Genomic DNA, 461,373 nt, shown 5'->3' on the forward strand with positions numbered 1-461,373 from the left:
TATTTAATCGTAAATCTACTCGTATTGGCTGGTTTCTACTATCATGTTAATAGCTTTCCTCAAGCCATTTATGAATGTTTGAAAAAACAATTTTTCATCGTACTTGTTAGTATGGTTTTAAAAAGTCTTGGAAAATTTGTTGTACTAGCTATAAGAAAAAACTTTCATAACAGTCATGTCTATGCATCAACCAACGCTTTTATCGGGACAGCTTTTTTAACGAGTTATGTTTTTATGTTTTGCATGATGATGAGTGGCCTTCCAGCTCAACCTGTTCCAGTAACCATTCAAGATACCACTATCATTATCGGGGAGACCAAGGCTTCCGAGCTTTTAGACCAAGGCTATACCTTTGGAGATAAAGGCGCAGAGAGCTCCATCACCAATCCCAAAAACGACCACTTCTACTACGGTCAGCTTCTCGAAGTCAAGCGGGATAATCAGTCCTTTGGCTTTATGAGCCTCACTCCCACAGGTAAAGATACTGATCAGCTCAAAAATTGTGTCATCACCTATTACAGAACACCTAAGGATAGTAATCAACTAGAAGAAATTTCCATCAATCATATCAAGCTAGCAAATCTCAAGCTCCAAGACTTTCAAACACGAAAATTTATCGATATCTTTGAAGTCAATCCTGCTGATTATAATGTCTCTGATAAGGATACCAACTTTATCCTAACCATCCAAACAGCAGATTACGACCTCTGGAAAAGGTACCGTATTGAATCCAAGTTCAATTCAGATGGTTCCCTAGATAGCTATGGTGTTAGAGCCCAGCACAGCATGTGGGAATGATTGACCATCTCCCCCTTTATCACATAAGCATTAAACTGGAAAAATATCGTCGACAAGTTTATAGGTTTCGATGAATCGAATGCCAGAGGAACCTTTATCTCTAGTGATTTCTTGATAAATATCTTCTAAATTTTGGGCAGGTGCCAGCATCCAAAGACTAAAAGGTCTGAGTTCCACCTGTCCAATTTTTTCAATATTTTCTAATAATTGCCCTAAATCTTTGTGATTGAACCAGCAGTCTGTAACGAGAGCAAACTTTGTATTTTCCATCTTACAGGAGATTTGACTGGTCAAAAAATCATCGATGGTGGGCTTTTTTGTCTGTAAGAGGCGCGTGCAAGCCAGATGATACTCAAGCTTTCTAGGACTCTGATCAACCATAGATACAAAGATAAGACCATACTGGTCTTTGAACTTAACAGCAAGGAGATCCCCTTCTACAAAGTAGGGTTTGCGTTTAGCTTTGGTCTTGAGGACCTTTAGAGGTCTAGGATTTTCAGTTTTCAACTGGATAGCAAGTTTATACAAGACCTTTTGCCTTTGCTTCAAAGCCTTTGAATCTATTTCCAACCAAAATGGATCAGCCCCTTTTTTGATAAGCTCCAAGGTTTTATCTCTGATATCGTCTGTCAGGTGACCAATCTTCCACAGTGAGTAGGCAAGAGCAGTCCAATAAATTTCTGTAAAAAAGTCTGTTTGACAGTAATCTTTTTCTGCATCGAGGATATCCTTGATAATATCGGACACATGATCACCGTCTCTATAGCGACCGACTACTTCATTATAAATATCATAACCTTGATCACTGTCAATGATTTTAACGCCATCAATAGCCATACTAAACTCCTAATGCTCAATCGACACCTTATTGATAAATCTCAAAACTTATTTAATCTTATGCTTGTTCATTTTTTCTTGGAAAATATCTGTAAGAATTTGGCGCAATTCTTGGGCTTCTTTTTCAGGAAGTTGGCCTTCTTGTTCAGCTACAGCATACAACTCTGGATACTCTAGCGAGATTCTCTTAACAGTACGAGTAATGGCATGTTTTCTAACAAAAAATGGAATCAGTTTAATCATATCCTGAGGGATTAAGGCGATAATCTTATCGGCTGTTTCCTTATCGTTCAGCTTAGAGAAAGTTAGTCCCTTTTTAATCATTTCTTGTTCTTTTTCTGTAAAATCTTGTAATTCCATATGTCTACTCCTCATCTTCTGTCACTTCCCAAACTTCAGCTTGGTAAGGTTCTCCATCTTCATCGTATCGATTGATATAACCAATAAACCTCTCATTTTTTCTTGGTCTCTGCTGATTTCCTTTGATAACCCAAACAGCCCATACTCCGACTAGGACAAAAATTATGAATGTCAGTACTTCTTCCAATTCAGTGCCTTCCTTTAAAATTGAACCCACTTATCATTATCCATAATAAATGGTTTAGCTAGACCTTCACCTGTATAGTTTTCATATTTTGTATCTAAATATTTGTAGCAATCTTCCTTGGTCGCAAATTTGATGGCTTGATAAGGTTCCTCAAAGGTCAACTTTTCGATAAAGAGGTAGCCATCCTCGCTTGGTACAAGAATCCCAACATGGCCTATAAAGAGAGATTGACCATCTAAGTCATCATGGACAACTACGGAGAGCATTCTTGCATTCTCATTAAACTTAAATTGAGAGAGGAATTGTTCCATCTTTGCTGCATGAACCTTAACATCTGTCGTTGCTTCGGTCTTGACTCTTGAGAATAAAATATCGAAGGCGTCCTTATCTTCTGTACCAAAGACCTTTCCTTTATCAATGGCGTCATTATCGACAAACAAGAGGGAATCATCTTTCTCTAACTTAGGAATTTCGATGGAATTTTTTAATAAGCAATAACTGTTAATACGACAGTTAGTACCGACAAAATCACCTTTTTTGGGAGTCCATAGGTGACTAATTTTTTCCACATCATAGTCTGTTTTTGTAAAGGTAGAAAAATCTCCAGTTAATCCAACTGAACCGACAGTATTGTTATAATCATTTACAAGGTTGAAAAATGCATCCACACTGTCCTTATCCAAATGTGCAGCCAAGGCTTTTCGAACTTCTTCTTCGCTTGCCTTGCTATTGAGATTGCTATAGGTTCCTTTATAGCTTTCTTTATCTGAGCTAACCAACTTAGTAGTTGAACCATTCTGTTGTTCCATAGATTGGTTTTGGTTTGTACTACAGGCAGCTAAAGTAAAGATAGCTAAACCACAGCAGCTCATTAATCTAATTTTTTTAGATACTTTCATAAAATGTTTCCTTTTTAACTAAGATTTTTCAAGTCGATTAGCTTCTCCTATATTATAGTTCAAATTTATTTTAAGTCCAAGCATTTTGCTAAGAAAGTAATTTTAAATCATTAAAAAGGAAGCTGGCACACAGCACGCTCCCTAATAATTGAAATAACTATGAAATATTTAATTTTAATCACCTTTTAGCTGTACCTGTGTATGAGCTATAAGGTCACCTAGATGTCGCTTATCTTTCCTGAAAACCTTCATTGCTAGTAAGGCAACTGCGAGGAGAGTAGCTAAAAACGAGAGGATAACAGATAAGAAATCAAAATCACTATAGAAACCATGTATCGTGCCCATATGACCTATTTGCCAAGGTAAAAATTTAATGGTGTTTCTAATCAAGCTAGCTTGCACTGTTTTTTTCTTGTAAACCAATTGAAGTCCTGCTTTCGCCTTCCCAAAACTCCCATTCTTTGTATAATCTAAGAATGTAAAAAGTAGAGTGATTGGCAAAACAGAGGTAAAAAAAACAAGACACTGCGACTGAATTTCTGTGAACTCTGGGACGCCATTAAAAAGAATAATGTAAATAAGCATCGAACCTAAAAACAGAAGTACTAAATAAGCTAGAATGAAAAGATAATCAAATAGTAATTCAATCATTCTTTTTTTAAACGAAATAGAATTAATTACTAAAATCTTCATCATCATCAGCTCCTTTATTATCTACTATTCTTTTCAAAAGTTTTATTCTTTCGGTTGAGAATAAACTTCGATATGCTGCCCTAGTACCTTAATTTCTACTGGTAAGTCATCAGATTTGTCACCATCAACATCCGTTTCTAATTCACTATCTGAAGAGATTTTGATGTGACGAGCTTTCATATATTCGATATTCTCATTCACGACAACATCCCCTTTTAATAAATCAGGGATAACTGACAATTTGGTAAGAATAGATGCATCTTTTAAAATCAAAATATTAGCATAACCATCTTTGTCCTCATCAAAGATTTTTTTGTCAGCGAAATAATTGGTGAGGAGAACTAAAACATGACTGGCTGGTCCAATGTAATTTCCATTCTCAGTCTCAACTGTAATGTTAAATGCTTGATCTGTAAGCACAGACTTCATGGTATTAATCGCATAGGCGAGCATGCCAAACTTTGTTTTATCCTCTATCCCAACGTTATGGATGGCTTCTGGTAGTGAACCAATACTAAAAATATAGCCAAAATAGTTTCCATTTGATTTTCCGATATCAATCTTATTGGTAGAACTAAAATCAAGCTCGTCAATCGCACCGTCAATATCTTGATCGATTTCTAATAGTTTCGTAATGAGATTTCCAGTTCCTCCTGGAATAATCGCAAGTTTTGGAATGTAGTCTTTTTCCGCGATACCAGAAATTACTTCATTAACAGTACCATCTCCACCGAATACAAGAACTGCATCATAGTGCTCCCGAGACGCTTCTTCTGCAAAGTTTGTGGCGTCTTGCGCTTTTTCCGTAATATTAATCTCCACATCTTCAAAATAGTCTCTAGCTTTATTCTCCAGCTTCACCTTATAATCCAAAGCTTTTTCGCCACCAGAGGTTGGATTGATGATTACCATGATTTTATTCATTTATAATTCTCCTGTCATTAGATTTCCTTACTTTAACTAGCTTTCTTAAGTTTCTTCAAGATACATTTTGACTGCTAGGTATTCCTGTTCTTTAGCATAGGCAAATACTTCTGAATTTCTAATGTAGTCAAAAATATTTTCCTCTAAATCCTCATCCCAGGTTGATTCATGAAATATTTCATTCTCTTGACATGCTTCATAGAAAACATCGAGGTGAACCTGATAAAACTCTTCATCCTCATCAGGGACTTGCCTTACTAATGATAGTTGAAACAAGGGTTTATCAGATATACTTGTAAATGTCCCTACTTCAAACAAAATCATTTCATCATCAATTGGCTCACGACACAAATCTTCAAAGATTGCGACCATATCCTCCAAGGGCATTTTATCGGTGATTCTTTCTCTTAAAAATTCAAGTGATTGCTTCATATTTTTTCTCTTTCTAAATGTTTTCGTTCTTAGAATAATCCTATTAAAAAATTGAATCTCTACACCTTTTATTATACTACATTAACAGAAAAAAAGACTGAACCAGACGGTTTTCACCTTGGTTTCAGTCTAGTTTTTTTATAATCGGTCTTGCCTCTGTAAGGACGTCTATCCCAAAATTAATTCCCTGTAAAAAGGTTAATAAATACATATGCTAGGAAGCTATGGAAATCATAAAATCTCCTAAGAACTAACCTGGCTCATCTTTTAATCTAACTTGATAGTTTCAGATAGGATAATTGCCCCAGTACCACTGACATCGAAAAATCCCACATCATGTTTTAAGGCTAATATGAGCATTGTATTATAGGCTGTTTCTGCTTGTGACCATGCAAATCCTGCATAGATAAGATTCTTACCAATACTGTAGTCAGTAAAACGACTTTCCAGCTCTTGGTCATTCTCTAAAGCATCATCCATATCAAAGTCACCATTCATAGGAGGAAATAGTTTTATCATGTCCAGAAACCAACTTTTTAGTTTGCTTGAACTAACTTCAATTGAATCATAATCGTGGTCTTCCTTCCACTCCACTTGCTCCTCATACCATTCTAAAAATTCAGCTTTACTAGCTGGTGCGATTGATTTCTCAAATACTACTAAATCATAAGACATAGCTATACCTTTCTCTTTTATTATCATTACGCATATTTTCTCAATATCCTATACACCTTCTCTCAGCAATGCAAACTTTCAATCATGATTAAAACTAGAGATTGGGGATTGATTTCAAAGTCATCAGCAGTAATTCTGTCATTAAAATACTTGACCGCTTGATCATGATCAAGAAAGCGATTGCTACTAAGATACTGTTCAATCTCATCCAAGAGAAAAGCACTTTCTTTTAAAGATTTATCTTCAAAACCATTCGCATAATGGATGCTCTTCATCATTCGTTTGAGCTTCGTTTTAGGATAGCATTCTTTAAGTTTATCCCTTAAAGAAAGAACAAGTTCCTCAAAAGATTGACTATCTATACCATCCTCTAACAAACCTGATATTATATTCTTTTCGTACATATCTTCGATTAGTTCTTTCAAAGCCTGTTTCAGGACAAGATTGCTTTCTTCAGAATCTGGTGTCATATAAAATTCTTTATCCATTATCTTTCTCACTAAATATATTAAAAATTATGATTTCCCACAAAAATATTTCAGTAAACTTTTTAAAAGCGAGAATTTTCAATTTGCATCTCACATTCTTTAGAAATTTTCGTGAGCGACTTCTTCAAGATAGTCATCCAGATGATGGTAAATTTGCATATCTTCTTCTGAACTATCTTGTAAAACTGCAAATACCTTCACTTTCTCATCATTGACAAATACGAAATTATGTTCACCAAAATAAGCCTGATAACCCTTGTCAACTAAGGTCCAAAGTTCATCTTTTTTTAAACCAAAAATATCTTTTTTTACAAGATAGGTTTTAGCGATTTCCATTTTCATGATAGATATTTCTCCTTAAGAAACTAGCAATGCTAAAGGTTTACTATTTGATGGTCAATCAGCTCACACAAAACGTGATAGCAACTCAAAACGAACTTTGGTTGGCTATTGAATAGCATTCATCTCTTCTTTCACGTATCGCTCTACATCTTCAATCTCTACAAACAGCGGGTCTAAGTGACACAAGAAGTGCCAATCTTCGGTTTCTCGTCTTCTGTAGAGAATCGCTTCGCCGTCTTCACTTCCAAAAAAGCTTCTATCGACTTCGTACCCTTTGCTTTCTAAGAAAGATTTTGCCTGACGATACTTGGATTCTCTTGCTTCGACATAAGCTTTGACTTCATTGTTGTTAATGACATAGGCATCTATTTTTGAATACCCTTCGATTACTTGATCGTTTTTTACGGATAGATTCGAAATTTCTTTCCAAATAATGTCCACATTTTCCTCAGAGTTGAACATAAACTTAGAAAAGGGCACAATATTTCCCTTATAGATAATTTCCATATAATCCGGCAAGTGTTTAGGGTTAAAATACTCCACTTCAAACCCATCTTCTGTTTCTAAAGTATAACCAGGAATTTGAGCTACAAAAGCTTTACCCTCATCTAAAGAATCAAAAGCAACCAAATCTTTTGAATAATGATTTTGATACAATTCCAATATAAGCATCGATCCCCCTCCTAGCTTGTTTTTTCAATTACGCTCTCCAAATCACGCTTTTCCACACTCATGTATTCAACTTCTTTTGTTCCGTTATTGTAATGATAGCATCTAAAAATCAATTGATTCCCTGTTTGAAAGAGCGTGTCTATCCCAGAGGATTCTCCTGGGTATTTATCTAGTACCATTTCATCAATGAGCTCTAATGTCTTTAAACGAAACACGAACCATCTTTCTTCCGTTGTAGAGAATACACCATAAGAATTGTTAATCTTCCAAACGTTTGATAACCCGTCATTTTCAAATACTGAAAATCGTTGGCTAGACTTTATTTGAAAATCATGATTCGTTATTTTATAAATTTCAGTTGTGTAAAAATTTACCAACAACGAACTTTCCTCGTCAATCGTAAAAACATACGCTAAATCTCGTGGAAATTTATGTCTCATACTCAGCCCACGATTCAATAATTCAAGGCAAAAATCCTGTGAGCCGTCCTGTCCCGCTGTTAATGAAACGATGATTTTACTATCAGAGAAGCTCTTAAAAGTCACCTCAGAATCAAGAAAGCTATCTTCCAAATCTAAATAGGAACTTTGAAGATTCTTTTCGTCTCTCACTTCAATCCGGATCTCATGGCTACTTTTTCGATAAGCAAACCAAGTTAAGTTATTTTTCTGAGATTGATGGCAGCCAATGATTGTACCTTCTTTTGTACTTATATTTTCAAACCTCTTATCAGATGAGTGGTGATAGTCTATTAACCCATTTTCCTTCTCTTTTTTTAAACCGCTAAGTTGAATCACTCGTTTCACCTCCATCTGGTCTTAGAAATTTAACTATTATCGAGCGCTAGCCTTATTTCTATAAATTCAGCCAACTTCCCTTTCCCATCGTCTGAGGACATCCTTTAAAGGCTCATCTAGATAGGTATAGGCTTTTTTCTTAATCCAATCAGGAATACCATAAGCTGCTTCGGCTATACTTCCTGTGATAGCAGCAAGAGTATCACTGTCCCCACCAAGAGAAATCGCATTTCGAATCGCATCTTCAAAATCTGTACTTTCTAGAAAGGCAACGATGGCCTGAGGAACGGTATCCTGACACGTTTCATTGAAACGATAAGTAGGACGAATTTCATCTAGTGTTTGAGAAAGATTATATCCATACTCTTGTTCTATGTGTTCCTTGATGAGTCTCTTACACTCTGTAGGATTATCGTTGATCGGTTTTCCATAGTCGCCACTGTAACCTCCAAAGTAATAACGACACATAAAGATAGCATCAGACGTCGCCATAGCTCCCTTGACCCCCTCTGGATGGTTATGAGTCACCTCTGCAGAAAGTCGTGCAAGAGCTCTTCTGGACGGCCAGGCTCCCGTTCGTGCACAAAAACTACAATCCATGGCCCAGGCACATGGAGAAACACGCATTGCTGAGCCATTGCCGAAGCTATTATAAGGTTCTCGATCGTCGCCATCAATCCAATTGCCAAATCTTGCACCGTAACCTGCATCGGGATACATCCTACCATATTTTTTCATGGCATCAATAAAGTCATCCTTCTGACCGCCATTCATAATGGCTTCAGCAACGGCACAGGTCATAACCGTATCATCTGTGAAAAAGCAGTCCTCACGAAATAAAGGAAAGTTCTTCGTTTTTATATTGTCCCATTCATAAACAGAACCTACAATATCTCCAACTATTGCTCCTAGCATAAGATTCCTCCTTGTTATATATCAGATTCAATACACATTTCCAATGATTCGCGCTTTAAAAATGGCTCAACCAAATCAATCCACTCTTGAGGCAGATAAGCTGACAAATAGCCATGATTATAACCCTTTGCTTCATATAAAATCGTATTTGGATGCAGTTGCTGAAATAATTTAGACGATGCTTTCACACAGTTCAATTCTTTTTCACCATAAATATACAGAACCTGCGCCTTGCTATCAGAAATCGTATCCTTCAGTTTGTAACGCCCCATATAGGTATTGTAAATAGTCACTAATGTTTTGATAGGCGTCCTTGGCAGATCCTCTAAATAATAAGCTTTTAGTTCATCTGGATAAGCGAGTTTAGGATAGATTTTGTCCATCATGCCTAATTGGAGTTTACATGAGAATTTACTAAACATCAGTTTACCAAATAAACGTACTAGAAAGATGCTGATTTTAGCCAACTTTGGTTGAGGAATACAGAGGCTACCGTCTATGATGACTTTCTCTGCTATATCGCCGTCTAAAGACAAAAGCTCCATAGCAATTTGGCCACCAAGTGAAACACCACCAATCGCAAACACCTTCCCCCCATAATTCTCTTTGATAAAGTCCAAGATTTCCAAGGCAGAATCTTCAGTAGAAACATAATCGAGTTGATATTCTTCGCCGTGACCATTCAAAGTAGGTAAAATAACACGGTATTTCTCCGACAAGATTCGAGCTTGACGAAGATAGTTCCACCAAGAGCTACCGCCACCGTGTATGAGAAGGATAGGAGGCAAATCCTTATCCCCAAATTCATGGAATTTCATATTTGAACTCCTTACTGTAGGATTTTCACTAGGTTCATCATTGTTCAATCAGTTTGAAGAAGCAGTAATATCGGTTCAACATCCTCAGTCATAGAGAACATATCCACATCCCTTTTAACAATAGCAAAGGTTATCGTAAAAAGGTATTACCTAGATAAACTGAGATTTTATTATTTCTTCTTCTTTGGTTTTGGTGCAGGTAACTCATCATACATTGAATTAAATAAGCCAGTTAAATATTCTTTGTTGTCAACATCATCTACCAATAGCATTTCCTTTGCACCTTCATACGGCAATTCGTATTCTACATTCGGCATATACGATATTGCAGATTTGACAGGCTTCACTAAAAATCTATCATCATAAATTCCACCCATGATTTTCCCTCGATAATAAATTATATATTCACCCATCATTGCTCTATATGATATTTCTTCCAACTCGGACAATTGTTCTAAAATGAAATCTAAATATTCTTTACTTGAAGCCATAATCTACACCTCGTCAAATTCTAAGTTGTATAGAACAACTAATACTATAGCATTTTAATTCAATTTTAACTTATCAAACAATCTCATTGTGAACCTCTTTATTAAATCCAAATCTATATAATGACCATTGTACATATTTTACGCTAAACTAGAATCTATCAAACTAAGTCTGTCCTGCCACCATACTGTTTTTCACTCTATCATTTGCTTCTTCAGTCCAAATATTGGTTTTATCACACTTATGATAAATGTCACTAATTCCTACATTCATATTTCTCTTTTCGATCAATTACCTTCTTAATACATTCCATATCTTAATCATATTGTAGATGCAACATTTAATACATACTCCCTATAGAATATATTGTATCAAGAAAAGCTTTCTACCTGTTCTACTAAATCTAAAACAAGTTCCGAAAAGTTCTCCGCAATTTCCTCAAGGTCAACATAGTCATTGTTATATCCACGAACCTTACCGCTTTTCAGGTCTATAAATACGATGCTTCCATCACCTAAACCTCCGATAGGAAACACTGGGCCGTTTTCACATTCACTCATATACTCCTCGTATGCCTTTTCAAAGTATGTATAATTTTCCTCCAACTCCTTCAAGTTAAAAATCCATGGTTCTACCAAATAGCAACCACCTAGGTTAAGTAGCAGCCAGCGGTACTCTGCTGGTATGGAGGCATAATTTGCTTCAAACTTTTTTATATCCTCCTCTGACTCAGGTCGAATACCGTCTGTAAAGGCACTCGTTTCATAAGCTATCCCAATTCTATCAAGGTGTTTTTCCAAATCAACATTACACATTTTGCCCTCCTAGTAACTTCAATTTACTTGCTAGAAATCCTTTCATTTCAATACATTAATTAAGCAATAGGTACAAGCCTTGACATCAACACAATTGTCTCACAATGTGGTAATATTCTGCTTTTATACTAATAAACAAAAGGCAAATAAAAACATTTTAAAATGATACTGTGGAACGGAAAGTTGATCACTTCTTCCAAAAGAAACATCATCCATTCTATAATTTAAAATCCTTTTCTTTACTAATTCTATTACTAGCCAATATCGTATAAATTAAATAAGCAATAAAAATGATAATAAAAATAACATGACAACCAGTCTTACAACTTACTACTTTTCATATGATAATTTACAAATGTCTTTCCAGCCACTCGATCTTTTTAAAATCCTTATTGTTATTTTGTTCATTTCGATAAGAATCTTGGGAAGAAGCCTTGTAAATACTTAAAAACTGTTCCAAGCTTGGAAGACGAAAAGTGATGTCATCGAGATGAATCAGCTCTATATCCAATTCCGAAACTCTTGCAAAATCAGGTAAAGAATCAATACTTCCGAATTCAACGCTCAGACCATCCTTTTGGAATTCATGCTCATGAATATCTATTAAGACGTAGCCTAAGTCTTTCATCACTTTCATTATCTTGTCCCAGTCATAAATTCTGAGATGATCAGGTGCTTCCCAACCTCTAGGGTCACCAGGTACATGAATGTCAATGTCAGACGGCCCCCAATTTTCTTTCGTTCTAAACTCAAATCCCAAAGAGCCCATCAGTGTCGGTGTAATTCCGACTCGATTTAAATGGAAACAAATGGTTTTAAATTCTTCAAATAAGAGACTCATATTTACTCTAAACCTTTCATATAGATTTTCGTTATTTCTACTATATAACCTTGAACAAAATCATCTTCATTTTCTAGAGTATAGCCAGTTATTTTGGATACAAATTCTTTTCCTTACTAATTCTATTACTCGCCAATATTGTATAAATTAAATAAGCAATAAAAATGATAATAAAAGAAAGATTAATCTTCAACACAAAATAGAGATTTAACAAATTTGCGAACGCATGAAATAATAGACAGTACCCTACAGATTTCGTTTGACGATAAAGAAGCCCTAAAACGAAACTTAAAAATAATGTATATATAAAAAATAAAATAAAAGGAAATCCTTTATGGCTTTCTCCAACTATAAGCCATAAAGGCAGATGCCAAATCCCCCAAATTGATCCTACAATCAAATTAGATTGCCAATAAGTATATTTTTTATCAAGTAACGGTTGTAATATACCTCTCCATCCTAATTCTTCATGTCCACCACCAAAAAAAATTAATTGTATAAAGAATAGCGGCATTAGATAAATTGATACTCCGTTTAATTCTAAGGAAGATACTGAGAATAGTATCAAAATTGCTAACAAATGAATAATGAAATAAATACTACTATTTTTTCTTTTATTAAATACAAAATGTTTAAATTTTATATTATTACTTTTCAAATAAAAACCACTTGCAATAGCTGGACCAAGTGCGCCTACTATATGTAGTGTTCTCCCTATAATCGTTTCTAATCCCAAAATATGAGATTGCGTAATTATGGCGAGAAGCCCCCATGTTATATAAGTAATTCCAAATGTACAATAAAGATAATTTTTTAAATTCTTTTTATCAATTTCTGTCATTTCATTTCCATATCTTGATTATTTTAAATGTAATATTTGTTACTGCTTATTAGTTGGTCTTGATTATAACCACCTATATTTTATCACAAAAATACAAAAAAAGCCTTACATTCAAGGCTTTACATTATTGATTCATATCAAGATTTCTAGGCTTTTACGAGCAACACTACACACTAGGAGCTTCGCTGTTACCGTATCGTTTCGTCGTAAACTCCTCACTCTACGACAGCTATACCATGGGCGGAAATCTGCTTCTACTTTGCTGATGTCTCAGCTTGTACAAGCAGTGATACTGCCTCAACATGATGCGTTTGTGGGACTCAAAAGGTTTGGGTGAACCTTTTGAGGATTAAGCACGTTTCACTAACAAACTCACGCACTCAACATGTCTTGACGGTTACTACCTATACTGTGAAACGAAATCAAAGCTGCTGAATATCCGTATTAAACTATTAAACGTAACTAATGCGAGTATTTACGGCTTCGTTAATATACAGTATTGTTACATCTATGCCAAGTTTCCGATAGTTAGTTCTTCTTTCTTTATTTAAATCTTTACAAATCCAACTAGCGAGAAGGGTTGTTTATCTCAAAACTCATTGAACCTTTGGTTCCTCGATTAGTATAATAATTTCCTTCTAGTTGATTTGGATTATCAATATCAAGAATTACCGTCCCATAATGTATAGGACTTTGCAATTCAGCCCTTGGGCTATTTAAATATGTATAAATTAATTTTTGTGTTCCATTATCATTGATAATTGATGCTGTAATGCTATGGCTCGAACTTTCACCCGTTTTAAACTTAACTTTAATAGTCGTAAATGACTGTTCAATAGTAAGTTCACAATTTCTTTCATTCTGATCATAGTCCGTCTTGAAACTACCTACATAATTCGCAAATAAAATTGGAACATTATGAATCTTAGATAGTAATGGCCACCGCCATGCTGTTTTTTCAAAAATAGCCATAATAATTGCTGTAACTGATATAGCTTCACCAATATACCCAATGGCTGAATATACCAATGCCAAAATATCAGATTTAAGATTCACTGCAATCTCTTGGCCACTTATTAACAATCTTAATAACAAGCAAATTGCAAAAACCCATATTGTAATATTCAAAAATTTTTTCTGCTGTTCATTCATAAGTTTTATTTATAATCCAAAAATTCAATCATTCTAACTAAAAAAGTTTTTGTATCCTGTAAATTCCATTTCTGCTCTGAACGAAAAAGGTAATACATTCCACTTACTTCAACCCAATTTAAATTCACTTGAGACACTATGTAATATAACGCTTGCTGTAACAACCCTGTGTAGCTATTACTATTGAAAAACATCTGTTCAGGTATATTCCAGACCAAACATTCTATCAAATATGAAGAAATGCGTTCGTTTGTCAATCCTAGCTCCTGCATCTCGTTCTTAATATGCTTCATAATCCTAACTAAATATTTATATTTATAGTGAGTAGATTTATTCTTAGAGATACCATTTTGTATATGAACTTTAGGATAATTAATTACTTCATAATTTCCGTTTGAGGTAAAAAATTTGATGCCTTCAACAAATTTTTCAGATGACCTGCTACCAATATATCTATAATTTCGATATTGAAAACATGGGACTACATCTGCATTTACGTGATATGAGTTAGAATTAATATTGATACACTTATTGCCAATAGAAACTGATTCTGCACCAAATTTTGAAATTAACGCTTTAATCACTTCGTTTTTAAATACATTAGCATTGGTGCTGCTACTAGAGTAATTATAGTCTAGGTCCGATAACCCATCTACATACTCACAATAAAATAAAGATTTCACCATGATACAGATATCAATGTCGCTATTTTTCTTTACATTCGTATTATTTGCATAAGAACCTTGGGCAAAAATTTCATATTCATACTTTGAAGAGAGCCCACTCCTTTCTATTGCATCTTTAATCATTCCAATAGTATTTTCAACCCGTGTTTCTTCAGTGGCAGATAACGGCTTAATCCATGATTGTAATGCTTCTTCAGAATATCTCATTATAAAACAACTCCATTTTAGTTTTTTGGTTAATTCATAAAAAGTAACCGATATTAAAAAAATCCTACATATAATTATACCACTAAACAAGAAAAAAGGCTGCAAACATAGTGAACTATACTATGCCTACAGCCTTATAAATCAACTTCTGTTCCTTCCAAAAATCTAACGGTTATCTGTCCATCCTCCGAAATCAAAATACTATCTAGTACCTGACACATCTCAAAGGAATCATATTCCCAACACTCCTTATTTATCAATTCAGCCAGTAACACACTGTAATGCTTTTCTAATAACTGGTTTTCTTCCAAGATCTTATTCCACTTTCCATGCAACAAATCCATATTCTCACTCAGTAGTTTAACTGCCATCATTACAGCTTTCTCTAGTGTTCCCTCATCGATATGGTTATTCTGACAACCAATCTGTCCCTTTACCTTATAACGGTTGTTACACTGCCAAACTTTACGTTTGCCACGACTGGTCGTCCAGTTCTTACGTCCAAAAGCTGAACCGCATTCTGCACAGAACACCTTGGTAGTAAAAGGGTTGTCCTCATTTTGCATGATGTAGAAGAAATTGAAAAAGAAAATAGACTTCAGACAGCTATTGATGTTGTCAGAGAACAGTTTGGCTTTTTAGCCATACAAAAAGGAACCGTCCTAACTGAAGGTTCCTAAAATATTGAACGCAGTAAACTTATTGGCGGTCATTCCGCTGGTGGATTGGAGGGATTAAAATGATTGACCGTTCATCCTTACCATTTCAGTCAGCAAGAGAGTACCAGGATACAAAGATGCAAAAATGGATGGGCTTTTTCCTATCTGAGCATACATCAGCACTCTCTGATGATACAAACAAAGTAACGTACATGTCAGATTTGTCAATGGAGAAGAAATTATTACTCCTCAGTCAAGTATACGCTGGGCAGCTACACACACGCATTCAAGTGATTGAAAAAAACAAGCGTGTTTCCCACACTGGAACAATACCAAGTCTGAATAAGGATTTCATTTTGATAAAAACTACAACAGGTCACATCAATTTGAAATTGAAAGACATTATTAGTATTGAACTTGTTGAGGAGGTGCTTTATGAATCAGCTTAAGTTTCAGCGTAACCAACTGCAAATGGACTACTACAGCGAGAGCTACCAAGATTTTGAATGTGACTTCTACCGCTATTCCAACATGAATATTCCATTGACCTTCCTAACTGATGATATCCTAAAAACAATGGCGACTTCACGTAAGAATTACTTTGTCCTCAATAAGGAAAAGTCCAGAGATAACCGCGATCACTTCTTCATATTTGAAGTAAGTACCGTAGATGAGAATCCGCTAATCTATCATTATACATATAAGAAAACTACAATATATTTAGCAGAAAAATAGGAGCAGTTCAATTGACTGTTCCTATTTTTAATATTCATAAAATCTAAAGTCTTTATACTCTTTAACAATGGAGTCGCCAACCAGAACAGACTATACTGACCAGCGACTACCTTAAATTTAATGTTTCAGATTTATTTTCTTATCTCTAATTTCATAAACTACATCTGCTACATTTTCGAGTAATCGTTTATCGTGGGTGATAAACACGATAGTTCCGGTGTACTCCTTCATTAGTATTTCCAAAGCCTCTAAACTTGGTATGTCAAGGAAGTTACTGGGTTCATCCATTATTAGGATGTTATATCTACCCATGAGCATTTTAGCAAGCAACAATTTTATAATTTCTCCACCGCTTAAAACAGATAAACTTTTTCCAATATCGTTCTGTTTGAACCCCATAGATGCTAGCACTGAACGAATTTCTGATATATTGTAGTCACAATCCTTCTGCATAAACTCCATAACATTCTGATTACTGTTGTACTTGTAACCATTCTGTGCAAAGTAACCTATTTTTGCCTTAGGCGAAATAGAAATTCCTTCTTCATGGTTTAAGATCATTTGGATTAAAGTTGTTTTTCCGATTCCATTACCACCAGTTAACGCCACTTTTGCTCCTAACGGAATTTGAAAAGATGCATTTTCAAACAGAGCCTTATCCCCAAATACTTTATTAATTTCTGCACCGACTATAGGGTATGGATTATGGAGCTCCAATGCTTTACTTTGCCTGAAACGAATTCTGCGAATGCCTTCCGGAGCTTCTACTTTTCCTAAGGCCGCAATCCTGTGCTCTAGGGTTTTAGCAGCATTATACATCTTTTTTTCCTTACTTCCTATTGATTTTTGATGAGCTAAACGCCCTCCGTCTTCAGTACTTTTTTTCTTTGAAGAACCTTTTGCCTTCTGTTCTATTTTACGAGCCTGTTTTCGCTTTTCCTCCGCAGCCCTTTCCAATCGGGCACGTTCCGCAATAAATTGTTCGTATTCTGCAGCTTGGCTCTTACGTTCTTCCTCTTTCTGACGAAGATAATCAGAATAGTTTCCCCAATACTCAGTGATTTTGCCATCTTTCAGTTCCCATATTTTATCTACTATTTCATCAAGAAAATAGCGGTCATGGCTAATAACTAACAGTGCACCTGTAAAATATTTTAGCTGTCCTATTAGAAAATCAATTCCTTCACGGTCTAAATGGCTCGTAGGTTCATCCGCTAAAATACCATGAACCTGTGCCGATAAGGCCTGTGCTATTTTAAGCCTTGTTTCTTCACCACCGCTCATAGTCTGTATATTTAATTGCTCAACACCTAGCTTGCCTACAAGTGCAAAATCTTTTTCCTCCTGCAGAGTTACTTCGTCCAACTGGGGAATATAGGCAAGTTCACCCAGACGATTCATTTTACATCCTGGGGGAGTTAATTCTCCTAAAAGTACCCTGAGTAAAGTGCTTTTTCCAGCACCATTTGCTCCTACTAAACCAATACGGTCATAATCATATACTTCTAATTCATTTATATCTAAAACATCGCGTCCTTTGAATTCCACACGAATGTCTTTTGCTTTTAATATTAATTCCATAACATTTCCTCCTGTCTATAATCGCATGCTTTCATTTGCTTGTATGCAGGGAAAACCCTGCGATTTTAGCAGGAAGAGTTACATGAAAATAAGATACATAAATATTCCTCCAATATTGTTTATTTTAAATCTAATTTTCTAACCTCAGTTATCATTTGGCAAACTATAGCAATGCCAATAATTAAAATACCTGATAGTAAAAACCAATGATTTACACCGATTTTATCAGCAAAGAATCCAGAAAGAATTAACCCAATTGGCATAGCAAGTGACATGATACTTCCGATCAAAGAAAATACACGTCCTAAATATTCAGGCTTAATTTTCTCCTGAAAAAGAGCTGTTTGCACACCGCTATAAAATGGCACCGAAAGCCCCATTATTGCACAGCAAACTACGAATATTACAAATCCATTTGGAGGAAGTATTCCCGAAACGGCTAAACTGGTCCCCATTATAAAAAATGAACTTGTTATTAGTAATACATGCTTTTCGAAGCCCCCTAATCTTCCTAATAATAAGCCTCCTGCTAGCATCCCAAATGCAAAGGAAATTTCCGTAATAGAAATATGCACAGGCGTTCCATTAAAGTGTTCCATGCTTATTAAAGGAAATAGTGCATTGATTGGCATATAAACAAAAGTATATAGTGTTCCTAAGAGTAATAAGGCAAACAATCCTTTGTTTTGTCTCAGAACCACAACTCCTTCTTTCATCTCCCTTATGAAATTTGGTTCTAAACTTTGCACTTGATTACCCAGCTTAGGTATACGTACAATTGCTACCGTAATAGATGCAATCACAGCACCCAATACGTCGATGGCAATAATAGCATTTAAATCCCAAACGGAGTATAAGAGTGCTGCAACTGCCGGACTAACAATATAGCTTATAGACTGCAAAGACTGACTATAGCCTGCGCATTTCGTTAGCTGTTCTTCTGGTACTAAAAGTGGTGTAACCGCATTGAGTGCTGGGGTATGAAAAGCTGTTCCAATGCTACGGATAAACAATACTATCATAATCATCCAGACAGGTAGCTCCATACAGAATGCAACAATAGCAAGCACTGCACCAGCTGCTGCGATAATTAAATCGGCACCAATCATTATCTTCTTCCTATCATGACGATCCACTAGCACACCAATGGCAGGTCCCAAAATCGCATAGGGTAAAAAACCTACTAATGAAGCCATAGACAAGACCATCGCAGATCCTGTTTTTTCTGTAAGGTAAAAAATAATCGCCATTTGCAGGATGGCACTAGTGATTAATGATACTGCTTGCCCTGCCCATATTGCATAAAATTTTCGTTTCCAATTGTTGTATTTTTCCATTTATATTATCTCCTGCATATTATTTTGCTTGAATTTCTATTTTGAATAGCATTCTAGGCAATAAAAAATGCAGGCCAAACCCCACAATGTGGCTTTTGGTCTGCATACATACAATTTGGAAACATTCATATTAAAGACATAGTTAAATAAAGGTATAGTTAAATAACCAATATCCTCACCGTAACTAATGAATGCTCAATATCGTATAAATAAGCACAACAAAAAAGCCTATCATCGGGTATAGATTCTGCTTTTTTTATTGCCAGCTTATCTTAAACGCATTGAGGCTGTCATAGTTTCGGTTCCTCCTACATCTTTGTTTATATCAATTTATAGTATAACACAACAAGATGATATGTTCAATATAAAAGTTATGGAATGAGACTCATACTTCCAATTCGATGCCAGATTTAAAGGATATGACGAAGTTTTCTTCATAGACTGTAACGCTCTGGATTATCTTCCTTAGTAGCAAGCGATTAGCTTTCACAAAATCTTCTGTTTGTAGTTTTAAAAATTCATCAGGATTTTCTAACTCAACCTCAAAATATTTCATTTTACATTCCCTCATTTCATTTATTGATAAATTGAGTTTGCAAAAAAGAGTGGACAATTTTTGTCTACTCTTAACCTTTAAAATAGTTTTTTTTAATCGATTTGAAGTTGCCTAAATTATTACTTATTCGGTAAAATGAAGTATTGCTTTCAACAGATTTCCTTCAACTACACTTCACTTGATTCAAACAAGGTGGGTACATTTCTATTCCCACAAACTCCTTGTCAATGGAAACAAACACGTACCCACAGGGTAAATGGAAATAGAAACTGATAATTTCTAGCTATCACTTCTATTCATTCCAAAAATTTTCTCACTCTGATACTTCCCCACGCCAATACAAAAAGCCTTGCAATCAAGGCTTTTCGTTATCCCTTTCATTCAAAGGTTTCTAGGTTTTTACGAGCAGAGCAACACACTCCACGTGGTGCGTCTGCGGAAATAAATCCACAGGCTGGACTTTCTTCAATTCATAACCCAACTCTTGATAGAGTTTGATATCACGCGCCATGGTGGCGACATTACAGGAGATATAGGCGATGCGGTCAGCGCCTGTTTGGGCGCTTGCTTTGATGAAGCTTTCGGTCAATCCCTTGCGTGGTGGATCGACTAGGATAGCAGTTGGTTGAACGCCTTCCTTGAGCCAATTCTTCATGGCATTTTCAGCAGCTTCACAGACATAGTGGGCATTGGTGATGCCGTTCAATTCTGCATTCTTCTGGCTATTTTCTACTGCTTCTGGGATAACCTCTACGCCATAGACTTCCTTGACATGCTTAGCGACAGATAAGCCGATAGTCCCTATTCCTGAATAGGCATCGATCACCACATCATCTTCTTTTAACTCCGCAAAGTCAATGGCTGTTTGATAGAGTTTCTCCGCCATTTCTGTATTGACCTGGTAAAAGGCTGGTCCAGAGATTTGGAAATCATTGCCCAACATTTGGTCGGTAATGTAATCTTGACCATAAAGTGTACGCCATTCTTTCCCGAAAATCGCATTGGTGTTTTGGTCATTGATGTTCTGCATGACAGACACAATCTCTGGGAACTGCTTGATGACTTGTTCAATCAACTGTTCAACTCGGAAAATTTTAGGACGAGTTGTCACCAAGATAACCATAATTTGACCTGAATGATGGCCACGACGTACAACAAGGTTACGAATCAAGCCAGAATGTTCCTTTTCATCATAGGGTTTTAAGTCATAGCGACGAAGCAAATCACGTAGTGCAAGAATAACCTGGTCAATGACTGGATCCTGGATATAAAAATCTTCCAAGGGCATAAGGTCGTGAGAATTCTTACGGAAGAAACCAGTTTCTAGAACACCATTTACTCGGCGAACAGGTACCTGAGCCTTGTTACGGTACTTAATCGGATGTTCCATACCAAGAGTATCAGCAACCTCTACATCCGTGATACTAGCAATCTTGTATAGGCTGTCTTTTACTTGCTTCGTTTTGAACTTGAGTTGCTCTGGATAAGCTAGATGACCTAGGTCTGCAATCCCTGAACGCAGGTAAGCCAAATCTAAGTCTTGATTACGATGTGGAGATTGAAGAAGGTATTCCTCGACCTTACCAAAACCAACCTTTTTATTAACTTTAAGGACACGCATGAGGATTTTCTCAGTCGGTAGAGCATTCTCAACAAAAAAGACCAAGCCATCTACCTTGGCAACTCCTGCTCCTTCATGTGTCAAATCGACAATCTCTACTTCTACAATATCATTTTTCTTTAACATATGTTTCACTTTCTATGAGCCGACAAAAAAAGACGGCAACAATCCTGTTACCATCTATTATACCATGAATTGACCTAAGCACCAAAACTCTTGAAGAAATCAAGGATGGCTTGCCAAATAGAGCTAAGGATATTCCCACCGTCTTGAATAGCTTTATTGGCATCAAAGTTAAGGTCGATATTACTGAAGCTGTCACCAGCTTGCGCAACGATACTTTGTTTCAAATCTTTTAGAGTCTTTGTAAAGTCTTCATTGTTGAGAATATCGCTCTTTGATAGATTGAAGGCAAAGTTGATAATGACATTGACCTGGTTGCCTGTAACAACTTGATCCAGTTTGTAGTTCTTCAAAGTATCTTCGACAATCTTACGAACATCGTCTTCTGTAAGTTCACCTTTGGACTCTTTTGCCTTAGCGACTGCAGCCTTGATATCAGCAAGTGCAACGTTCAGTTTATTGGCATCGAATCCTGATTTGTCCTTGTTTTCATCGTTAATATCAGACAAGGCCTTGAGCTCTTCCTGAGCCAAGTCTTTATTTTCTTGTGGTAATTTTACACCATTTGACTCAAGGGAATAGTAAATACCTGCTAGGGCACTTTCCCCAGTAACTGGAATTGGAGCTGCAACGGTGATACGCGCGTGTTCGACACCCAAGGTAACAGCTGCATTACGGTACATGTCTTGGGTTACTTTTGTGATATTTTCAGGTGTTTCAATCTTGACTTCAAGTGGAGATTTATCTCCTAATTTTTGAATTTTTGCTGATGAATAAAGCTGAAGACTAGAATCGTTTGCGACATTCATAATCTTTGAATAGACATCGGGTGTCATTGTCTTCAAGTCTTTAGTATCTTTAGAGGCATCATAGCCTAGTTTTTTTAGTGTTTGATTTTTTTGATCTTCTGTTAGTGAAGAACCCAAGACGTACTCAGGTTGAACATAGGTTTCATCAATTACTTTTTGAACATCAGTTGCTGCATAAACGTTTTGCAATGTTGCAACCGCCAAAAGAACTGCAGCACTCGTCAGAAAGAATTTCTTTCGCATGATACGTTCCTCCTTTTCCACTCTAGCATATTAAAGTATCCTTAAAGAAAACTTATAAAAGCACCTAGAATTTCTAGAAGCTTAAAATAGATTAAAAATTTTCATGATATAGAGATTTACTTGAACCTGTCTAGAGTAATAATAGTTTCCCCCATCGACATAGAGTTCTCCACCCTGAAAAATGGAAATAGGATTGATGTAGCGATAGGTTTTTCCTGTTGTATTCCCTAATGTCGGCGCAACTGTATCTCTAGAATATTGTTTAGCTAGAGCAATCGTGTTTTTCTTGCCATTTTGGGCGATAAAATCAATATAAGCAGGTCCAAAGTTATAAGCTTGAATGGCTGTCCAGACATCCACTCCTTTTTCTTGAGCCAGATAGAGATTTTCTGTCAAAGTTTGAACACCTTGACGAATACTACTTGCATTATCGTTAATGGTATCAGTGGAGCCGCTAGCAGATTCACTTGACTGCATCACGTCTCCTTCTTTACCTTTGGTTTCTGTATAGATCATGGCGAGCACAAGCTCTTCGTTTGCTGGAGTATCTCTTTCATTCAAGATTTCACGAACCATCGGTTGATACGTCATGACTTGTTTGACATCCTGACGAATGAGATAGGCTTTGTATCCAGCGAAAAGGAAGACTGCTAGCACCAGCACTCTTCGTATGAATTTAAACATTATTTATTTTGAATATCCTCGATGTTTTTGATTAAGATAGAATAGGTTCCATTATCGTTTTGGATGAACTCAACAGATTCCGCATCTTGATAGACATTGTTTGGTACGATTAGTTCAATCCCGTTTGACAAGGAAAGTTTCTGATTTTCAAATCTCTTCAACTGACGACTAGCATCAATCTCATCAAACTGTACAGGCTCTGGCACTGCTTCTTTGACCTGGTCAATAAAACTGAGACGAGCTGTTAGATTATTATCAAAGAGATCATTAGCTAATTTTTCTGGAGAGAGCTCATTGTTTTCCTCAAGATTGTTGAAAATCGCAGATTTTACTTTTGATTGAAATTGAAAATCATCCGTGTTAAAGGTTTCGGCAATTTTCTGAGCAGTTTTTTCAAGTTCCTTGATTGATTTCTTAGGTGAAATCTTTGGTTGAGCTTGAATAAGATTCTCAGAAAAATAGTTTAAAAAGGCTCCATTGTACTTGATCCGTTTTTCAATCAGGTGATACTTGCGGTTTTGAAGATTAACCACAAGGGCTTCATCAGCTCCAGTACCAAAACCTGGTAGATTATTCTGAGTCAGTTTGATTGGATTATCAACTTCACCACCTAGGTGTGTTAAGGTTTCTCGCAATGCAATTCGAAGGAAGGCAAAGTGTCCCACTCCTTCTTTTGAAAACTGTACAAAGACTAAATCGTTTGTCTTTTGATTTTCAGATACAGAGAATTCCTCTTTCCAAAGATTGGCAATCGTCACAGATGTTTTCATTAAATCTTCTGTAATGTTGTTGAAAAATGGGTTATCCTCTTCAAAAATACCAGTTTTAGCATCATCAGAATACACACGCTCCACTTTTTTACGCAAGTATTCCTCTATTTTTGGAGTGATATTGAGAAACTTATCCGCTAGGAACAACTCTGTGTCATCAGGACTGAACTGATGGATAATGGCTTTCTTAATATAAATATCCATAAAATATTAGTCCTCGTATAATGGGAAGGCATCCGTCAAGGTTCTGACTGCACTTCTCACTTCTTCTAAGACAGCTTCGTTTTCTGCATTCTTAAGGGCTTTAATAATAAGTTCAGTAACTTGACGACTTTCTTTTTCACCAAAGCCACGAGCAGTAATTGCTGCCGCTCCAATACGAATACCACTAGTCTTAAATGGTGACAAGGTTTCATAAGGGATAGAGTTCTTATTTAGGGTAATATTAACTTCATCCAGCAAGTTTTGAGCTACTTTTCCACTTTCTACAACCTTAGTAACATCCACTAGGAAGAGGTGGTTTTCAGTGCCACCAGAGATAATACGGAAATCAGGATCTTTCAGGAATACTTCAGCCATAGCCTTACTGTTCTTGATGACCTTAGCAGCATATTCTTTGAAGGCTGGATCCAAGACTTCTTTGAAGGCAACAGCCTTAGCAGCAACAACATGCTCTAAAGGACCACCTTGGATACCCGGGAAAATAGCAGAATTAATCTTCTTAGCTAAGTCTTCATCATTGGTCAAAATCAAACCACCGCGTGGCCCACGAAGGGTTTTGTGGGTCGTTGTAGTTGTGATATGTGCGTATGGCACCGGGCTTGGGTGAAGACCAGCAGCAACCAAGCCGGCAATATGAGCCATATCTACCATGAGTTTAGCACCAACAGCATCAGCAATTTCACGGAATTTTGAAAAATCAATAATTTGAGAATAGGCTGAAGCCCCTGCTACGATTAGTTTGGGTTTCACTTCTTGAGCTTGTTTCAAGATGGCGTCAAAGTCTAAAAGTTCGGTCTCAGGATCAACACTATAAGAAACAAAGTTGTAGGTTTGACCAGAGAAGCTTACAGGAGCTCCGTGAGTCAAGTGCCCGCCTGCTGCCAAATCCATCCCCATGACCGTATCACCTGGCTCAATCAAAGCCATGTAAGCTGCACAGTTGGCTTGACTTCCTGAGTGAGGTTGGACATTGGCAAATTTAGCATCAAAGATTTCTTTCGCACGTTCAATAGCTAGAGTTTCGATAACATCTACTACATCTGTACCACCGTAATAACGACGTCCTGGATAACCTTCGGCGTATTTATTAGTCAAGATAGACCCTTGAGCAGCCATAACAGCCTTAGAAACTACGTTCTCTGAAGCGATTAATTCAATATTATTTTGTTGGCGTTCCTCTTCTTTGGCAATGGCATTCCAAAGATCCGCGTCATAGGCTTTAAAATCATCTTTGTCAAAAATCATAGGTCTTCTCCTTTTATTAATTTAATGAATCGTTTCTGCATTTTATCGCAGGTATAACCAACTCTTTCATAAAATGCATGCGCACCTGTACGATGGTCTGCAGAATTTAAGCGAATAAAGTTATAGCCACGTTTTTCTGCTTCCTGTTCTAATCCTTCAAGCAAAGTTTTACCGATTCCTTTACCTTGTGTTTGAGGTAAAACAGCTAAAGCTAGGATATTAAAACCTGGTTTTGAATAAAGGGATTCATAAACCTCAGCATGAACATAACCAAGTAAGTCATGGCTAATTGAATCCTCAAAACCAAGTAGGAAGTGATGGGAGTCTTGTGTCAACTTAGCTAGTTGACCAGCCGTTTCCTCTGGACTAAAAGCATAACCTAGCGCTTCTTTGTTAATGACACAAATTGTTTCGACATCTGTCGCTTTCAAATAACGTAGCATATCATACCTCTTCAAAAGAAATTTCACGTATCTTGGCAAGAATATCTTCTTGTTTAATTGATCCTTGGCGTAGAATCTTCACCTTGCTGCCAGATAAGTCTATAATAGTCGAATCTTGACCTGTTAAAAAAGCATCATCTTCTATTCCCAGAACCTCTTGTCCTAAGTCTTTTAAAATTTCTTTAAAGCTAACTCCACTTGTATGTCCTGAAATATTTGCAGACGGGCCGATTAAGGGACCAAACTCACGAATCAATTCTAGAGTGACGGGATGACTCGGCATGCGAAATCCAACAGTCGTCAAGTCTGAATTAACCCAGTAAGGGACCTTGTCATTAGCTTCTAGGATAATGGTCAATGGACCAGGAAGAAAACTATCAACAAGTTTTTGTAAATAAGGTGGCTGATTCTTAGAAAAGTTCAAAATATCGTCTAGATGAGCGACATTAAGATTAAGTGCCTTGTCTCTTGGACGACGTTTAAGCTGGTAGACAAGATTAACAGCTTTTTTATCTAGCGCTTTTGCAAAGAGACCATAAACTGTTTCTGTCGGCAAAACTACAGCTCCACCTTTTTCCAACTCTTGCTTAATTTTCTCCATCATCAATGACAACCATCCTATCTTGACCAAATTGGTCTTTCAGAGTACGAACTCGTTTCTCTGGAAGATTTTCCATAAAGAGAGCGGGTACACTTTGACCTTGTTTGTAGCCAATTTCAAGATAAATCTTACCACCATCAGTTAGATAGTCTTTGGAACCTTCCGCGATTTTGCGATAGATTGCGAGACCATCCTCGTCAGCAAAAAGTGCCAAATGTGGTTCTGAATGCAAAACATTCAAACCAACCTCTGTTTCATCTGCTCGAGAAATGTATGGTGGATTGGATACAATTATATCATATTTTGAAGAAATTTCGGAGAAACAGTCAGATTTGATAAAAGAGAGATTTAGATTTTGAGCGTAAGCATTCTCCAATGATAAGTCTAAAGCATCCTGTGAAATATCTGCAGCCGTAACTGACCAATCTGGTCTATTTTTCGCTAAAGCAAGGGCTATCGCTCCGCTTCCTGTTCCGATATCAAGTACCTTGAGATTTTTCTCAGGATTTTCAGTCAAAATGAGTTTCACTAACTCTTCTGTCTCTGGTCGAGGAATCAAGACTCGCTCATCTACTTTTAACTGCATCCCATAGAATTCAGCATGACCGATGATGTACTGGGCAGGTATGTGGCTAGCTAGCTTGATGTAAATATCCTCTACAAATTTGTAATCTTCATCAGTGACTTCTTGCTGAAGGGCAAAGACAAAGTCTGTAAAAGATAGATTTTTTAGACTACGATAGACAAAAGAGAGGCTTTCTGCTTCCTCTCCTTGTGCTATCAACTTTTCCTCAAAATCTTTAAATATTTGAGCTAATTTCATTATTTGTTTAATTCTTCCAATTTTTGTGTTTGGTCAAAAAGAACCAAAGCATCTACAACTTCATCTAGTTTACCAGCTAGAATTGTATCAAGTTTTTGTAAAGTCAAGCCGATACGGTGGTCCGTCACACGGTTTTGTGGGAAGTTATAAGTACGGATACGTTCAGAACGGTCACCAGTACCGATAGTAGACTTACGCTCAGCGTCCTGCTCGTCTTGGGCAATCTGTGCAAAGTGGTCAGCAACACGCGCACGGATGATCTTCATAGCCTTCTCACGGTTTTTCTGCTGGGTACGTTCTTCCTGCATTTCAACCTTGATATTGGTTGGTAAGTGAACAATACGGACAGCTGTCGCAACTTTGTTGACGTTCTGTCCACCAGCACCAGATGCGTGGTAGATATCCACACGAAGGTCTTTTGGATCAATATCGTATTCTACTTCTTCGACTTCAGGCATGACAAGGACAGTCGCTGTTGAGGTATGCACACGACCTTGACTTTCTGTCACAGGGACACGCTGTACACGGTGAGCACCAGACTCATACTTGAGTTTAGAGTACACTGACTGACCAGAAACCATGGCAACTACTTCTTTAAAACCACCAACACCGTTCATTGAGGCTTCCATAACTTCAAAGCGCCAGCCTTGCGCTTCAGCATACTTTTGGTACATTGTTAGAAGGTCACCAGCAAAAAGTGCTGCCTCATCTCCACCAGCAGCTCCACGGATTTCAAGGATGATGTTCTTATCATCGTTTGGATCCTTTGGAAGGAGCAAGATTTTCAATTTTTCTTCATACTCTTCTTTTTCAGCCTTGGCATCTTTGAGCTCTTGCTTGGCCATTTCTTCCAAGTCCGCATCTCCGCCTGATTCTTTAATCATTTCTTCAGCATCGACGATGTTTTGAAGGACTTGTTTGTACTCACGGTAGGCTGTTACTGTGTCACGAGTTGAAGCCTCTTCTTTTGAAAGCTCCATGAAACGCTTGGTATCTGAAACGACATCAGGGTCACTCAGCAATTCTCCTAATTCTTCATAACGGTCTTCTACAGCTTGTAGTTGATCATAGATATTCATTCTGTGTTATTCTCCTTATTGATTTCAGGGGCAAAATAATGCTTACGGCAAACTGAGATATAGGTTTCATTTCCACCAATCTGGATTTGTTCACCATCATAAACAGGCAGTCCGTCCTGCGTACGCAAAACCATAGTCGCTTTTTTCTTGCAATACTGACAAATGGTCTTAATCTCATCAATCTTATCTGCTAAAAGCAAGAGGTGTTTGGAACCTTCAAACAGCTCATTGCGAAAGTCATTCTTCAAACCAAATGCCATAACAGGTATATCTAACTCATCGACAACACGAGCTAAATCGTAAACATGATGACGTTTTAGAAATTGAGCTTCATCAACAAGCACACAGTAAGGCTTTTCAGGCAAATCCCGGATAAACCCAAAGATATCTGTTGTTTCGTCAATGGCAATTGCTGGTCTTTTCATTCCAATGCGACTAGAGACATAACCGACACCGTCACGTGTATCCAGAGCTGAAGTCATAATCACAACTCCTTTTCCTTGCTCCTCATAGTTATAGGCTACCTTGAGAATCTCAATCGTCTTACCTGAATTCATGGTCCCATAACGATAATACAACTGTGCCATGCTTCTATTTCACGTCCATTTCTAATTTTTTGCTACATTCTAGTATACCATAATTTCTCAAAGCTTTAAATGGCAAAATGTGGTAAAATAGAAGAAATCAAATAACTAGTGGAGGACGCAATTATGCCATTTGTACGCATCGATTTATTTGAAGGACGCACGCTAGAGCAAAAGAAAGCCCTAGCTAAGGAAGTTACAGAAGCTGTTGTTCGTAACACAGGAGCACCTCAGTCAGCTGTTCACGTTATTATTAACGATATGCCTGAAGGAACTTATTTCCCACAAGGTGAAATGCGCACTAAATAAAGCTTAAGCAATCTGCTTAGGCTTTTCTTTATAAGTGGCATTCGTTGAATAAAACGCTATATTTTGTTACAATTTTAAATGATATTTGTATATAAATTGTAAAAAGGAAATGAAATGATTACACGTGAATTTGATACCATCGCAGCAATCTCGACACCGCTTGGTGAAGGGGCTATTGGGATTGTTCGTTTAAGCGGAACGGATAGTTTTGCCATTGCGCAGAAAATTTTTAAAGGCAAGGACTTGAGTAAGGTTGACAGCCATACACTTAACTACGGCCACATCGTTGACCCACAGACAGGTAAGGTCATGGATGAGGTTATGGTGGGAGCTATGAAGTCTCCAAAGACCTTCACTCGTGAGGACATTATTGAAATTAATACCCACGGTGGAATCGCCGTAACTAATGAAATTCTCCAGCTAGCTATCCGTGAAGGTGCTCGAATGGCAGAGCCTGGTGAATTTACCAAGCGTGCCTTCTTGAACGGTCGTGTCGACTTGACTCAAGCTGAAGCTGTTATGGATATCATCCGTGCCAAGACAGACAAGGCCATGAATATTGCGGTCAAACAACTAGATGGTTCACTATCTGATCTTATTAACAATACGCGCCAAGAGATTCTCAATACTCTGGCACAAGTCGAAGTCAATATCGACTACCCTGAGTATGACGATGTGGAAGAAGCTACTACTGCTGTTGTCCGTGAAAAGACTTTAGAATTTGAACGATTATTGACCAATCTTCTAAAAACAGCACGCCGAGGTAAAATCCTCCGTGAAGGGATTTCAACTGCCATCATTGGTCGCCCCAACGTTGGGAAGTCTAGCCTACTCAATAACCTCTTGCGCGAAGATAAGGCCATTGTAACTGATATTGCAGGGACAACTCGAGACGTCATTGAAGAATACGTCAATATCAACGGTGTTCCACTGAAATTGATTGATACTGCAGGTATTCGTGAAACGGATGATATTGTCGAGCAAATCGGTGTTGAACGCTCCAAGAAAGCCCTCAAGGAAGCTGACTTGGTACTACTAGTACTGAACGCTAGTGAACCTCTTACTGCTCAGGACCGACAACTTCTTGAAATCAGCCAAGATACCAACCGTATCATCCTACTGAACAAAACTGACCTACCTGAGGCTATTGAAACTCAGGAACTTCCTGAAGATGTCATCCGTATTTCAGTCCTTAAAAATCAAAACATCGATAAGATTGAAGAGCGCATCAATAACCTCTTCTTTGAAAATGCTGGCTTGGTCGAACAGGATGCAACCTACCTATCCAATGCCCGTCATATTTCATTAATTGAAAAGGCAGTTGAAAGTCTGCAAGCAGTTAACAAAGGTCTTGAACTGGGCATGCCAGTTGATTTACTTCAAGTTGATTTGACACGTACTTGGGAAATTCTTGGGGAAATCACCGGTGATGCAGCGCCAGATGAACTCATTACTCAATTGTTCAGCCAATTCTGTTTAGGAAAATAAGAAAAAACTAGTTTAGAAAATGTTAGTCACCTAAAAAGAGGTTGGGACAAAAAGTTCCCGACCTCACTTTTTATTATCAATCATAATTTGACGCGGTAGCTTATTGAACTTTTTGTTCGTCTTTTAGACTCCAAAAAGTTCCTAATCATCCTCGCGGGGCTGGGACTACGAAATCAAGACTTTGTCTATCGATTTCTGTCCCACCGCCTTTTCTTTCACGTTCTAAGTTATATCATGCCTTAGCAGATATTTGAAACAAAATTTACCAGTTCTTTTCTATTTTCACTTAGTCTTTAGGTAATTTGCCAGCTTTTTCAAGCATTTTTTTGATTAAATAAGGCATCTTGACATTTTCACGACCTTTTTTCTCAATTAATTTTTTAACAAATTCTGGCATTTGTAAGTCTTGTGATTCATCTAAAATATCCTTAGTTTCCTCCGAAGGGACTAATTCATCAAAAGTTTCTTCTTCTGGGAGGAATTCTCTAAATTCTTTATGTTCATTAGCTCGAATAATATTGCCCAAGGCATCAATCAAACGAGAATCTGTATTTGGCATTGGTGGACGATGGTAGTTCACACCCAATTCCTGACATAAATCATAACATTCCACATCATTATCAAACAAAACTTCAATGTGCTCACTAATAAAACTAATAGGTACAAAAATATAATGCTCTGGATGTTCTTCCTGTTCTCTAAGATATTCCAGAACATCTGGTTTAATCCAAGGAATACCAATATCACTTTCACTCTGCCAAGTGTTGGTATATTGGTCTGGATTTAAGTCTAATTTCTCAGCAATTAACTTGCTATTTTCGAAAATCTGGTCGATATAGGGATCACCAAAATCCAAGGCAAAAATGGGCACACTGTGGGCAGAGAAGATGACTTTAAAGCTATCCTTTTTCACCTTTTCTTTTAAAATCTTAGCAATTTCATCTGTCCAATAGTTTAATAGGGCTTCTTCTTGATACCAGTCCTTAATAACTAAAAACTGAATTTGTTTGCTTTCCAAAAACTTTTCATAACCCATGACAGAGTAAAAGGAATAGTGTGGCTCCAAAATCAAGCAAATACACTTTTCAATTCCATCTGCTTCCATTTGCCGAATCACGTCTGGAATAAAGGGAGTTGAAAATTTATTGGCAAAATAGACACTATATTCATTTCCCAATCTAGCTTCTACTAAGGCAACTTCTTCACGGGTAATTTTTTGTAGTGGAGTTCCTCCAATTCGAACATAATTATCATAAAGTGTTTGAATCTCGTGATCTTGAGGTCGAACTCCACGACGAATGTTAGTAAAAAAGTCGGCTACTCCTTCAAAGGTAATCTCTTCTGGGGAACCAAATGTCATCATTAAAATCGCTTTTTTCATCTCTGCATCCTTGTGATATTTTTATCTTTTTTATTGTATCACTAAAACAGCCATAAGTAAACGCTAACATAAGAATGTTACCTCCCTTCTGACTTTTGTTTTTCTCTTCTTTCTATGATACAATGGTTTTAAAAGAAGGAAAAAAGGAGTTACGATGAAATATCCAACATTGTTGGAGCGTTTTTTGACTTATGTCAAAGTCAATACTCGTTCTGACGAACATTCAACCACTACACCAAGTACCCAAAGTCAAGTAGACTTCGCAACTAATGTCCTCATCCCTGAGATGAAACGTGTTGGTTTGCAAAATGTTTACTACCTACCAAACGGTTTTGCTATCGGAACCTTACCAGCCAACGACCCAAGTTTGACTCGTAAGATCGGTTTTATCTCTCACATGGATACAGCTGATTTTAATGCTGAAGGTGTCAATCCACAAGTTATTGAAAACTACGACGGTGGTGTTATCGAGCTTGGCAATTCTGGTTTCAAGCTTGATCCAGCAGATTTTAAGAGCTTAGAGAAATATCCAGGACAAACCTTGATTACTACTGATGGAACTACTTTGCTCGGGGCTGATGACAAATCTGGTATCGCTGAAATCATGACCGCTATCGAATACTTGACTGCTCATCCTGAGATTAAACACTGTGAAATCCGTGTTGGCTTTGGTCCTGATGAAGAAATCGGTGTTGGTGCTAATAAATTTGATGCAGAAGACTTCAATGTTGACTTTGCTTATACAGTTGACGGTGGACCTCTAGGTGAATTGCAGTATGAAACCTTCTCTGCTGCAGGAGCTGAACTTCACTTCCAAGGCCGTAATGTTCACCCAGGAACAGCTAAAGGACAAATGGTCAACGCTCTCCAGTTAGCCATCGACTTCCACAATCAACTCCCAGCTGGTGACCGACCTGAGTTGACTGAGGGTTACCAAGGTTTCTACCATCTCATGGATGTAACCGGAACTGTCGAGGAAGCGCGTGCTAGCTACATCATTCGCGATTTTGAAAAAGAAACCTTTGAAGCGCGTAAGGTTGCCATGCAAGCTATTGCTGATAAGATGAACCAAGAACTTGGTAGTGATCGTGTAACCTTGACTTTGACAGACCAATACTACAACATGAAAGAAGTTATCGAAAAGGATATGACTCCAATCACTATTGCTAAAGCAGTGATGGAAAATCTTGATATTACTCCTATTATCGAGCCTATCCGTGGAGGAACAGACGGTTCTAAAATTTCTTTTATGGGAATTCCAACTCCAAATATCTTCGCTGGTGGTGAAAATATGCATGGACGTTTTGAATATGTCAGCCTTCAAACTATGGAGCGTGCAGTTGATACAATCATTGGCATTGTAGCTTATAAAGACTAAAGAGATCGGGAAAAAATTCCCGACCTCTTTTTTTATCAGCATCTACTTTTGACACGGTAGTTGACTGAACTTTTTGTTATTCTGCTACTTTTTCTCTTGTTTCTGAAGATGTAGTTGCAGGAGTTAAGGTTGACTCAGCTTGTTTATCGTTTGTTTCTTTATTGGCTGTTTCGGTGTTAACTTCAACTGGCTTGACTTTAGATTGAAATTCCTGATTTAATGAGACAATTTCTTGCGCAAGAGCTAGAAGAGCTTGCTTGTCTTTACTTGCAGCTGATAATTTATCAAACAAAGCATCCACTTTTTCAAAGTCCGCATCAGAACCATTATTCATTTCCAAATAAGTATGTAGGGCAAGGACTCCATTATATAATTTTTGATAGAGAAGCAAAACCTCTGGGTCTTGATTAGCATTCTCACGTTCAGTCTGAATGGTTTGTGAAATACGTTTTATAAGATCTTGGACTTGTGTGTTTAGTTCATCAAGGTCTGCATCGTCTTTATCTAGAGCAGCTTTCAGGTTTTTCACCTCGTCAGCGAGTGAAGCTTTTACGCCTTCTTCTTTGACTTGAGCAACTAATTCTTCAGCTTTCGTTAAGAGTCCTTCTACTTGAGCTTTTCGAACATGATTGCTTTGTTCCTCAGGCTTAATATCATCATACAAACCTTTCAAGAACTCATAGACTGCTGTTTTAGCACTATGGCCATCCACTTTTTCTGTATCTAAAATCGTTTCAGAAGGCTTACTTGTAACAGGTTCATTCTTCAGAGCTTCTTCAACTTCCAGTTTTGTTTGATAGATTTCTGGGAATAGTTTGTTCAAGTCAGTCGCCTTAAGGAAGGATTGTGATTGATAAAGTGTCCAAGTTAAGTTAGCAATTTTATTTCTAAGAGTGTCATTTAAGTGATTATCAGATAAATGTTGATAGAAATACTTAATGTACTCGACTGTTGTAACTCCAGTACGGTCATTAAAATCTTGCAAAGCTTGTAGCTTAGCTTCAACTGAATCTAAACCTGCTTCATCTTGGGCTAGTTTATTTTCTTGAAGCTGAGTCAATAAATCCTTCTTAGGAAGTCCGTAAGCATCTGTGTCTAAGGTATTAATCTTATCTACTAAAGCTTGATATTTCTTGTCTAAAGGACTGATTTCTGTTGGTTTGACACTTGAGTCAATGTGAATATACTGTTTGTCAAAGAGATCTAAAGCAGCCAGATAGCCAGCTGTAGAATTGGTTGAAAGCTTCTTCATATTTTCAGAGAATTGACCTAAGGCAAGCTCAATTTGTCTTTGTAAAATAGGTTTATCCTTGTAAACTTCACGACTTTCTGCTAGAAGTTGTTCAACCTTGTTTTGAACAGTCGTTTCATCAAATGCACCTGGTTGGTAGTTAGATTGCAAGGCAGGTATTTTGTTTTTTAGAGCCACTTCATAGCCCTTGGTTTGAACTTTAATATAGTGGTTGTGGTCGCCATGAGGGATAACAAAGCTACCATTTTCAACCTGCAAGCTATAAGGAGAGACTCCATCACGTAGAGCAGTTGTATAGAGTTCGTTTAGGAAATCAAGCTCTGCATCACCTGTTTGAAGCGGAATACGAACGTGTTCCTTACGAACGGCGTAAGGGTGAATGTGAGTTGGGTCATAAGCCTGGTCTGGATTTCCGAATACAAAGAATCCATTTGAAATTCGGATCGCTTCAAGCGGAACACCATAGGTTTTAGAGATATAAGCCATCTTTTCTTCATCGCTGGCATCTCGAGAGAAACTTTCAACAGTCTTGGCAAGAGGTTTTACAGGCTCTGCCTGATGGTGTCCATGTAAATGTTCCTGCGCCGCCTTAATCTGCTCTTTCGACAAATCTTTCTTAAAGAAATAGTGGGCATGGTCTCCATGTGAAACCACAAAACCTTGCTCATCCTCACTAATCACTCGCTCAGCTGCAAAGCCATGATCATGTTCATCTTCATGATGCTCGTGTTTCACTTCATTCTCTTTAGGAGTGTTATGATTATCTTTTGGAACTTCTGTTTGGCTATGCCCATGTAAATGTTCTTGAGCTGCCTTTATCTGCTCTGCTGACAAATCTTTTTTAAAGAAATAATGTGCATGATCTCCATGTGAAACTACAAATCCTTTATCATCTTCACTGATCACTCGATCAACTGCAAAGCCGTGATCATGGTCTTCACCATGATGGTGGTCATGCTCATCTTCATCATGGTCCTCATGACTTGGACTTGGTGTCACTGGTGACTTAGCTTTCAAATGATCTTGTGCTGCCTTGATTTGCTCAGGTGTCAAATCTTTCTTAAAGAAGTAATGATTGTGATCACCATGACTCATGACAAAACCTTCTGAATCTTCACTTATAATTCTATTTGCATCAAAACCATGATCGTGTTCCTCTTCTTCATGGTGAACATGTGGTAACGGATTATTTGGTGTAGAATTAGAAGGACTTTCTAAGTTTGGAGTGTTAGATTGTGCTTGATGATTGTTAAGAGATGATTTAGGGATATAGTGATAGTGGTCCCCATGTCGTACGATATAAGCATCGCCAGTATCTCTGACAATATCATTAGGGTTAAAGACATAACCATCATCTGCTGCAGAAACACCATTATTCGGTGTCAGTGACAAGGGTTGACTGAGAGCTGAACTATTGCCAGATAAATAAGCCTTTGCGGCAGCTAATTCACCCGCTGACAGATCACTCTTAGGAATGTAATGATAATGACCTCCGTGAGGAACGATAAATGCATCACCTGTATCCTCTATGATATCCGCAGGATTAAAGACATACCCATCGTCGGTTGTGTATCGACCTTGTGCTCTAGCAGCAAGAACTTCTGTGCTTACACTACTTTGATCTGAAGTATGTTCTTGTTTTTGGCGCTCAATTTGCTCTTTGCTACGAATATTATCTGCATGACTAGCATCTTTCAAGTAGACATAGTACTTCCCATCCACCTTGATAATGTAGCCACCCTTAATCTCATTGATAATATCTTCATCTTTCAACTGATAGTTTGGATCTTTCATGACTAACTCTTCGCTAAAGATGGCATCATATGGTACCTTACCATTGTAAAAATGAAAATGGTCGCCGTGTGAAGTCACATATCCTTGGTCTGTAATCTTAGTAACAATCTGCTCAGCTTCTATTCCTTCCTTCTTGCTAACTTGGTCCGGTGTCAGAGATTCATTTTTCTTAGCTTCAGATTCTTTTCCATCAACATATGATACACGATTGCTTTCTTTTTTCTCAGGTGCTTGATGTTGATTTAAAGCGTAAGCGCAGACACTTAAGGCAAAGACAACTGCAGAACCTGCTAAATATTTTTTATTAACTTTCATAAACTCCTCATTTCAATTCTTGTGCTAAAACTGACAAATTTTCTTCTAGATTTTCCAAATAAGACTTGTCATTTTGTGGATCTGCCTCTAAAGGATTTAGAGTTTTAAGAGTCACACCTGTTGATTTGACAAGTGTATTAGCCACCTTTGATGAAGCGTTACTCTCTGTAAAGATGGTTTTGACCTTATAAGTTTTTACAAATTCTTGGATTTCAGTCAATTGTCTTGGGCTTGGTTCTTGATCAGGAGATATTCCTGCAATACCAAGTTGATTTAGACCAAATCGTTTTGCTAAATAAGAAAAAGCTGTGTGTTGCGTCACAAAAGTCTTTTGATCAGCATTTTCAAAGATTGGCTGGTATTTCTTGGTTAAGTCATGAGCTTTTGCACTGAAGTTTTGCGCATTTTTCTGATAAGTTTCCTTGTTAGCACTGTCCTGTTCGGATAACTTGTCAGCAATAATTTGTGCTTCTTCTGCAACTTTTTCGGGATCAAGCCAAGTGTGAGGGTCGTACAAGGTCTTCTCATCAACACCATTTCCGGCTTCCATATCTTCCAAGCCAGGCACGCGCTCCAAGGTCATACCATCAGACGCTTCTATGACTTTTACCTTAGATTTTTGCAGACTTGGGTCTAAACTTCCTGCCCATGATTCTAAGGTGTGTGAATGATAGATGAAAATATCCGCATCATAAATAGCTGCAATATCATTTGCGGATGGTTCATAGGAATGAATACCAGAACTAGATTGAATCATCCGAACATCATTTAGGTCACCCGAAACCTCTTTGACCATGGCATAGACAGGATAAAAACTTGTCACAATCTTCATCCCCTTTGTTTCATTACTATTGTCTTGACCAGCATTTTGTCCACAAGCTCCTAAAACGAGAGCAAAGAAGGCAAGCATAAGCCATAGGACACTTCTTTTTTTCATCACAACTCCTTAACTAGTGTTTAACCATTTAATTAACTAGTAAACATTCTACTCCTTAAAATTTAAGATGTCAAGTTATAAATTCACTTTTTTTCCAAAATTTTACCAAAAGAAAAAGCATCTATAAAAGATGCTTTCTTATAAATTACCAATATTTATTTCTGGAAACTTTTTCGGAAGGAGTTGCCAGAATTCTTCTAATTGCTCTTCTACTCTATTAGTATTTCGAATAGTTAGGCTATACTTCTTAGAACTATCCTTTCGAGTATATACAAACTGATAAACTGTTGTAAAACGGCTATAACTTGTACGTACTAAATAGATCCTCCAAACATCTCTGAGATCGACGGCTTGTGTCCCCTTATAATAAGTAATAAGATGATTTTGATATAGAATAACTTTCAAGTCCTGTTCATAAAAATCAGCTTGTGTTTCAAGTAGTTCAAGATTTCCTTCTAATTCAGGATACAAACGATAAATCTCTTTGAACGAATCAATTGTTTTCTTTCGTATGATAAAGGCTGCGACTAAGGTCATTAATCCCATACCAGAGAAAATCACAATACCAAAAATATAGCTCAGGCTGTCTCGAGAATATTCACTGAGACTGAGATAGATTCTTGTATTCATATTTCGTGCAACAACTGATTTAGCAGGAAGTAGCGAACTAATAAACTCGTCAAGATTTATAATCTTGGTATTTTTCGAAGTATTGATAAAATTGGTATTAGTGAGGGGTTCTAACTGAATACCTGTGAGTGTTCCAGGATTATCAGCAAGACTATCTGCATTCTCAAGAAGTTTATTGATTGACTCATCTTTCACTTTAGATTCAACTACAGCAAATTTTCCTTCACCTTCGTTACTATATTGCACAATATAAACAACTGTTCCACCGTCAACTTCACCAACAGGTTCAGGATAGATACCGTAGACTGACATAGTAACTTCTTTTCCAGTATCAGTCGTATCTGCAAACCTCTCTGTAGGTTTCTTATGAATCTGACCTAGGAATCCAGATATAGTAGCGAGTGAGAAAAATACGATTGAAATCAAAAGAACTGCAGTAAAGCCTTTATTTCTTTTTTCTTTAAACATTATAATCTCCTTTAGTCCCTTAATAAAATTATATCAGACTTAAATCCATATCTCATCTTTGATCCTAGTTTTTATAAGATTTTTACAAAAATAAAAAGCTCGAACTTTCATTCGAGCTTCATTTTTATTTTCTTGCAGCTTTTTCATCTTCTTCAAGTTGTTTGACCAGTTGTTCAACACTGTCAAATTTTACCATATCTCGGATACGATCTAACCAATAGACGGTCACAGTCTCTCCATAAATATCTTCATCAAAATCAAAGATATTCACTTCAAAACGCTCTTCCTCTCCATCGAAGGTTACGTTCTTTCCGACACTGGCCATTCCTCTATAGAGTTTTCGTTTGATTTCAATATCAACAGTATAGACACCATCTGCTGGCATATAAGTGCGGTCCAAAAGCACGAGATTTGCAGTAGGATATCCAATTGTACGGCCACGAGCATTGCCATGTACAACAATTCCTCTTGTTGGAAGTGGGCCACCAAGCAATTGACCAGCTTCTTTCACATTCCCTTCTAGAATAGCTTGTCGAATGCGAGTAGAGCTAATCTTTCCTTTTTCATCTTCTACAGGTGGTACTACGACTACTTCTCCATCAAAGATTTCTTTTAAATCTTCAGCTGATTTTCTATCAGAACCAAGACTATAATCAAATCCTACTACAATGGTATCTGCTTTGACTTCTTTGACAAAGGTATCTACAAACTCTCGAGCGGTCATATTGGCAATACGACTTGAAAAATCCATTAAATAAAGATTTTCGACCCCAGCTCGTTTAAACTTTCGTTCACGTTCTTCTGCATTCAGGATATGAAGTAAATTTTCTGGTGAATAGGGTTTTAATGTTAACTTCGGTGATTCATGAAAGGTAATTAAAGCAACGCTTAATCTTTTCTTTGCAGCAATTTCACCAGCAATGCTAAATAATTTTTGATGTCCTAGGTGGATACCATCAAAATATCCTAATACTAGGACAGTCGGTCCTGGTGTTGCAATGTCTTTTTCAGTTTTTATAGGTATTGTTACAATCATAGTCATATTATACCAAAAAGAAGAAGGCATTCAAAACATTACGAATTTAAAAAGACTATAAGCTACTCTTCACTTCTTTCCTAAGTTGTTCCAGACTTTCGATTTGATACTTTTCCATAACTTTTGGCAGATTTTCGATAATATCTGGACAGGCATATGGATTGGTAAAGTTTGCTGTTCCAACACCAATAGCTGACGCTCCAGCTAAGTACATTTCTATAGCAGCTTCAGCTGAATCAACTCCTCCCATACCAATGATTGGTAGATTGGTAGATTGGGCTACTTGACGGATCAATTTGAGAGCTACTGGAAAGACTGCTGGTCCAGACATACCCCCTGTCCCATTTGCAATGATTGGCTTTCTAGTTTTGAGGTCAAAACGCATACCAACAAGGGTATTAATCATGGTGAGTCCACTAGCTCCAGCATCCTCTGCTGCCTTAGCAATAGTTACAATGTCAGTCACACTTGGTGTTAATTTAACGTAAACGGGTACATCAGAAGCCTCAACAGCTGCCTTTACCACATCATAAGCCAACTCAGGGTCCTGTCCAATTAAAAGTCCATGATTTCCATGATCAACGTTTGGACATGAGATATTGAGCTCGATGGCTTTTACATTAGTTGCCTTTGAAATTCCATGAGAAACGGCTGCGTATTCTTGTTTTGAAAATCCAGCAACATTGGCGATAATAGGGAGATTTGGGTATTCTCTTTCAAGCCAAGGTAATTTCTCAGAGAGAACGACATCTAAACCAGGATTCTGCAAACCAATGGCATTGAGCATACCAGCAGGTGTTTCTGCCACTCGAGGTGTTGGATTACCAAATCGTGGTTCAAGGGTTGTAGCTTTAATCATGATAGAACCTAATAGGTCTAAATCATAGTATTTAGCATACTCTTGACCAAAACCAAAACAACCTGATGCGGGAATGACAGGATTCTTTAACTCTAAGCCAGGCAGAGAAACTTGTAATCGATTTGTAGTCATGATATTCTCCTTATAAAACAACTGTTCCTGTTTTAAATACAGGCCCATCTTCACAGACACGTTGACTAACTGTTTCACTATCTGGAACTTTTAGGACACAAGCATAGCAAGCCCCCATGCCGCAGGCCATACGCGATTCTAAAGATAGATAAGCTCTTGGGTGGTCGTAAAAGGTTTGATTGATATATTTCATCATACCAGGTGCACCGCAAGAGTAGATGGCGTCAAATTCAGTGTCTAATTCCTTAATGATAACTGAGACATTTCCCTTGATACCATAGGAACCATCATCAGTTGTCACAAAGACTTTGCTGTATTGGGATAATTCACTTTCTAAAATGACAGCATCTTTAGTAGCAAATCCTAGAACAGTTGTAATTTCCACACCACTCTTATGTAGTTGTTTAGCTACTTCGAGTAAGGGTGGTACTCCGATTCCTCCACCAACTAGAAGAACACGATTCTGCTTGTCTAAATCAGACAAATCAAAGCCATTTCCTTGAGGTCCCATAACATCTAAGCTATCACCAGATTTTAAGGTTGAAAAGATAGCTGTACCAGAGCCTTCGATGCGATAAATCAGATGACATTGTTTCTTAGATTTATCTATGGATGAGATTGAAATTGGACGACGCAAGAGGTGGGCATCATCAGGTACACGTAAATGAAGAAATTGTCCAGCTTTCATAGCTTCAACCATGTCTCCTTCAAGTACTAGCTCAAAGATTGCTGGTGCGATTTCCTCTTGATCAATCACTTTCATATTTTCCAAGCGAATAGCACCCATGCGTTTTCTACAATTTGGATTCATAACTTTTCCTTCTTAAATTTTAAGGGGATCAGATAAAGAAAAACCTTGCTATTGCAAGGTTTCAGTTAAGATATTTACACAAAAGTGGCAAATAAACACCTGCTTACTTGTTTCCATTGTAGCTTCTTTTCTCTGACACCTTGTGAGTCTCTCTGGACTTCCCTTAAAGGTTAAATTTTCACTAGTATACTGTATCAAACATGAAAAGTCAAGTAAAAATAGGTAAGGTATCAGTTCATAAAAGTTGCTTATTTTTGCGAAGAAAGAATTTTTTCTAGTTTTTGATAATCTTTGACACTGTCAATTTCGTAGATAGAATTTTCTTCTAACTCCTCTACATAAACATCTAGTTCTTTGATGTTATCTTTAACCATGTTATCCCAGTAAAGGTCAACAAACTCGCCACTCTCATAGGCTTGGTTAATAAATCCTACAATCTTCTCAGCTGTTGGAGCATCCCAGAACGATACCCCACTCAAGATGCGTCCGTTTTTACTATCGACAATGATATCTTGAACTTTGAAGTCATCCCCATAAACTAGGAACCACTCATTATCACAGTCTTCACGATAGACACTAAAATAAGTTGAACGTTCGATGTCATTACGGAACATATTCTTGAAAAGATAGTTATCCGCATCGATAACGTAGCTATTAGCCAACTCTTCTTTTACCAAGTAAAGAGAGTAAAAGTTGTTGTAATCAGCATACTTATCATTGAAGACCAAACGAACACCGTATTTCTCTTTGAGGTAGTCGAACTGTTCTTTCAAATAACCTACAACGATGATAATATCATCAATACCACGTTCTTTTAAAAATTCAATTTGATATTCAACCAAAGGTTTTTGATTGACTTGTACCAAGGCTTTGGGAGTATTTTCTGTCATAGGACGTAAACGAGTTCCCAATCCCGCTGCTAAGATGATCGCTTTCACGCGTTTTCTCCTTTATTCTTTAATGATAATATAAACACCAGCCATTACAACAAATGAAGTTATAATGGTCAAGACAGTCAGAGGTGTCCCCAAGAACATCGCTGCAAACAGGACAGTCCAAACTACATAACTGACATTTAAACCAGTTGCTTTTGCTGGTTGCAATCGATTGATAGCCATATAGTAAGCAAGATAAGAAATCATATTAAATGCTGCAAAGACAATTAATAGACCAAACAATTGGCCGTTTGCCACTTCTGCAAATGAGTGATGCGAGAAAAGCACAATAACAAGATAAGACAAGAAGGATGTAACTTGACGAATCAAGAGAGCTTCAATTTCGCTGAGGTCACTTTCCATAGCAAAGGAGCTCAGAACACTTTCACTTCCCCAAGCAAAAGCACAAATCAAAGCACATAGAATACCTATGTAGAAAGAATTAACCTGCTCTGCTTTATAGGTCTGAGCAATAATCCCAGCAATGATTAGAAAGATACCAAAAATTGTATTTTTGGAAATCTTGTGCTTCAAAAAGAAGAAGGCAAGCAAGACTGAGACTGCCGGATAAATAGCTGAGACTGACGAAGCTAATGAACTTCCAATATACTTAACCGCATAGAGATTGGCCTGCATACCAATCGGACCGGCTAGTAAAGCTCCGATGATAACACTGACATTTCGAATGTTCAAGAAGATTGAAAAACGAACTCTGCCTTCCTTAACTAGAAGATATCCTAACAAGATAAAAATACTTAGGAAATCGTGTGCTGCTGCTACTACAAAGGGCGATAAATCCGTGAATATTGAAAAGATATAAGCACTAATAGTTAATCCTAATCCCCAGAACACACCTGATAGTAGCCCAAAAGAAACTCCATTTTTAGTTTTCATTTAAATCTCCTTCAGACTCTAATTCTTTTACTGCTCTATTGTAACGAGAGATTCCGTAATCTCCGAAATCTGCACCATTTTCTTCTTTGTAAATAGTCCAAAGACTCCAAATGATATCTTGCAAGATTTTGTAAATACGAATTTTCTCCCTTGAAACTGGAGTCTTGTCACTCTCGTAATGACTTAAAAAGTCTTCTTCTTCTGCACTTGTAAATTCAGATTCTAGGAAGAGGGCTGCCAAATCCCACATAGGATCATTCATAGAAGAATATTCCCAATCAATTAGATAAAGATGTCCGTCTGGACCTTCAATAAAGTTTTCTGGAACCAAATCAATATGACATGATTTCTTATCAATTCCAATTTGTTCAAGCTCTTCCTTCAGAGAAAATACAGCCTTTCTGACAGCTTCATAATTAGGATAAGAAATCTCCCCTTGAATCAATGATTCATATTTTTTAATTTCCTCAAAAGGAGCAAACTCTCCTTTCAATTCTTTACCAGAAGCATGAATCGTTTGTAAAATTGGAGCTATCTTTTCAAATTTAGTTTTAATGGTATTAAAATTAAGTGTCTCAGCATTTTCGATGTACTGATTAACCTTGATACCTGCTTCGATATCAAAAAGATAATTTTCTACATCTAATTTTAAATCTTTCAACAACTCAAGATTGTACTTTTCATTCTGGCGATCGATTAATTTATCAGTACCTTTACCGAAAAACTTAACGATGTACTGGTTTGAGGTTGTCTTAACCAAATAGTTTTGATTGGTCATCCCCCCCAATTGTTCAACGCTCTGAATTTCTTCGTCAGCTGACAATAAGGAAGCAATCTTTGCTTTAACGATTTTCTTCACAATAATCCTCCATTATACTTCCCACTTAAAGACTGTCTTAAATGCTGTATTTAAGTCAGTTGCAAAAACTCGGTGAATATCTTTAATTTCTCTGACTGGTTCTTCTAGATAAATAATATTCTTCAAACGATTGGCAAATTTTTTAATTTCCATCATTTGGATAGCATTTTCAAAGTCAATTCTTCCTGAACGTGAAGATCCGACTAGTAACAAGCCTTTTTCCAATGAATCCCGAGTGTTGATGTTGACCTTATACTCACTAACACCCATCATCAAAATGGTCCCTTGTGGTTTGATGTAACGGATCAAGTCATTAATAGCAGGTCCGCATCCATCACCACCACAGCATTCGAAACCATGGTCAAAACTTAAATCTTCTGGAATACTATCAGTAATGTAAAGCTCTTTTGCAAATGAGAAGAGTTCTAACTTTTCCCAGTGACGACCGATAACAATAATCTCAGCTTCAGGCAGAGTATAGTTAATAATATTAGCCATGACAAAAGCTAAACTTCCATCACCAATGACAGCAATTCGTTGGCGTCTGCTGTGAGATATCGTCATGAAACGATTCATAGCATGCATGCCAACACTGACAAACTCTGTAATGGCGGCAACTGTGTCTTCGATTTCTTCGTAAGATACAACACGATCCTTAGGCAGAGATACAAATTCTCGCATAAACCCATCATAACCACTTGAAAGGAAATATGTTCCAGTCATGTAATTTTCGTAGAATTCCTCATCACTTTGCATAGGTGGTTGATTTGGAATCATAACAACCTTCTGACCAACTTTGTAGGTACCGGTTGGGTCAGAAATGACTGTACCACAAGATTCATGAATCATAGCCATAGGTAGTTTTTGGGCTAAAATTTTTGGATCTCGTTTACCTTGATAATAGCGCTGATCCGCATGACAAACAGCCATATAGTTTGGTCGGATGAGGATATGATTCTCTTGATCAATTTCTTCTTCCTGGTATTTAATATTAATAAACTTTGGTTTTGTCAGTTGATAAATTTGATTAATCATGTCTCTAGTCTTTCTCAATCATGCTTTTAGCAATCTTCAAGTCTGTCACTGTTGTGATTTTAAGATTTGAGTATTCACCCTTAGCCAAGGCTACATCTTTACCCTTAATGACAAAGATCTTACATGCATCTGTTAAAATTTCTTTTTCTTCTGCTGATAAAGAACCATACAAGTCAATAAAGTCTTTACAACGGAAGGTTTGTGGAGTTTGTCCTTGGTATAGATGAGCACGATTTGGAATATCTGTAATGAACTGACCATTTGTACTTTCAACAATGGTATCCACCGCTTCAACCACAGTGTCAACAGCATCATGTTTTTGAGCAAGAGCGATATTGTCTTGAATCATGCGAAGTGTGATAAAGGGACGAACCGAATCATGCGTCACTACGATATCATCTTCTGTTAGTGGACGGTAAGCATCAATTGCTTCAATAATCTTTTCAATACTAGAATTACGATCAGCCCCACCTTTTGTAATGATGATGCGGTCCTTGTGAAGTGGAAGGAATTTTTCAACTAGATCTTCAGCATGTGTAACCCAGTCACCATGAACTCCAACAACAATTTTTTCAATACTTGGTTCTAGGACAAATTTTTCAATTGTATGGATTAGAATTGGGCGGTCTCCCAACTCAAGAAATTGTTTAGGTAAATTACTGATACCCATACGCGTGCCGGTTCCACCTGCTAAAATTCCAGCGTAAATCATATTGATTCTCCTTTGGTTTGTTTTAAAAACTCATTCTTTAGTATTATATCATAATCTAGCACTATCTTGAAATAAATACTAGTTCTCTCTAGTTAGAAACTGATGATGAGAGCATTTCATGCATTGAACATTTAAAACTAATCCTTGCATTATTAACTCTCGGTTAATATAGAGTTCTTCAGAATAATATAGAAAGCTTAAAGAAACCTTAAACCATTGGTTGATATATATATATAGCAATCCTGAAATTTTAATTAGACTTTTCCAATTAAAATTGTTAAAATAAAATGGAAAATAAAAGAAAAGGAAGCTAACTACCGCCATGATGAATATGCAAAACATGATGCGTCAAGCTCAAAAACTTCAAAAACAAATGGAGCAAAGCCAAGCTGAATTGGCTGCCACAGAATTTGTTGGGACTTCTGCTCAAAACCTCGTAACTGCTACCTTAACAGGTGATAAAAAAGTTGTAAAAATTGATTTTGATCCCGCAGTTGTGGATGCTGAAGACATTGAAACTCTTTCAGATATGACTGTTCAAGCTCTCAATGCTGCGCTCGAACAAATTGATGAAACTACTAAGAAGAAACTTGGAGCATTTGCTGGTAAGTTACCATTTTAATTAGATTATCAAAAATAGGCTGGTACACAGCCTATTTTAATTTATGTTAAAAAGCAAATAATTCAGTTGCTTTATTTAGCAATAAGTCACTATATTCAGGATCTTCCTGAGCAGTTTCTAGTTCTTCTTTTATTTTTTCCAAGTCATCCGTAATTATTCCGTCAACACCTAGGTGAAAAGACTTATTAAAAGATTCGGAACTATTGATTGTCCATACATAGAGTTTTTGATCAGTATTCCATAGTTTCGTGACAAAATATTCATCCAAAGTAGAGTACTCCATTGTGTAGCCTGTCGCAACCGTTCTAGGAAAAACAGAATTGTAGGGAAGGATAAGATAGATTGGAATATTCTTATCATACTGAGTTACTTTCTCAACAACATGGTAATCCAAGGATTGCATTTGATGACCATAAACCTTAATTTTTGCAGCATACTTTTCGAGAAAATGTTCCATCATCTGCGGGCTATCTTTGTGGCTGGTCTTAATTTCAATGAGTAGTTTCTGATGCAGTTCATTTGCGCGAGTTAGATAATCATCGAAACTTGAAATCTTTGTATCATAACCATTCTCATGAATGTCAATCTGCTTTAACTCTTCTAAGGTCAAATCTTGTGGTGTTTTATTGATACCAGCTAATCCTCTAAGATTAGCATCATGCATCATGACAAATTGTCCATCCTTTGTTTCCTGGATATCCATCTCGATTAAATCTGGTTTTAATTGAGATGTTTTTTCTAGGGATTGAATGGTATTTTGTACACCATTGCCATTTGATACACCACGGTGTGAAATCACAAGTGGTGGATTGACTACAGGAGCTTCTAGATAATTATAGCCTTCAATCGCAAAGAAGATACATGCACACACCATGACACCCCACCTCATGATATGGTCCTTCTCGCGTCTTGGCATAATATCAAGTTCTTCTCCTGTTAAAAAGGACGTAAATTTTACAAGGAAATAGGTTAATGCCATATAGTGGAAATTCTTGATAAGAACAAAATTCAAAATAGCTAGAACCAGAGACTCTCTCTGAGTAAGGCTATCCACTATATACTGAGTAGATAATATCGGGATGAGAGGAAGATAGAAGAATAGATTGGTTTTTACAATAATTAAGAATAAATGCCAGGCGTAAAACCAAAAGTGATCTTTAGTTTTATCCAAACTATAAATGATTGCTTCCTTAACCGTCATCTTTTCATAAAAGACCTTGGGCAGAGTGAATATCAAGCGAACTGAAACATAAAAGAATAAGAGTGATAAGATAATAATGGCTACCCACCACATCCAGTACTTATCTTCCATGTAGGTTTGAATAAACTCTGGAATTACGATTTTATTGAAATAATAAATCTTAAATATCTTTCTGATAAACGGAAATAGCATTGCTACAAATATAAAGATGAACAAAGCTTTTGAAATAGTCAATTCCTTCATAAAAGCAAGGCTTTCACGAAATACTTTTCGACTGTATTCTATAAGAGTTCTTTTTTCGTGATATAGGAGGTGGCGAGCTCCAATAAAGAGAATACTAAGTTGAAAATAGGCTACCAGCAGATTGATGGCTATTAAGATTACGAAGCCAAGACTGACTATAGGTGCGTTTTTTATAATCTCAAAAATATTGTTGTAGGAAATAAACAAATATCCAGTCTGACTTAGTAAAAATCCAGCTATCACTGAGTTTAATGGCAACCAGATATAGTCAACCAACATAAAGATTAGAAAGAATAGAAAGAGGATTTTATCTAGATTTAGGTAAATCTTTTTAAAACCCAATTTTTTCGGTTTTTCAGGTTTCATAAAACCTCCTAATCAAAAAACTGTGATAGATCTAAGGCATCAAATGGATTCGAATTGAGACTACTCTGAGAATTGAGTAACAGCCTACTCTCATCTGACTCAAGAAAAGCTTCATACACTCGAGCAGTCATACGAGCATCCTCTAAACTATTATGAGATCGCCCTTTAAAACCTAGAAAATTAGCCACAGTTTGTAATTTTAGATTAGCAATTCCATGCAAATCAGAACTACGTCGCTCAAGTGCCTCATTATAGAGATCGACTAAATATTGTTCTCGATAGTCCAAACCATGTTCTAGTAAAATCGGTAAATCACTCTTTGCTGCATTATAACCAACAAGGGGTAAATCACCAACAAAATCTTGAAATTTTTGGAGGACTTCTTCTACCTTTGGAGCATTCTTGAGAGTCTCTGAAGTAATACCAGTCAAACCATTAATAAAACTCTTTAAAGGTACATCTGAGTGAACATAAGAGTCAAACGCTTCTACCTCTTCACCATCTTTAAAGTGCACTGCCGATACCTGAATCAAATGAGTCTTATCTTGGTGTTTGTTGAATTCTAAGTCAAATGAGATATAATCTCTTACTGTTTCCATCTTATCATTCCTTATTGATTTGTAAAAAGAAACCACCTGGTCTAATCATAGAAACCAAGCAGTTTTTTCTTATTTGCCAAATAAGCGAGCAAAGAAGCCTTTCTTCGATGCTTGAACTTCTTGCTTAGCTTGATCCAACTCCAACTGAAGAGTTTCTTGGTCCTTCATAGCTTGAAGGGTTAACTGTTGTTGTTGGTCCAATTGCTTATCTTTTTCAGCAATTTGGCGGTCTTTAACACGCATCTGTTCATCTTTTTCAGCCAGTTGCTTGTCTTTTGCTTTCAGTTGTTCATAAAGACGGATGATTTCAGCGTTCTTTTCATCAACAAGAATCTCCATAAGTTCTCGTTGCTTAACTTCATCACTAACTGGTTCATCTTCAAAGATAGTCTTTTTGTAGATTTCTTCAAGTTTGATCAATCCACTACGAGTAACAACAGTAACACCTTTGTCGTTTTTTGTAATATCTTCTTCAGGTAATTCTTTGACACGATTATTGATTGCTTGTCGGGATAGCCCCAAGACTTCAGCAATCTCACTGACAGTCATTTCAATACTCATAATATCCTCTATTTTTCTCTAGCTTTTCTTAAATTAAATCTTATCATAAGTAATTCAAACTGTCAAATAACACTGTATTTTCAATGGTTTTTTAAGATATAAAATTTTAAAACTACTTATTTGCGATATTTTAAAAAGATGAGAAAATCCCATCTTTCGACTAGTAGATAAAAATCATCGGTTGGCCAAATGCTTAATAGAAAACCTTTCTCGGTTTGTAAAGATGTTCTCGTTTCTCTAAAATTGCTAGTAATTTATCATCTTCAAAGCCAGCCAATTCCTTCTCAGTTTGTTCCAATTCAATAAAGCGACCAAAACGAACTTCTTCTGCCTGCTCTGGAGTCAAATTTACCTTTACTAAATCCCCTGTCCCAATCTCTAGAGGATGGAGAAAAACAAAATCTCCAGCTTGAACTTTTTCAGCGACTTCTTCCAAGGTCAAAGCATCTTCCAAGTTTAAACCTGCTGCACTAGTTCGAGTTAAGTGTGACATATGGGCCGCATAACCAAGTTTTTCTCCAAGATCAACAGACAAGGTACGGATATAAGTTCCCTTACTGCATTTGACACGAAAAGAAAATCGTGCAAGATGCCCATCATAAGAAATCGGACTCGTTCTTTCAAACCTATAAATCGTAACCTGACGCTCTGGACGCTCTACTTCTTGACCAGCACGCGCATACTCATAGAGCTTGCGACCATTGACCTTGACAGCAGAGTACATCGGTGGGATTTGAGTGATAGGACCAGTCAAACTCGCAATCGCCTCATCGACAAGTTTTTCATCCAGTGGATTTAAAACAGGAGTCTCTGCAACTACTTCCCCACTAGCATCCTCGGTCGTCGTTGAATAGCCTAGAGTGATTTCTCCCTCATAGACCTTACCCTCGTCCTGCATGAACTCAACCATGCGAGTCGCCTTTCCCACAGCAATGGGTAAAACGCCCACTACATCCGGATCCAAAGTGCCACCATGGCCAATCTTCTTAGTCCCTAAAATCTTACGCAGTTTAAAAACCGCATCATGCGAGGTCATCCCTGCTTCTTTCTTTAAGTTGATAATACCGTTCATTTATTAACTTTCTAAAAATACTAAAACTCTCTTTTGGAAATCCTTATTCTGTTCATAGAGTGCATGCCCGCACTCTGGCAAAATGGTGAGCTGGCTATCTTTGATATGCTGATGCAATACAAGTGAACCATCTACGCCAAGAACATCATCTTTTTCTGCTCCAATGATTAACGTAGGGCAGCTAATTTTTTCGAAAAAAGCTAGACTATCATGCTTCAAACAAGATACAGCCTGAATATCAATACGTTTTTTATCTTTAATGCGACCAAAGATTCCCATTATTCGATAAAGGTATTTAAATCTTCCAAAGGATTTAGTCGTGTAAGAGTGACGAGCAATATCTATCATCAGATCTTTATAAGTTCCTGTTTGACTCAGGTTCAGCCAGCAACTAATTCTCTCCCTGCCTAGATTACTTAGTTTTGCAGTGGTCACGGCTAAAATGAGCTTTTGAACCTTTTCAGGGAAATCCGCCACCAACCATTGGGCAATCATTCCACCTTGTGAAATCCCCATAACATAAGCGGTATCTAGGTTTAGTATCTCCATTGCTTCAGCAACATCTGCTGCCATATCCCGTGTAGTATAACCCTGCCTCAACTCATTGATTCGAGAAAAAACATAAATTTTGTAACGTTCGGCAAGTATACGGTATGTGATTGAAAAAGGCATAGCCATACCTTTAACCGTTTGTAGTCCATCGCCCAATCCTGGTATAATTACTAAAGGGTCCTTTCCTTTTCCAAATGTCACATAGTCCATAGTCTTTCCATTTATAGACAATGTGGCGTTCTTAGCTGAATACAAAGATTATTCTCCTTTCAACGCATCAAACTTCGCTTTCATAGTTGGATTTTTTCTTGTCAATTTTTTGACGGAAACATCATCTAATTTGTTGTTGGCGAGACGGAGTTGCTTTTCTGATGTGGTCAAGAATTTCTTAACTTCTTCCATCCGTTTAATAGCCTTGTCAATTTCATCGATGGCCTTACCGAAGTTGACAGAAGCTGAATTGTAGTTCTTAGCAAAGGCTACCTTGAAAGCTTCCAAATCTTCCTCAAAATGAGTGATATCGATATTTTGCTCACGTATAAGTGCTAGTTCCTGCTTGTATTTTAGAGAATTAAGGGCAGCATTGCGCAAGAGCCCAATCAGTTGGATAAAGAACTGAGGACGCACGACGTACATTTTCTCATACTCATGACTGACATCGACAATTCCAGTATTGAAGTAATCATTGTCAGCCTCAAGCATACTTACCAAAACTGCATACTCACAGTTCTTCTCACGGCGGTCCTTGTCCAACTCTTTGTAGAAATCTGCATTCTTGTGCTTTTTCTCAGTTCCATCCGCTTCATTTTTCATCTCAAACATGATGGAAATGAATTCCAGCCCATTTTCATCAAAATCACGGAAGATGAAGTCTCCTTTAGAACCACGCGCTGAAATCTTGTTGTCCTTTTCAAAATAAGCATTTGGAAAGGCAAAACTACGAACCTTGTTAAACTCGCTCTCCGCATACTGTTCTAGACTTTCACCAATAGCTTTTGTAGATTGTTGTGCCTTAAAATTCTTGTAAAACTCAACCTGCTCATTTGCTGCCTTAAGTTGGGCTTCATAGTTTTGTTTAACAGAAGCAAGAGAAAGCTCGTTTTCTTTTTCTTGTAAAAGGAGCTGATTTTTGACCTGGTCGCGTTCTTTTTCAAGATCAGAAAGAGTTTTTTGTAGTTGGTTCTCATGCTCCAAGCGCAAGGTAGCCAATTGATTCTCAAGAGCTTGGACCTCTTTTTCTTTTTCTAACAGACTTTTGCTAGCACTTTGCTCTACTTCCTTCCTAGCCAATTCTTTTTCAGTTTCGAAATTTTGGATTTGACTTTGTAGCTGGGCAATTTCTTGGTCTTTTTGAGCGAGTTTTGCCTGTTGTTCATTCAAGGCCTTTTGCTCTACCAATGTCAATTCTTGCTTGATTCGTTCATGCAATTCCTTATCAAACTCTACAGTGCGAACTTGAGAAATCAGTTCTGCATATTGACTTTCATTAACTGTAAAAACTTCGCCACAATTTGGACATTTAATTTCGTTCATGATTTTCCTCTAAATTTAACATTACTACTTTCATTATAGCATGGAAAAACAAAAAGAAAAAGTTGGAATCAATCCAACTTTTAATCTACGTATGTATCTTCGTTTTTGTTTAAGAAGGCGTAAGGCAATCCCATCAGTAGACCACCGCCGATAAAGTTACCGATGAAGGTTACACCCCAGTGACGAAGAATATTTCCGATACCAAAGTTTGCGATCGAATCAGCAGCAACACTGAATTTCACAATAGCAAATGAAGCAAAGTTTGCGGCGATGTGTTCGTTTGTTAAGAATACAAACATGTAAATGGCTGAAAGAACCAACCAAAGTTTAGCTCCACCATCTTTAACCAAAACAAATGATAGAATTGCGATATTTACAAAGATATTCGCTAAAATACCTTCTAGCAATACTAATTCATTTGAACGTGCTAGTTTCATTTCTACAACACCAGAAATGAAACTGTCGTGAGTGAGATTTGCATAGGCTGCTGAATGAGCGAATCCCCAACCGGCAATAAGGGCACCGATTAAGTTAAAGAAAGTACAATATAGAAGAATTTCTACTGTTTTTCTCCAGCTAATTTTTTTCAAAAAGCTACCAGCTGTAAGGAACATCATGTTTGATGTTACCAACTCAGCATTCAAGAAGACAGTGTAAGCCAATCCCCAAGCGAAAACAAATGGGAAAAGGAATCGTCCGCTACCTGGTGCAATCTTATTAATCAAATCTGCACCAACTGCTCCTGCTGCTGTACTGAAGGTAAGGAATGCACCTGCAAACATTGAACGGATAGCATACTTGAATTTGCTATTTGAATAAAGACTTTCTTTCTTTTTACAAGCAAATTCAATTTTTGAGATAAATTCTGATGAAACCATATAAACTCCTAAAACTTTATTTGTGAATATTATAACATAAAACCGATACAATGGGAAGACTTTCCTAAATCAATTCCTAATATTTTTTAAAAACATCGGAATCGTTTACATCCTTGTAGTATTAAGTTTTTAACCTTTAAATTTTTGTAAAATAATTCCTGAACTTCTAGCTTTATTTCTAATATTTAATATATTTTTTAAAAAAAGAAAAATAAAAAGAGAGAAACCAAGTGAATCTCTCTACTTCTATTAAAATTTTAATCTACATAAGTATCTTCGTTTTTATTTAAAAAAGCATATGGTAAACCGATTAAAAGTCCACCACCTATTAAGTTAGCAACAAAGGTGACCCCCCAATGACGGAGAATATTTGCGATTTCAAAGTGCTGAACTTCATTAGCAACAATGCTGAATTTAACAATACTAAATGAAGCAAAATTTGCAGCAATATGTTCGTTTGATAAAAATACAAACATCGAAATTGCTGACAAAATAATCCAAAGTTTTGCAGACGCATCCTTGACTAAGATTGAAGACAGAATGGCGATATTAACAAACACATTGGCAAGGATACCTTCAAGTAAAACTAATTCACTTGGACGCGCTAATTTCTTAGCTACTAGTTTTGGTAAATAACTATCGTGAGTCAGATGTGAAAATGCTGACGAATTCGCAAAGAACCATCCAGAAATCAAAGCACCTAGAAGGTTAAATAGAGTGCAGTTAAGTAAAAATAAATTTTTGTTCTTTACATTTGATTGTTTTTAGTACTAACAAAATCTTCAATTTCTTCTGCAGTCAACCCTACCAGCTCTGAAACCCACAAGCCGACAATATCTGATAAAACAGAATCGCAGACATATTCATTCTCACCATGACCATATTTACAAGTAAATAGTGGAGTTCTTATCGCTGATTGATAAAAATTGAACGCTAACTCTTGCAGTTTCTCTGGCTGAAATTCAAGTCCCAACTCTTGTGCGAGTCCGGCTCTCACTTTATCCCACAATTCACCTTTTGACTGGTAGTTTTCTCGTGCTTTGTAAATAAATCCCTGACAGAATTTTAACAACAAATCCTTGTTTTGATAGAGCAACCGACAGGAAAAGTCTGAGATAGAACCAGCATGAAGTAAGAAAGTAAGCAATTCATCAAGGCTTTCGGCTACCCGACCAACTTGGCCTTCACTCCCTATAAAACCTATACTCTGATCCTCAAGAATTACATATTCTCCCCCACTACCGTCTTTAGCAAAGGCTATGGGCGAAAGAGAATAAACTTCATTGTTCTTAGAAAATTCAACCTCTTTCAACTGGTCATAAAAGAGAATATCGCATTCTTGCATCAATAAAATTCTTAGTTGTTTATCTTCTCTTATTACTTGTAGTTGATTCATATTAGCTACTCTCCTGGCTTTGACAATTGTCACAAGTGACAACAATTCAATTTTAGCAATCGACTCTTAATAATAATAATAGATTTTAATATGGCACTTCTTGGCCACATTGGCAAGATTTTTCAATAACTCCTCGTTTCTTTTGCTTTTTCCAAAATGAAAAGTAAAAGATTTTCCATCTTTCCTTGTAAAGTACAGATGATACCTGTCCCCATTCATTCTTCTCCCTCGAACGTAATCAATATCAATCTGTCTAATTTCAGCTAGAGGAACAATCCTTTTTCTAAAAAGAATAATCGTGTGAATGTATAATCTTCCCTTTGCAATATGAAAAGGATCCAACATACTCCCACCACTTTTTAAAGATGTCTTAACTCTTTGGAAAAAAAGATAGAAATAAAATAGTGCTAAAAAAATTAACAAAAATCTAATGACCTGATTTTTCCAAAGGACTTCAAAAACTGAAATACGATAACCATACATATTAAAATAATCCCTTTTTTCTTTATTATACCACTTTTGTTGAGCTTCTAGGTTCATGGACAAAGAAAAAAACTGAACAAAGTTCAGCCCTTTTCAATAATATTTCATGTGATATCTTTATCTAGTCAAATCAATACGTTGACCAATTTTACCAATGATAATGGCACCGACAATTAGTGAAGCGAATTCTCCGATACCAGTAGTGAACCAGGTAAAGAAGAAAGGTGCTTCTGCTACGATGTTTAATTCAGCAGCAATGGTGATCATTGAAATTGAAAATAGAATTGAAAAGAAGAAATGATCTTTACGAATCAATCCATTAAAAAGATAGTCTTTACTATATTTACTGAACAACCAAACTCCTAAGCTAAGGAAGACAAGAGTTGAGCCTCCACCTACAGCGACATCAATGAGTCCAAAACTGAAGAAATTAGCAATCATACATCCAAGAGTAACCCCGATAATGTACTTAGGATTGTAAAAAGCTAAGAAGTTCATCATTTCAGATATACGGAACTGATAGGCGCCATAACTGATGGCATTCAGTGGTGGTGTGATTGTCAACACCACATAAATAGCTGCGACAATGGCAATATCTGCCAAATCACGGACAGTAAGTTTTTTCATATTTTCTCCTTTAGCGGCTCTCCCGCGTCTAATATGCTTGGTGAAAGAAGCTAAGCACCAAGGGTTGAGCAAGTCAACTTTATTAGTATAGCACATTTAAATGCTTTATGCTATACTAATCTTATGAAAAGATACATTAAAAAATTCTTCGATAATGAAATTTTGTCTTATTTGTTTTTCGGCGTTGCTACTACTATTGTTTCTGTAGGAACTCGCATGATTATTTTTTACTTGACACAGCAAGAATTAACCGCTACTGCTTTAGGAAATATAACAGGTATTCTATTCGCTTTCTTCACGAATGACACCATTGTTTTTAAACAAAAACGAGCAAATTGGTTTAGACGACTTATCAAATTCTCAGGAGCTAGACTTTTTACCTTCTTACTTGATATGGCATTAACCTTTATTTTTGTTACCAAGTTTCCTCATATAATTGGTCAATTTGTAGGTGATGATATTAATATAATTAATACGATTGAAATAGGGTTTGCTCAAGTTACAATTGTTGTTTTAAATTACCTATTTAGCAAGCTTTTTGTTTTTAAAAATAAATGAGCACTTTTCTTGCATTCAATATAGATTTACGATATAATTTTGTCTGTAAAAATTTGATAAAATTTTGAAAGGAAAAAGATTATGTTAAAGGATCTTAAGGATTTCTTGCTCCGCGGTAACGTCGTAGACCTTGCTGTCGGTGTGATCATCGCTACTGCTTTTGGTGCTATCGTAACTTCATTCGTTAACGATATCATCACTCCACTACTATTGAACCCAGCTTTGAAAGCTGCGAAAGTTGACCGCATTGCTGAACTTTCATGGAACGGTGTTGCTTACGGTAACTTCTTGAGCGCTATCATCAACTTCGTAGTAGTTGGTACTGTTCTTTTCTTTGTAGTTAAAGGAATTGAGAAAGCTCAAAACCTTCGTAAGAAAGAAGAAGTTGAAGCAGCTCCAGCTGGTCCAACTGAATTGGAAGTTCTTCAAGAAATCAAAGCACTTCTTGAAAAAAACTAAAAATGTAAAAGGGTTTAGATATTGCTAAAGCCTTTTTCTTATTCTTTTTATATTTATATTAGTCTTGAGTAAAAGTCCTATTTTTGATATAATGATGAGAGTTTCCACCCTTAGTGTAATGGATATCACGTAAGATTCCGGTTCTTGAGATGGGGGTTCGATTCCCTCAGGGTGGATATATGTAAACAAAAAAAGCAACAAACTTGTTGCTTTTTTCTATTTTAAAACTTTCTCCGACAACTCTTCCCACTCCAGCATAGATTCCTCCTGTCGCTGGCTAATCTTATCCAGTTCTGCTTGTAATTGCATGAGTTCATCCGCATCATTGGTGGTATGCATTTGTTCAGAGATTGATTGAGCTTGAGTTTCCAGTTCTTCGATTTCTGTCTCAAGACTTTCAATTTGTCTCATTAACTTACGAAGTTCTTTTTGACTTTCTTTTTGTGCTTGGTAATCATTAACTGGAGTTTCTTCATTTTTATTGCTATCAACTAACATTGCCACTACTTTGCTAGCTTCTATCTCTGCTTTCTTTTCGACATAATAGTCATAATCACCAAGATAGAGGGTTGAGCCATTTTCAGATAATTCTAGAACATGAGTGGCTACTCGGTTGATAAAATAACGGTCATGGCTGACAAAAAGTAAAGTACCATCAAAGTCAATCAAAGCATTTTCCAAGACTTCCTTACTATCGATGTCCAAGTGGTTTGTCGGCTCGTCGAGAATCAAGAAGTTATTGTTTTCCATAGAAAGTTTAGCTAAGAGCAAGCGAGCTTTTTCTCCACCTGAAAGCATACCAACTGATTTCTTAACATCATCCCCCGAGAAAAGAAATGCACCTAAGCGATTACGGATTTCTACTTCTGGCGTCAATCTAAAGTCATTCCAAAGTTCGTCTAAAACAGTATTGCTTGGTGTTAACTTACTTTGAGTTTGGTCATAGTAACCAACTTCAACATTGGCACCGAAACGCTTCTCACCCTTAATGAAGGGAATCTGATCAACAATAGACTTGATAAAGGTAGTCTTACCAATACCATTAGGACCGACAATCGCTACTGCATTCATCTTACGAAGGTCTAGATTGATGGGCTCTGACAATACTTCACCATCATAGCCAATAGAAGCATTCTCGACTGTCAAAACAACATTCCCGGATGTTTTATCAGAATGAAATGTCATATTGGCTGATTTAGTACCAACTTCAGGCTTATCCAAACGCTCCATCTTTTCTAGTTGTTTCTGTCGGGATTGGGCACGCTTTGTTGTTGAGGCTCGAACGAGATTCCGATTGACGAAGTCTTCTAAAGCAGCAATTTCCTTCTGTTGCTTTTCGTAGTTTTTTGCCTCCGTTGCAAGTTTCTGCTCCTTCTGTTCCACAAAGCTTGAGTAGTTTCCTACGTATCTATCTAAAGAATGTTTGGTTAAGTCGAGCGTTATGGTTGCTATCTTATCGAGGAAATAACGGTCGTGACTAACAATTAACAAGGCACCACTGTAATTAACCAGATAGTTTTCTAACCAGGCGATGGTTTCAATATCCAAGTGGTTAGTCGGCTCGTCCAAAACCAAGAGATTTGGTTTTTCAAGGAGCATTTTTGCAAGTGCTAATCTAGTATTTTGACCTCCAGAGAGCTCTGCAATCTTCATCTGCAACATAGACTCATCGAACTTGAAGCCGTTGAGGATAGCCCTAATATCCGCTTCGTAAGTAAAGCCTCCTGCCTGACGGAATTCTTCTGATAGACGGTCATAATCCTGCATGAGTTTTTCTAAGTCAGCCCCAGTTTTTTCCCCCATCGCAAGCTCCATCTGCCGCAAAGTTTTCTCGGTCTTTCTGAGATCGTCAAAGACATGGAGCATCTCATCGTAGATAGTATTGGACGACTCAAATCGACTATCCTGTGCTAAGTAAGAAAGGGAAATATCTTTTTTCTTATTAATCTCTCCAGAGGTTGGTTCTTCTTCTCCGACTAATATCTTTAATAGTGTAGACTTACCCGCTCCATTTTTCCCAACAAGACCGATACGATCTCTTTCATCTACTTGGAGGTTAATATTCTCAAAAAGAACCTCTCCAGCAAAAGAGCGTTCGATTTTATTTGCTTGTAAAATAATCATACAGTTAGTATAGCATGTTTCTTTAAGCCGTTCAAGGGTTGTTCTTAAGCTACATTTTACAACTTATCAGAAACTCATGCTAACGTTTTACTAAAACTTCATTTCATGGTATAATGAAGCCGATTAGAATATATAATAAAGGAGATTTCCTATGACTTATCAAGAAAATTACCAAAAATGGGTAAATTTTGCAGAACTTCCTGACTACCTTCGTCAAGATTTAGAAAATATGGATGAAAAAACAAAGGAAGACGCCTTCTATACTAATCTTGAATTTGGTACAGCTGGTATGCGCGGATTGATTGGTGCAGGTACAAACCGTATTAACATCTATGTTGTCCGTCAAGCAACTGAAGGTTTGGCTCGTTTGATTGAGTCAAAAGGGGGAAATGAAAAAGAACGTGGTGTAGCCATTGCTTACGATAGCCGTCACTTCTCTCCAGAATTTGCCTTTGAGTCTGCAGCAGTTCTTGCTAAACACAGTATTAAATCCTATGTCTTTGAAAGTCTTCGTCCAACTCCAGAACTTTCATTTGCTGTTCGTCACCTCAACTGTTTTGCAGGAATCATGATTACAGCTAGTCACAACCCAGCTCCATTTAATGGATACAAGGTTTATGGTGAAGATGGTGGTCAAATGCCTCCGCATGATGCAGATGCTTTGACAACTTATATTCGTGCTATCGAAAACCCATTTGCTGTTGAAGTTGCTGATGTAGAAGCTGAAAAAGCTTCTGGTTTGATTGAAGTTATTGGCGAAGCAGTCGATACCGAATACCTCAAAGAAGTTAAAGATGTAAACATCAACCCAGCCTTGATTGAAGAATTTGGTAAAGACATGAAGATTGTCTACACACCACTTCACGGTACTGGTGAAATGTTGGCTCGCCGTGCACTTGCACAAGCAGGATTTGACTCTGTACAAGTCGTGGAAGCTCAAGCAACACCAGATCCAGACTTCTCTACTGTGAAATCTCCAAACCCAGAAAATCAAGCAGCCTTTGCTCTTGCTGAAGAACTTGGTCGCCAAGTAGGTGCTGATGTTCTTGTCGCAACTGACCCTGACGCTGACCGCGTTGGTGTCGAAGTTCTTCAAAAAGATGGTAGCTACCTCAACCTATCAGGGAACCAAATCGGTGCTATCATGGCTAAATACATCTTGGAAGCCCACAAAAATGCTGGAACCCTTCCAGAAAATGCTGCCCTCTGCAAATCAATCGTATCAACTGACTTGGTTACTAAGATTGCTGAAAGCTACGGCGCAACTATGTTCAACGTCTTAACTGGTTTCAAATTTATTGCTGAAAAGATTCAAGAATTCGAAGACAAACACAATCACACCTACATGATGGGATTTGAAGAAAGCTTCGGTTACTTGATTAAACCATTCGTACGTGATAAAGATGCTATCCAAGCTGTCCTTGTTGTTGCAGAACTTGCTGCTTACTACCGTTCACGTGGGTTGACTCTTGCTGACGGTATCGAAGAAATCTACAAAGAATACGGCTACTATGCTGAAAAGACTATTTCTGTTACCCTTTCAGGTGTTGATGGAGCTGAGCAAATCAAAGCAATTATGGCGAAATTCCGTGAAAATGGTCCAAAAGAATGGAACGCAACAGAAATCACAGTCGTAGAAGACTTCAAAGCACAAACATCCACTGCCGCTGATGGTACTGTAACAGCCTTGACTACTCCTCCAAGTGATGTCTTGAAATACACTCTTGCAGATGGTTCATGGATCGCAGTTCGCCCTTCTGGTACTGAACCAAAAATCAAGTTCTACATTGCAGTTGTTGGTGAAAGCAACGAAGATTCACAAGCTAAGATTGCTAACATCGAAGCGGAAATCAATGCTTTTGTTAAATAAGAAATTATAAAAGATGAGATCAACCAATCTCATCTTTTTTTCGTATCAAATCTAAGCATTTTTAGAAACTTTATGGCATACTAAACTTATCAATGAAAGCGAGGTAATCTCATGGAACAATTTTTAGAAAATATCAAAGACCTTGAAGTCACTACAGTTGCGCGTGCGCAAGACGCTCTTGATAAAAAAGAAACTGCAACCTTCTTTATTGGCCGTAAAACTTGCCCTTACTGCCGTAAATTTGCTGGCACATTAGCAAGTGTGGTGGCTGAAACCAAAGCTCACATCTACTTCATTAACAGCGAAGAACCAAGTCAACTAGATGCATTGCAAAACTTCCGCTCACGTTACGAAATCCCAACTGTACCAGGTTTTGTTCATGTTGAAAATGGAGAGATTAAGGTTCGTTGCGACTCTTCAATGTCAGCTCAAGAAATCAAAGAATTCGCTGGATTGTAAAAATATATAAAAAAGAAGGCGTCTGCCTTCTTTTTTTATATGTCTGTTAGTGGTGTTGCAGTGTCTGGAGATGTATCGTAAATTTGAAAATCTACTCCTACTCCTAGATCTGCTTGAGCTAACTGATTGACCATGGTCATGTGGGCTAGCTCCTTGATATTATTCTCTTTAGATAGATGTCCTAGGTAAATCTTCTTGGTACGATTACCTAGTGTACGAATCATGGCATCTGCACCATCTTCATTCGAGAGGTGACCAAGGTCAGACAGGATGCGTTGTTTGAGTCGCCAAGCATAAGATCCAGCTCTCAGGATTTCCACATCATGATTAGACTCAATCAAGTAACCATCTGCATTCTCGACAATGCCAGCCATACGATCACTAACATAGCCTGTATCCGTCAGCATAACAAAGCTCTTGTCATCCTTCATAAAGCGGTAGAATTGGGGAGCAACTGCATCATGGCTAACTCCAAAACTCTCAATGTCGATATCTCCAAATGTTTTAGTTTTTCCCATTTCAAAGATATGTTTTTGAGAAGAATCAACATTGCCTAGATACTTACTATTTTCCATGGCTTGCCAGGTCTTTTCATTTGCGTAAAGATCCATGCCATACTTACGTGCCAAAACACCAACACCGTGGATATGGTCAGCATGTTCATGCGTTATCAAGATAGCATCCAAATCCTCTGGTTTACGATTGATTTCACCCAACAAACTTGTGATCTTTTTACCGGATAAGCCTGCATCTACTAAAATCTTTTTCTTAGGGGTTTCTAGATAGAAGGAATTTCCACTAGAACCCGATGCTAAAATACTATATTTAAAGCCTTTTTCACTCATTCTTGTCTTCTACTTCATCCTCCCATACTTCTTCTTTCACAGCATCATTATCATAAGGAAGAACAATGGTAAAGGTTGAACCCTTGTCATATTCACTCTTGGCCCAGATAAATCCATTGTGTTGCTTGATGATTTCTTTTGCTATAGCAAGACCTAAACCAGTCCCACCTTGGGCACGACTTCTAGCCTTATCAACCCTGTAGAAACGGTCAAAAATCTTCGGTAAATCTTCTTTAGGAATTCCAAGTCCTTGATCAGAAATGGATAAAATCATCTGGTCATCAGTGGTTTTCATGCTAACCGTAATTTTCCCACCATCAGGGGAATACTTGATGGCATTGTTAAGAATATTATCGATTACCTGAGTCATCTTGTCTGTATCAATTTCAATCCAGACCGATGTAATGGGATAATCACGAACCAACTCGTATTTCTTTTCTTGATCCTGGGCTCGTATCTTATCGAAACGGTTTAGGATAAACGTAATGAAAGCTGTAAAGTTAATCAATTCAACATCTAAATGGCTAGTTGCATTATCAATACGCGAAAGATGCAAGAGGTCCGTCACCATTCGCATCATACGGTTGGTCTCATCTAAAGATACTTTGATAAAATCAGGAGCAACAGGTTCATATAATGCACCCTCATCCAAGGCCTCAAGATAAGATTTTACACTGGTCAAAGGAGTTCGCAATTCATGACTAACGTTTGAAACGAAAAGCCTTCTCTCGCGCTCTTCCTTCTCTTGTTCAGTCGTATCATGTAGGACTGCTACCAAACCGGAGATAAAACCAGATTCTCTACGAATCAAGGCAAAACGCACACGCAAACTGATATACTCTCCATTAACATTTTGGGAATAAATCATCAATTCAGGACTTTGAGTTATTAAGTCTCTAAGCTCGTACTCATCTTCAATCTTGAGCAACTCTAAAATGTTCTGATTTAATGCTTCATCACTTACGACGCCAAGTTGCCTCTTAGCCATATCGTTAATCATCGTGATTTGACCACGACGATTTGTTGCAAGAACCCCATCTGTCATATATGACAAAATACTATGCAATCTTTTACTTTCCTGCTCAAGGTTTTCCTGAGTTAGACGAATAACTTCAGACAAATCATTTAAGTTATTCGTAATGTTAGTGATTTCAGTATTCCCCTGCATATCCAGTACTTGAGAATAATCACCAGCAATTAAATCTTTAATCTTTTGATTTAACTGTTTGAGTCGGATATTATCTCTACGGCCTTCAAGCAAGAGAAAACTAACAAGCATGATAAAACCAATTAAAATGAGTACAAAGACGAAATCTCTGGTTAAAATTGTTTGTCTAATTACTTCAATCATTATTTCTCATGTAATAACCAACACCACGACGAGTTAAGATATATTCAGGTCTACTTGGTGTGTCTTCAATCTTCTCACGTAGACGTCTAATAGTGACATCGACAGTACGAACATCACCAAAATAATCATAACCCCAAACAGTCTCAAGGAGATGTTCACGAGTAATAACTTGACCTAGATGCGAAGCTAAGTGATGCAACAACTCAAACTCTCTATGAGTTAAGTCCAATTCTTCTCCATATTTTTTGGCTACATAAGCATCTGGAAGAATCTCTAAATCCCCAATTTGAAGACTTTGCAATTTAGTATCTTCCTCTTGGTTATCCACTGCTACTAACTCCGTACGACGAAGAAGTGCCTTAACACGCGCTTGTAGCTCACGGTTTGAAAATGGCTTGGTCACATAATCATCCGCGCCAAGTTCAAGACCAATAACCTTATCAAACTCACTGTCTTTTGCTGAAAGCATGATAATCGGAACACTGCTTGTCTTGCGAATTGTTTTAGCCACTTCAAGACCATCAATTTCTGGAAGCATCAAGTCCAAAATAATAATATCAGGTTTTTCAGCTTCAAACAGTTCAATCGCTTCACGTCCATTAAAGGCTGTAATAACTTCATAGCCTTCCTTGGTCATATTAAACTTAATAATATCTGAGATTGGTTTTTCATCATCTACAATCAATATTTTTTTCATATAGTCACCTTTTTCCTTATATCAATTATACCAAAAAAATGCAAAGAAGACACGAAAGACTGGTGTGTCAGCATCTTTTTGAATACTCTTGCCAAATTTTTTGTTGAGGTTTTGCTAGTGGATAGAGGTCAAACTCATCTGGAGTTAACCAAACAACTTCTTTGTCGCTATACTCTTTACTATCAACTACTTGTCCCGCTAGGATTCGTACATGCCACTTTCGATGGCTAAAGATATGCTTCACTTCTTTGAAATCACAATCCTGCCAGTCAACTTCTAAATCATAATCCTGCTCAAAACTTTCTTGAGGTGATGGACCAAGTTGCATGGATGGTTCAGCAACCTGATTAAAGAGATTTAGTTCTTCATCTTTTGAAAATTCATCTACCTCAATCAAGGGGAAATGCCAAAATCCAGCAAGTAACTTTTCACTTTCATTCTTTTCTAGTAAAAACTGTCCTCTGCCATTTTGCACAACTAAAGCATTTAAAAATATAGGAACTGGTTTTTTCTTTGGCGCTTTAATAGGATAGCGATCCATTGTTCCATTTTGATAGGCAGCACTAAAATCTTTAACTGGACTATCTTCTGGCCTCGGGTTAACGGGTGCCTCAATATCTGAACCCAAATCCATCAAAGCCTGATTGAAATCCCCTGGACGATTTGGGTCAATCAAGATTTCCATCATAGCTTGAAATATCTTGCGATTGCTTGGATTTCCAATATCATAATTGACTTCAAATAGACGAGCCAAAACACGCATGACATTCCCATCAACTGCTGGTTGTGGTAGGTTAAAGGCAATACTTGCAATAGCCCCAGCTGTATAGGGCCCTATCCCCTTCAAGCTTGAAATACCTTCGTTAGTTGAAGGAAATTCCCCATTAAACTCATTCATAATCTGCTGGGCTGCAGTTTGCATATTGCGAACACGAGAATAATAACCAAGACCTTCCCAAGCTTTTAATAAACGTTCTTCAGGTGCATTTGCTAAACTCTCTACAGTCGGAAACCATTCTAGAAACCGTTCATAATAAGGAATAACTGTATCAACTCTGGTTTGCTGCAACATGATTTCAGACACCCAGATATGATAAGGATTTTTAGTCCTTCTCCAAGGTAGGTCCCGCTTATTTTCATCATACCAAGCTAATAACTTTTTACGAAAAGAGAGAATCCTCTCCTCTTCCCACATGGACACGCCATATTTCTCCAAATCTAACATATTTCTAGTATAGCATATCCTTATAGGATACTCAAAAAATGAAAATTGTCCTTGTTTTTGTATCGACTCTCTTATCATGCCTGACTATCAGACATATCTCTACTCTTTCTGTTATTTTCTATCTTTTTTTGATATAATGAATTTTAAATGAATCTTTAAAGGAGATATCAATGCGTTTTAATCAATTTAGTTATTATCCCGTTACAAATCAACAAGCTTTACAAGAATTATCTGAGCTTGGATTCAAGCTTGATCTTTCAGCTTCACATAAAGAACAGTTTGAAGCCTTTGTTAGAACTTGTTTCTTCAATTACAAAAATACCGACTATCCACTTTCCGCTTTAGCAGTTGATAAAGAAACTGATTTACTTACTTTCTTCAATTCAGACCGTGAATTGACACCAGAAATTTTCTATACTGTAGCATTCCAGTTACTTGGATTCAGTTACTTACTAGACTTTGAAGATGGTCTTGTTTTTCACAAAGAAACGGCATTCCCAATTGTATACGGAGATCTGATTGACAACCTCTACCAACTTCTTAATACGCGCACTAAAAAGGGAAATATCTTGATTGATCAGCTAGTTAGTGATGGTTTTATTCCTGAGGACAATGACTATCATTACTTCAATGGTAAAAGTTTGGCAACTTTCTCAACTGCCAATGTCATTCGTGAGGTTGTTTATGTAGAGGCTCGTGTTGATTCTGATAGAGATGGACTTCCTGATCTCATTAAGGTGAGCATAATCCGACCAACATACAATGGGAAGATTCCAGCTGTTATGACTGCAAGTCCATACCATCAAGGAACTAATGATAAAGCAAGCGACAAAGCTCTTTACAAAATGGAAGCTGAACTAGAAGTCAAGGAACCACATGAAATTACGTTAGAAAATCCAACCCTGGACTTGGTTGAACCTATTGGGGGAGCTGAACTTGTTGCAGAAGCTGAAGAAAAACTCACTCATATCAATAGTAGCTACACACTTAACGACTACTTCCTCCCAAGAGGATTTGCCAATATCTATGTATCAGGTCTTGGTACCAAGGATTCACAAGGTCAAATGACCAACGGAGATTACCGACAAGTTGAAGCCTATAAAAATGTTATCGATTGGCTAAATGGTCGTTGTCGTGCCTTTACAGACCATAGTCGTAAACGTCAAGTCAAAGCTGACTGGTCAAATGGCAAAGTAGCAACTACAGGTCTTTCTTACTTAGGAACAATGTCTAACGGCCTTGCCACTACAGGAGTTGATGGCTTAGAAGTCATTATTGCCGAAGCAGGTATCTCATCATGGTACAACTATTATCGTGAAAATGGTCTTGTGACAAGCCCAGGCGGCTATCCTGGAGAGGACTTCGATTCATTAGATGAATTAACTTATTCTCGTAATCTCTTAGCTGGTGACTTTATTCGTGGAAACGAGGCTCATAAAGCTTCCATAGAAGAACTAAAGAAAAATCTAGACCGTAAAACTGGTGATTATAACCAATTTTGGCATGACAGAAACTACCTACTCAATGCTGAAAAAATTAAGGCTGAAGTTGTCTTTACCCACGGTTCACAAGACTGGAATGTAAAACCACTTCATGTCTATCAAATGTTCAATGCTCTTCCAAGCAATATTAAGAAACATCTCTTTTATCATAACGGTGCCCATGTTTATATGAACAACTGGCAGTCAATTGATTTCCGTGAATCCATGAATGCCCTTTTGACACAGAAATTATTGGGTCAAAACACTGACTACCAACTACCAAGAGTCGTTTGGCAAGACAATACTGCTCCTCAAACATGGCATAAACTTGATGACTTTGGAAATCAAACCAACCACAAAACTTTCACATTAGGTACTGAAGAAGCTGTCATTCAAAACCACTACCAAGATTCTGACTTCGAACGTTTTGGAAAAACCTACCAAACCTTTAATAATGAACTCTATCAAGGAAAAGTCAATCAGGTTACCATAGACCTGCAAGTGACAGAAGACCTTCATCTTAATGGGCGTGTTAAACTGAACCTTCGTCTCAAGTCAAGTACAAACAAAGGCTTACTTTCTGCTCAACTTCTCGAACTTGGTCAAAAGAAATACTTACAACCATATCCAGGAGTTTTGGCTGCTCGTACTATTGATAATGGTCGTTACCATATGCTGGAAAACCTTTGTGAACTACCATATTGTCCAAATGCCCAGCGTGTTATTACCAAAGGCTACCTCAATCTCCAAAATCGTCATGATTTATTGAAAATTGAAGAAGTTAAGCCAGATGAATGGATGGAATTCCAATTTGAACTCCAACCAACGATTTACAAACTAAAAAAAGACGATACAATCCGACTAGTTCTTTATACTACTGACTTTGAGATTACTATCCGTGACAATACAGACTATCAATTAACTGTGGACCTTTCACAATCTAGTCTAGAAATTCCTTATCAAAAATAGTCAGTAAACTATAAAACCCGTGATACGAATATCACGGGTTCTTTTATTCTTATTTTTTTTCTTCGGCTTGTTTCTTCATTCTCGCAAGTCTCAATGAACGATTTGGATTGAGGCGATTAAAAAGTTCTTCTAATTTCTTTTCATTCCAGACGTCTGCTGCAGAAACAAAATTTCCGTCAGCATCTCGGAAAGATATTGGTTTATCACCCATAGCTATCTCCTAGTCTACAAATTCAAACTCAAATTTTCCAATACGGACAAGGTCGCCGTCCTTAGCACCACGAGCACGAAGAGCTTCATCAACACCCATACCACGCAACTGACGAGCAAACTTCATGACAGACTCATCACGGTCAAAGTTAGTCATATTAAAGAGTTTCATGAGTTTTTCACCTGAAAGAACCCATGTTGCATCATCGTCACGACCAATCTCAAATGGTTTTTCTTCTTCATCGAAGCCATAGTAAGCCTCTTCTTCCATTTCTGATTCGTCGTAAATTGGAAATTCTGGCGTCTTATCAAGAAGTTCTGCCGTTGCATCTAATAGAGGTGCAAGACCTTGCTTGGTCAAACCTGAAATTGGGAAGATTGGCGGTAATTCTTCAAATTCATCATAATTAGCAGCCAATTTTTTCTTGAATTCTTCAAGGTTTTCTTGACTCTCAGGCATATCCATTTTATTGGCAACAATAATCTGTGGACGCTCCATCAGACGAAGATTGTAAGATTCAAGTTCCTTATTGATTGCTAGATAGTCCTCATAAGGATCACGTCCTTCGCTAGCTGACATATCAATGATATGCAGGATAACACGAGTACGCTCGATATGGCGCAAGAACTGAGTTCCTAGTCCAACACCTTGGCTAGCACCTTCAATCAATCCAGGAAGGTCTGCAACGGCAAAGGATTCACCGGACTGGGTACGAACCATACCAAGATTTGGAACAATTGTCGTAAAGTGGTAGGCACCAATTTTTGGCTTAGCAGAGGTAATCACGCTAAGGAGTGTTGATTTACCGACAGATGGGAAGCCAACTAGGCCAACATCCGCAAGAATTTTAAGTTCTAACTGTAATTCACGTTCCTGACCTGGTTCTCCATTTTCTGAGATTTCTGGTGCAGGATTTTTTGGTGTTGCAAAACGGATATTTCCACGTCCACCACGTCCACCATGAGCTACAATAAACTCTTGACCATTCTCAATCAAATCGGTGATGACTTTTCCAGTCTCGGCATCACGCACAGTTGTCCCTTGAGGTACACGGACAATTAAGTCTTCTGCCCCTCTACCGTGCATCCCTTTGGTCATTCCCTTCTCGCCAGATTGGGCTTTGAAATGACGATTGTAACGGAAGTCCATAAGGGTACGTAAACCTTCGTCTACAACGAAAACAACGTTACCACCACGTCCTCCATCACCGCCCCATGGTCCACCATTAGGGACGTATTTTTCACGACGAAAAGCAACCATGCCATCGCCACCATTACCAGCCTTTACTTTAATCTTGGCTGTATCTAAAAACATACTCATATTCTCTTCTCACTTCAAAAAGGGCTGGGAAATCCCAGTCACCCAACTTATTGCCAAACAATAAAATGATTAACTTTTTAGAATCTGCTAAATACACCAATAGCAGTAGCAAAGATACCTGCCAATGTTACAAATAACATTACTAATACTACAAACATTGTAAGTTTTTCAAAGAATGTTTTTTTACGTTTACCATTATCACCGAATGCCATGTTTTCTCCTTTACTATAATACTCTGTTCTTAATATTCATCTGATACAGGAGCGATTGCCCACAAGATTAAGTAAGCAATAAGTCCAGCACCATAACAGAAAGCTAAAACTCCCCAAATAACACGTACGATTGTAGGGTCGATATCAAAATAATTAGCTAAACCAGCGCATACACCACCGATTTTTTGATCTCTACCACTTCTCATAAATTTCTTTTTCATATTTTTATTTCCTTTCTTTGATTCGATTAATCATTTATATATTTTCTTAAATTTCTTAATTGTTTTCTAGATGCCTTAAGCATACGCTTCGAACCTTTAACTGGCATAGTAACAGCCTGTTGCGGGATATAGAAAACTGTCTTTAAAATACGTTTTGTAACAGGTTCGTCAGCCCCTATTTCTTTAGCAAAATTATTTGAAATAATAACGTCTAGATAAAATTCATGGACTCTTCTAGCAAAATTCTCAGCAGAAATTTCATATAATTTTTCAGCCAAGTGTTTTTCATCCATTGACGGTGTAACAAGTAAGGCTTCAAGAATCGCTCCTGCCAAGTCCCTTTCCTCATAATAAAGGGTTCCGAACATTTTATCACTGATGAGATTATCCAAATAAGGATTACCATGGGCAATAACAGGTGTCTTACTAGCTAAACTTTCTAGATAAGTTAATCCCTGAGTCTCACTTGTAGAAGCCGATATGAAGAAATCAGCTGCCTTATAAAAGAGTGCCGTCTCATTTGGCGGAATCATACCTGTAAAGATAACAGAATCTTGAATTTTTAAATCTTCTGCTTGCTCCTTAAGGTTGTCTAAATAAGGTCCATCTCCAGCTACAACCAGTTTAACATTTGGTTCTTCTTTTAGGACATCTGGTAAAGCTGCTAGAACTGCTTGAATGTTCTTCTCGTACGAAACACGAGAAAGACTTAGAAGCATCTTTTCATCTTGTTGAATCCCTAGTTTATCCCGTAAGTCACTAATGTGTTCGGGACCAATCTCAGGGCGTTCAAATTTGGCAAGTTCAATTCCAGTAGGAATGACACGCTTTTCAACTTTTACCTTATAGTCAGATAAAAGGTCGCGCACAATTTCACTTGGACAAATGACCCCATCAACGTCATGAAGAAATCCTCTCACAAGATACTTGACCATACCTGGACGAATCAACATCCCCTTAGCAATATAGTGAACATAATCCTCGTACTGGGTATGATACGTATGAATGACTGGGATTTTCAATTCTCGTGCAATCCAAATTCCCAATAAACCAAGAGAAAACTCAGTCTGGGTATGAATAATATCGAGTTTGTATTGTTTCGCAATCTCAAGAGCTTTGGTAAATCCACGGTAAGCGAAACGACGGTCTTTAAAAGCAAAGAAAGGAACACTTGGAATACGGATAATTTGCCAGTCTTCATAGCGATTAACATCCTTATCAGTTGTCGTAAAGATAAAGACTGCATGCCCTTGCTTTTCAAGCTCAGTTTTTAAGGTTCGAATACTGGTCGCAACACCCGAGACCTGTGGGAAATAAGTATCTGTAAATAATCCAATTCGCATATACTACCTCATTTTTTTCCTAAAGCTGCTTGCTCCCGATAGAATTTTAGCCAGATTTCTAAAAGATGCTCTTCTGAGTATTCTTTTGAAATAGCCTTAGCCCTCTCTTTTAATTCTTTTAGTGCTTCTGGATGCGCTCTGTATTCCAAAATGGCTTCTTTCATCTCTTCCACATCGGTGGTTGGTCTGTAATTTCCTTCTAGAATCACCTTATAAAGATCTAAGTCCCGAAGCATAATGGGAGCTTCACAACTCGCAGCTTCTAGAATAGTCATCGGAAAGAGCTCATTATAGCTAGGAAGTAAGAACAAATCTGCCAAAGCATACAGCTCTCTCATCCGTTCTGGCTCAACAATTCCAGGGAAAATCAGATTCTCTGGAGGATTATCCATGATTTTTTTATAGCGTTCATAACCATCTGTAATCCCACCAAAAGAGAAGCCTCCAGCCCAAATAAAGGTGATATCCGGTAGTTCCTCAGCAAGTGTAATGAAATCATCAATCCCTTTACGCTTTTGAACCTGCCCAGCCCCTACTACTACAAATTGATTTTCGTTCAATCCCATGTCACTTCGAAGTTTCCTTACTTCTTCTTCAGGAAGTGAATGCCATTTTTCTTTGTTAACAAAGTTAGGGATGTAGGTCACCTTTTCACGAGGAATACCAGCTGCAACCAAATCTTCGATAAAAGTAGGATTAACCACAACTAAATGTTCCATACGGTCATAAAAAGAAAATACGTAGCGCTTCACAATTCCTTTTAGAAAGAATGGAATCTTCAAACTGCCCTCCAAGGTATCAGGTAAGAAGTGGACATAACCAATTCTACGACCAGAACGCTTCTTTTGGAATGTTGACAAATAATAAGGAAGGTCGATTGTATGAAAATGAGTAACATCAGCTTCTACAGGAAGATTCTCCGTTACTATTAGTTGGTCTTTCGCATCACGTTTCAAAAGTTGCACAAGTTCACGGTAAGCTCCAGATACACCTTGTCCTGCTACCTTTTCACTTGAACTTAGCATATTGATGCGCAATTTCTCTTTTTCCATACTATCCATTATATCATTTTCTTGAAAGAAAATCAGCAAATTAAAAGAGAGATAGCATAAAAGGTAGGGAATGTCCTAACAAATATGCTATTTCTCTTTTCTTGTTTTATTCTACTTAATTCCTAAAGCGATACGTGCATAGCGACTCATTTTTTCAACCGTCCAAGCTGGATACCAAACTAATTTTACTTCAACGTTAGTAACCTCTGGCACATCTGTCATAGCATCATAGATTTGATCAGTCAAGAGGTCGGCCAAAGGACAACCCATAGTCGTCAAGGTCATATCAATCTCAGTATCACCGGTATCACCATCAAATCGAATCTCATAAATTAAACCTAAGTTGACGATATCAATTCCTAATTCTGGGTCGATAACCTCTTCTAGAGCCGTCAAAATACGAGTTTTGATGTTTTCAATTTGCTCTTCTGTGTAAGCCATATTCAGTCTCCTCTATCTTAATCCTCGATAAAGTCACGAAGCGGTTTGCTTCTACTTGGTTGACGAAGTTTTCTCAAAGCTTTTGCCTCAATCTGACGAATACGTTCACGAGTGACATTAAAGACTTTACCCACATCTTCTAGAGTACGCATTTTACCATCATCAAGACCGAAACGTAGACGAAGAACATTTTCTTCTCTATCAGTCAAGGTATCTAGAACTTCATCCAACTGCTCACGCAAGACGATACGAGTTGTATAGTCAACTGGATTTTCAATCACTTCATCTTCGATAAAGTCACCAAGGTGGCTGTCATCTTCTTCACCAATTGGTGTTTCAAGAGAAACTGGTTCTTGAGCAATTTTAAGGATTTCACGAACCTTATCAGGTGTCATATCCATACGTTCTGCAATTTGCTCAGGAGTAGGATCTTGTCCTAACTCTTGAAGAAGATTACGTTGTTCACGAACAAGCTTGTTAATTGTTTCCACCATGTGAACTGGGATACGGATGGTACGAGCTTGGTCAGCAATGGCACGGGTAATAGCCTGACGGATCCACCAAGTTGCATAAGTTGAGAATTTGAACCCTTTAGAGTAGTCAAATTTATCAACGGCTTTCATAAGCCCCATGTTACCTTCTTGGATTAAGTCAAGGAATTGCATTCCACGTCCAACATAGCGTTTCGCGATAGACACAACCAAACGAAGGTTAGCTTCTGCTAGACGTTGCTTAGCTTCAACATCACCTGCTTCAACAGCAAGAGCCAACTCTTTTTCTTCTTCGTTTGTAAGAAGAGGTACAACCCCAATTTCTTTCAAATACATGCGAACAGGATCGTTAACCTTGGCAGATGTAGAACCAATTAAATCCTCATCGCTAAGTTCGGGTTCTTCCTCAGTACTTAGAACACGTTCACTTGGGTTTCCTTCGTTATCCGTGATTGCAATACCTGCATCTTGAATACGTTGCAACAGATTTTCAATTCCTTCAACATCAAGTGCAAAAGGAATTACAAGGTCATTGTTAATTTCGTCATCTGTCGCAGTACCAGTTTTCTTATGGTTACGAATAAACTCAGCGACTTGGACATCAAAAGTTGTTACTTCTTTTTGTTTTTTTGCCATTCTTACTCCATTCTTCTTTTTTGGGCAATTAAGCGTTCAAGCTCTTCTAAAGCGGTATCAGTATCACCTACATGACTAGCTTTCTGAACCTTCTTTTTGATCTGCAAATTTTGTTGATTCAACAGAGCACGATTTCTCGACTCTTCCACTTCTTTTAACTCTTCTGGAGACATTTCAGAAGGTAAATCCAAGGCTAACACTTGGTACCAAGCATTTTCAACTTCTCTAGTCTGGTTAGCCAAATCTTCCGAAGTGATTGAGCCATTATTAATCAGCAGACCATACAAGGTCTGAAACTCTGGAGTTTCAAATACAAAATCATCTCTCAGACGATAATCATTCAACACAAGGGGATGCTCCATCATACGATAAAGAATATGTGCTTCAGCTCTCATGACTGCCGTTAATTGTTTAGAAACCGACATAGTAATTGGTGTCGGATTAACAACTTGCTTAACCTTCTCTTGTCTCTGTCTAACACGACTTTCATTAATAACGTGCTCTACTTGTTGATAATCAAAAGATGGTAAATAATCCGTCAACAAATGAATATAGGTGTTCTGGGCTGTGATAGATGGTTCTTTGACGATAAGAGGTGCAATTTTCTCGATAAAATCAATCTGTGCTTGAAGATTTTCACTATTACTAGGTTTGTAATGGTGAATGTAAAACTCAATCGGACTGATTCGAGTATTGGATAAAAGATAAGCCAAATCCTCTGGAGAATTCTTTTGTAAATACTCATCAGGGTCCATTGCATCTGGAATCTGAACAATTTGAACTGGTAAATCACCAAGTTCCTTTAGAGCTTTAGCGGTTGCTGCTTGTCCTGCCTTATCACCATCATAAGTGATAATCACTTTTTTAGTAAAGCGTTTGAGATGTTCAACGTGTTCAGCAGTCAAGGCTGTTCCCATGGAAGCTACAGCATTTTCAATACCAGCACGGTAGGCTGCAATGACATCCATAAAACCTTCCATCAGATAAATTTCAGGAGCCTTACCAGACCCTTTTTTTACCCTATCCAAATGATATAATTCGTAACTCTTATTAAAAATTGCCGTCGCTCGACTATTTTTATACTTGGCAGTTTGAGAATCCGTCTCTTGCCAAACACGACCAGAAAAAGCAATTACCTTACCTTGATCGTTAAAGAGTGGAAATATAATCCGGTTATGGAAGGTATCAAAGAATTGATTACTCTCGGAAAGATAAAACAGACCTGAATCCAGCAAGTCCTTTTCGCTATAATCATCAGCTAAACGTTGGTAGAGATAAGAACGTTCAGCAGGGGCTAAACCAATCATAAAATGCTTAATGACATCATCGGTCAAACCACGTTTATAGAGATAGTTTCTTGCTTCCTCACCCATTTTTGTTGTCATGAGAATAGCATGATAAAAGCGTGCAGCCTTATCATGCATCTCATAAAGATTTTGATGAGGGGACGTATGTTGAGCAGTATTGTGTACAGGAGTTTCAAGATGCATCCCAAGACGCTCACCTAAAATCCTTACTGCATCGGCAAAGGTTACTTGTTGATATTCTTCAATAAATTTAAAGACATCTCCAGAACGGCCACAACCAAAACAGTGGTAAAACTGCTTATCTTCAACTACGTTAAAGGAAGGGGTCTTTTCACCATGAAAAGGACAGAGCCCTAAAAAGTTCCGTCCAGATTTTTGTAAGGAAATTACTTCTCCTATGATTTCGACAATATTGGTATTGTTTTTGATTTCTTCGATGACTCTCTTGTCAACCATAGACAATACCTCCATTTTATCACAGTTTACTTTATATAGTATAGCTTATTTCTGAAAAAAAGTAAACCATTTCATACACTTTACATGAGACTATTTCATAAGTTTCCAGCTATCATGAAAAACTGAATCTTCTGAGCAAATCATTCTAATATTTGAAAGAAAAACAAAAGAAATAAAATCCTATTTCACTTGATTTTCGAGATTATTTTTCAATATCCTGCTAATATACTGACCATCTTTTCTACTGATACAAGCTGTTGCATAAGTCAATGGTGCCTTGTATACCACTCCTCTATAGGATGGATCAGTCAATACAGGCATGGAATAATAGGCGTTCTTTTTATTTTTAAGGTCAATAAACCATTTACCTCCAAGGTGCTTACGGAAGGTTTCACCGATATAAACGGTCAAATAATCCAACATCTTGCGGTCTGCTATCAAAGCATGGTGGTCATCGTAGTGAGCCAAGATCCAAGCCTCCAAATCATCCAAAGACTGTATGCTATAGTCTAAATGAAGGCCTTGTTCCTCAGCAAACTCCCTAGTAAAATAGTCCATCTTAAATCCAATTTGAAAAATCCATTCTTGAAAATCTTCTTGTGTGTAAGTCATCTTTTTATCTCCTACTCCTATAAAAGTTTAAGATTCTTATACTGATTATACTCTATAGTAAAACTGATGAAAAGGAAAAAAAGTAATATTTAAAATTCACCAAAAAACTTAGAAGCAAAAGTCTACTTCTAAGTTTTTAAGGATGCTTGATTTAAAAATTATCTACTCAAAAAGTTGATAATAATCGGAAATTTTCATCTTGGCTTTTTCATCCTTATTCAAATCTTGGATGATTTGTCCATCTTTCATAACAATCAAGCGATTTCCATACTTGAGAGCATCTTCCATATGGTGAGTAATCATCAAAGCTGTTAGATGGTCCTTGTTGATAAAGTCATTTGTCAATTCCATCAAGGCAACACTTGTTTTAGGGTCAAGTGCAGCTGTATGTTCATCCAGTAAAAGGAGCTCTGGACGTTTCAAGGTTGCCATCAAGAGGCTCAAGGCCTGTCTTTGTCCACCTGACAAGAATTCAATCGGTGTATCCAAATGCTTCTCTAGACCATTGCCAACCTTCTCAATGGTTGCTTGAAATTCTTCTTTATAAGCTGAGAGCTTTCTTGGAAATAAGCCACGTTTTTCTCCACGAAACTTAGCAATCAAAAGGTTTTCTGCGACTGTCATACGTGGAGCTGTCCCCATCTTTGGATCTTGAAAAACACGAGAAAGATACTTGGCACGCTTTTCAGGGCTAAAATGAGTTACATCTTCGCCCATGATGCGAATAGTCCCACTAGTCAAGGGAAGAGTTCCTGCAATGCTATTAAAGAGCGTTGACTTTCCTGCTCCATTTCCACCCAAGATTGTGATGAAGTCATGTTCAAAAATTTCAAGTGAAACATCGTTTAGGATAATTTTTTCCTCGTCGAAGCCGTTTTTCACAATTTTTGTGGCATTTTTTAATTCAACAATTGCTGTCATTTGCTTAATTTGACTCCTTTCAAGTATTTATCCTTAAGGGTTGGAATTACTAGACAAGTTGCTAGTATAAGGGCACTGTATAAACGTAGGTAGCTGGTATTAAAGCCAAGAGCAATGACTCCCCATACCAAGAATTGGTAACTAATAGAACCAACAACTATAGTAACCAAGCGTTCTGCTAGAGTTAGACTCTTGAAGAGAACTTCACCGATAATCAAGCTTGCAAGACCAACTACGATAACCCCGATACCACGAGAGACATCGGCATAGCCTTCTTGTTGAGCGATAAGAGCGCCAGCAAGTGCGATCACACCATTTGACAAGACCAAGCCCATAAGCTCCATACGTCCAGTATTGATACCAAAACTACGAGCCATATCTGGATTATCTCCTGTAGCGATATAGGCCTGTCCAAGTTTGGTATCTAGGAAGAAAAGCATGAGTAAAATGACCAAAGTCACAAAAATCAAACCTGTCAGTAACTGATTAACCTCAGATGAGAAAGGAAGAACGTCCTGGATTTGCTTGGTATTTAAGAGTCCAAGGTTTGCGCGCCCCATAATCATAAGCATGATAGAATGGCACGAAGTCATCACCAAAATACCAGACAAGAGTGTTGGAATCTTCCCTTTCGTGTAAAGAAGACCAGTCGCTAAACCTGCAAGACAGCCTGCTCCAACAGCTACTAAGGTAGCAAGAAAAGGATTGACTCCTTGTGTAATTAGAGTTACTGCTACCGCTCCTCCAAGCGGGAAGGAGCCCTCGGTTGTCATATCTGGAAAGTTGAGGATTCGAAAGGTCATAAAGATTCCCAAACCTAGAATAGCCCAGACAAATCCTTGTGAAATTATCGATACTATCATGTTGCATTCATTTCCTTCTTTTAAAAATTGGAGGAGATGTCTCCAACTCCTCCTTCATTCTTATTCGATTACTTGACCAGCTTCTTTGAGAACTGATTCAGGAACAGTAATTCCAAGTTCTTGAGCTAGTTTTTTGTTGATCACTGATTTACCAGTTGAGAAGACATTGACTGGAGTATCAGCAGGTTTTTCACCCTTCAAGACTTTAGCGATCATCTTACCAGTAGCCACACCAAGATCGTGTTGATCAACAACCACTGATGCCAAACCACCCGCTTCTACCATTGCAGTTGCACTTGGATAGATTGGTTTTTTAGCTGTTTGGTTACTTGATACTACAGTTGAGAACGCAGATGCGATTGTGTTGTCAATTGGAACCCAGATTGCATCTACTTTTCCTGTCATGACGTTTACTGTAGAAGCGATTTCGTTAGTTGATGGAACTGCAAAAGTTTCTACTTTCAAACCAGCTTTTTCAGCGTAAGCTTTGAATTCTTCGACTTGTGATTTTGAGTTATCTTCGCTACTTGAGTAAAGAGCTCCGATTGTTTTAACATCAGGTGTCAAAGCTTTAATTAATTCAACTTGTTGCTCAGCAGGGTTGTGGTCAGATACACCTGTGATGTTCCCACCTGGTTTTTCCAAATCTGTTACAAGGTTAGCACCGATTGGGTCAGTTACAGCTGCCATAATAACTGGAAGATCTTTTGTTGCACTTGCAAGCCCTTGAGCTGCTGGAGTTGCGATACCGACAACAACATCGTTTCCGTTTGCTACCAATTGTTTACTCATTGTCGCAACCTTACTTTGGTCACCTTCTGAGTTCATAAAGTCGATTTTAACTTGGTCGCCTTTATAGCCTTCTTCAGCAAGTCCATCTTGGATACCTTGGTAGATCAAGTCAAGTGATGGGTGACTGACAAACTGTAGAACACCAACCTTAGCTATTTTGTTAGCTGTCTCAGTTTTAGTTTCTTGTTTCGTTAAGTTAGAGTAAACCAAGCTTCCTCCAACTACAAGTGCTAGTGTTGCAATAATACCAATTAAACGTTTATTCATATCTATTTCTCCTTATTTCACTTAAACTTAGTAATGTTCATTTCACTTTCATTATAATTTTACCAAGCGTCGCCATCGTTTGATTTCCATAAAATTGCCTCCCCATAGAAAAAGTCCTCACACAAAAAACTTGTGTGAGGACGTCGATGCGCGGTGCCACCTCAATTATAGGAACTATTCCTATCGCTCTTACTCGCTTCACGAGTTGCACTATAAGGTGTGCTCACCGAATTCTTATGATTTCAAATTCTTAATAGCATTCAGCCCAATTTCATCATCTTCATCTATCTGTTTTCACCAACCACAGACTCGCTAAAAAAATTCGATGATTACTTTCTGAATGCTTAAATTATATCATTTTACTAAAACTTGTCAAGGCTTTTTATGAATTATTTTTTAAAATTATGAAAATTCCTACGGTTTTTAAAAAATATAGCTTGTATTAACCTGAATTACGTAATCCTGTAGCAATTCCGTTAATAGTTGTATGAATCAATCTTTCTTCATCTGAAGAAAGCTCGCCACGACGTTGACGCTTAATCAATTCCAACTGGATATAGTTAAGGATATTGAAATAAGGCATACGGTAGTTCAAACTGTCTTTCAAGTAAGTATTTTCTGCCAAAAGTTCATCATAGCCTTCAATAGCCAGGATAACATTCTTAGTCAATTGCCATTCATCCAAAATAGTATAGTAGATTGCTTGTACTTCTTCACTTTCACAAAGTTTAGCATATTCAAAAGCAATATTCATATTTGATTTTGACAAGACCATATCAACGTTAGATAGGAGTGACTGGAAGAAAGGCCAGTTTTTATACATGTCGCGAAGGTATTCAATATTTTTTGGATCTTGATCAATAAATTCTTTGAAGCTTGAACCAACACCATACCAACCCGGGAACATGACACGACTTTGTGACCATGAGAATACCCAAGGAATGGCACGTAGACCACCAATTTCAGTGATTGTTTTACGAGCTGCTGGACGAGAACCAATATTAAAGCTTGAGATATTCTTTATTGGACTAGATTCAAAGAAATAATCGTAGAAATGGTCATTTCCAAATACTAGTTCACGGTAGATATCATAGCTACGACTGACTACTTGGTCCATGATAGCTTCATAGCGATTTGATGTATTAGTATCGCTCTTCTTCTGCGTAATCATACGATTGATAGCTGCTGATACCAACATTTCCAAGTTATAGTAGGCCGCATCCTTGTTTCCGTATTTATTTCCGATAACTTCACCTTGTTCAGTTAATCGAATACGATCTTTGATTGATTTGAGTGGTTGAGAAGCAATGGCATCATAAGTAGGGCCACCACCACGACCAACGGTACCACCACGACCGTGGAAGAAGGTTACTTTGACACCAAACTCATCACCAATAGCAGTCAATTGTTTTTGTGCCTTATAGAGTGTCCAACAAGATGAGAGGTATCCACCATCTTTGTTACTATCAGAGTAGCCAAGCATGATTTCTTGATAATTATCTTTTGAAGCAATCCACTTCTTAGCAAGCGGTAAAGAGAAATACTTTCTCATTGTTTCTTCGGAATGATCCAAGTCCTCAATTGTTTCAAAGAGAGGCACGATTTGAACACGTGCTTTTTCAGCATCCACAAGACCGACTTCTTTGAGCATGATTGCCAATTCTAACATATCAGACACGCTTGTTGCATGAGAAATAATCGTTTGACGAATGACGTCTTCTCCCAAACGATCTTTTAATTCACGAGCAGTTTGGAAAATGGCTAATTCTTTTTCAAGAAGTTCAGACTTTTCAGCATGAGTAGCTGACAAGATTCGAGGATCTTCTAACAATTCATGTAAAAGCAACTCGCACTTCTCATCTTCTGACAAATCGCTATAGTGGTCATTAATACCAGCAGATGCTAACAATTCAGCAACACAGGCTTCATGAACACTTGAGTCTTGGCGCATATCGATAGATGCTAAGAAGAAACCAAAGACTTCAACAGCCTCCAAAAGCTCAGCAAACTCTCCAGTTAGCAAGGCTTCTGCCTTATTTTCAAGCAATGAATCCTTAATGACATATAAGTCATGCTTAAACTCTTCAATTGTTTCGTAGTAAGGAGGACGCTCATCTGCCAAATCTTGGATAGCTCCTGAGATTCGATTGCTGATATAGTCAGTGATTTCTCCTTGTTGATGCCCTTGAGCGCCAAGAAGACGTTCGACATGATGACGTTCATCTGCTGATGAACCAACAACCGCCCACTCTTTTAGATTTAAAAGTGTTTGAATTAATTTAGATTGGATAAAGTGAAAAGCACGACGATAAGGTTCTTTCTCACGGAAGACAGATGTGTCACGAGATTGTGATGCCATTGCTTCGACAGCTTTGCTTGTCTTAGATAAATTTGTCGAAAGCGAGAATGTACGATAGAGACTAGAAATCTTACTGATATAATAATTTAATATTACTTCACTCTGAATAGTTGCTGAACGCATGAGAGTTTCAGCAGTTACAAATGGGTTCCCATCTCGGTCTCCACCGATCCACATTCCCATAGTAATAGGTTTTGCTTGTTTTAGGTCAATACCTTGCTCTTTTGCTAGACGTTTATACTCTAGCATTAGATTTGGTACTGCTTGAAGGAAGGAACTATTGTAGTATTCCATCACATTTGTGATTTCATTAGTTACTTTTAGTTTCTTTTCACGAATCATATCCGTCTGCATGATAATCTCTATATAGCGACGCAGATCATTGTGCCATTTTTCCTTATTAATAAGGCCCATTCTTACGTCACGGTATTTACGCAAGAGCGTATGAATATGAGTTGTCAAATCCAACATACTCTTCCGTTGAACCTGAGTTGGGTGGGCTGTCAATACTGGCACGACATTCAGACGTTCAAGAATCTCGGCCGCATTTTCTTTTTCTGCTACCATTTCAATGGTTGTTGACAATTTTCCAAGGTAATCTTGATCGATATTGTTTAAATGGTTAATCTCGTAAGCCAAGTCAACGTCTTCAGAAATATTGATTAATAGTGGCAAAATAGAGAAATATCTAGAGATGTAGACCATTTCATCATTTGAAAGTCCCGTCACAACTTTATCCAGTCCTTGATAGTCAAGCTTTGATGAAAGTTCCTTTAATTGTATAATTTTGTCAAAGGTCTCAGCGGGAAGCATATTTTTCGTGATATCTTCAAGTAAATCTGTCAAGATTTGAACTTCTTCTTGCACGACAGTTTTGTTACCAAAATTTTCTAACTTTTGAAGAGACATTTTTTTCTCCTTGTTACTTTTTCTTAGAGCTGTGCTTCATATTCGCTATAGAGTTTTGCACGTTTTTCACTAGCATCGATATTTAACACAAAGGCGATAGCTACTGATAGAACCAGGAGACTATTCCCCCCTTGAGAAAGGAATGGGAAGGTTACACCTGTTGAAGGGATCAATCCTGAAATCCCTCCGATATTAACGAATACCTGAATTAGAATCATCCCACCAATACCGATTGCTACCATAGAGTTGAACGGATCTTTTGCTCGTACCCCCACTAAAATAATACGAAGAATTAGGAAGAATAATAGTGCTAAAATAAGACTGGCACCAACAAATCCAAATTCCTCAATCACAATAGAGAAAACGAAGTCCGTGTGTGCCTCAGGTAGATAACCTCGTTTTTCGATAGAGTTTCCTAATCCTAGCCCAAACCATCCTCCATTTACCATAGCATAGTATGAATTTGCCAACTGGTGTCCTGCACCAGCGACATCATCAAATGGATTAAAGAAAGCACTGAATCGTTTAGCAACGTATCCAAATACTGGAATCTTAGAAACCTTTTCAACACCAATCAATTTAATGGCTGTGAGGGAAACAAAGGATAAACTGGTCAATATTCCAAGAATAGTTGCAAACCATCGATGAGCTATCCCACTAATTGAGTACATCAACAATGCTACTAAAAAGAGAATTGTAGCATTTCCAAGGTCAGGGAAAATAGCCAAACTTCCAATCATGACCAAAAGGACAAATCGCCAATCGTTAAAGGATCTAGGCAACCATTGGTTTTGAGTTAAAACTTGAAAATCATAAATACCAATCTCTTCTTGTTGTTTTGAAAAACGTTGAGCCAAGTACCAAATGATTATAATTTTCAAGTATTCCGCAGGCTGAACAGTTATAGGTCCTACTTTAATCCAACCGTAAGCACCATTGATGGGAATCCCAATCAAACGGGCTAAAGCTAGTAACACTAACTCAGCAAACATAACAATAAATAACAAACGTTCGTTTCGAAGAAAACCAAGTTTCAACTTATAGATTACTGCAATAAGCAACAAACTAACGATCCAAAACAAGCCCTGATTTCGAACTAATTGAAAAGCGCTCTTTCCTTCTTGAATCAAAGATGCACTCGTTGTCGAATATACCACTATTAAACCCAGAACGGATAAGAGAATATAGGGCACTAAAATAGAGTAATTCAACAGGTGCCTTTTACTAATTTTCATACTTCACCATCTACTAAATTTTTAATTTTCTATTCATTCTAGTTTTACAAGCTATTATACCATTTTTTAGACTAGAAAAAAACTCTTACCCTATAAAGGTTAGAATTTAAGCTTGTAGAATTCAAACAACAATTATTCTCATTTATAACTTTTATCTACGGAAGATTAAAAAAACTCTATCTTTCAAGAGTAGAAAGATAGAGTTGTCACCCTTAGTTTGAAGATGTTGTTGTAGTTTCACTTGCTGTTGTTGTAGTATCGCTTGCTGCTGATGTAGTTGTAGTTTCACTTGTTGTATCACTTTGGATATACTGAGTAAAGATATTTTGGAAGGCTTGGTCCTTAACCTTAATATTTGCGGCTTGCAATTCTTTACTAATAATACCTTGAACGAAAGTAGCATCATTTTGTTTTTGAGTCAGGATAACTGTCTTCAATTTTTCTTTATAATCTTCCCAGTTAGAAGATTTTTCTGTTTTCTTGGTCAATTTCACAATATAGAAACTGTTTGAATAAGCTTGTGTACCTGGAGCTGTGATCACATCTGAAATACCATTTACATCAAGAGCAAATGCAGCTTTTTTAACAACGTCTGGCAATTCTGTTGATGCAGAGTCAAAAGTGATTTCTCCCCCATTTGCTTTTGTCTTTTCGTCAGTTGAATTATCTTTAGCCAATTGTGCGAAGTCAGCTCCAGATTCTTTTGCTTTAGCAAGAACTTCTTTAGCCTTATCTTCACTATCAAGTTTAATAATTTGCGCAGTTACTTCTGGTGTGTACTCATCGTAAGCTTTTTTGTAGTTCTCATCTGTCAATTCAGCTTCTGCAGCTTTCTTAACAGCATACTCAACCAATTTACTTGTACGAATTTGAGCCTTACGACTTTCAGCTGTCATACCAGCACGAGAAAGAACGATTTGATAGCTATCACCATATTTCTTCTGCTCTTCTGCTACAGCTTCTTCAACTTCTTTATCACTTACTTCAGATCCATATTGTTTTTCAAAAACTTTTTGAATAGTCATGTTAAGTAATACTTGTTGAGCAGTTGGGTTGTTTTTCACTTCTTCATAAAATTGGTGCTCAGTGATGACATCACCCTTCATACTGATGAGGTCAGCTCCTTGAGAACTATTTGAACAAGCAGCCAAAGTAGCTACTGATAACAAAGTGATGGCACCAGCCAATAATTTTTTCTTCATGTTTACTCCTTTTTATCACTAGATAAATGTTTACCTTATCTATTTTACTAAATTGTCTTAAAAATATCTGAAACTAATCAACATCAGGCAGTTCTACTTCTGCTTGATTCTTTCTTAGCATCAATATTCCATCTCCAAGAGGAACTAGACTAGCTGTTAATCCTGGATTGTCTAAAGTTGCGTCAAATAGTCTTTGCAAACCACGATAAATGGTTCGTTGCCCGCGTCGGACTTCCATAATATCCTTAGCAATGTCTCCACCTTGGAAAATATCATCCAAGACAACTACTCCACCAACCTCAAGGTGTTTTAGGATTTCTGGCAAAAATACGATGTATTTGGATTTTGCAGAATCCATAAAAACAAAATCATAGGTCTCTGTCAATGTTGACAAAACGTCTACCGCATCGCCTTCCAAAAGAGTGATTTGTTGGCGAGTATCAAACTTGGCGAAATTTTCCTTGGCAAAACCAATCATTTCAGGATTTCTGTCAATGGTTGTAATTTTAGCCTCTGGGGCATGTTGAGCCATTAAAAGTGCCGAAAATCCAATTGCCGCTCCAATTTCTAAAATATTTTTTGGTTGAATTGTTTCCATTAGGAAACGGAAATAAGCGACTGTTTCATGAGGAATGATAGGAATATTCTCCTTGCGAGCAAAGTTTTCTAGTTCTTTTAAAGAACCAGTCACCTGCTCTTGTCTGTGGCGCATAAATTCCACAATCTCATCCTTAACAACAGGCCGTCGCATGTTATGGTTAGCATTTTTACTGTATGACTCAACCATTTTATGCTAATCCTAATTTTTCAACAAGGGCTTCGAACTCGTCCAAACGGCGTTCAAAGACTTCAAAAGCATCATTAAGATAGTCTTCTTTTTCCATATCGACACCAGCTTTTCGCATGATATTTAGAGGATAGTCTGACTTCCCAGCCTTGAGGTAATCAATATAACGGTCACGATCATCTTGACTACCGTGAACAATCTTTTCAGCCAAGGCCGAAGCTGCTGCAAAACCTGTTGAATATTGATATACATAGTAATTATAGTAGAAATGAGGGATACGAGCCCACTCATACTGAATTTGAGGGTTGTCTTCCTTGCTCAAGCCATAATATTCTTGGTTCAAGTCAGCATAGAGATTGTTTAAGAACTCGCTTGTCAAGACTTCACCATTTTGATCGGCTTGGTGAATAGCATGTTCAAATTCAGCAAATTGAGTTTGGCGGAACACTGTTCCACGGAAACCATCCAAGAAGTTATTGAGAATAGCAAAGCGTGTTGCGTCATCTTGAACTTCTTGCAATAATTTTTCAGTTAAGATATTTTCATTGGTTGTTGAAGCAATTTCTGCCAAGAAGATTGAGTAATCTCCGTATACATAAGGTTGGGTTTCACGCGTGTAGCTTGAATGCATACTATGACCTGTCTCATGTACAAGAGTAAAGAGATTGTCTAGGTTATCTTGCCAGTTAAGAAGCATAAAAGCGTTAGTATCGTAGGAACCACCAGAGTATGCACCTGAACGCTTGCCTTGGTTTTCATACACATCAATCCAACGTTCGCTAAAGGCGCGTTTGACACGACTCAAGTAATCTTCGCCAAGAACTGCTAAAGCTTCTTCTGCCTTCTTCAAGGCTTCCTCATAAGTAAAGCTGTATTCTACTGAAGACAAAGGTGTATAGACATCGTACATTTTAAGGTCTGGAATACCCAATATTTTTGAGCGAAGTGAGAGATAACGATGCAATAATGGCAAATGCTTACGAACAGCAGATACTAAGTTGTCATAGACACTTTCTGGAACAAAGTTCGCTGCAAGAGCTGCTTCACGCGCACTCGTGTAGTTTCGAACTTTTGCACGGTAGTTTTGTACTTTTACATTGGTCTGCAAGGTTTTAGCGTAAGTGTGCTGGTATTGCTCATAGGTAGAGTATAGTGCTTCATATGCACCACGACGAACTTCACGGTTCTTAGATTCTACTAAGCGCATATAGACACCGTGTGACAACTGCACTTCATTTCCATCTTCATCTTTAACAAATGGAAAGGCGATATCTGCATTATCTAAGATAGCGAAAGTTTCACTAGCAGCACCAAAGATTTCACCAGCACCTGCTAACAACTCTTCTTCACGTTGTGAAAGGACATGTTCCTTATTTTGCAAGAGTTTATCAAAGAAGTGTTTATAAGGCTGGAGTCTTGGTTCTTCTGCTAAAAAGTTTTGATACTGCTCTTCTGTTATTGCCATAAATTCTGGCTCATAGAAAGAGAACACCTGGTCGAGTTGACTATAAAGAGTCATTGCTTTTGCATAGTATTCTTGATATTTAGCAACTCGTGTATCCTGGTCGTTTTTCATATGAGCGTAGACATAGAGTTTTTCAAGACGACGGCTCAAATCCAAATAACGCTCTGTAATATTTAATAGGCTCTCTGCGCTATCCAAAAGATGCCCTTCAAGGCTAGCTGCTTCTTTTGTGTCCTCGGTTAATAGGGCTAATTCTTCTTCCCATTTTTGGTCTGTTTCAAAGATTGTTGATAGATCCCATGTATCTTTTTCATTGATTTCATTTCGTTGTAATACCATAAATTTCCTCCATCCTTTCTATTTTACCATATTTTTCGAGAAATAATGCTGATAAAAGGCAGGTGGATAGAGCTTTTGTTGCTGATTTTGTGGATTCAGTTCATAATAAGCCTGAAAGTTGCGGTAATAATCATATAGATTTTGACTTATCTGACAAAAATGAACATGTTCTATCGGCCTTACTTGGGGATACCAGTCCTGAGTCTTCAAATTTAATAGGTTTTCTCCTCTCAAGTAAGCTTGGGCTTGTTGCTTCATCCAATATGGATTTTGATAATAGAGTTGTTTTTGAATGTAACGACAAATATTTGCGTCTTGCTCAATGGAAAAAGTGGTTAGTTTTTGTTGCTGATAAGGGGTTCGTAATATTTCTAAAAGATTCCCTTTGCCATATGGAAATTCCTTGACCTGGTAATGTAGTTTTCCTTTCAAATCTTGATGGAGTAGATACTTGAGTCTCAAAACTCGTTTTTTATAATCTAACTCCCAAAGATAAAATCCCATATTATTACTAAAATAAAGAAAATCTCTTTGAAGTTTAGTTAGTCGCTCTTTTAGCCAGAGCTTTTCTCCCAATAGCCAAAGAACTTGAATTCCCAAACTTCGATAACCATTGCTTCTCTCCCGTAAAAGTTCACAAGAAATAGGACTACACTGAACTTCCAGTGCTAATCGCTTATTGATGAGGATATCTGCGATTTGCTTAAGTTCAGGAATCAGATGTTCCATTTCTACTTCAGCATCTTTCTTAGCCCAATTAAAAAGTGCCACCTTATTCTCTAAATGTTCTGGTCCTTCGTTCTCATGATAAAAATCACAACTTTTTAAACTTTCATGTGCAAAATGAGTTCTTACATTTTTTCCTTTTTTCAAGCGAACACTCGTTCCGCAAGCTGGACAATAATAAGCTTGTTTCTTTACTTCATTCTCTAACGCGTTGATTAAATGACCTTTTTTATCTCTAGCTAAAAACATATATCCCCCTTTTCTACTTTATTCGAAAAGGATAAGAAAAGAGAGTGGGACAGAAATCGGTAATTTGCTAGAATTCGATTTCGTCGTCCCACCTCCGCACAGTTGAGTAGGGCTGTAAAAGCTGATGAAAGCAGCGTAGTAGAGCCCACTCAACCACTGCGTCTTGCTCGACAATCCAAAGACAATTGAGAGTCTAGAACTATTATCCCAGACTCTTCTTCACTATAACATCTAGTATCATTGACGTTTGTTCTTCATATATTTTCGTAACATGGGAATAAGATTCTGTATTTGATCCTGCTTTATCACCATTACACCATATTCCTGACAACGATGACTATAAACAGGATTGATTTTTCCAGAGCAAACAATCATTTTCAAACAATTATCACCTGCAAAATGATTGGCATAAACTTCAAGTTCGTTAATAGCTTCAACTGCTAGATCCGTCATTTTACAAGAAATGAAAACTACAGAGTGACCTTTACGAAGAATAACATCAATCTCATTTTGAACATTGTCAGCCTCAGGGAAAATCCCATTCCAGTCAATTTCAGTACCAATCATACATTCATCAAAATACTCCGACTCGAGCGCTAGTAAATAGATATACAATTCTAAAATATGCCCTTTAGTTCGACATAACAGATGTGCTTCTGGTGTTGGGAATGTATAAGTAACAGTATCTGTTGTTTCCTCTTCTACTTTTAATAAATTAGCTTTTGTGAACAAAGGAATCAAGCTACTGGGGTAAGAATAAGTTTTTGCATTACTCTCCAAAACTTTTGCTGTTTCAGCGTGAAAATCATTTGTTTTTGCCAGTGCAAAGAATTGGGTAATCTGATACCATTTTTCAGGATTTTCGATAGCATATTTGGCCAATTTTTTTATAGCTAGCACTTGCTTATTAGAATGCTGAGGCCTTCTTGATTTAAGGACTTTTCCACCACGTAAAGCTATCAATTGTTCAATGGATAAACTAGGAAGCTCTAACTTTTTATCATAAATCTTACCCCTTTCCCAGGCATACTGCTTTCCTTGTTCAACATCCATAGCAATAATGGGAATACCTTTCTCCAAACCATACTGATATAGAACTATTGCTAATAGATTATCTCCACCAAAAACATCGATGGTCACTGTCTCAAAATCATTGATAAATACGTCTAATTCCTGGCAGATTTTTTCTAGGTGAAATTGTCGAAAATATACTTGTTTTAAGTGTGGAACTTGTTCCATTAGAAAATGCTTCAAGGATAGCTTATCTTCCTCAGCAATTTTTCTTGTAGAAAGGTATAAAATCTCATCACAATCATTGACAAAAGCCTGGTAGACATTTTTCTCAATAGCATGACGATCGTATAGTTCAATTAAAAGACTAGTCATCTTAAGACCTCCTAGACAAAAAAGTCTGAAAGAATAGTGGTCGATCAGAATCGTTGAAAAACTATCACAATTCTGTTAAATTTCATCGACTTCTCCTACTTCTAGTATAGCATAAATTGAGATTTCCCTTTCTTATTAGGGTAACAAATAAGGAATAGAAAACGACCGCTCTCTATTCCTTTTATACATTTATTTTACTTTTTTAGCCAACATGGTTGCAAAACGTAGTTGGATACGATTTCCGTTTTCATCACGACGGTGGAGATGGCCAGGATTTTCATTGTACTTCACTAATTCCCAGTCCTTGTAGTAATTTGATAACTCACCCTCTTTGAAGGTAAATGGGAAATCAACTGAACATGGATAATCTTCTGTATCCATAGCACACACAATCAAATTGTAACCTCCAATTGAGGTTTGTTCCTGCATGTTTTGAATAATAGCTGGAATGCGATCTGCTTGTAAAAACATCAGAACAACCGTTGATACGATAAAATCGTAAGTTTGTCCAATGCTAGCTGAATTGATATCGTAGATACCGACAGGCATTTCTAAATCTTCTTGCTCCACAATGCTCTGCAAGATTTCAAGAGATAGCTCATTTTGATCTACAGCTGTGACATCAAAGCCATGTTGAGCTAGAAAGAGTGCATTTCTTCCTTGACCACATCCTAGGTCTAGTGTCTTACATGGTTTTACTGTATCCATAGCTTCTAAAACTTCCGAATGAACTGGATTGCTATTGTATTTCTTAGGGAAGTAATCCTCCAGTTTACAGTAGAATTCCAAGTACCATTCCACATCTTCTGTGGCTGCTTCTACTCTGTGCCAGGCTTGAGGTTGTGCCATAGGATTATCAGCACCTGCTTCAAAAAAGTGCTCGGCTAAAACTTCCCCGTCTTCAGTCAACTCAATAAACTTAAGAGTCCCTTTTAATACGGTAATCTTGCCCCAGGTTCCGACCTTAGTATTGTGTTTTCTTTGAACAGCTTCTGGCATGGTGTCTTTATTCCAGACAGGCATGCGTTTGTAAGCAACTAGTTTATCCATATTCTTCACTCTTTCTATCGATGGTTAACAGCTTTCATCACACGCGCAATATCACGATCTTGCTCACGTCGTTTGATAGACTCACGTTTATCGTAATCGTGTTTCCCTTTTGCTAATCCTAAAAGAAGCTTGGCGTAACCATCTTTGATATAAACTTTAAGAGGAACCAGCGTCATCCCTGTTCCTTTGGTTTCTTGCTCTAATTTCTGGATTTGTTTTTTATGAAGGAGGAGTTTTCGACGACGTTCTGGCTCCTGGTTCCAGATGTTGCCCTCTTCATACGGAGCGATATGGACATTACTCAGCCAAACTTCCCCATTCTTAACCTGGGCAAACCCATCTTTCAGATTGATGCGAGCTGCTCGAACACTTTTGATCTCAGTTCCTGTCAAAACCATTCCTGCTTCAAGCGTATCTACAATTATATAGTCGTGGTGCGCCTTTTTATTTTGCGCGACGACCTTTCCCTCGCCCTTTGCCATGCTTGGCTCCTTTCTTTGCTACTTCTTTATAAAAAGGTTTCTTGCTTTTTTTCTTCTTGTCTTTTGGAGAATGCTTGCGCTTATCAACTAAGCGACCAGATTTTCTCTTGTCTTCTTTCTTATCTGAACGACGCCCTCTATCCTTACGACCAGAGTCTTTCAAACCTTTCTCAATGACATCAAATTCACTTGGAATAAAGGAGAAATCAATCTCACCAGTCATCTTATCAGCTCTTTCAACACGAATACGTATCTGCTGACCCACTCGGAAAGTAATTCCTGATTTCCCCCCAAGAAGGGTTAAATCGCGTTCGTTAAAATGATAGAACTCAGGCAGATTTGTAATATGAATCAAGCCTTCGACTGTATTTGGCAATTCAACAAAAAGACCAAATTTGACGATACTTGATACTACTGCATCATACTCTTCACCCACAAACTCTTCCATGTACTCAGCTTTTTTCATGGCTTCGACTTCACGTTCAGCTTCGATAGCCCGACGCTCACGATTGGATGATTGAGTTGCAATCTCTGGAATGACCTGTTCAAAATGTTCCGCCACTTCTTTAGAACGTCCATAGTCACGAATCATTCGGTGAACAAGGAGGTCCGGATAACGGCGAATCGGACTGGTAAAGTGAGTGTAATAGTCTGCGGCTAAACCATAATGCCCATGATTATGCTCAGAATAACGAGCCTGCTGCATAGAACGCAAAAGCATCATGGATAATACATCCGCGTAAGGTTCTCCCTCAACAGCACGCATGATGTCTTGGAGGGCTTCTTGACTAATTTCACTGGCAGTCCCATAAATTCTCAAGCCAAAACTTGAAGCATAATCAATAAACTTCTGAACTTTTTCAGCTTTAGGTTCCTCATGGATACGATAGATAAAAGGTAGGTCCAGCTTGCTGAAGTGCTCAGCAACCGTTTCGTTAGCAATCAACATAAAGGACTCAATCATACGTTCAGCAACACCACGATGTCGAAGAACAATGTCAACTGGCTTGCCTTTTTTATCTACCAAAATCTTAGCTTCATTGGTATCAAAACTGAGGGCTCCACGCTTAATTCGCATACTTTCCAAAGTTTCATGGAGCTTGGCCATAAGTTCGATACTAGGAACAATTTTCTTATACTCTCGTCTCTTCTCCTCGTCACCTGCTAGGATGTCATTGACATCACTATAAGTCATACGGAAACTTGTCTTGATAACAGTCTGTGTAATCGTATAATTACGAACACGACCATTTTTATCAATCTCCATAATAGCAGATTGAGTCAAGCGGTCCACTTGAGGGTTAAGAGAACAGATACCGTTTGAAAGACGCTCTGGCAACATTGGAACTACACGGTCTGTCACGTAGACGGAGGTCGCCCGATTAAGGGCTTCCTTATCTAGAGCAGATCCCTCTGTCACATAGTAAGAAACGTCGGCAATATGAACACCTAGTTCGATATTTCCATTTTTCAATGGTTTGATATGAACAGCATCATCCAAGTCTTTTGCATCCGCACCATCTATAGTAAATGTAATTTCATTCCTAAGATCCAATCGTCCTTCAAAATCCTTCTCAGATGGTACATCCGGTACATTTTCCGCTTCTTTAAGAACAGCTTCTGGAAACTCAGATACAATGTCCATTGACTCCAAGACTTCGAGGACATCAATCCCTGCATCTGTAGAATGTCCAACAACATCTAGCACACTAGCGACAAAGAAATCGTGTTTCTTACTTGGGTACTTATCAATAAAGACCTTGAGAACTTCTGTACCGTCTAATTGAATAGCTGGCTTCTTAACGTAGATAGGTTGACTAATCTTTTGATTTTTAGAACGGATATAACCCGCATACTTGGGTTTTTCCTCATCAAGAACGATTTGCCCGACAACCGTCGTCAAACTGTGTTCTAAAATATCAATAATCTTAGCTTCAGCTGCTGTACCTTTCTGTCGGTCTGCAATCTTCTTAATTACAATTTCAACAGTATCGCCATCAATGGCATAGTTAACATCATTTTTTCCTACAAAAAGGTCATCTTCTTCCCCTTCTAGGCTTACAAAACCAAAGCCATTTTTGTGGGCATGAAAAGTTCCTTTAAGAGTAATCTCGTGTTTCTTCTTTTGGTCCAAGGTGAGACTACCATCTTCTTCAAAGCGAATTTGGTGCTTCCTTTCCATCAGGGACAAGGTTTTAATGAGCTCTCGAAAGTCCTTGGAACCATCCTTTCCAAGAGCTTGAGCCAAGTCATTTACAGTGACTCGTCCCTTTTCTTTTAAATATTCTTTTATTCTATCTTTCATGTTTTCTTTCTAGATTGTTAAAATTTTTCTTTTTGGCGTAAAACCTTATTTCTTTCAAAAATAAAAATAGGCAAAGACCTAGTCTCGCCCATTATTTTCTTATCTACTTGATAATACCGTCAATGCTAAGGCAATGGCTAGCCAGAAAAAGACTAAGATTCCTGTCAAACGTTGCATTACGGCTTCAAAACCACGCGCTTTGCTACGTTCAAACAAATCACCTGAGCTGGCATCAAATACATTGCTAGATTGATTTTTAGTTGGTTGCATAAAAATTGCAATCACAATCACAACAGATAATACTAATAAAATGGTTAATAATAGGTTATACATATCAAACTCCTTAAAATCCCTATTATTCTACCATAATTTCTACTTAGATTCAAGATGTAGAGTCACTTTTCTTTCTTTGGGACAATACTTTAAGACTTCAATCTTATCTGGATGTGTTTTAGAGTTCTTACTGGTTAGATAATTCATGCTGCCACAAGAGGAGCATTTTAGATTAATTTTTACACGCACTAGATTTTTGTATTTGATACTATTTTAATCTAAGATGACTTGAACAAACAATACCAAAATTCTCCTTCCTAACAAAGTTGATTTATAGACACATTTCATCAAGCAACTGAACTACCTGAGCTATCAGCTGTTCTTGATTTCCATTATTATCTAGACTGTGGCTAGCCAGACTAATTTTTCTTTCTAAAGGCCATTGAGAGTTTAAACGGGATTCAGCTGCTTCTTTTGAAATTTGATCCCGTCTCATTAATCGCTCCAATTGAACATCACGATTTACATAGACTAACCAAGTTTCGTCAAACCATGAAGCATAGTCCTGCTCAAAAAGCAGGGGAATATCCATGAAAAAGAGTGCTTCAGTCCGAGCCAACTGATTTCGTAAAATGGCTAACTCCTCACGAATAATTTCTCCTTGGGTTCTCTTAGACCATTCCTGCTCTTCGGGCTTTGAAAAAATAAGACTAGCCAGAATGGGGCGATTCAGTTCACCATTCTCAAGAAGGATCTTCTCCCCAAAGTGCTCCACTAAAATCTGATAGAGACGTCCACCTGGTTTTTGTAGTTGGTGCACAAGGGCATCCGCATCAACGACTTCAAACCCTTTGTGTCTAAGAAAATTTATAACAGTTGACTTCCCAGATGCAATGCCTCCAGTAATTCCAATGATTTTAGCCATTACTTCCTCCTTTGACACTTAGGACAAAAGTGAGTTCCACGACCACCAAGTTGAATCTTTTCGATGATAGCTCCGCAACGCGAACAAGCTTGACCTGCCTTGTCGTATACTTGATGAAATTCCTGCATAGTGCCATCTTCTCCAAAAGCATTGGTATAGGTTCGGATAGTGGACCCTCCCTTTTCAACAGCCTGTCCTAGAACCTTAATGGTTTCATCATGGACTTTTCTAGCCTCTTGGGAGCTTAAACTATTAGAACTTCTAAACGGATGAATCTTCGCTCTCCAAAGAACTTCATCAACATAGATATTTCCTAATCCTGCTACAAGAGTCTGGTCCAGCAAATGAGATTTAATTGGTTTTTTAGACTTTTTCAAGGCTAGTTTTAATCTTGCTAAATCAAAATCTTGCTCAGTCGGTTCCGGACCTAATTTTTTAGTAACAAAGTAAGCTTCTAAAAGCTTCGGAGCAAGCAATTCCATAGTCCCAAACTTACGAACATCCTCATACACCAAAGTACCACCATCTTCAAAATGTATCAAAATATGAGCGTGTTTACGTTCTGGAACTTGGTCTGGGTAATAAAAATACTTGCCTTCCATTCTCAAATGTGAGATAAGGACTTTATCAGATAAATAGAAAAGTAGATACTTGCCACGGCGTCCCATTGATAAGATAACTTGACCAGGCAGTTCCTTTCGAAATTGGTCCAAATCTGTCTTAATCATCTTGGGGTAACGAATGTCAAGACTAGCAACCTTCTTCCCCAGAATCAATTTTTCTAGTCCACGCCGAACCGTTTCGACCTCAGGTAATTCAGGCATAGCTCCTCCTTTTCTAAAAACAAGAAGCAGGCTACTGCCCACCTCTTCTTAATATTCTTTTTCGTTGTAACCAAAATCAGCAAGATCTAATTTCTTATCGCGCCAATTTTTCTTAACCTTGACCCATGTTTCTAGGAAGACCTTGTCACCTAGCATGAGTTCGATATCTTTACGAGCCATGGTTCCAATTTTCTTGAGCATGGCACCGCCTTTACCAATGATAATTCCTTTTTGGCTGTCACGCTCGACCATAATGGTTGCTCGAATATGAACTTTATCGGTTTCCTCATCTCGTTTCATAGAATCAACCACTACTGCAACTGAGTGTGGAATTTCCTCACGCGTTAAGTGTAAAACTTTTTCACGAATCATCTCTGATACTAGGAAACGCTCTGGGTGATCTGTGATTTGATCTGACGGGAAATATTGGAAACCTTCTTCTAAGTTTTCGCTCAAAATATCGATCAAACGCGAAACATTATTTCCTTGTAGAGCTGAAATCGGTACAATTTCCTTAAAGTCCATCTGATTACGGAAGTCATCGATCTGAGCCAAAAGTTGGTCTGGGTGCACCTTGTCAATCTTGTTTACCACGAGAATCACAGGAACCTTAGCAGCCTTGAGTCGTTCGATAATCATATCGTCACCCTTCCCACGTGGTTCATCAGCAGGAACCATAAAGAGAACGGTATCGACTTCACGAAGAGTGCTATAGGCTGACTCTACCATGAAATCTCCAAGAGCTGTCTTAGGTTTGTGAATTCCCGGCGTATCGATAAAGACAATCTGTTCCTTATCGGTCGTGTAGATTCCCATAATCTTGTTGCGCGTTGTCTGCGCCTTGTCACTCATGATGGCAATTTTTTGCCCCATGACATGATTCAAAAAAGTTGACTTCCCAACATTGGGACGTCCTAAAATGGCTACAAAGCCTGATTTAAATGTCATAGTTACCTCTATAATGTTTAAAATAGCAAATCCCAAATCCTAGGGATGAAAATGATAAGTCCAGTCACTGCAGCAAATAAAGACACAACAAGAACTGCACCTGCAGCCATGTCTTTAGCCTTCTTTGCAAGCATATCGAAGTGATAATGGCTAGCCAAATCCACTACATTTTCAATAGCAGAATTTAAAATCTCAAAAGCAATTACTAAAAAAATGCTTAATAGGAGAAATAGCCATTCAATTCTGGAAACTTGAAAAACAATGCCTGCAAGTAGAACTAAGAGAGAAGTCACCGTATGCTTTCTCATATTACGCTCTTCTTTTATGGCAGTAAAAATACCTGTCAGGGCAAAATCTAAACTTGAAAGCAAGTCGCGATTCTTCCATTTTCGTTTATTGTCTTGTGAGTCCATAGGCTGTTAAAATTTCTTCTTGTAAACCGAACATCTCCGCTTCTTCTTCCGGAGTGTAGTGATCATAACCGTTTATGTGTAAAAAACCGTGCACAGCTAAAAAGCCCATTTCACGTTCAAAACTATGACCGTACTCTTCAGCTTGCTCATGCGCTTTATCAATTGAAATGAATAACTCGCCGATATAAGAATCAAATTCTGACATCATTTCTGCTAAGTCAGGATCTTCTGCCAAATCCTCTTCGTCAAAGGTAATCTCTAATTCAGGTTTGTATTCAAGACTAATAACGTCTGTTGGACGGTCAGTATCACGAAACTCTAAATTGAGTTCATGACTGCGTTCATTGGTCACAAAAGTGACTGCCATCTCCTTGTCTTCTTTTCCAATTTTTTTAGCAGCAAATTCCAAAATTTCTTGTGTTTGCTTTAAAATTTCTTCAGAAACCTGACCAGTTTCATCTACCATTTCAATATACATGTGCTTCTCGATTCTCTTTACTTGGCTTTATTATACCATATTTCTATGATTTTATTCTACCTTTTTGATATAATACTATGGAATACATTCATAAGGAGAGAACCATGTCATTTGATGGATTTTTTTTACACCACATGGTTGAGGAATTGCGAGCTGAATTACTAAACGGTCGCATTCAAAAAATTAATCAACCCTTTGACCAAGAATTGGTCTTACAAATCCGTAGCAATCGCCAAAGTCATCGTCTGCTCCTTTCTGCTCACCCTGTTTTCGGACGCATCCAGTTAACAGAAACGACCTTTGAAAACCCTGCTCAACCTTCTACCTTTATCATGGTTTTGAGGAAATATTTACAGGGTGCTGTTATCGAGTCTATCGAGCAGATTGAAAACGATCGAATCGTTGAAATCACTGTTTCTAACAAGAATGAGATTGGAGACAATATCCAAGCCACCCTCATCATTGAGATTATGGGTAAACATAGTAATATTCTCCTTGTAGATAAGTCTAGCAATAAAGTTCTTGAGGTTATCAAACACATTGGTTTCTCTCAAAATAGTTACCGTACACTCCTACCTGGTGCAACGTACTTAGCACCACCAAGTACGGAGGCTCTCAATCCTTTTACCATCAAGGATGAAAAACTTTTTGAAATCCTACAAACACAGGAATTGACAGCTAAAAATCTTCAAGTTCTCTTTCAAGGTTTAGGCCGTGATACGGCATTTGAATTAGAAAATTTATTAACTATTGAAAGACTTTCCAATTTCCGTAACTTTTTTAATCAAGAAACAAATCCATGCTTAACTGATAAGTCTTTTTCTTGTGTCCCTTTTTCAACTAAAATTGAAGGACATTTTTCAAGCTTATCTCAACTTCTTGATGTTTTTTACAAAGATAAGGCAGAACGTGATCGTGTCAAACAACAGGCTAGTGAACTCATTCGTCGTGTTGAAAATGAACTACAAAAAAATCGTCAAAAACTGAAGAAACAAGAAAAAGAACTTCAAGCTACCGAAAACGCTGAAGAATTTCGTCAAAAAGGCGAATTACTAACGACTTTTCTTCATCAAGTTCCAAACGACCAAGACCAAGTCATATTAGATAACTACTACACCAATCAGCCTATCACAATTGCACTTGATAAGGCTTTAACACCAAACCAAAACGCTCAAAAATACTTCAAACGTTATCAGAAGTTAAAAGAGGCTGTCAAATATCTGACTGAACTAATTGAAGAAACCAAGGCAACAATTCTTTATTTGGAAAGTGTAGAGACAGTTCTCAGCCAAGCTGGGTTAGATGAAATTGCTGAAATTCGTGAAGAATTAATTCAAACAGGCTTTATTAGAAGACGCCAACGCGAGAAAATTCAAAAGCGTAAAAAGCCAGAGAAATATCTAGCTAGCGATGGTAAAACCATTATTCTCGTTGGACGAAACAATCTTCAAAACGAAGAGTTGACCTTTAAAATAGCACGCAAAGAGGAACTTTGGTTCCATGCTAAGGATATACCAGGAAGCCACGTTGTCATCTCAGGAAATCTGAATCCTTCTGACGAAGTCAAGACGGATGCTGCAGAACTAGCTGCCTACTATTCGAAAGGACGCCTTTCCAATCTTGTTCAAGTTGATATGATTGAGGTTAAAAAGCTTAATAAACCAACTGGTGGAAAACCTGGATTTGTGACTTATACAGGTCAAAAAACGCTTCGTGTCACACCTGATTCTGAGAAAATTGAATCCATGAAATTGTAATAAAACTTTTGTAGTCAAACTCTCACTACTTTACTTTTGCACAAATAAATATAGGAGGGAGCTCTATGCTTCGGCATATTAAATCAACTGTAACTATTATTTTCGGAGCTGCTATTTTCGCCTTCGGACTTACCTATTTTGTTGTTCCACATCACTTGTTCGAAGGTGGAGCAACAGGGATAACCTTGATTACCTACTATCTCTTTAACATCCCTATTTCGCTGATGAATATCTTGATTAATATCCCTCTCTTCTTACTAGCTTGGAAAATATTTGGACTAAGATCACTATATTCCAGTCTACTTGGAACCATCGCTGTCTCCGTCTGGTTAGCTATCTTTGAGAAGATTCCTCTTCAGTTTAACCTTGAAGGAGATCTCGTTGTGGTTGCTTTAGTAGCTGGTGTCCTCCTAGGTGTTGGACTTGGTGTTATTTTCAATGCGGGTGGAACAACTGGTGGTACTGATATCGTCGCTCGTATCCTTAATAAATACACCAATATCTCTGTTGGAAAATTGCTTTTTGGACTTGATTTTCTGATTCTAATGTTGATTTTAATCATCTTCCAAGACCTACGTCTTGTAACCTATACTCTCTTATTTGACTTCATCGTTTCAAGAGTTATTGACTTAATCGGTGAGGGTGGATATGCTGGAAAAGGATTTATGATTATCACTCAAAAACCGATGGAATTAGCCGATAAAATTAACGAAGAACTCGGTCGTGGTGTTACCTTTATCTCAGGACAAGGCTACTATAGCAAAAAGGACTTAAAGATTATTTACTGTATTGTCGCAAGAAATGAAATTGTCAAGATGAAAGAAATGATTCATACAGTTGATCCGATGGCCTTTATCACTATCACGGAAGCTCACGAAATCCTTGGAGAAGGGTTTACTTTCCCAGCAAGAGACGAGGTTTCTTAACCTAAAAATAAAAAAAGTAACTTCAACTATTGTACTGCCCCCAAAAAGTTAGACAATTAATTTACCCAAAGGATTTAGTTCTGTATTGTACAGGACTAAGTCCTTTTAGTTTTACCTTAATTCGTTTGTTGTTGTAGTAATCAATATAGTCTACAATAGCTTGTTCCAAGTGCTCAAGTGACTGAAACGTATTCTCATAACCATAAAACATTTCAGACTTAAGAATGCCAAAGAAAGATTCCATCATACCGTTATCTGGGCTATTTCCCTTACGTGACATAGATGGTTGGATTCCCTTATTCTTTAAAAAATGATGATAGAAATCGTGTTGGTATTGCCATCCTTGGTCACTATGGAGAATTGTATTTTCGTAATGGTTCTCTGTAAAGGCTTGTTCTAGCATAGCTTTCATTTGTACTAAGTTCGGTGAAGTAGAAAGATTGTAGGAGATAATTTCGCTGTTAAAGCCATCTAAAACTGGTGATAAATAAAGCTTTTGACTGCTTGCTGGAATGGTAAATTCTGTCACATCTGTGTAGCACTTTTGCATTGGTTTGGTTGCTTCAAATTGACGTTGAATAAGATTGTCTGCTTTCTTGCCAATCTCTCCTTGGTATGAAGAATACTTCCGTTTACGACGAATTCGAGCACTTAAACCAAGGACCTTCATTAGACGTTGCACCTTCTTATGATTCACTACAAAACCACGATTCCTCAATTCAAGAGTCATTCGACGATAGCCGTAATTCCCTTTATGCTCAGTAAAAATAGCTTGAATTTCAACTTTAACATCATAATCTTTATCGTTTTGATCGAGCTGTTTTAAATGATAATAATAAGTTGAACGGGCAAGCTTAATAATCTTTAGAAGAATCTCTAAAGAAAACTCTGTTACCAATCCTCGGACAATTTCCGTTTTTCTTCTTGCTCTTTTTCGTCCCTCAATCGGAGTTCTCTCAACTTTTTTAGAACAGCATTCTCCGCTCTCAGGTATTCATTTTCTGCTTGAAGACGTTCTAACTCTGTCATCTCTTCAGGTTTCTTCTTTGACTTACGTCCCATTTTAGGTGGTCTCCCTCTTATTTTCTCAACAATAGTATACCCGTTTTTCTTGTATTGTGCCAGCCAATTCGAAAGTAATCCACTACTTGGAAGAGCATAATCCAGAGACACCCTAATTTGTGAACGACCTTCAAGAAGAACTTTATCAATGATCTCTTGTTTTAGTTCAGGAGAATAGTAACAATTCTTTCCTTTTTTGACGATTTTTATCCCATAACGATCAATCAATTTAATCATGTACTGAAGATTAGAAATATTTATCCCAAATTGATTTGAAAGCTTTCTAAAGCTCTCTCCTTGCTTTTTGAGTTCATAGATCCGAACTTTATCTTCATAAGTTAATTTCATAATAAAACACCCCAAAAGTTAGATTTTTTCCTGTCTAACTTTTGGGGTGCAGTTCACTATTGAAGTTACTTTTTTTATTGTCATATCATCAATTATTTTTCAGCTGTAAGAGCAGCCATTGTGATGTAGTTGTATGGTTTGTTGAAGTGTGGCAAGAAGAATAGGTCAGTCAATGCCAACTTGTCGATTGTTACATGTTCTTGGATAGCAAGTGAGAACATGTGGATAGCCATAGAGATTGCAGAATCACGAGATACCATTTGAGCACCAAGGATTTCACGACTATCTTTATCAAAGACAATCTTAATTGCAACTTCATAGTTGTCATGTTTCATAAATTCTGGTTTTTGAAGATCGTTAAAGCCAGTTTCAGTTGCATTGTAACCTGCAGCTTTTGCTTTTTCAAGTGTCAAACCAGTTGAAACCATGTGAAGACCATAGATTGAGATACCATTTGATCCTTGAACACCGATTCCTTCAAGCTCATGTCCACAAGCATTGTAAGCACCTACAATACCAGTACGAACAGCGTTTGATGCAAGGGCAATGTAGCTAGTGTCTTTACGAGCGTTGTCATAAACAGTCGCACAGTCACCAACAGCGTATACACCTGGGATTGAAGTTTCTTGTTTCTTGTCTACAAGGAAAGCACCGTTACGGAAGAGTTCGATCTTACCATCAGCAAGAGCTGTGTTTGGACGGAAACCAACTGCAAGAACAACCATATCCACATCAAATGTTTCTTTATCAGTGATCAAGCGTTCAACTTTTCCTTCACCTTCGATAGCTTTAACTGTTTGACCAAGTGCCAAACGGATGTTGTGGTCTTCCAAGTTTTTAGCCATCATTTGTGTGAAGTCTTTGTCATAGTATCCGTTCAATACTGTGTCAACGATATCAACAAGGACAACTTCTTTCCCAAGACGTTCGAAAGCTTCGGCAAGCTCAACACCGATGTAACCACCACCGACAACAGCGATGCGCTCAAGGTGTTTGCTCTTATCCGCAAGTTTGTTGATAACTTCTTCAGCATTTTGGTACAATTTAACGAATTGTACGTTTTCAAGAGTTGCTTTGAACTCACGGTTACCTTTAACGATTTCAACACCTTCGATTGGTGGCAAGATTGGAGTTGAACCAGTAGCGAAGATCAATTTATCATAAGATTCTTTGTGTTCTTTACCTTCTACTTCTGCAGTAACAACTTTGTTGTCGTAGTCGATTGAAAGAACTGGTGAGTTCATGTAAACTTTAGCACCTTTTGCTTCCAATTTTTCTTTGTCAGAGTAGAACAAACCTTCAGGTCCGTCAATTTGTTCACCAATCCAAAGTGCCATTCCGCATCCAAGGAATGAAATGTTTGAGTTTTGGTCAAATACAACGATTTCGTTTTCGTTTCCAAAATTATCCAACATAGTGTTGATACATGCAGTTCCAGCGTGGTTAGCACCCACAACTACGATTTTACTCATAAGATAAATCCTACCTTTATTTTTTTATTTACTAATCAAGTATATCATTATCTGGGAACGTTTACAAGATTTTTGACCGAATTGATATTTTTTTGCAATTTTTCTAATCTCATATTATCTTATATAAAATTGTTTTCATCATTTCTCAATTCCTGAATAACTTTCTAAAATCTTATAAGCATATTTCTTGACTTTTTGTAAAAAATAATTTGTGAAAACGTTGACTTTATGATATTCTATTTATATGGAAATGAAATATAAATCTTTAGAATACTATCAATTCAAGATTTAAACTCTTTCCAATCGATTTGAAGGGAGTTGATTTTTTGCCTCTCAGTTCATCATCTGAGCGATTAATGGGAACTACGATTACTATTTCCTTAGTTCATGAACAAGCCGATAATCTTCTCCGTCAAGCTTTTGATTTGCTCAAGGAACTTGAATTCCGTTTCAATGCGAATAGTACTGAATCAGAATTGATGGAAATTAACTATCAAGCAGGAATTGCCCCAGTTAAGGTTCACCCTGATTTATTTGAATTGATTTCTTTAGGTTTAGAACATAGTCTAGCGCCTGGTAGTCATCTCAATATCAGTATCGGTCCTTTGGTTCAAACCTGGCGTATTGGTTTTTCCGACGCAAAGGTTGCTAGTCCTGAAGAGATTGCTTCTGTTTTACCATTGATAGACCCTCATTTTATTAGACTCGATTCAATCAATTCTACGGTTTTCCTAGAAAAAAAGGGAATGAAAATTGACTTAGGGTGTTTAGCAAAGGGGTACAGTGCAGATAAGGTTGCAGCTTTCTTAAAAGAAAATGGCGTCACCTCTGCTCTTATCAATCTTGGAGGAAACATCCTCACAATTGGGAACAACCAATCAAAAGATGGACGTCCGTGGCAAATCGGCATTCAAGATCCAAATAATCCACGCGGTAATCACCTGATGACCTTGTCTATTACTGGAAAATCAGTGGTTACATCTGGGATTTATGAACGGCATCTTGAAATCAACGGCAAGGATTATCATCACATTTTTGATAGTGAGACAGGTTATCCCATTGAAACGGATTTAGCCAGTTTAACCATTGTATCTGACCGTTCAGTCGACGGTGAGATATGGACCACTCGTTTGTTTGGCGAACGTAGCGCCTCTATTATGTGGCAAGTCGAAAATATTGATGGTATCGAAGCCATTCTCATTTATAAAGATGGACATGTCGCTTGTTCATCTGGTATCCAACGGTAATTAATTAATAATGCAAAAGAGAAAGGAAAGCCCATGCTTAAACTTATTGCTATTGTAGGAACAAACTCAAAACGTTCCACAAACCGCCAACTGCTTCAATATATGCAGAAACACTTTGCTGACAAAGCAGAAATCGAATTGGTAGAAATTAAAGATCTGCCTGTATTTAACAAACCAGCTGACAAACAAATCCCAGCTGAAGCTACGGAAATCGCTGCTAAAATCGAAGCTGCTGATGGAGTTATTATCGGTACACCTGAATACGATCACTCAATCCCAGCTGTTCTTATGAGCGCTCTTGCTTGGATTTCATATGGTGTATTCCCACTTTTGAACAAACCTGTTATGATTACAGGTGCTTCATATGGTACACTCGGTTCTTCACGCGCTCAATTGCAACTTCGTCAAATCCTTAATGCTCCTGAAATCAAAGCAAATGTTCTTCCAGATGAATTCTTGCTTTCTCATTCTCTTCAAGCATTTGATCAAAATGGTGACTTGGTAGATCTTGATGTCATCAAGAAATTGGATGCCATCTTTGATGACTTCCGTATCTTTGTTAAAGTTACCGAGAAATTGCGTAACGCACAAGAACTTCTTCGCAAAGATGCTGAAGATTTTGATTGGGAAAATTTGTAAGATAGGAGATCGAAAGAATGAAATTTGTTGGACTTGTTGGATCAAACTACGATCAATCATATAACCGCAAACTATTGGAGTTCATCCGCCGTCAGTTTAAATTTAAATTTGAACTAGAAGTTTTGGAAATCGATGAAGTTCCAATGTTTAACCAAGACGAAAAATGGGACGAAAGTTTCCAGTTGCGCCTTCTTTACAACAAAATTACTCGAGCTGATGGTGTGATTATTGCTACTCCAGAGCACAACCACACGATTTCTGCTTCACTTAAGTCAGTCCTTGAATGGCTTTCATACGAAGTTCATCCATTTGAAAACAAACCAGTTATGATCGTGGGTGCTTCATATTATGACCAAGGTACTTCACGTGCTCAAGTTCACCTTCGTAAAATTCTTGATGCACCAGGAGTAAATGCCTACACATTACCAGGTAATGAATTCCTTCTTGGAAAAGCCAAAGAAGCTTTTGATGCAAACGGAAATATTATTAACGAAGGAACTGTTAAATTCCTTGAAACTTGCTTAGATAACTTTGTCAAATACGTAGGAGTCGTATCTAATTTGAAAAAACCAAAACCAATTGAACCAGAAGATTTGGATTGTGGAAAACCAATTGCCACAACTATTACAGAAGTTGACCCTGATGATCCAGAATGGGTAGAAAAAGTTGCAGAAATCACAGGAGCTGTATCTGGTGATACATACGTTAAACTTGACCATGGTATCCTTACAGTTAATCAAATCGATATGTTCTTGAAAGCTATGCCTTTTGAATTGACATATGCTGACGATAACAACCAATTCCTATACTACAACAACGCTCATCAAGATCCAGAAACAATGTTTGCGAAACGTGTACCACCTCAATCAGGTAGCCGTATGTCAACAGTTCACGGATCACTTCCACCTGCACGTATGAAGAACGTTGAGTGGGTTATCGGTACACTTCGCAATGGCAACCAAGAATACGTACGTACAATTGTTCCTGGTTCTCCAGCAGGTGTTATCAATACTCACAACTACCAAGCTATGTACTATCCTGATGGATCATATGCTGGTATCAATGAAATTGTCTTTAACTTCCAACCATGGCTTGACTGGTACTTGAAAGAAACTGGTCAACGTTTGGTAGGCGGTAGCGGACCTTTCGCTCCTGCTGCAGGTCATGGTGATGCAGATGCTACTTCTGGCGCTTCTGACTCAGCTGATGGCGGCCACGGCCACGGTGGTGGCGCAGATGCTACTTCTGGTGCTAGTAACTAATAACTAACAAAAAGGAACCATTTTGGGTTCCTTTTTTAAGAGACAACAAAACTCGGATAGCATACACTAACCGAGTTTTGTTTTGTTTTATTTAACTTAGGAATTTGGATCGTCAAGACTTCGACCATGCAAGCCTTTTTCACGTTGTACCTGACGAAGCTTTTCCGGTGTCACGTCGTTTCCTTCCTCATCCACGATTTTAATTCCTTCAACATGGTGACGAACTGCTCGACGATATCCCTCAATGTATTCTTCACGAAGTTGGGCTTGTTCTATTTTTTCTTCCGCAGTCAAACCTTCTGTTTTTTTCTTTTTAGCAAGCTCATTAATACGAGCGATTTTTTCTGGTGTCATATTTGGACCTCCAATTTATTTTGTATTGAGAAGATTGAAAGCAGCCACTGTTTTTGCTTTATTAACAAGTTCAGCAAGGATAGCTAAACGGTTGTTCTTCACATCAACATCTTCTGCCATAACCATGGTATTGTCAAAGAATGCATCAATTACTGGACTAAGAGCAAATAGTTGCGTTAATTTATCACTAGCTGAACCTTGCAATTCTAATCTTTCTACAGCTTGAGCTAGTTCTCTTTCTTGTTCATTTTCAAAGAGACTTGAATCAACTTTGACTGAACCATCTGCCTTTTCGGCTAAGTTAAAGGCACGAGAGAGAGATTCAACTGATGATTTGTAATCTTCAGTATTTGCAGCTTCGGTTAAAGCTTCTGCAGCTTCAATCATATCAGAAACAACAAAATTCGAACTTGCGAGAACAGCTTCTTTGATATCTTTTGCAGTAGAACCCATCATCTTATCAACACGAGCTTTAATGAAGTTAAGCACTTCTTCTTGATTATCATAAGTTAGACTTTCAAATGATAAGGCATAAAGGCTCGCAATCAATTCGTCCATTGGAATCTTCCAACCAAAGTCTTCCAAGATTCGAACAATTCCTTGTGTTGCACGTCGAAGAGCATACGGGTCGTTTGAACCTGATGGAATCAAGCCAACCGAGAAGAAAGATAAGAGAGTATCTAATTTATCAGCTAGTGCAAGGATAGCACCAACTTTAGACTCAGGAAGGGCTCCGTCAGCTGAATCTGGAAGATAGTGCTCACGAATAGCTTGTGCTACTGCCGCATTTTCACCAGCGAGAAGCGCATATTTCTCACCCATGATCCCTTGAAGCTCATCAAATTCACCAACCATACCGGTTAAGAGGTCAAATTTATAAATGGCTGCAGCACGAGCAAGATCAATAGATTCATCAACTGATAGACCAGCTTTTTCAGCTAGCTGGATAGCAATTTGCCCTGTACGAATCATGTGTTCACGAAGAGAACCAATCTTTTCATGGAAGGTAACGTGTGAAAGTTTAGCAACTAAATCTTCAATCTTGAGTTTTTGGTCTTCACGCCAGAAGAATTCTCCATCTTCCAAACGAGCAACCAAAACTTTCTCATTTCCTCGAATGACATTTCCCAAGTGTTCAGCATTTCCGTTACGAACTGAAATGAAGTTTGGTTTTAGATTTCCTTCAAGATCACGGACTACAAAGTAGCGTTGATGAGTTTCCATTGAAGTAACCAAAACTTCTTCTGGAACTTCTAGGTATTTAGGATCAAAATTACCCATAAAAGCGGTTGGATATTCGACCAAGTTTAAGACTTCGTTTAAAAGTCCTTCATCAATCTGTACTTGAACGCCTTGTTCTGCTTCAATTTCCTTGATTTGTTCACGAATCATATTTTCACGTTCAATGCTATCAGCAATGACATAGACTTTGCGTAAGTCTTCTTCGTAACTATCAGCATGACGAATTTCCACTTCATGTCCAAGGAAACGATGTCCACGGCTCACTCTGCCTGAATGGATGTCTAGGAAGTCCATTTCAAGAGCTTCATCATCCAAAAGGACTATCAAAGTATGGACAGGACGAATGTATTCAAAGGTATTATTTGCCCAGTGCATACTTACTGGGAAGCTAAGGCTAGCCAATACTTCTGGAATCCCTGTCAACACTTCCTCAGCAGGTTTTCCAGCTTCATGCTTGGTTACATAGACATATTCTTCACCTTTAATTTCACGGAATTCAATATCATCAACTGTCAAGCCTTTTCCACGGACGAATCCTTGAGCTGCTTTAGAAAAGTTCCCTTCTTCATCCAAGGCGATTTTCTTAGAAGGTCCTTTAAAATCTTCAGTCAAATCTGTTTGTTGGTCTGCTAAACCAAGTACACGAACAGCCAAACGACGTGGAGTTGAGAAAGTTTGAATCCCTTCGTATGAAAGGCGATTTTCATCCAAGAAGGCTGCCATTTTTTCACCTAGTTGTTTTTCACTTGGTGTGACAACGTAGGCTGGTAACTCTTCGAGTCCTAATTCTACTAATAAGTTTTTTGTCATGTTTTTTCTCCGAAAAATATCTTTTTTTCCAGTTTGCCTTATGTGATTGGCACGCAAGCAACCGACTTCGTCGTTTCATTGCTAAAATTGGAGCCTAAGGTCTCCAATTTTGCCTGGTATCGTTAGTTTCTCTAACGATACCTTTATCACTGCGGCAACTGGTTCTGTAGGATTGCTCTATCAACCAATCCTATCTAATACACTCTTTATTCTTCCTCTTCTGCTAGGAGTTGAGCACGTGTGACTTCATCTAGAAGTGGGTAACCGAGTTTCTTGCGTTCTGCGACGAAGGTTTTGGCTACGACACGAGCCAAGTTACGGATGCGGGCAATATAACCAGCACGTTCTGTAACAGAAACAGCACCACGAGCGTCGAGTAGGTTGAAGGTATGTGAACATTTCAAAACGTAATCATAGGCTGGATGGACAAGGCCCAATTCCAAAGCACGTCCTGCTTCTTTTTCAAATTTTTCGAAGTTTTCAAGAAGCATATCTTGGTCAGAAACTTCAAAGCTGTATTTTGAGTGTTCATATTCTGGCTGAAGGAAGATTTCTCCATATTTAACTCCTGGAGCCCACTCAATATCATAAACAGAATCTACTTCTTGAATGTAAGAAGCTAAACGCTCTAAACCATAAGTAACTTCAGCTGTAACAGGACCAGTAGCTAAGCCACCGACTTGTTGGAAATAAGTGAACTGAGTAATCTCCATACCATCAAGCCAAACTTCCCAACCAAGACCAGCTGAACCAGTTGATGGGTTTTCCCAGTTATCTTCAACGAAGCGGATATCGTGTTCCAAAGGATTAATACCCAATTTCTCCAACGACTCAAGGTAGAGCTCTTGGATGTTTGAAGGTGATGGTTTCATAACCACTTGGAATTGATGGTGTTGGTAGAGACGGTTTGGGTTTTCCCCGTAACGACCATCTGCTGGACGACGAGATGGCTCTACATAAGCTGCGTTCCATGGTTCAGGACCAATAGCACGGAGGAAGGTATAAGGACTCATTGTTCCCGCACCTTTTTCGTTATCATAAGCCTGCATCAGCATACAACCCTGGTCATTCCAGTATTGCTGCAAGGTCAAAATAATTTCTTGGAAGGTTAATTTTTTGGACATGTTTTACTCCTTTTTTTTATTCTTGTGACTTTGGATACAAAAAAACCGTGTCTTTGCTCCTAAGTCAAGTGACCTAGGGGCGTCAAAAACGCGGTTCCACCCTAATTTATTACTTCATTATCTTTATTAAAATACCAAAAGCGCCACACTTATCTCTCAATCACCTGACTCTCACTATCTCAGACTCGCTTAGGATTTACCAATAAGATATTCTTTCTTGGGTCTATTATAACAAAATGAAATTCAAAAGTAAATTATTTTCATAAGGAATCTTTTCTAAATCATCTAAACTAGACACACCAATTTAACATCGTTGTCCCTTTTTTGCCCCTTTTTGAACAAAAAGAAAAACCGCTACTCCTAAGAATAGCGGTTTAATCATGTTTTTAAGCTACAAATGTAGTCGCTCTATTATTTAAGAGTAACTGAAGCTCCAGCTTCTTCCAATTTAGCTTTGATTTCTTCAGCTTCTGCAGTTGGAACGCCTTCTTTGATAACACCTGGTGCACCATCAACAAGTTCTTTAGCTTCTTTAAGTCCAAGACCAGTGATTTCACGTACAACTTTGATAACGCCAACTTTTTTGTCACCAGCAGCTGTCAATTCAACGTCAAATGAGTCTTTAGCAGCACCAGCGTCAGCAGCACCAGCTGCAGCAACAGCTACAGGAGCAGCTGCAGTTACACCAAATTCTTCTTCGATAGCTTTTACAAGGTCGTTCAATTCAAGGATTGAAGCTTCTTTAATTTCAGCAATAATGTTTTCAATGTTCAATGCCATTGTTATTTCCTCCAAATAAGTTTAAATTTAATTTTGTTATTTTTTTGTAGCTAGGCTACGCTGCGTAGCTTATGATTAAGCTGCGTCTTCTTTGTTGTCTGCAACCGCTTTGACTGCAAGAGCAACGTTGCGCACTGGCGCTTGAAGTACAGAAAGGAGCATAGAAAGAAGTCCTTCGCGACTTGGAAGAGTTGCAAGAGCAAGAATCTCTTCTTTTGATGCGACAGCGCCTTCGATTGCACCACCTTTGATTTCAAGTGCTTCAGCGTTTTTAGAAAAGTCGTTCAAGATTTTCGCTGGTGCGATAACATCTTCGTTAGAAAATGCTACTGCAGATGGTCCAACAAAAACAGATGCAAGATCTTCAAGTCCAGCTTGTTCAGCTGCACGACGTAAGATTGAGTTTTTAATAACTTTATACTCAACTTCGCTTCCACGAAGCTCACGACGAAGAACTGTATCTTGTTCAACTGTCAAACCACGAGCGTCTACAACGACGATTGATGCAGCAGCTTTCATTTTCTCAGCTACTACGTCAACTAGTTCCGCTTTCTTAGCAATAATTGCTTCACTCATTAGTGTGTTCACCTCCGTAATTATTTTGCTTGGGGAATTTTTCCAAAAGAAAAACGCGCCCAAACCTAGACACGAAAGTACAATACGCTTCTTTTTACATGATACGTTTTGTCCTCGGTAGGATATTTATGAGTCTTGCTCCCCTACTGTCTTAGGCAGTTTTTTCAAACCGTTTATAAGTATATCACAATAATTCTATCAAAGCAAGTATTTTTTAAAAAAATTTAAGTTTTTTCTCAATTCTACTGCCACTTAGAGAAGAATATTTTTTATATTTTCTCAGTAAATTGAAAAGATTGGTACCAAGGTATTATAGATTAAGAGCGCATGAAAGAGCAACATTAACACATGAAATATGAATGGAGTATTTTCCGTGTTTTGAATGTCCTGATTAGATTTTTGACTGTCTAAGAATAGTGTTAATGACAAGAAAAGCAAAATCATTCCATAAATAATACTAATGTGAAAAAGAATCACTCCTATCGCACGAAAATATAGAAAACCGAAAATGGGTATACTAAAAACAATTAGTGCTAGTGATCCAAAAGCAATTTGAATTAAAGAAATCATTAAGAAACTATAGGCGGTAAATGTAGTAAATTTTGATACTCGTAATCCAGTTTTCTTCAGCTTAGATGTATAATAAATGACAAAAATCGGGTAAAGAATATCTACCATCTCAACTCTCCACTTTTAATAAGATTATTTACTATATTTTAACGATTTTTCTCCAGAAATGCAATTTGCTCCTTGACTAGTTTAAAATTTTAGTGTACTATACAACTGTATATACAGAAAAAGGAGTTATTATGAATACAAAAAAGAAAACCCAATTCATGACTGTAACCGCATTGCTAACCGCTATCGCTATTTTGATTCCTATAGTGATGCCATTTAAAATCGTTATTCCTCCCGCTTCCTACACTCTTGGAAGCCACGTGGCCATCTTCATTGCTATGTTTCTCTCTCCATGGATGGCTATTTTTGTCATTATTGCTTCTAGTATTGGATTCTTACTAGCCGGTTATCCGATTGTTATCGTACTTCGAGCTTTTTCTCATATCTTCTTTGGAACCCTGGGAGCTTTCTACCTTCAAAAACATCCTCAAACCTTGGACAACAAGAAATCTTCCTTGATTTTTAACTTTGTACTTGGTTTAGTACATGCTATCGCCGAAGTCTTTGCTTGTATCATCTTCTATGCTAGTACAGGAACAGACCTAAAAAATATGTTCTATGTTCTCTTTGTATTAGTTGGTTTTGGAACTATTGTTCATAGTATGATAGACTATTACTTAGCATTAGCTGTTTATAAAGCACTAAAAAAACGCCATTAAGAAAGAGACTATGACAAAAAATAGAAAAGAAACCCTTTTACAACTCTTAAAAGAAGCTCCAAAACCTCTAAACGGACAAAGCTTAGCAGAACATTTTCATGTAACTCGTCAGATTATTGTTCAGGATATAGCTGTGCTTCGTGCAGATGGTGCTCCTATCCTATCAACCAATCGTGGGTATATCTATAAAGAAAACAAAGCCAATTCTTTTGTTCATAAACTCTTTAAGGTCAAACATAAAGAGGAAGATATGGGGCAAGAATTACTTGCTATCGTTGATAACGGAGGACGGGTTCAAAATATCCTTATTGACCATCCTGTCTACGGGGAAATCGAAACCCTCCTCAAACTAAGTTGTAGACGCGATGTGGAGCACTTTTTAAACCAAGTTAAGACGTCTGATTTTCGCCCCCTATCTGAATTAACAGATGGCGTCCATTATCACCTAGTCGAAGCTGAAAACGAACAAGACCTCCTCTATATCGAGAAGGCCTTGGACCAGCTTGGTTATTTAGTAAAAGATTAGAAGGTTCTCTTTTCCCACCCATCCTCTGTACGGTGACGGTAGAAAAATTCAGACTTGTCTGGAGCTTCCATCATCTCCATCAAAGGTAACATATCATAGGCCAGATCCAAATTTGGAATCTGGTCTTTTTCTATCCAGGACACTTCTCCTTCTTCAGATGATTGTAGAGTACCAGTAAACTCAGTCGCCTTATAACAAAAGACAATATAACGCTCACCTGTATCTAACGGCCAATTTTTAATGCCGACAAGTTGAGGATTTTGAATCGTCAGACCTGTTTCCTCGTATATTTCACGAATAACTGACTCTGTAAAAGCCTCTCCGTCTTCGACATGGCCTCCTGGAAAGGCATAGCCAGACCAATGGTTGCTTTCGGGTGATCGATACTGCATAACAACGCGCTTCTTTTCAAGATCTTCAATCAGACAAATATTTGTTAAAATCGTTAATTGTGCTCGTGACATAGGATTCACTTTCTAATCTTTAATTTTCTATCATGTACTTAACTTTAGATTTCATAATCAAAGGATTAATCCAGTCATGATATTCATGAATTTCATGGAGTAAGAATCCTCTGTTGATTCTGATTTCATTTTTTTCCCTAATCACATAGTAGTCTAAATTGATAGGCATAGATGAATCTGGAACCGTGGATAAAATGAAAAAGATCATAAACCAGATTAAAAGAGCGAAAAAGCCACTGAGAGCCTGAAAAATCAGATGATGCCATTGAAAGATTCTAGTTTTATAGAAGATAGTCCATGGATGAATAAATAAAGTAAGGCAAAGACTAAATAACCAGATGTTCCACACAATAGGTGTAAAAGCAAAACCGAACAAGCCTAAGATAAAATGAATCAGGACAAATACAAGAAACATAAGGTAAAGAATCCTAAATATAGTTAGATGTTTTAGCATGATTAACTCCTTTTCTTTTTAATATATTTGGAAATTAAAATGATCAAAGTAGCCACTAAGAAGAAGGTTATATAAGTAAGAATTGGAAACCAGATGTAGCGGTGATCTAGAGATAAGAGAGAAGGTAAAATCCCTTTACTATTTTTCCCACCAATCCCAATAAAGAGATGAACTATTAAACCGATACTATTAAGATAGATAAATAAATCTGCATATCTTTTTATCGTCATTCTTGTCCTAGTCAAGTCTAGGAACCAATAGTCAAATAATCGATAGACCAGACAAAAAAGATTTATATATATTGGAAAACTATAGTTGATATCTCTGTATGGCGAAGGAATAGGAAGACTTTCAAAAATTAGATTCAAACTTAGTCCTATTGCTAGGATAAGACCGAGGATCAAGAAGAATCCTAAAAATTTATGAGAATCTAGCCAGAGCTGAAAACTTTCTCTCCTTGATAAATTCTTTTTTGTATTTGAATATCTTTTATTCTTTTTCATTTGAGTGGATTTTCCTTATTTTCTTATTTTCTTTTTTTCTTTTCAATATGCTTGGAAATTAAAATAATCAAAGCAGGCACTAAGAAGAAGGTTATATAAGTAACGATTGGAAACCAGATGTAACGGTGATCTAAGGTTAGCAAGGGAGGAATAGACTTTCTATTTCGACCCATTATTCCGAAAAATGAGTGAAACAACAAACCTACTCCATTTAGGTACAAGAATGGATTTGTAAAATCTTGGAGTCTAGTCATTCCATCGAAATTATCTCTAAAAATACCCTGATAAAGTATATTCACTAAGAATACTAGATTCATAAAAAGTGGAAAGACATAATTAAAGTTTTGATAGGGTTTTGGAAGAAGAGTTGTCCCAAGCAACAAATAGATTATCCCAAAAGCTGATAAGAAAAATATACTACTATCTAATAGAAAAGCTATTTTTGAATGCTGTAGCAACCACAATTTTACTTTATCCAGCCAGCTTATTTTTTGATTTGGCTTATAGTGTTTTTTGATGTTTTCTCTATTTTATTATCTTGTTTTATGATAGTTTCTTCACTTCTGCTGCGACCTTTTTGAGATGCTTTTCCCGCATACTAGCGGTATTCACATCCCGTCCAACTTCACCTAGTACGCACACGCGCTTAGTTTTAATTCCACAGTGATTCAAGACCGCATTTTTCAAAACAGAGATGCCATAGCTATCTGGAATGTTGATAGGACCCGAAAAGATTTTGTACCACCAAGTGGGTGCCATGGAGGTTGCGTAAATACTGGCTGTTTTCCCTTTTAATAACTTTTTAAACTGCTTGCCTCTAAGGTAATTCCAGATAAAACTCCCCTGATCATTAGCAGAGTAAGCAATCCCTGGAGTAAAGACCCGGTCAATCCAGCCCTTCATAAGGCTCGGCATACTACTCCACCAGATGGGATAAACAAATATGAAATGATCTGCCCACTGTATTAATTCTTGGGAACGAAGGATAAAAGAATCTTCTTCCATACGTTTTCGATAGCCATAACGTAAAACAGGATCAAAGTTCTCTTCATTAAGGTTGATGACTTCAACTTCATGGTGCTTTGAATCAATATTTTCTACAATGGTTTGAAAAATAGCCTGACAGTAACTTTCCTTATCAGGGTGTCCATTGATGACTAGAATTTTCATTCGTCTTCTCCTATCTAATCCAAAGCCTTGACTTCCAACATCATATCACGTATTTGAGCTGCCAACTCGAAATCAAGCACTTCGACGGCTTCTTGCATTTGTTTTTCTAGTTTCTTAACCAATTCTTTGCGTTCTTGTTTGTTAAGGCTATTGATGTCGACTTCTTTATCTTCTTCCTTAGCCACAGCTTTTGTAACAGAAATCAGGTCACGGATTTCCTTCTTTATGGTTTGGGGAACAATACCGTGTTCTTTATTATAAGCCATCTGAATTTTACGACGACGAGCTGTTTCATCAATGGCTTTTTGCATAGACTGAGTCACTGTGTCAGCATACATGATGACATGACCTTCACTATTACGGGCGGCACGACCAATGGTTTGGATCAGACCACGTTCATTACGGAGGAAGCCTTCCTTGTCGGCATCGAGAATGGCAACTAAACTGACTTCAGGTACGTCAATCCCTTCACGAAGGAGGTTAATTCCAACCAAGACATCAAAGACACCCAGACGCAAGTCACGGATAATCTCTGTCCGCTCTAAAGTCTTGATATCCGAGTGCATGTACTTGACTTTGATCCCCATTTCCTTGAAGTAATCCGTCAAATCTTCTGCCATTTTCTTGGTCAAGGTAGTGATAAAGGTACGTTCGTTCTTTTCAACACGGGCATTGATTTCACCAAGCAAATCGTCAATCTGTCCCATCGTTGGGCGCACTTCCACCTCTGGATCCAAAAGACCAGTCGGACGGATAATCTGCTCAATCACGGTGTCCGTTTGTTCCATCTCGTAATCACCCGGTGTCGCAGAAACGTAGACAATCTGATGAATATGACTTTCAAATTCTTCACGACGAAGGGGACGGTTGTCCAAGGCAGACGGTAAACGAAAACCGTAGTTAACCAACATTTCCTTACGCGAACGGTCTCCATTATACATGCCCTTGATTTGTCCCATGGTCATGTGACTTTCATCAATCATAATCAGAAAATCATCAGGGAAGAAGTCAAGAAGGGTGTACGGAGGCTCTCCTTCGCTTCGTCCATCCATGTGACGTGAGTAGTTCTCGACACCATTGGTATAACCCATTTCACGGAGCATCTCAATGTCGTACTCTGTCCGTTGTTTCAAACGTTGCGCTTCGAGGAGCTTACCTTCCTTTTCAAAAACAGCTAATTGCCCCTCCAACTCGGCCTGAATCTTGGCAATAGCTACTTCCATGTGGTCATCATTGGTCACAAAGTGAGTGGCTGGGAAAATCGCCAAGTGATCCACTTCACCAAGAACTTGCCCTGTCAAAGCTTCGACTTCACGAATACGGTCAATCTCATCCCCGAAAAACTCTACACGAAAGGCATGCTCGTCACGAGAGGCTGGGAAAATCTCCACCACATCCCCACGGACTCGGAATCTCCCCCGTTGAAAGTCGATGTCATTGCGCTCAAACTGGATATCTACTAAGTCGTTCAGCAGTTTATCTCGAGAAATCTCAAGACCCGGACGCAAACTTACCACACTATCAGCATATTCCTTTGGAGAACCCAAACCATAGATACAAGAAACTGATGCCACAATGATAACATCATTACGCTCCAACAAAGCTGATGTTGCTGAGTGGCGTAATTTATCAATCTCGTCATTGACCGAGCTATCTTTTTCGATGTAGGTATCGCTAGAGGGCACATAAGCTTCTGGCTGGTAGTAATCATAGTAAGAAACGAAGTACTCAACAGCATTCTCTGGGAAAAATTCCTTGAACTCCCCATAGAGCTGGCCTGCTAGTGTCTTATTGTGGGCAATGACCAAGGTTGGCTTATTAACTTGCGCAATCACTTGACTCATGGTATAGGTTTTCCCTGTTCCAGTCGCCCCCATCAGGATTTGAGCCTTTTCTCCTCCCTCGATGTTATCCACCAACTGCTCGATAGCCTGCGGTTGGTCACCAGAGGGTTGGTATTTAGATACGAGTTTAAATTTATTGTCTGTAATTCTATTTATCATAATAGCCTCATATACATTTTCTATCCTTCTATTTTACCATAAAAAGGGAAGACTTTCCGATTACCAATTTTATACCTTTGTCATTCATATGTTATATCTTCTAACATCGAAATATAAAATATTTGCCGGATTCAATTTTTTCTGCTATAATTTGAAAATACCCTGAAAGGAGACATCACATGAAGAAAAAAATTCTAGCTTGTTTGCTTATTTTATTTCCTATTTTCTCATTAGGACTAGTAAAAGCTGATACTGAGAAAACCAAGTATGTCATTGCCAGTGACTCGTCATTTGCACCATTTGTTTTCCAAGACTCAAGCAATCAATACACTGGTATCGATATGGATCTAATCAAGGCTATCGCTGAAGACCAAGGCTTTGAGGTCGAGATTACCAATCCTGGTTTTGATGCTGCTATTAACGCAGTCCAGTCTGGACAAGCAGACGGTATCATTGCAGGTATGTCAGTGACTGATGCTCGTAAAGAAACTTTTGATTTCTCTGACTCTTACTATACAGCAAACACCATTCTCGGTGTGAAAGAATCAAGTACCATTTCTTCTTATGAAGATTTGAACGGTAAAACTGTAGGTGTGAAAAACGGTACTGCTTCACAAACCTTCCTAACAGAGAATCAAAGCAAATATGGTTATAAGATCAAAACTTTTTCCGATGCTGCCTCTATGTATGATAGTTTAAATGCCGGTTCAATAGATGCCGTTATGGACGACGAACCTGTTATTAAATACTCTATCAGTAAAGGACAAAAACTAAAAACACCAATCGCAGGTACACCAATTGGCGAAACTGCCTTTGCTGTTAAAAAAGGAAGTAATCCAGAATTGCTAGAGAAGTTCAATAAAGGACTTGCAAATCTTAAGGCAAATGGAGAATTCCAAAAGATTCTTAATAAATATTTAGCTAGCGATTCTACTACCACAACTTCAACTGCTGATGAGACAACTATTTGGGGCTTGTTGAAAAATAACTACAAACAACTCCTTAGCGGCCTTGGAATTACTCTTGCCTTAGCCCTTGTTTCATTTGCAATTGCTATTTTCATCGGAATTATCTTTGGTATGTTTAGCGTCAGCCCATATAAATCACTTCGTTTGATTTCGGAGATTTTTGTTGACGTCATCCGTGGTATTCCATTGATGATTCTTGCAGCATTTATTTTCTGGGGCATTCCTAACTTTATCGAGTCCCTTACAGGTCAACAAAGTCCAATCAACGACTTTGTCGCTGGTACAATTGCCCTCTCCCTAAACTCATCAGCTTACATCGCTGAAATTGTTCGTGGTGGTATTAAGGCCGTTCCTGTTGGACAAATGGAAGCTAGCCGAAGTCTTGGTATTTCATACGGAAAAACCATGCGTAAGATTGTCTTGCCTCAAGCAACCAAACTCATGCTTCCAAACTTCGTTAACCAATTTGTTATCGCATTGAAAGATACGACAATCGTATCTGCGATCGGTCTTGTAGAACTCTTCCAAACTGGTAAAATTATCATTGCTCGTAACTACCAAAGTTTCAAAATGTATGCAATTCTCGCAGTCTTTTACCTTTTGATTATCACTCTTCTAACTAGACTAGCAAAACGCTTAGAAAAGAGGATTCAATAATGGCAAAATTAAAAATTGATGTCGATAATTTACATAAACAATATGGAAAAAACAAGGTTCTTAAAGGAATCTCTGTAAAATTCTACGAAGGTGATGTTGTTTGTATCATCGGTCCTTCTGGGTCAGGTAAGTCAACTTTCTTGCGTAGCTTGAATCTCCTCGAAGAGGGGACAAAAGGTCATATCACAGTTAATGGTTATGATTTGACTGACAAAGCAACCAACGTGGACCATGTTCGTGAAAATGTCGGTATGGTTTTCCAGCACTTCAATCTATTTCCACATATGACTGTATTGGAAAATATTACTTTTGCTCCTATCGAGCATAAGTTGTTAACCAAGGCTGAAGCTGAAAAATTAGGGATGGAACTCCTTGAAAAAGTTGGACTTGCTGATAAGGCCAATGCTAATCCTGATAGTCTATCAGGGGGACAAAAACAACGTGTGGCTATCGCTCGAGGTTTAGCAATGAATCCTGATATCATGCTCTTTGACGAGCCAACCTCTGCCCTTGACCCTGAAATGGTTGGCGACGTTCTTAACGTTATGAAGGAATTAGCTGAACAAGGTATGACCATGATCATCGTAACCCATGAAATGGGATTTGCTCGTAAGGTTGCCAATCGTGTTATCTTTACAGCAGACGGTGAATTCTTAGAAGATGGAACCCCTGACCAAATCTTTGATAACCCACAACACCCTCGTCTAAAAGAATTTTTGGACAAGGTTCTCAACGCTTAAAAAAACTGCAAGGAAAACCTTGCAGTTTTTTTCTTACTTGTATTGGAATTTTGGATTTTTTAGAAAATTATGATAAAATAAAGGGTATGAAAATGGGGATTCCTCATGACTAGCTTGACTAGGAAACAAAATAGAAATTAGGTAGCTCGATGTCATCTAAAGTTATTGTTACAATTTTCGGTGCAAGTGGAGATTTGGCTAAACGCAAGCTTTACCCTTCACTCTTTAGACTTTATAAATCAGGTAATCTTTCTGATCATTTTGCTGTTATTGGAACTGCTCGTAGACCTTGGAGTAAAGAGTATTTCGAATCTGTTGTTGTCGAATCTATTCTGGACTTGGCAGATAGCGCAGAAGAGGCTCAAGCATTTGCTAGTCATTTTTACTACCAAAGTCACGATGTTAATGACACTGAGCACTATATCGAATTACGTAAGCTTCAGGCTGAGTTAAATGAAAAGTATCAAACTGAACACAACAAGCTTTTCTTCCTCTCAATGGCACCTCAGTTCTTTGGTACCATCGCCAAACACCTCAAGTCAGAGCAAATCGTTGACGGTAAAGGTTTTGAACGTTTGATTGTTGAAAAACCTTTCGGTACAGACTATGAAACTGCGAGCAAACTAAACGAAGAACTTCTAGCAACTTTTAACGAAGAGCAAATCTATCGTATCGACCATTATCTTGGTAAGGAAATGATTCAAAGCATTTTTGCTATCCGATTTGCCAACATGATTTTTGAAAATGTTTGGAATCGTGAGCACATCGATAATGTTCAAATCACATTTGCAGAGCGTCTAGGTGTTGAAGAACGGGGTGGCTACTATGATGAGTCTGGTGCCCTTCGAGACATGGTTCAAAACCACACACTTCAGCTTCTGTCACTCCTTGCTATGGACAAGCCTGCAAGCTTTACAAAGGATGACATTCGCGCAGAGAAAATCAAAGTCTTCAAGAACCTTTACCACCCTACAGACGAGGAACTTAAAGAGCACTTCATCCGTGGTCAATATCGTTCTGGTAAAGTAGATGGCATGAAATACATTTCTTACCGCAGCGAACCAAATGTTAACCCAGAATCAATGACAGAAACCTTCGCGTCAGGTGCCTTCTTTGTCGATACTGATCGCTTCCGTGATGTACCTTTCTTCTTCCGTACAGGTAAACGCCTCACTGAAAAAGGAACACACGTGAACATTATCTTCAAACAAATGGATTCTATTTTCGGTGAACCACTAGCACCAAATGTGCTTACCATCTATATCCAACCTACTGAAGGATTCTCTCTTAGCCTTAACGGTAAAAAGGTGGGTGAAGAGTTTAGCCTTGCGCCAAATTCTCTTGACTATCGAACGGACGCGACTGCTACAGGTGCTTCACCAGACCCATATGAAAAACTGATCTACGATGTTTTGAACAATAACTCAACAAACTTTAGCCACTGGAATGAAGTAAGCGCATCATGGAAATTGATTGACCGTATTGAGAAACTTTGGGCTGAAAATGGAGCTCCACTTCATGACTACAAGGCTGGTACAATGGGACCTCAGGCTAGCTTTGATCTCCTTGAAAAATACGGAGCTCAATGGACATGGCAACCTGACATCGCCTATCGTAAAGATGGTCGTTTAGAATAATGAAAAACAATCCTGCAAGAATTCTTGCAGGATTTTCTTTTATAGCAAACCTTCTAGAAGGCCCTTCATAAAGTTTTCAGAATTGAACTCACCGATATCATCGATTTTTTCACCAAATCCAATCAATTTAACAGGGATATTGAGCTCTTCACGGATAGCAAGAACGACACCACCTCGGGCAGTTCCATCAATCTTGGTTAAGACAATACCTGTCAAAGGAGTGATTTTTGAAAATTCTTTAGCTTGTACAAGAGCATTTTGACCAGTTGAGGCATCTAGAGCTAGGAAGGTTTCATGAGGTGCTTCAGGCACAACACGCTTGATGATACGACCAATTTTTTCCAACTCTGCCATCAAGTTTTCTTTGTTTTGCAAACGTCCAGCTGTATCAATCATGAGAATATCAATACCTTCTGCTACTGCACGTTCCATTCCATCAAAGACCACACTGGCTGGATCAGCTTTTTCTGGACCCGTTACAACAGGCACACCGACACGACGACCCCATTCTGCTAGCTGAGCTACCGCACCAGCACGGAAGGTATCCGCAGCAACCAGCATAACTTTCTTACCAGCTTGTTTGTAGCGATGTGCCAATTTACCGATTGATGTTGTCTTTCCGACACCATTAACACCTACAAAGAGCATGACAGTCAAACCATCTTGGAAGTTAATACTTTCATTGTATTGCCCATCTTTTTCGTAAAGCTCCACCAATTTTTCGATGATAACACGACGAAGAGCTTCTGGTTTCTTGGCATTTTCAAGTTTAGCCTCATAACGCAATTCTTCCGTTAGATTTGAAGCTACCTGAACACCAACGTCACTCATGATTAAGAGTTCTTCTAGTTCTTCAAAGAATTCTTCATCAACTGAGCGGAAATTAGCAAAGAAGGCATTCAAACGAGCCCCAAATCCCGTACGAGTTTTCTTGAGACTGCGATCATACTTTTCCTGTACAGTCTCTTCAACCAGAGGAGTTTCTTCGATTACTAGATCTTCTTCCACTTCCTCAGTGATTTCCGGCTCTGTTTCGTCTGATTGAAGTTGATTAAAATCCTCTTCTTCTTCATCGCTTGAAGTCATATCTTCAACGTAAGATGATTCCACTTGAGGACTTTCTACCTCTTCAACTTGAATTGCTTCTTCTTGAGAAACTTCAACTTCATCAAGAGGTTCAATGATAGCTTCTTCTACAACCTCTACTGCAGGTGAGTCTTCACTTGTTTCTTCCTGAGGTTCAGCAGGTAAGATAACTTCTTCTGGTTCTGTCACTTCAGCATTTTCAGATTCCGATGCCTCGTTTTGCTCGTTATCATCTGATAAGTCAATGTTTTCTAACGCTTCTTTGACGACATCTTCAATTTTTGGTTCTTCTATTTTCCCAAATAAACGGTCAAATAATCCCATACTTTAATTCTCCTTCAGTACATATTTTTCAATAGCCCAGGCGACGGCTTCCTCATCGTTGGTCATAGGCGTTACCACATTAGCCACAGCCTTAACTTCTGGCACAGCATTTTGCATGGCTACACCAAGACCTGCCCATTCAATCATCGAAAGGTCATTAGCCTCATCTCCACAGGCCATAACCTGACTTTGGTCAATTCCCAGGTGTTCAATTAGTTTAGATAATCCTGTCGCCTTATGAACATTCTTTGGTGACCATTCTAGCAAGAGTTCACGTGATTTAAAAATTTCATATTGGTCGTATAATTCTGGTGAAATCTTTTGAATAGCCGCATCCAAAGGTTCCTGAGGAAAGGCAGTCACACATTTATTGTATGTTACCTGACTAGACAAATCTTCAAAAGTAGTTGGAACAAAAGTTAGAGCTGGGTTAAACTGAGCATATAAACTTTCTTGGTCAGACTGAATCTGGTAAACTGTTCCTTCTGAAATTGCATCTAAGGGGATTCCTAATTTTTCAGTTTCTTCATAAATACGGCTCACATCATCAATTGAAAAGACTGTCTTATCAAGAATCTCACCTGTATTTTTCTGAACCAATCCACCGTTGAAAGTGATAGTATATTCGTCATCATGACCGTCTGTTCCAAGCTCTTTAAGGAAGAAATCCATAGCCTTGAGAGGACGTCCAGTTGTTAGGACTACCTTGACCCCTTGTTCACGCGCAGCCTTTAAAGTTGCCTTGGTACGATCAGTCAATTTCTTGTCTGTCGTCAGCAAGGTTCCATCTAAATCTAGGGCAATTAATTTAATATCTGCCATTATAACCCCTCCATATAAGCGATAACAGATTGGTCCTTATGGTGACCGATAACTGTTTCAGCTAGTTCCAAAATCTCTGGACGGGCATTTTCAGGTGCGACTGGGTGCCCTACAACTTGCATCATGTGAAGATCATTAAGATTATCACCAAAAGCCATCACTTGGTCCATATCTAGATTTAACTTCTTAGCCAATTCGACAATCGCAACTCCCTTATCCACATAATCAAGAACAATATCAATGGATTCAAAACCTGTCGTCATTGCCTTAACACCAGGCACATGTTCATTAACCCAAGCTTCGCCAGCTTCTACTGTCTCTTCTGTAAAGTTAGTTGTGAATTTGAAAATTTCATCGGTGATATCTTCAAGTTTGGCTACTTTTTGAATATTCTCATTGTAATGATGACTAAACATGAGATAGGTTTCATCAACCGTATCTAGAACATAGCATGCTTTTTTACCTGTTAGGAGCATCTTCTTTTCATCAAAATAAGGTGATGTCTTTAGCTTTTCAAAAGTTGATAGGTAAAAATCTCTAGGCATGGTCGCTTCATAGAGGTCTTGTCCATGAAAACGAACCAGACTCCCATTTTCAGCAATGAAAATAATCTCATCTTTGACATCCGAAAAATGCTTTTCAAGCGACAAAAGACCGCGGCCAGAAGCTACAGCAAAGTAAATCCCTTTTTCTTTATAAGAATGGAGAAGCTTTTTTAAACGTTCCATATCAAATTGGCCAGCTTCATCCAGAAAAGTCCCGTCCATATCAGTTGCGACTAGTTTAATCATAAATCCATCTATTCTCCAGTTATAAATCTATCTTCTATTATACCATAGAAAAAGTAAAAAAAGACGTGCTGAATTGACACGTCCTTGTATTCTATAAATCTATCCGTAGGGCCAATTGTTATTATAAATATAAGCCCCTTTCCACACTTTCCTGAATCAAATCTTCCGTCAGTTTCCATAATTCTTCTGATTCACTTTTTATGAACTTTTTCTTTTCTAATACCATGTCTGCAGTGATATTATCAGGGTTATAATTTAATTCTGACACTTCTAAGTGATTTATCAGTGGTACCAATGCATCGATTACTCTTGCATATCTTGCTTCAGCACTCTGTCCTTTTTCAAATTCCAACCACAAATTTTTCATATTCAAATATTTCTCTTCTGGAAGGAGGCTCATTGTTTTTTCTATAGATTCTAACTCTCTATCATGAGAATGAACCTTTTTTTTATCATCAAAAACCCAAGTATCTCCGGCATAAATCTCACCTAAATCATGAATCAATAACATAGAAATAACTTTTTCCATTTTTAACTTTTCAGGATAATAATCTTGAAGAACTATAGCAGCTATAGCACCTTGCCAAGAATGCTCGGCACTATTTTCAAATCTTCCATCAAGGGTTCTATTAAATCTTGTTACTGACTTTAACTTCTCTATTTCTTTAATAAAATCGACTGAATTCTTTAAATTACTCATTGTAGCTCCTATCTTATTTAAAATTTTAGATATAATACCAAAAAATATTAATTTCATCAAATATTTCCCGTATTTGCAAAAAATAAAATAGCGCCTAATCCATATGAGATTAGACGCTTGATTAAACTTGTAATTTATAAAATATTTATCAATCGAGTGATTGAACTTTCCTACCATCAATCAATTCCAAGTCTTTTTATCCATATTTGGCAAAGAGAGCTTAAACTTAATAATACAGAGTCGAATCACAAAACCGACAATTGAGAGAATGATAAAAGCAGTGATTCTTGGAAAGTGAAGGACAAAGGCTAACCAGTAATAAATAATGCCAATTACAAAAGATAGAAGGGCATAGATGTCCTCTTTTAGAACACTTGGGACTTCATTAATCAAGAGATCTCGGATGATACCTCCGCCAGCTCCTGTTAAACAGGCTAAAATCCCTGCAGACATCAAGTTCAATTTACTATCAGCTAAGGCGGTAGCTCCAATCAAGGAAAAGATGATTAAGCCAATCGAATCAAAGATAAGATAAGCTTCTCTCAGCCACTTATAGAATTTTTTTTCTTGACTAGCATTGGCTTGTTTTGATGTCACAAAGGCATACATAATAACAGCTACTAGAATAGAGACATAAATCGGTCCAGGATCTGCGAGAGCGGATGGAAAACGACTGATAATAGAATCTCTTAAAATACCCCCACCTACTGCTGTTACAATTGCCAATAAACTAATTCCAAAAATATCTAAACGTTTACCAAATCCTTTAATGGCACCTGACGCCGCAAAGGCAATAGTCCCAATATAATTACAAATCATTAGGAATAGGTCAAAATCCATGTAAGCTCCTCAATTTATTTTTGTAACCTTTCTGACTTCTTGAAGGTCATTCTACATGCTCTAGCTTGAAATGTTATATTAAAAACAAACTAAGCATCCATATTTTCTAAATCTTTTAGTTTAACAGATACAATCTTAGAAACACCAGATTCTTGCATGGTTACCCCATAAATAGAGTCTGCGGCTGCCATGGTTCCCTTACGGTGGGTAACAACGATAAACTGGCTATCCTTGTCAAATCGGTTAAGATAATCCCCAAAGCGTTTAACGTTAGCTTCATCGAGTGCAGCCTCTACTTCATCCAAAATAACAAATGGAATGGTCTTGACACGAATAATTGAGAAAAGCAAAGCAAGAGCTGACAAGGCCTTCTCTCCACCACTCATGAGGTTGAGGGATTGGATTTTCTTTCCTGGCGGTTGAACAGAGATTTCAACACCTGCTGTCAATAAATCTCCCTCGGTCAAGATTAGGTCCGCTTGACCACCACCAAACATCTGCTTGAAGGTCACTTTGAAGGATTCACGAATAGCTTCAAAGGTTGATTTGAATCGTTCCTTCACTTCATCGTTCATCTCTGTAATGGTTTCAAGAAGAAGATTTTTGGCAGAAAGAATGTCATCACGCTGACTATTTAAGAATTCCAAGCGTTCGTGAACTTCGTCAAACTGTTCAATGGCATCCAAATTGACTGGACCAAGTGAACGAATGGCTTTTTCTAGATCCTTGACCTTTTGTTCAGCGATTGCTAAATCTTCCAACTGATTAGCTTGCTCCAAAGCTTCTGTATAACTAATCTGGTATTCTTCAGTCAGTTGACCCTGAAGATAGCGAAGGCGGTCCGTAATCTTCTCTTTGGTTGCTTCTGCACGTGTTTGCTTACGAATCCATTCTTCATTTTGCTGACGAGCTTGTTCTAAATGACTAGCAATATCATCCAATTGACCTTCAATATCATCCAGCTCAAACTGCTTGCGAATAAGCCCTTGTTGAATTTCTTCCTTCTGACTCTTAGCTTCTGTTTCCTGCTTGGTCAAAAGTTCCGTATCAACCTTTTCAAGATTGTCTACCTTTTCTTGGAGAAGGCGTTCGATTTCATCTTGCTCCATATCAAGGTATTCAAGCTCTTTGTTAATCCGTTCAATATCTGCAACTTCGTAACGTTTTCGCCCTATCATTTCTGTTTTGAGCAGACGTTCTTGAGAAAGTTTATCCTGCAAGCTTTGATAACGTTCTTGAATCGCATTTTTATTGGACTTAATTTCTTCAATCTCAGACTCCAGCTTTTGCTTTTCAGTTGAAATAACTGCAAGACGTTCTTGGCATTTTTCTTTTTCAGCTTGCCAATCTCCACCTCTGAGATTGTTTAATTCTTTTTCCTGAAGTTCTAAAAGTGTTTCGAGTTCTTCGACTTGTTGGCAAGTTTGTTGATAAGCCAGATATAAGCCTTGCTCCTCTATTCGAGCTTGCTCTCCTTGGGACTTAATGATTTCCAAAGTTTGAGCGAGAGCAGTCAAGTTTTCTTGAAGTGATTTCAGATTTTCTTCTTCCTGACCAAGAATCTTCTCTTCCTTAGCAATTTCTTTTTGCAATTGCTCCAATTCAGGCTTGATGAAAATACTGTTATTTTGACGATTGGCACCACCAGCATAAGAACCACCTGTTCGCAATTCTGTACCATCGAGGGTTACCATCCGAACCTGATAGCGTACCTTACGAGCTGCATCACGCGCATGCTCTACCGTATCAAAGATTGCAGTTGTAGCAAGCAAGTTTTTAAATATAGCTTCATGCTTAGCATCAAAAGTAACCAATTCATCTGCCATTCCAAGAAAACCTGGACTTGAGGCAATCACATCTTGGTTCTGACCAGAAATGCTACGAGCCTTGATGGTTGTCAAAGGTAGGAAGGTCGCACGACCAGCTCGGTTTCGTTTAAGGAAGTCGATAGCCTTAGTCGCAGCCTGTTCGTCTTCAACGATGATATGTTGGCTACTTGCTCCGAGGGCAATTTCAAGGGCTGTTTGATAACGAACATCAAAAGTTAAATGTTCACTGACCGCTCCGACAATACCGCCCAGGCGATTTTTTTCTTGTAGAACACTTTTAACACCCGCATAGAAATTACTATGGTTTTTAAGAATGTTTTCCAGACTTTGCGCCTTGGCCTGCTTGTTTTTCAAACTATCTAGGCGGTCAAAAAGTTGATTTTGCTGACTTTGATAAGCCTGCTTTTGTTCTTCTTCCTGTTTAGCATTCGTCTGATAGTCAGCAAGCAAGGTCTGTACTTTTTCTTTTGCTGATTTAAGAGCAGTTTCTTGTTCACTTGCCTTAGATTTGGCAGAAGCTAATTGTTCCTTCAAGGACTCCAATTGTTCTTCTTGCTTTTGAGTCTGTTGGCGACTATTTTCAAGATCATTTTCAATCCGTGTCAATTGGTTAGAGACATCCGCTTCTTCCTGCAAGAAAGCAACAAAGCGCTCACGCAATTGCTCAATCATCTGATCTGGATCATCAGAAAATGCTACTAACTCAGCTTCTAAACGATTGATCTCCTTGGTATTGACTGCAAGATTTTCTTCTAACTGACTGAGATTTGCTTCTTTTTCTTCCTTCTCTTGAATAAGAACATTTCTCTTTTCATCCAAACTAGCTAAACGAGCTTGAGCCTCTTGTTGATTGAGAGCAACCTGCTCTGTCTCCAGTTTAGACAAGGCCAATTTCCGTTCTAAATCACTGATTAGAGCAGTCAAATCCATCAAACTAGTTTGATCTTTAGCCATCTCTGCTTGTAAATCTTGTCTCTGCTTCTTGAGAGATTGATTTTCAAGTTCTAGTGACTCGCGTTTTTGATAATAACTAGTCAACAGTTCTTGAACTTGGTTTAATTCTTCTTCTGTTAAATTCAATTCAGCCTTATTGGCTTGAATTTGTGCAACTAAAACATCTAAGTAGATGCCTTTACGCTGACTGTCCAAGTCTATAAATTTACGAGCTGTTGCTGCTTGCTTTTCTAAGGGCTTGATTTGATTGTCTAACTCATAGATGATATCTTCCAAGCGGTCTAAATTGTCTTGAGTTTGTTGAAGTTTGCTTTCCGTCTCTTTGCGACGAGTTTTATATTTTAAAACTCCGGCAGCTTCTTCAAAGATTGCGCGACGTTCCTCAGGTTTAGAGTTGAAGATTTCTTCAACCTTCCCTTGGGAAATAATAGAGAAGGAGTCGCGACCAAGTCCGGTATCTAAGAAAAGATCATGAATATCACGAAGACGGACTTTTTTCCCATCAATCTTGTATTCACTATCTCCCGTACGATAGATGTGACGCTCCACCTTGATTTCCTGTCCTGAATCCTTGATGAAACCATCCTGGTTATCTAGAGTAACAACTACAGAAGCATAGTTTAATGGTTTTCTACTTTCTGTTCCTGCAAAGATAACATCTGGCATCTTCCCGCCACGAAGACTTTTGACACTGGATTCCCCAAGAGCCCAGCGTAAACTTTCTGTGATGTTAGATTTTCCAGAACCATTGGGTCCTACAACTGCTGTTACTCCTTGGTCAAAGACAACCTTGGTTTTGTCAGCGAAGGACTTAAACCCCTGAATCTCAATTTCTTTTAAATACATGAATCCAGTCCTTCCTCAACTGCATTTTTAGCGGCTTCTTGTTCGGCCAATTTTTTAGATCGTCCTTGACCCCTACCTAAACTTTGACCCTCGACGAGGACTTCAACCTCAAACATCTTATCATGGGCAGGTCCAATCTCTGAAATCACCTGATAACGAATATCGACATCACCATTGACTTGGAGTAATTCTTGGAGGTGAGTCTTGTAGTCTTTAATCATCTCAAAATCACCAGCCTCAACCTTCGGTATCATGACCTGATAGATAAACTCTTTTACCGTAAGTAGATCCTTATCTAAAAGCAGGGCACCCAAAAAGGCTTCGAAAGCATCTCCCAAGATGGTATCTCGATTACGGCCTCCAGATTTTTCCTCTCCCTTTCCTAGCTTGATAAACTGGTCAAACTGGCAGTCACGGGCAAAACCAGCCAAACTCTCTTCACGTACAATCATGGCACGGAGTTTAGATAGGTCACCTTCTGGTTTTTTAGGATATTTTTTGTACAGATATTCTGAAATCAATAATTGCAGAACAGCGTCTCCTAAAAATTCCAAGCGTTCATTGTGTGAAATTTTTAAGAGGCGGTGCTCATTGGCATAACTAGTGTGAGTAAAAGCTGTTTCAAGTAATTGTTTATCTGAAAAAACAAGCCCAAAACGTTGCTCTAACACGGTTTCTAATTCTTTCATAAGAACCTCTTTCTAAAACATTATAATACACTCCATTATACCAAAAAATACAATCATAGTCAGAAAATAACAGTTAAAATCACTTTTTCTGACTTGTGTTTAAAATCAATCCATTACTAGCAGTTCAGGCTATTTTTTGGTATAATAAATCTTATGGAAATTGAAAAAACCAATCGAATGAATGCTCTGTTTGAATTTTATGCAGCCCTTTTGACTGATAAGCAGATGAACTATATCGAGCTTTACTATGCAGACGACTATAGTTTAGCTGAAATTGCAGAAGAGTTCGGTGTCAGTCGTCAGGCTGTTTATGATAATATCAAACGTACAGAAAAGATTCTGGAAGATTATGAGATGAAGCTTCATATGTACTCTGATTACATTGTCCGCAGTCAGATTTTTGATCAGATCATTGAGCGCTATCCAGAAGATGCTTTTCTACAAGAGCAAGTTGAGATTTTAACAAGTATTGACAATCGGGAGTAATCATGGGCAGTCTAGTTAATTATCAAGGAATACCTTGCAAACTATTAGCCGCAGAGGAACCATTTCCTACTCGACTACAGATTATCTCGCCCAATGATATCTCCAAAGCTATGCAAATAGGTTTTAGCTGTTGGGGATATCCAAATGAAATCATGAAAGAAGTCACACCTGAAGAACTAGAGTGTTTGCAACATTTCGGACGATTTCCACTGAATTGAATAAATAGGAGAAAAATATGGCATTTGAAAATTTAACAGAACGTTTACAGAACGTCTTTAAAAATCTACGTAAAAAAGGAAAAATCACAGAGAGTGATATCCAAGAAGCAACCAAGGAAATTCGTCTGGCTCTTTTAGAAGCCGACGTTGCTCTTCCAGTTGTCAAGGATTTTATCAAAAAAGTTCGTGAACGTGCGATTGGGCACGAAGTCATTGATACCCTCAATCCAGCTCAACAAATCATCAAGATTGTTAATGAAGAGTTGACGGAAGTTCTTGGTTCTGATACAGCTGAGATTATCAAGTCTCCTAAGATTCCTACAATCATCATGATGGTTGGTTTGCAGGGGGCTGGTAAAACAACCTTCGCTGGAAAACTTGCTAACAAACTCAAAAAAGAAGAGGATGCTCGTCCTCTGATGATTGCGGCCGACATCTATCGTCCTGCAGCTATTGACCAGCTTAAAACACTAGGACAACAAATTGATGTTCCTGTCTTTGCTCTTGGAACTGAAGTTCCTGCAGTGGAGATTGTTCGCCAAGGTTTGGAGCAAGCTAAAGCCAACCATAACGACTATGTTTTGATTGATACGGCCGGTCGTTTGCAAATTGACGAACTTCTCATGAACGAGCTCCGTGATGTTAAAGCTCTTGCTCAACCAAATGAAATCCTTCTCGTCATCGATGCCATGATTGGTCAAGAAGCTGCAAACGTTGCGCGTGAATTTAACGCCCAATTAGAAGTTACCGGTGTCATCCTTACCAAGATTGATGGTGATACTCGTGGTGGTGCTGCCCTTTCTGTTCGTCACATTACTGGAAAACCAATCAAATTCACTGGTACTGGTGAAAAGATTACCGACATTGAAACCTTCCACCCTGACCGTATGGCAAGCCGTATTCTCGGTATGGGAGATATGCTGACTCTGATTGAGAAAGCTTCCCAAGAATACGATGAGCAAAAAGCCCTTGAAATGGCTGAAAAAATGCGTGAAAATACCTTTGATTTCAACGATTTCATTGATCAGTTGGATCAGGTACAAAATATGGGACCAATGGAAGATTTGCTCAAGATGATTCCTGGTATGGCCAACAATCCAGCTGTCCAAAACATGAAGGTGGATGAAAAACAAATAGCTCGCAAACGTGCTATCGTGTCTTCTATGACTCCTGAAGAACGTGAAAATCCAGATTTGCTCACTCCAAGCCGTCGTCGTCGTATTGCAGCTGGTTCTGGTAATACCTTTATCGATGTCAACAAGTTCATCAAAGACTTTAACCAAGCTAAACAACTCATGCAAGGTGTCATGTCTGGTGACATGAACAAGATGATGAAGCAAATGGGCATCAACCCTAACAACCTTCCTAAAAACATGCCTGGTGGCATGGATATGTCCGCCCTTGAAGGTATGATGGGACAAGGTGGCATGCCGGATATGTCTGCTCTCGGAGGAGCTGGAATGCCCGATATGAGCCAGATGTTTGGTGGAGGTCTCAAGGGTAAAATCGGTGAATTTGCCATGAAACAATCCATGAAACGCATGGCCAACAAAATGAAAAAAGCTAAGAAAAAACGCAAATAAAAAAGAGAGTGGGACAGAAATCGGTAATTCGTTAGAATTCGATTTCGTCGTCCCACCTCCGCACAGTTGAGTAGGGCTGTAAAAGCTGATGAAATCAGCGTAGTAGAGCCCACTCAACCACTGCGTCTTGATCGACAATCCAAAGATAATTGAGAGGCTGGGACAAAAGTCCTAGCCTCTTTTTTAGTTATTTCTAAGTTTCTCCAAGGTTTGCTTGAATATTTCTGGAATATCAGCAGTAAATTCCATAGTTTCACCGGTTCTTGGATGAGTAAATCCTAGCGTTTTGGCATGGAGAAATTGTCCATGTCCCTTTAGGGTTTTACGAAGTCCATAAACCTTATCCCCAGCTACAGGATGGCCGATATAAGCCATGTGCACACGGATTTGATGAGTTCGTCCTGTTTCCAATTGCAACTCTAATAAAGAATAGTCACCAAAGCGTTCTAAGACTTGGAAACGTGTCACTGCTGGTTTTCCTTTAGCAGTCACAGCTTGTTTCTTGCGGTCTTTTTCGCTACGACCAATCGGCGCCTCAATAACACCTCGGTCATTTGGAAGATTTCCATGAACGATGGCCCAATACTTACGAAGAGATTTCTTGTCCTTCAATTCTTGAGCAAGTGCGATGTGCGCTTCATCATTTTTGGCAATCATCAAAAGCCCAGATGTGTCCTTATCGATACGATGGACAATCCCTGGACGTATCACACCATTGATTCCTGATAAGTCTTTGATATGATACATGAGAGCATTCACCAAGGTACCACTGGTATGACCAGCACTTGGATGAACAACCATGCCTTGAGGTTTGTTGACTACTGCTACATCCTCATCTTGATAAATGATTTCTAAAGGAATATCTTCAGCTACATACTCTAAAACCTCTGGTTCGGGAACTTGATAGGTGATGACATCCCCCTCTTGGACCGTATACTTGGCTTTCTTAACCTGGCCGTTGACCAGGACTTGACCAGACTTGATTTGTTCATTGGCGAGACTACGAGACAATTCTGTCAAATCTGACAAAGCCTTATCTAGGCGTATCCCGCCGGTTTCAATTTTAATTTCCATTCATTTCCTCTTTTAGCATTGCAATTAATAACACAACTACTCCTACTGTCAGATAACTATCAGCCACATTGAAAATCGCAAAATTGATAAAGTCTAAGTGAAACATATCCACGACAAATCCTTGGCTAATGCGATCAATGAAGTTTCCCAGACCACCTGCAATAATCAGAACCAATCCAATGACTGTCCAGAGGGAATCCTCTATATGCTTATGCAAATACCAAATAGCTCCCACCATAACTACTAGTGTTATAACTGCAAAAAACCACTGTTGATCTTGAAGCATAGAAAAAGCTGCCCCCCTATTTTGCAGATAGGTTAAACTCACCAGATTAGGAATCCATGATTTGATTTCACCAAGAGCAATATTCTGAACGACATAAGCCTTTACCAATTGATCTAATACAATCAAGGCTGCTATAATCCCTGCTACTAATACTCTTTTTTTCATGCTTTCCTCTTCTGATCAAAATACTCTTGCATAACTTCTACAAATAAGGTTCCCGCTGGGCTCAAGTCTACTTCCTCACGTTTCACATAAACCATGCGATTATTGAGATTATCATTTAATGGAATAACCGTAATTCCGTTGACACTATCGCTATCTAAGAATCCAGAACCAGTCGCATAAGCATTTGTTCTTTCAAGAATTCCATTTAAAGTAGCGCGGTCTGTTACGTTAAACATCTGAGAGCTGGCACTTGTATCCACAAAGTTTTCTGAGTAATAGAGATATTCATCCTTTTCTTGCGTGAATCGAACTGTTGGCAAATCAACTAAATCTTCCATGACCAACTCTTTTTTCTTAGCTAAAGGATGTCCTTCACGCAGATAGATATGCGTCTGGAAAGGAATCAACTCAATCACTTCAAGGCCTAACTTTTCAACCCGTTGCATGATACCCTTTTGGTTTTGATTGTTGAGGTAAATAATCCCAATCTCACTATGACCTTGGGCTACTTCATCCAAAATCTGAACAGTTGTAGATTCAAAAATACGGAAATTTTTATAGTCTGGGTACCTTTGAGAAAAAGTTGTGATAGTCGGTGGCAAGAAATCATAGTGCTGGCTGGCTATTGAAAACTCATCCTTTTCCTCTTCAGGATTGGCATACTGGTTCTGGAAAACATCAAATCCTTTGACCAACTCTTGGGCCTTTTCATAAAATTCCATTCCACGACGAGTAAGAAAGGTACCCGAACTAGTTCTGCGGAAAATCTTGAATCCTAGCTCTTTCTCCAGATCTCTTACAGAAATAGATAGACTGGGTTGGCTAACGTACATTTTCTCAGCCGCTTCACGAAAAGTACCACTATTTGCAATAGCAACAACGTAGCGTAATTGTTGAATATTCATGATTTCTCCTTCGTTTTCTATCTTATCATTATACCATAAATAAAGCCTATCCAACAAAGGAAAATCATGAGACTGATTCTTCTAATCAAAGCAAACAAAAAACACCTTTCATGTTAGATAAATTTCTAACCAAAAGGTGTTGTTAGTAAGTTTATTTAGCTGCTGCGTAAAGCTCGTCTACTTTGTTCCAGTTAATCACTGAGAAGAAAGCTTTGATGTAGTCAGGACGAACGTTGCGGTATTTCACGTAGTAGGCATGTTCCCAAACGTCCAAGCCCAAGATTGGTTTTTTACCTTCTGAGATTGGTGTGTCTTGGTTTGCTGTTGAAGTCACTTCAAGTTTACCTTCTTTGTTAACAACCAACCATGCCCATCCAGAACCGAAACGAGTAGTTGCTGCCGCAGTAAATGCTGCTTGGAATTCTTCAAATGAACCGAAAGTTTCATCGATGGCTGCTGCAAGTTCTGCTGAAGGAGCTGTCTTTTCAGGAGTCATCAATTCCCAGAAAAGAGCGTGGTTCAAGTGTCCACCACCGTTGTTGATAAGCGCTTGACGGATATCAGCTGGGATAGATTCAACATCTGCAAGCAATGCTTCGAGGTCTTCACCAATTTCAGGGTGTTTTTCAAGAGCTGCGTTTGCGTTGTTTACGTATGTTTGGTGGTGTTTGTCATGGTGCAAGTGCATTGTTTCAGCATCAATGTATGGTTCCAATGCATCGTAAGCGTATGGAAGATCTGGTAAGATAATAGCCATCTGTAATACCTCTTTTTCTTTTTATATAAAAATGATAACGCAAACAACCTATTTTTTCAAGTTTTTTGCTCAATTTGACTGGCTTGCAATTTGCAACAAAGCATTCTCAAACAGGTAGCCTTTTTCGTAAACCCCTGTCTTAATTTGGTAATCTGCTTGGATAAGATAACGAATGGAATCCTGTAAGAAATTCAAGGACAATCCTCGCGTGTCACGAAGGGCAAATCTGATTTGGTAAGGATTAGGATTGCGACCAAGATAGTGACCTAAACTGCTGACCATCTTAGCCTCTGTCTGACCAGACTCTTGTAAAATTTTCACTTGTGTATAGAGTCTGAACTGCCCCAGCATAATGGCAATCAGTTTAATCTCATCTTCTCCCTGCAAGGTCAAATCTTTGACTAAATCACGTGCCTGATCAATCTTCTTAGTCAATATTAACTGGGTCAAATCAAAGATATTATCCTGCAAAGTCTTTGGTATGGCTTCAACAATGTCTTCTTCTGTAATGTCACCATTATCCTTGTAGGCCTGTAAGAAGAGTAGATTTTTCTGAATTTCACTAAATTGAAAACCTGATTTAATAAGCAACTGTTCGAAAGATTTTCCAGCAAAATTCAGTCCTAATTCCTGAGCCCACTCTTGAAAATAAGCTCGTATTTCTTGCTCTTTTGGCTCGATGGCTTCAAAAACTGTCGCATCCCTCTTGAGCAATTTGACCAAACGTCTCTTACTATCCAACTTCCCTTCAGCAAAAATGACTAGTTTACTAGAAGGTAAAGGATTTTCCAGATAGTCTTCAAAAGACTTAAGCTCATCATCAGTTAGATAGCGTTTTTTAGCTGTCGTTATATCGACAAAATGATCTAAAATAACAATTTTTTCATCCGCAAAGAAAGGAAGACTGACCAGCTCTAGTTCCAAGCTTTTGTAGTCTACTTCTTTCATGTCAAAATAAGCAAAATTCAAATCTGCAGGATCGTAGCCGATTTGCTTTAGAACCTGAGTTTTCATGATGTCGTACTGTCCTTGATCGACCCCTGTAAACAGGGTCAAACTCGGAAGGTTTGCTAAGGACAGTTTTCGGCTTTCTTCTATGGCTAGCATTTATTCTCCTTTCTTTTTAATTTAGCTTCTGTTTAATCCATATAATTCAATTTTCCACGGAAATCCTCTAGGCTTTGGTATCCTTTTTCCGTCATAATTTCTTTGAGTTCCTTTGTAATACGTTCAAAAGCACCTACACCTTCTTTATGAAGAGTAGTTCCTACTTGTACCATGCTGGCACCACATAGGATATGTTCAAAGGCATCACGCCCTGTGAGCACTCCACCAGTTCCGATGATTTGAATTTGAGGATTTAAGCGTTGATAAAAGGCATGGACATTGGCAAGTGCAGTTGGTTTAATGTATTCTCCACCAATTCCACCAAAACCATTCTTAGGACGAATTACGACAGACTCGTCTTTAATATAAAGACCATTTCCGATAGAGTTAACACAGTTGACGAACTTGAGTGGGTATTTGTTAAAAATCGCTGCTGCTTGATCAAAATGTACAATATCAAAATAAGGTGGTAGCTTAATTCCTAGAGGTTTTGTAAAATACTCAAAGACTTCTGACAAGATACGGTCTGTTGTTTCAAAATCATAGGCAATCTGAGGTTTTCCTGGAACATTGGGACATGAGAGATTGAGTTCAGTTAGACCACGAAAATCACTTTCTTGCACCTTCTTCAAAATGGTATGAGTTTCCTCTGGAGACATTCCAACTAAAGACAGAAAGAAAGTACGGTTTGGTTCTTTTTCTTGTAACTCTAATAGATACTTCAAATAATAATCTAAACCATTATTAGGCAGCCCCATCGAGTTAATAGAACCTAGTGGAACATCTTGATAACGTGGTTCAGGATTTCCCTGACGAAATTCCAAGGTTGCTGTTTTTGTGACAAAAGTTCCTGCTGCTGAGTTTTTAACACCTTCCAATTCCTCAATGGTCATACAAGTAACTCCTGCTGCATTCATCAAGCAATTATCAAATTCAAAACCAGCAATCTGTGTTTTAGTTGATACCATGATTCTATTCCTCCAGATGATTCCTTTATATCTCCACTATTATACCATACTTTGATAGGACTCTTTTAATAAAACTGACCTCATAAAAATGTTGGCTTTTTTAGCTGAAAAATAGAGCTGTTGCTAAATTGAAAGAATTTTTAGAAAATTTGTGTTTTTTCCTTTACAGTAAAAAATTTTTCTGCTATAATGTCTCATGTAATAAAATATGACAACAAAAAGGAGAACGATATGACATCTGCTAAAGAATATATCCAAAGCGTGTTTGAAACTGTAAAAGCTCGTAACGGGCATGAGGCTGAATTTCTCCAGGCGGTTGAAGAATTCTTCAGCACTTTGGAGCCTGTCTTTGAAAAACACCCTGAGTATATTGAAGAAAATATCTTGGCACGTATCACTGAACCTGAGCGCGTAATTTCTTTCCGTGTTCCTTGGGTTGACCGTGATGGAAAAGTTCAAGTTAACCGTGGTTACCGTGTTCAATTCAACTCAGCTGTTGGACCATATAAAGGCGGACTTCGTTTCCACCCAACTGTAAATCAAGGGATCTTGAAATTCCTCGGATTCGAACAAATCTTTAAAAACGTTTTGACTGGACTTCCAATCGGTGGAGGTAAAGGTGGATCAGACTTTGATCCTAAAGGCAAAACTGATGCTGAAGTGATGCGCTTCTGCCAAAGCTTCATGACTGAATTGCAAAAATACATCGGACCATCTCTTGACGTGCCTGCTGGTGATATCGGTGTCGGTGGACGTGAAATTGGTTACCTTTACGGACAATACAAACGCCTCAACCAATTTGATGCTGGTGTCTTGACTGGTAAACCTCTTGGATTTGGTGGTAGCTTGATTCGTCCAGAAGCAACTGGTTATGGATTGGTTTACTACACTGAAGAAATGCTTAAAGCAAACGGCAACAGCTTTGCAGGTAAGAAAGTTGTTATTTCAGGTTCTGGTAACGTAGCTCAATACGCTCTTCAAAAAGCAACTGAACTTGGTGCAACTGTTATCTCTGTATCTGACTCAAATGGTTATGTGATTGATGAAAACGGAATCGATTTTGACCTTCTTACAGATGTTAAAAACAACCGTCGTGCTCGTTTGACTGAATACGCTGCAGAAAAACCAACTGCTACTTACCATGAAGGTTCTGTATGGACTTACTCAGGCAACTACGACATCGCCCTTCCATGTGCGACTCAAAATGAAATTGACGGTGATGCTGCAAAACGTTTGGTAGCTCAAGGTGTGAAAGTTGTCTCTGAAGGAGCAAACATGCCAAGTAACTTGGAAGCTATCCATGTTTACAAAGAAAATGGTGTCCTTTACGGACCTGCAAAAGCTGCCAATGCTGGTGGTGTTGCTGTATCTGCCCTTGAAATGAGCCAAAACAGTCTTCGCCTTTCATGGACACGTGAAGAAGTTGACGGACGTCTCAAAGACATCATGACAAACATCTTTAACACTGCTAAAACAACTGCAGAAACATACGGTCTTGGTACTGACTACCTTGCAGGTGCAAATATTGCAGCCTTTGAAAACGTAGCAAATGCTATGATTGCCCAAGGTATTGTTTAAAAATAAAGATTATTATCAAAAAAGCAACAACTTATTAAGTTGTTGCTTTTTATCATATTCAAATAAAGTATATCAAACTCTTATTAAGAAACGATAAATGTTTCACCACAGTTTTCACAAGTTAAGTTAGTTCCAATTACTCCATCTGTTGATGTATGACAATTAGGACAGTAGGCCCGTTTTGCTGACAATCTATAAGATAATTGATCTTGTAATACTTTTCCCTTTGTTTCTATAACATCTTCTTCAAGTTCTTCAAATTCAAGAACTGTCATCAAACTTTTATTATATTGTTTCATCCTTGGTTGTATTAAAAATAAAATAAATGATATGACAATAAATAAGAAAAATAATATGAATAAAATTGTAACTATCAAAAGCCACATAAAGTAGAAATCGTGAAGTAATCCTTCTTTTTTTCCTAATAACCATCTTATTTCCTTATCTATGGACTGATAAAATTTCAATCCCGAAACAATACAAATGAAAGATACTAGCGGATAAACAAATTTTGATATCATTAAACGATAGCGTCTCATTTATACTTCCTTTCTAGATAACCATGCACCACAATAATCACATGATTTACCCTGACCTAAGTCAAGCAAATTCTCCCCACTGCATGATGGACAAATAACAGGATAGGTGTTTTTATGAATCTTATGCTTTTCAAATAAGGTGAATAATGCTTGTATCTGTTTTTGTGTCTTAATTTCCTCTTCTCTCTTTGATTCTCGGTAAGTTAGGATCAATATCACAATCAAATTAAGCAAATACCAAGGAATTAAAAGAAATAAAAATCGGATAGACCATTCCCTGGATTTTACTAGTTCAAAAAGTGATGAAAAAGTAATTAAAACAAGCATTTGAAGTAGATTCTTTTGTTTCAACTTTTTCAAGGAAAAGGAATCTTTAATTGTTTTTCGGAATAAGAATAAAATAATTAAGGCAATAACGACATAAGAAATATTTTGGAATGCTAAAAACACTAAACTTATAACAATAGGAATCCCGATAACCTTCCCCAAGAGTATAAAATCAAGATTTTTTAAAATAACATTAGTTGGTTCATCTTCGAGAGCAAAGATAGCTAGTGATAGAACTACAAAACAGAGTATTACTATATTTGAAATTAACCAATGAAAGACTTCTTTCCAATTATTCTTAATATACTGTTTCACCTATCTTCTCCTCTAGTTGCTATATATTCTCTATAAAGAGCTTTCCCATTATATATCTCATCCAAAGCTTTGACTTTAATTTTTATATTTTCTAAAACACCAAAGCTATAAAATGCAAAGGAAGACAAAAAGAAACCTGATAAAGAAAAAATAATAGGTGTCACTATTGAGAAAATCGGCTTACCATATCCTAGAAATAGAGTTGCAATCAATAGTGAAATAAAAAATGTTGCACTTGTTAATCCCATAAAAAGTATACTTAATAAACGAAATACTTGATACATTCACAATATCCTCCTATAATAAATTTCCTAACTGTTTAACTGTCTAGTTTTTCTAATTTTCCTTCTACATTGATACAATTCCATTAATTTAATGTTCACACAAAGAATACATATGTATCAGTATAAAAAATGGGAACTCTGACACAAACAGAACTCCCAAAATAAGCTAATGATTGGGATTAGAAACATGATAGAATCAAAATATTATAAAGATTTTTAAGACATATGTATATTTCATCCCACATTTTATTTTAAAATTTAAACTTTATCTAGGTTGACCGCAATTAGAACAAAACTTAGCTTCTTCAGAAAATTCAGCCCCACACTGACTACAGAACTTAGCTAAAGCATCCTCTTTACTTGAATCGAATTGATTCTGTTCGGAACTATTATTAGCTTGGTTAAGCCCTTCGATATTTCCTACAAGGTTGTTAAGTTTAGCTCCTATTCCAAGACCCATAGCGACTTCCATTCCTACACCCATTAATTTTCCATTAGAATTTTCATTTTTCGCTGCTTCTTCTAGAATATCAAATTTTCGCTCCTCCTGATAGTTATATCCTTCGATATCTCGACTTGTAGTCTTAATTTTAGCATCTACAATTTGTTTATGGAATTTGAAAATATCTTTATATCCCTGACATCCTTGATTAACTTTTAGAGATTCAATATTAAATTCTTCAATACGAATACCATACTTATCGAACTGATTCTCTAAAATCTTAGATAGTTCAAGACCAATTTCATTGCTGTGCATTTCAATATCAATAACAGCAATCTGATTACTATAGACAACTTTTGAAATAGCTGAACTAATTAGTCCAATGGTAGCTTGCCTAAAGCGTTTTTGAAAAATATCTACTGTAATAAGATCAGGCTGACTTGGCATAAATTCCAATAAAAAAGCTTCCAAGTTTACAATTCGAGGAACAAAATTTCCATGTAATTTCAATTCGACAGGAATATCAGTCTCTGGATCTCGTACTAAAATAGCTGAAGGAGTTCCCCAACCAATGGGTTGTAAATCATACAAATTTACGAACCATAGATTTGATGAATTCTGTAAAACACCACCACTGACAAAGGTTTTAAATTCATCCAATAACTGTGTGTCAGAGATTTCAATCTTATGCTTTCCTGCATTAAATCTAGCTAATTCTTTCCCATTTGAAAATAATATTGCACATTGTCCAGGGTTAACAATTAATGTTGAACCAGATTTAATATCCGTTTTAGGATGTCTCCAAGCAAGTATATTTCTGGTATTTTCTCCTTCGTACCGAATAACATCAAACATTTTTAAAGCCATGGTTTCTCCTTTTTATAGTTTCCAAAAATTATAATCAATCAAATCTTATTTTCTTACTTATACTTATATTTATATTATATAATCTCGTTATTAAAAAGGCAACTCAAATTATTAAAGGTTATATCAAGCAAATTGTGACTTAATATGAGCTTTATATGTAAAAATCCCTATCCAAACGGATAGGGATTTTTTGATTACAATTTACCTGCTACGGCATCCAACAATTCTTGGATTTTTGCTTGGTTGCTTCCTCCTGCCATGGCCATGTCTGGTTTACCACCACCACGTCCATCAACGATAGGAGCCAATTCTTTGACCAAGTTACCTGCGTGGATGTCTTTTGTCTTGCTGGCTACAAGAAGGTTGACCTTGTCACCGATGGCTGCGACAAGAACAAGCACATCAGAGTAGTCTTTTTGCTTCCAGTTATCTGCAAAGGTACGAAGAGCACCTGCATCTGATACAGAAACTTGACTAGCAATGTAACGGTGGCCGTTTGCTTCTTGAACATTCTTGAAGACATCGCCGGCTGCAGCTGCTGCCGCTTTTTCCTTCAATTCTGCATTTTCTTTTTGCAATTGACGGAGTTGTTCTTGAAGTCCTTCAACCTTGTGAGGTACTTCTTTGAGTTGAGGAGCTTTCAAGGTTGCTGCGACTGCTTTCAGTGCATCTTCTTGTTCACGATAAGCTTCAAAGGCTTCCTTACCAGTCACTGCCAAGATACGACGAGTTCCTGAGCCGATCCCTTCTTCCTTGACAATCTTGAAGAGACCGATCTCAGAAGTATTGCCAACGTGGGTACCACCACAAAGTTCAACTGAGTAGTCACCAATCGTTACAACACGGACTTCTTTACCGTATTTCTCACCAAAGAGGGCCATAGCTCCCATTTCTTTGGCTGTGTCGATATCAGTCTCAACAGTCTTGACTGCAATAGCTTCCCAGATCTTCTCATTGACTTGTTGCTCAATAGCACGCAATTCTTTTGGAGTCACGGCTTGGAAGTGGGTGAAGTCAAAGCGAAGAAATTCTACTTCATTAAGTGAACCTGCTTGAGTAGCGTGATGTCCAAGGATATTGTGAAGGGCCGCATGGAGCAAGTGAGTGGCTGTGTGGTTCTTCATGACACGGTGACGACGATTGCTATCGATGGCCAAAGTGTATTCTTGGTTCAAAGCAAGCGGTGCAAGAATTTCAACAGTATGAAGAGCTTGTCCATTTGGTGCTTTTTGAACATCCGTTACAGTCGCTACAAGATTTCCTGCAGCATCCAAGATTTGACCATGGTCCGCAACTTGTCCACCCATTTCAGCGTAGAATGGAGTTTCTGCAAATATCAGTGATGCAGTTCCTTCTGCTACAGCTTCTACTTCTGCATTATCTGCTACGATAGCCACCAATTTAGAAGGCAATTGGCTAGCATTGTAGTTGAAGACACTCTCTACAGTGATGTTTTGAAGGGTTTCATTTTGCATACCCATAGATCCGCCTTTAACAGCTGACGCACGCGCACGCTCTTGTTGTTCCTTCATGGCTGCTTCAAAACCTTCACGGTCTACAGTCATTCCTGCTTCTTCAGCGATTTCTTCTGTCAACTCTACTGGGAATCCGTATGTATCATAGAGTTTGAAGACATCTTGACCAGCGATAACCGTTTGACCTTTTTCTTTCAAGTCTGCTACGATAGTTTCTGCAAAGTGTTGACCTGAGTGAAGAGTACGCGCAAATGACTCTTCTTCGCTCTTGACGATTTTTTCGATAAAATCACGTTTTTCAAGCACTTCTGGGTAGTAGCTTTCCATGATTTTTCCAACAGTTGGAACCAGTTTGTAAAGGAAAGGCTCGTTTATGCCCAATTTTTGACCATGCATAGACGCACGACGGAGGAGACGACGAAGAACGTAACCGCGTCCTTCATTACCAGGAAGAGCTCCATCCCCAATCGCAAATGAAAGTGAACGGATATGGTCGGCAATAACCTTGAAGCTCATGTTATCGCCATCTTGGTCGTAAACCTTACCAGATAATTTCTCAACTTCACGAATGATTGGCATGAAGAGGTCTGTTTCAAAGTTGGTCTTAGCACCTTGGATAACAGCTACCAAACGCTCCAATCCAGCGCCCGTATCAATGTTTTTGTGTGGCAATTCCTTGTACTCGCTACGAGGTACAGCTGGATCAGCGTTAAATTGTGACAATACAATGTTCCAGATTTCGATATAACGGTCATTTTCGATATCTTCTGCAAGAAGACGAAGACCAATGTTTTCAGGGTCAAAGGCTTCTCCACGGTCGAAGAAGATTTCTGTATCAGGTCCAGAAGGTCCCGCACCGATTTCCCAGAAGTTGTCTTCAATTGGGATCAAATGACTTGGATCTACTCCCACTTCAATCCAGCGGTTGTATGAATCCTTGTCATCTGGATAGTATGTCATGTAAAGTTTGTCTTTAGGGAAGTCAAACCACTCAGGACTTGTCAAAAGCTCATATGCCCATGTAATTGCTTCGTCACGGAAGTAATCCCCGATTGAGAAGTTCCCCAACATTTCAAACATGGTATGGTGACGGGCAGTCTTCCCTACGTTTTCGATATCGTTGGTACGGATGGCTTTTTGAGCATTGGTAATACGTGGATTTTCAGGTTTGATAGTTCCATCGAAGTATTTTTTAAGAGTGGCAACCCCTGAGTTGATCCACAAAAGGGTTGGGTCGTTTACTGGAACCAAGCTAACGGATGGTTCTACTGAGTGGCCTTTTGTAGCCCAGAAATCAAGCCACATTTGGCGGACTTGTGCACTAGATAATTGTTTCATAGATATCTCCTTATTGTATCATTGTTTGATTGACTTTCTAGCATCTCTACGTAGTCGATAGCGACACAGAGAGAAACAACTAGATCAGCATAAGAATCTTCATAAACGGTAAGATTGTATGTAGAGGTCAGACGAATGAATTCTTTCGAGATTTCTGCAATCACTTGATCTCGGTCATCCAAAAGTTTGAAATCCCAATCCCAAATATCTCCTTCAATGCGAAGACCCAGGTTGTCAAATTCATACTTATCTCTAAAGAAAGTAAATTTCTTGCGGATGTAAAAGCTATCTCCGTTACTCAGTTGAATTTCAAAACGGGGCAAGAAGGTCATGACTTCTTTTCGAATCTCACTGACCTTTTGGTTATCTGCATCATAGATAGTAAATGTTTTGGGAATATTAAAAAAAGAACCTTCTACCTGATAGGCGATTTCTCCCCTATCATCCTTGATATCAAAACGTTCACCACCTATGCGGAATTTTTGTTTGACATGAAATGTTCTCATAAACACCTCCAAAAATAAAAGACAAATCCATATCACGAAGGGCGAAAAACCGCGGTACCACCTTCATTCAATGAACTTGTCATTCTCTTATTCTTATGCAATTGTGTGATTGAGTAGCATGATTTTCTATCTTAGATGGCTCGCAGCACCGCCAATTCTCTGAACTAAGATGGAGAGAAAATCAATTCTCAACTCTAGTATTATATCGTTTTTAGAGAAGTTCGTCAAGGTTTATCCTCTTAAAGATACTGCATCAAATAATAAATTCTGAAACTTAGATACTAATCGTCTCTCCTACAGAAAGAGTTTTATAATTAGCATCTATTACTTCTTTTTTTGTCGTCTGGTAATGACTATAATCCTCAATATGAATTGGATAAATATTTTTTGGTTGAAGTGTAGATTCTAATTGCTGTAACATCTTTAAATTCATTGTGAATGGACCACCAAATGAATCTGATTTAACAGCTCCAAGGTTTGCAAAAATAGCATCAATTTTTCGGGAAACAAAATCTGTTACCCTTGGATATAAAATCGTGTCACCTGTAAAGTAGATTATTTTAGTTTGCAAAGGAGCTGTGATTGTTATTTGATATCCATTAACCTTACCAACTATTTTTTGCATTATATAATTACTCGCATGATAAGCTGGTACAGCTTTTATAGCAATTTGATATTCATCAACTGAAAACAACTGCTCTTCTCCCCAATTTAAAACTATATTATTTAAGCATGATAATCCTTCTGTGATTTTTCTGTTAGGAGTAATTACAGTTTTATCCCTTAGGTATCCCTTTCCTACATCATCTAAATGATCTTTATGACCATGAGTTATTAACCATAAATCAACTTTGTTAAAAAGAGTCATATCATGATAAACATCGGTCTTTTTCTCAGATAGAAAACCTTTGAACTGGACCAAAGTACCTTTAGGAGATAAATCAGGGTCAATTCCTATATGAAATTTGTCATCTACGGAAATGACTCCACATGCAACTCCACAATAAGTAAACGAAATAGACATAATACTCCTACAAATACTTCCCAAATCACTTTTTCTATGAAAAGATAGATTCCTTATGATTAGAAAAATTATAACACGATTCACAAATTATTACTACTTAACACTTGTAACAATAATAAAACCTAGCTATAGAAACTTTACTAGTTACACATAGCTAGGTTTTGTTTTACTTTAATTGAAATTATTTACGACAGTTGGAAAGCTCCTACTTCCGATACATCTTAAATTGTAGGAAGAGGTCGCTGTAGATTCCTGTCCATTTATGGTCAAACTTCTCATAAACTTCTAGGTGTTTCATAGTATCTGCATCTGGATAGAAGGACTTATCCTCTTTTGTCTCCTCTGGGAGCATTTCCTTAGCAGCATTGTTTGGTGTTGAATAACCGACATACTCTGCATTCTTGAGAGCATTTTCAGGCTTCAGCATAAAGTTGATAAATGCATAAGCTGCTTCCTGGTTCTTAACTGTCTTAGGTATCACCATATTGTCAAACCAGAGGTTACTTGCTTCTGTCGGTACGACGTATTTGAGGTTAGGATTCTTTTCCAACATCTGGCTAGCTTCCCCTGAGAAAGTCACACCGATAGCAGCATTATTCTGAATCATGTAACCCTTCATCTCATCGGCTACAATAGCCTTGATATTAGGAGTCAACTCATACAGTTTATCAACCGTTTGTGACAGTTGCTCTGGACTTTTTGAGTTAAGGCTATAGCCTAGTGAGTTAAGACCTAAACCAAGAACCTCACGCGCCCCATCAAAGAGCATGATCGAATCCTTGTATTCTGGTTTCCAGAGGTCATCCCAATGTTCAGGCGCTTCTTCCACCATGGTTTCATTGTAGACAATTCCCAAAGTTCCCCAGAAATATGGGATTGAGTACTGGTTGTTTGGGTCAAAAGACTGGTTGAGAAACTCTGGACCGATATTCTCAATTCCCTCAATCTTACTATAATCCAGTGGAACTAGAAGATCTTCATCCTTCATCTTGTTAATCATGTACTCACTTGGGATAGCAATATCATAGGTTGTTCCACCCTGCTTGATTTTCGTGTACATGGCTTCGTTAGAGTCAAAGGTTTCGTACTGAACTTGGATTCCCGTTTCTTCCGTAAATTTCTCCAGAAGTTCAGGATCGATATAGTCTCCCCAGTTGTAGATAACCAATTTTTGACTATCACGGCTATTGATTTTACTATCAAGATGGTAAGAAATTCCCCACAAGACGAGGATAATCGCTAAAATTCCTGCTAAAAATGAATAGAGTCGTTTCATGCTTTCTCCTCCTTCTCACGTGAAATGAAGTAATATCCAACTACTAGGATAATACTAAAGAGAAAGACCAAGGCTGAAAGAGCATTGATTTCAAGCGAAATTCCCTTACGAGCCCGAGAGTAGATCTCAACTGAGAGGGTTGAAAAACCATTCCCCGTTACAAAGAAAGTCACGGCAAAGTCATCTAGGGAATAGGTGAAAGCCATAAAGTAACCTGCGATGATAGACGGCGTTAAGTAAGGAAGCATGATTTCTTTAAACATCTGGAACTGACTAGCCCCAAGGTCATAGGCTGCATGAATCATATCTCCATTCATCTCTTTCAATCGTGGCAAGACCATGAGCACTACGATTGGAATCGAGAATGCTACATGACTGGAAAGTACCGTCAGAAAGCCAAGTGAAAACTTGAGTTGGGTAAAGAGAATCAAGAAACTGGCACCAATCATAACGTCAGGAGCAACCATCAAAATGTTATTAAGTGATAGAAAGGCTTCTTGGTATTTTTTGCGTGATTGGTAAATATAGATAGCACCGAAAGTCCCAATAACAGTCGCAATCAAGGCTGATAGAAAGGCTAGTAAAAAGGTTTGAACCAAGATAAGCATGAGCCTTCCATCACCAAACATGGTTTCAAAGTGAGTCCAGCTAAAACCTGTAAAGCTGTTCATATCATCCCCGGCATTGAAGGCATAGCCAATCAGGTAAAAGATTGGCAAATAAAGGACGATAAAGACAAAGGCTAGGTAAATATTCGATAATTTTTTCATCGTTCTCTCCTTTCCTTAGTCACCCACATGGTGATAAACATGGTCAGGATAAGAACAACACCGATAGTTGACCCCATACCATAGTTGTCATTGGTCAAGAAGTTCTGCTCGATGGCAGTCCCCAAAGTAATCACTCGGTTCCCCCCAATCAAACGTGTCAACATGAAGAGACTCAAACTTGGGATAAAGACAGATTGAACTCCGCTTCGCACCCCGTTCATAGACAGAGGGAAGATGACATGACGGAAGGTTTCCCACTTGGTTGCACCAAGGTCATAGCTGGCATTGATGAGATTGTTATCCATATCATCCAAAACATTGAAGATGGGCAAAATCATAAATGGAAGCTCGATATAGCTTGCGACAAAGATAAATGAGAAATCTGTAAATAGCAACTGCTGAGAACCAATTCCGATGAATTCTAGAAATTGATTAATAGAGCCATTTTGACCAAAAATTCCGATAAAGGCATATGCCTTAAGGAGAAGGTTGATCCAGGTTGGCAAGATGATTAGCATGAGCCAGAGTTGACGGTGTTTGAGACGAGTCAAAAAGAGGGCTGTTGGATAACTGATAAGAAGCGTCACCAGAGTCACAATCCCAGCATAAAGAACAGAGTTAAAACTCATTTTGAGATAGGTCAAGTTTTGTGACGCAAAATAGGATTTATAGTTTTCTAAACTAAACTGGCCTTCGATGTTGAAAAATGATTGTCCAAAAATCAAGACCAAGGGTGCCAATACAAAGAGTGCAATCCAAAGCATGTAGGGCACTACAAAGAGTTTAGAGGTTGTTTTCTTCATCTCTTTCCTCCTCGATAGCGTTTATCAAACCTGCTTCATGCTCTTCGATTTCTACGTACTCTTCGATACGAGCATCGAACTCTTCTTCTGTTTCATTGAGACGCATGATGTGGATGTCTTCTGGTTCAAAGTCCAGACCGATTTCCTCACCAACGATGGCCTTACGAGTCGAGTGAATCATCCATTCGTTACCGAGTTCATCATAGGCGATAATCTCATAGTGAACCCCACGGAAGAGTTGCGTATCGACTTTAACTTGAAGTTTTCCTTCTTCTGGAAGAGTAATGCGCAAGTCCTCTGGACGAATGACGACTTCGACAGGCTCGTTTGGCTTCATCCCACCATCGACCGCTTCAAATCGTTTGCCATTGAACTCGACCAAATAGTCCTCAATCATGGTCCCTGACAAGATATTTGATTCACCGATGAAGGTGGCTACAAAGTGGTTGATAGGCTCGTCGTAGATGTCAACTGGTGTCCCAGACTGAACAATCTCACCGTCATTCATGACAAAAATCCAGTCACTCATGGCCAAGGCTTCTTCCTGATCGTGAGTAACAAAGACAAAGGTGATGCCCAAGCGTTGTTGCAGTTCACGTAGTTCGTACTGCATGTCTGTCCGCAACTTCAAGTCAAGTGCTGACAAAGGCTCATCCAAGAGCACCACACGAGGCTGGTTGATAATCGCACGCGCAATAGCTACACGCTGACGTTGTCCTCCAGATAATCTACGGATAGAACGTTTTTCATATCCTTCAAGCTGTACCATCTTGAGAACTTCTAAGACACGTTTTTCGATTTCTTTTTTATCGACCTTGCGTAATCGCAATGGAAAGGCAACATTTTCAAAGACATTCATATGCGGGAACAAGGCGTAAGATTGGAAGACCGTGTGAACATCGCGCTTATTGGTCGGGATGTCATTGATACGAACACCGTCTAGCAAAATATCACCCGTCGTTGCATCCAACAAACCGGCGATAATATTTAGAATGGTTGATTTTCCTGAACCAGAAGCTCCTAGCAGTGTATAAAATTTTCCTTCTTCCAACTCAAAGTTAATATCCTTGAGAACCTTAGTGTCACTATCTTCAAAAACTTTAGAAACGTTTCTGAATTCGATAATTGGCTTTTTCAATTCCTCTAAATTCCTTTTTCTTCGTAAATTAACAGATTGGGACCTTGTTAAATGCTAGCAATAACTGTAAGGAATTGACCCAAACCATATCTAGCGATAAAATCCCAATCTTTGTATAATGTGTAATAATAATGTTATTCGTGCTCACCCAAGATACGAACTTCTCGCTCTAAGGTAACACCTGAATGTTCTCTAACTTTGTCAATGACAGACTCAATTAAGTCTTCATAATCTCGAGCAGTCCCATCAGCCACGTTTATCATAAAGCCTGCATGTTTTTCTGAGACTTCGACACCACCGATACGGTAGCCCTTCAAACCAGCTTCTGAAATCAATTGCCCTGCAAAATGCCCGACTGGACGTTTAAAGACAGAACCACATGATGGATATTCCAAAGGTTGTTTGAGTTCTCGAAGGTGGGTCAAACGTTCCATTTCTTGATTAATAGTCTCATAATTCCCTGGAGATAGTGCAAATTTAGCTGATAAGACTACTGCTCCAGAATCTTGAATAGCTGAATGACGATAACCAAAGGCTAAATCCTTAGCTGATAAAGTCACGATTTCCCCATCCTTGGTCAATACTTTGCAAGACTGCAAAATATGAGCAATCTCACCTCCATAAGCACCAGCGTTCATAAAGACAGCTCCACCAACGCTTCCTGGAATTCCACAGGCAAACTCAAAACCAGTCAAGCTATGGCGTAGAGCAATACGAGTGGTCTCAATCAAGTTAGCACCTGCTTCTGCTTCAATGGTGTAACCATCGACCGAAACATTGTTGAGCTTGTCACACATAATGACAAAGCCACGAATTCCGCCTTCTCGGACAATAATATTACTGGCATTTCCAAGAACCATCCATGGGATATTTTCTTGATTAGCGAACTTAACCACACGGGCCATCTCATAATGATTGCGAGGAAAAGCTAAGTAATCTGCCTTCCCTCCGACTTTGGTATAGGTATAAGTTTTTAATGGCTCATCGAATCGAATATCAATTCCTTCTAATGTTTCTTTTAATTTATCTAGTACTGTCATATCTCTCATCCTTTTATAAAATCCATTCTATTATACCATTTTTAGCGATTTTTTTCGACGATTTGAAAAGCTTTTTTATTCACACAAGTAAAAAAGAGGTCAGACCTCTTTTGCATGATTATTCTTTATACAAGATGGTTTTTGTAAAGTATACAAATAGAACAACTTCCATTGCTAACAATCCTTCAACAAGAAGCGGATTTGAAATCCAACCAACCTGAGATAGACTCGGAGCCAGATCAAAGAAGGCATGTAAACCATAAGCAGTTACTAGATAAATCCAATTCTTTTGACGAACTGCTTGATAGACCCAGAAAGAGAGACCGATTTGCATAATAAGAGCAAGCACACGCTCAACACCTAGTAAATAAACCTGCCAAGCAGATAGAGATTGAACTGTTTCGAGAGTAGTTTTCGGAAGGAGATTTGCCAAATCTGGATTTGAAGACTCTAATAACGAAAAGAGAATCAAAAGACTAATCAAGCTTCCCATTCCGAGGTAGAGCAATTCTAAGCCACCATGACCAAGTCCATAGGCGAGGGCATCCGAATCTTCCAAAGCTCTCTTCTTCTCTAACCATTTAAAGAAGACAAGTCGAGCCGTTTCTTCAAAGAGAGCTGCCATAGCAATTCCATAAAGGACATATAAAAAAGGGTGCTCCTGCATAAGCGAAATGGTTCCATCTTTTTGTGGATGAAGCACCAAAAGGTGAACAATTTTCTCCAGTACTTGAGATGATACAAAAAATGCAACTGCCCCAAGTCCTAAAACTGAAAGGTTAATCTTGTACTTCTTTTTTGAGAACCAAATGGCAGCTATGAGAATTACAAATAAAGCTATCATTGTGATTATTACATGAATTTTCATACTTTTCTCCTTTTATTCAGCCTGATCGATATCTTTTTTCATCTCATCAACATTGAACTTAGCAAAGAGGTACTGACGATCCTGGACAGGGAAACGTTGATCCAACTGATCGACAGCTCCAACCTCTACGATTCCTTCCTTGATGACAAAGTCCATAACGTGACCACCAAAGGTTAGGTCATCTGAGATAAAGTGCAAATGATAACCTGCGACACTGACACCATGGAAAATTTCAGGTGTCCAGAATCCAACGATAGTCCCAGAGACATTTTCGCAACTATATTCAGGCTGATGAGTCGCAACCTCAGCAAACTTTGTTTCAGTTGTTGATTTTGGAATCATGCGAACATGCATGTGTTTAAAGTCACCATGAATTTTGATAGAGCGGAAGAGGTTTTCTCCATCATAATAGGACTCGATACGTTTTTCTAGTTCCTGATCAGTCATTTCAAAACGCTGGCGAAAAATGACTTCTGCCTGATGGGGTACAACTGCTGCATAGGGAATCAGCGCGTCTGGTGAAACTTCAACGATTTCAGGCTTCTCACCTGAACCCTTAGCTTGATAGGCTTTACCATCTAAGACAATTAACTCCCCATCAATAGAGTCCAAGGTTCCTAGCCCTAAATCTCCATGTTCCAATAACTCACCAACTGTCATGGTCCCGCCGTAAAGTCCTGCCATCAAGGCTCCCAAAGTATTATATTGGAATAATTTAACTGGTTCTTGCACCTTTATCATCTCACTCTTCTTTGAAAATTTTACTTACTAAGTATATCACATTTCTGATTAGAATTGAATGCTGGAAAGCCTTTTAACATTGCCAAACGTCTAAAAAAAAGGTACAATGTAACAAAATCAAGAGAGGTCTGGAATGAAGCAAGAAAGTAAGTACGAACAAGTTGTTCACTATCTAAAAGAAGAGATTGAATCAGGAAAACTTCAAACAGGAAGTCGTCTACCTTCTATCCGAAAACTCAGTCAAGACTTCCACTGCAGTAAAGATACTGTGCAGCGTGCACTTTTGGAACTCCGATACGAGAAATACATATACTCCAAACCTCAAAGTGGCTATTATGTTTTAGAACAACAAGCTAGCCACGAAGACCTCGTTATCTCGGTCAATGACGAACATGCTGCTGCCTATGATGATTTTCGTCTTTGTGTCAATGAAAGCTTGATTGGTCGAGAAAATTATCTCTACAACTACTATGAACACCAAGAGGGTTTAGAAGAATTACGAAAGTCTGTTCAGAAACTACTGTTTGACCAAGCTATCTATAGTAAACCCGATCAATTAGTCATGACAACTGGAACCCAACAAGCACTGTTTATTCTTTCTCAAATTGACTTTCCAAGTAAGGGCCAAGAAATACTGGTCGAACAACCAACCTATCACCGAATGAACCAACTTCTGCTGGCTCAAAATATTCCCTATCAAACCATTGAACGTCGCGTGGATGGCATTGACCTGAAAGAACTTGAGAAACATTTTAAAAGTGGTAACATTAAGTTTTTCTACACCATTCCTCGATTCCACTATCCGCTGGGTCATTCATATTCTGAAGAGGAGAAACGTGCTATCCTTGATCTAGCAGCCAAATATCAAATTTATATTGTTGAAGATGATTATCTGGGAGATCTAGATCCTAAAATGGGACAAACCTTTCATTATTTGGACCAAAATGATTTGGTCATCTACATCAAGTCTTTTTCAACAAGTATTTTCCCCGCACTTCGAATCACTGCTCTCATACTTCCAAATGTTATGAAAGAAGCTTTTGTCTCTTATAAAAACATTCTGGACTATGATAACAACCTCATTATGCAAAAGGCTTTATCTCTCTATATTGATAGTCAACTCTTTGAAAAAAATAGAGTAGCAAGATTGGCACTGCAAGAGAAAAGTCAAGACTTCATTCATAAGCTATTAAAATCTTATCCCCTTTCCCTACCAAACTATCCTCTCCATGATGGACTTTTGCTTGATCTCAGGAACTATCCTAAGATTGCAAGCCTCAAACATAGCTCTTTAAATCTAGACTTTTTCGAATCGTCCTACATTGAGACTTGCCCTTATCAATTTGCTAAGGTTCCTTTAGAAAATCTTGAAACAACTTTAAATTACTTAAAAACAGAGAGTGGGACAGAAATCGGTAATTCGTTATAATTCGATTTCGTCGTCCCACCTCCGCACAGTTGAGTAAGGCTGTAAAAGCTGATGAAATCAGCGTAGTAGAGCCCACTCAACCACTGCGTCTTGCTTGATAATCCAATGACAATTGAGAGGCTAGGACTTTTGTCCCAGCCTCTGTTATTTTTTATTGCTCTACTTCTGTTAGCTTGGCAGCTTTTTCAAGATATGTTTGATAAGTACCGTCATCTTTCAGTTTTTGAATAACCTTATCAACTACTTCCTTCAAATCTGAATTGCCTTTCTTGATAGCAACTGCATTTTCTTCGCCTTCTTTCATAGTTAAGCTTACTGTTGCGACAACCAAGTCAGCATTTTTTGTTGCATAGCTGAGGGCTACTGGCTCGTCCATATGAACAGCATCAACCTTACCTGATTGAAGTTCATTAACAGCTTCACCCATATTTGTCAATGAAGTCAACTGCGCTTTAGGAAGTTGCTCTTTGACCATAGATTCAGGGACAGTTCCTTTTTGAGCTGCAATATTTGCACTTACTAGAGAATCCAAATCTTTGTATTTTTCAAGATCAGTTTTTCTGATTAGGAAGCTAATTTTGTTTTCATAGTAAGGAATTGAGAAATCAAAGACTTCTTTTCTTTCTTCAGTTGCACTGATTCCCGCAATGGCCAAATCTGCTTTCCCTGTTTGAAGGCTGGTCAAGACATTATCAAAACTCATGCTTGAAACTTCCAATTTCACTCCAAGTTCATCAGCGATAGCTTGTGCCATATCAATATCAGCTCCTACGACTTGGTTCTTGCCATTCACAAGTGCTTGAAACTCAAATGGAGCATAGTCTGGACTAGTTGCGACCACCAATTTTCCTTTTTGTTTGATAGCCTCTACTGCAGACTGTGAGCTTGAGCTAGACGATTGGCAAGCTACTAAAAAGAAACTTGCAAGAAAACTACATAAAACAAATATCCATTTTTTAAATTTCATAAATAAACAGCCTCTCTATTAATTTTGTATAATTATAACTTATTTAAAAATAATTGTCAACATTTTCTTGCGTTTTCCATAAAATATATTTATAAAAAATACAAATTCAATGATTGGTTTATCTATCTATTGGGAAACAATTTTCAAAAAAATCATTAATCATATCTTGATGTTGCTGGTTTACAATTGTGATATTTTGCATATCTCTGTGATCAAACAACCCTAATTCTAAGGTTTCGTCGCTCGTAAAAACATTTGTAGAGATTGAAGTTTCAGATGTAACTAAATACAACATTGTAATAACTTGTGCCTCATCACCATTTGGATAACTATCTGAATATTTTGTATAAACATTTAAGAGTTTTTTCACTGTTACTTTCACTCCAGTTTCTTCATAAAACTCTCGCACTAATGCTTCTACAGCCGATTCACCTAATTCAATAGCACCACCTGGTAAACCCCAAGTTCCTTTGTCTGCTCGTTTTTGTAATAATATTTTCCCTGTTTGACTTAAAATTCCACAAGTAAAATTTAAAATAATTTTATCTTTTCCAACTTTTTTTCTTATACTCTGTATATAGTTCATTATTCACCCCTGACAAAGAAAACTATCGATACAATGAAAGCTTACTATATTAAAAAGTAAGCTTTCACAATAATTATTATCTTCTAAATATTTTACAATTCAACAATCTTACCCGTTTCAAAGTAAACAACCCATTCACAGATATTCTTTGCATAGTCACCGATGCGCTCCAAGTAAGAAATAACTTGGAAATAATCACGACCTGTGACAATAGCATCCGGATTCTTTCTGATTTCTTCAGTTGCCAAATCACGAATATTTTCGAAGTAATGGTTGATTTTTTCATCCATGGTTGCAACTTCGTAGGCCTTATCAACTGATCCGTTAAGGTAAAGTTCAAGAGTTGTTTCCACAAAATCTTTAACATCGCGTCCCATGTTTTTGATTTCTTCCTCAACTGCTGGGATACGTTGTTCACCCTTCATACGAATAGTAGCTTCAGCAATGGATACTGCGTGGTCCCCCATACGTTCCAAGTCTGAAACAGCCTTTAGAACAGTTAGAACTGTACGCAAGTCTTGTGAAACAGGCTGTTGAAGTGCAATAATTTCAAATGATTTCTTTTCAAGTTTTACTTCATATTCATTTACTTCTGCGTCTTCCTCGATAACTTCTTTTGCCAAGTCACGGTCATGTGTCACAAAAGCTCGTACTGTACGATTGATTTGGGAAAGAACTTCTTGTCCCATCGCGTAAAATTGGTTGTGCAATTTCTCTAAATCTTCTTCAAATTGAGATCGTAACATCTTTTTCTCCTTATCCAAATTTACCTGAAATGTAGTCCTCAGTTTCTTTATTTTGAGGATAGAGGAACATTTCCTTGGTATCGTTAAATTCTATCAAATCTCCATTAAGGAAAAAGCCTGTTTTATCAGAGATTCGAGATGCTTGCTGCATGGAACGAGTAACCAAAAGCATGGTGTACTTGTCTTTTAGACCATACAAGGTTTCCTCAATCTTACCCGCAGAAATAGGGTCCAAGGCTGAAGTTGGTTCATCCAAAAGGATAATTTTAGGACTAGTCGCCAATACGCGCGCTACACAAACACGTTGCTGTTGACCACCTGAAAGACCAATAGCAGAGTCATGCAAGCGATCCTTGACCTCATCCCAGATTGAAGCACGCTGTAAAGCTTTCTCCACTGCTTCATCCAAGACCTGCTTGTCCTTTTCTCCATTTATACGGAGACCATAGACGACATTTTCATAGATAGACATAGGGAAAGGATTAGGTTGTTGAAATACCATTCCAATTTCCTTACGCAATTCAACTGTATCGGTACGAGGACTATAGATATTGTGACCATTATAGACCACTGAACCAGTTGTCGTCACTTCAGGATTAAGGTCACCCATTCGGTTAATAGCCTTGAGCAGGGTTGACTTCCCTGAGCCTGATGGTCCGATAAGGGCTGTAATTTCCTTGGGTTGAAATGATAAGGAAACACTATTCAAGGCCTTCTTTTTATTGTAATAGACTGACAGGTCTGAAACCTGCAAAATCGGTTCTGTCATACTGTTCCCTTTCTAACCAAAGTGTCCTGTTACATAGTCATTGGTTGACTGTAGCTTAGCATTTTGGAAAATATTAGCAGTCTTATCATATTCAATCAAGTCACCCAAGTAGAAAAATCCTGTGTAGTCACTAGCACGCGCAGCCTGTTGCATACTGTGGGTTACGATGATAATGGTAAAGTCCTTCTTCAACTCCAACATAGTTTCCTCAAGTTGAGCTGTCGCAATCGGGTCCAAGGCTGATGCAGGTTCATCCATCAAGAGAATATCTGGTTTAACAGAGATGGCACGAGCGATACAAAGACGTTGCTGTTGACCACCTGATAGGGTTAAGGCAGACTTATGAAGGTCATCTTTGACCTGATCCCAGAGGGCAGCCTGACGAAGAGAGGTTTCTACAATTTCATCTAGGACTTTCTTGTCCTTAACTCCTGCACGTTCATGTGCAAAAGTAATATTACGATAGATTGATTTTGCAAATGGATTTGGACGTTGGAACACCATTCCGATATGTTTACGCATTTCATAAACATTGATTTCAGGACGGTTAACGTCAATACCTCGATAGAGAATCTGTCCTGTCACCTTAGCAATATCAATGGTATCATTCATACGGTTGAGACTGCGAAGGTAGGTTGATTTCCCTGATCCAGACGGACCTATCAAGGCCGTGATTTTGTTTTTTTCGAATTGCATATCGACGCCCTTAATGGATTCGTTTTTACCGTAGTAAACATGTAAATCCTTAGTAGAGAGGGCCACTTTTTCTTCTGGAAAGGTAATGATATGCCTTTCATCCCAATTATATTTTGACATGGCTTCTCCTTTAGGCAGCGGTTAATTTCTTGTGTAGGTAGCTTCCGAGTTTGCGAGCTCCAAAGTTAAAGATTAAGATAAAGATTAGGAGCACCGCTGCAGAACCTGCTGAAACAAGTGTTCCATCAGGAATAGTTCCTTCACTGTTGACTTTCCAGATATGAACAGCCAAGGTTTCTGCTTGACGGAAGATTGAGATTGGACTGGTTACGCTGAGGACATTCCAGTTTGACCAATCAAGAGCTGGTGCTGATTGTCCTGCTGTGTAGATAAGAGCTGCAGCTTCACCAAAGATACGACCTGATGCAAGTACTACCCCAGTAACAATACCAGGTAAGGCTTCGGGGATAACGACATGAAGAACTGTTTCCCAACGTGAAAGTCCAAGTGCTAAACCTGCTTCACGTTGCGTATGGTGAACGTGCTTCAAACTGTCTTCAACATTACGTGTCATCTGTGGAAGGTTAAAGACGGTTAAAGCCAAGGCACCTGAAATAATTGAAAATCCATATTCAAACTGAACGACAAAGATAAGGTAACCAAAGAGACCGACTACAACGGATGGTAGAGAAGACAAGATTTCAATACAGGTACGGACAAAATTTGTAATCCGACCTTTTTTAGCATACTCTGCTAGGAAAATTCCAGCTCCCATTGAAAGAGGTACTGAGATAAATAAGGTAATCACCAAAAGGAAAAAGGAATTATAAAGCTGAATTCCAATACCACCACCTGCTTGATAGGAGGATGATTTTCCTGTCAAGAATGACCAAGAAACATGAGGTAAACCTCGAACCAAGATATAAAGAATCAAGGAAGCTAGAATGGTCACAATGATTCCTGCGATGGTGTAGAGGATAGCTGTTGCAAGTTTATCTAATTTCTTAGCGTGCATAGTTTTTCTTTCCTCTCTCTTTTGTAATCAGTTTAATGACACTGTTAAAGGCCAAGCTCATCAAAAGCAATACTAAGGCCAGTGACCAAAGAACATTATTATCAACAGTTCCCATAACGGTATTACCGATTCCCATGGTCAATACAGATGTCAGAGTCGCTGCTGGTGTTGTCAATGAAGTTGGAACAACTGCTGAGTTTCCGACCACCATCTGAATAGCTAGGGCTTCACCGAAAGCACGCGCCATTCCGAAGACTACTGCCGTAAAAATACCTGAACGAGCAGCCTTCAAGGTTACACGCCAGATGGTTTGCCAACGAGTCGCTCCCATGGCTAAACTTGCTTCACGGTAGTGACGAGGAACCGCACGTAGGCTATCTGTTGTCATGAAGGTTACAGTCGGCAAAATCATAACAAAGAGAACGAAAATTCCTGATAAAATACCGAAACCTGTTCCACCAAAGACAGTACGTACAAATGGTACCACGACCTGCAAACCTATAAATCCATAAACTACTGAAGGAATCCCAACTAAGAGTTCAATAGCAGGTTGCAAAATCTTAGCTCCTTTTGGAGACACCTCTGTCATAAAGACTGCTGCCCCAATGGCAAATGGTGTTGCAATCAGAGCTGATAGAATGGTAACGATAAAGGAACCTAAAATCATTGGAAGGGCGCCAAACTGTTTACCTGAAGGGTTCCAAGTTGCACCAAAGAGAAAATCAAAGATATTCACACCATTGACAAAGAAGGTTGACAAACCTTTTTGGGCTACAAAGATTAAAATCATAGCAACGATGATGACAATCAAAGAAAGGCAAGCAAAGGTTAGACCTTTTCCTAATTTCTCAAGACGAGAGTTTTTTGAAGGAGAGAGCAATTTTTTTGATAATTCTTCTTGATTCATTATTGGCTCCCTTCTAGCGCTGTCACAGTACCTGCAGCATCTTTTTCGACTTTCATTTCCTTGACAGAAATATAGCCCATTCCTTTAACAATTCCATTCTGCGCTTCGTCTGAAAGAACAAAGTTCAAGAATTCGGCAACCAATTCATTTGGCTCACCAAGTGTATACATATGTTCATAAGACCACAAAGGCCAATTATTCGTGGTTACATTCTCTGAAATTGGTTCATAACCATTGAGTTTGATTGTCCCAACAGAATCATCGACATAGGCAAATGCTAGGTAGGAAATAGCTCCAGGGGTTTGGGAAACGATGGACTTCACCATACCGTTTGAATCCTGCTCCTGACTTTGAACCGCTGACTGACCATTCATAATCACACTGTCAAAAGTCGCACGAGAACCTGAGCTCGCAGCACGGTTGATAATAGAGATTGCTAAATCTTTACCACCAACTTCTTTCCAGTTGGTAATTTCACCTGTAAAAATTTTGCGAAGTTGTTCTGTCGTAAGATTATCAACATCTACTTCTTTGTTGATGATAACAGCTATCCCCGCAACAGCTACCTTGTGGTCAACTAAGGCAGATGCATCGATTCCGTCTTTTTCCTCGGCAAATACATCCGAATTACCGACGTCTACCGCTCCAGACTGGACTTGAGACAGACCTGTACCAGATCCACCACCTTGAACATTGACTGTTTTACCAATGTGAGCTGACGCAAACTCATCTGCTGCCGCTTCGACTAAAGGTTGAAGGGCAGTTGAACCTACAGCTGTCATAGATTCCCCACGATCAATCCAACTTGCACATCCTGCTAGCGAACCAGCAAGTAAAAGAGTTGCAAGAGAGATGGTGAGTTTTTTAAATTTTTTCACTATTTGTCTCCTTGAAAATAATGATGAATAGCTTGAATTTTTGCCCTTATTTTCTATTGTTCTCAGGGAAAATCCATACTTCCACTATAACATAGAATACTGTTTTTGACTAGTTTTTCACCTTAAACCTCAAACCCTTAGGGAAATAATTCTTTAAGGTATTTCCGGTTACTTTTGCAAAACCTAGACCATTTCCACCAACCAAAACTTGGTACCAACCATTTGGCAGAGTTTCAGCTAATTGGACCGTTTCACCAGCCACATATTTGACAAAGTCTTCTTGATGAATTTCGATTTCTTGCTTGACTTGGCTTGGTTTTAAAGCTAGGCCAAGAGCAAAACTTGGTTCAAAACGTTTCTTCTTAAAAGTCCCGAGATGAAGACCATTACGAGCAATTCTAAGTTTTCCTAAATCTGGTAGGATTTCTGGCAAGAGATAAAGCTGGTCTCCGAAAACTTGTAGAACACCGGTCAGTTTTTCTTTAAGGTGCTTTTTCTCAAAATCCTGCCATAAGGAAATCTGTTCACGAGATAAGTTGGATTTAGAAGGTTTGAACTTCCCAGCCTTGTTTTGACCTTTAAACTGAAGATGGGCCACGAACTGACCTTCTCCCTTAAAGTGATGAGGGTACATTCTAGCTGTTTCAGTTAAATCAATCCCAGGTACCATTCCATTGATGTGTTGGATTGGAATCAATTCAAAATTATAGCTATCCAGTAACCATTGGACGATTTCTTCGTTTTCTTCTGGCGCCCAGGTACAGGTTGAATAGACTAGTCGACCACCATCAGCCAACATAGTAACTGCATCTGCTAAAATCTCACGTTGTAAACTAGCGCACTTACTAGGATAATCAACACTCCAATAATCCATAGCGTCAGGTTGTTTACGAAACATCCCTTCTCCTGAGCAAGGTGCATCTAAAACGATCAGGTCAAAATAGCCTTTAAAAACCTTGGCTAAACGGTCTGCTGATTCATTGGTCACAACGACATTAGTCGCGCCAAAGCGTTCCATATTTTCAACTAAAATCTTTGACCGTTTACTTGAAATCTCATTTGAAACAAGAAGACCGTCTCCTGCAAGATAGGAGGCCAGTTGAGTGGATTTCCCACCGGGAGCCGCTGCCAAGTCTAAGACCTTCATACCTGGCTTTGGCTGGGCTACTTGAGCGACCATTTGTGCGGCAGGTTCTTGTGAATAGACCAAGCCAGTTACATGTTCTGGTGATTTCCCTGAAACCTTCCCATAGTAGCCCCAGGGTGTATTGGGAATAGCATCTGAAAAAGAAAGCTGTCTTTCTTTTAAAGGGTTGATACGAAAAGCAGAAACAGCCTCATCATCAAAAGAGGCAAGAAAAGCTCTTGCCTCATCTCCCAATATTGTTTCGTATTTTTTTACAAATCCATCTGGAAATTGCATGTAGGTTTATTTCCTTTCATAGATATAGGATTGAATCTCATCTTTCATCTCGACTGGCACCATCATAACGGCCTGTCTTGTTTGAAAATCGACTTCCTCACCAGCAATCGTAAAAACCTTATAACCCAAACTCTCACCTAGGATACTTGCGGCCGCATAATCCCAAGGTTGTAAATAAGTGATATAAGTTAAAAGTCGACCTGATAGCACCTTGGCAAAACTAATAGCGGCGCTGCCATAAACTCGTGTTCCAAGTGCAGCATTTCCCAAATCCGCTAAGCCCCATTCGTTAGTCGCTAGCATTCCAGAATTACCAGCTACCAAAAATTCTCTCAAGGGTTTCTTTTTAAAAAGTGGCAAAGGTTCGTCATTGCGACAGGGCGGGAAGTCTCCTCCACCATGGTAACAATCACCTTTCATGACATCATAAATAATACCAAACTTACCAATACCATCCTCAAAATAGGCCAGCATAACGGCAAAATCTTCACCTTGTGCTACGAAGTTGTTGGTTCCATCAATAGGATCAATAATCCATACAGAACCTTGTCCTACTGCTGCACGCATGCAGCCTTCTTCTGCACAAAATAGATCATCTGGATAGCGAGAACGGATTTTTTTAATAAGTAAGTCTTGAACTTCTTTATCTAATTTAGTTACCAAATCTGTAGGGGAAGACTTTCTCTCAACATGGAGATCTTCTTTCATATGTTGGAGAATGTATTCCCCAGCTTCCCTGACAATTTCTTTGGCAAATGTAAATTTATTTTCCAAGTGAAATCTTCCCTTCTCCTTTTTCTTTGGCCAACTGGACTGCACGGTAGAAAGAGTATCCACTAACTGATTCAAACTCACGTCCCAAACGTTTTTCTTCGCTCTTGCTAGGCACAACTGACTTGAATACCTTGTAGGAATCTAATAGTTTCTTAGCATCTACCTGTGTTTCATAGGCAGCTTCAACATCATTAAAAAAAGAAAGCACTGAAGCAAGTTCTTCAGTGCTCCACGACAAATCTAGTGGGTAACTATACTGTTTATTCATCTAATTAATACCAGCTCTTAATGTAGCTTCTTTCAATTCTTGCTTACGGTAACTGCGAGGAAGAAATGCACGAATCTCATCTTCATTAAAGCCAATCTGCATACGTTTATCATCAATGATGATTGGACGACGCAAAAGACTAGGATATTGCTCAATTAAATTAAGCAACTCTGTCACCGAGATACTTTCCACATCGATATTTAACTTTTGGAAAATTTTTGAACGAGTTGAAATGATGTCATCGGTACCGTTTTCGGTCAAGGAAAGAATGTGTTGTAATTCTTTTCTTGATAAAGGACTGGTCATAATGTTGTGCTCTTGGAAAGGCACTTTATGATTATCAAGCCAGGCCTTTGCCTTACGACATGATGTACAACTCGGTGATAAAAATAGTGTAATCATGCTATTCTCTTCTTTGCATACTTTTCTCACTCTATTATACAAAAAAATAAAGCGCTTGACTAGTTATTTCCGTAAAAAAACCTATTTTTTCAAGAAAAATAGGTTTTTCGCACATTCTTTTAAAACATTTTTATGCATTTATTCTTTTAATTGCCTGTTTTTCGACTTTTAAGGTACATAAATCCAAAAATCAACTCATACAAGCAGAAAAATAGGAGAAAGGCATGCAGGAAAAAGTCCTCTGGTAGAATAAGAATGACTGGGTCTTTTGCTGGATCAAAAAGCCAGGTATCATCACCTACAAAAAGAATTTGATGAAACAATGTAAAGAATTGTTCAAACCCAATGAAGACACCAACTAAACCAAGAACCAAAGGTAAAGACAGCATAATCAAGAGACCTCTGCGATATAGAGACAGAAAACCTTTCTGAATGACTTGCTTCCAAAAAAGATAAAAAATCGGTAGGGTAACTATCGCTACTCCTTGCGCTAGGTGAAAGAGTCCCTTGACAACCTCAAAATGATGAATCCCAGAGGCAGACGAAGGAAAATCCGGCATTGCTAATACCTGACTCAATGGATTGGTCAAATAATTCATCAACACATTAAAGTTATGCTGGATTGTCTGAGGTTGAACATGAACACGACTTGTCAGATTTAACCAAGAAATCTCCAGAGGGTAAACCAACCAAGACAGGTAGATGGTCAATAAAATAGCAAGCGAGAGGAGAAAGAGAAGACTTCCTCCGAAAGTTAATTTAGTTTTCATCGAAATTCCACTCCGCTAGACTTGAGAAGACATGAGTTGGGGCGATTGGTAAATCTGCTACTTCTTCAGGTTTTGTAAAACCAGTAGTTACTAACAAAGTTGGAATTCCATTATCGATACCAGCTCGAATATCAGTCAGGTAATTATCGCCCACCATGACAATTTCTTGGCGCTCAAGTCCTAGATGTTCAACAGCCTTGTCCATAATAATCGCATTTGGTTTTCCAATATAAACTGGTTTTACGCGAGTTGCTGCTTCTAGAAGAGTAATCAGTGAACCAGCACCAGGTAAAAGTCCACGTTCTGTTGGAATATTTAAATCTGGATTGGTGCCGATAAAATGAGCACCTTTATGGATAGCTAGGGTTGCAGTAGCAAATTTTTCATAGTCAACTTGCCAGTCCAAACCTACAACCACATAGGCTGGATTTTCTTTATCTTCAACATAACCAGCTGCTTGAATGGCTTCCTTGAGCCCAGCTTCTCCAATCACATAAACTGTCTTTTCAAGTCCCAGGTCATTCATGTAATCAATGGTCGCTAAGGTTGCAGTATAGATTGTCGATACAGGCGTGTCAATATTAAACTGATTTGCCAACATCTCTTGAACACTTTCAGGTGTACGAGTAGTGTTGTTTGTTACAAAAAGATAAGGAATTTCCTTTTTCTGCAGCTCATGTACAAAAGCTTCTCCCGCTGGGATTCTATCTTTACCCTTGTATATTGTTCCGTCTAAATCAATTAAATAACCTTTATAAGTCATATATTTCCTTCTAATCTTTTTTAATTTCTTGCCAAGTTATCTTTGCCTGAGCATTGATGTCGCCATCACTTGTGACTTGGTGATTACTTTCTAGTCCATTCAATTCGTAACTAGAAGTAATCATACCACCTGGTCGAACTTCCTTGACATACTTGAGGTTGATTTTTTTAGGAATATGATTGGTTAGGAAATCTGCCCCCATAACTTCAAAAACCCAGTCCAGATATTTGCTGTTATTGACGTGGCCATTCATATCCAAGTCATAAAAACGAACGTGGTAATCTTTGCTAATCGCTTCTTCTAGCTCTGCATATTTTGGCCCGCGAAGGAGTTTCTTAGAAAACTCAGATTGATAAGGGGCGACTATTTCAGGTTCTACAGGATGAACCTTCCGACTCTCACGATCCATAAGGACAAAGGTAGCTACCATGTGAATGATTTCTTGACCATCTTCATCATAAATAGTAAAACGGCGGTAGCAAAATAGACGATTGTAAGTCAAGGCTTCCGTTTCAATTGTGATTTCCTCAGCAAATTGAGGTAAACGTACAACATCGATATCATAATCAGTGATAATCCAGACTAGATTATACTGTTCTAAAACATCCTTGTCACTCACTCCTAGATTAATTGATTGCATTCCTGATACTTGCAGGGACAACAAGATAACATCTGGTAGCTTGATATGGCCATTCATATCAGCCATATCAAAAGGAATTTTCATCTTCATTTGATAAGTTAAGCCCATAATTCTACTCCAATATAAATCGTTCTGCTACTGTATCTCCTAAAAAGAGACCTTTTTTTGTCATTCGTATTTGTTGACCTTCTACTTGTAAAAGACCTTGATGACATAAATCTCTTACAACTTGACCATATAAATTTTCAAAAGATGTGCTAAATTTTTCTTCGAATCTTGCTTTTGAAACTCCTGTCTTCTTGCGAAGTCCAAGAAACATCTCTTCTTCCATTTGTTCCCTTAGACTCAGATGTTCTTCATGGATGCGAGCATTTCCCTCTTCTACTGCCTTCAAATAATGGCGGATAGGACCATGATTTTTATAGCGAACACCATTGACGTAACCAGAAGCACCAGCACCAATACCATAATACTCAGCATTATCCCAATACATGAGGTTATGACGACTTTCAAAACCTGGTTTTGAAAAATTTGAAATTTCATAATGCTCAAAACCAGCTCTCTCTAATTCAGCAATGATATATTCGAACATTTCAGCTTCTACTTCTTCTTTAGGAAGTGGTAACTTCCCACGACGCATACGATTCATAAAGACCGTATGGTTTTCCAAAATCAAGCTATAAAGACTCATGTGGGGAATGTCCAAAGCGATGGCCTTGGCAACATTGTCCTTGACCTGGTCCATAGTCTGACCAGGAAGAGCGTAGATCAAGTCAATGGAAATATTATCAAACCCTGCTAACTTGAGACGATCAATATTTTCATAGATATCTTTCTCCAAATGACTACGACCAATTTTTTTCAGCATTTTGTCATCAAAGGTTTGGACACCCAACGAAACACGGTTGACCGCTGAATTTTTCAAAACTGCAATCTTGTCCTCATCCAAATCACCAGGATTAGCCTCAATGGTTAATTCCTCTAAGACTGACAAATCTAAGTTTTTAGTCAATCCATCCAGAAGCACCTCTAACTGTGGCGCAGACAAGGCTGTCGGTGTTCCTCCCCCAATATAGAGAGTACGTAACTTCTGAATGTCATAAGAATGAAATTCTTGCAGTAGATGTTCTAGATAGCTGTCTACTGGTTGATTTTTAATAAAGACCTTAGAAAAGTCACAATAATAACAGATTTGTGTACAAAATGGAATGTGCACATAAGCTGATGTTGGTTTCTTCTGCATAGTATTTATTATACCACAAAGACTTCCCTCAAGAAAAAAATCACCATCTCCGACTCTAAGGGAATCAAAAATGGTGATTTCTATTTTAATCTTCTTTGATTTCGATGATGATTTCTTGACCTTCTTCTGGGTCTTCAACAACTACTTTTTCTTCCAATTGTTCCTTGAGATTGTTCAAGGTCTCTTTTGAAGCTTCAGTAGCTTGTTGAGCTAAAGATTTAGATTTCTCAAGAACTGAATCCAAGGTAATTTCGCCTGATTCTACTTGTTCTTTTGTCTTTAGAACAAAATCTCTGGTTTGTTCTTTGACTTCTGTCAATTTTTCGATTGCTTGTTCCTTAGCATATTCTGGATCTTCTCTCAGATCTTCAATAAAGTCTTGTGCCTGACTAGTAACACGTTTCCCTTTTTCACTTGTTAGAAACAAGGCAACAGCCACACCTGAAACAGTTCCTAAAAGGATTGATGATAATTTACCCATGAGTTATCTCCTTTTTATTTTTTAAAAAATTTACTTGCAATACGAACGGCAGATAAGCCTGCACTAGTCTTTAATGTTTTTGAACCTGCAGATGATGCTTTTTTACTCAAGACACGAGCCTGCTCATTTAAGTCAGAGACAGAAACAGAAAGGTCTGCAACTGCTGTAAAGAGTGGATCAATGGTTGCAACTTTAATATTGATATCATCAGCAAGAACATTGACCTTGGCAAGAAGTTCATTTGTGTGATGTAGAGTAACATTTACATCTGAAGTTAGCGTTTTAACAGTATTTTCAGTTTCATCGATTACACGTCCAACTTTTTGAAGGGTAATAATCAAATAAACAATAAATACAATCAAGGCAATAGCCACAATAATATAAGCAACTTCTAACATTTTAATTCTCCTTTTTTACATTATAAAATGGTGCTTTTTTCCGATTTTGATAAACGATAATATAAATACCAAGTCCAATTAATAGAACAGACAACCACTGAGATACTCGAAGTCCAAAGAACATGAGACTATCTGTACGCATGCCCTCAATAATCATACGTCCAAAACCATACCAAATTAAGTAAAAGGCTATGATATGACCACGACGAATACCATTTAATCGGCGTCTAAAAATAACAATCAAAGCAAAACCAATCAGGTTCCAGATAGATTCGTATAAGAAAGTTGGTTGACGATAAGAACCATCAATATACATCTGATTCTTAATAAAACCAGGTAAATAATCAAGGTTTTCTACAACTGCTCCGTAAGCTTCTTGGTTAAAGAAGTTCCCCCAACGTCCTAGACTCTGAGCAATCATGACACTCGGAGCTGCAATATCTAAGAAATCCCAGGTATTGATTAATTTACGGTCTGCGAAAATATAAAGTACAATCGCTCCGGTAATTAGACCGCCGTAAATCGCAAGACCACCATTCCAGACAGCAAATATCTCCCCTAAATGTTGGCTATAATAGTCAAATTTAAAAATAACATAGTAAAGTCTCGCGCCGATGATTGACAAAGGGAAAGCCACTAAGATAAAATCCAGAATATCTTCTGATAAGATTTTCTTTTTAGGAGCTTCTTTACTTGCCAAATATACCGCTAAGATAAGGCCGGAAACGATACAAAGTGCATACCATCTAATGGCAAATGGACCTATTTGAAAAGCAACTGGATCAATCATTTTGCACCTCGTTCTTTTCAATTAATTTCGTCAATCTTTCTTCAAACAGACGCGTCGCATCAAAGCCCATTTCCTTAGAACGATAGTTCATGGCAGCAGCTTCGATAACTACAGAAATATTGCGCCCTGTTTTAACTGGGATGCGGATACGTGGAATGGTAACTCCAGAAACTTCTAGTTCTTCAGCATTATTTCCTAAGCGATCAAAGGTCTTATTTGTATCATAATTTTCCAAATAAACAGCTAGCTGAACTTGTGAAGAATCCTTAACTGCACTGGCACCGTATAGACTCATGACATCAATGATCCCTACTCCACGAATTTCGATCAGATGTTTCAAGATTTCAGCAGGTTCACCCCAGAGAGTCATTTCATCCTTAGAATAGATATCTACCCGATCGTCTGCTACCAAACGGTGACCACGTTTAACTAGTTCTAAACCTGTCTCACTCTTACCGATTCCACTATCACCTTGAATGAGAACACCCATACCATAAATATCCATTAGGACCCCATGTACACTTGTACGTTCCGCTAAGCGGGAGTCCAAATAACTAGACAGTTCTCCAGAAAGACGACTTGTAGCTGTGCGACTTGTTAAAATTGCGATTTTACATTCTCTAGCTGCCTTTAACATTTCCTCAGGAACAACTAGACCACGCGCAACAATAACTGCTGGTGTTTCTGGTAGGAACATTTTTTTCAAAACAGTATAACGGTTGTGAGAAGACATACTGATCAGATAGGACCATTCCTTCATCCCCAACAATTGAATACGCTCTGGAGTATAGTAATCAAAATAGCCTGTCATTTCGAGACCAGGTCGCGTTATATCTGCAGTATTAATTTCCTTTTCAAGTAATTCAGGCTCCCCATAGACAATGTCTAATCTAAGCTTCTCAATTACTTCTTTTACTGAAACCGACATATATTTCTCCTTAAATCGAGTTCTCTTACTATTATATCAGATTGTAGGAAGAAGTTTGTATTTTTTACCGTGTTTACGCTATTAATTTATCTGATAATATTTGAACGATACAAAAAAGGATTAAACAACAAATTGTTGTCTAATCCTTCGGACTATTATTTCATAATAGATAGTGCACTTTAGTTATCTTGTTTCTTTAAGCCCAAGACTCCAAGACCAGCTACCAAGAGTGCTACACCAGTTGCAAACAATGATTCTTTAGAACCAGTATTTGGCAATTCCTTTTTAGGTTCAGATGTTGTAGACGTAGTTTCAGGTCTTGTTTCTTCAGTTGTTTTACCTGAAGGAGTTTCTTCACTTGATTTACCTGGAGTTGTCTCAACTGTTGTAGTAGTGGTAGTTGATTCTTCTGTTGTTGTAGTGGTAGTTGATTCTTCTGTTGTTGTAGTGGTAGTTGACGCTTCTGCCGTTGTAGTTGTTGTTGGCTCTACTGTCGTTGTAGTTGTTGAAGTAGTAGTTGGCTCTACTGTTGTTGTCGTGGTAGTTGTAGTCGTGGTAGTTGTAGTCGTAGTACTAGTTGTTGTCGTAGTTTGTTCTACTTTTTTATACCAGTGGATACGATTTCCTTCACGATCTTTTTCTGTTTTCACAAACTCATAACCATCAATAGTAGCTGGATCTTTCCAACCCTTATCCTGTGGTTTAAGATTTTCTTTTGTATCGATATCTTTGTAGTCTGTTACAAGCGTATCAAGAACTAATTGTGCACCTGCAGAATCATTAATGATACGGTAAATATAGATACCCTTTGAATCTTTCCCATCAATAGTTGCCGTAGCTACTTTCGAAACATCATATTGCATTTTTTCAAGATCAATCTTAGATTTATCGATGATATTAATACGGTTTTGACCAACACCGAAGAATACTCCTAATTCTTTTGGAACATCTCCTGAAATCATTTCAAGTGTGATTTTCTTAGCTGAAACTGAAGTTACTTTAAACTTAGGTGCTACACCTGTCGGGAACACATAAGCACCATATTGGTTAACACTATAGCTACTATAGACAGGTAAGATAAAGTAAGCTTGGTGTGTGTCGCCCACTTTAATTGCATCATCTCCACTTGTTTTCCACTCGATACCTGAAGCATCATTGAATTCTAACTCAACAGTTGAACCAACTTTCATACCTTCACTTCCACGAACTTGGAATTGTGTAGTCGTTTCATATGATCCATCAGCGTTGAATTTAATCGTATTTCCAGAAGGTGTGAAGTGGATTGAGTTTGTCTCAGTAGCAAATTGTTCTACTTTCGGAATATCTACTGTACTTGTCACAGAAGAAGATCCAACTTTAATCACTTGGTTTAAAGTGTAGTCTTTATTTGCGATTACAGCTCCATTATAAGCGTTATCTGATGTAATTTGGAACTTGACTTGTTTCAATACATCTGGTTTTTCAGCTTCAATAGCTTTCGTAAATGTAATTTTTAATGTCGCGCGTGTTGATTCCAATTCAGCTTGTTGCATTTGAGCTGTATCGTTTGAACCTTGACGTGCTTTATTGACGTTTTCAAACGAAACAATTGAAATTTTACCAATTGTCTTACCTTCGTAAGTGACATCCTTGCCATTTAGTTGATTTAAGACAGCGACGTTTTCTAATGTAACTGTAACATAGTCGCCTTCTTTCACATCATCATCTGTAATTGAAAAAGAAAGGTCTACATCTGTGTAGTATTCATAATATTTAATATCATGGTTTTTAATAGTACCAGTCACTTCTGCAGCTACTTCTCTTGCTTCACGTGCAGGAGTTTCTGTAGTTGTTACAGCTTCAGCAGAAGTTGTTGCTTCAGCACTTGTTGTAGAAATTTGCTCAGCTGTCGTTGTTTCTTCAGCAGTGATGATTTCTTGACTTTGAAGAGCGGCCAAAAGCACACCTGTAGACAATAAAGTGATTAATAATTTTCCAAACCTTTTCTGGTTTTTCATCCCTATTTACCTCCGTGTAAAATTACACTATTTTAGCACAATTTTACTCTATTTTTCAATTAAAATCAACTAAAACGAATAATTATTTTAAATGTCAAATAAAAGTAAATAGAGTTATAATATTCAGTTATTACATCCTTAAGTTTGATTTTTATCCAATTCCTAAATAATCATTGAAACATGTAAAATTATTCGGGTCTTAAGAATACAAAAAAGACTAGACAAGTCTAGCCTTTCACTTCAATTAGAATTTTTTACGTTTACGAGCTGCTTCTGATTTACGTTTACGTTTTACAGAAGGTTTTTCATAGAATTCACGTTTGCGTGTTTCTTGAAGAGTACCAGCTTTAGTAACCGCACGTTTGAAACGACGAAGTGCATCGTCAAGAGATTCATTCTTACGTACTACTGTTTTAGACATTTTTTTCACTCCCTTCAAGTTCAAGATCTATTCTATTTTACATGCATAATGAATAAATGTCAAGGGGAAGCCTACATTTATTCCTATTTTCCAGTTTATTAATTACTTTCTTACCTATACTTTATCAAATCATACAACTTTGTTACTGCTTGTTCAAAAGATTCAATATATTCCCAATATTCATCAGGAAGATTTGAAATCTTACTCAAGTCATTGCTATCAAAATGATATACCAGATGACGAAGAATTTGATTTTCAATAAAATGCAAATCCCTCAGCTGATCTATACTAATAGAATCGATCTTTTCTACGTAGTGACATAAATTAGCCAGCGACTGCCTATCAAATACTTTTTCCTCGTGTAAATAATAGAGAAAGCTTTGGTTTTCAGCCTTTTTATTATCTTCTATCAAATTCCTATTCTTCGTATTCATTCTGATTCCTCCTGTAAAAGATTTTAAAAAAGCTACTTTTTAACAAATCCTTTACGAATTTTATAAAGGATCCACGATCCCTTTCTTTGACTAGCTACGAGCTCAAACCCTACTGATAACAAGAATCGTCTAAATGCTTCTTCGCTTTGAACCTGTGGTAAAAAGTAAGATAACTTGTTATATTCACAAGCCAGTAAGAGCATCCCGTCTGATTTGAGTATTCTTCGAATTTCCATAAAAGAAGCCTCTAGATTCTGCCAATGAAAATGAGTTTGAAAGGCTGTGATTAAATCAACACTTTCATCAGAAAAACCTGTCTCCCTAACGTCTCTTCGTTCAAAATTTAGATTAGTCATCTCTATCTGTTTGGCTTGAGCTATTGCGGTATCTGAAATATCGATTCCAGTTATAGTACTTTGCGGAAAAGTTTCTTTCAGTAGGATGGTTGAACGGCCGTTCCCAACTCCTACATCTAAGATTACAGGGTAAAATGTCCTATCCAGATGACGAATTGCCCATACAAACATGGGGAGATAGGCTCTATTCCACAATTTCATCATTCGTTTTCCTAGAATACCTGAAGGGTTCTTTGATTGCTGAATGAGACGATAAAACAGTAACATTAAAAGTAAAAAACAAATAAAACCGATTATATAAATCAAAGTTCGAACCTCCTTTATATAGCTATATTATACCACCTTAGCAGGATAGTGAACATTTGAAGTAAAAAACCACTCACTACAAAGAGCAAGTGGTTCGTGAATTTTTTATTTTTCAAGCAGGCTAAGTGCTCCAGCATCCGCAATAATAGTTACATCTGGATGGTTCTGCAAACTACTTGCTGGAAGACTTTCAGTAACTGGACCTTCAACAGTTCCAGCGATAGCTTCTGCCTTAGATTCACCATAAGCAAAGAGAAGAATAGATTTTGCATCTAGAATATTTTTGATTCCCATTGAGATAGCTTGTGTTGGTACATCTTCAATCTTATCAAAGAAGCGAGCATTTGCTTCAATAGTAGACTGATCAAGATCTACAAGGTGTGTTTGACTATCAAATGGAGTTCCTGGCTCATTAAATCCAATATGTCCATTTCGGCCAATTCCCAAGATTTGTAAATCTACTGGATGATCTGCAAGAATTTGATTATAACGTTCTACTTCTTCTTCTGCATTATCTTTTACACCACGCGGTAAAAAGCTTTCTTTGAATGGCTTTTTATTGAATAGATTTTCTTGCATAAAGTAACGATAAGATTGTGGGTTATCTCCATCAAGACCTACATATTCGTCCAAGTTAACACTTGTAAGATTTGAAAAATCAAGGTCACTCTTAACGATTTCTCCATAAAACTCAAGTGGACTGCTACCTGTCGCAAGTCCTAATGTTTGAGCACCGTTTGCTAACTTTTCTTTTAAAATTTCAAAAGCTACTTTTCCACCTTCTTCAGGATTTTTTACTTGAATAACTTTCATAATTGTTCCTCCATATTTCTTTATTTCATTATATGGTATAGACCAATTTTTGTCAAGTGAAAACGGTTTAATATTTTAAATTTTATAGGAGAATGTCAAAAAAAGAGAAGACTAAACTAGTCTTCTCTTTTTAAATTGTCAGAATGAATTAGTCTTCTTTTTTCTTTCTTGACAAAGCATAACCGGCAGTAGCTAAACCAATAAGTGCTGAATAAGTCATGAATGATTGTTCAACTGAACCAGTATTTGGCAATGATTTCTTAGATGATTCTGGTTTTGGCTCTGGTTTTGGTTCTGGCTTAGGCTCTGGTTTTGGCTCTGGTTTTGGCTCTGGTTTTGGCTCTGGTTTTGGTTCTGGCTTAGGCTCTGGTTTTGGTTCTGGCTTAGGCTCTGGTTTTGGCTCTGGCTTAGGCTCTGGTTTTGGCTCTGGCTTAGGCTCTGGTTTTGGTTCTGGCTTAGGCTCTGGTTTTGGTTCTGGCTTAGGTTGTGGTTTTTCATTTTCCTTGATAAGCACAACATTTTTATTCCATTCAACAACTGGTTTTTCTGTTTCTTTCTTAACAGGATCCTTCACCAACTCAGGTGCTTCTGGTTTAACCGGTTCACTTGGTAAGACAGGTACAGTTTTATATTCTGGTTCTGTCGGTGGAACTGGTTTTTCTTTAACAGTTGGTACTTCTGTCAATTCTGGTTTTTCAGGTTTAACTGGAGGTGTTGGTTCTGTTGGTTTAACTGGCTCTTCACCTGGATCTTGAGGGAAGCCAACGTTTGAGTTGATAGAGAACCAATAGATAGTTGCTTCGCCTGTTGCGTTAGCACCTTTTGCTGTAAATTCAAGATGACCATCTTTCAAAATAACAGCAGCACCACCATAGTAAAGGTAAGGGCTCGTAGGATCATCCCAACCCTTAGTTTCACTTGAAGAGTCTGCATTAAATGTAGCACCTTGATCCATGTATTGGTTTTGTTCTTTAGCAGATACTTCTTTTGTAGATGAATCTTGGTCTACACTTGAATTTGGAAGTTTAATAAACTCTTTGTCACCAATGTTTACAGACTCAACGTGAGGAGTATCTTGGTGTTTCATTTTTGGTGTGTATCTCAAAACACCTGATGTAGCGTCTACAGTGTAAGAACCGATAACATCTGATTTATCACCAAATGTGTAATCTTCAGTACCAACTGAGTGACCATTTCCGCCACCAGATGCGTTCACTGTTGTAGCATCAACTGTTGTTTCTTCAGTTACTTTGAAGGCATCATCAACCCATGTTGCTTTTTGAGCAACAATTTTCAAAGGATTATCAGCATTGATATCAACTTCTGCACTACCGAAGTCAGCTTTACCGCTTTTCACAACAACGTTTGCACCATCGAGTTTTGGTTCAGTTCCATCTGAATATGGATCCCAAGTTCCACGAACTGTATTGCCTTCGCTATCTTTAGCTTCAACAACTAGAGGACGAGGTTTGTCATTTTCAACATAAGATGCACCATTCCAGTGGTTAAGTGAGTTAAGGGCAAGGATTGCATTGTGTTGTGACAAATCAATTAATTGGTCATTTTCATCGTAAAACTCAATGTCAACACCAACAGTTACTGGGTTTTCAGTATCTGTTGAGCTACCAATTGTCATTGTAACTGCTGGATCGTTATAAATTTGAACGATTCCTTTTCCATCTGATGATGGAAGGCTCTTCACTTCGTATTTATAAACAACTTTTGCAATACGTTTTTCTTCGCTACCTTTTACAATTTTAGCTTGAGTAAGTCCTGTGTATGTCACATCAAATTTGTCTCCGACTTTTACAACTCCCCACTCAATTTCATTGTTGGCATATGGATTTGTAGTTGTCAAATCAGAATCTTGAAGATTCTTTGTTTCATACATTTTTGTAGCTTTCCCATCGCCGTACATACGAGAATGACCTTCTTTTGTCAAGTAAGTTGTTAATCCAGTTGTTTGGTGTGTGATTTTAGTTGTTTCGCCATCAGCAAGTTCTTCAGAGAGGAATGTCAAATCTTGTTTGTATTTCTCAGGATTTCCACCACGCTCTGCAACCATCTTATTGAAGGCATCTTTAGCATCATCGTATTGTGCTTTTTTCTTGTTGTAAATTTCGAGCTCAATCAAGTAAGCAGCTTGTGCTTCATCATAAGCAGCTTTTTTAGTCTTGTAGTCAGCTAATTTAGCTTCATATTCTGCTTGAGCTAATTTATTACTTTCAGTAGCTTCTTGATTTGCTGTTACAGATGCATTGTATGCTGCAAGTGCTGTGTTATATTCTTCAAGAGCTTTTTCATAAGCAACACGTGCTTCTTCATTACTTTTTTCTACTGCTGTTTTTTCTGCTGATTTTTCAGTCAATTCTTTTTTATAAGCAGTAAGTTTTTCGTTGTAAGCTGCAAGCTCTTTATCGTAGTTTGCTTGTGTAGCAGCATTTTTAGCATCAACTTCAGCTTTTTCTTTTTCGTAAGCTTCTTGATTTGCTGCCACTTCAGCTTTATAATCAGCTACAGTTTTATTAATATCAGTAACTTGTTTTTCGTAATCTTTAGCAGCAGCTTCCTCTGAATCTTGCTTTTTAGTCTCAGTTTCTTTAACTTCAAGACCTTCATTTGTGGCAGCAGTTTTAGCTTCTTCCAACTTCTCTGGAACCGCAACTTCTTTTGTTTCTTCTCCAGCTACTGTTGTAGTTGAAGTAGTAACAGGTGTAGTTACTGATGAAGTTTCATCGGCAGATACAGTAGCAATACCTGCAGCAGCAATCACTGTTGCGACTGCAACAGAACCAAAAGCAACTGAGGTTTTTCTCAAGGCATACTTAATCGTTTTATTATTCTTTAACGATGACATGACAAACTCCTTTTTAAATGTTTTTTATTTATGCTTATCAAGCAAAAAGAATTTTTGTTCTTCGAAGTCAGAAAAATCGTAACAAAAATTATTTTAAAAGTCAAGTATTTTTATTAATTTTTTTCAAGTTTTTTTCACTTTACTTTCATGAGTTTTTCATTTTGTTTTCAAAAAGTTTACGTTTTTGTTGACATTTTCTTATGAACTGTCGTATAATTTCAACTAACAAAATACTATGATTGGAGGATATAATGAAATCTTCAAATAACTTTTCTCAAGAAAAAGGTCACGGCTATTTCCGTAAGCGAAATAAAGTACTTGTATCTATGATTACGGTCTTTGGTTCTTTAATGTTAAGTTCTGTTGCTATGGCTGATGAAGTTGCTTCAACTACAACTTCATCTACAAACGTAACAACATCAAGTCAACCAGCCACTAGTAATGAGACCACTAGTGAGCAACCTACTACAACAACTAGTGAGGAGACCACTAGTGAGCAACCTACTACAACAACTAGTGAGGAAACCCCAAAGACTTCTTCAAGTGAAGAGACATCATCTTTGCCTCAAACTGCAAGTGCAACTGAACCAACAACTCGTAGTACTTCAGTGGCAACAAGCACTTATAACACACCAAAAATCCAAAACGATGTAACATTTAACAAAGCCACATATAAAAGTGGGGAGGATGTTAGCATCTCAATCAATAATCCTGACGTAACTTCGTCTGATTTGACAGTGTCTCATCTAGACAAAGTTATTTATGAGTTGAAAAATGCTCCAGGAAATTCACTTGTCATTCCAAACTCTGTTTTCTCTCCAAATTCTGGTTATCTCATTGACGTCATCGGAAAGAATGCTGATGGAAAACAAGAATTTCACAAGGTAGCTGGTCTATCAGTTGAAGATGATTGGACTGTATATCCACGTTATGGTGTTGTAGCAGGTTCAAAAGACAATCACAATTCGATCACTAAAGAGCAAGTGGAAGGATATAAAAATAGTATTGACCAATTGGCCAATATGCACATCAATAACTACTTCTTCTACGACGTTTACAATACTCCTGCTAATCCATTCCCAGCTAATGTTGAACGATTCACTCAAGATTGGGCTACTTTCTTGATTCCGAAAGATGAAACAGATCCCGAAAAACGTAAAACATACTTACCGGTTATTGACACAGAAGCTGTAAAAGAGTTGGTTTCTCATGTCCATTCAACTGGTGCTAAAGCTATGCTTTATAATATGATTTACGCTGTGTCTCTTGATGAAAAAATCCCAGACCAAGTAAAAAGTGCGATCGTACGCAACTTGCAAGATCACTTCAACTTTGGAAAGACTGGTGATGTTACAGCGACTGACATCCAACAATTTCTTGATCCAGGAGATCCGAACTGGCAAAACTTTATCATCAATGTAATGTTAAAAGCCATGAAAGAAGGCGGCTTCGATGGTTGGCAAGGGGACACTATGGGGACTAACTTGGTTGAAAAAGTTAACGAACCTGGAAAAGCTTTCTCTTTAAGTGATAACTATCCAAAGCTAGCCGCAGCTGCAACAGAGGCCCTCAAAAAAGAAGGCTATGACTTCATGATCAACGATATCTCTACTGGAGATGCTGATCGATTAGGAAAAACCAATGTCTCTGCACCTTATGCGGAAGTTTGGGGAGATAGCATCGCCCATGATTCTACCTACCAAGCCTTAACACGCTTGACTGAGCGTATGCGAGATTTATACAACGGAAAATCTCCAATTATCGCTGCTTATACACACCGTGAAAAAAATGCAGCAAAACTCAGCAAAGACAATGAATTACTAACAGATGCAATTATTGCAGCAAGTGGAGGTTATCATATGACCACTGCTGCTCTCAATACATCTCAAGATGAAAAAGGTTTTGGTGTTATTCAGGCTGAATGGTACCTCAATCAAAACTTACCAGTCAATGCTGATTTTGCTAATGCAGAATTCAACTACCAAGAATTTATCGTTGCCTACCAAGAACTCCTTCGTGGACGCGAAACTTTAGCACATGATACTCGCCGTATTGGAGACAATACAAATGTTCTTGTAAATGGTAAATTTATCGGTTCTAATCTTGATAATTCAGATGGTGTTCAATCTGGTACCGTTTATACCATCACAAAAGAAACTAAAACTGGTGACCGAATTGCTCATTTAATTAATCTTGTTGGAATTACTGAAAACAAATGGAATAGTGCTGTTAATTCCACTACCAAACTGACTAACATCCAAGCTTTTGTGCCACTTGGTAAAATTTCAAAAGATCAGGCCGAACATGCGAATATCTACTGGGCTACCCCAGATGCAGTAGATGGAAAGTATAATATTAAACTTCGCGAAACTACTGCTAATGTATATTATGATAGCGGGGCTGGTCAATGGATGGCTGCAATTGATGTTCCTAGCCTGGATGTATGGGATATGCTCTATGTCAAACTTAATGAAGTTGCCCGTGTTATTTATCAAGATGAAAATGGCAAGGAACTTGAACGTTCAAGCGACTTTGTTGGCCATACTGGTGAAAAGATTGACTACTCAACAAAAGATACGATTGCTAAATACCTGAAACAAGGTTATAAACTAGTTGAGAACGAATTTGATAAAAATGGACCAGCAAAATTTGACCGAGATGCTTCAAACATTAATGGTGATGGCGTACAGGAATTCATCGTTCGCTTTACACCAAAAATTGTAGATTTTTCTGAAACACAACCAATTCAAGTTGGCCGAGTTGTTCCAGGAGATACCGATGGTAGCATCTATCCAACTCCTAAAGCTCCAAACGGAAAATCTATTAGTGATCTCAATCATTTATCAGAAAAAGTAACTCGTACTATCACCTATGTTACTGAAGATAAGAATGGTAACAATCGCCAAGAAGCTGACATCGTTTCAAAAACAGATAGTTTAAACTTTAGCCGAAAAGGAACTATCAATTTGGTAACTGGAGAAACAACACTTGAAGATTGGGTGTCTAAAGACGGTACTACTTTCGCAGATTATGAAAATCCAGTCAAAAATGGATATGTTGTCGTATCTAAAGAATCAAATGTAACAATCTCTCCTGATCTTAATAAATCTGGAGGTCATACTGGAATCCTAGCTGAATCTGATGACATTTCTGATATTGTTGTCTACCGACCAGTCGGTGTTTATACAATTAGTTATGCATCAGGAAAAGAACCATCAAATGCTATTAAAGAGATTGCATATTTAAATGATTCTTCTAATCCAACTGCTATTTCAGCGCCAACTGCAACTCTACCATATATTGAAGGGTTAGAACCAAAAGATGCAACTGGAAAAATCTTAACCTTTGTAGATCCACTTGATGAAACAAAGGGATACCTTCTTCCTACTGCAACTTCTGCTACTAATGATACAGCAATTACTTATACAATTTCTCAAGGAACAGTGACGGTACAATTCCTCATTACAGGTAGTGATACCGAATTACAAGACTCTCAAACAGTTTCTGAAAACGCAGACTTTGGTACGAACTATACTACAGATGCACCAAAAGTAATTACAAAAGACGGTCTAGTCTATAATCTAGTTGGTCATCGTGAGGGTTCTGCTGATGTTTCAGGAACAGTATCTAAGGGAAATAAAACAGTAATTTATGACTACAAACTTGCTTCAGGAAATGTCATTGCACGATTTGTCCTTCAAAACACCACAACTGAATTGCAACCAGCTGTCGTTATTGCTTCAAATGCAGATAACGGTTCTGCCTACATTGCTGTTGCACCGGACGAAATTTCTTATAATGGTCAAACATACGAACGTATTAGCAGTGCACAACAATCAGGCCAAGTCGGAGTAGGAACTACAGATCTGATTTTTGAATACAAAGTCAAAGAATTACCAACTCCTCAACCTCAACCTGAACCTCAACCTGAACCTCAACCTCAACCTCAACCTCAACCTCAACCTCAACCTAAACCTCAACCTCAGCCTCAACCTCAACCTCAACCTCAGCCTAAACCTCAACCTCAAACTCAAACTCAAACTCAACCTCAGCCTAAACCTCAACCTCAACCTCAAACTCAAACTCAACCTCAAACTCAAGTTCAACCTCAAACTCAAGTTCAAGGTTCTGAACGTCAAAAAGAGTCAATACAATCAGAAAGAACTTTGATTAAACCTGGTAGTCAGCTACCTGCAACAGGAGAGCAAAATTCCCAATTAGCATATCTTGGATTTGCTTTTCTCACTGGATTTGCAGGTCTTGTCGGTTATAAAAAGAAACAAGATTAAACTACTATAATTTTAAAAGCCCAAGGAATAAGTCCTCGGGTTTTTTTATAAGAAAATAACAAAGAGGCCTTGCTCTTACGAGCAAAGCCTCTTCATTTTAAAGCTAAAATTGTTATTTCAACATCAAAATATTGATGTCATCTCAATCTTAGTCTTCACGTCTTTTTGGTTTTGCAACCAAACCTAGACCTACGAGACCAAGCGCAGCACCAAGTGCAACAACTCCAGATTTAGATTGTTCACCAGTATTTGGCAACTCAGGACCTTTAGGTTTTTCTGATGTTGGCGGTGTTACCGGTGTTGGCGGTGTTGGCGGCGTTGGTGGTGTTGATGGTGTTGGCGGTGTTGGCGGTGTTGGTGGTGTTGGCGGTGTTGGCGGTGTTGGCGGTGTTGGCGGTGTTGGCGGTGTTGGCGGCGTTGGCGGTGTTGGCGGTGTTGGCGGCGTTGGCGGTGTTGGCGGTGTTGGCGGTGTTGGCGGTGTTGGCGGTGTTACCTTGTTGTTAAACTCAGTATCTTCAGGCATTTGTGAAGTAAGAGTTAATACTTTACCGTCCTTCGTCACAGCAACTCCAACTGTAGCAACCATCTTATCGTACTCAACTCCAGCCTCTTTACCTTTCACTTCTTCTACATGATAAATATAAGTACCTTCTTGACCACGTTTGAATTCAAGAGCTGAGAACTTGATCTTACCTTCAGCATCATTGCTTACGGTTTCAATCACGTTACCATCTTTGTCTTTCAATACGAAGCTGAATTCACCAGCTTTCAACGCACGACCTTCTAATTTCTTCGTGAAGTTGAATTCAACTTTCACTGGAATATTAACAACACGTTTTTCAGTTGGTTTTTCTGGTTTTTCAACTGATTTCTTAGTTGGATCATATTGGTGAACAATTTGAGAAGCTGTATTTTCAATATCTACACCTTCTTTAGCAGTTCCCTTGATACGTGCTGGAATATCAAACTTGTAGTAACGTCCAAATGCTAATTTAGCAGTGTCTATTACTTGAGTATTTTCTGCATCTCCAAGAGGCATAGTCAAGTCAGCCTTAGATGTAGCAGTAATGACACCATCCACAATTGAAATATCAAACTTAGCTGTTACATCTTCACCAGTTACTGAATCGTAAGCTTTAATATTAGCTACATTAACATCCAAGTTTTCACTGTCATATTTATCTGTAATTCCAACAGATTGAATATTGTGAGCTTCTGTAAATTTAGTTGTATCAAGCCATACTTGGTAAACAACCTTATCACCTTTATGGAGTGTTTGAGTATTGATATTTTGCGTTTCATTATTATCAACTTTGTCCGTATATGGATCTTTGTTGGTATCAGCTACTTTATCAGTTAACTCTTTATCATCATCCAAAAGCTTAGTTCCAGTAATGTCAAATTTCTCTTCGTTAAGAATATATTTTTCTGGGTTAAACTCAGGTGTTTCTGGAGGGGTCACAATGTTATTGAACTCTTTATCTGGAGCATCAGTTAGTGTCTTCACAAGTGCTTTAGCTGTACCATCGTATTTAACTTCTACTGTGATTTCAGCCTTCATAGAGTCGTAAGTGACTGTCGCATCAGATCCTGTAACTTCTTCTACAGTGTACTTATGAGTTCCAACTTGGGCTTTAGTGAATTCAAGTTTAGCGAATTTCACCTTACCATCTTTATCGTTCTGAACCGTTTCGATTTCAGTACCTTTAGAGTCTTTCAATACGAAGCTGAACTCACCAGCTTTCAATTCACGGCCTTCCAATTTCTTAGTGAAGTTGAATTCGACTTCAATTGGAACTGAATTGACACGTTTTTCAGTTGGTTTTTCTGGTTTTTCAACTTTCTTCGTAGATGGGTTGTAGTAGTTTACAATTTGCGCTGCTGTATTTTCGATGTCTACCCCACCTTTAACGTCTGCTTTAACAGTGGCTGGGATATCGAATTTATAGTAGCGACCAAACTCGAATTTAGTTGTGTCGATGATTTGTGTATCGTCTGCGTCTCCAAGTGACTTAGTGAAGCCAGCTTTAAGAGTTGCGGTCATAACACCATTTTCAACCTTAATGTCGAACTTGTTAGTCACATCTGCACCAGTTACTGAATCGTAAGCCTTGATAGCTGAAGCATCTACATCAACCTTAGTTTCATCGAAGTCATCAGAAATACTTACTGATTGGATGTTATCCTTGTTGTCAGCGTCGAACTTAGTAGTATCAAGCCATACTTGGTAGTAGAGCTTAGCTCCACGCTTAACAGTCTTAGTATTGATGTTTTCTGCTTCGTTGTTATCAGTTTTATCTACATACGGATCTGTGTTGGTATCTCCGTACTTGTCTGCCAATTCAGAATCATCATCAAGAAGTTTGTTATCAGTAATTGAGAACTTAGCTGTATCCAATACATATTTCTCTGGTTGGAACTTAGGCTCTTCTGGTGGAGTCACAGTGTTATTGAACTCTTTATCTGGAGCGTCAGTTAGTGTCTTCACAAGTGCTTTAGCTGTACCATCGTATTTAACTTCTACTGTGATTTCAGCCTTCATAGAGTCGTAAGTGACTGTCGCATCAGATCCTGTAACTTCTTCTACAGTGTACTTATGAGTTCCAACTTGGGCTTTAGTGAACTCAAGTTTAGCGAATTTCACCTTACCATCTTTATCGTTCTGAACTGTTTCGATTTCAGTACCTTTAGAGTCTTTCAATACGAAGCTGAACTCACCAGCTTTCAACTCACGGCCTTCGAGTTTCTTAGTGAAGTTGAATTCGACTTCAATTGGAACTGAGTTGACACGTTTTTCAGTTGGTTTTTCTGGTTTCTCAACTTTCTTCGTAGATGGGTTGTAGTAGTTTACAATTTGCGCTGCTGTATTTTCGATGTCTACTCCACCTTTAACGTCTGTTTTAACAGTGGCTGGGATATCGAATTTATAGTAGCGACCAAACTCGAATTTAGTTGTGTCGATGATTTGTGTATCGTCTGCGTCTCCAAGTGACTTAGTGAAGCCGGCTTTAAGAGTTGCGGTCATAACACCATTTTCAACCTTAATGTCGAACTTGTCAGTCACATCCGCACCAGTTACTGAATCGTAAGCCTTGATAGCTGAAGCGTCTACATCAACCTTAGTTTCGTCGAAGTCATCAGAGATACTTACTGTTTGGATGTAATCCTTGTTGTCTGCGTCGAACTTAGTTGTGTCAAGCCATACTTGGTAAACCAATTTAGCGCCACGTTTAACAGTCTTAGTATTCAAGTTTTCTGCTTCGTTGTTTGAAGTTCCATCTACATATGGATTTGTATTTGTTTCACCATATTTATCAGTCAACTCAGAATCATCATCAAGAAGCTTGTCGCCTGTGATGTCGTATTTCTCTTTAGTTACAACGTATTTCTCTGGTTGGAACTTAGGTTCTTCTGGAGGAGTCACAGTGTTGTTAAACTCTTTATCGGCAATATCTCCGACCTTAGCAACTAAAGCTTTAGCCGTACCATCATGAGAAACAGTGACTGTTACAACAGCTTTCATATTGTCATATGTAACGGTTGAGTCTGTACCAGCAACTTCTACTACTTTGTAACGGTAAACACCGATATCATTGTTTGTGTACTTAAGGCTAGTGAATTTAACCTTACCATCCTTATCATTGGTTGCTGTTTCAAGAACATTGAATTCATCATCGTCTAACAATTGGAAAGTAAACTCGTTGGCTTTCAATTGACGACCTGCAAGAGCTTTCTTGAAGTCAAGTTCAATTTGAATTGGTACGTTGTTTACACGTTTTTCAGTTGGTTTTTCAGGTTTTTCAACTTTCTTAGTTGTTGGGTTGTAGTAGTTGACTACTTGAGCCGCAGTATTTTCGATATCTACTCCGCCAGGAACATCAGCTTTCACTGTTGTTGGGATGTCGAACTTGTAGTAACGTCCGAAGCCGAACTTAGTTGTATCGATCACTTGAGTGTTTTCTGCATCGCCAAGTGACTTCGTGAAGCCAGCTTTAAGTGTCGCAGTAATCACACCGTTGTTCACAGTTATATCGAATTTATCAGTTACTTCTGCGCCTGTTACTGAGTCATAAGCTTTGATCTTAGTAGAATCAAGTTCTAACTTAGTTTCATCGTAGTCATCTGAGATTCCTACTGATTGGATGTTGTCCTTGTTAGCTGCGTCAAACTTAGTAGTATCCAACCATACTTGGTAAACCAATTTATCGCCACGTTCAACTGTCTTAGTATTCAAGTTTTCCACATCATTATTGACGGTATTGTCCGCATATGGGTTCACATTGGTATCCGCGTACTTATCTGCTAACTCTTTGTCATCATCAAGAAGCTTGTCGCCTGTGATATCGTATTTCTCTTTAGAAACAACGTATTTCTCTGGTTGGAACTTAGGTTCTTCCGGTGGAGTTACAGTATTATTGAACTCTTTATCTGGAGCGTCAGTAACAGTTGCTACAATTGCCTTAGCAGTACCATCATGGGCTACCTTCACTGTAACTGTTGCAACCATGTCGTCGTAAGTTACTGTTGTATCAGTACCTGCAACTTCTGAAACAGTATAAGTGTAGGTCTTGCCAAGATCATCTTTACCAAACTTAAATTTCTTAAAGGTAATCTTACCATCTTTATCATTCTTAACAGTTTCAACTGCAACATTGTCTTTCTTAAGAACAAAGCTAAATTCACCAGCTGCTAGAGTACGGCCTTCCAACTTCTTAGTGAACTTGAGATCAACTGTAACTGGTACAGAGTTGACACGTTTCTGAGTTGGTTTTTCAGGTGTTTCTACTGATTTGCTTACTGGGTTGTAGACATGAACGATTTGGTTGGCCTTATTTTCAATATCAGCCCCTGCCTTAACTGTGTCTTTAACAGTGGCTGGGATATCGAATTTATAGTAGCGACCAAATTCAAATTTAGTTGTGTCTATAACTTGAGTATTATCCACATCACCTAAAGACTTGTTCATAGAAGCCTTAGAAGTTGCTGTAATAACGCCATTTTCAACTTTAATATCAAACTTAGCAGTTACATCTTGGCCAGTTACACTGTCATATGCTTTAATATCAGCAGCATTAACTGTTACTTTTTCAGCATCATAAGTATCAGAGATTCCAACAGATTGGATATTGTTCTTATCTGAGAAGTTTTTAGTATCCAACCATACTTGGTAAACTAATTTATCGCCACGTTCAACTGTCTTAGTATTGATATTTTCTGCTTCGTTATTATTAGTTTTATCAGCGTACGGATTAGCATTGGTTTCTGTATACTCATTAGTCAATTCGTTGTCATCATCGACTAATTTAGTACCAGTGATGTCATACTTTTCTTTGTTCAGTACAAATTTCTCTGGTTGGAATACAGGTGTCTCTGGAGGAGTTATTTTATTGTTAAACTCTTTATCTTCCGTTCCATCTGTTGATTCTCCATTTTCATTCACACCATCTGCTGAGCTGACATTTGTTACTGTTGTTAGGGTATGTCCATTTTTTGAAACTTCCACAGTAAGCGTTGCTTTCATGGTGTCATAAGTCATTCCTAATTCTTTAGTAGCCGGGATAACCTCTTCTACTGTATAAGTATGGGTACCAACTTTTGTATTATCGAATGATAATTCTGAGAACGTAACAGTTCCGTCTTCTTTATTCTTAACAGTTTCAACTTCTTCACCTGCTGCATTCTTAAGGACGAAGCTAAATTCACCTGCCTTAAGTTTACGACCTGCGAGTTTCTTCGTAAAATCAAACTTAGTAACTACTGGTGAAACTACATAGTTGTTAAAGATTTTATCATTAGCATCTGCACTAAATCCACCTTCAGAACTATACTTAACGGTAGCTTCGAGATCACCCAATGCATTTTTTTCAGTTACCGTAACTGTCATTGTAACTGTCATCGCATCGTAGTCAACGTTTGCATCAGAACCTTTTAACTCTGTAATCTTATATTTATAGGTACCAGGATTGCTAAATGATAATTCACTAAATGTAACCTTGCCATTTTTGTTTGTAACAGTTTCTTCATGTTTATCTGGAGTACTCTTTTCTTCTGTTAACTTGAAGCTGAATTCTCCATCTGTTAATACACGTCCAGCAAGCTCTTTTTCGAATTCTGGTGTAACTTTTGCTGGTTCGCGTTTGACATAGTAATAAATTGGTTGCTTGTATGGTGTCAATGAGTTGAGCAAGTCAACGTTTGTACCGATACCATTTATTCCACGAACTAATTGTTCGTTTGGAGAAAGGTGACCAATGTTATCTCCCAGGAATGGAATGAATACAGTCTTCTTAGGCGTGTAGCCACCAGCTTTTTGGAAGTCAAATGGAAATTCTTTACCGTTTGGATAGTTTACACCTTTACTATCTGTGAAAGGAATAGTATAAAGTGGAGACTTCTTAACTACCAAATCTTCGGTATTTGCTTTTCCCGGTTTAATCGGTTTGGTTTCTGCAAGCAACATGTAACCGTCAGTACTTAGTGAACCATCTGAACGTTTGCTTTGTTGTTTTGGATCTAGTAAGTAAACACGAACTACTACTGTTCCGTCTTCACCTACGATTTCTTTGATACGTTTGATTCCTGCACGCTCAGCATCCATAAATTTAGTACCAACTTTGTAAGGACGGCTTACATAACCTGATGTCGTATCTGGGTCAGCTTTTTGATAAAGTTTGTACCCATCAAATTGACGCTCACCAGATGCTGTAAAATTTTGTCCTTCCATAGCTTTAGTTGTATATTTAGCTAAATCTACTTCATTACCATTTGGCTCATAATCTTGAACTGTTGCATCAGTTTTATTAGCATTAAATGTAGCATTGTTTTTATCAACTACTCTGTAGTAGGTTGTCTTTTCAACAAAGCTAGGAATTTTACTATTTGTATCAGTAATTGTACGACCATTATAAGCTGGTTCTACAACATTTATAATATCTGTAGAAGTTCTTGCAGCATAAACAGCATCGAATAGTTTTTGTTCCTCAGTAGTAAGATTATGTCCTGGAGCTACCAAAGCTTGGATAGCAGCACCAACTTCAAATCCGTATTGTAAGAATGGTTGAGCAGGTTCAGCCTTACTAGCAGGTGTCCCTTTATCGAAATCTACTTGATACGTTAACTCGCCATTAGATGCAGTTGCAGTCGTAGCAAATTTTTGAACACCACTTGTCGCTGTAATAGTTCTAGTTTCTACTGCATTACCAGTGTTTTTATCAATTAATTCTACAGTAGTATCAGTAGAATCATCAAATCTCTTGTAAGCACGTGTGTAGTAGTTTGTATGATACCGTTCGTTAAAGCGAGTAAGGTCTACGATGCTATAAGTGTAGACATCGCCTTCTTTAGCAGAATAACCAGCTGGTACATCTTGTGATTTAACAGTAGCCCCGTTAGGATTAGTGATAGATGGATCAACAGTCTCACCGTCTTTTAAATAAGTACTAACACTTACTGGTTTAGTGTTGTGATCTCCAGAAACTGCATCTTCCGTAGTCGCACGACGGTTACGAACTTTAGGTTTATTTGACTCATCTGTAGCTGGTTTTGATTCAGTTGCTGCTGGTTTTGATTCTTCAGTATTTTCTGCTTTATTAGCTTCTCCTTCAGCAACTTCAGCAACTTCTGGTTTAGCAGACTCTTCCACTTTGGCAGTTTCTTCTGTAGCTGGTTTTGATTCAGTTACTGCTGGTGTAGCTTCTTCTGCTTTGTTTCCTTCAGCAAGCTCAGTTGTTGCAACATTTTCTACAACATTCTGTTCCTTTTTAGAGGAATCCTCACTACTATCCTTTTTCACCAACTCTGTTTTTTCTTCAGAACTTGGTTGTGCAGGAAGTTCAGAAGCTTTTACTGCACCTCCATTTGCTAACATAAAACTAAGAGTTGTTCCCAAAAATACGGATGCAACACCTACCTTATATTTCCTCAAAGAAAAACGTTGTTGTTCCTTTCTTATCATTTTGATAAGTTCTCCTTTTATATTTTCTTACTATCAGTAGAGAAATTATATCGTATTTGAACCTAGAATACAATATTTTTCTCCTACTTCAGCACTTCTATCATACCATAAATCTAACATAACTTCAAATAATTATGTACTCCCGAAATCGTTTACTTTATTATATTTTAGGCCTTTTAAACATCCTTTGATTTGTTATATATACTTATATGTAAATGTATACCGTCCAATATTATGTCTATCTTTTAAAATCAATTAATTTTAAATTATACTATTTTTATATATTTACTTAGGTCCAGGTTTTGCATTTAATTATTTGTGAAAAATGATAGCAACGCTTTCATAAAAAAAGATTCTCAAATGAGAATCTTTTTATTAAATCGCTTCTGTGACAAAACTTCTGCTTTCTAATACTTTTAGCATGGCATCTGCTGTGTCTAGAGCTGTAAAGAGAGGAACTCCATGTTCAATTGCTGAACGTCTGATTTGTTCACCATCTTCATCAGCTGTCCGTTTGGTACCAACTGTGTTGATGATAGCTTGAATTTTTCCTTTGCGGACGTAGCTTGGAATATCGTGTTCATCATCACCAATCTTTCCAACGAGTTGAGCCTGCAATCCATGACTTGCAAAGAACTCTGCAGTTCCTTCAGTAGCAAGGATTCCGTAGCCAATATTTTGGAAACGACGAGCTAAATCCAAAGCTTCTTCTTTTGCATCATCCGCGATGGTGAAGACAACATTACCAAAGGTTGGTAAGTGAAGATAAGAAGCTTCAAAGGCCTTGTAGAGAGCTTTTTCAAGAGTGGTATCAGAACCCATGACTTCCCCTGTTGACTTCATTTCAGGGCCAAGAAGGCTGTCTACCTTAGCTAGCTTGGTAAAGGAGAATACTGGCGCCTTGATATGAACGCGAGTGCTTTCTGGGTAAAGCCCATCTTGGTAACCAAGCTCTTCAAGACTTTGACCGAGAATTAGCTTAGTCGCTACCTGTGCCATAGGGATATTGGTTACTTTTGAAAGGAACGGAACGGTACGACTGGCACGAGGGTTTACTTCAATGACGTATACTTTCTCATCCTTTATAACAAACTGAATGTTCATCATACCAAGACAGTTGAGGCCAATTGCAAGACGTTTGGTGTAGTCTGCAATCGTTTCTTGCACTTTTTGCGACAAGGTTTGAGGAGGATAAACCGCCATGGAGTCACCTGAGTGGACACCAGCGCGTTCGATATGCTCCATGATACCAGGAATGAGGACATTTTGTCCGTCTGAAATGGCATCGACTTCACACTCTTGTCCGACGATATAAGAGTCAACAAGAACAGGGTGGTCTGGACTTGCCTTAACCGCAGTACGCATGTAAGAACGGAGATCATCTTCATTCTCAACGATTTCCATAGCACGTCCACCCAAAACATATGAAGGGCGAACGAGAACTGGGAAACCAATTTTACGTGCAGCAAGTACTGCTTCTTCTTCATTGGTTGCTGTTTGTCCAGGAGGTTGTGGAATATCCAAGTCTTTGAGGGCTTGTTCGAAGAGGTCACGGTCTTCCGCACGGTCCAAGTCCGCAACTTGAGTACCAAGGATAGTCACACCAGCTTTTGCTAATGGCTCCGCAAGGTTGATAGCTGTTTGACCACCAAATTGAACGATAACACCTTTTGGTTGCTCTAAGTCGATAACATTCATAACATCTTCGAACGTTAATGGTTCAAAGTAGAGTTTATCAGATACAGAGAAGTCTGTTGAAACTGTCTCTGGGTTTGAGTTCATAATGATGGCTTCGTAGCCAGCAGCTTGGATTGCCTTAACAGAGTGAACAGTTGCGTAGTCAAACTCTACCCCTTGACCGATACGGATTGGGCCAGAACCTAGGACAAGTACAGATTCCTTATCAGACTTGATAGACTCATTTTCCCATCCATATGTTGAGTAGAAGTACGGAGTTTCTGATTCAAATTCTGCGGCACAAGTATCTACCATCTTGTAAACTGGGACAATCTTGTTTTCTAAACGAAGTTGGCGAACTTGATCAGCTGTAGTTCCCCAAAGTTCTGCGATTTTACGATCTGAGAAACCATTGAGTTTTGCTGTTTTCAAGACATCGACATCCTGAGGATGTGCGCCCAATTCTTGTTCAATCTCAAAAATATGCAAGAGTTTATCAAGGTAGAAAATATCAATCTTAGTTAAGTCAGCAATCTCTTCTGGTGTATAACCACGACGAATAGCTTCTGATACGTAGAAGAGACGGTCATCTTGAGCCTTGACAACTTTTTCAATCAAGGCATCATCTGAAACATCTGCAAGCTCAGGCATTTCATTATGATGGACACCGATTTCTAGAGAGCGACAAGCTTTAAGGAGAGATTCCTCGATGTTCCGACCGATGGCCATAACTTCTCCAGTTGCCTTCATCTGGGTACCAAGACGACGTTCCCCTTTTTCAAACTTGTCAAATGGGAAACGTGGAATCTTAGCCACCACATAGTCAAGGGCTGGTTCAAACATGGCATAAGTTGAACCTGTAACTGGGTTAATAACTTCATCCAAGGTCAACCCTACCGCAATCTTAGCAGCCAATTTAGCAATTGGATAACCTGTTGCCTTAGAGGCAAGAGCTGAAGAACGAGATACACGAGGATTTACTTCGATGACATAGTACTTAAAGCTGTGTGGATCAAGAGCTAACTGAACGTTACATCCACCTTCAATCTTGAGAGCGCGGATAATGCTTAAGCTAGCATCACGAAGCATTTGGTTTTCATAGTCGGACATGGTTTGCGCAGGCGCAAATACGATAGAATCCCCTGTGTGAATCCCGACAGGGTCAAAGTTTTCCATGTTACAAACAACAAGGGCATTATCAGCTGAGTCACGCATGACTTCATACTCAATTTCCTTGAAACCAGCAATGGAACGTTCAATCAAACACTGGGTAACAGGTGACAACTTCAAACCATTTTCAGCAATCTCTCGCAATTCTGCTTCGTTGGCACACATACCACCACCAGTACCACCTAGAGTAAAGGCAGGACGGACGATAACTGGGTATCCAATCGTCGCAGCAAAGGCAACAGCTTCTTCAACTGTATTTACAATTTCTGATTCTGGAATCGGTTGTTTCAGCTCTTCCATCAATTGTTTAAAGAGATCACGGTCTTCAGCTTGGTCAATGGCAGACAATTTAGTCCCTAGAAGTTCGACACCAAGTTCATCTAGGATACCATTTTTAGACAACTCCATAGCCATGTTAAGCCCTGTTTGACCTCCAAGAGTTGGAAGCAAGGCATCTGGACGTTCCTTACGGAGAATACGAGTCACAAACTCAAGTGTGATTGGCTCGATGTAAACCTTGTCTGCAATTTCCTTATCAGTCATGATGGTTGCAGGGTTTGAGTTCACCAAGACAACCTCGTAGCCTTCTTCTTTCAAAGACAAGCAGGCCTGAGTTCCAGCATAGTCAAACTCAGCAGCCTGACCAATAATAATTGGACCAGAACCAATCACCATAATTTTTTGAATATCAGTACGTTTAGGCATTTATAAGATATTAAGGGCGTCAAGCGGACAAAGCTAAAATAGGAGTTATGACGAAGAACTGTCAGTTCTAGGAATAACTATCTTTTTAGCACCGTCCGTAGCCCGTATTCAGTTCAGCAAATACGGACCACCCTTCTCCTTTCTATTCGTCGCCTCACAGAGCGACATTAAATAAATTCTCCGACGATTTCTCACTCGTCTTTAGTTTGCTTGTTTGAAAGCTTCCATCATCTCGATGAACTCATCAAATAGATAACTTGCATCATGTGGCCCAGGAGCTGCGTCTGGGTGGAATTGCACAGAGAAACCTGGTAGATATCTGTGACGTACGCCTTCAACTGACTTGTCATTGATTTCTTCGTGAGTGATAATCAAGTGCTCTGGTAAATCCTCACGGCTAACGGCGTAACCATGATTTTGACTTGTGAAGTCCACGCGCCCAGTTGCAATTTCTCGAACTGCATGGTTAAAGCCACGGTGACCAAACTTCATCTTGTAAGTCTTTGCACCATTTGCCATGGCAAAGAGTTGGTGACCCATACAAATACCAAAGATTGGAATCTTCCCTAGAATACCACGAATCATATCAAGTGCTTCTGGTACATCTTCTGGATTTCCCGGACCATTTGACAACATAACTCCATCAGGATTCAAATGTAGGATTTCCTCAGCTGTAGTTGTGTATGGAACTACAGTTACGTTACAATCACGTTTTGAAAGTTCTCGTAAAATAGAATGCTTAAGACCAAAGTCTACTAGAACAACACTCAAACCAACCCCTGGAGCTGGATAAGAAGTCTTGGTAGAAACTTGTCTGATATTATCAGTCGGTAAAACAGTCGCTTGAAGTTGATCAGCAACATGATCCATACTGTCTCCAGCGTGTGTCAAGGTTGCTCGCATGGTTCCATGTTTACGGATAATCTTTGTAAGAGCACGAGTATCAATTCCTGAAATACCAGGAATTTTCTTTGCTTTTAGGAATTCATCCAAGGTCATTTGATTCCGCCAGTTACTTGCTCTACGTGCCTCTTCGAAAACTACAACTCCCTTACAAGTAGGACTGATAGATTCGTAATCATCACGGTTAATCCCATAATTCCCCACCAATGGATAAGTGAAGGTCAAGATTTGCCCATTATAAGACTGGTCTGTAATGGATTCTTGATAGCCTGTCATCCCTGTATTAAAGACGATTTCCCCTGTTACATCAATATCTGCACCGAAGGCTTTACCTTCAAAAACTGTGCCATCTTCTAAAACTAGAAGTCGTTTTGTCATATTCTCACCTCTCGTGGACGCTCACTGGCGTCTTTTAACGTTTTGTGTCTTATTTGGCTTTTCTACTTGCCAATACGGATTCTAAGATTGCCATTCGAACAAAGACTCCATTGGTCATTTGTTGGACAATACGTGATTTTGGAGCTTCAACCAAGTGGTCAGCAATTTCTACATCCCGATTTACTGGAGCAGGATGCATAATGATTGCTTCTTCTTTTAAGCGATTGTAGCGTTCTTGGTTCAAGCCATGTTGAGCATGATAGCCTTCTTTTGAAAAGACGGCTCCACTTTCGTGACGTTCATGTTGAACCCGAAGCAACATCAGAACATCCACCTGATCAACAATCTCATCAATGGTAACAAACTGTCCATAGTCCGCAAATTCTTGACTTCGCCATTCTTCAGGTCCTGCAAAGTAGAGCTCTGCACCTAAGCGTTTCAAAATCTGCATATTGGATTTGGCAACACGTGAATGGTCCAAGTCTCCAGCAATCGCAACCTTGAGTCCTTCAAAATGTCCAAATTCTTCGTAAATTGTCATTAAATCAAGCAGACTCTGACTAGGATGTTGCCCTGAACCGTCACCACCGTTGATAATCGAAGTCGTGATTGTCGGACTCGCAATCAATTCTCTGTAGTAATCAACCTTAGGGTGACGAATAACGCAGACATCTACCCCCAGTGCGGATAAGGTTAGGATGGTATCATAGAGTGTCTCACCCTTGTTGACTGAACTTGTCTTTACATCAAAGTCAAGTCGTTCCAATCCTAGTTTGATCTCCGCAACTTCAAACGATTTATGCGTTCTTGTCGAATTTTCAAAGAAAAGATTGGAAACAATGGGATGGTCTTCGTAAGGCAACCGAGCTCCATTCTTAAACTCAATCCCTCGTTTAATCAATTTCATAACCTGATCCACAGTGAGATCTTCCATGGACACCACATGGTTGAGTGCTTGTTGATTTTCTGACATGGCTACTCCTTTAGCTATTAAGCTTCTTCAGTAATCAAAACTCTATCTTGGCCATCAAGTTCTGTCATCTCAACGATGATTTCTTCCGAACGACTGGTTGGAATATTTTTCCCAACGTAATCTGGACGAATTGGCAATTCTCTGTGTCCACGGTCAACTAGTACCGCAAGACTCACGCGCGCTGGACGACCATGTCCGACAATGTTATCGATAGCAGCACGGATTGTACGGCCTGTATAGAGCACATCATCCACCAAAATGACTTCGCGGTCTGTTACATCGACAGAAATTAATGAAGTATCCTCACCACTCTTAACATCGTCGCGGAAAGGTTTAGTATCTAATTCTACAACAGGAACTGAGATGTTTTCCAATTGTTCCAAGCGTTCTTGAATACGGTGAGCAATAAAGACACCACGTGTTTTAATTCCCGCTAAAATAATTTTATTCAAATCTTTGTTGCGTTCGATAATTTCATAAGTGATACGCGTAATTGCTCGCTTGACGGTTAATTCGTCAACAACTTCTTTTGTCTTCATGACAAACCTCCAAAAAGAAAAGTCTCCTAACACAAGGAGACTTGAAATGTATAGCCAAGCGAGCCCTACTGTATACAGTATAGACTTACCCTTCTACTTTATCGAGCTCCTTGCCTGCCTCACGGGACAGTTTTAAAGGAATATTTTATTGTCCTTACTATATCACAAAGCCCAGTGCAAAGCAAGTAAAAACATTCAATACTTGGCCTTATAATGAACTAAAATCGTATAACTGTGGATAGTGTTCGCATTCTGGATTTTTGGGATGACAGATAGCACGACCAAAGTAAATCATGGCCTGATGCGCCGCCAACCACTTTTCTGGTGGCAAGACATCCATGACACGTTTTTCAACCTCTAGTGGTGTAGCTGATTTTTTAACAATATCATGGTGTTTACAAATGCGCTCCACATGGGTATCTACCGCAAAAGCTGGAATTCCAAAACCCACACTCATGACTACATTAGCTGTTTTACGCCCAACACCAGCTAAGCTTTCTAATTCTTCCCTGGTCTGAGGAACTTGACCGCCAAAATCATCCAGAAGTTGTTGGGCACATTTTTTGAGGAATTTTGCTTTGTTTCGATAAAGACCTAGACGAGAAATATGTTTTGCAATTTCGCTCTCACTGGCATCTGCCATGGCTTGAGGCGTAGGGAACGCTGCAAAGAGACCTGGTGTGGCCTTGTTGACTGCAGCATCTGTCGTCTGAGCAGATAGCATAACGGCAACCAAAAGCTCAAAATGATTGCGAAAGTCTAGACTAGGTTTTGCATCGGGAAATAGAGCAATGATTTCCTCTATGACATGACGGGCGCGTTTCTTGGATAAAACCATTTACTCGTCTCCGTCAAACAGCCCTTGCAAGCCTGCAAAAGGACTATTTTCTTCTTTCTTAACTGCTTGTTGAGCTTGATATTCTTCCTCAGACATGATTTGCCAGTCATTTCCAGAGACAAAACCCTGACCAGCTTCTTCCTCAGCTGTTAAGACCTTGATTGGAATGTTTAGCAAGATATTATCTGAAACACTCTCAGCAAGGTCGATTTCACCATTTTCAATCGGTAAAACTAAGTCATCATCTAGAACTTCTTGGTCAAGTTGATTGGTAGCACCTTCCATAAAGACTTCTGTCACTGGATAAGACTCTTTCATTTCTACCGGTTCCATACTACGGCTAGAAGCTAGGACGATTGTATAAGATAAGAGATAGTCTAGGAAAAACATACGGTCTTCGTACTGAGCCTTCCCCGCTGCTTTGATATCTTTTACATCTAAAATTTCTTGATTACGAGCACGTAAGTCAGTTGCCAAGTCTAAAGTTTGCTCAAAGTGCAAGCCTTCAGGCTGCTTACGAATTTCTTGAATATTTAATTTCATACTTCCTCCATAAAGATTTACTCCCTTGATTATACCATGAAAAGAGCGCTAGCAAGGCAACTAAACTTTCAAAAAATCATTCTCTATTTTTTGATATATTTATTATGACAATTTTATTTTTTGTGCTATACTATAGGCATCAATACATGAGCAAAGGAGGACGCTCATATGGAAGACAAAGTTCTTTTAGCTGAAGCCTATCAACTCGTTTCAGAATTAAATCAAACTATACAAAACTGTAAACAAGGATTACCTGATGATCTACGCTTACAGCAAAATATAGATGAGATTCTCAGAGAACTTAAAAAAGCTGAGAAAGTAGACAACGCTATCTTAATTGAACTGGAAACTTTTTACCAACGGACTAGTCTTTTGATTGGACTTGGCTCACTAAAACTAAACGATCAAGCTCGCACTGCTTGGAGAAACTATGACAAGTTCCACTACGATCACGTTAAACATACATTGACACTTTACGGACCTGTTTTTGGTCTTTAATATAAAGAGGATTTTCTGGCTTAATCTTGACAAATTTTCGCAAAAAGAGTATGATGATTGTAGCAATACTCGGAGGTAAGGGAGACATGAACAACTAAGTCTATCAAATAAAGAACCTTTATTTAGTAGATCTTGTTTCTGTCTCTTTTTGTGTACTCTTTTTTGTGGTGGATTTTCAGCCTTTTTAAAAGAGGATTTTTTGACATAGACGATTGGCTCTACTAGATAAAGTAGAGCTTTTTGTTATGCAATATGGACATTCTAGAAAGTGCAATAATATGATAAACATCAATCATCTAACTATCACACAAAACAAAGATTTACGAGACCTTGTTTCCGATTTAAATATCACCATCCAAGACGGAGAAAAGGTCGCTATTATCGGCGAAGAAGGCAATGGAAAATCAACCTTACTTAAAACTTTAATGGGCGAAAGATTAGCTGATTTCTCAATCAGTGGAGAAATCCAGTCTGACTTTCAGTCCCTGGCCTGCATTCCCCAACATCTCCCTGAAGAACTGAAGAAAAAATCTCTACAGGACTACTTCTTTTTAGAGCCTACAGATTTGGACTACAGCATTCTTTATCGTTTGGCGGAGGAGTTGCACTTTGATAGCGACCGTTTTGCTAGTGACCAAGAAATTGGCAGTCTATCAGGGGGCGAAGCTTTGAAAATTCAGCTCATCCATGAATTGGCTAAACCCTTTGACATTCTATTTTTAGATGAACCTTCAAATGACCTAGATCTTGAGACGATTGATTGGCTAAAAGGTCAAATTCAGAAGATGAGGCAAACCGTTATTTTCATTTCTCATGATGAAGAATTCCTCTCTCGAACGGCAGATACCATTATCCACTTGCGACTAGTCAAGCACCGAAAGGAAGCTGAAACCCTAGTCGAACATCTAGACTATGATCGCTATAGTGAACAGAGAAAGGCTCATTTTGCCAGACAAAGCCAGCAAGCTGCCAACGACCAACGTTCCTATGAAAAAACCATGGAAAAGCATCGCAGAGTCAAGCAAAAAGTAGAAACTGCCTTGCGTAACACTAAAAATGATGTTGCGGGCCGCCTATTAGCTAAAAAGATGAAAAATGTTCTTTCTCAAGAAAAACGCTACGAAAAAGTAGCTCAGTCCATGACCCAAAAGCCGCTTGAAGAGGAACAAATCCAACTTTTCTTTTCAGATATAGAGCCATTAGCAGCTTCTAAAGTCTTAATTCGACTGGAAAAGAAAAATTTGTCTATTGGTGAGCGTGTTTTAGCTCAGGAGTTACAACTAACTGTCCGTGGTCAAGAAAAAATTGGTATTATCGGTCCCAATGGCATTGGCAAATCCACACTTTTAGCCAAGCTGCAGCAACTTCTTAATAATAAGCGAGAAATCTCGCTTGGATTTATGCCACAAGATTACCAAGAAACATTGCAATTGGCTCTATCGCCAGTAGAATTTCTCAGCCAAACTGGACATAAAGAGGAATTACAGAAAATCCAATCCTTCCTAGCCAGTCTCAATTTCAGTTATCCAGAGATGCACCAGCAAATCCACTCCTTATCTGGAGGTCAACAAGGTAAACTCCTTCTTTTGAATTTAGTTCTACGAAAACCGAACTTTCTCCTTCTGGATGAACCCACACGAAATTTTTCTCCAACTTCTCAACCAGAAATCAGAAAACTCTTTGCCACTTATCCCGGTGGTCTGGTTACTGTTTCGCATGATCGACGTTTCTTAAAAGAAGTCTGTACCAGTATTTATAGTCTGACAGAGCATGGTTTAGAAGTAGTTGATTTACAAGATCTTTAACTTTTGGAAATAAAACATCCAGAGAAAGTTCTCTGGATGTTTTTTTACATTTGTTTCAAACGTTCAATTCGCTCTGAAATAGGTGGATGCGTATAAAATAGTTTTTTCAAGAAACCTGGTTTTTGAGGATCATTGATATAAAGGGCACTACTAGCATCATCTACATGATGACTCATGGGTTGACTATTGTCTAATTTTTGTAAAGCATTGATCATCCCCTGAGGATTACGAGTTAGTTCCACACTTGAAGTATCTGCTAAAAATTCTCGTTGGCGAGAGATAGCTAACTGCACCAAAGTTGCTGCTAAAGGCGCTAGAACAATGGCCAAGAGAGATAGGACCAATAAAATAATCTCAAGTCCTCCACCATCACGGTCATTACTTCTACGACTACGACTAGCTCCACCCCACCACATCATACGACCTGCCATACTCGATAAAAGGGTGATGGCACTGGCAAGAGCAACAGCAATGGTAGAGATTCGAATATCTAAGTTGCGAATATGACTAACTTCATGCCCGATTACAGCTTCTAACTCCTCACGATTCATGATCTCTAAAAGTCCTGACGTAGCAGCAACAGCAGCATTTAGAGGATTCGAACCGGTGGCGAAGGCATTCAAACCCGGGTCATCAATTACATAAACTCGTGGCATAGGAATCTGCGCCACCAATGCCATATCCTCGACAACATGATAGAGAACAGGTTCTTCGTTTCTATCAACCTCACGCGCACCATTCATGCTCATGACAATCTCTGTAGATTGAAAAATCATGGTCAAGGCATAGATGAAACCGATAATCATAGCTACAGTCACGCCCCAGATACCTGAGTTCATGAACAGAAAACCAACAGCATAACCAACCAAGGCTAGCAAAAGAAAGAAGACAATTAAAAGAATCCAAGTTTTACGTTTATTACTAGCAATTTGTTTGTACAGCATCTTAGTCACCTAAACCACTAAAATCAACTCTAGGTACAGCCTTTTCTTCTTCTGGAGTTTGAAGGAAATCCGCTGCCTTGAAGCCAAATATAGCCGCAACCAGATTACTTGGGAAAGTTTCTAATTTAATATTGTAGTTGCTAACGACACTATTATAGAGCTGACGTGAATAAGAAATTTTATTTTCTGTGTTAGTCAGTTCTTCTTGTAAGTGAGCAAAATTGCTACTAGCCTTCAAGTCAGGATAATTCTCTGCAACCGCAAAAATACCAGATACCTGACGAGTCAGTGCATCACTAGCTTTCATGGCTTCTGCAGGTGTAGTTGCTGCAGCTACTTGTCTACGGAGTTCAGTCACCTTTTCTAGAGTAGAACTTTCGTATTTAGCGTAACCTTTTACTGTTTCAATTAAGTTTGGTAAGAGATCATTTCGACGCTTCAACTGAACATCAATCTGACTCCAAGCTTCCTTGGTCTGCATACGATTTTTCACCAATTTATTATAGCAGTCAATTACCAAGAAAATAATTAGAGCAAGAAGTCCATAAAAAATCCAATTCATCATAAAGCTCCTTTCTGCCTTTTGATTAGTACAAGTATATCAAATTTCCATGTTTTTGTGGTAAAATAAGATGATATACAAGAAGGATATAACTATGAAACCAGAAACTTTTTACACACTACTTGCTGAACAGAATATCAATCTTACTGACCAGCAAAAAGCACAATTTGAGCGCTATTTTGAACTCTTAGTCGAGTGGAACCAAAAAATCAACCTGACTGCAATTACTGAAAAGGAAGAAGTTTATCTTAAACACTTTTATGATTCCATCGCTCCTATCCTACAAGGGTTGATAGAAAACCAAGAAATTAAGTTACTTGATATTGGCGCTGGTGCAGGATTCCCAAGTCTTCCTATGAAGATTCTCTACCCTCAGCTAGATGTGACCATCATTGATTCACTCAATAAGCGCATTAACTTTCTTCAGCTTTTAGCTGAGGAGCTTAATCTAGAAGGTGTTCATTTCTACCATGGGCGCGCAGAAGATTTTGCTCAAGAGAAGAATTTCCGTGCCCAATTCGACATTGTAACAGCTCGTGCAGTTGCTCGCATGCAGGTCTTGTCTGAATTAACGATTCCTTATCTAAAGGTAGGAGGAAAACTTTTGGCACTTAAGGCCAGTAATGCACCAGAGGAATTGACAGAAGCCAAGAATGCCCTCAATCTTCTCTTCAGCAAGGTTGAAGACAACATCAGCTACACACTTCCTAATGGAGACCCTCGCTACATCACTATTGTCGAAAAGAAAAAAGAAACTCCAAACAAATATCCACGTAAGGCTGGTATGCCCAACAAACGACCACTTTAGGATATTTTAAATAGATACTCACAAGATTATACCTCGCGTCTTTATTTCCTTGCTCTGGAAAAAATGATTTACAAAATCATGCCTCGCTTTCTTATTTCTTGGCTCGGGAAAAATTCGTTTACAAGACGAATTTTTTCTGCTATACTATCTTAAGCAAAGGTTTTTAATGTCATCCCGTGAGGTGACGAAGACGCAGAAATATATGAAATTCTTTAAGAATGAGATAATTCTCTTTTTAAAGAAGTCTTACTCTGAGAGCCTATTGCTGTAAAATAATGGGCTCTTTTTTGATGCCCAAAAAGTGAGGTATTTATGAAACAAGAATCAACTGTTGATTTGTTACTCGACGTTGACCAACGTCCTTCTTTTGGTAAGGGAATCCTACTCAGTTTCCAGCACGTGTTTGCCATGTTTGGTGCAACCATCTTGGTACCATTGATTTTGGGAATGCCTGTATCTGTTGCCCTCTTTGCTTCAGGGGTTGGTACCCTCATCTATATGATTGCAACAGGTTTTAGAGTTCCTGTTTATCTTGGTTCTTCTTTCGCCTTTATTACAGCTATGTCACTTGCCATGAAAGAAATGGGGGGTGATGTATCTGCTGCTCAGACAGGGGTTATCCTAACTGGTTTTGTTTATGTCCTTGTTGCTGCAAGTGTTCGCTTCGCAGGTACAAAATGGATTGATAAACTCTTGCCTCCAATCATTATTGGTCCTATGATTATCGTTATCGGTCTTGGGCTTGCTGGTTCTGCCGTAACCAATGCTGGTCTTGTAGCTGACGGCAACTGGAAAAATGCTCTTGTAGCTGTGGTTACCTTCCTCATCGCTGCTTTTATCAATACAAAAGGAAAAGGTTTCCTTCGTATCATTCCTTTCCTCTTTGCAATTATTGGTGGATATCTCTTCGCGCTAGCACTTGGCTTAGTTGACTTCACTCCTGTTCTTCAAGCTAACTGGTTCGAAATTCCAGGCTTCTACCTACCATTTAGCACAGGTGGTGCCTTCAAAGAATACAACCTTTACTTCGGTCCAGAGACAATCGCAATCTTACCAATCGCGATCGTAACAATCTCAGAACACATTGGAGACCACACGGTCTTGAGCCAAATCTGTGGCCGTCAATTCTTGAAAGAACCAGGTCTTCACCGTACCCTTCTTGGTGACGGTATCGCAACATCAGTATCTGCCTTCCTTGGTGGTCCTGCTAATACTACTTACGGTGAAAATACTGGGGTGATCGGTATGACTCGTATCGCTTCTGTCTCAGTTATCCGTAATGCAGCCTTTATCGCAATTGCCCTTAGCTTCCTTGGTAAATTCACTGCCTTGATTTCTACAATCCCTAGTGCCGTACTTGGTGGTATGTCTATCCTTCTTTATGGGGTTATCGCCAGCAACGGTTTGAAAGTTTTGATCAAGGAACGTGTAGACTTTGGTCAAATGCGTAATCTTATCATCGCAAGTGCCATGTTGGTACTTGGACTTGGTGGAGCAATCCTTAAACTTGGTCCAGTTACCCTTTCAGGTACTGCTCTATCAGCTATGACAGGTATTCTTTTGAACTTGATCTTGCCATACGAAAATAAAGAATAAATTTCATTCATAAAAAAATCCACTCGAGTGAGTGGATTTTTTGCTTAAGTCCCCCAAGCAATCAAGAGGTACAAGAGACTTGAACCAAACATATCTGCAAGAGCATGCATAAGAAAGAATGGCAGTAAATTCTTGACTACATACTTGTACAAGAAATAATAGAATAGTCCATATACAAGCCCAATAACTAAGGCCCAGAGTAATCCTTGGTAGGTATGAAAAGAAATCCTGATAATTACGGAGTAAACTAGGACTAACCACTTATGTTTTTCTTTGACTGAAGTCAGTAAGCCCAAGAAGAAAAATTCTTCGTAAAAACCATTTAATAAAGCATAACCAATGGCCATTGGTGTTAAAGCCATGAATTTTCTAATAATCTCCATGGGATCTATAAAAGGGATCAACTGAGGATTAAAATAATTATACTCACCACTAAGGGTTGTTACAATATCTCCAATTATTCCAACAACTGCAAAGATAAGGGGAACCCAAATCAAAACTGACCAAGAAAAGCGAATTGGAAGCTGTTTAAAATCATAATTTCGAATCAAAAGATAGAGGAAAGTAATCCCTAGCATAATCAACTGGAAATTGAAATTACTAGAATAAGCTGCTCCATCACTTGCTACATTTGACGCAGTATCCACGACACTGGTAACAGTTGAAGGCGATAGACTCTCCATAAATTGTTGTGTGGAACGGATGATAAACTCTCCAAACATTAAAATAGTGATGATTAAGATATCGAACCATTTTAAGTATCTTAAAGGTTTAGCAGGATGAATACTTTGTATAAAATTCATATTTCCTCCGTTTAGCTTATTTTTCTAACTTTATTATAAACTTTCAATCTTAAAATTATATAAATTAATGCAGAACATAAAAAACAACCTCTTTATAAGGTTGTTCTGTCTTTAAATAGACTTGTGTTTCTTTTCTAGCATTAAATCCTTTAAAGAAATAATAGTTACAGCCAACAAAATCATTGCCATACCAAGAAAATCTACAGGATAAAAAATATCTCCCATAATCATAAAGGCAAAAAACACCGCAGAGATTGGCTCAATCGACGCCAGAAGACTAGATTTGACTGGTCCAACCATACTGGCTCCCTTGAGAAAAGCTGTGTAGGCAAAAACCGTTCCAATAAGAATAATTCCAGCAAAGGCTAGAAAAATATCAAATGACATAGGAATTCTAGCGCCGATAATTCCAGTAAATGGAACTGCCACAAAACCAGAAATGGTCATTCCAACACCAATAACCAAAATGCTCCCCCACTTTTGAATCAGTTTAATGGGTAAAATGATATACAAAGCATAGGTTAAAGCAGAGAACAAGCCCCAAAAGAGACCTGCTGGTGTCATAGAGAGCTGATCCATTTGACCGTGAGTCGCAATTAAAAAGGTTCCACCTATAGCCAAAAACATAGAAATGATTTCTGCTATAGTAGGGGCTACCTTATCTTTGATGCATGTGTAAGCCAAGATTCCAACAGGACAGACATATTGAAGAACTGTCGCTGTGCCAGCATTTGTCTCCTGAATGGCTGATAGATAAGCCAATTGATTTAGAAAGAGACCAAATAAAGAAAATAGCAAGAGAGAAAAGAGACTTGATTTATCCTTTAAAAAAGCTAGAAATTGTTCCTTAGACTTTATATAGGACAATAGAACCAAGAGGAGACCAGCAACAATCAAACGGATATTGGTCAGAACTAGAGCTGAAATCCTATGAGCCATCAGGTACTGCCCACTGGTTCCAGATAGTCCCCAAGCGATACCTGCAATGACTGTAAATAGAGTTCCTTTTAACGCTTTAGACATGAGCCCTCCCTAGTCTGCTTCACGAATTAAGTCCATGACCTGATTACGGTCTATGATCCACCGAGCACGCTCGTCCTTTTCGTAGGTTCTATTGGACAAGAAAATAGCAGCTTCCTGCTTCTTACGATTCCACATGATAAAGGTTCCAGTATAGCCTGTATGGTCTAGCCAATCTCCTTCAATATTCCAGGATAAGGAGCGCTCTTTATCATCTAAATCTGAGAAATTCTGGCTCAAATCTTCAGCAAAATCATCCTGTAAATAATGCTCTAGGAAGATTTTTAAATCCTTCACAGTTGAAAACAATCCAGCACTCCCTGCATGTTTCCCAAGCAAACGTGCCTTTGGATCATGCACCACTCCTGCTTTCTGACCACGAACAGTCGGCACAGCACTGGTTACAGGACCAAACCTCGTTTCCTTCATCCTCCATGGATCCAAAACTTGCTCTTGCAAAATCTGATCCAAGTCCTTATCAAAATATCTTTCCAAGAGAAAACCTAGCAAGAGAAAGTGCACATCTGAATATAGAAAGGCTCGCTTCTCCCTACGATTAAGATGAAACATAGCTTCTTTCAATTCTTCTGCATTCAACTGGTCACGATTGGGAATATAAGGGTCCAAGTCTGTGGCATGAGTGAGGAGTTGACGAATTGTGATATCTTGATAGTCAGAGTCAGGTAAAAATTCCGTCACTGACTTTTCTATATCTAATTCCCCTTGATGCCATAAGAAAGTTAAGACAGTTCCAACTCCGACAACTTTGCTCACACTTGCCAAATCATAGACTAAACCTTGACAAGTCTGCTCTCCAATTTCTGGATCTGCTTCTCCGAGGTAGCAATCAGACCATTCACCATCCCGATAATACGCAAAAGAGGCACCAGGATAAATCCCTGCCTCAATTTGTTGCTTTATTTTTTGAATGATTTCTTGTTTCATACTTCTTCAAACCACAATTCGATATTGTTGGCATCCTTAGTTAGGAAAAACTTCTCAGACTTAGGAATAAAGTAACCTGCAGTTTCAAAACGTTGACGGAGACTAGCCAATTCAAGTTCTTTTACTTGGAATTTCAACATAGACAAATCCCAAGTAACATTATTTTCAACGAGCAAATCACTACCTTGAGCTTGTTTAAAAGCTAGGCTAGTTTCGATTTCCTCTTTTTCAAGCAGGCTCGTCGTTTCATCAGGCAAGTTAATCTCTACTGAAATATCAAATGCTGTCAAATACTGCATCTTCTCATCTTTTGAGAAAGTAACAGTTTCATCAAACTTTCTCAAATCTTTGATGTCATCTTCCGCATGGATAAGGACAAGGTCCCCTTCCGGAGAAAGAGCTTCAAAAGCAAATCCCTTATTTCCTTTATAGAGTTGAGGAAGTTTTTCCATTCTAGCTAGTAAGGCTTCAATCTCGGATGGATTCGCTACTTTTACAATCAATCTAGCTAATTTTTTGATCCCTTCAACCTTACGGCTTCTCATACTTGGTGATTCTTCTAAAACCAATTTTTCAATGCCTGACTGGTCTCCTAGCGATAAGAAAGCCGACTCTTCAAGCAAGGGTTTCATACCCAAGGTTTGGATATAAAACAATTCATTTAATCTTCTATTATTTATCTTTAGCGTCGGGATCATACGCACAATTTGATTTACATTCATAAATTCCTCCAACACTTTTTATTTTAAAGGATTTTATTTCATTTTACAAGTTATTCAACTAAAAACTTTAACTATATTAACCCCTTGAGTAGTTAACCCCCTTCGCATATCCGAAGGGGGTCTTGTTTTATTTTAGTAAAATTATTTGTTAGTTCTTCCAAGAAAGTTCTGCTTGAAGACCATAGTGATCACTGACCTGTGGACTTTGTTTTCCATCAAAGACAACATGTAATGTTTCTACCTGTATATCCTTTGTCGTAAAGGCATAATCAATTCGAAGTGGTTCTGTATTTCCCTTCCAACCATCAATTTCAGGCGGAACAGTGTAACTACCACTTCTTTCTTTTGCAACTTCAAATGCATCTTGTAAGTTTAGTGGACTAGCTAAAATAGCTTGGTAACCCTCTTGGCCTGCAGGATTATTAAAATCACCTGCTAGCAAGAGTGGCTTCTTCAATTCTTTCAGAACTGCTTCAAAGCGCGCCCATTCCTCTTGGAAGCCTTTATCCCACCAAGAGAGATGGACACTCGCAACTGCAAGTTCTTTACCTTCAACTACTGTCTCTGCTAGAGCAACTCGACGAGTGTGGTAATCTGTCGGATCATCTACATCTGAAACCAAAATTTCACGCGCTTCAATTGGTGTTTTAGATAGGATTGCAACACCTTCATGGTAACGATCATAACCAATATGGTTGTAGGCCCAAGTCCAATAATAGTTTTGACCTTGCTCAGCTAAGTGTTCTACCAAGAGACGAACATAGTGGTCTTGATGAATCGGCTCAGCAGATGGTAATGGCTGATAAAGTGCACCAGCTTCTACTTGCGCTGAAGTAATTTCCTGGTTAATTTCCTGAAAACAAATCAAATCATAACTGTTTTCAAGTATATCTTGAAGTAAAAGTTGAAACTTTTGTTCAGGATCTTTTTCCATCCAACTATGAGTATTGAGTGTTAAAAACTTCATGCTTTTCTCCTATTAAACAAGAGGTTGGAAATAGCTTCCAACCTCCTAAATATTACAATTCTACTTTTGCAACTGCTGTTTTAGCTGCAAGAGAACCTGTTTGTTGTAATTTAACTGATTTGATCGCGTCACCATTTGTGAAGACAACTACAGTTGTAGTTTCACGACCAGCTTCACGGATAGCACCCAAGTCAGCTTTGACCAAGAGATCACCAGCAGCGACTGTTTGACCTTCTGAAACCATTACTTCAAATGGTTTTCCTTCAAGACTTACAGTATCAAGACCAATGTGAACAAGAACTTCAAGACCTGCTTCAGTTACAAGACCAAGAGCATGTTTAGTTGGGAAGACGCTTGATACAGTACCAGAAACTGGAGATACAATGTTTCCATTTGCTGGTTCTACTGCAAATCCATCACCCATCATTTTTTGTGAGAAGACTGGATCTTTAACTTGTTCCAATTCAATCACTTGACCGTCAGCAACTGAATAAACTTCTTCAGTTACACCTTTGTAGACAACAGTATCTTTTTGAGTTGCTGCCATTTGACTTGGAAGAGTTTCAGGAATCACTTCACCTGAGTCAAGAATATCTTGGATATCTGATTTCAAAACGTCAGCTTTAGGTCCGTAGATAGCTTGGACACCTTGTCCTTTCATGACAAGTCCCATAGCTCCTTCAGCTTTCCATTGTTCTTCTGTTCCAACTTTTTCAGCATCTTGTACAGTAACACGAAGACGAGTCATACATGCGTCGACATCAACGATGTTGGCACGTCCACCGAGAAGGTTGATGATGTTAACTGCTTGAGAAGCTTCTGCAACTTTAGTTTCACCAGCAGCTGAAGATTCAGATGAACCATCTGCATTTTCGTAGTTACCGTTACGTCCTGGAGTTGCATAGTTGAATTTCTTAATCATGAAGTTAGCGATGAAGTACATGATAAATCCAAAGAGTACTGTAACCCAGATAAAGTTAATGATATCCATACCAAGACCAGCGTTGATAGCTAGCGGAGTACGAGTCAAGAATTCGATTGAACCGAATGAGTGAACACGAAGGTTCACAATATCAGCCATTGCAAAGGCAGCACCTTGAACAAGAGCGTAAACAAGGTAAAGAGGTGTTGCGATGAACATGAACATGTACTCAATTGGTTCAGTTACCCCTGTCAAGAATGTTGCAAGAGCAGTTGCGATCATCATACCTTTGTATTGGTGTTTCTTATCTGGATCAACGTTACGGTAGATAGCCACAATTATACCCATCAAGATACCAAACGAACCGATCATTTGTCCAACTTTGAAACGAGCTGGATGTACTGTATCTAACAAGTGTTGGTATTGACCTGCGTCAGTACCTTTAAGGTTTACAAGGTCTGTTACCCATGCAAGCCAAAGTGGATCTTGTCCAAATACTTGAGTGCCTTTTGCTGCACCAGTTAACACATCATAAGTACCACCAAGAGCTGTATAGTTCATTGGGATAGTCAACATGTGGTGAAGTCCGAATGGCAAGAGCAAGCGTTCCAAAGTACCATACAAGAATGGTGCAAGAACTGGTGCTGTTTCTTGTGAATTGGCAATCCAGATACCGAAGTTGTTGATACCTGTTTGAACAACTGGCCAGAAAGCTGAAAGAAGAATTGCAGCGATTGCTGAGCGAAGAATAACTACAAATGGTACAAAACGTTTCCCGTTAAAGAATGAAAGGGCATCAGGAAGTTTACGGAAATTATAGTATTTGTTAAATGCAGTCGCTCCAACAAAACCTGAGATAATCCCTACAAATACCCCCATGTTAAGGGCTGGTGCCTCAAGTACACTAATGAAGTAATCAGCAACCTTGATAGATCCACCAAAGATTGTTGAAACCATAGCGTTAGGATCTTTCAACATATCCCCTGATACACCGAAGATTGTACCAGTGATACGGTTAATAAGGATAAATGCAAGACCTGCCGCAAAAGCACCACCAGCACGTTCTTTAGCCCAGCTTCCTCCAATAGCGAGGGCAAACAAAATATGAAGGTTACCGATAACTCCCCAACCAATTTGCTCTAGTACGCCACCAGTAATAACTAGGGGAGCAAGGTTTGGGTCAATCATTGCAAGTGACTTACCGATTGAGATCATCAATCCAGCCGCTGGCATAACAGCGATAACCACCATTAGAGCCTTACCGAATTTCTGCCAAAATTCGAAAGACAAGACATTTTTGAATGTATCTTTCATCATTCAAATCTCCTTTTATATTTATTAGGCAAACGTTTTACGAAAACGTTTGCACTTGTTTGTGACTTAATTATACCACTTTTTATTTTTTTGTAAAGGCTTTTTTTAAAATTTTTTTCTGTCCAATCATTTCAATATCTCTCACTTATTTGCTGACTTTGAGTTTGCGAGTCTTTTCTGATATAATATTAGCTATGAAATCCTATAATACCTTGAATGATTATTATCGAAATTTATTCGGAGAAAAAACTTTCAAAGTTCCTATCGATGCTGGATTTGATTGTCCCAATCGTGATGGTACAGTAGCTCATGGAGGTTGTACTTTCTGTACGGTTTCTGGTTCTGGAGATGCTATCGTTGCGCCTGACGCTCCTATTCGTGAGCAATTTTATAAGGAAATTGACTTTATGCACCGTAAATGGCCAGATGTAAAAAAATATCTAGTCTATTTCCAAAACTTTACTAATACTCATGAAAAACTCGAAGTGATTCGCGAACGCTATGAACAAGCTATTAATGAACCTGGAGTTGTTGGAATCAATATCGGTACACGACCAGATTGCCTGCCTGATGAGACTATCGAATACTTGGCAGAACTATCAGAGCGATTGCATGTTACTGTAGAGTTAGGTTTACAAACCACCTATGAAGCAACTTCTGAATTAATTAACCGTGCCCACTCCTATGAACTCTACGTGGAAACGGTTAAGCGCTTGAGAAAATATCCCAAGATTGAGATTGTTGCTCATCTAATCAATGGTTTGCCCGGTGAAACTCATGAAATGATGGTGGAAAACGTTCGGCGTTGTGTAAGGGACAATGATATCCAAGGGATTAAACTTCACCTACTTCACCTCATGACCAACACTCGAATGCAACGCGACTATCATGAAGGTCGTTTGCGGCTTATGAGTCAAGATGACTATGTGAAAGTTATCTGTGACCAACTTGAAATTATTCCCAAACATATAGTCATCCATAGGATTACGGGTGATGCGCCTAGAGATATGCTAATTGGTCCTATGTGGAGTCTCAATAAATGGGAAGTTCTAAATAGCATAGAAGCTGAAATGAGACGTCGAGGTAGTGTCCAAGGATGCAAGGCTGTAAAACAGGAGTTTATGAATGAAAAGACCACTTGAATTGGCGCATGATTTTCTTGCCCAAGTCATCACAAAAGATGATGTTGTTGTAGATGCAACAATGGGAAATGGACATGATACACTTTTTCTTGCTAAATTAGCTAAACAAGTCTACGCTTTTGATATACAAGAACAAGCTCTTCAAAAAACAAGTCAACGTCTACAAGAAGCCGGTTTGACCAATGTTGAATTACTTCTCCAAGGTCATGAAACCGTAGATCAGTTTGTAACTGAGGTGAAGGCAGCCATCTTTAATCTAGGTTATCTTCCTTCTGCCGATAAGTCTATTATTACTAAACCTCACACAACCATTGAGGCACTTGAAAAACTCTGTCAGATGCTCGTTAAAGGCGGACGAATAGCCATCATGATTTATTACGGGCATGAAGGCGGAGATATAGAACGGGATGCTGTCTTAGATTTTGTCAGTCAGTTGCCACAACAAGAATACACTGCTACAATCTATCGTACCCTCAACCAAGTCAACAATCCACCATTTTTAGTTATGATTGAAAAATTAGAAAGGTATCGCCATGGATAAACAATACCTACGAGATAAAATAGAAGGACTTCGCCACAAATTTGTTGAATCAACCCAACATGAACGGGCAGTTGGTATGTTAGATGAAGCTCATATGAGCAAAAAGATGCTAAAAATCAAGAAAAAAATGATTACACTTGAAATGGAGCGTTGTCAAAAGAAAATCGAGCATAAGGACTGCTCTAAGATTGATCAAAAAATCCAAGAACAAAAGGAACTTTTTGAAGCTTGTCGCAAACAAAAATAAGGAGGTAGAAGATGAATTTACTTTTTTATCTCTTAGTATTTTTACTAGTTCTTATTGTTTCTAGCACGACCAATAAACTTCTTCCCTTTTTACCCATGCCCCTGATTCAAATTTTGTTAGGGATTGGAATTGGGCTTTGCTTACCTAACAACCAATATCACTTAGATACTGAGTTGTTTCTGGCTTTAGTCATTGGCCCACTACTCTTTCGTGAAGCTCAAGAAGCAGATGTAACCTCTATCTTAAAGCACTGGAGAATCGTTCTCTACTTGATTTTCCCAGTTATCTTTATATCAGCTCTGAGCATGGGTGGACTCGCTCATGTCCTTTGGGCTAGCCTACCATTAGCAGCCTGTGTAGCAGTTGGTGCTGCCTTAGGGCCTACAGACCTAGTTGCCTTCGCTTCCCTTTCTCAACGTTTTTCCTTTCCAAAACGGGTTTCTAATATCTTAAAAGGGGAAGGTCTTCTTAATGATGCTTCTGGTCTAGTAGCCTTTCGTGTGGCTCTCATCGCTTGGACAACAGGAACATTTTCGCTCACCCAAGCCGGAACTTCATTAGCTATTTCCATTGTTGGAGGTTTTGCAGTCGGCTTTATAACAGCCCTAATCAATCGCTTCCTCCATACCTTTTTACTTAGTGTCCGCGCAACAGATATCGCAAGCGAGCTCTTGCTAGAACTCAGTTTGCCCCTCTTGACATTTTTCATAGCTGAAGAGATTCATGTCTCAGGTATTATCGCCGTTGTAGTCGCTGGGATTTTGAAAGCCAGTCGTTTCAAAAAAATCAACTTGCTTGAAGCCCAGGTTGATACTGTTACCGAGACTGTCTGGCACACTGTAACCTTCATGCTCAATGGTTCTGTCTTTGTCATTCTTGGGATGGAACTGGAAATGATTGCTGAACCAATTCTTAAGAGTGCATTTTACAACAAAGTGCTTCTCTTAGTCAGCGTTTTTCTCTTGACCTTCCTACTCTTTGCCATCCGCTTTGTGATGATCTACGGCTTTTACGCTTTTCGGATTAAGAAACTTCATAAAAGCTTAGATAAGTATGTCAAAGATATGCTTCTCCTTACCTTTTCTGGCGTCAAGGGAACTGTATCCATTGCCACTATCCTTTTGATACCGTCTAATCTAGAACAAGAATATCCTCTTCTTCTCTTCCTCGTAGCTGGTGTAACACTTGTCAGTTTCCTTACGGGATTACTGGTACTTCCACACCTTTCCGAAGAGAAAGAACCATCTAAGGATCAGCTCATGCACATCGCTATCTTAAATGATGTCGCCATGGAGTTAGAGAAGGATTTAGAGAACACAAAAAACAAGGTTCCACTCTATGCGGCTATTGACAATTATCATGGACGTATTGAAAATCTCATCCTCAGTCAGGAGAACAAGGAAATCCAGGAAGACTGGGAAGCTCTCAAACTACTGATTCTCAGTATCGAGAGCGATGGTTTGGAGCAAGCCTATGAAGAAGGCAAAATCGGCGAAAGAGGATATCGTGTCTACCAACGTTATCTGAAAAGCATGGAGAAAAATATTAAACGAAACTTCGCTTCTCGAATAACCTACTACTTCCTTGTTTCTATTCGGATTATACGTTTTCTCCTACACGAGTTGCTTACATTTGGCAAAACCCTTCGTTCCTTGAAGAACAAAGAAACCCAAAGACTTCTGGCCATTGACTATGACCAGATTGCTGAACTCTACCTAGCCAACACTGAAATCATCATCGAAAGTTTGGAAAACCTTAAAGGGATTTATAAAAGTTCTCTGATCAGCTTCATGCAGGAATCTCGTCTCCGTGAAACCAGTCATATTACGAGTGGCGCCTTTGTGGAACGGGTTATCAATCGTATCAAACCCAATAACATCGCTGAAATGCTTAGAGGTTACTACCTTGAACGTAAGTGTATCTTTGAATACGAAGCTCAAAAACTCATCTCAGCTCAGTATGCCAAAAAGCTACGCCAAAATGTCAATAATTTAGAAACCTATTCCTTAAAAGAATCTGCTAATACCTTACCTTACGATATGATGGAATTAGTTCGAAGAAATTAAAGTCTATACAAAACAAGAAAAACTGGAGGTTTGTGAAATGAAAAAGTTGTGGAAACAGCTGAACGATAGACCATTATTAAAAGCTTTTTTACACTACTATCAAGCCTCTGATAGCGAGCTAACCAGCGTTGCTGTTGCCTACTATTGGTTGATTTCAATCTTCCCTTTACTCATGATAGTGGTCAATATCTTACCCTACTTTCAAATTCCCATCTCAAACTTTCTATTAACCATCAAGGAATTTTTACCAGATACAATCTATGAAGTTGTTGCAAAGATTGTCAGAGAAGTTCTGACTCAACCATCGACAGGTTTACTGAGTTTTGCTATCTTATCAGCTCTTTGGACTTTCTCCAAATCCATGAATTTTCTTCAAAAGGCTTTTAATAAAGCCTATGGAATCGCAAAAAATAGAGGAATTATCTCACATCAGATGATGAGCCTCTTAGTTAGCTTTGGACTTCAAATTCTCTTTGCGCTTGCATTATTCCTTAGTATGTTTGGCCATATGTTATTGGACCTGCTTAAAAACTACTGGAAATCCGAGAGTGCTCTGTTTTCTTATCTACAAGATTTTACAGGACCGCTGATCTATGCCTTTCTTTTTGCTACCGTGATTATGCTCTATTATTTCCTACCAAATGTTAAAGTAAGTAAGATTCGCTACGTCATACCTGGAAGTCTCTTTGTACTAGTTACGACGATTGCTTTATTAAACATCTTTGCAGCTTATTTCAACAATTATGTCAATTATCTCGTTGACGTCAGATTTTTCAGTTCAATCGTCGTTGTTGTTATGATGTTCTGGTTCATTATCATTGCCAAGATATTAATCATCGGTGCCGTCATCAATGCCAGTGTTCAAAGTCTAAAAGACCCGGACTTTAAAGCAAATCAATAAGATTTCACCGATTACACAAATCGATCCCCCAGTCATTTAATACTGGGGGATTTTTGAATTTCCTGCTTTATTGTCCACTAGTCAGGGCTTGCAATTCTGTTTTTAGATACTGAGCCAAGTGTTGGTGGGCAAAAATAGTGGCATTTTTTTCTGCGGTAGGATTGTAGTTGGTGTTGGTATTTACATCATAGACATAAATGTCTCCACTCTCTGATTGAACCCATTCAATCGCCGCAACTTCAATCTGAGCATTTTTCAAGAAACTTTCATAAGCTTCTCTCCGGTCATCTGGTAGAGGTTCTGTAATCTGGAATTTTTCAGACGTTTCTAGTTGCTCTGGTCTCTTGCCGATTTGGCAACCATCTGCTGGACAAAGTTGGAAACCATCTGAAGAATCGATCGAAACAGTATAGAGGAATTTTTGATTGATAAACTCTGAACGACGGATACGTCCATCACTTGGCTTGATGTAGGCTTGTAACAAGGTAATCCCGTCCACTGATGGTTCAAAGAGAGGGCTATTGACATAAGTTGCCAGTTCCTCTTCATTTTGGAAGAGTTGAACGCCTAATCCCTTACCTGCACGATTGTGCTTGGTAATCAAAGGATAAATGTTTAATTTTCTTGCCGCTTCAATAATGTTTTCTTGACCCAAAACTGCAACTGTTGCAGGAGTCTCGATACCAGACTCGTTTAACTTCAAATATTGTTTGATTTTACTAATTTCAAGGTTGATAGCACCGGTACCATTCACAACTTTGCGTCCGTGTGCTTCTAACCAAGTAATCACTTGCTCTGTAAATTCTGGCGCATAACGATGTCCTCTTGTGTGTGAAGAGGCAGACATACGATTGTAAAAGATACCTTGCGGCGGTGGGCTTTGCAAATCTAAAATCCCACTAGACAAATCCCATAGTTCATAAGGGACTTCTAATTCTTCCAACCATTTCACTAAATGTTGAGTCCATTCTAGATTCTCATGAATCACATAAACTTTTGCTTCACTCATTATTCATATCTCCTTAAGAAAAGCTGACTGATAATTGGCTTTCCTTTTCTTCTTCTAAAATGTATCCTTCTGTTTTTTCGATAACGCTAACTGTTAAGATTTGACCCAAAACATTGATCATAGTACGGCCAGCATTGACAAAGAAATCAACTGCAAAAATCAAGGCCACTCCTTCAACTGGCAAGCCCAATTGAGGTGCTGCAGCTAATAGAACCACAATAGCTCCTGATGGTACGGTTGCCGCAGTTTTTCCAATTAAAGTCAAAAGTAAAACAGTAAACAAGAGACTTGATAATGAAAATTGAATGCCATAGGCATGGGCGATAAAAATTGTCGCTACTGAGAAATAAACCGCTGCTCCTTCTAAGTTAAAAGTATATCCTAAAGGAACAACTAAATCAATTGTATGCTCGTCATGCCCCTGTTTTTTCAAATCTTTAAGAAGTGATGGCAAGACCACACTAGAACTTCCAGTAACAAAAGCCAGAGTCAAGAGACTCCAATTTTCACGAAAGGCTGACAAATACGGCACCTTAAAGAATACAGCAATCAAAGGGAAAATAAGGAGAACCAATACAGCATAAGCCAGATAAGTTCCAATTACAAACTGACCAAGCCCAATCAACTTGTCGACACCCGTAGTTGCAACATCTTTAGCGATAAATCCAAAAATACCAATCGGTGATAGTTTGATAATTACTGCAACAATCTTGTAAATGGCTTCAATCCAGATTTGGAAACCTTCGATAATCTTCTGAGATTTGTCAGACTTAAGATTCCCAATTCCGTAACCAAGAAAGATGGCAAAAACGATAATTGGCAATAGAGCGCCATCTGAAAGAGATTTAACGATATTTGATGGAATGAAACCAAGCAAAAATTCGCTGAACTTGACATTGTTAGCAATCCCATCAAGGTTTCCACCAGTTTGACCGATATTCACTCCTTGACCAAATCCTAAATAGTAACTAGCAAATACAAACAAAAGAGTAATGGCAGTTGTTACAGCAAAAAAGTAAACCAAACTCTTGGTCAAAATTTTCCCGAAAGATTTTTTTCCGATAACTCCAGCTACTGCAACAACGATGGTTGGGAAGATTAGCGGAATGATAACCATATTGATCAATTTAATAAAGGCTTGACCTAAAAATTGATAAAAGCCTGAAAATTGTGGCCAGATAAGTGCAGCGATAACACCTAAGACCAAAGCCACCAATAATTGAATGCCTAGTGAGAGTTTTGACCATAACGTAACTAATTTCATAAGAAACTCCTTTGTTTTATTTGCTACTCATTCTACTACTATTCTTCTCTCCTGACTAATATATTTTTTCTATGGTCACCATAAAAAAGATTTATAATGAAGACTCAAACTACTCCAACTTTACAAAGTAAATCACATTGATGTTTGATATAGTATAAAAAATCAGTTTCTAAACAAAAATTTTTAGAAAAACACTGTTAAATCAAGGAATATGCTTTCCTTTTATTCAAATTTTATGATACAATATTGTTATGATTTTAATAAAACTCGCTTCTGTCTTGCTTTTGGTACTAACCTTGGCTTTGGCTATTATCTTTAGTAGATTTTTAAAGTTAAAGAAAAAGGGGATTAACTTTGCAGATTTGGCTTTTCCTTTTCTGATTTTTGAATACTATTTAATCAGTGCAAAGGTTTTTACCCATAATCAACTTCCCATTTTGGGGGCAGCCCTATCTTTGCTAGCCATCATTCTAGCCTTTTTCTTTTTAAGCAAAAAACGTAGTTTTTATTATCCAAAATTCCTTAAATTCTTTTGGAGAGCTGGATTTCTACTCACATTGCTCATCTACATCGTTATGATTGTTCAAATCTTCATGATGAAATAAATCATGCCAGCACCTCAACAGTTGGCGACTCGTTCTTCCACATGAGGTGCTTTTCTAATGACATTTTAAAAAAGATTATTAAAAAAATAGGAGATCAAACAAGTGAAAAAAACGCTCTTGGCAAGTGCCATCGCACTTACTTTTCTAGGATTCGCAACACACCCTGCTTTGGCTGAAGAAAATAACGTAAAAACTACAGCAGAAACGACACAAGAAACTACAACTACAGAAAAAGAAAAAAAGAGCATCCCTTCAACCAAGGAAACTGCTCCTTCTACTGAAACAAGTTCAAGCGTACCAACAACTTCTACAACAAATCCAAGTGAAACTCCAGCTAAGAAAGAGGAAGACAAGGCTCCAGAAGTCAAAAAAGAAGGTTGGGTATTAGAGGAAAACCACTGGCGTTTCTATGAAAACAATGCCCCTGTTCTTAACTGGAAAAAAATTCAAGGAAAATGGTACTACTTCGATAAGAACGGTATCATGCTCAGTGATACGATTTATGATGGATACATCCTGACTAGTAGCGGGGCTATGGTAGATAGTGGCTGGGGTAAAATCAAAGATAAATGGTATTATGCAAAGCCATCTGGTAAAATCTCTCAGCAAAAATGGGAAAAAGTTGGTGGTGTATGGTACTACTTTGACAAAGATGGAATCATGCTCAGCAACACCATTTTTGATGGTTATATCTTTACCAATAGTGGGGCTATGGCTGAGAGCGCTTGGGTCAAACAAGATGGTAAATGGTACTATGCCCAAACTTCTGGACAATTAAGTAAAAATAAGTGGGATAAAATTGGTGGTACTTGGTACTACTTTAATAAAGATGCCACTATGGCAAGTAACCAATGGCAAGGTAACTACTACCTAAAAGCTAGCGGTGCCATGGCTGAGAAAGAGTGGATTTTTGATAAAAACTATAATAGCTGGTTCTATTTAAAATCAGGTGGTGCTTATGCAGCGCGTGAATGGATTGGTTCATACTACCTCAAGTCAGGTGGTTACATGGCTAAGAGTGAATGGATTGATGACAGCTACTACAATGCTCGTTACTATGTAGATGAAAATGGTGTCTATGTCACAGGAACTCGTAAAATCGATGGAAAAGCACATCAGTTCCAAAGTAATGGAAAATGGATAGGTGAAGTTCCAGTAAGTCGTGGATTTGAAAAAGGAAAATACACATATACCGTTTTCTTAGACCCAGGACACGGCGGTAAAGATCCTGGTGCTGTTTATTATAACACGAATGAAAAAGACCTCACCATGCAAGTTTATCAAAAACTACGCAAGGAACTCCAAAGTCTTGGTTATACTGTTCTTTCTTCTAGAGATAGTGATGTCTATGTCGACTTTGTCACTGAACGTTCAAGAATGGTTAATAAGACTGATTCAGATATCTTTATTAGTATTCACTTCAATGCTAGTGGCAGCCCTGCTTCTAACCGTTCTGGTATTCAGACCTATTCTTACGAAGAAGCTGCTGGTTATCCTTCTAAGATTAATCCATACTGGCATAACCATCCCGACCGTATCAGTGAAAGCAATCGCCTAGCTGCAGATATCCACTCTTCACTCCTAGCTGAAACAGGTGCTAAGGATGCAGGTCTTCTCCAAAGTAGCTTTGCTGTCCTTCGAGAAACCGATAAACCAGCAGTTCTATTGGAGCTTGGTTACATTGACAATTTCAACGAAAACCAACAAATTCGTAGCGATGCTTACCAAAATAGATTGGTGGCAGGTATTGTCAAAGGTATTCAAAAATATTACGCAGGCAAATAAAGCAAAAGTCTCGAGAAAGCTCGAGACTTTTTTGTTTTATACTTCTTTCTTGTTAGTTTCCGGAAAGAGGAAACCAATCCCCACACAAGCTAGCACACCTGCACCGATAACCAAACCACTTGAAAGTGGCAAGATATCAAGAATGGCATTAGCGATGATAAAGGCAATAATTAAGCTCATGAGACTGGCCTTATAATCTTTTTTAACCAAATTCTCAAGAGTAAAGAATAAGAATAAACCTACTGGAAAGAGTGCCCAGATGTTAACATCCAAACTTGGCCATCCAACTAAACCAAAATACAAAACTGCTGCTGCAACGACTAAAAATCCGATACCTACTACTTTTTTCATGATATAACCTCATTTTCTATTTTGTTAGGAAGTTTAATCTCCCCTTGACAATTACTACTATAACAGAAATAAAAAACGCAAACAATAGGTTTTGCCTATGTGGTAGTCATGATAGACTATGTGGTCAAAAATCTTATCAAAAGAAAAAAGAAGTCCAAGAGGACTTCTTTCACACTGCCGATTGCAGGGATCGAACCTGTGACCTACGCGTTACGAGTGCGTTGCTCTACCAACTGAGCTAAATCGGCGATTCCCCTTATAGTATAGCACTATAAGGAAGGATGTCAAGGTTTGTTAATCTATCTTTTTAATCAAAATCTGACAAGGATTTTGGGATCCCCACAGTTGCGGAAAAATCTCTAGTTTTTTAAAGCCAAGTCTGCAATAAAAGGCATTTGTTCGATCATAATCCTTATTAGAGCCTTCTGCTACTGTTTTCACTTGCAAATAATCAACGTTTTTGCGTGCTTCATTTTCTAAAGTAGCAAGTAATTGACTCCCAATTCCTCTACCTTGATGAGCTTTTTTTACACCGATACAATCAATCTCTGCACAATCTTCACTGGAATAGGCCAAGCTTACAAATCCAGCCAAATCACTCTCCTGATAGGCAGCCCACACTTGCAAGTCCTTGGCTCCTTCGATATAGGCTTGCGTGCTTTCTGGTATTCCAAACCATTCTGGTAAGTCATGTAAGACTTCAGTGACTACTGCCATTTTTTGTGCTTCATTCTTGACCTCTTCAATAACAAACATTACAAAATCCTTTCTTGGTTTTAGTCTTACTTTAGCTCTTACGAACCAGCACTTTCGTAGGCATCTAAGCCCTTGTCCCATAGTTTCAAAGAAATGACAAAGAAGACAAGGGAAATCAGAATCAAACCACCGATATTAAAGAAGACATCCTTGTCCTGCAAGAAATAGCTGGCAGGATAGTAGGCCGTAAAAGCAAAAGGCACGATGAAGCTAATTAACCAACGAAGGAGCGAATTGTAAATGGAAATCGGGTACTTGGCAAAATCATTAAACATATAGAAAATGTAAATCATGGCACCTGACTGCTTGGTCCAAAAAGCGATGCTGGCTGTCGCGATTTTTAAAGAAGTGTAAATCAAGGTCGCAAAAGGAATACAAACTAGAAAAATCAGGAATTTTGGAAGAGTCCAAGCAATGCTAGTCGCCGTTGTTGCTAGTAAGATGCCACCGACCAAAAGTTCACCCAAGGCATCAATCTGAAACGTCTCAACGAGGATGTGAAAGAGAGGATTGATAGGACGGGTCAGATACTTGTCAAACTCCCCTTTTCGAACTAGTCGTTGACCTAAAGCCCAGAGATTGTCAAAAAAGAGATGATCTAATCCCTTTGGAATTAAGGAAAATCCATAGATAAAGGCAATCTCTTGAAAGGTCCAACCTTCTAGCGAGGGGATGTGTTGAAAGAGTACATTGAGAAACAAGAGGTTCAGCCCTTGAGTCAGAAAGACTCCCAAGACACCAACCACAAAATCCACCTTGTATTCCATGATTTGCTTGATGTATTGTCTGATAAAAATCAGATGCATGCGTTGATATTTTTTCATCCTAACCTCCCTGAATGGTGATAAATGACTGGACTCGTTTCCAAATCAACTGAGACAAGCCCACCATCACTATAAGCCAGAAAAACTGAAGCAAAAGTGCTTGAAGAATCTGACTGGCATCGTATTTCCCAACAATAATCATGACCGGAGTGTAAATTAAGGATGAGAAAGGCAAGAAGGACAGAATATCTGAAACGATTTTCGGAAAGAAAGCCAAGGGAATTAAACTTCCAGACATAAAGGCCACTATTGAAGTCTTGAGTAGATTGGAACCCCATAAATTTTTAAATACAAAGGCTGAAAATCCAAAGCAGATATTAAAGAAAAAGTTAATCAGATAAGCCAGAGTTAAGCTAAAGAGATAAAGGACAGTTAATCCCAGCACTTCTACAATACCTTGCCCAGATAAGATTTTCATCAAAACAATAACACTTAAAAATGGCAGTCCAACAGAGATAAAAATCAACCACTTGGAACCAAGCTCGGTGAAAAGATAAGAGGCCGCAAAATGCACCGGTCTCAGCAAGCGCATGATAATGGAGCCATCCTTGACCTCCTCCCCAATCATAAAAGAGCTATCTGACTTGGTCAACAGATTGGTCACAAAACTCATAATGATGTAGAGGGTGATATCTGCCATACTAAAGCCTTGAATCAAGGACTCTTGCGAAGAATCAAAGACAGCCTTCCAGAGATAAAAGGCCACAAAAGCCCCCATGACATCACCAATCCGATAGAGAATAAAGTTGACTCGATAGGTAATCAACTCCTGAATCCCTGCATTGATAAAGGGTTTATAACGTCTCCACAATTTGACCATCTTAGAGCTCCTTTCGATAGAAGCGACGGATAATATCCTCAATATCCGTATCTACCATCTTCAAATCACGGACTTCAAAATCAGATAAGGTTTGCTTGATAATATCAGCTGATTGGTAGCGGGAACTATCAAATTCAATAGTCAGGTTATTTCCTTGTCTATCAATGGACATATCAGGCAAGCCTTCATAATGGGAGACTAGATAACTTTGACCTGGTAGCAGTTCAAAAGAAAGAGTCTTCATCTTTCCAAAGGTCTCCTTGAGCTGGCTTACCGTTCCATCAAAAATCTCTTGCCCCTTATCAATCATAAAAATCCGATCACAGAGTTGCTCAATGTCGCTCAAGTCGTGAGTGGTCAAGAGAATAGTAGTTTCTTCCTCTTGATTGATCTGGGTGATAGCACGTCGAATATTATCCTTGACCGAAACGTCCAAGCCAATGGTCGGCTCATCTAAAAAGAGAACTTTGGGATTGTGAAGCAAGGAAGCTGCAATATCCGCCCGCATCCGTTGACCTAGTGAAAGAGTCCGCACAGGATCCTTGATAAATTCCTTCAAATCCAAAACTTCATTCAAAAAGTCCATGCGCTTATGGAAAAGCGAGTCTGGCACATCGTAAATCTCCTTCAAGACCGTGTAGGTCTCTTGCAGTGCCAAATCCCACCATAGCTGGGTGCGTTGTCCGAAAACGACTCCAATATCCTTGACATAATCTTGGCGATTGTCCTGTGGAATCTTGCCGTTAATCCGACAAAAACCAGATGTCGGTTTCAAAATTCCTGTCAGCATTTTGATGGTGGTCGACTTCCCAGCGCCATTTGCTCCGATAAATCCTAAAATCTGCCCCTTTGGCACCTCAAAGGTCAAATCTTTGACCGCTTCAAAGGTCTGCTTTTCAGGATGAATAAAGGAGCGCAAAGCTCCCTTCAATCCCGGTTCCTTAACAGTCTTTACAAAATTTTTCTGAAGATGTTGCACTTCTATCATTGCCATATCTATCTCCTTATCGTAAGAAACAACATTGTATTTTTGACTACAAATATTCTAAATCCTTACTTTCTACACCTTCTCAATAATATTACAGAAGGATTTATACCAACCTATTATAATCCAATAAAAAAAGGAATGCAAGCGTTTGCTTATAGATTATGAAATTAGAGATTTCTATCTTAAAATGATGCTTTTAACCAAAAATTATGTTTATTAGTTTCCTTAAAACACCCAAAAAAACTGCCTTCTTTTTCAACATAAGAAAAGATAAAAAGGTGATGCTGCATCACCTCCCTCTACCAAGTTAAGTCTTCAATCATGCTTCTTACTTGTGAATCAAGAGTCTTATTCTTCTTCAGTTCTCCAACCAAAGCCTGAATCTGCCGGACTAGATTTGGATCATTGTCATTATAGCATCGATGAAGCATCCAGATGTTATGCACAGTTGGACTTTTTAGAACTGACTCCATCAATAATTCCTCATAGCCTTGATGATAAAATCGCTCCACAAAGTGAACCAACTCACCTGGAGCTCCAAAATCTACTTCTGGATGTTTGGAAATAAAGTCTAAGACGGGGTCAACCAAATCAAAGGGTTGAGGGTAAGCCTCCATGGCATCTACAATCTCGTCTGCTAACTCAAATTCTTGGTCTTCAGTAATTGAATCATGCAAAGCAACTAACATATCATCTTTAGTAAGCATCTGATTCTCCTTTTCAACTGTTCAATATCATTATTCGTTTTCGAACTTCTTCTTCACTCATCAAACCTTGTTCGTAAGTAGTTTTCAAACTCCTTTTGGGATAAATCACTAGGAAGTTCAAACACATACTCATAGCCTTCATCACAAAAGCAAACTTTCTCTTCAGGTGGAAACCATTTCCGAAGCCAGATGATATAGGAGGCATAATCTTGTAACCTGTTCGTTGAATCAAAGTAATCAATCACAAAAACATTTTTCTTGCTACTCAAAGAACTTTCCAAGGTAAGCTGAGGACTTTGATAATCCCAAGAAAGCGAGTAAGCTTTTTCAGGATTCGTCCTTTCTCTAATCAAAATACCTGGGAATTTTTCTCTCAAAGAAGTACGAAAGGCTTGTAAATCTAGGAATATGGGGTCTTTACTCTCAATAAAGACAAAATCAGCAGTACTCATCAGTCTCTCTCCTTCTTTTTAAAACTGAAAACAGACCTTAACCATCAATGGCAAAATTCTCCAGACTCTCAAATGCCTGCCCCTGATAGTCAAAAGAAAAGATATGAATATCATCAAAAGTTTGATCGCAGAAAGTAACGGTTTGTCTTTCTGGCTCGATGATGGGTCTACCCAATTTTTCAGTAGCTTCTTCATCTGTGAAATACCCATAAAATTCTTGTAAATGAGGCAGTATAAAAGCAAGAATACGAGATCTATTTTTATGGTAATTGGCTGCAAGCAACTGAGCTTCCATCTCAAAGTTTCCACTTGGTCTTTCTTCCCAAGCTACAAGAACATTATCTACTTCATGAACGTAGGCTTGCAAGGACTGATCGAATATCATGGCTATCTTCCCTTCTATTCTATTTACAATAACAGAAAATAAAAATCACATAGAGTGAGCTAAATGATTACCTAAAAGTATCTGGCATAATTCTTTTCACACTCTCATCTTTGTCCACTAGAAAGCAATCTGGAAAGGTCATCTGTTCCCATTTTTTATAATCAAAACTTGAATCAAAATGATTGATTAAGATTCCTAGCAAATTTCCATGAGAACTCAGTAAAATGGTTTTATCTGAATACCTTTCTTCCAAGTCCGCAAATAAATCTAAAATTCTATTTAATGCTTCTCGATTGGACTCGCCTCCAATGAGAGATTTATCTGGATTTTGCCATAAATATTGAATTGTTTCTTCAAACTCAGAATCTTCAATAAATTTTGAGGATAATTTTCTTTCACGTAGACGATTATCAAGCACTATCTTATCAAATCGAATGGGAGAACTATTAACGGTCTCAAAAGCTCGCTTATAAGGGCTTGAAATAAAGTAATCTATTTTACAAGCATTTAAAAACTCCAACTGTTCAAGAGAAGAAAATCCTTTTTCCGACAATGTTCTATTAAAATCATCACTCGAGAATCTTGAATGAGCATGTCTAAGTACAATATAAGTGTTCTTCATAAAATGTCACCTCTCAATTATTGGCATCAGTTCAAAATAACTTTCTAAATCACAGTTACTCTGTTAAAAATTCTTCAATTCGAGAAACAAGTTCATTATTTTGATAATGATAGAGGTCGTGAGGCGCATCCATATAGATGACTTGAACATTAGACTGACCACTAGCAAATCTCTCTGCATAATGCTGCCATTCTGATTGGCTAAAGGTCGTGCCTTCACCGTTAGACACTAGTAATAAGGTGGGAATTTTCGGATTGATGCTAGAGGGAACTTTCTTGGCATTTTCCTTTACCAAACGGGATTCATGAAGCATGGCTTGTGAGATTAACTGCTTATAAGCCAGTAATTTATATTGTTGTCGTTCACTTTCAGTCAGAGTTGGATTTTTTATATAAAAGGACTCAGGAAAATAGCGTAATAAGCCAATCTTACTGCTCCAATAAGCCACAGTAAGCAAGGTCTGATTATCCTTTAAATCCTCATAACTAGCTGGTAACGCCCAATCCAGACCAACCAAGGCTTTCACCTCATCAGGATACTTTTCCTGCCAAGCCAGACTTTCGAGACTAGCCATGGAATGAGACAGAATGATAAAAGGTCCTGATATATTTGCTTGTGATAGAGCTTGACGTGTCTCAGACAAAACTTCCATCACGTCTCTGGATTGATTACTATCCTCGCTATAACCATAGCCAGCCCGCTCCATGATGACTACCTTATATTTTTTTGATAAGGAATCCGACACATTCTTAAAGTCCAATATTGGAGAAGCAATTCCAGCACCAGATAGAAACACTATTGTCTCTGGACCATCCCCCTCAACGTAGACATTGATTTTGTGCCCATTAACGAGAACAGTTTTACCCATAGGAGTTAGAGAGGCTTGTTCCTTTTCTAAGCTGATACGATGAAAGATAAATGTCCCTACTAAAAACAAGATAAGGAAACTAAGAAGGACAAGGGCTGATTTTTTCAGTATTTTCATAGCATTATTGTACAAAAATTAGACTCTTTTAGCAACTTAAGTTTAAGAATTTTCCTGTATAATCTGTATATATCCAGAAACAAAAAACCCACCTTCAAAGGCGGGTTTCATTTTGTATTGTTCAGCTAGATTAAGCTTTACCTTCTGAACCGAATACGTCGATACGTTCTTCAACTGATGCTTGGATAGCTTTTACACCGTCAGCCAAGAATTTACGTGGGTCGAAGAGTTTCTTCTTATCGTATTCTGCTTCGTTTGCTTCGTAGTCACGAGCAAATTTACGAGTTGCGTTAGCGAATGCGATTTGGCATTCAGTGTTAACGTTAACTTTAGCAACACCAAGTTTGATAGCTGCTTGGATTTGGTCGTCAGGAATACCTGATCCACCGTGCAATACGATTGGGAATCCTGGTACAGCTTCAGTCAATTTTTGCAAGTGGTCAAGGTGAAGACCTTTCCAGTTTGCAGGGTAAGGACCGTGGATGTTACCGATACCTGCAGCCAAGAAGTCGATTCCTGTAGCAACCATTGCTTTAGCGTCTTCGATTGGTGCCAATTCACCGTCACCGATGATACCGTCTTCTTCACCACCGATAGTTCCAACTTCAGCTTCTACTGATACACCATTTGCGTGAGCAAATTCTACAACTTTACGAGCTTTTTCAAGGTTTTCTTCAACTGGAAGGTGTGAACCATCAAACATAACTGAAGTATAACCAACTTGAATACACTCAAGTGCATCTTCGTAGTGACCGTGGTCAAGGTGGATAGCTACTGGTACAGTGATACCCATTGATTCTACAAGGTTAGCGATCAAGTTGCGAGCAACTTTGTAACCACCCATGTATTTAGCAGCACCCATTGAAGTTTGGATCAAAACTGGAGCTTTTTTAGCTTCTGCTGCACGCAAGATAGCTTGAGTCCACTCAAGGTTGTTTGTGTTAAATCCACCAACTGCATAACCATTGTCACGAGCTGCTTGGACAAATTTTTCTGCTGAAACGATTGCCATTTTATCAGGCCTCCTGTATATTTTTATGGGATATCCCATTTACATTGTTCATTTTATCACTTTTTGACAAAAAAAGCTAGTTTTTCCTGTAGTTTAGATTGAATTTCTTCTATCTAAAAATATGTAACCCTCCTCAAAGTCCTAATCTTACAGGTCTTTAGGTAGGTTCATATAAAAGGCTAAGTGGTCTTCATAGCGTTCAAATCGATAGTCAATTTCTTCGTTTTCCAATAAACTTTTAACTACGAATAGTCCCAAGCCAGCTCCCTTACTTTGTCGACTAGAAACCGTAAAGGATTGTTCAAACTTATCTTGCTCCTCAGGTGTACAGGCGTTCTCAATGAAAACCCAGCCATCTTCTGTCCCAATTTTTAGATAACCACCCTGAACAGAGTGTTTCACAGCATTACTGATAAGATTGGAAAGAATCAGCTTGAGTACCGAAGGATTTAGATAAGTTTGTTGGTCTGTGAGTTGATTCACAACTGAGATTTCCCTCTCTTTGGCTAATAAATCATAATCCTTTAAGAGAAAACCTGTCATTTCAAGAAGGTTGATTTTTTCCTTTTTATCTCGCAATTCTTGCACTGAAGAAAGGGATAAGATTTGCTGAACGTGGTGACTCAAATCATCTACAATTCCTAGAGAAACTCCTAGATAATGGTCTCTATCTTTATAGCGCCCAATATTGGCTTGCATATTTTCTAAAAGAATCTTCAGACTCGCAAGAGGTGTTTTCAGTTCGTGAGAAGCTCCTCGCAAAAACTCAACCTTCATCTTTTCCAGTTGGAGGATGGCCTCGTTCTTGTCATGCAAATCCGCAATAACATTTAAGAGATGCTGATAAAGGCTATTGATTTGTTCTTTAAGATCGCCAATTTCATCCTTAGAATCCACGCGCAACCTCACCTCTGCATCCAAATCCATCATCCGTCGAGTCACTCGTTTGATTTCCAAAATAGGAGCCACAATGGTTCTAGCATAGATAAAGGCGATGAGGAGCGAAATGATGAACGACGCCAATAAAGTATAAGGCAAAAACTGAAGACTGATTTCTTCTGCTTCTTTTTGCAAATCCATAGAAGCTAAAAACTGCAAGGTCATAGTCTGACCATCCTTGGTCTCAATTTCTCTTTCCTCAATAACCAAGGAGGCTGTTTGTCTTTGTTTATCAATAGGAAGATTGTCATTGACCTCCAACTTATCTGGGGTCATCTCTCCCTTAATGGCTCCCTTAATATCACTGCTTTGAGAATAGAGTTCAAGAACTTCCTGAATGGCTTGACTATCCTTTCCTTGAAGGGATTGTGCAATTTCTGTGGCCTTCTGCCCAACACTTTCCTGACGATGACTGAGATAGATCGGAGGAAAAAGGAAATAGATAGCCAAATGCAAACAAATGACCAAGGTAGAAAATACCGAGAAGGTATAGACAAAAATCTTTTTAAATAAACCTGAACGTCTCATTTTCTCTCCAATTTATAACCAACATTGCGCACGGTAAAAATACAGTCTAAATCCAATTTTTTCCGTAGTTCCTTGATATAGACATCGATCACTCTGTCAAAAGGAACCTCATCTGTCATCTTCCATACAGCATCGATAATCTGCGACCGTGTTAAGGCTCGACCTTCATTTTTAACCAGATAGTCTAAAATTTCCAGCTCTTTTGCATTCACTGCAACTTCTTGACCAGCTACTTTGGCGCTATAGCTGTCAAAGTCTACCTCGGTGTCTCTATAGGTAAAGATACGACTTACATCATAATAACGTTTGAAAATAGCATCCACTCGTACTTTTAACAAAGATAGGGAAAAAGGCTTTTCCAAATAACCATCTGCTAATGCAGAAAAGGCACTCATCTTATACTCCTCATCCTGAAAGGCTGTCAACATCAAGACCGGAACTTGGCTGCTTTTACGGATTTCTGACAAAACCTCTAAACCATTGAGTTTCGGCATTTGAATATCTAAGAGAACCAAGGCAACTTGGTGATTGGAAAATTGTTCTAAGGCCTCAAGGCCATCTGCTGCCTGAATGGTTTCATAGCCACAATCCGTCAAATAATCACTAATTCCCTCACGGATCATGTCTTCATCTTCTACAATTAGAATTTTCATATAAATCCTTTTCTATCAAAAATGCTACCTATATTATATCTCATTTGAGTGAGAATAGGTAGCAGGTTTTTTATTCACTATCCAACAAGAGTTCTTTTGGTTGTTTAAAGAGGAGATTGCTTGAAGCAAGTGCCATAACTAATACTACAAGAACTAAGCCAAGTACAAAGATGATGGCAAAGTCAGTAGGTTGAATGGAAATATCCAGACTTGAAAGTGTCTTGCTAAAGCCGTCGACTTCTGCACCACCACCAAGATTAGAGGCTTGGGCTGCCTTACTTGCCTGTTTAGCCACATCTGATGTGACATTTGCAAGCACTGTATTTCCAATGGCACGAGCAGTGTAGTTGGCTAGAAAATAAGCTGAAATTAGTGCTGGAATTGCAATCATAACTGCTTCTGTGATAAATTGTCCTAGAATACTTGCTTGTTTTAGACCAATTGAAAGGAGAATTCCAACTTCTTTACGACGGGCGTTAATCCATAGTGTCAGTAAGAGAGCAAGTAGAAGAACAGAGAAGCTCAAGCTACCCCAGAAGAGTAGATTAGCCATCTTGTACATGCCTGAGATAGATTGTTCAAGGGCAGGATAGTTAGATGAACTCTTAATCAAGCTATACATCTTCCAGTTGATGCCGTTGATAGACCCTATTTCTTGCATGACAGTATCTAGGTTCTTATCTCCAGCTACAAAGAAGGTAGCATCTCCATAAATAGCTGTATCTTCTGTATAACCATAGAGTTGGGCTGCTGTGTGAATATCTGTGATTGCTGTATTTTCATAAAGTTCTTGTGAATAGGTTACAGCAGATTTGTTGTGCCCATCAAAAAGTCCTTTGATCGTTACTTCTACTGTTTCGTTGGCTCCTTTTTCATTATCTGCATCGTAGATATTGGAGTTCAGTTTGACCTTATCCCCTACTTTCCAGCCATGTTTAGCAGCCAAGTCTTTGTGCATGAGAATTTGGTATTTGTCATCGTTTGTTAAATGTTCTCCTTCGACCAATTTGTAAGAGCCTGACACAAACTTGTCTTCTTTAGCCGAATCATTAACTCCTGTTATCATCAAGCTACTTCCAAAACGTTGAGCTCGATCTCCAGTTAGATTTTTCTTGGTTTCAGGCGTTTCAATCAGTTCATAGCCTGTCAAATCACCGATAGCATTAATTCGTTTGATGTAGGATTCAATGGCCTTATTCTCGGTAATTTTTTTGATATCTTCACCCTTGATATTCCCAGCACCACGTGGAGTTCCTTGGTTGACCCTACGGTTGATTTGCATGGAAAAACTATTGGTGATATTTTTAAAGGTTTCTTGAGAAGCCTTGGCTGTCGCTCCCTTGATAGACAAGCCGACCAAACTCAAACTAGCCATCAAGAGAATGATAAGAAAGATCACAAGCGACTTGAAAAATTTTCTTGTGACATAGGCAAATGCATTGTGTAACATAAGATTCCTTTCTAGATTTACTTCAGTTTTTAATATGTTTAAAAGTTTTAGTTACTGTTTGTTCTTATTTCAGTCAGTTTCTTATCCTTCAATTCAAGTGTAATATCTGACGCCTGTGCTACTTCCTTGCTGTGGGTCACAACGATCACACACTTACCTGTTTTCTCAGCGAGAGATTTGAGCAGGTCAATAATATCTCCAGCAGTCTTAGGATCCAAGTTTCCTGTTGGTTCATCTGCTAAAATTACTGGCGCCTCAGATACAAGACTACGAGCAATGGCAACCCGTTGTTGCTGTCCACCTGATAATTGGAGAACATTCCGCTTGATCTGACTTTCATCTAAACCAAGTTCAAGAAGGGTATCCTTGCTGGCCTTTTTATTGACCAAGCGGATATTTTCCAATGGAGAAAGATAATCAATCAAGTTATAGTTTTGGAAAACTAGCGAGATATGGTGCATACGGTGATAAGAATAACCTTGTTCACGAATGTCTTTTCCCTCAAACTTAATAGCACCTTCGACTGGGCTATCAAGCCCTGCTAATAGTGATAAGAGTGTCGATTTCCCTGCTCCTGATTCTCCAATAATACTATAAAACTTACCTGGTTCAAAATCGTAATTGATTTTATATAATACTGCTTCTGCAGTGTTTTTGTAACGATAAGTAAGATCTTGTAATTGTAGTAAAGTCATGATTTCTCCTTTATTAACTGATGGATGATAAAATTTCTTTCGGTGATTTTCTAAATAAAAATAGGAAACAAAGTGCAACTGACAAGCAGCTAATCACAAGTAGAAAGACATAAGATTCTCCAAATGATAGGATACTGGTTGAAAGATTAGTTGCTTTTGCTAGCGTATCTTGTAATGCAGCTTGATCGCCACTTGCTAGTACAGTCTTCAAGAGATAGGAAGTAATAGCATTCCCAGCCACTAATGCTGGCAGAATAGCTGCCAATGAAACTATGATGACTTCTAGGCAGAATTGGCTAAAGATTGCTATTTTTCCTTTTCCTAGCGCCAATAAAATACCAACCTCGTAGACTCGCTCTCGTAACCAAAGGGACAAGACCAAGACCAGAGCTCCTACACCAGCAATCATAATGCCATAGAGGAAAATTTGTAGGAAGGTTTGGAAGGTCGAAACTGAATCCTTGATTTGTTCAAAGGCCTTGTTTTCCTTTTCCACTTGGTAACCTTGGTTTTCCAGAGATAATTTTTCAACCTCTTGAATGATACTATCCATATCTTTTGGATTTTCTAGATAGAGACGAGCGGCAGTAACTTGAGCTTCCTTATTTCCAAGAAGAGTTTGGCTACTTTCGTAGTCTGTATAGACCGTATTTTCACTAAAATCTGATGATAGACCGGTAAATTTCTCTTGCTTCTGACCTGAGAAAACACCTACGATTTCATAATCTAGCCTTTGTCCACTATTTCCTTCTACTTGAGCAGGGTTTAAGCTAATCTTCTCTCCTACTTTTAGATTGTTTTTCTTGGCTAAATCTTCGTGGATTAAGATTTTTTTTCGATCCCCTTTTTGGATATGTCTTCCTTCTTTAAGGGTAAAAGCGGAACTTGTAAAAGAAACATCCTTGGAAGAATCTTCCAAAGCAATCAAACTGATAAGATTTTTTTCAGCCTCTGTCAAATCATCCCTTTGGATACTTTGTTCTCCAGTAACGACTTCTTTGTCAGTTAACTTGGCTATTGTTTCTAACTCAGGTGAAATCTTCTCAAGGCCCTTTATCTTTTTAAGCTCATCTAGTTGAGACAGTTGAAAGGTCTGATCTGCTTCTATTCTTTTAATAGAAAAAGATGTATTCAATGAACGATAGAGATTATTTTCTACTGTTTTGTTTGACTTCATGAGCGTCAAACAAGCCGATATTCCAGCCAATAAGACAAATAGAATCAGGAATAATATGAGACTTCTCAGTCGTTTTCTGCTGACGTAAGCCCAAGCTCTTTGAGTGGGATTCATATAGCACCTCCATATTTGTAAATCCATTATAATATTCAAATATGAAATGTTTATGAAATAAGAAAAAAAGAGCAAAAATATATTTGCTCTTTTTTACGAAAAATAAAAAGCTAGCCGAAGCTAGCTCATCTACTATGCGGAGAGAGGGACTTGAACCCTCACGACCTAAAGCGGTCACAGGATCCTTAGTCCTGCGCGTCTGCCAATTCCGCCATCCCCGCGTCGATTACTTTACTAGTATATCAACTTTGAAAAAAAATGTCAAGACTTTTTTCAGATTTTTTCATCTTGAAATGTATTATTCTGTAATTTCAAGCAAATTTTCATCAACCAATTTTGCACCAAGTGTATTCTTAAAATGTCCAAGTGCAAAGGCATGATTTTCAGGCCAAATGGATGCTACTGCTGGTTTCACAACTTCTATCTGATAACCAAGATTATAAGCATCAATCGCCGTATGCAAGACACAAATATCTGTAAGAACTCCCGTCAAAATGACAGTATCCACTTTACGCTCTCTGAGACGGATATCCAAATCAGTGCCAGAAAAAGCTGAATAGTGACGCTTGTCCATCCAGAAAACACGACTTTCATCAGCATGCTCCTGATAGAAGTCGGCTAACTTGCCATACAAATTTCGTCCACTAGTCCCAATAATGTTATGTGGCGGGAAGAGTTTACTTTCAGGATGAAAAACATCATTTTCTTCATGGGCATCGATTGTAAAAAAGATATAATCTCCACGTTCAAAAGCCTTTTGGGTCACCCCATATATATCATCAGATATTGCTTGAGCTGGAACACCCGCAGTCAGTTTCCCATGATCCGCTACAAAATCTTCTGTATAATCAATAGAAATTAGTGCCTTAGCCATTAATAGTCCCTCTTTTTCACTTCTTCAAAAATATCTGGGATTAGAACTTTGAGATAAGTTCCTTTCATACCAAGAGAACGACTTTCAATAATCCCTGCTGATTCGAGTTTACGCAGTGCATTGACAATCACCGAACGTGTAATACCGATACGATCTGCAATGATAGAAGCTGTCAATTGACCTTCATTACCATTTAGTTCTCCTAAAATAGCTGATACTGCTCGCAATTCAGAGTATGAAAGAGTGTTAACCGCCATAGTGACAGCTGTACGACGACGAATATTTTTCTCATCTTCCTCGCGTTGGAAGTTCAAGAGTTGAATTCCTACTACTGTACTGGCAATCTCAACAAGAATCAAATCATCTTCTTCAAACTTTTTATCATTACGCCAAATAATCAAAGAACCCAAGCGAATACCAGAGACATGGATTGGAGCAATTGTTGTCAAACCATCTGGAAAATCTGAACGACTTTCAGTCGGAAAAATAGTCAAATCATGTTCAACTGGAAGGTTATACTCCGTATCATAAATCATGTTTGCTGCTTGAATATATTCATCAGGGAAAATTTTTGATTGGAAAAATTGCTCTACACGGTCATTATTGGTCTTGTAGCGCATAAAGTATCCCAAGAGGCGTCCTTTACTATTCAAAATGCAGGCATTGCAATCAATGATATCAGCCAATTGACGCGTGATTGCGTTGTAGGGAAGATCATCTTGTAATTTCTCCTCAGAACGCTTTAGGATCGATGTAATTTTTCTTGTTTTTTCTAATAAATGTACCATTTTTTACCTCGCATATAATCGCTTTCATTATATCACAAAATTCTGACTACTTCAACAATTATCTGAAAATTGTTTATTGAATTGCAATTCAAGTGTATTCGAAAATTTTACCTATTTTTTATTATTTTCTTATTGACAGCTTCCTACATTTTTGATAAGATAATATTACAAGATAACAAATTTATAAATACAAACTTCTCGTATGATTATTTTCTTGACTTTTGGTCTCCTTATATATAAAAGCGATCCACCACAGTGAACCGCTTTTTTTGTTATTTATCTCCTTTGTTACGAATCACAAAGCCTGTCTTCTTCTCGCTTGAAGTATTACGTGGATTTTTATTATCCTTACGGTAACGTTTTTCCTTCTCAAAGCGGTCGTTCTTGCGACTGCCTTTTTTGAAATCATCACGACGACCATTGCCACGGCGATCACGATCTCGACGGTCGTCACCACGACGGCCACCACGACCAGACTTGCCTTTTGCTCCAAATCCACCACCAGATGGTTTGAATGGTAATGGTTTCTCACGTGCAATTTCAACTTCTGGAAGACTATCTGGATCCTGAACCGTTAAGCTAAGGATGTACATGGCCAATTCTTCTGGGCTGAATTCGGCTGCCAATTTACGGGCATCTTTTGCGAATTTATCAAAGTTTCCACGAATAGCTTCATCAGCAAAGTCACGTTCAATTTTCTTGAGTGCAACCTGTTTCTTAGCTTGGAAGGCTTCTTCTGCACTTGCAGGCTTGAGGCCTTTCATGCGTTTCTTAGTCAAGTTCTCGATAATTTGGAGATAACCCATCTCATTTGGTGCAACAAAAGTGATGGATTGACCTGACTTACCAGCACGACCTGTACGACCGATACGGTGAACATAACTCTCAGGATCTTGAGGAATATCATAGTTGTAGACATGGGTCACACCTGAGATATCCAATCCACGTGCAGCAACATCTGTTGCAACAAGGACATCAAGATTCCCATTTTTAAAATCACGAAGGACACGAAGACGTTTGTTTTGGTCAAGGTCTCCATGAATACCTTCCGCACGGAAACCACGGATCTTCAGACCACGAGTCAACTCATCTACACGGCGTTTGGTACGACCAAATACAATCGCAAGTTCAGGTTGCTCCACGTCCATGAGACGAGTCATGGTATCAAATTTTTCTTGTTCTTTAACTCGGATATAGTATTGGTCAACCAATTCAGTTGTTAATTCCTTAGCAGCAATCTTCACATGCTCAGGTTCTTTCATAAACTGAACTCCGATACGTTTGATGGCATCTGGCATAGTTGCTGAAAAGAGTAAGGTTTGACGATTTTCTGGGACACGAGAGATGATGGCTTCAATATCCTCAAGGAAGCCCATGTTAAGCATTTCATCTGCTTCGTCAAGGATAAGAGTTTCAATGTCCTGTAGTTTCAAGGCCTTGCGTTTGATCAAGTCTAGAAGACGACCAGGCGTTCCAACTACGATATGAGCTCCTGATTTAAGTGCCTTGATTTGTTTTTCGATACTTGAACCACCATAAACAGAACGGACTTTTACACCCTTGCTTCGACCAAAGCGGAAGAGTTCTTCCTGACTTTGTACAGCTAGTTCACGGGTTGGTGCAATGACCAAAGCTTGAATGGTTCCTTCTTCTGTACGAATTTTTTCAAGGGTTGGCAAGCCAAAGGCTGCAGTTTTCCCTGTACCGGTTTGAGCTTGTCCGATAACATCTTTCCCTTCAAGAGCCAAAGGAATGGTTTGCTCTTGAATCGGACTTGCTTCTACAAATCCTGCTTTTTCGATTTCTGCTAACAAATCCGCAGAAAGATTAAATTCATTAAATTTCACGTTATTCTTCTTTCTAAAGATGGTGCGAAGCCATCCTATAGCGCTTAGTTTATACTTTTCTTGTCATGACGTACTTTCATACCTTTTATGAAAGACCGTGTTGCTTCTTTTCCACTAAAGAAAAGTACTGCTTTTTTGCAACTTATCTAGTATAACACAAGACCGGGGCAAAAGATAGTCTAACCACCTGATTAAATCATGTAAACGATTTTTCTATCTTATGAGCTCAATTCCCAAAAGCATTCTCGAGACTATTTTGTTTGGATATTTTTTCCCGTAGCAGATTTGTGCAAAAGTTTTTTTCTTGTGCTAGAATGAAAATCAAACAGGAGGATTTAAAAATGTTAACATACGATTTAATTGTCATTGGATTTGGTAAGGCTGGTAAGACGCTTGCTGGGAAACTAGCCTCAGCTGGTAAAAAAGTTGCCCTTATCGAACGTAGCAAAGCTATGTACGGTGGAACTTGTATCAACATCGGTTGTATCCCAACAAAAACTTTGCTAGTTGCAGCTGAAAAGAACCTTTCATTTGATCAGGTCATGGCTACTAAAAATACGGTTACTACACGCCTCAATGGAAAAAATTATGCTACTGTAGCTGGTACAGGTGTAGATATCTTTGATGCTGAAGCACACTTTGTCTCAAACAAGGTTATTGAAATTCAAGCTGGAGATGAAAAACAAGAACTGACTGCTGAAACAATCGTTATCAACACTGGTGCTATTTCAAACGTATTGCCAATTCCAGGCCTTGCTATAAGCAAGAACGTCTTTGACTCAACAGGTATCCAAAACTTAGAACAATTACCAGAAAAACTTGGTGTACTTGGTGGAGGAAATATCGGCCTTGAATTTGCCAGTCTCTACAACAAACTTGGAAGCAAGGTTACAGTCCTAGATGCTTTGGATACTTTCCTACCACGCGCAGAACCTTCTATCGCTGCTCTTGCCAAACAATACTTGGAAGAAGATGGAATTGAACTCCTTCAAAATGTCCGCACTACAGAAATCAAAAACGACGGTGACCAAGTGCTTGTCGTGACCGAGAATGAAACATACCGTTTCGACGCGCTTCTCTACGCAACTGGTCGTAAGCCAAATGTAGAACCACTTCATCTTGAAAATACAGATATCGAACTAACTGAACGTGGCGCTATCAAAGTCGACAAACACTGCCAAACAAACGTTCCAGGTGTCTTTGCAGTTGGAGATGTCAACGGTGGACTTCAATTCACCTACATTTCTCTAGATGACTTCCGTGTTGTCTACAGCTATCTTGCTGGTGATGGTAGCTACACACTTGAGGATCGTCTCAATGTACCAAACACCCTCTTCATCACTCCTGCACTTTCACAAGTTGGTTTAACTGAAAGCCAAGCAGCTGATTTGAAACTTCCATACGCTGTTAAGGAAATCCCTGTTGCTGCTATGCCTCGTGGCCATGTAAATGGAGATCTTCGTGGTGCCTTCAAAGCAGTTGTCAATACAGAAACCAAAGAAATTCTCGGTGCAACTATCTTCTCAGAAGGTTCACAAGAAATCATCAACATCATCACTGTTGCTATGGACAACAAGATTCCATACACTTACTTCACAAAACAAATCTTCACTCACCCAACCTTGGCTGAAAACTTGAATGACTTGTTTGCGATTTAAGCTAAGATAAACTTATGAAAAACAACCCTCCTAGGGTTGTTTTTTCTTATCCAAAATCTCAATTCTATCTTTTCCGTCTTTTATGATATAATAGAAACATGAAATTTAAAACTACTTTGGGCCTTCTTGCTGGGCGTTCTTCTCACTTTATTTTGAGCCGTCTTGGCCGTGGAAGTACGCTTCCTGGAAAACTCGCCCTTCAATTTGATAAAGATATTTTACAACATTTAGCAAAGAACTACGAAATTGTAGTGGTAACTGGTACCAATGGGAAAACCTTGACAACCGCTCTCACTGTCGGTATCCTAAAGGAAATTTATGGTCAAGTTTTAACTAATCCAAGTGGTGCCAACATGATAACAGGGATTACAACGACTTTCTTGACTGCAAAATCGTCAAAAATTGGAAAAAATGTTGCAGTGCTTGAAATCGATGAAGCTAGTCTCTCACACATCTGTGACTACATCCAACCAAGTCTTTTTGTCATTACCAATATCTTCCGTGACCAAATGGACCGCTACGGAGAGATTTATACGACCTACAACATGATTTTGGACGCTATTCGAAAAGTTCCTACTGCTACTGTCCTCCTTAACGGTGACAGTCCACTTTTCTACAAGCCTGCAATTCCAAATCCTGTTCAGTATTTTGGTTTTGATTTGGAAAAAGGTCCAGCAAAACTTGCTCACTACAATACTGAAGGTATTCTCTGCCCAGACTGTCAAAGTATTTTGAAATATGAGCTTAATACTTATGCCAACTTAGGAGCATATATCTGCGAAAACTGTGGATGTAAACGTCTTGACTTAGACTATCGTCTGACAGAATTGGTTGAGCTGACCAACAATCGTTCCCGCTTTGTTATCGATGGTCAGGAATACGGTATCCAAATCGGTGGGCTTTATAATATCTATAATGCTCTCGCTGCAGTCGCTATTGCTCGTTACCTTGGAGCGGATTCTCAACTGATTAAGCAAGGATTTGACAAGAGTCGCGCTGTATTCGGTCGCCAGGAGACCTTCCATATCGGTGATAAGGAGTGCACGCTGGTTCTCATCAAGAATCCTGTTGGTGCTACCCAAGCTATTGAGATGATAAAATTAGCTCCTTATCCGTTTAGCCTTTCTGTTCTCCTAAATGCCAACTATGCAGACGGAATTGATACCAGCTGGATTTGGGATGCTGATTTTGAACAAATTACTGAGATGGATATCCCAGAAATCAACGCCGGTGGCGTTCGTCATTCTGAAATTGCTCGTCGTCTTCGAGTAACTGGTTATCCAGCTGATAAAATCACTGAAACAAGCAGTCTGGAACAAGTTCTTAAAACGATTGAAGCTCAAGACTGCAAGCATGCTTATATCCTTGCGACTTATACGGCCATGCTGGAATTCCGAGAATTACTATCCAATCGTCAGCTTGTTAGAAAGGAGATGAACTAATGGTTTATACTTCACTTTCCTCAAAAGACGGCAACTATCCTTACCAGCTAAATATCGCCCACCTCTATGGTAACCTCATGAACACCTACGGAGATAATGGGAATATTCTTATGCTTAAGTACGTAGCTGAAAAGCTTGGTGCCCATGTAACAGTTGACATCGTTTCACTTCATGATGATTTCGATGAAAATCATTACGATATCGCCTTTTTCGGTGGTGGCCAAGACTTTGAACAAAGTATCATTGCTGGTGATTTACCTGCTAAAAAAGAAAGTATCGATAACTTTATCCAAAATGATGGTGTTGTCCTTGCTATCTGCGGTGGCTTCCAACTATTGGGTCAATACTATATCGAAGCTTCTGGAAGACGTATCGAAGGCCTAGGTGTCATGGGACACTACACTCTCAATCAAACTAACAACCGCTTTATCGGTGATATTAAAATTCATAACGAAGAATTTGATGAAATCTACTATGGTTTTGAGAACCACCAAGGCCGTACCTTCCTCTCAGATGACCAAAAACCACTCGGTCAGGTCGTTTACGGAAATGGAAACAACGAAGAAAAAATCGGTGAAGGCGTTCACTATAAAAATGTTTTCGGTTCTTATTTCCACGGACCTATTTTATCCCGTAATGCAAATCTAGCCTATCGCTTGGTCACTACTGCACTCAAGAAAAAATATGGTCAGAGCATTGTCCTTCCAGCTTATGAAGATATCCTCAGCCAAGAAGTAGCTGAAGAATACAGCGATGTGAAAAGCAAGGCAGAATTCAACTAATCTTTCTATTCCAACATGCTATTAGCTGTTGGAATTTTTTTTACCTTCATTTCCCCTTCTCCCTTGCATTTTCTACTAATTTTTGCAAAAATAGAGGGGTAGAAAGAAGGTAGCATATGTCTAAATTACAACAAATCTTAACTTATCTTGAATCAGAAAAGCTAGACGTCGCTGTCGTATCTGACCCCGTCACAATTAATTACCTCACTGGCTTTTACAGTGATCCACACGAACGCCAAATGTTCCTCTTTGTCCTTGGAAATCAAGAACCACTTCTCTTCGTTCCAGCCCTTGAGGTTGAGCGTGCAAGCAGCACTGTCTCATTCCCAGTTGTTGGTTATGTGGACTCTGAAAACCCTTGGAAGAAAATCCAAAACGCCTTGCCACATCTTGATTTCAAACGTGTTGCAGTTGAGTTTGATAACCTCATCTTGACTAAATACCACGGTTTAAAATCTGTCTTTGAAACTGCGGAATTTGAAAACTTAACTCCACTAATCCAGCGTATGCGCTTGATTAAGTCAGCTGACGAAGTGCAAAAGATGATGGTAGCAGGTGTCTATGCAGACAAGTCTGTCAAAGTCGGTTTTGACAATATCTCTCTTGACAATACTGAAACAAATATCATTGCACAGATTGATTTTGCCATGAAACGCGAAGGCTATGAAATGAGTTTTGATACTATGGTTTTGACAGGTGATAACGCTGCAAATCCACACGGTATTCCTGGGGCCAACAAGGTTGAAAATAACGCCCTTCTCCTCTTTGATCTCGGTGTAATGGTCAATGGTTATGCATCAGATATGACTCGTACAGTCGCTGTCGGTAAACCTGATCAATTCAAGAAAGATATTTACAACTTGACTCTTGAAGCCCAACAAGCTGCCCTTGACTTTATCAAACCTGGTGTGACAGCTCATGAAGTAGACCGCGCAGCTCGTGAAGTGATCGAAAAAGCTGGCTACGGTGAGTACTTCAACCATCGTCTCGGTCATGGTATCGGTATGGATGTACACGAATTCCCTTCAATCATGGAAGGAAACGACATGGTTATCGAAGAGGGTATGTGCTTCTCAGTTGAACCCGGCATCTACATCCCTGGTAAAGTCGGTGTCCGTATTGAAGACTGTGGTGTTGTGACCAAAGACGGCTTTGACCTCTTTACAAGTACCAGCAAAGATTTGCTTTATTTTGATTAAAAAGTATTTTATAAAAAATAAGATGGAAAAGCTAAACTTTTCCATCTTATTTTTTGATTTGATAATAAATTTTATCAGCAATATAACCTTTTCGTTCAACTGCATTTGGAATCGTCTTCCAAAAAGTCATACCCGCCTTTTCCATAACACGCCCTGATGCTGGGTTTAGACTTACATAGCAAGCATCAACCTCTTCAAATCCAATCTCATCTAGACAGTATGATAAAATTGCCTTCAAGGCTTCTGTCATGATTCCTCGTCCCCAGTAGTCCATCCCTAAGATATATCCGATCTCACAGCTAGAGTTTTCTTCATGCACACTGACAAGACTAATATCTCCGATGACCTGGGGTGGATTTTCTTTGAGACAAATAGCCCATTTGTAGTAATTTGGATTGTCATAGGATTTTACCCAATTGCCAATAGAATTTCGAGTCTGTTCGACATTCAGGTGAGGATCCCAAGTCACATAGGTCAGATTCTCTGAGCGTGAAGCCCAATTATCAAACATGGCTTGAGCATCAGTTTCCACAAATCTCCTTAATATCAAACGTTTTGTCTCAATAGTTTGTGTCCCTACTGCTCTCATAATGGTAACTCTCTTTCTATTTTATGGATGGCTTCAAACTTGCATTGACATATCTCAGTCTCCTATTTCAAGTTATAAAGCGAAAAAGGTCCTCCGGACCTTCTTCGCTTTTGTATTTTCAGGCTCGGGCTAAAAAAGTCCCCCGGACCTGCCTCGCTTTTCTATTTTCAGGCTCGGGCTAAAAAAGTCCCCCGGACCTGCCTCGCTTTTCTATTTTCAGGCTCGGGCTAAAAAAGTCCCCCGGACTTTTTTACTCCCAAAACTTATCAAACACTGTGATTGGTAGATGGCGTTTGTGTTGGCCTTTGTACCACCATTTTTCAATGGTTGCTTGGGCTTCTGGGCTTACTTGTTTACCTTCGAGATAATCATCAATTTCATTGTAAGTAACTCCCAAGGCTACTTCGTCTGCAATACCTGGTTTTTCTTCTTCTAAGTCTGCTGTTGGAACTTTTTCATAGAGGGCTGGATCAGCTCCAAGTTCTTTCAAGAGTTGTTTTCCTTGGCGTTTATTGAGGCGATAGAGTGGGAGAATATCTGCACCACCGTCACCAAACTTGGTAAAGAAACCTGTGATATTTTCCGCAGCATGGTCTGTCCCGATAACAGCTCCGCTATGAGCACCTGCAAGGGCATATTGGGCAATCATACGGCTACGAGCCTTGATATTTCCTTTGTTAAAATCGGAAACTACACTTCCTGTTGCTTCGACTGCTACTGTCATAGCATCAGCAGATTCCTTGATATTCACTACTAAGCTCACATCTGGCTGGATAAAAGCTAGGGCTTTTTGGGCATCTGCTTCATCAGCTTGTACTCCATAAGGCAAACGAACTGCTATAAATTTATAGCTATCATCACCTGTTTCTGCTCGCATTTCTTCCATGGCTAGTTGAGCCAAGCGTCCTGCTAAGGTCGAGTCTTGACCTCCAGAAATGCCTAACACAAAAGTTTTTAAGAAGGGATGCTTCTTTAAATATCGTTTTAAAAAGTCAATCGAACGACGGATTTCTTCCTGGGCGTCAATCACTGGTTTTACACCTAGTTGCTGGATAATGGTTTCTTGCAAACTCATTCTTCTTCTCCTTCGCCTAGAGCTTCCTTACGCATCTTATCAATCAAGTCCATCTTGTCTTGCCATACGTCACGAGCCAAGTCCACAGGATAATGTTGTGGGTTCAGTACGCGTTTGTATTCATCCCAGAGCTTATCAAATTCCTTACGAGCATAGGCTTGAATTTCAGGCAGACTTGGTAAGTCATAAACTAGCTTACCTTCCTTGAAAATGTCTACCAAGAGAGGAACAGCATCAAAATTACGGACAGTTTTCTTGATATAAGTATAGGTTGGATGGAACATCTTGATTTCAGTCATGCTAGCAACATCGACACCATCATAGGTAATGTAATCGCCTTCTGATTTGCCTTTTTCACGACTGGTGATGCGCCAAACTTGTTTCTTACCTGGTGTTGAAACTTTCTCAGCATTGTTTGAAAGTTTAATGGTATTGCGCATATGACCATTCTCGTCTTCAATAGCAACAACCTTGTAAACTGCTCCAAGTGCTGGTTGGTCATAAGCAGTGATGAGTTTAGTACCTACACCCCAGACGTCAATCTTAGCTTTTTGCATCTTGAGATTAAGGATGGTATTTTCATCAAGATCATTGGATGCATAGATCTTAGCATCCGTAAATCCTGCTTCATCCAGTTGTTGACGAACTTTTTTAGAAATATAGGCAATATCTCCAGAGTCAATGCGGACACCAAGGAAATTAATCTTGTCACCAAGTTCACGCGCAACCTGAATCGCTGCTGGAACACCGATGCGAAGAGTATCGTAGGTATCTACTAGAAAGACACAATTTTTGTGCGTTGAGGCATAAGCCTTGAAAGCCTGATAGTCATTTCCATAAACTTGAACTAAAGCATGAGCATGAGTTCCTAAAACCGGAATACCAAAGAGCTTACCTGCACGTACATTACTAGTTCCATTGGCACCACCAATAACAGCCGCACGAGTCCCCCAGATAGCCGCATCCATTTCTTGCGCACGACGTGTTCCGAATTCCATCAAAGGTTCATCATCAATGACTGAACGAATACGAGCCGCCTTAGTCGCAATCAAGGTTTGAAAGTTGACGATGTTCAAGAGAGCTGTTTCAACCAATTGACACTGAGCCAAAGGACCTTCCACTTGAACAATCGGTTCATTGGCAAATACCAAGTCCCCTTCTTGAGCAGAACGTACAGTCAATTCCAACTTGAGATTACGGAGATATTCCAAGAAGGCGCCATGATAACCAAGTGATTCCAAATAAGCAATATCGCTCTCAGAAAAGCGCAGGTTTTCTAAGTAGTTCACAATTCGTTCCAAACCTGCAAATACAGCATAACCGTTTTTGAAAGGTTGTTGGCGGAAATAAACTTCAAAAACTGCTTTCTTATTATGAATGCCTTGGTCGAAGTAAACTTGCATCATGTTAATTTGATACAAATCAGTGTGCAAAGTTAAACTATCATCTGGGTACATATACTGTCCTTCTTCCCTATTTGTAAAAAGATGAAAATGTTTCTTCTTTTCTCATAAACTAGTACTATTATAACACATTTTCTCGATATTGATAAAAAGCTAACAAGCTATTCCATGCTCTCGAGCTTATCCATATCTTTTTCATACTTCTTCTGAGCCCATTCACCATAACTTTTCAAACCTAAGTTTCCAATAAATACCCAAGGGAGATAAAAGACATAAGTAAATACCCAAGCAAAAATGTATTTAAGATGTAGAGGGTTGTGCTGATAAATTTCGATATTGAACTGATAGTTCTGTAGCATCAAGGTAGCTGTAATCACTAGAGTTAATAATAGGCAACCTAAAATTGTAAAATGAAAACGACTATAGTAAGTCACACCTAGACTTCTAGCACGATTGATAAAGTAAAAATTCCCTATGATAATAATAGCGAGAAGCATGCTAGGATTAAAAAGGCTTGGTGCTAACACTGCTATGAAATAAGCTAGAAACAACAATCCGATAGAAATATAAAAACTCTCTGCACCAGCTTTATGAAGTTGTTGCTCTTCTCTTTCGTCTAATAATTGGTAATAATAAAATCTATTTTTCATCTTCTTCCTCCCAAAATAATTGGTCTAAAGTTTTCCCTAAGCATCTGCAAATAGACTGGCAAAGCGAAAGCGAGGGATTGTACTTTCCAGCTTCTATCAAGCCGATAGTCTGGCGCGTAACCCCGACAGCTTCTGCCAAGTCACCTTGTGTCATATCAAGCTCTACTCGAGCTAGTTTTAATTTTAAATTCTTAGCCACTTGTAACCTCCGCCTTAATTTTAAAAGTCGCGCTTCTTTTTTCAACATTATTATATCATATATTTTACATTATGCAATATATATCTGTCATTTTGTGCGATTTTTTTAACAAAAAACTCTACCACTTACATGATAGAGAGTTCTCTGCTTATTCAAATTTTTTCAAAATATCTACAAGGTCACTTCTTTGTTTTACTTGATAGGCTTTGATTCCTAGGCTTTCAGCCATCTTAGTGTTATCTGCTAAATCATCAAGAAAGACACAATTTGCTGGATCCAACTCATATTTACTGAGGATTTCCTCAAACATTTTTCGATCAGGTTTGATGACCTTAATATCACAAGAAAGAACAAACCCATCTAAAATCTTTGCTAGAGGTGCTAGTTGATTTTTCAATAATTCATAAAAAACTGGTGAGGTATTAGATAGGACAAAAATACGATGGCCATTTTCCTTTAAACGTGCAAGAAGCGGAAAGACTTCCGTGTAAATATCGATATAGGCAGGCCAGTTCCAAATGACTTCTTCAACCTTTTTCTGATAGCAATCTCCTAATAGGGAAAGAACCTTATCAACCAATTCTTCTCGAGTCAAAGTCCCTAAGTCCAATCTTTCCCAAAGCCCCGACTGGAAAATAGCCTTGTCTAAAATTAGATAATCTTTCTGAGTTTTAGCTACAGCTTTCAAAATCTTATCCTTGTTCCATTCCAGTAGAACATTACCCATATCCAGTATGATATCCATCAACCTACCTCCATCATTATGTGAACGATCTCTTTAAGCGTCCAATGTCTGTTTACAAATCTTTTTGATAATAGTGCCTTTGTCCAGTATAGGGATAGTCTTTCAAAGTAAAAACTTCCTTGTAGCCATACTTCTGATAAAAGGCAGGCGCTTGAAACTGATAAGTATTTACAAAAGCAAAGCGACAGTTTCTCTTCTTAGCTTCACTTTCTGCTTGCTGCAATAGTTGGGAGCCAATTCCTTGTCCTCGTATGTCTTCTTTTACAAACAAATATTCGATTTCTAGCCAGTTTCCAAAAGTCTCTCCTACTAAACCAGCCATGAGTTCACCGCTATCATCTTCGACATAAATATTAAGTGGCTCGCTTTCAGCAGCTTCTCTTTTGGAACGATTATAAGAGCGAATCAAGTCTCCTATTATTTGCGATTTCTGAGACTCTGTATTTTCCAATCTTACCTGCATAAAACCTCCTAAATACACTTATAGCATGATTATAACCATATTTAGATAGACTGTCAAACTAAAAAACTCACCAACCTGAGTTGATGAGCTTATGACTTATTTTCTAAATTTCCATTGGCTATAAATACCAAAAGCGATAATCCAGATAGCTGAACCTCTAGCTCCCATTACGGTTGATTCTTGTAAGAAGAGCGTTCCAAATACAAAGATAAAGAAGAGCATGGTCAGAGGATTTAGCAAGCGATATTGAGGCATGAGATAGCCATCTACCATAAAGTCTTTAGACTTGCGATACTTGAGATGAGCTACCATGATCAAGATGTAGATGGCGATATAAACACCTGATGAAGATGCTGTAATCAAAGCAAAGGCATCTGATACGCCAGGAAGTACATTGATGAAGGCTGCAAAACCAATCAAGACAGCAGAAGCAATGATAGCATTCTGAGGAACGTTGTGGCGTGAAAGTGTATCTGCCTTAATAGCTTTTAAGAAACGATTTGGTGAATCATGGGCAATTTGGTACAAGTGACGACCTGTTGAGTAAAGAGTTGAATTCAAGGCTGACGCAGCGGAAGTCAAGACAACAAAGTTAATCAAGGCCGCCGCCCACTTAAGACCAACAAGTTCAAATACCGTTACAAATGGTGAATCTGTCGCAGAAAGCTCACGCCAAGGAATAATAGACATGATGGCTAAGAGAGCCCCACCATAGAAAAAGATAATTCGCAAGGGAATTTCCTTAACAGCCTTAGGCAAGACTTTTCTAGGATCCTTAGTTTCAGATGTTGTAACACCGATAAACTCAATCATCAAGTAAGCAAAGAAAACCATTTGAAAGGCCATGACAAAGTTCATCCCTCCATTTGGGAAAAGGGAGAACTGCTCACTAATATTGGCGAGACTTGCTGAACCATATGGAGTTTCAAAGCCAGTCAAGACTAGAAAAATCCCTGTCGCGATCATGGCGAGAATAGCCACAATTTTAATCATGGCAAACCAAAATTCTACCTCACCAAAGATTTTAACAGCAATCAGATTGACCAAGCCCAAAATTGTTAGGAATACAACCTGAATCAACCAAGATGGCCAAGAGGGAAACCAAAACTGAACATAGTGAGCAATAGCTGTAATCTCTGCCATACCAATAAAGACTACTGATAACCAATAAGACCAAACCGAGAAATAGCCCCATCCCTTACCTAGATAACGAGTAATAAAATTGATAAAGGTGTGTTGCTCTGGATCCTGGTACAACATTTCCCCGATAGCACGCATCATGAGATACATGAAGCCACCTGTAATCATATAGACCAAGACAATCGAAGGTCCAGTTAAACTGATAGACCGACCAGCTCCAAGAAATAATCCCGTACCAATCGTTCCGGCAATGGCCATAACCTGAACATGGCGATTGGTTAAGCCACGCTCCATTTTACTTTTCTTTTTGTGCTTTTTTTCTGAATTCATATAGTCTCCTTATTTTTTAGAATTAAGAAAAGGAGTAATAGGAAACGCTTTCCCTAAATCTACTCCTTCCTTTTTCCTATTAAACGGTTTTTTCAACTTTTAAGATTTTAACATCATAGCTTCCAGCAGGTGTTTCGATTGTAACAACATCACCTTTTTTCTTACCAATCAATGCTTGACCAATTGGGCTTTCATTTGATACTTTTCCTGCAAAGGCATCTGCTCCAGCCGAACCAACGATAATGTATACTTCCTTTTCGTCTTCTCCAACTTCTTGGATTGTTACAGTTTTTCCGATAGCAACTTCATTTTTTGCAACAGCATCGCTGTTAACGATTTCTGCGTAACGAATCTTAGTCTCTAGACTTGAGATTTGTCCCTCAACGAAGGCTTGCTCGTCCTTAGCTGCTTCATACTCACTGTTTTCTGACAAATCACCATATGAACGAGCAATCTTGATACGTTCTACAACTTCTGGACGACGTACTAGTTTCAATTCTTCTAATTCTTTTTCAAGTTTTTCCTTTTCTTCCAAGGTCATTGGATAAGTTTTTTCTACCATTTTTCTCAACTTTCTTTTAATTGAATTAATAAATATATGCTTTAAAGCAAAATTATGTGGAAAACCACATAATTTTAGTTTGTGCTATTTGATTGGTTTAGTTTACTATTGATATGTTCTTGAACATTACGATCATGTTCTTCCAACGTTGTTGCATAGTAAACTTTACCATCTTGAACATTGGCTACAAAGTAGAGATAGTCACTCTTTGTCTGATTGATACTTGATTCGATAGCATCCAAGCTAGGGCTATCAACTGGCCCAGGCATAAGACCTACTTTTGTATAATCATTGTACGGTGAATCGATAGAAGTATCAATAGCTGCATCATCAGCAAGACTGATATTTTGACCAAGTTTACCTTCTGCGTAAAGGATAGCGATATTACTTTGAAGTGGCATACCCAGGTTCAAACGATTATAAAATACACCAGCAATCAGCTTGCGATCCTCTGTTTTTGCTCCTTCTTTCTCAACAAGAGAGGCAATTGTTAAGAGCTCATTTACTGTTAAGTTCTTTTCTTTGATTGTAGCATAGTGACTAGATAGATTTTTATCCATAGCAGCTAGCATTTCATCAATTAAACTTTCAACAGTTGTGTTTTCTTTAATCGTATAAGTTGCAGGGAAAAGATAACCTTCTAAACGGTAACGAACACCACTATCTTTTGTAGGTAAGCTTTCAAGAAGATTTGGATATTTGGTTACCTCTTGAGCAATAAAGTTCTCATCTTGAACTTTAGCCAAAAATGCTTCCGCTGTCAAAGCTTCCTTAAAGTTACCTTGAAGTTGGCCAACAGTTTGAGCAATTTGCTCTAAAGTATATCCCTCTGGAATAGTCAAGCTTGCAAGTGTAACCTCTTGAGGTTCAGGTGTCCCACCTTTTTGCAACTCTTTAATGACATCTTCAACGCTCATACTCTTTTGAAGATTATAATAACCAGATTTTAATTCATTATAGTTTTTATACTTAACATAAAGTGTAAAGACTAAACCGTTTTTAATGACACCAGATTTTTCTAACGTTGAACCAATTTCTTGAGCATTAGATCCATCTGGAATCTGAACAGTCATATATTGTTTAGAACTTGGATCCACTGGTTGCAAGGCTGATTCAGCATAACGAAGTCCAAAGAAACCACCAGCACCAAGTAGAATCAGCAATACCAATACTGTGACTAAAAATCCTTTCAAGCGGGATTTTTTCTTTTTCTTGGCTGGTTTCGCAGACTCCCTACGACTTCTTTTAGGAAGTTCATCTACCTCAGTATTTTTCTGATTAGCATTTCCAGTTGTTAATTCTTCCTGATTAGTGGCAAAACCTACAGTTCCTTTATCTTCATGTGATTTTTCATGAGTACGGTAGGAAACTGAAACCTTAGTCGGTATTGAATTAATTTCATCTTTATCTGAGATTGATTGAGATAAGTCAACTGATGCTTCTTCCACAGCTTCCTCTGCAACTTCCTCTTTAAGATCTGGACGAGGAGGAACAGCAGGTGCATTCTCAATCAATTGTTCAACGGTTGAAACAGAATTAGCAATCAGCTCTTCTTCTGGAGTTATTACTCGTTCTTCTGTTTTTGTATCAGAAGAGTTCATCAAATTTGAAAAGAGGTCATCTGTTTGTTCTGTTAAACTTTCCTCTTTCTTTAATCGTTCTAAGTCTCGCAAGATCTGATCTTTAAAGCTCAACTTTTCTTCATTTGAATTTTCGCTCAAAGGTATTTACCTCCTTGTTGATAATCCTTAATATTATATCTTAAAAACCAGAGAAAAGCAACCTTGGAAGCCTTTCTAGTCGCTAATTCCTATTTTCCCAGACCATATTATACCATTCTTCTCCCGCAAATTGGGATTTAGACTTGCCTTCATTGACAAAACCATGCTTCTCATAGTAATCAATCAGGTAGTCATGGCAAGTCAGATTAATTCCCTCACGTTCATGCTTGAGAGCCACTTTCTTTAAGGCAGTTAAGAGTTTTCTTCCCAGCCCCAAGGATTGAGCTTTCTTTGCAACAGACAGACATGTCACAGATATATACCCACCTTCTTGATGACTGTGATCTTCTATTTCTTCTGTAAAGGATTGGTCCTGCAAATAGCGATGAGGGACTACTGGTCCTTCAATATAACCGAGTATCTCTCCATCTTTTTCAGCCACTAAAAAACTAGTCTTAATCTCTTTTAAGTGAGCTTCAAAAACAGATCGAGGTATGGCTTCTTCAATTGAGAAATTCTCTAATTCAATCTCTAAAATACGGTCTAAATCACTAAGTCTAGCTTGTCGAATAATCATAGTTCCTCCTGATAATAGGGATTCTGCCAACGCATGAGAAAGGCAAATTCACTGCTCCTTTCTCCTTCTATAATCCCTTGTTCCACAAATCCATTCATTTCAAAATAGGCCAGCAATTCATCCTCACAAAGAAGATAAATACCGGGACTATTTTGTTGAAGAACAACTTGTTTGAAGGCTGCTAGCAACAAGGTTCCAAATCCTTGCCTCTGATAATCCGGACGAACAGATAAACCAGCAATCACAAAATTTCTATCACTGATAAGTTCAACATTTGCCACCTCTTCTATCCATCTACTTAGTGAGGAATTAGCAAGATCTATTCCTAGGATATAAGCAATCACCATATCATCAAGACTAGCTAAGAGAAACGTATCCGCATGACTGCGGATACGTTCTTCCATCATTTTTCTATTTGTTATTTCTCGAGAACCTGCTGTGCAATCAGAAATCAAGCAAATTTGTTCCATATCTGATTGCGTGGCTTCTCGAATTTTAATTGGAAATTCCATTTTGTTCCTTACTGAACATTACTTGTCAAATTTGACAAGAGACGTTCGAATGAGTATTCATATGACTGAATATCACCTGCTCCCATAAAGACATATACAGCATTGTCATGGTCTAAGAGAGGAGACACATTTTCAACAGTGATAACTTGATGTTTTTTATCAATCTTGGCTGCTAAATCTTCAACCTTAACATCACCATGGTCAACTTCACGAGCAGAACCATAGATTTTTGCTAAGTAAACTGCATCAGCCTGGTTCAAGGCTTGCGCAAAATCATCCAACAAAGCAATTGTACGAGTAAAGGTATGCGGTTGGAAAATAGCAACGATTTCCTTGCTTGGGTATTTTTGACGTGCAGCATCTAGAGTTGCGATAATTTCAGTTGGGTGATGCGCAAAATCATCGATGATAACAGTATCATTGACAATCTTTTCTGTAAAGCGACGCTTAACGCCTCCAAAAGTATTCAAGTGTTCACGTACTAAATTCAAGTCAAAGCCAGCAGTATAAAGCAAACCAATCACTGCTGTTGCATTCATGATATTGTGGCGTCCGAAAGTTGGAATGTGGAATTGACCCAGTTCTTGACCACGGAAGTGAACTGTGAATGTTGAACCTGTAGTAGAACGAAGCAAATCGCTGGCTACAAAGTCATTGTTTGCTGCTTCAAAACCGTAATAATAGATTGGAGCATTTGTCGTAATCTTACGCAACTCAGCATCTTCACCGTAGACAAACAAACCTTTGGTGATTTGTTTAGCATAATCATTGAAGGCGTTAAAGACATCCTCTAAGCTTGTGAAATAGTCAGGATGGTCAAAGTCGATATTAGTAATAATAGAGTACTCTGGGTGATATGGCATGAAATGACGTTCGTACTCGTCTGATTCAAAGACAAAATACTTGGCATTTTCAGAACCACGACCTGTACCATCTCCAATTAGATAGCTTGTATCAGTGATGTGTGACAAAACGTGAGAAAGCATACCTGTTGTTGAAGTCTTACCGTGTGCTCCGGCAACACCCATGCTGATAAAGTCACGCATAAAGCTACCAAGAAACTCATGATAACGTTTATAACTTAGTCCGTTCTTGTCTGCATAAGCAATTTCAACATTGTTGTCTGGACGAAAGGCATTCCCAGCGATAATTTCTAAATCACCTTGAAGGTTTTTCTCATCGAAAGGTAAAATTTTAATACCTGCTTGCTCTAATCCACGTTGGGTAAAGTAATATTTTTCAACATCAGATCCTTGGACCTTATGCCCCATTTGGTGCAACATTAAAGCCAAGGCACTCATCCCTGATCCTTTAATTCCGATAAAATGATAGGTTTTTGCCATCTTTTTCCCCTTTACTCTGTCATATTTGTCAAGTTCAACTCTTGAGCAATTTTACGTTCTTTTTCTGATTGATTTTCTTTTTTGTTATAAATCTGGCTTTTCTTTAGAAAATCATAATTATTTTTCTTTGGTCCCAGATGCTCTTCTTTGCTTGTCTCTTGCATCTGAGGAGCCATTTCAGCCAAAATATAATGTTTCTGAGTTAGTTTGTCACTAAATTTTGCTAGCTCCCCAGGATTTTCCTTTTGGAAAGGAGCTGTTGGCTGATTTGTCTGTCTTACTAAATTATTTGAAGGTTTATAACGTTTCGTAAAACTAACATCTTGAGTCAAATATTTTGCTGAACGTTTCCGTTTTAGATCAGCTCTTGCTTCTTCACGAGCAAGTTCAGCATAGGATTTTTCCTTCTTTTCAGGTAGCTTATTTGATGCTTGAACCGGTGACTTTTTTTCGGTAGTAATTGGTGACCATTCCAAGTAGTTTTTGTCCTGGTAGTCTCCCTTGATATTACTGATGAAATCCGACTCATCATATAAATCCATAAATGGCATCTCTGTCAGTATAATCTCATCATCTGACACTATTGGAAATCGTACTTGTTTCATTTTTATTCCCTTTCAATACTCCATTATAACGTAAAGTCTTGATTTTTCAAGTCTTGGCTTCAGAAATTCCTAATATTTCTTGAATTTCACTAAGTGTGAGACTTCCACGAGACTCTGTTCCGTCCAAGACTTCAGAGACCAGATTTCTTTTCTGTTCCTGCAACTCTTGAATTTTCTCCTCGATTGTACCTCTAGTTACCAGACGATAAACCTCAACAGCTTGTTCTTGTCCCATACGGTGGGCCCTGCCAATAGCCTGCGATTCAACTGCCGGATTCCACCATAAGTCTACCAGAATAACTGTGTCTGCACCAGTAAGATTGAGACCAACTCCACCAGCTTTTAGAGAAATCAAAAACACATCGCGCTCCCCTTGGTTAAAAGCCTTGGTCATTTCTTGGCGTTCCTGTGAAGGAGTTGAACCTGTAATCTTAAAGGAAGTTAAGCCAAGCTGTGGCAACTCCTCTTCGATGCGGTCAAGCATCCCCCTAAATTGGGAGAAGATGAGTACACGATGATTTCCTTCAGCAATTTGACTCAGTAGATCTCGTAAACTATCAAGTTTCCCGCTATCTCCCTTATAATCCTCCATAAATAGGGCTGGAGTATCACAAATCTGACGAAGACGCATGAGCCCTGTTAGAATTTCAACTCGATTTCGTTGAAATTCTGCATCGGTCACCTGACCCAAACGCTCTTGCATTTGTTGAAGTTGAGCTAGATAGATGACCTTTTGCTGGTCTTCCAGTTCATTCTTATAAACAACTTCTATCAAATCAGGTAGCTCTGTAAGAACATCCTCTTTTTTTCGACGCATGACAAATGGTTTGATAAACTGTGCCACTCTCTCAGCCGGTAATTTCATAAAGTCTTTTTTTACTGGTAAAAGTCCTGGCAAGACAATTTGAAAAATAGACCACAATTCGCCGAGGTTATTTTCAATCGGTGTTCCCGATAGAGCAAAGACTGATGGAACCACAAACTTTCTCAAAGTTTTCGCAATTTTAGTCTGGGCATTTTTCATCACCTGAGCTTCATCTAGAAATAGAAAGTCAAAAGATAAATCCTGATAAATCTCGCTATCTTGCCTGAAAGTAGCATAACTGGTCACATAGACCTGATGTTTTTCAGCTAAAATAGTCTCGCGATAAGGTTTCAATCCATGCACAACAGCTACATCCAAATGTGGTGCAAATTTTTTAAATTCATCAGCCCAATTATAGATGAGGCCAGATGGAGCAAGAATTAAAACTCGGTTTTTTTCGTGCATCTGGCTACTCAGAAAGGCAATAGCTTGTAAGGTCTTACCAAGTCCCATATCATCCGCTAAAATCCCACCAAATCCATAATGGTGAAGCATTTGAAGCCATTGAATCCCCTTTTTCTGATAATCTCTGAGATCAGCTTTGATATTCAGAGCTGTCATCGGAAAATCCTCTGGATGCGTCAAATCGTGCGCCAAATGCCTAAATTCTTCGGTAAATGTTACTTGGTCCTGATCCTTAAAAAGATGAGAAAGGGTATAAGACAATGATTTGCGTGCATGGAAAGTATCACTCTCTATCTCCCCAATTCCCAAATCATCCAAATCCTGACGAATACGCTTGGTCTCTTCGTCGAAATAATAAACCTGGTTAGTGGAAGAAATATAATAATCTTGCTTTGCAACCAGAGCCTTCATCGCTCGATTAATTTCTTCTTGATCTATATCCTGAAAATCAAATTGAATTTCTAGAAGACTTCCCTTGGACGAGATGTGGACTTGAGGTTTCTGAACTCGATAAAGGTCCTGCAAGCTCTCAGAAATCTTTAATTCTCCAAGCACCGCAAAGGCTGGCAAAATTTCCTGAAAGAACGTATGGATTGCATCAGCTTTCAAACTCTGACGCCATGAATGAAAATCTGCTTCAAATCCAGCTGATAGAGCTAGCTGAAAAATCTTTTTTTCTAGTTGAATATCACTAGCAAAAGGGAGATTCTCTAGTTCATTTCGAGTAGTTATTAAGCAAGTTTCATATTGGAACTGCATATCTAAACGAATAGATCCGTCCTCTTCTCGTTCCATGTAGAAAGACGGGCGGAAAGATTGAATTTGAAGCGACTCAGGAGCCTCTACTTTTCCGAGCTCTTTAAACTGGGACAAGGTCGAAGCTAAGAGATCTCGATCACTACTATCAAACTGTAAAATCTTCCTACCACTATGATCTAAAGGAACTTTTCTAAGAGCATCTAATAAACTAGCCTGTTTTTTCGTCATCAGGAAAAAATTCCCCTTGGAGAATAATACTTGTCCTCTGTAAAAGAAATTAAGCCCTGCCTGTTCGAAAATTTCCATTTCAAAATAGTTGGATTTTTCTTCAATTCTAAATGAAAATAAACCTGTTTGGCCATCAAAGTCTTGGAAGAGAAGATGATGATAACTCGAAAGTTGGTGGTCAAACTGAAAGGCATCTAAGCCCATCAGTAGACTAGCCCCCTGCTCAAAAAAGGTTTTAGGGAAATAGAGATGTCGCCCTTGATTTGGAAAAAAAATATTGTAGTCAATCTTCTCTTCAACCAAACCTAATAAGAAATTCAAAACTTCTTGACTGGCTTTATCAAATTGTTCAAGTTTTAATGAAGACTCATAATGCTTTCCTATCATGTAAGGTTTGGAAAACTCTATGACTTTTAAGAAAAGAGGGATATCCCTAATCACATAAAACTTGTCTTGCTGAGAAAGACCAATCCTTAAAGTCCAGATAATACGATTAGTTCCTGCTTCTACCTGACCCTGTGCAGAAAGCTGATAGAGGTCAGACTGACTAGGTGCTTGGATAGACTCCAAGAATTTTCCTCCGAAAGTCACTTGTGTCTCAACAGTTTCCTTTTCTTCCTGATTAGCCTCTAGATTGAGTAAGATTTCTTGCCCTAGTTGGTCATTTTTTAGGTAATATTCCAATGCTGCCAAATGAACACAGTAACCTCTTTTTTTGAAAAAAGCACAGGTACAAAAAATCAAATCGTCATCCAAACTATAGCGAATTTCTTCCTCCGCTACACGCGCATAGATGCGATGGTCCTGTTCTTTAATGATTTCAATCTGACCAGTTTCGTAGAGTTCTACTCCCTCCATTCGAAGCTTTCCTGGAATCAATTTAGCCATAGTGTCCCCTTTACTTTATCTCTTAATTATACCATATTTCTGCCTATGAAAATAGCCTTCTAGGAGTACTTTTCTCCTAAAAGGCTAGTTTTTTAATGATTTGAAAAAGTGGAAATGATTCGTTGGCAGACTTCTTCCAAAATAGATGTCGGCATAGCAACATTTAAGCGAGCGTGGAGAGCTCCTTCTTCACCAAAGTCCAAGCCTCTGTTCAGGATAACCTTGGCTTCGTCTCTTAAAAGGCTTCTTAATTCTTCATCGCTAATATCATAGGCTGAAAAATCTAGCCAAATGAGATAAGTCCCTTGAGGTTTCATGACCTTGATTTTAGTTTCTTTGCCAAATACATCCACTACATAATTGATGTGTTTCTCAATCAGTTCTTTAAGTTCTGTCAACCAATCTTCACCATAGCGATAAGCTGTTTCTGTTGCCAAATATCCCAAACCTGAGATTTCATGTTGATTATTAGCAAGCTGGCGTTTTTGGAAAGCCACTCTTAACTTAGGATTCTCGATAATAGCGTAAGAATTCTTGGTTCCTGCAATGTTGAAAGTTTTGGTAGCACTGCTTAAAATTAGTGAAAATTCTTTGAAGGCTTCATTTACTGTATTGAATGACTGGTGTTTATGTCCAAACAAGGCTAAGTCTTGGTGGATTTCATCAGATACCAACAAAACTCCATGTTTTTGACACAGTTGTCCAATCTTCTCCAAAACCTCTTTGTCCCAAACACGTCCACCAGGATTATGAGGATTGCAGAGAACGTAGAGTTTCACATCCTCTTCGACAAAATCTTTCTCTAATTGATCAAAATCAATCTCAAAAAGTCCGTCTTTTTCTACTAGAGAGTTGGTGATTAGTCTACGATTATTAAGCTTAATACTGCGAGCAAAAGGAGGATAAACCGGTGTGTTAATGAGCACTGCTTCACCTTCCTTGGTGAAGGCTTGAATAGCTGTTGAAATGGCAGGTACCACTCCCTCGATAAAGACTAGGGCATCCTTATCAAAGCGATAACCATGCTGCTTTTCCTCCCAATTTTGAACAGCTTCAATCAACCCATCACTAGCATAGGTATAGCCATAGACTAATTGCTCTGCATAGTCATGGACTGTCTGACGAATCTCAGGTAACACCTCAAAGTCCATATCAGCAATCCAAGCCGGTAATACTTCTCGGTCAGTTTCTGCTTCTTTCCATTTGTATGTATGGTGTCCAAAACGATTGGGCAAGGTCGTAAAATCATATTTTCCCATAGTTTTATCCTTCCAAGGCTTGACGCAAGTCTTCAATCAAATCTCTAACATCCTCAATACCAATAGACAAGCGTAAGAGGTCATCTGTCAATCCATAAGAATGACGAACCTCTGCAGGAATATCTGCATGGGTTTGAGTAGTTGGATAGGTAATCAGACTTTCAACCCCACCTAAACTTTCAGCAAAAGAGAATACTTTCAAGGTATTTAAGATATGAGGAATACGCTTCTCATCAGCTACTTTAAAGGAAATCATCCCCCCGCGTCCTGTATACAAGACTTCTTTGACAGCAGGTGATTGTTCTAGAAAGGCTACGATTTCTTGAGCATTAGCTGTTGAGCGCTCCATACGAAGTGACAAAGTCTTAAGACCACGAATCAATTGATAACTATCAAATGGTGACAAAACAGCCCCAGTAGTGTTGAGATTGTAAAAGAGTTTTTCGTATAAATCCGCACTATCTGTCACAACCACACCAGCTAGAACATCATTATGTCCTGCAAGGTATTTTGTCGCTGAATGAAGGACGATATCTGCACCGTCTTCAATCGGACGTTGGTAAATCGGGCTATAGAAAGTATTATCAACGACAACTTTAGCACCTTTTGCATGAGCTAGTTTTGACAATTTTTCAATATCAAATTCCAACATCAAAGGGTTAGTTGGTGTTTCAATATAGAGTACATCCACATCCTTTTCTAGCTCAGCAACTAGCTCTTCTTCTGTGTTTGCATAAGTAAAGTGGAAACGTCCTTCCTGTTCCACTTGATTGAACCAGCGGAAAGAACCACCGTAAAGGTCACGGACAGCCAAAACCTTGCTTCCTACTGGGAAGACACTAAAGGCCAACACAATCGCAGACATACCTGAACTAGTTGCTAGAGCATAGTGGGCTGATTCAATAGCTGCCAAGACTTCCTCTGCCTTGCTTCGAGTTGGGTTTTTAGTGCGAGTATAGTCAAATCCAGTGGACTGACCAAATTCTGGATGCTGATAAGTCGTTGAAAAGTGGATTGGTGTAACCAAAGCACCTGTTGCTTCATCAGACTTGATCCCTGCTTGTGCTAAAATTGTGTTGATGTGAAATGATTTACTCATACAATACCTCCAAATCTATAGTAACTATTGTACCACTTATTTTGGATCCTTCGTTTTCTTGTTTTCAAGAGCTAGTTATAGTTTCAAACTATACAAAAACGATAGCTTCCTGAGAAACTATCGTTTTTCCTGTTGAATAGACTGATTATTTAACGTGTTTTGCTAATTCTTCTTGGGCTTTTTTATTAGATTCTTCTTTTTCTTTCAGCCATTTTTGTCTAGCTTCTTCATACTCAGCCGTTGTGACAATCTTATCTTGCAACTTAACGTATTTATATGATTCAACACCCTTGTTACCAGCTTGAGAGAAAGCAGCAGAGAATGGAACTGTTTTTCTGATTCCTGGTGTTCCACCAAGAGATACGTTTGGAAGTGTGAGAGAGCTATCCACCAACCAAGCTTGTGCTTCAGCGTATTTGTCATAACGTTTGGTCAAATCTTGTTCAGCATTGGCTTCTTCTAGCATCTTAGTGTAGGTATCCAAGCCAACCGCAGTTGCTTTAGCATTACTTTCACCAGGTTCTAAGCCAAGGTTTTGCAATGAACCACCATTTGTAAGGTTAAGTGTATCAAGATAAGTTGATGGATCCTGGTAGTCAGGGCTCCAACCACCATTGTAGAGGTCATAATCTTTTTGGGCAGCTGTGTTAGCAAGGTAACCGATACTATCCATTTCTTCTGTAGTCAGCATTTGAATATCGATGACGACATTATCTGCACCCAAGACGGACTCGATAGATTGTTTGAAGGAACTTGCCTCTTGGACACCCTTCTTATATGATTGGTCTACTGGCAAGTCTAGATGAATAGGGAATTGTACGCCTTTAGCTTCCAATTCTTTCTTGGCTTGTGCAAAAGCTTCTTTGGCCTTATCAGCATTATAATAGGCATCTTGTGCATCCGCAAAGTTCACATTTTGCCATACTTGGCCGTAGTTAACCATCTTAGAAGCGACGACATCCCCAAAATCTTTACCATCAAGAGTTACAAATGAAGGTGGAACGAGCAAGTTTCTGATAATCTTTGTTGCTCCCTCTTCCCCTTGTGACTGAGCTCCATAAGCTGTACGGTCATAGGCAAAGTTAATGGCTTGACGGAATGATTTGTTTAAAACTGCTTCTTGTTGAGCTGTCTTTTCAGCGTCTGTCGTTTTTGATGTGTGGTTATAAGATTTTCTATCTAAGTTAAAGTTAAAGTAGAAAGAAGTCGCAGTTTGCATACTGTAGATAATATTATCCTTGTATTTCTCTTGCACACCTGCAAAACTTGAACTATTTGGATAGAGACGGGCAAAACTATAGACACCTTCGCTAAAGTTACGAACAAGCGCATCTTGGTCGCTTCCATCATAGTAAGTCAACTTGACATCATCTACAAATACATTTTTTGCATCCCAATAGTTTGGATTTTTCTTGTATTCAAGAACAGATTTCGAAGTGAATGATTTGAGAATAAATGGACCATTATACAAGATGTTTGCTGGATCCACTTTACCGAAATCATCCCCTTTTGAGTTCAAGAAATCAGCATTTACTGGGAACAGAATAGTTGCAGTTGTTTTTGAATTCCAATAAGGTTCTGGTTGAGTCAAAGTATATTGAACAGTCTGTTCGTCAATAGCTTTTACTCCAACTGTTGAAAAGTCTGTAGTTTTTCCGCTAACATAGTCAGCCAGACCAGCAACAGAATCTTGCACTAGATACAAGGCTTCTGAATTTTTATCCGCAGCATACTTCAATCCTGTCACAAAATCTTGTGCTGTCACTGGTGCATACTCTTCACCATCTGCTGTATACCATTTGGCGTCCTTGCGAAGTTTGTAAGTATAAGTCAAACCATCTTTGGAAACAGTCCAATCTTCTGCCAATGAAGGAATGTAGTTCCCGTATTGATCATTTTCCATCAAACCATCAACCAAGTTTGTCACAACATCACCTGTTGTTGCACGGTTTTCTAGGAGATAGTTAAGACTTGAGGGGTCATTACCATATACATAATTATATGTCTTTGTAGAACTAGCTGAGTTGCTACAAGCCGCCAATAGCAGACCGGCACTTAGGGCAACGCCTGCTAGCGTCAGATATTTTGCCTTAGACTTTTTCATAAACAGAACCTCCAAATTTAAATATTTGTATCATTATACAGCTATTGTTTTTTTTAGTCAAGCAATAATTCTCTAAAAATTTATTTTTTTCTACATTTTTTATATTTTTTTGTATTTTTTTAAGAAAAAAAGAACAATTTAGACTCTTTTACGCAAAAAGTTTAAATTGTTCGTTTTATTTATAAAGTATTATGATAATTTTAATCGTGCTCGTAACTGATTTGCTTTTTCCTGTCCAATAACCTTATCCAAGAGACGAGTATAGAGACACATAACTCCGTAAAGCCCGCCACCGATTGTACCAATTAAGGCGACATATAGGAAACTCCAGAAACGTCCAGTTGGTTGGAAGACAAATCCAATAATCCATTGCAAGAGTCCTACTAGAATAAACATAACTAGAGTCAAAATAGTAACTAAGATTGTTCTCTTCAGAATAATCTTTCGGCGAGCACCTGTAATCTGACAGATTTCACGGTACATTAAAACAATTGGGATGATAAGACCGATGGTCGTTGAAATTAATGGTCCATAACTGTGGAAAATCGCTATTGTTGGTAGTTGTAAGACAAGCTTAGCAAGCGAACCATAGATAAAATATAGAACTGCCTTACGATTACGGAACATAGCCTGAAGCATTGGAGACAAGACCATGTACAAACCTAGGATTGTTGACTGCAAGACTGCAAAGACAAACAAGCCCAAAGCCAAACTATCAGGTTTGCCGTAAAAGACTGTATAGAGGGGTTCCCCTACCATGACTACTCCAACCGTTGCAGGTAGTAGGAATAAGAAGAGCATAGTAATACTATCTTGCACCAACCGAGAAGCTGCTGGCAAATCACCCTTGACATAGTTCTCGGTCAAGAGAGGCAAACCAACGCTACCGATTGATACTCCTACGGAAATCAAAATCATGGTGATCTTATTAGGATTGGCAGAGAAATAAGAAAACATGACAACCAAATCTTCATTACTGTAGTTGGTAAACCACTTCATGCTATTGATAAAGGTCATTTGGTCCAAGATTTGGAAAAGTTGAATAGCTGAACCTGTTATAATAAAAGGAATAGCTTCCTTAATCGTATCAACCAGTAGACTCTTACTATCAATCTTATCTCGAGTTTCAAATACTTTTTGAAGCATACCTTCCTTGTAAAGGAAATAAAGTAAGACAGCGAAGCTAGCTACCATTCCCACAAAAGCCGCAAAGGTAGATTGGGTAACCGCCGATAGATAATCTCTTGAACCAAGTTTCATGATGATAAAGGTTGCTAAGAGCATCCAAATAACACGGATAACTTGCTCCGCAATTTGACTCATTGCATAAGGCTTGAGATTACTCATTCCTTGGAAAAATCCACGGATAACACTCATAGATGGGAAAATCAAGACCGCCCAAGCTAAACTTTGCATAATGGGAATCAAGTCCTTACCGACTCCGGAAAGGTCCGCCAACCAAGGTGCAAAGAGGTATAAGATCAAGGCAAAGGCAAGCCCTAGCACAGTCATAAAGCCCAAGAAACTTCGAATCAGGGCAAAACTATGCTCTTCTTCTTGCATGGTATTGTATTTAGCAACCTGCTTAGCTACAGCCACCGGGATACCTGCTGTCGAAATCAACAAGAACCAAGCGTAGATATTATAGCCCATGGTAAAGAGACCGTTAGCTGTTGCGGCATAAGTCCCCATCCAAATATACCAGGGAATAATGTAAATAGCCCCGAGGAGGCGACTGATAAAGTTACTTGCTGTTAGCCAGGCAGTCCCTCGTAACATCTGGGCCTGCTGATGATTATTTTCGTTAGACATAACTTCCTCATTCATTTTTAATAACTAGGAAATGTTCCTTATCTTCCATTATAAACTTTTCCTTGTTACTTGTAAAATTCAGACTTTCAGTTTACAATAGAAAGTATGATAAAGATTGAAACCGTATTAGATATTTTAAAGAAAGACGATCTCTTCCGTGAGATTATTGACCAAGGACATTACCATTATTATTACAGTGATGTCGTTTTTGATAGCATCTGCTACGATAGTCGAAAAGCAAAAGATAATAGCCTCTTTTTTGTAAAAGGAGCTGCTTTTAAGAAGGAATTTCTCCTCTCGGCAATCGCACAAGGTCTTGGTTGGTATGTAGCTGAACAAGACTATGAAGTAGGCATCCCTGTTATTGTCGTTAGCGATATTAAGAAAGCCATGAGTTTGATTGCTATGGAGTTTTATGGCAATCCACAAGAGAAATTAAAACTTCTTGCTTTCACTGGGACTAAAGGAAAAACAACAGCAGCTTACTTTGCTTATAACATCTTAAATCAAGAACATCGTCCAGCTATGTTGTCAACCATGAACACTACTTTGGACGGTAAGACTTTCTTTAAATCTGCTCTAACAACTCCTGAAAGCATTGATCTCTTTGAGATGATGGCCCAGGCAGTTGATAATGGAAGAACTCATCTTATTATGGAAGTATCCAGCCAAGCCTACTTGGTGAAACGGGTTTACGGCCTGACCTTTGATGTCGGTGTCTTCCTCAACATTAGTCCTGACCATATTGGTCCTATTGAGCATCCGACCTTTGAAGATTATTTTTATCACAAACGTCTCTTGATGAAAAATAGTCGCGCAGTTGTCATTAATAGTGATATGGATCACTTCTCTGTTCTGAAAGAACAAGTTGAGAACCAAGACCATGACTTCTACGGTAGCCAATCAAGTAACCAAATCGAGAACTCCAAAGCCTTTAGCTTCTCAGCTACTGGTAAATTAGCTGGCGATTATGATATCCAACTAATTGGACACTTCAACCAAGAGAATGCTGTCGCAGCTGGACTGGCTTGTCTTCGTTTAGGTGCTAGTCTTGAAGACATAAAAAAAGGGATTGCTACAACACGCGTCCCTGGCCGTATGGAAGTTCTCACTCAAAAAAATGGCGCAAAAGTTTTCATAGACTACGCCCATAATGGTGATAGCTTGAAGAAATTGATCTCAGTCGTTGAAACACATCAGACTGGAAAGATTGCTTTAGTACTTGGTTCAACTGGAAACAAGGGAGAAAGCCGTCGTAAGGACTTTGGACTTCTCCTCAATCAACATCCTGAAATTCAAGTCTTTCTAACAGCTGACGATCCAAACTATGAAGATCCAATGGCCATTGCTGATGAAATTAGTAGCTACATCCATCGTCCTGTTGAAAAGATTGCCGACCGTGAGCAAGCCATCAAGGCTGCCATGTCTGTTACAAGTCAAGAACTGGACGCTGTGATTATCGCTGGTAAAGGAGCCGACTGCTACCAAATCATCCAAGGGCAAAAAGAAGACTATCCTGGAGATGCAGCTATCGCAGAACGTTATCTATAATAAATTAAAAGAAGGCTAGGAAATTTCCGAGCCTTTATTTTTTTATAAATATGAGTCTTTCTTTATCAAATTCTACAGCCAACTCATATTTCCCATCTTCATTTTGAACAATGTAGCCTAATAAGATTAGACTATCAACAAAGATATCAGGTCGTTTCTGCATAAGCTGGTCTTTTTTGAGGAACTTGAGTAAAAATGTTGTCATATACTTGAGGGCATACTCAGGATTGACATCCCCTAAAATCTCATACAGTCTCTGCTGTTCTTCCGTCAGTGGATACTGGAACTTGACCTTGTAAAAGTAATTAGACAAGGTCATCTTTTCCCTTGCAAAATCGGTGTGCTCTTCTAGGATAGCTGCATTTGTTTGATTGCGCAATTCAGTTTGAAAATGTTTATCCAGGATTTCTTGATAAACATGACTATCATTCCTCACAAAGACTTCTTGGTCTAGTGCAAGAGATTTTGCAGATTCTAGAAAGGGAAGATTGAGATAATAGCGTTTATTCTCTCTCAAAATCAAACCCGCTTTAATATATTCCTCCAAATACTTGTCAACTGGTATCTCTGGAAACTGAGCCTTAATTTCGCGTAGAATAACATCATCATGCTGATCAAGATAGTCTACCAAGTCCCTAAAGAATGGCTGCCGTGTCAATCGTGATGGATTAAAAATCTGAATCATGAAGATTCCTTTCTTTACATGCTAAAAGTAGTGATGCTGCTAATTGACTCGGGTTAGTGCCAGGCTGATTCAAAGGTACTGGAAGTCCTAGTTCACGATAATATTCACTCCAGAAATCACTGATTTCCCAGTCATCATTACCAAATTTCATAGGAATGGTCTCAAAAATAGGTAGTAGTTCAGCGATGAACTGAGAACAATAGAAACCATCTCCATCTGGATAAAAGGAAGCATTATAGGGTGTACCTAAGTGGCACTCTGCCCGCTTTTTAACCTCTGTACAATCAATCTCCGCATAGCGATAAAGATCATAGATTCTTTCAGCTTCAAAAAAATCTTCAGGGGATTGGGCAATGACACCACCTTCCGTTGTTGCATGATAGATGAAACCATCTAAAAAAATGGCCACATGGCTATAGTTGCCAGTAGATTCCTGGATGGCTTTCCCTATATCCGAACTATCTTTCACAAAGATTAAATCACCATTTTCTAGCATACTTCTCTCCTAGCAAAAAAGGAGTCGAAACTCCTTTTTAATACTGGGTTTTCCCATCTATCATTATGCATTAAAGCTTTCAGTCAATTGTGGTACTACTTGTTTCTTACGTGAAACAGCACCTGGAAGGAAGGCATGGTTGTTTTCAAGTTTGAAATTGAAAGCTGCTTCTACCTTGTCCATATTAGCACCAAGAGCCAAAATTTCTGAGTTTGAATTCACAATATCAGTAATCATCAAAACAAAGTCAGAGTAGCCGTTAGCTGCATTTGCTGCTTGAATGGCTGCTTCGATTTCAGCTTGGCGTTCCAAGACTTCAGCAATATCAACTGTGTTGACTTGAGCCACACGAACGTTGTTTCCGTTGAGTTCAAAAGTCTTAGCATCGATGTCGATCAATTCTTCTGCTGATTTACTTGCTAAGTTTGTACCAGCCTTGAGCATTGCAAGACCGTATTCTTCCAAGTTAACGCCAGCCAATTCAGCCAATTCAGGTGCAATCACTTTATCAGATGGGTGTGTTGTTGGAGATTTCAAAAGAAGAGTATCTGAAATCAAACCTGAAAGCATCAAACCTGCAATTTCTTTTGGTACAGCTACGCCATGCTCTTTGAACATGCGGTATACGATAGAAGATGCTGATCCAACTGGCTCCAAACGCATGTAAAGTGGGCTAGCAGTTTCAAAGTTAGCCACACGGTGGTGGTCCACTACACCGTAAACTTCTACTTCAGCGATATCTGAAACAGATTGTTGGAATTCATTGTGGTCTGTTAAGATGACTTGCTCTGCACCTTCTGCTTTAGCTGATGTGATCACGCGTGGTGCTTCCACACCAAAATAGTCCAATACGAAAGCTGTTTCTTCATTTGGAGTACCAAGAGCTACTGCTTCTGTATCCAAACCATAAGCTTCTTTTGCAAGATAAGCGAAGGCTACTGATGAACCGATAGCATCTGAATCTGGATTTTGGTGACCAAATACTAGAATCTTAGACATGATAATACCTCGTTTCTTTATTCTCTTTATTGTAGCATTTTTTTCAATTTTTGACAAAAGTAAGAGAAACCTAAAGGGCTTCTCTTTATAGGTTAAAAGCATTCACTAGATTTTTATTTTGATTATCGTTTAGGTAGCTTTCCTTCTGAGGACGCTTCTTCCGTTTGAGTAGAGCCTCAGCCGACATTGCTTCTTCCTTACTATCAAAACCTTCTACATAGATGAGTTTTACTGGTAATCTAGCTCGTGTATACTTGGCTCCTTTGCCACTATTGTGGACAGCGACACGTCTCTTGACATCTGTTGTATAGCCTGTATAGTAGGAACCATCACGGCACTCAACCACATACATATAAGCCTTATGATCCATAGTAAATCTCTTGAATTTCTGGTGTATAAGTACCATCACTATTATGAACAATGAGGGGTGGTAAAACCTTAAAGCCACTAGTGTAACCGTCCTTGATAGCCTCAATCAAAAGCATATTAGCTTCCTTCTCCCGTTTAGGGTAAACAAATTGTAGGCGCTTTGGAGCCAGATTATGCTGTTGGAGTGTAGCTAAAATATCTAATAATCTATCTGGACGATGAACCATTGCCAAACGCCCGTTTGATTTGAGAATACTCTGGGCACTACGACAGATTTCCTTGAGATTGGTCGTAATTTCATGCCGAGCTAAAAGGTAATGCTCGCTTTCGTTCAGATTAGAATTTGGATCTACCTTAAAATAAGGCGGATTGCACAAAATCAAATCGACCTTGCTCCCCTGAATGTAGCTAGGCATGTTCTTCAAATCATCACAAATAACCTGCATCTGCTCTTCCAAGCCGTTTAAACGCACTGACCGTTCAGCCATATCAGCGAGACGTTCCTGAATTTCTACAGATAGAATTTTAGCTTTGGTACGACTACTGGCAAAAAGCCCAACAGCTCCATTGCCCGCACAGAAATCCACTATCAACCCATTTTTAGGAAAACGAGGAAAACGAGACAGGAGAACACTATCCACGGAATAGCTGAAAACCTCTCTATTTTGAATAATCTTGATATCTGTAGAGAAGAGTTGGTTAATGCGCTCTCCTGATTTTAATAATTGTTCTTCGTTCATACTTCTATTATAACAAAATATAATAACATCACAATGATTTGAGGGATATCAATTACTGTTTTTCTTTAAATGCTCCAAGGCTTCTCGTGTCCAAACAGGCATCATGCGACCAAGCGGCGCGAATCCATGTTTGATGCGATCATTCGAAAAACGTCTCCGTCTAGGAAGTTGATGTTTTTCTTCTTCCAAGGTACGAATGGAAAGGCTAGCCTTCCCTGTATATTCGTCAAAATCTACTACTTGTACCTGGACTTCATCACCAATTTTTAAAACCTCGTAAATATTTTCGATAAATCCTGTCCGAATCTCCGAGATATGAATTAGGCCTGTCACTCCTGTTTCTAACTCAACAAAAGCTCCATAGGGCTGAATCCCAGTAATACGGCCATTTAGCTTATCACCGATTTTCATTTTAGTCCTCAATTTCAATAGTTTCAATGACTACGTCGTCAACTGGCTTGTCCATGGCACCTGTTTCGACACCTGCAATTGCATCCAGAACTTCATAAGAAACTTCATCCGCAAGTTGGCCGAATACTGTATGACGACGGTCTAGGTGAGGAGTTCCACCTTGTTCAGCATAAATTTCCGCAATTGGTTCTGGCCAACCACCACGAGCAATTTCTTTCTTAGAATATGACAAGTGTTGATTTTGCACGATAAAGAACTGGCTACCATTTGTATTTGGCCCAGCATTTGCCATAGAAAGAGCTCCGCGAACATTGTAGAGCTCTTCTGAAAACTCATCTTCAAAAGATTGACCATAGATAGACTCGCCACCCATACCTGTACCAGTTGGATCTCCACCTTGAATCATAAAATCTTTAATAATACGGTGGAAAATCACACCGTCATAGTAACCATCTTTTGACAGAGCAATAAAGTTGGCTACTGTTTTTGGTGCGTGATCAGGAAAAAGCTTAATACGCATATCCCCATGATTTGTCTTAATAGTCGCAATTGGACCATCTACTGCTTCAATATCTACTTGTGGAAAATGTAATTCTTTTTCTACCATACCAAATCCTTCTAAGGCATCAAAGATGCCATCTTCTTCTAATGTTTTTGTAATATAATCTGCTTTTTCTTTGATTTTTTCATGAGAAATACCCATGGCAATACTAATGCCTGCATAATCAAAGAGTTCTAAATCGTTAAGACCGTCCCCAAAAACCATAACGTTTTCTGGTTTTAAACCTAATTGGTCTACAACTTTTGCAACTCCAGCTGCTTTTGAACCGGAAATCGGCACAACATCTGATGAATATTCATGCCAGCGTACCATACGTAAAGTCGATGCTAAACTTTCAGGCAACGTCAAATCATCTCCCTGATCCTCAAATGTCCACATCTGATAAATATCTTCTTTTCGGTAGAAATCAGGGTCCACCTCTAAATTAGGATAAATCGGGTCAATCGCCTGGCTAATCGTCTCTGTTCGTCTTGATAGTTTAGCAGCATGACTACCCACCAAACCGTAATCAATCCCAACTTCCTTGGTCCAAGCAATATACTCTTCTACCTTATCCTTAGCAATTTTATTACTATATATGACATGGCCTTTTTTATCCTCAATATAGGCACCATTCAAGGTCACAAAGAAATCTGGCTTAAGTTCCTGAATCTCTGGCACAACACCAAATATGCCCCGACCAGTCGCAATTCCTGTCAAGATTCCCTTCTCACGCAATTGTTGAAATACTGTAGGAATAGTACTTGGAATAAAGCCAGTCTTTGAATTACGTAAAGTATCATCTATATCAAAAAAGATAATCTTAATCTTCTTAGCCTTGTATCTTAACTTGGCATCCATTATAATACCTCCTTCAATTCACTCTTTCCATTATACCATAAAGTAGAGAATTCCCCTATCTTCAAAGAAATTTGCTACCTCTTATTCGAATTCCTTAGATAAGTACAAAACTAAATCATCATTGTTTTGACTAGTAGCGTTCATTTCCAAGGGTTGATTTCTATACCAAACACCCGTCCCATCTGGAATGTAGCCCCGTCTGATATACAATCTCTGGGCAGGACCATAGCCTAAGTGCAAACCTACACCAAGAGTGACCTTACTCGAAACAAACTTGACTCGTTTTTCTGCTTCTTCTAGCAGTTGATTCCCAATCCCTTGATTTCGAAAAGGCTCAAACACATTAAAATCTGATAATTCTGGATAGACTTCTGCAAAAGGACCATGTTTAGCAGAGGGCAAAATGGTAACGTAGCCCGCTACAGCACCATCAATCTCTGCAACTAAGACTTCTCTCTCCCCACTTTCCTGTTCCAGAAAATATCTAGCCAAAATTTCCTCTCTACCTGGCCAACCTTGATTCATAAATCCATGAGATAAGGATTCAATGTCAGACTTAATCATATTTCTAATCGTACAATTCATCTTTGACTTACCAACCTTTACTCTTTCTATTACCATTATAGCACGCTAAGGTCAGAAAAAAACTATCTCGTGAAAAAAGACCCGTAAGGGTCTTACTCGCTCTCACATTTCCATGCTCGTGAAAAAGAGGTCCGGTGGACCTGAAAAAAAGACCCACCCGGGTCTTTTTTTTAATCTTCGTTTACGAAAGGCATCAAAGCCATTACGCGAGCGCGTTTGATAGCTGTTGTTACTTTACGTTGGTTTTTAGCTGAAGTTCCAGTTACACGACGTGGAAGGATTTTCCCACGTTCTGAAACGAAACGGCTAAGAAGCTCAGTATCTTTGTAATCAACATATTCAATTTTGTTTGCTGCGATGTAATCAACTTTTTTACGGCGTTTGAATCCGCCACGACGTTGTTGAGCCATGTTTTTTCTCCTTTATAGTATTAATTGTCCATTAGAATGGTAAATCATCGTCTGAAATATCCAATGGATTGGTTGTTCCAAATGGATTTTCATCTCGTGAAAAGTCAGGTACTGATTGTGTAGGTGCTGAATAATTTGAACTTGGTGCAGAATGACCTCCACCAGTTTGACCTTCACGCACGCTACGGCTTTCCAACATTTGGAAATTTTCAGCTACGACTTCAGTCACGTAGACACGTTGTCCTTGCTGGTTATCGTAACTACGAGTCTGGATACGACCTGTAACCCCGATAAGTGAGCCTTTTTTAGCCCAGTTAGCAAGGTTTTCAGCCTGTTGGCGCCACATTACGACATTGATAAAATCAGCCTCACGTTCACCATTTTGACTCTTGAATGTACGGTTTACTGCAAGAGTAAAAGTAGCTACTGCTACATTTGATGGGGTATAACGCAACTCAGCGTCACGTACCATACGCCCTACAAGTACAACATTGTTAATCATAATCTACCTTCTTACGCGTCAAGCTTGACGATCATGTGACGAAGAATGTCAGCGTTGATTTTTGACAAACGGTCAAACTCTTTAAGAGCTGCATCATCGTTTGCTTCAACGTTAACGATGTGGTAAAGTCCTTCACGGAAATCTTGGATTTCGTATGCAAGACGACGTTTTTCCCAATCTTTTGATTCAACAACAGTTGCACCATTGTCAGTCAAGATAGAGTCAAAACGTGCTACCAAAGCGTTTTTCGCTTCTTCTTCAATGTTTGGACGAATGATATAAAGAATTTCGTATTTAGCCATTGATATGTTCCTCCTTTTGGTCTAATGACCCCAAGTCTTTGCATGGGGTAAGTGAGGTTTGCTCACAATAAACTATTATACTAGAAAAAAATTTTTTTCGCAAGTATAAAACAATGATAGTTTATTTTTTAGAGTTTTTTTGCTGCAGTTTTGGTAATTTCATCTACGAAAATATTCTCTTCTTCAAATTTCTTCTTCAAGGAACTAAGATCAACCGTTCCCTCAATTTGGACTTCGATAACAATCTTACCATCTTTACGTGGAATATTAACAGTATGAGAAATATTAAGATTTTCCTCAACGATTAAAGAAACAATCTTACCGAGTACCCCAACTTCATTTTCTGTGATAAAACGAACACGGATTCCCTCTTCACCATAACCAGCAATTTCAAGAAAGGCTCCGAATACATCTCGATCTGTTATAACGCCATACAATTGACCATTATCAACAACTGGTAAGATACCAATCTTATTTTTCAACATGAGATAGGTTGCATCTTCCAAACTAGCATATCCTGAAACAGTAACAACATCACGAATCATGACATCTTTTACCTTTGTCTTGTTTAGCAAGTAGTTCATCTCAAAGATTGAAAGACTAGTTGCTTTTGATGGACTAGCTTCAGCAATTGTTCCTTCTGTCACCAATCCTACTAATTTATCATTTTCAATAACAGGAAGACGGTGCAAGCCTTGTTCACGCATTAAATCTGCTGCATGCGCAACAGTTGTATCAGGACTAATATAAACGACCTTACGAGTCATAAAATCTTTAACTGCCATAGGAAATCTCCTTTATGTTTATAGTTTTATTATACACTTTTTACGGAAAGCTATCAAACGCTTTCATTTCTTTTTCAAGATTCAGAAAAATCTGAAGGACTTTACGAAAAAGAGCTCAACTTAGAGCCCTTAATCTTATACTTATGTAGATTGTATGATTGCTTTGCAATCTCTATCCGCCGACTAAATGGTCCCCCGGACTAATGTGGATTGCTTGCGCAATCTTTATCTGCCGACTAAAACAATCCACTGGATTGTTTTAGCCACCTAGATATGCTTTTCTGACTTCATCTGATGCTGCGAGTTCTTTTCCTGTTCCTGATAGGACAATCTTTCCTGTTTCAAGAACATATCCTCGGTCAGCGATGGCTAGTGCTTTATTAGCATTTTGCTCAATTAAGAGAACGGTTGTTCCTTGTTTTTGAATATCTTGGATGATATCAAAAATTTCTTGGATAAAAATCGGAGCAAGACCCATTGATGGTTCATCCAAAAGAAGGAGTTTTGGTGTCGACATAAGTGCACGCCCCATGGCAAGCATCTGCTGTTCACCACCAGATAGAGTTGCTGCATCCTGGTTTTTACGTTCTTCCAAACGTGGGAAACGTGAAAATACCTTCTTCAAATTAGCTTGGTTCTCTTCACGATTTTTCTTAAGAAAAGCTCCCATCTCCAAGTTTTCCATAACTGTCAAACCAGGGAAGACATGACGACCTTCTGGTACTTGAGAAAGTCCTGATGCCACAATCTTCTGTGCAGGCATCTTTTGGATTTCTTGACTCAAAAATTCAATTCGACCAGAACTTGGACGAACAAGTCCTGATAGAGTACGAAGAATAGTTGTTTTACCTGCACCGTTAGCACCGATTAGAGAAACAACTTCTCCTTCATTGACTTCAAAGCTTACATCACGTACAGCTTGAATCATACCGTAGTGTACTGAGAGGTTTTCAACTTTTAACATAGACATTAGGCTTCACCTCCAAGATAAGCTTCGATAACGCGTTTGTTGTTCTTAATTTCATCTGGTGTTCCATGAGCAATCAAACGACCATACTCAAGAACATAGATACGCTCTGTGACCTCCATGACCAAGTTCATATCATGTTCAATCAGCATGATAGTAATATTGAATTCATCTTTGATACGACGAATCAACTCAGTCAATTCTGCCGTTTCTTGTGGATTCATTCCCGCTGCAGGCTCATCCAAGAAAAGAATTTTAGGTTCTGTGGCAAGAGCACGAACAATCTCCAAACGACGTTGTTGACCATAAGCTAAGTTTTTAGCTAAAGTTTCAGCATCACCATCTAAATCAAAGATTTTTAGTAATTCTAAAGCTTTGGCTTTCAATTCTTCTTTATTCTTATAGAAAGCTGGCAAGCGCAAGAAACTAGCAAATACATGTTGTTTATGATGATTGCTAAATGCGATGAGAACATTGTCCAAAACTGTCAGGTCTTTAAAAAGACGAATATTTTGGAAGGTACGCCCTAAACCAAGGGATGCGATTTTATAAGGTTGCTTCCCATTTAGTAAGTGTCCATCCAAAGTAACAGTTCCTTCACTCGGTTCATAAACTCCTGTCAGCAAGTTGAAAAGAGTTGTTTTGCCCGCTCCATTCGGTCCAATCAAGCCAACAAGTTCACCTTCATTCAATTCGAGAGTTACATCTCCAACAGCCGTCAAACCACCAAAATGTTTGGTTAAGTTTTTTACTTCAAGTAATGCCATTAGTTTTGTCCCTCCTTCTTACCTTTTTTAAAGAGACGTGATAGGCTCAATTCCCATGTACCAAGGAGTCCACCTGGTCTGAAAATCATAACAAGTACCAAAGCCAAAGCATAGATAATCATACGAACGCTAGCAACGTCTTGGAGTAACATATTCAAAATACCAAGAACAATGGCCGCAACAATTGATCCTGTGATTGATCCCAAACCACCAAATACAACGATGATCAAAACGTTGATAGAGTTGATAAAACTATAATCTTTTGGTACAACTGAACCGACAAATCCTGCTTGGAGTGATCCTGCAATACTTGCAGTCATAGCTCCAAATACAAAAGCAATAATTTTGATTTTTGTTGTATTGACCCCTACTGACTCAGCCGCAATTTCATCTTCACGAACAGACAAGGTTAAACGACCGATTGGACTACGTAAAAAGTTCAGTGTTAAAATAGTTGTAATCACGGCAAAGATATATACCATTTGCCAGTTAGTGAAACTTGGAATTCCCAAAATACCTGCAGCTCCATTTGTAAGATTACCGCCATTGACAATTAAGATACGAATAATCTCAGCAACCCCAAGTGTCGCAACTGCAAGATAGTCCCCCTTCAAACGGAGGGTAGGAATTCCTACGATGAGGGCAACTAAACCAGCAATGATGGCGCCGAGCAACATAGCTCCAAAGAAGGCACCATAAGTTGGAGATTTTGAACCGATAATAGCTGCAGCATAAGCACCGATAGCCATAAATCCAGCATGTCCAAGTGAAAATTGGCCAGAGAAACCAACGATTAGGTTAAGTCCTACTGCAAGAATAATGTTGATACCGATTTGCTCCAGAATTTGAATATGGAAAAGGTTTAAAATACCAAGTGAAACTAAGAGGCTAATCATACCATATCCAAGCAACAAAAGGAATATCCAGAGAATATTAGCTTTTACATTTACTTTCATTGTTTACACCTTCTCTTTCACATTCTTACCAAGGATACCAGCTGGACGAACAATCAAGATTAAGAGCAAGATTCCATACACGATGGCATCACGGAAATCTGACAATCCAAAAGCGATTGCAAAAGTTTCCAATAGACCAATTACAAAACCTCCAAGAGCTGCACCAGGTATGATACCGATACCACCAAGAACGGCAGCAACGAAAGATTTAATACCTGGAGTCATTCCCATCAATGGTTCGAGAGAGTTGTAATAAAGGGCAATCAAGACACCTGCTGCACCAGCCAGAGCTGATCCTAAGGCAAAGGTGAAACTGATTGTACGGTTTACGTTGATCCCCATCAACTGAGCTGCATCACTATCTACAGATACGGCACGCATGGCCTTCCCCATTTTTGTTTTTTGCACGATGAGTTGCAAAAGAATCATCAAGACAATCGAAACTGTCAAAATCAACAATTGAATATTTGTTAGACTGATTGGACCCAAGTCATAACGAACTGTTTGGATTGCTTGAGGAAAGGCACGTGTATTGGCACCTACTAGATAGACCATTCCATACTCAAGCAAGAAGGATACCCCAATAGCAGTAATCAATACAGAGATACGAGTTGAATGTCGGAGTGGACGGTAGGCTAGAAACTCGATGATAACACCGAGAATAGCTGAGCCAATCATGGACAAAATTAAGGCTAAAAAGAAATTTAAATGGAGGGCATTAATCAAGAAATAACCCATGAAAGCACCCATCATATAGATATCACCATGGGCAAAGTTAATAAGCTTGATAATTCCATAAACCATGGTATAACCCAGGGCTAGTAGCGCATAAACACTCCCTAGGATCAAACCATTGACAAGTTGTTGAAGCATATGGTTCACTCTTTCTAAGTTTTATTTTTAGGATTTTTCTAAAAAAATAATCCCTTTATAAATACCGAAACAGGGAGTGAGTAAAAGCTCATTCCCCATTTACGATATCTATAAGATTAAGGTTTTACGACTTCTGCCGCTTCTACTTTACCATTATTCATGGTCATCATGAAGGCTGTTTTCACAGTGTTGTGATCTGCATCAAAGCTTGTTTGACCTGTAACACCTTCGAAGTTTTGTGTTTTAGCAAGATTGTTCTTGATATCAACTGAAGTTTTTGCACCTTTTGCTGCATTTGCTACAAGGTAAACTGAGTCATATGCAAGAGCTGCAAAAGTTGAAGGCTCTTCATTGTATTTCGCACGGTATGCTTCAAGGAAAGCTTTCGCCTTATCTGACACATCAACTGTTGATGAGAAACCAGAGATGAAGTAAATGTTTGATGCGCGTTCTGCTGTTGCTTGTTGAACAAACTCTTCACCATTAAATCCATCACCACCGATGATTGGCTTATCAATTCCCATACCACGAGCTTGGTTTACAATCTTACCAGCTTCTGTGTAGTAACCTGGCAATACGATAGCATCAAAGTCTTTATCTTTGATTTTTGTCAAAGCTGCTTGGAAATCTGTATCACCTGATACAAATGTTTCATCTGCTACGATTTCACCTTTAAATGATTCACGGAAAGCTTTTGCAACACCTTTAGCATAGTCACTTGAGTTATCAGTATACAAAACAACTTTCTTAGCGTTCAATTTGTTTGAAACGTAGTTTGAGATGATTTTTCCTTGGAAACTATCTTGGAATGTTCCGATGAAGAGGAAGTCTTGTCCTTTTGTCAAACCATCTTGAGTAGCACTTGGCGAGATTAATGGCACACCAGCTTGAGTAGCGTTTGCCACTGCAGCAGCAGTTGCTCCAGAAGTCGCAGGCCCTACGATAGCTGCTACTTTTGATTGAGTAACAAGGTTTGTAGAAACTGAAGCCGCTTCAGCAGTTTCAGATTTGTTATCTTTATCTACAACTTCGATTTGTTTTCCATCAACACCACCAGCAGCATTGATTTGATCAACTGCAAGTTGAGCACCCTTTTGTTCAGATGTACCGTAAGCAGCTACTGCTCCAGTCTCTTCGAAGTTGAAACCAATTTTTACAACTTTTTCATCAATTGGGTTACCAGTTGTGTTTGAAGCTCCTGACTTCACTTCCCCACAAGCTGCTAAGAGAGCTGTACTTGCAAGAGCTACAAGTGATAATGCAAATTTTTTCTTCATGTTTATCTCCTTTTTATGTTCAATTTAAATTACATGTTAAGAATATACCGAATTATCAGAAAATTGTCAACAAGTTTCTCTCACTTTTTTAAATGATAACGTTTTCGTTGGTTTTATATAGGTTACCAACGAAAGGAGTTTCCAATTCTTGAATATGACAAACTCTCACTTTTTTGATAAATTTCTCTTTTCCTAAACGATTTACCAGCTCTTCCACTTCTTCTGTTGGGACATAAAGTTGTAGGTAACGATGTTTTTTTGAGTGGTAACAAATATCACCATAATTTGCGAGTTTTTTAGCATCGCGATTATAGTATAAATAGATAATCAGACCAGACCGATTCTCTTTTTGAAACATAATTCAACTTCCTTCTAACAATCTTCCTTCTATTATATCAAAAAAAACAAGCTCAGTCGAGCTTGCTTTAGTAGTTTAATTCAAAGAATTATTAGCCATAATTTCGTCAATAAAACCGTAGTCAAGAGTTTCTTGGGCACTCATCCAGTAATCACGTTCAGCGTCTGCGTGGATTTGCTCAACTGATTTGCCAGAATTATCTGCTAGGATTTGTTCTAAAGTCTTACGAGTTTTAAGCAAGTGTTCAGCAGCAATGGCCATATCAGTCTGCTGAGTACCACCACCTGTACCACCCATTGGTTGGTGAATCATGTATTCTGCATTTGGAAGCATGAAACGTTTGCCCTTTGCTCCACTTGAAGCAATAATTGTACCCATTGAGGCTGCCATTCCCATAACGATAGTTTGGACATCTGCCTTGATAAAGTTCATAGTATCAACGATTGCCAAACCAGCTGATACAGAACCTCCAGGAGTGTTTACATAAAGGTAAATATCTTTTGTACTATCTTGGGCATCCAAGAAAAGCAATTGGGCGATGACTGAATTTGCCATATTGTCTTCGACTGGTCCAGTCAACATGATAATGCGGTCCTTAAGAAGACGTGAGTAAATGTCATACGAGCGTTCTCCACGACTTGTTTGTTCAATAACTACAGGAATCATTCATTTCTCCTTTTTTGATTTCTAATTTCTTTGTTAATAGGATTATTATATATTTTTGGTCAAAAAAGGTCAAATTTTTGCTCTATCCTAATAACAGATACAAAAATTTAACCTCCTTTCAAAACTAAGACTAAGCTATAGTCTCAATATCACCTTAGAATCTTATTTTGTTCCGAACAAGCGGTCTCCTGCGTCACCAAGACCTGGAACAATATAGCCGTGTTCGTTCAAACGCTCATCCAAAGCTGCTGTAAAGATTTCTACATCTGGGTGAGCTTCTTGGAGAGCTTTGACCCCTTCAGGAGCAGATACAAGGCAGACAAACTTGATGTTTGAAGCCCCACGTTTTTTAAGGGAGTCAACAGCCAAAATCGCTGATCCACCTGTTGCAAGCATAGGGTCAACTACAAAAATTTGACGTTGGTCAATATCTTCAGGTAATTTTACTAAGTATTCTACTGGTTGAAGGGTTTCTTCGTCACGGTACATACCAATGTGCCCAACTTTGGCCGCTGGAACCAAACTCAATAGTCCATCAACCATACCAATACCTGCACGCAAGATTGGGACAATTGCCAATTTTTTACCAGCCAACTGTTTTTGAACTGTTTTTGTGATAGGTGTTTCGATTTCAACGTCTTCAAGCGGAAGATCACGAAGTACTTCATATCCCATCAACATTGCAATCTCGTTAACTAACTCACGAAAAGCTTTTGTAGAAGTGTCAGTGCGACGCAAGATTGACAATTTGTGTTGAATCAGTGGATGATTAATAACTTCAAGTTTTCCCATTTTCAGAATTCCTTCTTTCAATTTATTCTTCTTATTATATCAAAAAATGGCTTAAAAAGCTTTTTAAACCATTTATTTTTTTACAAATTCTAGATCAGGTGAGCTGCTTGGAGAGCTGCTTGCACTGTTTCAAGTGGTAAATGAGTCAACTCCGTTCCTTTTTCATGATAAAGATGCTGGGCATAGTCATCCATACGGTATTGATTGATATAAACTACACGCTCACATCCTACTTGTAGTAACTGCTTGGTACAGTTAAGGCATGGAAAATGAGTGACATAGGCTGTAAAGCCCTTTGGAACGCCACGCTCTGCCCCTTGTAAAATAGCATTTACCTCTGCATGAAGAGTGCGGACACAGTGGCCTTCAATCACCAGACAATCGTGGTCAATACAATGTTCTGTTCCTGATACAGAGCCATTATAGCCTGTTGAAACAACCTTGTTATCCTTAACTAAAACGGCTCCTACCTTGGCACGCTTACAGGTTGAACGATTGGCAATCAATAGGGCTTGAGCAGCAAAATACTCATCCCAAGCTAGTCTTTTTTCTGTCATAGTTTTTCTCCTCTTAACTTATTTTTTGAAAAATGGCAGGCGTAGATCTGCGATTTTTTCAGCAGGTACCTTCATCCCATCCTTGATCCATTTAAGCAAGACCGATACGATGGCCGAACTCCAAAATGAATGCAGGTAAGAGCTGACACCTTTTGATTTCCCGTAGTATTTTTCTAGAAATTCTTGCATAGCTTGCACAAAGATTTTTTCTAAGTGATAGTCCAGGGCAAGCTGAATAACCTTGGCTTCTTTCTTGGCTTCTCGAAAAAGATGAACCCAAACCAGATAGAGATCCGTTTTAACATCGTAATGACTCAATTGCTCCATGATGTTATGGACGCTACGTTTAAAGACACTTTCTAAAATCTCTTCTTTTGAATCATAATTTCGATAAAAAGCTGCACGAGAAACGCCAGCACGCTTGACTAACTCAGAAATGCTAATCTTAGCCAAGTCCTTTTTCTCCAAGAGTTGCAAAAGAGCTGTTTCAATCGCTTCTCTGGTTAGCAAATTAGATTCTTGGTTTGATTTTCTAAGGTTTTCAAGCGATTTTTCAGATATTTTACGTTCAGACATAACAATTTCTTTCTACTTGTGACAACAGAGAGGTACTACTTTTGTTTCAAGGGCTTTCATGATATAATTGTAAAAAAAGACAGAACCTTTGTCAATGTATAAGTGATAAAGATGGAGAATTTCTATGACTTGGAAGATTGTAGCTGACTCTGGTTGTGATTATCGCCAACTGGAAAACCCTGCTTTTGATACTGAATTTGTCAGTGTCCCCTTAAAGATTCAGGTAGCAGATCAAGTCTTTGTCGATGATGCCAATCTGGATATTGATCAGATGATGGAAACTATGTATGCGACTTCTGAAGCTTCTAAATCAGCTTGCCCTAGTCCTGATGATTACTTACGTGCTTTTGAAGGTGCCAAACATATTTTTGTAGTGACTATCACTGGAACTCTCTCTGGTAGCCACAATAGCGCTCAATTAGCTAAGAATATCTATCTCGAAGAACACCCTGATACTCAGATTCACGTTATTGATAGTTTGTCTGCTGGTGGAGAGGTTGACTTAATTGTTGAGAAAATCAATGACTTGATTCACCAAGGACTTTCATTTGAAGAGGTGGTTGAAGTTATTACTACTTACCAAGAAAAAACGAAGTTGTTGTTCGTTCTTGCTAAGGTTGATAACCTGGTTAAAAACGGTCGCCTAAGTAAGCTTATTGGTACAGTTGTCGGGCTACTCAATATTCGTATGGTTGGCGAAGCAAGTGAAACTGGAACCTTGGAACTCCTCCAAAAAGCTCGTGGTGCTAAAAAATCACTTCAAGCTGCTTATGAAGAATTGCTCAAAGCTGGCTATGCCGGTGGCCGTATCGTCATGGCTCATCGTAGCAATGAAAAATTCTGCCAACAACTCTCAGAACTCTTGCGAGAAAAGTACCCGCAAGCTAATATTAAAATTATCCCTACTTCTGGGCTTTGCAGTTTTTATGCAGAAGAAGGCGGGCTCCTCATGGGATACGAAATCAACTAATAAATCTGACAAGAGATGTCTAATCATCTCTTGTTTTTTTATGGTACAATACTCTTATGAAACATTTTGATACTATTGTCATCGGAGGTGGTCCTGCTGGTATGATGGCTACAATTTCCAGTAGCTTTTACGGGCAGAAAACACTTCTCATCGAAAAAAATAGAAAACTTGGAAAAAAATTAGCTGGAACTGGTGGTGGTCGTTGCAACGTCACTAACAACGGAACCCTAGATGACCTATTAGCCGGCATTCCTGGAAATGGGCGCTTTCTATACAGCGTCTTCTCCCAGTTTGATAACCATGATATCATCAACTTTTTCACAGAAAATGGTGTTAAACTCAAGGTTGAAGACCACGGACGTGTCTTTCCAGCCAGCGATAAATCGCGAACCATTATCGAAGCTCTGGAGAAGAAAATTACGGAACTAGGCGGGCAAATTGCCACTCAAACAGAGATTGTTTCTGTTAAAAAGATAGATGACCAGTTTGTCCTTAAGTCCGCAGACCAAACCTTCACTTGTGATAAACTCATTGTCACAACAGGTGGCAAATCCTATCCTTCTACTGGTTCAACTGGATTTGGTCACGAGATTGCTCGCCATTTTAAGCATACCATTACTGAGCTCGAAGCCGCTGAAAGTCCTTTATTGACAGATTTTCCGCATAAGGCCTTGCAGGGAATTTCGCTGGATGATGTGACTCTAAGCTATGGCAAGCATGTCATCACTCATGATCTGCTCTTTACCCACTTTGGTTTATCTGGTCCTGCTGCTCTGCGTATGTCAAGCTTAGTCAAGGGAGGTGAAGTCCTTTCTTTGGATGTCTTGCCTCAACTTTCTGAGAGCGACTTGGTGGCATTTTTAGAAGAAAATCGTGATAAATCCTTAAAAAATGCCTTAAAAGCCTTGTTGCCTGAACGCTTGGCAGAATTCTTTGTGCAAGGCTATCCAGAAAAAGTCAAACAGCTAACTGAAAAAGAACGCGACCAACTTATCCAGTCTATCAAGGCCTTCAAAATCCCTGTTACTGGTAAGATGTCCTTGGCTAAATCCTTTGTGACCAAAGGTGGCGTTAGTCTCAAGGAAATTAATCCTAAAACTCTGGAAAGCAAACTGGTTCCTGGACTTCACTTTGCTGGCGAGGTACTGGATATTAATGCCCACACAGGTGGCTTTAACATCACTTCTGCCCTCTGTACCGGATGGGTGGCAGGAAGTCTACATTATGATTAAGAAATACGAAGGAGAAGCCTATGAACAGAAGAGAATCAGTCGAATTTGTCAATATGTGTATGATTCAAAACGGAGACAAGGTTCTAGTTCAAGACCGAGTTAATCCTGACTGGCCTGGCATTACTTTTCCTGGTGGGCATGTTGAACGTGGTGAATCCTTTGTCGATGCCGTCATTCGTGAAGTGAAAGAAGAAACTGGTCTGACCATTTCCAAACCCCAACTCTGTGGTATCAAAGATTGGTATGATGATGCTGATTTTCGCTATGTCGTACTTTTTTACAAGACAGAACACTTTACTGGTGAACTCCAGTCTTCAGACGAAGGAAAAGTCTGGTGGGAGAATTTTGAAAATCTATCTCATCTTAAACTAGCTACTGAGGATATGTCTGATATGCTTCGTGTTTTTCTTGAAGAAGATCTAAGTGAGTTCTTTTACTACAAAGAAGGAGACAACTGGTCCTACCAACTAAAATAATAGTAAATAGACGGAGCTATCTCCATCTATTTTTGCTTATTTGAAATTTCATCTTTATCTATATAAAATAGTCTTTCCTAGAAACCATGACTTATTCTTAAAAACCTTGAAGATAAATATTTCCCCAAGTCTGGCTTTTCCTTCTTCGTTTCATCATTCCAATTATCATCATCGTGGTCTTTATCGCGCAATTTATGTAAAAAAAGGACTTGAGTAATAAACTCAGGTCCTTTCTTTTTATGGATGGCTTACAATCAATTCTAAATCTGATCCTTCCAAAGTCCAAGCTTCAACATCACTTGGCAAGATAAAATGGCTACCTTTTTGGATTGGATAATCTTTTCCATCAACAGTCAGTTTCCCTTCACCAGCCAAGACACTAAACAAGCTGTAGTCAACTGTCTTTTCAAAGTCAACTTTTCCAGTGATTTCCCACTTGTAAACTGCGAAGAAATCATTAGACACAAGAAGAGTTGAACGCAGGTCATCTGCTTTAACAGTCACAGGTCGGCTGTTAGCAGGCTCACCGATATTTAAAACATCGATGGATTTTTCAAGGTGGAGCTCGCGCAAGTTGCCATTATCGTCCTTACGATCAAAGTCATAGACACGGTAAGTTGTATCACTAGACTGTTGCGTTTCAAGGATTAAGATACCTGAACCGATAGCGTGCATGGTGCCACTTGGTACATAGAAGAAATCTCCAGCTTTTACAGGTACTTTGGTTAACAAGGCATCCCAGTTTTTATCTTCGATTTGCTGACGAAGTTCTTCTTTTGACTTGGCATTGTGACCATAAATAATCTCTGAACCTTCATCTGCTGCGATAATATACCAGCACTCTGTCTTTCCAAGTTCACCTTCATGTTCTAATCCATAAGCATCGTCTGGGTGGACTTGAACACTGAGCCAGTCATTGGCATCGAGGATTTTAGTTAAGAGTGGAAATACTGGCTCTGGACGGTTGCCAAATAACTCACGGTGTTCTGCATACAAAGTAGCTAGGTCTGTTCCCTCAAAACGGCCATTAGCTATCTTAGAAACACCATTTGGGTGAGCTGATATTGCCCAATACTCACCAATCTTTTCGCTTGGAATGTCGTAGCCAAACTCATCACGAAGTTTAGTACCACCCCAGATTTTTTCTTGCATTACGGAATTTAAAAATAATGGTTCTGACATGTTACATCTCCTGTCTAATTTTTCACCCTCATTATAGCAAAAAAAGAGTTCTAATTGAACTCTTTTTCTTATCTTATAAAGTAGGGAGAAGATTTTATAAAAATAGTAACGATATAGACTTCTTATTATATCGAAGGACTTAATTGACAAGATTTGGAAGAATGAACATGATAAAGAATGCCAAGGCAATCATCAGAAAAACAAGGAGATAGACAACACATTTAGTCAACCATGCATAACGACCTGGTTTTAAAGGTCTTTCTACATAGGAATGTTTTGGTTTTTTAGGATCATAATAAACAGTTACCTTTCCCCCAATTGGAAATCGTTCCATTAAAGGTGATTTTGTTAAAGAGATGAAACTGTTCCTATAAATCTTGTATCTTAAAACCTGAGGGATTTCACCATCTTCAAAATTATCCATCTTTACATCAGATACAATAGAACCTAAGGGAGTACTGATTGTATTTGAAATCGCAGATAGAAATTTTGGCCCGACAACCTTGTATTGGTTCCCATCAATAGTGTACTCGACAACTGGCAGGCTAATTCCGTTATAAAGAGCATAGGAATATCGGATAATGACTCCTTCCGTTCTTTCGGTGCATCTCTTGGCATTTCTGTAATTACTGAAGATAAAAAAGTCGAACATGAAATAGGTGAAGGCAGCAAAGCCTAAACTCATTAAGCCAAATAATAGAAAGAAAGTTGTTGGCATCTTTTTCTCCTTAAAATATCCTAATGAATCTATTTTAACAGAAAATACATAAAAGAAAAAGACCGGATTGCTCCGATCTTTTAAGTTTCTCTCTAAGAAAATCAATGCATAAAATCTACAATGTTTACTTTTGATTTTCGACGAGCAGGATTATTTGATTGCGCGTGATTGCAACCCTTCTTCTTCCAAGAAGAGGCGGAATGGTACGAGTTCTTCTGCTTCGTATTTTTCCTTGAAGGCTTTAATAGCTTCTTCTGAGTGTTGTTTTGGATCCAACTCAAGTACTTCTACTGGAAGTGGACGATGTGGAGTGATGTGAGCATCGATAACAACAGTTTTACCTTCTTTGTTCAATTTAACAGCTTCAGCAACGACTGCGTCGATGTCTTCGATACGGTCAACTGTAAATCCAATAGCTCCTTGAGCTTCAGCGATTTTCGCATAGTCAGCATTAGGGAAGTCACAACCAAACAAGTGTTTGTTTGTGTCTTCGTATTTGTCCTTGATGAAGGCATATTTACCATTTGAGAAGACAACGTTGATAACTGGAAGGTCGTATTGAACGTTTGTGATAACGTCTGGGTAGCACATGTTGAATGCACCGTCACCCATGATGTTCCATACTTGGCGATCTGGATTGTCTTTCTTAGCAGCGATACCACCAGGAAGGGCAATACCCATTGTCGCAAAGAGTGGAGATGTACGCCACATGTTCTTAGGTGTCATGTGAAGGTGACGAGTAGATGTTTGAGTAGTGTCACCTACGTCGATTGAGTAAATAGCGTCTTGATCAGCATATTTGTTGATTGCATTATAAACTTGGTACAATTGAAGCGCACCCTCAGTTTTACCTTCGAGTTTGTTCATGTAATCACGCCAGTTTTGGTTGTTCTTCACGTTTGCACGCCACCATGGAGTAGATTCAACTGGGTTTACTTTATCAAGAATTGCTTTAGCTGCTTGACCTGCATCCCCAAGGATTGAAGCATCAAGGGCATGACGTTTACCAAGTTTGTAAGGGTCGATATCCACTTGGATGAATTTTTCAGTGTTTTTGAATGCTTCGTAAACTTCAGCAAATGGGAAGTTTGAACCAAGGAAAAGAACTGTGTCTGCTTCAAAGACCACTTCGTTGGCTGGTTTCCAACCAACACGGTAAGCAGAACCTGTCAAACCTTCATAGTTCCATTCGAAAGCTTCAAAGTTTTTACCAGTCGTAATGATTGGTGCTTTAATTTTACGAGACAATTCAGTGATCACATCACCAGCTTTAACACCACCGTAACCAGCGTAGATCACTGGACGTTCAGCATTGTTCAAGATTTCAACAGCTTTGTCGATTTCAACTTCGTTCAAAGCTGGAGCGATGAATGAGCGCTCATATGAACCTGATCCGTAGTATGAGTTTTCGTCAATTTCTTGGAAACCAAAGTTTACTGGAATTTCAACAACGGCTGGACCTTTTTTAGAAACTGCAGCACGGCACGCTTCGTCAATAACTTTTGGTAATTGCTCTGCGTAAGCTACACGTTTGTTGTAAACAGCGATACCGTTGTACATTGGGTTTTGGTTCAATTCTTGGAAGGCATCCATGTTCAATTCGTTAACTGGACGTGATCCAAGGATAGCAAGGAATGGAGTGTTATCCATAGCTGCATCGTAAACACCGTTAATCAAGTGAGTCGCACCTGGACCACCTGAACCAACTGCAACACCAATAGATCCGCCAAATTTAGCCTGCATAACCGCTGCAAGAGCACCTGTTTCTTCGTGGCGAACTTGCAAGAAACGGATATCTTTGTCTTCAGCCAAAGCGTCCATAAGTGAGCTAAGTGTTCCTGATGGGATACCGTAGATTGTGTCTACGCCCCATGTTTTCAATACGTTAAGCATTGCTGCAGATGCAGTAATTTTCCCTTGAGTCATAATGATAACTCTCCTTAAAGTTAATTTGATAAAAGATAAAAGCGCTTTTATATGTTTTTTGAAAACGATTCAGTAAATTTACAATCCTAATTTATCACATTTGATTTCAGATTCATAAGAATGTGCTCAGAAAACTTCATTCTCTATTACAGTACAGTTTGAAAACGTTTCGAAAATCTGTTTTAGAATAGCAAAAAAGCGGTTAAAACCGCCTTTTTATACTCAATGAAAATCAAAGAGCAAACTAGGAAGCAAGCCGCAGGCTGTACTTGAGTACGGCAAGGTGAAGCTGACGTGGTTTGAATTTGATTTTCGAAGAGTATTAATCGACTTTAGTAAAATTAAGCATAAGAGAGCTGATTAAAACAGAGACTGAACTAAAGGCCATGGCCAATCCTGCAAGTTCTGGATTGAGCACCAAACCAAGACTTGAAAAGACTCCTGCTGCAATCGGAATACCAATGAGGTTATAGATAGAAGCCCAGAAAAGATTGAGTAGGATACGATTAAAGGTCTTCTTACTCATATCAAAAGCACGTGCCAATCCTAGTAAATTGTTGGTTGTAAGGACAAGATCTGCTGATTCAATGGCAATATCTGTACCAGATCCCATGGCAATTCCGACATCCGCTACACTGAGGGCCGGCGCATCATTGATACCATCTCCAACAAAGGCCAATTTGCCATTCTTTTGAAGCTTGTGAATTTCATGTGCCTTTTCCTCTGGCAAGACATTTGCGATTACTTCTTCGATTCCAATTTGCTCTGCAATCGCATGGGCTACTCCAGCATTATCTCCAGTAAGCATGACCGTTCTAAGACCACGTTTTTTCAATTTAGCAATGGCTTCTCGAGCATTTTCCTTAGGGACATCTTGCAAGGCAAGTAAGCCTTTTAACTCACCATCAACGGATAAGAAGACAACTGTTTTTGCTTCTTTCTCAAGCAAATCAAATCGTTCTTGATAATCATGTGGAATAGCAAGATCATCTAAGAGTTTGGCATTCCCCAGCAAGACTTGTTTACCATTAATATCCCCAGTCACACCTTTTCCATGTAAGGCTTGGAAGTTTTCAACAGGGTAAAGGCTAATTCCTAGTTCAGATGCACGATTTACAACTGCTTGAGCTAGCGGGTGTTGAGATACATCTTCCAGTGAAGCAGCCAAACTTAGCACTTCTCCTTCATCTCCGACAACATCTGTTACCACTGGCTTCCCTTCGGTCAAGGTTCCTGTCTTATCAAAAACAACTGTTTGGACTTTTTGGATTTCCTGTAAAACTGTACCATTTTTGAGAAGAATCCCCATCTTGGCACTTCGTCCTGTTCCAACCATGAGTGCTGTCGGTGTCGCGAGTCCTAGTGCACAAGGACAGGCAATTATCAAAACTGCTACTCCATAGAGGAGCGACGTCACAAAGCTTTCTCCTAAGAAAACAAACCAGATCCAAAAAGTAAGAAGTCCTAAAATGACAACTGCTGGTACAAAAATCCCAGAAATCTTGTCTGTCAAATCTTGAATAGGAGCACGACTCGTTTGCGCTTTTTTCACAAAGTCCACAATCTGAGCCAACATGGTTTCAGAACCTACTTTTTCAGCTCTAAAAATAATCGTACCACTATTATTGATGGTTGAACCAATGACAGCATCTCCAACTGATTTATCGACTGGAATACTTTCCCCAGTCACCATTGATTCATCGATGCTGGTTTCACCTTCTAACACAGTCCCATCAACGGCAATTTTTTCACCTGGTCGAACGCGAATGAGATCCCCAACTTTGACTTGTTCTAGAGGGATTTGAACATAAACATCATCACGCAAAACCTCTGCTGTTTTTGCTTGTAGGTCTAATAATTTTTCGACTGCCTGCGAAGTATTTTTTCGCATTTTTTCCTCAAAAACTGCTCCCAAAAGAATGAAGAAGAGGATAAATGCAGCACTTTCAAAGTAAACGGGCAGCCCAGTGAAGAGGGCAACTAAGCTATAGAAATAGGCCACTAGGGTTCCCAGAGCAACCAAGGTATCCATGTTGGAATTGTGCTTTTTAAAACTAGCCCAGGCGCTTCTGATATATGGAACTCCAGCTACCAGCATAATGGGTGTTGTGGCTAAAAAGGTGCCCCAACGCATGACTTGGTGACTAATTCCTCCTGTAGACATCCCAATCATGAGAATCACAAGAGGCACAGTAAAGATACTAGTAATCCAAAAACGCTGAAAAAGACTGAGAGACTTTTTAGTTTTTTCAACAACGGTATAGGTTCCCTTTTGCATCTTCATGCCGCATGAAAATTCATGCTCACCCAATTCTTGAGGCGTAAAGCGAATGACTTTTTCCTCGTCTTGAGCGATTGGTTCTAAAAGTCCTTCTTCTTCGAAGAGAATCTCTTTATAACAGTTTGAAGGTGTCACACGATGAAAGGTAATCTCAGCAGGAATCCCTTTTTGCAGTTGAATGTGGGCTGGATGGTAGCCTTTGTCTGCCGTGATACGAATTTTTTGCACACCATTTTCAAGGCTTGCTTTTACAATTTCAGTCATAATATTCTCCTATTCTACAATCATCTTACCGTGCATCATATTCATGCCACAAGAGAAACCATACTCACCTGCTTCTTCAGGTGTGATTTCAACAACGTATTGGTCTCCCATGGGCAGATCTGCATGCACTCCAAAGTCTGGGAAAACGATTTGATCCAAGCAAGGTGAAGGATCTTTTCGATCAAAAATAATGCGAGCAGGTTGCGATTTTTTGAGGATAATGGTTTCTGGAGTATATCCTCCCATGACCTCCACTCGAATTTCTTGATAGCCATTCTTTTGTTGGGCTCTCTTAGCATCTTCTTGCGGTTTTTTGAAAAACCAAAAGAGGATAAAAGCAATCATTCCTAAAACAACAATAGATACAAATAGATTTAACATAGCGTCTCCTTTACATACAATTACATCTTACTTCTGTTACAGCACTTGCTTTTTTCTTTGAAATCACTTCTTCCAAACCTTCCAAGTCAGCTAGGGTAAAGTCACATTCTTCAATCAAATCAGCTAGCAAGAGCTTTATTCTTCGAGAACAAAGCTTGTCTTTGATATCCTGAACCATTAAGCCCCTACTATCATCTAGCGTTAAAAGGGCCGAATAGACAAAGGACTTGCCCTGTTTTTCCCGAGTCAAACATTCTTTCTCCACCAAACGGGCCAAGAGTGTCTGGATCGTGGATTTGGACCAACTGAACCTTTTCTCTAATACTTTTATGAGATCAGTACTAGTCTGTTCTCCCTGCATCCAGATAATCTTCATGACCTGCCATTCTGCATCCGAAATCTGCATTGTTATTCCTCCTAAATCTACATTTGTCAATTACAATTATCAGTATACTCTTAAAATCTACATTTGTCAATTAAAAAAACCGATGTTATACATCGGTTAAGTAATTGCACTAAAAAAGTTATCCTTGCCAATTTTCTTGGTCTTCTTTAAATCGTTTTAGGAGAGCAAGTCCTTCTGGTGTAATGTAGCCTTCTTCTTGGGCTAGGTGGATGAGCTCGCTGTAGTTTGAAAGAGTCACTAGTTTGACACCAGCATCTGCAAAATTCTTATCTGCTTTTGGTAATTGATAGCTGAAAATGGCAACAACACCAAGAACATCTGCTCCTTCACGTTTAGCAGCTGCTACAGCTTCAAGCACAGAACCACCAGTTGAAATCAAATCTTCCACAACGACCATTTTTTGTCCTTGAGCTACACGACCTTCGATTTGGTTTCCAGCACCATGATCTTTAGGTTTGCTACGGATATAAGCAAATGGCAGATTCATCTTATCAGCGATGATGGCACCGTGTGGGATACCCGCAGTCGCTGTTCCTGCAATCACTTCTACCTCTGGGAATTCTGACTTGATGGCTTCTACAAAACCATTCTCAATCAAGGTACGTGTCTCTGGGTAGGCAAGTGTTACACGATTATCCGTATAAATCGGTGACTTGATACCTGAGGCCCAAGTGAAAGGCTCTTCTGGTTTGAGGTAAACAGCTTGAATTTTCAATAGATGGCTAGCAATGTTTTTAGCAAGTGTCATGGGATTCTCCTTTGTATTTTATACTTTATTCTTATTTCCAGTCTTGTGTCCATTCATCCTTGATAGCATGATAAGCTACTACTGGATCAGTGGCTTGAGTGATTGGGCGACCGACAACGATGTAGTCACTACCAATATGATAAGCATCTGCAGGTGTCATCACTCGTTTTTGATCTCCAACTGCAGCCCCTGCTGGTCGAATACCTGGTGTCAGGCAAATAAATTCTGGACTGGTAGCTTCTTTGATGAGTTTTACTTCTTGAGCTGAACAAACCACACCATCTAATTCCGCTTCAGCAGTTTTCTTGGCATAGTGAATAACCGATTCTTGAAGACTGGTTTGAATATTTTGAAAGTCTCTCATTTGTTCTTCAGAAGTTGAAGTCAACTGGGTAACAGCAATCAATTTGGCTTCTTTTCCAAGACCTTCACGCGCAGCCTTCATCATCTCTACACCACCTGCGGCATGAACATTGGTCATATCAACGCCCAGATGAGACAAGACCTTCATGGCTGATTTGACTGTATTTGGAATATCATGGAGTTTAAGATCCAGAAAGACACTATGTCCCAAACCTTTCAGATAAGAAACAATCTCAGGTCCTGTAGCATAATAGAGTTCCATACCTACCTTTAGATAGAGGCTCTCTCCTGCTGGAAAAAGAGCTAAAAATTGCTTGACTGCCTCAAAACTTGGAAAATCAAGAGCAATAACTGGACGGGCTTCGCGCATACTTTTCTCCTTTTACCTTTGTTAGCTAGAGAGCATGAAAAAAGGAACCTGCCTACAGCAAGGTTCCACGAAAAATGGGCAGTCTCCACCCTTTCACCGTCTAACCTTAGCTGCCTCTCTGGACTGCTTTAAAGGTTTTTTACTATTCTATTATTTAAAGTGGTACTTGTCAAGTAAAAACAAGTAACTGAACGAATCATTTGAAACTTAGCGACTCTGTGTTGTTTGAGTCGTCTGTGTTGTTTGATCTTGATTTCCTTGCTCAGCTTGTTTTTTCTTCTCTTCTTCCTGCTTCTTCTTTTCCTCTTCTTTGGCTTTGATTCTTTCGTCATCCAGAGCCTTATCCACTAGACTATAGCTATAGATACCGACCTCCATGTCAATACCACTAGGTACTGTCAACTGTGGTTTTATCTTACTATAGTAGGGTAATTTCTTCCCTAGTTCTGATAATGGCACCAAAATCTCGTCTGTATCATACATGGTAATCTTTAGAAGGTCACTTGTTACCTTACTTGGTGCAAGTTCAATCTTCTCAATCTCTTGCTTAATTTCTGGACTAACTTCATTTAGCTGAGAAATCAATGTTTTTATCTGTTCCTCATTGTTAAATAAAACAGATATGTATTTCTCAGGTAAGTTGTCAGAACTAACGGCAGTTGATTCAATACTTCCGCTTGATAAAATTGGATAATAACTATCACCAGAAACAGAGTAGGCTACAATCCCAAATTCCTTCACTTCAATGGTGAAGTGAACTGGGAATTGATAAACTATCTTTGCCGATTCAATCCAGTGATTCGATTTGACCATTTCCGCATGCTTATCTTTATTTAAGAGTAAGCTGATCGTATAGTCACTGTCACGAATGCCAGACGCTTCTCTAACTTGGTCTGCACTTGTCTGAACGTTACCCATAACCTCAATATGTTTCATTGTAGCCAGAGGGCTTAGAAGATAAATAGACAAGAATAAGATTAGAAAGCTAGGGACGAGGATCGTAACTGCTCGCCAGATATGTATAGAAGGAATAGCGGGTTTTGGAGGTTTATTCTTGGTTTTTACCTTTTTCTCTTTCTTAACCTCTGCACCAGCATTTTCTTCCCCTGCCTGGTCCTGACTCTTAGCGTCTTCTTGTGAAATTTTCTCCGAATCTTTCTCTTCATTTGAAGTCTCATCGCTAGTATCCGAATCCTTCTCTTCAGATTTTTCGGATTCTTCGTCCACTTCTTCAGAACTCGTAGATTTTTCTTCTGTTTTTTTACTCAAATACTCATGATGTTGTTTTTGCCATTCTGACACTTCTTGAGTATTTTCAGAAGAAGACTTTGCTGCTTGTTCTTCTTTTTCATGAGCTTCTTCTTCGGCACGTTTCGCCTCTTCTTCAGCCTTTTTTTGAAGATATTCTTGATTTCGTTTTTGCCACTCTGACAATTCCTTGCCTTGAGTGTCCTGATTCTTTTTATCCTTTGACATCAATTTTCCTTATGATAAATCTTTTTTTAGTAGCTCATAAAAATCTGCCACAGATTTTAATTCCTGAGAATTCTTCATCTTGTTTTGATAGATCTCTTTGTTGGTCAAAAGTTGATTTACTTTTTCTTCCAAAGTAGACAAGGTCAAGTCACTCTCTTGCAACTCCTCAGCATAGCCTTTCTTCACAAAATAGGCTGCATTTTCAATCTGATCTCCACGGCTAGCTTCACGACCCAGTGGCACAATGACGTGCAATTTAGCCATAGCAAGGAGTTCAAAAATAGTATTGGCACCACCACGAGTGATGACCACATCAGCCAGATTCATGAGTGGTTGATAGAGTTCCGTCGCATAGTCAACACGGTAGAGGTTTGAACTTAGTTCATTTAAACTAGCATCTCCTGTCAGGTTGATGATATTATAGCGACTAGTCAGTTCTTCCTTGTGGTCTGTAACTAGTTGGTTAAAGACACGCGCCCCAGCAGAACCTCCAACAAAGAGAAGAGTTGGTAACTTGTCGTTGAAAGAAGTACGGATATCCACCATTTCTTCAGGTTCTTCCATAACTGGACCAGAAACCTTGGTCACAGCTCCTACATGTTCTACCTTAGTGAGACTAGACGCTTGCTCGAAAGTAGAGTACATCTTAGTCGCAAACTTATAGGCAATTTTATTGGCCAATCCCATAGAGAGATCAGACTCGTGGATGAAGACTGGTACTCTGCATACTCGCGCTGCGATAACAGGCGGAACAGATACAAATCCACCCTTAGAAAAGAGGGCTTGTGGACGAACTCGAAGCATGATAAAGAGCGATTGAAGAATTCCAAAAGCAACCTTAAAGACATCAATCATATTTTGCCATGAGAAATATCGACGTAATTTCCCCGTTGCAATCGAATGGAAGGTGACATCTAAACCTGACTTGAGAATTTCATGATGCTCAATCCCATTTTTATCACCAATATAGTGGACTTCCCAGCCATCTTCGATGAACTTAGGCATTAACAAAAGGTTGAGGGTAACGTGTCCAACCGTTCCCCCACCTGTAAATACTATTTTTTTCATATTATCCCTTTAACTCCGCTACAGTGTCGATGAAAAGATCTCCACGTACTTCAAAGTTAGCATACATATCCCAGCTTGCATTAGCAGGACTGAGGAGAACCACATCTCCTTCTTCTGCAAGTTCATAAGCCTTGCGGGTTGCATCTGCAATATCTGTTGCATCCACATAAGCCACACCAGCCTTATCCGCTGCACGTTTGACACGTTCTGCAGATTGACCGAGGATGACCATTTTCTTAAGTCCAGTAATATCAGGAACCAATTCGTCAAACTCATTGCCACGGTCCAACCCACCAGCAATCAAGATAACCTTGCTATTATCAAATCCTGACAAGGCTTTTTGAGTTGCTAAGATATTGGTTGACTTACTATCGTTGTAGAATTTCACCCCATTTATTTGGTCTACAAATTGGAGACGGTGTTTAACGCCACCAAAGGCTGACAAGGTTTCCTTAATCGTTTCATTGTCAACACCACGCAGTTTAGCAACGGCAATGGTTGCAAGAGCATTTTCCACATTGTGGCTACCTGGAACACCGATCTCATCAGCTGCCATGACTTTTTCACCACGGAAGTAGAGAAGACCATCTTCAAGATAAGCTCCGTCAACCTTTTCAAGTGTTGAGAATGGTACTACAGTTGCATTTGTCTTTGTCGCAAGTTCTTTAGCTAATTCCTGGTTGAAGTTCAATACTAGGTAATCAACTGCTGTCATATTGTTTTGGATATTCCACTTAGCTGCCACATAGTCTTCAAAAGAACCGTGATAGTCAATATGCGTTGGCATAAGGTTGGTGATAACAGCAATTTCAGGATGGAATTCCCGGATTCCCATTAATTGGAAAGAAGAAAGTTCCATGACAAGGGTATCCTTATCTGTAGCAGTTTGGGCTACCTGACTAGCAGGATAACCGATGTTACCTGATAAGAGGCCATTTTGCCCAGCCGCAGTCAGAACTTCTCCAATCATGGTTGTCGTCGTTGTCTTCCCATTTGAACCAGTTATACCGATGATTGGTGCTTCTGAAATCAAGTAGGCCAACTCAACTTCAGTCAATACTGGAATCCCTTTTTCTAGTGCTTTTTCAATCATCGGATTGCTATAAGGAATTCCTGGATTTTTTACCATCAAGGCAAAATCTTCATCCAATAATTCCAAAGGATGTCCACCAGTGACAACCTTGATGCCCTCTTCTAAAAGGCTCTGAGCTGCTGGATTTTCCTCAAAAGGTTTACCATCATTAACCGTTACGATGGCACCTAGCTTGTCTAAGAGACGAGCTGCAGATTCACCAGATTTGGCCAAACCTAGGACTAATACTTTCTTATTTTTAAATTGATCAATTCGTTTCATATCTAGAACTCCATTTCTACTCTTACTATTTTACCATTTTTATGAAAATAAAAAAGCCACAAAGGGCTTTCTTATTTGTTTTTTGTTATAAAAAACCTATTCTACCGACTTGAGGGCTTCTAGCATATCGACCTTTCGGAGATAGTGATTGACAAAAAAACCGAGTATGGTCAAGATGATACCAACAGCTAAAACTGGGATTAGATACACTTCCCAACCGACCTGTGGTTGAAAACGGAAGGTGCCCGGTGCAATCATCTGAATTAGAAATTGATGGAGATAAAAGCCTGAGACCAAACCTACAATCATTCCAACCAGTGACAGTATGATGGTCTCCCGATAGATATAAAGGGTCACTTCTTTATTATGAAAACCAAGGACCTTTATGGTTGAGAGTTCCCGAATCCGTTCAGCAACATTGATATTGGTCAGATTATAGAGAATCACAACTGCTAGAAGTACCGATACCAGAACCAAAATTGCCATGGTTTGGTTAAGGGAACTAGCAAAACTTTCAAATAGCTGAATGGTTGAAGCATTTTGCACGACACCATTGACAGCCGCCTGCTCCATAAATTCTCTTGCAACTCTTTCAGTATTGCCTTCACTTTTATCCTTGAGTTGGACTAGATAGGTATTCATCTTAGGAGTTTGACCATAAATTTTCTCATAGGTCTCCTGATTCATATAAACAAAATGGCCTACATAATGCTCCGTGATGCCACCTACTTTAAAGGTTTTTCCATCTATTGTAAAGTTTTCACCAACGGAAACTCCTGCCAACTGAGCTAATTTTTCTGTCAAGACAACTCCGTTAGATAAGTCAAGTTTTTCCCCATTATTTTCTAAACGGACAAATGGAGCCAGGTCAGCCTTATCTGTTACCATGATGGTCACTGTCTGAATTCCAGCCTTGCCCGGATACTTCTCTTCAATCTGCTTAGAAAAAATCAAACGAAAATCTTTAACTTCATCGCTTTTCAGTTTTTCTTCTAACTTGTCCTTATCAGTATCTGAAGCTCTAGTATTTACAGAGAGAACCATCTGATATTGTTGCAGGTCCTTAAACTGCCTATCGGCCACGCCAACCACAGAGGATTGAATCCCAAGTCCTGCAAAGAGGAGGGCAACTGAACCTCCAACCCCAAAAATGGTCATTAACATACGCTGCTTATAACGAAAGATATTACGAGCAGTAACCTTTTGAGTAAAGCTCAAACGTGACCAGATAAATGTGATGCGTTCTAAGAGAATTTTAGAACCCTTGACTGGAGGCTTAGGTAATAATAATTGCGCTGCTTCTTCATGCAATTCTCTACGAGATACAAGGTAGGCTGGTAGGACGCTTGCTACTAAGCTTAGCCCCAGAGCCAAGCAACTATAGGTCCAGTAGAAATATTGCTGACTCTCACCAACAATCATTCGGCCAGTAATGATATGTGAGATTGTAGGTGCTAAGACATAATGGCCAATCAGAATCCCTAGAAGGGTTCCAAGAGTTCCAGCAACCAGACCATAAATTACAAACTTAGCGATGATGTCTTTGCTATGGTAGCCTAGAGCTTTGAAAATCCCAGCATTGGTTCTTTCCTCGTCTACAAATCGAGTCATAGTGGTAAAGGTAACCATGGCTGCCACTGCGTAGAGAACAACTGGAAAGATATTTCCCACGGCACGAATACTCATGGCTGAGTTACTATACATCAGATAACCTTGACCAGTAGGAGAGCTTTTTCGATTGTAGACATGATAGGTTGGCTCTGTCAGAGCATTGACCTCATCCTGACTGGTCTGCCACTTAGCCTTTTCCTTAGTAAGATCTGTTTCAGCTTGGCTTGCTTTTTCTTTTTCTTGTTTTAGCTGTTCTTTAGCTTGGTCTATCTGGCTCGAAACTTGGCTCTTTTGCGGTTCTGGAAGTTGGCTTAACTGTGACTCTTGACCTTGAAGCTGAGTCTCGGTTTCTTGTAGACGTTTCTTGCCAGCTGTCAAGTTGGTTTCCGCTTCATCTAGTTTTTTCTTCCCAACATCCAATTTCTCCTGAGAATCTTCTTTTATTTTCTTCAGCCGAGCTCGACCATTATCAGCAACTAGTTCCTTTAGAGTCTCCTCTTCTTCCTCGAGTTTCTTTTCGTAATCACTAGAAAAAGGATTGACATCTGTTAGACTAATAAAACGAAGGCGGGCAATCGTGTAAACAGAGCTCTTAAAGTTATCTTTTGTTACAACACCATAGACTGATAAGTTCCCATTACCACTGCCTGCACTCCCCATATCCGTTTTTGAGAAAATATCTGGAGAGTGAACAAAGCCTGTAATGGTATAACTATCCCGCTTCAATTGAGAATTGCTACCATTCTTTTGGTTCAAATGAATGACTTGACCAATCTGATAGCGATCTTTCCAAAAGTCCGCCAAGGCCAGTTCATCTTCTTTTTCAGGCAAACGACCTTGGGTTACTTGAAATTTTGAAATCTTTTCAGTATTTGAAAAAATTCGTACAGCATCTTCACTATCCTCTAATGTCAAATCCGTCATATAACCAAATTCAACATTTGCTCCTGATAGAGTTTGCAATTCTTCCTGGTCTGTCTGATCTAGACCATAATCTCCCATGATGGTCATATCTGCCGCATTAGTATCTTTCAGATAAGCCCAAGCTGTTCGCTCCATATTGGGACTGGCTACTTTAAGACCAACCACAGCCAAAGATCCCAACATCATCAGAGTTAGGATGGATAAAAACCGTCCCTTTGAACCTGTGAAAGACTGGAGCAGGTCTTTCCAATATGTCTTTCTTTTCATCTTAGTACTCCAAATCATCAATATCCTGTGGTTGAGGATTGAGGACAACACTCTTGACACCAGCATCATGCATTTGAATCACCCGATCAGCTATAGGAGCTAGCGAGGCATTGTGGGTCACAATGATAACGGTAGCCCCCTTCTTACGTGACATATCTTGAAGAATCTTTAGAACCTGCTTACCAGTCTGGTAGTCCAAAGCTCCCGTTGGTTCATCACAAAGGAGAATTTTAGGATTTTTAGCCACAGCTCGAGCAATAGATACCCGTTGTTGCTCACCACCTGACAACTGGGCTGGAAAGTTATTGAGACGATTGCCTAACCCTACGTCCTTGAGAACCTGCTCAGGATCTAAGGCATCTGATACAATTTCTGATGCCAACTCGACATTTTCTTTGGCAGTCAAGTTAGAAACCAAGTTATAAAATTGAAAGACGAAACCAACATCATCCCTACGATAGTTGGTTCTCTGATGGGAAGTAAAATTCGAGATATTGGTTCCGTCTATCCAGACTTGTCCTTCATCGTTTGTATCCATACCACCAAGAATATTTAAGACTGTTGACTTCCCTGCTCCAGATGAACCAAGGATAATGACCAGTTCTCCCTTTTCAATCTCGAAGTTAACATCACGATTGGCTACGATTTCTGTTTCTCCAGTATGATACCTCTTATAGCTATGTTTCATTTCAATATAGGACATCTTATTTCCTCCTTTCCTACCCCTTATTTCACCCTTATTATAACTCTTTTAATAATAGAAAGAAAGTTAATCCCTAAATATAAAACATAAAAAAGCGGACAAGATCTAGTTCTGTTTCTTGAAACTAGTTTGTCCACTTTTTATAGTTGAGATTGTTTTCTTGTCCAATCTCTATAATCTAAATACTGTCAGATTATTTTATTCTTCGTCTTTCTTCTTTCCCATTGCAAAGAGTCCAAGAAGCGCTCCCACAACACCTGCTGTTGCAAGGGTTGCATTTTCCTTAGTACCTGTTTCAGGGAGAATATGTTGACGACTTGCAGGCGCCTGATAAGTCTTATCTTGTGACATAGCGAGGGCTACAATCGACTGCTCATCTTTGTACTCTGGTACTTCATTGACCGCTGCTTCGGCTGCGTTCAGGCCACCAGTATATTCTGGAACTTCGTTCACCGCTGCTTCGACTGCATTGGCTCCACCTTTGTACTCTGGCACATCGTTAACCGCTGCTTCGACTGCATTCACACCACCAGTGTATTCTGGAACTTCGTGAACTGCTGGTTCGACTACTTTCGCTCCTCCATTATATTCTGGAACTTCGTGAACTGCTGCTTCAACTCCATTCACGCCTCCAGTGTATTCTGGAACTTCGTATACAGCTGGTTCTTCTCCATTCACACCGCCTGTGAACTCTGGAATTTCATGTACAGCTGGTTCTTCTCCATTCACACCGCCTGTGAACTCTGGAACTTCATGTACAGCTGGTTCTTCTCCATTCACACCACCTGTGAACTCTGGAACTTCGTGAACTGCTGGTTCTGTCTTAGCACTTTCAGCATCTGCCTTAGTCAATTGGATACGGTATTCCTTGACGTGTTTACCACTTTCTGAAACGAGACGTACCAAGACTGGAAGTTTATCGTCACCACTATCGACAACTGTTGCCGCTACGTTTTCACCAGCTTCAACGGTCACTTTAGGACGGTTTCCACTATAGGTTACTTGGTAATCCACACGAGCTTCAGAGAAGTCAGCAAGCTCTTTTCCATCTACTAGAAGTTTAGAAGCTGTATTGTCTTTAGGTGCTTCACTTGGTGCGATGAAGGCCATTTCTGTAATAGCTACACCCTTGGTATCTGCTTTTCTTTCCATGCGCCATCTCATCGCCTTAGCTTTGACTGGAGCAAAGGTTACATGGATATCAGTACCTGCTTGAATTTCTTGATCCGCACGGTATTCAACTTTCTCCCAGTTAGAAGGAGTGTTAAATGGATGTTCTGGATCGTATGGTTGGTAGTTAGAGTAGTATTCTGGTGAGGCAAATTCTGGTCCCACATAGCGCTCTAAGACTAGTTTAGAAGGGGCGTCTGTTCCACCATCTGCAAAGAAGCGAATGCTTCCTTCAGCTACTGTACGTTCAACAATCTTACCATTTTCTCTGAAGATAACCCCTACTGAGACTTCTGGATTTTCAGATGGAGTTGGAGACCAGTTGGTCCAACGACGGGTTTCATCGTCTGAGCCATCGTTAACATAGTCTACACGGTCATGAGAGTTTGGATCAATATCGTTAGTTGCTGAGGCAAATGAACGGTTGCTATCGTCGTCGAAGTCTGGGTTGTCTGATAGGTTTTCACCGAGTTTATCAGTCACACGTACTGCTACTTCGGCATTCAAATCAGTACCTAAAACGCGACCACGAACTGTAAATTCACCTGCATTCGCTAGATTTTCAGCTGGAACTTCATCCCATTCAACTGCCAAGTCTTTGACTTCATAGCCATCTTTACCTGTGAAGTAAACAGCGACTTTCGCAGGTAACTCAAGAGTATGGCCCATAGCAACCAAGCGTGATGATTTCACAGCAACAACAGGTTTACTTGCTAGCAAGTCTTTATCATTTGTAAAGTGGAGACGGTATTCACCTAGAATATCTCCGTTTTCAGCCTTAACGACAACACGAACTGGATCCCCTTCACGAACGCTTGGAATCACTGTAGCAATACCATTATCTGATACACTTGCTGTTACAGTCGGTGCTTGGTCTTCTTTAGCTTCTAGATAATAGTCAGTCAAGCCAGGGTTAAAGTTTGGCAAATCTTTTCCATCTACTTGGATTTGAGCTTGAGCTTTCTTAGCTGCAGCTACTTGTTTAGAGAAGATTTGAATTTCTGTAATGGAAGTACCCCATTTACCATCTGGTCTAACCATACGGATACGAACCGCATAAGTATTGACTTTATCAAAGCTAAAGTGAGTCATTTCTCCAGCTCTCACTTGATCTGGAGCTTTAAGATTTGTCACTTGTTTCCAATTATTGTCATCGTTAAAGACGTGGTCTTCACTAGCTACAAAGCTTGGATTTTTAGGAACTGTTGGTACATCTTTTCCTACATAGTATTCGATGACATAAGACTTAGGTGCACCAACACCGTGGTCTTCGTGGAAGGCAACATTGAGGTTATCCACTGAACGTTTAGACATGATACCAGAGTCACCAAAGAGAATTCCCACGGATGCTTCACTTGTACGGTTCCAGTTTGTCCAGCGGTTTGCTGGTTGATTGTTATATGAGATTAGTTTGTCATTGACATTAGCTACTGAGTCACTTGGATTTGAGTCTGATGCAAAGGCAAGTGGCAATTCTGAACCAGTCCACTGGTCAGAAATATTAGCACCAGTTTCTGTCTGAGCAGACACACGAAGATGAAGTTTAGTTGGTAGTTGAGTACCTTCGACATGTCCTGTCACAGTAAACTTGCCTTCTTGCGCGTATTGGCTTGGTTCAATTGCGTCCCAAGTTACTTTAGCTGAAGAGACTTGGCCATTTGAGTGGTAAGTACGAACGCTCTCTGGTAGTTGAGGAGCTTCTGCAACTGGAGTAGTTACGCTCACTTCTTCGACAGCAATGATACCTTCGACAGATACCTTAGCATGTGCTTCTTTCTCAATTCCTTCAACTTTACCTAGGACTTCAAAACTATGGTATTTAGCAAGGTCTTCCTTAGCAACTGCTTGCCAAGTCACCTTGTGAACTTTTGGAAATCCTTTATCGTACTCTACGGTTACAGTATCAGGGAGACTTGGTTCTTGGTTCAAACCTGTCACGACGCTAACTGGACGAATGGCTTGGACGACTTTGTTTTCAGTATTTGCTTGAATGTTCAAGTCAATCTGACCTTCAGCTCCTTCAAATTGAGATTTCAGAGTTACTTGACCAGGTTTGTGCAATTCAAGCATACCTTTACGAACAGTTACGTCTCCTTCACCTGTAGTTGAGAAGGTCACCTTATCGGCTTTCAAGACTGCCTGAGTACCATCTTGATAGTGAGCAAATACCTTGATACCAACTGTTTGGTCTTCTTTCAGTGCATCTGCATTTTCTACTTCTAGGCTCAAACGTTCAATCTGCGGAGCTTCTTGTAAGAATTGGATAGCATACGTTTGAAGTGCTCCACCATCATTTGGTTGAACATAAATGCTTGCACGCATACCATTTGCTTCGTTAGCTTGAATAACTGTTACTTGAGCATTTTCAGCTAAAGCTTTGACTTCAGGTAAAGCAGTTCCATAAGCAAGTTTATGGTATAGAACTGGTTGATCAGTTGAGAGACCTTCTACTGCTTGGTCTGCTACTGTTACAGTCGGTACTACTGGACCAGCAGCTTGACCTTCGGCAACTACGAATGTAGCAGAGATTTCATCATCTCCTGATATTCCTTTAACCTGAATGCGAGAACCTGGGATAGCTAGTTTAGCTTGATCTTCAGCTGCAACTTCCCACTTATCAACGTCATAGCTTCCTACAGTACCATCTGACAAAACATAGGTAACAGATGGATCAACCGTACTTAGATCTGTAGTTGGTGCAATTCTCTTAACTACAGGCAATTCTGCTTCGAGTGCCAAGACTTCAACACGCGCTTCTACATCACGACCATCTGCCACACCTTTAACAGTGAAAATACCAGGTTCATTTACATCAACTGCTGACCATTCTACTGGAAGTTTTGCACGGCTGCCATCACTGTAGATAAATCCTACTTTTGAAGGCATTTTAGCTGCTTGACCGATTACTGTACGTACTTTAGGCACCTCTGTACCTAAAACAGTTTTTTCCTCTTGGTCTTTCTTACCTGTGAAGATAGTTGTCTGACCAGATTTCAAGAAATCAGAGTGAGCAGTCAAGGTGAATTTACCTGCTTGCTCAGTTGATTTGACAATCACAACACCCTTACCATTAAAGGCTTTTCGAATCCATGAACCATCTGCTTGTTCTTTGTAACGTTCACGGCTGGCTTGTTCCCCGTTATCCACACCGACAATCTGACCTTGTCCATGCAACTGGAAGCGAACAAGATTATTGGCTGTAGGAACTACGTTACCTTTACTGTCAACAATTTCGTAATAGATATAAGTGAGGTCTTTTCCGTCAGCTGCGATAGCATTTTCTTCTTTGACCAAACGAACCCCTGCAGGTTCGCCAGCAGTCACAATCTTATCACGAGCAATAATATTTCCAGCTTCATCACGAGCTACTGCTTCTAATGTCCCTGGTTCAAAAGCAACCTTCCATTCAAGGTAGAGCTCATTCGCATTAGCACCTTCTTGGTAAGTGCGTCCATCGCTTGTTTGTTTTTTAGTAAATGTCTTCTTGCCTAGAGTATTACCATTCAAGAATAGTTCTACACTTGCCGCATTAGAATAGGCACGGACTGGAATATTACCATCTGCATCCGCTACATTCGCTTTTAGAGTAGGATTTTCCCAATTCCAGTGAGGAAGGAGATGAACCATTGGTTTCTTCTCAGCAGAAACCCATTGGCTTTGGTACAAGTAGTAATCATTCTTTGGAATACCAGCTGTATCTACGATACCAAAGTAAGAACTCTTAACTGGAGTTTGGTTTTGGTTGTGCCATGGAGTAGGTTCACCGATATAGTCAGTACCTGTCCAGATGAACTGACCTGCATAGCCAGCATTGTCACGGTCAAAAGTCCAAGATGCAGTAGCTGTTTTACCCCAACCAACACGGTCGTTACCGTAGTCTGATTGCTCATAATGACGGTAAGCTTGATTGCTATGTACCAATTCACGTTCTGGGCGGAAATAACTTCCACGTGTACGAGTAGCTGAGGAAGTTTCAGAACCGTAAATCAACCAATTTGGATGTTTCGCACGAAGTTTCTTGTAGTTGTCTTCTGAATAGTTAAATCCAACCGCGTCAAGTTCATTGGCAATCTTTTCATGGTCACCACTACCATCACCAAAACGGAACTTATCTGCTCCCATAGTGACATAGCGTGTCTTATCAACAGCCTTAATAACTTGAACCAAGCGTTTAACAGTTGCTAGAGAACGTGGTTTCCCGTCTGCTTCACCGATTTCATTACCGATAGACCACATGACGATAGCAGGGTTGTTCTTTCCTCGTTCAACCATGGTACGAAGGTCAAAATCAGACCATTTTTCACCTTTCTTAGCGTCTGGGTGAGTAGCATCTTTGTCAAAGAAGCGACCGTAGTCATACTGTTTCTTACCACCATACCAAGTATCGAAAGCTTCTTCTTGGACCAACAAACCAAGCTCAGCAGCGATTTGTAAAGTTTGCTCACTAGCTGGGTTGTGAGTTGTACGGATAGAGTTTACACCCATATCCTTCATCTGTTTCAGACGACGGTATTCTGCCTTATAGTTTTCTTCAGCTCCAAGAGCTCCATGGTCATGGTGAAGAGAAACCCCATGGAATTTAATGCGTTCACCATTCAAAGAGAAGCCTTCATTTGGAGTCCAGTTATAGTAACGGTAACCGAACAAGTCCTTCTTAGCATCGACCAATTGACCATCACGATAAACACGTGTCACCAATTCGTAAAGGGCAGGCTTGTCGCTATGAACTGTCCAAAGTTTTGGTTTATCAACTTGTAAAATAGCATTCAAGCTAGCTGATTGATGAGCTTTCAATACTTGACTAGCTGTACGAACTAGGTCCGTTACAGCTTGACCATTACGTTCGATAATTTGGTATTCAGCAAGAATTTCATGATCTTTATCATCAGTATTGACGATCTTACTTGTTACATGAGTATCTACCTTACCATTTTGTTGTTTTTCAAGGTCTGGAGTTAAGATAGTTGTTCCATTTTTCTCAGTATGGACCTTATCTGTGACTTGAAGGGTAACATCACGGTAAATCCCGCTTCCTGAGTACCAACGGCTACTTGGTTGTTTGTTGATGGCATGCACTGCTACGACATTCTCGCGACCGTCTTTATGGAGATACTCAGTGATGTCATATGAGAATTGGTTGTAACCATTTGGATAGTGACCAACTAGCTGTCCATTTACATAAACCTGAGAATCCATGTAAACCCCGTCAAATGTGATACGTACATTCTTATTGAGGTCTTCTTCATCGAGTTTAAAGGTCTTACGATACCAAGCATCACCACCATTGAGTTGCCCACCTTCGTTTTGGGCAGGTGAGTCATGGTCAAAGTCATTGTAGATACTCCAATCATGAGGAAGGTCTAATTTCTTCCAACTAGAAACATCGGCATCTGGCTTGACCGCATCTTTAGCATTGGCATTGAGCTTAAAATGCCAGTTTTGGTTGAATTCTACTTTTCTATCCTCAATCAACTGTTTTACCTCATCATTAGTTGCAGGTTTGAGCTCTGGTTTTTCTGTTTGAGCAGATTGATCCTGAGTCACAGCTGGAGCTTGCTTTTCTACATCAGAGGTTTCTTTTTTCTCAGGAGTAGTCTCAGTAGTTGGGGTTTCCACTTTTTTCTCTACTTCATGATTAGTTTCTACTGCTTCACTGTTAACAGTTTCTGTTGTTACAGGTTGTTCAGAAGCTTTTGAATCTACAGCTTCCTCTTTAGGAGTTTCTTTCTCCACTTTTTCTGTAGCAACAGCGACTGGTGTCTCATCTGCAGATACAGAATTTACACCTGCTAGATTTGCTCCAAATAAAACAGAGCAAGTCCCGATAAGCACTGAGCATGTTCCTACCGTAAATTTACGGATGCTATAGATACTTTTGCGATTCCAATAATCTTTTCCCATAGGGTTCTCCTTGTTAAGTAACCGCTTCCATTTTTGTTGAAAGCGCTATACTTATTTTGTAATTATTACTTCTATTTTATAAAATAATATAGGAAACTTCAATACTATGACTGTAAAAATCATACTTTTGATTGTTTTTTCTATATTTTGTAGAAAATAATAAAAATCTGAATGTACATTTAGAAAAATACGTCAAAACAGCTGTTTCACTTATAGAAACAGCTGTTACTGAAAAACTATTCTGAATTTACCTTCGATTACTGATTATCCTTCTTTTAACATCTTGACCATCTCATTTTTACGCTCTTCTAGCTCGGCAATTTGATGGAGTAAAAGTTCTGAAAAATCACATTCAAGCTCTTCCGATTCGCCACTATTATACCAATCTAGAGCTACAATATGATTGTCCTTATCAAAGCAAAAAACCACATCTCCATCCCCGATGATAGACAGAAATGGAATATAATCCACAAAACCCAGAGCGTGTAATTCCTTGGTTTTAAGACGAATGTCTAAGAAATCTGGGATGCCATTTGCAATTCCCAAGACTTTAATACCTCGACAGAAGGTCCAAAATGGTGCTACATCGTAAGCCTTGGCTCTTGGCCATAGCTCTTCTCTAACTTCCATAAAGAGACCTCCCAGAGATGACATGGTGAATTCCCTGAAATCTTCTGGCAGACGAATGCCGTATTGATTTTCAAAATCCTGAACATCTTCTTCCGATGGTTCATTGCCCATGCAGGCGACAACCTGATAAGTTTCCTTATCATAGTGACGAAAATACTCATAAACTTCCTTGAGTGCCATTATTTTAATCCTTTTTACTCAGAAATAGTAACTACAAATCCATCTGGTAAGATGACTTGCTGACCATCTTCAAACTGGCAATGACTCGCTAAGTCAACTGAATCTCTGTCTAAGATAAAATTCTCAGAAGAGTGATTAAAGATTGCCTGAACTTCTTTTCCTTGGTAGTTCCAGCTCAAGGCAAGAACATCTGGTTCCACTTCTTCCAAGCGATAATTTCCATGCTGAATCATACTTGCCGATTCCTTACGAATCTTGATTAATTTCTTCATAAAATTCAGCATGTCATTGTCTTCAGATACACGGTCCCAAGGCATGACACGACGGCAATCAGGGTCTGGTCCACCAATTAGTGCCAACTCTGTTCCATAATAGATACAAGGGGTCCCTTTTTGAAGATAGAGGAAAGTCAGGGCAGCCTTGACATGCTGGATATTTCCTTTGGCAGTTGTAAGGATTCGCTCTGTATCATGAGAATCTAAAAGGTTAAACATCACCTCTGAGATTTGTTGCTTGTAGTACATAGACTGGCTGTTGATTTCTGAAATAAACTGCTCTGTCTTTTTACGCTGACGCAAGAAATAATCCTTGATACTTTCAGAGAGTGGGTAGTTCATAACTGCATGGAACTCATCCCCTTGTAGCCAAGGTTGTGAGGTATGCCAGATCTCACCTAAGATATACAAATCAGGCTTTTTAGCGAGAACTGCCTTTCTGAAATCTCTCCAGAACTGATGGTCAATTTCATTAGCAACGTCCAAGCGCCAAGCATCGATATCAAAATTTTCAATCCAGTAAGTTGCAACACTGAGAAGATAGTCCCTAACCTCCGGATTAGCTGTATTCAACTTAGGCATGTAACTAGCAAAGGCAAAGGTATGATAAGGGAGTTCTCTCGCTTTCTTAAGCTTATCTTCTGTAATTGGAAATTCTTGGATATGGAACCAATCTTTATAAGGAGAATTTTCTCCGTTTTTTAAGACATCCTGCCATTGGGCTGACTGGTAGCCGATATGATTAAACACCGCATCAAGCATGACCTTAATGCCCCGTTTATGGGCTTCCTCGACTAGATTACGAAAGACTTCCTTGTCTCCAAAGTGACGGTCAATTTCAAAATAATCCGTTGTATCATACTTGTGATTGGTTGTAGCTTCAAAAATCGGACATAGGTAAAGTCCAGTGATTCCCAAATCTTTAAGATAGTCTAAATGATCAATAATCCCTTGTAAATCTCCACCAAAAAAATCATCCCTATTAGGTGCAATGCCAGCATCCCACTCTCGAGCTCCATCAGGAGTCAATTTAGGATTCCCATTGGCAAAGCGTTCTGGAAAAATCTGGTACCAAACGGTATTTGAAACCCAGTCAGGAACCTGACATCCGTCGATTTCGTGAATATAAGGAAGCTTAAAGCCATTTCCTTCCGCATCCAAGTTTTCTTGAGTATGTTCTACGCAACCCTTATCACCGTAAAAAACACCCTGACCTTCCTCATCAAGGAGCTCAAAGAGATACTGAATCCGTGCAAAGTCAACCGATACCGTAACCTGCCAATAGTCAAATAGGGCATCTGAGGTTACTTTGGTCATTTCTTTCTTGGCTTCATACTTATCCTCAATGAAAATAAAGGGATCTCCATAGTGTAAGATAACCTTCTGGACATCATTTTTCTTTGTTCTAATTCGGATATGTAGCCGACCTTCTTTGTAAAGATAAGCATACTCTGATTCTGGTCTATGATAAATGGCTGTTAATTCCATGTCTTGTCTCCTAAAATTAATGAAAAGCAAACGTTTTCATAATTGCTAGTTCTAGTATACTATTTTAGCTGTTTATTTGCAATTTTTATACTAGTTTTACGATAGGTATACTGATGGACAAGGGTAAAATTGAGTAGACTCTTTTTAAGCTTTAAAAAGAGAGTTTCCATGAACTGGAAAACTCTCTATCATTACGAATCAGATGATTAGAATAAATGCTATCTGATATCTTTAATCTTCTAAAATGAAAATTTCTTCAACATGTAGTCGTAGCAATCTTGCAATTTTCATTGCTAGTTCAAGTGTAGGATTGTACTTGTCATTCTCTATAGCAATTATGGTTTGTCGACTAACGCCTAATATTCTTGCCATATCTTCCTGACGTAGTCCTTCAGACTTTCTTAACTGTTTGATATTATTTTTCATACAGCATTAGTCTTTCTGAAAACAATAAATGCCAATCGCCAAAACTACGATAAGGATAACAATAATCAAAAATATTCCTTGAACAAGTTTATTAGGTTCTTTGAAATCTTCATCACCGTCAATCATTTTCTGTTTTATGGCAGTTTGTGCAAATCCTTGAACAGAAATAGATAAACATAAAATCAGACATGGTAACATTTCAAGTTCAATGCCTTTTGTAATAGATTGATAAATATTAAATACTGTCCATCCACATAAGCCAAATAGAGCAGTTTTATAACCCCATTCCTCAGAACGTAGCTGAATCGCTCTGTCCATTTCATCCATTTTTCTCATGGTCCTGTTCCTCCAATCTGTTAAAACAATGTTAAGAGCCCTTTACATTTTTTATTATACTCCAAATAGATAAAATGTCAAGATGTTTTAACATTTTTTATTTTCTTCATCTATTCTAAGAATATTCCTAACTCCAATTTACAGTCTAATCAATCTGAAAAAGGTCAAGTTCTTTTAATCCTATTTTATCTTGACTTCATAAGCTTCGGCTATAGATATACTTTCAGTTATGTTAGACTCGAAGTTTATCCTCTCTTTTCTGCTTTCTTATCACTATTATACCTTAAAGTGGCTAAATCGTTATAAACTGTCTGTTTTTCATGTGGTATTTTTCTACAAATTAGCAACCGAAAAAAATAAAAAGCCATTCCTCAAGGGAACAACTTTCTCACTTATAATTAAAAGTTTCCCCAGCCAACTTATCTGCTAACTTAGGAAAGAGGGTATAAAACTTATGGGCTAGATTCAGCAAGGCTGGGAGATTGAGCTCGCGTTTGTTTTTGCCTATGGTCTTAACAATTTTTTTAGCTACTGCATCTGGCTCGAGTAGGAAGCGATTGACCGATTTGAGGTAGGTCCCATCTGGGTCTGCCTGATCAAAAAATCCTGTACGGATAGGTCCTGGATTAACAGTCGTCACATAGACACCATAGGGCATGAGCTCAAGGCGAAGAGCATTTGAAAAACCAATGGCCGCAAACTTGGTCGCAGAATATAGACTTGACCTAGCAGTCGCAATCAATCCTGCCATGCTGACGATATTGATGATATGACCTTTTCGAATCTCCTTCATACGAGAAGCAACCAAACGAGACAGATTCATCAAAGCAAAGGTGTTAACCTCAAACATTTGATGAATATCTTGATTAGAAATCTTGTCAAAATCCTCAAAAATCCCGTAGCCAGCGTTGTTAATCAAAACATCAATCTTACCATAACGCTGATAGAGTTCAGTAACTAGTTCTTCTAAGGCTTGAGCGTCGGTAATATCAATTTCAATCAATTCTGCCTGAGGACGATTTCCGTATAGTTGAGCTAATTTTTCCTTATTTCTACCTAGCAAAATGAGTTGGTCTTGAGGTAAGAGTTTGACCATTTCTTGGGCTAGACCCCCGCTAGCACCTGTAATGAGAATAGTAGACATACTTTTCCTTTCTCAATCTTCTAGATTTCCACTTCTTCCAAATCTTTAACTACATGGACATTTTCAAAAATTGTTGCCGCATCTTTTTTTAGCTGGCTGATATCTTTTGAAAGAAAACGGGCGCTGATATGGTTGAGTAAGAGTCGTTTGGCTCCTGCTTCTGTTGCAACCTGCGCAGCTTGCATATTGGTTGAGTGACCATGATTGCGGGCGATTTTCTCATCACCCTTGCCATAAGTCGACTCATGGACAAGAACATCTGCATTGACACCAAGACGCACACTGGCATCTGTTTTTCGAGTATCTCCCAAAATGGTAATAATCTTACCTGGACGTGGCGCTGAGATATAGTCTGAAGCCTTGATTTCTCTTCCGTCCTCTAGGACTACATCCTGACCGTTTTTGATTTTCCCAAAAAGTGGGCCAAATGGGACACCTGCCGCCTTGAGTTTTTCAGCATCCAAGGTTCCTTCTAGGTCCTTTTGCATGACACGATAGCCCACGCAGAAAATAGTGTGATCCAACTCTTCCGCATAAACTGTAAATTTAGCGGTTTCAAGAATTTTCCCTAGAGAATCTTGGTTGAACTCATGGAAATGAATCTTATAGGGCAGGCGTGAACCTGACACTCGTAGACTGGTCAAGACAAAAGATTTGATGCCTTGGGGACCATAGATTTCCAAATCTGTCTGCTCTTCATTGGCCTGAAAAGCGCGGCTAGAAAGGAATCCTGGCAAACCAAAGATATGATCTCCATGCAAGTGTGTGATAAAGATTTTGCTGACCTTGCGTGGTCGAATCGTGGTTTCCAGAATGCGATTTTGCGTACCTTCTCCACAGTCAAAGAGCCAGACTTCGTTAATCTCGTCCAAGAGTTTCAGGGCGAGACTTGAAACGTTGCGGGCTTTAGAGGGCTGGCCAGCCCCCGTTCCTAAAAATTGAATATCCATTCGATACTTTCTAATTAATCAATATATAACATGGCAGTGCGGTTTTCCGATTGGAAATAGCGCTTGCCAGAAAAAGCAACAGCTTCTTGCAATAAATCCTCTTGGCTGTAGCCTTTTAGACGTTTGCGACCATCAGCCAAACTTTCCAAATCAGTCAAAGCTGTAAGATTTTCCACGCTAACAACTTCCTCGTCCCCGACAGCCTTCATGTAGATCTTGCCAGACTCCTCAAAGACTAGTTGATGGGGGAAAATTTGCGCAATCTCAAAGAGCAAGTCTTCTGAAATAACCTCTTTATTTTCAGAGAAAATTCTACCCAGACCCTCACTCTCATAACAAAAACCAAAGGATTTGCCAGACAGATTAAGCCGAATAAAAGGCTTACTTTCTAAGGTGAAACTTGGTTCAACATTGTAAAGATTCAATTCTTGACTGAGTTCTGCAAAATAATCCGTCGCAGCCTCAGGACTCTTTTTCTGGTAGAGTTCAGCAAAGTAGGCGTTAACTACACTCGGCGGAGGTGTGATCAGTGCCAACTGCTCCTGCTCTGTCTTTCCAGCTAGAAGCTGATCTAGATAGACCTTGTCTAGACTTGTATAGCCCCCATATTTTAGAGCCAAAGTTTTGATATCAGTCATAAAATTCCTCTAACCTCCATTTGTTTTTTTCAGAAATGTAGCCTGTAATCACTTCGCCGTCCTCCTGATAATCACGTTCTTCCAAAATCGCAACACTTTCTAAATCATGAATCTTGTAGGATTTTGAAAAAGGCACGCGCAAGGTAAAAGATTCAAAAATATCCTTGATTTTCTCTAAAAATAGTGCCTGAAAATTCTCACGACTATCCTCAGACTTGGCAGAAATAAGGGCATAAGGCGTTTGGGTCGGCGTAAAATCCTCCACCAAATCCGCTTTATTATACAGGGTCAGGCGAGGAATATCCTCCATGTCCAAGTCTTTCATGATGGAAAGAACTGTTTTTTCATGCTCTTCGTGGTAAGGATTGCTGGCATCGATAACATGAACCAGAAGGTCCACATGCTTGCTTTCTTCTAAGGTTGACTTGAAACTGGACACCAACTCTGTCGGCAAATCTTGGATAAAGCCAACGGTATCTGTCAAAGTTACTTGGAGATTGCCTCCCAGATGGATACTCTTAGTCGTCGCATCTAAAGTCGCAAAGAGCTCGTCTGCTTCATACTGGGTCTTACTGGTCAAGGTGTTCATGATGGTTGATTTTCCAGCATTGGTGTAACCAATCAAACCAATCTTAAAGGTACTTGACTCCAAACGTTTTTCTCGAACTGTCGCTCGGTTTTTCTCAACCACCTTGAGTTGACGTTCGATATCTGTAATCTGGTTGCGAACACTACGACGGTTCAGCTCCAGCTGACTTTCACCTGGACCACGGGAACCAATTCCCCCTGCCTGACGGCTGAGCATAATCCCCTGACCAACCAAACGAGGCAAGAGATACTTGAGTTGTGCAAGATGAACTTGTAGCTTACCTTCATGGCTTCGAGCTCGCATGGCAAAGATATCTAAAATCAACTGCATACGGTCAATGACCTTGACACCTAAGACTTCCTCTAAATTGACATTTTGTCGAGGTGTCAGACGGTTATTGACGATGACAGTCGTGATTTCTTCTGCGTCCACCATTTGAGCAATTTCTTCCAACTTACCAGAACCGACAAAGGTCTTAGAGTCGTATTTTTCTCGTTTTTGTCTGTAGCTATCTACCACAACTGCTCCAGCTGTCTTAGCTAGACTAGCCAACTCTTCCATGGAGAGGTCAAAATTATCCATGCCCTGGAGCTCAACACCAATGAGCAGGACTCGTTCCTCTTTTTTCTCCGTTTCAATCATTTAAAAACTCCTCAATCTGGCTTAAAATACGCTCTTTAACACCCGATTCTCCTATCTGATAAAAAGTCACCTGCATGCGGTTACGGAACCAGGTCAACTGGCGCTTGGCAAATCGGCGAGTCGCTTGCTTGAGACTATCGCTAGCCTCCTCCAATCTCTGCTCTCCACGAAAATAGGGGAAGAGTTCCTTGTAACCAATTCCTTTAGCAGCCTGCACATCTGGATAATGGTCAAACAACCACTTGGCTTCGTCTAGAAGTCCAGCTTCAAACATCAGGTCCACTCTGTGATTGATACGCTCATAAAGCTGACTACGCTCATCATCCAAGCAAATAATCAGCGGATCATATAAACTTTCTTGATTTTCCAAATCTTGACCAAAATGGGCAATTTCCAAGGCACGCATGGCACGACGACGATTAAATTGGGGAATTTCAAGGCCTGCTTGATCTAGGAGCTGGGCTAACTCCTCATCTGAAAAAGGCTCTAGACTAGCACGATAAGCTAAAATGTCCTCATGTGGTGTCTCCCCACCTAAATGATATCCTTCTAGCAGACTCTGGATATAAAGACCTGTCCCACCTGCAATAATAGCAAGCTTACCTCGACTTTGAATATTCTCGATGGCTACTTTAGCTTCTGAAACAAAATCAAAAGCCGAGTAAGACTCGGTTACATCTCTCACATCAATCAAATGATGAGGGACAGTTGCCTGCTCCTCCGGACTAGCCTTGGCAGTCCCAATATCTAGGCCTCGGTAGACTTGTTGGCTATCCCCACTGACTACTTCACCATTGAATCGCTGAGCAACTTCAATGGCTAGGGCAGTCTTTCCAACTGCAGTTGGACCAACAATCACAATTATTTTGCTTTTCATCGTTTTTCCTTGAAAAATTCCCATTTTTTCGTTACTATTATTATATCACAAAATAGACAGGCAGAAAAATGCTATATCTTAAGCTATTTCCGTCTGATTTATAAATAAAAGGAGGAAGACTCATGGCTAAAGGATTTGCTAAAGGTCTCGTAACAGGTGTTGCAGGAACTGTTGCTGCTGTTGCAGGTGCAGTATACGCATTCAAAAAGAAAGTGATTGAACCAGAAGAACAAAAAGCAGCTTTCATCGAAGAAAATCGTAAAAAAGCAGCTCGCCGTCGCGTATCACGCTAATTAATAAAAAAGAAGTTGGAATTTCCAACTTCTTTTTTTCTATTCTTTTATACTCAATGAAAATTAAAGAGCAAACTAGAAAGCTAGCCGTAGATTGTAGATATGACTGACGAAGTCAGTTACATATATCTACGGTAAGGCGACGCTGACGTGGTTTGAAGAGATTTTCGAAGAGTATTAAATAGCTAGGTCAAACTTCAACTGCGGTTTCACTGGATCATAGTCAACCAACTCAAAATCTTCTGCTTTAATATCAAAGAAGTTGGTCTTGTCTGGTACATTCAAGACCAAACGTGGTTGGCAATTTGAAGGTTCACGACGGAGCAATTCCTGAGCTTGTTCAAATTGATTGTCATAGATATGAAGGTTATTGATAAAATAGAAGAATTTTCCAACTTTCCAACCAAAGTGTTTGGCAATCATCATTTGAAGAGCCACATACTGCATGGCATTGATGTGATGAGCAACCAGCATATCGTTAGAACGCTGAGTCAAGGTTGCATCCAGGTAAATTTCCCCATCTACACGACGTACATCAAACATGGTCTGGAAGGCACAAGGAAGAAGGCCATCAGTCTCCTCAAAAGCTTGGTAATCCCAGAGAGAGATGATATTGCGACGGTTCCAAGGATTAGCTTCCAACTGCTTGAGGATTTTATTGATGATGTCGTGCTTTTTAACAACAGCCCCGTAACGCTCACCGATTGTCCCTGTATCTCCAACTTCCCAGTCATTCCAGTAATGAACATTGTACTTGTCATTGAGAACTTCTAGGCTATTGGACTGGTCTTGGTAGATCCAAAGTAGTTCTTTGATAGCTGATTTGATAGCAATTGGACGCAAGGTCGTGATTGGAAATTCACCCTTAGACAAATCATACTCCGCAAAAGCACCTGTAATGTACTTGGAGTTAGCTACTGTTCCATCCTTATACTTGGGACGAGCTTGTTCTGAAAAGACTCCTTCATTGAGAATTCGCTCAATATTTTCTTTAAAAATCGTATCTGCTTTTGTCATTTACTCTCACCTCAACGTTTATTCTTAACTAGTATAGCATAAAAAAAGAAAGGAGGAAAATCACTCGCTTCAAGATAGTGATTTTCTCCTTCTTTTGCTTCTTATTGCAAGACAAGAGATGCTGCCCCAATCACTCCAGCGTCATTTCCTAGAGTCGCAAGAGCCAATTTCGTTGTTGTGCGAACTTGCGGGAAGGTATTTTCGTCATAGACCTTTTGCACACCTTGTAGAAGGAAGTCTCCGGCAGCTGATACACCACCACCGATAACGATCGTTGATGGATTTAGGATAGAGCCGATGTTGGCACATGCAATACCCAAGTAACGTGAGAAGTTACGGTAAACGATCAAGGCAAGATCGTCCCCTTCTTTTGCCAAGTCAAAGACAGTTTTAGCTGTTACTTCTTCACCGTCGTCAATCAAGCGTTTTAAGGCTGCATCGCCTTCATATTCATCCGCGTAACGACGAGTCAAGTTGACAATACCTGTTGCTGAAGCCACTGTCTCAAGACAGCCTTTTTTACCACAGGTACATGCGATTGGTTGGTCAAAGTCAACAGTGATGTGACCAAGCTCACCAGCAGCACCAGCAACACCGTGCAGCAATTTGCCTTCTGCCACGATACCGCCACCAACACCTGTACCCAGAGTCATAAAGACAACGTCTGGTTGGTTTTCACCAGCACCCATCCAACGCTCACCAAGAGCAGCTACGTTAGCGTCATTGTCGATAAAGAATGGAATACCCAAGGCTTTTTCCATCTTTTCTTTGATTGGTTGAAGAGTTTTCCAGTTGAGGTTGTAGGCTCCGATAACAGTTCCGTTTTCACGGTCAACCACACCAGGTGAACCCATACCAATCCCTTGGAAATCCGTAGCTGACAATCCAAGCAAGTTCAAACGATGTTGAATTGATTCAATCATATCGTCTACGATATGGCTCCCTTCATCCAAAATGTTAGTCTTAATAGACCATTTTTCTTGGATTTCTCCTTCTTGAGTTAAAATTGCAAACTTGACAGAAGTTCCACCAAGGTCAATTCCAATAATCTTTTGACTCATCTTTTTCTCCTTTATGATAATATCAACTTCCATATTATTTTATCAAACTTATTTCAGCAATTCAAGAAAACTTCTAGTTATTTCTGCAAACTCTTTTGGTTTGGCCCTATTCAGAACATGAGGTCCATCAAGAATAATCTGAATCTGAGAATTTGGAATCAGTTGTTGCAGACCTTTCATAGACTTTAGATTAGGCTTATCCTGACTACCACAGATTAACAAAGTTGGATATGAACAATTCTTTGCAATCTCTCTTAAATCAAGTGTTTTTAATTCTTCAGATACTCCAACTAAAAGCGATTTGTCTGCTCCCTGCTTCTCAAATATCCTTTTTGGGAGTAGTTTAAATATCAGAGATTGAATATAAAAAGGGATGTTTCCCGCTAATTTCAATGGACAACCTGATAAAACCAAGGCCTGAAGATTTGGCAGATCGTAACTTGACAATTCTAATGCAAGTGCAGCCCCTAAAGACAAACCGACTAGGACAAAAGGTTCTGTCTCCTCTGATAAGTGCTGATAAATGCATTCTTTGGCTTCTTGATAAGTCCCAACTCCAGTAGGAAATAACTCTATGGCTTCAGAAGGATAATCTGCCAGCAAATCCTGAACTTCTTTCCAACTATCTGCTGACTGTCCTAAACCGTGTAAAAATATGAGTTTCATTTAGTGCTCCTTTACTGACAACTCATACAAGCCCCTAACTGCATTACAGCCATAGATGGCTTCTGCTTGTGCCAAATCTTCTATTGTCAAGACCTTCTCTTCTACCTGCCTGCTTTCAAGTAAATGCTGGCGATAAATCCCTGGTAACAGGCCAAGAGTACTAGGTGGGGTATAGAGCTTGCCATCCATTTTTAAGACCAGATTCCCAATAGAGGTTTCAAGCAATTTTCCATCAGCAGTGTGATAGATGATTTCCTGCTCTCCCACTGTCAAATGTGGTCGGTGTGTGGTTTTAAAGTAGGTAAAGGGTTGTTGCAAATCAGCCTCCTGTAGACATAGTTTTGCCTGACAGAAGTTAGAACTAAGTGGTGTTAATACTTGTCGTTCGATTTCAACCTCTCCGGATTTGCTAAGACTGAGTCGCAAACGATAGTCTTGGTGGAGGTCACAAGACTGGCACTCCTTCTCTATCTCTTGTATCAAACTATCTTCATCAAATGGAAAGGCAAAATAACGACTAGCCTTTTGCAGTCTTTCTACATGTTGCTTTTCAAAGAGCAATTTTTTCTGACTGATTTTCCCTGTCGTAATCAGCTGAAAACGAGGCTGTTTTCGGTAAAGAACCGCTGCTTTTTGCTGGACTTCGCGGTATTCTGACTCCCAAGTGCTATCCCATGTAATGCCTCCACCGACTCCATAGATGGCTTTCTCTCGATGCAGTTGAATAGTTCGAATAGCCACATTGAAAATCCGTCGTCCATTTGGAAGCAAGAGACCAACAGTACCACAGTAGACTCCTCTTGCTTGCGGCTCCAAGTTCTTGATAATTTCCATAGTCGCTATTTTGGGAGCTCCTGTGATGGAGCCACATGGAAATAGAGAACGGAAAATTTCAACTAGGTCAACATCTGGTCGTAACTGACTCTTGATAGTTGAAGTCATCTGCCACACTGTAGAATACTGCTCCACTTGGCATAAACGCTCCACATACTCACTACCAACCTCAGAAATACGATTCATGTCATTTCGCAAGAGGTCCACTATCATCATGTTTTCTGAACGATTTTTGGGATCTTGTTCCAACCAAGCTGCCTCTTTCAAATCTTCAGCATCAGTCAGAGCACGTTTAGTCGTCCCCTTCATAGGACGAGTCATCAATTCACGACCATTTTGTTCAAAAAAGAGTTCTGGACTCATGGAAATCACTGCCATGTCGTCATGTTCAACATAAGCATTGTAACCTGCTTCCTGCTCTACCACCATACGATTGTAGATAGCAAAAGGATTATCACTTAAATGCTGTTTAAGTTGAACCGTATAATTAACCTGATAAGTATCGCCTTGTCTTAAATGATGATGAATCTGGTCAATAGCCTTTTCATAGTCCTCTGCAGAAGTGACTTCCTGCCAGTTTGACGGCAAATCTACGTCCTCATAAGTCAGAGGTATACTTGATTTTTCTACACTTTCATGAACGGTGAAATAGAGGAGATACTCTCCTAACAAGGGACCTGAGTGTACTACTAATTTTTTCTCAAAAGCAGGTGCAGCCTCGTAGCTGACATAACCAACTACATAATAGCCATTCTCTTGGTAGCTTTCCACCTGTGCTAGCAAGTCTGCTACTTCTGCTAAATCTCTCGTTTTTAACTCTTTGATAGGCTTAATAAAGGTGTATCGCTCGCCCAAAGCCCTAAAATCAATCACTGTTTTTCTATGCATATCCTAAGTATACCATAAAAGCCAGACCCCAAACAGGAGATCTGGCTTTTTTAACTAATATGGTTGAGAAAACTTACTCAACATAATCTAACAGATAACCATAACCTTTTTCTTCCATTTGATCCTTAGGAATAAAACGTATGGATAGACTATTGATACAATAGCGTAGGCCTCCCTTGTCCTTAGGTCCATCTGTAAAAACATGTCCCAGATGGGAATCACCAGTTCTACTTCTGACTTCTGTTCTGACCATATTATAAGACTTGTCTTCCTTATAGGTCGCAACATCTGGACTGATAGGCTGGGTAAAACTAGGCCAACCACAGCCCGATTCAAATTTATCTTTCGAAGAAAAGAGAGGTTCGCCAGTCGCCACATCTACATAAAGACCTGCTTCAAATTTATCCCAGTAACGATTTGAAAAGGCACGTTCTGTTTGACCGTTTTGAGTCACTGCATACTCTTCAGGAGAGAGAAGTTTTTTCAATTCATCGTCACTCGGTTTTGGATATTTACTAGAATCAATGACAGGATAGGCTGCTTGATTGACATTGATATGGCAATATCCATTAGGATTCTTCTGGAGATAGTCTTGGTGGTAGTCCTCAGCCACGATAAAATTTCTTAAGGCTTCTTTTTCAACCGCTATAGGTTCGTCGTACTTCTTAGCAACTTGATCAAAAACTTGATTGATGACTTCTAGGTCTTTTTCATCTGTATAGTAGACTCCCGTGCGATATTGGGTTCCTACGTCATTACCTTGCTTGTTTTTACTAGTTGGATTGATAATACGGAAATAATGGAGCAAGATTTCTTTTAAGGAGATTTGATTGGCGTCATAGGTCACATGAACAGTCTCAGCATGCCCGGTTTGGCCAATCAATTCATACTGGGTTGTTTCTCCTCTACCATTCGCATAGCCAGAAACAGCATCTGTCACACCCGCTACTCGTGAAAAATACTCTTCGACTCCCCAGAAGCAACCTCCAGCTAGATAGATATCATGTAGGTCAGCATCTTTACTTGGTTGAGTTTTTTTCGTGACTTTTTGCCCTTGACTAACTGCTGCCTTCTCAATTTGAGTGGTATCTGTGTAGCTTGCGCTCCTTTTTTCCAAAAGAAATAAAAGTCCGATGATGATGCAAATGATCACTCCAATTAAGAGTATTGTTTTTAATTTATCATTCATAATAAGCCTCTAATTCATAGTCTTTAAATTCTCTAAAATAGTTTCCTTGTCCATAAAGCCTGGTTGAGTCTTCACCAATTTGCCTTCTTTATCAATAAAGACCTGAGTCGGATAAGAACGAACTCCGTAACTCGCTAAAAGTTGTCCCGAAGGGTCTAGAAGGACAGGGAGATTTTTATAGTCTAAACCCTTATACCATTTTTGGAAGGCTTCTTCTGCTTGCTCTCCTTTTTGACCAGGAGAAACAACTGTCAAGATGACAAAGTCATCGCCAGCTTCTTTTGCCAGTTCATCGGTATCAGGGAGGCTGGCTAGACAAATAGAGCACCAAGATGCCCAAAATTTGAGATAGACTTTTTTGCCTTTATAATCTGATAGGCGATAAGTTTTACCATCAACTCCCGTAAGCTCAAAGTCTGTAACTGCTTCTCCTTTTTTTGCAGTTTGAGAGCTAACTTGTGCATTTTTGTCTCCATTTTGCTTATCAGCTTGATTCTCCATCTGATTGTTACAAGCCGATAGACAGACCAGACTAGCGCAGACCAATACAGTTGCTTGCCATGTTTTCATCTTCATCACCTTCTTTTTTGTTATATGAATATAGATATTCATTTTGTAGTTCTATTATATACCTACCTTGCTAAAAATACTTGGAATCTGTTTGGAAAATTCTTAAAACCCTTGGGAACCAAAAAACTCTCACCTGCTTAGCAGATGAGAGTCAATTGATTATTTAAAGATAGAAGTTTTAAAGCTATCTGTTTGTTGAAGAAGTTTCTTAAAGAGTTTTTCTTTCAAAGTGACAGTATTGTCAAATTTAACAGAACCATTCTTCAAGCTTGCCTTATCTTTTTCAACAGCAGCAGCAAATGCTTGTTTCAAGTCCTCATAAGAGTTATACGTTGTACCATCAATTTCAATAGATTGAATTCCATGTTTGGCACTTGTCACAACTTCATTGAAGTAAACTTTCTTCCAATCTTCAAGATTGTTGAATTTTCCATCAGAAATCTTGTTAATGATGAAGTCATCACCTAGAGTATCTTTACCAGCTTTTTTAGATTCAGCTTTTAGCATGTTAGAAGCATAGTTTAGGAAGCCTTTTTCGTAGCCATAGTAACCCCAGATTCTGAAAGTATTGTGTTTAAATGACATCGCTCCTGGAGCACCTTCACTTGTATTACCACCATAGATACCAGTCATCATTGGAACAGTGACATAAGCAGAATCAAAGTCAGATGGATTATAAACTCTGTTACCTGGACCACGATTGGTCATGAAGTTGTTAGTTACTAGGTCATCTACTGTACGTAATGGAATAGTCTTTTCATCATCACTCAAAGGACGTACCTTATCGAATTGATTCTTGGTATTATTTCCTCGGTATTGTTTGTCTACTTTCTTGAACCAAGCGTTGTTTAAATCTTGATTTGCCTTATCCAGGACAGCTTCTCCTTCAAGATAATCCAGAAGCATGAGGGTGTCATTATAACCCTTCATGTAACGATCAATTTCGTCACGTGATTTAAGGTCATTTGGATTAGTGTTATACCATTGATTTCCATCGTTTGGACGTTCATAAGCCATGTTGAGACCAAGGGCTTTGTATTCACCATTTGGATTTGATACAGACGGAGTTTGTAACATTCCTTGAGCAAATGCTTCAAGATCTGTTCCTTCACGGTGTCTTGAGCCACCTAGATAAACCATTCGGTCATTTACGTGAGTTGTTTCATGAGTAAAGGCAGAAACCCCAAAATCACTAACCATATCCGTCACCATAAAGAAGACAGAATCATCCTTATATGGATTCGCATAAACGCGAGCCACAGCTCCCATACGGCCATCAGTCGCATGGTAACGATCTGTAGGTCCATACAATTCACGGATAGGCGCCACATCTTTACCACTGTTTGTATGGCCATAACGATCAGTACTAATGCCCTTATAATTCTGGTTGTCCAGTACAGGTGTCGGAACCATATTATTGCTCTTCAAGAGCTGATTACGGACTTTATCTAGAGATAGACGTGACCAGAAATCCAGGTAATTCTGTTGACCTTTCGCAACCTTGTCAATTTCAGCTTTGAAGGCATTCCGTTCTGCTTCAGTGTTCTTACCATATTTTTCAAATGAACTATAGGCCATGGTATTGTATGTTGAAATCAAGAACATGTGGGCATCTTTTAAGTTCAAGAGTGGTAAGATCATCTTGCCGTGCATATCGTTATTTAAACCTTCGTAGGCTCTATGTTTCTTATCTGCAAAATCAGGATTTGTTGTTTTTGGTTCCACGATATAGACATTATCTTTGGTTGCTTTGATGAACCAATCATTCAAGTCTGTATCTTTTGTGAAGAGTTCCATGTTATATTTGAGGAAGTCATTTAAATTGCCTGATAGAGTATGTTTAGCAACTACTTCACGGAAGGCATCATGCGTGCGAGTTCCTTTTACATAGTCTTCTTTTGAACCAATTTCAATCAAACGGTCTAATACATTGACGTTCTTACCATAGAAGTCTGGCTTGAACAACATGAGTTGCTTGATATTGAAATCATCAAACTTCACTCCGTAATAACGGTTAAGGTAAGATAGGCCAAGGAGAACCGCTGCCTTGTTATCATCAATTTTCTTGATCAAAGCACGCTTAGCAGCCTCATCTGTGTTTAATTGATGGTCTTGGTTTTCAACCAGTTGTTTGACAAAGTGAGTCAGATTATCCTTAACTTCTTTGAAGGTTTCTTCAAGATAAAGGTTCTTAATAGCATTAACTTTGTTTGGACCAGTTCTACCAAGGTGCGTGTAGATTGGGTCAGATTGTAATTCCACAGGACCCAATTTTTCAACAATAGCATTGATGAGATCACTACGGTCCTTGTCAACCATATTCGGAGTATAAACAACTTCACCAAGTTCTGCAATACCGTACTCTTTCACTTGTTTCACTTTTGAATCTTTAGGTGAAATGGTAAAGATATCTTTTGTCTTATCTGCATAGTGGATCATAATATGATCAGCATCAGCTAATTCCGTCACAAAGGTATTGCCTTTCATAGCAGTTACAGACAATACTTCTTTAGTCAAGAGAGGACTTCCTGCAGCTAATTTATTACCTTGGTCTACAATCCACTCTTTATTATAGAAAGGTTGAAGTTTTGCAATATTACGGTAAGCTAGCTCACGAGTCGCATCATAACTATCAATTGCTTTGTACTGATCGTCTTTGTTTAGACTGTTATTAAGCTTGTCTTCAATAGGTTTGTTGCTGGTAAATTTATCAGCAGTGATTCCCATTGCTTCAATTTTTTTCTCGGCTTCTGCCAGTGAGATACTTGGAATTTTACGGGAGTTGTTAAAGGATTTCTTCCCTTCACTCACACCATCAACACTATAATTACGTTTGGTTCTTGAATAAGTGAAGTAGTCGTCAGCATCAATATCTGAGTGACCAAACACCACCTCACCTGTTTTGACTTTCATCATAGTGATGTTGTCTTCAATAGTACCTAAGGCCCAGTTAGTACCCAGCAATCCACCAGACTGAACAGCTTCTTTCAGTTCGATAGAACCTTTAGCAACTGAATTTCTTAGGACCCCTTCTTTACCGACCGTGTAGTTATTAGCACCATTTTGAGATGAATAGACTAGACCTGCAGCTTTGGCTTTATTACCAATGATCTCAGCATCAACGTATGCTTTCTCAACAACACCCTTCCAGTTTTCACCAAGAACACCAGCTAAATAGCCTCCTCTGTTGCCAGCAGCATGAAGTTTACCTATAAAGGCGACATTACTTACTTTTCCACTACCATCAATTTTATTGATAATACCAGCTACATCATTGTTACCGACAACATTTCCAGTTACTTTGACGTTTTCAATAGTTGCATTATTTTTGATGACATTAGCAATTGGAGCTACTCGATCAACTCCAGGCATATCAATATTGACATTTTCTAGTAAGAGATCCTTAACTGAACCACCTTCGATGTTTCCAAATAATGGTTTAGTGATATTATGAATAGCAAATTTATTACCATCAGTACTTCCCAATGAACCTTTAAAGGCATTGGTTACATAAGATTTGCCAGCAGCTGGTACATTATTAGCATTCATATTGCTACCAAGTTTAAATGTACCAGTAGGATTTGCTTGCATAGCTTTTACAAGTTCATTAAAGTCGTAATACACATCACCTTCATGAGCTTTTGGCTTAGGTAAATAGTGTATATACTCTTCAGTGAAACGATTCTCTGCAGTACGTTGAATCAAATCTGGTGCTTTAGCAGTTACTTTGTAAAGTTTATTTCCATCTACAGTAACTTCTTCGATTTTATCAACAGCTAGTTTAGTAACCTTATTGTCATGAGTGGTAACTTTTAAGTAGTAAGGCTTAACATTCGATGGTTTTTCAGACAAGAGACTACTGTCGGTCTCATTACCTTGGTCATCCACACTGATTAAGCTTGTTTCCTTAATATTTTTGACTTCAACTTTTTTAAGGTCGATTCTCAGTGGTTCTTCCTTAAGAATTTCTTCTTCGTCACCATTACCACGATCATACACCATGGTCGTTGCAAGTGTATAATCCTTGTAATAATCTAGATCAGCTAAAGCTGTCGCAAGATTAGACTCTGAAATAGCAAATGTCTTAATAACTTGATCGCCTTTTTTCAACACTGCTTGAATAGACTTGATAGTCACTCCATCTGGTTTTTTAAGGCTATAAGTTGCTTTTGCACTTCGATTCAATTCTTCTGTATCAACTTTAGTTAATGTTAGAGTAGGTTTTTCTAATTCCTTAGTACCTTTTTTGATAATGTGGTCTTGTGCCTGTTCAAGAACTTCTTCTGAAACAGTAGGCGCATCTGCAGTTTTCACACCCTTGATAGTCTTGTAAACTTTGGTAATTTTCTTCTTACCATTCTTACCTACCTGAGCAACTGTTTCAGTTCCCTTGAGTAGACTAGAATCTTGTTCCATTATCGTTTTAAAAGGAACTTCTTCAACAGAAACTTCTTCGGTTTGGCCTTCAATTGGTTTGGTTCCATGACTAATTTTTTCAGCTACAGGAACTTTAACAACTTCCGTACTAGTGCTGATAGCTTCGCCAACTTTCTCCCCATCTACAGTTTTGTAGACACGATGTATGAGTTGACTACCAGCTTCACCCTTTTGAACAACACTTTCTTCGTCTGTATAGCGATTAGCATCCGATAGGTATTCTGTAGTGTAAGGAATTGTAACCGTTTCTGATTCAGTCACAGTTGACTCTGTCACCTTGTATTCTGGCAAGCTCGGTTGAATGAGAGATTCACCCACATGACCTTCCTCTTGAGTGCCCTTAGCTGTCACTTCGCCTGTATATTCTGGAAGTTCAGGTTGGATTGGAGATTCTCCTACATGACCTTCCTCTTGGGTACCCTTGGCTGTCACTTCGCCTGTATAGGCTGGGAGTTCAGGTTGGATTGGAGATTCTCCTACATGACCTTCTTCTTGAGTACCCTTGGCTGTACTATTCTCTGGTTGGGCTGGAGACTCTGGTTTGACAGGAGACTCACCAATAGGAGCTTCTTCTTTGGTGTCCTCAGTTGTTTCTTCACTTGTATGAACAGGAGGTTCTGGTTGAACGAGAGATTCACTTCCTTGAGTTTCTCCCTGTGTTGCTGTAGTTGTAGTCTCTTCGCTGTAGGTTGGAAGCTCTGGTTGAACAAATGATTCGCCTTCACGAGCTTCTTTTGTCACTTTATCTGTAACCAAGTTGTTGTCTTGGTTATTTTCAGGCATAGAAATTTTAAAATCAGCTTCTTTGAAGTAACCAATATAGTCATATCCATCAATTTGAATAACTCCATTCGCTAAATCTTCTTTACTACATGAAGAGAGTGTCTGATTATAAGATTGTAGGACCTGATTTTCAAAAGCCTTAGCAGTAAGAGGAATAAAGTAACTACCTCCAAGGGCACCAATCAGTAGGATTCCAACTACCTTATTGCGATGTTTCTTAGATATTAAGAGGACCGCTAAAGAAGCCGTTGCAAAACCGAGCCCCGCTAGCGCTAATTCTTTACTTCCAGTATTTGGTAACTGCTGGCTTCCAACTTCTTTTTTTCTATAAACAAGATAAACAATATCATCTTGTTCTAAATTCGACGGAAGCTCTCTATGAATAAGGGCTTTTTCAGCTTCTGTCAGCTCTTGCTCTGCCAAATAGCGATAGTGTACCTGATTTGGCTCACAAACTTCATTAGCTGCTACTTGATCAAGCAAGAGGTTATTAGCACCAAAAAGCAAGGCCCCGATGATAGCAGAACCCACTCCAACAGAGAACTTTCTAATAGAATATTTTATAACCTTTTCAACTTGTTTCTTTTCCATTTTACGATTTCCTAATAGCATCTTGTGGGTATTGAGCACGCGCCCCTCCAATCAGTTTTGGACGACTAGCGAGCGCAGTTACGTGGGCATGGCCGATTGATTTTAAAACTGGACGTATAGGTACTTGAACATGCTTGATATGCATCCCAATAGCCGTATCTCCAATATCAAGGCCTGCATCAGCTTTGATAAATTCGACCTCAACTGGGTCTTCCATATAGCGAAAGGCCGCCAATTGACCAGAACCTCCCGCATGCAGAGTCGGCAGAACACTCACAATTTCGAGATTGTATTTGATAGCAACCTCTCGTTCCACTACCAAGGCACGATTAACATGTTCGCATCCTTGAACTGCTAGATGGATACCTTTCGCTGACAGAATCTCTAATATTTTTTGAACAATCAATTCTCCAATTTCTTGACTAGAGGCTTCACCGATGTGTCCTCCTATCACCTCACTGGACGATAAGCCTAAAACAAAGAGAGCCCCCTCATGGAGAGAAGCCTTTGCCAGCACATCTTCTAGGGTTTCCTCTATCTCTTTTTGTAAATGTCCTTGGTCCATACTTTACCTCGCTTATTTCTTTCTATGATATCGTTTTTTCATTATTTTAGCAAGCTAGGGACATTGGCCTAAGTCCTATTGACTCTTCTACTTTTTAATCAAAAAAGACAGAGAATTTATATCCCTGCCTCATTTTTATCTATCTTTAGACCTTTTGAAGTCCTTGAACAGCATCATGATTGATGATGACTTGTCCATATTCTTGAAGGACTGAGCGACTGATATCACTATCATCCGCAAATTCGCGCATACGTGCCAATAACCATGCTGGATAAAGACTTGGATGATCCTCTACATCAACCAAAACTGTTAGATAGTATTGGTCATTCATCTTGTAGAGTTCTGAAGTCTCCATTTGGTAATCAACCGTTTTAGCAAAAGAAACTAAACTAGCTAGGTTGTCAAAACGTAAGATGTAGTAGATATAAGGTTCTCTTTTCCCTTCATCCACCTCAGCAATTTCATCAATTGATGCTTCCTCTTCTTTTTCAACCTGCTCTAAAGATTGAATGGCTTCAATATCCTCTTTAGTTTTCTCTGCCATGGTTTTCTCCAAAGTCTTCAAAAATTCATCTGGAGACATTTTCGCTAACTCATCCATATCTGGAAGATCTGCCAAATCTTCAAAATCCAAGTTTTGGTCAATCTTAGACTTGGTCACAAAGACATCAACCTTATCAGGCTTCGGTGTCACTCGGAAGCTAAGCATTCCTGTATCCAAAAAGCTGTCTGGCATTTCTAACTCATCCAAGATTGCATAGAAAAACTCTTCTGTTTTTTCCTGTGGAATGAGAAAGTCTGCGATTTCCATTCCACGATCCATCAAATCTTCTAAAGACATCGTGATTTTTAAAGTCGTATCACTGATTTGTTTCATTTTCATAGTCCGTAACCTCATACTTTCAGTTCTATCTATTATACAAGATTTAAATGATTTTATCAAAAGAATGGCGTTGGAATGTGATATAATACTAGTATCTATTTTAGAATGTAAGAAAGAAAGTTTCATGAAAAATATAAAAGTTAACGCTTTGGCTAGCTTGCTGGTCAATATTTTAAACATCGTTTTTCCCCTGATTACTAATCCCTATCTAACACGGATTCTTAGTAAATCAAATTACGGCTACTTTAATACAGCTAACACCTGGGCGAGCTTTGTCATTCCACTAGCTGCCTTTGGGATTTACAATTATGGGATTCGAGCAATTAGTAAAGTAAAGGATGACAAAAATAAGATTAATTATGTCTTTTCTAAGTTGTTCTATATTTCGCTCATTACTTCAGTTGTAACAACAGCTATCTATTTCCTCTTTATTTATTTTGATACTAGTATTGTCAATCTAAAAATCCTTTACTATATCCTCGGAATTCAAGCCCTTTTCCAATTCCTAAATATTGAGTGGATGAACGAAGCCTATGAGAACTATTCATTTATCCTTTATAAAACACTAGTTATTCGTATTGGAATGTTAGTGGCTATCTTTGCCTTTGTCAAAACACCTGATGATATCGTTCCTTATGCTATTGTCATGAGTGCAACAACCATTATCAACTATCTACTCAGTTTCTTATGGATCAAACGAGAGGTTTCTTTTGTCAAGATTGAAGTCATCGAACTCATCAAAGCATCTAAGCCTCTCTTAACCATGCTCCTTCTAGCAAATGCCAATATGCTCTACACCTTGTTGGACCGTATGTTCATTACTAAAGGACCTGATGAGAATTACATCTCCTACTACACTATTGCTTCAAGTATTGTTATGCTGATTGCTAGTGTCCTGAGTGGAGCTATCAATGTCAGCATTCCTCGACTTGGTTACTACTTAGGAAAAAAAGATTACACTTCATACAAAAATCTGGTAAACCAAGGTGCGGCTCTCTTCTACTTCCTTATAATTCCAACTAGTATCGGGATTATGGTTTTAGGAACTTATGCGACTGTTATCTACTCTTCGGAGAAGTATATAGAAGCAGGAATTGTAACAAGCGTCTTTGCCTTTCGAACCATTATCTGGGCTATCGAATTAATCCTTGGTAAGCAAATTATCTTTATCAATGACCACGAAAACCGATTAACAGCTTTCTACTTTATCGGTGGTGGTGTCAATGTCATCCTAAACTCTCTACTCCTTTTCAACAACATCTTTACTCCTGCCTACTACATCGGAACAACGATTATTGCTGAGGCAATCGTAGTTCTACTTGAAATCCGCTTTATTCAGAAACATAAACTCTTGGATTTGAAAGAAATTTTTGGAACATTAGCTCGCTACACAGTTGTGTCACTAGGCTTTATTCCAATTTACTATATCTGTAAAATTCTCTTCCAAGTTCAGTCATACACAGTGAATATGGCTATGCTCAGTATGGTGGTAGCTACAATTGCCGGATGTGCTATCTATTACACTGTCGCTCTCTTTATAATTAAGGATAAAACCCTTCACTATGCACTCGGTTTAGCGCGTGCCAAACTTAAAAGAAATTAAAAGAACTATAATCTACTCATAAGGAGATAGCATGATAAAAAAAAAATATATATATCAATCCTTATATTCCTTGCTACTTTAATAAAACCAGTTTTAGCAAATGATAGACTTCATATCATAATTGTTGCTGATTGGTCCGATGCCATGATACTAGAAAGCAACGGACATTTTGCAATGATAGATACTGGAGATGATTTTTCTTATCCAGACGGTTCTAACCCTAGATACCCCGATAGACCAGGAATTGAGAAAGATCCCAAAGCAATTACTGAAGATAGATTACTATCTCATATTGAACAATTAGGTATTAAAAATTTCGATTTCATAATCATAACACATGCACATTCCGATCATATTGGCGCAGCTCACGATATTCTAAAAACAATACCTACTCAAAAAATATACATAAAAAAATATAGTGATGAGCGTCTCACAGATAAAACAGGTCTTTGGGATAATTTGTATGGATATGAACGAGCTTTACAGGCTGCCCTAGAAACAAATACTACAATTGTTCAAGAAATTTCTGAAAAAGATTCACACCTAACTCTTGGAAATATAAAAATTGATTTATTAAATTATGAGAATGAATACGAAAATGATGGCTCATTAAAGAAAGTATATGATGATAATTTGAATTCAATTTTATCAATAGTAAATATTAATAATACAAAAATTTTCTTAGGAGGGGATTTAGAAAATACTGAAAGACATATAGAAGAGAAATATGCACCTTTGATTGGACATGTAGATGTCATGAAATTTAATCACCACGTAGAAACAACTAAATCTAATACGAAAGAATTTGTCGACAAACTTAATCCTAAGAAAATTATAAAAACAGGGATTAGACCAGTAGAAGAAAAATACGCTGAATATCTTAAACAAAAAAATATCAGCATTATAAATGCCGGACAACTAGATAGAGCAGCAATCTCTCTCGAATTCAACAATGGAAATGTTACTGATGTATCTGATGAATACCCACATTATGGATTTTATACCAATGATGGTATTCTAAAATTTAAAAATTGGAAAAATGAAGCTCCTGAAGATGGTTGGACACAACACAACGATAATTGGTATATTTCTTTGATTCTGGTACAGTCGCAGTTGGTTGGAAATATATAGATAAAAACTGGTTTTATTTTAATCAAAACGGAGAACTTCAAACAGGGTTAGTTGATGATGGAAATAGTCTATACTATATTGAAAAAAATACAGGTATGCTAACTAACACTTGGAAAGAAATTAATTCCAAAGAAACCTATTACTTCAAAGAAAATGGCAAAGCAGCTAAAGATGAGTGGATGGATCGTTATCATTTTGAAAATGATGGAATCCTTAGTAAAAATAAATGGATTGGTATTTTTCATCTGAATCATTCTGGAAGAGTTAGCCTTACAGATTACAGAAACTATCTATTTATTATATTCACACTTGCTATAGCTTTAATCTTTTTGAAACTTAAGAAAAAATATAAAGATAGAATCATAAAAAAATAATTAAAGATAAAAGAAATGAGCTGGATCAAATCCAGCTCATTTCTTTTATCTATTTTAGTGTTCAAATAATTTAATCAAAAGGACTTTAGCCATTTTAGCATCTCTTTGTTTGTAAATTGGATTTTCTTTCCAATTATAATTGGTATTTGGAGTTTCAAAATCAGCTCCATACAAGTGACTGATATAGTCTCTTGTATTCTCTGGAATTTTCACATCCACTCCCTTAAAGTTAACAACTTGTAATTGACTGAATGGCAATTCGTAATGATAGACCTCATGACGAGTTGGGGTTCCCAAAGCATTGATCATAAAGAAAATAGTATCTGAGGAGATTGTTTCCCCCTTTTTAGTATAAACAATAAGGTCGACATTCAGTCCTTTAAAACTATAGGATAGTTCTACCAATTGATCATTATAGTAAAATTCTTTAGTTCTTGAAAAACCTCTAGCCAAGAGATATTGTTCATCCTCTACAAAGCGTTGATAATCTGGAATAATGATACCAAAATCCATATCCAAGTCATGGCTAATAAAATCATTTTCTCTGTAGTAGCCCAATAGAGTCCCGAAATCCAACCAAATATCATAATCTTTCAAAGGAGAACTATAGATTGTATTGAGAATCTCCTCAAAATTATCTTTTAATAACTCACTTCTCTTTGAATCCAATTCAATGTTCGCTTTGTTATTGAGACTTTTAATGATTGGCAAGTTTTTTATGAGGTCTTTTTTGTCCCCTAAAAGACTTGCCAAGCTTCTTTTTAACCATTGTAACACGTCTTACACCTCTTTTATATAAGCGACAAAATCATCATGTTTCACTCGTTTTTCAACTGGAGGAATTTCCATGAAATCATCACCATAGATAGCTGATAAGATTTGATGAGAAGCCTCAGGGATTTTGTAGGTTCTATCTTCAAATTGACTATCAATTACCTTATCAAGTAGAGTCTTCCCAAATTTTGTAGAAGTTCTCTTATTTTCCATCAAATAATCGATAGAATCACTATCTTTAGCCTGCATAGATAGTAGATTCATTTTTTTATTCCAAGTTTTTACTCTTGTTAAACGAAAAACAAGAATCAAGAGATATCTGACAATATTCTTTAATCCAGCACTCTTGCTATGAATACCATAGAGGGTATAAACAGATAGTCTACGATAGGTATCTAGTTTAACCATCTCTTTGTTGACATCAGCGTAATAATCAAATGGAAATACATCAACGCAAATTCCTAGTTCAATATCATTTTCAATGTAGTTGTTCTCATAAACTGTACGTGCATCATATACTCGATAAAATGGATACGGATAGCGTTTATCATTTTCCCATGATGCGACTTTATAAATCGGATCGTTATCATTTAAAACAGCTTGGTATAATTTATCATACTCATCACGTTTTAAAGAGATATCAACATCATCATCCCAAGGAATATAACCCTTATGTCTAACGGCTCCTAATAGAGTTCCATAAGCCAAAGAATAATTAATATTCTCTTTTTGGCAGAGATTATGAATGTAGTCCATTACTCCTAATTCTACTTCTTTAATCTCTTCTTCAGATAGCCTTCTGTATCCATCTCTCTTTTTAGAAATAACAGAGAAATAATATCCTGAAATCATAAATAGAATACAACCCAACAATGAAATACCATAGAGAGTTGAGCTCAAGAACAAATTAGAAATTAAGATAACAACCGTCATGAGTAAACCAGAAATAAGCTCATTATCTGTTATCTTGTCCTTTTTGTCTTTTAGGAATTTCTTGATGCTGGCACAGATAAATGAAATCATAAAAGCAGCAAAAGGTAGGAAACCTAGTATACCATTATAGAAAAGTAGTTCTAAATATCCATTATGAGTCAAGTAATGCTCTTTAATGATATATGCACTTGCGTCATAAGTTTTCCCTAACTCATACCAGTTACCTGCTGAGTAACCAAATAGTAGTCTCTTTGGAATAAATGAAGCTGTCGATTGCCAAATAGCAAAACGATTATTGGAGATATTTTCTTCGCTAGTATCAGTTCTCTCTAAAGTTAAATTATTGTTTTCCCCTTTTTCTTTATTGAGCTGAATTTCCGCAGAATGAGCTTTTAAATACAAATCACTGCTATACTTTACACCATTATATGATAAAAATACTAGCCCAACTGTTAATAATACAGTGACAAAAGATTTCGCCTTATTGCTATATTCAAATTTTATCAAAGAATAAAGAAGTGCTGCTACAACTAAACAAATATATGTCGTTCTTGAACCTGATAGAACTATATAGGCAAAGTTTAAAATTATGGAAGAAATGGCAAGAGTCTTAATAACTTTGTTTAAAACAGAAAGTCTCATCCATAAATAAATAATGATGATTAAGGAAATAATTGAAAGATAGTTGGGACTTGCTAAAATACCGAACAAGCGTGACTCAACAAATCCTTGACGAATCAACAAACCTTTATAGTCGAAAACTCTATATCCGATTAGCATAAAAAATTGAACAAGAGATAAGAAAACCCCAACAGTGTCTGCAACAGTAATTACTGAAAAGAATACGTTAAACAAAATTCGAGATTTTTCTCTACTAAAGTTTTGAAAAATTGGGTAAATAGCAAAGAAATAGATAAAGAACACTACCAAGTTCTTGATATTTGTTGAAAAACCATACTTCATCACCAGTAAACTTGTGATAATATTCATGGCAAAAAAGATGATTAAGTACTCAATTTTTCTAACAAATAAATAGGCCTTCTTTACAAAGAAATTATATAAACCTAATAGGACTCCCAAAAGAGTCATACCTAAGGTAACAAATTTATTTGCAGAGATAAATTGAAGGGGAACAATGAGTCCCGCCATACAATAAAAAGATATGACTGATAAAAATACCAGATTAATTTTAAAATAGTTTTTCTCAATAATAGAAATCATTTTCTCTCCTAACGGGTATGTTGACGAAGTAAAATCTGTGTGTAGAGTTTTCTGCTAAATAGTAGAGCCAAGAAGCTAATTTTTCTAGCATTCGTAAATCTACTATCTTTTAAAATATTCACTCTATTCTGTTTTAGATAATTTATCAATTTATCTTCTAGTAGTTTATCTTTAAAATTAGAATCAATCAACAATCTATCCAAGACATAGAAATAGGCCCAATTTAATCGCATGGTTGCGACATCGGCGATTGCGGGATAGTGCTCTCTTATTATATTCGCATTTTGCTCATATGCTTCAATCACATTTAAGAATTTTAATGAGAATTTTTGTGTGGTAATACTATTTTCACGATGGACATAATAATACTTCTTCTCATTGGTTGCAACAACCTTCTGACATTGATCTAGTAAACGAATCATAATAAAGGCATCTTCTGCAATTTTTCCAACTTCAAATCTCAAATGATTAAAGAGCTCTTTTTTATATAATTTATTAACAGCAGTAACTGATAAGACCTTTGCTTCCATAACCATTTTTATAGCTTCTTCCGAAGAAAGTTCCCAAGTTTTAATCTCTGAGACTTGTTTTTCAGGTATTTGATTATAGACATCATAGTGTCCACACATTGATAAATCTGCATTCGACTCTCTTAATTGACGGTAGAGTGTTTCGTACATATCTTCATCAATATAATCATCACTATCAATAAAGCCAATTAAATCTGAACTAGCATGATCAATTCCAGTATTTCTAGCTGCTGATAGGCCACCATTTTCTTTATGAATCACACGAATTCGTTGGTCTCTCAAAGCCAGCTGATCACATAAGTCACCACTCTGGTCTGTCGAACCATCATTAATAAGAAGCAATTCAAAATTGGTATAAGTCTGCTTTAAAATCGACTCAACACATCGTTCAAGATAATTTTCTACGTTGTATACAGGAACAATGATACTAATTTTTTCTTGCATTGTATTCTCCCTTATATTCTGTATAGCTCTTATCCATATCTGCTATTACGGCATCGTGGTGAGGTACTTGCTTGTCTGCCGGAGGCGGTGTCATGTAATCACCAAAAGCTGTGCTAAGATAAGCGTCATAACCAACCGGAATAGGCATTTCTGTGCCTTCGAATGGCAGGAAAATGTTATCTTCAAAAGCCTGAATTGGATACTTATTCTTCATGTATCCTGGCCCTGAACATAATTCTGTAATGCCATCACTTTCAGCTGGTCCATACTTGGTCATTTCTTTCTCAGCCTTTTTCCAGATACGGTAGAGAAGCGACTTAGGAGTTAATCCTAGTAAAATGGTACTACCCCACTTCATGAGAGCTCCATGCTTTTCTGGAATGGTTTGTGCACAAAATAGAGAATAAATCAAAGCCCAGCGGACCTGTTTCTTGCGCTCTGCTAGATTTTTAGGGTAGTAGTCCAAGGGAAGAACATCCAAAGCCAAGCCGTGTGGTAAATCCAAATCTTGTTGATAAGGCTTGATACAAGTCGTCTCCTTATCTCGAATCGTGATAAAAAGGTTACGATCTACATAATCTTTAGAACTCTTTGATAGGAAGTAACGCTTATCCGCATATAGAGGCCATAACTCTGCTAGTTTTTCATAGTCCTTTCGCGGCATAAAGAAGTCCAAATCATCATCCCAAGGGATGAATCCCTTATGACGCAAAGCACCGATAGCACCTCCGCCACATAAATAACAGAGCAAGTCATGTTCTTTACAAAAGGCGACAAAATATTCAGCCATCTCTAAGCTACGGGCTTGAATTGCCTTTAAATCACTCATCTCATTCTCATCCTCTTCTATAGAATTACATCATTTCATTATACCATAAAAATGACCCAAAAATCCATCTGATTATGTAAAAATCAAAGCCTGAAGCACCTATTTTATTAGATGTTTCAAGCTTTGATTTTAATGTTTTTATCATCTAAATCCCATTTGGGCTAGTTTATTCTGGTAGGCTTTTTGATCCACTCGAAGTGCTAGACCTCCATATACATCATAGTCATCTACCCAGTCTCCAAGTTCCGGTACTGTTAGTCTTTCAATACCGTTCTGACCTCCTTCGAGGACGGATAAACCGTTGGTCAACAAGAAAGTATAAGGAAGGTTTGTAGATGTCATGGCGAATACTTTACCAAGTGCTTCTGAACCTGTGAAAAGTTTTGTAGGATCTTTAATTTGCTGTAAAACAGCCGTCATGACTTGTTGCTGTCTACGAGTGCGTCCATAGTCGCCTTCATCATCATCACGGAAACGTGCATAGTTGAGAAGAGTTGAACCGTTCATTTGTTGTGTCCCAACTTTAATAGTCTGTGTAGGTGATTCGGTTTCTGTCGCATGCAAGTCATCACCGACTGTCGCTTCTTTAACTGGAACACCATTTAGGGTTGAAAATTGAGCATCAATGGTCACACCGTCAGGGAAAAGCGTGTCAATAGCAGTCGCAAAGGCTTGGAAATCTACAAGAGCATAGTATTTGATATCTAGGTCAAAATTATCTTTAAGGACCTTACGTACCATTTCAGCCCCTTGTTTTCCTTCTTGTTCACCTAATTCGTAGGCTAAGTTCAACTTGTGGTCAGTTTGTTTTTGTCCGTTAATAACTTGGCTATAACCATCAATATAAACTAGGTTATCTCGCATAAAACTTACAAGCTTAAGTTTTTTATCTTTACCACTTACATTCAGAACCATAATAGAATCTGTCCGTGTTTCTGCACTATTCTGTCCAATACGGCCGTCTGTCCCTAAAATAAGAATATTGACACCATCTCTTGTATCCTGTCCATTGAAAACTTCAACTTGGGCAGCCTTGGCATCTTTTGGTTTGTCTGAATCAGCTGTTTGCATCCCTTTCAAAAACATGATGATCATTCCAACTAACACAAAAAGCAATAAGGTGAAAACCCATCCAAACAAACGTTTAAAAGAGAACCCTCTTTTCTTTTTGAGCTTCTTGACTTTTTGTTTTGGAACTTTATGTCGAGAGCTGCGACTTCTTTTGCCATAAGTTGGAAGGCCTATATTAGATTCTTCTTGAGGGAGTTCTTGCAAATCTTCGAATTCTTCCAAGTCCTCACGATAAACCTGACGAACTTCTTGTTGCGGCTTATCCAATTTAGCTTGTAAAAAAGCAAACTCCCGCTTTTCTTTATCATTTAGATAGTGGATGTTTTTTAATAGATAGTCATAACGTAGTTTCTCATGGTGTGTCAGAGGATTTTCTCTAGTCATTCCTTCTCCTTCCCTTTATCCTGTATGGTATAGATAGGGTAAGCTCCTAGTACTTTATAGTGGATGCCAATCGTTTCTAATTCTTTTTGAGCAAAATGGACCAATTCTTTATCTCTGTAGTCCACATCAATGATAAAAAAGTACTCACCTAGTGCTGTTTTTAGGGGACGACTCTCAATCTTAGTTAGGTCAATCCCGCGCCAAGAAAAGGTAGAAAGCGCCTTATATAAAGCTCCTGGAAGATTGTCTGGCAAGGTAACTGCTAAGCTCATTTTTTCAGTTGCATCTTGTAAAGGAATCTGTGGCAACTCTGCACCCAACACCCAAAAGCGAGTGAAATTGGCTTCCATCTCTTGAATATCTTGAGCAATTAATTCCAAACCATATTCACCAGCCGAACTTTTGGGGGCAATGGCCGCAAAAGGCTGATCTGGATGCTCGGAAACATAGCGCGCAGCGTATGCTGTACTGGCAGTGACTTCTAGTTGAGCATCTGGATAATGCTCATCGATAAATTTCTTTCCCTGAGCCAAGGCCTGCGGATGAGAAAAGATTTTCTCAATTTTAACTTGCCCTGGCACCGCCATCAACTGTTGATGAATTGGCTGCACAATCTCCGCCACAGCTTGAATACGAGCTTGATGAAAAAGATAGTCTAAGGTCTCATGAACACTACCTTCAATGGAATTTTCAACTGGCACTACTGAATAGTCTACCAAACCTTGTTCATAGGTCTTGATAACGTCCGTAATATTTGAAAAAGGCTCTAGTTCCTCATTTGGAAAAGCCGTCTGCACAACATGGTGCGAAAAAGATCCTTTGGGACCTAGATAGGCAATTTTCATGTCAGTTCCTCTATAATTTCCTCTGGGCTTAATCTTGATACATCAACAATCTGACTAGCCACTTCCTCATACCAGATTTGTCTTTCATTAAAAATCGCAGCCAAATCTTCCTTGCTATTGTTTAAAAATAGGGGGCGTTGGTTGTCCTTATCGGCTGAAATACGCTGGTAGAGAGTCTCAAAATCTGCTTTTAGATAGATATTCTCTGGATTTTGCTTTAGTAAGTCTCGATTACGTGGCGAAATAACAATCCCTCCACCAGTAGAAATAACTTTGTCTGTCTTTAGCAGGTCAGCTAGGACTTCTTCTTCTACCTGACGAAAGGCTCCTTCTCCTTTTTCTTCAAAGAAACGAGCAATCGACATCCCCAGTCGTTCTTCCAGCATGGCATCCATGTCTACGAAGTCAGGATCTAATCCTCTAGCGACGGTAGATTTTCCTGCACCCATAAAACCTAGTAAAAACTTAGCCATGAATTAAAGTCTCCAAATCATCAAAGAAGCTTGGGTAACTAGTATTGATAGCTTCGGCACGATCCAATTCGACCTCTCCATCTGCAACTAAAAGAGCTGCAATGGCTGTCATCATGCCGATACGGTGGTCCCCAAAGGTATTGACTCTGGCTCCATGGAGAGCAGATTTCCCTTTGATAATCATGCCGTCTGCTGTAGGAGTAATAGTTGCTCCCATGCTATTTAAAGCATCTGCGACAACTTGAATGCGATCTGTTTCTTTAACCTTGAGTTCTTCTGCATCTTTGATGACCGTTTGCCCTTGAGCTTGGGTAGCAAGGAGCGCGATAATCGGTAATTCATCAATCAAACGTGGAATCAAGGCTCCACCAATTTCTATCCCTTTTAGGTCTGAAGTTCCAACAGTCAAGGTTGCAGATTTGGCAATTGGATCAATATCAGTAATCTCTAATTTCCCACCCATAGCTCGGATAACATCGATAATACCTGTACGTGTTTCATTAATACCGACATTCTTAAGCACCACACGAGAATTTGGCACAATCAAACCTGCTACTAACCAAAAGGCTGCACTAGAAATATCTCCTGGTACGACAACTGTTTGTCCACTAAGTTTCTGTGGCCCTTGAACAGTGATTTTCTTACCATCGACACTCAAGTCTCCTCCAAATTGACGTAACATATCTTCTGTATGATTACGAGTGCACTCCTTTTCAATGATGACTGACTGACCCTGAGCCTGCAATGCTGCAAAAATCAAAGCTGACTTAACTTGAGCAGAGGCAATCGGCAATTCATAATGAATAGGTCTTAATTTTGTTGTCCCTTTTAAGTATAAGGGTGGCAAGTCTCGTTCTGTTTGACCTGAAATGCTAACTCCCATTTTTTTCAAAGGAAGGGTCACACGATCCATCGGACGTTTGGAAAGACTGTCATCCCCAAACATCTCCACTTCAAAGTCTGCACCAGCAAGGGCACCTGAAATCAAACGAATAGAGGTCCCAGAATTCCCCATATCTAGAGCATTTTGAGGAACTTTCAAACCATCCATACCAACACCTTGAATGGTAACGACACCCTCCTTGTCCTCAATCTCAACGCCGAGGTCACGAAATACCTGCATGGTTGACAAGACATCTTCACCACGCAAGATATCATAAACCTTCGTTTCACCCTCAGCCAAGCTTCCAAAAATGATAGAACGATGACTGATGGACTTATCCCCTGGTACGCGAATACTACCATTCAAATGCTTAACGTTTGTTTTTAACTTCATACTAGACCTCATACTGACAATACTTTTTCTTATTTTATCATAAAAAGTCAGAAATTTCTTAAAAATTCCTGACTTTATGAGGTGAATTCTTATTTTAAAAGTTCTGAAATTGGTTCAAAGACAATTTTTTCAATATCAGAAAGGTAGATAGAAAGTTGTTGCTGTTTTGCAAAGAATTCTGACAAGAGAGCATTGCCTTGAATCAACTTACCAAAGTTTTCCATTTTTTCCTGGAAAGAAGCGTCTGGAATTTGACCAGTTTGGGCCATGACTTGGATTTCATGCTGAAAAGCAATATAATCCGCAAAAATTTTGCTAGCTTCTGCATCTGCTTGGATGGCATCTCTAGCTTCCTTAACTGCCTTGTATTCAGGCAATTCGCGTAGTCCACGACTAAGTGCATTTGCACTATCATAAATATTTGACATGATTGTCCCCCTTATTTTATTACGACTGTGTAATCAGTATTTTCTGTAATGACTTGCTCAGCACGTTTTAAATCCTGAGCATTCTTAAATGAAATTTGTAGAATCCCGTGAACATCCTCACGGTTTTCCTCGTTAATATGGATATTGACCAAGGAAGTTCCTCGTAGCAATTCCAAGATACGCAAGATAACATCTTCCTCATCGGGAACATCGACATAGAGGTCATAAGAACTGTCAACACCGCCACGTTTATGGATTTCCATAGCTTGGCGTTGTTCCCGCGCTTGATTGAAAAAGTTCCAGATTTGGTTTTCGTCACCCTTACTGATAGCTTGCTCAATCTCGTCCAAACGCCCCTTGAAATCCTCGATGCGTTCAATAATGGTCTCCCGATTGGATAAGAGGATAGAAGTCCACATTCCTGGCTCACTTTCGGCAATTCGAGTCATATCACGGAAACCACCTGCCGCAAAACGTCGGGCCATCTCATGCTCTTCAGCATAACTGGCAGTTTGTTCCATCAATCCTGATGCTAAGATATGCGGAAAATGACTGATCTGAGAAGTCACTCGGTCATGCTCTGTAGCATCGATTTCAATGAAACGAGCGTGAAGACCTGACAGCAAGCCCTTCATTTCTTCGAGCGTATCCTGGGTTGTTAAGCTCGAAGGCGTAAAGATATAGTAGGCATTTTCAAAAAGATTAACATCGGCAGAAGCGGCTCCTGTCTTATGACTCCCTGCCATAGGATGAGCCCCTACAAAGCGAACAGGCTTATCTGCAAAACACTTATCTGCTGTAGCCACAATAGCTGACTTGGTCGATCCAGCATCGGAAATAATGACGCCTTCCTTTAAATCTAAGCTTGCCAACTTCTCGATAAAATCAAGTGTTTGTTGGATAGGAAGTGACAAAATAATAATATCCGCTAGTGGAGCAAAACTAGCAAAATTATCCGTCGCACGGTCGATCATTCCTCGCTCCAAGGCAATATCTCTGGACGCCTGACTACGATTGTATCCCAAAATCTCATAATCAGGATGATCTCTTTTGATGCCCAGTGCCATTGAAGCACCAATCAAACCAAGCCCTGCGATATAGATGGTTTTTGCCATAAGAACTCCTTAATAATTCTTTGTATACTCCCGATGATTAGCAACAGCTTCTTTTAATTCTTCCAGATTATCTGAGGAGAATTTCTCTAGAATTTCTTGGGCCAAGACCGTTGCTACGACTGCTTCCATAACGACACCAGCCGCTGGAAGAGCAGTTGGATCACTTCTCTCCACCGTTGCCTTATAAGGCTCATGGGTTTCAATATCAACGCTCATCAGTGGCTTATAGAGTGTTGGAATTGGTTTCATAACCCCACGGACAATAATCGGTTGGCCGTTAGTCATACCACCTTCGAAACCACCAAGATTATTAGTACGACGAGTATAGCCATCTGCTTGTGACCAGAGGATTTCATCCATGACTTGACTACCCTTGAGATAACCTGCTTTAAAACCAAGACCAAACTCCACACCCTTAAAAGCATTGATGGAAACAACTGCTTGAGCTAATCTTGCATCTAGTTTTCGATCCCATTGGACGTATGAACCCAGACCAACCGGAACACCACCGACAACCGTTTCAACAACTCCACCAATGGTATCACCATCGCGTTTGATTTGGTCAATATAGTCCTTGATCTCCTGCTCACGTTCTTGGTTAACGATAGAAACTTCTGACTGGGCAGCTAGTTTCTTAATCTCTGTGACTGTCAAGTTTTCTGGAACATCGATTTCCTTACCACCAAAGACAACAACATGGTTAGCAATTTCAATATCAAGCTCAGCCAATAGTCGTTTAGCCACAGCCCCGACTGCTACTCGCATAGTCGTTTCACGGGCAGATGAACGTTCTAGGGAATTTCTCAAATCATCAAAGCGGTATTTGATACCTCCTACCAAGTCAGCGTGACCAGGGCGAGGATGAGTGATTTTTCGTTTGCTTTTAAGTTTGTCTTCAATATCCTCTGTTGACATGATATCCAACCATTTTTGGTGGTCTTTGTTAATAACATCCATGGTAATGGGAGCCCCTGTCGTCTTTCCATGACGAACACCAGAAGTAAAGACAACCTGATCACTCTCAATCTTCATGCGGCCACCACGACCGTAACCTCCTTGGCGACGTTTGAGATCCTCATTGATATCCTCGGCAGTTAAAGGAAGGCCTGCTGGAATTCCTTCAATAATCGCTGTCAGACGAGGACCGTGTGATTCTCCTGCTGTTAAATATCTCATACATTCTCCTTATTTTACCAAGTAATCTTTCATTTCTTCGAGTGAGACGGCGTGAATAGTAGCTGAACCAAGCTCTGGTACCAAAACTAACTTCATAGTGTTTCCACGCGCTTTTTTATCATGAGTCAAAGCCTGATAAAGCTTATCAACATCCCAGTTTTCATAATCAACAGGAAGGCCAAATTTCTGACACATTTCTCGGATTGACTGAGTGATTCCAACTGGCATAAGGCCTTTTTGTTCTGCGACCTTTGAGACCTGAACCATTCCCATCGCTACTGCCTCACCGTGCATGACACGTCCATAACCAGCAGTTGCTTCAATAGCATGACCAATTGTGTGACCATAGTTTAGATAGAGACGAATGCCATTGTCCAATTCATCTTCAACTACCATCTTGCGCTTGACCTGGCAAGAGTGCTCAATCAAACTTTCTGAATGTTCCAAAATGCTTTCCACAGAACCATCCATTTTAGATAATAGGTCCCAAAGCTCTGGATCTTCGATGAGGCCATACTTGATGACTTCACCCATTCCTTCAATCAATTCTCTCTTCCCTAAGGTTTCAAGAACAGTTGGGTCAATCAAAACACCATCAGGCTGGGCAAAAGTTCCCACCATATTCTTAGCAAAAGGAGTATTCACTCCTGTCTTACCACCGATTGAAGAGTCGACTTGAGCAGTCAAACTGGTCGGAATTTGAACAAAGTGAATACCTCGCATATAGGTTGAGGCTACAAAGCCAGCCAAATCACCAACGACACCACCACCTAAAGCTACGATGCCGTCACTGCGAGTCAAGTCTTGCTTAACTAGAAATTCATAAGCTTTTTGAACCGTGGTTAAATTTTTTCGCTCTTCACCCTCTAGGAAGTCAAAAACCGCCACTTGAAAACCAGCATCCTCTAGGCTCAATTTAACTTTTTCTGCATAGAGAGAAGCCACATGGTTATCGGTAATGATAACGACTTTTTGCGGTTGCCAAAGTTCCCGCAACCATTTTCCTGCTTGAGACAGGCATCCTTTTTCAATCTGAATATCATAGGGATGGTGGGGAAGGTCTATTTTGATTTTCATAGCAGTTCTCCTTTTTCATTTTTGATACTTTTGTTTTAATAATTCCCAGATTTGATCTGTTGGCATTTCCTTACCGGTCCATAACTGAAAAGCTTCAGCTGCTTGGTAAAGCAACATGCCTAGGCCATTAACAGCGTGATTTCCCTGGCTCCTTGCCCACTTTAGAAATGGTGTTTCAAAGGGTTGATAAATCACATCTGCTACCAATAGCTTTTCTGGTAAAACAATACTTGTTGGGATTGGCTGAGATACTCCATCCATACCCACACTGGTCGCATTGACTAAGAGATCAGCATGAGTGATGCTGCCTTGAAGGTCTTGACGATCTTCTAAAGCAAATAACTCTACTCTAAATCCTGTTTCATGCTGTAGCTTCTCTAAGTAAGGTTTTGTTTTTCCCATCGAAGCCGAGCGTACAAAGACAGAAATCTGGTCTACTCCATCCAAGATTGCCTGTGACAAAATTGCCTTGGCTGCGCCACCTGCTCCTAACAAGACCATTCTTTTCCCTGATATTTTAAAAGAAGGCAAGCTCTTAAAGAATCCCTTGCCATCTGTGTTATATCCGATTAAAGTTCCTTCTCGATTCACCACTGTATTGACAGCACCAATCAAACGAGCTTCTTCGCTCAACTCATCCAGATAAGGAATCACTTGCTCCTTGTAGGGCATAGAAAGATTGATTCCATACATCTGATAGCGACGAATATTGGCAACTGTTTCAGCCAAGTCAGTTGCCTCTACTTCCCAAGCAAGATAAACACCGTTAGTATTTGTTGCTTCAAAAGCGCTATTGTGAATAAAGGGAGAAACGGAGTGTTTGATGGGATTTGCGACTACAGCTGCTAAACGTGTGTAGCCATCAATCTTCATTTAGAATCTCCCGAATTTTTTTCATGCTAGATAGAGAAATCTGTCCTGGAGCACTGGCTTCATCCAGACTTGCAAAAGACCAGCTAGAGCCCGTTACATCCGAAGTAATACGTGAGACCTTACCCACTTTCCCCATAGAAATGGTTACATATTCTTGTTCAGGGTTCAATGTTTTAAAGCCACGTGTAAAGTTCATCAAATCCAATACATCTTGTTCTGTATGAGCCATAACTGCGATTTTCACAACTTTAGGGTTTAAACTTGTCAACTCAGACAAGATTTCCATTAGATTTTCAGGTGTTTCTTGGAAATTATGGTAGCTCAAGACAAGGTTTGGAAATTCTAACATTTCCTCAAAAACATCCCTATAGCTAAAATACTCAAAATCAATATAATCTGGTTGATAAAGCTGGGCTACTTCCTTGATAATTTGAACATATTCTTCTGAAGAGAGTTCAATTTGACCACCCTCAGCACGAGTACGCAAGGTAAAAACAAGCTCACGTCCTGCAAATTTTTCGAAAATAGCTGGTGCTACCTGCAAAATAGCTTCCTTTGGTAAGAAGTCAGCTCGCCATTCGATGATATCGGCATCATGGTACCGCATCACATCAATAGCCTGAGCCTCCTCTAAACTTCTTGGCATTACGGAAACAATTAATTTCATTTACTAACCTTCATGGTAATCACTTTGAGGTAATTACTACTTTCATCTTTTTCGTTGTAGACAAAGTCTGCTGGAAGTCCATACTTTTGAAGGACCTGATATTCTCTACCTGCAAATCCTTTGTCGATTTGTTCTGTGAATTTTTGACGGGAAACATTAGCAGCATTAGTACTAGCAATAATGATTCCACCTGGATTTAAAATCTCTAGGCTTTGGGAAATCAATTTATGATAATCCTTAGCTACAGAGAAGGTTTGTTTTTTATTTCGGGCAAAACTAGGCGGATCCAGAACAATCACATCGTAGCTCAAACCCTTCCTCTTAGCATATTTAAAGTATTCAAAGACATCCATGACAAGCAATCGATGATTGTCTAGACTCAAACCATTAGCATGAAAATGAGCTTCTGATAGTTCTCTCGAACGCTTGGCTAGATCCACAGAGGTTGTTTCACTAGCTCCTCCCATAGCTGCAGCGACTGAGAAGGCTGCTGTATAGGAAAACATATTGAGCAAGGATTTCCCCATTGCTAAACCATCAACTAAGCTCCCACGAACTTCATGCTGATCCAAGAAGATCCCTGTCATTAGGCCGTCATTCATAAAGACTTGGTACAAGACTCCATTCTCAAGAACAGTGAAATATTCAGCTGCTTCTTGACCATAGATATGGGCAGACTCATAATCTAGACCTTTAAAGCGAATCTTTTCATAGGCACCCAAGACTTCTGGAAATACCTGAGCAAAGGCTGCCATAATCTCTTGGCGAAGACCATAGATATAGGAGTTATACCAAGAGAAAACAACATAATCTCCGTAGAGGTCCAGAGTCATTCCACCAAAACCATCGCCTTCTTGATTAAACAAACGAAAGGCAGTTATCAACTCATCCTGATAGTAGGAAGAACGTTTTTGTTTGGCTTTTTCAAATAAGCTTTCAAAGAACTTTTGATTAAAAGAAACTTTCTGGTTGGTTACAAACCAACCAATCCCCTTGTTTTGACTGGATAAATAAGCCTTCCCTAAAAATTTTTTGCTTTGGCTGAAAAGCTCAACTTCTTGATTAGTTTCAGATAGCTCTGGAAAATCAATCTCTTCTAAAACCATCTGACCCTTATTCAGCTTTTTTTCGACACGCCGGCTGACGAATACTTTTTTCATAGATACAATTATATCAAATTTGTTGAAAATTCACAAAATAGAAAGTGATTTCTCCATTGATTCCATAGGAATTGAAGCTATTTTTCACGCTTTTTCATCAGATAATAACTCTCTTCCGCATTTTAAAAAGTTTTTTGTAAAAAATGGACATAAAATGGCTAGAGTATATTTTCTAGCGCAAACGTTTGCGTATTCCTTAGCTTTGTGGTAAAATGATTGTCAAATTGTTAAGTATGAGGACTTTCTATGAAAAATCAAACCCTAATGCAATATTTTGAGTGGTACCTTCCCCACGATGGACAACACTGGACGCGACTTACCGATGATGCTGAGCATCTTGCAAATCTAGGAATTAGCCACGTCTGGATGCCACCTGCCTTTAAAGCTACCAACGAAAAAGATGTCGGTTATGGTGTCTATGACCTTTTTGACCTCGGAGAATTCGACCAAAAAGGCACTATCCGTACCAAATACGGCTTTAAAGAAGACTATCTTCAAGCCATTCAAACACTTAAATCACATGGGATTCAACCTATGGCTGACGTCGTCTTAAACCACAAGGCAGCTGCAGATCGTTTAGAATCCTTCCAGGTTATTGAAGTCGACCCAGAAGATCGCACAATTGAACTTGGAGAACCTTTTACTATCAATGGTTGGACAAACTTTACTTTTGATGGAAGACAAAATACCTACAATGATTTCCACTGGCACTGGTACCATTTCACTGGAACTGACTATGATGCTAAACGTCGTAAGTCTGGCATCTATCTCATTCAAGGTGATAATAAAGGCTGGGCTAACGAGGAATTAGTTGATAACGAGAATGGTAACTATGACTATCTCATGTATGCGGACCTAGATTTCAAGCATCCAGAAGTCATAAAAAATATCTACGATTGGGCTGATTGGTTTATCGAAACGACTGGTGTAACAGGTTTCCGCTTAGATGCTGTAAAGCATATTGACTCTTTCTTTATGCGTAATTTCATTCGTGACATCAAAGAGAAATATGGACAAGACTTCTATGTCTTTGGAGAATTCTGGAATCCAGACAAGGAAACCAACTTGGACTACCTCGAAAAGATTGAAGAGCGCTTTGACCTTGTCGATGTCCGACTCCATATGAATCTCTTTGAAGCAAGCCAGGCTGGTGCAGACTACGACTTGCGTACCATCTTTAATGATAGTCTGGTTCAAATCAAACCAGATAAGGCTGTAACCTTTGTCGAAAACCATGATACTCAACGAGGACAAGCTTTAGAATCTACTGTAGAAGAATGGTTCAAACCAGCAGCCTATGCTCTTATTCTTTTGCGTGAGCAGGGTCTCCCTTGTGTCTTTTATGGAGACTACTACGGTATCTCTGGTCAATATGCTCAGCAAGATTTTAAAGAAGTTCTTGACCATTTGCTAGCTATCCGAAAAGATTTAGCTTATGGAGAGCAGACGGACTACTTTGATGACCCTAATTGTATCGGTTGGGTCCGTTCAGGAGCTGACAATCAAGCACCTTTAGCTGTTCTTATCTCAAATGCTCAAGATAATTACAAAACTATGTTTGTTGGTCCAGAATGGGTTGATCATACTTTTGTTGATTTACTTGGCAACCATTCAGACCAAGTAACTATTAATGCTGAAGGATATGGTGATTTCCCAGTTGCTGAACGTTCTGTAAGTGTTTGGGGACTTACTTATTAAGAACACAAAAAAACTTGCCATGGGCAAGTTTTTTTATTGCTAAATATTAGTCTTTCCAAAGGTCCATGGCATTTTTAAAATCAGATGAAACTTGTACATTTTGAGGGTTTGTTGCCTCTCTCTCCTGACGTTTCGCTTCTACCTGGGCTACACTCCTAATCCCTTCGTGACGCCAGTTTCGAAGGATAGCTTGGATATATTTCCAATTTGGTTTTCCATTTAAAACAGCTTCACGTAAGGCTTCTTTTATCAAATCCGCACTAGTTCCGTCTTCTTTCAAACTCTTTTCCAAATCTTCGATTTCAAATGGGCTCAATAGACGGCCTAGCTCCTGTTGGAAAGTATCTACCAAGCTCTTTAAATCATTTGGAGCAGATTGCACCTGGTTTGGAGCTTGTTTTTCAAAAAGTTGGTCTAGGCGCTCCAAGGCAAGAGTTGCATCGAAGATAATTTCTATTTCGCCATTAAGTTCAATCGTACGGTATTGAAGCAGGCCTTTTTCTGTCAAGCGTGAAATGGCCTGATTGACTTCAGTGACATTTTTGCCGATTCTTTCAGCAATCTGACTTGGAGACAATTCTCCTAAAGCCGTTGTATTCTGTAGGTAAAAGAATTGCCAAACCAAGAAATCATCACTTGATGAGAACAATTGATTGTAATGTAAAAGCAGGTCACTCGGTAACACTAAGTTTCCTGATTTGAAAGCATCTAAATATGTCATAATTCCTCTTATAAATATCCAAAATGAGACACATCTTCTTCCGCACTCTTCCACTCAAACGGTGTTTCTTGGTAAACTGCATAATTTACCCAGTTACTGAAAAAGAGGGCTGCAGATGAACTCCAACGCATACAAGGAAGCTCATGAATGTCATCATTTTTGAAATAATTTTCTGGTATATGGGGATCTAAACCAGCATCTAGATCTCTAAAATATTCCTTTGCAAGCGTGTCGCGATCATACTCTAAATGCCCAAAGCTATAAACTTCTCTCAAATCTCGACTCGCAAGGATAGAGATTCCCACCTCTTTTCCTGATGCTAAAATCTCTAGATTTGTTTTATTCAGAATATCTTCTTTGTGGACTTCTGTATGGCGAGAATGAGGGGATACATATAAATCATCAAAACCTCTCAAAAGAAGGTGACCTTCTTTTAAAACATCCTGAGGATAAATCCCCGAAAGCTTCTGCTCCATCTGGTATTTATCTACGCCATAGCGATAGTATAGACCTGCCTGTGCCCCCCAACAAATATGCAAGGTTGAAAAGACATGAGTCTTAGACCAATCGATAACTTGGGTAAACTCCTGCCAATAGTCAACCTCCTCAAATGGAAGGTGCTCAACTGGAGCTCCTGTGATAATCAAGCCATCGAAATAATCATCTTTGACCTCCGAGAAGGTCTTATAAAAGGTCTCCATATGCTCTGATCGAGTTGTTTTTGATTGGTGACTCTCCATATATAAAAAGTCAATATCTAACTGTAAAGGAGTATTGGCCAAATGCCTTAAGAGTTGAGTCTCTGTTACAATTTTTTGCGGCATTAGATTTAAAATAAGAATTTTCAAGGGCCGGATATCCTGATGAGCCGCCCGTTGATCATCCATGACGAAAATATTTTCTGTTTGTAAAATCTCAACTGCTGGTAATTTTTTATCAATTCTAATCGGCATGGAAATCTCCTCACTGTATCATACTGGACTCAAGTAACCTGACTGTCATCAAATGGAATAATCCAGCTGACGACACTTCTTTCCTTTATTATACTGTAAGAAGATATAGTTTTCAATTATAGTTTTTCTCTAACTAGATATAGCCTATTTTTATATCCGATGAAGAGAAAACAGCCCTAAGGACTGTTTTTCATTAATAATGCATCAAAACTTTATAGTCGTAATCTCCGATTGCTTCACGACCTTTTAGTTCATCAAGCTCAATCAAGAAGGCACAACCAGCTACGATACCACCAAGTTTTTCAATCATTTCGATGGTTGCTTTCACAGTACCACCTGTTGCCAAGAGGTCATCTACGATAAGAACACGTTGACCTGGTTTGATAGCATCTGCGTGCATAGTCAAAGTATCAACACCATATTCTTTTTCGTAGTCAGCTGAAATCACTTCACGTGGTAATTTCCCTGGTTTACGTACAGGTGCAAAACCAATTCCCAACTCAAAAGCAACTGGACATCCAACGATAAATCCACGCGCTTCTGGTCCTACGATCATATCAATCTGTTTGTCAGTAGCATATTGAACAATTTCACGAACAGCATAGCTGTAGGCATTTCCGTTAGCCATCAAAGGGCTGATATCACGGAACGTAATGCCTTCTTGTGGATAATTTTCAATACTTGCAATGTAATCTTTTAAGTTCATAGCATTTCTTTCTTTTTAAGTTTTTACTCCCTATTATACCATATTTCCTAGAAAAGCAAAATAGAAAGAAGCCTTGGTACTTAGTCCAAGACTTCCCTTTGCTCTTCAATAGCAAATGGTTAATCAGGCAATGAAATCCTTACTTCTTTTTACTTTTAGAGTTTTGGTTGCGTTGACGATTTTGTTCGATGCGCCACTCTCGTTCATAGTAGGACATGGTTTCAAATACCCTTCGCGGCAAACCCACATCCAGCAAGTGGATTGGAATTTTTAAAACGTTAGAATCTTTCGAACTTGTAAATCTACTTCGTAGACGTCGCCATAGAGAGTTATTGTTCAAAAGATTTGTATCATAAAAATGAACATCAATAGTATAAAAATCCCTTGAATTTCTACTGCCCTTAATTCTCATAAGAGCAAATTTTTCTATATCTCCCCAAGAATAAAACTGCCAGTCTTTTTTCGGATGTGGCTTATAGGAAAAACCTTGAGCCGTACATTTTAAATACTCTTTATCTGATAGAAGAATCTGTATCCGTTCATACAAGAGCCATCCAACAATGATGATTAAGAATAAGACAAAGAGTCTTAATGCTACTAATCCAATAGGTACTTCTTTGGGATAGGTCATCATAAAAGAGAGAATCCAAAGAAGAAAAGCTAACTCAACTACGCAGAGAACAATAGTCCAAATGATTTTCTTACTGCTCCATTTGATGATTTTCTCTTCCATTAAACCAACTCACTTAAATATTCATAGCGTTCATATTTTTCAAGCAAGGCTTCATTCTTTTCATCCAGCTCCTTTTGAAGGGTGGCTAGCTTCCCAAAGTCAGAGCCATTTGCTTGCATTTCTTCTTCAATAGCAGCGATGCGATTTTCCAAGGCTTCGATGTCACCTTCAATGCTTGCCCATTCTTGCTTTTCTTGGTAGGTCATCCGTTTCTTTTCTTCACGAACTTTGACCACTTTTTCCTTGTCAGCTTTTTGGATTTGAGTTACCGTTTCTGCTTCAAAAGCTTTTTCATCTAGGTAGTCTGTGTAATGTCCAAAAAAAGGACGGATGGTTCCATTCTCAAAGGCAAGGATCTTAGTCGCAACCTTATCAAGAAAATAACGGTCGTGACTAACTGTCAGAACTGGACCTGCAAAACCTTGTAAGAAATTTTCTAAAACCGTTAAGGTCGCAATATCTAAATCATTTGTTGGCTCGTCTAAGAGGAGCACATTAGGCTTTTCAAGGAGTAGTTTGAGGAGATAAAGACGTTTCTTCTCTCCACCAGATAACTTCTCAATCAAGGTACCATGCGTTGATCGTGGGAAAAGGAACTGCTCTAGCAACTCAGCGATAGATGTCGTAGAACCACCACTGGTCTTGACTTCTTCTGCCACTTCCTGCAGGTAGTTAATAACCCGCTTGCTTTCATCCAAACCTTCGATTTGTTGAGAGAAATAAGCGATGCGAACCGTTTCTCCGATAATAACTTGACCTTCAGTTGGCTCGAGACTTCCTGCAATGAGATTGAGAAGAGTTGACTTCCCAACACCATTATCCCCGACGATTCCGATACGGTCTTTGGCTTGGACCAAAAGATTAAAATGTTTCAGAATCGGTTTATCGTCATAGGCAAAGGAAACATCCTTAAACTCGATTACCTTTTTACCGATACGGCTAGTTTCAAAATTCATGGCCAAGTCTGTCTCAACGCTAGTATCTGAAACTTCCTTTTTCAAATCGTGGAATCGATTGATACGAGCTTGTTGCTTGGTTGCACGAGCTTGAGGTTGCCGTCTCATCCAAGCTAATTCTTGTTTGTAAAGTTGTTCCTTTTTGTGAAGAAGAGCTGCATCGCGTTCATCCTGTTCCGCCTTGAGACGAACATAGTCTTGGTAATTTCCTTGATATTCTGTCAACCCTGCTCTGTCCAACTCAAAGATTCGCGTAGAAAGGGCATCTAGGAAATAGCGATCGTGGGTGATAAATAATACTGTTTTCTTGGAATTTTTCAAGAAGAGGGTTAGCCACTCAATGGTCGCAATATCCAAGTGGTTGGTAGGCTCATCAAGAAGCAAAAGATCATGGTTGCCCAGAAGGACTTGCGCCAACTGAACCCGTCTACGCAGACCACCTGACAATTCTCCAACAGGAGTAGATAAGTCTTGAATGCCTAGTTTACGGAGAACCGTCTTGACCTGACTTTCGATTTCCCAAGCTTGGAGGGAATCCATCTCAGCCATCACACGTTCTAAACGGGCTTGCTTATCCTCACTATAGTTGAGCATGAGCAGTTCATATTCACGAATTAACTGGATTTCCTTGAGGTCACTTGATAGAACGGTATCCAAGACAGTCTTACTATCATCAAAATCTGGGTCCTGGGTCAGGTAGCCAATCTTGTAATCATTTTTTGCTGAAAATGGGCTTACGTCACCATCAAAACCTGAAACTCCAGAAAGCACATCTAAAAGGGTTGTTTTACCGGTTCCGTTGACACCGATAAGACCAATTCTGTCCAAGTCATGGATGATAAAGGAAATATCCTTAAAGACTGTCTTATCTCCAACGGATTTACTTAGTTTTTCAACGATAAAGTCACTCATTTTCTCTCCCTTAGGTAGTCATGGATGGCTTGACGGTCATTTTTTAATTCTCCATCAACAATAGCATACTCAATTTCTTCTAAAACATCCCCTAATTCAGGACCTGGCTGATAGCCGTATTCTTTGATGAGAATGCCACCGTTGATGTGCATTTCTTTCTTATCATGAATGGTCAAACTCTCATAGGTTTCTGTGATAGCTTGCGGATTGACTTCTTTCCCTTGAGCTCGGCGAAGATTTTCAGCCTGTAGAAGCAAGTCCAAATCAAAGCGGTAACAATCACGCTTGCCGAGTTCCCCTTCTTCTCGGAGGGCCAAAATAGCGAGCAAATTCTGTACCTGCTTGGCAAATTGACGTGATGTCTTCCAATGTTTTAAAAAATTTTGAGCATCTTCCACTTTTAAAACCCATAAAAGTGCTGCCCAGGCTTGTTCAGAAGATTCAAAGGTGAAATTATCTTTTAAGTCAAATAAAGACTGGAGATTGCCCTGACTACCAGCCATATCTGGAAGATAATCATAAGCTTTGCTTGCAATCATAGAAGATAAGCCTACTCTCCAATGAGGGGCTAGTAGAAGTTTATCAAATTCTACAAAAGTACGTTCCACAGAAATTTTCTCTAAGAGTGGCGTTAAGGTCTTCATCGCTTCAAACGTTTCTTGTTCAAGTTCAAAACCAAGACTAGCTTGGAAACGAAATCCACGCATGATTCGTAGAGCATCTTCATTAAAACGTTCACTAGCTACACCAACTGCACGTAGAACTTGATTTTCTAAATCTTGTAAACCATCAAATAAATCAACGATTTCCCCTGTCTCATCCAAGGCAAAGGCATTGACTGTGAAATCACGTCGTTTGAGGTCCTCTTCTAACGAACGAACAAAAGAAACTGAACTTGGTCTACGGTAGTCTACATAGACATCTTCCGTTCTGAATGTGGTTACTTCGTACTCTTCATCTCCATCTAAAACCAAGACGGTTCCATGCTCAATGCCAATATCAGCTGTCCGTGGAAAAATCTGCTTGGTTTCTTCTGGATAGGATGACGTCGCGATATCCACATCATGGATGGGGCGGTTAAGAAGGGCATCCCTAACGGACCCACCCACAAAATAAGCCTCAAATCCTGCTTCTTTAATTTTTTCTAATACTGGTAAAGCCTTCTGAAATTCAGAAGGCATTTTTGTTAATTTCATAGTAAGTGTTCTAATCCATAGACAAGCTCATGACGCTTGACAACTTCTTTGATTCCCAAATTCACCCCTGTCATGAAGGAGCTACGATCATAGGAGTCATGACGCAGAGTCAATCCTTCTCCCTGATTTCCAAAAATGACTTCCTGATGAGCTACCAAACCTGGTAAACGTACCGAATGGATTCGCATACCATCAAAATTAGCTCCACGTGCACCTGCAACGAGTTCTTCCTCATCGCTAGCACCTTGTTGGAGAGGCTCTCGGACTTGAGCCATCAACTCAGCTGTTTTGATAGCTGTCCCGCTCGGCGCATCCTTTTTCTTGTCATGGTGAAGTTCAATAATCTCCACATTTGGGAAATATTTGGCAGCCTGAGCTGCAAATTGCATCAGCAAGACAGCACCCAAGGCAAAATTGGGAGCAATTAGGCCACCCAATCCTTTGGAACGTGAAAATTCTTTTAATTCTTCGATTTCTTGACTGGTGAAACCTGTCGTTCCTACTACTGGAGCATAGCTATTTTCAAGAGCAAAGCGTGTATTCTCATAGGCGACAGCTGGTGTAGTAAAGTCTACCCAAACATCTGCCTCAAAACCTGCCAAGTCATTCTTATCATTGAATACTGGAATTCCTTGCCACTCAGATGCAGACTCAAAAGGATCCAAAACGGCTACTAGTTCAAGTTCAGAATCAGACAAAACCATCTGACAAGCAGCTTGTCCCATTCTTCCCTTAAAACCTGCAATAATCACTCGAATACTCATCTTTACTCCTATCTAAGATACAAAGCCTGTAAGAACAATCTAGACGATTGGTGTGTATGCCAAAGCGATGCTTCCTTCTCCCAGGTGAGTTCCAATGACACTACCAAAGGTTGCAATCTCAACATCTGTAGCTACTCCACTATCTAGCAAAAGCTGACGTAAATCGGCTGCTTTTTGAGGAGCATTCCCATGAATTACAGTAATCTGATAATTTCCATTACTTGTTACTTCTTTGACAATTTCAACCAAACGTTTTGTTGCTTTCTTCTCTGTACGAACCTTCTCATAAACTTCGATAACACCTTGGTCATTAAAATATAGAATTGGTTTAATGCTAAGAAGATTTCCTAAAATGGCTGCGCCGTTTGATAAACGACCACCTTTAACCAAATGATCAAGATCATCTACCATGATAAAGGCAGAAGTATTTTCAATCTGTTCTGTTAACTTGTCTAGTATAGACTGGAAATCATTTCCCTGCTCAGACCATTGAAACACACTTTCCACCATGAATCCTAGTGGTGCACTTGTAATTCGAGTATCAGGAAAAGCAATGGTCAGACCTTCGAACTCATCCGTCATATATTGGATATTCTGATGAAATCCTGAGATTCCAGAAGAAAGGAAGAGACCCAGAACATGAGTATAACCTTTTTCTTTCAATGATGATAAAATTTCATCCAACTTTGCGATACTTGGTTGACTTGTTTTAGGTAGTTCAGATGAATGAGCCATTTTTTCATAAAATTCTTGAGCGGTTAGATTTACACCTTCAACATACTCCTGTCCGTCGATATTCACAGGAATGTCAAGCACAAATAAATCTTCTTTCCGCAAGGTTTCCGCTTGTAGAAAAGCAGATGAGTCTGTTATGACCGCTAATTTCATCTTTTTAAAACTCCAAATTAATTCCTGGTAAATCTAGTGCAATTTCCGTCACTTCATAAGTCAAACGGTTTAGCATATCCAAAGAAGGACGAGCAAGTGTCTCAACTTCTTCTTGACTAAAGTCACTTGGTTGATCTACGATACGACCTTCAACGTGGTTGACTTGAGAAATAGTACCACTGATAACAAATTTATCAAAGACAATCATAAAGCTCAAAACAACTACGAGAGAAGTCACTTGATTTTCTTGGTCATGTTGTAGTAGTTGGAAGTTCACATCAACCTTTGTTTCAGGAATTCCGTTTTCATTTTCCCATTCAAAATTACGTGCATCAAAGTGATACTGACTAACAAATTCTTGTTCACGTTTTAAATTCATCATATTCTCCATGGTTACAATTTACTTTGACATTGTAACATATTTTCTTATTTTCTGCTAACTTTCCTAAATTCCGATTTCTGCTTTCACAACTTCAGCAATGGTATCCACATAGTAATCCACTTCTTCAGTTGTTGGTGCTTCAGCCATGACACGCAAGAGTGGCTCAGTTCCACTTGGGCGAACGAGAATACGTCCGTTACCTGCCATCTCTTCTTCCATCTTATCGATAATAGCCTTGATAGCTGGTACTTCCATGGCTTTATCTTTCATGGTGTTTTCCACACGGATATTAACCAATTTTTGTGGGTAAATTGTTACTTCTGAAGCCAATTGAGATAAGCTCATCCCTGTTTCTTGCATGATCTTAGTCAATTGAACTGCTGAAAGTTGACCATCACCAGTTGTATTGTAGTCCATCAAGATAACGTGACCTGACTGCTCTCCACCGAGATTGTAGCCTGATTTTCTCATTTCTTCAACTACATAGCGGTCTCCAACAGCAGTGACAGCTTTATTAATGCCTTCACGGTCCAAGGCTTTATGGAAACCAAGGTTGGACATAACTGTCGTTACAATTGTGTTTTGTACCAATTGACCTTTTTCAGAAAGGTATTTACCGATGATATACATAATCTTATCACCGTCGACAATTTCACCATTTTCATCTACTGCAATCAAACGATCGCTGTCCCCATCAAAGGCTAAACCAATGGCAGATTGACTTTCTTTTACAAGTTCTTGCAAGGCTTCTGGATGAGTCGAACCAACATTCAAGTTAATGTTTAAACCATCTGGAGTTTCTCCAATGACAGTGATTTGAGCACCCAAATCTGCAAAAATTTGACGAGCACTTGTAGAAGCTGCTCCATTTGCAGTATCCAAGGCCACTTTCATCCCTTCAAGAGGAGTTCCAGTCGAAACAAGGTAGGCTTCATATTTACGCAAGCCTTCTGGATAATCAACAACAGTACCTAATCCTTCTGCACTTGGACGTGGGAGAGTATCTTCACTGGCGTCAAGCAAGGCTTCGATTTCTGCTTCTTTTTCATCGTCTAGCTTAAAGCCATCGCCACCAAAGAATTTAATCCCGTTATCAAGGGCTGGGTTGTGGCTAGCTGAAATCATGACACCTGCGCTCGCTCCTTCAGTTTTTACCAAATATGCTACTGCAGGCGTAGCAAGTACACCAAGTTTATAAACGTGAATTCCCACAGAAAGAAGACCAGCAATCAAGGCTGCTTCTAACATTTCCCCTGAAATACGTGTATCGCGTCCAACTAAAACCTTAGGCGCTTCTGTCGCATGTTGACTGAGGACATATCCTCCAAAGCGACCCAACTTAAAGGCCAATTCTGGCGTTAATTCTACGTTTGCTTCTCCACGGACTCCGTCCGTTCCAAAATATTTACCCATTTTAAGATTCCTTTTCTAGTATAATGTTTATTTTAAGATTCTGACTTCGTCTCTGCTGCTGTCGTTGAAGAGTTTTCGGTAGACGAACCATTACTTGTTGAGGTTGTACTACTTGTTGTTCTGACAGCTTTGGTCGTTACTTTCATAGTAGTTTCAAAAGGTGTAATCACTGTTGGTAAGACAGCTCCATTTTTATCAACAGCTTGCAAAGGAACTGATCCAGAATAGTTCCCTGTAATCTGTTCACTCGTTGGTAAAACTGCAACAATCCGATCAATCTTAGATAGTGTATCCGCATCACTAGTTACTGAAACTTTTTCATCAGAAACAGTAACACGTTCGATTATAATCTTCTCATCAATTTGACTAGAATCAATTTGAGGTACAACAGGTACATTATCTCGAGTAACTTTCTTACCAATCTTGACTGTGATTTTTTGTGGTGTTGCTACAGCTGTCAAACCACTTGGAAGATTTTCAATGGTTAAGGGAACTTCAATCGTTCCTTCTGTAGCCTGCGTCAAATCAGCAGTCACTTTAAATTTACGAGTGCTTTCCTGCATCTCACTAGCCAAGGCCACCCGATTTGAACCCGTTAGAAACACCGTCACTTCTGAGCTAAAACCACTGATAAAATACTGCTCACTATCATACTGAATATCAATCGGTACATTGACTACTGTATTGGTATAGGTTTCAGTTTTAGTTTGTCTTGCGTTGGTATTGTTTTGATAATTGATTGATGTTGCATAGATAAACAGGACACACGCGAACAGGAGCGAGGAGATGATATAAAGACTATTTCTTCTCATTATTCCAGCCTCCTAATAGACGTTCTTTTAAGCTTGGTTCTTGTGAATCCTTAGGGATCAGAATACGACGTAGTTCTTCCTCGAATTCTTCCAAACTTAGATCATGTTTGAAGACACCATTGTAGGTGATGGATATACCTCCAGTTTCTTCTGATACAACAAAAGTAAGGGCATCTGAAACTTCTGATAAACCAATGGCTGCACGGTGACGAGTTCCGAACTCTTTGGAAATACCTGTGTTTTCTGTTAGTGGTAAATAGGCAGAAGTTACTGCAATCCGATCTCCACTGATAATAACTGCACCGTCATGGAGAGGCGTATTAGGGATAAAGATGTTAATTAATAACTCAGCAGAAATCTTAGCATCCAAAGGAATTCCTGTAACGATGTACTCCTGCAAGGTTCTCACACGTTGAACAGCTACCAAAGCTCCAATCTTCCGTGGGCTCATATACTCAACCGATTTTACAAAAGCCTGGACCATCTGCTCTTCTGAACTCATAGGAGTATTTGAAAAGAAGTCCGTAGCTCGACCTAATCGTTCCAAACCTGTCCGAATTTCTGGAGAAAAGATAACAACCGCTGCGATAACTCCATAGGTAATCAATTGGTTAATCAACCAGGAAATAGTCGTCAAGCCCAAAAAATTAGCCGCAATCTGAGCTAAGATAAAAACTAAAACGCCTCGAACCAGAATCATAATCTTGGTTCCTGCAATTGATTTTGTAAATTGATATAAGATATAAGCAACGATTAGAATATCAATCACATTTATCGCAATACTCCAAGGACTGGAAAACAAACTAGACCAGTATTGAAGATTAGATAATTGCTGAAAATTCATCCTGTGTCCCCTCTCCAAAAAAGCTTCTCTTCATTATACCATTTTTAATGGAAATTTTCTCCCCCCTACCTCATTTTAAATTGGCAGAAAATATGATAGAATAAAATGATAAAAATGAAACAAGGAGAAACCATGTCTGAACTATATGATATCACCATCGTAGGGGGTGGCCCAGTTGGTCTTTTCGCAGCCTTTTATGCAAATTTACGTCAAGCTAAAGTACAAATCATTGACTCTCTTCCACAATTAGGTGGCCAACCTGCCATTCTTTATCCTGAAAAACAAATTCTTGATGTCCCAGGTTTCCCTAATCTCACTGGTGAAGAATTAACAAATCGCTTGTTAGAACAATTACAAGGGTTTGATACACCAGCCCATCTCAATGAAACTGTTCTTGAAATTGACAAAGAAGATGGTGTTTTTAAGATTACAACCACTAAAGGAACTCATACTAGCAAAGCTGTCATCATCGCTATGGGTGGAGGTGCCTTTAAACCGCGTCCACTTGAACTAGAAGGTGTCGAAGGTTATAAAAACATCCATTACCACGTTTCTAACATTCAGCAATATGCTGGACAGAGAGTAACCATCCTCGGTGGAGGAGACTCTGCTGTGGACTGGGCCTTAGCTTTTGAAAAGATTGCTCCAACTACACTTGTTCACCGTCGAGATAACTTCCGTGCCCTCGAACATAGTGTCCAAGCCCTTCAAGAATCATCTGTTAGCATCAAAACACCATTTGTGCCAAGTCAACTTATGGGTGATGGACAAATTCTCAATAAGCTTGAAATCACAAAAGTCAAATCCGATGAGACTGAAACCATTGAACTGGATCACCTCTTTGTCAACTATGGATTTAAATCTTCTGTCGGTAATCTTAAAAATTGGGGATTAGAACTGAATCGTCATAAAATTATCGTCAATAGTAAGCAAGAATCTAGCCAGCCTGGAATTTACGCTATTGGTGACTGCTGCTACTACGAAGGTAAGATTGACTTGATTGCGACAGGTCTAGGTGAAGCACCTACTGCAGTTAACAATGCCATTAACTACATTGACCCAGAGCAAAAAGTACAACCAAAACACTCTACAAGTTTATAAGAAAAAAACCACGAATCATACGATTCGTGGTTTTATAATGGAATTATATTATTCGCAACGTATAAATCCTCTAGAAATATTATAAAGACTACTTTGATTGTAGAAAAGAAGACTGAATTAAGACAAAAGCCCCAACATTAAGTTGAGGCTAATTATTATAGGTGGACGGATTTCAACCGTCGTCTTGATAATAGCACAAGCTTCAATAGCTAGATACTACTAAACTCAGTGTACCCTCACTAAATCCATCTTCTTTCAAAGGTGCTATACCATGTTTTCACTCGTAAACTACTACCCTACTTATTTAGTTCTATTGTACCAAGAATTAAGAGTTTTTACAACTATTTTCATATCCCCAGAATTCAAAGCATGAGTACACCCTTCTTTATCAAATTCATACCCGTAAGCACATATAGAAGTTTAAAATCCGCTTATCTTATGTGCTCTCTTCATAATTCGTCTGCAATTTTATTTATCTTTCGCAATCTATGATTGACACCACTTTTGGTGAGTGGATTTGTCAAACTGTCTGCCAATTGTTGAATAGAATAGTCTGGATGCTGGATACGCAGATGTGCTACTTCCTGCAAATCAACTGGTAGACTATCTAGACCAATGGTATCAATGATTTTACTGATATTGTTAATGGTTTTCATGCTTGCAGAAACCGTACGTGCAATATTAGCTGTCTCTGCATTATTAGCACGATTGAGATCATTTCGAGTTTCTCGGAGAATCTTGACCCCTTCAAAAGTATCACGCGCCTGCATGGCTCCCACCAAAATCAGGAAATCCATAATATCTTCGGCTCTTTGGAGATAGGTTACTGCTCCCTTTTTTCGTTCGATAACCTTGGCATCTAACAAGAACTGCTGCAAAAGCGAAGCAATCCCTTGCGCATGGTCCACATAGACAGAACTAATTTCTAACTGATACTTTCCTGACTCAGGATCCCGAATACTCCCATTTGCCAAAAAGGCTCCACAAAGGTAAGCACGTCCAGCTTCTTCATCTCCTAAAATTTCTGGATCAATCCCAGTCTCTAGACCAAAGAAAGAATCAGCCAAACGCAAATCCGCTAAAAGTTCTTGAACCCGCTCATCAGTAAACACGGTATAAACACGATTTTTCCGAAGATTACTTCTCTGATGATGACGAATCTCGGACTTGATACCATAGAAGTGCAGGAAAGATTCATAGAGGTGACGAGCTAACTTAGCGTTTTCTGTTACAACGGATAAGGTTAAACCAGAGCTAGATAAACCTACACTACCAGACATCTTGATAATAGCTGATAATTCATAACGACTCAGATGGTGCTGACCAAGGATTTCTTCTTTTACTGCTACTGTGAAACTCATTTTCTCACCTGTATAATTCGCATCAACTCGTCCACGATTAAATCTCCATCATGGAAGGCTCCACCATTTTCCAAACGTAGGAAGTTAGATGAAATGACACGCGGTACTTGCTTACGCAAACCTTCAAAATCATGGTCAACCTGCACCAAATATTCATCAAAACGGTTGGTATCCATATAATCTCTCGGAACCTTTTCGATATTAACAAGAACAGTATCGATAAATGAACGGCCCAAATGACGATGTAAGACTTCTACGTGATCACTATCTGAGAAATATTCTGTCTCTCCACGCTGGGTCATGATGTTGCAAACATAGGCAATTTCTGCCTTAGTCTCAAGAAGTGCCTGACCGATTTCTTCGATGACGATATTAGGCAAAATCGATGTAAAGAGGGAGCCTGGTCCCAAAACAATCATATCACTCTCAAGAATTGTATTCACAACTCGACGGCTAGCCTGCGGCTTTTCATCATCCAGAGTATTGGTCACATATACATGGTCTATCATTCCTGGATGGTCTGCAATATGACTTTCCCCAGCAACCTCTGTCCCATCATTAAAGACAGCATGGAGTGTCAAAGGATGGTCACTTGATGGGAAAATCTTACCTGTGGTATGGAAAAATTTACTCAGTAATTGCATGGCATTATAGGTTGAACCTTGCATTTCAGAAAGACCAGCAATAATAATGTTTCCTAGGGGATGACCTGCAAAGGCGCCTGCATCCTCAGAAAAACGGTATTGAAAGACCTTTTCATAGAATTTTGGCATATCTGACATAGCCACAAGAACATTGCGAAGATCCCCAGGAGGAGTCAATTGCTGAATATTCTTACGAAGCTCTCCTGAAGAACCTCCATCGTCAGCAACGGTTACAATGGCTGCAATATCAACATCCTTTTCCCGTAAACTCTTTAAAATAACAGGAATCCCGGTTCCACCACCAATCACCGTAATTTTTGGTTTTCTCATGAACGGTTTACCGTTTCCTTTCTTCGGTCTTTATCACGATGACTTTCATTTACAGGCCAACTTTTAGATAGGTCATTTGCTAAACGCTTGGCAAAAGCAACACTTCTATGCTGTCCACCAGTACAACCAATCGCAATCGTTAAGACTGATTTGCCTTCTTTTTTATATCCTGGTAGGATTGGTTCAACCAAGGCTAACAAATGATGGTAGAAATCTTCAGATTCCTCATGGTTCATGACATAGTCATAAACAGCCTGGTCTTCACCTGTCTGGTTACGAAGTTCAGGTAGATAGTAAGGATTTGGCAAAAAACGAACATCAAATACCAAATCGGCATCAATTGGAATTCCGTATTTAAACCCAAAAGACATAACCTCGATACGGAAAGACTGCGTTTGTTCTTGGTCTGAAAACTGTTCTGCAATGGTCTTTCGAAGTTCACGTGGAGTTAACTCTGTCGTGTCTACCACGTTTTGACTCATATTTTTCAAAGGCGCCAAGAGTTCGCGTTCCAACTTGATTCCATCCAAGATACGACCATCTGCTGCTAGTGGGTGACTTCTTCTTGTTTCCTTATAACGTGCCACTAATTCCTTATCAGCCGCATCCAAAAAGAGAATCTTGAAGTCCAAATCATCTTGGTTTTCCAATTCATCCAAGACAGCCTGAATCTCTGAGAAGAAAGAGCGGCTTCGCATATCCACCACTAGGGCTAACTTGTGGTCGTCATCCTTGGTCTCTACCAACTGCAAAAACTTTGGCAAGAGAGCAGGCGGCATATTATCAATGGTAAAATATCCTAAATCTTCAAAGGACTGAATGGCAACAGTTTTTCCTGCGCCACTCATTCCTGTAACAATCACCAGGTGAAGTTGTTTCATTGTCATCATAGTCTCCTTATATCAAAAGAAGTTTGGAAGAACCAAACTTCAACTCGCTTATCCAATCTCTGCGATGACTTCAATTTCGACTTTTACATCGCGAGGAAGACGAGCTACTTCCACAGCTGAACGAGCTGGAAATTCCTTGTTAAAGGCTGTTTGGTATACCTCGTTAAAAGGTACAAAATCGTTCATATCACTCAAGAAGCAAGTTGTTTTAACAACATGGTCAAAATCTGTTCCTGCTTCTGCTAAAATAGCTCCAATATTTTTCAAGACTTGTTCAGTCTGTTCTTGGATTGTTTCTCCTACGATTTCTCCAGTTTCAGGAGATAGTGGAACTTGACCACTAGCGAACAAAAGGTTGCCAACGATTTTTCCTTGAACGTAAGGTCCGATTGCCTTTGGAGCTTTGTCTGTATGAATTGTTTTTGCCATATGTATTCCTCACAATTTACCTAAAATAGCATCCCAAGCTTGGTCCATTCCTGCTTTTGTTACGGATGAAAAGAGGATAAAATCATCACTTGGATCAAAGTTTAATTTCTTTTTAATAGCTGATTCGTGCTTATTCCATTTACCACGCGGAATCTTGTCTGCCTTAGTCGCCACAATGATGACAGGAATTTCGTAATATTTAAGAAATTCGTACATCTGCACATCATCTGCCGTCGGATCATGGCGAAGGTCAACGAGACTAACAACCGCTCGAAGATTTTCTCGAGTGGTCAAGTACTCCTCAATCATACGTCCCCATTTTTCGCGTTCCTTTTTGGAAACACGGGCATAACCATAGCCAGGCACATCCACAAAACGCATCTTATCATCAATGTTAAAGAAATTGAGTAGTTGTGTTTTTCCTGGTTTTCCAGAGGTACGAGCTAGATTTTTACGATTGAGCATGGTATTGATAAAACTTGATTTACCAACATTTGATCGCCCTGCAAGAGCAATCTCAGGAAGTTCATCCTGCGGATAGTGGGACTTGTTGGCTGCACTCAGCAAAATCTCAGCATTGTGTGTATTGATTTCCATAGTCACCTCTAGGCTGTCTCTAGAATTGGCTTAGCCGTTCCGTCAACTGCTTCTTTTGTGATACGAACAGTTTTCACATTTTCTTGACTTGGAACCTCAAACATAACATCTAGCATGGTTTCTTCGATAATTGAGCGAAGACCACGCGCACCCGTTTTACGTTCGATGGCTTTGTTTGCAATTTCTTGGAGAGCTTCGTCGTCAAATTCAAGCTCAACATCATCATAAGAAAGCAAGGTCTGGTATTGTTTAACCAAGGCATTTCTTGGTTCCTTCAAGATGCGAACCAAATCATCTACAGTCAACTGCTCCAAGGCTGCAAAGACAGGCAAGCGTCCAATCAACTCAGGAATAATACCGAATTTTTGAATATCTTCTGCGATGATTTCTTGCATGTAAGAACTATTTTCGTCAATAGCCTTGTTGTTTTGTCCGAAACCAATCACTTTTTCACCCAGACGCTGTTTGACAATCTCTTCGATGCCATCGAAGGCACCACCCACAATAAAGAGGATGTTTTTTGTATCCACTTGAATCATTTCTTGTTGTGGATGTTTACGTCCACCTTGTGGTGGTACACTAGCTACAGTTCCTTCGATAATCTTGAGAAGGGCTTGTTGCACCCCTTCACCAGAAACATCACGTGTGATAGACACGTTCTCGCTCTTCTTGGCAATCTTGTCAATCTCATCTACATAGATAATTCCACGTTCTGCACGTTCGATGTTAAAGTCAGCAGCTTGCAAGAGTTTGAGGAGGATATTTTCCACGTCCTCACCTACATAACCAGCCTCAGTAAGAGCTGTTGCATCTGCGATGGCAAAAGGTACATTCAAACTTCTAGCAAGAGTTTGAGCAAGGAAAGTCTTACCTGAACCTGTTGGGCCAATCATCAAAATGTTTGATTTTTGCAAATCCACATCTTCTGACTCTTCACGAGTGTCATGGAAATTGATGCGTTTGTAGTGGTTATATACAGCTACTGCCAAGGCACGTTTGGCACGATCTTGACCAATCACATAGTGGTTCAAGATGTTTAAGAGTTCGATTGGTTTTGGTACTTCAGATAAGTCTGCTAGGACTTCCTCTGCCAACTCCTCACGAATAATTTCCTGGGCTAACTCCACACACTCATTACAGATAAAAGCGTTGTTCCCAGCGATTATTTTTTTAACTTCTTCTTGGCTTTTGCCACAAAATGAGCAATAAACCATCATATCATTTTTCCTATTTGTAGGCATGATTCCCTTCCGTTCTAATTATTCATTCTCTCTAAAATAAGGTCATATAAAAAGCATGAATGCTATTCACCAAGTTTGTAAAGGCATTAAGCCAAAGTAGAGTAGCAAGTCCAAAGCGCTTTTTACGAAAAGCGTGTGTTCCAGCTACAAAACAGACAGCACACAAAAGAGCTGTAAAAAATCCAAAAATACTACGCTCCATTAGACTTCCTTTCTCTTTCTATATTCGATGGTAAAATCATAGGCATTTTTCTCATCTCTAGTATAAGATTTGCTTGCAAGAGTCTCAAAAACAGTCAAGTCAAAATCTGCTGGGAAATAAGTATCCCCTTCAACTTGAGCATGGATTTGTGTCACAATAATCTCATCGAGATAAGGTTCAAAAAGCTGAAAAATCTGCTTGCCCCCGATGATATAGAGATTTTTATCCTGGTTCTGATACCAGTCTAAAACGTCCTCAACATTTTGGAAAACCAGAGCACCCTCAATTGACTCTTCAGGGTTGCGCGTCAAAATCAGGGTCTCACGTCCTGGAAGCAATCGTCGTCCCATTCCATCAAAGGTGACACGTCCCATCAAGATGGCATGATTCAAGGTTGTTTCTTTAAAATGTTTTAACTCTGCTGGCAAATGCCATGGTAAGCGATCCTCTTTTCCGATTACACCCTTTTCATCTTGTGCCCAGATGGCTACGATTTTCTTTGTCATGCTTTCATCCTTTTTATTGATAGTTCTATTTTATCAAAAATCTTCAAAAAAGACTGTTTTGGAATGCCCTCCTGAATAGAAAAAATCCGTAGAAAACTTCTACGGATTTTTAGAAAAATTCAGTATCTTACAAACCAGGTGCTTGTCCTAATTCTGCCGCAAGCATCCAGACTGTTTTTTCAAGGTCAGCCTTAGCACCAACGAAGATATCATTAGTAACATCATCACCTTCCTCATCAGTTACATCCAATGCTTTTTGGAAGAGTGTGATGAGGTAACGATAAATAGATAGAACACGCTCTAAACTTTCTTCTACGTTACGGAATTCTCCAACTTCTTCTTCGATTTCACTGTGTTGAAGGAATTCTGTCAAAGTAGAGTAAGGTTTGCCACCAAGAGTGATCAAGCGTTCGCTGATTTCATCAAGGTAACCATCAAGGCTATTCATATATTCATCCATCTTAGGATGCCATACCATAAAACCACGTCCACGCATGTACCAGTGTACTTGATGAAGAGCGATATGCGCTACATACAAGTCTGCTACGGCTTGATTCAAGACTTCTTTCGTTTTTACTAGCGTTTCAGGAGCTGTCTTAGATAATGTTGTTACGTCTTTTAATGCATCTTTTTTCAATTCTACCATTTTTCTCACCTCATAATATTATTTTTGCAACCATATTTATTGATTACTATCTCAGTATACTACACCTAGTAGACAAAAGCAAGAAAATTAACCCATATTAAAAAAGTTGCAATAGACTGATAATTTAAGAATAGGAAGTCGTAATTTTTTAGTTGTTTTCTGCGTCTTTACCAGAAAATTGGCTTTGATAAAGGTCATAATAGAAACCTTTTGAAGCTAAGAGACTTTCATGATTTCCTTGTTCGATAATCTGTCCATCTTTCAGCACCAAAATCTTGTCCGCTTCCTGAATAGTAGAAAGGCGATGGGCGATAACAAAGCTTGTTCTCCCCTTCATCAAACGCTTCATGGCTTTTTGAATCAAGAGTTCTAGACGCGTATCGACTGATGAGGTCGCTTCGTCAAGGATTAGAATTTTTGGATCAGCCAAGAGTGCACGCGCAATAGTCAAAAGTTGCTTCTGACCAAGAGAAATATTACTTGACTCTTGGTTCATTTCCATGTTGTAACCACCAGGAAGGGTGCGGATAAAGTGGTCAACATTGGCAGCCTTAGCAGCTTCAACGATTTCTTCATCTGTTGCCTCAAGATTCCCAAAGCGAAGATTTTCCTTGATACTGCCTTCATAGAGCCAGGCATCCTGCAATACCATCCCAAACTGTCGACGATAGTCCTGACGAGACAGGTCACGAATATCTTGACCGTCCACTAAAATAGCTCCAGCAGTTACATCATAAAAACGCATGAGAAGGTTAATTAAGGTTGTTTTTCCTGCTCCAGTTGGTCCTACGATAGCCACCATCTCTCCTGGTTCAACATCCAGATTGAAATTGCGAATCAATGGTTTATTTTCCACGTATTGGAAATCAACATTCTTGAAGCTAACCTGACCTGTCAATGGTGCCAGTTCTTTCACTTCAGCAGTTTGGGCTTCTTCCTGTTCATCCAAAACTTCGAAGACACGATCAAGCGAAGACTTAGCACTTTGCATTTGTCCCGCTAATTGAGTGATATTTTGGATTGGTTGACTAACCTGCCACACATACTGAACGAAAGCTTGCATATTACCAATGGTTAAGCGTCCTGCGATAACCTGCAATCCACCTAATACTGCAACAATTAAGTAAGTTAAATCCGATACAATATGAAGGGCAGGCATCATCAAACCTGAAATGAAGCTAGCCTTGAATCCAACTTGTTGCAATTCATCCGTAATCTTTTCAAATCTCTCTTGAGATTTCTCTTCACGTCCGAAAAGTTTAAGAACATTGAAACCAGTCAAGCTTTCCTGTACAAATCCATTCATACTTCCTAGAATGGCTGCCTGCTGTTTAAAGTATGGTTGCGAACGATTCAGAATTGTTTTAGCCCCAAAATAAGTTATCGGAATCGACAAGATAACAATGATGGCCAACTGAAGATTTAGATAGAGCACCATTCCCATAACAAAAAGAATGGTAAAGACTGCATTGACAATCTGTAAGAAAGACTGTTGGAGAGCATTTGAAACAGTTTCAACATCACTGGTAAAGCGACCCAACAAATCCCCAAACTGGTGCTTATCAAAGTAGGACACAGGGATGCGATTGATTTTTTCGCTCATTTCATTTCGCAAATCCTGTATCATGGACTGCACCGCATTGGTCATAAAGTAGTTTGAATAATATGCCCCCAACTCATAGAGAAGACCACGCAGGAGATAAATCACTAGAATTACTGTGATATAGCTGGTATTGATACCTGCTCCTGCAACACCATTTGCCATGGCAAGGAGGTTGCTGGTTAACTCAGTGATAGCAAGCCCCAATACGAATGGCTCGATAACACTCATAATGACGCTGACTATTTTCAAGAAAACTGCAAAGAAAACAGAGAAACGGTAGGCTTTTAAATAGCTCCATAGACGAGCTAGACTAGATTGTTGTTTCATCCTTTACCTCCTATTCTTCTGTTAGAGACGCATTTTTCAACTGCGATTCAGCAATTTCTCGATAGATGTCATTGGTTTCCATCAATTCTTCATGACGCCCACGACCAACAATTTCACCCTTATCAAGGACGATAATCTGGTCAGCATCCATGATAGTTCCAACACGTTGAGCAACAATCAATACCGTAGCATCTTGTGTCACTTCCTTGAGACGACGGCGCAAAATAGCATCTGTACGGTAGTCCAAGGCTGAGAAAGAATCATCAAAGATATAGATATCTGGACCCTTGATGACTGCTCGTGCAATCGACAAACGTTGTTTCTGACCACCTGATAGGTTGCTTCCGCCTTCTGCCAGATGCGTCGCAAAACCTTCTTCTCGACTTTCGATAAAGTCTTTGGCTTGGGCCACATCTGCTGCTTGGTGCAAGTCCTCATGACTGGCATCCTCTTTCCCGTAACGGAGATTGTCTGCGATAGTCCCAGTAAAAAGCAAGGCCTTTTGTGGAATAAATCCAATCTTCTGACGGAGTGATTTGAGACGGTAATCCCGGACATCAACACCATCGACCTTGATTTTCCCTAGCGTAACATCGTAGAAACGAGGAATCAATTGAACTAGAGTAGACTTACCTGACCCAGTTGAACCGATAAATGCAATGGTTTCTCCCGGTTTAGCAGTGAAGGAAATATTATGCAAAACAGGGCTTTCTGTTTCCCCAGGATAGGCAAAGGTCACATTATCAAATTCTAAATAACCATGAGTTTCTGTTTCTTGAATTCCACCCTCGTTTGGATCAATGGAAATTGGCATATCCATGATTTCTTTCAAACGCTCACTAGATACAGCTGTTCTAGGATACATGGTGAAGAGGTTTGATAAGAATAGGAAGGACAAGAGAGCATGGAAACTATACTCGATGAAGGCTACCAAATCACCAATCTGCAAACTGCCGTGCTTGAGGGGATCAAGGGCAAACCAAACGATAGCCACAATCATAGCGATAATGATTTGCACAAATAGCGGTTCTGTCAAACCTGTCAATTTGAATAAACGATTCGAATTGTCCGCATAGATAGCATTTTTCTCTTCAAAACGTTTTTCTTGGAAGTCTTCACGAGCAAAGGCACGTATGACACGCAAGCCCATCAAATTCTCACGGACATACTGATTAATCTTATCCAGTGTTTTCTGTTGCTTTTCAGATAAGGGGCGAGTTTTGACCGCCACATAAATGACTACTACAGCCAGAAAAGGTACGGAAAAAGCGACGATCCAGGCTAGTGAAGGACTCGTCAAGAAAATCATGAGAATACTCGACAGCATCATCATGGGAGTGATAACACCCAACTTAAGCGTTTGTTCCGCAAACTGCATGAGGACAAAGGCATCACTGGTGATACGAGTAACTAGTGAAGACACACCAATTTGTTCATATTCGTGATGAGAATACTCCTGTAACTTAGCATAGACATCATTTCGCATTTCCTTAACCATATTGGTAGTCAGTTTACTAGCAGCATAGGCTAGAACAATCCGCCCACATGTTCCCAAGACGATTATGACCAACATGACAATAGCCCAAAAATAGAGCTTATCCTTGTCTCCTTGGTTGATTCCCTGGTCAATCATGCGGGCCAGAACAGTCGGTAGTCCAAGATTGACAATAACAAAGAAAATAGCTCCAAGGAAGTCTAAAACTAGCCATTTGGGATAACGTTTGAGATAAGACCAAATATAAAGCATAATTCTCCTTTCTTTTTCATTCAAAATGCAGAAAAGAGCGTGCTTACGCACGCCTTTTTACTAAAAAGAAGACAGGCAGTCTTAACCTCGAGAGAGGGAACTGTCTGTCTCAGATATTTGAGGCTTATTTTACAAAGTCAAGCAATGCCAAGAAGCTTTCTGGATCAAGTGATGCACCACCAACTAGAGCTCCATCAACGTCTGGACAAGCCATGTATTCAGCAACGTTTTCAGGTTTTACTGAACCACCGTATTGAACACGTACTTTATCAGCAACTTCTTGACCAAAGTCAGCTGCTACAACGTCACGAACAACTTTACACATTTTTTGTGCGTCGTCTTGTGAAGCTGATTTACCAGTACCGATAGCCCAGATTGGCTCATAAGCGATAACTGTTGCAGCTACTTGTTCTGCAGTCAATCCAGCAAGAGCAGCTGAAACTTGAGCACCTACGAATTCTGCTGCTTTACCAGCTTCGTAAGTTTCAAGGCTTTCACCACAACAGATGATTGGAAGCATACCGTTCGCAAAGATTGCTTTTGCTTTTTTGTTGATGTCTTCGTCTGTTTCGTGGAAGTAGTCACGACGTTCTGAGTGACCGATAACAACGTAGTCAGTACCGATTTCTTTCAAAACTTGTGGGCTAGTTTCACCTGTGAAAGCACCTGCATTTTCAAAGTAGCAGTTTTGAGCAGCAACTTTAAGGTTTGAACCTTTAGCAGCAGCAAGAACAGTTGTCAAGTCAACTGCAGGAGCTGCGATACCTGCTTCAACAAGGTCTGATGAAGGAAGTTTTGATGCTACAGCTTCAACGAATGCTTTTGCTTCTTCTGGGTTTTTGTTCATTTTCCAGTTACCAGCGATAAATGGTTTACGTGACATTTCACATACCTCTTTTTTCATTTTATTTTCTACTTATTTTATCATAAATATAGGGAGCTTGCAAATCTTACTCTGTAACTAAAAGTCTTCTTTTCAAAAACTTTCCAGTTATTCTTTCTATTTGGAAGCTGACTTACGCCTCGTTAATTTGACCACTGCTTCTGTTCTAGCCGTGTGTGGAAACATGTCAACGGACTGGATATAATGCAGGTCATAGACCTCCATCAATCTAACCAAATCACGCGCCAAGGTAGACACATTACAGGATACATAAACCATCTTTTCAGGAGCATATTTAACGATGGTATCCAATAGTTTGTCATCTAAGCCTGTACGAGGCGGGTCCACTATCAAAGCATCGGCGCGATAGCCTTCCTTGTACCAACGAGGGATAATTTCTTCTGCAGTTCCTGCTTCATAATGAGTATTGGTATAACCCATGCGCTTAGCATTTTCTTTGGCATCCTCAATAGCTTCTGGAATAATATCCATCCCTCTCAAACTTTTGACTTTTTTTGCAAAAGCAAAACCAATGGTCCCAACACCACAATAGGCATCGATCAGATGGTCGTCCTCAGTCACGTCCAAGGCCTTAACGGCTTCACTATAGAGAATTTCAGTCTGTTCAGGATTAAGCTGATAGAAAGCTCGGGGTGAAAGAGAAAACTCATAGTCTAATACACCCTCGCGTATACTATCCTGCCCCCAAATAATCTCTGTCTTGTCCCCATAAATCTCACTAGTTTTAGCAGTATTGGTATTGACTGCGACAGTCACTACTTCAGGATAATCCTTGACTAAATCTTTCACAAATTGAGTCAAATTCAATTGGCGATTGGTCACAATGATAATCTGGACTTCCCCAGTTTTCCGTGCTCGACGAACCATGATGGTCCGAACTCCAAGGATTTTCCGTTCATCCGTAATCGGAATTTGATGATAGGTCAAAAGCTCAGCAATGCGATTGGCAATAGCTTGTGTCTCCTTATCTTGAACCAGACAGTCCTTTAACTCGACCAAATAATGGGAATTCTGAGCATACAAACCTGCCTTGACCTGGCCCTTAAACTTTCGTGTTTGAAATTGCAGTTTAGCCCTATAATACTTTGGTTTCTGCATGCCAATAGTTGGTCTAATCTCAAAGTTTTCATAGCCAGCAGGGGCAAATTTCTTCAGAGCTTGATGGAGAAGATCTGTCTTGAATTCCAACTGCTTGTCATAGTGTAGGTGCATAATTTGACAGCCTCCACACTCATTATAAATAGTACAGTCTGGAACTACTCGAAATTTAGATTTTTTATTGACCTCAAGCAGTTTAGCCTCAACGTAGTTACGCTTGACAGAAGTCACCTGACAATAGATATCTTCACCCTTGAGGGCGCCTGGGACAAAAACGAGTGTTTTCTGGTAAAATCCGATACCTTCCCCGTTAATCCCCATGCGCTTGATTTTTAATGGAATTTTTTGTTTGACTTTTAGATTCATATCCCTATCTTATCACAAAGTACGCTATAATAGAAACATGAAAATCACAAAACTTGAAAAGAAAAAACGTCTTTATCTTCTAGAACTTGATAAGGACCAAACCTGCTACATTACAGAGGATACCATTGTTCGCTTTATGCTGACCAAGGATAAGGAAATTAGTCCAGAGGAGTTTGCAGAAATTCAGACCTTTGCACAATTTTCCTACGGAAAAAATCTAGCGCTCTACCACTTATCCTTCAAGGCTCGTACTGAAAAAGAAGTCCGAGATTATCTAAGTAAACATGAAATCGATGAGAACATCATACCCAAAGTCATCCAATCTCTAAAAGATGATAATTGGATAAATGACCGTCAATATGCCTATGCTATTATCAACTCTAATCAGCTTTCAGGAGATAAGGGAAGCTATATGCTGATGCAGAAGATTTCTCAAAAGGGAGTTGCCAAATCCATCATCCAAGAAGTCTTACAAGAATTTGATATGTCGGAAGTCGCAGAGCGCACAGCCCAAAAACTACTGAAAAAATATCAGGGTAAATTACCTGCCCGCGCTCTACAAGATAAGATTATCCAAAGCCTAACCAATAAAGGATTCTCATACTCAGAAGCCAAAACAGCCTTTGACCAACTAGATAGCCAAGTCGAAGAAGAAACTGTTCAGGAACTAATTTTTAAAGAGTTGGATAAGCAATATCGGAAATATTCACGAAAGTATGAAGGATACGAACTGAAACAACGCCTAACCCAAGTTTTAGCTAGAAAAGGCTATGATTTTTCAGATATAGCCAGCGCTCTCAGAGAATATCTTTAATTTTTTCATGGAAAAACTAAGAACTTTAAATAAAAATGTGATACAATAGTAAACGATAAACTTATAAATTGTAGAAAGTTGGTTAGTTATGAAACTTCCAAAAGAAGGCGACTTTATTACAATTCAAAGTTATAAGCATGATGGGAGTCTCCACCGTACTTGGAGAGACACCATGGTACTAAAAACAACAGAGAACGCTATTATCGGCGTCAACGACCACACACTTGTTACCGAAAGTGACGGTCGTCGTTGGGTGACTCGAGAACCGGCTATTGTTTACTTTCACAAAAAATATTGGTTTAACATCATCGCCATGATTCGTGATAATGGGATTTCCTACTACTGCAACATGGCTAGCCCTTATTATCTAGACGAAGAAGCTTTAAAATACATCGATTATGATTTAGATGTTAAAGTTTTTACAGATGGTGAGAAACGCCTCTTGGACGTTGAAGAGTATGAACGTCATAAGCGTAAGATGAATTATCCTGATGATTTAGACTATATTTTGAAAGAGCATGTTAAGATTCTTGTTGACTGGATCAACAATGAACGAGGCCCCTTCTCAGAAGCCTATGTCAACATTTGGTACAAACGCTACGTAGAACTAAAGAATCGGTAAAGTTGTCAGAGGTCAGGAACAAAATCCTGACCTCGTTTTTTTTATAAGCAAAAAACCTGCCTTGAGGCAGGTTTTCCTTTAAATATCTAACTTCGTAACAGTAAATTTGATGTGGGAATAATCTTTCTCTATATCCTTATCTACCATAAAGGCTGTCGCATCCTTCTTGACCTGCACCAAGTCAATATTTTGAGCTTGAGCTGCATAGACACAGCCACAGTAACATTGGCGATAAATGTCGTACTCTTCACACATTTCTACAGAGCGTTTATAACCTTGATTTTTCTTAAAATCACTGGGAAGATAGTGAGTGGTGTAGATTTTCTGCACATCAATCCCGATACTATTGATGGTTTGTGAATTTTTATGAGGACTGATGGTTAGGGCTGAGCCAAAGTAGTCAAATCCTAAGTCCATAGCCACTTGTGCTGTCTTGTCCAAACGATAATCAAAACAGACCTTGCAACGGTCCCCGCCTTCAGGTTCTTCTTCCAAACCTCGAACCAGTTTACGATATTCATTTGGTTCATAAGGAGCTTCTAGGTATTGGACCTTATTGCCAGTTCGCTCATTGAAATTACTGACAAACTTCTTGGTCACATAGGCACGCTTGTGATACTCAGCTTTTGGATGGATATTTGAATTTGCAAAATAGATGGTCACATCCGCATACTTGGTCAAATACTCTAGAGTGTAAGTGCTACAGGGAGCACAACAGACGTGCATGAGAATAGTTGGTCTTTCTTCATTTTTTTCCCAAACTTGAACCATTTTTTGCATAACACGGTCATAGTTAATCTTTTGATTGGGATTCATCTTGCTTAGAATTTCTTCTACATCAATCATGCTCTTCTCCTTTTCTTCTTGTTATTTTATCACAAGAAGGCTCTTTGGGCAAATAGGGTTTCATGCTTTATTCAGTTATTAAGTCCTGATTTAATAGCTTGCCCATCCTTTTTAGACCAATTCTTAAGATAGGATAGGTTAATAGTAAGATAAGGCCTAGAACTAAAAAGACAGCTACAAGACCCCAACGATCAATCAACCAACCTGTCAGTGGGAAAATGACAATCATAGATAAACTAAAGAGCATGGAATTGATACTAAGCATAGTTGCTCTTACACTGGACGGTAAATAGCCTTGTAAGTCATTAAAATAGATTGGTTGATAAACTGCATAGAGTATATCGGTTAAAAGATAGACGAGAAGAAAAGCAAAGGGAGTTCCAAAAAATACCAATAGTAAGGCCAAGCCCGTTAGTGCAACAAGAGTCGGAAAAACTCGATTGCTATTCCATTTTTTACCGATTTGACTAGCTACATAAACTGCTATAAGATTTAAGCCACTACCAATCAGCATGACCAGTGAAACCTGCCATCCTGCTAAGTCACTTATTTTCTGCTGATAGTAAAAGTAAAACATGCACATGAGTGTTCCGACTAGCTGATAAGTCATCATCCAATAAAAGAGTACTGGTTTTTCATGCCATTCTTTTCGAACTTGCAGGACAATCGTTTTAAAGGTTAAGCTTTCATTTTTTTCTCTCTTAGCCATTGGTTCTTTCATCAAATAAATCAAGATTATAGAAAGAAAAGATAATCCAATAGCAATTAGATAAGTCCAAGCCAATGCTCCGTGAATAAAGAAGCCTGCCACAACTGTACCTAGGGTTCGGGTAACTTCTGCCACACCAGACAAAAAGCTCGAAATCTGAAGATATCGGTCCTTTTGACCCGCTTCAACCGCAGAATCATATAAGAAAGCGGTGCTGGTTCCCGAGTCAAAATTATAGGACCAAGCACTGACCATCATGGCAAGAGCATAGATCCAAAAATTCCCCTGACCAAACAAAATCAAGATAGAGGATACAATACTGGCCAAGCGAGCCAAATAGAGATTGGTCTTGTAGCTAAATCGATCGGCCAACATACCAGATGGGATTTCACATAAGAGACTTGTCCCATGAAAGATACTCTCTAATAGACCGATTTGCAACAAGGAAAGACCATTCTGAATGAAAAATAAAATCCAAAAACTGGTAATTCCAAAATAAGATGTAAATTCCAGTCCTGCTAGGAGTGGAATATTACCTTTGTAAGTTCTTTTAAACATTGTTTTCTCTCTTTCAATATGTAATATGATTGTTTCTAAAAGACTTACTGAGAGTTGCCTACATTTTCTCTACCTCTTTCATTTAAAGTAATACTCAATGAAAATCAAAGAGCAAACTAGGAAGCTAGCCGCAGGCTGTACTTGAGTACGGCAAGGTGAAGCTGACGTAGTTTGAATTTGATTTTCGAAGAGTATAAAAACGCCAGACGGCGTTTTTATGGCTATTAAGGTTTGATACGGTGCAACATACGTGGGAATGGAATAGCCTCACGGATGTGTTTTGTACCAGCTGCGAAGGTTACCATACGTTCGATACCGATACCAAATCCACCGTGTGGAACTGTACCGTATTTACGAAGGTCAAGGTAAAATTCATACTCTGTACGATCCATACCAAGAGATTCCATCTTCGCTACAAGGGCATCGTAATCTTCCTCACGCATGGAGCCACCGATGATTTCTCCGTAACCTTCTGGTGCGAGCAAGTCTGCACAAAGTACGCGATCTGGGTTACCAGGGACTGGCTTCATATAGAAGGCCTTGATATCTGCTGGGTAGTTCATGACAAAGGTTGGTACACCAAAGTGGTTTGAAATCCAAGTCTCGTGTGGTGAGCCGAAGTCATCTCCATGCTCGAGATGTTCATAGTCAGCGTCTTCATCATTTTCATGCTCTTGCAAGAGATCAATGGCTTCATCGTAAGTGATACGTTTGAATGGCTCTGCAATGTAGCGTTTCAAGAGCTCTGTATCACGTTCCAAGGTTTCCAAGGCTTGAGGGGCACGATCAAGAACACCTTGAAGCAAAGCTTTTACATAAGCTTCTTGCAAGTCAAGTGACTCATCATGTGTCAAGTATGAATACTCAGCATCCATCATCCAGAACTCAGTCAAGTGACGACGAGTCTTAGATTTTTCAGCACGGAATACTGGACCAAAGTCAAAGACACGACCAAGGGCCATAGCACCAGCTTCCAGATAAAGCTGACCTGATTGGCTCAAGTAGGCTGGTGTTCCAAAGTAGTCCGTTTCAAACAATTCAGTTGAATCTTCCGCCGCATTTCCTGAAAGAATTGGGCTATCAAACTTCATGAAGCCATTTTTATCAAAGAACTCATAAGTTGCATAGATAATAGCATTACGGATTTGCATGACAGCTACTTGTTTGCGAGAACGCAACCACAAGTGACGGTTGTCCATCAAGAAGTCTGTTCCGTGTTCTTTTGGAGTGATTGGGTAATCTTGAGATTCACCGATAACTTCGATGTCTGTAATATCCAACTCGTACCCAAATTTAGAACGCTCGTCTTCTTTAACAATCCCTGTCACAAAAACAGAAGTTTCTTGGCTTAGGCGTTTGATGGTGTCAAATTTTTCAAGACCTACTTCTTCTCCAAATTTTTCGATAAAGTTTGGTTTAAAAGCTACACCTTGGAAAAAGGCTGTTCCATCACGCAATTGCAAGAAAGCAATTTTCCCTTTTCCTGACTTGTTAGCAACCCAAGCACCGATAGTCACTTCTTGGCCAACGTAGTCTTTTACTTCGATAATTGTTACACGTTTTGTCATCATTTATCTTCCTTTATTCGTTTAACTTGTCCAAAGACATTATTACTCATTATTGTACCACAAATAATGGCTGATAGCTAGCTAGTTTGATAGAAATTCATAAGTTTTTAGCTACAAAAACCTCCGTTATTAAGACAGAGGTTAAGCTTCTTATTTTTCCATAAATTGGTGCAAACGACGAATGGCTTCCTTAAGAGTTTCCAAGTCTGTCGCATAGCTGAGGCGGACATTTTCTGGTGCTCCAAATCCAGCTCCTGTTATCAAGGCTAGCCCCACCTCTTCAAGGATGGCCGTTGTAAATGCTGTTACATCGGTATAACCTTTCATCTCCATGGCTTTTTTGACATTTGGGAAGAGATAGAAAGCTCCTTGTGGTTTGACAACCTCAAAGCCAGGAACTTCACACAAGAGTGGATAGATAGTATTCAAACGCTCTTCAAAGGCTTGGCGCATGATTTCTACAGAATCTTGAGGTCCAGTTAGCGCTTCAATCGTTGCATATTGAGACACTGCTGTCAAATTTGAAGTTGTTTGACCAGTCAATTTGCTCATAGCAGCAATAATTTCTGGATCACCTACTGCATAACCAACACGCCAACCAGTCATAGCGTATGCCTTAGACACTCCATTGATGACAATGGTTTGTTTACGAATAGCTTCTGACAGACTTGAGATTGGGACGAACTCATTCCCATTATAGACCAAACGACCATAAATATCGTCTGCAAGAATGAGAATATCGTGTTCAACTGCCCAGTTTCCGATGGCCAAGAGTTCCTCACGAGAATAAATCATTCCAGTCGGATTAGAGGGTGAGTTAAGAACCAAAACTTTGGTCTTACCTGTGCGAGCTGCTTCTAATTGGTCTACCGTCACTTTAAAGTGATTGTCTTCCTTGGCTTGAACAAAGACTGGAACACCTTCTGCCATCTTAACCTGATCCCCATAGCTAACCCAGTAAGGTGTTGGAATAATGACCTCATCACCTGGATTAATCACAGCCATAAAGAAAGTGTAGAGAGAGAACTTGGCACCTGTAGCAAAAGTGACTTCGTTTGCCGCCACAGAATAACCGTAATAACGTTCAAAATAGGTATTGACTGCTGCTTTTAACTCAGGCAAACCTGAAGCTACCGTATAGAAAGAAGCTCGTCCATCTCGAATAGCCGCAACAGCAGCATCTTGAATATTTTCAGGAGTATGAAAATCGGGCTGACCTAAAGTTAAGAAAAGAACATCTTTTCCTTCAGCCTTTAACTTCTTTGCTCTTGCATCACTAGCCAGAGTGACACTTTCTTCCATTTCTAATACACGCTTGGATAGTTTCATAGCTTCTCCTTTTCGATTAGGCTACCAGATTCAAAATCTACTAGATAATAGTCTCCTCCAGACTCGATTTCCCAGACGGGCTTATCAGCGTACCGCCCGAAAGTAATCTTGTCGATCTCAGTTGCTCCTTTTTCTCTGACAACTGCTTCTGCTTTTTCTTGAGAAGTACCATTTTCTAGTTGATATACGTAAATATTATTGCTACTTTTCTCTATTAAGACAGCAACTGGTTTCTGATTCTTATCTTGACCAAAAACACTATAATAGCTTTCTAAACCATTGAAGATATCAACCTGGCTAACCATTTCTAGATTTGCATACTGCTTGGCAAGTTTTTCCCCTTCGACTTTTGCAGTTTGATAAGGTTTCATACTAAGCCATACCAAATAGAGAAAGGAAGAAGTCACAACTAGAGCCAGCAAGGTTAGGCCAATAGTATACTGAAATAATAGGGAATTTTTTTCTTTTTTTTGTCTCTTTTTCACTCGTCTATTTTACCATCTATCCTAGTGAATTACAAGTGAATTAAGGGGGAGATTCTTGAACTCTAACCTACTTTCAGGCATTCAAATATAAGCTCCAACTATTGAGCTATAGGCTTTTCTTTATCTACAATCTCATGATTGATAGCTTCAAATTTAATACTTTTTATATTTTGAGCAAATTTCTTGCAAATGATTTTGCTTTGTTGTAACATATATTGTAACAACAGAGCAAATCTGAATAAAATTAAAAGGAGACATCCTATGTCTAAAAAAGTATTATTTATCGTTGGTTCATTACGCGAAGGTTCATTCAACCACCAAATGGCACTAGAAGCCGAAAAAGCTCTTGCAGGTAAGGCTGAGGTTAGCTACCTTGACTACTCAGCTATTCCTCTCTTTAGCCAAGATCTTGAAGTTCCTACACTTCCAACTGTTGCAGCTGCACGTGAAGCAGTTCAAGCTGCTGATGCTATCTGGATCTTCTCTCCAGTCTACAACTTCTCAATTCCAGGGACTGTAAAAAACTTACTAGATTGGCTTTCACGCGCAATTGACTTATCTGACACTCGTGGAGCATCTGCTCTTCAAGATAAGATTGTTACGGTATCTTCTGTAGCTAATGCAGGTCATGATCAACTCTTTGCAATTTACAAAGACCTCTTGCCATTTATCCGTACACAAGTTGTTGGTGAATTTACAGCAGCCCGTGTTAATGATTCTGCCTGGGCAGATGGTCAATTAGTCCTTGAAGATAGCGTCGCTGCTTCTCTAGAAAAGCAAGCTGAAGATTTACTTCAAGCTATTCAATAATAAAAAAGATAGTAGAAAATCTCATTTCTACTATCTTTTTGTTTATTCAACAAACTCTCCAATCATACTATGTTTTAATGGCAAACTACACATTACCAAAAGGAAGATGAAGGAGGATTGAATCCAAAAGAGGGCCAAATCAAAAATTCCATGCACAGCAACTACTGTTAAAAACGAAAGATAAAGACCAACAATCGGACGCTTGCTCGGCTCCTGACTCATATCGATTAATTTTCGGATTGGGTCTGAAGAGGCAATCCCTAATAATACCGTCCCTACTACACCGTAACTCAATATCGTATCAATGTAAATACTATGAGCATGTTCATGATAAGGAGCAAAAATACGAGGGTAAGAGTGCATATAGGTTAGGGGACCCTCACCCCAGAAGGGGTTTTGTTTGAATAAGGTCATACCCGCATTCCAGATAGATACTCGTTCTTCCATAGATGAATCGAGCGTTCCCATTCGAACTCCCAAATCACTCGAGAAGAGGAAGGCTAGACCAACACCAAATACTCCAATACTGAGCCAGAAGGCACGCCAGTTTTTAATGGTTGTGAAAAGATAAATAATCGCACCAAAGATAATGGCTGGAAAAGCTGTTCTATTTTGAGTAAAGTTGAGTCCAAACAAATTCGCAAAAATCGCGATCACTGAGAAAATTCTCAACCATCTCAATTTAGTTGTACTAATTAAGTAAAATCCAATCATAATACAGAAACAACAGATAATCCCATAATAATTAGGATTAAAGAAGGCTACCTCTGCACGGTTCTGATGCCAGACCTGCATCTTAGGTGATAAGAAAGTATAATCAAATTTCTTTACAATCTGAAAGTGCTCTAAAGCTGCGAAAACTGATGCTAGCACACTAAGCGACATAACCGATTGCAATACTAATCTGAAAAACTTAGGGGTTAAATGAGCTTGGTAATAATAAAAGAAAATTGCAAAGAGGAACATTCCTAAAGTGGAAACCATCCCCATCACATTTTGAGCTAAAAGAGAGATAACACCACTATAGCCAATAAATAAAAGCAAAATGGCATGATTAGAGAGTCGTTTTAGAATTCCCTTCATTTCTCCTGTAAAAATTAGACCTATTAAATAAGCGATAAAAATGATGATGAAAATATAAAAAGGCAAGAAAATACTTAGAATAACTGCTAGCAAGACTAGTTCTTGCTTAGACAAGCCTTTCAATTTTTCAATAATACCTATTGATTTCACAACAGATCCTTTCTCTCTGCGCTATAATGCACAGATATATAAACTATTAAAACATTTTACCATTTTTCAAATGATTTGAAAACCACTTTGTCCATGGCACCCTAACTAAAACTAGGTAAAATTTTATAGTGGGTGAAGATATCTCTTAAACCACGCATCCTTTTTTAAAAATATGGTACAATAAATCTAGTTGTTTCAGAAAGGACCTAGTATGAAATCCTACCAAGAAGTTTACAAAATCTTAGCTCATGAAACAGATTATTTAAGCGGAGAGAAAATCGCTGAAATATTAAACCTCTCTCGCACCTCTGTTTGGAAGGCTATCCAACGCCTCCAACAAGAAGGTTTAGAAATTGACAGCATCAAAAACCGTGGTTACAAACTTCTTCATGGTGACCTAATCTTACCTCAAGAAATCGAAAACAACAGCCCCATTACTGTTCAATATAAACCTATCACCAAATCAACCCAGAGTGATGCCAAGGAGGCTATGGAAGCTGGTGCCAAAGGAGATACACTCTACCTTTCAACTAGCCAAACGATGGGCCGTGGTCGATTTCAACGCCCCTACTACTCTCCAGACAAAGGGGGAATCTATATGTCTCTCCACCTCAAACCCAATCTTTCTTATCTAGATTTACCAGCTTATACACTCTTAACTTCAGCTGCTATTTATAAGGCTGTTAAAAATTTGAGCTTGATTGATTTAGACATCAAATGGGTAAATGATCTGTATCTAAATCAGAAAAAAATAGCCGGTATTCTAACTGAAGCCATCACTTCTGTCGAAACCGGCCTTGTCACAGATGTTATTATTGGTGTTGGTATCAACTTTTCTATTGCTGATTTCCCAAAAAACTTACAAGGGAAAGCTGGAAGTCTCTTCTCTCAAAATAGCCCAATCACTCGCAACGAGTTGATTGCAGAAATCTGGAAATGTTTCTACGAAACAGAGGCTGATGAGCTGCTTTACCTTTATAAAAAGCAATCAATTGTTTTAGGAAAAGAAATTTCCTTCAAAAAAGATCAAGAAATAATCACGGGAAAAGCGTGTGACATTTCGGATCAGGGCCAACTGCAGATAGAATTAGCAACTGGTGCAAAAATCTGGCTCAACAGTGGTGAGGTTTCGCTTACCAAATGGTAAACACTCGTCAACAACATAAAAATCGACCTCTCTATCGAGAAGGTCGATTTTCTTATCGTTTATTTTTTCAAACGTTCCACATCACGCGCAATAACAAGTTCTTCATCAGTTGGGATGACAAGAACACGAATTTTTGCAGCATCTGTAGAGATGTCTCCAGTTACACCAAAAACATTTTTCTCTGAATCTACATCACAACCAAACCAAGAAATACCTGAGATGACTTTCTCACGGACAAGCGTTGCATTTTCACCAACACCAGCAGTAAAGATGATAGCATCAGCTCCATTTAGGACTGCCAAGTATTGGCCAATATGTTTTTGGATACGGTCAACATACATTTCAAAGGCCAAAGCAGCATCATGATCCCCTGCCTCCATTGCAGCAATCACATCACGCATATCACTAGACTTGCCTGAAACACCCAGCAATCCTGACTCACGATTAAGAATACGACTGATATCCTCAGGCTTGTTAAAGTCCTCTGTATATTGCATTAAATAAGGAATGATAGCTGGGTCAATATCCCCTGTACGAGTTCCCATCATAACACCACCAAGTGGAGTGAATCCCATTGATGTATCGATTGATTGACCACCTTTAACAGCTGTGATAGAAGCACCATTACCGATATGGCACGTGATCAATTTCAACTCTTCAAGTGGACGGCCCAATAGTTTTGCTGCTTCTTGAGCAACATATTGGTGACTTGTTCCGTGTGCACCGTATTTACGAACTTTGTTTTCTGTATAGTACTTAGTTGGTAATGGATAACGGTATGCTTTTTCTGGCATTGTTGTGTGGAATGATGTATCAAAGACCGCTACACTTGTGATATCTGGCAACAATTCTTTGAAGGCACGAATACCAGCAGCATTTGCAGGGTTGTGCAATGGAGCAAGAAGTCCTAGCTCTTCAATTTTTTCCAAGACATCGCCTTCAACAACTGTAGACTCTTTGAAGTACTCACCACCTGCAACGACACGGTGTCCAACACCAGTAATCTCATCATAAGATTTAATAATATTAAAACGAATCAAGTCATCAAGCAAAATCTTAACAGCTAAGGTATGGTTTTCAATATCAAGAACTTGTTCTTCAGAACGACCATCAAATTTAACTGTAGAAACAGAATCCTTCAATCCGATTCGCTCAATCAAACCTTTTGCAAGTACCTTTTCTTCTGGCATTTGGTAGAGTTGCCATTTCAAGCTTGAGCTTCCAGCGTTAATTGCAATGGTTTTTGTCATAATGTTTCCCCTTTTTTAAGCGTTTTCAACTATTATATCAAAATTTATATTAGATTTCATGTTCTTGACACCAATTTTGAAAATTTTCCTTAAATTCCATCAAAATTTCAGGGTCACGAAGACTCGTAAGTGGATAAACAAATGGTTCAATCCCTTCTCCCGTCTTCTTCTGTAGAACAAAAATTGTTTTAGACTGAGCTCCGTGTGCAAAGAGATCCTCTGGTAAAGCTATGATTGCTACTAGTTGGGCTTTTTCAGTCAGCCATGATTTTAAAAGTTCACTCTGAGGGCTCGTCAAGAGGTCCGTTGGAGCTAGAAAAATCGCATAACCACCTGTTTTAAGATACTTGAGTGATTGTTCCATTAACAAATGATGAGCATAAGTATGTTCATTCTTAGCCGCTACTTGATAACGTGAGGCTGTCTGATCATCTGGATAGTAACCGACAGGCAGGTCGCTCACAATGATGTCACTTTCTTTTAATACTTGTGGACGCACTGCGTCTCCTTGGACAAAGCCCATTTGAAGATCCATTACTTCTGCCATGCTTGCCGCCAAGTCAATCAAGAGGTCATCAAGTTCTATTCCCAGGTAATCTATCTTTTTGTTCATAGACGTTAAGAAACTAGCTCCAAGAATTCCCATCCCAGATCCCAATTCCAATAAGCTCACATTTTCAGCAGGGAAAAGTTGTTCAATGATAAAAATCATCAAGTGACCAACCGCATCCGGTGTGAACTGGTGATTTGCTTGAAGAGGTTCTGTTTGCGCTGCCTTCATTAACAAAAATTGATAGGTCCGTAACCACTCCTCTTTTCGAAGTGCCAAACGTTTTAAGGCCTGGTTATTTTTTTTGACTTGCTCCAGAGCGGTTTGACCATCGAGATAGATCCCATTTTGTTCAATCAAGGCATCATAAAAGCTTGTCGCCAAATCGTTTTGAATGATTTGGACATTTTCTAGTAAATAGGTATATGCTTGTTCAATTTTTTCAAAATCCATAATCTTATCTTACCAAATTCAGAGCCGATTTTCCAGATTTTCATAATACTGAAAACAAATAAAAACCTCTGAGATGACTCTCAAAGGTTTATTCTACTATTTACTATTTTCAACAGCTGCTGTTACAAAAGCAGTGTAAAGTTCTTCTGGACGATTTGGACGACTTGAAAGTTCTGGATGGTACTGACAAGCCACAAAGAATTTGTTTTCTGGGATTTCAACAATTTCGACCAAGCGATTGTCTGGTGAAACACCTGAGAAGACAAAACCTGCTTCTTCGAACTGTTCACGGAAAGCATTGTTAAACTCATAACGGTGGCGGTGGCGACGTTGGACCACTTCTTTGTTATGATAAGCTGCTGCTGCCTTAGAACCACGTTTCAACTTAGAAGGATAAAGTCCCAAACGAAGGGTTCCCCCCTTGTCCTCAACATCAATCTGATCACGCATGATATCGATGATCGGATATTTTGTATCAGGATCAAGCTCTGCTGAATTAGCTCCTTCAAGTCCCAAAACATGACGGGCAAACTCGATACAAGTCAATTGCATTCCCAAGCAGACTCCCAACATTGGTACATCATTTTCACGCGCATAGCGAATCGCTTGAATCTTACCTTCTGTCCCACGTTGACCAAAACCACCTGGAACGATGATTCCGTCAGAGTCCGATAGGAGTTCTGCCACATTTTCAGCTGTCACATCATTGGCATTAACCCAATCAATCTTCACTTCTGCATCATTGGCATAACCAGAGTGTTTCAAAGCTTCAACTACAGAGATATAAGCATCTTGTAACTCGACATATTTACCAACAAGTGCAATCTTGACTTGTTTTTTGAGGTTCATAACCTTATCAACCATAGCTGACCATTCTGTCATATCTGCGGCAGGTGCATCAATCTTCAAATGGTCGCAGACAATTTGATCCATGCCTTGTGCTTGCAGATTAAGTGGGATTTGGTAAAGATGATCCACGTCCAAGGACTCAATAACTGCTTCTGGTGCCACATCACAGAACTGGGCTAGTTTATTTTTAATCCCTTGTCCAGCTGGCTTTTCAGTGCGGATAACCAGCATATTAGGCTGGATTCCCAAACCACGCAATTCTTTGACAGAGTGTTGAGTTGGTTTGGTTTTCATTTCACCAGCTGCCTTGAGGTAAGGAAGCAAGGTTGTGTGGATATACATGACATTATCTGCACCCACATCTGCCTTCATCTGACGAAGAGCTTCTAAGAATGGAAGGGACTCGATATCACCGACAGTTCCCCCAACCTCTGTAATAATAACATCAGAGTCTGTCGTTAAAGCAGCACGCTTGATTTTTTCTTTCAAGGCATCTGTGATATGAGGAATAACTTGGACAGTTGCACCCAAATACTCTCCACGACGTTCCTTACGAAGAACTTCGCTGTAGATTTTACCAGTTGTCACGTTTGAGTATTTGTTAAGATTGATATCGATGAAACGTTCATAGTGACCCAAGTCCAAATCTGTCTCAGCCCCATCATCAGTTACAAAGACTTCCCCATGCTGATATGGGCTCATGGTCCCTGGGTCTATATTGATATAAGGGTCAAATTTTTGAATGGTCACCTTCAAACCACGGTTTTTTAAAAGACGTCCAAGGCTCGCTGCAACGATACCTTTCCCAATAGACGACACCACTCCACCAGTTACAAAAATATATTTCGTAGACATAGATTCCTCTTTCTAAAATGCTCAAGTCCTGCTCACTAATAGGGGAGATAGGAAACAAGACCTTCATCAATAACCACAATCCAGGATAAAAATTCCCGGAAAAACAAAAATAGCTCCCTAATAACTAGGGAGCTCCGACCTCTAAAAGAGGTGCCCGAACAATATCTTACCTCAATTCGACTCATTTGTCAAATCAAATTGACTATCAGATTTTAGTATCTTACCTTCAAGTATGAACAATCATTAAAAAAACAAGGAAATTTCCCTTGCTTTTTTGTATTATTCTTCTTCGTCCTCAGAATCTTCGTCATCTTCTTCATTAAGATCGACATCTTCTCCAAGATCATCTGGTGCAATTTCGTTGATTTCAGCGTCGTATGCTTCTACTTCGTTCTTCTCATCATCTGGATTTTCATCATCATAAGAAAGAGCTGGATCTTCTTCGTAGGCATCTTCATCTTCTGGATCATCTGCGCCATAATCAATGGCATCAGCATCTCCGTCCATAAAGGCATTAACGCGTTTTTTCTTAGCTTTAGGTGCTACTTCTTCATCGTCACTTTCCTCAAGAGCAATGATTTCTTCATCAATTTCATCTACTCCATACCATGAACGAAGACCCCATTTGTTATCTCCAAGTGAGATAAAACTACCGTCAAAGTTCAATTCTGTATAGAACAAAGGTAGTGCTTCACGAATATCGCTATTAGAGGTACCAAGATAGTTTTGGATTTCATTAACCAAATCGCTAAAATGCATTTCGTGATCGCGACCACGGAGTTCCAAGATGGCACGAGCCACCTCAATCATAGATAGTTCACTTTTTTCTTGCCCAGCAAATACTTCTAATTCCAAAGCGTTTCTCCTCATTTTTTACTACTAACGCCAGAGCATATAAACTCTGGTCTCATTTTATCATGTACTCTTTATTGTACGATAATTTTCGTTATTAGTCAAAGGTTTAGAAGAAATTAATGTGAAATATTTCAGCTAATTGAAAGACCTGGGAGATACACTCTCAGGTCCACTACTTTATTTATAGCTCAAAGCTCGTTTAAAGGTTTTCCAGATGCCTAAGTCATCTGTTTGAAGAACTAAGCTAGCATACATACGGCCGATAAAGACTGTTGCAGTTACTGCAAAAATGACTGTTATAGCAAGCGAAATCCATGCTTCTAAACTACTTGCATAACCATTAATAGCTCTAAAAGGCATAAAGAAAGTTGAGATAAATGGGATATATGAGCCAATCCTCAAAACCAAATTATCTCCAGATGTTCCTAAGGCAGTTACTCCAATAAATCCTACCATAATTAAAAGCATCAAAGGCGACAAGGCTTTACCAGAGTCTTCAGGCCGAGAAACCATCGAACCTAGAAAGGCAGCCAAAACCACATACATAAAGAGACTGACTAAGACAAACAATAAGGTATTGACTGAAAAGGATTCTCCTAAGTGGTTTAAAATACCTGAATTTGCTAATAAGGGCATATCTTTAAAGAATAAGATTGCTCCAAGTCCGCCTACAATATAGATACCAATATGAGTCAAAATGACAAGAAGTAAGGCAATCATCCGTGCGTAGAAATAATGGCTAGCACGAATACTTGAAAATACCACTTCCATAATTTTTGTTCCTTTTTCACTAGCTACCTCTTGAGCAGTGACACTAGCATAGGTAATCAAAATCATATAAAGAAACAAACCTAGTCCTGCAGCCGCAAAGGTCTGAACCATCTTTTTATTTTCCTTGGCTTCATCTATCTGCTCTGTGAATTGAATTGTTTGCGCCAAACGTTTTTCCTGTTCCTGAGACAAATTTGCTTCTGAACGGTTGAGTTGGGATTGAAGTTCATTCAACTTAGCAGTCACAGCTAATTTAATGCCACTCTCTAGTGAAGTCTCTCCATAATAGACCGCCTTAAGTACACTATCTTCTTGATCAATGGTCAGATAACCTTTTATTTTCTCATCCTTGATGGCTTCTTGGGCACTAGCTTCATCCTTATAATCAAAGTTAATGCCATTTGTCGATTTGAGCTCCTCTGTTACAGCAGGGACCGAACTAACTACTGCTACTTTATTATTTTGAGCTAGAGAGGAACCTTGGAGATACCCAATTCCTCCAGACAAGCCGATAAAGAGAAATGGCGAGATTACCATAAAGAAAAAACTCCAGGATTTAACATGACGCAGATAGGTTTCTTTGATTACAACCAACATATTTCTCATACTTCCACCCCTGATTCTAGTTTAAAGATTTCATCAATTGTCGGAGCTTGCTGATCAAAGGTCGCGATATAGTGTCCTTGAGTCAAGATAGCAAAGAGCTCCTGTCCAGCATTTTCGTCATCTAGAATAAGCTTCCAAATTCCCTGCTTGGTCAAGCTAGCATGAATGACATGTGGGAGGTTTTCCAAGTCTTCCTGACTCTTTTCACTTGCAACAAAGAGTCGCGTTTTGCCGTATTGATTACGAACATCTTGGACTGGTCCATGCAAGACGACACGCCCATCACGAATCATAAGAATATCATCGCATAGCTCTTCGACATTGGTCATGACGTGGTCAGAGAAGATAATGGTTGCACCACGTTCTTTTTCTTTGAGGATGACCTGCTTAAGCAATTCGGTATTGACTGGATCTAGACCACTAAAAGGTTCATCTAGGATAATCAAATCTGGTTCATGCATTAAAGTAATGATTAGCTGAATCTTTTGTTGATTCCCTTTTGAGAGGCTCTTAATCTTGTCTGTCAGTTTCCCCTTGACTTCCAGTTTTTCCATCCATTGAGGGAGTTTTTCTTTGACTTCTTTTGCATCCATGCCTTTTAAGGTTGCAAGATAGCGCACTTGTTCGAGAACTGTCAATTTAGGCATGAGACTACGTTCTTCGGGTAGATAGCCAATCCGAGCATAGGTTTCCTGACGAATTTCCTGACCATCAAACTGAATCTCTCCCTGATATTCTAAAAATTTCAAAATACTATGAAAAATGGTTGTTTTCCCAGCTCCATTTTTCCCAACTAGACCTAAAATTCTTCCAGGCTGAGCTTGAAAGTCAACGCCAAACAAGACTTGCTTAGGACCAAAGCTTTTTTCAAGATTGCGGACTTCTAACATGTTCCACCTCCTACTAATCTTACCCTCATTATACTCCTTTTTTGGGGCATTACAAGGATTTATGTACATTTTTATTAGTAGAATTTGCTTGGATTTTTTCATACCAAAAATAATAAAATTCACATTTATTTTTCTTTCCAATATTCGGCATTGACAAAGACAAAAAAATCCATCCCTCAGGATGGATTTTAGACTTTTAACGCACTTCTGCATTGACTTTTTCTTCAAGTGAAGCTTGGATTTTTTCCATGTAACGTGCGACTTCTTCGTCAGTCAAGCTATCTTCTGGATTTTGGAAGGTCAAGCTGTAGGCCATAGACTTCATACCGATTCCTAGTTTTTCACCTGAGAAGACGTCGAAGAGTTTGATATCTGTCAAACGTTTCACGCCAGCTGCTTGGATGGCATCTACCACCTCTTGGTGAGTCACTTCTGCCTTGAGGAGAAGGGCGATATCACGGCTCACCGCTGGGAATTTGGTGATTTCCACAAATGGAGCGGCTGGTTGAAGAGCTGCTTCGATAGCTGAAAGGTTGAGCTCTGCCACATAAGTTTCTGGAATATCGTAAGCCTTAGCTGTAACAGGATGTACTTGACCGAGGAAACCAAGGACTTGGTCACCGAGTGAGATCAAGGCTGTACGTCCTGGGTGAAGACTAGCAATTTCAGAAGTTGCTGTATAAGTCACTTCAAGACCCAAGCGAGCAAAGAGAGCTTCCAAAATTCCCTTAGCATAGAAGAAGTCAACAGGAACTGCTGCTGTTTGGAAGTCTTTTTCAGCGACTAAACCTGTCAAAGCAAAGGCAAAGCTATTGATTTCGTTTGGCAAGTCTTCTTTTGGATTACCAGTTTGTTCAAAGACTTTTCCAATCTCATAAAGAGCCAAGTCTTTATTCTTACGTGCTACGTTGTAGGCAACTGTATCAAGGATACCTGAAACCATATTTTGACGGAGAACAGAACGGTCCACAGTCATTGGCCACATGAGCTCTGTTAAATGACTTGGCTGAATCGTAAACTCAACCGCTTTTTCAGGAGTTGTAAGAGCGTAGGTGATGATTTCAGTCAATCCAGCCCCTTCAGCAATAGTCCGAACTTGACGACGGAGTTTTTGTGTCGCTGTTAACTCACCTGCTGTCCCATCGTCTTTTGGAAGACTAGTTGGCAAGCGGTCATAACCGTAGATACGAGCGATTTCTTCAAAGAGATCCGCTTCGATAGTGATATCCCAACGGCGACGTGGAACTCTTACTGTGAAGCTGTCAGCATTTCCAGAAAGGCCAAATCCAAGACGACGGAAGACATCTTCTACATCGGCGTAGGAAAGCTCTGTACCGAGGACACGGTTGACGTCAACAAGAGTTGAAGAAACTTCCACATCAGAAGTGTCAAGCTCACCTGCTGAAACGATCCCCTTACGAACAGTTGCTCCTGAAAACTCTGCAATCATGCTCGCTGCCGCATCAAGGGCTTCATTGACAGTTGCCACGTTGATGCCTTTTTCAAAGCGAGAAGAAGATTCTGAACGAAGGTTGAGGCGACCACTAGTCTTACGGATAGATTTGCCATTGAAAACAGCAGCTTCAAGGACGACACGACTAGATTTTTCAGAGATTTCTGTAGCTTGACCACCCATAACACCTGCAAGGGCTACTGGTTTATCAGCGACAGTGATTACGAGGTCATTTATTTCTAACTCACGCTCTTCACCATCCAAGGTTACTAATTTTTCACCAGCACGCGCTTCACGCACACGGATGTCAGTCCCTTCAAAGGTATCCAAGTCAAAGGCATGCATTGGTTGACCAAAGTAAAGCAAGATATAGTTGGTCACGTCGACGACATTATTAATCGGACGGATGCCTTCGTTCATGAGGAGGTTTTGCAACCATTGTGGACTTGGTGCGATGGTCACATTGTCCAAGATACGAGTTGCATAATAAGGCGCCTTGTCTGTGTCAATGCTGACAGAAAGAGCATCGGCTGTAGCTTGGTCTGTTTCTGAAAGAGCAAATTCTTTAAAGTTAACTGCCTTGTCATAAATCGCTGCTACTTCGTACGCTACCCCACGCATAGAAAGAGCGTCTGCACGGTTTGGAGTGATAGAAAGCTCGATGATTTCATCATCCAAGTCTAGGTAAGAGAAGACTTCATCTCCTGGAACAGCATCTTGAGGCAAGATTTGGATCCCATCTGCAAATTCCTTTGGTACAACGGAGTCAGAAATGCCCAACTCACCAAGTGAACAGATCATCCCGAGTGACTCTAAGCCACGGATTTTCCCTTTTTTAATCTTGTAGTTATCTGCGATACGAGCACCTGGAAGAGCCACCATGACCTTGATGCCTGCATGCACATTTGGTGCTCCACAGACGATTTGACGGGCTTCTTCTTCACCCACATTGACTTGGCAGACATGCAAGTGTGTTTCTGGCACATCTTCACAAGACAGGACTTCTCCGACGACAATTTTTGAGAGACCAGCAGCAGGTGATTCCACACCTTCTACTTCGATCCCTGTGGTTGACATTTTTTCAGCCAACTCTTGTGATGGCACATCAATGTCCACCAATTCTTTTAACCATTTATAAGATACTAACATAATTCTGATTGTAAGATCCCAGTAAGAGAGACCTTTTCAATTCCTTTCTTTTTCTTTGAGGTAGTCCTCACCATTTCTCATTGAGAGAAGATGATTAGTACTGTATAGGACTGTGTTTCAGGTTTCAATCTTATTTAAACTGTTCTGAGAAGCGGACATCGCCTTGGTAGAATCCACGGATATCGTTGATTCCATAACGAAGCATAGCTACACGCTCTTGACCAAGACCAAAGGCAAAACCAGAGTAAACACTTGCATCAATCCCACTCATTTCAAGGACACGAGGGTGAACCATTCCGGCACCCATAATCTCGATCCAACCTGTTTTCTTACAAACGTTACAGCCATCTCCACCACACTTGAAGCATGAAACATCAACCTCAACAGAAGGCTCTGTAAATGGGAAGTAAGATGGACGCAAACGAATTTGACGCTCTTCACCAAACATTTTTTGCACAATCAACTGAAGAGTTCCTTGAAGATCAGCCATAGAGATGTTTTTCCCTACAACCAAACCTTCGATTTGGTGGAATTGGTGACTGTGGGTTGCATCGTCTGTATCACGACGGAATACACGTCCTGGTGAGATCATCTTCAAAGGACCTTTAGAAAAATCATGGGCATCCATCGCACGCGCCTGAACTGGAGACGTGTGGGTACGGAGCAAGATTTCTTCTGTGATGTAGAAAGTGTCCTGCATATCACGGGCTGGGTGGTCTTTTGGAAGGTTCATACGTTCGAAGTTGTAGTAGTCTTGTTCTACTTCAAATCCATCCACAACTTGATAACCCATACCGATGAAAATATCTTCAATTTCTTCACTAGTTTGTGTAAGAACGTGACGGTGACCAGTCGCAACTGGACGAGCTGGAAGAGTCACATCAATACTCTCACTTGCTAGTTGAGCTGCGACTTTCTTTTCTTCCAAGAGCTTAGCTGTTTCTTCAAAGGCAGCTGTCAAGACATCACGAGCCTCGTTTACGTGTTTTCCGATAACAGGACGCATTTCTGCAGAAACGTCTTTCATCCCTTTAAGGATTTCGGTCAGTGACCCTTTTTTCCCAAGGACTGAGACACGCAATTCTTGCATCTCTTTTTCATTTTCAGCAGTAATCTGCTTCAAGCTAGCTAGCGTTTCTTCACGAAGCGCTTTTAATTGTTCTTCAATAGTTGACATAATTCCTCCATCAGTCTCTCGTAAGATAAAAAGAAAACCACATGTCAAAAACTCCACTCGGAGCGTTGACACGCGGTACCATCCGTTTTCATCTGACAAGTCAGACCTTTATTTCCGAATCCTTGCGCAAGTGAATTCACCCAGTTTTCATATAGAGAGCTTTCAGTCACGGCTCTCCTCCCTGATATACTTCCCTTGAGTTACTAGTCTTGCAGATTCCTATTTAATTACTAAATATTTTATCAAATTTCAAGCATTCTTGCAAGATGTTTTGCGACTAATCAACATAGTCTCCACCTTCAAAGCCATAATACTCTTCCAGACTGAGGCCACTTGCAGCGATTTCTTTGGCTTCTTTGCCGACGTAGCGAAGGTGCCATTCCTCGGCCATATAACCCGTTTCCTTTTCCTTACCTTTGAGATAACGGACGACAAAGCCATAGTCAGCCGCATGGTCCAAAAGCCATTGGGCAGCCTTTTCTTCAGTCACTAAATCTCCATTTGTTCCAATTAGGTCAAAGGCAAGGCCAGTTTGGTGTTCACTGTAACCAGGCCGAGCAGAATAGCGGTCAGCCTCTGCCTTTCCGTCTTTGTTGACATAGTCCTGATAAAGCTGAGTTTGAGTTTCATAACTTCTAAAACCACTATAGTTGTCGCTAATCGGGAATCCTGCTTGTTGCATAGCTGCAATGAGTTTCAACAGTTCTGCTTTAGCGGTAGGGTTTTCCCCTGGATTATAGTCTTTTGACATAGGATAATGCTTATTAGCGACAACAATCTCATCGTACTTGCCTTGAATGCTGTAGTGATCTCCTTTGTCTACTACTTCTGCTTTCTTTTGACTAGCTACCTGAGACTTACTTCCCGCAGTTCCTTCTTGGACAGTTTTTTCTTCCGTTGAAGTCTGAGTTTCTGAAGTTGCTGGCTTTTCTTGTGAGCAAGCCGCTAATGTCAAGGCTAATAATCCTGATAATACAAGATATCTTTTCTTCATCTTTAATCCTTTCATTTTACTATCTGGTTTAAAGTTTCTGATAATGTCGCAATCAAGTTTTCCAGTCTCCGATCTTTAACGTGATATTCCTCAGCGACCATTTCTTCCCAAGGAACCCACCAGACTGGACCACGTCCATTTAGACCGTGCCCTTTCATATCACCAGCTCGTCTTGGAAAAATATGCCAGTGAACATGAGCGTCTCCATTTCCCAACAACTCTACATTCATCTTTTCAGCAGTAAAAGCCTTAGAGACAGCTTCCTGAACCAGACTCATTTCCTCTAAAAAGCGGAATTTGACAGTTGGATGTAGATGATGCAATTCTGTGACATGTTCCTTGGCTAAGAATAGAGTGTAGCCTTCAAAATACTGGTGGTCTCCGATGACAACATAGCCAGTTTCTAATTCCTTGACAAAGTAGGGATTTTCCCCTGCCTTAATCAATTCAATTCGATCACAAATCAAGCACATCTTATTCCACCAAGTCACTCTTGAGATAAGCATCTACCATACGCTCAGTAGCCACTACAGAATCAATATGAGTACGCTCATAAGAATGACTAGACTCAATACCAGCTCCTAGAAGAGCGTGCTTAACCTCTGCTCCAGCTGACATCGCTGCAGAAGCATCCGAACCGTAAAATGGATAGATATCTAGTTTAAACGGAATGTCTTGCTCTTCAGCTAAAGCAACTAAATGTTGACGGAATTCATAGTGGTAAGGACCAGAAGCATCTTTGACACAGATAGAGACTGTGTACTCGTCCGTCTGCTGGTCATCTCCCATCGCTCCCATATCTACTGCCAGATATTCGACAACTTGACTAGGGATACTTGAGTTAGCACCATGCCCCACTTCTTCAAAGACTGAAAAAGCAAAATGCGTAGTAACTGGAAGCTCAATTCCTTCTTCTTTGTAGACTTTGAGGAGATTTAGGAGAATTGCTGCGCTGACCTTATCATCCAAATGACGCGATTTGATAAAGCCTGAATCAGCCACCACAGTTCGTGGGTCAAAACTGATAAAGTCTCCAACCTCGATACCGAGTGCACGTGTTTCTTTTTCGTTGGTCACTTTTTCATCCAAACGTACTTCCATATTGTCCTGCGTACGTTCCGCAGTTCCAGCATCCTTATAGACGTGACAAGAAGTCTGGTGGATTAAAATCGTACCTGAAACAGTCTTACCTGTGCTAGCCACATGAACGGTACAGTTTTCTCCCTCAATCATGTTCCAAGGATATCCTCCAATACGGTCCATTTTAAGACGACCATCTGGTTTAACAGCGCGAACGATAGCTCCCAGAGTATCCACATGGGCAGTCACATAGCGTTGTTGTTCATCATTTTTACCTTTAACAGTAACGTTGACACCACCTTTGGCAGTACGGACAGGTTGATAGCCTAACTTTTCAAGTGTCTCAACTAAATAATCAGTAATCTCACGGGTAAAACCTGTTGGCGATGCGATAGCAGTTAGTTCTTTAATATATTCTACAGTTTGATTCATTTCTTCACCTCTTCTTACCATTATATCACTTTTCCCATTTTAGTATGTGTAAAAAGGAAAAACTGACATACTTTGATAATGAAAGTATGTTATGGTATAATAAAAGTAGTTCTTATGATGAAAGGAAAAAATATGAACAGATATTTCAAAATAACGCTTCTCTTAGCCTTACCGTTGGCATTCTTGTTGGGATGTTCTAAACAATCAACAACTTCTAACTCTTTAAAAGCAGAAACAAGTGAAGTAAAAACTACCGAAACTGAAACTACTGAGGCTGAAACTACAGAAAAGAAAGCTGAATCAAAAACTGTAGCCTTTGTTCATGACAGTAATCCAGGAAGACATTCTACCTTGACATACACTGTTGAAGGCGATGATGTTATGAAACAAGAAGTTTATAATGTTTTTGAACCTGAAGTACTCAATAAGAGCGCCGATGAGATTAAAGAACTTATCGTGAAAACTTATAAAGGGTATGAAGGAATTAAGGGCGTTACACAAAATATCGAATTCAAAGATGGAAAAGTCGTCCATACCATGGTCATTGACATGACTGTAGTCAATCTTGATGAGATGAAAAAAGCAATGCCAAATGAATATTCAGGAGCTGGAAAACGTGTAAGTTTTGCAAAAACTAAAAAAATGCTTGAGGATCTTGGGTATACTGAAAAAACGAACTAAGAGTAATAAAAAAACCTTGGCATCTGCCAAGGTTTTTTTATTCCATCTCAAAAGCTTCACTTTCTTGTTTGTTAGGAAGAACAAGAGAAAGTAAAATTCCGATAATCGCTGGTACTAACCATGGCAATGAAGCCTTAGCAAATGGTAGAGCATTCACAATGTTGGCAAGGAAGGTCACTTCAAATGAACTTCCTAAGACGCTAGCTATGGCAATAGCAGTTACAAGTCCCATAGTCAATTGCATCCCTGGTTTTGAAAGTGGTACAAATTTGTTCACAATCACAATCATAACAATCACAATCGTGATTGGATACAAGACAACTAGCACTGGAACTGAGTATTTGATAATAGCACTCAATCCAAGGTTTGCGATAGCAAAACCAATCAAGGTAAAGACAGTCGCATAAACCTTGTAGCTGATTTGTGGGAAGCGGTCGTTGAAGAATTCAGCTGTTGATACAATCAAGCCTACTGTTGTTGTGAAACAAGTCACCGTTACCATGACTGCAAGGAAAAGCTGTGCTGTCGAGCCAAAGATTTCTTGCGTTGCTTGTGACAAGATATAAACTCCTGGAGTTCCTTCGCTCATCACTTCAGCTGGTACTAGGAAATGATTTCCAAGGAAACCTAGGCCAATGTATAAAGCACTAAATCCTAAAGCTACAACGATTCCAACGACCCAAATAGTTGAAATGTATTCTTTCTTACTTGAAAATCCAAGCTGTTTCAAGGTTTGAACAGCGATAACACTAAAGGCAACAGAAGCAAGCGCATCAAGTGTATTATATCCCTCAAGGAAACCTGCACCAAAGGCTGAAGTTTGATAGGCACCTGATGCTGCTTGCGGTGCGTTCCCACCATATTTAAAGGCCCCAAGGATAACCAAAACAACAATCAAAATCGCAAATACTGGAGTCAAGATTCGTCCGATACGATCCAAAATCTTTGAAGGGTTAAGGGCGATTAAATAGGCTGCAACAAAGTAGAGAATTGTAAAGACAATCAAACCTAACCCCTTATCTGCTTCGGCCAGGAGGGGACTAATACCGACCTCAAACGATGTTGTTGCTGTACGTGGAATGGCAAAGAATGGACCAATCGACAAGTACAAAGCTGCAAGATAAATCGTCGCAAACCATGGAGAAATTTTCTTAGAAATCTCATAGATATAACCCTTAGGATTAAGGGTCCCAATAATCAAAGTTAGGACGGCAATCCCAACACCTGAAAATACAAATCCTGCAATGGCAGGAAGGAAGTTTTCTCCAGACTGTGCGCCTAGAGTTGGAGGGAAAATCAAGTTACCTGCTCCAAAAAATATTCCAAACAGAAGTAATCCTGTTAAAGCACCTTTTTTAGCCATAAACTCTCCTTATAAAATTAAAATACTTTCTTAGTATAACATGTTTAAAGGCATGAAAAGGCTATCAGGAAATCATTCTAAAATGTTTTCAATTTTCGGAATTTTAGAGCAAATAAATTCCCTTTAAAACCTTTCTTATTTTCGGTCTCAAAGGGAGTTTTTCTTATTCTAAAGCATCCATGCCACCTTGGACATTGATAACCTCATATCCTTGTTCTGTTAAAAATTGACAAGCGCGTGCTGAACGCATTCCTGATTTACAAATCACGTAATAAAGCTGGTCTTTGTCCAGTTGTACATAAGTATCTGCCAGTTGACTGAGAGGGAAATTATGAGCACCTTCTAAATGAAGAGCTTCAAATTCCTCTACTTCTCTCACGTCCACTAGAGAAAGTTGCTCATTTTGATAAAGCTGGTAAAATTCATCGAAGGAAATTTCTTTCATTCTTTTTCTCCTAAAATTGTTTTAATTCTTTTTTTCAAATCGGGAACCACTTCCGACTCAAACCAAGGATTTTTTTTCATCCAGATTTGATTACGTGGTGATGGGTGTACCAGAGGGAAATAATCAGGCAAATAATCCTTGAACCGATGCACACGGTCTGTCACCTTGCCACTGACCTTTTCATGCAGATAGTAAGCCTGAGCATACTGCCCAATCAAGAGTGTTAATTGAATATCTGGCAATTCCTTCAAAAGTTTTGGATGCCATTTTTCTGCAAAACCTGGACGTGGTGGTAGGTCACCCGATTTTCCATGACCTGGAAAGTAGAAATCCATAGGCATGACTGCAAAGTAACCTGAATTATAAAACGTATCTTCATCCACACCTAGCCACTCTCGCAAGCGGTCACCACTTTTATCCTTCCAGTAAAGTCCTGCTTCTTGAGTTTTGAGTCCAGGAGCTTGCCCAATGATATTGATACGAGCAGTCTTTGGTGCTGCAAAAAGAGGCTCGATACCCTGCTCAGTATAGCTGGCATTCTGTGGATCCGCCATGATAGCTTGCTTGATTTTTTCGATTTGAGACATCTGTTTCCCTCCAAAAAGAAGTCCAAGCATAGAATCTCAGACTTCTAGATCATTATTTGATCAATTCATAAATAGCTTCAGCGTAGATGGCTGCTGCACGGAAAAGATCGTCCAAGGCGATAAATTCATTGGCCTGGTGCATAGTATCGATAGAATCTGGGAACATAGCACCGTAGGCTACACCACGCTCTAATAGACGTCCAAAAGTTCCTCCACCGATGACTTGTTCGTGACCTTGAAGACCTGTTTGTTTTTCGTAAACATTCAACAAGGTTTGAACGAGTGGATCTTCCATTGGCACATAGTGAGGAGTGTGACCATGTTCAGAAAGGCTGACTGAAGCAACTGGCAAGCTTTCAAGAACTGACTTGATTTGCTCTGGGCTTGTTCCTTTTGGATAACGGAAGTTGAGGGCAATAGTATTGTCAGCACTTGTTTCATCAAAGCGGAAGACACCCGCATTCATAGAAAGAGCACCCATCTTTTCATCTACATGAGCTACTTTCAAGTTTTTACCTTCGTGGTCATTCAAGAGAATCTTACCAGCAATGTCAAGATAGTCTTTTGCAGGCCCTTCAAAGGCAAATTGGCTGAGGAAGAGGGCAAGGTAAGTCGCACCATTGACACCTGAAGCAGGCATAGCACCATGGGCTGATTTACCAATTACAGTCACCTTGTACTGACCATTTTCTTCTTGAATTTCTCCTCTGAGATTGTGCTCTGCAACGAAGGCGTCTAGCTTAGTTTGCAAGTCAGCTAAGTCGCCTGAAACAACTGCTGTTGCTGATTCTGGCACCATGTTTTCGCGTAAACCACCTGTGAAGCTGTGAAGACGAGCTGCACCAGTATTTTCACCAGCAAAGTGGAGATATTCTGTGATATTTCCTTTTTCACCATTGATGATAGGGAATTCAGCATCTGGTGAGAATCCAAAGTCAGGTTTTGCAAGTCCTACATGCTCAAAGTAGTAGTCCATATCTGCCCAACCTGATTCTTCATCAGTTCCCACGATGAAGCGAACTTTCTTAGAAGTTGGAAGCCCCAATTCCTTGATGATTTTCAAACCGTAGTAACAAGCTGTTGTAGGTCCCTTATCATCAGAAGCCCCACGCGCATAAAGTCGACCATCTTTGATAGTTGGAGTGTAAGGGTCAGTGTCCCAACCACTACCTGCTGGCACTACGTCCATGTGGGCAAAGATTCCGAGAACTTCTTCTCCTTGACCAAACTCGAAATGACCTGCATAGTTGTCGACATTTTTTGTTGGGTAGCCATCACGGTCTGCGATTTCGAGGAATTTCTCCAAGGCTTTTACTGGACCAGGTCCAAATGGATGCTGCGCATCGGCCTTACTGTCATCACGTTCTGAGTTGATTTCCAAAAGGCTAAACAAGTCAGCCAAGAGGTCTTCTTTGCGTTTTTCTACTTCTGTTGTAAAATCAATAACTGTCATTTTTACTTCCTATCTTTTCTCGATAATTTCATCTACTGGCAAGCGGTAGCTTGGTTCCAACTTCTCGTCTGTGTATCCTACTGTAATCAAAAGCTCTGGACGGAAGCGTTCTTCAATTTCCAAGACTTCATTAGCTTTTGATTTATCAAAACCTAGTATAATATTTGAACCAATTCCCTGGTCAGTCAATGCAAGGACCAAGTTCATCGCAACTAATCCTGCATTAAGAGCCAAGTAGTCACTGACTTGTTGTTCATTGTAACGTGCATACTCAGCTGGAAGATTTTTCATAAAGTACTGAAGTTGTTCTTCTGAGAAGTTCTTTGCTCCACCAACACGGGCAATCTTGCGAGCTCGTTTAGCTAGGTCAGTATCTGTAAACAAGGCAATCGTTACAGGTGCAGAGGCTACTTGCTCAAAGTTTGAACCGTAAGCCAATTTTGCTAGTTCAGCATTTTTCTCACGAACCACGACGAATTTCCAAGGCTGGCTGTTGTGGGCACTTGGTGCCAAGGTTGCGATTTCGATAGCTGTACGGACATCCTTTGGATCAACAGGTTTATCAATAAAATGCTTGGTCGCATGACGTTTTTTATTTAACTCAAGAAATTTCATAAGCAAGTTCCTTTTCTATTTCTATTGCTTCCATTTTACCACATTCTGAAAGAGCTTGCAGAGATTTTTCATAAGTAGAGACCTTTATCCCATCTCTTAACCAGGAATTACAAGCTTTTCGATTTAGTTGTAAGCTATAATAAAAACTTTCTGCACAAGAAAAAGTAGACGATTAGTCGCCTACTTTACTCATATTATTGCGCTGATACAATTTTACTTGCAGATTCAATCGCTTGTTTCATAGCATCACGTGCAGTCTTCAATTGTTGAAGGAAAACAGTACGTGCTTCTGCAGGCATTTCTGTATCGTCAGAACCTGCGCTTGACAAGCCATCATTAAATGCCTTTCTTGAAGTTTCTAGTGAGTTAAGAGCAGGTTCCACTTGTTGTTTATAAGCATCTTTTTGAGCCTCAGGAACTTTGTCACCGATTTCTTCAACATATTTCTTATAGTTGTCAATCAACTTACCAAAAAGAGTTTTCATATCTCCAATTGTTTTAGCGTTGTCAATTTCTTCATCTGTTAGAAGAGTAACTTCAGATGTGTTTGTCTTTGAGTTATCTGTTTTTGATGAAGCTGATGTTTGTTCAGTCGTGCTTGAAACTTTACTTGCAGAATCAGAAGATTTATTTCCACAAGCTGCTAAAGTTGCAACTGATAAGAGCACAAGGCCCGCAGTAAGAAGTTTTTTCATGACTATCTCCTTTAAATAGTTTTATGATACCTATATTTTAAAATAAAATAATTTTATTGTCAAACATTTACCGAATTATTGAAGCTAAAAAGCTCATTGAGTTCACTATTTTTAAAATCTATATTAAATTTATCGAAAATGTTCAAAAGATTATCCAAGACCGAGGTTTAGACTTGAACGTAGTCGACTTGGAAAGCAATGATAATCCAAATAACTACATTATCTTCTCAAGCGATGGAAAAGAAATTAAAGAACAATTTGACAAGGTCCTCAAAGAACTCTACCAAGACGGAACCCTTGAAAAACTCAGCAAAACCTATCTCGGTGGTTCCTACCTACCAGATCAATCTCAATTACAATAAGATATATTAAAAACGATTGGCTAGTCCAATCGTTTATTTAGTATCTGTTAATCAAAGCAACTCTTACAAAAAATCAAAATAATTCTTCACATCCTCCACATAGCCATGCTTTTCAATTAAACTAGCTAACAAATCTCTATTATGGCCTTGATAGTTGTCCTCTCGCCGCAATTCTTCATACATTTCGATAAAGGGAAGGCCCTTGGTCTTAGCTGATTCTAGCTCTGCTTCATAGTCATAAACAACCTTACGAAATTGGATATTGACTAATTCACCATTTTCAACCTCAAGTAAGGCATACTGGGCACGGTGATTTTTCAGCCCTACCCAGTCAAAATAAGGCATACCAATCGAACCTGGATTGATGATTTGTTGACCTTGGCTACCATAACGAAGCAACTGCTTGTGAACATGACCATAGACGGCTACATCAGTAGTTTCATCAAGTAGCTGGTCAAATTTTTCGGTATCATTTTCAACCAGCAAATCACCACCATAATTTTTCTCAGGTAAATTATGTGAAAGAGAAAAGCGCAAGCCTTCTACTTCTTTCTTGGCTACCATAGGTAGATTTCTCAACCAATCAATATGCTCTGGGTTTAGACGCTCCATCAGATACTGGGTCAATCGCATAAGCTGGATTTCTTGGGGATCCTCTAAACCATATTGCCCATCTAAAGCCTCTAACACACAATCATCCCAGTTGCCTCGAACAGATGCTGTAATGGGAAGGTCTTTCAAAAGAGCCACCAAGTCATTTGCTCCCGGCCCAGGAAGAAAAATATCTCCCAGAAGCCAATATTCAGTCGCTCCCAACTTTTTAGCGTCCTCAAGCACTCCAGCTAAGGCTGTCGTGTTACCATGAATGTCTGATAAAATTGCAATCTTATGGTTCATTTTCTGCTCTTTCTTTATTGGATAGCATTCAGGGTATCCAAATCACTCTTATTTTTCTTCATTATAGCATAAAATCGTAGAAGATTTTCACATAGAAATATTATCACCAAGATTCTTTTAAAAATATGTCAAAAATAGTTGACATTTTATTTTTTAAAAGATATACTATAGTCAAATATATGTGACATAATCAAATAAGGAGGAAGCATGAATCGTGTGAAAGAATTTCGCAAGGAATTGGGCATATCCCAGCTCGAACTTGCCAAAGATATCGGTGTCTCTAGACAAACCATCAACATGATTGAGAATGACAAGTACAATCCTACCCTGGAACTCTGTCTCAATCTCGCTCATAGCCTCCAAACAGACCTCAACAGTCTCTTTTGGGAGGACGAATTTTAATAAGGAGAAGAAAAATGAAAAAAGAAACTCTCACTGAAAAACTAATCAAACGCACATACGGCATTTCTGGACCACTTGATGAACACAAACAACGTGAGGCTGACCGCATCGGAAATAAACTCTTTATGGTTCTCTTCTACCTCATGGTTTTTGGCAATCTCATTCCCTTTGTCCTCGCTTATAAATATCCCCAAGTGGTCGCTTTCGGATATCCAATCATTATTTTTCTGGTTTCTATGGCTTGTGCTATCTATGTTTCCACTCAAACTAAAAAAACAGGTATTACTACTATTGATCCTGAAATGTTGACTTGTAAAGAAAAGAAACAATTGCACTACCCTGGACTTAAGGCTGGTCTAGTCTATGGAGTTTTTATGTTCTTTGGCATGCCACTTCTCAATGTCTTAACGGATGATGGCAAGAACTATTTCACCTCTCTTTTCAATTTCGGTCATTTCACATCAATTCTTTTCGCAGCATTCTTTTTCGGATTAATAATGCAACTTGTCGTCTGGCTTCGCATTCGAAAAGCCAAGGAAGATCAAGACGACTATTAGGAGGAATCATATGAAATCATTACAAACTTTAATTCTCAGTCATATTTTGGTCAGTATCTTTATGACCTTTTTCCTAGTTTATGGCTATATTACACGTCCTTTTCTGATCATCTTCCTGCTAGCCCTTCCTGTCTTGAACAAAGGACAAAGGTTTCAGAAAATCACATCAAAAAAAATACGCCTCTTAAACGCATCTCTCTGCTTTATCCTCGTATCTCTCCCACAACTAATTACGAATTCTATGGATTGGAGATATCTCCTATTTCTAACTATCTGTATCATTTTTAGTTTGGTCTATTTCTATACTCTTTATCAACTCTTTAAAGAAGTTAAGCAAAAAGAATGTTATTAATCGCTCTAAAAAACACCCCCCTAACACTTCTCAGTGCTAGGGGATTTGTTATTTTCTTAAATATCTCACATATTCTACTAATACGTAGATGAGGATTGTTAAACAAATGATAGTTTCTAACCAAACGAGGAGGTTAAGGGTTGGAAACTGTAGGATTCCCTGGGCCATTTTCAAGGAAGTTGCCGTGATGATGGTTGGGAAAGTTAGAGCTGAAAAGGATGGTTGAAATCCCTGTTTTAGAATTCTCGGCAAGCGACTAAGGACAAAGAAAAAGAAAGTCTGTGATGCAAGAATCATGACCAGTAAAACCCAGTTAGGAAGACCTGGGCCTCCTATCCGAACCAGTGCTGCCAACAGTAGAGAAAATGGAGCACAATAGATTCCTTCTTGACCCATTAAAGCTAGTGGCAATGGATTCTTTTTCAAATCTTGATAAATGAGAGGATACAGGATGAGGGTTAAGATAAAACCAAAAATCCAAGCTCCATAGGCAATACCAACTATCCCCACCACGGGGTAGGTCAAGCTTGCTACTGCTATTCCTACATAAAGAACAGTCCAAGTCGGTGTAGCACTAGCCCTTGGCTTAGTCTGAACGTAATTGATAGTAAAGTAGATAATTAAACCTACATCCAGTAGAAAGGCAAACCACCAGAGAACTTGTGCAATGATACTCAAGCTCATAGGTAACACTCGCAATAAATAAGTCGATAAAATCATCCCTGCCATGGGAAAGGTCGCCATTCCTGACAAGAGGGGTGCTTTCTTCAGTTCTTGCTTGCTTACTTGCCAATCACTAAGATGACTGTAAATAAAACAAAACCATAGAATCAAGCCTGACAAACTAAGCAAATGAGAAAGAAATGGGAAGGTATCTAAGATAAGATTTCCTGCACCAGCTAATCCCAATAAGCAACCTGAAAAGGCTAAGGGGAGTTTCTTCATGTTAACCTCCGAAAATAACGTTACTATCAGTATAGCATAATTAAAGCTCAGCTAGACAAGCCTTCATCAATTTTTTTTGGCTATAAAACGATTGTCCCCTTTTAAAATACTCACTAACAATAATGATTAAAATAAATTCATCAAAAGAGTACCTATCACTTGATAGGTACTCTTTTAACATTTCATTCTATAGCTTGGTTAGCCTTTAAAGGTAACGATAGTCGCTCCAGAACCACCTGCATTTTGTGGCGCATAGCCAAAGCTCTTGACTTGCTTGTTTCTTTGGAGATATTTAGTTACTCCTTCACGGATGACTCCTGTACCGATACCATGGATGATGTCTACTTGAGCCATGTTGTTGAGCAGGGCTTGGTCGATAAAGGCATCCAAGGCTTCCATAGCCTCCTCATAGCGTTTGCCACGAAGATCAAGTCTAGCCTGCGGTGCTTTACCAACAGCGCGCTTGACCACGTTGACTTGTTTCTTTTTGACAGGCGCTTCTTGCTGAGCCTGAACCAAGTCGAATTCCTTATCTTCAAGCGTCATCTTGATCAAGCCGACTTGAGCTTCCCAACGACCATCCTTGAGTTGATTGGTCAAGGTACCTCGTTGACCATAGCTTAAAACGATGATATCATCCCCAATTTTTGGAGCTCGTTTCTTCTTGGCCTTTTGAAGGACCTTATTTTTAGAAAGATCAACTTTTTCAGGTGCCAACTTCTTGAGCTTGGCCTTGGCTTCGATAATTTCATGTGGTTTTAGTTGAGATTTTCTGTGAAGGTTTTTAAGAATATCATCACTTTCAGCTAGAGCCAATTCAACAATCTCAGCAGCTTGCTCACGCGCCTTATTGAGTTCTGTTTCTTTCTCACGATTGAGTTCATTGTAGAGTTTTTTAAGCGCACGGTTCATCTTGAGGTTTTCCTGCTCAACTTGGCGAATATTCTCAAGACGTTTACGGCTTTCAAGTGTCTGCTCTTCCAACTGCTCTATGATGCGATTGACATCATTGTCTTGGTTAATCTGCTTGCTGGCATCACCTACAATGACATCTGACAAGCCCAAACGTTTAGCAATCTCAAAGGCATTGCTTCGACCAGGTACTCCCTGCATAAAGCGATAGGTTGGACGCAGGCTAGCTGTATCAAACTCCATGCTGGCATTCTGAACATAAGCCGTTTCAATTCCATAGGCCTTGAGTTCAGGATAGTGAGTGGTTGCCATGGTCTTGACCTGACGCAAGCGCAAGTCTTCTAGGATAGACATGGCAAGGGCAGCTCCTTCCTGAGGATCTGTACCTGCTCCAAGCTCATCTAGTAGCAAGAGGGAGTTTTGGTTGACTTTACCGAGGATGTCTACGATATTGGTCATGTGACTAGAGAAGGTTGACAGGCTTTGCTCAATGGATTGTTCATCTCCTATATCCGCAAAGATCTCCTCAAAAATTCCCACACGACTGCCCTTATCGGCCAAAATCGGCAAACCTGACTGGGCCATCAATTGCGTCAACCCTAAGGTTTTGAGCATAATGGTCTTACCACCCGTATTGGGACCAGTGATAACGATGGCTGTTAGATCCTTACCAAAGTGCACATCATTAGCAACAGCATTTTTCACAAGAGGATGACGAACATGAAGGAGTTGAATCTCCTGTCCTTCAGAGACTTGTGGAACCACTGCTCCTGTCTCCTGGATAAAGCGGACCTTAGCCCGAATCAAGTCTAAATGCCCAATAATCCATGCATCATTTGCAATTTCAGCTGCGTGAGGTCTTACTCGTTCAGAGAGTTCTTGGAGGATACGCATCATCTCATAGCGTTCGTCTGCACGAAGACTGGCGATTTCCTCACTCAGCTTGACTACTTCACGCGGTTCGATATAGACAGTGTTCCCGCTGGCAGAAATATCATGTACTACACCGGCAATCTTATTACGATAGGTATTTTTAACTGGAAGAACTTGGCGACCATTTCTACTAGCGACAATCCCTTCTGTCAACATCTGCGCCTTCTGCTTGAGAAGGTCTTGCAAGACATCACGAACCTGGCTCTCGCTATCATGGATCTTGCGACGGATTCGTGCTAGTTCTTCACTAGCAAAATTCTCAATAAATCCAGCCTCGTTGATGGCTTGGAGATTGCCCTGTAGATGTGGGAAGTCGTGAAGTTTCTCAAACCAATTTGCCAAGTGGTCCAAGCGTACATTTTCAAGATTATCATAGAAATTTTTCAGTTCACGGCTGGCAAAGATGACACGTTTGAGAAGGAGAAATTCCTCTATGTTGAGATCAGCACCCATCTCCAAACGTTTGCAGGTAGCCGCAATATCTTTTGTTGCCGAAATGCTGAAATGAGGATGCTCAACAAAGAGTTCTTGCATCTCCTTCATCTCTGCAAATGCCTGTCTAATTTTATCAGCTTTATCTATTGGGGCTAGCTCTTTTAACTGCTCTAGTCCTTGTTCCGTCAAAAGATGAGGCTCAAATAGAGCCTTGACCTTGTTAAATTCTAACGTTTCTAGTATTTTTGTATTCATCTAATTTCCTTAGTAAAAAAGTAATGACTTTTCTTATTTTCAACTTTTTTAATTCAATCTCTTACTTTTCGAAATTGTAAACAAAAGGCTAGGAATAGTTCCCGCCCTTTTTATCCGATTATTTTTGTAACCCAAAGCTGTTTAATAAAATTAGTTGTGAATGGAATGCTTTGGATGATATGTCTAGCTACAAAGCTATTTTCAAGTGAATTTTGAACAATTTGTAATGGCACAGTCGCGAGAATCGTTAGCATCATCTGGAGGACAAACAAGGTCACACCGACTGATAGCACACCCGCACCGATACGGTAGTATTTCCCATCAAGTATCTTACTTGGTACTAGGTTTAGAAAAAGACCAAGCAAACGGCCGATGCAGTAAAAAATCGTAAAGGCTAAGAGGAAGCCGACACCTGCATAAAAAACCTTATCTAGTTGGAAAAGTTGATTGGATGGGAAAAAAAATGTTCCCTGTCCTTCCTGCGGATTAGCATAAGGGATTAATAAATTGAACTTCTGCCCTAAAGATTGGTAATATTTGCTTGCAAAATAAGCAGAGACAATCGTTGCTACAAGATAATATGCTTGCAAAATAATTCCTCGGCGGTAGCCTATATAAAAGCTCCAAGCAAGGATTAATAAGAGTAGAATAGAAATCATAGGGAATCCTCAATCTTACTCTGCTCTTGTTTAGCCGCAACCACCTTATAACGGAGTGATTCTAACTCTTGCTCCTTATCATCAAATTCAATCTCACGGCTGAGCTGTGTTGACAAGCAGTTAACTGCTAAAAGGATAGCTACTGTCTCATCATCAGCTCCAGGCATTTGTTCTTTGATTGCTTCATATTTTTCTGTCGCAACTTTAGCAATCTCCTCCATGAAAAGATTGTCATGTTCAGTTGTCAGCGTTAATGTTTTTTTCCCAAATGTAAACTTGAATCGATTTAGATTTGCCATAAAATTCACCTCACGATATTATACCAAATTTCACTAAGTTTGTCAGTTTTTACCAATTCTAGCGCTTTTATGGTACAATAGAGACTATGGCAAGTATCACATTAACTCCGAGTGAAAAGGAAATTCAAGCTTTTGTTCAAAAGCATGAGCAAGCTCTCGCTCCAAGTAAAAATCCCTATATTCGCTACTTTTTAAAATTTCCTCAAGCCAGTGTTTCCGTCTATACATCTGGGAAAGTCCTCTTGCAAGGAGAAGCCGCTGAAAGCTATGCTAGCTTTTTTGGTTATCAGGTAGCACAAGTAGTTAGCGGGCAAAATTTCCCCTTAATTGGAACAGATGAAGTCGGAAATGGTTCCTACTTCGGTGGTCTGGCTATAGTGGCGTCATTTGTAACTCCTGATCAGCATGACTTTTTACGAAAACTTGGGGTTGGAGATTCTAAAACACTAACTGACCAAAAGATTCGTCAGATTGCTCCTATTCTTAAGGAAAAAATCCAACATCAAGCACTCCTACTTTCTCCGAGTAAGTATAACGAAGTCATTGGTGAGCGCTACAATGCTGTTTCGGTCAAGGTAGCTCTTCACAATCAAGCAATCTATCTCCTCCTTCAAAAGGGAGTTGAACCTGAAAAAATTGTTATTGACGCCTTTACAAGCTCACAGAACTATGATAAGTATCTAAAAAATGAAGCCAATCATTTTCCTAATCCAATCACTCTAGAGGAAAAAGCTGAGGGCAAATACTTGGCCGTCGCTGTCAGCTCCATCATTGCGCGTGATCTCTTCCTAGAAAATCTTGAAAACCTAGGACGAGAGCTGGGATACCAACTTCCAAGTGGTGCTGGAGCTGCTTCTGATAAGGTAGCTAGCCAAATCCTTCAAGCATATGGAATGAATGGCCTCAATTTCTGCGCCAAACTTCATTTTAAAAATACTGAAAAAGCAAAAAAACTTCTATAGAGGTGAACCATGAAATATTTAAAATCATTTATAAGAGAATGGGGAGTTTTCTTCCTGATTATCGCCTTAGTTGGTCTCAGCCGTCTCTTTCTCTGGAGCAATGTTCGTGTAGAAGGACACTCAATGGATCCTACTCTAGCTGATGGAGAAATCCTCTTTGTTGTTAAACATCTCCCTATCGATCGCTTTGATATAGTTGTCGCTCATGAGGATGAAGGGAATAAAGACATCGTAAAGCGAGTCATCGGATTGCCAGGTGATACCATCCGTTACGAAAATGATAAGCTCTACATCAATGGACAAGAAACCGATGAGCCTTATCTAGCAGAGTATCTCAAACGCTTTAAAGAGGATAAACTTCAATCTACCTATACTGGAGATAGTTGGGATGGGAAAAAAGGCGAGTACTTCAGAAGTCTTGCTGAGAAAGCTCAGGCCTTTACCTTAGATGTTAATTTCAATACTAGCTTCACATTCACTGTTCCAGAGGGACAATACCTCCTACTTGGTGATGACCGTCTGGTATCTAGTGATAGTCGACACGTTGGTACTTTTAAAGCAAAAGATATCATCGGAGAGGCTAAATTCCGTTTCTGGCCACTCAAACGTATCGGAACATTCTAATAACACTAAGAGGCCGAGAACACGAATCTCAGCCTCTTCTCATTCTATTCTGAATGATTTGATTTCATTTAGGAATGTAAAGGAATTATATGGAAGTCTATTTTACAGGTACGATTGAACGTATTATTTTTGAAAATGTCAGTAATTTTTATCGTATTCTCCTCCTAGATATAGAGGATACCAATGCTGAGGACTTTGATGATTTCGAGATCATTGTGACAGGAACTATGGCTGATGTCATCGAGGGAGAGGAATACACTTTTTGGGGGCAGATTGTCCAACACTCCAAATACGGAGAGCAACTACAAATTACCCGTTATGAAAGAGCAAAACCAACTAGTAAGGGCTTAGTCAAGTATTTCTCTAGTAGCCATTTCAAAGGGATTGGGCTCAAAACTGCCCAAAAGATTGTGGAACTCTATGGAGAAAATACCATTGATGAAATCCTGGAGCATCCTGAGAAACTCGAAACCATCTCAGGACTATCTTCTAAAAGTCGTGAGGCCTTCGTTTCTACACTTCGTCTCAACTACGGAACTGAGATGGTTTTGGCCAAGCTTGCAAACTACGGGATTCCTAATAAATTAGCTATTCAAATCCAGGATACCTATAAAGAGGAAACCATCGATATCGTTGAAAATTATCCTTATCAGTTGGTAGAAGATATCAAGGGTTTGGGCTTTACCATCGCTGACCAATTAGCACAGGAATTGGGGATTGAGAGTCAGGCACCTGAACGCTTTCGAGCAGGTCTTGTTCATAGCCTTTTAAATGCTTGTATGGAAAGCGGGGATACTTATGTTGAAGCAAGAGATCTATTAGAAAAAACTCTAACTCTACTTGAATCCTCACGACCTGTTGAACTGGAGCCCAGTCAACTTGCACAAGAATTATCCAATCTCATTGAAGAAGAAAAAGTTCAGCAGGTTGATACGAAAATCTTTGACAACAGTCTCTTTTTCGCTGAAGAAGGAATTCACAATCACCTCATTCGCATCCTTGAAAAAGAAGAACCCAATAAACATGAAATAGAAATCATCCAGGATCATATCACAACTGTTGAGAAAGAATTAGGCATCCAATACGATACTATTCAAAAGCAGGCAATCTGCGACGCTATCCAAAACAAGGTCTTTATCCTGACAGGTGGACCTGGTACGGGTAAAACCACTGTTATCAATGGGATTATTGGTGTTTATGCTCTAATGGAAGGACTTGATCTCAAGAAAAAGAGCAATCTACCGATTCTCCTAGCTGCTCCAACTGGTCGCGCGGCTCGTCGTATGAATGAGTTGACAGGCTTGCCAAGTGCAACGATTCACCGCCATTTGGGGATGACTGGAGACGACGATACCAGTCATTTGGAAGATTATCTAGATGCTGATTTTATCATCGTAGACGAGTTCTCTATGGTGGATACCTGGCTAGCCAACCAACTCTTCTCCAACATCTCCTCTAATAGTAAAATTCTCATCGTAGGCGATAGTGACCAGTTGCCATCGGTTAGTCCTGGTCAAGTCTTAGCTGACTTACTCCAGATTTCGAGTATTCCTCAAACACGCTTGGAAAGAATCTACCGTCAGAGCGAAGAATCAACCATCGTCACCCTTGCTAGTCAGATTCGTCAGGGAATTTTACCTGCAGATTTCACTCAGAAAAAAGCAGACCGTTCCTACTTTGAAATCGCTAGTAGCCATATCCCTGCGACCATTGAAAAAATCCTAGATGCTGCTATTAGAAGTGGCATTCCTGCTCGTGATATCCAAGTTCTAGCTCCTATGTATCGTGGTACAGCAGGAATTGACGCGATCAATCAACTCATGCAAGAACTGCTCAATCCTCTTCAAAAGGGACAGATCAGTTTTGAAGCAAGTCAGTTTCATTATCGCACAGGCGATAAGGTCATTCATCTGGTCAACGATGCAGAAGTCAATGTCTTTAATGGAGATTTAGGCTATATTACAGACCTGATTCCTGGAAAATACACTGAATCCAAACAAGATGAAATTATCATCGATTTTGATGGCAACGAGGTTTCCTATCCTCGAAATGAATGGTACAAAATTCGTCTGGCCTATGCTATGAGTATCCATAAGTCACAGGGGAGTGAGTTTCCAGTTGTGATTCTGCCAATTACCAGTGCTAGCAAGCGCATGCTGGAGCGAAATCTCATCTACACTGCTATCACTCGCGCCAAAAGCAAACTCATCCTACTTGGTAAACTTCAGGCCTTTGACTATGCAACCAAGCACATCGGGACAGCTCGCAAGACCTATCTGATTGAACGTTTTAGTGATTTAATTGAAAATAATATTGAAGAAAGTAAACAAGCCTTCTCTGAAACTGCCACAACAAATGACTCTGGACAATCCTACATCCTCACCGAGGAAAACTGGTCTAGTATCCCAGCTATGATTGGAATTAGTCAAGATGACCTTCAAGAATTTTTCGGAAAATAAAGCATAAGAAAACCCACCGAATCCGGTGGGCTTTTTATCTTTTCAGATTATTTTACTGTTGCAGTGCTTGTAATCAATTCAACAGCTTTTTTGATTGTGATATCGTGTTTCAACATGTCAGCTGAAAGCAAGCTTTGTACTTGAGCAACTTCCATGTTGTAGTCTGCAGCCAATTGCTCGATTTCTTTTTGGATTTCTTCTTCAGTAGCGTCAAATCCTTCAGCTTTAGCAACTGCTTCGATAACAAGGTTTGTCTTAGTGCGTGACTCAGCTTCTGCTTCATATTGTTTGTGAAGATCTTCTTGAGTAGTTCCAGTGATTTGGAAGTACATGTCAGGGTTGATACCTTGACGTTGCAAGTTTCCAAGGAATTCATTTACTGAGCGGTGAACTTCTTCGTGAATCATTTCTTCTGGAAGTTCTACGATTTCAGCGTTTTCTACAGCTTTATCGATTGCTGCACCTTCAACGGCATCAGTGTATGCTTCTTCTTTAGCAGCAGCTAATTCTTTGCGGTATTTTTCTTTCAATTCGTCAAGAGTTTCAACTTCTTCGTCGATATCTTTTGCAAGTTCATCGTCAAGAGCTGGAACTTCTTTAGCTTTAACTTCGTGGATAGTTGTTACGAATTTAGCTTCTTTACCTGCAAGGTCTTCTGCTTGGTAGTCTTCTGGGAATGTTACGATAACATCAACAGTTTCACCAGCTGAGTGACCTACCAATTGGTCTTCAAATCCAGGAATGAATTGTCCTGAACCAAGTCCAAGTGAGAAGTTTTCGCCTTTTCCGCCGTCAAATTCAACACCGTCGATAGAACCAACGAAGTCGATAACAACAGTGTCGCCGTCTTCAGCAGCACCATCTTTGATTACCAATTCTGCCAAGTTGTTGCGTTCACGTTCGATACGTGCATCTACATCAGCGTCAGTTACTTCTTTATCTACATCAACTGATACTTCAAGGTTTTTGTATTCACCCAATTTAACTTCAGGTTTTGTAACAACTTCTGCAGTGATAACCCAGTCTTGACCTTTTTCCATAGAAGTTACGTCAATTTTTGGTTGTGCAACTACTTCAAGACCAGCTTCTTTTACAGCTGCTTCATAAGCGTCTGGCAAAAGAGCGTTCATTGCATCTTGGTAAAGGGCTTCTTCACCAAATTTTTGGTCGAAGATAGGACGTGGAAGGTGTCCTTTACGGAAACCAGGAACATTAAGAGTTTTCTTTACTGAGTTAAATACACGGTCCAATTCTGGTTTGATTTGGTCTTGAGAGATAGTGAAAGTCAAGACACCACGGTTTGTTTCTTTGTTTTCAAATGATACAGACATTCTGTCATTTCTCCTTAAAATTTTTAATACAGTCCATTATACCATATAGTAGCGAATTTTTTCAAGTAATGGATGCGCTTTTCCTCCATGCTTAAGTTGCTTTCAAACTTCTCTAAAATTCGTCAGGGCCTACCAAGTGGTGCTGAAAGGCATAAACAGCCACCTGGGTACGGTCACTAACCTGAAGTTTAGCAAGTATGTTTGAAACATGAGTTTTAACAGTCTTGAGGGAGATAAACAATTCATCAGCTATACGCTGATTTTCATAGCCCTTAGCGATTAGTTGAAGGACATCTCTTTCACGAGCTGTCAGATCTTCGTGTAGTTCGACGTGATTACGGTGGTATTCTACCTTCTTGCTGACCTCTTGTTCAATAGCAAATTCACCGGCTGCTACCTTACGAACTGCGTGTAGCAACTCATCTGCGCTCGAAGTCTTGAGCATATAACCCCTAGCTCCAGCATTCAAGACCGGCATAATTTTTTCATTGTCTAGGTAAGATGTCACGATCAAGATTTTAGCCTCTGGCCATTCTTTGAGAATAGCTAGTGTTGCATCAATCCCATTGACTTCAGGCATGACAATATCCATGACAATCACATCCGGACGAAGCTCCAAGGCCATAGAAATCCCTTCTGCGCCATTGGTTGCTTCTCCTACAACCTCAACATCTTCCTGTAATTCGAAATAACTTTTTAATCCCAGACGCACCATTTGGTGGTCATCTACCAATAATAGTTTCATCTTACTTCCTCTTATTTATCCAAATCAAGCAAAGGAATGCGAATATCCACTGCTAAACCTTGCTTGGGAGCTGTTAATAATTGTATAGTCCCAGCCATATCTTCTACACGTTCTTTGATATTCCGTAAACCATAGCTCAGTTCGTCTCCATCATCTAGTTGAAAACCGCGCCCATTGTCTGCCACCTTCAACTGCAATTCCGTTTCCGTTTGATAAAGGTAAACATCCAGACAAGAAGCCTGCGCATGCCGAAGGGTATTACTAATCAATTCTTGGACAATACGGAAAATATGCTCTTCTATCTTTTTAGGTAATGCAGTTACCTGATATTTAAAGCTTACCTTCAGATCACTTTTTTCTTCTAGTTCTTTGAGGAGTATCTGAATCCCCTCCACCAAACTCTTTTGTTCCAGTTCAATAGGACGCAAATGCAAGAGTAGAATACGCAAATCTCTCTGGGCTGTCTCCAAAATAGCAGTCACACTCTGAAGCTGAGTTTGCATCTTTTCTCTATCTAATTTCGAAGCTTGTTGACTGAGTCCTGATAACATCATATGGGCAGCAAAAATTTCTTGGCTAACCGTATCATGCAAGTCACGCGCAATTCTCTTGCGCTCCTTTTCAACTATCTCTTCTTCTTTGACTAAAACCTGATTATCTGCTTTTTGAATAGCTTCTGTCAACAAACCAAGCTTACCTGATAAGTTTCTAAAACTTGCGTCTAAATCAGCATCTCCAAGGCTTTTAATATCTTTACCAGCTAGTAGACGTTTGAGATTTGCTTGGATTCTTCTTCTTGAAATTTCGTCAACCATTTTCCAGAATAAGACTAATAAAAAAGCAAGGGCAAGACTAAACATCAAGCCTAAAAATACGACTTTTTCTGTCTTTTCTAAATCTTGGAAGAGAGAAGTCCATTCCAAATCTAAGACCTTAAAAATGCTTCGAAATAGAAAAGCGACAAAGAGAAAAGAGGTGAGACCAATTAAAATATAGGGTTGTTTTTTCATCCTCTCACCACCTCAACATCTCCAACCATAGTTGTCAAAAGAATCTTAACACTCTTGGGACTCTTGAGATAATCTCTGGTTTCTTGATGAAATTGCTCATTACGCAAAGCACGTTTAGGCTGGTTAAAAAAGGTTAAATCTCCGTACAGAGAATTGACACTTAGGCTGACTTCAACATCTACTGGTACGATAATTCTAGTCGTACCGACCAGTTTTCTCAAGATGATGACATTATCATGATTGCTCAAAATCACGTGCTCTAGATGAATGGTATCCTTCCCCATAAGGCGAAAGAGATTGATATCATCAAAACGACAAGTCTGGTAACTTGAAAAATGATGGAGATTGCCAAACCAGCGATTTTTCTCCCTCTTTACTGTCACAACTTCTTCAAAAAAAAGATTGGTATCTTCTCTTTCCTGGTTCATCATAGGGTAAAGCAGGAACAGGCTGTATATCAAGGCCACAAAGATGGCTAAAATGACAAAGGGATTGAGCATGATGATAAAGAAAAATAAGATGCTCACCGCCACTAAAATAAAGTTATTTCCTTGTTTTCCAGTATAATAGCGAATCAGCAGTAAAAACAAGAGCAATATCAGTAGAAAACGGGAAAAATGCTCTGATACCATCATAATCAGAGCTCCTGTTAATAAACAAGCTTCAATAAATAGAAAAATTTGGAATTTTCGCATGTATCCGTCCTCTCCATTTAATTGTATCACAAATCCCAAAAGTCACATCCGTCTGAGGAATGATAAAGAGGTCGGGACTAAAATCCTGACCTCTTTCTTTACATTTGGTCTTTTGCTTCTTTCAATTTTCCATAAAGGAGATAGTCGACCTCTTGTAAATCCTCAATTTTTTTACAATTAAGGGCACACATAATCAAGCGTAGGTCTTCCTTCCAGCTTTCAACAATGGAAATAACAACATCAACAGAGTAATTTTCAACCAGCTCTAACATAGTGCGTGATAGACCAACTGCCTTGGCTCCAAACACCAAGCATTTGATGATATCTAGTGGATTGCGAACTCCTCCACTAACCAAAAGTTCCATCTTGTCTTTCCAGTCTTGGGCATTCAGAAGAGCTTGCATGGTCGATTGACCCCAATCATTGAGGTAGTCCCGTTGACCGCTACGACGATTTTCGATATAGGCAAAGCTAGTTCCCCCACGACCAGACAAATCAACCGTACGTATGCCTATCTCATATGCCTTAGCAATGGTCTTCACATCCATGCCAAAGCCGACTTCTTTTAAGACAAGGGGAACAGAGATTTGCTCAGCATAATCTTTCAGATTATTTTGCCACAATCTAAATTGACGCTCACCTTCGGGCATGAGCAGTTCCTGCATAACATTAACATGAACTTGCAAGAGGAGGGGATTCATTTCTTTTACCGTTTGTATCCCCAATTCAACAGGCTTGTCTAAGCCAATATTGGTTCCAAAGAGGAGGTCAGGATGATTTGACTTGACAGAGAAAGAGTCATCCGCTGGATCCTTAAGTGCCGCACTGTAAGAACCCGTCACAAATAAAATTCCACAGGCCTCTGCCACCTGGGCCAATTTTTGATTGATTTCTCTGCCCCGATCACTCCCACCTGTCATGGCGTTAATATAAAAAGGAAAGTCCCATTTGTGCCCTGAAAATTCTGTCGAAAGATCAATCTCATCTATATCGTATAAGGGTAGTGAGGAGTGGATTAACTCCACCTCATCAAAACTATTATAAGTACTTTTTTGTTCAAGGGCATAGCGGATGTGTTCATCCTTCCGATTTGTCGTCATGTCCTATCCTTTCTTGATACAAGAGCTCAATCCCAAGATCAGCCCAGCGTTTTTTCAGTAATGTGGTCGAATCTTGGTCAAAACTGAGGGCTATCCCACAGTCTCCACCACCAGCACCACTACTTTTAGCAACAGCTTTTAAGTTTCTGCTGGCATCTTTTAATTGTCTGAGCGAAGGTGTGTAAATATCTGAACTCAAGCCTTCTAAAAGTTGGCTGGCTTGTTCTTGTAGCTCCATTATCTTTTCTTCTTGGCCTTCATGCAAAGCCTTTACCAAGTTAGTTACTGTTTCTTTTGAAGCCTGCAAAAAGCTAGCATTCATATTCTTCTTGATTTGCTTAACCATGTGACTAGACACCGCTACTTCCTTGGTCCAACCCACCAGAAAATCAAATTTCAAGGTCGGTTCAACACTCCTAATAGAAAAGCCCCAATCACGTGCTAATACAGTTGGCAAGTCTTCTTTTTCTAGCCATTCTGCCACTTTCTCACGGTCAAAAGACTGATAGAGGACCAGGTCTTCTGAAACGATACAGGCAATATCCCCCATGGAACCATTATCTCCACGTTTGAGAAGTACAGCACTAGCCAGTTTAAACAAAAGGTCTCTTTCAACAGGTCTTTCATAGAAAGCAAGCATGGCCTTGATGACCAAGACAACAACACTACCACTAGAACCCAGGCCAAACTTCTTGCCCTCACGCTCCATTTTCCCACGAATGTCTATGGAAAAAGGTTGCAAGTCAACTCCTTGGGAAGTCAGATATTCCTCCACCAAGGCAACTGTTTCTTGAATCAAGGCATAAGAAGAATCTGGGCGCATATCTACACTATAAGTAAACATATCCGAGTAGAGTCGATAAACTTCTGAGGACTCAATCTCAGCTGTCATATAGATGGGAATAGCTTTTATTAGTGCCAACTGCCCTGGTTCTAAAATGGCATACTCACCAGCCCAGTAGAGCTTACCACAAGTTTTAACAATCGTCATCTTGGCTCAAATCCTTTGTCTTTGAAACGATTAAGCGATAGCGTTGACCTAAAAGTTCTGATAGATGTTCCAAGTCTTTTTCTAAACAAAGAACCTTTACATTAGGCCCCGCATCCATGGTGAAGTAACAAGATTCTCCTTGTTCTCTAAGCTGACGAACGAAATCCATAGCCTCATAACTTGCATCTGTCAGATAAGAGAACGGCGGATTTGCAGTTTTTGTCGTCGCATGCATTGCAAGAGCGTTCTTTTCTGTTAAAGCTCCAACCTTCTCAAAGTCATTTCCCTTGAGATAGACCAGCATATCATTGTAGTCTTGTTCAGACTGACGGACCCAGTCCTCAAAAGTAGTCGAAGTTTCTACACAGAGTTTCATACCATCCCGACTAGAGATTGGTTTTTTCTGGTCTTCCAAGACCAACATAATCATAGCTAGTTTCAAGTCAGTTTCAACTGGATAAATCTCTCCACTATCCTTATCCCAAGCTGCTATGGGGCCATAAAAACTACGAGATGAAGAACCCGATGCAAACTTAGCTTCCAAGGCCAACTCTTTACGATCTAGTCCTAATTGGAAGTAGGCATTGCAAGCTTTGACTAGAGCAGACAAACCACTGGAACTTGAAGAAAGGCCTGCTGCTGTTGGCATATTGTTCTTGGTATCGATACGAACAAAACCTGCTCCTTCAGGACGGTAGCGGTCAATGATTTTACTCATCTTTTTATGTTCAGCTTCATTTTGCAACTGACCATTGATGTAAAATTCATCTGCCCTAGCATCTGCTGGCAAAGGTGAAAGTGTCGTCTCCGTATACATATTTTCTAAAGTCAGAGAGATACTGCTAGTCGCGGGAACCATCTCTTTTTCTTTTTTCTTACCCCAATATTTAATAATAGCAATATTGGCATAGGAACGTACTGTTACAGGCTTTCGATCCATGTCTGAACAGCTCCTTTCTCTTCTAATCTTTCTGCGAGTTCTTGTGCTTGACTGACATTAGCAACCAAGGCAATGATGCAACCGCCTAGACCACCACCACTCATCTTGGCTCCTAGAGCTCCATGTTCAAGGGCAGTTTCAACCAAGGCATCTGCCTCAGGGCTACTAACTCCGATTTCTTTTAGATTTCCATGAGCTTTGGTTAGAATTTCTCCCAGCTTCACGGCATCTTTTGTTTGAATAGCTTTTTCTGCCTCTTGGGTTAATTCTCCTAATGCATGCAAGAAAGGCAGAGCTTCCTTACCTTTGCTCTCTACGACTTGGATAGCTTCACGAGTATGTCCATAAACTCCAGTATCTGCAATGATCAGATAAGCTGACAAATCCATGGCTAATTCTTCAAAACCAACATTCTTGATAAAACGAATAGGCTGGTCACTTAGGCAAGTCTTAGCATCTAAACCACTAGGATTCATATGGGCAATCATCTCCGCCCGATTGACCAGAATTTCTAAAACATCATACGGAAGTTCTGCTTGGTAATAATCAAATACTGCACGAATGGCTGCAATACTAATGGCTGCTGAAGAACCCATCCCCCGTTTTTCTGGAATAGCCGAGTCAATTTGACAACGGATGCAAGCATCTTTGATATTTAGATACTCGAGAGAAGCATAAACAGCCATAGACAAGGTGTCCTCTTCAAACAGACGCCATGGTGTGGTTGCTGGAACCACCCGACAAGTCACCTCTACCTCTAAAAGAGGTAAAGAAATGGCTGGGTAGCCATAAACCACTGCATGCTCTCCGATTAAAATAATTTTACTATGTGCCTGACCGACACCAACTTCTTTTGTCATTTAATCCTTCTATCAGACGAAAACCGTCTTTTTCTAGATAAAATTTTAGAACTTTATTCCTTTCTATTTTATTATATTTTCACAAAAAAAGCGATTGTTTCCTTCACAATCGCTTTTTTTCATTACTGGACCCACTCGCCATTATAGTTGAGGTAGTAGCCACCTACTGTGGTATTTACAGCCAAGGCACCAGAATTATAGGCGTAGTACCATTTCCCATTGACTTGGAACCAACCGGTTACCATAGCTCCTGACGAACGGAGGTAATACCAAGTATTATCGACATAAATCCAGCCAGTTTTCATATCACCGTTTTGAGCATCTAGATAATACCAGGTTGAACCTTCTTGATACCAGCCGGTCGCCATAGCACCTGATGAACGGAGATAGTACCACTTGTTACCAAGATATTGCCAACCCGTTTGCATTGTAGCAGTTGTTGGATCTAGATAGTACCAAGTTGAATCATCGTTTATCCAGCCACGTGCGAGCTCTCCAACAGTCAATCTGTTGATGCGAGAATCAAAGCCACCATCCTCCTGTAAATAATACCAATGCCCCTTATCATGAACCCAACCGGTTTTTAAGGTGTGATAACTTCTTTGGTCTTCAAAATAGTAGACTCGTTTCTCTGCTGGACTATCATATTGTTCCCCATGATGTTTGTTGATATTTGTAGCAGTTTTTGCTTCTAAAACTTGCTTACCAACAAATTCTTGTAGTACCCCATCTTGACCAAAGTAAAACCAATCTGGTCTAAAAGCAACATCTTGCCTTATAGAAGAACCAATCGTAACCCCTTCGTGTGGAGCAGGTATATATTGCCAGCCGACAACCATCTCTCCAGATAAAGGATCAAAATAATAGTACTTACCATCAATCACTCGCCAGTAGGTTTCTTTGAGTTCCCCCTTCTTGTAGTAAGTTCTACCATTTTCTTGGACAAATTGCCAGCCTTCTGAATCAGCATCGTCCGCAAATACCGTACTTGTTGCTAACAGACCAAAAAAGAATACTGTTAGACCGACTTGCATCATTTTTTTCAAAAATTTCATTCTTGTTTCCTCCAAAATGATTGTAGCAAAGGCAATACTATATGTCAATATATAATAAATTCAAAAAAAGCAGTTACATAACTGCAACTGCTTTTCTATTCTTGCATGGTGTAACCAACACCACGCACAGTTTTGATATAGCTCTTTTGACCTTTTACGTCAAGTTTGCTACGTAGATAACGGATATAAACATCGACGATATTGGTTTCGGTCGCACTCTCATACTTCCAAACACTTTCCAGCAACTGCTCACGAGTTAAAACCTTCTTACTTCCCATAAGAGTAGCTAAGAGGTCATATTCACGACGTGTCAGAGCAATCATCTCCTCGCCACGATAGACGGTATGATGTTCTACATCCATACGCAGATTGCGATAGGATGTTGGAACCTTCATCTGATTACAGTGTTGGTCGATAAAGTCCCGACCTCGGAAAATTGCTGCAATACGAGCCACTAGATCATCGATAATGACTGGCTTGTAGATATATGAAACAGCAAAACGTTGGATTGTTTCAACTTGGTCTTGCAATTCTTCTCGATGGTCCAAGACCATGATAACCGAAGCTGGCTTAGTCCGACTCAACTGTTCTGCAAAATCCTGGGCTGTCATATCCCCTAGATGAGCATTCAGTAAAATCAAGTCATAGTCTGTCTGAAGAGCCATGGAGAGGGCTTTTTGTCCCTCTTCTACCTGATCAACTCGGTATTGCTCTTTTTGGAGTTCCAGACTTAAAAAATGAGCTAGATTTCTTTCTTTCTCAAGTAATAAAATCCGTTTCCCCATGGCTGACCTACTTATTTTTCGTCATACCAAGAGTAGTGGAATGTTCCTTCTTTGTCTTTACGTTGGTATGTGTGAGCACCAAAGTAATCACGTTGTGCTTGGATCAAGTTCGCTGGAAGGTCAGCTGAACGGTAGCTATCAAAGTAAGTAATGGCTGCTGAGAAGGTTGGTACTGGTACACCAGCTTGAACCGCAAGAGCAACAATATCACGAACAGATTGTTGGTACTTAGCTGTTACATCCAAGAAGTACTCATCCAAAAGAAGGTTGGCAAGATCTGCATCACGGCTGTAAGCATCTGTAATCTTTTGCAAGAAACGAGAACGGATGATACATCCAGCGCGCCAGATAGATGCGATATCTGCAAATGGCAAGTTCCAGTTATTTTCTTTAGAAGCTACACGCAATTGCGCAAAACCTTGTGCGTAAGAAATGATTTTTGAGAAGTAAAGGGCTTGACGGATCTTTTCAATCAACTCAGCCTTGTCTCCTTCAAATTTGAAAGCAGCTGGTTTTGGAAGCACCTTGCTAGCGTGTACACGTTCTTCTTTATAAGTTGAAATGTAGCGCGCAAATACCGACTCAGTAATCAGTGACAATGGCACACCAAGGTCAAGAGCTGATTGGCTAGTCCATTTACCAGTTCCTTTATTTCCTGCAGCATCCAAGATGTAGTCTACGATTGGTCCATCTTGACCTTCATCATCTTTACGGCTCAAGATATCAGCTGTGATTTCAATCAAGTAGCTGTCCAATTCACCCTTGTTCCACTCAGTAAAGATTTCAGCCATGTCTTCTGCTGAAAGACCGAGCAAGTGTTGCATCAAGTCATAGCTTTCTGCGATCAATTGCATATCACCGTACTCGATACCATTGTGGACCATTTTCACATAGTGACCTGCTCCATCAGGACCGATGTAAGTCACACATGGTTTCCCATCTTCTGGTGCTTTTGCAGAAATTTCTTCAAGAACGTCAGCCACCAATTCATAGGCTTCTTTTTGTCCACCAGGCATGATAGATGGTCCTTCAAGGGCACCTTTTTCACCACCAGATACACCTGTACCGATGAAGTTGATACCTGAGTTCGCCAATTCTTCATTACGACGGATAGTATCTTTATAGAAAGTATTTCCGCCATCAATCAAGATATCGCCTTTATCCAAGTGTGGAAGAAGGGCTTGGATGGTTGCGTCTGTACCAGGTCCTGCTTGAACCATGAGCATGATACGACGTGGTTTTTCGATTGAGTTTACGAAGCTTTCGATATCATAGCTTGGCACAAAGTTCTTTTCAGGATGGCAAGCAACAACATCTTCTGTTTTTTCTTTACTACGGTTATAGATAGCAACTGTGTATCCACGAGATTCGATATTAAGGGCAAGGTTACGACCCATTACGGCCATACCAACAACACCAAAGTTTGCTTTAGTCATGTGACACTCCTCTTGTTTAATATGTTTTATTTTATCATGTTTATCTGTGAAAAGAAAGAATTTTATAACAATTTGACTAGTAGTCTAAATCATCCGCATGGCCAGAACCATTCCCTACAAAGTAACCTGTCTTACAGTTTAGGGTGAAGAGATAAGTTCCATCTGGTTTATAAAGGTTGTAATAACCATTGCCATTAACGATATTTACAGGTTCCAAGATATATTGGTTTCCAGTGATATATCCACGTGCACGGGATGTCTCAAGTATTCGTTCAAGGACACCATCTGCAAAAGTCCAAGCAGGATTACTACTATCACTTACAGCGGCTTGATTATACGGTACTCGACTGACACTTCTTTGCAAATTAACGCCTTCGCTCGACAAGCCACCATTCGTAGATGACGCAGTCTCATTTGTTGAAGTAGATGGACTGCTTTCTGTCGTTGGGCTTGACGCTTCTTGGCTAGCGGCTGACGTTGAAGCTGCACTTGTTGTTGTACTTGCTAATTGACTCTTACCAAGACTGATTGCTTTGTCTAGAAGTTTATCAATTTCTGTATTACCAGTCTTGATATCTGTAAATTTAGCATCCGCTTTGATTTTTGCATTTGTATCCAAAACACCATCTGTAATAGCTGGAGTTTCAAATTGAGAATTTACTTCTTGAATTGCTTTTATCTGTGTTTCTAAGCTATCATATTTTGATTTGGCTAGAGTATGTTCTCTCGCTCCTTCAAGTTTATCTAGAAGTTCCTTCAATTGATTCAGTTGACTAAACTGGCTATTTTTAAGAGCTGTTTTGTTTTCATCAGTATAAAACGTGTCGTAGAGCGCATTAAATTGTTCATAGACCGACTGATTGCTTACCAAGCCTGAATCTGCAGCCTTAGTTTGAAGTTCTTGAGAAGAGCGCGCAATCTGACGATAAACGTAATAGCCACCTCCAAAAATCAAGAGGAATAGCAAAATAATGGCTGACAAAATCGCCCATTTCTTTTTATTTTTTGGTTCATCATCAACTTCAGTAGAACGAGAAAAAGGTTGTAGCTGATCTTCATTTTCCTCATAAACCACTCCCACTTCGGAGTTTTCTACCTCAGTCATTTCAACAGCTTCCAATTCATCCTTAAAAGGTTGCTCGAGAATTCTCGTTTCCTCTTCTTCAGCTTCTTGAACAACGATTTCAGTTGTCTCTGCAGCTACTGCAAGAGCAATTGCTTCCTCTTCTGAACTTAATGCACTTTCTTGTTCAGTTGTTTCTCTCACTTCCTGAATCATATCGTCCAAGCTTTGAGTGGATTCCTCTTTTTTCGTTTGTAAATTTTCAAATTTGTCTGCTTCGATTTCTTCACGGTGTTGCTTGATATATTTGTCTAAGATGGTATCATCTGGAGTCACACCTGCTTCAACCTCTTCGTTCTTACGAATAGCCTGACCAACCGTTAAATCTTTAGCCTCTTCAAATTCAAATTTAGATTCTTGCTCACCTTTATGATGACGATCGCGTCTTTTCTTACTCATCTGCATTCCTTTCTTTTTTAACATCTTGCCTTTTCACACGTTGACCAAAATATTGATATAAATCAACTTTCAAAGTACCGTTATAGAGTTTCCGTTTTTTATCTGCCTGACTACCATATTTACTTTCAAAAGCTTCATCACTAGTCAGGACAAATTTACTCCATGTTTTAAGGGGGGCAAATACTTCTCCCATCTCAGCATAGAGCTTGGTTACTCCTGCATCATCTGACAAGCGTTCTCCATACGGTGGATTCGAAATAATAACTCCATTGATCTTGTCCGTTCGCAAATCCTGCACGCGCATCTGCTTAAAGTGGATATCCTTAGAAACTCCCGCAGCCTGAGCATTTGCCTTAGCAATTTCCACCATGCGTCCATCAATATCACAACCCATAATGTCTAGCTCAATCTCACGATTGATTTTTTTGCTTGCTTCTGTGCGGACTTCCTGAATTAAACGATCACTAACCCAGTTCCAATCCTCAAAAGCAAAGGAACGGCGCAAACCTGGCGCCATATTACGAGCAATCATAGCTGCCTCAATACAGAAGGTCCCTGAACCGCAGGTCGGATCAATCAAGGGTTTATCAGGATACCAGTTTGATAATTGCAGAATTGCTGCTGCCATGTTCTCTTTAATAGGAGCACCACCTTTTTCAGTACGATAACCTCGTTTGAAAAGACTAGAGCCACTTGTGTCAATCATGATAGTCGCAACATCTTTAAGAATTGAAACCTCTATTTTAAACTCTGGACCATTTTCCATCAGCGGAACACCTTCTGGTCGAGCATAATGTTTCTGCAATTTCTTAACAACTGCCTTTTTAGAAATAGCTTGAACACTAGGTTCATTATGAAGTTTTGATTTGACACACTTAGCCTTTGAAATTGGAAAACGCGCTCCAAGTGGTAAATAGTTTTCCCAATCTAAGGCGAAAACTCCTTGAAAAAGTTCTTCAAATGTTTTTGCAGGAAAAGTCCCAACAACAATCTTAATCCTATCTGCAGCTCGTAGCCACAAATTAGTTTCAATAATTGCCTTTACATCTCCTTCAAAGCGAACGCGACCATTCTCAACTTGACAATCATAGCCAAGTGCACGCACTTCACGACCTACAACAGCCTCTAAACCCGCTGCAGCAGTCGCTATTATATTAAATGTTTGTTTCATGTCAGTCTTTAAAGACCTTTCTCTTGTTCACCTTTAAAAAATGAGGTTGAGAAAATTTCTCAGCCCCAACCTATATGCAATTTTCTATAAGCCATGTTTTGTTCCAGAAGCGACTAGGACCACTTCTTTCGATAATCATCTGTCTACCACTAACAGCTAGAAGCTGCTAGCAGTCAGAGTACTACGTTCGTTTCCGCGCACTCCATGCCCCGACCAAAATTTGGGTTGCTAGCTTGAGGGGTTTACCGCGTTCCACTCTCTCTGTTTCCAGAGAGACTTCGTCACTGTGGCACTTTCAGAGCTACTAAAACATATCCGAAAACTTAGTCTATTCACTCGCCGTAACGATTTCTCGTTCCTAGGCTTATGGTTTCGCCTAGCACAAACACTACAGGCATCACAGCCTGTGCTAGCATGGACTTTCCTCATGAAAAGATAAACTCTCCACGCGATTATCCAAAAATTGCACAACTGTATAATTCTTAGAAATCAGAATTTTCTACAATTTGTTTGCCAAATACTTCTTTTTCAAGACGATTCAAGCGTTTCAGGATATCAAAATTAGTCATAGAAGTCGTACTTCCAAGCTCAGCAGGTTCAGACGTTACAGATACAGGTGCCGCCTGAGGTTTGTTCGCCAATTGCTCTTTCAATTCTGCGACTTCCAAACGTAGTGATTTAACCAACGCTGCATAGGTTTCATAGTCCTTGATAACGTCATCTAAGAATTCATCTACCTCTGCTTTACTGTATCCACGTACTTCTCTTCCGAAATCCTGCTCAAAAATATCCTTTGCTGTAAAAATAATACTTGCCATGTCTCTCTCCATTCTCAGTTACTAGTATTATTATATAAAAAAAGGCAAACAAAAAGCAAGGTCAAAGCCTCAATTTTCGGAAAAATTTTCGGCTATTTCGTTTAATTCCTCAAATGTTAATCTTTTTGTCATATAGTTGTCTTTCTTTTTCATCAGTTCGTAAAAAAATCTCATTTTTGTTTCGTTGTCTTCGTCGTAAAAAATATAGGCGCCATCCGTATTTTCGAGTAAAAAAATCTGATAATCTCTCAATTGGCCTTTGTGCTCATAAGTTGGATAGGCATATTTGACAAAATCGACCTGTTTAAAATCACTCAATTTGACCTGGTTAGCCTCATTCCAGTTTGATCCATGTGTCTCAAAATCAAAAATAGTCGCTAGTTGAAATTCATAGGCCTCCTTCATGTCTCTAGCTACTTCTAAGACCCAGTGTTCAAAACCAAGAGTGCCTGTGAAAACTAGCCATTTCAACCCTTCCTCAGCTAATCTTTCCAAATCTCTACGAATGGCTTTTTTTATAATTTTTAACCGAATATCCTTTTCATTTAACAATCCTAAATCAAAAGCTGAGTATCCTAAAACCAAGGCTGTATGCATTTTTTCACCCTTTCTGTTGACCTTTGTGGTATAATAAAGTGATGTTATTGTACCAATAAGGAGGATTATGGTCAACTATCCACATAAACTTTCATCTAAACCAAGTAAAACTTCTCTGCCCCAAACTAAAAATTTCGCAAATCGAGGGATGAGCTTTGAAAAGATGATAAATGCTACGAACGACTACTATCTATCACATGGAATAGCAGTCATTCACAAAAAGCCAACCCCAGTTCAGATAGTTCGAGTCGACTACCCTCAACGGAGTCGCGCTAAAATTGTCGAAGCCTATTTTAGACAGGCTTCAACTACTGACTACTCGGGTGTTTATGAAGGATTTTATATCGATTTCGAAGCCAAGGAAACCAGACAAAAAAATGCTTTCCCGATGAAGAACTTCCATTCTCATCAGATTTTGCATATGGAACAGGTTCTTGAACAAAAGGGTATATGCTTCGTCTTAATCCACTTTTCTTCTTATCAGGAGACATATTTATTACCGGCGATTGACCTCATCCATTTTTATCATCAGGATATGGGAAAAAAATCAATGCCGCTTGATTATATTCGAGATCATGGTTATGTGATTGAGCAACAAGCCTTTCCTCAAATACCATACCTCGATATCGTCAAACAACATTTACTAGGTGGTAAAACAATATGAATAAACATTTTTTCTGGCGCATTGCTAAATATCTAGGAATTGGATTTTTAGCAGCTTTTATTGCTGCAATATTGATTGGTGGAAGTGTCTTCTTCTACTATGTATCTAAAGCACCAGAACTTTCTGAAAGCAAACTTGTCGCAACAACTTCAAGTAAAATTTACGACAGTAAAAACGAATTGGTTGCTGACTTAGGAGCAGAGCGTCGTGTTAATGCTCAAAGCAGTGACATTCCTATTGAACTTGTAAATGCAATAGTATCAATTGAAGATCATCGCTTCTTTAATCACAGAGGAATCGATAGCATTCGAATAGCTGGAGCTTTCCTGCGAAACTTAACTAGTAGAGGTGGCCTCCAAGGTGGTTCAACCTTGACGCAACAGTTGATAAAATTAACTTACTTTTCAACATCATCATCAGACCAAACAATCGCACGTAAGGCCCAAGAAGCTTGGCTAGCTATTCAGTTAGAAAGAACTGCGACCAAACAGGAAATTTTGACATATTACATCAATAAAGTATACATGTCAAATGGTAACTATGGAATGCAAACTGCAGCTCAAAGTTACTATGGTAAAGATTTAAAAGACCTATCAATTCCACAACTTGCTCTTCTAGCCGGAATGCCACAGGCACCTAACCAATACGATCCTTATTCTCATCCAGAAGAAGCAACAGAACGTCGTAATCTAGTCCTATCAGAGATGCAAAAGCAAGGCTATTTAACAGCTGAGCAATATGAAACAGCTATCAACACACCAATCACTGATGGTTTACAAAGTCTCAAAGGAAGCAACAGCTACCCTCCATATTTAGACAATTACCTCAAAGAAGTGATTGAACAAGTTGAAACAGAGACAGGCTACAACCTTTTAACTACTGGAATGGATGTCTACACTAACGTAGACCAAGACGTTCAAAAACGACTTTGGGATGTATACAACACGGATGAATATGTAAACTATCCAGATGATGAAATCCAAGCAGCTTCTACTATTATTGATGTATCAAATGGTAAGGTTATTGCTCAACTCGGCTCTCGCCACCAAGCTAGTAACGTATCTTTCGGTATTAACCAAGCTGTTGAAACTAACCGTGACTGGGGTTCTACCATGAAACCAATCACAGACTATGCCCCCGCATTAGAGTATGACATTTATGACTCTACTGCCTACATGCTCAAGGATGTACCATATAACTTCCCAGGCACCAGCACTCCAGTCTACAACTGGGATCGTGGCTATTATGGTAACATCACTCTTCAAACTGCTATCCAACAATCTCGTAACGTACCAGCAGTTGAAACTCTCGATAGAGTTGGACTCGATAAAGCCAAAAAATTCTTAAACGGACTTGGCATTGATTATCCAACCATGGTATATGCAAACGCAATTTCAAGTAATACGACTGAATCAGGTAAACAGTACGGTGCAAGTAGTGAAAAAATGGCTGCCGCCTATGCTGCATTTGCTAACGGTGGTATCTATCACAAACCAATGTATATCAATAAAATTGTCTTTAGCGACGGTAGTTCAAAAGAGTTTTCTGATCAAGGTACTCGTGCTATGAAAGAAACAACCGCCTATATGATGACAGAAATGATGAAAACAGTATTATACTCTGGTACAGGTCGAGACGCTTATATTTCATGGCTTCTACAAGCAGGTAAAACTGGTACATCAAACTACACTGATGAAGAGATTGAAAACCACATTAAAACAAGTCAATTTGTTGCTCCGGATGAAATGTTTGTTGGTTATACCCGTAAATATTCAATGGCAGTCTGGACCGGTTACTCAAACCGCCTTACTCCAATCGTTGGTGATGGCTTTACTGTTGCCACTAGCATCTATCGTTCTATGATGCAATATCTAGCAGAGGACGATCACCCTGGTGATTGGACAATGCCAGAAGGACTTTATAGAAGCGGTGATTATGTCTTTAAGAATGGGGCACGTAGCAACTGGATTTTCCAAACAACTCAACAATCCTCAACAACCTCCAGCTCAACAACTGAAAATCAAAATTCAGTAGCTGAAACTACTAGCCCAAATACCGCTCAGAATCGAACTGCTCCAAATACAAATCAAAACCCTCAATAAAATCAAAATTCTCAAGAACAACAATAATCTTAAAAGATCTAGGAAAAATCTTCCTAGGTCTTTTGTTAATGAAAAAGTGGAGTTAATTACTAACTCCACCTTCTTTTATTTTACATGGTTTGCAAGATCTTCTTGCGCTTTTTTATTAGATTCTTCTTTTTCTTTCTTCCATTTATCTTGAGCTTTTTGATATTCATCAGCAGTTACTGGTTTATCTTGAAGTTCAAGGTACTTGTACAAGAGGGCTTCACTCATACCCTTGTTACCTGAGTATGCAAATGGAAGAGTATATGGCACCATCTTAGACAACATTGGACGTCCAGTTTGAGAAGTTGTTGGAATAATCAAAGCGCTATCTGTCAACCAAGCTTGGGCCGCAGCATATTTATCATAACGTTTTGAAACATCAGTGTTTTCGTTTCCGGCTTCAACAACCATCTTTTCATAATCTTCCAAACCAACTTGTTTGGCAGCAGCGTTGTTTGTACCAGCATCAAATCCTAGATAAGTCTTCGTATTTTCACCAACAGATGGTTTGATGATATCAAGGTAAGTAGATGGGTCAATGTAGTCTGGAGACCATCCAACGTTATCTGAGAGATCCCAATCTTCTCCAGCAGCTGTTTCAGCAAAGTAGGTAACATTTAAGACTTCATCTTTTTGAAGTTGTTGAATATCAACAACGACATTGTCAGTTCCTAATGTTGCTTCAAGTGATTGTTTCAATGACTGAACACGTTGAACTTTTGTAGTATTAGTTTGGTCAACTGGCATATCCAAATGAATTGGGAATTGAACGCCCTCTGCTTGGAGAGCTGTCTTAGCTTTAGCAAATTCTGCTTTCGCTTTTTCAGGATTGTATAGACCATCTTGAGCGTCGTCTAGATTAACATCTTTCCACTCGTCACCATAGGTGACCAATTTTTCTTTAACTAAGTCACCAAAGTTTTTACCATCAGCTTGAACAAATGTTGGTGGTACGAACAAGTTACGAAGAAGTTTGCTTGCTCCGCTTTCTCCATTAACTTGAGAAGCATAAGCTGTTCTATCAAAACCAAAGGCGATAGCTTGACGGAAGTCTTTGTTTAGGAGAGCTTTCTTAGTTGATGTCTTTTGCTCATCTGTAGTCTTAGAAGTGTACTTGTAAGACTGACGGTCAATATTTGTTCCAACTAAGAAAGTAGCAGAATCTTGTGGTGTATAAACGATGTTATCCTTAAACTCTTTTTCAAGTTCAGGATATCCTGCACTTGTCGGGAAGAGACGAGCCATTGAGAAGCCGCCATCCTTAAAGGTGTCTGCAAGTTTGCCTGTATCTTGACCATCCCAGAATGATAGTTTTACTTTATCAATATGAACATTGTCCTTATCCCAGTAGTTTGGATTCTTTTCAAATTCTACTGAAGATTTTGCTACCAATGATTTCAACAAGAAAGGACCGTTGTAAAGAATACTGCTTGGATCAGTTGCTTTGGCAAAGTCACTTCCTTTAGAAGTAAGGAATTCTTCATTGACTGGTGCAAGAATACCCATGGTTGTCTTAGAGTTCCAAAAGCTTTCTGGTTTATTCAAAGTGTATTGAACAGTTTGATCATCAATTGCCTTGATTCCAACTTCTGAGAAGTCTTTTACTTCACCTTTGACATAAGCGTCAAGACCTTTAATGGATTCTTGAACAAGATAAAGGGCCTCTGACTTATTATCAGCTGCATATTTAAGACCTGTTACAAAGTCTTGAGCTTTCACAGGTGCATACTCTTCACCTTCAGAAGTGTACCACTTAGCATCTTTACGGATTGTATAAGTGTAAGTCAAACCATCTTGAGATACTGACCAGTCTTCTGCCATAGATGGCACGAAGTTCCCGTAACGGTCATTCTCCATCAAACCGTCAACAACATTACTTGTGATATTCGCAACTGCAGCCTTACCTGTTGTCAGATAGTTGAGGCTGTCTGGATCTGTTTCATAAACGTAAGAAAAAGTTTTCTCACCTTTTGCACTAGAGCCTGAACCTGAACAAGCTGCCAAAACACCTGACGCTAACAGAGTCACTCCTGCTAGGGCCATTACTTTTGAAAATTTCATAATAAACTCCTTTTTGACTTTTTATACATTATAGTCCCTTTTTCGCCAAGTGTCAATACAATTTTCAGAATTTTTCAAATTGATTTGAAAATTTTTTCTTCCTATAGGTTTAATATGAAAATCTTTTTAGGAAAATTTCTATCATTGACATTTATCAACTATAGCTTTATGATATAATGAAAGAAGAAAGTTGAAAGGAAATACCATGTCAAAAGAAGTTATTGTTGAAAGTTTTGAACTAGATCATACGATTGTAAAAGCTCCTTATGTCCGCTTGATTGGAGAAGAGACTGGACCGAAAGGAGATATCATTTCTAACTTTGATATCCGCTTGGTTCAACCAAATGAGGACTCTATCCCTACTGCTGGACTTCATACTATTGAGCACCTCTTGGCTAAGCTCATCCGTACTCGCATTGACGGTATGATTGATTGTTCCCCATTTGGTTGTCGTACAGGTTTCCATATGATTATGTGGGGACGTCATTCTAGCGCTGAAATTGCTGCTGTCATCAAGGATTCACTAAAGGAAATCGCTGAGACTACAACTTGGGAAGATGTTCCTGGAACAACTATTGAATCTTGCGGAAACTACAAGGATCACAGCCTCTTTTCTGCTAAGGAGTGGGCAAAATTGATTCTTGAACAAGGAATTTCAGACGATGCTTTTGAGCGTCATGTCATTTAACAAAAAAAGAACCAGCTTTTCAGCTGGTTCCTTTTTCGATTCACAAAACCTTGATTTAGGCTTTTTCACGAATGACCAAGACACCATCTTCCATGTCAGCTTCAAGGTGTTTAGCATCAAGATTATCCAAATGGAAGTCTGTTACTTTGTCACGGATTTGTTGTTCAACTACTCGACGGAGTGGACGAACACCCATGACTTCATCATAACCTTCTTCAGTCATGTATTCTTTGGCTGCATCGCTCACTGCCAAGTCGATTTCTTTCTTAGAAAGAGTCTTATTGACATCAATCAACATCAAATCAACAATCTTAGAAAGGTCTTCCTTACTCAAGTGTGAGAATTCAATCACAGCGTTGAAACGGTTCAAGAATTCTGGACGGAAGTATGGTTTCAAACGATCCATGAGTTCTGGTTTATCAGCATCTTCTGTCAAGTTAGCTTCGTAACCAAAGCCTGCATTTGAAGTTGCGATAATCACCGTATTCTTGAAGTTTACAGTGTTACCTTGACCATCTGTCAAACGACCATCATCCAATACTTGAAGAAGAAGAGTAATGACTTGAGGGTCAGCCTTTTCAATTTCGTCGAGAAGGACGATTGAGTATGGATTACGACGGACGCGTTCTGTCAAAGTATTGCTATTGTCATCATAACCAACATAACCAGCTGTTGTACCAATCAATTTAGAAACGGCTGTGCGGTCGCTGTATTCAGACATGTCCAAACGGATGATAGCATCTTTAGTTCCGAACATATCAAGTGCTAATTGTTTAGCCAACTCAGTTTTACCAACACCAGTAGGACCTACAAAGAGGAAGCTACCGATTGGGCGATTTCCTTCATCAAAACCTGCACGGTTCCGACGAATCGCTTTGGCAACGGCTTCAACAGCCTTGTCTTGACCGATAACCTTAGTTTGCAAACGGTGGCCCATATCTTTCAAACGTTCGATATCAGTTGCACCCATTTGTGAAACAGGAATACCTGTCATACGTTCTACAGACTCAGCTACGTCATTGACAGTCGCTGTCACCTTGTGATCTTCTGTATGGTTAGCAATTTGCTTTTCAAGTTCTTCGATACGAACTTTTGCATTTAAAGCTGCTTCATAATCTTCTTTAGCAGCCGCAGCCTCTTGTTTAGCTTTTTCTTCTTCAATTTCATGTTCCACTGCATGCACATCTGTTACTGGATGTTGTGCAGCCAAGTGAGCAGCTGTCACATCGACAAGGTCGATAGCCTTATCAGGTAAACTACGTTGTGGAATATATTGAACAGAGTAATCAACAGCTGCTTTCAATACTTCATCTGGCAAGATGACGTTGTGGTGTTGTTGATAAAGATCACGAATACCTTGAAGAATCTTGAAAGTATCTTCAGCAGATGGAGCATTAACTTTTACTTCGTTGAAACGACGAGCAAGGGCTGCGTTTTTCAAGATGGTATTACGGTATTCATCTTGAGTTGTTGCACCAATCACTGTCAATTCCCCACGTGAAAGAGCAGGCTTCAAGATATCCGCAAGTCCTTTAGATCCTTGACCATCACCTGTGCTACCAGCACCAAGAATTTGATGAATTTCATCGAAGAAGAGGATAATATTCCCAGCTTCTTTGACTTCGTTTACCAAGTTTTGAATATTCTCTTCAAAGCTACCACGGTATTGCGTACCAGCTTCAAGACCTGAAATATCAATAGAGATAATTTCTTTGTTCTTGATTGCTGCTGGAACATCACCATTCACAATAGCTTGTGCAAGGCCTTCTACTACAGCAGTTTTACCAACACCAGCATCACCGACAAGAACTGGGTTATTCTTTGTACGACGAGAAAGGATTTCAGATGTTTCTTGAATCTCCTTATTACGTCCAATAACTGGATCCAACTTACCTTCACGAGCTTCTGCTGTTAAGTTACGCCCAAGTTTTGCAAGAATACCATCTTGTTTCATGGCTTTACCTTGAACGTACTGAGCTTGATCACTTCCTTCGCTAGGAAGTTGACCTGTTTGACGGTAAATCGCGAATTCTTCAGGTGTTACTTCACGACCGTTAATCAAGTAACGACGATTTTCAGAACTGTATCCACGCATACCACCCATCAATTGGTTAAATAAATCATCCATGTTGTTAAAGTTATTAAAGTTGTTGTTCATATTTCATACCTCGTTAAATTCAAAATTAGTTAGTCAAATTAATTTGACTTTCTCTGACCTTTGTTTTAAAAATTTTAGACTAGCAATTTGCTACTCTACGTATAATTTCTGGTTTCTCTTTATCCAATACAGATTTTGTAATTGGAATTCTAAAAATACTAATGTTCATCATAGGTTGTACCTCATTTCTAGGTTTTACCCATACTTTGACCTTAAGATAAATTACACAATCACCTTAAAATCAAGGTTTTCTAAGGATTTCCTTATCCTTATGTTCTTAGTATACCACTTTGGTCAGTATTAGTCAATAGGTTTGACCAATTTTGACCAACTTTTTTTAAATATTTTTTTATATCAAAAAAACCAGTCACTTTGACTGGTTTTTGATTTATTATTTATGAATCTTAGCTCAATGCATCATCCATTGAAAGAACTTCGTGGAAGACACGTTGTGTCAATTCAGTTTTTTGTTCTGGAGTGAGGTACTTAGTATTTACACAGTATCCTGAGATACGTACGATTACGTCTTCACCTGACATGATCTTTTCGTAAACATCGTTCAAGTCCATAACGTTCAAGTTAACGTGTTGTCCACCGTTTTCGAAGTAACCATCAAGGATTGTTACCAAGTTATCAACTTGTTCGTCACGAGTCTTACCAAGAGCACGTGGTGAAACTTGAGTTGTCAATGAGATACCATCAGCTGCGTAACCAAAGTCAAGGCTAGCAAGTGAGTTCAAGTTTTGCAACCATCCACCTTTAGCTTTGTTAGATGGGTTAGCACCTGGTGAGAAGAATTCAAGTTTAGACAAGTTCACTGAACCATCTTCGTTGAGGTATACACCTTTGTGGACTGGTGAGTTACCAGTTTGTTTAGAGTAAGCAACGTTAGATGTGATTGTCAAAAGTGATACAGTAGCTTCTGCGTCTTTGTAAAGTTTGTGGCTACGTAGACGAGTTGTGTAAGCTTCGATCAACCATTCTGCCAATTCGTTTGAACGTGGGTCATCTTCACCCCAACGTGGGTATTCACCGATTGTTTCATAATCGTAGATGTAGCCATTCTCGTCACGGATTGGTTTAACTGTAGCGTACTTGATAGCTGACAATGTGTCAACAGTGTTAGCGAATCCACAGATACCGAATCCCATGTTAGCACGTTGTTTAGTTGGCAAGAAGGCCATTTGAACAGCTTCGTAGTTGTACTTGTCAGTCATGTAGTGGATAATGTTCAATGCATCTACATAAGTGTCAGTCAACCAGTCAAGAGATTTTTCGAAGTTAGCTTTAACTGATTCGAATTCAAGAACTTCGTCACGGATTGGTTCGATATCAAATACTTTGTAGTCTTTATGAACATCGTCATAACCACCGTTCAAACCAGTAAGAAGAGCTTTAAGAACGTTAACGCGAGCACCGAAGTACTGGATGTTGTGACGTTGTTCTTCGTTTTCTGGGTCAAGTGGAGACACACAACATGAGATACAGCTCATTTCACCGTATCCATCTTTAGCCATTGTTGTAACACCTTCGTATTGGATTGAAGAGTGTTTGTGGCTCATGTGCATACAGTAGCGACGGAAGTTGTATGGCAATTTGTCAGTCCAAAGAACTGTCAAGTTTGGTTCTGGAGAGTTACCGATGTTGTCAAGAGTGTTCAAGAAACGGTAGTCCATCTTAGTAACACGGTGACGACCGTCGTTACCCATACCAGCCATAGAAGTTGTGATGAAGGTTGGGTCACCTGAGTACAATTGGTCGTATGCTTTTGTACGAGCAAATTTAACTGTACGAAGTTTCATAACGAAATCATCAACAAATTCTTGGATTTCTGATTCAGTAAATGTACCACGAGCAAGGTCACGTTCTGCAAAGATATCCAATACGATTGGCACACGTCCGAGAGATGTAGCCGCACCGTTGATAACACGGCAGACAGCCATGAAGGCAATGTTTACCCATTGGATAGCTTCTTTAGTGTTCATCGCTGGTTTGCGAACATCTACTCCGTAAAGATCACCCAAGCGTACAACTTGTTGCAATGCTTGATATTGAAGGTTGATTTCTTCACGAAGACGAATTGTTTCTTCATCGATTTCTTCGATTGAGTTCCAGTCGTTAACTTTTTCTTGCATCAAGTAGTCTGCACCGTAAAGAGCAAGACGTGCGTAAACACCGATGATACGTCCACGTGAGTATGCATCTGGAAGACCAGTTACAGTGTGAGCGTGACGAGCACGACGGATGTTTGAAGTGTAAGCACGGAAGATACCATCGTTAACAGTTGTTACGTATTTAGTGAAAATTTCGTGAACAGCTGGATCTGGTTCGTATCCATTTTCTTTCAAAGTAGTTTCAGCCATACGGATACCACCTTTTGGCATGAAGTTCAATTTGAAGAGTTCATCGTTTTGGATACCATAAATCAATTCGTTTTCTTTGTCGATGAATCCTGCAGGGATATCAGCGATAGATGTTGGACGAGTGTCCATTGGGAAACGAGTTTCTTCGTAGTGTGCTTTAGTTTCTTCTACGATTTTTTTAATGTGAAGTGAACGCTCTGTTGGTCCTGCAAGGAAGCTTTCATCTCCATCATAAGGTGTGTAGTTAGCTTGTACAAAGCGTGACACACTTGCTTTTTCTTTCCAGTCAACACCTTTAAAGCCTTCCCAGGCTTTGTCAAAAATGTCCTGTGCTTCAACAACTGTCTTAACAACCATGTTAATGTCCTCTTTTATCTTTCTAGTAACAGTCATCTGTTACATTCATGTATTCAGTATAACACACAGTAAACGATTTCAACAAGTAAAATCACTCTTTTTTAACACTTTCTTTTATAATACAGTTGTTTTTTTATTGGAAACTGTAGTATAGTTTTGAAAAATAATTAGCTATTTCCTATTTTTTCAGAAAAAGGGTATAATGAAGCTAGAAAATTTATCAAAGAAAGGACAGTCCATGCTCATATTTCCACTGATGAATGATTTATCACGTAAAATCATCCATATTGACATGGATGCCTTTTTTGCTGCTGTAGAAATTCGTGACAATCCTAAGCTTAAAGGGAAACCTGTTATTATTGGTAGCGACCCTAGGAAAACAGGAGGCAGGGGTGTTGTTTCAACCTGTAGTTATGAAGCGAGAGCATTCGGGATCCACTCAGCTATGAGTTCCAAAGAGGCTTATGAACGCTGTCCTCAAGCTATTTTTATTTCTGGGAACTATGAAAAATATACTACTGTTGGCCAACAGATTCGATCTGTTTTTAAACGATATACGGATAAAATTGAACCCATGAGTATCGACGAAGCTTATCTAGATGTAACTGAAAACAAGCTTGGTATCAAATCTGCTGTAAAAATTGCTCGTTTAATTCAGCAGGATATCTGGAACGAATTGCGATTAACAGCTTCTGCCGGTGTTTCATACAATAAATTTTTAGCTAAAATGGCAAGTGACTACCAAAAGCCTCGTGGTTTGACAGTCATTCTTCCTGATGAAGCTGAAAATTTCCTCAAGCAAATGGATGTCGCTAAATTCCACGGTGTGGGCAAGAAAACAGTTGAAAAACTCCATCAAATGGGTGTATTTACGGGTACTGACCTTTTAGAGATTTCTGAAATCACTCTCATTGATCGTTTCGGACGACTCGGTTTTGACCTTTATCGTAAAGCTCGAGGTATTGATAATTCTCCCGTTAAATCAAATCGTATCCGTAAGTCTATTGGTAAAGAAAAAACTTACAGTAAGATTCTAAGTCTAGATGAAGATATAAAAAAAGAGCTAACTCTCCTTTCGGAAAAAGTGACCCTTAGTCTTCAAAAACATGAAAAAAGTGGTAAAATTGTCATTTTGAAAATCCGCTATGCTGACTTTTCTACTTTGACAAAACGAAAAACACTGAGCCAACAAACACAAGACTCTGAAGAAATCGCACAAAGCATTATCCAACTCTACGAAACACTGAGTGATAAAGACAAGGGTGTCCGCTTATTGGGAGTCACTGTGACAGGATTTTAAAAACCTTGAAGGATCTTCCTTCAAGGTTTCTTTCTTATACAAATAATCGAACAAAGCTATAAATTAGTAAGACACTACCAAGAACAATACGGTATTTACCAAACACTGTAAAGTCGTGTTTTTTGACATAGCTGGTCAAGAAACGAATAGCAACCATGCTGACTGCAAAAGCCACTACCATAGCAACTAGAAGTAAGAAGAATTGGCCAAAAGTCAAGACTTCTCCAGCCTTGATGAATTTAAAAATCTTCAAAGCGCTGGCTCCAAACATAACTGGAATTCCTAGATAGAAGGTAAATTCTGTCACCACTGAACGACTAGTACCATTTAACAAACCACCAATGATTGTGGCACCAGAACGACTAGTTCCTGGTAAAAGGGACAAAACTTGGAAAAGACCGATATACAATGCTGTTTTGTAAGGTAATTTATCTAACTCCGTAACTGTTGGCTCAATAGCTTGGGCCTTGTTGCGTTTTTCAAGATAGATAAAGGCAACCCCATAAACAATCAACATAATGGCTACTGAAACCTTGTTATGGAAATAGGTATCAAACCAATCATCAAACTTAAAGACTAGGAGAAGAGGTAGGGTCGCCACAAAAACTTTGGACCATAACTGCCAAGTTCTACGAACTTGAACTTTATCCTTACCTGGTTTGAAGGGATTAAGTTTGTTAAAGTAGATAACCACAACTGCAAAGATGGCACCAAGTTGAATGACTACGTTAAACAAAGACTTAAAAGCTTCAGTTTGGTCTTTATATTTGACGAATTCTTCCGCTAAAATCAAGTGACCAGTACTTGAAATCGGCAACCATTCCGTAATTCCTTCAACAATACCAAAAAAGATTGATTTTAAAATTTCAAAAAAATACATAGATTACTCCTTTTTCTATCCTCCATTATATCATACTTTTAAAGGCTGTGTTGAGTTTTCTTTAGAAAGCACCAACACTTCCACCACCGCCACCGCCTGAGAAGCCACCTCCAGAGCTACCGCTTCCGGATGATACAGAAAAGGTACTTGCTGTATTTGCGACACTAACATAATGGCTCATTTGTGCTGTTGAATGATAAAACATACTGTGCCAGCTATAAGCTACATAGAGATTGATATCTGGATTTTCTACTTGGATGTGGTGAACCTTCATCAAATGGCTAACCTTATCAGCATATCCAAACAAAGTTGCATACACTAATAGACGATTCCAAACAACAATACTTTCCAATTCAGCCTGATCCAATCGTGCAATGTCACGCAACATATTTTCAAAACTGGTCCAGAGATAGTAGACTTCTGCTCCTGCTTCATTTAGGACACCATCACGATTATCTAGTCGAAGCTTCCAATAATAGAAAACAGCCAAAACCAAACCTAGAAAACTAAGTACTGACAAAGGGAGGTAAAAATAAGCATGAACATCTAAACTGTACAAGAACAAACCAAATCCGATAAATAGAGGTAGGATAGTAGAAAGTCCCATACCCACTTGCAAGGCCTTTTCCACACCAGTTAAAGGACGATAGTAATCTGGGAGTCCCCAGAAGGTAACCCGATTTCTCACTCCTTCTTGCATCTCTTTCAATGCTTCTTCGAAAGAGGATTTGAGCTTACGACCTTTTGTTTGAATCCGTCTTTCATCAGCAGCTTTTGCTCCACGGTAAAGACTCTCAGAGACCTTATAATCCGCAAACAAATCAGAAACAGCAACTTCTTTTTTACCTGAAAAGGCCAGATTTAGACAGGTTCGCTCAAAGATTGCCAAGCCATCTTCTTTTACCAACCTTAAAATAACTGCATCTCCTTCTGAAATAATAGAGACATTCCCACGGTCAATTACATCTAACAAGGTAGCCTGAATAAGCTGGTTGAAGTCGAATTTGCCTGTTCCTTTAATTAGAGGACTCACTTCCTCCAAGGAGGTCGAGTAAACAGCTTCAGATAAAACCATAGGCTCTAATTCCATCGGCGGTTCATAGAGACGATGATTTTTGGCATATTTGACTGAAGGAGTGGTTTTTCTTCTATAAATAAAATAGAAGCAGATACTCAATAACAAGGAGATGGAAAGTATTGAAGGAAACACCCAAGTAACGAGTTGTTTACTCTGCTCTTTTTCTCTAACAATCGAGTCTTCTATCTTATTAAACTCTTCTAAACGATTCCCTTTCAAGTCCTGATCCGTAGCGCTAGCAAAATCAGTTCGAGGCCAGTATGCATGCAACTCAACTCCGCGCTTAGACGGAAGATTGTCTAAACGAATAGTATAGTCATGACCACTCTGTTCAATCCTTCCCTCTCTATAGAGTTGCCCTGTGTGAAAAAAGAGTTTTTCAGCCCCCTTCTCTCCACTTACGTGAAACTCAAACTTTTCAATAGATTCTGAACTATCTGTTAAGGGTTGCCAATTTAATTCAGCGATATCATCATATAGGAAAAGAAGATTTTTCAATTGCCAGGTAAGTTCCACTTCGACCCTGTCCCCTTCCTGACCTGGATTATAGACTTTAACAGTATAACCATTCGTTTCTTCTGTCACTTCGCTAGTAAGATTTTCGATTTTATGACTATTTTTAAAGGCCTCAACCTTTGGCTGAGGAACAATTTCAAATCCACTAGGCATCTTGCCTGCACGACCAATCCCCACGATTTGGCCATTAAAATCCTCCTCGAACTGGTAAACTATCTTCTGCCTAAATTCCGCTGTATTATCTCCATGAATATACAGTTCTCCTTTATATGATGGAATGCTAAAATCCACGGCAAAAACCAATTTTGGAACAATTATCAGACAAGTAAATATAAGTACTATTAACCATCTTTTTTTCATAATATAGCCTCTTTTGACCTTTTTCTCATTATATCATTTTTTTCCAAGTAAGGGTTTACTTGTATTGAAAATCTCACCATTTTTAGATACAATAGAGGGAGCCATTTTTAGACTATAAATAGGAGAAAATATGAAAAAATTATGCTTATCTATCCTTGCTAGCCTAGCCCTTACTCTAGGACTAGTTAGCCAGGTCCAAGCCGATGAATATTTACGCATCGGGATGGAAGCAGCTTACGCCCCTTTCAACTGGACACAAGACGACGACAGTAACGGCGCTGTCAAGATTGATGGAACAAACCAATATGCTAACGGTTACGATGTTCAAATTGCAAAAATAATCGCTAAAGATCTGGGTAAAGAACCACTCATTGTAAAAACAAAATGGGAAGGACTTGTTCCAGCCCTTACTTCTGGTAAGATTGATATGATTATTGCAGGTATGAGTCCAACTGCTGAACGCAAACAAGAAATTGCCTTCTCAAGCAGCTACTACACTAGCGAACCCGTACTATTAGTCAAAAAAGATTCTGCCTATGCAAACGCCAAAACACTAGATGATTTTAAAGATGCAAAAATCACTTCTCAACAAGGGGTTTACCTTTATGACTTGATTTCTCAAATTCCAGGCGCTAAAAAAGAAACTGCCATGGGTGATTTCGCTCAAATGCGTCAAGCTCTTGAAGCTGGTGTCATTGACGCTTATGTTTCTGAACGCCCTGAAGCCCTAACTGCTGAATCAGCAAATGCCAAATTTAAAATGATTCAGCCTGAACCTGGTTTTAAAACTGGAGAAGAAGATACCTCTATCGCTATCGGTCTTCGTAAGGATGACGAACGTATCAGCCAAATCAATGCTAGCATTGAAACCATCACTAAAGAAGAACAAGTTGCCCTAATGGATCGTATGATTAAAGAACAACCTGTTCAAGCTACAACTACTGAAGAAAACAGCAGTAATTTCTTTAGCCAAGTTGCTAAAATTCTAAGTGAAAACTGGCAACAACTCTTGCGAGGTGCCGGAATCACACTTTTAATTTCCATTATCGGTACTATCGTTGGTCTCGTTATTGGTCTTGCTATCGGTGTTTTTCGTACTGCGCCCCAATCTGAAAATCAATTTTTCTACGTCATCCAAAATATAGTTGGTTGGATTCTCAATATCTATATTGAAATTTTCCGTGGAACTCCTATGATTGTACAATCTATGGTTATCTACTATGGAACTGCCCAGGCTTTCGGAATCAACCTAGACCGTACTCTCGCTGCTATCTTTATCGTTTCTATCAATACCGGTGCCTACATGACCGAAATCGTTCGTGGTGGTATCCTGGCTGTTGACAAGGGACAATTTGAAGCAGCTACTGCACTTGGTATGACTCATAATCAAACCATGCGTAAGATTGTTTTACCTCAGGTAGTTCGAAACATTTTACCTGCGACTGGTAATGAGTTCGTCATCAACATCAAGGATACTTCTGTATTGAATGTTATCTCTGTTGTAGAACTTTACTTCTCAGGAAATACAGTAGCAACACAAACCTACCAATACTTCCAAACCTTTACTATTATCGCAGTTATCTACTTTGTCCTCACCTTTACAGTAACACGTATCCTACGCTATATCGAAAAACGAATGGATATGGATACCTACACAACAGGAGCTAACCAAATGCAAACGGAGGATTTGAAATAATGAATCAACCCATTCTTGAAATCAAACACCTCAAAAAATCCTATGGACAAAACGAGGTCCTAAAAGACATCTCTCTTACTATCCATAAAGGAGAAGTTATTTCTATCATCGGTAGTTCTGGTAGTGGTAAATCAACCTTCCTACGTTCAATCAACTTACTTGAAACACCCACTGAAGGTAAAATCCTTTATCACGGTGAAAACGTCCTCGAAAAAGGCTATAACCTCACTCACTATCGAGAAAAACTAGGAATGGTCTTCCAGTCCTTCAACCTCTTTGAAAATCTCAACGTTCTTGAAAATACGATTGTTGCACAGACTACTGTCCTCAAACGTGAACGATCAGAAGCAGAGAAAATTGCTAAAGAAAACCTTGAAAAAGTTGGAATGGGAGAGCGCTACTGGCAAGCTAAACCAAAACAACTTTCTGGTGGTCAAAAGCAACGTGTTGCCATTGCTCGTGCACTTTCTATGAATCCTGATGCCATTCTCTTTGATGAGCCTACATCAGCTCTTGACCCTGAAATGGTCGGTGAAGTTCTCAAAATCATGCAAGATTTAGCTCAAGAAGGCTTGACCATGATTGTCGTAACCCATGAAATGGAATTCGCTCGCGATGTATCAAACCGCGTCATCTTTATGGATAAAGGTGTCATTGCAGAAGAAGGCAAACCAGAAGATCTATTTACTAATCCCAAAGAAGAACGTACAAGAGAATTTTTACAACGCTATCTTCGATAAGAAAAAAGACTGCAATGGCAGTCTTTTTTTATTTCCAAAAATGAAAAGGCAGATTCTTTTCGAACCTGCCTATATCCAAAGACTAATCTTCAAATTTTTCATGATTTTTATTGTAGAAATCAATTAAGCCGAGGGCTGTTTCAAAGGAAATGTTTTTAACTTTTGCACGTCCTTGAGCCAAAGCAATGATAGACATCTCACGGGCATTCGTTTCCTTAGAAATACGATACCCTGTGATCTTCTTATCACGAACCCAGCTAACAACTGCTTCTACTTTTTCAAAGTTAGACTTAGCCATGTTATTCTCCTATTTTTTTCTTTACGCAACTTCATTCTATATGTTTTTATAATATTTGTCAATTAAAACACATATATTAACTAGATTATTGCGTTAAGATTGTAATTATTTAGCTTTCAAAGCTGATAATATATGGGTTCGAATATCTTCAACTCCATTAGGATTTGCTGGCAAGAATATTGTATTATTTCCTTGTTTATCTGCAAAATTATTCAATGTATCCAAATACTGATTGGTTAATAGGATTGACATAATTTGTTCTTCAGTTAATTCGACATTGGCTCCTTTTAACTCTTTAATAGAATCAGCAAGTCCATCAACAATTGCTTTCCGCTGCTCTGCGATCCCCACACCATGGAGGCGATCTTTTTCTGCCTCAGCTTCTGCCGCTGTAACGATCTTAATTTTATCTGCTTCAGCCAATTCTTGAGCTGCCACTCTCTTACGTTGGGCAGCATTAATTTCGTTCATTGATTGTTTGACTTCTGCATCCGGCTCAACTTTGGTAATGAGCGTCTTAACGATAATATACCCATACGTTGACATTTCTTCCGCTACTTGCTTTTGAACTTCTAATGCAATTTCATCTTTTTTCTCAAACAATTCATCCAAAGTTAACTTAGGAACAGATGAGCGCAATGCATCTTCAATATAAGATTTGATTTGAGCTTCAGGTCTCATCAATTTATAGTAAGCGTCTGTAACGTTTAACTCATTTACACGATACTGAGTTGCGACATTCATAGTCACAAAAACGTTATCTTGGGTTTTGGTTTCAACCACGATCTCACTTTGTAAAAGGCGTAGCTGCACACGAGCTGCAATTTTGTCAATGCCAAATGGTGCCCGTAGATGAATACCACTATTACTTAACTTTTGATACTTACCAAATCGTTCGATAATTGCAACAGATTGTTGACGAACGACATAAACAGAGCTCACTAACACAGCTCCTACAATAAGCATTAGAATCACTAGAACAAGTAAAACTTGTAAAACCATGGGAATCTCCCCCTTTCTTCACTTACATTATAGCACTCATATATAGGTTAGGCAAATGATATGATAAAAATTTTATAGGATATTAAACAAGCATATTATATAGAGTTTCATTCCCATTCAAGTTAATATAAGACGGATCAAATTTCTCCATTCGGTGAATCAAGCCCGCATAATCATGCTTGTTAGCAAGAGCAATCCCGATTAAGACTGGTCCTGTTCCCTTGCTGGCACGTTTAATATACTCAAAACGAGTGATATCATCATTTGGCCCCAAGATATCATTTACAAATTCTCGAAGAGCCCCTGGACGTTGTGGGAAGTTTACCACAAAGTAATGCTTGATGCCATCATAAATCAAGGCACGCTCTTCCATCTCTGGCATACGGTTGATATCGTTATTTCCTCCAGAGATAATACAACAAATGGTCTTTCCTTTTATATAGTCTGACAGTACTTCCAGAGCCGCCACACTAGCAGCACCAGCAGGCTCAGCTACAATTCCTTGTTTAGAATAAAGATCAATCAAGGTCTCAGAGATTAAGCCTTCGTCCACTCCGATAAGCGTTTCAACATTTTTACGGGTTGCTTCATAGGTCAACTGTCCAACCTTCTGCACAGCGATTCCGTCTGCAAACTTATCAATTTCTTTGAGTTTAACGGGACCTCCAGCCTCAAATGCCGCCTTCATGGAACGAGCTCCGTTAGCTTCTACACCAAGAACTTCAATAGCAGGATTCGTTTCCTTTATATAAGTAGAAACTCCTGCAATGAGTCCTCCACCGCCTACAGGCACCAAGACAGTATCAAAATCAATGGATTCTTTTCGCGCTTCTTCTAAAATTTCATAGGCTACCGTACCCTGACCAGCTTGAACATAAGGATCATCAAAAGGATCAATAAAGGTACGATTTTCAGCGACTGTAAACTCTTGAGCAGCCTTGGCAGATGCATCAAAGGTATCTCCTACCAATTTGATAGTTACAAAATCTCCACCAAAAAAACGAACCTGACCAATTTTCTGTTGAGGCGTTGTAATTGGCATAAAGATTGTTGCAGGAATCTTCATCTCATTACAAGTGTAGGCAACACCTTGAGCGTGATTTCCCGCTGACGCACAGACAACTCCACGCTCACGTTCTTCCTTAGTCAATTGTGAGATGGCATAATAAGCTCCTCGAATCTTAAACGATCGAACTCGTTGAGCATTTTCTTTTTTGAGATAAATTTTAGCTCCGTATTTTTCTGATAAGTAATGATCATATTCTAGTGGTGTATTGACTACTACACCACTCAGAACCTTGTGGGCCTTCACCACATCTTTTGCACTAAGCATAATCTTCTCCTTGATTCTTTTTCAAGATAAAAAGCGGGTTAGGTACCCCCCAACTCGCCTTCTATTTTTATTCTCAAAAATTAGTTGTAGATTTTGAATGCGTCATCGTCGTTTTTACCAACAAATGGCATTGCTTTACGCAATTCTGCACCAACCTTTTCAATTTCAAGGTTAGCTGCTTGTTCACGGTAAGCAGTCAATTTTGGACGTCCAGCTTTGTAGTCGTTGACAAAGTCGTTAGCAAATGTACCATTTTGGATATCAGCAAGAACTGCTTTCATATTTTCTTTCACTTGTTCAGTAATCACACGTGGACCTGACACGTAGTCACCGTATTCAGCTGTGTTAGAGATTGATTGACGCATTTTCTTGAATCCACCTTCGTAGATCAAGTCAACGATCAATTTCATTTCGTGAAGCACTTCGAAGTAAGCCAATTCTGGAGCGTATCCAGCTTCAGTCAAGACTTCAAAACCAGCTTCGATAAGGGCAGTCAAACCACCGCAAAGAACTGCTTGTTCACCAAACAAATCTTCTTCAGTTTCTTCTTTGTATGTTGTTTCAAGAAGACCTACACGCGCTGCACCAACACCTTTACACCAGTCCATAGCGATGTCTTTAGCATTTCCTGTAGCATCTTGGTATACAGCGTAAAGTGCTGGAACACCAAATCCTTCTTCATAAGTACGACGTACCAAGTGTCCTGGTCCTTTAGGCGCGCACATGAAGACATCAACATCTGCAGGAACTTTGATGAATTCGAAGTGGATATTGAAACCATGCGCAAATCCAACTGCATTCCCAGCTTCCAAGTTTGGAGCAATTTCTGCTTCGTACAATTCTTGTTGAATTTCGTCTGGAGCCAAAATCATGATAACATCAGCCAATTTAGTTGCTTCTGCTACTGTGTAAGTATCAAAACCATCTTCTTTAGCTTTATCAAATGATTTACCTGGACGAACGCCGATAATCACATCGTGACCTGAATCACGCAAGTTTTGAGCGTGAGCATGACCTTGTGAACCATAACCGATAACAGCGATTTTTTTACCGTCAAGTGCTGCTACTTTAACATCTTTTTCGTATTCCATTTGAACTGCCATAGTTTTTTCTCTCTTTTCTATTTTTATTGCCTATTAGGCTGTTATAACAAATTTAGGTTATTTTTTACTCAATGAAAATCAAAGAGCAAATTAGGAAGCTAGCCGCAGGTTGTACTTGAGTACGACAAGGCAAAGCTGACGTGATTTGAATTTGATTTTCGAAGAGTTTTAGTCGCGGGTAAATCCAGTTGCACCAGTACGAGCAATATTCTTAATACCATATGGTCGAATAACCCGAATCAAAGCTTCGCTCTTTTCTGCATTCCCAGTCATCTGAACAGTGATGGAGCTTGGAGCCACATCAACAACAGTTGCACGGAAAGGCTGAATAATCGCTAAGATTTCTGCTCGCTTCTCAGCTGGTGCTGCAACCTTTACCAAAATAACTTCGCGCTCTAAGTGCGGTTTATCTGTGATATCACGAACACGAATCACATCGACCTGGCGGTTAAGTTGCTTGATGATTTGTTCCACTTCATCCTGAGATGCGACATCAATGATAATCGTAATCCGTGACACATTGGGATTTTCTGTCGCCCCTACCGAGATGCTCTCAATGTTAACTTGACGTCTAGACAAGACACCAGTAAAACGATTGAGAACTCCCGACCGGTTTTGAAGTTTGGCTGTTAACATTCTACGCATTAAACTTCACCCCCAACATTTCATGGTTACTCTTACCAGCTGGTACCATCGGCAAAACATGCTCTTTCCGAGAAATGTCAACTTCAATAAACATTGGTACATCTTCCATGATAACTTCCAAATCCTTCTCTAATGTTTCAGGATTGTCAAATTTATAATTCTTAATCCCGTAGGCTTGAGCCATCAATTGGAAGTCAGGAAGACTGTCAAAGACCGACTCTGATGTTCGCCCTTCATAAAAGGCTTCTTGCCACTGACGAACCATCCCAAGTGAATGGTTATTAAGCATGATAACCTTGATTGGAATCTTGTAGATGTTCAAGATTGCCAATTCCTGATTGGTCATTTGGAAACCACCATCACCGACAAAGAGCACGACCTCCTTATCTGGATTGGCAATTTTTGCTCCAATGGCTGCAGGAACTCCGAATCCCATGGTTCCTAGACCACCTGAGGTTACCAATTGACGCTCATTTTGGTAAGGATAGTATTGAGCTGTCCACATTTGGTGTTGGCCGACGTCCGTTACAACAATGGCGTCCCCCTTCGTCAACTCACCGATACGTTCAATAACTGCTTGTGGTTGGACGACACGCTCCTTCTTATCATAAGAACGAACACGATTCTTATCTTTGGTAACTTTTTCAATCCATTTTTCAGTATTGTTACGAACGATTGGCTCAGCTAGCAACTGCTGCAAGGCCTTTTTCGCATCTCCAACAACTGGGATATCAACAGCGATAATCTTACCAATCTCCGCTGGATCGATATCAATATGCGCTACTTTGGCATTCTTCGCAAATGTCTTAGGATTACCAGTCAAACGGTCATCAAAACGACACCCAATCGAAATCATAAAATCTGCTTCAGTCATAGCAATGTTGGCTGCAAAGGAACCATGCATTCCACCCATTCCCAAAAATAGAGGGTGGCTAGTTGCGATTGTTCCTTGTCCCAAAAGACTTGTAACAACTGGAATTTGATAACGCTCTGCAAATTCATTTAACTCTGCAGCAGCTTCAGCGTAACTAATACCACCACCAGCTAGTAAGACTGGTTTCTTAGCCTTAGAAAGTTGTTTCAAGATTTTCTTGATTTGCATCTCATTTGGCTCTAGAGTTGGTTGATAACTTGGTAAATCTATCTCCGATGAATAGACGAAGTCCGTTTCAAGAGCAGAAACATCTTTTGGCAAGTCAATCACAACTGGTCCTGGACGACCCGTAGTCGCAATATGTACAGCCTCTGTAATCACACGTGGGATGTCCGCTGTCTCTCGAACCTGGTAGTTGTACTTGGTAATCGGCATGGTAATTCCGACAATATCTGCTTCTTGGAAAGCGTCCTTACCGATTCCCGCTCTTGCGACTTGTCCTGTGAAGACCAAAAGGGGAACACTGTCACTCATGGCATCTGCAATACCTGTAATGGCATTCGTAGCTCCTGGTCCACTTGTGACGACTGCGACACCAAGTTTTCCTGTTGACTTAGCATAACCTTCAGCTTCATGAAGACAACCTTGTTCATGACGACCTAGAATATGGCGGATACCTTTAAAATTATAAATAGCATCATATAAAGGCAATACAGCTCCGCCTGGATAACCGAAGATCGTGTCGATTCCTAAATCACGGAGTGTTTCCAAAACAAGTTCTGATCCCGACTTTGGTGAATCTAAAATGATTTTCTCCATCGTTCCCCTTTCTCTTCTCTTAAAATGACTTGTTTCTATAATACCATTTTTTCAAAAATTTTCAAGACAAAAGAAACAATTTTCTGAATTTTCTATCTAGATACTTTACAATATTAAATGAATTAGAAAGTTTATACGTATTTTTACCTTTTAATAGAAAAAGGTTGAGACATTTTGTCTCAACCTTTCGATTATTTACTGATTAAAGTGAGTTAACGTCAACCTTGATACCAACACCTTGAGTAGTTGTGATTGTCAAGCTTGTTACGTAAGTTCCTTTTGCTGTAGCTGGTTTAGATTTTTGGATTGTTTCGTTGAATGCTTTGAAGTTTTCAACTAACTTGTCAGCTTCAAATGAAACTTTACCGATGATAGCTTGTACGATACCTGCACGGTCAGCACGGTAAGTGATTTTACCACCTTTAGACTCTTCAACTGCTTTAGCAACATCCATTGTTACAGTACCAGTTTTAGGGTTTGGCATCAAGTTACGTGGTCCAAGGACACGTCCAAGACGTCCAACAAGAGCCATCATGTCAGGTGTAGCGATAACTACGTCGAAGTCCAACCAACCGTCGTTGATTTTAGCAACAAGGTCGTCTTCCCCAACGAAGTCTGCACCAGCTGCTTTAGCTTCTTCAGCTTTTGCACCACGTGCAAATACAAGAACGCGAGATGTTTTACCAGTACCGTTTGGTAATACCATTGCTCCACGGATTTGTTGGTCAGCTTTTTTCACGTCAATGTTCAAGTTGTAAGCAACTTCTACAGTTGCGTCAAATTTTGCAAAGTTAGTTTCTTTTGCAAGAGCTACAGCTTCTTCTACGCTGTATGCTTTTGTGCTGTCGATTTTCTCAAGAGCAGCACGAAGTTGTTTGCTTTTTTTAGCCATTTTCTATTCTCCTTGTAAGTGGTTCAATCGATTTTCATCTCCCACGTCACTTCTCGAAATGATGAAGTCTTGCGGGTTATATAGGGAAGTTATTGATTAGTCAACAACAGTGAATCCCATAGAACGAGCAGTACCTTCGATCATACGCATTGCAGACTCAATGTTTGCAGCGTTCAAATCTGGCATCTTAGTTTCTGCAATTTCTTGTACTTGTGCACGAGTAACTGTAGCAACTTTAGTTTTGTTAGGGGTACCTGATCCCTTTTCAACACCTGCAGCTTTTTTCAAAAGAACAGCAGCTGGTGGTGTTTTAGTAACGAAAGTAAATGATTTGTCTTCGTATACTGAGATAACAACTGGAATGATCATACCAGCTTGATCAGCTGTACGAGCGTTGAACTCTTTTGTGAATCCCATGATGTTGATACCAGCTTGACCAAGAGCAGGTCCAACCGGTGGAGCTGGCGTAGCTTTACCAGCAGGGATTTGCAATTTTACAAGTTTTTCGACTTTTTTAGCCATTTCTAAATCCTCCTTTGTGGTTTTGGCGGTAATTTAAAGATTTTTACCTCCCACAAGTATGTTTTACACATACCCTACTATTATACACTAATTTATCCCAAATGCAAGAGAAAAATTCTATTTTTAGAGAAATTTTATAACTGAATTTGCCTATCATTTCGATTTTAAAAGTGTTGCAAACTATGAATTTAAAAACCGCTCTATTTTTGAGCGATTTTTAAAAATAATTTAGCCTAGTTAGTGTCCAGTTTTAAGAGAAAGCCAACCCCAATTTCAGTTCTTCTACTCTCAACAAAACCAAGGGATTCAAAACATCGTCTGGAGGCATGATTGAAATCATAGATTTCCTGAACTTTTAATTCTTTCCATCCCCTTTGACGAGCTAGATCAATCAAGACCTTCAAAACCTTGTATCCAAGTCCTTGATGTTGATAAGTTGGATTGCCAATCACGATAGGAAGATTGTTTTGAGATAAGGTGATATCCCCAATTGGAAACCACCCCTCCTTTTCTCGAAACTCAATCCAAAACAAATCTCCGTGCCTCTCTAAATAAGAATACATGGCATTTAATTTTTCCAAACTATAGGGTATTCTAATACCGTCTACAAGTTCTACCAAATCCACATCTTGATACCAAGCTAAAGCTGCATCACGATGATCTGCTAAAAAATAGGGAACAAGACGTAAGGAATCATCTATCTGAATGATTTTTGTCTTCATTTTCTACTCCTAATACTAGCTCCGCTGCTTGATTAAAACCATCACACCAGTTATACCATTTTGCTTCATACTCATCTTGAGGTAAGATATGATTTTTTAAATCCAGAACAGAGTATATCTTTCTTTTCTCACAAGCTTGCGCATAGAGATGATATAGTTCATCACCACCATCTCTATCCCACTCAGCAGAAATCGTATCTCGACCTGCCATTAAAGCCTGATAAGCCCTGTGATGCCCATCAGTAATCAACAGACAATCTCCAAATGCAAGAACACTAATTGGATCCACATTGATGATTTCTGCCGACTGATTAAGCATCTGAATATCTAGCAACTTCTTTTCTGATAAGTATAGTTGAGTCGGATGAAGATCTCTTATATTGACTTTCATTTCTTTCTCCTCAAGAGAATTGATGCCTACTTCTGCTTTCCTTTAAACCGCCATTGGAAACGGAGTTTGTCATAAAATGGAAATTCGATAAATAGAACCCCTAGGCCTACACAAAGACTAGCAAGAACATCTGACGGATAATGAACCCCCAGATAGACTCTGGATATCAATACACTGACTAAGTAAAGCCCGAGTAAGATTTGGACGATTCTTTTCCAAAGTTGATCTTTAATCCTTTGGCTCAAAATCACAATCAAAGTTCCAACCATAATCGTTACTGCCAGAGAATGTCCGCTTGGAAAAGAAAAACCTTTTTCTTCTACCAAGTGTAGAATTTCTGGCCGTGGTCTTTGGTAGATATTCTTAAAAGTTACGATTAAGATTCCAGCTAAAGCTAGGTTTCCCAACATAAGATAGCTTTCCAGTTTCCATTGCTTACGGTAAAAAATAAATGCTACAATGAGAACCCAAGTGATAATGACTGGGATATCAATTAAGTGCGTAATTGCCCGAAAAAGAAGCGTTAAGGTCTCAGGTAAATCACCTCTAATGGCAGTCTGAATTGGCTGATCAAAACTGACCAGCATTTCTGGATAAAATTTGACAATATAGCCAATAATCATAAAAAGTAAAAGGGCAAAAGAGCCCTTTGTTAAATATGTTTGTTTATCTTTCATAACGTTTTAAAGTTACCTTTAGGAAGACATAAATCAACCAAAATGCTAGTGCAAAGATAATACCCTCAATTAAGTTAAAAGGTAAAACTATTGTCAACAAATAGTTACTTAGTCCTAGTATTTTCTCAATATCAAAATTAGCAAATTTAGCATATAATGGGACAGCATAAACATAGTTAAGAACTAGCATAGCCAAGGTCAAACCAATCGTACCAGCAAGAGAAGCTAGAGCAAAACGAATTGGCGTCCGATCTTTTTTCCAAATCAAACCAAATGCAAGAACAAAAACTCCTAAAGCCACAATATTCATCGGCAAACCGATATAGGTGCTGACTCCTTGATTGTTTAAAATTAACTTAAGCAAGGAACGGAGTAAAATTATCACAAAAGCTGCAGGTAAATCGAGTACTATTAACCCTACCAAAACCGGTAAGATGCTGAACTCAATCCTTAAAAAGGATGCCGCTGGTAGAAGCGGAAAGTCAAAGTACATCAACACAAATGAAAGTGCTGATAAAATTGCAATGGTCGAAAGTCGACGTGTGTTTGTCATAACAGGTTCCTCCAATTTTCTATAAAATCAGAAGAAGTTGGAAAGTTTCTCTCTATCTACTCTCTTAACTATCTCAAAAAACAACCTAAGCTTACAAAGAAACTGGTTTTATTTCTATTATAATGAAGCAGAATAGACAAAGCCATCCTTTCGTCTTCTCCCATCCAGACTATACTGTCGGTTGTGGAATCTCACCACATCAGCTTGCGCTCGCGGACTTCTTTTAGACTATGGAAATGGAGATTTTTCTTTTAGACGAGGCGACAAGCTGTAGGCATAACTTTTGGTTTGGCAAAGCTTGGCAACAAAGTATAAAAGGAAAATAACATTTCCAAGTAAAAGTCACCGCCGGTCGGGAATTACACCCAGCCCTGAAGACCCCTTTATGATAACAAAAAAAGCTTGCAAGCGCAAGCCTTAAGTATTCGTTTTCATGTTTATTTCAACTTATCCGTTTCGTAAGTATGAACCAATTCGAGCCCAGCAAAGTTTTGTTGGCGAAGCGCCTCGTAGACAATCATACAGACTGTATTGGATACATTTAGGCTTCGAACATGTTCGTCATTCATGGGAATTCTGAGAGCTTTTTCAGGATGTTCACGCATAAATTCCTCAGGCAGACCCTTATCTTCGCGGCCAAAAAGAAAATAATAATTCCCTTCTATCGTGAAATCAGCATCTGAATAGACCTTTTCTGCAAACTTGGAAATCAAGTAGAGTTGACCATCCATTTTTTTCATAAATTCATCTAAACTATCATAAAAATAGATCTCAAGGTTGTCCCAATAGTCTAGCCCGGCTCGCTTCATTTTACGATCATCAATCGGAAAGCCCATCGGTTTGATAATATGAAGGGGCGCATTTGTCGCCGCACAGGTTCGTGCAATATTTCCCGTATTTTGTGGAATTTGTGGTTCAAACAATACAATATGATTGGCCATGCCTTGCTTCCTCTCACTAGTGCAAAAAAATAGCCACACTGCCCGGAGTCAAGCTCAGCAAACAGCGTGGTTAAGGCATCGTTAACTTACCTCACAACAGGTTTGAAGTAAATCAGCGAAACTACTTTTTTAGTATAACACTTTCAGCCTGATTGTCAATAGAAACGACTTGATTTTTTCATTTTTTTTACAAGCATATTTACAAAAGTTACAAAATATCCTATAAGCCAATAATATTGAAGGATGCGCATGGGTAAATAAATTCGGAAACACGTGCTTTTTTTCATAATCATATTTTGTTTAAAGTATAATATTTCCTAGAATTCATCTAATCCCTCTATTAAAGAAGGAAACAGTCGGTTGTTGAGTGCATTTTTTTCTAAAAAAAGGTATGATAGAGACATATTGAAAAAGTAGGTTAACTAACTATGAAGATTATTCTTGTCGGAGGGGGGAAAGTTGGTTCTGCCCTTTGTCGTTCACTTGTCGCTGACAATCATGATGTTGTCTTAATTGAACAGAACGAAACTGTTCTAAAATACTTGACCAGCCGTTTTGATATTATGGGAATCGCAGGAAACGGTGCTGACTTTGCTATGTTAGAAGCAGCCAATGTCCAAGATTGTGATATTTTCATTGCCATGACTCAATACGACGAGGTCAATATGGTTTCGGCTGTTTTAGCAAAAAAAATGGGAGCAAAAGAAACCATCGTTCGTGTCCGTAATCCTGAGTATTCCAACCCTTACTTTAAAGAAAAAAATATTCTCGGATTTTCACTCATTGTCAATCCAGAACTCCTAGCTGCTCGTGCCATTGCAAATATCATTGACTTCCCAAACGCTCTATCTGTTGAACGCTTTGTGGGCGGTTTGGTCAGCCTAATGGAATTCGTCGTTCGCAAAGATAGCAATATTTGTCAGATGTCTATTGCTGATTTTCGTAAAAAGTTCGGTAACGTTATCGTCTGCGCCATTGAACGTGATCATAAACTGATGATTCCTAGTGGAGATTTTGTTCTAGAAGATAAAGACCGCATCTTTGTAACAGGACATCGTGTCGATATGATGCTCTTCCACAATTATCTCAAATCTAGAGTCGTTAAGAGCTTGCTCATCATTGGAGCTGGTAAGATTGCATACTACCTACTAGGTATTTTAAAAGACAGTCGAATTGATACAAAAGTGATTGAAGTCAACCCAGAACGCGCTGCCTTCTTCAGTGAAAAATTCCCTAAACTCTATATCGTCCAAGGGGATGGAACAACTAAAGATATTCTCTTAGAAGAAAGTGCTCAAAACTACGATGCTGTAGCTACCCTAACTGGAGTTGATGAGGAAAACATCATCACATCTATGTTTTTGGATAGCATTGGTGTTCAAAAAAATATTACCAAAGTAAACCGTACTAGTCTCTTGGAAATTATCCACGCGACGGATTTCTCAAGCATCATCACGCCGAAGACAATCGCTGTTGACACTATCATGCACTTTATCCATGGTCGTGTAAATGCACAATATTCTGACCTTCAAGCTATGCACCACCTCGCAAACGGCCAGGTAGAAACCCTTCAGTTCTTAATTAAGGAAGCAAACAAGATGACTGGCAAACCCTTGTCTCAACTGAAGCTCAAAAAAGATGTCTTGATTGCCGCCATTATCCGGAACGGAAAAACAATCTTCCCAACTGGAGAAAATACGCTCCAAGTCGGTGATAAGCTAGTGGTCATCACTTTGCTATCAAACATCACCAAGATTTATGATTTGTTAGAGAGGTAAGCTATGAATAGAAGCATGGTACGCTTTCTTCTTGCAAAACTACTCTTGATTGAAGCTGGGCTACTTTTAGTTCCGGTTGGTATTGCTCTTTACTATCGAGAATCTAGTCAAGTTTTTACAGCTCTTTTCTCTACCATCGGGATTCTTGTTGTCCTAGGTCTACTCGGAATCATCAGTAAACCTAAAAAACAACGTATCTATGCTAAAGAAGGAGTCTTAATTGTTGCCCTATGTTGGATCCTCTGGTCTTTCTTTGGCTCCCTTCCCTTTGTCTTTTCAGGTCAAATCCCCAATTTTATCGATGCCTTCTTCGAAACTAGTTCTGGCTTCACTACTACGGGAGCAACTATCTTAAATGACGTTTCTGTACTAAGTCGTTCGCTTCTATTTTGGCGGAGCTTTACCCACCTCATTGGAGGGATGGGGGTGCTAGTTTTTGCCCTAGCTATTATGGACAATGCAAAAAACAGCCACTTAGAGGTTATGAAGGCCGAGGTCCCAGGACCAGTATTTGGTAAGGTTGTGTCTAAACTAAAAAATACAGCCCAAATCCTCTACATCCTCTACTTAGCTATGTTCGCCCTTTTTGTAGTTATTTATTACATTGCAGGGATGCCTCTCTACGATAGTTTTGTTATCGCTATGGGAACAGCTGGAACTGGGGGATTCACTGTTTATAACGATGGAATTGCCCACTATCACAGTTCTCTCATTACCTATCTGACAAGTATCGGGGTTTTGATGTTTGGTGTCAATTTCAACCTCTACTACTACCTCATGCTCCGTCGTATCAAGGAATTCTTTTTTGATGAGGAACTTCGAGCTTATCTCTTGATCGTGGCTATATCTACTGGCTTAATCACACTCAACACACTGCACCTTTATAGTGGTGTTTCACAAAGTTTTGAGATGGCCTTCTTCCAAGTTTCTAATATCATTACCACTACTGGTTTTGGTTATGGAGACATCACGAACTGGCCTTTGTTTTCTCAATACATCTTACTGATGTTAATGGCAATTGGTGGTTCTGCCGGATCTACTGCCGGTGGTCTCAAGGTTATCCGTGGAGTTATTCTCGCTAAAATTGCAAAAAACCAATTCTTGTCTACTATATCCCCTCACCGTGTCTTAACTCTTCATGTTAATAAAACGGTCATCGACAAGGATACCCAACACAAGATTTTGAAGTATTTTGTAGTTTACATCATGATTCTACTCAGTCTGATCTTCATCGTTAGTTTAGATACTAACAATTTAATGGTTGTTACGAGTGCTGTTTTCAGTTGTTTTAACAATATCGGTCCAATTTTAGGAACGACTTCAAGTTTCTCAATTTTTAGTCCATTTTCAAAACTCCTCCTGTCCTTTGCAATGATTGCAGGACGTCTTGAAATTTATCCTATCATATTACTCTTTATGAAACGAACCTGGTCTAAACGTTAGAAATTTTATTAACAAAAAAACACATCTTGCACGAAATAGCTGCAGGGTGTGTTTTTTTATCTAAAAATAGAAAAAGACAGTTGAGAGACAAAAAAGGACACTTGAGAAAGAGTAGTTTTTTTGTGAAACCTTTTCGTTATAATGTTAAAAAAACGTAGGGGTTTATTTATGAAAAAAATTAGAAAATCAATCCAGTTTCTCTTATTGGGATCCATAGCATATCTTGGACTCTGTAGTTGTGTATTTTGGTCTGGAATTTCTCTAACTCTCAAACAATCATACTTTTACTTGTTGCTATTCTTACTGGCATTAGCTACTATGTGTACTTTTATCCACTATCTTTCAGGTCATACTCCCGTGAATAGTCAACTATGCAATCGTAGCCGCTCTTTCTTTTTATTGTATAGTAGTATGGTTATCATTAACGTTGCTGGAGTCTGTTTTATTTTATTTGAAAGTATAAGCACTGACACTCTACTACAAAAGGAAATCGTTGACTTGTTACTCATCTCTTTCTTTTTCCTTTTCGGACTTGATATTGCTACCTTTCTGCCGTTAAACAAATGGAGAAAATTACCAACTCATAAAAAGACAGGCAGGCTAACAACCCTTATCTTTCTTAGTTTATTTTTTCTGCACAATCCTTTAACCATACTTTCTGTCGGCTTTTATATCCTCTTGGGAGCTAGCTTTCTCAATTTTTTATTTCCGAAAACCTTAAGACAAGATTTATCCTTCTATAGTCATTTAATTCGAAATATCTTACTTGTTTTATCTACACTTATGTTCTGGTAATTAATAGAATTCCTATCCAAAGTATGCTATAATAAGATAAATTTTTTAGGAGATATTTGGATGAATTTTTTTAAAGATTATCGCAAAAGACTGCTTTGGTTAGGAATCTTTCTTGTCGCTATGTGCCTATCGCAAGTTCCTATCGTAACTTTAATGTTACTTCAAAAAACTCAACTTGGATCTATCTGGTCATCTCTAATAGTTGGGCTTGTCTCTACCGCTATTGTTACACTCTTTTTATACAGTGCTCACAAAAGTAAGTTATTAAATCTAAAATCAAAACTCTTTACTATTAATGACGCCCCTCGAATCGCTCTTAGTTATGTAGCCGTTGTCGCAGGAAATGTGATTGGTGCGATTTGGTTACAACTTCTGAAGCAAACAACTACTTCGAATCAAGAGGCTATCAATAGCATCATGTCAGAAAGCTCTCTAATTTCCAGCATTTTCGTGGTTGCAATAGTGGCA

Annotated in this window: 437 protein-coding genes, 3 tRNA genes, 1 other RNA gene, 7 pseudogenes, 2 riboswitches and 2 other annotated features (2 of these 452 running past the window's edge); of the genes and pseudogenes, 76 read left to right on the forward strand and 372 right to left on the reverse strand. The window is 39.0% G+C overall.

The features are described from left to right. A protein-coding gene (locus HW271_RS04630) for a hypothetical protein (RefSeq protein ID WP_178895044.1) crosses the window boundary here: on the forward strand, positions 1–798 show its 3' portion. 222 nt of this gene lie to the left of the window's left edge; the window shows 798 of its 1,020 coding nt (coding positions 223–1,020); its start codon lies beyond the left edge, outside the window; the stop codon is at positions 796–798. A 30-nt stretch (positions 799–828) separates the two neighbouring features. Here the strand turns inward: HW271_RS04630 and HW271_RS04635 are convergent, their stop codons facing one another. The 22 genes and pseudogenes from HW271_RS04635 to HW271_RS04735 form a co-directional block, all read right to left on the reverse strand. Next, on the reverse strand, positions 829–1,635 hold the full coding sequence (locus tag HW271_RS04635) for a hypothetical protein (protein ID WP_178895045.1): 807 nt from the start codon (positions 1,633–1,635) through the stop codon (positions 829–831). 48 nt (positions 1,636–1,683) lie between these two features. Next, complete coding sequence (locus tag HW271_RS04640) at positions 1,684–1,995, reverse strand: hypothetical protein (RefSeq protein ID WP_178895046.1); 312 nt, start codon at positions 1,993–1,995, stop codon at positions 1,684–1,686. A gap of 4 nt (positions 1,996–1,999) precedes the next feature. Further along, positions 2,000–2,182 carry a hypothetical protein gene (locus tag HW271_RS04645; RefSeq protein WP_178895047.1) on the reverse strand — a complete coding sequence of 61 codons (183 nt, stop codon included), beginning with the start codon at positions 2,180–2,182 and terminating at the stop codon, positions 2,000–2,002. 14 nt (positions 2,183–2,196) lie between these two features. After that, positions 2,197–3,081 carry a DUF4300 family protein gene (locus tag HW271_RS04650; protein WP_178895048.1) on the reverse strand — a complete coding sequence of 295 codons (885 nt, stop codon included), beginning with the start codon at positions 3,079–3,081 and terminating at the stop codon, positions 2,197–2,199. Between the two features lie 174 nt (positions 3,082–3,255). Next, entirely contained in the window at positions 3,256–3,777 is a 522-nt protein-coding gene (locus tag HW271_RS04655) for an RDD family protein (protein WP_178895049.1), read from the reverse strand. Positions 3,778–3,816: 39 nt separating this feature from the next. Continuing rightward, positions 3,817–4,698 carry a diacylglycerol kinase family protein gene (locus HW271_RS04660; protein ID WP_178895050.1) on the reverse strand — a complete coding sequence of 294 codons (882 nt, stop codon included), beginning with the start codon at positions 4,696–4,698 and terminating at the stop codon, positions 3,817–3,819. Positions 4,699–4,743: 45 nt separating this feature from the next. Continuing rightward, positions 4,744–5,130, reverse strand: a complete 387-nt coding sequence (locus HW271_RS04665; RefSeq protein ID WP_178895051.1) for a hypothetical protein — start codon at positions 5,128–5,130, stop codon at positions 4,744–4,746. 267 nt (positions 5,131–5,397) lie between these two features. Further along, entirely contained in the window at positions 5,398–5,805 is a 408-nt protein-coding gene (locus HW271_RS04670; RefSeq protein WP_178895052.1) for a hypothetical protein, read from the reverse strand. Positions 5,806–5,867: 62 nt separating this feature from the next. Then, complete coding sequence (locus HW271_RS04675; RefSeq protein WP_178895053.1) at positions 5,868–6,293, reverse strand: hypothetical protein; 426 nt, start codon at positions 6,291–6,293, stop codon at positions 5,868–5,870. Positions 6,294–6,392: 99 nt separating this feature from the next. Then, entirely contained in the window at positions 6,393–6,635 is a 243-nt protein-coding gene (locus HW271_RS04680; protein ID WP_178895054.1) for a phosphohydrolase, read from the reverse strand. Positions 6,636–6,740: 105 nt separating this feature from the next. Then, on the reverse strand, positions 6,741–7,307 hold the full coding sequence (locus HW271_RS04685; protein ID WP_178895055.1) for a hypothetical protein: 567 nt from the start codon (positions 7,305–7,307) through the stop codon (positions 6,741–6,743). Positions 7,308–7,318: 11 nt separating this feature from the next. Further along, positions 7,319–8,104, reverse strand: coding sequence for a hypothetical protein (locus tag HW271_RS04690; protein ID WP_178895056.1), 786 nt, complete (start codon positions 8,102–8,104; stop codon positions 7,319–7,321). 66 nt (positions 8,105–8,170) lie between these two features. Then, positions 8,171–9,019 (reverse strand): ADP-ribosylglycohydrolase family protein, encoded by an 849-nt coding sequence (locus tag HW271_RS04695; RefSeq protein WP_178895057.1) that lies wholly within the window; start codon positions 9,017–9,019, stop codon positions 8,171–8,173. A gap of 14 nt (positions 9,020–9,033) precedes the next feature. Next, the gene (locus tag HW271_RS04700; RefSeq protein ID WP_178895058.1) at positions 9,034–9,837 is read right to left on the reverse strand and encodes an alpha/beta fold hydrolase; all 804 of its coding nucleotides are present in this window, start codon (positions 9,835–9,837) and stop codon (positions 9,034–9,036) included. A 170-nt stretch (positions 9,838–10,007) separates the two neighbouring features. Further along, positions 10,008–10,328, reverse strand: coding sequence for a TfoX/Sxy family protein (locus tag HW271_RS04705; RefSeq protein ID WP_178895059.1), 321 nt, complete (start codon positions 10,326–10,328; stop codon positions 10,008–10,010). A 369-nt stretch (positions 10,329–10,697) separates the two neighbouring features. After that, a complete protein-coding gene (locus HW271_RS04710) occupies positions 10,698–11,141 on the reverse strand; it encodes an SMI1/KNR4 family protein (protein WP_178895060.1) in 444 nt (147 codons plus the stop codon). A 217-nt stretch (positions 11,142–11,358) separates the two neighbouring features. Then, positions 11,359–11,451: pseudogene (locus HW271_RS08785) on the reverse strand (CPBP family intramembrane glutamate endopeptidase); the annotation flags it as partial. Positions 11,452–11,490: 39 nt separating this feature from the next. Continuing rightward, complete coding sequence (locus tag HW271_RS04715; RefSeq protein WP_178895061.1) at positions 11,491–11,982, reverse strand: phosphoribosylanthranilate isomerase; 492 nt, start codon at positions 11,980–11,982, stop codon at positions 11,491–11,493. Positions 11,983–12,070: 88 nt separating this feature from the next. Continuing rightward, entirely contained in the window at positions 12,071–12,823 is a 753-nt protein-coding gene (locus HW271_RS04720; protein ID WP_178895062.1) for a CPBP family intramembrane glutamic endopeptidase, read from the reverse strand. Positions 12,824–13,390: 567 nt separating this feature from the next. Continuing rightward, positions 13,391–13,975, reverse strand: coding sequence for a hypothetical protein (locus HW271_RS04725; RefSeq protein ID WP_001005371.1), 585 nt, complete (start codon positions 13,973–13,975; stop codon positions 13,391–13,393). Between the two features lie 5 nt (positions 13,976–13,980). After that, positions 13,981–14,868, reverse strand: a complete 888-nt coding sequence (locus HW271_RS04730; protein ID WP_001270697.1) for a nucleotidyltransferase — start codon at positions 14,866–14,868, stop codon at positions 13,981–13,983. A 134-nt stretch (positions 14,869–15,002) separates the two neighbouring features. After that, a pseudogene (locus HW271_RS04735) lies at positions 15,003–15,440 on the reverse strand (zinc ribbon domain-containing protein); the annotation flags it as partial. Here HW271_RS04735 and HW271_RS04740 point away from each other — a divergent pair. The 3 genes and pseudogenes from HW271_RS04740 to HW271_RS04750 all read left to right on the forward strand — a co-directional run. Next, positions 15,432–15,611: pseudogene (locus HW271_RS04740) on the forward strand (DNA polymerase); the annotation flags it as partial. The pseudogenes HW271_RS04735 and HW271_RS04740 overlap by 9 nt on opposite strands. Next, a complete protein-coding gene (locus HW271_RS04745; protein WP_000567198.1) occupies positions 15,608–15,976 on the forward strand; it encodes a hypothetical protein in 369 nt (122 codons plus the stop codon). The pseudogene HW271_RS04740 and the gene HW271_RS04745, both read left to right, overlap by 4 nt. Beyond that, the gene (locus tag HW271_RS04750; protein WP_070697132.1) at positions 15,963–16,262 is read left to right on the forward strand and encodes a DUF5960 family protein; all 300 of its coding nucleotides are present in this window, start codon (positions 15,963–15,965) and stop codon (positions 16,260–16,262) included. The genes HW271_RS04745 and HW271_RS04750 overlap by 14 nt, the downstream gene beginning before the upstream one ends. Before the next feature lie 117 nt (positions 16,263–16,379). Here the strand turns inward: HW271_RS04750 and msr(D) are convergent, their stop codons facing one another. From msr(D) to HW271_RS04815, 13 genes are all read right to left on the reverse strand, one after another. Beyond that, on the reverse strand, positions 16,380–17,843 hold the full coding sequence (gene msr(D) / locus HW271_RS04755; RefSeq protein WP_000420313.1) for an ABC-F type ribosomal protection protein Msr(D): 1,464 nt from the start codon (positions 17,841–17,843) through the stop codon (positions 16,380–16,382). A 119-nt stretch (positions 17,844–17,962) separates the two neighbouring features. Next, positions 17,963–19,180, reverse strand: a complete 1,218-nt coding sequence (gene mef(A), locus HW271_RS04760; RefSeq protein ID WP_000417519.1) for a macrolide efflux MFS transporter Mef(A) — start codon at positions 19,178–19,180, stop codon at positions 17,963–17,965. A 385-nt stretch (positions 19,181–19,565) separates the two neighbouring features. Then, positions 19,566–19,736 carry a hypothetical protein gene (locus HW271_RS04765; protein ID WP_000873143.1) on the reverse strand — a complete coding sequence of 57 codons (171 nt, stop codon included), beginning with the start codon at positions 19,734–19,736 and terminating at the stop codon, positions 19,566–19,568. A gap of 391 nt (positions 19,737–20,127) precedes the next feature. Next, positions 20,128–21,483: a 23S rRNA (uracil(1939)-C(5))-methyltransferase RlmD gene (gene rlmD / locus HW271_RS04770; RefSeq protein WP_178895063.1), complete on the reverse strand. Its 1,356-nt coding sequence runs from the start codon at positions 21,481–21,483 to the stop codon at positions 20,128–20,130. Positions 21,484–21,557: 74 nt separating this feature from the next. Continuing rightward, complete coding sequence (locus HW271_RS04775) at positions 21,558–22,532, reverse strand: DUF1002 domain-containing protein (RefSeq protein ID WP_178895064.1); 975 nt, start codon at positions 22,530–22,532, stop codon at positions 21,558–21,560. An 81-nt stretch (positions 22,533–22,613) separates the two neighbouring features. Next, positions 22,614–23,216, reverse strand: coding sequence for a lysozyme family protein (locus HW271_RS04780; RefSeq protein WP_178895065.1), 603 nt, complete (start codon positions 23,214–23,216; stop codon positions 22,614–22,616). Beyond that, positions 23,216–24,190, reverse strand: coding sequence for a nucleoid-associated protein (locus tag HW271_RS04785; protein WP_178895066.1), 975 nt, complete (start codon positions 24,188–24,190; stop codon positions 23,216–23,218). The genes HW271_RS04780 and HW271_RS04785 overlap by 1 nt, the downstream gene beginning before the upstream one ends. Before the next feature lie 6 nt (positions 24,191–24,196). Further along, positions 24,197–25,453, reverse strand: a complete 1,257-nt coding sequence (gene glyA / locus HW271_RS04790) for a serine hydroxymethyltransferase (RefSeq protein WP_178895067.1) — start codon at positions 25,451–25,453, stop codon at positions 24,197–24,199. Continuing rightward, a complete protein-coding gene (locus HW271_RS04795; protein WP_178895068.1) occupies positions 25,450–25,896 on the reverse strand; it encodes a GNAT family N-acetyltransferase in 447 nt (148 codons plus the stop codon). The genes glyA and HW271_RS04795 overlap by 4 nt, the downstream gene beginning before the upstream one ends. Position 25,897: 1 nt before the next feature. Then, entirely contained in the window at positions 25,898–26,500 is a 603-nt protein-coding gene (locus HW271_RS04800) for an L-threonylcarbamoyladenylate synthase (RefSeq protein ID WP_178895069.1), read from the reverse strand. Further along, positions 26,484–27,320, reverse strand: a complete 837-nt coding sequence (prmC, locus tag HW271_RS04805) for a peptide chain release factor N(5)-glutamine methyltransferase (RefSeq protein ID WP_178895070.1) — start codon at positions 27,318–27,320, stop codon at positions 26,484–26,486. The genes HW271_RS04800 and prmC overlap by 17 nt, the downstream gene beginning before the upstream one ends. Continuing rightward, a complete protein-coding gene (gene prfA / locus HW271_RS04810) occupies positions 27,320–28,399 on the reverse strand; it encodes a peptide chain release factor 1 (RefSeq protein WP_178895071.1) in 1,080 nt (359 codons plus the stop codon). Before prfA ends, prmC begins: the two co-directional genes overlap by 1 nt. Further along, on the reverse strand, positions 28,396–28,986 hold the full coding sequence (locus HW271_RS04815; protein WP_016465889.1) for a thymidine kinase: 591 nt from the start codon (positions 28,984–28,986) through the stop codon (positions 28,396–28,398). Before HW271_RS04815 ends, prfA begins: the two co-directional genes overlap by 4 nt. A 123-nt stretch (positions 28,987–29,109) precedes the next feature. Here HW271_RS04815 and HW271_RS04820 point away from each other — a divergent pair, with 123 nt between their 5' ends. Both HW271_RS04820 and mnmE read left to right on the forward strand, forming a co-directional pair. Beyond that, positions 29,110–29,292, forward strand: a complete 183-nt coding sequence (locus HW271_RS04820) for a 4-oxalocrotonate tautomerase (RefSeq protein WP_001117401.1) — start codon at positions 29,110–29,112, stop codon at positions 29,290–29,292. A 114-nt stretch (positions 29,293–29,406) separates the two neighbouring features. Continuing rightward, the gene (mnmE, locus tag HW271_RS04825) at positions 29,407–30,780 is read left to right on the forward strand and encodes a tRNA uridine-5-carboxymethylaminomethyl(34) synthesis GTPase MnmE (RefSeq protein WP_178895072.1); all 1,374 of its coding nucleotides are present in this window, start codon (positions 29,407–29,409) and stop codon (positions 30,778–30,780) included. Positions 30,781–31,066: 286 nt separating this feature from the next. Here the strand turns inward: mnmE and hemH are convergent, their stop codons facing one another. Beyond that, positions 31,067–32,161, reverse strand: coding sequence for a ferrochelatase (gene hemH, locus HW271_RS04830; RefSeq protein WP_178895073.1), 1,095 nt, complete (start codon positions 32,159–32,161; stop codon positions 31,067–31,069). A gap of 154 nt (positions 32,162–32,315) precedes the next feature. On the opposite strand from hemH, the gene pepT reads away from it, so the two are divergent. Next, positions 32,316–33,539 (forward strand): peptidase T, encoded by a 1,224-nt coding sequence (gene pepT, locus HW271_RS04835; RefSeq protein WP_178895074.1) that lies wholly within the window; start codon positions 32,316–32,318, stop codon positions 33,537–33,539. 76 nt (positions 33,540–33,615) lie between these two features. Here the strand turns inward: pepT and HW271_RS04840 are convergent, their stop codons facing one another. The 11 genes from HW271_RS04840 to HW271_RS04890 all read right to left on the reverse strand — a co-directional run bounded on the left by HW271_RS04840 (position 33,616) and on the right by HW271_RS04890 (position 46,208). Beyond that, positions 33,616–36,900: a pneumococcal-type histidine triad protein gene (locus HW271_RS04840; RefSeq protein ID WP_178895075.1), complete on the reverse strand. Its 3,285-nt coding sequence runs from the start codon at positions 36,898–36,900 to the stop codon at positions 33,616–33,618. Positions 36,901–36,907: 7 nt separating this feature from the next. Continuing rightward, on the reverse strand, positions 36,908–37,837 hold the full coding sequence (locus HW271_RS04845) for a metal ABC transporter solute-binding protein, Zn/Mn family (RefSeq protein WP_178895076.1): 930 nt from the start codon (positions 37,835–37,837) through the stop codon (positions 36,908–36,910). 138 nt (positions 37,838–37,975) lie between these two features. Then, positions 37,976–38,935 (reverse strand): hypothetical protein, encoded by a 960-nt coding sequence (locus tag HW271_RS04850; protein ID WP_178895077.1) that lies wholly within the window; start codon positions 38,933–38,935, stop codon positions 37,976–37,978. A gap of 124 nt (positions 38,936–39,059) precedes the next feature. Beyond that, positions 39,060–39,971, reverse strand: a complete 912-nt coding sequence (locus HW271_RS04855; protein ID WP_178895078.1) for a bifunctional riboflavin kinase/FAD synthetase — start codon at positions 39,969–39,971, stop codon at positions 39,060–39,062. A gap of 55 nt (positions 39,972–40,026) precedes the next feature. Next, complete coding sequence (locus tag HW271_RS04860) at positions 40,027–41,010, reverse strand: dihydroorotate dehydrogenase (protein ID WP_178895654.1); 984 nt, start codon at positions 41,008–41,010, stop codon at positions 40,027–40,029. Continuing rightward, positions 40,973–41,773, reverse strand: a complete 801-nt coding sequence (locus HW271_RS04865; RefSeq protein ID WP_178895079.1) for a dihydroorotate dehydrogenase electron transfer subunit — start codon at positions 41,771–41,773, stop codon at positions 40,973–40,975. Before HW271_RS04865 ends, HW271_RS04860 begins: the two co-directional genes overlap by 38 nt. A 248-nt stretch (positions 41,774–42,021) precedes the next feature. After that, the gene (locus HW271_RS04870; protein ID WP_006152268.1) at positions 42,022–42,711 is read right to left on the reverse strand and encodes a sugar phosphate nucleotidyltransferase; all 690 of its coding nucleotides are present in this window, start codon (positions 42,709–42,711) and stop codon (positions 42,022–42,024) included. 12 nt (positions 42,712–42,723) lie between these two features. Then, on the reverse strand, positions 42,724–43,602 hold the full coding sequence (locus tag HW271_RS04875) for a DMT family transporter (protein ID WP_036752746.1): 879 nt from the start codon (positions 43,600–43,602) through the stop codon (positions 42,724–42,726). After that, entirely contained in the window at positions 43,592–44,461 is an 870-nt protein-coding gene (locus HW271_RS04880) for a phosphotransferase family protein (RefSeq protein ID WP_178895080.1), read from the reverse strand. The genes HW271_RS04875 and HW271_RS04880 overlap by 11 nt, the downstream gene beginning before the upstream one ends. Before the next feature lie 12 nt (positions 44,462–44,473). Further along, entirely contained in the window at positions 44,474–45,496 is a 1,023-nt protein-coding gene (locus tag HW271_RS04885) for a ribitol-5-phosphate dehydrogenase (protein ID WP_178895081.1), read from the reverse strand. 4 nt (positions 45,497–45,500) lie between these two features. Continuing rightward, positions 45,501–46,208, reverse strand: a complete 708-nt coding sequence (locus HW271_RS04890) for a 2-C-methyl-D-erythritol 4-phosphate cytidylyltransferase (RefSeq protein ID WP_036752755.1) — start codon at positions 46,206–46,208, stop codon at positions 45,501–45,503. Positions 46,209–46,530: 322 nt separating this feature from the next. Here HW271_RS04890 and HW271_RS04895 point away from each other — a divergent pair, with 322 nt between their 5' ends. Next, positions 46,531–46,830, forward strand: coding sequence for a YbaB/EbfC family nucleoid-associated protein (locus HW271_RS04895; protein ID WP_142557396.1), 300 nt, complete (start codon positions 46,531–46,533; stop codon positions 46,828–46,830). 46 nt (positions 46,831–46,876) lie between these two features. Here HW271_RS04895 and HW271_RS04900 read toward each other — a convergent pair whose 3' ends face one another. The 11 genes and pseudogenes from HW271_RS04900 to HW271_RS04950 form a co-directional block, all read right to left on the reverse strand. Then, the gene (locus HW271_RS04900; RefSeq protein WP_178895082.1) at positions 46,877–48,640 is read right to left on the reverse strand and encodes a glycerophosphoryl diester phosphodiesterase membrane domain-containing protein; all 1,764 of its coding nucleotides are present in this window, start codon (positions 48,638–48,640) and stop codon (positions 46,877–46,879) included. Positions 48,641–48,648: 8 nt separating this feature from the next. Further along, a complete protein-coding gene (locus HW271_RS04905) occupies positions 48,649–49,239 on the reverse strand; it encodes a 3'-5' exonuclease (RefSeq protein ID WP_178895083.1) in 591 nt (196 codons plus the stop codon). Positions 49,240–49,308: 69 nt separating this feature from the next. After that, positions 49,309–49,800: a DUF536 domain-containing protein gene (locus tag HW271_RS04910; protein WP_004252719.1), complete on the reverse strand. Its 492-nt coding sequence runs from the start codon at positions 49,798–49,800 to the stop codon at positions 49,309–49,311. Positions 49,801–49,993: 193 nt separating this feature from the next. Continuing rightward, positions 49,994–50,872, reverse strand: a complete 879-nt coding sequence (truB, locus tag HW271_RS04915; RefSeq protein ID WP_178895084.1) for a tRNA pseudouridine(55) synthase TruB — start codon at positions 50,870–50,872, stop codon at positions 49,994–49,996. A gap of 3 nt (positions 50,873–50,875) precedes the next feature. Beyond that, on the reverse strand, positions 50,876–51,634 hold the full coding sequence (locus HW271_RS04920; protein WP_178895085.1) for an alpha/beta fold hydrolase: 759 nt from the start codon (positions 51,632–51,634) through the stop codon (positions 50,876–50,878). A 48-nt stretch (positions 51,635–51,682) separates the two neighbouring features. Next, positions 51,683–52,957 (reverse strand): DUF2130 domain-containing protein, encoded by a 1,275-nt coding sequence (locus tag HW271_RS04925; RefSeq protein WP_178895086.1) that lies wholly within the window; start codon positions 52,955–52,957, stop codon positions 51,683–51,685. Positions 52,958–53,037: 80 nt separating this feature from the next. Further along, positions 53,038–53,835: a formate/nitrite transporter family protein gene (locus HW271_RS04930; RefSeq protein ID WP_178895087.1), complete on the reverse strand. Its 798-nt coding sequence runs from the start codon at positions 53,833–53,835 to the stop codon at positions 53,038–53,040. A gap of 257 nt (positions 53,836–54,092) precedes the next feature. Then, positions 54,093–54,566, reverse strand: a pseudogene (locus HW271_RS04935) (formate/nitrite transporter family protein); the annotation flags it as partial. 17 nt (positions 54,567–54,583) lie between these two features. Continuing rightward, positions 54,584–55,231 (reverse strand): hypothetical protein, encoded by a 648-nt coding sequence (locus tag HW271_RS04940; RefSeq protein ID WP_178895088.1) that lies wholly within the window; start codon positions 55,229–55,231, stop codon positions 54,584–54,586. Positions 55,232–55,297: 66 nt separating this feature from the next. Further along, complete coding sequence (locus HW271_RS04945; RefSeq protein ID WP_148131272.1) at positions 55,298–55,771, reverse strand: hypothetical protein; 474 nt, start codon at positions 55,769–55,771, stop codon at positions 55,298–55,300. Between the two features lie 60 nt (positions 55,772–55,831). Then, positions 55,832–56,341 carry a QueT transporter family protein gene (locus HW271_RS04950; protein ID WP_004252705.1) on the reverse strand — a complete coding sequence of 170 codons (510 nt, stop codon included), beginning with the start codon at positions 56,339–56,341 and terminating at the stop codon, positions 55,832–55,834. Beyond that, a riboswitch (PreQ1 riboswitch) is annotated at positions 56,339–56,436 on the reverse strand. (Overlaps the previous gene by 3 nt.) Positions 56,437–56,464: 28 nt before the next feature. Here HW271_RS04950 and HW271_RS04955 point away from each other — a divergent pair. The 3 genes from HW271_RS04955 to HW271_RS04965 all read left to right on the forward strand — a co-directional run bounded on the left by HW271_RS04955 (position 56,465) and on the right by HW271_RS04965 (position 57,534). Continuing rightward, the gene (locus HW271_RS04955; protein ID WP_178895089.1) at positions 56,465–56,899 is read left to right on the forward strand and encodes a GtrA family protein; all 435 of its coding nucleotides are present in this window, start codon (positions 56,465–56,467) and stop codon (positions 56,897–56,899) included. Between the two features lie 81 nt (positions 56,900–56,980). Next, complete coding sequence (gene mscL / locus HW271_RS04960) at positions 56,981–57,358, forward strand: large conductance mechanosensitive channel protein MscL (protein ID WP_178895090.1); 378 nt, start codon at positions 56,981–56,983, stop codon at positions 57,356–57,358. 104 nt (positions 57,359–57,462) lie between these two features. After that, a tRNA-Arg gene (locus HW271_RS04965) sits at positions 57,463–57,534 on the forward strand. A gap of 40 nt (positions 57,535–57,574) precedes the next feature. On the opposite strand, the gene HW271_RS04970 is transcribed toward HW271_RS04965, so the two are convergent. After that, positions 57,575–59,482 (reverse strand): ABC-F family ATP-binding cassette domain-containing protein, encoded by a 1,908-nt coding sequence (locus HW271_RS04970; RefSeq protein WP_178895091.1) that lies wholly within the window; start codon positions 59,480–59,482, stop codon positions 57,575–57,577. 151 nt (positions 59,483–59,633) lie between these two features. Here HW271_RS04970 and HW271_RS04975 point away from each other — a divergent pair, with 151 nt between their 5' ends. Together HW271_RS04975 and HW271_RS04980 are read left to right on the forward strand one after the other, a co-directional pair. Continuing rightward, the gene (locus tag HW271_RS04975) at positions 59,634–61,352 is read left to right on the forward strand and encodes a phospho-sugar mutase (protein ID WP_178895092.1); all 1,719 of its coding nucleotides are present in this window, start codon (positions 59,634–59,636) and stop codon (positions 61,350–61,352) included. 111 nt (positions 61,353–61,463) lie between these two features. Further along, positions 61,464–61,811, forward strand: a complete 348-nt coding sequence (locus HW271_RS04980; RefSeq protein ID WP_178895093.1) for a PedC/BrcD family bacteriocin maturation disulfide isomerase — start codon at positions 61,464–61,466, stop codon at positions 61,809–61,811. Positions 61,812–61,846: 35 nt separating this feature from the next. Here the strand turns inward: HW271_RS04980 and HW271_RS04985 are convergent, their stop codons facing one another. The 4 genes from HW271_RS04985 to mutY all read right to left on the reverse strand — a co-directional run bounded on the left by HW271_RS04985 (position 61,847) and on the right by mutY (position 65,929). Then, positions 61,847–62,656 (reverse strand): MBL fold metallo-hydrolase, encoded by an 810-nt coding sequence (locus tag HW271_RS04985; protein ID WP_178895094.1) that lies wholly within the window; start codon positions 62,654–62,656, stop codon positions 61,847–61,849. Next, on the reverse strand, positions 62,649–64,007 hold the full coding sequence (gene vicK / locus HW271_RS04990) for a cell wall metabolism sensor histidine kinase VicK (protein ID WP_178895095.1): 1,359 nt from the start codon (positions 64,005–64,007) through the stop codon (positions 62,649–62,651). The genes HW271_RS04985 and vicK overlap by 8 nt, the downstream gene beginning before the upstream one ends. Beyond that, positions 64,000–64,704, reverse strand: coding sequence for a response regulator YycF (gene yycF, locus HW271_RS04995; protein ID WP_178895096.1), 705 nt, complete (start codon positions 64,702–64,704; stop codon positions 64,000–64,002). The genes vicK and yycF overlap by 8 nt, the downstream gene beginning before the upstream one ends. Before the next feature lie 67 nt (positions 64,705–64,771). Then, positions 64,772–65,929, reverse strand: a complete 1,158-nt coding sequence (gene mutY, locus HW271_RS05000; protein ID WP_178895097.1) for an A/G-specific adenine glycosylase — start codon at positions 65,927–65,929, stop codon at positions 64,772–64,774. Between the two features lie 170 nt (positions 65,930–66,099). On the opposite strand from mutY, the gene HW271_RS05005 reads away from it, so the two are divergent. Further along, positions 66,100–68,379, forward strand: coding sequence for a Xaa-Pro dipeptidyl-peptidase (locus tag HW271_RS05005; RefSeq protein ID WP_178895098.1), 2,280 nt, complete (start codon positions 66,100–66,102; stop codon positions 68,377–68,379). Positions 68,380–68,428: 49 nt separating this feature from the next. On the opposite strand, the gene HW271_RS05010 is transcribed toward HW271_RS05005, so the two are convergent. The 30 genes from HW271_RS05010 to ybeY all read right to left on the reverse strand — a co-directional run bounded on the left by HW271_RS05010 (position 68,429) and on the right by ybeY (position 97,879). Beyond that, positions 68,429–68,590 (reverse strand): hypothetical protein, encoded by a 162-nt coding sequence (locus HW271_RS05010; protein WP_006148428.1) that lies wholly within the window; start codon positions 68,588–68,590, stop codon positions 68,429–68,431. A 9-nt stretch (positions 68,591–68,599) separates the two neighbouring features. Next, positions 68,600–69,910 (reverse strand): GTPase ObgE, encoded by a 1,311-nt coding sequence (gene obgE, locus HW271_RS05015; RefSeq protein ID WP_016465925.1) that lies wholly within the window; start codon positions 69,908–69,910, stop codon positions 68,600–68,602. 77 nt (positions 69,911–69,987) lie between these two features. Beyond that, on the reverse strand, positions 69,988–70,122 hold the full coding sequence (locus HW271_RS05020) for a DUF4044 domain-containing protein (RefSeq protein ID WP_045615867.1): 135 nt from the start codon (positions 70,120–70,122) through the stop codon (positions 69,988–69,990). Between the two features lie 29 nt (positions 70,123–70,151). Beyond that, entirely contained in the window at positions 70,152–70,343 is a 192-nt protein-coding gene (locus HW271_RS05025; protein WP_052689745.1) for a PspC domain-containing protein, read from the reverse strand. A 26-nt stretch (positions 70,344–70,369) separates the two neighbouring features. Beyond that, positions 70,370–71,686, reverse strand: coding sequence for a glycosyltransferase family 4 protein (locus tag HW271_RS05030; RefSeq protein ID WP_178895099.1), 1,317 nt, complete (start codon positions 71,684–71,686; stop codon positions 70,370–70,372). 8 nt (positions 71,687–71,694) lie between these two features. Further along, positions 71,695–72,747 carry a glycosyltransferase family 4 protein gene (locus HW271_RS05035; protein ID WP_254730229.1) on the reverse strand — a complete coding sequence of 351 codons (1,053 nt, stop codon included), beginning with the start codon at positions 72,745–72,747 and terminating at the stop codon, positions 71,695–71,697. A gap of 102 nt (positions 72,748–72,849) precedes the next feature. Further along, positions 72,850–73,179, reverse strand: a complete 330-nt coding sequence (locus HW271_RS05040; protein ID WP_006145447.1) for a metal-sulfur cluster assembly factor — start codon at positions 73,177–73,179, stop codon at positions 72,850–72,852. A gap of 17 nt (positions 73,180–73,196) precedes the next feature. Continuing rightward, positions 73,197–74,306, reverse strand: a complete 1,110-nt coding sequence (gene rpoD, locus HW271_RS05045; protein WP_178895100.1) for an RNA polymerase sigma factor RpoD — start codon at positions 74,304–74,306, stop codon at positions 73,197–73,199. A 2-nt stretch (positions 74,307–74,308) separates the two neighbouring features. Then, entirely contained in the window at positions 74,309–76,069 is a 1,761-nt protein-coding gene (gene dnaG, locus HW271_RS05050) for a DNA primase (RefSeq protein WP_220428596.1), read from the reverse strand. Positions 76,070–76,249: 180 nt separating this feature from the next. Continuing rightward, complete coding sequence (locus tag HW271_RS05055) at positions 76,250–76,681, reverse strand: hypothetical protein (protein ID WP_178895102.1); 432 nt, start codon at positions 76,679–76,681, stop codon at positions 76,250–76,252. A 162-nt stretch (positions 76,682–76,843) separates the two neighbouring features. Then, the gene (locus HW271_RS05060) at positions 76,844–77,602 is read right to left on the reverse strand and encodes an ABC transporter ATP-binding protein (protein ID WP_178895103.1); all 759 of its coding nucleotides are present in this window, start codon (positions 77,600–77,602) and stop codon (positions 76,844–76,846) included. Then, positions 77,599–78,465 carry an ABC transporter permease gene (locus tag HW271_RS05065; protein ID WP_178895104.1) on the reverse strand — a complete coding sequence of 289 codons (867 nt, stop codon included), beginning with the start codon at positions 78,463–78,465 and terminating at the stop codon, positions 77,599–77,601. The genes HW271_RS05060 and HW271_RS05065 overlap by 4 nt, the downstream gene beginning before the upstream one ends. A 60-nt stretch (positions 78,466–78,525) precedes the next feature. Beyond that, on the reverse strand, positions 78,526–79,524 hold the full coding sequence (trpX, locus tag HW271_RS05070; protein WP_178895105.1) for a tryptophan ABC transporter substrate-binding protein: 999 nt from the start codon (positions 79,522–79,524) through the stop codon (positions 78,526–78,528). A 133-nt stretch (positions 79,525–79,657) separates the two neighbouring features. After that, positions 79,658–79,872 (reverse strand) — a binding site (T-box leader). 94 nt (positions 79,873–79,966) lie between these two features. Beyond that, complete coding sequence (ppc, locus tag HW271_RS05075) at positions 79,967–82,792, reverse strand: phosphoenolpyruvate carboxylase (RefSeq protein ID WP_178895106.1); 2,826 nt, start codon at positions 82,790–82,792, stop codon at positions 79,967–79,969. A 23-nt stretch (positions 82,793–82,815) separates the two neighbouring features. Then, complete coding sequence (ftsW, locus tag HW271_RS05080) at positions 82,816–84,027, reverse strand: cell division peptidoglycan polymerase FtsW (protein ID WP_178895107.1); 1,212 nt, start codon at positions 84,025–84,027, stop codon at positions 82,816–82,818. A gap of 212 nt (positions 84,028–84,239) precedes the next feature. Then, on the reverse strand, positions 84,240–85,229 hold the full coding sequence (gene prsA / locus HW271_RS05085; RefSeq protein ID WP_178895108.1) for a peptidylprolyl isomerase PrsA: 990 nt from the start codon (positions 85,227–85,229) through the stop codon (positions 84,240–84,242). A 73-nt stretch (positions 85,230–85,302) separates the two neighbouring features. Next, on the reverse strand, positions 85,303–86,016 hold the full coding sequence (locus tag HW271_RS05090; RefSeq protein ID WP_178895109.1) for an O-methyltransferase: 714 nt from the start codon (positions 86,014–86,016) through the stop codon (positions 85,303–85,305). 1 nt (position 86,017) lies between these two features. Then, entirely contained in the window at positions 86,018–87,820 is a 1,803-nt protein-coding gene (pepF, locus tag HW271_RS05095) for an oligoendopeptidase F (protein ID WP_178895110.1), read from the reverse strand. Between the two features lie 18 nt (positions 87,821–87,838). Continuing rightward, a complete protein-coding gene (locus tag HW271_RS05100; RefSeq protein ID WP_178895111.1) occupies positions 87,839–88,795 on the reverse strand; it encodes a competence protein CoiA in 957 nt (318 codons plus the stop codon). 237 nt (positions 88,796–89,032) lie between these two features. Next, the gene (locus HW271_RS05105; RefSeq protein ID WP_178895112.1) at positions 89,033–90,181 is read right to left on the reverse strand and encodes a DUF1887 family protein; all 1,149 of its coding nucleotides are present in this window, start codon (positions 90,179–90,181) and stop codon (positions 89,033–89,035) included. Between the two features lie 189 nt (positions 90,182–90,370). Beyond that, positions 90,371–91,231: an SAM-dependent methyltransferase TehB gene (gene tehB, locus HW271_RS05110; protein WP_178895113.1), complete on the reverse strand. Its 861-nt coding sequence runs from the start codon at positions 91,229–91,231 to the stop codon at positions 90,371–90,373. Positions 91,232–91,245: 14 nt separating this feature from the next. Then, a complete protein-coding gene (smpB, locus tag HW271_RS05115; RefSeq protein ID WP_178895114.1) occupies positions 91,246–91,713 on the reverse strand; it encodes an SsrA-binding protein SmpB in 468 nt (155 codons plus the stop codon). Next, positions 91,676–94,018 carry a ribonuclease R gene (gene rnr / locus HW271_RS05120; RefSeq protein ID WP_178895115.1) on the reverse strand — a complete coding sequence of 781 codons (2,343 nt, stop codon included), beginning with the start codon at positions 94,016–94,018 and terminating at the stop codon, positions 91,676–91,678. Before rnr ends, smpB begins: the two co-directional genes overlap by 38 nt. Positions 94,019–94,117: 99 nt before the next feature. After that, positions 94,118–94,351, reverse strand: a complete 234-nt coding sequence (gene secG / locus HW271_RS05125) for a preprotein translocase subunit SecG (RefSeq protein ID WP_000282517.1) — start codon at positions 94,349–94,351, stop codon at positions 94,118–94,120. Between the two features lie 39 nt (positions 94,352–94,390). Next, entirely contained in the window at positions 94,391–94,540 is a 150-nt protein-coding gene (gene rpmG, locus HW271_RS05130; protein ID WP_007519517.1) for a 50S ribosomal protein L33, read from the reverse strand. An 82-nt stretch (positions 94,541–94,622) separates the two neighbouring features. Next, complete coding sequence (coaE, locus tag HW271_RS05135) at positions 94,623–95,216, reverse strand: dephospho-CoA kinase (protein WP_178895116.1); 594 nt, start codon at positions 95,214–95,216, stop codon at positions 94,623–94,625. Beyond that, the gene (gene mutM, locus HW271_RS05140) at positions 95,216–96,040 is read right to left on the reverse strand and encodes a DNA-formamidopyrimidine glycosylase (RefSeq protein WP_178895117.1); all 825 of its coding nucleotides are present in this window, start codon (positions 96,038–96,040) and stop codon (positions 95,216–95,218) included. Before mutM ends, coaE begins: the two co-directional genes overlap by 1 nt. 48 nt (positions 96,041–96,088) lie before the next feature. Next, complete coding sequence (gene era / locus HW271_RS05145; RefSeq protein ID WP_004252648.1) at positions 96,089–96,988, reverse strand: GTPase Era; 900 nt, start codon at positions 96,986–96,988, stop codon at positions 96,089–96,091. A 17-nt stretch (positions 96,989–97,005) separates the two neighbouring features. After that, entirely contained in the window at positions 97,006–97,401 is a 396-nt protein-coding gene (locus HW271_RS05150) for a diacylglycerol kinase family protein (protein ID WP_178895118.1), read from the reverse strand. After that, on the reverse strand, positions 97,382–97,879 hold the full coding sequence (ybeY, locus tag HW271_RS05155) for an rRNA maturation RNase YbeY (RefSeq protein WP_178895119.1): 498 nt from the start codon (positions 97,877–97,879) through the stop codon (positions 97,382–97,384). The genes HW271_RS05150 and ybeY overlap by 20 nt, the downstream gene beginning before the upstream one ends. 104 nt (positions 97,880–97,983) lie before the next feature. Between ybeY and HW271_RS05160 the strand changes: the two genes are divergently transcribed. Both HW271_RS05160 and HW271_RS05165 read left to right on the forward strand, forming a co-directional pair. Then, a complete protein-coding gene (locus tag HW271_RS05160) occupies positions 97,984–99,636 on the forward strand; it encodes an NFACT family protein (protein WP_178895120.1) in 1,653 nt (550 codons plus the stop codon). Between the two features lie 65 nt (positions 99,637–99,701). Continuing rightward, entirely contained in the window at positions 99,702–100,562 is an 861-nt protein-coding gene (locus tag HW271_RS05165; protein WP_178895121.1) for a YitT family protein, read from the forward strand. A gap of 61 nt (positions 100,563–100,623) precedes the next feature. Here HW271_RS05165 and HW271_RS05170 read toward each other — a convergent pair. After that, positions 100,624–101,972 (reverse strand): IS3 family transposase gene (locus HW271_RS05170; RefSeq protein ID WP_178894523.1). Its coding sequence is split into 2 segments (ribosomal slippage): positions 100,624–101,531 and positions 101,531–101,972, totalling 1,350 coding nucleotides; the frame shifts between segments, so codons are not numbered across the junction. A 92-nt stretch (positions 101,973–102,064) separates the two neighbouring features. Next, positions 102,065–103,444, reverse strand: coding sequence for a H2O-forming NADH oxidase (nox, locus tag HW271_RS05175; protein WP_178895122.1), 1,380 nt, complete (start codon positions 103,442–103,444; stop codon positions 102,065–102,067). Between the two features lie 326 nt (positions 103,445–103,770). Here nox and HW271_RS05180 point away from each other — a divergent pair, with 326 nt between their 5' ends. The 3 genes from HW271_RS05180 to HW271_RS05190 are packed head-to-tail and all read left to right on the forward strand — an operon-like array spanning position 103,771 to position 106,592. Beyond that, the gene (locus tag HW271_RS05180; protein WP_178895123.1) at positions 103,771–104,691 is read left to right on the forward strand and encodes an FAD:protein FMN transferase; all 921 of its coding nucleotides are present in this window, start codon (positions 103,771–103,773) and stop codon (positions 104,689–104,691) included. A 33-nt stretch (positions 104,692–104,724) separates the two neighbouring features. After that, complete coding sequence (locus HW271_RS05185) at positions 104,725–105,330, forward strand: NADPH-dependent FMN reductase (protein ID WP_004252640.1); 606 nt, start codon at positions 104,725–104,727, stop codon at positions 105,328–105,330. 17 nt (positions 105,331–105,347) lie between these two features. After that, entirely contained in the window at positions 105,348–106,592 is a 1,245-nt protein-coding gene (locus HW271_RS05190; RefSeq protein ID WP_178895124.1) for an NAD(P)H-dependent oxidoreductase, read from the forward strand. Positions 106,593–106,688: 96 nt separating this feature from the next. On the opposite strand, the gene HW271_RS05195 is transcribed toward HW271_RS05190, so the two are convergent. The 5 genes from HW271_RS05195 to rplJ form a co-directional block, all read right to left on the reverse strand. Continuing rightward, on the reverse strand, positions 106,689–106,946 hold the full coding sequence (locus HW271_RS05195; protein WP_178895125.1) for a DUF896 family protein: 258 nt from the start codon (positions 106,944–106,946) through the stop codon (positions 106,689–106,691). A gap of 15 nt (positions 106,947–106,961) precedes the next feature. Then, positions 106,962–108,998: a glycine--tRNA ligase subunit beta gene (glyS, locus tag HW271_RS05200; RefSeq protein WP_178895126.1), complete on the reverse strand. Its 2,037-nt coding sequence runs from the start codon at positions 108,996–108,998 to the stop codon at positions 106,962–106,964. Between the two features lie 206 nt (positions 108,999–109,204). Next, positions 109,205–110,122, reverse strand: a complete 918-nt coding sequence (glyQ, locus tag HW271_RS05205; protein WP_178895127.1) for a glycine--tRNA ligase subunit alpha — start codon at positions 110,120–110,122, stop codon at positions 109,205–109,207. A gap of 411 nt (positions 110,123–110,533) precedes the next feature. Next, entirely contained in the window at positions 110,534–110,902 is a 369-nt protein-coding gene (rplL, locus tag HW271_RS05210) for a 50S ribosomal protein L7/L12 (RefSeq protein WP_001196964.1), read from the reverse strand. A 75-nt stretch (positions 110,903–110,977) separates the two neighbouring features. Next, positions 110,978–111,478: a 50S ribosomal protein L10 gene (gene rplJ / locus HW271_RS05215; protein WP_178895128.1), complete on the reverse strand. Its 501-nt coding sequence runs from the start codon at positions 111,476–111,478 to the stop codon at positions 110,978–110,980. Between the two features lie 38 nt (positions 111,479–111,516). After that, positions 111,517–111,652: a sequence feature (ribosomal protein L10 leader region), on the reverse strand. A gap of 635 nt (positions 111,653–112,287) precedes the next feature. Between rplJ and HW271_RS05220 the strand changes: the two genes are divergently transcribed. Then, positions 112,288–112,815 carry an ECF transporter S component gene (locus HW271_RS05220; RefSeq protein WP_178895129.1) on the forward strand — a complete coding sequence of 176 codons (528 nt, stop codon included), beginning with the start codon at positions 112,288–112,290 and terminating at the stop codon, positions 112,813–112,815. A 10-nt stretch (positions 112,816–112,825) separates the two neighbouring features. Then, positions 112,826–113,341 carry a transcription repressor NadR gene (locus tag HW271_RS05225; RefSeq protein ID WP_178895130.1) on the forward strand — a complete coding sequence of 172 codons (516 nt, stop codon included), beginning with the start codon at positions 112,826–112,828 and terminating at the stop codon, positions 113,339–113,341. Here the strand turns inward: HW271_RS05225 and HW271_RS05230 are convergent. The 5 genes from HW271_RS05230 to uvrB all read right to left on the reverse strand — a co-directional run bounded on the left by HW271_RS05230 (position 113,338) and on the right by uvrB (position 117,935). After that, positions 113,338–113,805: an 8-oxo-dGTP diphosphatase gene (locus tag HW271_RS05230; RefSeq protein WP_178895131.1), complete on the reverse strand. Its 468-nt coding sequence runs from the start codon at positions 113,803–113,805 to the stop codon at positions 113,338–113,340. The genes HW271_RS05225 and HW271_RS05230 overlap by 4 nt on opposite strands. 19 nt (positions 113,806–113,824) lie before the next feature. Continuing rightward, the gene (locus HW271_RS08790; protein ID WP_229026665.1) at positions 113,825–114,259 is read right to left on the reverse strand and encodes a hypothetical protein; all 435 of its coding nucleotides are present in this window, start codon (positions 114,257–114,259) and stop codon (positions 113,825–113,827) included. A 2-nt stretch (positions 114,260–114,261) separates the two neighbouring features. Continuing rightward, complete coding sequence (locus HW271_RS08795; RefSeq protein WP_229026667.1) at positions 114,262–114,762, reverse strand: hypothetical protein; 501 nt, start codon at positions 114,760–114,762, stop codon at positions 114,262–114,264. 543 nt (positions 114,763–115,305) lie between these two features. Next, a complete protein-coding gene (locus HW271_RS05240) occupies positions 115,306–115,932 on the reverse strand; it encodes an NAD(P)H-dependent oxidoreductase (protein ID WP_178895132.1) in 627 nt (208 codons plus the stop codon). 14 nt (positions 115,933–115,946) lie between these two features. Then, positions 115,947–117,935, reverse strand: a complete 1,989-nt coding sequence (gene uvrB, locus HW271_RS05245; protein WP_178895133.1) for an excinuclease ABC subunit UvrB — start codon at positions 117,933–117,935, stop codon at positions 115,947–115,949. Positions 117,936–118,114: 179 nt separating this feature from the next. Here uvrB and HW271_RS05250 point away from each other — a divergent pair, with 179 nt between their 5' ends. The 3 genes from HW271_RS05250 to zwf all read left to right on the forward strand — a co-directional run bounded on the left by HW271_RS05250 (position 118,115) and on the right by zwf (position 121,937). Beyond that, on the forward strand, positions 118,115–119,560 hold the full coding sequence (locus HW271_RS05250) for an amino acid ABC transporter substrate-binding protein/permease (RefSeq protein WP_178895134.1): 1,446 nt from the start codon (positions 118,115–118,117) through the stop codon (positions 119,558–119,560). Next, a complete protein-coding gene (locus tag HW271_RS05255; protein ID WP_178895135.1) occupies positions 119,560–120,300 on the forward strand; it encodes an amino acid ABC transporter ATP-binding protein in 741 nt (246 codons plus the stop codon). The genes HW271_RS05250 and HW271_RS05255 overlap by 1 nt, the downstream gene beginning before the upstream one ends. 149 nt (positions 120,301–120,449) lie before the next feature. Beyond that, positions 120,450–121,937 (forward strand): glucose-6-phosphate dehydrogenase, encoded by a 1,488-nt coding sequence (gene zwf, locus HW271_RS05260; RefSeq protein ID WP_178895136.1) that lies wholly within the window; start codon positions 120,450–120,452, stop codon positions 121,935–121,937. Positions 121,938–121,976: 39 nt separating this feature from the next. Here zwf and ftsY read toward each other — a convergent pair whose 3' ends face one another. The 7 genes from ftsY to rnc all read right to left on the reverse strand — a co-directional run bounded on the left by ftsY (position 121,977) and on the right by rnc (position 130,818). Beyond that, positions 121,977–123,347: a signal recognition particle-docking protein FtsY gene (ftsY, locus tag HW271_RS05265; protein WP_178895137.1), complete on the reverse strand. Its 1,371-nt coding sequence runs from the start codon at positions 123,345–123,347 to the stop codon at positions 121,977–121,979. 3 nt (positions 123,348–123,350) lie between these two features. Next, positions 123,351–124,169 carry a Cof-type HAD-IIB family hydrolase gene (locus HW271_RS05270; RefSeq protein WP_178895138.1) on the reverse strand — a complete coding sequence of 273 codons (819 nt, stop codon included), beginning with the start codon at positions 124,167–124,169 and terminating at the stop codon, positions 123,351–123,353. After that, on the reverse strand, positions 124,169–124,960 hold the full coding sequence (locus HW271_RS05275) for a Cof-type HAD-IIB family hydrolase (protein ID WP_070678093.1): 792 nt from the start codon (positions 124,958–124,960) through the stop codon (positions 124,169–124,171). The genes HW271_RS05270 and HW271_RS05275 overlap by 1 nt, the downstream gene beginning before the upstream one ends. A gap of 121 nt (positions 124,961–125,081) precedes the next feature. Beyond that, complete coding sequence (locus HW271_RS05280) at positions 125,082–125,660, reverse strand: HD family hydrolase (protein ID WP_074324900.1); 579 nt, start codon at positions 125,658–125,660, stop codon at positions 125,082–125,084. A gap of 180 nt (positions 125,661–125,840) precedes the next feature. Then, on the reverse strand, positions 125,841–126,500 hold the full coding sequence (locus HW271_RS05285; RefSeq protein ID WP_070678091.1) for a trimeric intracellular cation channel family protein: 660 nt from the start codon (positions 126,498–126,500) through the stop codon (positions 125,841–125,843). Between the two features lie 89 nt (positions 126,501–126,589). Further along, positions 126,590–130,129, reverse strand: a complete 3,540-nt coding sequence (gene smc, locus HW271_RS05290) for a chromosome segregation protein SMC (protein ID WP_178895139.1) — start codon at positions 130,127–130,129, stop codon at positions 126,590–126,592. Next, a complete protein-coding gene (gene rnc, locus HW271_RS05295; RefSeq protein ID WP_006148257.1) occupies positions 130,120–130,818 on the reverse strand; it encodes a ribonuclease III in 699 nt (232 codons plus the stop codon). Before rnc ends, smc begins: the two co-directional genes overlap by 10 nt. 153 nt (positions 130,819–130,971) lie before the next feature. Here rnc and HW271_RS05300 point away from each other — a divergent pair, with 153 nt between their 5' ends. Genes HW271_RS05300 through ffh form a run of 3 tightly spaced genes read left to right on the forward strand, consistent with a single transcriptional unit; the run spans position 130,972 to position 133,105 of the window. Beyond that, positions 130,972–131,304, forward strand: coding sequence for a putative DNA-binding protein (locus HW271_RS05300; protein ID WP_004252600.1), 333 nt, complete (start codon positions 130,972–130,974; stop codon positions 131,302–131,304). Positions 131,305–131,306: 2 nt separating this feature from the next. Continuing rightward, the gene (locus HW271_RS08800; RefSeq protein WP_049494484.1) at positions 131,307–131,522 is read left to right on the forward strand and encodes a hypothetical protein; all 216 of its coding nucleotides are present in this window, start codon (positions 131,307–131,309) and stop codon (positions 131,520–131,522) included. Positions 131,523–131,539: 17 nt separating this feature from the next. Continuing rightward, the gene (ffh, locus tag HW271_RS05305) at positions 131,540–133,105 is read left to right on the forward strand and encodes a signal recognition particle protein (protein ID WP_178895140.1); all 1,566 of its coding nucleotides are present in this window, start codon (positions 131,540–131,542) and stop codon (positions 133,103–133,105) included. 183 nt (positions 133,106–133,288) lie between these two features. On the opposite strand, the gene HW271_RS05310 is transcribed toward ffh, so the two are convergent. The 6 genes from HW271_RS05310 to HW271_RS05335 all read right to left on the reverse strand — a co-directional run bounded on the left by HW271_RS05310 (position 133,289) and on the right by HW271_RS05335 (position 138,367). Next, positions 133,289–134,179, reverse strand: coding sequence for an RluA family pseudouridine synthase (locus tag HW271_RS05310; RefSeq protein ID WP_178895141.1), 891 nt, complete (start codon positions 134,177–134,179; stop codon positions 133,289–133,291). Further along, positions 134,169–134,630: a signal peptidase II gene (gene lspA, locus HW271_RS05315; RefSeq protein WP_049494571.1), complete on the reverse strand. Its 462-nt coding sequence runs from the start codon at positions 134,628–134,630 to the stop codon at positions 134,169–134,171. The genes HW271_RS05310 and lspA overlap by 11 nt, the downstream gene beginning before the upstream one ends. Then, positions 134,627–135,535 (reverse strand): LysR family transcriptional regulator, encoded by a 909-nt coding sequence (locus HW271_RS05320; RefSeq protein ID WP_178895142.1) that lies wholly within the window; start codon positions 135,533–135,535, stop codon positions 134,627–134,629. Before HW271_RS05320 ends, lspA begins: the two co-directional genes overlap by 4 nt. Before the next feature lie 151 nt (positions 135,536–135,686). After that, on the reverse strand, positions 135,687–136,292 hold the full coding sequence (sodA, locus tag HW271_RS05325; protein ID WP_006150800.1) for a superoxide dismutase SodA: 606 nt from the start codon (positions 136,290–136,292) through the stop codon (positions 135,687–135,689). 69 nt (positions 136,293–136,361) lie between these two features. Continuing rightward, positions 136,362–137,399 (reverse strand): DNA polymerase III subunit delta, encoded by a 1,038-nt coding sequence (holA, locus tag HW271_RS05330; protein WP_178895143.1) that lies wholly within the window; start codon positions 137,397–137,399, stop codon positions 136,362–136,364. 32 nt (positions 137,400–137,431) lie between these two features. Further along, positions 137,432–138,367 carry a dihydroorotate oxidase gene (locus HW271_RS05335; RefSeq protein WP_178895144.1) on the reverse strand — a complete coding sequence of 312 codons (936 nt, stop codon included), beginning with the start codon at positions 138,365–138,367 and terminating at the stop codon, positions 137,432–137,434. Between the two features lie 231 nt (positions 138,368–138,598). Between HW271_RS05335 and gdhA the strand changes: the two genes are divergently transcribed. Continuing rightward, the gene (gene gdhA, locus HW271_RS05340; protein WP_049494576.1) at positions 138,599–139,945 is read left to right on the forward strand and encodes an NADP-specific glutamate dehydrogenase; all 1,347 of its coding nucleotides are present in this window, start codon (positions 138,599–138,601) and stop codon (positions 139,943–139,945) included. Positions 139,946–140,028: 83 nt separating this feature from the next. On the opposite strand, the gene HW271_RS05345 is transcribed toward gdhA, so the two are convergent. The 14 genes from HW271_RS05345 to budA form a co-directional block, all read right to left on the reverse strand. Then, entirely contained in the window at positions 140,029–140,484 is a 456-nt protein-coding gene (locus HW271_RS05345; RefSeq protein ID WP_025170560.1) for a hypothetical protein, read from the reverse strand. Next, complete coding sequence (locus HW271_RS05350; RefSeq protein ID WP_049494577.1) at positions 140,485–141,126, reverse strand: hypothetical protein; 642 nt, start codon at positions 141,124–141,126, stop codon at positions 140,485–140,487. After that, a complete protein-coding gene (locus HW271_RS05355) occupies positions 141,123–141,410 on the reverse strand; it encodes a hypothetical protein (protein ID WP_004252581.1) in 288 nt (95 codons plus the stop codon). The genes HW271_RS05350 and HW271_RS05355 overlap by 4 nt, the downstream gene beginning before the upstream one ends. Before the next feature lie 265 nt (positions 141,411–141,675). Next, the gene (locus tag HW271_RS05360; protein ID WP_049494578.1) at positions 141,676–142,719 is read right to left on the reverse strand and encodes an SPFH domain-containing protein; all 1,044 of its coding nucleotides are present in this window, start codon (positions 142,717–142,719) and stop codon (positions 141,676–141,678) included. 194 nt (positions 142,720–142,913) lie between these two features. Continuing rightward, on the reverse strand, positions 142,914–145,532 hold the full coding sequence (gene alaS / locus HW271_RS05365; protein ID WP_178895145.1) for an alanine--tRNA ligase: 2,619 nt from the start codon (positions 145,530–145,532) through the stop codon (positions 142,914–142,916). Further along, a complete protein-coding gene (locus HW271_RS05370; protein WP_178895146.1) occupies positions 145,529–146,038 on the reverse strand; it encodes an LURP-one-related/scramblase family protein in 510 nt (169 codons plus the stop codon). Before HW271_RS05370 ends, alaS begins: the two co-directional genes overlap by 4 nt. Positions 146,039–146,312: 274 nt before the next feature. Next, positions 146,313–147,062, reverse strand: coding sequence for an MBL fold metallo-hydrolase (locus HW271_RS05375; protein WP_178895147.1), 750 nt, complete (start codon positions 147,060–147,062; stop codon positions 146,313–146,315). Between the two features lie 205 nt (positions 147,063–147,267). Further along, the gene (locus HW271_RS05380; RefSeq protein ID WP_178895148.1) at positions 147,268–148,338 is read right to left on the reverse strand and encodes an ABC transporter substrate-binding protein; all 1,071 of its coding nucleotides are present in this window, start codon (positions 148,336–148,338) and stop codon (positions 147,268–147,270) included. After that, complete coding sequence (locus HW271_RS05385) at positions 148,335–149,108, reverse strand: ABC transporter permease (protein ID WP_178895149.1); 774 nt, start codon at positions 149,106–149,108, stop codon at positions 148,335–148,337. The genes HW271_RS05380 and HW271_RS05385 overlap by 4 nt, the downstream gene beginning before the upstream one ends. Further along, positions 149,105–149,911: an ABC transporter permease gene (locus HW271_RS05390; protein WP_000754116.1), complete on the reverse strand. Its 807-nt coding sequence runs from the start codon at positions 149,909–149,911 to the stop codon at positions 149,105–149,107. The genes HW271_RS05385 and HW271_RS05390 overlap by 4 nt, the downstream gene beginning before the upstream one ends. Continuing rightward, positions 149,892–151,049, reverse strand: coding sequence for an ABC transporter ATP-binding protein (locus HW271_RS05395; protein WP_178895150.1), 1,158 nt, complete (start codon positions 151,047–151,049; stop codon positions 149,892–149,894). Before HW271_RS05395 ends, HW271_RS05390 begins: the two co-directional genes overlap by 20 nt. A 134-nt stretch (positions 151,050–151,183) precedes the next feature. Further along, positions 151,184–152,089 carry a UDP-N-acetylmuramate dehydrogenase gene (murB, locus tag HW271_RS05400; RefSeq protein ID WP_178895151.1) on the reverse strand — a complete coding sequence of 302 codons (906 nt, stop codon included), beginning with the start codon at positions 152,087–152,089 and terminating at the stop codon, positions 151,184–151,186. Between the two features lie 118 nt (positions 152,090–152,207). Continuing rightward, positions 152,208–152,957, reverse strand: coding sequence for a YhfC family intramembrane metalloprotease (locus HW271_RS05405; protein WP_178895152.1), 750 nt, complete (start codon positions 152,955–152,957; stop codon positions 152,208–152,210). A gap of 12 nt (positions 152,958–152,969) precedes the next feature. Beyond that, positions 152,970–153,698 (reverse strand): acetolactate decarboxylase, encoded by a 729-nt coding sequence (gene budA / locus HW271_RS05410; protein ID WP_178895153.1) that lies wholly within the window; start codon positions 153,696–153,698, stop codon positions 152,970–152,972. 133 nt (positions 153,699–153,831) lie between these two features. Here budA and HW271_RS05415 point away from each other — a divergent pair, with 133 nt between their 5' ends. Continuing rightward, positions 153,832–155,127, forward strand: a complete 1,296-nt coding sequence (locus HW271_RS05415) for a PLP-dependent aminotransferase family protein (RefSeq protein ID WP_178895154.1) — start codon at positions 153,832–153,834, stop codon at positions 155,125–155,127. A gap of 151 nt (positions 155,128–155,278) precedes the next feature. Here HW271_RS05415 and HW271_RS05420 read toward each other — a convergent pair whose 3' ends face one another. From HW271_RS05420 to HW271_RS05545, 26 genes are all read right to left on the reverse strand, one after another. Next, a complete protein-coding gene (locus tag HW271_RS05420; RefSeq protein ID WP_178895155.1) occupies positions 155,279–156,094 on the reverse strand; it encodes an ABC transporter substrate-binding protein in 816 nt (271 codons plus the stop codon). Between the two features lie 118 nt (positions 156,095–156,212). Then, the gene (locus tag HW271_RS05425) at positions 156,213–156,680 is read right to left on the reverse strand and encodes an NUDIX hydrolase (protein WP_178895156.1); all 468 of its coding nucleotides are present in this window, start codon (positions 156,678–156,680) and stop codon (positions 156,213–156,215) included. A gap of 92 nt (positions 156,681–156,772) precedes the next feature. Further along, a complete protein-coding gene (gene phoU / locus HW271_RS05430) occupies positions 156,773–157,426 on the reverse strand; it encodes a phosphate signaling complex protein PhoU (protein ID WP_178895157.1) in 654 nt (217 codons plus the stop codon). A gap of 10 nt (positions 157,427–157,436) precedes the next feature. After that, complete coding sequence (gene pstB / locus HW271_RS05435) at positions 157,437–158,195, reverse strand: phosphate ABC transporter ATP-binding protein PstB (RefSeq protein ID WP_178895158.1); 759 nt, start codon at positions 158,193–158,195, stop codon at positions 157,437–157,439. 12 nt (positions 158,196–158,207) lie between these two features. Then, the gene (gene pstB / locus HW271_RS05440; RefSeq protein ID WP_075228284.1) at positions 158,208–159,011 is read right to left on the reverse strand and encodes a phosphate ABC transporter ATP-binding protein PstB; all 804 of its coding nucleotides are present in this window, start codon (positions 159,009–159,011) and stop codon (positions 158,208–158,210) included. A 10-nt stretch (positions 159,012–159,021) separates the two neighbouring features. Then, positions 159,022–159,906 carry a phosphate ABC transporter permease PstA gene (gene pstA, locus HW271_RS05445; RefSeq protein WP_178895159.1) on the reverse strand — a complete coding sequence of 295 codons (885 nt, stop codon included), beginning with the start codon at positions 159,904–159,906 and terminating at the stop codon, positions 159,022–159,024. After that, positions 159,896–160,813: a phosphate ABC transporter permease subunit PstC gene (gene pstC / locus HW271_RS05450; RefSeq protein ID WP_006148223.1), complete on the reverse strand. Its 918-nt coding sequence runs from the start codon at positions 160,811–160,813 to the stop codon at positions 159,896–159,898. Before pstC ends, pstA begins: the two co-directional genes overlap by 11 nt. Further along, complete coding sequence (locus tag HW271_RS05455; protein ID WP_178895160.1) at positions 160,813–161,691, reverse strand: phosphate ABC transporter substrate-binding protein PstS; 879 nt, start codon at positions 161,689–161,691, stop codon at positions 160,813–160,815. Before HW271_RS05455 ends, pstC begins: the two co-directional genes overlap by 1 nt. A 109-nt stretch (positions 161,692–161,800) precedes the next feature. After that, on the reverse strand, positions 161,801–163,114 hold the full coding sequence (locus HW271_RS05460) for an RsmF rRNA methyltransferase first C-terminal domain-containing protein (protein WP_178895161.1): 1,314 nt from the start codon (positions 163,112–163,114) through the stop codon (positions 161,801–161,803). Positions 163,115–163,120: 6 nt separating this feature from the next. Further along, positions 163,121–163,888 (reverse strand): inositol monophosphatase family protein, encoded by a 768-nt coding sequence (locus tag HW271_RS05465; RefSeq protein ID WP_178895162.1) that lies wholly within the window; start codon positions 163,886–163,888, stop codon positions 163,121–163,123. After that, positions 163,878–164,156, reverse strand: a complete 279-nt coding sequence (locus HW271_RS05470) for a UPF0223 family protein (RefSeq protein ID WP_004252549.1) — start codon at positions 164,154–164,156, stop codon at positions 163,878–163,880. Before HW271_RS05470 ends, HW271_RS05465 begins: the two co-directional genes overlap by 11 nt. After that, positions 164,157–164,558, reverse strand: a complete 402-nt coding sequence (locus HW271_RS05475) for a Spx/MgsR family RNA polymerase-binding regulatory protein (RefSeq protein ID WP_006148218.1) — start codon at positions 164,556–164,558, stop codon at positions 164,157–164,159. It abuts the gene before it with no gap. A gap of 146 nt (positions 164,559–164,704) precedes the next feature. Then, positions 164,705–165,328 carry a TIGR01906 family membrane protein gene (locus HW271_RS05480; protein WP_178895163.1) on the reverse strand — a complete coding sequence of 208 codons (624 nt, stop codon included), beginning with the start codon at positions 165,326–165,328 and terminating at the stop codon, positions 164,705–164,707. After that, positions 165,318–166,091 carry a TIGR01457 family HAD-type hydrolase gene (locus tag HW271_RS05485; protein ID WP_178895164.1) on the reverse strand — a complete coding sequence of 258 codons (774 nt, stop codon included), beginning with the start codon at positions 166,089–166,091 and terminating at the stop codon, positions 165,318–165,320. The genes HW271_RS05480 and HW271_RS05485 overlap by 11 nt, the downstream gene beginning before the upstream one ends. 10 nt (positions 166,092–166,101) lie before the next feature. Then, a complete protein-coding gene (locus HW271_RS05490) occupies positions 166,102–166,839 on the reverse strand; it encodes an acyl-[acyl-carrier-protein] thioesterase (RefSeq protein WP_178895165.1) in 738 nt (245 codons plus the stop codon). Between the two features lie 4 nt (positions 166,840–166,843). Next, positions 166,844–167,974, reverse strand: coding sequence for a radical SAM family heme chaperone HemW (gene hemW / locus HW271_RS05495; protein WP_178895166.1), 1,131 nt, complete (start codon positions 167,972–167,974; stop codon positions 166,844–166,846). 85 nt (positions 167,975–168,059) lie between these two features. Continuing rightward, a complete protein-coding gene (locus tag HW271_RS05500) occupies positions 168,060–168,455 on the reverse strand; it encodes a YtxH domain-containing protein (RefSeq protein ID WP_178895167.1) in 396 nt (131 codons plus the stop codon). Between the two features lie 14 nt (positions 168,456–168,469). After that, positions 168,470–168,853 (reverse strand): DUF948 domain-containing protein, encoded by a 384-nt coding sequence (locus HW271_RS05505; protein ID WP_024053556.1) that lies wholly within the window; start codon positions 168,851–168,853, stop codon positions 168,470–168,472. Between the two features lies 1 nt (position 168,854). Further along, positions 168,855–169,643 carry a prolipoprotein diacylglyceryl transferase gene (gene lgt, locus HW271_RS05510; RefSeq protein WP_178895168.1) on the reverse strand — a complete coding sequence of 263 codons (789 nt, stop codon included), beginning with the start codon at positions 169,641–169,643 and terminating at the stop codon, positions 168,855–168,857. Next, the gene (gene hprK, locus HW271_RS05515) at positions 169,636–170,571 is read right to left on the reverse strand and encodes an HPr(Ser) kinase/phosphatase (protein WP_178895169.1); all 936 of its coding nucleotides are present in this window, start codon (positions 170,569–170,571) and stop codon (positions 169,636–169,638) included. The genes lgt and hprK overlap by 8 nt, the downstream gene beginning before the upstream one ends. A gap of 179 nt (positions 170,572–170,750) precedes the next feature. Beyond that, on the reverse strand, positions 170,751–172,568 hold the full coding sequence (locus HW271_RS05520; RefSeq protein ID WP_178895170.1) for an LPXTG cell wall anchor domain-containing protein: 1,818 nt from the start codon (positions 172,566–172,568) through the stop codon (positions 170,751–170,753). A gap of 244 nt (positions 172,569–172,812) precedes the next feature. Continuing rightward, positions 172,813–172,989, reverse strand: coding sequence for a 30S ribosomal protein S21 (rpsU, locus tag HW271_RS05525; RefSeq protein ID WP_000048054.1), 177 nt, complete (start codon positions 172,987–172,989; stop codon positions 172,813–172,815). Between the two features lie 110 nt (positions 172,990–173,099). Further along, positions 173,100–173,423 carry a hypothetical protein gene (locus HW271_RS05530; protein WP_178895171.1) on the reverse strand — a complete coding sequence of 108 codons (324 nt, stop codon included), beginning with the start codon at positions 173,421–173,423 and terminating at the stop codon, positions 173,100–173,102. Positions 173,424–173,455: 32 nt separating this feature from the next. Next, the gene (locus tag HW271_RS05535) at positions 173,456–174,085 is read right to left on the reverse strand and encodes a class I SAM-dependent methyltransferase (protein ID WP_178895172.1); all 630 of its coding nucleotides are present in this window, start codon (positions 174,083–174,085) and stop codon (positions 173,456–173,458) included. Positions 174,086–174,190: 105 nt separating this feature from the next. After that, on the reverse strand, positions 174,191–174,898 hold the full coding sequence (locus HW271_RS05540) for a glucosamine-6-phosphate deaminase (RefSeq protein ID WP_049495524.1): 708 nt from the start codon (positions 174,896–174,898) through the stop codon (positions 174,191–174,193). Between the two features lie 148 nt (positions 174,899–175,046). Continuing rightward, entirely contained in the window at positions 175,047–177,755 is a 2,709-nt protein-coding gene (locus HW271_RS05545; protein WP_178895173.1) for a GbpC/Spa domain-containing protein, read from the reverse strand. Between the two features lie 251 nt (positions 177,756–178,006). On the opposite strand from HW271_RS05545, the gene HW271_RS05550 reads away from it, so the two are divergent. Then, positions 178,007–182,044, forward strand: coding sequence for a glycoside hydrolase family 66 protein (locus tag HW271_RS05550; RefSeq protein ID WP_178895174.1), 4,038 nt, complete (start codon positions 178,007–178,009; stop codon positions 182,042–182,044). Positions 182,045–182,192: 148 nt separating this feature from the next. Here the strand turns inward: HW271_RS05550 and HW271_RS05555 are convergent, their stop codons facing one another. The 7 genes from HW271_RS05555 to HW271_RS05585 form a co-directional block, all read right to left on the reverse strand. Then, positions 182,193–189,998 (reverse strand): SspB-related isopeptide-forming adhesin, encoded by a 7,806-nt coding sequence (locus HW271_RS05555; RefSeq protein ID WP_178895175.1) that lies wholly within the window; start codon positions 189,996–189,998, stop codon positions 182,193–182,195. Between the two features lie 375 nt (positions 189,999–190,373). Then, positions 190,374–193,550: a carbamoyl-phosphate synthase large subunit gene (gene carB, locus HW271_RS05560; RefSeq protein ID WP_178895176.1), complete on the reverse strand. Its 3,177-nt coding sequence runs from the start codon at positions 193,548–193,550 to the stop codon at positions 190,374–190,376. Between the two features lie 201 nt (positions 193,551–193,751). Next, a complete protein-coding gene (locus HW271_RS05565) occupies positions 193,752–194,831 on the reverse strand; it encodes a carbamoyl phosphate synthase small subunit (RefSeq protein ID WP_178895177.1) in 1,080 nt (359 codons plus the stop codon). Positions 194,832–194,880: 49 nt separating this feature from the next. Further along, positions 194,881–195,804 carry an aspartate carbamoyltransferase catalytic subunit gene (locus tag HW271_RS05570; protein ID WP_178895178.1) on the reverse strand — a complete coding sequence of 308 codons (924 nt, stop codon included), beginning with the start codon at positions 195,802–195,804 and terminating at the stop codon, positions 194,881–194,883. Positions 195,805–195,821: 17 nt separating this feature from the next. Continuing rightward, positions 195,822–196,343 (reverse strand): bifunctional pyr operon transcriptional regulator/uracil phosphoribosyltransferase PyrR, encoded by a 522-nt coding sequence (gene pyrR / locus HW271_RS05575; RefSeq protein WP_000850019.1) that lies wholly within the window; start codon positions 196,341–196,343, stop codon positions 195,822–195,824. Positions 196,344–196,551: 208 nt separating this feature from the next. Further along, entirely contained in the window at positions 196,552–197,181 is a 630-nt protein-coding gene (gene nth, locus HW271_RS05580) for an endonuclease III (RefSeq protein WP_178895179.1), read from the reverse strand. Further along, entirely contained in the window at positions 197,182–197,724 is a 543-nt protein-coding gene (locus HW271_RS05585; protein WP_178895180.1) for a DUF177 domain-containing protein, read from the reverse strand. A 168-nt stretch (positions 197,725–197,892) separates the two neighbouring features. On the opposite strand from HW271_RS05585, the gene HW271_RS05590 reads away from it, so the two are divergent. Further along, positions 197,893–198,222, forward strand: coding sequence for a helicase BlpT (locus HW271_RS05590; protein ID WP_178895181.1), 330 nt, complete (start codon positions 197,893–197,895; stop codon positions 198,220–198,222). A gap of 245 nt (positions 198,223–198,467) precedes the next feature. Continuing rightward, positions 198,468–200,027 carry an ATP-binding cassette domain-containing protein gene (locus tag HW271_RS05595; RefSeq protein WP_178895657.1) on the forward strand — a complete coding sequence of 520 codons (1,560 nt, stop codon included), beginning with the start codon at positions 198,468–198,470 and terminating at the stop codon, positions 200,025–200,027. A gap of 44 nt (positions 200,028–200,071) precedes the next feature. On the opposite strand, the gene htpX is transcribed toward HW271_RS05595, so the two are convergent. Then, positions 200,072–200,971, reverse strand: a complete 900-nt coding sequence (gene htpX, locus HW271_RS05600; RefSeq protein ID WP_178895182.1) for a zinc metalloprotease HtpX — start codon at positions 200,969–200,971, stop codon at positions 200,072–200,074. 1 nt (position 200,972) lies between these two features. Then, positions 200,973–201,533 (reverse strand): LemA family protein, encoded by a 561-nt coding sequence (locus HW271_RS05605; protein ID WP_178895183.1) that lies wholly within the window; start codon positions 201,531–201,533, stop codon positions 200,973–200,975. A 94-nt stretch (positions 201,534–201,627) separates the two neighbouring features. Between HW271_RS05605 and rsmG the strand changes: the two genes are divergently transcribed. Continuing rightward, a complete protein-coding gene (gene rsmG, locus HW271_RS05610) occupies positions 201,628–202,341 on the forward strand; it encodes a 16S rRNA (guanine(527)-N(7))-methyltransferase RsmG (protein ID WP_178895184.1) in 714 nt (237 codons plus the stop codon). Positions 202,342–202,653: 312 nt separating this feature from the next. Further along, positions 202,654–203,937, forward strand: a complete 1,284-nt coding sequence (locus HW271_RS05615) for a uracil-xanthine permease family protein (RefSeq protein WP_178895185.1) — start codon at positions 202,654–202,656, stop codon at positions 203,935–203,937. A 44-nt stretch (positions 203,938–203,981) separates the two neighbouring features. Here the strand turns inward: HW271_RS05615 and HW271_RS05620 are convergent, their stop codons facing one another. The 6 genes from HW271_RS05620 to HW271_RS05645 form a co-directional block, all read right to left on the reverse strand. Beyond that, positions 203,982–204,740, reverse strand: coding sequence for a CPBP family intramembrane glutamic endopeptidase (locus tag HW271_RS05620; RefSeq protein ID WP_178895186.1), 759 nt, complete (start codon positions 204,738–204,740; stop codon positions 203,982–203,984). A gap of 111 nt (positions 204,741–204,851) precedes the next feature. Continuing rightward, on the reverse strand, positions 204,852–205,763 hold the full coding sequence (locus tag HW271_RS05625; protein WP_178895187.1) for a DMT family transporter: 912 nt from the start codon (positions 205,761–205,763) through the stop codon (positions 204,852–204,854). Between the two features lie 9 nt (positions 205,764–205,772). Then, a complete protein-coding gene (locus HW271_RS05630) occupies positions 205,773–206,705 on the reverse strand; it encodes a serine hydrolase domain-containing protein (protein WP_178895188.1) in 933 nt (310 codons plus the stop codon). Beyond that, positions 206,702–207,427, reverse strand: a complete 726-nt coding sequence (locus HW271_RS05635; protein WP_178895189.1) for a CppA N-terminal domain-containing protein — start codon at positions 207,425–207,427, stop codon at positions 206,702–206,704. Before HW271_RS05635 ends, HW271_RS05630 begins: the two co-directional genes overlap by 4 nt. Positions 207,428–207,575: 148 nt before the next feature. After that, positions 207,576–208,394 carry an endonuclease/exonuclease/phosphatase family protein gene (locus HW271_RS05640; protein WP_178895190.1) on the reverse strand — a complete coding sequence of 273 codons (819 nt, stop codon included), beginning with the start codon at positions 208,392–208,394 and terminating at the stop codon, positions 207,576–207,578. 52 nt (positions 208,395–208,446) lie between these two features. Next, positions 208,447–210,633 carry a PTS transporter subunit IIBC gene (locus HW271_RS05645; protein WP_178895191.1) on the reverse strand — a complete coding sequence of 729 codons (2,187 nt, stop codon included), beginning with the start codon at positions 210,631–210,633 and terminating at the stop codon, positions 208,447–208,449. A gap of 191 nt (positions 210,634–210,824) precedes the next feature. Here HW271_RS05645 and HW271_RS05650 point away from each other — a divergent pair, with 191 nt between their 5' ends. From HW271_RS05650 to HW271_RS05670, 5 genes are read left to right on the forward strand one after another with little or no spacing between them, the layout of a single operon-like run. Further along, positions 210,825–211,772, forward strand: coding sequence for a TIGR01212 family radical SAM protein (locus HW271_RS05650; RefSeq protein ID WP_310437574.1), 948 nt, complete (start codon positions 210,825–210,827; stop codon positions 211,770–211,772). Next, entirely contained in the window at positions 211,756–212,313 is a 558-nt protein-coding gene (locus HW271_RS05655; RefSeq protein WP_045613950.1) for a class I SAM-dependent methyltransferase, read from the forward strand. The genes HW271_RS05650 and HW271_RS05655 overlap by 17 nt, the downstream gene beginning before the upstream one ends. Then, positions 212,306–212,560, forward strand: a complete 255-nt coding sequence (locus HW271_RS05660) for a hypothetical protein (protein ID WP_006150587.1) — start codon at positions 212,306–212,308, stop codon at positions 212,558–212,560. Before HW271_RS05655 ends, HW271_RS05660 begins: the two co-directional genes overlap by 8 nt. Before the next feature lie 11 nt (positions 212,561–212,571). Beyond that, positions 212,572–214,626, forward strand: a complete 2,055-nt coding sequence (locus HW271_RS05665; protein WP_045613952.1) for a sodium:proton antiporter — start codon at positions 212,572–212,574, stop codon at positions 214,624–214,626. Between the two features lie 37 nt (positions 214,627–214,663). Beyond that, complete coding sequence (locus HW271_RS05670) at positions 214,664–215,527, forward strand: YihY/virulence factor BrkB family protein (RefSeq protein WP_178895192.1); 864 nt, start codon at positions 214,664–214,666, stop codon at positions 215,525–215,527. A gap of 67 nt (positions 215,528–215,594) precedes the next feature. Here HW271_RS05670 and HW271_RS05675 read toward each other — a convergent pair whose 3' ends face one another. Further along, positions 215,595–216,536, reverse strand: a complete 942-nt coding sequence (locus tag HW271_RS05675; RefSeq protein WP_049495570.1) for a RimK family alpha-L-glutamate ligase — start codon at positions 216,534–216,536, stop codon at positions 215,595–215,597. Positions 216,537–216,549: 13 nt separating this feature from the next. Continuing rightward, positions 216,550–217,800 carry a dicarboxylate/amino acid:cation symporter gene (locus HW271_RS05680; RefSeq protein WP_178895193.1) on the reverse strand — a complete coding sequence of 417 codons (1,251 nt, stop codon included), beginning with the start codon at positions 217,798–217,800 and terminating at the stop codon, positions 216,550–216,552. A gap of 245 nt (positions 217,801–218,045) precedes the next feature. Here HW271_RS05680 and HW271_RS05685 point away from each other — a divergent pair, with 245 nt between their 5' ends. Both HW271_RS05685 and HW271_RS05690 read left to right on the forward strand, forming a co-directional pair. After that, positions 218,046–218,405: a DUF3397 domain-containing protein gene (locus tag HW271_RS05685; protein ID WP_049495574.1), complete on the forward strand. Its 360-nt coding sequence runs from the start codon at positions 218,046–218,048 to the stop codon at positions 218,403–218,405. Positions 218,406–218,507: 102 nt separating this feature from the next. Beyond that, positions 218,508–220,190, forward strand: a complete 1,683-nt coding sequence (locus HW271_RS05690; protein WP_178895194.1) for an N-acetylmuramoyl-L-alanine amidase — start codon at positions 218,508–218,510, stop codon at positions 220,188–220,190. Positions 220,191–220,226: 36 nt separating this feature from the next. On the opposite strand, the gene HW271_RS05695 is transcribed toward HW271_RS05690, so the two are convergent. The 21 genes from HW271_RS05695 to HW271_RS05795 form a co-directional block, all read right to left on the reverse strand. Continuing rightward, positions 220,227–220,541 (reverse strand): hypothetical protein, encoded by a 315-nt coding sequence (locus HW271_RS05695; protein ID WP_049495580.1) that lies wholly within the window; start codon positions 220,539–220,541, stop codon positions 220,227–220,229. Positions 220,542–220,716: 175 nt separating this feature from the next. Then, positions 220,717–220,789: transfer RNA gene (locus HW271_RS05700), tRNA-Thr, on the reverse strand. 46 nt (positions 220,790–220,835) lie between these two features. After that, complete coding sequence (locus tag HW271_RS05705; protein ID WP_049495611.1) at positions 220,836–221,297, reverse strand: GNAT family N-acetyltransferase; 462 nt, start codon at positions 221,295–221,297, stop codon at positions 220,836–220,838. 38 nt (positions 221,298–221,335) lie between these two features. Next, positions 221,336–222,121 (reverse strand): ABC transporter permease, encoded by a 786-nt coding sequence (locus tag HW271_RS05710; RefSeq protein WP_178895195.1) that lies wholly within the window; start codon positions 222,119–222,121, stop codon positions 221,336–221,338. A gap of 1 nt (position 222,122) precedes the next feature. Further along, positions 222,123–222,941, reverse strand: a complete 819-nt coding sequence (locus HW271_RS05715; protein ID WP_178895196.1) for an ABC-2 family transporter protein — start codon at positions 222,939–222,941, stop codon at positions 222,123–222,125. Between the two features lies 1 nt (position 222,942). Then, positions 222,943–223,935: an ATP-binding cassette domain-containing protein gene (locus HW271_RS05720; protein WP_049495618.1), complete on the reverse strand. Its 993-nt coding sequence runs from the start codon at positions 223,933–223,935 to the stop codon at positions 222,943–222,945. Between the two features lie 293 nt (positions 223,936–224,228). After that, a complete protein-coding gene (locus tag HW271_RS05725; protein ID WP_178895197.1) occupies positions 224,229–224,636 on the reverse strand; it encodes a hypothetical protein in 408 nt (135 codons plus the stop codon). Positions 224,637–224,689: 53 nt separating this feature from the next. After that, a complete protein-coding gene (locus HW271_RS05730; protein WP_178895198.1) occupies positions 224,690–225,088 on the reverse strand; it encodes a hypothetical protein in 399 nt (132 codons plus the stop codon). 37 nt (positions 225,089–225,125) lie between these two features. Beyond that, complete coding sequence (locus HW271_RS05735) at positions 225,126–225,473, reverse strand: hypothetical protein (protein WP_178895199.1); 348 nt, start codon at positions 225,471–225,473, stop codon at positions 225,126–225,128. Positions 225,474–225,540: 67 nt separating this feature from the next. Further along, positions 225,541–226,095 carry a histidine phosphatase family protein gene (locus tag HW271_RS05740; protein ID WP_178895200.1) on the reverse strand — a complete coding sequence of 185 codons (555 nt, stop codon included), beginning with the start codon at positions 226,093–226,095 and terminating at the stop codon, positions 225,541–225,543. A gap of 55 nt (positions 226,096–226,150) precedes the next feature. After that, the gene (locus HW271_RS05745; protein WP_178895201.1) at positions 226,151–227,080 is read right to left on the reverse strand and encodes an alpha/beta fold hydrolase; all 930 of its coding nucleotides are present in this window, start codon (positions 227,078–227,080) and stop codon (positions 226,151–226,153) included. A gap of 130 nt (positions 227,081–227,210) precedes the next feature. After that, positions 227,211–228,092 (reverse strand): class II fructose-bisphosphate aldolase, encoded by an 882-nt coding sequence (locus HW271_RS05750; RefSeq protein WP_001019005.1) that lies wholly within the window; start codon positions 228,090–228,092, stop codon positions 227,211–227,213. Positions 228,093–228,239: 147 nt separating this feature from the next. Continuing rightward, complete coding sequence (gene vncS, locus HW271_RS05755; protein WP_178895202.1) at positions 228,240–229,559, reverse strand: sensor histidine kinase VncS; 1,320 nt, start codon at positions 229,557–229,559, stop codon at positions 228,240–228,242. Beyond that, positions 229,556–230,212: a response regulator transcription factor gene (locus HW271_RS05760; protein ID WP_178895203.1), complete on the reverse strand. Its 657-nt coding sequence runs from the start codon at positions 230,210–230,212 to the stop codon at positions 229,556–229,558. Before HW271_RS05760 ends, vncS begins: the two co-directional genes overlap by 4 nt. A 70-nt stretch (positions 230,213–230,282) precedes the next feature. Then, positions 230,283–231,662, reverse strand: a complete 1,380-nt coding sequence (vex3, locus tag HW271_RS05765) for an ABC transporter permease subunit Vex3 (protein ID WP_178895204.1) — start codon at positions 231,660–231,662, stop codon at positions 230,283–230,285. Between the two features lie 47 nt (positions 231,663–231,709). Beyond that, on the reverse strand, positions 231,710–232,357 hold the full coding sequence (gene vex2 / locus HW271_RS05770) for an ABC transporter ATP-binding subunit Vex2 (protein ID WP_178895205.1): 648 nt from the start codon (positions 232,355–232,357) through the stop codon (positions 231,710–231,712). A gap of 13 nt (positions 232,358–232,370) precedes the next feature. Continuing rightward, positions 232,371–233,648 (reverse strand): ABC transporter permease, encoded by a 1,278-nt coding sequence (locus HW271_RS05775; RefSeq protein WP_178895206.1) that lies wholly within the window; start codon positions 233,646–233,648, stop codon positions 232,371–232,373. Positions 233,649–233,783: 135 nt separating this feature from the next. After that, positions 233,784–233,869 (reverse strand) — tRNA-Leu (locus HW271_RS05780). 77 nt (positions 233,870–233,946) lie between these two features. Continuing rightward, a complete protein-coding gene (locus tag HW271_RS05785; protein ID WP_178895207.1) occupies positions 233,947–234,522 on the reverse strand; it encodes a cysteine hydrolase family protein in 576 nt (191 codons plus the stop codon). Next, a complete protein-coding gene (codY, locus tag HW271_RS05790) occupies positions 234,522–235,310 on the reverse strand; it encodes a GTP-sensing pleiotropic transcriptional regulator CodY (RefSeq protein ID WP_178895208.1) in 789 nt (262 codons plus the stop codon). Before codY ends, HW271_RS05785 begins: the two co-directional genes overlap by 1 nt. 272 nt (positions 235,311–235,582) lie before the next feature. Beyond that, a complete protein-coding gene (locus HW271_RS05795) occupies positions 235,583–237,157 on the reverse strand; it encodes a DEAD/DEAH box helicase (protein ID WP_178895209.1) in 1,575 nt (524 codons plus the stop codon). Positions 237,158–237,498: 341 nt separating this feature from the next. Between HW271_RS05795 and HW271_RS05800 the strand changes: the two genes are divergently transcribed. The 4 genes from HW271_RS05800 (at position 237,499) to HW271_RS05815 (ending at position 242,238) form a co-directional block, all read left to right on the forward strand. Continuing rightward, positions 237,499–238,815: an FAD-containing oxidoreductase gene (locus HW271_RS05800; RefSeq protein ID WP_178895210.1), complete on the forward strand. Its 1,317-nt coding sequence runs from the start codon at positions 237,499–237,501 to the stop codon at positions 238,813–238,815. Between the two features lie 98 nt (positions 238,816–238,913). Beyond that, the gene (gene murT / locus HW271_RS05805) at positions 238,914–240,257 is read left to right on the forward strand and encodes a lipid II isoglutaminyl synthase subunit MurT (protein ID WP_178895212.1); all 1,344 of its coding nucleotides are present in this window, start codon (positions 238,914–238,916) and stop codon (positions 240,255–240,257) included. Further along, a complete protein-coding gene (gene gatD, locus HW271_RS05810) occupies positions 240,257–241,039 on the forward strand; it encodes a lipid II isoglutaminyl synthase subunit GatD (protein ID WP_178895213.1) in 783 nt (260 codons plus the stop codon). Before murT ends, gatD begins: the two co-directional genes overlap by 1 nt. 116 nt (positions 241,040–241,155) lie before the next feature. Then, the gene (locus HW271_RS05815; protein WP_178895215.1) at positions 241,156–242,238 is read left to right on the forward strand and encodes a Xaa-Pro peptidase family protein; all 1,083 of its coding nucleotides are present in this window, start codon (positions 241,156–241,158) and stop codon (positions 242,236–242,238) included. A 46-nt stretch (positions 242,239–242,284) separates the two neighbouring features. Here HW271_RS05815 and HW271_RS05820 read toward each other — a convergent pair whose 3' ends face one another. The 19 genes from HW271_RS05820 to HW271_RS05910 all read right to left on the reverse strand — a co-directional run bounded on the left by HW271_RS05820 (position 242,285) and on the right by HW271_RS05910 (position 263,571). Then, the gene (locus tag HW271_RS05820) at positions 242,285–242,827 is read right to left on the reverse strand and encodes a GNAT family N-acetyltransferase (RefSeq protein ID WP_178895216.1); all 543 of its coding nucleotides are present in this window, start codon (positions 242,825–242,827) and stop codon (positions 242,285–242,287) included. Between the two features lie 250 nt (positions 242,828–243,077). After that, the gene (nadE, locus tag HW271_RS05825; RefSeq protein ID WP_178895218.1) at positions 243,078–243,902 is read right to left on the reverse strand and encodes an ammonia-dependent NAD(+) synthetase; all 825 of its coding nucleotides are present in this window, start codon (positions 243,900–243,902) and stop codon (positions 243,078–243,080) included. Next, on the reverse strand, positions 243,899–245,359 hold the full coding sequence (locus HW271_RS05830; protein WP_178895220.1) for a nicotinate phosphoribosyltransferase: 1,461 nt from the start codon (positions 245,357–245,359) through the stop codon (positions 243,899–243,901). Before HW271_RS05830 ends, nadE begins: the two co-directional genes overlap by 4 nt. A gap of 107 nt (positions 245,360–245,466) precedes the next feature. After that, the gene (locus tag HW271_RS05835; RefSeq protein WP_178895222.1) at positions 245,467–245,955 is read right to left on the reverse strand and encodes a DUF6773 family protein; all 489 of its coding nucleotides are present in this window, start codon (positions 245,953–245,955) and stop codon (positions 245,467–245,469) included. Next, the gene (locus HW271_RS05840; protein WP_001107501.1) at positions 245,945–246,154 is read right to left on the reverse strand and encodes a helix-turn-helix transcriptional regulator; all 210 of its coding nucleotides are present in this window, start codon (positions 246,152–246,154) and stop codon (positions 245,945–245,947) included. Before HW271_RS05840 ends, HW271_RS05835 begins: the two co-directional genes overlap by 11 nt. A gap of 148 nt (positions 246,155–246,302) precedes the next feature. Continuing rightward, complete coding sequence (locus HW271_RS05845) at positions 246,303–246,899, reverse strand: HAD family phosphatase (RefSeq protein ID WP_178895223.1); 597 nt, start codon at positions 246,897–246,899, stop codon at positions 246,303–246,305. 52 nt (positions 246,900–246,951) lie between these two features. Continuing rightward, positions 246,952–247,362 carry a GNAT family N-acetyltransferase gene (locus HW271_RS05850; protein WP_178895225.1) on the reverse strand — a complete coding sequence of 137 codons (411 nt, stop codon included), beginning with the start codon at positions 247,360–247,362 and terminating at the stop codon, positions 246,952–246,954. Positions 247,363–247,458: 96 nt separating this feature from the next. Further along, positions 247,459–248,832: an amino acid permease gene (locus tag HW271_RS05855; RefSeq protein ID WP_178895227.1), complete on the reverse strand. Its 1,374-nt coding sequence runs from the start codon at positions 248,830–248,832 to the stop codon at positions 247,459–247,461. A 79-nt stretch (positions 248,833–248,911) separates the two neighbouring features. Then, positions 248,912–249,394 carry a transcription elongation factor GreA gene (gene greA / locus HW271_RS05860; RefSeq protein WP_006154262.1) on the reverse strand — a complete coding sequence of 161 codons (483 nt, stop codon included), beginning with the start codon at positions 249,392–249,394 and terminating at the stop codon, positions 248,912–248,914. A gap of 74 nt (positions 249,395–249,468) precedes the next feature. Continuing rightward, entirely contained in the window at positions 249,469–251,115 is a 1,647-nt protein-coding gene (mltG, locus tag HW271_RS05865) for an endolytic transglycosylase MltG (RefSeq protein ID WP_178895228.1), read from the reverse strand. Between the two features lie 82 nt (positions 251,116–251,197). Beyond that, positions 251,198–251,692, reverse strand: coding sequence for a GNAT family N-acetyltransferase (locus HW271_RS05870; protein WP_178895230.1), 495 nt, complete (start codon positions 251,690–251,692; stop codon positions 251,198–251,200). Continuing rightward, complete coding sequence (locus tag HW271_RS05875; protein WP_178895232.1) at positions 251,689–252,204, reverse strand: GNAT family N-acetyltransferase; 516 nt, start codon at positions 252,202–252,204, stop codon at positions 251,689–251,691. The genes HW271_RS05870 and HW271_RS05875 overlap by 4 nt, the downstream gene beginning before the upstream one ends. An 8-nt stretch (positions 252,205–252,212) precedes the next feature. After that, on the reverse strand, positions 252,213–253,547 hold the full coding sequence (murC, locus tag HW271_RS05880; RefSeq protein ID WP_178895233.1) for a UDP-N-acetylmuramate--L-alanine ligase: 1,335 nt from the start codon (positions 253,545–253,547) through the stop codon (positions 252,213–252,215). Positions 253,548–253,558: 11 nt separating this feature from the next. Next, the gene (locus tag HW271_RS05885; protein WP_178895234.1) at positions 253,559–254,152 is read right to left on the reverse strand and encodes a cystathionine gamma-synthase; all 594 of its coding nucleotides are present in this window, start codon (positions 254,150–254,152) and stop codon (positions 253,559–253,561) included. Positions 254,153–254,198: 46 nt separating this feature from the next. Continuing rightward, entirely contained in the window at positions 254,199–257,297 is a 3,099-nt protein-coding gene (locus HW271_RS05890) for a DEAD/DEAH box helicase (protein WP_178895235.1), read from the reverse strand. Positions 257,298–257,389: 92 nt separating this feature from the next. Continuing rightward, positions 257,390–258,556, reverse strand: coding sequence for a MalY/PatB family protein (locus HW271_RS05895; RefSeq protein ID WP_178895237.1), 1,167 nt, complete (start codon positions 258,554–258,556; stop codon positions 257,390–257,392). A gap of 4 nt (positions 258,557–258,560) precedes the next feature. Then, positions 258,561–259,655 (reverse strand): cystathionine gamma-synthase, encoded by a 1,095-nt coding sequence (locus HW271_RS05900; RefSeq protein WP_178895238.1) that lies wholly within the window; start codon positions 259,653–259,655, stop codon positions 258,561–258,563. A gap of 145 nt (positions 259,656–259,800) precedes the next feature. After that, positions 259,801–261,759, reverse strand: a complete 1,959-nt coding sequence (locus tag HW271_RS05905; RefSeq protein ID WP_178895240.1) for a peptide ABC transporter substrate-binding protein — start codon at positions 261,757–261,759, stop codon at positions 259,801–259,803. Positions 261,760–261,948: 189 nt separating this feature from the next. After that, the gene (locus HW271_RS05910; protein WP_178895241.1) at positions 261,949–263,571 is read right to left on the reverse strand and encodes a polysaccharide biosynthesis protein; all 1,623 of its coding nucleotides are present in this window, start codon (positions 263,569–263,571) and stop codon (positions 261,949–261,951) included. A 105-nt stretch (positions 263,572–263,676) separates the two neighbouring features. Here HW271_RS05910 and HW271_RS05915 point away from each other — a divergent pair, with 105 nt between their 5' ends. Further along, positions 263,677–265,122: a UDP-N-acetylmuramoyl-L-alanyl-D-glutamate--L-lysine ligase gene (locus HW271_RS05915; protein WP_178895243.1), complete on the forward strand. Its 1,446-nt coding sequence runs from the start codon at positions 263,677–263,679 to the stop codon at positions 265,120–265,122. Positions 265,123–265,156: 34 nt separating this feature from the next. Here the strand turns inward: HW271_RS05915 and HW271_RS05920 are convergent, their stop codons facing one another. The 22 genes from HW271_RS05920 to HW271_RS06025 form a co-directional block, all read right to left on the reverse strand. Beyond that, positions 265,157–265,807 (reverse strand): DUF1803 domain-containing protein, encoded by a 651-nt coding sequence (locus tag HW271_RS05920; protein WP_178895245.1) that lies wholly within the window; start codon positions 265,805–265,807, stop codon positions 265,157–265,159. Then, on the reverse strand, positions 265,791–266,303 hold the full coding sequence (locus HW271_RS05925) for a YiiX/YebB-like N1pC/P60 family cysteine hydrolase (RefSeq protein ID WP_178895246.1): 513 nt from the start codon (positions 266,301–266,303) through the stop codon (positions 265,791–265,793). The genes HW271_RS05920 and HW271_RS05925 overlap by 17 nt, the downstream gene beginning before the upstream one ends. A gap of 63 nt (positions 266,304–266,366) precedes the next feature. Beyond that, positions 266,367–267,302 (reverse strand): manganese-dependent inorganic pyrophosphatase, encoded by a 936-nt coding sequence (locus tag HW271_RS05930; RefSeq protein ID WP_048689738.1) that lies wholly within the window; start codon positions 267,300–267,302, stop codon positions 266,367–266,369. Between the two features lie 85 nt (positions 267,303–267,387). Then, a complete protein-coding gene (locus tag HW271_RS05935) occupies positions 267,388–267,672 on the reverse strand; it encodes a GIY-YIG nuclease family protein (RefSeq protein ID WP_178895248.1) in 285 nt (94 codons plus the stop codon). Next, on the reverse strand, positions 267,662–268,411 hold the full coding sequence (locus tag HW271_RS05940) for a tRNA1(Val) (adenine(37)-N6)-methyltransferase (protein ID WP_178895249.1): 750 nt from the start codon (positions 268,409–268,411) through the stop codon (positions 267,662–267,664). The genes HW271_RS05935 and HW271_RS05940 overlap by 11 nt, the downstream gene beginning before the upstream one ends. A 48-nt stretch (positions 268,412–268,459) precedes the next feature. Next, positions 268,460–268,822, reverse strand: a complete 363-nt coding sequence (locus HW271_RS05945) for a S1 RNA-binding domain-containing protein (RefSeq protein ID WP_004252382.1) — start codon at positions 268,820–268,822, stop codon at positions 268,460–268,462. Between the two features lies 1 nt (position 268,823). Continuing rightward, entirely contained in the window at positions 268,824–270,224 is a 1,401-nt protein-coding gene (locus HW271_RS05950) for a bifunctional Cof-type HAD-IIB family hydrolase/peptidylprolyl isomerase (RefSeq protein ID WP_178895250.1), read from the reverse strand. A gap of 81 nt (positions 270,225–270,305) precedes the next feature. Continuing rightward, a complete protein-coding gene (locus HW271_RS05955; protein WP_178895251.1) occupies positions 270,306–270,809 on the reverse strand; it encodes a GNAT family N-acetyltransferase in 504 nt (167 codons plus the stop codon). Positions 270,810–270,979: 170 nt separating this feature from the next. Continuing rightward, entirely contained in the window at positions 270,980–271,219 is a 240-nt protein-coding gene (gene rpsR, locus HW271_RS05960; RefSeq protein WP_000068664.1) for a 30S ribosomal protein S18, read from the reverse strand. Positions 271,220–271,250: 31 nt separating this feature from the next. Further along, entirely contained in the window at positions 271,251–271,721 is a 471-nt protein-coding gene (gene ssbA, locus HW271_RS05965) for a single-stranded DNA-binding protein SsbA (RefSeq protein WP_178895252.1), read from the reverse strand. A gap of 11 nt (positions 271,722–271,732) precedes the next feature. Further along, a complete protein-coding gene (rpsF, locus tag HW271_RS05970; RefSeq protein ID WP_002896497.1) occupies positions 271,733–272,023 on the reverse strand; it encodes a 30S ribosomal protein S6 in 291 nt (96 codons plus the stop codon). 128 nt (positions 272,024–272,151) lie between these two features. Then, positions 272,152–272,808, reverse strand: coding sequence for a CBS domain-containing protein (locus HW271_RS05975; protein WP_178895253.1), 657 nt, complete (start codon positions 272,806–272,808; stop codon positions 272,152–272,154). A 259-nt stretch (positions 272,809–273,067) separates the two neighbouring features. Continuing rightward, complete coding sequence (locus tag HW271_RS05980) at positions 273,068–273,778, reverse strand: ABC transporter ATP-binding protein (protein ID WP_178895254.1); 711 nt, start codon at positions 273,776–273,778, stop codon at positions 273,068–273,070. Next, positions 273,778–274,542 (reverse strand): ABC transporter ATP-binding protein, encoded by a 765-nt coding sequence (locus HW271_RS05985; RefSeq protein WP_178895255.1) that lies wholly within the window; start codon positions 274,540–274,542, stop codon positions 273,778–273,780. Before HW271_RS05985 ends, HW271_RS05980 begins: the two co-directional genes overlap by 1 nt. Then, on the reverse strand, positions 274,542–275,498 hold the full coding sequence (locus HW271_RS05990; RefSeq protein ID WP_178895256.1) for a branched-chain amino acid ABC transporter permease: 957 nt from the start codon (positions 275,496–275,498) through the stop codon (positions 274,542–274,544). The genes HW271_RS05985 and HW271_RS05990 overlap by 1 nt, the downstream gene beginning before the upstream one ends. A 3-nt stretch (positions 275,499–275,501) precedes the next feature. Beyond that, positions 275,502–276,371 (reverse strand): branched-chain amino acid ABC transporter permease, encoded by an 870-nt coding sequence (locus HW271_RS05995; protein WP_178895257.1) that lies wholly within the window; start codon positions 276,369–276,371, stop codon positions 275,502–275,504. 116 nt (positions 276,372–276,487) lie between these two features. Further along, positions 276,488–277,648: an ABC transporter substrate-binding protein gene (locus HW271_RS06000; protein ID WP_178895258.1), complete on the reverse strand. Its 1,161-nt coding sequence runs from the start codon at positions 277,646–277,648 to the stop codon at positions 276,488–276,490. Positions 277,649–277,736: 88 nt separating this feature from the next. Further along, the gene (locus tag HW271_RS06005; RefSeq protein ID WP_178895259.1) at positions 277,737–278,006 is read right to left on the reverse strand and encodes a YlbG family protein; all 270 of its coding nucleotides are present in this window, start codon (positions 278,004–278,006) and stop codon (positions 277,737–277,739) included. Positions 278,007–278,081: 75 nt separating this feature from the next. Continuing rightward, the gene (gene clpP / locus HW271_RS06010; RefSeq protein WP_060956027.1) at positions 278,082–278,672 is read right to left on the reverse strand and encodes an ATP-dependent Clp protease proteolytic subunit ClpP; all 591 of its coding nucleotides are present in this window, start codon (positions 278,670–278,672) and stop codon (positions 278,082–278,084) included. Positions 278,673–278,834: 162 nt separating this feature from the next. After that, on the reverse strand, positions 278,835–279,464 hold the full coding sequence (gene upp, locus HW271_RS06015; protein ID WP_006150334.1) for a uracil phosphoribosyltransferase: 630 nt from the start codon (positions 279,462–279,464) through the stop codon (positions 278,835–278,837). Between the two features lie 89 nt (positions 279,465–279,553). Continuing rightward, complete coding sequence (locus HW271_RS06020) at positions 279,554–280,021, reverse strand: cytidine/deoxycytidylate deaminase family protein (protein ID WP_178895260.1); 468 nt, start codon at positions 280,019–280,021, stop codon at positions 279,554–279,556. 18 nt (positions 280,022–280,039) lie between these two features. Beyond that, entirely contained in the window at positions 280,040–280,597 is a 558-nt protein-coding gene (locus HW271_RS06025) for a TetR/AcrR family transcriptional regulator (RefSeq protein ID WP_178895261.1), read from the reverse strand. 124 nt (positions 280,598–280,721) lie between these two features. Here HW271_RS06025 and HW271_RS06030 point away from each other — a divergent pair, with 124 nt between their 5' ends. The 3 genes from HW271_RS06030 to HW271_RS06040 are packed head-to-tail and all read left to right on the forward strand — an operon-like array spanning position 280,722 to position 283,275. Continuing rightward, a complete protein-coding gene (locus tag HW271_RS06030; RefSeq protein WP_178895262.1) occupies positions 280,722–281,567 on the forward strand; it encodes a DegV family protein in 846 nt (281 codons plus the stop codon). A 56-nt stretch (positions 281,568–281,623) separates the two neighbouring features. Further along, positions 281,624–282,799, forward strand: a complete 1,176-nt coding sequence (locus HW271_RS06035; RefSeq protein WP_178895263.1) for an NAD(P)/FAD-dependent oxidoreductase — start codon at positions 281,624–281,626, stop codon at positions 282,797–282,799. Positions 282,800–282,819: 20 nt separating this feature from the next. Further along, on the forward strand, positions 282,820–283,275 hold the full coding sequence (locus HW271_RS06040; protein WP_178895264.1) for an 8-oxo-dGTP diphosphatase: 456 nt from the start codon (positions 282,820–282,822) through the stop codon (positions 283,273–283,275). 237 nt (positions 283,276–283,512) lie between these two features. Here the strand turns inward: HW271_RS06040 and manA are convergent, their stop codons facing one another. The 24 genes and pseudogenes from manA to miaA all read right to left on the reverse strand — a co-directional run bounded on the left by manA (position 283,513) and on the right by miaA (position 314,563). Further along, on the reverse strand, positions 283,513–284,457 hold the full coding sequence (gene manA / locus HW271_RS06045; RefSeq protein WP_178895265.1) for a mannose-6-phosphate isomerase, class I: 945 nt from the start codon (positions 284,455–284,457) through the stop codon (positions 283,513–283,515). A 139-nt stretch (positions 284,458–284,596) separates the two neighbouring features. After that, entirely contained in the window at positions 284,597–285,175 is a 579-nt protein-coding gene (locus tag HW271_RS06050) for a DUF3592 domain-containing protein (RefSeq protein ID WP_178895266.1), read from the reverse strand. A gap of 150 nt (positions 285,176–285,325) precedes the next feature. Then, a complete protein-coding gene (spxB, locus tag HW271_RS06055) occupies positions 285,326–287,101 on the reverse strand; it encodes a pyruvate oxidase (RefSeq protein WP_178895267.1) in 1,776 nt (591 codons plus the stop codon). Positions 287,102–287,423: 322 nt separating this feature from the next. Further along, positions 287,424–289,646, reverse strand: a complete 2,223-nt coding sequence (locus HW271_RS06060; protein ID WP_178895268.1) for a heavy metal translocating P-type ATPase — start codon at positions 289,644–289,646, stop codon at positions 287,424–287,426. A 9-nt stretch (positions 289,647–289,655) separates the two neighbouring features. Next, the gene (locus HW271_RS06065; protein ID WP_000933322.1) at positions 289,656–290,027 is read right to left on the reverse strand and encodes a cupredoxin domain-containing protein; all 372 of its coding nucleotides are present in this window, start codon (positions 290,025–290,027) and stop codon (positions 289,656–289,658) included. 10 nt (positions 290,028–290,037) lie between these two features. After that, positions 290,038–290,433 carry a CopY/TcrY family copper transport repressor gene (locus HW271_RS06070; RefSeq protein WP_045763230.1) on the reverse strand — a complete coding sequence of 132 codons (396 nt, stop codon included), beginning with the start codon at positions 290,431–290,433 and terminating at the stop codon, positions 290,038–290,040. A 118-nt stretch (positions 290,434–290,551) separates the two neighbouring features. Next, entirely contained in the window at positions 290,552–291,181 is a 630-nt protein-coding gene (gene pyrE, locus HW271_RS06075; protein ID WP_178895269.1) for an orotate phosphoribosyltransferase, read from the reverse strand. A 31-nt stretch (positions 291,182–291,212) separates the two neighbouring features. Then, positions 291,213–291,914: an orotidine-5'-phosphate decarboxylase gene (gene pyrF, locus HW271_RS06080; protein ID WP_178895270.1), complete on the reverse strand. Its 702-nt coding sequence runs from the start codon at positions 291,912–291,914 to the stop codon at positions 291,213–291,215. A gap of 207 nt (positions 291,915–292,121) precedes the next feature. Beyond that, positions 292,122–293,390, reverse strand: coding sequence for a cell division protein FtsQ/DivIB (locus tag HW271_RS06085; RefSeq protein WP_178895271.1), 1,269 nt, complete (start codon positions 293,388–293,390; stop codon positions 292,122–292,124). 9 nt (positions 293,391–293,399) lie between these two features. Next, entirely contained in the window at positions 293,400–294,458 is a 1,059-nt protein-coding gene (locus tag HW271_RS06090; RefSeq protein WP_178895272.1) for a UDP-N-acetylglucosamine--N-acetylmuramyl-(pentapeptide) pyrophosphoryl-undecaprenol N-acetylglucosamine transferase, read from the reverse strand. Between the two features lies 1 nt (position 294,459). Then, positions 294,460–295,812 carry a UDP-N-acetylmuramoyl-L-alanine--D-glutamate ligase gene (gene murD / locus HW271_RS06095; RefSeq protein ID WP_178895273.1) on the reverse strand — a complete coding sequence of 451 codons (1,353 nt, stop codon included), beginning with the start codon at positions 295,810–295,812 and terminating at the stop codon, positions 294,460–294,462. Between the two features lie 96 nt (positions 295,813–295,908). Further along, positions 295,909–298,614: an FtsX-like permease family protein gene (locus tag HW271_RS06100; RefSeq protein WP_178895274.1), complete on the reverse strand. Its 2,706-nt coding sequence runs from the start codon at positions 298,612–298,614 to the stop codon at positions 295,909–295,911. Position 298,615: 1 nt separating this feature from the next. Further along, entirely contained in the window at positions 298,616–299,317 is a 702-nt protein-coding gene (locus tag HW271_RS06105; RefSeq protein ID WP_178895275.1) for an ABC transporter ATP-binding protein, read from the reverse strand. 198 nt (positions 299,318–299,515) lie between these two features. Next, a pseudogene (locus HW271_RS06110) lies at positions 299,516–305,989 on the reverse strand (SIALI-17 repeat-containing surface protein); the annotation flags it as partial. Positions 305,990–306,240: 251 nt separating this feature from the next. Then, positions 306,241–306,388, reverse strand: a pseudogene (locus tag HW271_RS08870) (YSIRK-type signal peptide-containing protein); the annotation flags it as partial. Between the two features lie 264 nt (positions 306,389–306,652). After that, positions 306,653–307,198 (reverse strand): SMI1/KNR4 family protein, encoded by a 546-nt coding sequence (locus HW271_RS06115; RefSeq protein WP_178895277.1) that lies wholly within the window; start codon positions 307,196–307,198, stop codon positions 306,653–306,655. A 14-nt stretch (positions 307,199–307,212) separates the two neighbouring features. Next, positions 307,213–308,961: a glycoside hydrolase family 13 protein gene (locus HW271_RS06120; protein ID WP_178895278.1), complete on the reverse strand. Its 1,749-nt coding sequence runs from the start codon at positions 308,959–308,961 to the stop codon at positions 307,213–307,215. Positions 308,962–309,192: 231 nt separating this feature from the next. Beyond that, positions 309,193–309,387 carry a helix-turn-helix transcriptional regulator gene (locus HW271_RS06125; RefSeq protein ID WP_006150191.1) on the reverse strand — a complete coding sequence of 65 codons (195 nt, stop codon included), beginning with the start codon at positions 309,385–309,387 and terminating at the stop codon, positions 309,193–309,195. 6 nt (positions 309,388–309,393) lie between these two features. Beyond that, positions 309,394–309,723, reverse strand: a complete 330-nt coding sequence (locus HW271_RS06130) for a hypothetical protein (protein ID WP_006152229.1) — start codon at positions 309,721–309,723, stop codon at positions 309,394–309,396. A 388-nt stretch (positions 309,724–310,111) separates the two neighbouring features. Further along, positions 310,112–310,867, reverse strand: a complete 756-nt coding sequence (locus HW271_RS06135; RefSeq protein ID WP_178895279.1) for an SDR family oxidoreductase — start codon at positions 310,865–310,867, stop codon at positions 310,112–310,114. A 20-nt stretch (positions 310,868–310,887) separates the two neighbouring features. Next, positions 310,888–311,817: a ribonuclease Z gene (gene rnz / locus HW271_RS06140; RefSeq protein WP_178895280.1), complete on the reverse strand. Its 930-nt coding sequence runs from the start codon at positions 311,815–311,817 to the stop codon at positions 310,888–310,890. Positions 311,818–311,831: 14 nt separating this feature from the next. After that, on the reverse strand, positions 311,832–312,455 hold the full coding sequence (locus HW271_RS06145; protein WP_178895281.1) for a cystathionine beta-lyase: 624 nt from the start codon (positions 312,453–312,455) through the stop codon (positions 311,832–311,834). Beyond that, the gene (hflX, locus tag HW271_RS06150; protein WP_178895282.1) at positions 312,448–313,686 is read right to left on the reverse strand and encodes a GTPase HflX; all 1,239 of its coding nucleotides are present in this window, start codon (positions 313,684–313,686) and stop codon (positions 312,448–312,450) included. The genes HW271_RS06145 and hflX overlap by 8 nt, the downstream gene beginning before the upstream one ends. Continuing rightward, positions 313,679–314,563 carry a tRNA (adenosine(37)-N6)-dimethylallyltransferase MiaA gene (miaA, locus tag HW271_RS06155; protein WP_178895283.1) on the reverse strand — a complete coding sequence of 295 codons (885 nt, stop codon included), beginning with the start codon at positions 314,561–314,563 and terminating at the stop codon, positions 313,679–313,681. Before miaA ends, hflX begins: the two co-directional genes overlap by 8 nt. Before the next feature lie 122 nt (positions 314,564–314,685). On the opposite strand from miaA, the gene HW271_RS06160 reads away from it, so the two are divergent. Next, entirely contained in the window at positions 314,686–314,856 is a 171-nt protein-coding gene (locus HW271_RS06160) for a DUF3042 family protein (protein WP_001051780.1), read from the forward strand. Positions 314,857–315,033: 177 nt separating this feature from the next. Here HW271_RS06160 and HW271_RS06165 read toward each other — a convergent pair whose 3' ends face one another. The 9 genes from HW271_RS06165 to mecA all read right to left on the reverse strand — a co-directional run bounded on the left by HW271_RS06165 (position 315,034) and on the right by mecA (position 328,340). Then, on the reverse strand, positions 315,034–315,873 hold the full coding sequence (locus tag HW271_RS06165) for a thymidylate synthase (RefSeq protein WP_178895284.1): 840 nt from the start codon (positions 315,871–315,873) through the stop codon (positions 315,034–315,036). A gap of 101 nt (positions 315,874–315,974) precedes the next feature. After that, positions 315,975–316,934 carry an ROK family glucokinase gene (locus HW271_RS06170; protein ID WP_178895285.1) on the reverse strand — a complete coding sequence of 320 codons (960 nt, stop codon included), beginning with the start codon at positions 316,932–316,934 and terminating at the stop codon, positions 315,975–315,977. 48 nt (positions 316,935–316,982) lie between these two features. Next, positions 316,983–317,600 (reverse strand): alpha/beta fold hydrolase, encoded by a 618-nt coding sequence (locus tag HW271_RS06175; protein WP_178895286.1) that lies wholly within the window; start codon positions 317,598–317,600, stop codon positions 316,983–316,985. After that, positions 317,601–319,322, reverse strand: a complete 1,722-nt coding sequence (gene pabB, locus HW271_RS06180) for an aminodeoxychorismate synthase component I (protein WP_178895287.1) — start codon at positions 319,320–319,322, stop codon at positions 317,601–317,603. Positions 319,323–319,395: 73 nt separating this feature from the next. After that, complete coding sequence (gene msrB / locus HW271_RS06185; RefSeq protein ID WP_178895288.1) at positions 319,396–320,511, reverse strand: peptide-methionine (R)-S-oxide reductase MsrB; 1,116 nt, start codon at positions 320,509–320,511, stop codon at positions 319,396–319,398. 9 nt (positions 320,512–320,520) lie between these two features. After that, positions 320,521–321,081, reverse strand: a complete 561-nt coding sequence (locus tag HW271_RS06190; protein ID WP_178895289.1) for a TlpA disulfide reductase family protein — start codon at positions 321,079–321,081, stop codon at positions 320,521–320,523. Positions 321,082–321,240: 159 nt separating this feature from the next. Further along, positions 321,241–326,892, reverse strand: coding sequence for a ZmpA/ZmpB/ZmpC family metallo-endopeptidase (locus tag HW271_RS06195; RefSeq protein ID WP_178895290.1), 5,652 nt, complete (start codon positions 326,890–326,892; stop codon positions 321,241–321,243). Position 326,893: 1 nt separating this feature from the next. Continuing rightward, positions 326,894–327,457 carry a TIGR01440 family protein gene (locus HW271_RS06200; protein ID WP_178895291.1) on the reverse strand — a complete coding sequence of 188 codons (564 nt, stop codon included), beginning with the start codon at positions 327,455–327,457 and terminating at the stop codon, positions 326,894–326,896. A 145-nt stretch (positions 327,458–327,602) separates the two neighbouring features. Beyond that, complete coding sequence (mecA, locus tag HW271_RS06205; RefSeq protein ID WP_178895292.1) at positions 327,603–328,340, reverse strand: adaptor protein MecA; 738 nt, start codon at positions 328,338–328,340, stop codon at positions 327,603–327,605. Between the two features lie 124 nt (positions 328,341–328,464). On the opposite strand from mecA, the gene HW271_RS06210 reads away from it, so the two are divergent. From HW271_RS06210 to HW271_RS08745, 3 genes are all read left to right on the forward strand, one after another. Then, the gene (locus tag HW271_RS06210; RefSeq protein ID WP_178895293.1) at positions 328,465–329,943 is read left to right on the forward strand and encodes an oligosaccharide flippase family protein; all 1,479 of its coding nucleotides are present in this window, start codon (positions 328,465–328,467) and stop codon (positions 329,941–329,943) included. A 144-nt stretch (positions 329,944–330,087) separates the two neighbouring features. After that, positions 330,088–331,074: a ComEC/Rec2 family competence protein gene (locus HW271_RS06215; protein WP_220428597.1), complete on the forward strand. Its 987-nt coding sequence runs from the start codon at positions 330,088–330,090 to the stop codon at positions 331,072–331,074. Beyond that, positions 331,023–331,448, forward strand: a complete 426-nt coding sequence (locus HW271_RS08745) for a hypothetical protein (RefSeq protein ID WP_220428598.1) — start codon at positions 331,023–331,025, stop codon at positions 331,446–331,448. Before HW271_RS06215 ends, HW271_RS08745 begins: the two co-directional genes overlap by 52 nt. A 54-nt stretch (positions 331,449–331,502) precedes the next feature. Here the strand turns inward: HW271_RS08745 and HW271_RS06220 are convergent, their stop codons facing one another. The 15 genes from HW271_RS06220 to HW271_RS06290 all read right to left on the reverse strand — a co-directional run bounded on the left by HW271_RS06220 (position 331,503) and on the right by HW271_RS06290 (position 346,724). Continuing rightward, on the reverse strand, positions 331,503–332,225 hold the full coding sequence (locus HW271_RS06220; protein WP_178895294.1) for a LicD family protein: 723 nt from the start codon (positions 332,223–332,225) through the stop codon (positions 331,503–331,505). A 3-nt stretch (positions 332,226–332,228) separates the two neighbouring features. Continuing rightward, positions 332,229–334,376: a LicD family protein gene (locus HW271_RS06225; protein WP_178895295.1), complete on the reverse strand. Its 2,148-nt coding sequence runs from the start codon at positions 334,374–334,376 to the stop codon at positions 332,229–332,231. A gap of 8 nt (positions 334,377–334,384) precedes the next feature. Continuing rightward, a complete protein-coding gene (locus HW271_RS06230; RefSeq protein WP_178895296.1) occupies positions 334,385–335,350 on the reverse strand; it encodes a glycosyltransferase in 966 nt (321 codons plus the stop codon). After that, positions 335,334–336,179 carry a phosphorylcholine transferase LicD gene (locus HW271_RS06235; protein WP_178895297.1) on the reverse strand — a complete coding sequence of 282 codons (846 nt, stop codon included), beginning with the start codon at positions 336,177–336,179 and terminating at the stop codon, positions 335,334–335,336. The genes HW271_RS06230 and HW271_RS06235 overlap by 17 nt, the downstream gene beginning before the upstream one ends. A 141-nt stretch (positions 336,180–336,320) precedes the next feature. Further along, positions 336,321–337,634 carry an LCP family protein gene (locus tag HW271_RS06240; protein WP_178895298.1) on the reverse strand — a complete coding sequence of 438 codons (1,314 nt, stop codon included), beginning with the start codon at positions 337,632–337,634 and terminating at the stop codon, positions 336,321–336,323. Continuing rightward, positions 337,631–338,479: a prephenate dehydratase gene (pheA, locus tag HW271_RS06245; protein WP_178895299.1), complete on the reverse strand. Its 849-nt coding sequence runs from the start codon at positions 338,477–338,479 to the stop codon at positions 337,631–337,633. The genes HW271_RS06240 and pheA overlap by 4 nt, the downstream gene beginning before the upstream one ends. Then, on the reverse strand, positions 338,476–338,952 hold the full coding sequence (locus HW271_RS06250; RefSeq protein WP_178895300.1) for a shikimate kinase: 477 nt from the start codon (positions 338,950–338,952) through the stop codon (positions 338,476–338,478). The genes pheA and HW271_RS06250 overlap by 4 nt, the downstream gene beginning before the upstream one ends. Next, positions 338,945–340,228 (reverse strand): 3-phosphoshikimate 1-carboxyvinyltransferase, encoded by a 1,284-nt coding sequence (gene aroA / locus HW271_RS06255; protein WP_178895301.1) that lies wholly within the window; start codon positions 340,226–340,228, stop codon positions 338,945–338,947. The genes HW271_RS06250 and aroA overlap by 8 nt, the downstream gene beginning before the upstream one ends. 89 nt (positions 340,229–340,317) lie before the next feature. Then, on the reverse strand, positions 340,318–340,656 hold the full coding sequence (locus HW271_RS06260) for a YlbF/YmcA family competence regulator (protein ID WP_178895302.1): 339 nt from the start codon (positions 340,654–340,656) through the stop codon (positions 340,318–340,320). Between the two features lie 11 nt (positions 340,657–340,667). Next, complete coding sequence (locus HW271_RS06265; protein ID WP_178895303.1) at positions 340,668–341,771, reverse strand: prephenate dehydrogenase; 1,104 nt, start codon at positions 341,769–341,771, stop codon at positions 340,668–340,670. A 9-nt stretch (positions 341,772–341,780) separates the two neighbouring features. Continuing rightward, positions 341,781–342,947 (reverse strand): chorismate synthase, encoded by a 1,167-nt coding sequence (gene aroC, locus HW271_RS06270; protein ID WP_178895304.1) that lies wholly within the window; start codon positions 342,945–342,947, stop codon positions 341,781–341,783. A 9-nt stretch (positions 342,948–342,956) separates the two neighbouring features. Then, positions 342,957–344,024, reverse strand: a complete 1,068-nt coding sequence (aroB, locus tag HW271_RS06275; protein WP_178895305.1) for a 3-dehydroquinate synthase — start codon at positions 344,022–344,024, stop codon at positions 342,957–342,959. A 15-nt stretch (positions 344,025–344,039) separates the two neighbouring features. Next, positions 344,040–344,897: a shikimate dehydrogenase gene (locus HW271_RS06280; RefSeq protein ID WP_178895306.1), complete on the reverse strand. Its 858-nt coding sequence runs from the start codon at positions 344,895–344,897 to the stop codon at positions 344,040–344,042. Beyond that, positions 344,887–345,564, reverse strand: coding sequence for a type I 3-dehydroquinate dehydratase (gene aroD / locus HW271_RS06285; protein ID WP_178895307.1), 678 nt, complete (start codon positions 345,562–345,564; stop codon positions 344,887–344,889). The genes HW271_RS06280 and aroD overlap by 11 nt, the downstream gene beginning before the upstream one ends. Continuing rightward, complete coding sequence (locus tag HW271_RS06290; RefSeq protein ID WP_178895308.1) at positions 345,561–346,724, reverse strand: class I SAM-dependent rRNA methyltransferase; 1,164 nt, start codon at positions 346,722–346,724, stop codon at positions 345,561–345,563. Before HW271_RS06290 ends, aroD begins: the two co-directional genes overlap by 4 nt. 246 nt (positions 346,725–346,970) lie before the next feature. Here HW271_RS06290 and HW271_RS06295 point away from each other — a divergent pair, with 246 nt between their 5' ends. Beyond that, entirely contained in the window at positions 346,971–348,422 is a 1,452-nt protein-coding gene (locus HW271_RS06295) for an alpha-amylase (protein ID WP_178895309.1), read from the forward strand. A gap of 46 nt (positions 348,423–348,468) precedes the next feature. Here HW271_RS06295 and HW271_RS06300 read toward each other — a convergent pair whose 3' ends face one another. The 12 genes from HW271_RS06300 to cdaA form a co-directional block, all read right to left on the reverse strand. Next, on the reverse strand, positions 348,469–349,143 hold the full coding sequence (locus tag HW271_RS06300) for a DnaD domain-containing protein (protein ID WP_178895310.1): 675 nt from the start codon (positions 349,141–349,143) through the stop codon (positions 348,469–348,471). 8 nt (positions 349,144–349,151) lie between these two features. After that, entirely contained in the window at positions 349,152–350,096 is a 945-nt protein-coding gene (gene metA, locus HW271_RS06305) for a homoserine O-succinyltransferase (RefSeq protein WP_178895311.1), read from the reverse strand. A gap of 193 nt (positions 350,097–350,289) precedes the next feature. Continuing rightward, positions 350,290–350,802, reverse strand: coding sequence for an adenine phosphoribosyltransferase (locus tag HW271_RS06310; protein ID WP_178895312.1), 513 nt, complete (start codon positions 350,800–350,802; stop codon positions 350,290–350,292). A gap of 139 nt (positions 350,803–350,941) precedes the next feature. Then, on the reverse strand, positions 350,942–351,535 hold the full coding sequence (locus HW271_RS06315; RefSeq protein WP_178895313.1) for a hypothetical protein: 594 nt from the start codon (positions 351,533–351,535) through the stop codon (positions 350,942–350,944). After that, positions 351,535–353,403, reverse strand: coding sequence for an ABC-F family ATP-binding cassette domain-containing protein (locus HW271_RS06320; protein ID WP_178895314.1), 1,869 nt, complete (start codon positions 353,401–353,403; stop codon positions 351,535–351,537). Before HW271_RS06320 ends, HW271_RS06315 begins: the two co-directional genes overlap by 1 nt. Next, positions 353,400–354,599: a CCA tRNA nucleotidyltransferase gene (locus tag HW271_RS06325; RefSeq protein ID WP_178895315.1), complete on the reverse strand. Its 1,200-nt coding sequence runs from the start codon at positions 354,597–354,599 to the stop codon at positions 353,400–353,402. The genes HW271_RS06320 and HW271_RS06325 overlap by 4 nt, the downstream gene beginning before the upstream one ends. Next, positions 354,596–355,363, reverse strand: coding sequence for a 4-hydroxy-tetrahydrodipicolinate reductase (gene dapB, locus HW271_RS06330; RefSeq protein WP_178895316.1), 768 nt, complete (start codon positions 355,361–355,363; stop codon positions 354,596–354,598). Before dapB ends, HW271_RS06325 begins: the two co-directional genes overlap by 4 nt. Positions 355,364–355,402: 39 nt before the next feature. Then, entirely contained in the window at positions 355,403–356,251 is an 849-nt protein-coding gene (locus tag HW271_RS06335) for a DegV family protein (RefSeq protein WP_178895317.1), read from the reverse strand. A 4-nt stretch (positions 356,252–356,255) separates the two neighbouring features. Continuing rightward, positions 356,256–356,630, reverse strand: coding sequence for a DUF1149 family protein (locus HW271_RS06340; protein ID WP_004252208.1), 375 nt, complete (start codon positions 356,628–356,630; stop codon positions 356,256–356,258). 66 nt (positions 356,631–356,696) lie between these two features. Then, positions 356,697–358,046 (reverse strand): phosphoglucosamine mutase, encoded by a 1,350-nt coding sequence (glmM, locus tag HW271_RS06345; RefSeq protein WP_178895318.1) that lies wholly within the window; start codon positions 358,044–358,046, stop codon positions 356,697–356,699. Positions 358,047–358,078: 32 nt separating this feature from the next. After that, on the reverse strand, positions 358,079–358,858 hold the full coding sequence (locus HW271_RS06350; protein WP_178895319.1) for a YbbR-like domain-containing protein: 780 nt from the start codon (positions 358,856–358,858) through the stop codon (positions 358,079–358,081). Continuing rightward, positions 358,845–359,702, reverse strand: a complete 858-nt coding sequence (cdaA, locus tag HW271_RS06355) for a diadenylate cyclase CdaA (protein WP_178895320.1) — start codon at positions 359,700–359,702, stop codon at positions 358,845–358,847. The genes HW271_RS06350 and cdaA overlap by 14 nt, the downstream gene beginning before the upstream one ends. Before the next feature lie 132 nt (positions 359,703–359,834). On the opposite strand from cdaA, the gene HW271_RS06360 reads away from it, so the two are divergent. Further along, positions 359,835–360,803, forward strand: a complete 969-nt coding sequence (locus HW271_RS06360; protein WP_178895321.1) for an NAD(P)/FAD-dependent oxidoreductase — start codon at positions 359,835–359,837, stop codon at positions 360,801–360,803. Positions 360,804–361,252: 449 nt separating this feature from the next. On the opposite strand, the gene whiA is transcribed toward HW271_RS06360, so the two are convergent. From whiA to rlmD (HW271_RS06425), 13 genes are all read right to left on the reverse strand, one after another. After that, a complete protein-coding gene (gene whiA, locus HW271_RS06365; protein ID WP_178895322.1) occupies positions 361,253–362,164 on the reverse strand; it encodes a DNA-binding protein WhiA in 912 nt (303 codons plus the stop codon). Beyond that, the gene (locus HW271_RS06370) at positions 362,161–363,138 is read right to left on the reverse strand and encodes a YvcK family protein (RefSeq protein ID WP_178895323.1); all 978 of its coding nucleotides are present in this window, start codon (positions 363,136–363,138) and stop codon (positions 362,161–362,163) included. The genes whiA and HW271_RS06370 overlap by 4 nt, the downstream gene beginning before the upstream one ends. Next, entirely contained in the window at positions 363,135–364,025 is an 891-nt protein-coding gene (gene rapZ / locus HW271_RS06375; protein WP_178895324.1) for an RNase adapter RapZ, read from the reverse strand. Before rapZ ends, HW271_RS06370 begins: the two co-directional genes overlap by 4 nt. A gap of 51 nt (positions 364,026–364,076) precedes the next feature. Next, the gene (locus HW271_RS06380) at positions 364,077–364,457 is read right to left on the reverse strand and encodes a RidA family protein (protein ID WP_001140424.1); all 381 of its coding nucleotides are present in this window, start codon (positions 364,455–364,457) and stop codon (positions 364,077–364,079) included. Between the two features lie 9 nt (positions 364,458–364,466). Then, the gene (yihA, locus tag HW271_RS06385) at positions 364,467–365,054 is read right to left on the reverse strand and encodes a ribosome biogenesis GTP-binding protein YihA/YsxC (protein WP_178895325.1); all 588 of its coding nucleotides are present in this window, start codon (positions 365,052–365,054) and stop codon (positions 364,467–364,469) included. A gap of 8 nt (positions 365,055–365,062) precedes the next feature. Then, positions 365,063–366,295, reverse strand: coding sequence for an ATP-dependent Clp protease ATP-binding subunit ClpX (clpX, locus tag HW271_RS06390; protein WP_006145154.1), 1,233 nt, complete (start codon positions 366,293–366,295; stop codon positions 365,063–365,065). 31 nt (positions 366,296–366,326) lie between these two features. Continuing rightward, on the reverse strand, positions 366,327–366,497 hold the full coding sequence (locus HW271_RS06395; protein WP_000442253.1) for a hypothetical protein: 171 nt from the start codon (positions 366,495–366,497) through the stop codon (positions 366,327–366,329). Beyond that, complete coding sequence (locus HW271_RS06400; RefSeq protein WP_178895326.1) at positions 366,497–367,003, reverse strand: dihydrofolate reductase; 507 nt, start codon at positions 367,001–367,003, stop codon at positions 366,497–366,499. Before HW271_RS06400 ends, HW271_RS06395 begins: the two co-directional genes overlap by 1 nt. 127 nt (positions 367,004–367,130) lie before the next feature. Then, positions 367,131–367,649: a DNA starvation/stationary phase protection protein gene (locus HW271_RS06405; protein ID WP_178895327.1), complete on the reverse strand. Its 519-nt coding sequence runs from the start codon at positions 367,647–367,649 to the stop codon at positions 367,131–367,133. Positions 367,650–367,797: 148 nt separating this feature from the next. Continuing rightward, entirely contained in the window at positions 367,798–369,579 is a 1,782-nt protein-coding gene (locus HW271_RS06410; RefSeq protein ID WP_178895328.1) for an ABC transporter ATP-binding protein, read from the reverse strand. A gap of 10 nt (positions 369,580–369,589) precedes the next feature. Beyond that, positions 369,590–371,326, reverse strand: a complete 1,737-nt coding sequence (locus HW271_RS06415; protein WP_178895329.1) for an ABC transporter ATP-binding protein — start codon at positions 371,324–371,326, stop codon at positions 369,590–369,592. Positions 371,327–371,450: 124 nt separating this feature from the next. Further along, positions 371,451–372,209, reverse strand: a complete 759-nt coding sequence (gene tpiA / locus HW271_RS06420) for a triose-phosphate isomerase (RefSeq protein WP_178895330.1) — start codon at positions 372,207–372,209, stop codon at positions 371,451–371,453. Between the two features lie 117 nt (positions 372,210–372,326). Beyond that, positions 372,327–373,694, reverse strand: a complete 1,368-nt coding sequence (gene rlmD / locus HW271_RS06425; protein ID WP_178895331.1) for a 23S rRNA (uracil(1939)-C(5))-methyltransferase RlmD — start codon at positions 373,692–373,694, stop codon at positions 372,327–372,329. A gap of 37 nt (positions 373,695–373,731) precedes the next feature. Here rlmD (HW271_RS06425) and recX point away from each other — a divergent pair, with 37 nt between their 5' ends. Both recX and HW271_RS06435 read left to right on the forward strand, forming a co-directional pair. After that, complete coding sequence (recX, locus tag HW271_RS06430) at positions 373,732–374,508, forward strand: recombination regulator RecX (protein WP_178895332.1); 777 nt, start codon at positions 373,732–373,734, stop codon at positions 374,506–374,508. An 88-nt stretch (positions 374,509–374,596) separates the two neighbouring features. After that, positions 374,597–375,130 carry a DUF402 domain-containing protein gene (locus HW271_RS06435; RefSeq protein WP_004252157.1) on the forward strand — a complete coding sequence of 178 codons (534 nt, stop codon included), beginning with the start codon at positions 374,597–374,599 and terminating at the stop codon, positions 375,128–375,130. Between the two features lie 78 nt (positions 375,131–375,208). On the opposite strand, the gene HW271_RS06440 is transcribed toward HW271_RS06435, so the two are convergent. The 5 genes from HW271_RS06440 to HW271_RS06460 form a co-directional block, all read right to left on the reverse strand. Next, the gene (locus tag HW271_RS06440; RefSeq protein ID WP_178895333.1) at positions 375,209–375,976 is read right to left on the reverse strand and encodes an epoxyqueuosine reductase QueH; all 768 of its coding nucleotides are present in this window, start codon (positions 375,974–375,976) and stop codon (positions 375,209–375,211) included. A 67-nt stretch (positions 375,977–376,043) separates the two neighbouring features. After that, positions 376,044–377,243: an MFS transporter gene (locus HW271_RS06445; protein WP_178895334.1), complete on the reverse strand. Its 1,200-nt coding sequence runs from the start codon at positions 377,241–377,243 to the stop codon at positions 376,044–376,046. 224 nt (positions 377,244–377,467) lie between these two features. Continuing rightward, on the reverse strand, positions 377,468–378,811 hold the full coding sequence (gene asnS / locus HW271_RS06450; RefSeq protein ID WP_195183783.1) for an asparagine--tRNA ligase: 1,344 nt from the start codon (positions 378,809–378,811) through the stop codon (positions 377,468–377,470). Between the two features lie 150 nt (positions 378,812–378,961). Next, the gene (locus HW271_RS06455) at positions 378,962–380,140 is read right to left on the reverse strand and encodes a pyridoxal phosphate-dependent aminotransferase (protein WP_178895336.1); all 1,179 of its coding nucleotides are present in this window, start codon (positions 380,138–380,140) and stop codon (positions 378,962–378,964) included. Continuing rightward, a complete protein-coding gene (locus HW271_RS06460; protein ID WP_178895337.1) occupies positions 380,137–380,625 on the reverse strand; it encodes a DUF5590 domain-containing protein in 489 nt (162 codons plus the stop codon). The genes HW271_RS06455 and HW271_RS06460 overlap by 4 nt, the downstream gene beginning before the upstream one ends. A gap of 261 nt (positions 380,626–380,886) precedes the next feature. Here HW271_RS06460 and HW271_RS06465 point away from each other — a divergent pair, with 261 nt between their 5' ends. Next, complete coding sequence (locus tag HW271_RS06465) at positions 380,887–381,435, forward strand: NADPH-dependent FMN reductase (protein WP_178895338.1); 549 nt, start codon at positions 380,887–380,889, stop codon at positions 381,433–381,435. A gap of 42 nt (positions 381,436–381,477) precedes the next feature. Here HW271_RS06465 and HW271_RS06470 read toward each other — a convergent pair whose 3' ends face one another. Next, positions 381,478–382,668 carry an O-antigen ligase gene (locus tag HW271_RS06470; protein ID WP_178895339.1) on the reverse strand — a complete coding sequence of 397 codons (1,191 nt, stop codon included), beginning with the start codon at positions 382,666–382,668 and terminating at the stop codon, positions 381,478–381,480. Positions 382,669–382,879: 211 nt separating this feature from the next. On the opposite strand from HW271_RS06470, the gene birA reads away from it, so the two are divergent. Then, on the forward strand, positions 382,880–383,815 hold the full coding sequence (gene birA, locus HW271_RS06475) for a bifunctional biotin--[acetyl-CoA-carboxylase] ligase/biotin operon repressor BirA (RefSeq protein ID WP_178895340.1): 936 nt from the start codon (positions 382,880–382,882) through the stop codon (positions 383,813–383,815). Between the two features lie 59 nt (positions 383,816–383,874). Here birA and HW271_RS06480 read toward each other — a convergent pair whose 3' ends face one another. The 11 genes from HW271_RS06480 to HW271_RS06530 all read right to left on the reverse strand — a co-directional run bounded on the left by HW271_RS06480 (position 383,875) and on the right by HW271_RS06530 (position 397,179). After that, positions 383,875–385,065, reverse strand: a complete 1,191-nt coding sequence (locus HW271_RS06480) for an acetate kinase (protein ID WP_178895341.1) — start codon at positions 385,063–385,065, stop codon at positions 383,875–383,877. Between the two features lie 49 nt (positions 385,066–385,114). Further along, positions 385,115–386,068 (reverse strand): class I SAM-dependent methyltransferase, encoded by a 954-nt coding sequence (locus tag HW271_RS06485; RefSeq protein WP_178895342.1) that lies wholly within the window; start codon positions 386,066–386,068, stop codon positions 385,115–385,117. Positions 386,069–386,164: 96 nt separating this feature from the next. Further along, entirely contained in the window at positions 386,165–387,772 is a 1,608-nt protein-coding gene (locus HW271_RS06490) for a CTP synthase (protein WP_178895343.1), read from the reverse strand. 279 nt (positions 387,773–388,051) lie between these two features. Further along, the gene (rpoE, locus tag HW271_RS06495; RefSeq protein ID WP_006150244.1) at positions 388,052–388,627 is read right to left on the reverse strand and encodes a DNA-directed RNA polymerase subunit delta; all 576 of its coding nucleotides are present in this window, start codon (positions 388,625–388,627) and stop codon (positions 388,052–388,054) included. 177 nt (positions 388,628–388,804) lie between these two features. Further along, positions 388,805–390,004, reverse strand: coding sequence for an ABC transporter permease (locus HW271_RS06500; protein WP_178895344.1), 1,200 nt, complete (start codon positions 390,002–390,004; stop codon positions 388,805–388,807). After that, complete coding sequence (locus HW271_RS06505; RefSeq protein ID WP_178895345.1) at positions 390,001–390,894, reverse strand: ABC transporter ATP-binding protein; 894 nt, start codon at positions 390,892–390,894, stop codon at positions 390,001–390,003. Before HW271_RS06505 ends, HW271_RS06500 begins: the two co-directional genes overlap by 4 nt. A 196-nt stretch (positions 390,895–391,090) precedes the next feature. Further along, positions 391,091–393,496, reverse strand: coding sequence for a phenylalanine--tRNA ligase subunit beta (pheT, locus tag HW271_RS06510; RefSeq protein WP_178895346.1), 2,406 nt, complete (start codon positions 393,494–393,496; stop codon positions 391,091–391,093). A gap of 130 nt (positions 393,497–393,626) precedes the next feature. Further along, positions 393,627–394,673 carry a phenylalanine--tRNA ligase subunit alpha gene (gene pheS / locus HW271_RS06515; RefSeq protein ID WP_178895347.1) on the reverse strand — a complete coding sequence of 349 codons (1,047 nt, stop codon included), beginning with the start codon at positions 394,671–394,673 and terminating at the stop codon, positions 393,627–393,629. A gap of 277 nt (positions 394,674–394,950) precedes the next feature. Further along, a complete protein-coding gene (gene ldcB, locus HW271_RS06520; RefSeq protein ID WP_178895348.1) occupies positions 394,951–395,667 on the reverse strand; it encodes an LD-carboxypeptidase LdcB/DacB in 717 nt (238 codons plus the stop codon). 11 nt (positions 395,668–395,678) lie between these two features. Continuing rightward, on the reverse strand, positions 395,679–396,140 hold the full coding sequence (locus HW271_RS06525) for an HIT family protein (RefSeq protein WP_049494184.1): 462 nt from the start codon (positions 396,138–396,140) through the stop codon (positions 395,679–395,681). Position 396,141: 1 nt separating this feature from the next. After that, a complete protein-coding gene (locus HW271_RS06530) occupies positions 396,142–397,179 on the reverse strand; it encodes a M42 family metallopeptidase (RefSeq protein ID WP_049494258.1) in 1,038 nt (345 codons plus the stop codon). A 132-nt stretch (positions 397,180–397,311) separates the two neighbouring features. Here HW271_RS06530 and HW271_RS06535 point away from each other — a divergent pair, with 132 nt between their 5' ends. After that, positions 397,312–397,860, forward strand: a complete 549-nt coding sequence (locus HW271_RS06535; RefSeq protein WP_049494185.1) for a DUF1307 domain-containing protein — start codon at positions 397,312–397,314, stop codon at positions 397,858–397,860. A gap of 37 nt (positions 397,861–397,897) precedes the next feature. Here the strand turns inward: HW271_RS06535 and brnQ are convergent, their stop codons facing one another. The 6 genes from brnQ to HW271_RS06565 form a co-directional block, all read right to left on the reverse strand. Continuing rightward, entirely contained in the window at positions 397,898–399,223 is a 1,326-nt protein-coding gene (gene brnQ / locus HW271_RS06540; RefSeq protein ID WP_178895349.1) for a branched-chain amino acid transport system II carrier protein, read from the reverse strand. Between the two features lie 163 nt (positions 399,224–399,386). Further along, the gene (locus HW271_RS06545) at positions 399,387–399,668 is read right to left on the reverse strand and encodes a rhodanese-like domain-containing protein (protein ID WP_049494187.1); all 282 of its coding nucleotides are present in this window, start codon (positions 399,666–399,668) and stop codon (positions 399,387–399,389) included. After that, positions 399,665–400,255, reverse strand: coding sequence for a uracil-DNA glycosylase family protein (locus HW271_RS06550; protein WP_049494188.1), 591 nt, complete (start codon positions 400,253–400,255; stop codon positions 399,665–399,667). The genes HW271_RS06545 and HW271_RS06550 overlap by 4 nt, the downstream gene beginning before the upstream one ends. 52 nt (positions 400,256–400,307) lie before the next feature. Then, positions 400,308–401,708, reverse strand: coding sequence for a dipeptidase PepV (gene pepV, locus HW271_RS06555; protein ID WP_049494189.1), 1,401 nt, complete (start codon positions 401,706–401,708; stop codon positions 400,308–400,310). Between the two features lie 9 nt (positions 401,709–401,717). Next, on the reverse strand, positions 401,718–402,323 hold the full coding sequence (locus tag HW271_RS06560) for a nitroreductase family protein (RefSeq protein ID WP_178895350.1): 606 nt from the start codon (positions 402,321–402,323) through the stop codon (positions 401,718–401,720). 194 nt (positions 402,324–402,517) lie between these two features. Then, positions 402,518–403,018: a hypothetical protein gene (locus HW271_RS06565; RefSeq protein WP_178895351.1), complete on the reverse strand. Its 501-nt coding sequence runs from the start codon at positions 403,016–403,018 to the stop codon at positions 402,518–402,520. Between the two features lie 137 nt (positions 403,019–403,155). Between HW271_RS06565 and HW271_RS06570 the strand changes: the two are divergent. Beyond that, positions 403,156–403,380: pseudogene (locus HW271_RS06570) on the forward strand (amino acid ABC transporter substrate-binding protein); the annotation flags it as partial. A gap of 63 nt (positions 403,381–403,443) precedes the next feature. Here the strand turns inward: HW271_RS06570 and HW271_RS06575 are convergent. Continuing rightward, positions 403,444–404,277: a metallophosphoesterase gene (locus HW271_RS06575; protein WP_178895352.1), complete on the reverse strand. Its 834-nt coding sequence runs from the start codon at positions 404,275–404,277 to the stop codon at positions 403,444–403,446. A gap of 207 nt (positions 404,278–404,484) precedes the next feature. On the opposite strand from HW271_RS06575, the gene HW271_RS06580 reads away from it, so the two are divergent. The 3 genes from HW271_RS06580 to HW271_RS06590 are packed head-to-tail and all read left to right on the forward strand — an operon-like array spanning position 404,485 to position 405,588. After that, a complete protein-coding gene (locus HW271_RS06580) occupies positions 404,485–404,679 on the forward strand; it encodes a helix-turn-helix transcriptional regulator (protein ID WP_178895353.1) in 195 nt (64 codons plus the stop codon). Positions 404,680–404,693: 14 nt separating this feature from the next. Then, entirely contained in the window at positions 404,694–405,236 is a 543-nt protein-coding gene (locus HW271_RS06585) for a DUF3278 domain-containing protein (RefSeq protein WP_178895354.1), read from the forward strand. A gap of 10 nt (positions 405,237–405,246) precedes the next feature. Further along, positions 405,247–405,588, forward strand: a complete 342-nt coding sequence (locus tag HW271_RS06590) for a hypothetical protein (RefSeq protein ID WP_178895355.1) — start codon at positions 405,247–405,249, stop codon at positions 405,586–405,588. A 48-nt stretch (positions 405,589–405,636) separates the two neighbouring features. Here HW271_RS06590 and HW271_RS06595 read toward each other — a convergent pair whose 3' ends face one another. The 4 genes from HW271_RS06595 to zapA form a co-directional block, all read right to left on the reverse strand. Beyond that, entirely contained in the window at positions 405,637–406,533 is an 897-nt protein-coding gene (locus HW271_RS06595; RefSeq protein ID WP_178895356.1) for a TDT family transporter, read from the reverse strand. A gap of 198 nt (positions 406,534–406,731) precedes the next feature. Beyond that, entirely contained in the window at positions 406,732–409,068 is a 2,337-nt protein-coding gene (locus HW271_RS06600) for an endonuclease MutS2 (RefSeq protein WP_178895357.1), read from the reverse strand. Between the two features lie 110 nt (positions 409,069–409,178). Beyond that, positions 409,179–409,727 carry a CvpA family protein gene (locus tag HW271_RS06605; protein WP_178895358.1) on the reverse strand — a complete coding sequence of 183 codons (549 nt, stop codon included), beginning with the start codon at positions 409,725–409,727 and terminating at the stop codon, positions 409,179–409,181. Beyond that, a complete protein-coding gene (zapA, locus tag HW271_RS06610; protein ID WP_004252047.1) occupies positions 409,724–410,026 on the reverse strand; it encodes a cell division protein ZapA in 303 nt (100 codons plus the stop codon). Before zapA ends, HW271_RS06605 begins: the two co-directional genes overlap by 4 nt. A gap of 86 nt (positions 410,027–410,112) precedes the next feature. On the opposite strand from zapA, the gene rnhC reads away from it, so the two are divergent. The 3 genes from rnhC to HW271_RS06625 all read left to right on the forward strand — a co-directional run bounded on the left by rnhC (position 410,113) and on the right by HW271_RS06625 (position 414,071). Beyond that, complete coding sequence (gene rnhC, locus HW271_RS06615) at positions 410,113–410,988, forward strand: ribonuclease HIII (protein WP_178895359.1); 876 nt, start codon at positions 410,113–410,115, stop codon at positions 410,986–410,988. A 9-nt stretch (positions 410,989–410,997) separates the two neighbouring features. After that, positions 410,998–411,612, forward strand: a complete 615-nt coding sequence (gene lepB, locus HW271_RS06620; RefSeq protein WP_178895360.1) for a signal peptidase I — start codon at positions 410,998–411,000, stop codon at positions 411,610–411,612. Between the two features lie 89 nt (positions 411,613–411,701). After that, positions 411,702–414,071: an ATP-dependent RecD-like DNA helicase gene (locus tag HW271_RS06625; protein ID WP_178895361.1), complete on the forward strand. Its 2,370-nt coding sequence runs from the start codon at positions 411,702–411,704 to the stop codon at positions 414,069–414,071. A gap of 47 nt (positions 414,072–414,118) precedes the next feature. On the opposite strand, the gene tig is transcribed toward HW271_RS06625, so the two are convergent. From tig to HW271_RS06705, 16 genes are all read right to left on the reverse strand, one after another. Beyond that, complete coding sequence (gene tig / locus HW271_RS06630) at positions 414,119–415,402, reverse strand: trigger factor (RefSeq protein ID WP_045614335.1); 1,284 nt, start codon at positions 415,400–415,402, stop codon at positions 414,119–414,121. A 112-nt stretch (positions 415,403–415,514) separates the two neighbouring features. Continuing rightward, positions 415,515–416,147, reverse strand: coding sequence for a response regulator transcription factor (locus HW271_RS06635; RefSeq protein ID WP_178895362.1), 633 nt, complete (start codon positions 416,145–416,147; stop codon positions 415,515–415,517). Between the two features lie 11 nt (positions 416,148–416,158). Beyond that, entirely contained in the window at positions 416,159–417,157 is a 999-nt protein-coding gene (locus HW271_RS06640; RefSeq protein WP_178895363.1) for a sensor histidine kinase, read from the reverse strand. Beyond that, positions 417,154–417,852: a cell wall-active antibiotics response protein LiaF gene (gene liaF / locus HW271_RS06645; protein ID WP_178895364.1), complete on the reverse strand. Its 699-nt coding sequence runs from the start codon at positions 417,850–417,852 to the stop codon at positions 417,154–417,156. Before liaF ends, HW271_RS06640 begins: the two co-directional genes overlap by 4 nt. A 98-nt stretch (positions 417,853–417,950) precedes the next feature. Continuing rightward, positions 417,951–418,952, reverse strand: a complete 1,002-nt coding sequence (gene fni, locus HW271_RS06650) for a type 2 isopentenyl-diphosphate Delta-isomerase (RefSeq protein WP_178895365.1) — start codon at positions 418,950–418,952, stop codon at positions 417,951–417,953. Further along, on the reverse strand, positions 418,930–419,943 hold the full coding sequence (locus HW271_RS06655) for a phosphomevalonate kinase (protein ID WP_178895366.1): 1,014 nt from the start codon (positions 419,941–419,943) through the stop codon (positions 418,930–418,932). The genes fni and HW271_RS06655 overlap by 23 nt, the downstream gene beginning before the upstream one ends. Further along, positions 419,930–420,883: a diphosphomevalonate decarboxylase gene (mvaD, locus tag HW271_RS06660; protein ID WP_178895367.1), complete on the reverse strand. Its 954-nt coding sequence runs from the start codon at positions 420,881–420,883 to the stop codon at positions 419,930–419,932. The genes HW271_RS06655 and mvaD overlap by 14 nt, the downstream gene beginning before the upstream one ends. Next, on the reverse strand, positions 420,865–421,743 hold the full coding sequence (gene mvk, locus HW271_RS06665) for a mevalonate kinase (protein WP_178895368.1): 879 nt from the start codon (positions 421,741–421,743) through the stop codon (positions 420,865–420,867). Before mvk ends, mvaD begins: the two co-directional genes overlap by 19 nt. Positions 421,744–421,865: 122 nt before the next feature. Next, the gene (cbpF, locus tag HW271_RS06670; RefSeq protein ID WP_178895369.1) at positions 421,866–422,798 is read right to left on the reverse strand and encodes a choline-binding protein CbpF; all 933 of its coding nucleotides are present in this window, start codon (positions 422,796–422,798) and stop codon (positions 421,866–421,868) included. A 95-nt stretch (positions 422,799–422,893) separates the two neighbouring features. Continuing rightward, positions 422,894–423,583, reverse strand: coding sequence for a response regulator transcription factor (locus tag HW271_RS06675; RefSeq protein WP_178895370.1), 690 nt, complete (start codon positions 423,581–423,583; stop codon positions 422,894–422,896). An 11-nt stretch (positions 423,584–423,594) separates the two neighbouring features. Continuing rightward, positions 423,595–425,019, reverse strand: coding sequence for an NADP-dependent phosphogluconate dehydrogenase (gndA, locus tag HW271_RS06680; RefSeq protein ID WP_178895371.1), 1,425 nt, complete (start codon positions 425,017–425,019; stop codon positions 423,595–423,597). Positions 425,020–425,095: 76 nt separating this feature from the next. Beyond that, entirely contained in the window at positions 425,096–426,541 is a 1,446-nt protein-coding gene (locus HW271_RS06685; RefSeq protein WP_178895372.1) for a cell division site-positioning protein MapZ family protein, read from the reverse strand. Further along, the gene (locus HW271_RS06690; RefSeq protein ID WP_178895373.1) at positions 426,534–427,712 is read right to left on the reverse strand and encodes a class I SAM-dependent RNA methyltransferase; all 1,179 of its coding nucleotides are present in this window, start codon (positions 427,710–427,712) and stop codon (positions 426,534–426,536) included. Before HW271_RS06690 ends, HW271_RS06685 begins: the two co-directional genes overlap by 8 nt. 82 nt (positions 427,713–427,794) lie before the next feature. Beyond that, positions 427,795–428,176, reverse strand: an RNA gene (gene rnpB / locus HW271_RS06695) — RNase P RNA component class B. 18 nt (positions 428,177–428,194) lie between these two features. Then, on the reverse strand, positions 428,195–428,530 hold the full coding sequence (gene gpsB / locus HW271_RS06700; protein ID WP_006150353.1) for a cell division regulator GpsB: 336 nt from the start codon (positions 428,528–428,530) through the stop codon (positions 428,195–428,197). A 69-nt stretch (positions 428,531–428,599) separates the two neighbouring features. Next, on the reverse strand, positions 428,600–429,127 hold the full coding sequence (locus HW271_RS06705; protein ID WP_178895374.1) for an SLOG family protein: 528 nt from the start codon (positions 429,125–429,127) through the stop codon (positions 428,600–428,602). Between the two features lie 67 nt (positions 429,128–429,194). Here HW271_RS06705 and recU point away from each other — a divergent pair, with 67 nt between their 5' ends. Together recU and pbp1a are read left to right on the forward strand one after the other, a co-directional pair. Further along, positions 429,195–429,791 (forward strand): Holliday junction resolvase RecU, encoded by a 597-nt coding sequence (recU, locus tag HW271_RS06710; protein ID WP_178895375.1) that lies wholly within the window; start codon positions 429,195–429,197, stop codon positions 429,789–429,791. Beyond that, positions 429,788–431,893, forward strand: a complete 2,106-nt coding sequence (gene pbp1a, locus HW271_RS06715) for a penicillin-binding protein PBP1A (protein ID WP_178895376.1) — start codon at positions 429,788–429,790, stop codon at positions 431,891–431,893. Before recU ends, pbp1a begins: the two co-directional genes overlap by 4 nt. A 105-nt stretch (positions 431,894–431,998) precedes the next feature. On the opposite strand, the gene HW271_RS06720 is transcribed toward pbp1a, so the two are convergent. After that, complete coding sequence (locus HW271_RS06720; RefSeq protein ID WP_178895377.1) at positions 431,999–433,981, reverse strand: peptide ABC transporter substrate-binding protein; 1,983 nt, start codon at positions 433,979–433,981, stop codon at positions 431,999–432,001. 205 nt (positions 433,982–434,186) lie between these two features. On the opposite strand from HW271_RS06720, the gene HW271_RS06725 reads away from it, so the two are divergent. Beyond that, positions 434,187–434,669 carry an S-ribosylhomocysteine lyase gene (locus tag HW271_RS06725; RefSeq protein ID WP_178895378.1) on the forward strand — a complete coding sequence of 161 codons (483 nt, stop codon included), beginning with the start codon at positions 434,187–434,189 and terminating at the stop codon, positions 434,667–434,669. A gap of 55 nt (positions 434,670–434,724) precedes the next feature. On the opposite strand, the gene HW271_RS06730 is transcribed toward HW271_RS06725, so the two are convergent. Further along, on the reverse strand, positions 434,725–436,827 hold the full coding sequence (locus HW271_RS06730; protein ID WP_178895379.1) for an AAA family ATPase: 2,103 nt from the start codon (positions 436,825–436,827) through the stop codon (positions 434,725–434,727). A 404-nt stretch (positions 436,828–437,231) separates the two neighbouring features. Beyond that, positions 437,232–439,547: a formate C-acetyltransferase gene (pflB, locus tag HW271_RS06735; protein ID WP_178895380.1), complete on the reverse strand. Its 2,316-nt coding sequence runs from the start codon at positions 439,545–439,547 to the stop codon at positions 437,232–437,234. Between the two features lie 238 nt (positions 439,548–439,785). Here pflB and dinB point away from each other — a divergent pair, with 238 nt between their 5' ends. Next, positions 439,786–440,847: a DNA polymerase IV gene (gene dinB, locus HW271_RS06740; protein WP_178895659.1), complete on the forward strand. Its 1,062-nt coding sequence runs from the start codon at positions 439,786–439,788 to the stop codon at positions 440,845–440,847. Between the two features lie 34 nt (positions 440,848–440,881). On the opposite strand, the gene HW271_RS06745 is transcribed toward dinB, so the two are convergent. Both HW271_RS06745 and HW271_RS06750 read right to left on the reverse strand, forming a co-directional pair. After that, positions 440,882–441,727 carry an undecaprenyl-diphosphate phosphatase gene (locus tag HW271_RS06745; RefSeq protein WP_178895381.1) on the reverse strand — a complete coding sequence of 282 codons (846 nt, stop codon included), beginning with the start codon at positions 441,725–441,727 and terminating at the stop codon, positions 440,882–440,884. 61 nt (positions 441,728–441,788) lie between these two features. After that, positions 441,789–443,681, reverse strand: a complete 1,893-nt coding sequence (locus HW271_RS06750) for a DUF2207 domain-containing protein (RefSeq protein WP_178895382.1) — start codon at positions 443,679–443,681, stop codon at positions 441,789–441,791. Positions 443,682–443,811: 130 nt separating this feature from the next. On the opposite strand from HW271_RS06750, the gene HW271_RS06755 reads away from it, so the two are divergent. Then, the gene (locus HW271_RS06755; protein ID WP_178895383.1) at positions 443,812–445,377 is read left to right on the forward strand and encodes an ABC transporter substrate-binding protein/permease; all 1,566 of its coding nucleotides are present in this window, start codon (positions 443,812–443,814) and stop codon (positions 445,375–445,377) included. Next, a complete protein-coding gene (locus HW271_RS06760; protein ID WP_178895384.1) occupies positions 445,377–446,117 on the forward strand; it encodes an amino acid ABC transporter ATP-binding protein in 741 nt (246 codons plus the stop codon). Before HW271_RS06755 ends, HW271_RS06760 begins: the two co-directional genes overlap by 1 nt. Before the next feature lie 82 nt (positions 446,118–446,199). Here the strand turns inward: HW271_RS06760 and HW271_RS06765 are convergent, their stop codons facing one another. The 13 genes from HW271_RS06765 to HW271_RS06825 form a co-directional block, all read right to left on the reverse strand. Then, positions 446,200–446,415, reverse strand: a complete 216-nt coding sequence (locus HW271_RS06765) for a hypothetical protein (protein WP_004251963.1) — start codon at positions 446,413–446,415, stop codon at positions 446,200–446,202. Between the two features lie 105 nt (positions 446,416–446,520). Then, positions 446,521–447,417 carry an SPFH domain-containing protein gene (locus HW271_RS06770; protein ID WP_178895385.1) on the reverse strand — a complete coding sequence of 299 codons (897 nt, stop codon included), beginning with the start codon at positions 447,415–447,417 and terminating at the stop codon, positions 446,521–446,523. A gap of 82 nt (positions 447,418–447,499) precedes the next feature. Beyond that, positions 447,500–448,750, reverse strand: coding sequence for a threonine ammonia-lyase IlvA (ilvA, locus tag HW271_RS06775; protein ID WP_178895386.1), 1,251 nt, complete (start codon positions 448,748–448,750; stop codon positions 447,500–447,502). Positions 448,751–448,830: 80 nt separating this feature from the next. Beyond that, positions 448,831–449,853, reverse strand: coding sequence for a ketol-acid reductoisomerase (gene ilvC / locus HW271_RS06780; RefSeq protein WP_004251959.1), 1,023 nt, complete (start codon positions 449,851–449,853; stop codon positions 448,831–448,833). 168 nt (positions 449,854–450,021) lie between these two features. Next, complete coding sequence (gene ilvN / locus HW271_RS06785) at positions 450,022–450,498, reverse strand: acetolactate synthase small subunit (protein ID WP_178895387.1); 477 nt, start codon at positions 450,496–450,498, stop codon at positions 450,022–450,024. Next, a complete protein-coding gene (locus HW271_RS06790) occupies positions 450,491–452,191 on the reverse strand; it encodes an acetolactate synthase large subunit (RefSeq protein ID WP_178895388.1) in 1,701 nt (566 codons plus the stop codon). Before HW271_RS06790 ends, ilvN begins: the two co-directional genes overlap by 8 nt. A gap of 202 nt (positions 452,192–452,393) precedes the next feature. Continuing rightward, positions 452,394–453,083 carry a 50S ribosomal protein L1 gene (rplA, locus tag HW271_RS06795; RefSeq protein ID WP_178895389.1) on the reverse strand — a complete coding sequence of 230 codons (690 nt, stop codon included), beginning with the start codon at positions 453,081–453,083 and terminating at the stop codon, positions 452,394–452,396. A gap of 96 nt (positions 453,084–453,179) precedes the next feature. Next, the gene (rplK, locus tag HW271_RS06800; protein WP_001085808.1) at positions 453,180–453,605 is read right to left on the reverse strand and encodes a 50S ribosomal protein L11; all 426 of its coding nucleotides are present in this window, start codon (positions 453,603–453,605) and stop codon (positions 453,180–453,182) included. 233 nt (positions 453,606–453,838) lie between these two features. Further along, on the reverse strand, positions 453,839–454,327 hold the full coding sequence (locus tag HW271_RS06805; RefSeq protein WP_178895390.1) for a GNAT family N-acetyltransferase: 489 nt from the start codon (positions 454,325–454,327) through the stop codon (positions 453,839–453,841). Continuing rightward, entirely contained in the window at positions 454,299–454,718 is a 420-nt protein-coding gene (locus tag HW271_RS06810; RefSeq protein WP_178895391.1) for a chromosome partitioning protein ParB, read from the reverse strand. Before HW271_RS06810 ends, HW271_RS06805 begins: the two co-directional genes overlap by 29 nt. A gap of 26 nt (positions 454,719–454,744) precedes the next feature. Continuing rightward, positions 454,745–455,395 (reverse strand): phosphatase PAP2 family protein, encoded by a 651-nt coding sequence (locus HW271_RS06815; protein ID WP_178895392.1) that lies wholly within the window; start codon positions 455,393–455,395, stop codon positions 454,745–454,747. Further along, positions 455,385–455,948 carry an ECF transporter S component gene (locus HW271_RS06820; protein WP_178895393.1) on the reverse strand — a complete coding sequence of 188 codons (564 nt, stop codon included), beginning with the start codon at positions 455,946–455,948 and terminating at the stop codon, positions 455,385–455,387. Before HW271_RS06820 ends, HW271_RS06815 begins: the two co-directional genes overlap by 11 nt. 148 nt (positions 455,949–456,096) lie before the next feature. Next, positions 456,097–456,331: riboswitch (FMN riboswitch) on the reverse strand. A gap of 54 nt (positions 456,332–456,385) precedes the next feature. After that, positions 456,386–456,889 carry a tRNA (cytidine(34)-2'-O)-methyltransferase gene (locus HW271_RS06825; protein WP_178895394.1) on the reverse strand — a complete coding sequence of 168 codons (504 nt, stop codon included), beginning with the start codon at positions 456,887–456,889 and terminating at the stop codon, positions 456,386–456,388. 428 nt (positions 456,890–457,317) lie between these two features. Here HW271_RS06825 and trkA point away from each other — a divergent pair, with 428 nt between their 5' ends. From trkA to HW271_RS06840, 3 genes are all read left to right on the forward strand, one after another. Next, positions 457,318–458,667, forward strand: a complete 1,350-nt coding sequence (gene trkA / locus HW271_RS06830) for a Trk system potassium transporter TrkA (protein WP_178895395.1) — start codon at positions 457,318–457,320, stop codon at positions 458,665–458,667. 3 nt (positions 458,668–458,670) lie between these two features. Further along, entirely contained in the window at positions 458,671–460,110 is a 1,440-nt protein-coding gene (locus tag HW271_RS06835) for a TrkH family potassium uptake protein (protein ID WP_178895396.1), read from the forward strand. An 855-nt stretch (positions 460,111–460,965) separates the two neighbouring features. After that, positions 460,966–461,373 carry the 5' portion of a CPBP family intramembrane glutamic endopeptidase gene (locus HW271_RS06840; protein WP_178895397.1) on the forward strand. The gene runs 297 nt beyond the window's last position, so the window shows 408 of its 705 coding nt (coding positions 1–408); the start codon lies at positions 460,966–460,968; its stop codon lies off the right edge, out of view.

It is taken from the genome of Streptococcus sp. oral taxon 061, assembly GCF_013394695.1.
Lineage (GTDB): Bacteria > Bacillota > Bacilli > Lactobacillales > Streptococcaceae > Streptococcus.

What these genes read in the sequence shown, in the direction of transcription:
- HW271_RS04635 (WP_178895045.1), bottom strand. Translation starts at nt 1,635, where the DNA reads ATGGCTATTGATGGCGTTAAAATCATTGACAGTGATCAAGGTTATGAT.
- HW271_RS04640 (WP_178895046.1), bottom strand. Translation starts at nt 1,995, where the DNA reads ATGGAATTACAAGATTTTACAGAAAAAGAACAAGAAATGATTAAAAAG.
- HW271_RS04650 (WP_178895048.1), bottom strand. Translation starts at nt 3,081, where the DNA reads ATGAAAGTATCTAAAAAAATTAGATTAATGAGCTGCTGTGGTTTAGCT.
- HW271_RS04655 (WP_178895049.1), bottom strand. Translation starts at nt 3,777, where the DNA reads ATGATGAAGATTTTAGTAATTAATTCTATTTCGTTTAAAAAAAGAATG.
- HW271_RS04660 (WP_178895050.1), bottom strand. Translation starts at nt 4,698, where the DNA reads ATGAATAAAATCATGGTAATCATCAATCCAACCTCTGGTGGCGAAAAA.
- HW271_RS04665 (WP_178895051.1), bottom strand. Translation starts at nt 5,130, where the DNA reads ATGAAGCAATCACTTGAATTTTTAAGAGAAAGAATCACCGATAAAATG.
- HW271_RS04670 (WP_178895052.1), bottom strand. Translation starts at nt 5,805, where the DNA reads ATGTCTTATGATTTAGTAGTATTTGAGAAATCAATCGCACCAGCTAGT.
- HW271_RS04675 (WP_178895053.1), bottom strand. Translation starts at nt 6,293, where the DNA reads ATGGATAAAGAATTTTATATGACACCAGATTCTGAAGAAAGCAATCTT.
- HW271_RS04680 (WP_178895054.1), bottom strand. Translation starts at nt 6,635, where the DNA reads ATGAAAATGGAAATCGCTAAAACCTATCTTGTAAAAAAAGATATTTTT.
- HW271_RS04685 (WP_178895055.1), bottom strand. Translation starts at nt 7,307, where the DNA reads ATGCTTATATTGGAATTGTATCAAAATCATTATTCAAAAGATTTGGTT.
- HW271_RS04695 (WP_178895057.1), bottom strand. Translation starts at nt 9,019, where the DNA reads ATGCTAGGAGCAATAGTTGGAGATATTGTAGGTTCTGTTTATGAATGG.
- HW271_RS04700 (WP_178895058.1), bottom strand. Translation starts at nt 9,837, where the DNA reads ATGAAATTCCATGAATTTGGGGATAAGGATTTGCCTCCTATCCTTCTC.
- HW271_RS04705 (WP_178895059.1), bottom strand. Translation starts at nt 10,328, where the DNA reads ATGGCTTCAAGTAAAGAATATTTAGATTTCATTTTAGAACAATTGTCC.
- HW271_RS04710 (WP_178895060.1), bottom strand. Translation starts at nt 11,141, where the DNA reads ATGTGTAATGTTGATTTGGAAAAACACCTTGATAGAATTGGGATAGCT.
- HW271_RS04715 (WP_178895061.1), bottom strand. Translation starts at nt 11,982, where the DNA reads ATGAGTCTCTTATTTGAAGAATTTAAAACCATTTGTTTCCATTTAAAT.
- HW271_RS04720 (WP_178895062.1), bottom strand. Translation starts at nt 12,823, where the DNA reads ATGACAGAAATTGATAAAAAGAATTTAAAAAATTATCTTTATTGTACA.
- HW271_RS04725 (WP_001005371.1), bottom strand. Translation starts at nt 13,975, where the DNA reads ATGAATGAACAGCAGAAAAAATTTTTGAATATTACAATATGGGTTTTT.
- HW271_RS04730 (WP_001270697.1), bottom strand. Translation starts at nt 14,868, where the DNA reads ATGAGATATTCTGAAGAAGCATTACAATCATGGATTAAGCCGTTATCT.
- HW271_RS04745 (WP_000567198.1), top strand. Translation starts at nt 15,608, where the DNA reads ATGATTGACCGTTCATCCTTACCATTTCAGTCAGCAAGAGAGTACCAG.
- HW271_RS04750 (WP_070697132.1), top strand. Translation starts at nt 15,963, where the DNA reads ATGAATCAGCTTAAGTTTCAGCGTAACCAACTGCAAATGGACTACTAC.
- HW271_RS04765 (WP_000873143.1), bottom strand. Translation starts at nt 19,736, where the DNA reads ATGAAATATTTTGAGGTTGAGTTAGAAAATCCTGATGAATTTTTAAAA.
- rlmD (WP_178895063.1), bottom strand. Translation starts at nt 21,483, where the DNA reads ATGTTAAAGAAAAATGATATTGTAGAAGTAGAGATTGTCGATTTGACA.
- HW271_RS04775 (WP_178895064.1), bottom strand. Translation starts at nt 22,532, where the DNA reads ATGCGAAAGAAATTCTTTCTGACGAGTGCTGCAGTTCTTTTGGCGGTT.
- HW271_RS04780 (WP_178895065.1), bottom strand. Translation starts at nt 23,216, where the DNA reads ATGTTTAAATTCATACGAAGAGTGCTGGTGCTAGCAGTCTTCCTTTTC.
- HW271_RS04785 (WP_178895066.1), bottom strand. Translation starts at nt 24,190, where the DNA reads ATGGATATTTATATTAAGAAAGCCATTATCCATCAGTTCAGTCCTGAT.
- glyA (WP_178895067.1), bottom strand. Translation starts at nt 25,453, where the DNA reads ATGATTTTTGACAAAGATGATTTTAAAGCCTATGACGCGGATCTTTGG.
- HW271_RS04795 (WP_178895068.1), bottom strand. Translation starts at nt 25,896, where the DNA reads ATGCTACGTTATTTGAAAGCGACAGATGTCGAAACAATTTGTGTCATT.
- HW271_RS04800 (WP_178895069.1), bottom strand. Translation starts at nt 26,500, where the DNA reads ATGATGGAGAAAATTAAGCAAGAGTTGGAAAAAGGTGGAGCTGTAGTT.
- prmC (WP_178895070.1), bottom strand. Translation starts at nt 27,320, where the DNA reads ATGAAATTAGCTCAAATATTTAAAGATTTTGAGGAAAAGTTGATAGCA.
- prfA (WP_178895071.1), bottom strand. Translation starts at nt 28,399, where the DNA reads ATGAATATCTATGATCAACTACAAGCTGTAGAAGACCGTTATGAAGAA.
- HW271_RS04815 (WP_016465889.1), bottom strand. Translation starts at nt 28,986, where the DNA reads ATGGCACAGTTGTATTATCGTTATGGGACCATGAATTCAGGTAAGACG.
- HW271_RS04820 (WP_001117401.1), top strand. Translation starts at nt 29,110, where the DNA reads ATGCCATTTGTACGCATCGATTTATTTGAAGGACGCACGCTAGAGCAA.
- mnmE (WP_178895072.1), top strand. Translation starts at nt 29,407, where the DNA reads ATGATTACACGTGAATTTGATACCATCGCAGCAATCTCGACACCGCTT.
- hemH (WP_178895073.1), bottom strand. Translation starts at nt 32,161, where the DNA reads ATGAAAAAAGCGATTTTAATGATGACATTTGGTTCCCCAGAAGAGATT.
- pepT (WP_178895074.1), top strand. Translation starts at nt 32,316, where the DNA reads ATGAAATATCCAACATTGTTGGAGCGTTTTTTGACTTATGTCAAAGTC.
- HW271_RS04840 (WP_178895075.1), bottom strand. Translation starts at nt 36,900, where the DNA reads ATGAAAGTTAATAAAAAATATTTAGCAGGTTCTGCAGTTGTCTTTGCC.
- HW271_RS04845 (WP_178895076.1), bottom strand. Translation starts at nt 37,837, where the DNA reads ATGAAAAAAAGAAGTGTCCTATGGCTTATGCTTGCCTTCTTTGCTCTC.
- HW271_RS04850 (WP_178895077.1), bottom strand. Translation starts at nt 38,935, where the DNA reads ATGTTTAAAGAAAAAAGAAATAAAGGCTTTACTGCAGTTCTTTTGATT.
- HW271_RS04855 (WP_178895078.1), bottom strand. Translation starts at nt 39,971, where the DNA reads ATGATTGTAACAATACCTATAAAAACTGAAAAAGACATTGCAACACCA.
- HW271_RS04860 (WP_178895654.1), bottom strand. Translation starts at nt 41,010, where the DNA reads ATGGGCCTGTATTTAAAACAGGAACAGTTGTTTTATAAGGAGAATATC.
- HW271_RS04865 (WP_178895079.1), bottom strand. Translation starts at nt 41,773, where the DNA reads ATGAATCCAAATTGTAGAAAACGCATGGGTGCTATTCGCTTGGAAAAT.
- HW271_RS04875 (WP_036752746.1), bottom strand. Translation starts at nt 43,602, where the DNA reads ATGAAAACTAAAAATGGAGTTTCTTTTGGGCTACTATCAGGTGTGTTC.
- HW271_RS04885 (WP_178895081.1), bottom strand. Translation starts at nt 45,496, where the DNA reads ATGATTAATCAAATTTATCAACTGACAAAACCAAAGTTTATTAATATT.
- HW271_RS04890 (WP_036752755.1), bottom strand. Translation starts at nt 46,208, where the DNA reads ATGATTTACGCTGGAATTTTAGCAGGTGGAACCGGCACGCGTATGGGT.
- HW271_RS04895 (WP_142557396.1), top strand. Translation starts at nt 46,531, where the DNA reads ATGATGAATATGCAAAACATGATGCGTCAAGCTCAAAAACTTCAAAAA.
- HW271_RS04900 (WP_178895082.1), bottom strand. Translation starts at nt 48,640, where the DNA reads ATGAAACCTGAAAAACCGAAAAAATTGGGTTTTAAAAAGATTTACCTA.
- HW271_RS04905 (WP_178895083.1), bottom strand. Translation starts at nt 49,239, where the DNA reads ATGGAAACAGTAAGAGATTATATCTCATTTGACTTAGAATTCAACAAA.
- HW271_RS04910 (WP_004252719.1), bottom strand. Translation starts at nt 49,800, where the DNA reads ATGAGTATTGAAATGACTGTCAGTGAGATTGCTGAAGTCTTGGGGCTA.
- truB (WP_178895084.1), bottom strand. Translation starts at nt 50,872, where the DNA reads ATGAACGGTATTATCAACTTAAAGAAAGAAGCAGGGATGACCTCGCAT.
- HW271_RS04920 (WP_178895085.1), bottom strand. Translation starts at nt 51,634, where the DNA reads ATGGACTATGTGACATTTGGAAAAGGAAAGGACCCTTTAGTAATTATA.
- HW271_RS04925 (WP_178895086.1), bottom strand. Translation starts at nt 52,957, where the DNA reads ATGAACGAAATTAAATGTCCAAATTGTGGCGAAGTTTTTACAGTTAAT.
- HW271_RS04930 (WP_178895087.1), bottom strand. Translation starts at nt 53,835, where the DNA reads ATGGTTTCATCAGAATTTATCTCAAAAATTGAATTTGCTTGTAAAAAG.
- HW271_RS04940 (WP_178895088.1), bottom strand. Translation starts at nt 55,231, where the DNA reads ATGAATCAACTACAAGTAATAAGAGAAGATAAACAACTAAGAATTTTA.
- HW271_RS04945 (WP_148131272.1), bottom strand. Translation starts at nt 55,771, where the DNA reads ATGAACCTAGAAGCTCAACAAAAGTGGTATAATAAAGAAAAAAGGGAT.
- HW271_RS04950 (WP_004252705.1), bottom strand. Translation starts at nt 56,341, where the DNA reads ATGAAAAAACTTACTGTCCGTGATTTGGCAGATATTGCCATTGTCGCA.
- HW271_RS04955 (WP_178895089.1), top strand. Translation starts at nt 56,465, where the DNA reads ATGAAAAGATACATTAAAAAATTCTTCGATAATGAAATTTTGTCTTAT.
- mscL (WP_178895090.1), top strand. Translation starts at nt 56,981, where the DNA reads ATGTTAAAGGATCTTAAGGATTTCTTGCTCCGCGGTAACGTCGTAGAC.
- HW271_RS04970 (WP_178895091.1), bottom strand. Translation starts at nt 59,482, where the DNA reads ATGATTATTTTACAAGCAAATAAAATCGAACGCTCTTTTGCTGGAGAG.
- HW271_RS04975 (WP_178895092.1), top strand. Translation starts at nt 59,634, where the DNA reads ATGACTTATCAAGAAAATTACCAAAAATGGGTAAATTTTGCAGAACTT.
- HW271_RS04980 (WP_178895093.1), top strand. Translation starts at nt 61,464, where the DNA reads ATGGAACAATTTTTAGAAAATATCAAAGACCTTGAAGTCACTACAGTT.
- HW271_RS04985 (WP_178895094.1), bottom strand. Translation starts at nt 62,656, where the DNA reads ATGAGTGAAAAAGGCTTTAAATATAGTATTTTAGCATCGGGTTCTAGT.
- vicK (WP_178895095.1), bottom strand. Translation starts at nt 64,007, where the DNA reads ATGATTGAAGTAATTAGACAAACAATTTTAACCAGAGATTTCGTCTTT.
- yycF (WP_178895096.1), bottom strand. Translation starts at nt 64,704, where the DNA reads ATGAAAAAAATATTGATTGTAGATGATGAAAAACCAATCTCAGATATT.
- mutY (WP_178895097.1), bottom strand. Translation starts at nt 65,929, where the DNA reads ATGTTAGATTTGGAGAAATATGGCGTGTCCATGTGGGAAGAGGAGAGG.
- HW271_RS05005 (WP_178895098.1), top strand. Translation starts at nt 66,100, where the DNA reads ATGCGTTTTAATCAATTTAGTTATTATCCCGTTACAAATCAACAAGCT.
- HW271_RS05010 (WP_006148428.1), bottom strand. Translation starts at nt 68,590, where the DNA reads ATGGGTGATAAACCAATATCTTTCCGAGATGCTGACGGAAATTTTGTT.
- obgE (WP_016465925.1), bottom strand. Translation starts at nt 69,910, where the DNA reads ATGAGTATGTTTTTAGATACAGCCAAGATTAAAGTAAAGGCTGGTAAT.
- HW271_RS05020 (WP_045615867.1), bottom strand. Translation starts at nt 70,122, where the DNA reads ATGGCATTCGGTGATAATGGTAAACGTAAAAAAACATTCTTTGAAAAA.
- HW271_RS05025 (WP_052689745.1), bottom strand. Translation starts at nt 70,343, where the DNA reads ATGAAAAAGAAATTTATGAGAAGTGGTAGAGATCAAAAAATCGGTGGT.
- HW271_RS05030 (WP_178895099.1), bottom strand. Translation starts at nt 71,686, where the DNA reads ATGCGAATTGGATTATTTACAGATACTTATTTCCCACAGGTCTCGGGT.
- HW271_RS05035 (WP_254730229.1), bottom strand. Translation starts at nt 72,747, where the DNA reads ATGGATAGTATGGAAAAAGAGAAATTGCGCATCAATATGCTAAGTTCA.
- HW271_RS05040 (WP_006145447.1), bottom strand. Translation starts at nt 73,179, where the DNA reads ATGGCTTACACAGAAGAGCAAATTGAAAACATCAAAACTCGTATTTTG.
- rpoD (WP_178895100.1), bottom strand. Translation starts at nt 74,306, where the DNA reads ATGGCAAAAAAACAAAAAGAAGTAACAACTTTTGATGTCCAAGTCGCT.
- dnaG (WP_220428596.1), bottom strand. Translation starts at nt 76,069, where the DNA reads ATGGTTGACAAGAGAGTCATCGAAGAAATCAAAAACAATACCAATATT.
- HW271_RS05055 (WP_178895102.1), bottom strand. Translation starts at nt 76,681, where the DNA reads ATGACTTACACACAAGAAGATTTTCAAGAATGGATTTTTCAAATTGGA.
- HW271_RS05060 (WP_178895103.1), bottom strand. Translation starts at nt 77,602, where the DNA reads ATGACAGCAATTGTTGAATTAAAAAATGCCACAAAAATTGTGAAAAAC.
- HW271_RS05065 (WP_178895104.1), bottom strand. Translation starts at nt 78,465, where the DNA reads ATGATAGTATCGATAATTTCACAAGGATTTGTCTGGGCTATTCTAGGT.
- trpX (WP_178895105.1), bottom strand. Translation starts at nt 79,524, where the DNA reads ATGAATAAACGTTTAATTGGTATTATTGCAACACTAGCACTTGTAGTT.
- ppc (WP_178895106.1), bottom strand. Translation starts at nt 82,792, where the DNA reads ATGTCTCTTCAAAAGTTAGAAAATTTTGGTAACAAAACTGTCGTGCAA.
- ftsW (WP_178895107.1), bottom strand. Translation starts at nt 84,027, where the DNA reads ATGAAAATTAGTAAAAGGCACCTGTTGAATTACTCTATTTTAGTGCCC.
- prsA (WP_178895108.1), bottom strand. Translation starts at nt 85,229, where the DNA reads ATGAAGAAAAAATTATTGGCTGGTGCCATCACTTTGTTATCAGTAGCT.
- HW271_RS05090 (WP_178895109.1), bottom strand. Translation starts at nt 86,016, where the DNA reads ATGGTTGAGTCATACAGTAAAAATGCTAACCATAACATGCGACGGCCT.
- pepF (WP_178895110.1), bottom strand. Translation starts at nt 87,820, where the DNA reads ATGGTATTACAACGAAATGAAATCAATGAAAAAGATACATGGGATCTA.
- HW271_RS05100 (WP_178895111.1), bottom strand. Translation starts at nt 88,795, where the DNA reads ATGTTTTTAGCTAGAGATAAAAAAGGTCATTTAATCAACGCGTTAGAG.
- HW271_RS05105 (WP_178895112.1), bottom strand. Translation starts at nt 90,181, where the DNA reads ATGACTAGTCTTTTAATTGAACTATACGATCGTCATGCTATTGAGAAA.
- tehB (WP_178895113.1), bottom strand. Translation starts at nt 91,231, where the DNA reads ATGGATAAACTAGTTGCTTACAAACGCATGCCTGTCTGGAATAAAGAC.
- smpB (WP_178895114.1), bottom strand. Translation starts at nt 91,713, where the DNA reads ATGGCAAAGGGCGAGGGAAAGGTCGTCGCGCAAAATAAAAAGGCGCAC.
- rnr (WP_178895115.1), bottom strand. Translation starts at nt 94,018, where the DNA reads ATGAAAGATAGAATAAAAGAATATTTAAAAGAAAAGGGACGAGTCACT.
- secG (WP_000282517.1), bottom strand. Translation starts at nt 94,351, where the DNA reads ATGTATAACCTATTATTAACCATTTTATTAGTATTATCTGTTGTGATT.
- coaE (WP_178895116.1), bottom strand. Translation starts at nt 95,216, where the DNA reads ATGGCTAAAATCATTGGAATTACTGGAGGCATTGCATCTGGGAAGTCA.
- mutM (WP_178895117.1), bottom strand. Translation starts at nt 96,040, where the DNA reads ATGCCTGAATTACCTGAGGTCGAAACGGTTCGGCGTGGACTAGAAAAA.
- era (WP_004252648.1), bottom strand. Translation starts at nt 96,988, where the DNA reads ATGACATTTAAATCAGGCTTTGTAGCCATTTTAGGACGTCCCAATGTT.
- HW271_RS05150 (WP_178895118.1), bottom strand. Translation starts at nt 97,401, where the DNA reads ATGGACTCACAAGACAATAAACGAAAATGGAAGAATCGCGACTTGCTT.
- ybeY (WP_178895119.1), bottom strand. Translation starts at nt 97,879, where the DNA reads ATGTATATTGAAATGGTAGATGAAACTGGTCAGGTTTCTGAAGAAATT.
- HW271_RS05160 (WP_178895120.1), top strand. Translation starts at nt 97,984, where the DNA reads ATGTCATTTGATGGATTTTTTTTACACCACATGGTTGAGGAATTGCGA.
- HW271_RS05165 (WP_178895121.1), top strand. Translation starts at nt 99,702, where the DNA reads ATGCTTCGGCATATTAAATCAACTGTAACTATTATTTTCGGAGCTGCT.
- nox (WP_178895122.1), bottom strand. Translation starts at nt 103,444, where the DNA reads ATGAGTAAAATCGTAGTTGTGGGTGCTAACCACGCTGGAACTGCATGT.
- HW271_RS05185 (WP_004252640.1), top strand. Translation starts at nt 104,725, where the DNA reads ATGCTTAAACTTATTGCTATTGTAGGAACAAACTCAAAACGTTCCACA.
- HW271_RS05190 (WP_178895124.1), top strand. Translation starts at nt 105,348, where the DNA reads ATGAAATTTGTTGGACTTGTTGGATCAAACTACGATCAATCATATAAC.
- HW271_RS05195 (WP_178895125.1), bottom strand. Translation starts at nt 106,946, where the DNA reads ATGACACCAGAAAAAATCGCTCGTATTAATGAGCTTGCTAAAAAGAAA.
- glyS (WP_178895126.1), bottom strand. Translation starts at nt 108,998, where the DNA reads ATGACAAAAAACTTATTAGTAGAATTAGGACTCGAAGAGTTACCAGCC.
- glyQ (WP_178895127.1), bottom strand. Translation starts at nt 110,122, where the DNA reads ATGTCCAAAAAATTAACCTTCCAAGAAATTATTTTGACCTTGCAGCAA.
- rplL (WP_001196964.1), bottom strand. Translation starts at nt 110,902, where the DNA reads ATGGCATTGAACATTGAAAACATTATTGCTGAAATTAAAGAAGCTTCA.
- rplJ (WP_178895128.1), bottom strand. Translation starts at nt 111,478, where the DNA reads ATGAGTGAAGCAATTATTGCTAAGAAAGCGGAACTAGTTGACGTAGTA.
- HW271_RS05220 (WP_178895129.1), top strand. Translation starts at nt 112,288, where the DNA reads ATGAATACAAAAAAGAAAACCCAATTCATGACTGTAACCGCATTGCTA.
- HW271_RS05225 (WP_178895130.1), top strand. Translation starts at nt 112,826, where the DNA reads ATGACAAAAAATAGAAAAGAAACCCTTTTACAACTCTTAAAAGAAGCT.
- HW271_RS05230 (WP_178895131.1), bottom strand. Translation starts at nt 113,805, where the DNA reads ATGTCACGAGCACAATTAACGATTTTAACAAATATTTGTCTGATTGAA.
- HW271_RS08790 (WP_229026665.1), bottom strand. Translation starts at nt 114,259, where the DNA reads ATGCTAAAACATCTAACTATATTTAGGATTCTTTACCTTATGTTTCTT.
- HW271_RS08795 (WP_229026667.1), bottom strand. Translation starts at nt 114,762, where the DNA reads ATGAAAAAGAATAAAAGATATTCAAATACAAAAAAGAATTTATCAAGG.
- HW271_RS05240 (WP_178895132.1), bottom strand. Translation starts at nt 115,932, where the DNA reads ATGAAAATTCTAGTCATCAATGGACACCCTGATAAGGAAAGTTACTGT.
- uvrB (WP_178895133.1), bottom strand. Translation starts at nt 117,935, where the DNA reads ATGATAAATAGAATTACAGACAATAAATTTAAACTCGTATCTAAATAC.
- HW271_RS05250 (WP_178895134.1), top strand. Translation starts at nt 118,115, where the DNA reads ATGAAGAAAAAAATTCTAGCTTGTTTGCTTATTTTATTTCCTATTTTC.
- HW271_RS05255 (WP_178895135.1), top strand. Translation starts at nt 119,560, where the DNA reads ATGGCAAAATTAAAAATTGATGTCGATAATTTACATAAACAATATGGA.
- zwf (WP_178895136.1), top strand. Translation starts at nt 120,450, where the DNA reads ATGTCATCTAAAGTTATTGTTACAATTTTCGGTGCAAGTGGAGATTTG.
- ftsY (WP_178895137.1), bottom strand. Translation starts at nt 123,347, where the DNA reads ATGGGATTATTTGACCGTTTATTTGGGAAAATAGAAGAACCAAAAATT.
- HW271_RS05270 (WP_178895138.1), bottom strand. Translation starts at nt 124,169, where the DNA reads ATGGCAGATATTAAATTAATTGCCCTAGATTTAGATGGAACCTTGCTG.
- HW271_RS05275 (WP_070678093.1), bottom strand. Translation starts at nt 124,960, where the DNA reads ATGATTAAACTAGTCGCAACTGATATGGACGGGACTTTTCTGGATGAA.
- HW271_RS05280 (WP_074324900.1), bottom strand. Translation starts at nt 125,660, where the DNA reads ATGAGTAATTTAAAGAATTCAGTCGATTTTATTAAAGAAATAGAGAAG.
- HW271_RS05285 (WP_070678091.1), bottom strand. Translation starts at nt 126,500, where the DNA reads ATGGATTTTGACCTATTCCTAATGATTTGTAATTATATTGGGACTATT.
- smc (WP_178895139.1), bottom strand. Translation starts at nt 130,129, where the DNA reads ATGTATTTAAAAGAAATTGAGATTCAGGGGTTTAAGTCCTTCGCTGAC.
- rnc (WP_006148257.1), bottom strand. Translation starts at nt 130,818, where the DNA reads ATGAAAGAATTAGAAACCGTGTTAGAGCAACGTTTTGGGCTTGTTTTT.
- HW271_RS05300 (WP_004252600.1), top strand. Translation starts at nt 130,972, where the DNA reads ATGGAAATTGAAAAAACCAATCGAATGAATGCTCTGTTTGAATTTTAT.
- HW271_RS08800 (WP_049494484.1), top strand. Translation starts at nt 131,307, where the DNA reads ATGGGCAGTCTAGTTAATTATCAAGGAATACCTTGCAAACTATTAGCC.
- ffh (WP_178895140.1), top strand. Translation starts at nt 131,540, where the DNA reads ATGGCATTTGAAAATTTAACAGAACGTTTACAGAACGTCTTTAAAAAT.
- HW271_RS05310 (WP_178895141.1), bottom strand. Translation starts at nt 134,179, where the DNA reads ATGGAAATTAAAATTGAAACCGGCGGGATACGCCTAGATAAGGCTTTG.
- lspA (WP_049494571.1), bottom strand. Translation starts at nt 134,630, where the DNA reads ATGAAAAAAAGAGTATTAGTAGCAGGGATTATAGCAGCCTTGATTGTA.
- HW271_RS05320 (WP_178895142.1), bottom strand. Translation starts at nt 135,535, where the DNA reads ATGAATATTCAACAATTACGCTACGTTGTTGCTATTGCAAATAGTGGT.
- sodA (WP_006150800.1), bottom strand. Translation starts at nt 136,292, where the DNA reads ATGGCTATTATCTTACCAGATCTTCCATACGCTTACGATGCATTGGAA.
- holA (WP_178895143.1), bottom strand. Translation starts at nt 137,399, where the DNA reads ATGCTAGCCATAGAAGAAAGCCGAAAACTGTCCTTAGCAAACCTTCCG.
- HW271_RS05335 (WP_178895144.1), bottom strand. Translation starts at nt 138,367, where the DNA reads ATGGTATCAACTAAAACACAGATTGCTGGTTTTGAATTTGATAATTGC.
- gdhA (WP_049494576.1), top strand. Translation starts at nt 138,599, where the DNA reads ATGACATCTGCTAAAGAATATATCCAAAGCGTGTTTGAAACTGTAAAA.
- HW271_RS05345 (WP_025170560.1), bottom strand. Translation starts at nt 140,484, where the DNA reads ATGAGACGCTATCGTTTAATGATATCAAAATTTGTTTATCCGCTAGTA.
- HW271_RS05355 (WP_004252581.1), bottom strand. Translation starts at nt 141,410, where the DNA reads ATGTATCAAGTATTTCGTTTATTAAGTATACTTTTTATGGGATTAACA.
- HW271_RS05360 (WP_049494578.1), bottom strand. Translation starts at nt 142,719, where the DNA reads ATGGCTTTAAAAATGTTTGATGTTATTCGGTACGAAGGAGAAAATACC.
- alaS (WP_178895145.1), bottom strand. Translation starts at nt 145,532, where the DNA reads ATGAAACAATTATCTAGTGCACAAGTCCGCCAAATGTGGCTTGATTTC.
- HW271_RS05370 (WP_178895146.1), bottom strand. Translation starts at nt 146,038, where the DNA reads ATGAGAACATTTCATGTCAAACAAAAATTCCGCATAGGTGGTGAACGT.
- HW271_RS05375 (WP_178895147.1), bottom strand. Translation starts at nt 147,062, where the DNA reads ATGTCTATTTCGTTTACTTATTGTGGAGTTGCATGTGGAGTCATTTCC.
- HW271_RS05380 (WP_178895148.1), bottom strand. Translation starts at nt 148,338, where the DNA reads ATGAAACGACTCTATTCATTTTTAGCAGGAATTTTAGCGATTATCCTC.
- HW271_RS05385 (WP_178895149.1), bottom strand. Translation starts at nt 149,108, where the DNA reads ATGAAAAAATTATCGAATATTTACCTAGCCTTTGTCTTTATCGTCCTT.
- HW271_RS05390 (WP_000754116.1), bottom strand. Translation starts at nt 149,911, where the DNA reads ATGAAGAAAACAACCTCTAAACTCTTTGTAGTGCCCTACATGCTTTGG.
- murB (WP_178895151.1), bottom strand. Translation starts at nt 152,089, where the DNA reads ATGACAGTACTAGATAAATTAAAAGAAACATTAGAAGGAATTGATATT.
- HW271_RS05405 (WP_178895152.1), bottom strand. Translation starts at nt 152,957, where the DNA reads ATGAAAATTCATGTAATAATCACAATGATAGCTTTATTTGTAATTCTC.
- budA (WP_178895153.1), bottom strand. Translation starts at nt 153,698, where the DNA reads ATGATAAAGGTGCAAGAACCAGTTAAATTATTCCAATATAATACTTTG.
- HW271_RS05415 (WP_178895154.1), top strand. Translation starts at nt 153,832, where the DNA reads ATGAAGCAAGAAAGTAAGTACGAACAAGTTGTTCACTATCTAAAAGAA.
- HW271_RS05420 (WP_178895155.1), bottom strand. Translation starts at nt 156,094, where the DNA reads ATGAAATTTAAAAAATGGATATTTGTTTTATGTAGTTTTCTTGCAAGT.
- HW271_RS05425 (WP_178895156.1), bottom strand. Translation starts at nt 156,680, where the DNA reads ATGAACTATATACAGAGTATAAGAAAAAAAGTTGGAAAAGATAAAATT.
- phoU (WP_178895157.1), bottom strand. Translation starts at nt 157,426, where the DNA reads ATGTTACGATCTCAATTTGAAGAAGATTTAGAGAAATTGCACAACCAA.
- pstB (WP_178895158.1), bottom strand. Translation starts at nt 158,195, where the DNA reads ATGACAGAACCGATTTTGCAGGTTTCAGACCTGTCAGTCTATTACAAT.
- pstB (WP_075228284.1), bottom strand. Translation starts at nt 159,011, where the DNA reads ATGTCAAAATATAATTGGGATGAAAGGCATATCATTACCTTTCCAGAA.
- pstA (WP_178895159.1), bottom strand. Translation starts at nt 159,906, where the DNA reads ATGCACGCTAAGAAATTAGATAAACTTGCAACAGCTATCCTCTACACC.
- pstC (WP_006148223.1), bottom strand. Translation starts at nt 160,813, where the DNA reads ATGAATCAAGAAGAATTATCAAAAAAATTGCTCTCTCCTTCAAAAAAC.
- HW271_RS05460 (WP_178895161.1), bottom strand. Translation starts at nt 163,114, where the DNA reads ATGCAATTTCCAGATGGATTTGTAAAAAAATACGAAACAATATTGGGA.
- HW271_RS05470 (WP_004252549.1), bottom strand. Translation starts at nt 164,156, where the DNA reads ATGAATAAACAGTATAGTTACCCACTAGATTTGTCGTGGAGCACTGAA.
- HW271_RS05475 (WP_006148218.1), bottom strand. Translation starts at nt 164,558, where the DNA reads ATGATTACACTATTTTTATCACCGAGTTGTACATCATGTCGTAAGGCA.
- HW271_RS05480 (WP_178895163.1), bottom strand. Translation starts at nt 165,328, where the DNA reads ATGAAAACTAAATTAACTTTCGGAGGAAGTCTTCTCTTTCTCCTCTCG.
- HW271_RS05485 (WP_178895164.1), bottom strand. Translation starts at nt 166,091, where the DNA reads ATGACTTATAAAGGTTATTTAATTGATTTAGACGGAACAATATACAAG.
- HW271_RS05490 (WP_178895165.1), bottom strand. Translation starts at nt 166,839, where the DNA reads ATGGGCTTAACTTATCAAATGAAGATGAAAATTCCTTTTGATATGGCT.
- hemW (WP_178895166.1), bottom strand. Translation starts at nt 167,974, where the DNA reads ATGCAGAAGAAACCAACATCAGCTTATGTGCACATTCCATTTTGTACA.
- HW271_RS05500 (WP_178895167.1), bottom strand. Translation starts at nt 168,455, where the DNA reads ATGGGTAAATTATCATCAATCCTTTTAGGAACTGTTTCAGGTGTGGCT.
- HW271_RS05505 (WP_024053556.1), bottom strand. Translation starts at nt 168,853, where the DNA reads ATGTTAGAAGTTGCTTATATTATTGTGGCTATTGCCTTGATTGTATTT.
- lgt (WP_178895168.1), bottom strand. Translation starts at nt 169,643, where the DNA reads ATGATTGATCCAGTTGCTTTTCAAATAGGTCCATTTGCCATTAGATGG.
- hprK (WP_178895169.1), bottom strand. Translation starts at nt 170,571, where the DNA reads ATGTCGGTTTCAGTAAAAGAAGTAATTGAGAAGCTTAGATTAGACATT.
- HW271_RS05520 (WP_178895170.1), bottom strand. Translation starts at nt 172,568, where the DNA reads ATGAAAAACCAGAAAAGGTTTGGAAAATTATTAATCACTTTATTGTCT.
- rpsU (WP_000048054.1), bottom strand. Translation starts at nt 172,989, where the DNA reads ATGTCTAAAACAGTAGTACGTAAGAATGAATCTCTTGACGATGCACTT.
- HW271_RS05530 (WP_178895171.1), bottom strand. Translation starts at nt 173,423, where the DNA reads ATGAATACGAAGAATAGGAATTTGATAGAAGATAATAAAAAGGCTGAA.
- HW271_RS05540 (WP_049495524.1), bottom strand. Translation starts at nt 174,898, where the DNA reads ATGAAAGTTATTCAAGTAAAAAATCCTGAAGAAGGTGGAAAAGTAGCT.
- HW271_RS05545 (WP_178895173.1), bottom strand. Translation starts at nt 177,755, where the DNA reads ATGTCATCGTTAAAGAATAATAAAACGATTAAGTATGCCTTGAGAAAA.
- HW271_RS05550 (WP_178895174.1), top strand. Translation starts at nt 178,007, where the DNA reads ATGAAATCTTCAAATAACTTTTCTCAAGAAAAAGGTCACGGCTATTTC.
- HW271_RS05555 (WP_178895175.1), bottom strand. Translation starts at nt 189,998, where the DNA reads ATGATAAGAAAGGAACAACAACGTTTTTCTTTGAGGAAATATAAGGTA.
- carB (WP_178895176.1), bottom strand. Translation starts at nt 193,550, where the DNA reads ATGCCTAAACGTACTGATATTCAAAAAATTATGGTGATTGGTTCTGGT.
- HW271_RS05565 (WP_178895177.1), bottom strand. Translation starts at nt 194,831, where the DNA reads ATGACAAAACGACTTCTAGTTTTAGAAGATGGCACAGTTTTTGAAGGT.
- HW271_RS05570 (WP_178895178.1), bottom strand. Translation starts at nt 195,804, where the DNA reads ATGTCAGAAAATCAACAAGCACTCAACCATGTGGTGTCCATGGAAGAT.
- pyrR (WP_000850019.1), bottom strand. Translation starts at nt 196,343, where the DNA reads ATGAAGACAAAAGAAGTTGTTGACGAATTAACCGTCAAGCGAGCAATT.
- nth (WP_178895179.1), bottom strand. Translation starts at nt 197,181, where the DNA reads ATGGTTTTATCCAAGAAACGCGCCCGTCATGTCATAGAGGAAATCATT.
- HW271_RS05585 (WP_178895180.1), bottom strand. Translation starts at nt 197,724, where the DNA reads ATGAAATTAAATATTCAAGAAATTCGTAAGCAGCCTGAAGGCTTGCAC.
- HW271_RS05590 (WP_178895181.1), top strand. Translation starts at nt 197,893, where the DNA reads ATGGAAGACAAAGTTCTTTTAGCTGAAGCCTATCAACTCGTTTCAGAA.
- HW271_RS05595 (WP_178895657.1), top strand. Translation starts at nt 198,468, where the DNA reads ATGCAATATGGACATTCTAGAAAGTGCAATAATATGATAAACATCAAT.
- htpX (WP_178895182.1), bottom strand. Translation starts at nt 200,971, where the DNA reads ATGCTGTACAAACAAATTGCTAGTAATAAACGTAAAACTTGGATTCTT.
- HW271_RS05605 (WP_178895183.1), bottom strand. Translation starts at nt 201,533, where the DNA reads ATGAATTGGATTTTTTATGGACTTCTTGCTCTAATTATTTTCTTGGTA.
- rsmG (WP_178895184.1), top strand. Translation starts at nt 201,628, where the DNA reads ATGAAACCAGAAACTTTTTACACACTACTTGCTGAACAGAATATCAAT.
- HW271_RS05615 (WP_178895185.1), top strand. Translation starts at nt 202,654, where the DNA reads ATGAAACAAGAATCAACTGTTGATTTGTTACTCGACGTTGACCAACGT.
- HW271_RS05620 (WP_178895186.1), bottom strand. Translation starts at nt 204,740, where the DNA reads ATGAATTTTATACAAAGTATTCATCCTGCTAAACCTTTAAGATACTTA.
- HW271_RS05625 (WP_178895187.1), bottom strand. Translation starts at nt 205,763, where the DNA reads ATGTCTAAAGCGTTAAAAGGAACTCTATTTACAGTCATTGCAGGTATC.
- HW271_RS05630 (WP_178895188.1), bottom strand. Translation starts at nt 206,705, where the DNA reads ATGAAACAAGAAATCATTCAAAAAATAAAGCAACAAATTGAGGCAGGG.
- HW271_RS05635 (WP_178895189.1), bottom strand. Translation starts at nt 207,427, where the DNA reads ATGAATGTAAATCAAATTGTGCGTATGATCCCGACGCTAAAGATAAAT.
- HW271_RS05640 (WP_178895190.1), bottom strand. Translation starts at nt 208,394, where the DNA reads ATGAAGTTTTTAACACTCAATACTCATAGTTGGATGGAAAAAGATCCT.
- HW271_RS05645 (WP_178895191.1), bottom strand. Translation starts at nt 210,633, where the DNA reads ATGATGAAAGATACATTCAAAAATGTCTTGTCTTTCGAATTTTGGCAG.
- HW271_RS05650 (WP_310437574.1), top strand. Translation starts at nt 210,825, where the DNA reads ATGAAATCCTATAATACCTTGAATGATTATTATCGAAATTTATTCGGA.
- HW271_RS05655 (WP_045613950.1), top strand. Translation starts at nt 211,756, where the DNA reads ATGAAAAGACCACTTGAATTGGCGCATGATTTTCTTGCCCAAGTCATC.
- HW271_RS05660 (WP_006150587.1), top strand. Translation starts at nt 212,306, where the DNA reads ATGGATAAACAATACCTACGAGATAAAATAGAAGGACTTCGCCACAAA.
- HW271_RS05665 (WP_045613952.1), top strand. Translation starts at nt 212,572, where the DNA reads ATGAATTTACTTTTTTATCTCTTAGTATTTTTACTAGTTCTTATTGTT.
- HW271_RS05670 (WP_178895192.1), top strand. Translation starts at nt 214,664, where the DNA reads ATGAAAAAGTTGTGGAAACAGCTGAACGATAGACCATTATTAAAAGCT.
- HW271_RS05675 (WP_049495570.1), bottom strand. Translation starts at nt 216,536, where the DNA reads ATGAGTGAAGCAAAAGTTTATGTGATTCATGAGAATCTAGAATGGACT.
- HW271_RS05680 (WP_178895193.1), bottom strand. Translation starts at nt 217,800, where the DNA reads ATGAAATTAGTTACGTTATGGTCAAAACTCTCACTAGGCATTCAATTA.
- HW271_RS05695 (WP_049495580.1), bottom strand. Translation starts at nt 220,541, where the DNA reads ATGAAAAAAGTAGTAGGTATCGGATTTTTAGTCGTTGCAGCAGCAGTT.
- HW271_RS05705 (WP_049495611.1), bottom strand. Translation starts at nt 221,297, where the DNA reads ATGTTTGTTATTGAAGAGGTCAAGAATGAAGCACAAAAAATGGCAGTA.
- HW271_RS05710 (WP_178895195.1), bottom strand. Translation starts at nt 222,121, where the DNA reads ATGAAAAAATATCAACGCATGCATCTGATTTTTATCAGACAATACATC.
- HW271_RS05715 (WP_178895196.1), bottom strand. Translation starts at nt 222,941, where the DNA reads ATGGTCAAATTGTGGAGACGTTATAAACCCTTTATCAATGCAGGGATT.
- HW271_RS05720 (WP_049495618.1), bottom strand. Translation starts at nt 223,935, where the DNA reads ATGGCAATGATAGAAGTGCAACATCTTCAGAAAAATTTTGTAAAGACT.
- HW271_RS05725 (WP_178895197.1), bottom strand. Translation starts at nt 224,636, where the DNA reads ATGCTTACTAAAGATGATATGTTAGTTGCTTTGCATGATTCAATTACT.
- HW271_RS05730 (WP_178895198.1), bottom strand. Translation starts at nt 225,088, where the DNA reads ATGAGTACTGCTGATTTTGTCTTTATTGAGAGTAAAGACCCCATATTC.
- HW271_RS05735 (WP_178895199.1), bottom strand. Translation starts at nt 225,473, where the DNA reads ATGATATTCGATCAGTCCTTGCAAGCCTACGTTCATGAAGTAGATAAT.
- HW271_RS05740 (WP_178895200.1), bottom strand. Translation starts at nt 226,095, where the DNA reads ATGAAGAACACTTATATTGTACTTAGACATGCTCATTCAAGATTCTCG.
- HW271_RS05745 (WP_178895201.1), bottom strand. Translation starts at nt 227,080, where the DNA reads ATGAAAATACTGAAAAAATCAGCCCTTGTCCTTCTTAGTTTCCTTATC.
- HW271_RS05750 (WP_001019005.1), bottom strand. Translation starts at nt 228,092, where the DNA reads ATGGCAATCGTTTCAGCAGAAAAATTTGTCCAAGCAGCTCGTGACAAT.
- vncS (WP_178895202.1), bottom strand. Translation starts at nt 229,559, where the DNA reads ATGAGACGTTCAGGTTTATTTAAAAAGATTTTTGTCTATACCTTCTCG.
- HW271_RS05760 (WP_178895203.1), bottom strand. Translation starts at nt 230,212, where the DNA reads ATGAAAATTCTAATTGTAGAAGATGAAGACATGATCCGTGAGGGAATT.
- vex3 (WP_178895204.1), bottom strand. Translation starts at nt 231,662, where the DNA reads ATGTTACACAATGCATTTGCCTATGTCACAAGAAAATTTTTCAAGTCG.
- vex2 (WP_178895205.1), bottom strand. Translation starts at nt 232,357, where the DNA reads ATGACTTTACTACAATTACAAGATCTTACTTATCGTTACAAAAACACT.
- HW271_RS05775 (WP_178895206.1), bottom strand. Translation starts at nt 233,648, where the DNA reads ATGAATCCCACTCAAAGAGCTTGGGCTTACGTCAGCAGAAAACGACTG.
- HW271_RS05785 (WP_178895207.1), bottom strand. Translation starts at nt 234,522, where the DNA reads ATGGCTAAGGCACTAATTTCTATTGATTATACAGAAGATTTTGTAGCG.
- codY (WP_178895208.1), bottom strand. Translation starts at nt 235,310, where the DNA reads ATGGTACATTTATTAGAAAAAACAAGAAAAATTACATCGATCCTAAAG.
- HW271_RS05800 (WP_178895210.1), top strand. Translation starts at nt 237,499, where the DNA reads ATGTTAACATACGATTTAATTGTCATTGGATTTGGTAAGGCTGGTAAG.
- murT (WP_178895212.1), top strand. Translation starts at nt 238,914, where the DNA reads ATGAAATTTAAAACTACTTTGGGCCTTCTTGCTGGGCGTTCTTCTCAC.
- gatD (WP_178895213.1), top strand. Translation starts at nt 240,257, where the DNA reads ATGGTTTATACTTCACTTTCCTCAAAAGACGGCAACTATCCTTACCAG.
- HW271_RS05815 (WP_178895215.1), top strand. Translation starts at nt 241,156, where the DNA reads ATGTCTAAATTACAACAAATCTTAACTTATCTTGAATCAGAAAAGCTA.
- HW271_RS05820 (WP_178895216.1), bottom strand. Translation starts at nt 242,827, where the DNA reads ATGAGAGCAGTAGGGACACAAACTATTGAGACAAAACGTTTGATATTA.
- nadE (WP_178895218.1), bottom strand. Translation starts at nt 243,902, where the DNA reads ATGAGTTTGCAAGAAACCATTATCCAGCAACTAGGTGTAAAACCAGTG.
- HW271_RS05830 (WP_178895220.1), bottom strand. Translation starts at nt 245,359, where the DNA reads ATGTACCCAGATGATAGTTTAACTTTGCACACTGATTTGTATCAAATT.
- HW271_RS05835 (WP_178895222.1), bottom strand. Translation starts at nt 245,955, where the DNA reads ATGAAAAATAGATTTTATTATTACCAATTATTAGACGAAAGAGAAGAG.
- HW271_RS05845 (WP_178895223.1), bottom strand. Translation starts at nt 246,899, where the DNA reads ATGGATATCATACTGGATATGGGTAATGTTCTACTGGAATGGAACAAG.
- HW271_RS05850 (WP_178895225.1), bottom strand. Translation starts at nt 247,362, where the DNA reads ATGCAGGTAAGATTGGAAAATACAGAGTCTCAGAAATCGCAAATAATA.
- HW271_RS05855 (WP_178895227.1), bottom strand. Translation starts at nt 248,832, where the DNA reads ATGAATTCAGAAAAAAAGCACAAAAAGAAAAGTAAAATGGAGCGTGGC.
- greA (WP_006154262.1), bottom strand. Translation starts at nt 249,394, where the DNA reads ATGGTAGAAAAAACTTATCCAATGACCTTGGAAGAAAAGGAAAAACTT.
- HW271_RS05870 (WP_178895230.1), bottom strand. Translation starts at nt 251,692, where the DNA reads ATGATTATTCGACAAGCTAGACTTAGTGATTTAGACCGTATTTTAGAG.
- HW271_RS05875 (WP_178895232.1), bottom strand. Translation starts at nt 252,204, where the DNA reads ATGGAATTTCCAATTAAAATTCGAGAAGCCACGCAATCAGATATGGAA.
- murC (WP_178895233.1), bottom strand. Translation starts at nt 253,547, where the DNA reads ATGGCAAAAACCTATCATTTTATCGGAATTAAAGGATCAGGGATGAGT.
- HW271_RS05885 (WP_178895234.1), bottom strand. Translation starts at nt 254,152, where the DNA reads ATGAAACAAGTACGATTTCCAATAGTGTCAGATGATGAGATTATACTG.
- HW271_RS05890 (WP_178895235.1), bottom strand. Translation starts at nt 257,297, where the DNA reads ATGGCTAAATTGATTCCAGGAAAGCTTCGAATGGAGGGAGTAGAACTC.
- HW271_RS05895 (WP_178895237.1), bottom strand. Translation starts at nt 258,556, where the DNA reads ATGGGAAAATATGATTTTACGACCTTGCCCAATCGTTTTGGACACCAT.
- HW271_RS05900 (WP_178895238.1), bottom strand. Translation starts at nt 259,655, where the DNA reads ATGAGTAAATCATTTCACATCAACACAATTTTAGCACAAGCAGGGATC.
- HW271_RS05905 (WP_178895240.1), bottom strand. Translation starts at nt 261,759, where the DNA reads ATGAAAAAGTCTAAGGCAAAATATCTGACGCTAGCAGGCGTTGCCCTA.
- HW271_RS05910 (WP_178895241.1), bottom strand. Translation starts at nt 263,571, where the DNA reads ATGTCTAACGAAAATAATCATCAGCAGGCCCAGATGTTACGAGGGACT.
- HW271_RS05915 (WP_178895243.1), top strand. Translation starts at nt 263,677, where the DNA reads ATGATAAAGATTGAAACCGTATTAGATATTTTAAAGAAAGACGATCTC.
- HW271_RS05920 (WP_178895245.1), bottom strand. Translation starts at nt 265,807, where the DNA reads ATGATTCAGATTTTTAATCCATCACGATTGACACGGCAGCCATTCTTT.
- HW271_RS05925 (WP_178895246.1), bottom strand. Translation starts at nt 266,303, where the DNA reads ATGCTAGAAAATGGTGATTTAATCTTTGTGAAAGATAGTTCGGATATA.
- HW271_RS05930 (WP_048689738.1), bottom strand. Translation starts at nt 267,302, where the DNA reads ATGTCTAAGATTCTAGTATTTGGTCACCAAAATCCAGATTCAGATGCT.
- HW271_RS05935 (WP_178895248.1), bottom strand. Translation starts at nt 267,672, where the DNA reads ATGGATCATAAGGCTTATATGTATGTGGTTGAGTGCCGTGATGGTTCC.
- HW271_RS05940 (WP_178895249.1), bottom strand. Translation starts at nt 268,411, where the DNA reads ATGAACGAAGAACAATTATTAAAATCAGGAGAGCGCATTAACCAACTC.
- HW271_RS05945 (WP_004252382.1), bottom strand. Translation starts at nt 268,822, where the DNA reads ATGAAAATCGGTGATAAGCTAAATGGCCGTATTACTGGGATTCAGCCC.
- HW271_RS05950 (WP_178895250.1), bottom strand. Translation starts at nt 270,224, where the DNA reads ATGGATGCCAAGTTAAGATACAAGGCTAAGAAGATTAAGATTATCTTT.
- HW271_RS05955 (WP_178895251.1), bottom strand. Translation starts at nt 270,809, where the DNA reads ATGAATTGTACGATTAGAAATATGATTAAGTCTGACATTGAATCCTTA.
- rpsR (WP_000068664.1), bottom strand. Translation starts at nt 271,219, where the DNA reads ATGGCTCAACAACGTCGTGGCGGATTCAAACGCCGTAAAAAAGTTGAT.
- ssbA (WP_178895252.1), bottom strand. Translation starts at nt 271,721, where the DNA reads ATGATTAACAATGTTGTACTTGTAGGGCGTATGGTACGTGACGCTGAG.
- rpsF (WP_002896497.1), bottom strand. Translation starts at nt 272,023, where the DNA reads ATGGCTAAATACGAAATTCTTTATATCATTCGTCCAAACATTGAAGAA.
- HW271_RS05975 (WP_178895253.1), bottom strand. Translation starts at nt 272,808, where the DNA reads ATGGCAGTTAAAGATTTTATGACTCGTAAGGTCGTTTATATTAGTCCT.
- HW271_RS05980 (WP_178895254.1), bottom strand. Translation starts at nt 273,778, where the DNA reads ATGTCTATGTTAAAAGTTGAAAACCTCTCAGTACACTACGGTATGATT.
- HW271_RS05985 (WP_178895255.1), bottom strand. Translation starts at nt 274,542, where the DNA reads ATGGCATTACTTGAAGTAAAAAACTTAACCAAACATTTTGGTGGTTTG.
- HW271_RS05990 (WP_178895256.1), bottom strand. Translation starts at nt 275,498, where the DNA reads ATGAAAGTAAATGTAAAAGCTAATATTCTCTGGATATTCCTTTTGTTG.
- HW271_RS05995 (WP_178895257.1), bottom strand. Translation starts at nt 276,371, where the DNA reads ATGCTTCAACAACTTGTCAATGGTTTGATCCTAGGGAGTGTTTATGCG.
- HW271_RS06000 (WP_178895258.1), bottom strand. Translation starts at nt 277,648, where the DNA reads ATGAAGAAAAAATTTGCATTATCACTTGTAGCTCTTGCAAGTACAGCT.
- HW271_RS06005 (WP_178895259.1), bottom strand. Translation starts at nt 278,006, where the DNA reads ATGTTTCAAAAAGAGAATCGGTCTGGTCTGATTATCTATTTATACTAT.
- clpP (WP_060956027.1), bottom strand. Translation starts at nt 278,672, where the DNA reads ATGATTCCTGTAGTTATTGAACAAACAAGTCGTGGAGAACGCTCGTAT.
- upp (WP_006150334.1), bottom strand. Translation starts at nt 279,464, where the DNA reads ATGGGAAAACTTGAAGTTATTAATCATCCACTGATTCAACACAAATTG.
- HW271_RS06020 (WP_178895260.1), bottom strand. Translation starts at nt 280,021, where the DNA reads ATGACAGAAAAAAGACTAGCTTGGGATGAGTATTTTGCTGCTCAAGCC.
- HW271_RS06025 (WP_178895261.1), bottom strand. Translation starts at nt 280,597, where the DNA reads ATGTCTGAACGTAAAATATCTGAAAAATCGCTTGAAAACCTTAGAAAA.
- HW271_RS06030 (WP_178895262.1), top strand. Translation starts at nt 280,722, where the DNA reads ATGACTTGGAAGATTGTAGCTGACTCTGGTTGTGATTATCGCCAACTG.
- HW271_RS06035 (WP_178895263.1), top strand. Translation starts at nt 281,624, where the DNA reads ATGAAACATTTTGATACTATTGTCATCGGAGGTGGTCCTGCTGGTATG.
- HW271_RS06040 (WP_178895264.1), top strand. Translation starts at nt 282,820, where the DNA reads ATGAACAGAAGAGAATCAGTCGAATTTGTCAATATGTGTATGATTCAA.
- manA (WP_178895265.1), bottom strand. Translation starts at nt 284,457, where the DNA reads ATGTCAGAACCATTATTTTTAAATTCCGTAATGCAAGAAAAAATCTGG.
- HW271_RS06050 (WP_178895266.1), bottom strand. Translation starts at nt 285,175, where the DNA reads ATGCCAACAACTTTCTTTCTATTATTTGGCTTAATGAGTTTAGGCTTT.
- spxB (WP_178895267.1), bottom strand. Translation starts at nt 287,101, where the DNA reads ATGACTCAAGGGAAAATTACTGCATCTGCAGCAATGCTTAACGTATTG.
- HW271_RS06060 (WP_178895268.1), bottom strand. Translation starts at nt 289,646, where the DNA reads ATGACTGAAATTGTAAAAGCAAGCCTTGAAAATGGTGTGCAAAAAATT.
- HW271_RS06065 (WP_000933322.1), bottom strand. Translation starts at nt 290,027, where the DNA reads ATGTTAAATCTATTTGTATCTATTGTTGTTTTAGGAATGATTGCTTTT.
- HW271_RS06070 (WP_045763230.1), bottom strand. Translation starts at nt 290,433, where the DNA reads ATGCAGATTTCGGATGCAGAATGGCAGGTCATGAAGATTATCTGGATG.
- pyrE (WP_178895269.1), bottom strand. Translation starts at nt 291,181, where the DNA reads ATGACACTTGCTAAAAACATTGCTAGCCATCTATTGAAAATTCAAGCT.
- pyrF (WP_178895270.1), bottom strand. Translation starts at nt 291,914, where the DNA reads ATGCGCGAAGCCCGTCCAGTTATTGCTCTTGATTTTCCAAGTTTTGAG.
- HW271_RS06085 (WP_178895271.1), bottom strand. Translation starts at nt 293,390, where the DNA reads ATGTCAAAGGATAAAAAGAATCAGGACACTCAAGGCAAGGAATTGTCA.
- HW271_RS06090 (WP_178895272.1), bottom strand. Translation starts at nt 294,458, where the DNA reads ATGAAAAAAATAGTATTTACAGGTGGGGGAACGGTTGGACACGTTACC.
- murD (WP_178895273.1), bottom strand. Translation starts at nt 295,812, where the DNA reads ATGAAACGAATTGATCAATTTAAAAATAAGAAAGTATTAGTCCTAGGT.
- HW271_RS06100 (WP_178895274.1), bottom strand. Translation starts at nt 298,614, where the DNA reads ATGAAAAGAAAGACATATTGGAAAGACCTGCTCCAGTCTTTCACAGGT.
- HW271_RS06105 (WP_178895275.1), bottom strand. Translation starts at nt 299,317, where the DNA reads ATGTCCTATATTGAAATGAAACATAGCTATAAGAGGTATCATACTGGA.
- HW271_RS06115 (WP_178895277.1), bottom strand. Translation starts at nt 307,198, where the DNA reads ATGGCACTCAAGGAAGTTTATGAGTATTTTCGTCACTATGATAAGGAA.
- HW271_RS06120 (WP_178895278.1), bottom strand. Translation starts at nt 308,961, where the DNA reads ATGGAATTAACAGCCATTTATCATAGACCAGAATCAGAGTATGCTTAT.
- HW271_RS06125 (WP_006150191.1), bottom strand. Translation starts at nt 309,387, where the DNA reads ATGAAAAATAATATCAAACAGTTAAGAAAGTCTGAAGGACTACGTCAG.
- HW271_RS06130 (WP_006152229.1), bottom strand. Translation starts at nt 309,723, where the DNA reads ATGAGAAAAATGGATGAAATGGACAGAGCGATTCAGCTACGTTCTGAG.
- HW271_RS06135 (WP_178895279.1), bottom strand. Translation starts at nt 310,867, where the DNA reads ATGTCTACTATTCTCATTACAGGTGCTAGCGGGGGTCTAGCCCAAGAA.
- rnz (WP_178895280.1), bottom strand. Translation starts at nt 311,817, where the DNA reads ATGGATATTCAATTTTTAGGAACGGGGGCTGGCCAGCCCTCTAAAGCC.
- HW271_RS06145 (WP_178895281.1), bottom strand. Translation starts at nt 312,455, where the DNA reads ATGACTGATATCAAAACTTTGGCTCTAAAATATGGGGGCTATACAAGT.
- hflX (WP_178895282.1), bottom strand. Translation starts at nt 313,686, where the DNA reads ATGATTGAAACGGAGAAAAAAGAGGAACGAGTCCTGCTCATTGGTGTT.
- miaA (WP_178895283.1), bottom strand. Translation starts at nt 314,563, where the DNA reads ATGAAAAGCAAAATAATTGTGATTGTTGGTCCAACTGCAGTTGGAAAG.
- HW271_RS06160 (WP_001051780.1), top strand. Translation starts at nt 314,686, where the DNA reads ATGGCTAAAGGATTTGCTAAAGGTCTCGTAACAGGTGTTGCAGGAACT.
- HW271_RS06165 (WP_178895284.1), bottom strand. Translation starts at nt 315,873, where the DNA reads ATGACAAAAGCAGATACGATTTTTAAAGAAAATATTGAGCGAATTCTC.
- HW271_RS06170 (WP_178895285.1), bottom strand. Translation starts at nt 316,934, where the DNA reads ATGAGTCAAAAGATTATTGGAATTGACCTTGGTGGAACTTCTGTCAAG.
- HW271_RS06175 (WP_178895286.1), bottom strand. Translation starts at nt 317,600, where the DNA reads ATGAAACTCATATTTTTACACGGTTTAGGACAGTCAGCAGATAGTTGG.
- pabB (WP_178895287.1), bottom strand. Translation starts at nt 319,322, where the DNA reads ATGCATAGAAAAACAGTGATTGATTTTAGGGCTTTGGGCGAGCGATAC.
- msrB (WP_178895288.1), bottom strand. Translation starts at nt 320,511, where the DNA reads ATGAATGATAAATTAAAAACAATACTCTTAATTGGAGTGATCATTTGC.
- HW271_RS06190 (WP_178895289.1), bottom strand. Translation starts at nt 321,081, where the DNA reads ATGAAAACATGGCAAGCAACTGTATTGGTCTGCGCTAGTCTGGTCTGT.
- HW271_RS06195 (WP_178895290.1), bottom strand. Translation starts at nt 326,892, where the DNA reads ATGGAAAAGAAACAAGTTGAAAAGGTTATAAAATATTCTATTAGAAAG.
- HW271_RS06200 (WP_178895291.1), bottom strand. Translation starts at nt 327,457, where the DNA reads ATGGACCAAGGACATTTACAAAAAGAGATAGAGGAAACCCTAGAAGAT.
- mecA (WP_178895292.1), bottom strand. Translation starts at nt 328,340, where the DNA reads ATGAAAATGAAACAAATCAGTGATACGACTTTAAAAATCACGATGTCT.
- HW271_RS06210 (WP_178895293.1), top strand. Translation starts at nt 328,465, where the DNA reads ATGAAAAATATAAAAGTTAACGCTTTGGCTAGCTTGCTGGTCAATATT.
- HW271_RS06215 (WP_220428597.1), top strand. Translation starts at nt 330,088, where the DNA reads ATGATACTAGAAAGCAACGGACATTTTGCAATGATAGATACTGGAGAT.
- HW271_RS06225 (WP_178895295.1), bottom strand. Translation starts at nt 334,376, where the DNA reads ATGATTTCTATTATTGAGAAAAACTATTTTAAAATTAATCTGGTATTT.
- HW271_RS06230 (WP_178895296.1), bottom strand. Translation starts at nt 335,350, where the DNA reads ATGCAAGAAAAAATTAGTATCATTGTTCCTGTATACAACGTAGAAAAT.
- HW271_RS06235 (WP_178895297.1), bottom strand. Translation starts at nt 336,179, where the DNA reads ATGAGTGATTTAAAGGCAATTCAAGCCCGTAGCTTAGAGATGGCTGAA.
- HW271_RS06240 (WP_178895298.1), bottom strand. Translation starts at nt 337,634, where the DNA reads ATGACTAGAGAAAATCCTCTGACACACCATGAGAAACTACGTTATGAC.
- pheA (WP_178895299.1), bottom strand. Translation starts at nt 338,479, where the DNA reads ATGAAAATTGCCTATCTAGGTCCCAAAGGATCTTTTTCGCACCATGTT.
- HW271_RS06250 (WP_178895300.1), bottom strand. Translation starts at nt 338,952, where the DNA reads ATGGCTAAGTTTTTACTAGGTTTTATGGGTGCAGGAAAATCTACCGTC.
- aroA (WP_178895301.1), bottom strand. Translation starts at nt 340,228, where the DNA reads ATGAAGTTAAAAACAAACGTTAAGCATTTGAATGGTAGTATTCGCGTA.
- HW271_RS06260 (WP_178895302.1), bottom strand. Translation starts at nt 340,656, where the DNA reads ATGTCAAATATTTATGATAGTGCAAATGCACTTAGTCGTGGACTACGC.
- HW271_RS06265 (WP_178895303.1), bottom strand. Translation starts at nt 341,771, where the DNA reads ATGGCAAAAACCATCTATATCGCAGGGCTTGGTTTGATTGGTGCTTCA.
- aroC (WP_178895304.1), bottom strand. Translation starts at nt 342,947, where the DNA reads ATGAGATATTTAACAGCAGGAGAATCACACGGTCCTCGTCTGACAGCG.
- aroB (WP_178895305.1), bottom strand. Translation starts at nt 344,024, where the DNA reads ATGAAAATCAAAATAGACCTTCCCCACCATCCCTATGATATTCAGATT.
- HW271_RS06280 (WP_178895306.1), bottom strand. Translation starts at nt 344,897, where the DNA reads ATGAAGATTGATGGCTACACACGTTTAGCAGCTGTAGTCGCAAATCCC.
- aroD (WP_178895307.1), bottom strand. Translation starts at nt 345,564, where the DNA reads ATGAAATTAATTGTTTCCGTAATGCCAAGAAGTTTAGAGGAGGCTCAG.
- HW271_RS06290 (WP_178895308.1), bottom strand. Translation starts at nt 346,724, where the DNA reads ATGAAAAAAGTATTCGTCAGCCGGCGTGTCGAAAAAAAGCTGAATAAG.
- HW271_RS06295 (WP_178895309.1), top strand. Translation starts at nt 346,971, where the DNA reads ATGAAAAATCAAACCCTAATGCAATATTTTGAGTGGTACCTTCCCCAC.
- HW271_RS06300 (WP_178895310.1), bottom strand. Translation starts at nt 349,143, where the DNA reads ATGACATATTTAGATGCTTTCAAATCAGGAAACTTAGTGTTACCGAGT.
- metA (WP_178895311.1), bottom strand. Translation starts at nt 350,096, where the DNA reads ATGCCGATTAGAATTGATAAAAAATTACCAGCAGTTGAGATTTTACAA.
- HW271_RS06310 (WP_178895312.1), bottom strand. Translation starts at nt 350,802, where the DNA reads ATGAACTTAAAAGATTACATTGCAAGTATTGAAAATTATCCACAAGAA.
- HW271_RS06315 (WP_178895313.1), bottom strand. Translation starts at nt 351,535, where the DNA reads ATGGAAGAGAAAATCATCAAATGGAGCAGTAAGAAAATCATTTGGACT.
- HW271_RS06320 (WP_178895314.1), bottom strand. Translation starts at nt 353,403, where the DNA reads ATGAGTGACTTTATCGTTGAAAAACTAAGTAAATCCGTTGGAGATAAG.
- HW271_RS06325 (WP_178895315.1), bottom strand. Translation starts at nt 354,599, where the DNA reads ATGAAATTAACAAAAATGCCTTCTGAATTTCAGAAGGCTTTACCAGTA.
- dapB (WP_178895316.1), bottom strand. Translation starts at nt 355,363, where the DNA reads ATGAGTATTCGAGTGATTATTGCAGGTTTTAAGGGAAGAATGGGACAA.
- HW271_RS06335 (WP_178895317.1), bottom strand. Translation starts at nt 356,251, where the DNA reads ATGAAATTAGCGGTCATAACAGACTCATCTGCTTTTCTACAAGCGGAA.
- HW271_RS06340 (WP_004252208.1), bottom strand. Translation starts at nt 356,630, where the DNA reads ATGAATTTAAAACGTGAACAAGAATTTGTTAGTCAGTATCACTTTGAT.
- glmM (WP_178895318.1), bottom strand. Translation starts at nt 358,046, where the DNA reads ATGGGTAAATATTTTGGAACGGACGGAGTCCGTGGAGAAGCAAACGTA.
- HW271_RS06350 (WP_178895319.1), bottom strand. Translation starts at nt 358,858, where the DNA reads ATGAGAAGAAATAGTCTTTATATCATCTCCTCGCTCCTGTTCGCGTGT.
- cdaA (WP_178895320.1), bottom strand. Translation starts at nt 359,702, where the DNA reads ATGAATTTTCAGCAATTATCTAATCTTCAATACTGGTCTAGTTTGTTT.
- HW271_RS06360 (WP_178895321.1), top strand. Translation starts at nt 359,835, where the DNA reads ATGTCTGAACTATATGATATCACCATCGTAGGGGGTGGCCCAGTTGGT.
- whiA (WP_178895322.1), bottom strand. Translation starts at nt 362,164, where the DNA reads ATGAGTTTCACAGTAGCAGTAAAAGAAGAAATCCTTGGTCAGCACCAT.
- HW271_RS06370 (WP_178895323.1), bottom strand. Translation starts at nt 363,138, where the DNA reads ATGAGAAAACCAAAAATTACGGTGATTGGTGGTGGAACCGGGATTCCT.
- rapZ (WP_178895324.1), bottom strand. Translation starts at nt 364,025, where the DNA reads ATGACAATGAAACAACTTCACCTGGTGATTGTTACAGGAATGAGTGGC.
- HW271_RS06380 (WP_001140424.1), bottom strand. Translation starts at nt 364,457, where the DNA reads ATGGCAAAAACAATTCATACAGACAAAGCTCCAAAGGCAATCGGACCT.
- yihA (WP_178895325.1), bottom strand. Translation starts at nt 365,054, where the DNA reads ATGGAAATCAATACACACAATGCTGAGATTTTGCTGAGTGCAGCCAAC.
- clpX (WP_006145154.1), bottom strand. Translation starts at nt 366,295, where the DNA reads ATGCCTACAAATAGGAAAAATGATATGATGGTTTATTGCTCATTTTGT.
- HW271_RS06395 (WP_000442253.1), bottom strand. Translation starts at nt 366,497, where the DNA reads ATGGAGCGTAGTATTTTTGGATTTTTTACAGCTCTTTTGTGTGCTGTC.
- HW271_RS06400 (WP_178895326.1), bottom strand. Translation starts at nt 367,003, where the DNA reads ATGACAAAGAAAATCGTAGCCATCTGGGCACAAGATGAAAAGGGTGTA.
- HW271_RS06405 (WP_178895327.1), bottom strand. Translation starts at nt 367,649, where the DNA reads ATGGTAGAATTGAAAAAAGATGCATTAAAAGACGTAACAACATTATCT.
- HW271_RS06410 (WP_178895328.1), bottom strand. Translation starts at nt 369,579, where the DNA reads ATGAAACAACAATCTAGTCTAGCTCGTCTATGGAGCTATTTAAAAGCC.
- HW271_RS06415 (WP_178895329.1), bottom strand. Translation starts at nt 371,326, where the DNA reads ATGCTTTATATTTGGTCTTATCTCAAACGTTATCCCAAATGGCTAGTT.
- tpiA (WP_178895330.1), bottom strand. Translation starts at nt 372,209, where the DNA reads ATGTCACGTAAACCATTTATCGCTGGTAACTGGAAAATGAACAAAAAC.
- rlmD (WP_178895331.1), bottom strand. Translation starts at nt 373,694, where the DNA reads ATGAATCTAAAAGTCAAACAAAAAATTCCATTAAAAATCAAGCGCATG.
- recX (WP_178895332.1), top strand. Translation starts at nt 373,732, where the DNA reads ATGAAAATCACAAAACTTGAAAAGAAAAAACGTCTTTATCTTCTAGAA.
- HW271_RS06435 (WP_004252157.1), top strand. Translation starts at nt 374,597, where the DNA reads ATGAAACTTCCAAAAGAAGGCGACTTTATTACAATTCAAAGTTATAAG.
- HW271_RS06440 (WP_178895333.1), bottom strand. Translation starts at nt 375,976, where the DNA reads ATGATTGATGTAGAAGAAATTCTAAGCAAGATGAATCCCAATCAAAAG.
- HW271_RS06445 (WP_178895334.1), bottom strand. Translation starts at nt 377,243, where the DNA reads ATGTTTAAAAGAACTTACAAAGGTAATATTCCACTCCTAGCAGGACTG.
- asnS (WP_195183783.1), bottom strand. Translation starts at nt 378,811, where the DNA reads ATGACAAAACGTGTAACAATTATCGAAGTAAAAGACTACGTTGGCCAA.
- HW271_RS06455 (WP_178895336.1), bottom strand. Translation starts at nt 380,140, where the DNA reads ATGAAACTATCCAAGCGTGTATTAGAAATGGAAGAAAGTGTCACTCTG.
- HW271_RS06465 (WP_178895338.1), top strand. Translation starts at nt 380,887, where the DNA reads ATGTCTAAAAAAGTATTATTTATCGTTGGTTCATTACGCGAAGGTTCA.
- birA (WP_178895340.1), top strand. Translation starts at nt 382,880, where the DNA reads ATGAAATCCTACCAAGAAGTTTACAAAATCTTAGCTCATGAAACAGAT.
- HW271_RS06480 (WP_178895341.1), bottom strand. Translation starts at nt 385,065, where the DNA reads ATGACAAAAACCATTGCAATTAACGCTGGAAGCTCAAGCTTGAAATGG.
- HW271_RS06485 (WP_178895342.1), bottom strand. Translation starts at nt 386,068, where the DNA reads ATGGATTTTGAAAAAATTGAACAAGCATATACCTATTTACTAGAAAAT.
- HW271_RS06490 (WP_178895343.1), bottom strand. Translation starts at nt 387,772, where the DNA reads ATGTCTACGAAATATATTTTTGTAACTGGTGGAGTGGTGTCGTCTATT.
- HW271_RS06500 (WP_178895344.1), bottom strand. Translation starts at nt 390,004, where the DNA reads ATGAGAAATATGTTGGTTGTAATCAAAGAAACCTATCTGCGTCATGTT.
- HW271_RS06505 (WP_178895345.1), bottom strand. Translation starts at nt 390,894, where the DNA reads ATGTTAGAAGTCCGCAATCTTGAAAAAAGCTTTGGTCCTAAGCAAGTC.
- pheT (WP_178895346.1), bottom strand. Translation starts at nt 393,496, where the DNA reads ATGTTAGTATCTTATAAATGGTTAAAAGAATTGGTGGACATTGATGTG.
- pheS (WP_178895347.1), bottom strand. Translation starts at nt 394,673, where the DNA reads ATGTCAACTATTGAAGAACAATTAAAAGCGCTTCGTGAAGAAACGCTA.
- ldcB (WP_178895348.1), bottom strand. Translation starts at nt 395,667, where the DNA reads ATGAAGAAAAGATATCTTGTATTATCAGGATTATTAGCCTTGACATTA.
- HW271_RS06525 (WP_049494184.1), bottom strand. Translation starts at nt 396,140, where the DNA reads ATGTGCTTGATTTGTGATCGAATTGAATTGATTAAGGCAGGGGAAAAT.
- HW271_RS06530 (WP_049494258.1), bottom strand. Translation starts at nt 397,179, where the DNA reads ATGAATCAAACTGTAGAATATATTAAAGAACTAACTGCTATCGCATCG.
- HW271_RS06535 (WP_049494185.1), top strand. Translation starts at nt 397,312, where the DNA reads ATGAACAGATATTTCAAAATAACGCTTCTCTTAGCCTTACCGTTGGCA.
- brnQ (WP_178895349.1), bottom strand. Translation starts at nt 399,223, where the DNA reads ATGGCTAAAAAAGGTGCTTTAACAGGATTACTTCTGTTTGGAATATTT.
- HW271_RS06545 (WP_049494187.1), bottom strand. Translation starts at nt 399,668, where the DNA reads ATGAAAGAAATTTCCTTCGATGAATTTTACCAGCTTTATCAAAATGAG.
- HW271_RS06550 (WP_049494188.1), bottom strand. Translation starts at nt 400,255, where the DNA reads ATGTCTCAAATCGAAAAAATCAAGCAAGCTATCATGGCGGATCCACAG.
- pepV (WP_049494189.1), bottom strand. Translation starts at nt 401,708, where the DNA reads ATGACAGTTATTGATTTTACAACAGAAGTAGAAAAACGCAAAGAAGAC.
- HW271_RS06560 (WP_178895350.1), bottom strand. Translation starts at nt 402,323, where the DNA reads ATGAAATTTCTTGAGTTAAATAAAAAACGTCATGCGACCAAGCATTTT.
- HW271_RS06565 (WP_178895351.1), bottom strand. Translation starts at nt 403,018, where the DNA reads ATGAAAAAACTTCTTACTGCGGGCCTTGTGCTCTTATCAGTTGCAACT.
- HW271_RS06575 (WP_178895352.1), bottom strand. Translation starts at nt 404,277, where the DNA reads ATGAACCATAAGATTGCAATTTTATCAGACATTCATGGTAACACGACA.
- HW271_RS06580 (WP_178895353.1), top strand. Translation starts at nt 404,485, where the DNA reads ATGAATCGTGTGAAAGAATTTCGCAAGGAATTGGGCATATCCCAGCTC.
- HW271_RS06585 (WP_178895354.1), top strand. Translation starts at nt 404,694, where the DNA reads ATGAAAAAAGAAACTCTCACTGAAAAACTAATCAAACGCACATACGGC.
- HW271_RS06590 (WP_178895355.1), top strand. Translation starts at nt 405,247, where the DNA reads ATGAAATCATTACAAACTTTAATTCTCAGTCATATTTTGGTCAGTATC.
- HW271_RS06595 (WP_178895356.1), bottom strand. Translation starts at nt 406,533, where the DNA reads ATGAAGAAACTCCCCTTAGCCTTTTCAGGTTGCTTATTGGGATTAGCT.
- HW271_RS06600 (WP_178895357.1), bottom strand. Translation starts at nt 409,068, where the DNA reads ATGAATACAAAAATACTAGAAACGTTAGAATTTAACAAGGTCAAGGCT.
- HW271_RS06605 (WP_178895358.1), bottom strand. Translation starts at nt 409,727, where the DNA reads ATGATTTCTATTCTACTCTTATTAATCCTTGCTTGGAGCTTTTATATA.
- zapA (WP_004252047.1), bottom strand. Translation starts at nt 410,026, where the DNA reads ATGGCAAATCTAAATCGATTCAAGTTTACATTTGGGAAAAAAACATTA.
- rnhC (WP_178895359.1), top strand. Translation starts at nt 410,113, where the DNA reads ATGGCAAGTATCACATTAACTCCGAGTGAAAAGGAAATTCAAGCTTTT.
- lepB (WP_178895360.1), top strand. Translation starts at nt 410,998, where the DNA reads ATGAAATATTTAAAATCATTTATAAGAGAATGGGGAGTTTTCTTCCTG.
- HW271_RS06625 (WP_178895361.1), top strand. Translation starts at nt 411,702, where the DNA reads ATGGAAGTCTATTTTACAGGTACGATTGAACGTATTATTTTTGAAAAT.
- tig (WP_045614335.1), bottom strand. Translation starts at nt 415,402, where the DNA reads ATGTCTGTATCATTTGAAAACAAAGAAACAAACCGTGGTGTCTTGACT.
- HW271_RS06635 (WP_178895362.1), bottom strand. Translation starts at nt 416,147, where the DNA reads ATGAAACTATTATTGGTAGATGACCACCAAATGGTGCGTCTGGGATTA.
- HW271_RS06640 (WP_178895363.1), bottom strand. Translation starts at nt 417,157, where the DNA reads ATGAAAAAACAACCCTATATTTTAATTGGTCTCACCTCTTTTCTCTTT.
- liaF (WP_178895364.1), bottom strand. Translation starts at nt 417,852, where the DNA reads ATGCGAAAATTCCAAATTTTTCTATTTATTGAAGCTTGTTTATTAACA.
- fni (WP_178895365.1), bottom strand. Translation starts at nt 418,952, where the DNA reads ATGACGACAAATCGGAAGGATGAACACATCCGCTATGCCCTTGAACAA.
- HW271_RS06655 (WP_178895366.1), bottom strand. Translation starts at nt 419,943, where the DNA reads ATGACGATTGTTAAAACTTGTGGTAAGCTCTACTGGGCTGGTGAGTAT.
- mvaD (WP_178895367.1), bottom strand. Translation starts at nt 420,883, where the DNA reads ATGGATCGAAAGCCTGTAACAGTACGTTCCTATGCCAATATTGCTATT.
- mvk (WP_178895368.1), bottom strand. Translation starts at nt 421,743, where the DNA reads ATGACAAAAGAAGTTGGTGTCGGTCAGGCACATAGTAAAATTATTTTA.
- cbpF (WP_178895369.1), bottom strand. Translation starts at nt 422,798, where the DNA reads ATGAAATTTTTGAAAAAAATGATGCAAGTCGGTCTAACAGTATTCTTT.
- HW271_RS06675 (WP_178895370.1), bottom strand. Translation starts at nt 423,583, where the DNA reads ATGGGGAAACGGATTTTATTACTTGAGAAAGAAAGAAATCTAGCTCAT.
- gndA (WP_178895371.1), bottom strand. Translation starts at nt 425,019, where the DNA reads ATGACTAAAGCAAACTTTGGTGTTGTTGGTATGGCCGTAATGGGTCGT.
- HW271_RS06685 (WP_178895372.1), bottom strand. Translation starts at nt 426,541, where the DNA reads ATGAGTAAGAAAAGACGCGATCGTCATCATAAAGGTGAGCAAGAATCT.
- HW271_RS06690 (WP_178895373.1), bottom strand. Translation starts at nt 427,712, where the DNA reads ATGAAACAAACATTTAATATAATAGCGACTGCTGCAGCGGGTTTAGAG.
- gpsB (WP_006150353.1), bottom strand. Translation starts at nt 428,530, where the DNA reads ATGGCAAGTATTATTTTTACAGCAAAGGATATTTTTGAGCAGGATTTC.
- HW271_RS06705 (WP_178895374.1), bottom strand. Translation starts at nt 429,127, where the DNA reads ATGCATACAGCCTTGGTTTTAGGATACTCAGCTTTTGATTTAGGATTG.
- recU (WP_178895375.1), top strand. Translation starts at nt 429,195, where the DNA reads ATGGTCAACTATCCACATAAACTTTCATCTAAACCAAGTAAAACTTCT.
- pbp1a (WP_178895376.1), top strand. Translation starts at nt 429,788, where the DNA reads ATGAATAAACATTTTTTCTGGCGCATTGCTAAATATCTAGGAATTGGA.
- HW271_RS06720 (WP_178895377.1), bottom strand. Translation starts at nt 433,981, where the DNA reads ATGAAATTTTCAAAAGTAATGGCCCTAGCAGGAGTGACTCTGTTAGCG.
- HW271_RS06725 (WP_178895378.1), top strand. Translation starts at nt 434,187, where the DNA reads ATGTCAAAAGAAGTTATTGTTGAAAGTTTTGAACTAGATCATACGATT.
- HW271_RS06730 (WP_178895379.1), bottom strand. Translation starts at nt 436,827, where the DNA reads ATGAACAACAACTTTAATAACTTTAACAACATGGATGATTTATTTAAC.
- pflB (WP_178895380.1), bottom strand. Translation starts at nt 439,547, where the DNA reads ATGGTTGTTAAGACAGTTGTTGAAGCACAGGACATTTTTGACAAAGCC.
- dinB (WP_178895659.1), top strand. Translation starts at nt 439,786, where the DNA reads ATGCTCATATTTCCACTGATGAATGATTTATCACGTAAAATCATCCAT.
- HW271_RS06745 (WP_178895381.1), bottom strand. Translation starts at nt 441,727, where the DNA reads ATGTATTTTTTTGAAATTTTAAAATCAATCTTTTTTGGTATTGTTGAA.
- HW271_RS06750 (WP_178895382.1), bottom strand. Translation starts at nt 443,681, where the DNA reads ATGAAAAAAAGATGGTTAATAGTACTTATATTTACTTGTCTGATAATT.
- HW271_RS06755 (WP_178895383.1), top strand. Translation starts at nt 443,812, where the DNA reads ATGAAAAAATTATGCTTATCTATCCTTGCTAGCCTAGCCCTTACTCTA.
- HW271_RS06760 (WP_178895384.1), top strand. Translation starts at nt 445,377, where the DNA reads ATGAATCAACCCATTCTTGAAATCAAACACCTCAAAAAATCCTATGGA.
- HW271_RS06765 (WP_004251963.1), bottom strand. Translation starts at nt 446,415, where the DNA reads ATGGCTAAGTCTAACTTTGAAAAAGTAGAAGCAGTTGTTAGCTGGGTT.
- HW271_RS06770 (WP_178895385.1), bottom strand. Translation starts at nt 447,417, where the DNA reads ATGGTTTTACAAGTTTTACTTGTTCTAGTGATTCTAATGCTTATTGTA.
- ilvA (WP_178895386.1), bottom strand. Translation starts at nt 448,750, where the DNA reads ATGCTTAGTGCAAAAGATGTGGTGAAGGCCCACAAGGTTCTGAGTGGT.
- ilvC (WP_004251959.1), bottom strand. Translation starts at nt 449,853, where the DNA reads ATGGCAGTTCAAATGGAATACGAAAAAGATGTTAAAGTAGCAGCACTT.
- ilvN (WP_178895387.1), bottom strand. Translation starts at nt 450,498, where the DNA reads ATGCGTAGAATGTTAACAGCCAAACTTCAAAACCGGTCGGGAGTTCTC.
- HW271_RS06790 (WP_178895388.1), bottom strand. Translation starts at nt 452,191, where the DNA reads ATGGAGAAAATCATTTTAGATTCACCAAAGTCGGGATCAGAACTTGTT.
- rplA (WP_178895389.1), bottom strand. Translation starts at nt 453,083, where the DNA reads ATGGCTAAAAAAAGCAAACAACTTCGTGCTGCTCTTGAGAAAATCGAC.
- rplK (WP_001085808.1), bottom strand. Translation starts at nt 453,605, where the DNA reads ATGGCTAAAAAAGTCGAAAAACTTGTAAAATTGCAAATCCCTGCTGGT.
- HW271_RS06805 (WP_178895390.1), bottom strand. Translation starts at nt 454,327, where the DNA reads ATGAAGACAAAAATCATTCAGATAGATGATTCCTTACGTCTTGTTCCC.
- HW271_RS06810 (WP_178895391.1), bottom strand. Translation starts at nt 454,718, where the DNA reads ATGAAAGTCAATATAAGAGATCTTCATCCGACTCAACTATACTTATCA.
- HW271_RS06815 (WP_178895392.1), bottom strand. Translation starts at nt 455,395, where the DNA reads ATGAAAGATAAACAAACATATTTAACAAAGGGCTCTTTTGCCCTTTTA.
- HW271_RS06820 (WP_178895393.1), bottom strand. Translation starts at nt 455,948, where the DNA reads ATGACAAACACACGTCGACTTTCGACCATTGCAATTTTATCAGCACTT.
- HW271_RS06825 (WP_178895394.1), bottom strand. Translation starts at nt 456,889, where the DNA reads ATGGCCAATCATATTGTATTGTTTGAACCACAAATTCCACAAAATACG.
- trkA (WP_178895395.1), top strand. Translation starts at nt 457,318, where the DNA reads ATGAAGATTATTCTTGTCGGAGGGGGGAAAGTTGGTTCTGCCCTTTGT.
- HW271_RS06835 (WP_178895396.1), top strand. Translation starts at nt 458,671, where the DNA reads ATGAATAGAAGCATGGTACGCTTTCTTCTTGCAAAACTACTCTTGATT.